This is a genomic window from Burkholderia sp. KL41, assembly GCF_057005415.2.
On sequence record NZ_CM174447.1, the window covers coordinates 513,619 to 974,991 of the forward strand.

At 66.1% G+C, this 461,373-nt stretch carries 382 protein-coding genes, 2 tRNA genes and 8 pseudogenes (2 of these 392 cut by a window edge); 226 read left to right on the forward strand and 166 right to left on the reverse strand.

Annotated features, from left to right (window positions below; all coding sequences use genetic code 11):
• Window positions 1–297: the beginning of a TetR/AcrR family transcriptional regulator gene (locus PQB87_RS19950; protein ID WP_048025455.1), read on the reverse strand. It extends 450 nt beyond the left edge of the window; only the first 297 of its 747 coding nucleotides appear in the window; its start codon is at window positions 295–297; its stop codon lies beyond the left edge, outside the window.
• 170 nt (window positions 298–467) lie between these two features.
• Between PQB87_RS19950 and PQB87_RS19955 the strand changes: the two genes are divergently transcribed.
• From PQB87_RS19955 to PQB87_RS19980, 6 genes are all read left to right on the forward strand, one after another.
• Window positions 468–1,649 carry an isovaleryl-CoA dehydrogenase gene (locus PQB87_RS19955; RefSeq protein ID WP_021163017.1) on the forward strand — a complete coding sequence of 394 codons (1,182 nt, stop codon included), beginning with the start codon at window positions 468–470 and terminating at the stop codon, window positions 1,647–1,649.
• Between the two features lie 31 nt (window positions 1,650–1,680).
• Window positions 1,681–3,288, forward strand: coding sequence for a carboxyl transferase domain-containing protein (locus PQB87_RS19960; protein ID WP_059685369.1), 1,608 nt, complete (start codon window positions 1,681–1,683; stop codon window positions 3,286–3,288).
• Window positions 3,289–3,307: 19 nt separating this feature from the next.
• The gene (locus PQB87_RS19965) at window positions 3,308–4,093 is read left to right on the forward strand and encodes an enoyl-CoA hydratase/isomerase family protein (RefSeq protein ID WP_059619767.1); all 786 of its coding nucleotides are present in this window, start codon (window positions 3,308–3,310) and stop codon (window positions 4,091–4,093) included.
• 36 nt (window positions 4,094–4,129) lie between these two features.
• Window positions 4,130–6,127 (forward strand): acetyl/propionyl/methylcrotonyl-CoA carboxylase subunit alpha, encoded by a 1,998-nt coding sequence (locus PQB87_RS19970; RefSeq protein ID WP_489243551.1) that lies wholly within the window; start codon window positions 4,130–4,132, stop codon window positions 6,125–6,127.
• A gap of 321 nt (window positions 6,128–6,448) precedes the next feature.
• Window positions 6,449–6,652 carry a hypothetical protein gene (locus PQB87_RS19975; RefSeq protein ID WP_489243553.1) on the forward strand — a complete coding sequence of 68 codons (204 nt, stop codon included), beginning with the start codon at window positions 6,449–6,451 and terminating at the stop codon, window positions 6,650–6,652.
• Window positions 6,653–6,694: 42 nt separating this feature from the next.
• Window positions 6,695–8,809: a phosphocholine-specific phospholipase C gene (locus PQB87_RS19980; RefSeq protein WP_489243555.1), complete on the forward strand. Its 2,115-nt coding sequence runs from the start codon at window positions 6,695–6,697 to the stop codon at window positions 8,807–8,809.
• Window positions 8,810–8,909: 100 nt separating this feature from the next.
• Here the strand turns inward: PQB87_RS19980 and PQB87_RS19985 are convergent, their stop codons facing one another.
• On the reverse strand, window positions 8,910–9,608 hold the full coding sequence (locus PQB87_RS19985; protein ID WP_060068399.1) for a class I SAM-dependent methyltransferase: 699 nt from the start codon (window positions 9,606–9,608) through the stop codon (window positions 8,910–8,912).
• A gap of 314 nt (window positions 9,609–9,922) precedes the next feature.
• Here PQB87_RS19985 and PQB87_RS19990 point away from each other — a divergent pair, with 314 nt between their 5' ends.
• The 3 genes from PQB87_RS19990 to PQB87_RS20000 all read left to right on the forward strand — a co-directional run bounded on the left by PQB87_RS19990 (window position 9,923) and on the right by PQB87_RS20000 (window position 13,162).
• Window positions 9,923–11,065, forward strand: a complete 1,143-nt coding sequence (locus PQB87_RS19990) for a DUF2827 domain-containing protein (protein ID WP_153490803.1) — start codon at window positions 9,923–9,925, stop codon at window positions 11,063–11,065.
• A 783-nt stretch (window positions 11,066–11,848) separates the two neighbouring features.
• Window positions 11,849–12,652: an EAL domain-containing protein gene (locus tag PQB87_RS19995; RefSeq protein ID WP_027790583.1), complete on the forward strand. Its 804-nt coding sequence runs from the start codon at window positions 11,849–11,851 to the stop codon at window positions 12,650–12,652.
• Window positions 12,653–12,739: 87 nt separating this feature from the next.
• Window positions 12,740–13,162, forward strand: a complete 423-nt coding sequence (locus PQB87_RS20000; protein ID WP_081076071.1) for a hypothetical protein — start codon at window positions 12,740–12,742, stop codon at window positions 13,160–13,162.
• Window positions 13,163–13,262: 100 nt separating this feature from the next.
• On the opposite strand, the gene PQB87_RS20005 is transcribed toward PQB87_RS20000, so the two are convergent.
• From PQB87_RS20005 to PQB87_RS20040, 8 genes are all read right to left on the reverse strand, one after another.
• Window positions 13,263–15,230, reverse strand: coding sequence for an FkbM family methyltransferase (locus PQB87_RS20005; protein ID WP_489243557.1), 1,968 nt, complete (start codon window positions 15,228–15,230; stop codon window positions 13,263–13,265).
• A 24-nt stretch (window positions 15,231–15,254) separates the two neighbouring features.
• On the reverse strand, window positions 15,255–16,391 hold the full coding sequence (locus PQB87_RS20010; RefSeq protein ID WP_301863113.1) for a DUF2827 family protein: 1,137 nt from the start codon (window positions 16,389–16,391) through the stop codon (window positions 15,255–15,257).
• 30 nt (window positions 16,392–16,421) lie between these two features.
• A complete protein-coding gene (locus PQB87_RS20015) occupies window positions 16,422–16,889 on the reverse strand; it encodes a DUF4019 domain-containing protein (protein ID WP_059685386.1) in 468 nt (155 codons plus the stop codon).
• A 26-nt stretch (window positions 16,890–16,915) separates the two neighbouring features.
• Complete coding sequence (locus PQB87_RS20020) at window positions 16,916–18,070, reverse strand: DUF2827 domain-containing protein (RefSeq protein ID WP_059685388.1); 1,155 nt, start codon at window positions 18,068–18,070, stop codon at window positions 16,916–16,918.
• Window positions 18,071–18,084: 14 nt separating this feature from the next.
• Window positions 18,085–19,230: a DUF2827 domain-containing protein gene (locus tag PQB87_RS20025; RefSeq protein ID WP_048025465.1), complete on the reverse strand. Its 1,146-nt coding sequence runs from the start codon at window positions 19,228–19,230 to the stop codon at window positions 18,085–18,087.
• A 403-nt stretch (window positions 19,231–19,633) separates the two neighbouring features.
• Complete coding sequence (locus PQB87_RS20030) at window positions 19,634–20,296, reverse strand: OmpA family protein (RefSeq protein WP_060068404.1); 663 nt, start codon at window positions 20,294–20,296, stop codon at window positions 19,634–19,636.
• A gap of 124 nt (window positions 20,297–20,420) precedes the next feature.
• Window positions 20,421–28,877, reverse strand: a complete 8,457-nt coding sequence (locus PQB87_RS20035; RefSeq protein WP_489244257.1) for an ESPR-type extended signal peptide-containing protein — start codon at window positions 28,875–28,877, stop codon at window positions 20,421–20,423.
• Window positions 28,878–30,123: 1,246 nt separating this feature from the next.
• On the reverse strand, window positions 30,124–31,026 hold the full coding sequence (locus PQB87_RS20040; RefSeq protein WP_489243558.1) for a ferritin-like domain-containing protein: 903 nt from the start codon (window positions 31,024–31,026) through the stop codon (window positions 30,124–30,126).
• Between the two features lie 529 nt (window positions 31,027–31,555).
• On the opposite strand from PQB87_RS20040, the gene PQB87_RS20045 reads away from it, so the two are divergent.
• Together PQB87_RS20045 and PQB87_RS20050 are read left to right on the forward strand one after the other, a co-directional pair.
• A complete protein-coding gene (locus PQB87_RS20045) occupies window positions 31,556–32,041 on the forward strand; it encodes a helix-turn-helix domain-containing protein (protein ID WP_011546968.1) in 486 nt (161 codons plus the stop codon).
• Window positions 32,042–32,228: 187 nt separating this feature from the next.
• Window positions 32,229–32,353 (forward strand) — tRNA-OTHER (locus tag PQB87_RS20050).
• Window positions 32,354–32,396: 43 nt separating this feature from the next.
• Here PQB87_RS20050 and PQB87_RS20055 read toward each other — a convergent pair.
• The gene (locus tag PQB87_RS20055; protein ID WP_012339444.1) at window positions 32,397–33,590 is read right to left on the reverse strand and encodes an AAA family ATPase; all 1,194 of its coding nucleotides are present in this window, start codon (window positions 33,588–33,590) and stop codon (window positions 32,397–32,399) included.
• Between the two features lie 675 nt (window positions 33,591–34,265).
• Between PQB87_RS20055 and PQB87_RS20060 the strand changes: the two genes are divergently transcribed.
• From PQB87_RS20060 to PQB87_RS20085, 6 genes are all read left to right on the forward strand, one after another.
• Window positions 34,266–34,673, forward strand: a complete 408-nt coding sequence (locus PQB87_RS20060) for a helix-turn-helix domain-containing protein (RefSeq protein WP_011546970.1) — start codon at window positions 34,266–34,268, stop codon at window positions 34,671–34,673.
• A gap of 183 nt (window positions 34,674–34,856) precedes the next feature.
• The gene (locus PQB87_RS20065; RefSeq protein ID WP_489243560.1) at window positions 34,857–35,864 is read left to right on the forward strand and encodes a Tn7 transposase TnsA N-terminal domain-containing protein; all 1,008 of its coding nucleotides are present in this window, start codon (window positions 34,857–34,859) and stop codon (window positions 35,862–35,864) included.
• Window positions 35,864–37,852, forward strand: coding sequence for a TnsB C-terminal domain-containing protein (locus PQB87_RS20070; RefSeq protein ID WP_489243562.1), 1,989 nt, complete (start codon window positions 35,864–35,866; stop codon window positions 37,850–37,852). The genes PQB87_RS20065 and PQB87_RS20070 overlap by 1 nt, the downstream gene beginning before the upstream one ends.
• A gap of 44 nt (window positions 37,853–37,896) precedes the next feature.
• Entirely contained in the window at window positions 37,897–38,835 is a 939-nt protein-coding gene (locus PQB87_RS20075; RefSeq protein ID WP_489243564.1) for a TniB family NTP-binding protein, read from the forward strand.
• Between the two features lie 84 nt (window positions 38,836–38,919).
• Entirely contained in the window at window positions 38,920–39,861 is a 942-nt protein-coding gene (locus tag PQB87_RS20080; RefSeq protein WP_502291561.1) for a TniQ family protein, read from the forward strand.
• Window positions 39,862–40,003: 142 nt separating this feature from the next.
• On the forward strand, window positions 40,004–40,747 hold the full coding sequence (locus PQB87_RS20085) for a TniQ family protein (RefSeq protein WP_232294572.1): 744 nt from the start codon (window positions 40,004–40,006) through the stop codon (window positions 40,745–40,747).
• 112 nt (window positions 40,748–40,859) lie between these two features.
• Here the strand turns inward: PQB87_RS20085 and PQB87_RS20090 are convergent, their stop codons facing one another.
• Complete coding sequence (locus PQB87_RS20090; RefSeq protein ID WP_011546976.1) at window positions 40,860–41,162, reverse strand: H-NS histone family protein; 303 nt, start codon at window positions 41,160–41,162, stop codon at window positions 40,860–40,862.
• 310 nt (window positions 41,163–41,472) lie between these two features.
• On the opposite strand from PQB87_RS20090, the gene PQB87_RS20095 reads away from it, so the two are divergent.
• From PQB87_RS20095 to PQB87_RS20140, 10 genes are all read left to right on the forward strand, one after another.
• Window positions 41,473–43,359, forward strand: a complete 1,887-nt coding sequence (locus tag PQB87_RS20095; RefSeq protein ID WP_011546977.1) for a KAP family P-loop NTPase fold protein — start codon at window positions 41,473–41,475, stop codon at window positions 43,357–43,359.
• Between the two features lie 38 nt (window positions 43,360–43,397).
• Window positions 43,398–44,180, forward strand: coding sequence for a Qat anti-phage system associated protein QatB (gene qatB / locus PQB87_RS20100; RefSeq protein ID WP_227746097.1), 783 nt, complete (start codon window positions 43,398–43,400; stop codon window positions 44,178–44,180).
• Window positions 44,177–45,463, forward strand: coding sequence for a Qat anti-phage system QueC-like protein QatC (gene qatC, locus PQB87_RS20105; RefSeq protein ID WP_011546979.1), 1,287 nt, complete (start codon window positions 44,177–44,179; stop codon window positions 45,461–45,463). The genes qatB and qatC overlap by 4 nt, the downstream gene beginning before the upstream one ends.
• Window positions 45,460–46,194, forward strand: a complete 735-nt coding sequence (qatD, locus tag PQB87_RS20110; RefSeq protein ID WP_011546980.1) for a Qat anti-phage system TatD family nuclease QatD — start codon at window positions 45,460–45,462, stop codon at window positions 46,192–46,194. Before qatC ends, qatD begins: the two co-directional genes overlap by 4 nt.
• Before the next feature lie 91 nt (window positions 46,195–46,285).
• Window positions 46,286–47,098, forward strand: a complete 813-nt coding sequence (locus PQB87_RS20115; RefSeq protein ID WP_011546981.1) for an FRG domain-containing protein — start codon at window positions 46,286–46,288, stop codon at window positions 47,096–47,098.
• Window positions 47,099–47,707: 609 nt separating this feature from the next.
• Window positions 47,708–48,658, forward strand: a complete 951-nt coding sequence (locus PQB87_RS20120; protein WP_011546982.1) for a GlxA family transcriptional regulator — start codon at window positions 47,708–47,710, stop codon at window positions 48,656–48,658.
• Between the two features lie 81 nt (window positions 48,659–48,739).
• Window positions 48,740–49,555, forward strand: coding sequence for an alpha/beta fold hydrolase (locus tag PQB87_RS20125; RefSeq protein ID WP_011546983.1), 816 nt, complete (start codon window positions 48,740–48,742; stop codon window positions 49,553–49,555).
• A 189-nt stretch (window positions 49,556–49,744) separates the two neighbouring features.
• The gene (locus tag PQB87_RS20130; protein WP_011546984.1) at window positions 49,745–50,503 is read left to right on the forward strand and encodes an SDR family oxidoreductase; all 759 of its coding nucleotides are present in this window, start codon (window positions 49,745–49,747) and stop codon (window positions 50,501–50,503) included.
• 61 nt (window positions 50,504–50,564) lie between these two features.
• A complete protein-coding gene (locus PQB87_RS20135) occupies window positions 50,565–51,764 on the forward strand; it encodes an MFS transporter (RefSeq protein ID WP_011694847.1) in 1,200 nt (399 codons plus the stop codon).
• Window positions 51,765–51,883: 119 nt separating this feature from the next.
• Window positions 51,884–52,423 (forward strand): carboxymuconolactone decarboxylase family protein, encoded by a 540-nt coding sequence (locus PQB87_RS20140; protein ID WP_012339451.1) that lies wholly within the window; start codon window positions 51,884–51,886, stop codon window positions 52,421–52,423.
• Window positions 52,424–53,005: 582 nt separating this feature from the next.
• On the opposite strand, the gene PQB87_RS20145 is transcribed toward PQB87_RS20140, so the two are convergent.
• Window positions 53,006–53,986 carry a GlxA family transcriptional regulator gene (locus PQB87_RS20145; RefSeq protein WP_012339453.1) on the reverse strand — a complete coding sequence of 327 codons (981 nt, stop codon included), beginning with the start codon at window positions 53,984–53,986 and terminating at the stop codon, window positions 53,006–53,008.
• Between the two features lie 561 nt (window positions 53,987–54,547).
• On the opposite strand from PQB87_RS20145, the gene PQB87_RS20150 reads away from it, so the two are divergent.
• The 5 genes from PQB87_RS20150 (at window position 54,548) to PQB87_RS20170 (ending at window position 60,954) form a co-directional block, all read left to right on the forward strand.
• The gene (locus PQB87_RS20150; RefSeq protein WP_175813825.1) at window positions 54,548–54,970 is read left to right on the forward strand and encodes a transposase; all 423 of its coding nucleotides are present in this window, start codon (window positions 54,548–54,550) and stop codon (window positions 54,968–54,970) included.
• Between the two features lie 399 nt (window positions 54,971–55,369).
• Window positions 55,370–56,089, forward strand: coding sequence for a hypothetical protein (locus PQB87_RS20155; protein WP_011546990.1), 720 nt, complete (start codon window positions 55,370–55,372; stop codon window positions 56,087–56,089).
• Window positions 56,090–56,534: 445 nt separating this feature from the next.
• The gene (gene katG / locus PQB87_RS20160; RefSeq protein WP_011546991.1) at window positions 56,535–58,721 is read left to right on the forward strand and encodes a catalase/peroxidase HPI; all 2,187 of its coding nucleotides are present in this window, start codon (window positions 56,535–56,537) and stop codon (window positions 58,719–58,721) included.
• A gap of 102 nt (window positions 58,722–58,823) precedes the next feature.
• Window positions 58,824–59,657 carry an alpha/beta fold hydrolase gene (locus PQB87_RS20165; RefSeq protein ID WP_011546992.1) on the forward strand — a complete coding sequence of 278 codons (834 nt, stop codon included), beginning with the start codon at window positions 58,824–58,826 and terminating at the stop codon, window positions 59,655–59,657.
• Between the two features lie 202 nt (window positions 59,658–59,859).
• Complete coding sequence (locus PQB87_RS20170; protein ID WP_011546993.1) at window positions 59,860–60,954, forward strand: LysR family transcriptional regulator; 1,095 nt, start codon at window positions 59,860–59,862, stop codon at window positions 60,952–60,954.
• Window positions 60,955–61,277: 323 nt separating this feature from the next.
• Here the strand turns inward: PQB87_RS20170 and PQB87_RS20175 are convergent, their stop codons facing one another.
• A complete protein-coding gene (locus PQB87_RS20175) occupies window positions 61,278–62,966 on the reverse strand; it encodes an FAD-dependent oxidoreductase (protein ID WP_011546994.1) in 1,689 nt (562 codons plus the stop codon).
• A 610-nt stretch (window positions 62,967–63,576) separates the two neighbouring features.
• Here PQB87_RS20175 and PQB87_RS20180 point away from each other — a divergent pair.
• From PQB87_RS20180 to PQB87_RS20190, 3 genes are read left to right on the forward strand one after another with little or no spacing between them, the layout of a single operon-like run.
• Complete coding sequence (locus tag PQB87_RS20180) at window positions 63,577–64,032, forward strand: (2Fe-2S)-binding protein (RefSeq protein WP_011546995.1); 456 nt, start codon at window positions 63,577–63,579, stop codon at window positions 64,030–64,032.
• A 1-nt stretch (window position 64,033) separates the two neighbouring features.
• Window positions 64,034–66,268, forward strand: coding sequence for a xanthine dehydrogenase family protein molybdopterin-binding subunit (locus PQB87_RS20185; RefSeq protein ID WP_011546996.1), 2,235 nt, complete (start codon window positions 64,034–64,036; stop codon window positions 66,266–66,268).
• A 15-nt stretch (window positions 66,269–66,283) separates the two neighbouring features.
• Entirely contained in the window at window positions 66,284–67,582 is a 1,299-nt protein-coding gene (locus PQB87_RS20190) for a c-type cytochrome (protein WP_011546997.1), read from the forward strand.
• A gap of 439 nt (window positions 67,583–68,021) precedes the next feature.
• Here the strand turns inward: PQB87_RS20190 and PQB87_RS20195 are convergent.
• Window positions 68,022–68,180: pseudogene (locus PQB87_RS20195) on the reverse strand (IS5/IS1182 family transposase); the annotation flags it as partial.
• A gap of 75 nt (window positions 68,181–68,255) precedes the next feature.
• Window positions 68,256–68,657 carry a hypothetical protein gene (locus PQB87_RS20200; protein WP_489243571.1) on the reverse strand — a complete coding sequence of 134 codons (402 nt, stop codon included), beginning with the start codon at window positions 68,655–68,657 and terminating at the stop codon, window positions 68,256–68,258.
• Window positions 68,658–68,962: 305 nt separating this feature from the next.
• On the opposite strand from PQB87_RS20200, the gene PQB87_RS20205 reads away from it, so the two are divergent.
• The 5 genes from PQB87_RS20205 to PQB87_RS20225 all read left to right on the forward strand — a co-directional run bounded on the left by PQB87_RS20205 (window position 68,963) and on the right by PQB87_RS20225 (window position 74,160).
• Window positions 68,963–69,334: a BON domain-containing protein gene (locus PQB87_RS20205; protein ID WP_011546999.1), complete on the forward strand. Its 372-nt coding sequence runs from the start codon at window positions 68,963–68,965 to the stop codon at window positions 69,332–69,334.
• Between the two features lie 584 nt (window positions 69,335–69,918).
• Window positions 69,919–70,950: a LysR family transcriptional regulator gene (locus PQB87_RS20210; RefSeq protein WP_489243573.1), complete on the forward strand. Its 1,032-nt coding sequence runs from the start codon at window positions 69,919–69,921 to the stop codon at window positions 70,948–70,950.
• 260 nt (window positions 70,951–71,210) lie between these two features.
• Window positions 71,211–71,585: a response regulator transcription factor gene (locus tag PQB87_RS20215; RefSeq protein WP_012339456.1), complete on the forward strand. Its 375-nt coding sequence runs from the start codon at window positions 71,211–71,213 to the stop codon at window positions 71,583–71,585.
• A 39-nt stretch (window positions 71,586–71,624) separates the two neighbouring features.
• The gene (locus PQB87_RS20220; protein ID WP_011547002.1) at window positions 71,625–73,523 is read left to right on the forward strand and encodes a sensor histidine kinase; all 1,899 of its coding nucleotides are present in this window, start codon (window positions 71,625–71,627) and stop codon (window positions 73,521–73,523) included.
• Window positions 73,516–74,160 (forward strand): response regulator transcription factor, encoded by a 645-nt coding sequence (locus PQB87_RS20225; RefSeq protein WP_011547003.1) that lies wholly within the window; start codon window positions 73,516–73,518, stop codon window positions 74,158–74,160. Before PQB87_RS20220 ends, PQB87_RS20225 begins: the two co-directional genes overlap by 8 nt.
• A gap of 151 nt (window positions 74,161–74,311) precedes the next feature.
• Here PQB87_RS20225 and PQB87_RS20230 read toward each other — a convergent pair whose 3' ends face one another.
• On the reverse strand, window positions 74,312–75,637 hold the full coding sequence (locus PQB87_RS20230) for an MFS transporter (RefSeq protein ID WP_011547004.1): 1,326 nt from the start codon (window positions 75,635–75,637) through the stop codon (window positions 74,312–74,314).
• Between the two features lie 1,110 nt (window positions 75,638–76,747).
• Between PQB87_RS20230 and PQB87_RS20235 the strand changes: the two genes are divergently transcribed.
• Window positions 76,748–78,112, forward strand: a complete 1,365-nt coding sequence (locus PQB87_RS20235; RefSeq protein WP_011694841.1) for an FAD-dependent oxidoreductase — start codon at window positions 76,748–76,750, stop codon at window positions 78,110–78,112.
• Window positions 78,113–79,006: 894 nt separating this feature from the next.
• On the opposite strand, the gene PQB87_RS20240 is transcribed toward PQB87_RS20235, so the two are convergent.
• From PQB87_RS20240 to PQB87_RS20250, 3 genes are read right to left on the reverse strand one after another with little or no spacing between them, the layout of a single operon-like run.
• The gene (locus PQB87_RS20240; protein WP_011547007.1) at window positions 79,007–79,633 is read right to left on the reverse strand and encodes a hypothetical protein; all 627 of its coding nucleotides are present in this window, start codon (window positions 79,631–79,633) and stop codon (window positions 79,007–79,009) included.
• A 48-nt stretch (window positions 79,634–79,681) separates the two neighbouring features.
• On the reverse strand, window positions 79,682–80,569 hold the full coding sequence (locus tag PQB87_RS20245) for an ImmA/IrrE family metallo-endopeptidase (RefSeq protein ID WP_489243578.1): 888 nt from the start codon (window positions 80,567–80,569) through the stop codon (window positions 79,682–79,684).
• On the reverse strand, window positions 80,562–80,885 hold the full coding sequence (locus PQB87_RS20250) for a helix-turn-helix domain-containing protein (RefSeq protein ID WP_011547009.1): 324 nt from the start codon (window positions 80,883–80,885) through the stop codon (window positions 80,562–80,564). Before PQB87_RS20250 ends, PQB87_RS20245 begins: the two co-directional genes overlap by 8 nt.
• A 246-nt stretch (window positions 80,886–81,131) precedes the next feature.
• On the opposite strand from PQB87_RS20250, the gene PQB87_RS20255 reads away from it, so the two are divergent.
• Complete coding sequence (locus PQB87_RS20255; protein ID WP_226161399.1) at window positions 81,132–81,404, forward strand: DUF3892 domain-containing protein; 273 nt, start codon at window positions 81,132–81,134, stop codon at window positions 81,402–81,404.
• 29 nt (window positions 81,405–81,433) lie between these two features.
• Entirely contained in the window at window positions 81,434–81,640 is a 207-nt protein-coding gene (locus PQB87_RS20260; protein WP_077179465.1) for a DUF2188 domain-containing protein, read from the forward strand.
• Window positions 81,641–81,948: 308 nt separating this feature from the next.
• Here the strand turns inward: PQB87_RS20260 and PQB87_RS20265 are convergent, their stop codons facing one another.
• From PQB87_RS20265 to PQB87_RS20275, 3 genes are all read right to left on the reverse strand, one after another.
• The gene (locus PQB87_RS20265) at window positions 81,949–82,167 is read right to left on the reverse strand and encodes a hypothetical protein (protein ID WP_021157097.1); all 219 of its coding nucleotides are present in this window, start codon (window positions 82,165–82,167) and stop codon (window positions 81,949–81,951) included.
• Between the two features lie 237 nt (window positions 82,168–82,404).
• Window positions 82,405–83,055: an NADPH-dependent FMN reductase gene (locus tag PQB87_RS20270; protein WP_027790596.1), complete on the reverse strand. Its 651-nt coding sequence runs from the start codon at window positions 83,053–83,055 to the stop codon at window positions 82,405–82,407.
• 311 nt (window positions 83,056–83,366) lie between these two features.
• Window positions 83,367–83,672, reverse strand: a complete 306-nt coding sequence (locus PQB87_RS20275) for an NIPSNAP family protein (protein WP_059622447.1) — start codon at window positions 83,670–83,672, stop codon at window positions 83,367–83,369.
• A 281-nt stretch (window positions 83,673–83,953) separates the two neighbouring features.
• On the opposite strand from PQB87_RS20275, the gene PQB87_RS20280 reads away from it, so the two are divergent.
• Window positions 83,954–84,751, forward strand: coding sequence for a GNAT family N-acetyltransferase (locus PQB87_RS20280; protein WP_489243582.1), 798 nt, complete (start codon window positions 83,954–83,956; stop codon window positions 84,749–84,751).
• A 151-nt stretch (window positions 84,752–84,902) separates the two neighbouring features.
• On the opposite strand, the gene PQB87_RS20285 is transcribed toward PQB87_RS20280, so the two are convergent.
• The 3 genes from PQB87_RS20285 to PQB87_RS20295 are packed head-to-tail and all read right to left on the reverse strand — an operon-like array spanning window position 84,903 to window position 89,846.
• On the reverse strand, window positions 84,903–85,061 hold the full coding sequence (locus PQB87_RS20285) for a lysozyme family protein (protein ID WP_489243584.1): 159 nt from the start codon (window positions 85,059–85,061) through the stop codon (window positions 84,903–84,905).
• Between the two features lie 4 nt (window positions 85,062–85,065).
• Window positions 85,066–86,409 (reverse strand): DUF3999 domain-containing protein, encoded by a 1,344-nt coding sequence (locus tag PQB87_RS20290; RefSeq protein ID WP_489243586.1) that lies wholly within the window; start codon window positions 86,407–86,409, stop codon window positions 85,066–85,068.
• Window positions 86,406–89,846, reverse strand: a complete 3,441-nt coding sequence (locus PQB87_RS20295; protein ID WP_489243588.1) for a DUF2339 domain-containing protein — start codon at window positions 89,844–89,846, stop codon at window positions 86,406–86,408. The genes PQB87_RS20290 and PQB87_RS20295 overlap by 4 nt, the downstream gene beginning before the upstream one ends.
• A gap of 48 nt (window positions 89,847–89,894) precedes the next feature.
• Between PQB87_RS20295 and PQB87_RS20300 the strand changes: the two are divergent.
• The 4 genes and pseudogenes from PQB87_RS20300 to PQB87_RS20315 all read left to right on the forward strand — a co-directional run bounded on the left by PQB87_RS20300 (window position 89,895) and on the right by PQB87_RS20315 (window position 94,667).
• Window positions 89,895–91,620, forward strand: a pseudogene (locus PQB87_RS20300) (quaternary amine ABC transporter ATP-binding protein).
• A complete protein-coding gene (gene choW, locus PQB87_RS20305; protein ID WP_059682277.1) occupies window positions 91,613–92,509 on the forward strand; it encodes a choline ABC transporter permease subunit in 897 nt (298 codons plus the stop codon). Before PQB87_RS20300 ends, choW begins: the two are co-directional and overlap by 8 nt.
• A gap of 107 nt (window positions 92,510–92,616) precedes the next feature.
• Complete coding sequence (locus PQB87_RS20310; protein ID WP_027790601.1) at window positions 92,617–93,615, forward strand: GlxA family transcriptional regulator; 999 nt, start codon at window positions 92,617–92,619, stop codon at window positions 93,613–93,615.
• A 104-nt stretch (window positions 93,616–93,719) separates the two neighbouring features.
• Complete coding sequence (locus PQB87_RS20315) at window positions 93,720–94,667, forward strand: choline ABC transporter substrate-binding protein (RefSeq protein WP_027790602.1); 948 nt, start codon at window positions 93,720–93,722, stop codon at window positions 94,665–94,667.
• Between the two features lie 117 nt (window positions 94,668–94,784).
• Here PQB87_RS20315 and PQB87_RS20320 read toward each other — a convergent pair whose 3' ends face one another.
• The 4 genes from PQB87_RS20320 to PQB87_RS20335 all read right to left on the reverse strand — a co-directional run bounded on the left by PQB87_RS20320 (window position 94,785) and on the right by PQB87_RS20335 (window position 98,256).
• Window positions 94,785–96,203: a tetratricopeptide repeat protein gene (locus PQB87_RS20320; RefSeq protein WP_489243590.1), complete on the reverse strand. Its 1,419-nt coding sequence runs from the start codon at window positions 96,201–96,203 to the stop codon at window positions 94,785–94,787.
• A gap of 135 nt (window positions 96,204–96,338) precedes the next feature.
• Entirely contained in the window at window positions 96,339–97,295 is a 957-nt protein-coding gene (locus PQB87_RS20325; RefSeq protein WP_489243592.1) for a M29 family metallopeptidase, read from the reverse strand.
• A gap of 76 nt (window positions 97,296–97,371) precedes the next feature.
• Window positions 97,372–97,500, reverse strand: coding sequence for a hypothetical protein (locus PQB87_RS20330; RefSeq protein ID WP_021163990.1), 129 nt, complete (start codon window positions 97,498–97,500; stop codon window positions 97,372–97,374).
• Between the two features lie 330 nt (window positions 97,501–97,830).
• A complete protein-coding gene (locus PQB87_RS20335) occupies window positions 97,831–98,256 on the reverse strand; it encodes a PACE efflux transporter (RefSeq protein ID WP_027790606.1) in 426 nt (141 codons plus the stop codon).
• Between the two features lie 147 nt (window positions 98,257–98,403).
• Here PQB87_RS20335 and PQB87_RS20340 point away from each other — a divergent pair, with 147 nt between their 5' ends.
• Window positions 98,404–99,333, forward strand: coding sequence for a LysR substrate-binding domain-containing protein (locus tag PQB87_RS20340; protein WP_489243594.1), 930 nt, complete (start codon window positions 98,404–98,406; stop codon window positions 99,331–99,333).
• 45 nt (window positions 99,334–99,378) lie between these two features.
• On the opposite strand, the gene PQB87_RS20345 is transcribed toward PQB87_RS20340, so the two are convergent.
• A complete protein-coding gene (locus PQB87_RS20345) occupies window positions 99,379–100,530 on the reverse strand; it encodes a WD40/YVTN/BNR-like repeat-containing protein (protein ID WP_060067852.1) in 1,152 nt (383 codons plus the stop codon).
• A 67-nt stretch (window positions 100,531–100,597) separates the two neighbouring features.
• On the reverse strand, window positions 100,598–100,867 hold the full coding sequence (locus PQB87_RS20350) for a ubiquitin family protein (protein WP_059682289.1): 270 nt from the start codon (window positions 100,865–100,867) through the stop codon (window positions 100,598–100,600).
• A 235-nt stretch (window positions 100,868–101,102) separates the two neighbouring features.
• Between PQB87_RS20350 and PQB87_RS20355 the strand changes: the two genes are divergently transcribed.
• Window positions 101,103–101,468: an ASCH domain-containing protein gene (locus PQB87_RS20355; RefSeq protein ID WP_226146872.1), complete on the forward strand. Its 366-nt coding sequence runs from the start codon at window positions 101,103–101,105 to the stop codon at window positions 101,466–101,468.
• A 96-nt stretch (window positions 101,469–101,564) separates the two neighbouring features.
• On the opposite strand, the gene PQB87_RS20360 is transcribed toward PQB87_RS20355, so the two are convergent.
• Complete coding sequence (locus tag PQB87_RS20360; RefSeq protein ID WP_489243595.1) at window positions 101,565–102,254, reverse strand: aspartyl/asparaginyl beta-hydroxylase domain-containing protein; 690 nt, start codon at window positions 102,252–102,254, stop codon at window positions 101,565–101,567.
• Between the two features lie 241 nt (window positions 102,255–102,495).
• Here PQB87_RS20360 and PQB87_RS20365 point away from each other — a divergent pair, with 241 nt between their 5' ends.
• Together PQB87_RS20365 and PQB87_RS20370 are read left to right on the forward strand one after the other, a co-directional pair.
• Entirely contained in the window at window positions 102,496–102,840 is a 345-nt protein-coding gene (locus tag PQB87_RS20365; RefSeq protein ID WP_060174280.1) for a DUF4148 domain-containing protein, read from the forward strand.
• Between the two features lie 71 nt (window positions 102,841–102,911).
• Window positions 102,912–103,181, forward strand: a complete 270-nt coding sequence (locus PQB87_RS20370; RefSeq protein WP_489244260.1) for a DUF4148 domain-containing protein — start codon at window positions 102,912–102,914, stop codon at window positions 103,179–103,181.
• 267 nt (window positions 103,182–103,448) lie between these two features.
• On the opposite strand, the gene PQB87_RS20375 is transcribed toward PQB87_RS20370, so the two are convergent.
• From PQB87_RS20375 to PQB87_RS20385, 3 genes are all read right to left on the reverse strand, one after another.
• Window positions 103,449–103,976 carry a cytochrome b gene (locus PQB87_RS20375; RefSeq protein WP_021156345.1) on the reverse strand — a complete coding sequence of 176 codons (528 nt, stop codon included), beginning with the start codon at window positions 103,974–103,976 and terminating at the stop codon, window positions 103,449–103,451.
• A gap of 69 nt (window positions 103,977–104,045) precedes the next feature.
• Window positions 104,046–105,500, reverse strand: a complete 1,455-nt coding sequence (locus PQB87_RS20380; protein WP_489243596.1) for an ATP-binding protein — start codon at window positions 105,498–105,500, stop codon at window positions 104,046–104,048.
• Window positions 105,497–106,156 (reverse strand): response regulator, encoded by a 660-nt coding sequence (locus PQB87_RS20385; RefSeq protein ID WP_021156343.1) that lies wholly within the window; start codon window positions 106,154–106,156, stop codon window positions 105,497–105,499. Before PQB87_RS20385 ends, PQB87_RS20380 begins: the two co-directional genes overlap by 4 nt.
• Window positions 106,157–106,380: 224 nt before the next feature.
• Between PQB87_RS20385 and PQB87_RS20390 the strand changes: the two genes are divergently transcribed.
• The 3 genes from PQB87_RS20390 to PQB87_RS20400 all read left to right on the forward strand — a co-directional run bounded on the left by PQB87_RS20390 (window position 106,381) and on the right by PQB87_RS20400 (window position 109,102).
• Window positions 106,381–106,785, forward strand: coding sequence for a hypothetical protein (locus PQB87_RS20390; protein WP_146756386.1), 405 nt, complete (start codon window positions 106,381–106,383; stop codon window positions 106,783–106,785).
• 65 nt (window positions 106,786–106,850) lie between these two features.
• The gene (gene hpnI / locus PQB87_RS20395) at window positions 106,851–108,020 is read left to right on the forward strand and encodes a bacteriohopanetetrol glucosamine biosynthesis glycosyltransferase HpnI (protein WP_226218521.1); all 1,170 of its coding nucleotides are present in this window, start codon (window positions 106,851–106,853) and stop codon (window positions 108,018–108,020) included.
• Complete coding sequence (locus tag PQB87_RS20400; RefSeq protein WP_489243598.1) at window positions 108,017–109,102, forward strand: lysylphosphatidylglycerol synthase domain-containing protein; 1,086 nt, start codon at window positions 108,017–108,019, stop codon at window positions 109,100–109,102. The genes hpnI and PQB87_RS20400 overlap by 4 nt, the downstream gene beginning before the upstream one ends.
• Before the next feature lie 43 nt (window positions 109,103–109,145).
• On the opposite strand, the gene denD is transcribed toward PQB87_RS20400, so the two are convergent.
• The 8 genes from denD to PQB87_RS20440 all read right to left on the reverse strand — a co-directional run bounded on the left by denD (window position 109,146) and on the right by PQB87_RS20440 (window position 117,325).
• Window positions 109,146–110,117 (reverse strand): D-erythronate dehydrogenase, encoded by a 972-nt coding sequence (gene denD, locus PQB87_RS20405; RefSeq protein ID WP_021156339.1) that lies wholly within the window; start codon window positions 110,115–110,117, stop codon window positions 109,146–109,148.
• Between the two features lie 28 nt (window positions 110,118–110,145).
• On the reverse strand, window positions 110,146–110,925 hold the full coding sequence (otnI, locus tag PQB87_RS20410; protein ID WP_027790622.1) for a 2-oxo-tetronate isomerase: 780 nt from the start codon (window positions 110,923–110,925) through the stop codon (window positions 110,146–110,148).
• A gap of 68 nt (window positions 110,926–110,993) precedes the next feature.
• Window positions 110,994–112,319 carry an MFS transporter gene (locus tag PQB87_RS20415; protein ID WP_489243600.1) on the reverse strand — a complete coding sequence of 442 codons (1,326 nt, stop codon included), beginning with the start codon at window positions 112,317–112,319 and terminating at the stop codon, window positions 110,994–110,996.
• Between the two features lie 113 nt (window positions 112,320–112,432).
• Window positions 112,433–113,071, reverse strand: a complete 639-nt coding sequence (gene otnC / locus PQB87_RS20420) for a 3-oxo-tetronate 4-phosphate decarboxylase (RefSeq protein WP_489243601.1) — start codon at window positions 113,069–113,071, stop codon at window positions 112,433–112,435.
• Window positions 113,068–114,357: a 3-oxo-tetronate kinase gene (gene otnK, locus PQB87_RS20425; RefSeq protein WP_059682301.1), complete on the reverse strand. Its 1,290-nt coding sequence runs from the start codon at window positions 114,355–114,357 to the stop codon at window positions 113,068–113,070. Before otnK ends, otnC begins: the two co-directional genes overlap by 4 nt.
• Window positions 114,358–114,376: 19 nt before the next feature.
• Window positions 114,377–115,267: an L-threonate dehydrogenase gene (gene ltnD, locus PQB87_RS20430; protein ID WP_489243603.1), complete on the reverse strand. Its 891-nt coding sequence runs from the start codon at window positions 115,265–115,267 to the stop codon at window positions 114,377–114,379.
• Between the two features lie 70 nt (window positions 115,268–115,337).
• Window positions 115,338–116,042, reverse strand: a complete 705-nt coding sequence (locus PQB87_RS20435) for a FadR/GntR family transcriptional regulator (RefSeq protein ID WP_021156333.1) — start codon at window positions 116,040–116,042, stop codon at window positions 115,338–115,340.
• Window positions 116,043–116,242: 200 nt separating this feature from the next.
• Window positions 116,243–117,325 carry a GlxA family transcriptional regulator gene (locus PQB87_RS20440; RefSeq protein WP_489243606.1) on the reverse strand — a complete coding sequence of 361 codons (1,083 nt, stop codon included), beginning with the start codon at window positions 117,323–117,325 and terminating at the stop codon, window positions 116,243–116,245.
• A gap of 299 nt (window positions 117,326–117,624) precedes the next feature.
• On the opposite strand from PQB87_RS20440, the gene PQB87_RS20445 reads away from it, so the two are divergent.
• From PQB87_RS20445 to PQB87_RS20480, 8 genes are all read left to right on the forward strand, one after another.
• Entirely contained in the window at window positions 117,625–119,010 is a 1,386-nt protein-coding gene (locus PQB87_RS20445) for an L-serine ammonia-lyase (protein WP_027790628.1), read from the forward strand.
• A 14-nt stretch (window positions 119,011–119,024) separates the two neighbouring features.
• A complete protein-coding gene (locus tag PQB87_RS20450; RefSeq protein WP_006480591.1) occupies window positions 119,025–120,269 on the forward strand; it encodes a sarcosine oxidase subunit beta family protein in 1,245 nt (414 codons plus the stop codon).
• 16 nt (window positions 120,270–120,285) lie between these two features.
• Entirely contained in the window at window positions 120,286–120,585 is a 300-nt protein-coding gene (locus tag PQB87_RS20455; RefSeq protein ID WP_027790629.1) for a sarcosine oxidase subunit delta, read from the forward strand.
• Complete coding sequence (locus PQB87_RS20460) at window positions 120,582–123,593, forward strand: sarcosine oxidase subunit alpha family protein (RefSeq protein WP_489243608.1); 3,012 nt, start codon at window positions 120,582–120,584, stop codon at window positions 123,591–123,593. The genes PQB87_RS20455 and PQB87_RS20460 overlap by 4 nt, the downstream gene beginning before the upstream one ends.
• Window positions 123,583–124,215 carry a sarcosine oxidase subunit gamma gene (locus PQB87_RS20465; RefSeq protein WP_489243609.1) on the forward strand — a complete coding sequence of 211 codons (633 nt, stop codon included), beginning with the start codon at window positions 123,583–123,585 and terminating at the stop codon, window positions 124,213–124,215. The genes PQB87_RS20460 and PQB87_RS20465 overlap by 11 nt, the downstream gene beginning before the upstream one ends.
• On the forward strand, window positions 124,212–124,652 hold the full coding sequence (locus PQB87_RS20470) for a dihydroneopterin aldolase (RefSeq protein WP_011354099.1): 441 nt from the start codon (window positions 124,212–124,214) through the stop codon (window positions 124,650–124,652). Before PQB87_RS20465 ends, PQB87_RS20470 begins: the two co-directional genes overlap by 4 nt.
• A gap of 255 nt (window positions 124,653–124,907) precedes the next feature.
• On the forward strand, window positions 124,908–125,234 hold the full coding sequence (locus tag PQB87_RS20475; RefSeq protein ID WP_104766704.1) for a helix-turn-helix domain-containing protein: 327 nt from the start codon (window positions 124,908–124,910) through the stop codon (window positions 125,232–125,234).
• Window positions 125,234–126,586, forward strand: coding sequence for a HipA domain-containing protein (locus PQB87_RS20480; protein WP_153490633.1), 1,353 nt, complete (start codon window positions 125,234–125,236; stop codon window positions 126,584–126,586). The genes PQB87_RS20475 and PQB87_RS20480 overlap by 1 nt, the downstream gene beginning before the upstream one ends.
• Window positions 126,587–126,658: 72 nt before the next feature.
• Here the strand turns inward: PQB87_RS20480 and PQB87_RS20485 are convergent, their stop codons facing one another.
• Window positions 126,659–127,732 (reverse strand): alkene reductase, encoded by a 1,074-nt coding sequence (locus PQB87_RS20485; RefSeq protein WP_175832205.1) that lies wholly within the window; start codon window positions 127,730–127,732, stop codon window positions 126,659–126,661.
• Window positions 127,733–127,900: 168 nt separating this feature from the next.
• Between PQB87_RS20485 and PQB87_RS20490 the strand changes: the two genes are divergently transcribed.
• Window positions 127,901–128,776: a LysR family transcriptional regulator gene (locus PQB87_RS20490; RefSeq protein WP_489243610.1), complete on the forward strand. Its 876-nt coding sequence runs from the start codon at window positions 127,901–127,903 to the stop codon at window positions 128,774–128,776.
• A 30-nt stretch (window positions 128,777–128,806) separates the two neighbouring features.
• On the opposite strand, the gene PQB87_RS20495 is transcribed toward PQB87_RS20490, so the two are convergent.
• The 7 genes from PQB87_RS20495 to osmF form a co-directional block, all read right to left on the reverse strand.
• A complete protein-coding gene (locus PQB87_RS20495; RefSeq protein WP_226127406.1) occupies window positions 128,807–129,235 on the reverse strand; it encodes a lysozyme inhibitor LprI family protein in 429 nt (142 codons plus the stop codon).
• Between the two features lie 27 nt (window positions 129,236–129,262).
• Window positions 129,263–129,937 carry a lytic transglycosylase domain-containing protein gene (locus tag PQB87_RS20500; protein ID WP_489243611.1) on the reverse strand — a complete coding sequence of 225 codons (675 nt, stop codon included), beginning with the start codon at window positions 129,935–129,937 and terminating at the stop codon, window positions 129,263–129,265.
• 169 nt (window positions 129,938–130,106) lie between these two features.
• Entirely contained in the window at window positions 130,107–130,502 is a 396-nt protein-coding gene (gene arr / locus PQB87_RS20505) for an NAD(+)--rifampin ADP-ribosyltransferase (protein WP_021156322.1), read from the reverse strand.
• Window positions 130,503–130,534: 32 nt separating this feature from the next.
• Window positions 130,535–131,305, reverse strand: coding sequence for an ABC transporter permease (locus tag PQB87_RS20510; RefSeq protein ID WP_104766717.1), 771 nt, complete (start codon window positions 131,303–131,305; stop codon window positions 130,535–130,537).
• Between the two features lie 14 nt (window positions 131,306–131,319).
• Window positions 131,320–132,267: an ABC transporter ATP-binding protein gene (locus tag PQB87_RS20515; RefSeq protein WP_489243613.1), complete on the reverse strand. Its 948-nt coding sequence runs from the start codon at window positions 132,265–132,267 to the stop codon at window positions 131,320–131,322.
• Window positions 132,264–133,442, reverse strand: a complete 1,179-nt coding sequence (locus PQB87_RS20520; RefSeq protein ID WP_059706218.1) for an ABC transporter permease — start codon at window positions 133,440–133,442, stop codon at window positions 132,264–132,266. The genes PQB87_RS20515 and PQB87_RS20520 overlap by 4 nt, the downstream gene beginning before the upstream one ends.
• The gene (gene osmF / locus PQB87_RS20525) at window positions 133,439–134,362 is read right to left on the reverse strand and encodes a glycine betaine ABC transporter substrate-binding protein OsmF (protein ID WP_027790640.1); all 924 of its coding nucleotides are present in this window, start codon (window positions 134,360–134,362) and stop codon (window positions 133,439–133,441) included. Before osmF ends, PQB87_RS20520 begins: the two co-directional genes overlap by 4 nt.
• 164 nt (window positions 134,363–134,526) lie before the next feature.
• On the opposite strand from osmF, the gene PQB87_RS20530 reads away from it, so the two are divergent.
• Window positions 134,527–135,456 carry a 2-hydroxyacid dehydrogenase gene (locus PQB87_RS20530; protein WP_226146881.1) on the forward strand — a complete coding sequence of 310 codons (930 nt, stop codon included), beginning with the start codon at window positions 134,527–134,529 and terminating at the stop codon, window positions 135,454–135,456.
• A gap of 21 nt (window positions 135,457–135,477) precedes the next feature.
• Here PQB87_RS20530 and PQB87_RS20535 read toward each other — a convergent pair whose 3' ends face one another.
• Together PQB87_RS20535 and PQB87_RS20540 are read right to left on the reverse strand one after the other, a co-directional pair.
• A complete protein-coding gene (locus tag PQB87_RS20535) occupies window positions 135,478–135,846 on the reverse strand; it encodes an NUDIX domain-containing protein (protein WP_233345690.1) in 369 nt (122 codons plus the stop codon).
• A gap of 131 nt (window positions 135,847–135,977) precedes the next feature.
• Window positions 135,978–137,948: a Xaa-Pro dipeptidyl-peptidase gene (locus PQB87_RS20540; protein ID WP_489243614.1), complete on the reverse strand. Its 1,971-nt coding sequence runs from the start codon at window positions 137,946–137,948 to the stop codon at window positions 135,978–135,980.
• A gap of 591 nt (window positions 137,949–138,539) precedes the next feature.
• Here PQB87_RS20540 and PQB87_RS20545 point away from each other — a divergent pair.
• The gene (locus tag PQB87_RS20545) at window positions 138,540–139,355 is read left to right on the forward strand and encodes a hypothetical protein (protein ID WP_059682329.1); all 816 of its coding nucleotides are present in this window, start codon (window positions 138,540–138,542) and stop codon (window positions 139,353–139,355) included.
• A 28-nt stretch (window positions 139,356–139,383) separates the two neighbouring features.
• Here PQB87_RS20545 and PQB87_RS20550 read toward each other — a convergent pair whose 3' ends face one another.
• Window positions 139,384–140,637 (reverse strand): lipoprotein-releasing ABC transporter permease subunit, encoded by a 1,254-nt coding sequence (locus tag PQB87_RS20550; protein WP_489243616.1) that lies wholly within the window; start codon window positions 140,635–140,637, stop codon window positions 139,384–139,386.
• 11 nt (window positions 140,638–140,648) lie between these two features.
• Complete coding sequence (locus PQB87_RS20555) at window positions 140,649–140,933, reverse strand: hypothetical protein (protein ID WP_133295778.1); 285 nt, start codon at window positions 140,931–140,933, stop codon at window positions 140,649–140,651.
• 12 nt (window positions 140,934–140,945) lie between these two features.
• Between PQB87_RS20555 and PQB87_RS20560 the strand changes: the two genes are divergently transcribed.
• Together PQB87_RS20560 and pbpC are read left to right on the forward strand one after the other, a co-directional pair.
• On the forward strand, window positions 140,946–146,948 hold the full coding sequence (locus tag PQB87_RS20560; protein WP_489243617.1) for an MG2 domain-containing protein: 6,003 nt from the start codon (window positions 140,946–140,948) through the stop codon (window positions 146,946–146,948).
• 45 nt (window positions 146,949–146,993) lie between these two features.
• Window positions 146,994–149,405, forward strand: a complete 2,412-nt coding sequence (pbpC, locus tag PQB87_RS20565; protein WP_489243619.1) for a penicillin-binding protein 1C — start codon at window positions 146,994–146,996, stop codon at window positions 149,403–149,405.
• A 31-nt stretch (window positions 149,406–149,436) separates the two neighbouring features.
• On the opposite strand, the gene PQB87_RS20570 is transcribed toward pbpC, so the two are convergent.
• The 7 genes from PQB87_RS20570 to PQB87_RS20600 all read right to left on the reverse strand — a co-directional run bounded on the left by PQB87_RS20570 (window position 149,437) and on the right by PQB87_RS20600 (window position 159,952).
• Window positions 149,437–150,843, reverse strand: coding sequence for a methyl-accepting chemotaxis protein (locus tag PQB87_RS20570; protein ID WP_489243621.1), 1,407 nt, complete (start codon window positions 150,841–150,843; stop codon window positions 149,437–149,439).
• A gap of 267 nt (window positions 150,844–151,110) precedes the next feature.
• The gene (locus PQB87_RS20575; RefSeq protein ID WP_489243622.1) at window positions 151,111–152,181 is read right to left on the reverse strand and encodes a porin; all 1,071 of its coding nucleotides are present in this window, start codon (window positions 152,179–152,181) and stop codon (window positions 151,111–151,113) included.
• Window positions 152,182–152,366: 185 nt separating this feature from the next.
• Window positions 152,367–154,349, reverse strand: a complete 1,983-nt coding sequence (acs, locus tag PQB87_RS20580; protein WP_489243624.1) for an acetate--CoA ligase — start codon at window positions 154,347–154,349, stop codon at window positions 152,367–152,369.
• Window positions 154,350–154,626: 277 nt separating this feature from the next.
• Entirely contained in the window at window positions 154,627–156,534 is a 1,908-nt protein-coding gene (locus PQB87_RS20585) for a sigma-70 family RNA polymerase sigma factor (protein WP_489243625.1), read from the reverse strand.
• A complete protein-coding gene (locus PQB87_RS20590; protein WP_060067067.1) occupies window positions 156,518–156,832 on the reverse strand; it encodes a high-potential iron-sulfur protein in 315 nt (104 codons plus the stop codon). The genes PQB87_RS20585 and PQB87_RS20590 overlap by 17 nt, the downstream gene beginning before the upstream one ends.
• A gap of 85 nt (window positions 156,833–156,917) precedes the next feature.
• Window positions 156,918–158,159, reverse strand: coding sequence for a c-type cytochrome (locus PQB87_RS20595; protein WP_489243627.1), 1,242 nt, complete (start codon window positions 158,157–158,159; stop codon window positions 156,918–156,920).
• A gap of 71 nt (window positions 158,160–158,230) precedes the next feature.
• On the reverse strand, window positions 158,231–159,952 hold the full coding sequence (locus PQB87_RS20600) for a methanol/ethanol family PQQ-dependent dehydrogenase (protein ID WP_174413750.1): 1,722 nt from the start codon (window positions 159,950–159,952) through the stop codon (window positions 158,231–158,233).
• Between the two features lie 430 nt (window positions 159,953–160,382).
• Between PQB87_RS20600 and PQB87_RS20605 the strand changes: the two genes are divergently transcribed.
• Window positions 160,383–162,800 (forward strand): TonB-dependent receptor, encoded by a 2,418-nt coding sequence (locus PQB87_RS20605; RefSeq protein ID WP_489243628.1) that lies wholly within the window; start codon window positions 160,383–160,385, stop codon window positions 162,798–162,800.
• Between the two features lie 46 nt (window positions 162,801–162,846).
• Here the strand turns inward: PQB87_RS20605 and PQB87_RS20610 are convergent, their stop codons facing one another.
• Entirely contained in the window at window positions 162,847–163,872 is a 1,026-nt protein-coding gene (locus tag PQB87_RS20610; protein WP_489243630.1) for an alpha/beta fold hydrolase, read from the reverse strand.
• 315 nt (window positions 163,873–164,187) lie between these two features.
• On the opposite strand from PQB87_RS20610, the gene PQB87_RS20615 reads away from it, so the two are divergent.
• The 9 genes from PQB87_RS20615 (at window position 164,188) to PQB87_RS20655 (ending at window position 171,832) form a co-directional block, all read left to right on the forward strand.
• Window positions 164,188–166,206 (forward strand): sigma-54-dependent Fis family transcriptional regulator, encoded by a 2,019-nt coding sequence (locus PQB87_RS20615; RefSeq protein WP_060067051.1) that lies wholly within the window; start codon window positions 164,188–164,190, stop codon window positions 166,204–166,206.
• Window positions 166,207–166,518: 312 nt separating this feature from the next.
• On the forward strand, window positions 166,519–166,593 hold the full coding sequence (gene pqqA, locus PQB87_RS20620; protein WP_006485436.1) for a pyrroloquinoline quinone precursor peptide PqqA: 75 nt from the start codon (window positions 166,519–166,521) through the stop codon (window positions 166,591–166,593).
• 61 nt (window positions 166,594–166,654) lie between these two features.
• Complete coding sequence (gene pqqB / locus PQB87_RS20625; RefSeq protein WP_489243633.1) at window positions 166,655–167,578, forward strand: pyrroloquinoline quinone biosynthesis protein PqqB; 924 nt, start codon at window positions 166,655–166,657, stop codon at window positions 167,576–167,578.
• A 2-nt stretch (window positions 167,579–167,580) separates the two neighbouring features.
• On the forward strand, window positions 167,581–168,300 hold the full coding sequence (pqqC, locus tag PQB87_RS20630) for a pyrroloquinoline-quinone synthase PqqC (RefSeq protein WP_059552774.1): 720 nt from the start codon (window positions 167,581–167,583) through the stop codon (window positions 168,298–168,300).
• Window positions 168,297–168,578: a pyrroloquinoline quinone biosynthesis peptide chaperone PqqD gene (gene pqqD, locus PQB87_RS20635; RefSeq protein WP_021160296.1), complete on the forward strand. Its 282-nt coding sequence runs from the start codon at window positions 168,297–168,299 to the stop codon at window positions 168,576–168,578. Before pqqC ends, pqqD begins: the two co-directional genes overlap by 4 nt.
• 1 nt (window position 168,579) lies before the next feature.
• Complete coding sequence (gene pqqE, locus PQB87_RS20640) at window positions 168,580–169,719, forward strand: pyrroloquinoline quinone biosynthesis protein PqqE (protein ID WP_489243635.1); 1,140 nt, start codon at window positions 168,580–168,582, stop codon at window positions 169,717–169,719.
• Window positions 169,720–169,857: 138 nt separating this feature from the next.
• Window positions 169,858–170,655 (forward strand): energy transducer TonB, encoded by a 798-nt coding sequence (locus tag PQB87_RS20645; protein WP_489243637.1) that lies wholly within the window; start codon window positions 169,858–169,860, stop codon window positions 170,653–170,655.
• 14 nt (window positions 170,656–170,669) lie between these two features.
• Entirely contained in the window at window positions 170,670–171,413 is a 744-nt protein-coding gene (locus PQB87_RS20650; RefSeq protein WP_489243638.1) for a MotA/TolQ/ExbB proton channel family protein, read from the forward strand.
• Window positions 171,410–171,832 carry an ExbD/TolR family protein gene (locus PQB87_RS20655; protein WP_489243639.1) on the forward strand — a complete coding sequence of 141 codons (423 nt, stop codon included), beginning with the start codon at window positions 171,410–171,412 and terminating at the stop codon, window positions 171,830–171,832. Before PQB87_RS20650 ends, PQB87_RS20655 begins: the two co-directional genes overlap by 4 nt.
• A 69-nt stretch (window positions 171,833–171,901) precedes the next feature.
• Here PQB87_RS20655 and PQB87_RS20660 read toward each other — a convergent pair whose 3' ends face one another.
• Both PQB87_RS20660 and PQB87_RS20665 read right to left on the reverse strand, forming a co-directional pair.
• Window positions 171,902–173,830 (reverse strand): S53 family peptidase, encoded by a 1,929-nt coding sequence (locus PQB87_RS20660; protein ID WP_059698493.1) that lies wholly within the window; start codon window positions 173,828–173,830, stop codon window positions 171,902–171,904.
• Window positions 173,831–174,867: 1,037 nt separating this feature from the next.
• Window positions 174,868–175,206 carry a helix-turn-helix domain-containing protein gene (locus tag PQB87_RS20665; protein WP_489243641.1) on the reverse strand — a complete coding sequence of 113 codons (339 nt, stop codon included), beginning with the start codon at window positions 175,204–175,206 and terminating at the stop codon, window positions 174,868–174,870.
• Between the two features lie 78 nt (window positions 175,207–175,284).
• Between PQB87_RS20665 and PQB87_RS20670 the strand changes: the two genes are divergently transcribed.
• Both PQB87_RS20670 and PQB87_RS20675 read left to right on the forward strand, forming a co-directional pair.
• Window positions 175,285–176,184, forward strand: a complete 900-nt coding sequence (locus tag PQB87_RS20670) for a hypothetical protein (RefSeq protein WP_059620307.1) — start codon at window positions 175,285–175,287, stop codon at window positions 176,182–176,184.
• Between the two features lie 207 nt (window positions 176,185–176,391).
• Window positions 176,392–176,625 carry a hypothetical protein gene (locus PQB87_RS20675; RefSeq protein WP_489243643.1) on the forward strand — a complete coding sequence of 78 codons (234 nt, stop codon included), beginning with the start codon at window positions 176,392–176,394 and terminating at the stop codon, window positions 176,623–176,625.
• A gap of 94 nt (window positions 176,626–176,719) precedes the next feature.
• On the opposite strand, the gene PQB87_RS20680 is transcribed toward PQB87_RS20675, so the two are convergent.
• The 5 genes from PQB87_RS20680 to PQB87_RS20700 all read right to left on the reverse strand — a co-directional run bounded on the left by PQB87_RS20680 (window position 176,720) and on the right by PQB87_RS20700 (window position 180,227).
• Entirely contained in the window at window positions 176,720–177,031 is a 312-nt protein-coding gene (locus PQB87_RS20680; protein WP_489243645.1) for an aldo-keto reductase family protein, read from the reverse strand.
• A 68-nt stretch (window positions 177,032–177,099) separates the two neighbouring features.
• Entirely contained in the window at window positions 177,100–177,978 is an 879-nt protein-coding gene (locus PQB87_RS20685; RefSeq protein WP_489244262.1) for an alpha/beta hydrolase, read from the reverse strand.
• A 79-nt stretch (window positions 177,979–178,057) separates the two neighbouring features.
• Window positions 178,058–178,852 (reverse strand): alpha/beta fold hydrolase, encoded by a 795-nt coding sequence (locus PQB87_RS20690; RefSeq protein ID WP_489243647.1) that lies wholly within the window; start codon window positions 178,850–178,852, stop codon window positions 178,058–178,060.
• The gene (locus tag PQB87_RS20695) at window positions 178,849–179,655 is read right to left on the reverse strand and encodes a DinB family protein (RefSeq protein WP_226218459.1); all 807 of its coding nucleotides are present in this window, start codon (window positions 179,653–179,655) and stop codon (window positions 178,849–178,851) included. Before PQB87_RS20695 ends, PQB87_RS20690 begins: the two co-directional genes overlap by 4 nt.
• Before the next feature lie 140 nt (window positions 179,656–179,795).
• Entirely contained in the window at window positions 179,796–180,227 is a 432-nt protein-coding gene (locus PQB87_RS20700) for a YciI family protein (protein ID WP_059494943.1), read from the reverse strand.
• Between the two features lie 208 nt (window positions 180,228–180,435).
• Here PQB87_RS20700 and PQB87_RS20705 point away from each other — a divergent pair, with 208 nt between their 5' ends.
• Window positions 180,436–180,666, forward strand: coding sequence for a hypothetical protein (locus PQB87_RS20705; RefSeq protein ID WP_027790668.1), 231 nt, complete (start codon window positions 180,436–180,438; stop codon window positions 180,664–180,666).
• Between the two features lie 199 nt (window positions 180,667–180,865).
• On the opposite strand, the gene PQB87_RS20710 is transcribed toward PQB87_RS20705, so the two are convergent.
• The 3 genes from PQB87_RS20710 to PQB87_RS20720 form a co-directional block, all read right to left on the reverse strand.
• Window positions 180,866–182,287 carry an MFS transporter gene (locus PQB87_RS20710; protein ID WP_021160315.1) on the reverse strand — a complete coding sequence of 474 codons (1,422 nt, stop codon included), beginning with the start codon at window positions 182,285–182,287 and terminating at the stop codon, window positions 180,866–180,868.
• A gap of 160 nt (window positions 182,288–182,447) precedes the next feature.
• The gene (locus tag PQB87_RS20715; RefSeq protein ID WP_021160316.1) at window positions 182,448–183,209 is read right to left on the reverse strand and encodes an ABC transporter permease; all 762 of its coding nucleotides are present in this window, start codon (window positions 183,207–183,209) and stop codon (window positions 182,448–182,450) included.
• A 3-nt stretch (window positions 183,210–183,212) separates the two neighbouring features.
• A complete protein-coding gene (locus tag PQB87_RS20720) occupies window positions 183,213–184,160 on the reverse strand; it encodes an ABC transporter ATP-binding protein (protein WP_111939248.1) in 948 nt (315 codons plus the stop codon).
• A 434-nt stretch (window positions 184,161–184,594) separates the two neighbouring features.
• Here PQB87_RS20720 and PQB87_RS20725 point away from each other — a divergent pair, with 434 nt between their 5' ends.
• From PQB87_RS20725 to PQB87_RS20785, 13 genes are all read left to right on the forward strand, one after another.
• Complete coding sequence (locus tag PQB87_RS20725; RefSeq protein WP_021160319.1) at window positions 184,595–184,891, forward strand: cupin domain-containing protein; 297 nt, start codon at window positions 184,595–184,597, stop codon at window positions 184,889–184,891.
• Window positions 184,892–185,509: 618 nt separating this feature from the next.
• Window positions 185,510–187,105, forward strand: a complete 1,596-nt coding sequence (locus tag PQB87_RS20730) for a DUF2957 domain-containing protein (protein ID WP_059589851.1) — start codon at window positions 185,510–185,512, stop codon at window positions 187,103–187,105.
• A 71-nt stretch (window positions 187,106–187,176) separates the two neighbouring features.
• Entirely contained in the window at window positions 187,177–188,430 is a 1,254-nt protein-coding gene (locus PQB87_RS20735; protein ID WP_059489553.1) for a DUF2957 domain-containing protein, read from the forward strand.
• A 74-nt stretch (window positions 188,431–188,504) separates the two neighbouring features.
• Window positions 188,505–189,329, forward strand: coding sequence for an OmpW/AlkL family protein (locus tag PQB87_RS20740; RefSeq protein ID WP_060086136.1), 825 nt, complete (start codon window positions 188,505–188,507; stop codon window positions 189,327–189,329).
• 121 nt (window positions 189,330–189,450) lie between these two features.
• On the forward strand, window positions 189,451–189,954 hold the full coding sequence (locus PQB87_RS20745) for a PraA/PraB family alkane oxidation protein activator (protein ID WP_021160324.1): 504 nt from the start codon (window positions 189,451–189,453) through the stop codon (window positions 189,952–189,954).
• Window positions 189,955–190,133: 179 nt separating this feature from the next.
• Window positions 190,134–190,640: a PraA/PraB family alkane oxidation protein activator gene (locus tag PQB87_RS20750; RefSeq protein ID WP_060067008.1), complete on the forward strand. Its 507-nt coding sequence runs from the start codon at window positions 190,134–190,136 to the stop codon at window positions 190,638–190,640.
• A 234-nt stretch (window positions 190,641–190,874) separates the two neighbouring features.
• A complete protein-coding gene (locus tag PQB87_RS20755) occupies window positions 190,875–191,984 on the forward strand; it encodes a hypothetical protein (protein WP_489243652.1) in 1,110 nt (369 codons plus the stop codon).
• Between the two features lie 87 nt (window positions 191,985–192,071).
• Window positions 192,072–193,322 carry an IS256 family transposase gene (locus PQB87_RS20760; RefSeq protein ID WP_489242314.1) on the forward strand — a complete coding sequence of 417 codons (1,251 nt, stop codon included), beginning with the start codon at window positions 192,072–192,074 and terminating at the stop codon, window positions 193,320–193,322.
• 500 nt (window positions 193,323–193,822) lie between these two features.
• Window positions 193,823–194,965 carry an MGDG synthase family glycosyltransferase gene (locus PQB87_RS20765; protein ID WP_059687002.1) on the forward strand — a complete coding sequence of 381 codons (1,143 nt, stop codon included), beginning with the start codon at window positions 193,823–193,825 and terminating at the stop codon, window positions 194,963–194,965.
• Window positions 194,962–195,456: a hypothetical protein gene (locus tag PQB87_RS20770; protein WP_059589780.1), complete on the forward strand. Its 495-nt coding sequence runs from the start codon at window positions 194,962–194,964 to the stop codon at window positions 195,454–195,456. Before PQB87_RS20765 ends, PQB87_RS20770 begins: the two co-directional genes overlap by 4 nt.
• 13 nt (window positions 195,457–195,469) lie before the next feature.
• Window positions 195,470–196,060 (forward strand): dual specificity protein phosphatase family protein, encoded by a 591-nt coding sequence (locus PQB87_RS20775; protein WP_111939251.1) that lies wholly within the window; start codon window positions 195,470–195,472, stop codon window positions 196,058–196,060.
• 414 nt (window positions 196,061–196,474) lie between these two features.
• Window positions 196,475–196,792 carry a helix-turn-helix domain-containing protein gene (locus tag PQB87_RS20780; protein WP_059687001.1) on the forward strand — a complete coding sequence of 106 codons (318 nt, stop codon included), beginning with the start codon at window positions 196,475–196,477 and terminating at the stop codon, window positions 196,790–196,792.
• Window positions 196,785–198,071, forward strand: a complete 1,287-nt coding sequence (locus PQB87_RS20785; protein ID WP_489243654.1) for a type II toxin-antitoxin system HipA family toxin — start codon at window positions 196,785–196,787, stop codon at window positions 198,069–198,071. Before PQB87_RS20780 ends, PQB87_RS20785 begins: the two co-directional genes overlap by 8 nt.
• 84 nt (window positions 198,072–198,155) lie before the next feature.
• Here the strand turns inward: PQB87_RS20785 and betA are convergent, their stop codons facing one another.
• The 3 genes from betA to betI are packed head-to-tail and all read right to left on the reverse strand — an operon-like array spanning window position 198,156 to window position 201,968.
• On the reverse strand, window positions 198,156–199,856 hold the full coding sequence (betA, locus tag PQB87_RS20790; RefSeq protein ID WP_489243656.1) for a choline dehydrogenase: 1,701 nt from the start codon (window positions 199,854–199,856) through the stop codon (window positions 198,156–198,158).
• Between the two features lie 25 nt (window positions 199,857–199,881).
• On the reverse strand, window positions 199,882–201,351 hold the full coding sequence (gene betB / locus PQB87_RS20795) for a betaine-aldehyde dehydrogenase (protein WP_489243658.1): 1,470 nt from the start codon (window positions 201,349–201,351) through the stop codon (window positions 199,882–199,884).
• 32 nt (window positions 201,352–201,383) lie between these two features.
• Window positions 201,384–201,968, reverse strand: a complete 585-nt coding sequence (gene betI / locus PQB87_RS20800; RefSeq protein ID WP_021160333.1) for a transcriptional regulator BetI — start codon at window positions 201,966–201,968, stop codon at window positions 201,384–201,386.
• Window positions 201,969–202,687: 719 nt separating this feature from the next.
• Here betI and PQB87_RS20805 point away from each other — a divergent pair.
• The 9 genes from PQB87_RS20805 (at window position 202,688) to PQB87_RS20845 (ending at window position 213,724) form a co-directional block, all read left to right on the forward strand.
• Window positions 202,688–203,590 (forward strand): alpha/beta fold hydrolase, encoded by a 903-nt coding sequence (locus PQB87_RS20805; RefSeq protein WP_059620296.1) that lies wholly within the window; start codon window positions 202,688–202,690, stop codon window positions 203,588–203,590.
• A 67-nt stretch (window positions 203,591–203,657) separates the two neighbouring features.
• Entirely contained in the window at window positions 203,658–204,227 is a 570-nt protein-coding gene (locus tag PQB87_RS20810; protein WP_059862067.1) for a methyltransferase family protein, read from the forward strand.
• A gap of 17 nt (window positions 204,228–204,244) precedes the next feature.
• Window positions 204,245–205,528: a glycosyltransferase gene (locus tag PQB87_RS20815; RefSeq protein WP_489243659.1), complete on the forward strand. Its 1,284-nt coding sequence runs from the start codon at window positions 204,245–204,247 to the stop codon at window positions 205,526–205,528.
• A complete protein-coding gene (locus PQB87_RS20820) occupies window positions 205,525–207,126 on the forward strand; it encodes a DHA2 family efflux MFS transporter permease subunit (protein ID WP_489243660.1) in 1,602 nt (533 codons plus the stop codon). The genes PQB87_RS20815 and PQB87_RS20820 overlap by 4 nt, the downstream gene beginning before the upstream one ends.
• A gap of 10 nt (window positions 207,127–207,136) precedes the next feature.
• Entirely contained in the window at window positions 207,137–208,087 is a 951-nt protein-coding gene (locus PQB87_RS20825; protein ID WP_489243661.1) for a glycosyltransferase family 2 protein, read from the forward strand.
• 8 nt (window positions 208,088–208,095) lie between these two features.
• Window positions 208,096–209,946 carry an efflux transporter outer membrane subunit gene (locus PQB87_RS20830; protein WP_489243662.1) on the forward strand — a complete coding sequence of 617 codons (1,851 nt, stop codon included), beginning with the start codon at window positions 208,096–208,098 and terminating at the stop codon, window positions 209,944–209,946.
• The gene (locus tag PQB87_RS20835) at window positions 209,946–211,136 is read left to right on the forward strand and encodes an HlyD family secretion protein (RefSeq protein WP_233344254.1); all 1,191 of its coding nucleotides are present in this window, start codon (window positions 209,946–209,948) and stop codon (window positions 211,134–211,136) included. The genes PQB87_RS20830 and PQB87_RS20835 overlap by 1 nt, the downstream gene beginning before the upstream one ends.
• A 255-nt stretch (window positions 211,137–211,391) precedes the next feature.
• On the forward strand, window positions 211,392–212,588 hold the full coding sequence (fdhA, locus tag PQB87_RS20840; protein WP_027789739.1) for a formaldehyde dehydrogenase, glutathione-independent: 1,197 nt from the start codon (window positions 211,392–211,394) through the stop codon (window positions 212,586–212,588).
• A 221-nt stretch (window positions 212,589–212,809) separates the two neighbouring features.
• A complete protein-coding gene (locus PQB87_RS20845; protein WP_489243664.1) occupies window positions 212,810–213,724 on the forward strand; it encodes a LysR substrate-binding domain-containing protein in 915 nt (304 codons plus the stop codon).
• Here PQB87_RS20845 and PQB87_RS20850 read toward each other — a convergent pair.
• The 3 genes from PQB87_RS20850 to PQB87_RS20860 form a co-directional block, all read right to left on the reverse strand.
• Window positions 213,713–214,600 (reverse strand): DMT family transporter, encoded by an 888-nt coding sequence (locus PQB87_RS20850; RefSeq protein ID WP_060086330.1) that lies wholly within the window; start codon window positions 214,598–214,600, stop codon window positions 213,713–213,715. The two genes, PQB87_RS20845 and PQB87_RS20850, sit on opposite strands and share 12 nt — an antisense overlap.
• Window positions 214,601–214,770: 170 nt before the next feature.
• Window positions 214,771–215,541, reverse strand: coding sequence for a hypothetical protein (locus tag PQB87_RS20855; protein WP_489244264.1), 771 nt, complete (start codon window positions 215,539–215,541; stop codon window positions 214,771–214,773).
• Window positions 215,542–215,805: 264 nt separating this feature from the next.
• On the reverse strand, window positions 215,806–217,227 hold the full coding sequence (locus tag PQB87_RS20860; RefSeq protein WP_489243666.1) for an aminotransferase-like domain-containing protein: 1,422 nt from the start codon (window positions 217,225–217,227) through the stop codon (window positions 215,806–215,808).
• Between the two features lie 270 nt (window positions 217,228–217,497).
• Here PQB87_RS20860 and PQB87_RS20865 point away from each other — a divergent pair, with 270 nt between their 5' ends.
• Entirely contained in the window at window positions 217,498–218,910 is a 1,413-nt protein-coding gene (locus tag PQB87_RS20865; protein ID WP_489243667.1) for a discoidin domain-containing protein, read from the forward strand.
• A 58-nt stretch (window positions 218,911–218,968) separates the two neighbouring features.
• On the opposite strand, the gene PQB87_RS20870 is transcribed toward PQB87_RS20865, so the two are convergent.
• Complete coding sequence (locus tag PQB87_RS20870) at window positions 218,969–219,994, reverse strand: GlxA family transcriptional regulator (protein ID WP_042975715.1); 1,026 nt, start codon at window positions 219,992–219,994, stop codon at window positions 218,969–218,971.
• A 445-nt stretch (window positions 219,995–220,439) separates the two neighbouring features.
• Between PQB87_RS20870 and PQB87_RS20875 the strand changes: the two genes are divergently transcribed.
• From PQB87_RS20875 to PQB87_RS20930, 12 genes are all read left to right on the forward strand, one after another.
• Entirely contained in the window at window positions 220,440–221,714 is a 1,275-nt protein-coding gene (locus PQB87_RS20875) for a serine hydroxymethyltransferase (RefSeq protein WP_027789732.1), read from the forward strand.
• Between the two features lie 31 nt (window positions 221,715–221,745).
• Entirely contained in the window at window positions 221,746–222,717 is a 972-nt protein-coding gene (locus PQB87_RS20880) for a dipeptidase (RefSeq protein WP_027789731.1), read from the forward strand.
• Between the two features lie 142 nt (window positions 222,718–222,859).
• On the forward strand, window positions 222,860–223,393 hold the full coding sequence (locus PQB87_RS20885; protein WP_006488993.1) for a DUF5943 domain-containing protein: 534 nt from the start codon (window positions 222,860–222,862) through the stop codon (window positions 223,391–223,393).
• A gap of 68 nt (window positions 223,394–223,461) precedes the next feature.
• Window positions 223,462–225,525, forward strand: a complete 2,064-nt coding sequence (locus PQB87_RS20890) for an NADH:flavin oxidoreductase (RefSeq protein ID WP_021160633.1) — start codon at window positions 223,462–223,464, stop codon at window positions 225,523–225,525.
• Between the two features lie 3 nt (window positions 225,526–225,528).
• Entirely contained in the window at window positions 225,529–227,454 is a 1,926-nt protein-coding gene (locus PQB87_RS20895; protein WP_059649820.1) for a (Fe-S)-binding protein, read from the forward strand.
• A 4-nt stretch (window positions 227,455–227,458) separates the two neighbouring features.
• Complete coding sequence (locus PQB87_RS20900; protein WP_489243668.1) at window positions 227,459–228,628, forward strand: electron transfer flavoprotein subunit alpha/FixB family protein; 1,170 nt, start codon at window positions 227,459–227,461, stop codon at window positions 228,626–228,628.
• Entirely contained in the window at window positions 228,625–229,410 is a 786-nt protein-coding gene (locus PQB87_RS20905; RefSeq protein WP_222154583.1) for an electron transfer flavoprotein subunit beta/FixA family protein, read from the forward strand. The genes PQB87_RS20900 and PQB87_RS20905 overlap by 4 nt, the downstream gene beginning before the upstream one ends.
• 52 nt (window positions 229,411–229,462) lie before the next feature.
• Window positions 229,463–230,704, forward strand: a complete 1,242-nt coding sequence (locus PQB87_RS20910) for an aromatic ring-hydroxylating oxygenase subunit alpha (RefSeq protein ID WP_489243669.1) — start codon at window positions 229,463–229,465, stop codon at window positions 230,702–230,704.
• Between the two features lie 26 nt (window positions 230,705–230,730).
• Window positions 230,731–231,879, forward strand: coding sequence for an FAD-binding oxidoreductase (locus PQB87_RS20915; protein ID WP_021160638.1), 1,149 nt, complete (start codon window positions 230,731–230,733; stop codon window positions 231,877–231,879).
• A 134-nt stretch (window positions 231,880–232,013) separates the two neighbouring features.
• Window positions 232,014–232,877, forward strand: a complete 864-nt coding sequence (locus PQB87_RS20920; RefSeq protein ID WP_060066958.1) for a glycine betaine ABC transporter substrate-binding protein — start codon at window positions 232,014–232,016, stop codon at window positions 232,875–232,877.
• Between the two features lie 225 nt (window positions 232,878–233,102).
• Entirely contained in the window at window positions 233,103–234,758 is a 1,656-nt protein-coding gene (locus PQB87_RS20925; protein ID WP_489243671.1) for a trimethylamine N-oxide permease, read from the forward strand.
• A gap of 193 nt (window positions 234,759–234,951) precedes the next feature.
• Window positions 234,952–235,152 carry a hypothetical protein gene (locus tag PQB87_RS20930; RefSeq protein ID WP_489243673.1) on the forward strand — a complete coding sequence of 67 codons (201 nt, stop codon included), beginning with the start codon at window positions 234,952–234,954 and terminating at the stop codon, window positions 235,150–235,152.
• 21 nt (window positions 235,153–235,173) lie between these two features.
• On the opposite strand, the gene purU is transcribed toward PQB87_RS20930, so the two are convergent.
• Both purU and PQB87_RS20940 read right to left on the reverse strand, forming a co-directional pair.
• Window positions 235,174–236,061: a formyltetrahydrofolate deformylase gene (purU, locus tag PQB87_RS20935; protein ID WP_489243675.1), complete on the reverse strand. Its 888-nt coding sequence runs from the start codon at window positions 236,059–236,061 to the stop codon at window positions 235,174–235,176.
• A gap of 271 nt (window positions 236,062–236,332) precedes the next feature.
• The gene (locus tag PQB87_RS20940; protein WP_042976344.1) at window positions 236,333–237,238 is read right to left on the reverse strand and encodes a choline sulfate utilization transcriptional regulator; all 906 of its coding nucleotides are present in this window, start codon (window positions 237,236–237,238) and stop codon (window positions 236,333–236,335) included.
• Between the two features lie 287 nt (window positions 237,239–237,525).
• Between PQB87_RS20940 and betC the strand changes: the two genes are divergently transcribed.
• The 5 genes from betC (at window position 237,526) to PQB87_RS20965 (ending at window position 244,771) form a co-directional block, all read left to right on the forward strand.
• Window positions 237,526–239,061 (forward strand): choline-sulfatase, encoded by a 1,536-nt coding sequence (betC, locus tag PQB87_RS20945; protein WP_489243677.1) that lies wholly within the window; start codon window positions 237,526–237,528, stop codon window positions 239,059–239,061.
• A gap of 45 nt (window positions 239,062–239,106) precedes the next feature.
• Window positions 239,107–240,072 (forward strand): choline ABC transporter substrate-binding protein, encoded by a 966-nt coding sequence (choX, locus tag PQB87_RS20950; RefSeq protein WP_489243679.1) that lies wholly within the window; start codon window positions 239,107–239,109, stop codon window positions 240,070–240,072.
• A gap of 260 nt (window positions 240,073–240,332) precedes the next feature.
• Window positions 240,333–241,472: a porin gene (locus tag PQB87_RS20955; protein ID WP_027789718.1), complete on the forward strand. Its 1,140-nt coding sequence runs from the start codon at window positions 240,333–240,335 to the stop codon at window positions 241,470–241,472.
• 386 nt (window positions 241,473–241,858) lie between these two features.
• Window positions 241,859–243,271, forward strand: coding sequence for a cysteine--tRNA ligase (cysS, locus tag PQB87_RS20960; protein ID WP_489243681.1), 1,413 nt, complete (start codon window positions 241,859–241,861; stop codon window positions 243,269–243,271).
• Window positions 243,272–243,520: 249 nt separating this feature from the next.
• Window positions 243,521–244,771 carry an MFS transporter gene (locus tag PQB87_RS20965; protein WP_048024876.1) on the forward strand — a complete coding sequence of 417 codons (1,251 nt, stop codon included), beginning with the start codon at window positions 243,521–243,523 and terminating at the stop codon, window positions 244,769–244,771.
• Window positions 244,772–244,777: 6 nt separating this feature from the next.
• Here the strand turns inward: PQB87_RS20965 and PQB87_RS20970 are convergent, their stop codons facing one another.
• The 5 genes from PQB87_RS20970 to PQB87_RS20990 all read right to left on the reverse strand — a co-directional run bounded on the left by PQB87_RS20970 (window position 244,778) and on the right by PQB87_RS20990 (window position 250,854).
• Entirely contained in the window at window positions 244,778–245,140 is a 363-nt protein-coding gene (locus PQB87_RS20970) for a YbjQ family protein (protein WP_111939276.1), read from the reverse strand.
• Between the two features lie 175 nt (window positions 245,141–245,315).
• The gene (locus PQB87_RS20975) at window positions 245,316–246,569 is read right to left on the reverse strand and encodes a M20/M25/M40 family metallo-hydrolase (protein ID WP_060066944.1); all 1,254 of its coding nucleotides are present in this window, start codon (window positions 246,567–246,569) and stop codon (window positions 245,316–245,318) included.
• Between the two features lie 79 nt (window positions 246,570–246,648).
• Window positions 246,649–248,361, reverse strand: a complete 1,713-nt coding sequence (locus tag PQB87_RS20980) for a M36 family metallopeptidase (protein ID WP_060066941.1) — start codon at window positions 248,359–248,361, stop codon at window positions 246,649–246,651.
• A gap of 497 nt (window positions 248,362–248,858) precedes the next feature.
• Window positions 248,859–249,803 carry a GlxA family transcriptional regulator gene (locus PQB87_RS20985; RefSeq protein WP_021161470.1) on the reverse strand — a complete coding sequence of 315 codons (945 nt, stop codon included), beginning with the start codon at window positions 249,801–249,803 and terminating at the stop codon, window positions 248,859–248,861.
• An 88-nt stretch (window positions 249,804–249,891) separates the two neighbouring features.
• Window positions 249,892–250,854: a helix-turn-helix domain-containing protein gene (locus PQB87_RS20990; protein WP_489243684.1), complete on the reverse strand. Its 963-nt coding sequence runs from the start codon at window positions 250,852–250,854 to the stop codon at window positions 249,892–249,894.
• 243 nt (window positions 250,855–251,097) lie between these two features.
• On the opposite strand from PQB87_RS20990, the pseudogene PQB87_RS20995 reads away from it, so the two are divergent.
• The 7 genes and pseudogenes from PQB87_RS20995 to PQB87_RS21025 all read left to right on the forward strand — a co-directional run bounded on the left by PQB87_RS20995 (window position 251,098) and on the right by PQB87_RS21025 (window position 256,594).
• Window positions 251,098–252,255, forward strand: a pseudogene (locus tag PQB87_RS20995) (amine dehydrogenase large subunit).
• 7 nt (window positions 252,256–252,262) lie between these two features.
• Window positions 252,263–252,817: a MauE/DoxX family redox-associated membrane protein gene (locus PQB87_RS21000; protein ID WP_048024826.1), complete on the forward strand. Its 555-nt coding sequence runs from the start codon at window positions 252,263–252,265 to the stop codon at window positions 252,815–252,817.
• The gene (gene mauD, locus PQB87_RS21005) at window positions 252,814–253,440 is read left to right on the forward strand and encodes a methylamine dehydrogenase accessory protein MauD (protein ID WP_489243686.1); all 627 of its coding nucleotides are present in this window, start codon (window positions 252,814–252,816) and stop codon (window positions 253,438–253,440) included. Before PQB87_RS21000 ends, mauD begins: the two co-directional genes overlap by 4 nt.
• 39 nt (window positions 253,441–253,479) lie before the next feature.
• Window positions 253,480–254,016 carry a methylamine dehydrogenase light chain gene (locus PQB87_RS21010; RefSeq protein ID WP_021161464.1) on the forward strand — a complete coding sequence of 179 codons (537 nt, stop codon included), beginning with the start codon at window positions 253,480–253,482 and terminating at the stop codon, window positions 254,014–254,016.
• Window positions 254,013–254,513 carry a c-type cytochrome gene (locus PQB87_RS21015; RefSeq protein WP_060066928.1) on the forward strand — a complete coding sequence of 167 codons (501 nt, stop codon included), beginning with the start codon at window positions 254,013–254,015 and terminating at the stop codon, window positions 254,511–254,513. Before PQB87_RS21010 ends, PQB87_RS21015 begins: the two co-directional genes overlap by 4 nt.
• Window positions 254,510–255,055: a c-type cytochrome gene (locus PQB87_RS21020; RefSeq protein ID WP_489243688.1), complete on the forward strand. Its 546-nt coding sequence runs from the start codon at window positions 254,510–254,512 to the stop codon at window positions 255,053–255,055. Before PQB87_RS21015 ends, PQB87_RS21020 begins: the two co-directional genes overlap by 4 nt.
• A 33-nt stretch (window positions 255,056–255,088) precedes the next feature.
• A complete protein-coding gene (locus PQB87_RS21025) occupies window positions 255,089–256,594 on the forward strand; it encodes an aldehyde dehydrogenase family protein (protein ID WP_489243690.1) in 1,506 nt (501 codons plus the stop codon).
• Between the two features lie 271 nt (window positions 256,595–256,865).
• Here PQB87_RS21025 and PQB87_RS21030 read toward each other — a convergent pair whose 3' ends face one another.
• On the reverse strand, window positions 256,866–257,309 hold the full coding sequence (locus tag PQB87_RS21030) for a DMT family transporter (protein ID WP_111939283.1): 444 nt from the start codon (window positions 257,307–257,309) through the stop codon (window positions 256,866–256,868).
• A 121-nt stretch (window positions 257,310–257,430) separates the two neighbouring features.
• On the opposite strand from PQB87_RS21030, the gene PQB87_RS21035 reads away from it, so the two are divergent.
• Window positions 257,431–258,330 (forward strand): LysR family transcriptional regulator, encoded by a 900-nt coding sequence (locus tag PQB87_RS21035; protein WP_111939284.1) that lies wholly within the window; start codon window positions 257,431–257,433, stop codon window positions 258,328–258,330.
• Window positions 258,331–258,416: 86 nt separating this feature from the next.
• On the opposite strand, the gene PQB87_RS21040 is transcribed toward PQB87_RS21035, so the two are convergent.
• Window positions 258,417–260,000, reverse strand: a complete 1,584-nt coding sequence (locus PQB87_RS21040; protein WP_059686966.1) for an isocitrate lyase — start codon at window positions 259,998–260,000, stop codon at window positions 258,417–258,419.
• A gap of 611 nt (window positions 260,001–260,611) precedes the next feature.
• On the opposite strand from PQB87_RS21040, the gene PQB87_RS21045 reads away from it, so the two are divergent.
• From PQB87_RS21045 to PQB87_RS21070, 6 genes are all read left to right on the forward strand, one after another.
• Complete coding sequence (locus tag PQB87_RS21045; protein WP_059686965.1) at window positions 260,612–261,565, forward strand: choline ABC transporter substrate-binding protein; 954 nt, start codon at window positions 260,612–260,614, stop codon at window positions 261,563–261,565.
• A gap of 79 nt (window positions 261,566–261,644) precedes the next feature.
• Window positions 261,645–262,574 (forward strand): 3-dehydrocarnitine:acetyl-CoA trimethylamine transferase CdhC, encoded by a 930-nt coding sequence (gene cdhC, locus PQB87_RS21050; protein ID WP_021161454.1) that lies wholly within the window; start codon window positions 261,645–261,647, stop codon window positions 262,572–262,574.
• Window positions 262,575–262,661: 87 nt separating this feature from the next.
• The gene (locus PQB87_RS21055) at window positions 262,662–263,627 is read left to right on the forward strand and encodes an L-carnitine dehydrogenase (protein WP_489243692.1); all 966 of its coding nucleotides are present in this window, start codon (window positions 262,662–262,664) and stop codon (window positions 263,625–263,627) included.
• A 29-nt stretch (window positions 263,628–263,656) separates the two neighbouring features.
• A complete protein-coding gene (locus PQB87_RS21060; RefSeq protein ID WP_021161452.1) occupies window positions 263,657–264,145 on the forward strand; it encodes a thioesterase family protein in 489 nt (162 codons plus the stop codon).
• A 33-nt stretch (window positions 264,146–264,178) separates the two neighbouring features.
• Window positions 264,179–265,135 carry an alpha/beta hydrolase gene (locus tag PQB87_RS21065; RefSeq protein WP_489243693.1) on the forward strand — a complete coding sequence of 319 codons (957 nt, stop codon included), beginning with the start codon at window positions 264,179–264,181 and terminating at the stop codon, window positions 265,133–265,135.
• Window positions 265,136–265,157: 22 nt separating this feature from the next.
• Window positions 265,158–266,354, forward strand: coding sequence for a TauD/TfdA family dioxygenase (locus PQB87_RS21070; protein WP_489243694.1), 1,197 nt, complete (start codon window positions 265,158–265,160; stop codon window positions 266,352–266,354).
• Window positions 266,355–266,554: 200 nt separating this feature from the next.
• Here the strand turns inward: PQB87_RS21070 and PQB87_RS21075 are convergent, their stop codons facing one another.
• The 3 genes from PQB87_RS21075 to PQB87_RS21085 all read right to left on the reverse strand — a co-directional run bounded on the left by PQB87_RS21075 (window position 266,555) and on the right by PQB87_RS21085 (window position 268,513).
• Window positions 266,555–266,854 carry a DUF4148 domain-containing protein gene (locus tag PQB87_RS21075; RefSeq protein WP_027789696.1) on the reverse strand — a complete coding sequence of 100 codons (300 nt, stop codon included), beginning with the start codon at window positions 266,852–266,854 and terminating at the stop codon, window positions 266,555–266,557.
• Window positions 266,855–267,068: 214 nt separating this feature from the next.
• Window positions 267,069–268,055: an oxidoreductase gene (locus PQB87_RS21080; protein WP_059489480.1), complete on the reverse strand. Its 987-nt coding sequence runs from the start codon at window positions 268,053–268,055 to the stop codon at window positions 267,069–267,071.
• Window positions 268,056–268,222: 167 nt separating this feature from the next.
• On the reverse strand, window positions 268,223–268,513 hold the full coding sequence (locus tag PQB87_RS21085; protein ID WP_021161446.1) for a DUF3331 domain-containing protein: 291 nt from the start codon (window positions 268,511–268,513) through the stop codon (window positions 268,223–268,225).
• Window positions 268,514–269,178: 665 nt separating this feature from the next.
• On the opposite strand from PQB87_RS21085, the gene PQB87_RS21090 reads away from it, so the two are divergent.
• The 9 genes from PQB87_RS21090 to PQB87_RS21130 all read left to right on the forward strand — a co-directional run bounded on the left by PQB87_RS21090 (window position 269,179) and on the right by PQB87_RS21130 (window position 278,409).
• A complete protein-coding gene (locus PQB87_RS21090) occupies window positions 269,179–269,943 on the forward strand; it encodes an SDR family oxidoreductase (RefSeq protein ID WP_489243697.1) in 765 nt (254 codons plus the stop codon).
• A 41-nt stretch (window positions 269,944–269,984) separates the two neighbouring features.
• Window positions 269,985–270,827, forward strand: a complete 843-nt coding sequence (locus tag PQB87_RS21095; RefSeq protein ID WP_489243699.1) for an ureidoglycolate lyase — start codon at window positions 269,985–269,987, stop codon at window positions 270,825–270,827.
• Between the two features lie 23 nt (window positions 270,828–270,850).
• The gene (locus PQB87_RS21100) at window positions 270,851–272,128 is read left to right on the forward strand and encodes an L-fuconate dehydratase (RefSeq protein WP_489243700.1); all 1,278 of its coding nucleotides are present in this window, start codon (window positions 270,851–270,853) and stop codon (window positions 272,126–272,128) included.
• Between the two features lie 43 nt (window positions 272,129–272,171).
• Complete coding sequence (locus PQB87_RS21105; RefSeq protein WP_489243702.1) at window positions 272,172–272,948, forward strand: SDR family oxidoreductase; 777 nt, start codon at window positions 272,172–272,174, stop codon at window positions 272,946–272,948.
• Window positions 272,949–272,960: 12 nt separating this feature from the next.
• Window positions 272,961–274,499: a sugar ABC transporter ATP-binding protein gene (locus PQB87_RS21110; protein ID WP_489243704.1), complete on the forward strand. Its 1,539-nt coding sequence runs from the start codon at window positions 272,961–272,963 to the stop codon at window positions 274,497–274,499.
• A 31-nt stretch (window positions 274,500–274,530) separates the two neighbouring features.
• Window positions 274,531–275,568, forward strand: a complete 1,038-nt coding sequence (locus tag PQB87_RS21115) for an ABC transporter permease (protein WP_059686955.1) — start codon at window positions 274,531–274,533, stop codon at window positions 275,566–275,568.
• 88 nt (window positions 275,569–275,656) lie between these two features.
• Window positions 275,657–276,598 carry an ABC transporter substrate-binding protein gene (locus PQB87_RS21120; RefSeq protein ID WP_021161439.1) on the forward strand — a complete coding sequence of 314 codons (942 nt, stop codon included), beginning with the start codon at window positions 275,657–275,659 and terminating at the stop codon, window positions 276,596–276,598.
• 84 nt (window positions 276,599–276,682) lie between these two features.
• Complete coding sequence (locus tag PQB87_RS21125; RefSeq protein WP_489243706.1) at window positions 276,683–277,573, forward strand: L-fucono-1,5-lactonase; 891 nt, start codon at window positions 276,683–276,685, stop codon at window positions 277,571–277,573.
• 68 nt (window positions 277,574–277,641) lie between these two features.
• Window positions 277,642–278,409 (forward strand): FadR/GntR family transcriptional regulator, encoded by a 768-nt coding sequence (locus PQB87_RS21130; RefSeq protein WP_153489069.1) that lies wholly within the window; start codon window positions 277,642–277,644, stop codon window positions 278,407–278,409.
• A gap of 13 nt (window positions 278,410–278,422) precedes the next feature.
• Here the strand turns inward: PQB87_RS21130 and PQB87_RS21135 are convergent, their stop codons facing one another.
• From PQB87_RS21135 to PQB87_RS21175, 9 genes are all read right to left on the reverse strand, one after another.
• A complete protein-coding gene (locus PQB87_RS21135; RefSeq protein WP_111939290.1) occupies window positions 278,423–279,154 on the reverse strand; it encodes a response regulator in 732 nt (243 codons plus the stop codon).
• A gap of 12 nt (window positions 279,155–279,166) precedes the next feature.
• Window positions 279,167–281,092, reverse strand: a complete 1,926-nt coding sequence (locus PQB87_RS21140) for a type IV pili methyl-accepting chemotaxis transducer N-terminal domain-containing protein (protein ID WP_489243708.1) — start codon at window positions 281,090–281,092, stop codon at window positions 279,167–279,169.
• A 75-nt stretch (window positions 281,093–281,167) separates the two neighbouring features.
• Window positions 281,168–281,854: a respiratory nitrate reductase subunit gamma gene (gene narI / locus PQB87_RS21145; protein ID WP_153489070.1), complete on the reverse strand. Its 687-nt coding sequence runs from the start codon at window positions 281,852–281,854 to the stop codon at window positions 281,168–281,170.
• 40 nt (window positions 281,855–281,894) lie between these two features.
• The gene (gene narJ, locus PQB87_RS21150; RefSeq protein ID WP_489243709.1) at window positions 281,895–282,542 is read right to left on the reverse strand and encodes a nitrate reductase molybdenum cofactor assembly chaperone; all 648 of its coding nucleotides are present in this window, start codon (window positions 282,540–282,542) and stop codon (window positions 281,895–281,897) included.
• 18 nt (window positions 282,543–282,560) lie between these two features.
• A complete protein-coding gene (gene narH / locus PQB87_RS21155) occupies window positions 282,561–284,114 on the reverse strand; it encodes a nitrate reductase subunit beta (RefSeq protein WP_233344225.1) in 1,554 nt (517 codons plus the stop codon).
• A complete protein-coding gene (locus PQB87_RS21160) occupies window positions 284,111–287,836 on the reverse strand; it encodes a nitrate reductase subunit alpha (RefSeq protein ID WP_233344224.1) in 3,726 nt (1,241 codons plus the stop codon). Before PQB87_RS21160 ends, narH begins: the two co-directional genes overlap by 4 nt.
• 215 nt (window positions 287,837–288,051) lie before the next feature.
• Window positions 288,052–289,431 carry a NarK family nitrate/nitrite MFS transporter gene (locus PQB87_RS21165; RefSeq protein ID WP_233344223.1) on the reverse strand — a complete coding sequence of 460 codons (1,380 nt, stop codon included), beginning with the start codon at window positions 289,429–289,431 and terminating at the stop codon, window positions 288,052–288,054.
• 30 nt (window positions 289,432–289,461) lie between these two features.
• Complete coding sequence (locus PQB87_RS21170; protein ID WP_174413701.1) at window positions 289,462–290,733, reverse strand: MFS transporter; 1,272 nt, start codon at window positions 290,731–290,733, stop codon at window positions 289,462–289,464.
• A gap of 145 nt (window positions 290,734–290,878) precedes the next feature.
• Entirely contained in the window at window positions 290,879–291,514 is a 636-nt protein-coding gene (locus tag PQB87_RS21175; protein WP_111939297.1) for a nitroreductase family protein, read from the reverse strand.
• A gap of 331 nt (window positions 291,515–291,845) precedes the next feature.
• On the opposite strand from PQB87_RS21175, the pseudogene mobB reads away from it, so the two are divergent.
• Together mobB and PQB87_RS21185 are read left to right on the forward strand one after the other, a co-directional pair.
• A pseudogene (gene mobB / locus PQB87_RS21180) lies at window positions 291,846–292,284 on the forward strand (molybdopterin-guanine dinucleotide biosynthesis protein B).
• A gap of 38 nt (window positions 292,285–292,322) precedes the next feature.
• Complete coding sequence (locus PQB87_RS21185) at window positions 292,323–292,958, forward strand: MarR family winged helix-turn-helix transcriptional regulator (RefSeq protein ID WP_220091918.1); 636 nt, start codon at window positions 292,323–292,325, stop codon at window positions 292,956–292,958.
• Here the strand turns inward: PQB87_RS21185 and PQB87_RS21190 are convergent.
• Together PQB87_RS21190 and PQB87_RS21195 are read right to left on the reverse strand one after the other, a co-directional pair.
• Complete coding sequence (locus PQB87_RS21190; protein ID WP_111939298.1) at window positions 292,853–294,094, reverse strand: NAD(P)/FAD-dependent oxidoreductase; 1,242 nt, start codon at window positions 294,092–294,094, stop codon at window positions 292,853–292,855. The genes PQB87_RS21185 and PQB87_RS21190 overlap by 106 nt on opposite strands.
• A gap of 142 nt (window positions 294,095–294,236) precedes the next feature.
• On the reverse strand, window positions 294,237–295,598 hold the full coding sequence (locus PQB87_RS21195) for a hypothetical protein (RefSeq protein WP_489243712.1): 1,362 nt from the start codon (window positions 295,596–295,598) through the stop codon (window positions 294,237–294,239).
• Window positions 295,599–296,121: 523 nt separating this feature from the next.
• Here PQB87_RS21195 and yfiR point away from each other — a divergent pair.
• The 11 genes from yfiR (at window position 296,122) to PQB87_RS21250 (ending at window position 308,570) form a co-directional block, all read left to right on the forward strand.
• On the forward strand, window positions 296,122–296,835 hold the full coding sequence (yfiR, locus tag PQB87_RS21200) for a regulatory sequestration protein YfiR (protein ID WP_060066874.1): 714 nt from the start codon (window positions 296,122–296,124) through the stop codon (window positions 296,833–296,835).
• Window positions 296,836–296,867: 32 nt separating this feature from the next.
• Window positions 296,868–298,100 carry a diguanylate cyclase DgcN/YfiN gene (dgcN, locus tag PQB87_RS21205; protein ID WP_489244265.1) on the forward strand — a complete coding sequence of 411 codons (1,233 nt, stop codon included), beginning with the start codon at window positions 296,868–296,870 and terminating at the stop codon, window positions 298,098–298,100.
• Between the two features lie 85 nt (window positions 298,101–298,185).
• Entirely contained in the window at window positions 298,186–298,695 is a 510-nt protein-coding gene (gene yfiB, locus PQB87_RS21210; protein WP_060066868.1) for an outer membrane lipoprotein YfiB, read from the forward strand.
• 399 nt (window positions 298,696–299,094) lie between these two features.
• Complete coding sequence (locus tag PQB87_RS21215; RefSeq protein WP_233344220.1) at window positions 299,095–301,233, forward strand: type VI secretion system Vgr family protein; 2,139 nt, start codon at window positions 299,095–299,097, stop codon at window positions 301,231–301,233.
• A 17-nt stretch (window positions 301,234–301,250) separates the two neighbouring features.
• Window positions 301,251–301,709 (forward strand): DcrB-related protein, encoded by a 459-nt coding sequence (locus tag PQB87_RS21220; RefSeq protein WP_059497124.1) that lies wholly within the window; start codon window positions 301,251–301,253, stop codon window positions 301,707–301,709.
• Window positions 301,706–305,971 carry an RHS repeat-associated core domain-containing protein gene (locus PQB87_RS21225; RefSeq protein WP_489243714.1) on the forward strand — a complete coding sequence of 1,422 codons (4,266 nt, stop codon included), beginning with the start codon at window positions 301,706–301,708 and terminating at the stop codon, window positions 305,969–305,971. The genes PQB87_RS21220 and PQB87_RS21225 overlap by 4 nt, the downstream gene beginning before the upstream one ends.
• Window positions 305,972–305,987: 16 nt before the next feature.
• Complete coding sequence (locus PQB87_RS21230; protein ID WP_081064769.1) at window positions 305,988–306,284, forward strand: hypothetical protein; 297 nt, start codon at window positions 305,988–305,990, stop codon at window positions 306,282–306,284.
• 192 nt (window positions 306,285–306,476) lie between these two features.
• Window positions 306,477–306,656 carry a hypothetical protein gene (locus PQB87_RS21235; RefSeq protein WP_059686929.1) on the forward strand — a complete coding sequence of 60 codons (180 nt, stop codon included), beginning with the start codon at window positions 306,477–306,479 and terminating at the stop codon, window positions 306,654–306,656.
• Window positions 306,657–306,682: 26 nt separating this feature from the next.
• On the forward strand, window positions 306,683–307,000 hold the full coding sequence (locus tag PQB87_RS21240; protein WP_301862650.1) for a hypothetical protein: 318 nt from the start codon (window positions 306,683–306,685) through the stop codon (window positions 306,998–307,000).
• 236 nt (window positions 307,001–307,236) lie between these two features.
• Window positions 307,237–307,716: a hypothetical protein gene (locus PQB87_RS21245; protein ID WP_059686928.1), complete on the forward strand. Its 480-nt coding sequence runs from the start codon at window positions 307,237–307,239 to the stop codon at window positions 307,714–307,716.
• 695 nt (window positions 307,717–308,411) lie between these two features.
• Window positions 308,412–308,570, forward strand: coding sequence for a SymE family type I addiction module toxin (locus PQB87_RS21250; protein ID WP_196487767.1), 159 nt, complete (start codon window positions 308,412–308,414; stop codon window positions 308,568–308,570).
• Between the two features lie 96 nt (window positions 308,571–308,666).
• Here PQB87_RS21250 and PQB87_RS21255 read toward each other — a convergent pair whose 3' ends face one another.
• Window positions 308,667–309,290, reverse strand: a complete 624-nt coding sequence (locus PQB87_RS21255; protein ID WP_489243718.1) for a hypothetical protein — start codon at window positions 309,288–309,290, stop codon at window positions 308,667–308,669.
• Between the two features lie 815 nt (window positions 309,291–310,105).
• Here PQB87_RS21255 and PQB87_RS21260 point away from each other — a divergent pair.
• The 5 genes from PQB87_RS21260 (at window position 310,106) to PQB87_RS21280 (ending at window position 315,089) form a co-directional block, all read left to right on the forward strand.
• Entirely contained in the window at window positions 310,106–311,224 is a 1,119-nt protein-coding gene (locus PQB87_RS21260; protein WP_027789675.1) for a branched-chain amino acid ABC transporter substrate-binding protein, read from the forward strand.
• A 184-nt stretch (window positions 311,225–311,408) separates the two neighbouring features.
• Complete coding sequence (livH, locus tag PQB87_RS21265; protein WP_027789674.1) at window positions 311,409–312,335, forward strand: high-affinity branched-chain amino acid ABC transporter permease LivH; 927 nt, start codon at window positions 311,409–311,411, stop codon at window positions 312,333–312,335.
• 11 nt (window positions 312,336–312,346) lie between these two features.
• On the forward strand, window positions 312,347–313,618 hold the full coding sequence (locus PQB87_RS21270) for a high-affinity branched-chain amino acid ABC transporter permease LivM (RefSeq protein WP_059497126.1): 1,272 nt from the start codon (window positions 312,347–312,349) through the stop codon (window positions 313,616–313,618).
• On the forward strand, window positions 313,615–314,388 hold the full coding sequence (livG, locus tag PQB87_RS21275; RefSeq protein ID WP_027789672.1) for a high-affinity branched-chain amino acid ABC transporter ATP-binding protein LivG: 774 nt from the start codon (window positions 313,615–313,617) through the stop codon (window positions 314,386–314,388). The genes PQB87_RS21270 and livG overlap by 4 nt, the downstream gene beginning before the upstream one ends.
• Complete coding sequence (locus tag PQB87_RS21280) at window positions 314,388–315,089, forward strand: ABC transporter ATP-binding protein (protein ID WP_011694813.1); 702 nt, start codon at window positions 314,388–314,390, stop codon at window positions 315,087–315,089. Before livG ends, PQB87_RS21280 begins: the two co-directional genes overlap by 1 nt.
• A 114-nt stretch (window positions 315,090–315,203) precedes the next feature.
• Here PQB87_RS21280 and PQB87_RS21285 read toward each other — a convergent pair whose 3' ends face one another.
• Window positions 315,204–316,055 (reverse strand): LysR substrate-binding domain-containing protein, encoded by an 852-nt coding sequence (locus PQB87_RS21285; RefSeq protein ID WP_233344215.1) that lies wholly within the window; start codon window positions 316,053–316,055, stop codon window positions 315,204–315,206.
• Between the two features lie 199 nt (window positions 316,056–316,254).
• Between PQB87_RS21285 and PQB87_RS21290 the strand changes: the two genes are divergently transcribed.
• From PQB87_RS21290 to PQB87_RS21305, 4 genes are all read left to right on the forward strand, one after another.
• A complete protein-coding gene (locus PQB87_RS21290; protein WP_489243722.1) occupies window positions 316,255–317,178 on the forward strand; it encodes a DMT family transporter in 924 nt (307 codons plus the stop codon).
• 66 nt (window positions 317,179–317,244) lie between these two features.
• Window positions 317,245–317,595 carry a VOC family protein gene (locus PQB87_RS21295; protein ID WP_059698361.1) on the forward strand — a complete coding sequence of 117 codons (351 nt, stop codon included), beginning with the start codon at window positions 317,245–317,247 and terminating at the stop codon, window positions 317,593–317,595.
• A gap of 247 nt (window positions 317,596–317,842) precedes the next feature.
• A complete protein-coding gene (locus PQB87_RS21300) occupies window positions 317,843–318,442 on the forward strand; it encodes a nucleotidyltransferase domain-containing protein (protein WP_027789667.1) in 600 nt (199 codons plus the stop codon).
• A complete protein-coding gene (locus PQB87_RS21305; protein WP_174415638.1) occupies window positions 318,414–318,860 on the forward strand; it encodes a DNA-binding protein in 447 nt (148 codons plus the stop codon). The genes PQB87_RS21300 and PQB87_RS21305 overlap by 29 nt, the downstream gene beginning before the upstream one ends.
• A gap of 40 nt (window positions 318,861–318,900) precedes the next feature.
• On the opposite strand, the gene PQB87_RS21310 is transcribed toward PQB87_RS21305, so the two are convergent.
• The 3 genes from PQB87_RS21310 to PQB87_RS21320 are packed head-to-tail and all read right to left on the reverse strand — an operon-like array spanning window position 318,901 to window position 321,250.
• Window positions 318,901–319,308 (reverse strand): DUF2000 domain-containing protein, encoded by a 408-nt coding sequence (locus PQB87_RS21310; protein ID WP_021161420.1) that lies wholly within the window; start codon window positions 319,306–319,308, stop codon window positions 318,901–318,903.
• Between the two features lie 44 nt (window positions 319,309–319,352).
• Complete coding sequence (locus PQB87_RS21315) at window positions 319,353–320,216, reverse strand: AraC family transcriptional regulator (RefSeq protein ID WP_489243724.1); 864 nt, start codon at window positions 320,214–320,216, stop codon at window positions 319,353–319,355.
• 56 nt (window positions 320,217–320,272) lie between these two features.
• Window positions 320,273–321,250 (reverse strand): AraC family transcriptional regulator, encoded by a 978-nt coding sequence (locus PQB87_RS21320; protein WP_060066838.1) that lies wholly within the window; start codon window positions 321,248–321,250, stop codon window positions 320,273–320,275.
• A gap of 41 nt (window positions 321,251–321,291) precedes the next feature.
• On the opposite strand from PQB87_RS21320, the gene PQB87_RS21325 reads away from it, so the two are divergent.
• Window positions 321,292–322,041 carry an SDR family oxidoreductase gene (locus PQB87_RS21325; protein WP_059686912.1) on the forward strand — a complete coding sequence of 250 codons (750 nt, stop codon included), beginning with the start codon at window positions 321,292–321,294 and terminating at the stop codon, window positions 322,039–322,041.
• A gap of 81 nt (window positions 322,042–322,122) precedes the next feature.
• On the opposite strand, the gene PQB87_RS21330 is transcribed toward PQB87_RS21325, so the two are convergent.
• Window positions 322,123–323,424 carry an aspartate aminotransferase family protein gene (locus PQB87_RS21330; RefSeq protein WP_059686911.1) on the reverse strand — a complete coding sequence of 434 codons (1,302 nt, stop codon included), beginning with the start codon at window positions 323,422–323,424 and terminating at the stop codon, window positions 322,123–322,125.
• A 78-nt stretch (window positions 323,425–323,502) separates the two neighbouring features.
• Between PQB87_RS21330 and PQB87_RS21335 the strand changes: the two genes are divergently transcribed.
• A complete protein-coding gene (locus PQB87_RS21335; RefSeq protein ID WP_111939315.1) occupies window positions 323,503–324,387 on the forward strand; it encodes a LysR family transcriptional regulator in 885 nt (294 codons plus the stop codon).
• Between the two features lie 25 nt (window positions 324,388–324,412).
• On the opposite strand, the gene PQB87_RS21340 is transcribed toward PQB87_RS21335, so the two are convergent.
• From PQB87_RS21340 to PQB87_RS21355, 4 genes are read right to left on the reverse strand one after another with little or no spacing between them, the layout of a single operon-like run.
• Window positions 324,413–325,864 carry an isochorismate synthase gene (locus PQB87_RS21340; protein ID WP_489243728.1) on the reverse strand — a complete coding sequence of 484 codons (1,452 nt, stop codon included), beginning with the start codon at window positions 325,862–325,864 and terminating at the stop codon, window positions 324,413–324,415.
• Window positions 325,861–326,166, reverse strand: coding sequence for an isochorismate lyase (locus PQB87_RS21345; RefSeq protein WP_021163799.1), 306 nt, complete (start codon window positions 326,164–326,166; stop codon window positions 325,861–325,863). Before PQB87_RS21345 ends, PQB87_RS21340 begins: the two co-directional genes overlap by 4 nt.
• A complete protein-coding gene (locus PQB87_RS21350) occupies window positions 326,163–326,936 on the reverse strand; it encodes a thioesterase II family protein (protein ID WP_059709437.1) in 774 nt (257 codons plus the stop codon). Before PQB87_RS21350 ends, PQB87_RS21345 begins: the two co-directional genes overlap by 4 nt.
• On the reverse strand, window positions 326,933–328,585 hold the full coding sequence (locus PQB87_RS21355; protein ID WP_489243730.1) for a (2,3-dihydroxybenzoyl)adenylate synthase: 1,653 nt from the start codon (window positions 328,583–328,585) through the stop codon (window positions 326,933–326,935). Before PQB87_RS21355 ends, PQB87_RS21350 begins: the two co-directional genes overlap by 4 nt.
• A 217-nt stretch (window positions 328,586–328,802) precedes the next feature.
• On the opposite strand from PQB87_RS21355, the gene PQB87_RS21360 reads away from it, so the two are divergent.
• From PQB87_RS21360 to PQB87_RS21405, 10 genes are all read left to right on the forward strand, one after another.
• Window positions 328,803–329,744: a helix-turn-helix transcriptional regulator gene (locus tag PQB87_RS21360; protein ID WP_021163802.1), complete on the forward strand. Its 942-nt coding sequence runs from the start codon at window positions 328,803–328,805 to the stop codon at window positions 329,742–329,744.
• A gap of 123 nt (window positions 329,745–329,867) precedes the next feature.
• Complete coding sequence (locus tag PQB87_RS21365) at window positions 329,868–334,265, forward strand: non-ribosomal peptide synthetase (RefSeq protein WP_489243731.1); 4,398 nt, start codon at window positions 329,868–329,870, stop codon at window positions 334,263–334,265.
• A complete protein-coding gene (locus tag PQB87_RS21370) occupies window positions 334,262–339,736 on the forward strand; it encodes a non-ribosomal peptide synthetase (RefSeq protein ID WP_489243733.1) in 5,475 nt (1,824 codons plus the stop codon). Before PQB87_RS21365 ends, PQB87_RS21370 begins: the two co-directional genes overlap by 4 nt.
• Window positions 339,733–340,785 (forward strand): Gfo/Idh/MocA family oxidoreductase, encoded by a 1,053-nt coding sequence (locus PQB87_RS21375; protein WP_174415643.1) that lies wholly within the window; start codon window positions 339,733–339,735, stop codon window positions 340,783–340,785. The genes PQB87_RS21370 and PQB87_RS21375 overlap by 4 nt, the downstream gene beginning before the upstream one ends.
• The gene (locus PQB87_RS21380; RefSeq protein ID WP_233344205.1) at window positions 340,782–342,503 is read left to right on the forward strand and encodes an ABC transporter ATP-binding protein; all 1,722 of its coding nucleotides are present in this window, start codon (window positions 340,782–340,784) and stop codon (window positions 342,501–342,503) included. Before PQB87_RS21375 ends, PQB87_RS21380 begins: the two co-directional genes overlap by 4 nt.
• The gene (locus tag PQB87_RS21385) at window positions 342,503–344,302 is read left to right on the forward strand and encodes an ABC transporter ATP-binding protein (protein WP_233344279.1); all 1,800 of its coding nucleotides are present in this window, start codon (window positions 342,503–342,505) and stop codon (window positions 344,300–344,302) included. Before PQB87_RS21380 ends, PQB87_RS21385 begins: the two co-directional genes overlap by 1 nt.
• A 212-nt stretch (window positions 344,303–344,514) precedes the next feature.
• Entirely contained in the window at window positions 344,515–346,638 is a 2,124-nt protein-coding gene (locus PQB87_RS21390) for a TonB-dependent siderophore receptor (protein WP_489244267.1), read from the forward strand.
• Entirely contained in the window at window positions 346,638–346,901 is a 264-nt protein-coding gene (locus PQB87_RS21395) for a hypothetical protein (RefSeq protein ID WP_027789648.1), read from the forward strand. Before PQB87_RS21390 ends, PQB87_RS21395 begins: the two co-directional genes overlap by 1 nt.
• Window position 346,902: 1 nt before the next feature.
• Entirely contained in the window at window positions 346,903–348,414 is a 1,512-nt protein-coding gene (locus tag PQB87_RS21400) for a PepSY-associated TM helix domain-containing protein (RefSeq protein ID WP_489243735.1), read from the forward strand.
• Window positions 348,415–348,436: 22 nt separating this feature from the next.
• On the forward strand, window positions 348,437–349,684 hold the full coding sequence (locus PQB87_RS21405; protein WP_048024808.1) for an MFS transporter: 1,248 nt from the start codon (window positions 348,437–348,439) through the stop codon (window positions 349,682–349,684).
• 109 nt (window positions 349,685–349,793) lie between these two features.
• Here PQB87_RS21405 and PQB87_RS21410 read toward each other — a convergent pair whose 3' ends face one another.
• Complete coding sequence (locus tag PQB87_RS21410; protein WP_060066807.1) at window positions 349,794–351,035, reverse strand: MFS transporter; 1,242 nt, start codon at window positions 351,033–351,035, stop codon at window positions 349,794–349,796.
• A gap of 138 nt (window positions 351,036–351,173) precedes the next feature.
• Here PQB87_RS21410 and PQB87_RS21415 point away from each other — a divergent pair, with 138 nt between their 5' ends.
• From PQB87_RS21415 to PQB87_RS21425, 3 genes are all read left to right on the forward strand, one after another.
• A complete protein-coding gene (locus PQB87_RS21415) occupies window positions 351,174–352,064 on the forward strand; it encodes a LysR family transcriptional regulator (protein WP_153489117.1) in 891 nt (296 codons plus the stop codon).
• Window positions 352,065–352,132: 68 nt separating this feature from the next.
• Window positions 352,133–352,321 carry a hypothetical protein gene (locus tag PQB87_RS21420; protein WP_233344202.1) on the forward strand — a complete coding sequence of 63 codons (189 nt, stop codon included), beginning with the start codon at window positions 352,133–352,135 and terminating at the stop codon, window positions 352,319–352,321.
• A 256-nt stretch (window positions 352,322–352,577) separates the two neighbouring features.
• A complete protein-coding gene (locus tag PQB87_RS21425) occupies window positions 352,578–353,063 on the forward strand; it encodes a hypothetical protein (RefSeq protein WP_233344201.1) in 486 nt (161 codons plus the stop codon).
• Between the two features lie 384 nt (window positions 353,064–353,447).
• Here the strand turns inward: PQB87_RS21425 and PQB87_RS21430 are convergent.
• Window positions 353,448–353,532, reverse strand: a tRNA-Leu gene (locus tag PQB87_RS21430).
• 151 nt (window positions 353,533–353,683) lie between these two features.
• Between PQB87_RS21430 and PQB87_RS21435 the strand changes: the two genes are divergently transcribed.
• A complete protein-coding gene (locus tag PQB87_RS21435) occupies window positions 353,684–355,009 on the forward strand; it encodes a leucine-rich repeat-containing protein kinase family protein (protein WP_489243737.1) in 1,326 nt (441 codons plus the stop codon).
• A gap of 40 nt (window positions 355,010–355,049) precedes the next feature.
• Here PQB87_RS21435 and PQB87_RS21440 read toward each other — a convergent pair whose 3' ends face one another.
• From PQB87_RS21440 to PQB87_RS21475, 8 genes are all read right to left on the reverse strand, one after another.
• Complete coding sequence (locus tag PQB87_RS21440; protein WP_233344199.1) at window positions 355,050–355,679, reverse strand: LysE family translocator; 630 nt, start codon at window positions 355,677–355,679, stop codon at window positions 355,050–355,052.
• A gap of 99 nt (window positions 355,680–355,778) precedes the next feature.
• Entirely contained in the window at window positions 355,779–355,952 is a 174-nt protein-coding gene (locus PQB87_RS21445; protein WP_021163271.1) for a hypothetical protein, read from the reverse strand.
• Between the two features lie 31 nt (window positions 355,953–355,983).
• Complete coding sequence (locus PQB87_RS21450; protein WP_059485187.1) at window positions 355,984–356,430, reverse strand: copper chaperone PCu(A)C; 447 nt, start codon at window positions 356,428–356,430, stop codon at window positions 355,984–355,986.
• Window positions 356,431–356,511: 81 nt separating this feature from the next.
• Window positions 356,512–356,877: a copper resistance CopC family protein gene (locus PQB87_RS21455; protein WP_059588738.1), complete on the reverse strand. Its 366-nt coding sequence runs from the start codon at window positions 356,875–356,877 to the stop codon at window positions 356,512–356,514.
• A gap of 302 nt (window positions 356,878–357,179) precedes the next feature.
• Window positions 357,180–357,557 (reverse strand): DUF2946 domain-containing protein, encoded by a 378-nt coding sequence (locus PQB87_RS21460; protein ID WP_489243740.1) that lies wholly within the window; start codon window positions 357,555–357,557, stop codon window positions 357,180–357,182.
• Window positions 357,558–357,649: 92 nt separating this feature from the next.
• The gene (locus PQB87_RS21465; RefSeq protein ID WP_489243742.1) at window positions 357,650–358,144 is read right to left on the reverse strand and encodes an SRPBCC family protein; all 495 of its coding nucleotides are present in this window, start codon (window positions 358,142–358,144) and stop codon (window positions 357,650–357,652) included.
• 58 nt (window positions 358,145–358,202) lie between these two features.
• On the reverse strand, window positions 358,203–358,505 hold the full coding sequence (locus tag PQB87_RS21470; protein ID WP_027789629.1) for a 2Fe-2S iron-sulfur cluster-binding protein: 303 nt from the start codon (window positions 358,503–358,505) through the stop codon (window positions 358,203–358,205).
• An 82-nt stretch (window positions 358,506–358,587) separates the two neighbouring features.
• Window positions 358,588–360,492: a sigma-54-dependent Fis family transcriptional regulator gene (locus PQB87_RS21475; RefSeq protein ID WP_048024757.1), complete on the reverse strand. Its 1,905-nt coding sequence runs from the start codon at window positions 360,490–360,492 to the stop codon at window positions 358,588–358,590.
• Window positions 360,493–360,925: 433 nt separating this feature from the next.
• Here PQB87_RS21475 and PQB87_RS21480 point away from each other — a divergent pair, with 433 nt between their 5' ends.
• The 3 genes from PQB87_RS21480 (at window position 360,926) to PQB87_RS21490 (ending at window position 362,212) form a co-directional block, all read left to right on the forward strand.
• Entirely contained in the window at window positions 360,926–361,201 is a 276-nt protein-coding gene (locus PQB87_RS21480) for a DUF2964 family protein (RefSeq protein WP_021163278.1), read from the forward strand.
• 240 nt (window positions 361,202–361,441) lie between these two features.
• Window positions 361,442–361,729 carry a DUF1488 family protein gene (locus tag PQB87_RS21485; protein WP_011354308.1) on the forward strand — a complete coding sequence of 96 codons (288 nt, stop codon included), beginning with the start codon at window positions 361,442–361,444 and terminating at the stop codon, window positions 361,727–361,729.
• A 210-nt stretch (window positions 361,730–361,939) separates the two neighbouring features.
• A complete protein-coding gene (locus tag PQB87_RS21490; RefSeq protein WP_254617036.1) occupies window positions 361,940–362,212 on the forward strand; it encodes a tetratricopeptide repeat protein in 273 nt (90 codons plus the stop codon).
• A gap of 76 nt (window positions 362,213–362,288) precedes the next feature.
• Here PQB87_RS21490 and PQB87_RS21495 read toward each other — a convergent pair whose 3' ends face one another.
• Window positions 362,289–363,590: an NCS2 family permease gene (locus PQB87_RS21495; protein WP_021163282.1), complete on the reverse strand. Its 1,302-nt coding sequence runs from the start codon at window positions 363,588–363,590 to the stop codon at window positions 362,289–362,291.
• 841 nt (window positions 363,591–364,431) lie between these two features.
• Between PQB87_RS21495 and PQB87_RS21500 the strand changes: the two genes are divergently transcribed.
• The gene (locus tag PQB87_RS21500; RefSeq protein WP_006480752.1) at window positions 364,432–364,710 is read left to right on the forward strand and encodes a hypothetical protein; all 279 of its coding nucleotides are present in this window, start codon (window positions 364,432–364,434) and stop codon (window positions 364,708–364,710) included.
• Between the two features lie 157 nt (window positions 364,711–364,867).
• Here PQB87_RS21500 and PQB87_RS21505 read toward each other — a convergent pair whose 3' ends face one another.
• From PQB87_RS21505 to PQB87_RS21530, 6 genes are all read right to left on the reverse strand, one after another.
• Window positions 364,868–365,245 (reverse strand): DUF2917 domain-containing protein, encoded by a 378-nt coding sequence (locus tag PQB87_RS21505; protein ID WP_431207955.1) that lies wholly within the window; start codon window positions 365,243–365,245, stop codon window positions 364,868–364,870.
• Window positions 365,246–365,559: 314 nt separating this feature from the next.
• The gene (locus PQB87_RS21510; protein WP_111939418.1) at window positions 365,560–365,937 is read right to left on the reverse strand and encodes a DUF2917 domain-containing protein; all 378 of its coding nucleotides are present in this window, start codon (window positions 365,935–365,937) and stop codon (window positions 365,560–365,562) included.
• Window positions 365,938–366,188: 251 nt separating this feature from the next.
• Window positions 366,189–366,476, reverse strand: a complete 288-nt coding sequence (locus PQB87_RS21515) for a hypothetical protein (protein ID WP_059686865.1) — start codon at window positions 366,474–366,476, stop codon at window positions 366,189–366,191.
• Between the two features lie 79 nt (window positions 366,477–366,555).
• Window positions 366,556–367,461, reverse strand: coding sequence for a metal-dependent hydrolase (locus PQB87_RS21520; protein ID WP_111939330.1), 906 nt, complete (start codon window positions 367,459–367,461; stop codon window positions 366,556–366,558).
• A 30-nt stretch (window positions 367,462–367,491) separates the two neighbouring features.
• On the reverse strand, window positions 367,492–369,279 hold the full coding sequence (locus PQB87_RS21525) for an SDR family oxidoreductase (RefSeq protein WP_489243748.1): 1,788 nt from the start codon (window positions 369,277–369,279) through the stop codon (window positions 367,492–367,494).
• A gap of 44 nt (window positions 369,280–369,323) precedes the next feature.
• Window positions 369,324–370,220 (reverse strand): M24 family metallopeptidase, encoded by an 897-nt coding sequence (locus tag PQB87_RS21530; RefSeq protein WP_301862669.1) that lies wholly within the window; start codon window positions 370,218–370,220, stop codon window positions 369,324–369,326.
• 427 nt (window positions 370,221–370,647) lie between these two features.
• Here PQB87_RS21530 and PQB87_RS21535 point away from each other — a divergent pair, with 427 nt between their 5' ends.
• Window positions 370,648–371,925 carry an HAD family hydrolase gene (locus tag PQB87_RS21535; protein WP_111939333.1) on the forward strand — a complete coding sequence of 426 codons (1,278 nt, stop codon included), beginning with the start codon at window positions 370,648–370,650 and terminating at the stop codon, window positions 371,923–371,925.
• Between the two features lie 449 nt (window positions 371,926–372,374).
• Here the strand turns inward: PQB87_RS21535 and PQB87_RS21540 are convergent, their stop codons facing one another.
• The 4 genes from PQB87_RS21540 to PQB87_RS21555 form a co-directional block, all read right to left on the reverse strand.
• Entirely contained in the window at window positions 372,375–373,316 is a 942-nt protein-coding gene (locus PQB87_RS21540; RefSeq protein ID WP_059698297.1) for an Abi family protein, read from the reverse strand.
• Window positions 373,317–373,484: 168 nt separating this feature from the next.
• Window positions 373,485–374,258 (reverse strand): slipin family protein, encoded by a 774-nt coding sequence (locus tag PQB87_RS21545; protein ID WP_153489130.1) that lies wholly within the window; start codon window positions 374,256–374,258, stop codon window positions 373,485–373,487.
• Window positions 374,255–375,835 (reverse strand): NfeD family protein, encoded by a 1,581-nt coding sequence (locus PQB87_RS21550; protein ID WP_111939335.1) that lies wholly within the window; start codon window positions 375,833–375,835, stop codon window positions 374,255–374,257. The genes PQB87_RS21545 and PQB87_RS21550 overlap by 4 nt, the downstream gene beginning before the upstream one ends.
• A gap of 121 nt (window positions 375,836–375,956) precedes the next feature.
• Window positions 375,957–376,991, reverse strand: a complete 1,035-nt coding sequence (locus PQB87_RS21555; RefSeq protein ID WP_059588755.1) for an AraC family transcriptional regulator — start codon at window positions 376,989–376,991, stop codon at window positions 375,957–375,959.
• Between the two features lie 137 nt (window positions 376,992–377,128).
• Between PQB87_RS21555 and PQB87_RS21560 the strand changes: the two genes are divergently transcribed.
• The 8 genes from PQB87_RS21560 to PQB87_RS21595 all read left to right on the forward strand — a co-directional run bounded on the left by PQB87_RS21560 (window position 377,129) and on the right by PQB87_RS21595 (window position 387,066).
• On the forward strand, window positions 377,129–378,262 hold the full coding sequence (locus PQB87_RS21560; RefSeq protein WP_027789617.1) for an acyl-CoA dehydrogenase family protein: 1,134 nt from the start codon (window positions 377,129–377,131) through the stop codon (window positions 378,260–378,262).
• A gap of 298 nt (window positions 378,263–378,560) precedes the next feature.
• A complete protein-coding gene (locus PQB87_RS21565) occupies window positions 378,561–380,267 on the forward strand; it encodes an AMP-binding protein (protein WP_060066759.1) in 1,707 nt (568 codons plus the stop codon).
• Window positions 380,268–380,375: 108 nt separating this feature from the next.
• Window positions 380,376–381,905, forward strand: a complete 1,530-nt coding sequence (locus PQB87_RS21570) for a CoA-acylating methylmalonate-semialdehyde dehydrogenase (protein WP_060066756.1) — start codon at window positions 380,376–380,378, stop codon at window positions 381,903–381,905.
• A 15-nt stretch (window positions 381,906–381,920) separates the two neighbouring features.
• Window positions 381,921–382,823, forward strand: a complete 903-nt coding sequence (mmsB, locus tag PQB87_RS21575; RefSeq protein ID WP_489243751.1) for a 3-hydroxyisobutyrate dehydrogenase — start codon at window positions 381,921–381,923, stop codon at window positions 382,821–382,823.
• Complete coding sequence (locus PQB87_RS21580; protein WP_059485175.1) at window positions 382,820–383,611, forward strand: enoyl-CoA hydratase; 792 nt, start codon at window positions 382,820–382,822, stop codon at window positions 383,609–383,611. The genes mmsB and PQB87_RS21580 overlap by 4 nt, the downstream gene beginning before the upstream one ends.
• Window positions 383,608–384,747: an enoyl-CoA hydratase/isomerase family protein gene (locus PQB87_RS21585; RefSeq protein WP_489243753.1), complete on the forward strand. Its 1,140-nt coding sequence runs from the start codon at window positions 383,608–383,610 to the stop codon at window positions 384,745–384,747. The genes PQB87_RS21580 and PQB87_RS21585 overlap by 4 nt, the downstream gene beginning before the upstream one ends.
• 751 nt (window positions 384,748–385,498) lie before the next feature.
• Entirely contained in the window at window positions 385,499–386,026 is a 528-nt protein-coding gene (locus PQB87_RS21590; protein WP_226145493.1) for an FAD/NAD(P)-binding protein, read from the forward strand.
• Entirely contained in the window at window positions 386,023–387,066 is a 1,044-nt protein-coding gene (locus PQB87_RS21595; protein ID WP_153489138.1) for an AbrB family transcriptional regulator, read from the forward strand. Before PQB87_RS21590 ends, PQB87_RS21595 begins: the two co-directional genes overlap by 4 nt.
• 59 nt (window positions 387,067–387,125) lie before the next feature.
• On the opposite strand, the gene PQB87_RS21600 is transcribed toward PQB87_RS21595, so the two are convergent.
• The gene (locus PQB87_RS21600; protein ID WP_027789611.1) at window positions 387,126–388,031 is read right to left on the reverse strand and encodes a LysR family transcriptional regulator; all 906 of its coding nucleotides are present in this window, start codon (window positions 388,029–388,031) and stop codon (window positions 387,126–387,128) included.
• 177 nt (window positions 388,032–388,208) lie between these two features.
• Here PQB87_RS21600 and PQB87_RS21605 point away from each other — a divergent pair, with 177 nt between their 5' ends.
• Window positions 388,209–389,747, forward strand: coding sequence for an MFS transporter (locus tag PQB87_RS21605; RefSeq protein ID WP_489243754.1), 1,539 nt, complete (start codon window positions 388,209–388,211; stop codon window positions 389,745–389,747).
• Window positions 389,748–389,798: 51 nt separating this feature from the next.
• Here PQB87_RS21605 and PQB87_RS21610 read toward each other — a convergent pair whose 3' ends face one another.
• The 7 genes from PQB87_RS21610 to PQB87_RS21640 form a co-directional block, all read right to left on the reverse strand.
• Window positions 389,799–391,172, reverse strand: a complete 1,374-nt coding sequence (locus tag PQB87_RS21610) for an efflux transporter outer membrane subunit (RefSeq protein WP_489243756.1) — start codon at window positions 391,170–391,172, stop codon at window positions 389,799–389,801.
• A gap of 13 nt (window positions 391,173–391,185) precedes the next feature.
• Window positions 391,186–393,246 (reverse strand): MacB family efflux pump subunit, encoded by a 2,061-nt coding sequence (locus tag PQB87_RS21615; RefSeq protein ID WP_489243757.1) that lies wholly within the window; start codon window positions 393,244–393,246, stop codon window positions 391,186–391,188.
• Window positions 393,247–393,248: 2 nt separating this feature from the next.
• The gene (gene macA / locus PQB87_RS21620) at window positions 393,249–394,442 is read right to left on the reverse strand and encodes a macrolide transporter subunit MacA (protein WP_060066740.1); all 1,194 of its coding nucleotides are present in this window, start codon (window positions 394,440–394,442) and stop codon (window positions 393,249–393,251) included.
• 284 nt (window positions 394,443–394,726) lie between these two features.
• Entirely contained in the window at window positions 394,727–395,455 is a 729-nt protein-coding gene (locus PQB87_RS21625; protein WP_489243758.1) for a class I SAM-dependent methyltransferase, read from the reverse strand.
• Window positions 395,456–395,510: 55 nt separating this feature from the next.
• Window positions 395,511–396,092, reverse strand: coding sequence for an HD domain-containing protein (locus tag PQB87_RS21630; protein ID WP_059619365.1), 582 nt, complete (start codon window positions 396,090–396,092; stop codon window positions 395,511–395,513).
• 81 nt (window positions 396,093–396,173) lie between these two features.
• Window positions 396,174–396,731 carry a helix-turn-helix domain-containing protein gene (locus tag PQB87_RS21635; RefSeq protein WP_059619362.1) on the reverse strand — a complete coding sequence of 186 codons (558 nt, stop codon included), beginning with the start codon at window positions 396,729–396,731 and terminating at the stop codon, window positions 396,174–396,176.
• An 84-nt stretch (window positions 396,732–396,815) separates the two neighbouring features.
• The gene (locus PQB87_RS21640) at window positions 396,816–397,454 is read right to left on the reverse strand and encodes a hypothetical protein (protein WP_111939344.1); all 639 of its coding nucleotides are present in this window, start codon (window positions 397,452–397,454) and stop codon (window positions 396,816–396,818) included.
• 361 nt (window positions 397,455–397,815) lie between these two features.
• Between PQB87_RS21640 and PQB87_RS21645 the strand changes: the two genes are divergently transcribed.
• Together PQB87_RS21645 and PQB87_RS21650 are read left to right on the forward strand one after the other, a co-directional pair.
• On the forward strand, window positions 397,816–399,219 hold the full coding sequence (locus PQB87_RS21645; RefSeq protein ID WP_489243760.1) for an HdeD family acid-resistance protein: 1,404 nt from the start codon (window positions 397,816–397,818) through the stop codon (window positions 399,217–399,219).
• A gap of 96 nt (window positions 399,220–399,315) precedes the next feature.
• Window positions 399,316–399,894 carry a hypothetical protein gene (locus tag PQB87_RS21650; RefSeq protein ID WP_489243761.1) on the forward strand — a complete coding sequence of 193 codons (579 nt, stop codon included), beginning with the start codon at window positions 399,316–399,318 and terminating at the stop codon, window positions 399,892–399,894.
• Window positions 399,895–399,975: 81 nt separating this feature from the next.
• Here PQB87_RS21650 and PQB87_RS21655 read toward each other — a convergent pair whose 3' ends face one another.
• Entirely contained in the window at window positions 399,976–400,365 is a 390-nt protein-coding gene (locus PQB87_RS21655) for an OsmC family protein (protein WP_222213719.1), read from the reverse strand.
• Window positions 400,366–400,595: 230 nt separating this feature from the next.
• On the opposite strand from PQB87_RS21655, the gene PQB87_RS21660 reads away from it, so the two are divergent.
• Entirely contained in the window at window positions 400,596–401,327 is a 732-nt protein-coding gene (locus tag PQB87_RS21660) for a ribonuclease T2 (protein ID WP_124923717.1), read from the forward strand.
• 171 nt (window positions 401,328–401,498) lie between these two features.
• On the opposite strand, the gene PQB87_RS21665 is transcribed toward PQB87_RS21660, so the two are convergent.
• Entirely contained in the window at window positions 401,499–402,137 is a 639-nt protein-coding gene (locus PQB87_RS21665) for a cysteine hydrolase family protein (RefSeq protein WP_233344184.1), read from the reverse strand.
• A gap of 313 nt (window positions 402,138–402,450) precedes the next feature.
• On the opposite strand from PQB87_RS21665, the gene PQB87_RS21670 reads away from it, so the two are divergent.
• Together PQB87_RS21670 and PQB87_RS21675 are read left to right on the forward strand one after the other, a co-directional pair.
• Window positions 402,451–402,855: a hypothetical protein gene (locus PQB87_RS21670; RefSeq protein WP_042977340.1), complete on the forward strand. Its 405-nt coding sequence runs from the start codon at window positions 402,451–402,453 to the stop codon at window positions 402,853–402,855.
• A 149-nt stretch (window positions 402,856–403,004) separates the two neighbouring features.
• Complete coding sequence (locus PQB87_RS21675; RefSeq protein ID WP_059686815.1) at window positions 403,005–403,370, forward strand: VOC family protein; 366 nt, start codon at window positions 403,005–403,007, stop codon at window positions 403,368–403,370.
• Window positions 403,371–403,550: 180 nt separating this feature from the next.
• Here the strand turns inward: PQB87_RS21675 and PQB87_RS21680 are convergent, their stop codons facing one another.
• On the reverse strand, window positions 403,551–404,465 hold the full coding sequence (locus PQB87_RS21680) for a glutaminase (RefSeq protein WP_027789597.1): 915 nt from the start codon (window positions 404,463–404,465) through the stop codon (window positions 403,551–403,553).
• 218 nt (window positions 404,466–404,683) lie between these two features.
• Between PQB87_RS21680 and PQB87_RS21685 the strand changes: the two genes are divergently transcribed.
• The 3 genes from PQB87_RS21685 (at window position 404,684) to PQB87_RS21695 (ending at window position 407,546) form a co-directional block, all read left to right on the forward strand.
• Window positions 404,684–405,394, forward strand: a complete 711-nt coding sequence (locus PQB87_RS21685; RefSeq protein ID WP_027789596.1) for a response regulator — start codon at window positions 404,684–404,686, stop codon at window positions 405,392–405,394.
• Window positions 405,395–405,458: 64 nt separating this feature from the next.
• Window positions 405,459–406,589 carry an ATP-binding protein gene (locus tag PQB87_RS21690; protein ID WP_233344183.1) on the forward strand — a complete coding sequence of 377 codons (1,131 nt, stop codon included), beginning with the start codon at window positions 405,459–405,461 and terminating at the stop codon, window positions 406,587–406,589.
• Between the two features lie 333 nt (window positions 406,590–406,922).
• Window positions 406,923–407,546, forward strand: coding sequence for an FMN-dependent NADH-azoreductase (locus tag PQB87_RS21695; protein WP_060066705.1), 624 nt, complete (start codon window positions 406,923–406,925; stop codon window positions 407,544–407,546).
• Between the two features lie 57 nt (window positions 407,547–407,603).
• Here the strand turns inward: PQB87_RS21695 and PQB87_RS21700 are convergent, their stop codons facing one another.
• A complete protein-coding gene (locus PQB87_RS21700) occupies window positions 407,604–409,997 on the reverse strand; it encodes a patatin-like phospholipase family protein (RefSeq protein WP_489243763.1) in 2,394 nt (797 codons plus the stop codon).
• 271 nt (window positions 409,998–410,268) lie between these two features.
• On the opposite strand from PQB87_RS21700, the gene PQB87_RS21705 reads away from it, so the two are divergent.
• From PQB87_RS21705 to PQB87_RS21715, 3 genes are all read left to right on the forward strand, one after another.
• Window positions 410,269–411,303: a rod shape-determining protein gene (locus tag PQB87_RS21705; protein ID WP_027789592.1), complete on the forward strand. Its 1,035-nt coding sequence runs from the start codon at window positions 410,269–410,271 to the stop codon at window positions 411,301–411,303.
• Window positions 411,304–411,563: 260 nt separating this feature from the next.
• The gene (locus tag PQB87_RS21710) at window positions 411,564–412,253 is read left to right on the forward strand and encodes a YdcF family protein (RefSeq protein ID WP_233344181.1); all 690 of its coding nucleotides are present in this window, start codon (window positions 411,564–411,566) and stop codon (window positions 412,251–412,253) included.
• 551 nt (window positions 412,254–412,804) lie between these two features.
• Entirely contained in the window at window positions 412,805–421,411 is an 8,607-nt protein-coding gene (locus PQB87_RS21715) for an autotransporter-associated beta strand repeat-containing protein (protein ID WP_489243764.1), read from the forward strand.
• 39 nt (window positions 421,412–421,450) lie between these two features.
• On the opposite strand, the gene PQB87_RS21720 is transcribed toward PQB87_RS21715, so the two are convergent.
• The 3 genes from PQB87_RS21720 to PQB87_RS21730 all read right to left on the reverse strand — a co-directional run bounded on the left by PQB87_RS21720 (window position 421,451) and on the right by PQB87_RS21730 (window position 423,353).
• On the reverse strand, window positions 421,451–422,542 hold the full coding sequence (locus PQB87_RS21720) for a transporter family protein (RefSeq protein ID WP_301863284.1): 1,092 nt from the start codon (window positions 422,540–422,542) through the stop codon (window positions 421,451–421,453).
• A 126-nt stretch (window positions 422,543–422,668) separates the two neighbouring features.
• A complete protein-coding gene (locus PQB87_RS21725) occupies window positions 422,669–423,097 on the reverse strand; it encodes a DUF2946 domain-containing protein (protein WP_301863285.1) in 429 nt (142 codons plus the stop codon).
• A gap of 13 nt (window positions 423,098–423,110) precedes the next feature.
• On the reverse strand, window positions 423,111–423,353 hold the full coding sequence (locus PQB87_RS21730; RefSeq protein ID WP_059686798.1) for a hypothetical protein: 243 nt from the start codon (window positions 423,351–423,353) through the stop codon (window positions 423,111–423,113).
• 214 nt (window positions 423,354–423,567) lie between these two features.
• On the opposite strand from PQB87_RS21730, the gene PQB87_RS21735 reads away from it, so the two are divergent.
• Both PQB87_RS21735 and PQB87_RS21740 read left to right on the forward strand, forming a co-directional pair.
• Window positions 423,568–425,790, forward strand: coding sequence for an amylo-alpha-1,6-glucosidase (locus PQB87_RS21735; RefSeq protein WP_233344176.1), 2,223 nt, complete (start codon window positions 423,568–423,570; stop codon window positions 425,788–425,790).
• Between the two features lie 96 nt (window positions 425,791–425,886).
• Window positions 425,887–426,138 carry a hypothetical protein gene (locus tag PQB87_RS21740; protein WP_006482135.1) on the forward strand — a complete coding sequence of 84 codons (252 nt, stop codon included), beginning with the start codon at window positions 425,887–425,889 and terminating at the stop codon, window positions 426,136–426,138.
• 498 nt (window positions 426,139–426,636) lie between these two features.
• On the opposite strand, the gene penR is transcribed toward PQB87_RS21740, so the two are convergent.
• Complete coding sequence (gene penR / locus PQB87_RS21745; protein ID WP_060066690.1) at window positions 426,637–427,527, reverse strand: beta-lactamase transcriptional regulator PenR; 891 nt, start codon at window positions 427,525–427,527, stop codon at window positions 426,637–426,639.
• 128 nt (window positions 427,528–427,655) lie between these two features.
• On the opposite strand from penR, the gene blaPEN-bcc reads away from it, so the two are divergent.
• Entirely contained in the window at window positions 427,656–428,594 is a 939-nt protein-coding gene (gene blaPEN-bcc, locus PQB87_RS21750) for a PEN family class A beta-lactamase, Bcc-type (protein ID WP_489243767.1), read from the forward strand.
• Window positions 428,595–429,073: 479 nt separating this feature from the next.
• On the opposite strand, the gene PQB87_RS21755 is transcribed toward blaPEN-bcc, so the two are convergent.
• From PQB87_RS21755 to PQB87_RS21770, 4 genes and pseudogenes are all read right to left on the reverse strand, one after another.
• Window positions 429,074–429,274, reverse strand: a complete 201-nt coding sequence (locus PQB87_RS21755) for a DUF805 domain-containing protein (protein WP_027789587.1) — start codon at window positions 429,272–429,274, stop codon at window positions 429,074–429,076.
• 571 nt (window positions 429,275–429,845) lie between these two features.
• Window positions 429,846–429,992: pseudogene (locus PQB87_RS21760) on the reverse strand (antibiotic biosynthesis monooxygenase); the annotation flags it as partial.
• Between the two features lie 424 nt (window positions 429,993–430,416).
• Window positions 430,417–431,793 carry an ATP-binding protein gene (locus PQB87_RS21765; protein WP_059686784.1) on the reverse strand — a complete coding sequence of 459 codons (1,377 nt, stop codon included), beginning with the start codon at window positions 431,791–431,793 and terminating at the stop codon, window positions 430,417–430,419.
• Window positions 431,790–432,452 carry a response regulator gene (locus PQB87_RS21770; protein WP_021159887.1) on the reverse strand — a complete coding sequence of 221 codons (663 nt, stop codon included), beginning with the start codon at window positions 432,450–432,452 and terminating at the stop codon, window positions 431,790–431,792. The genes PQB87_RS21765 and PQB87_RS21770 overlap by 4 nt, the downstream gene beginning before the upstream one ends.
• 248 nt (window positions 432,453–432,700) lie before the next feature.
• Between PQB87_RS21770 and PQB87_RS21775 the strand changes: the two genes are divergently transcribed.
• The 7 genes and pseudogenes from PQB87_RS21775 to PQB87_RS21805 all read left to right on the forward strand — a co-directional run bounded on the left by PQB87_RS21775 (window position 432,701) and on the right by PQB87_RS21805 (window position 439,323).
• Entirely contained in the window at window positions 432,701–433,054 is a 354-nt protein-coding gene (locus tag PQB87_RS21775) for a YgiW/YdeI family stress tolerance OB fold protein (protein WP_021159886.1), read from the forward strand.
• A gap of 63 nt (window positions 433,055–433,117) precedes the next feature.
• Window positions 433,118–433,978, forward strand: a complete 861-nt coding sequence (locus PQB87_RS21780; protein ID WP_021159885.1) for a MurR/RpiR family transcriptional regulator — start codon at window positions 433,118–433,120, stop codon at window positions 433,976–433,978.
• Window positions 433,979–434,032: 54 nt separating this feature from the next.
• Window positions 434,033–434,458, forward strand: a complete 426-nt coding sequence (locus PQB87_RS21785) for a GNAT family N-acetyltransferase (RefSeq protein ID WP_489243770.1) — start codon at window positions 434,033–434,035, stop codon at window positions 434,456–434,458.
• A 189-nt stretch (window positions 434,459–434,647) separates the two neighbouring features.
• Window positions 434,648–436,329 (forward strand): annotated as a pseudogene (locus PQB87_RS21790) (ankyrin repeat domain-containing protein).
• 210 nt (window positions 436,330–436,539) lie between these two features.
• Window positions 436,540–437,400 (forward strand): isocitrate lyase/PEP mutase family protein, encoded by an 861-nt coding sequence (locus tag PQB87_RS21795; RefSeq protein WP_489243772.1) that lies wholly within the window; start codon window positions 436,540–436,542, stop codon window positions 437,398–437,400.
• A 337-nt stretch (window positions 437,401–437,737) separates the two neighbouring features.
• The gene (locus tag PQB87_RS21800; RefSeq protein WP_021164209.1) at window positions 437,738–438,004 is read left to right on the forward strand and encodes a YodC family protein; all 267 of its coding nucleotides are present in this window, start codon (window positions 437,738–437,740) and stop codon (window positions 438,002–438,004) included.
• A gap of 101 nt (window positions 438,005–438,105) precedes the next feature.
• Entirely contained in the window at window positions 438,106–439,323 is a 1,218-nt protein-coding gene (locus PQB87_RS21805; protein WP_489243774.1) for a cytochrome P450, read from the forward strand.
• Between the two features lie 15 nt (window positions 439,324–439,338).
• Here the strand turns inward: PQB87_RS21805 and PQB87_RS21810 are convergent, their stop codons facing one another.
• Both PQB87_RS21810 and PQB87_RS21815 read right to left on the reverse strand, forming a co-directional pair.
• A complete protein-coding gene (locus PQB87_RS21810; RefSeq protein ID WP_011354384.1) occupies window positions 439,339–439,665 on the reverse strand; it encodes a superinfection immunity protein in 327 nt (108 codons plus the stop codon).
• 101 nt (window positions 439,666–439,766) lie between these two features.
• Window positions 439,767–440,186, reverse strand: a complete 420-nt coding sequence (locus tag PQB87_RS21815; RefSeq protein ID WP_489243777.1) for a rhodanese-like domain-containing protein — start codon at window positions 440,184–440,186, stop codon at window positions 439,767–439,769.
• Between the two features lie 111 nt (window positions 440,187–440,297).
• Between PQB87_RS21815 and ftrA the strand changes: the two genes are divergently transcribed.
• Window positions 440,298–441,272 carry a transcriptional regulator FtrA gene (ftrA, locus tag PQB87_RS21820; RefSeq protein WP_111939356.1) on the forward strand — a complete coding sequence of 325 codons (975 nt, stop codon included), beginning with the start codon at window positions 440,298–440,300 and terminating at the stop codon, window positions 441,270–441,272.
• Between the two features lie 169 nt (window positions 441,273–441,441).
• Here ftrA and PQB87_RS21825 read toward each other — a convergent pair whose 3' ends face one another.
• Both PQB87_RS21825 and adiC read right to left on the reverse strand, forming a co-directional pair.
• Window positions 441,442–443,781, reverse strand: coding sequence for an Orn/Lys/Arg family decarboxylase (locus PQB87_RS21825; protein ID WP_489243779.1), 2,340 nt, complete (start codon window positions 443,779–443,781; stop codon window positions 441,442–441,444).
• A gap of 3 nt (window positions 443,782–443,784) precedes the next feature.
• Window positions 443,785–445,317, reverse strand: coding sequence for an arginine/agmatine antiporter (adiC, locus tag PQB87_RS21830; protein ID WP_060066669.1), 1,533 nt, complete (start codon window positions 445,315–445,317; stop codon window positions 443,785–443,787).
• Window positions 445,318–445,749: 432 nt separating this feature from the next.
• On the opposite strand from adiC, the gene PQB87_RS21835 reads away from it, so the two are divergent.
• The 6 genes and pseudogenes from PQB87_RS21835 to PQB87_RS21860 all read left to right on the forward strand — a co-directional run bounded on the left by PQB87_RS21835 (window position 445,750) and on the right by PQB87_RS21860 (window position 451,082).
• Window positions 445,750–446,820, forward strand: a complete 1,071-nt coding sequence (locus tag PQB87_RS21835) for an NAD(P)H-dependent flavin oxidoreductase (RefSeq protein ID WP_059687026.1) — start codon at window positions 445,750–445,752, stop codon at window positions 446,818–446,820.
• 81 nt (window positions 446,821–446,901) lie between these two features.
• Window positions 446,902–448,356 carry a M20 family metallopeptidase gene (locus tag PQB87_RS21840; protein ID WP_111939358.1) on the forward strand — a complete coding sequence of 485 codons (1,455 nt, stop codon included), beginning with the start codon at window positions 446,902–446,904 and terminating at the stop codon, window positions 448,354–448,356.
• A 40-nt stretch (window positions 448,357–448,396) separates the two neighbouring features.
• The gene (locus PQB87_RS21845; RefSeq protein ID WP_489243782.1) at window positions 448,397–449,506 is read left to right on the forward strand and encodes a malate/lactate/ureidoglycolate dehydrogenase; all 1,110 of its coding nucleotides are present in this window, start codon (window positions 448,397–448,399) and stop codon (window positions 449,504–449,506) included.
• A gap of 95 nt (window positions 449,507–449,601) precedes the next feature.
• A pseudogene (locus PQB87_RS21850) lies at window positions 449,602–449,766 on the forward strand (TfoX/Sxy family protein); the annotation flags it as partial.
• A 35-nt stretch (window positions 449,767–449,801) separates the two neighbouring features.
• Entirely contained in the window at window positions 449,802–450,158 is a 357-nt protein-coding gene (locus PQB87_RS21855) for a hypothetical protein (RefSeq protein ID WP_489244341.1), read from the forward strand.
• 345 nt (window positions 450,159–450,503) lie between these two features.
• On the forward strand, window positions 450,504–451,082 hold the full coding sequence (locus tag PQB87_RS21860; protein WP_059686762.1) for an NnrU family protein: 579 nt from the start codon (window positions 450,504–450,506) through the stop codon (window positions 451,080–451,082).
• Window positions 451,083–451,208: 126 nt separating this feature from the next.
• Here PQB87_RS21860 and PQB87_RS21865 read toward each other — a convergent pair whose 3' ends face one another.
• Both PQB87_RS21865 and PQB87_RS21870 read right to left on the reverse strand, forming a co-directional pair.
• Complete coding sequence (locus PQB87_RS21865; RefSeq protein WP_489243783.1) at window positions 451,209–452,588, reverse strand: amino acid permease; 1,380 nt, start codon at window positions 452,586–452,588, stop codon at window positions 451,209–451,211.
• 287 nt (window positions 452,589–452,875) lie between these two features.
• Window positions 452,876–453,613: a sulfite exporter TauE/SafE family protein gene (locus PQB87_RS21870; protein ID WP_059686758.1), complete on the reverse strand. Its 738-nt coding sequence runs from the start codon at window positions 453,611–453,613 to the stop codon at window positions 452,876–452,878.
• A gap of 333 nt (window positions 453,614–453,946) precedes the next feature.
• On the opposite strand from PQB87_RS21870, the gene PQB87_RS21875 reads away from it, so the two are divergent.
• Window positions 453,947–454,384, forward strand: a complete 438-nt coding sequence (locus PQB87_RS21875) for a hypothetical protein (protein WP_111939362.1) — start codon at window positions 453,947–453,949, stop codon at window positions 454,382–454,384.
• Window positions 454,385–454,447: 63 nt separating this feature from the next.
• On the opposite strand, the gene PQB87_RS21880 is transcribed toward PQB87_RS21875, so the two are convergent.
• The 5 genes and pseudogenes from PQB87_RS21880 to PQB87_RS21900 form a co-directional block, all read right to left on the reverse strand.
• A complete protein-coding gene (locus PQB87_RS21880) occupies window positions 454,448–455,122 on the reverse strand; it encodes a TetR family transcriptional regulator C-terminal domain-containing protein (protein WP_111939420.1) in 675 nt (224 codons plus the stop codon).
• 44 nt (window positions 455,123–455,166) lie between these two features.
• Window positions 455,167–456,420: a cytosine deaminase gene (codA, locus tag PQB87_RS21885; protein WP_489243785.1), complete on the reverse strand. Its 1,254-nt coding sequence runs from the start codon at window positions 456,418–456,420 to the stop codon at window positions 455,167–455,169.
• A gap of 46 nt (window positions 456,421–456,466) precedes the next feature.
• Window positions 456,467–457,762 (reverse strand): cytosine permease, encoded by a 1,296-nt coding sequence (gene codB / locus PQB87_RS21890; RefSeq protein WP_059650142.1) that lies wholly within the window; start codon window positions 457,760–457,762, stop codon window positions 456,467–456,469.
• A gap of 478 nt (window positions 457,763–458,240) precedes the next feature.
• Window positions 458,241–458,366 (reverse strand): annotated as a pseudogene (locus PQB87_RS21895) (IS30 family transposase); the annotation flags it as partial.
• Window positions 458,367–458,667: 301 nt separating this feature from the next.
• Entirely contained in the window at window positions 458,668–460,035 is a 1,368-nt protein-coding gene (locus tag PQB87_RS21900; RefSeq protein ID WP_111939364.1) for a flavin monoamine oxidase family protein, read from the reverse strand.
• 680 nt (window positions 460,036–460,715) lie between these two features.
• On the opposite strand from PQB87_RS21900, the gene PQB87_RS21905 reads away from it, so the two are divergent.
• Window positions 460,716–461,373 carry the 5' portion of an aldehyde dehydrogenase family protein gene (locus PQB87_RS21905; protein ID WP_111939365.1) on the forward strand. The gene runs 791 nt beyond the window's last position, so only the first 658 of its 1,449 coding nucleotides appear in the window; the start codon lies at window positions 460,716–460,718; the stop codon falls past the right edge of the window.

The following is a 461,373-nucleotide window of genomic DNA, read 5'->3' on the forward strand; positions in this document are numbered from 1 at the left end:
CGGCATCCCCTGCTCGAACGCGGCGATGTTTTCGTCGTACCAATCCGCGATGACACGCGCGCACAGCTCGCGCTTGCCGCGGAAGTAGCTGAACACCGTCGCCTCCGATACGCCGACGCGCTGCGCGATCTCGGCGGCCGTCGCATGCTCGTAACCCTTTTCGGCGAACACTTCCCGGCCGGCGCGCAGGATGTCCTGCACGCGTTGCTGGGATTTGCGCCCGGCGGGCGCGCGCGACGTGTCGGCGCGATCGGCTTTGACGGTGGCGGTCATGGTGTCGGCGGTAGCGGCTGTCATCTCGGCATGATATCTGAGTGTAACTCAAAAAACTATTGACGCCGAACCCGGCGAGGCGCGAAACTGTGCAAAATTTACGCTGTATTGGTCAATGAATCGGTGCATTCATTCGATTTGAGCGAAACTCAGAAATCGGCGGATGCCACACACTTTCTGGAGACGGAGGAGACATGATCAACCTGCCCGGTGTGCAATTCATGCTCGGTGAAGACATCGAGATGCTGCGCGACGCCGTCGCGACGTTCGCGGCGAAGGAAATCACGCCGCGCGCGGCGGAGGTCGACCGCACCGACCAGTTTCCGATGGATCTGTGGAAGAAGTTCGGCGATCTCGGCGTGCTGGGCATGACGGTGGCCGAGGAATACGGCGGCGCGAACATGGGCTATACCGCGCACATGGTCGCGATGGAGGAGATCTCGCGCGCATCGGCGTCGATCGGCCTGTCGTACGGCGCGCACTCGAACCTGTGCGTGAACCAGATCCACCGCAACGGCACCGAGGCTCAAAAGCAGAAATACCTGCCGAAGCTCGTGTCGGGCGAACACATCGGCGCGCTCGCGATGAGCGAGCCGAATGCCGGCTCGGACGTCGTCAGCATGAAGCTGCGCGCCGACAAGCGCGGCGATCGCTACGTGCTGAACGGCACGAAGATGTGGATCACCAACGGGCCCGATTGCGACACGCTGGTGGTCTACGCGAAGACCGACCTCGAAGCCGGCCCGCGCGGCATTACCGCGTTCATCGTCGAGAAGGGGATGAAGGGCTTCTCGGTCGCGCAGAAGCTCGACAAGCTCGGCATGCGCGGCTCGCACACGGGCGAGCTGGTGTTCCAGGACGTCGAAGTGCCGGAGGAAAACATCCTCGGCCAGCTCAACGGCGGCGTGAAGGTGCTGATGAGCGGCCTCGACTACGAGCGCGCCGTGCTGTCGGGCGGCCCGACGGGCATCATGGCCGCGTGCCTCGACGCAGTGGTGCCGTACATCCACGACCGCAAGCAGTTCGGCCAGGCGATCGGCGAATTCCAGCTGATCCAGGGCAAGGTCGCCGACATGTACACCACGTTCCAGGCATGCCGCGCGTATCTGTACGCGGTCGGCCGCCATCTCGATTCGGCCGGCAGCGACCACATCCGCCAGGTGCGCAAGGACTGCGCGGGCGTGATCCTCTATACGGCCGAGAAAGCGACGTGGATGGCCGGCGAGGCGATCCAGATCCTCGGCGGCAACGGCTACATCAACGAATATCCGGTCGGCCGCCTGTGGCGCGATGCGAAGCTGTACGAGATCGGCGCCGGCACGAGCGAGATCCGCCGGATGCTGATCGGCCGCGAGCTGTTCGCGGAAACGATGTAACGCCCCACGTCACGCGAACGGAGCCCCGCCGATGCCGATCATCGAATCGAAACTGAACCCGCGCTCGGAAGACTATCGCGCGAATGCCGCCGCGCTCGAGGCGGTCGTCGCCGATCTGCGCGCGAAGATCGAACAGCTCGCGCAGGGCGGCGGCCAGGCCGCGCGCGATAAGCACCTGGCGCGCGGCAAGCTGCTGCCGCGCGATCGCATCGCGCAACTGCTCGATCCGGGTGCGCCGTTCCTCGAGTTCTCGCAGCTCGCGGCGAACGGCATGTACAACGACGACGCGCCGGGCGCGGGCGTCATCACCGGGATCGGCCGCATCGCCGGCCGCGAGTGCGTGATCGTGTGCAACGACGCGACGGTCAAGGGCGGCACCTATTACCCGGTCACCGTGAAGAAGCACGTGCGCGCGCAGGAGATCGCCGCGGAGAACCGGCTGCCGTGCGTGTACCTCGTCGATTCGGGCGGCGCGAACCTGCCGAACCAGGACGACGTGTTTCCCGACCGCGACCACTTCGGCCGCATCTTCTTCAACCAGGCGACGATGTCGGCCGCGGGGATCGCGCAGATCGCCGTCGTGATGGGCTCGTGCACGGCGGGCGGCGCGTACGTGCCCGCGATGAGCGACGAGTCGATCATCGTGAAGGAGCAGGGCACGATTTTCCTGGGCGGCCCGCCACTGGTGAAGGCCGCGACCGGCGAGGAAGTGAGCGCCGAGGATCTCGGCGGCGGCGACGTGCACACGCGCCTGTCGGGCGTGGCCGACCATCTCGCGCAGAACGACGCGCATGCGCTGTCGATCGCGCGCAACATCGTCGATCATCTCGCACCGAAGATCGCGTCGCCGGTGGCGCTGCGCGAGCCGAAGCCGCCGCGCTACGACGCGAAGAGCCTGTACGGCGTGATTCCGGTCGATACGCGCAAGCCGTTCGACGTGCGCGAGGTGATCGCGCGCATCGTCGACGATTCGGAGTTCGACGAATTCAAGGCACGCTACGGCACGACGCTCGTCACGGGTTTCGCGCACATCTGGGGCCACCCGGTCGGGATCGTCGCGAACAACGGCATCCTGTTCTCCGAATCGGCCGTGAAGGGCGCGCATTTCATCGAGCTGTGCTGCCAGCGCAAGATTCCGCTCGTGTTCCTGCAGAACATCACGGGCTTCATGGTCGGCCGCAAGTACGAGAACGAAGGCATCGCGCGGCACGGCGCGAAGATGGTGACGGCCGTGTCGAACGCGAAGGTGCCGAAGTTCACGGTGATCATCGGCGGCTCGTTCGGCGCCGGCAACTACGGGATGTGCGGCCGCGCGTTCGGCCCGCGCTTCCTGTGGATGTGGCCGAACGCGCGGATCTCGGTGATGGGCGGCGAGCAGGCCGCGTCGGTGCTCGCGACGGTGCGCCGCGACGGCATCGAGGCGAAGGGCGGTTCGTGGTCCGCCGAGGAAGAGGACGCGTTCAAGCAGCCGATCCGCGACCAGTACGAGCGCCAGGGCCATCCGTATTACGCGAGCGCGCGGCTGTGGGACGACGGCGTGATCGACCCGGCGCAGACGCGCGACGTGCTCGGGCTCGGCCTTGCCGCATCGATGAACGCGCCGATCGAAGACACGCGCTTCGGCGTGTTCCGCATGTAACGGCCGGGAGGGCTGACCGATGCGATACGAAACGATCAAGGTAAGCGAAGCCGGCCGCGTGGCGACCGTCACGCTCGCGCGCCCCGACGTGCGCAACGCGTTCAACGAGACGACGATCGCCGAGCTGACCACCGCGTTCGAATGGCTTGACGCGCACGAAGGCGTGCGCGCGATCGTGCTGGCCGCGGAAGGCGCCGCGTTCTGCGCGGGCGCGGACCTGAACTGGATGAAGAAGATGGCCGGTTACTCGGACGACGAGAACCGCGCCGATGCGCGCAAGCTCGCGCGCATGCTCGAGGCGATCCATCGCTGCGGCAAGCCGGTGATCGCCCGCGTGCACGGCGATGCCTACGCGGGCGGCGTGGGCCTGGTGGCCGCGGCCGATATCGCGATTGCCGCCGACGGCGTGAAGTTCTGCCTGTCGGAAGCGCGGCTCGGGCTGATTCCCGCGACGATCGCGCCTTACGTGGTGCGTGCGATGGGCGAGCGCGCGGCACGCCGTTACTTCACGACGGCCGAGGTGTTCGACAGCACGCGCGCGGCGTCGCTCGGCTTCATTCACGAAGCGGTGCCGGCCGATGCGCTCGACGAAACCGTCGCGAAGCTGGCCGCGACGCTCGTCGCGAACGGCCCCGACGCGGTGCGCGCGTGCAAGCGGCTCGTTGCCGACGTGGCCGGCCGCGCGCTCGACGCGACGCTGATCGAGCAGACCGCCGACTGGATCGCGCGAACCCGGGCCGGCGCGGAAGCGCGCGAAGGGATTGCGTCCTTTCTCGAGAAACGCACGCCTGCGTGGCGTGAATGACGGCGTGCCCCTAACTTTCCGGACGACACCGAAGCCATGTTCGACAAGATTCTGATCGCCAACCGCGGCGAAATCGCGTGCCGCGTCGCCGCGACGTGCAAACGTCTCGGGATCGCGAGCGTCGCCGTCTATTCCGACGCGGACGCGAACGCGAAACACGTGGCCGCGTGCGACGAAGCCGTGCACATCGGCGGCTCGGCCGCCGCGGACAGCTACCTGCGCATCGAGCGCATCATCGAAGCCGCGCGTGCGACCGGCGCACAGGCGATCCATCCCGGCTACGGATTCCTGTCGGAGAACGAAGATTTCGCGCATGCGTGCGAAGCGGCCGGCATCGTCTTCATCGGGCCGCCGGTCGACGCGATCGCGGCGATGGGCTCGAAGGCCGCCGCGAAGGCGCTGATGCACGCGGCCGCCGTGCCGCTCGTGCCCGGTTATCACGGTGACGACCAGGACGCGGCCAACCTGCATCGCGAAGCCGACGCGATCGGCTACCCGGTGCTGTTGAAGGCGAGCGCGGGCGGCGGCGGCAAGGGGATGCGCGTGGTCGAGCGCTCCGACGATTTCCCCGCGGCGCTCGCGTCGTGCCAGCGCGAAGCCGCGAGCAGCTTCGGCAACGACCGCGTGCTGATCGAGAAATACCTGACGCGCCCGCGTCACGTCGAGGTGCAGGTGTTCGGCGACACGCACGGCAATACCGTGTACCTGTTCGACCGCGACTGCTCGGTGCAGCGCCGTCACCAGAAGGTGCTCGAGGAAGCGCCGGCGCCGGGCCTGCACGACGACGTGCGCCAGGCGATGGGCGAAGCGGCCGTCGCGGCCGCGCGCGCGGTCGGTTATGTCGGCGCGGGCACCGTCGAATTCATCATGACGGGCGACGCGTTCTACTTCATGGAAATGAACACGCGCCTGCAGGTCGAGCATCCGGTCACCGAGATGGTCACCGGGCTCGATCTCGTCGAATGGCAACTGCGTGTCGCATCCGGCGAGCCGCTGCCGCTTCAGCAGGACGAACTGCGCGTGCAGGGTCACGCGCTCGAGGCGCGCCTTTATGCGGAGAACCCGGCGCGCGGCTTCCTGCCGTCCACGGGCACGCTGAAGCACCTGCGGCTGCCGGCAGGCGTCGAGTTCGCGATCGGCGCATCGGTGCGCGTCGACAGCGGCGTGCGCGAAGGCGATGCGATCACGCCGTTCTACGATCCGATGATCGCGAAGCTGATCGTCCACGGCGCGGACCGTGCGGAAGCGCTGAGCCTGATGCTGCGCGCGCTGCGTGCATGCGAAGTGGTCGGCCTGCACACGAATGCCGCGTTCCTGCAGCGGATCGTCGCGTGCGAGCCGTTCGCGACGGCCGATCTCGACACGGGCCTGATCGAGCGCAATCACGATGCGCTGTTCGCGCCGCAAGAGCCGCCGCGCGCGATGCTCGCGCTCGCATGCGCGGCGCTGCTTGCGCGCGAACGCGGCGCGGCCGCGCAGGGTTCGTCGCCGTGGGGCGCGCTGCCGGACTGGCGGCTGAACGGCGGCTATCGCCGCACGCTCGACTGGCATGCGGCCGAGCGCGAAGCGGACGTGACGGTCACGTACGAGGACGACGGCGCGGTCGCGCGCCTCGCGACCGGCGGCGCGGCCGCGCAACCGTTCACGTGGACGCGTGGCGCCACGCCGCTCGATTTCGACGTGACGCTCGGCGGCGTGCGTAGCAGCGGCCGCGTGTATGCGGACGACGACACCTTCCACGTGTTCTCGCAAGGCGCGGCCGAGACGTTCGAATGGCGCAACCTGCTCGCGCATGCGGGCGATGCGGAGCAGGGCGGCGGCCGCCTGACCGCGCCGATGCCCGGCAAGGTGATCGCGGTGCTGGTCGAGCCGGGCCAGAAGGTCGAGGCGGGTACGCCGCTGATCGTGATGGAAGCGATGAAGATGGAGCACACGATCGGCGCGCCGAGCGCGGGCGTCGTCGCGGAAGTGCTGTACGGCGTCGGCGACCAGGTTTCGGATGGCGCGCAGTTGCTGATGATGGCGGAAGGCTGAGCGGCGCCGGTTTCGCGGTATGCGGGCCGGCTGCCTCGGCTGCCGGCCCGTAAGACAGGCGTCGTGGTGCGTTGCTCGACCGGCACCGCGACAGATTCGCTTCGATCGCTTCGGCAAAAACAAAGTAATGCGAATCTTTCGATTGCATTACGTCAACCTCTCGTAATCCCCTCCGCCGCGACATGCGCGCCCCTTGCGTGCACGCGGCGCGCCTCTTTGCACGACACCATCGTGTAACACGTGATAATTAGCATCTCGCCGTCGACACGACCGGTGCGCACCCGCGCCTGTGTCAAGTCATCACCTCCACGGAGAGACGTTATGCGAAAGTCGGCCCTACGGCCTTTCGCGATCGTTGGCCTGATCGCGCTGACCGCACTCCTCGGTGCCTGCAACGAAGACCTGACCGCACCCGCCGCACCCGTGGCGCAGCAGAAGGCCGCATGCGGCGGCGGCGTGGTCGCCACCGCGCAGATGCACTGCCCGCCCGGTTTCACCGCGCCTGCTTCTTCGCCCGCTTCCTGATCCCGGCCGTTTCCACCAGAAAACCAATCAAGAGCAACCAGCATGGCCACCCATTCGCGACGCGATTTTCTGAAGTTCTCCGCCGGCCTCGCCGGCGCGACCGCCGCCACCGCACTGCTTCCCGAATCGATCCGCAAGGCGCTGGCGATCGAGCCGAATACCGTGACGGGCACGATCCAGGATGTGCAGCACATCGTCGTGTTCATGCAGGAAAACCGCTCGTTCGACCACTACCTCGGTCACCTGAGCGGCGTGCGCGGCTACAACGACCGCTTCCCGGTCACGCTGCCGAACGGCAAGCCGGTGTGGTTCCAGCCGAGGCAGGAGGACAAGACGAGCGTGATCGCGCCGTTCCGCTACGACACGACCAACCCGGGCGTCAACGCGCAGTGCATCGGCGGCCTGCCGCACACGTGGGCGACGACGCACGGCGCGATCGACAACGGCCGAGCCGACCAGTGGGCGGTGCAGAAGTCCAACATGACGATGGGCTACCACGTCCGCGACGATATCCCGTTCCACTACGCGCTCGCGGATGCGTTCACCGTGTGCGACAACTACTTCTGCTCGATCCCGGGCAACACGCACCCGAACCGCATGTACCTGATGACGGGCATGGTCGACCCGCTCGGCACGGGCGGCGGCCCGCTGCTCGACAACACCGACTACATCGACAACCAGTTCGACAAGATCAAGTTGCCGCCCTTCAGCTGGACGACCTACCCGGAGCGGCTCGAACAGGCCGGCATCTCGTGGCAGGTCTACCAGCAGGGCACCGGGTTCGACAACTTCACCGGCAACTACGGCACGAACATGCTCGCGTGCTTCAACAACTTCGTGAATGCGCCGGCCGGTTCGTCGCTGCAGACGCGCGGGATGAGCACGCGCCCGATCACGCAGCTGAAGGCCGACGTGCAGGCGAACGCGCTGCCGCAGGTATCGTGGCTGCTGCCGCCCGCCGCGTATTCGGAGCATCCGAAGTTCACGCCGCTCTACGGCGCGTATTACCTGTCGACCATTCTCGATGCGCTGACGTCGAATCCGGACGTGTGGAGCAAGACCGTCCTGCTCGTCATGTACGACGAGAACGACGGCTTCTTCGATCACGTCGTGCCGCCGTCGGCACCGACGCTGCCGGGCTCCGGCATGAGCACCGTGGACGTGTCGCTCGAGCGGCACGACGTCGTGACGTCGACGCAGACGGGTACGTACACGGCCGACAACCTGCCATACGGCCTCGGCCCGCGCGTGCCGATGTTCGTGGTCTCGCCGTGGTCGAAGGGCGGCTTCGTCTGCTCGCAGGTCTTCGATCACACGTCGGTGCTGCAATTCATCGAGAAGCGCTTCGGCGTGATGGAAACGAACATCTCGCCGTGGCGCCGCGCGATCTGCGGCGACCTGACGTCGGCGCTCGACTTCTCGAAATCGGATGCGACGCTGCCGACCCTGCCGAGCACGCAGGCGTATGTCGCGCAGGCGGACCTGCAGTGTTCGCGCGCGTCGTCGCAGACCGCACCGGCCAGCACCGCGCAGCAGGTCGTGACGGCACAGGAGCCCGGCACGCGGCCCGCGCGTGCGCTGCCGTACGAATTGCACGTGACCGGCCAGCTCCAGGCGCAAGGCTACACGCTGACGTTCGCGAACACCGGCACGCAGGGCGCGCATTTCTGGGTCTATACGGGCGACCCCACCGCGATGCCGCGCCGCTACACGGTCGAAGCGGGCAAGCAGCTGACCGACACGTGGGCGCTCGATGCGAACGGCAACTACCTGGTGAGCGTGTGGGGGCCGAACGGCTATTTCCGGCGCTTCGCCGGATCGGCCGCCGCGGATGCCGGCGCGAAGCCTGAAATCACGCCGTGTTACGACACGGCCAACGGCGACGTGTACGTGACGATCGCCAACGCGGGCACCGGCACGCTCACGGTCACGGCGACCGATGTTGCATACGGCGGCGCACCGCGCACGTTGACGGTTCCGGCGGGGCAGCGCGTCGAAGCGCACTGGGATCTGTCGTGCAGCAGCCACTGGTACGACCTGCAGTTCGCGGTGGCCGGGAACGCCGGCTGGACGCGCCGCATCGCGGGGCACGTCGAAACCGGCAAGGCCAGCATCACCGACCCGGCCGCCGTGGCGCCGACGACCGCGGCGATCTGACGGCGATCCATGCGTGCCGGCTCCGCGCCGGCGCGCGACGAGCGCATGTCAGAAACGAAAAAGGCGCCGCGCGGCGCCTTGTTCAGTCAGGTACACGAAATCAGATGGGGCGAAAAACCGTGTATTGATCGCCGTCGAGTTTTTCCAGGTACCGGGAATCATGGAGCGTCAGGTTGACCGGCTGGAGCAATTTCTCGTCGGTGGCCTCGTGTTCGTTGCTGGCGCGCGTATTGAACAGGCTCGAAGCATTGGCGGAGTTCACGAGAGAATCGAGGCGCGGTGCGTTCCAGTCGAGGTGCCCCCTGAGCAGGTAGAAGTGCATGATCCCGCATTGCTGATGGGCCCAGAAGTCATGCCACATGAATGAATCGGGCCGCCACACGGAGTTGTGGCTCTCGAAGTACGATGCGCTGCTCATCGGCATGCACTCGGGGGTCGAGATGATGATGTATCGCGATCGATAGTTGAGAAACTCCAGTAGATCGCGACCGTGGGAGTGGCGCATGTGCTCGATGACATCGCCCAGGATGATCGTGTCGTACGAGTCGCCGGACCGTTCGTACAGCGTGTCGCTGACGCCGGAAATGATGTCGTCGTAGCCGTTCTCGATCAGGAACGGATGTGTCTCCTCGTCACATTCCAGCGCCGTGAAACGGCAATCGGGCACGACCTTCCTGAGCAGGCGCCCGTATTTCCCGCCCCCGGCCCCGATATCCAGAATCTTGCCCGGGTTGATCGACTTGACCAGATGCTGCGTGAGTTGATCGAAGGTTGGCCACGAATACCCGATCTGTTCCACTTTGACCTCCCGTCAAGGCTGGTTTGTAAAATTGATCGTAGCGATGTCACAGCGTTGCTGCGAGGTCGTTTTCTGCCCACCGTGAATGCCGATACCGCCCGGCAACCCGGTGGCGCGGCGGGTCGCCCGAGTATCGCACAACCGTCTCGCGGATTTGCGTGTGCCGGCCGGGCGCTGACCATCCCTGACAGTATGCGGCGGGCACTCCGCTAGAATGCCGGGCTGCCGGCGGCGTGCGCCGCTTGACGCGGGCGGCGCTTCGCGCGCTACACTGCATCCATTCCATCTCCATCCAACTTCCCATCCCGCCGACGATGACATCCCCTGTCCTGAACGGCCTGCGCATCGGTATCACGATCGGACTGCGTGCCCCTGACGAAAGCATGTGGATCAACGGCATCAAGCAGAACGCGCTGTTTCTCGCGAAGCTGCTGATGGCGTCGCCGCACGGCTACCGCGTGACGCTGGTCAACACCACCGACGTGCCGCTCACCGATGCGTTGCCGTGGGATCGCAGCGTGTACGACACGCGCGCATTCGCCGAGATGAAGGATTCGCTCGACGTGGTGATCGAACTCGGCGGGCAGATCGACGGCGAGCAGACGGCCTACCTGAAGGCGCGCGGCGCGAAGCTCGTCAGCTATTGCTGCGGCGTCGAGTACGTCAACGCGATGGAATCGATTCTGTTCGGCCGCCGGCTGTGGGATTCGCTGTTCATCAACCGCGGCTACGACGAGGTGTGGGCGATTCCGCAGATCGCGCCGTCGTCGCTGCCGTTCCTGCAGTCGCTGCGCCGCTGCCCCGGGCGCGTCGTGCCGTTCGTGTGGGACCCGATGTTCCTGAGCGCGCGCGCGCAGTCGCTGCCGGAGCGCGGCGAATACCGGCCGCGCAGCGAGCCGGGCAAGCGGCTGACGGTGATGGAGCCGAACCACGACGTCGTGAAGTTCTGCGTGTATCCGATGCTGATCATCGACGAAGCGTATCGCCGCGATCCGGATGCGATCTGCTTCACGCACGTGACGAACGCCGATCGCCTCGCGCACGACAGCCCCGAGTTCGTGATGCTGATGAACTACCTGGACATCGTGCGCGAGGGCAAGGCGAGTTTCGTCGGGCGCTTCGATACGCCGCTGTTCCTGGCCGACCTGACCGATATCGTCGTGTCGCACCAATGGTCGAACCCGCTCAACTATTTCTATTTCGACGTGTGCTGGCAGGGCTATCCGCTCGTGCACAACGCGAGCCTCGCGCCCGATCTCGGCTACTACTATCCGGACAACGACGTGCAGCAGGGTGCCGATGCGCTGTTGCGCGCGCTGCATACGCACGATGACGACTGGGAAGCGTACACGCGGCGCCAGCGCGACATCCTGAGCCGCTATACGTCGGCGAATCCCGCGCTCATTGCCGAATACGACGCCCTGCTCGCGAACCTGGTCGGCGCATCGGCCGCATAAGGCCCGGTTTTTCTCGCGGCGCACACGTTGCGCTGCGGCCCGCCATCGGGATTGTCCCGCCCTAATGTCTGACGAAATAATGCCGTTAAAAAAGAAACCGCCGAACCCGATCGGTTCGACGGTTTTTGAAGGCACGAATTTGACGGCTCCGAGGGAAGTCCGTCAGAAATCATTTTAGAGGTTAACAAGTCTTTAAGATTGTTAAAAATGGTTTGATCGATAATCATCATATGATTTAAATTGATATTATTGATTAACGGTTGTTTGATTCTGTTTAGAAATTTAATAATTCGTTTGAAACGGGAAAATTGAGCGCTGCGATGATCGAATGACGTGCGGCAGCCGATTTGCGGCGACGCGCAAGCCGGGCCGCCATCCTTCACGGCGAGTCCGGCAGCGCGCGAGGGCGCTGCCTCGCGGGCCGGTATTTATCTGATTAATTGAATTTTCGAATTTGCGAGGCATGCAAATTACGCGGGAATTGATTCAGGTAGGACTGTTTAGGTGCCTGGAATAAACAATATCCGGATCGGGTTTGTGTAATTTGCGTTAGTGTGACCTGTCGCACAATCGGTGTCGCGCATGCGTGGTGTATTCCAGTAATTGAATATCGTTGAAAATATCGAATTTGACGGCGCGCCGAAGCGAAAAGTACGCTCCCCGGAAAAGATCGACATAACAGGATGGGCCGGGTAGGCGGCGGAGCACGCCATGATCGGTTTGCTCCGCATGTTTGTTGAGGTCGAGCCGCGATCGGCGGCTCGCCATTTGCCGGAGCGCCGGATGAATGCGGTCGAAGCTCGCCAGGAGGCGAATCGGGAAGCGAATCGTGACGAAATCGATCTCGTGTTCGGCGCCCCCGACGATCATCCCGACCTCGCGTCGGTACGCAGTTTCGTGGAGAGCCGGCTCGCGTTCGCGCAAGAGCCCGTGTGCCGGGCCGACCTGTCGGGTGGTGTGCTGTACCAGGAATGCCTGGCGCGATTGCGGTGGGGCGAGCGTGATGCGCTGCCGCCGGTCGCGTTCCTGCCGCGCCTCGAGGCGCTCGGGCTGATGCGATGGTTCGACCGGCTCGTGGTCGGCCGGACGATCGACGCGCTGCGCGCCGATCCGGCTGCCGTCTACGGCTGCAATGTGGCGGCGGCGAGCGCGGTCGTCGACGATGCGTGGCTGGCCATCTTCAGGCGGCTCGAGCGCGAGCCGTCGGTCGCGGCGCGGCTGGTGGTCGAGATCACGGAGACGGGGCCGCTGAATCCCGTCGCGGGTCGTTCGTTCGTGAACCGCTTCCGGCAGACCGGATGCCGCATCGCGATCGACGATTTCGGGGTGGGTTTCAGCGCGTTGAACAACCTGGTGGTCGGCAATCCCGACATCGTGAAGCTCGACCGGTCGATCCTGTCGATGATCAAGCGCAACGCGATCGGCCGCTACCAGTTCCGCAGGCTGATCGCGTTCGCGCATGAAGGTGCGCGGCACGTCGTGGTCGAAGGCGTGGAGAGCGAGATCGACCGGCAGATCATCGTGGATGCCGGCGTCGCCTGGGCGCAGGGCATCCGTTTTTCATGGCGGTCGCCGGCCGCCGCGTGACGGCGCGGAGACAGGCGGGGTGGCGTGCATGACGCACGCCGGTGTCGGGCGTGGCCGGCGCGTGGCCGGGACGAATCGCAAAGGGGCATGGGCATGGCGGGGACGAAGGCCGGAAGCGGAACGGGCACGCAGGCAGCCGGTGCGCGCGAACTCGTCGCGATCGCCGAGCTGGCCGACATGCTGTGGCAGCTGGGCGCCGAATCGACCGAAGTGCCGATCGACGTCGCGCCGTATCTCGACGGACTGAAAACCATTGCGCGCCGCATCCAGCGGATGACGCCGCTCGACGCCGGCGGCCGCGAACTGGCCGCGCGGCACTATTACGCGGGTGTCATCGCGGGCGCGTGCGGCGACGATTCGGCGATCGCGCGCGGCGTGTCCGACAGCCTCGTCAAGCAATCCGGCGGCATCAGCCGGCGGGTCGCGCACTGCTTCGCGGTGCTCGCGCGGACGGGCCGGCGGCATGGCCGTGTGTTCGCCGCGCAGAGCGGCGACCGGGTGCTGGTCTAGCGCCTGTTCACGCCGGTCGCGGGCGCCGGCTCGGCGCGATGCGTGTGGCCCGCGTCGATCTCATCTTTTCGTGTAGCGGCCCGAGCGCGCGCCAAACCGGTCAATCCTTCCCGAATCCGCCGAGCACGAACGCCATCGCGCGGTCGACCGCGTCGTCCCATCGGCCGACGTGCGCGGCGCGCACGATCCGGACGCCCGGATAGAGGGCGGTGCGCGAGCCGGTTTCCCAGCGCGCGTCGGCTTTCGGGCTGAGCAGCAGCACGGCCGGGACGCCGAGCGCGCCGGCGAGATGAACGTGGGCGGTGCAGGTGGTCACCACGGCGTCGAGCGCGAGCATCAGCGCCGCCAGGTCGCTGAAATCGCCGATCGCGTGATGCGGGAAGGTCACCGGCAGGTCCGATTGCTCGGACTGCGCGGACAGGTCGCGGTTGATGCAGTACGCGGCGTGACCGTGCAGCCGCGTCAGCGGCGCGAGGTCGCGCAGGCTGGCCGCGCGATGGAAGCGCGCGTCGCTGTCGTCGCGCCCGCGCCAGTTGAGCCCGATGCGACGCGTGCCGGCGGCATGACCGTCGCGCGAGACGCGCTCGCGCCACGCGGCCGCATGCGCGGGCGGGCAGGACAGGTACGCGCCCGCCGATCCTTTGGGTGCCGGCGCGTAGCCGAACTGCGCGGCGAGCACCAGGAACGAACACCAGTAGTCGTGTGCGATCTGCGACGTGTCGATCCACGCGCCGTGCGCGCCGATGAATTCGATGTGCGGGAACGTGTGACGCATCAGGCCCGTCAGCGCGTCCGGAACGATGACGGTCACGCTCGTGCAGCCGAGCGTGTCGAGCGCATGCAGGTAGCGTGCGTACTGGAGCTGATCGCCGACACCGCCGTAGCTGAGCACCAGCAGCCGCTTGCCCTGCAGCGGCTGGCCCTGGTAGAGCCGCTCCGTCGGCAGCCCGAACTGCGCGGCCGTCAGGATGTTTTCGCTCGCGATGGTGGCGCGGGCCGCTTCGTCGCGCCGGCCGGCGCGCAGCAGCAGCATCGAACGCATCAGCTCGATGCGGCCGCGCGTCGCGTCGGGCAGCGCGTCCGCATCGCTGAAGCGGTCGAGCGCCGCGAGCCCGGCGTCGGGTGCCCCGGCGAAGCCGTAGCACGACGCGAGTTGCAGCGCGATCGCGTCGTCGTCGAGCCCGCGGCCGCGCGCGCGTTGCCAGCGGTCGATCGCGTGCCCCCACTCGCAGCGCGACTCATGATCGAGTGCGCGGTTCCAGTGCGTTTCAGGCGCGTCGGTGTCGGTGGCTGCGTCGGGGTGCGCATCGACGTCGGCCGGCGACGCGACGGCGATCGGCTCGATCGAGATGACCAGCCGCTGCCTGTCCCAGCGCGCGTTCGGCACGCAAAGCAGGTTCAGCGGGTCCATCCGGTAGAACGTGTAGTCGAGGCCGGCAAAGGTGGCGATGATCGGCGCCTCGCCGACTTTCCAGTATTCGACCCAGCACCAGGGCAGGTGCGTCTCGATCAGGCGGCGCGCGCCGCGCAGCGCGTCGATCTCCATGCCTTCGATGTCGAGCTTCAGGAAATCCAGCCGCGGCAGGCCGAGCGCGTCGAGCCTGACAACCGGCGTCGGCGTGCCGCCTTCCGCGTGCGCGCCGACGAGCGACACCTGGCCAAAGTCGGCATCCTGTCCGTAGTCGACGTCGGGCACCTTCATCGTGCCGTTGGCGCCCGCAAGCCCCATGTTCAGCAGATGGACGTTGTCGAGCTGGTTGAGCGCGACGGTGCCGCCGAGCGCATGGAACAGCGTGCGCTGCGGCTCGAACGCGTACACGCGGCCGCCGCGCGCACGCAACCGGTGGGCGATCGGCACGCACACGAGCCCCGCATTCGCGCCGCCGTCCACGGCGATCGCATCGTCCGGCAACTGGTCGATCACCTTCAGGATCGTGTCGAGCTCATCCTGGATGTGCGGCCGCCCGGTCTTGATCAATGCTTCGGCCTGGTACGCGCAGTGCCGGTTGATGACGAACGGACCGTGAATCGAATCGATCACGACGAAATTGCGGACGGTCTGATTCATGGGCGGTAGCAGGGGCAAATAAGGTCAGCCGAGTGCGCGGCCGGCGAACAGGTGCTGGATCTGCGCGGAATAGGCTCGGACGTTGTGTTCGGCGAGCGTGTCGACCTGGTGCAGGCAGCGGCGTGCCGCGGCGGCGTATTCGTCGAGCCGCGCGTCGTGCGTCTGCGCGGCGGTCGCGATCGCACGCGCGGCATCGAAGATCTCGAAGTCCGGATAGTAATAACCGACGTCGCGCAGGAACGGCGAGTTGTGCACGAGCGGGTAGTTGCCGTACAGCGCGTCGTACAGCAGGTAGTTGAGGCCGTTTTCCCAGTGGTGGGACACGACGATGTCGGTGTGATGCGCGGCCCACGCGACGAACGGCGCGCGCATGTCGGCGGTCGCCTTGCCGTCGCGCACCATCTCGAGCCCGAGCGCGAGATGCTTGAAGGCGACGTTTTCCTTCTTGTCGAACGTGTTGGTCATGTACACGTGCTCGACGAGCTCCGGATGCTCGACGTAGCACGCGTTGGCGGCGAGCATCGGCACGATCGAGCTTTTCACGACGTTCAGGTTCGGCTCGAAGAACGCGATGCGTTTCGCGGGGCCGTGGTTCCGATAACCGAAGCGCGCCTTCAGTTCGGGATCGGCGTCGAGGCTGCGCTCGATGAAATACGGCGACCAGATGTGCGGCAGCTCGATCACCGGCGCGCGGTACACGGCCTGGAAATACGCGGCGCACGTGTGCATGTGCTGCGGGTTGGTCCAGATCTCGTCGAACTGCACGCGATGCGGGTTCGGCCGCCACTGGTTCTTCTCGAAGTTGATCGTCTCGACGGCGATCACGTAGTCGTTGCCGAAGCGGTACGACACGCACTTGCCGCCGCGCCGGCGCACGGCGTCGGTGTGCGTCGAGTCGATGAACGCGTTCATCTCGATCAGCAGGTCGGTCTGGTGGACGACGGCGGACAGCGGCCGCAGCGCGTCGCCGAACGCGTCCATCATCAGCGCCTGCGGATACTCGGTCACGCCTTCGTCGTGCGCGAGCCAGACCTCGCCGATCAGCGGCGACTGCTTCAGCAGCATGTACAGGTACACGCAGTGCTGGTTCGCGCCGTTGTACCAGATCGACTGCGTCGCGTCGCGCTGCACGTTCATCGTTATCGCGACATTGAGTTTCATGATGGCTCCGTGGTGCGGGCGTTGCGCGGGTTACGGCGCGTAGTTTTGCGACGAGCGCGGCACATAGCCGGTCAGGCGCCAGTGGCCGTCATCCTCGCGGCGAAAGCTCAGCTTCTCGAACATGGTCGCGCCGCTCGTCAGCGTCGTCGCGTAATCGACGTTCGCGTAGAGCCCGTCGGGTGTCGTCGACGCGTTGGTGTAGCGGATGCGCGTGATCTGCGCCCAGCCGCGATGACGGACCGCGCCGACCGACTGGCGCGCACGCTGCATGTCCGACGCGAACGGGTCCTGCTTGATGCGCGCCTTCACGAACGCGGCGGCATCGGTCCACACGGCGTTGTACTGGCCGGCGTCGAGCTGCTTGAACACGGCGTCCGAGTCGCGGAGCAGCGCGTCGGCCGATTCGCCGTCGGCTTGCGCATGCGCGCCGATCGCGATCGATGCGACGGCGCAGCCGATCAGCCATTTGGCGCGGGTGAGGGGCGTGCGTGCGGTCATGTCGGAGTCCGGAAAAGGGCGGCGCGTCACGCGTCGCGATAGAGGGTGGCGATCGCGTCCGTATAGGCGGCGACGTTCTCCGGGTTGTAGATGCTCACGGAGCTGAGCACATGCTTCGACTGCTCGCGGTACGCTTCCAGGTTCGCGTCGTGCTCGGCGAACGCTTTCAACAGTGCGCGGCCGCCGGCCTGGCAGTCGAAGTCCGGATAGAAATACCCGGCCTTGCCGAGGAACGGCGAGTTGTGGATCAGCGGGTAGTCACCGTACAACAGTTCGTAGTACAGGTAGTTCTGCGCGTTTTCCCACGTGTGCGACACCACCGCGTCGCCGAATGCGGCCATGAACTCGTACACCGCGTAGCGGCTCTCGAACGTCGTGATCCCGTGGTTCACGATGTCGAGGCTTTTCGCGAAATGGACGAACGTCGCATGTTCCTTCAGGTGCAGCGTGTTGCATACGCGCACGAACTCGAGGAAATCCGGTTTCGCGCGATACGCCTCCTCGGCCACAAGCATCGGGATGACGCTCGTCTTCACCATGCAGATGTTCGGCTCGAACATCGTCACGCGCCAGCGCGGCTTGCCGGGTTCATAGCCGAACGACAGCCCGGCACCGAGTGTCGCGCGCGCCTTGTCGAACAGCATCGGGTGCCAGATGTGCGGAACGATCGTGACGGGCGCGCGCAGGCCCGTCTGGTAATAGTGCAGGCACGAGCGCTCGAATTCGGGAATCGTCCACACGGCATCGTACGGCGCACCCGAGAACAGGAAACCCGACGGCTTGTTGAACATCGCGCGTTCGATGTCGATCACGTAGTCGTTGCCGACCCGCATCGTGACGACCTTGCCGCCGCGCGCGCGGAACGCGTGCAGGTAATCCGCGCCGAACTGCGCGCTCATTTCGATCAGTACGTCGCAGCGCTGCAGTGCTTCGTCCATCGACAGGAGCGGCACGTCCCATTCGCCGAGCATCATCTGCGGATCGGCGACCTGTTCGCCGCCGTTCACCATCACGGCTTCCGCGACGAGCGGCGACTGGCGCAGCAGCAGGATCAGCAGCAGGCAGTTCTGGAAGATGCCGTTTTCCCACAGCGACTGGCCGGCGCCGCGCACGAACAGCGACACGCCGACGACGAGACGCTTGCCCTCGCCGGGCGCTTGACGGGCATTGGAGTCCGACATGCGTATTCTCCGGTTCAGGCGACCAGACGCGAGACGAACGCGTCGAGGTTCGCGGGGTTGTCGATCGAGACCGACTGCAGCAGCCGGCCGGCCTTCGCGCGGTAGTCGTCGAGACGTTCGTCGTGATGCAGCCACGCGTCGAGCAGCGCGCGGCCGCCCGCGGCGGAATCGAAGTCCGGGTAGTAATAACCGGCGTCGCCGATCAGCGTCGAGTTGTGGATCAGCGGATAACCGCCGTACAGCACGTCGTAATACAGATAGTTCTGCCCGTTTTCCCAGTGGTGCGACACGACCGCATCCGCGTGGCGCGCCATGAAGCCCGGCAGGTCGAGGCGCGGCTCGAAGGTCGCCTTGTGCTGGCGCACGAGATCGAGGCTGTTCGCGAAGTGCACGAAGGTCGGATGCTCCTTCATGTGCAACGAGTTCACGACGAACATGTGCTGAACCGCGTCCGGACGCGCACGGTAGAACGCGTCGCACGCGAGCATCGGATAGTGGCAGGACTTGGCGACCGAGATGTTCGGCTCGAGCATCGCGAGATACCACGGGCGGCGGCCGGGCCGATAGCCGAACGTCGCGCCTTCCGCGGCGAGCGCGGCGATGCGCCGATCGAGAAAGTACGGCGACCAGATGTGCGGCATCAGGTGGACGGGCGCGCGCAGGATGGTCCGCAGCATCGGCGCCGCGGTCTTGTCGTATTGCGGCAGCAACCAGACTTCGTCGAACGGCGCGCCGTTGAAGACGTGTCCCGACGGCTTCCCGAAGATCGGGGTTTCGCACAGGCCGGCGTACACGTGCCCGCAGAAGAACGCGGCGATTTTCTTGCCGAGCGCCTTCATGTGTCGGAGCCATTCCACCGGCAGCTGCGCGCCCATTTCGATCACGACGTCGAGTTCGTGCGTGACGTCGGAGGGTTTCACGAGCGGGATGTCGAGGCCGTCGAGTTCGAGGCCGGCCGGCAGCGCGTTGGCGTCGCCGCCGTTCAGGAAGTAGACCGGGCCGACGCGATCCGAGCGCTTGAGCATCATCGCGAGGAACGCGATGTTCTGGTGGATGCCGTTTTCCCAGATCGCCTGGCCGTCGCGCGCAAACAGCGAGATGCCGACCGCCGGCCGTTGCTTGCGGGTGCCGCCCGAGGCGGCTTCATTGATGTCCGTCACCGGTTGGTTTCCTCTGCGGCGTCTCGCGTCCGGGCATCGCGTCGAGCGTCTGGCCTGGAAGCGGCGCGCCGTGGATTGTCATGGTTGCATTTGCGCCGGTGCGCCGCGGCGGGCGAATCGGGCGACCTGGTTCGCGAGGGCGGCAGCCGGTTCCCGGCGTGTCATCGGGCACGCCTGGCACGGCGCGTGATTCGGACAGGTTGCCCCGGCGACTGTCTGCGGCGATTGTGGCACGGAAACCGCCGTTTTTGGCGGGACGTGACGAACTTTGACATAGCCGCCGGTCAATGCGAACCGGGCGCCGGCGAAGCGGCGCCCGGGGCGTCCGGCGGGGTGGCGGGTGCGGGCCGGCGCGGCGCCGACGGCCGGCCGGATCGGGGCGCCGCGCGCGGCGGCGCCCCGCTCAGTGCTGCAGGCGGATTTCGACGCGGCGGTTGCTGGCGCGGCCTTCGGGCGTCGCGTTCGACGCGACCGGGTCGGCCTTGCCTCGCCCCGAGACCGTCAGCGAATCGGTCTTCAGGCCGTGTGCCTTCAGGTATGCCGCGACGGATTCGGCGCGGCGCTTCGACAGCGCGAGATTGTAGTCGTCGCTGCCCACCGAATCCGTAAAGCCGGTGACGCTCACCTGCGAGTACGTGTGGTCGGCGCGCTCGCTCAGCAGACGGTCGAGCGATTCGCGCGCGGTCGGGGCGAGCGTCGCGTGGTCGGTGGCGAACAGCGCGTCCCCCGACAGGTTGACCTGTTCGACGACGGCAGCCGCCGGCGCGGCAGCCTGCGCCGCTTCGGCCGGCGCCGCGCCGCACTGGAACACGAGCGTCGCGGGATCGGACTTGTCGCGCAGCGCGCGGGCCGAATCGACGGCGCGCACGGGCTCTTCGCCGCAGATCTTGCGGGCGGCCTTCATGCAGGTCTCCGGGCCCGACAGCAGGCCGTGGCAGTCCACCTGGAAGGTGCGCACGCCGTCGCGCGGCTGCAGTTCGGAGGCGCTGAAGGTCGGGCCGGATGCGGTTGAGCACGCGGCGAGGGCCGTTGCGGAAAGCGCGAGCGCAAGAGCGAGTTTGTTCACGGTTACATCCTCAAAACTTGGGTTGACTGAAGCCCGCCACGGGTTGCGCGGCGGGCTCGTCCGGCCGTCGGGGCCGCCGCAGGCCGTCCGGCTGGCGAGCCGGGCGGCCTGGCGGCGCGACGCGTTACTTCCACTGGTACAGCATGCCGGCGCCGATCACCTTCTGACCGCCGCTGAAGCCGCCGTTGATCGACGCCTTCAGGTTCTCCGTGATGCGTGCCTGCATGTTGACCGCCATCGCCTTCTGGCCGAGGAAGGTCGACGTGCCCACGCCCATCCCGAAGTTGGCGTCGCGATCGAGCTGCGGGATCGACGCCATCGCGCCGACGGCCGCGATACCCTGCTTCGCCATCTGGTCGGTCTGCTGCAGTTGCGAACCCAGCGAGTTGATCTGCGCCTGCTGGCCCGACAGTGCCGTCGACAGCGTCGTCTGCACCTGCGTCAGCTGGTTCACGTTCACCGCGTCGGTGCCTTGCGTACCCGGCGCGACGTTCGTGATCTGGCGCTGCTGCGTGTCGCTGCCGACCGACACCACGTTCGAGCGGCCGCCGTCGTTCGAATTCGCACCGATCGCCACCGAGTTCGAGCCGGCGGTGACGGTCGGCACGTCGGTGCCCTTGCCGTTCATGTCGGCCGCGACGCCGTTGTTGTTGGCGGTGCGCGTCGTGTTGTTGTTGATCGTCGTCGACAGCGAGTTCAACGTGTTGTTGATGTTGTTCACGCCGGTCGACAGCGAGGCCACGTTGCTGTTCGTCGTGCTCAGGCCGGTGGACAGCGAACCGATGCCCGTCGAGGTCGACGTCGACAGCGAGTTGACGTTGCTGTTCGTCGTGCTCAGGCCGGTCGACAGCGAGTTGATCGCGGTCGAGGTCGACGTGGACAGCGAGGCCACGTTGCTGTTCGTCGTGCTCAGGCCCGTCGACAGCGAGTTGATGCCGGTCGACAGCGATGCGACGTTCGAAGCGGTGGACGTCGACAGCGCGTTGACCGCGTTGTTCGTCGCGTTGAGCTGGCTGCCGTTGATCGCGTCCGTGCTGCTGGCCGAGATCCGGCCCGCGGCGACGTTCGTGATCTGGCGTTCCGCACCCGGTGCGCCGACGCTCACCACGCCGACCGGCGAGCTGCCCGCGAAGAAGTACGTGACACCGCCGATCGTGGCGCTGGAGGTACCGACGGCCGCGGCCGTGACCGAATTCGCGCCGAGTGCGATCGAGTTGGCGACGTTCGCGGTGGCGTTCGAACCCAGGGCGAGCGCGTCGGCGGCGCTGGCCGTGGCGCTCGAGCCGTAGGCCTGTGCACCGACGGCGCTGGCCGTCGACTGGTTGCCCAGCGCGATCGTGTTGTCCGCGGTGGCCTGGTTCGAGCTGCCGAGGGCGAGTGCGCTGGCACCGGTTGCGGTGTTCGCGTTGCCGAGCGCCACTGCGCCGTTGCCGGTCGCCGTGTCGTTCGCGCCCAGTGCGACCGCGCCGGTACCCGTCGCGATGCTCGGGTCGCCGATCGCGACTGCACCGTCGCCGGTGGCCGTGTTGCCGGAGCCGATCGACACGGCCTTGCCGCCCGTTGCCGATGCGTTCTGGCCGATCGCGACCGCGCCTGCCGACTGCGCGTTCGAACCGTCGCCGACCGCCACGCTGCTCGCGCCTGCCGCGCTGGCGTTCACGCCGGCGGCGAGTGCGTTGGTGCCGGTGGCGCCCGTGTTGTCGTAGTTGGCCTGCTGCGTGCCGTTGTCGTTGACGCTGTAGTAGTGCGTCTTCGCGGCGTTGATCGCGGTCGAGGTCGAGGTCGACAGCGACGACACCGAGCTGTTCGTGCTGCTCAGGCCGGTGGACAGCGAGCCGATGCCGGTCGACGTCGAGGTCGACAGCGACAGGATCGTGCTGTCCGTGCTGCTCAGGCCGGTGGACAGCGAGCTGATGCCGGTCGAGGTCGACGTGGACAGCGACGTGATCGAGCTGGTGGCCGAGGAGAGGCCGGTCGACGTGGAGGTCGACAGCGAGCTGATCGAGCTGTTCGCCGAGGACAGGCCGGTCGAGGTCGAGGTCGACAGCGACGACACCGAGCTGTTCGTGCTGCTCAGGCCGGTGGACAGCGAACTGATGCCGGTCGAGGTCGACGTGGACAGCGAGGTGATCGAGCTGTTCGCCGAGGACAGGCCCGTCGAGGTCGAGGTCGACAGCGACGACACCGAGCTGTTCGTGCTGCTCAGGCCGGTGGACAACGAGCTGATGCCGGTCGAGGTCGACGTGGACAGCGACGTGATCGAGCTGTTAGCCGACGAGAGGCCAGTCGAGGTCGAAGTCGACAGCGACGTGATCGAGCTGTTGGCCGACGAGAGGCCGGTCGAGGTCGAGGTCGACAGCGAATCGATCGAGCTGGTCGCCGAGGACAGGCCGGTCGAGGTCGAAGTCGACAGCGAATCGATCGAGCTGTTCGCCGACGAGAGGCCAGTCGACGTCGAGGTCGACAGGGACGTGATTGAGCTGTTGGCCGACGACAGACCGGTCGAGGTCGAGGTCGACAGCGAATCGATCGAGCTGTTCGCCGACGAAAGGCCGGTCGAGGTCGAGGTCGACAGCGACGTGATCGAGCTATTCGCCGACGAGAGGCCGGTCGAGGTCGAGGTCGACAGCGACGTGATCGAACTGTTGGCCGACGAGAGGCCAGTCGACGTGGAGGTCGACAGCGAGGTGACCGAGCTATTGGTCGACGAGAGGCCGGTCGACAGCGAGCCGATCGAGCTGGTGGCCGACGACAGGCCGGTCGAGGTCGAGGTCGACAGCGAAGTGATCGAGCTGTTGGCCGACGAGAGGCCGGTCGAGGTCGAAGTCGACAGGGACGTAATCGAGCTGTTAGCCGACGACAGGCCGGTCGAGGTCGACGTCGACAACGAGTCGATCGAGCTGTTGGCCGACGAGAGACCCGTCGACGTGGAGGTCGACAGCGAGGTGACCGAGCTATTGGTCGACGAGAGGCCGGTCGAGAGCGAGCCGATCGAGCTGGTGGCCGACGACAAGCCAGTCGAGGTCGAAGTCGACAGCGAAGTGATCGAGCTGTTGGCCGACGACAAACCGGTCGACGTCGAGGTCGACAACGAGTCGATCGAGCTATTGGCCGACGAGAGACCCGTCGACGTGGAGGTCGACAGCGAGGTGACCGAGCTATTGGTCGACGAGAGGCCGGTCGACAGCGAGCCGATCGAGCTGGTGGCCGACGACAAGCCAGTCGAGGTCGAGGTCGACAGCGACGTGATCGAGCTGTTAGCCGACGACAAGCCCGTCGAGGTCGAAGTCGACAGGGACGTGATCGAGCTGTTGGCCGAGGACAGGCCGGTCGAGGTCGACGTCGACAACGAGTCGATCGAGCTGTTGGCCGACGAGAGACCCGTTGACGTGGAGGTCGACAGCGAGGTGACCGAGCTATTGGTCGACGAGAGGCCGGTCGACAGCGAGCCGATCGAGCTGGTGGCCGACGACAAGCCAGTCGAGGTCGAGGTCGACAGCGACGTGATCGAGCTGTTAGCCGAGGACAAACCGGTCGAGGTCGAGGTCGACAGCGAATCGATCGAGCTGTTAGCCGAGGACAGACCGGTCGAGGTCGAGGTCGAGAGCGAAGTGATCGAGCTGTTCGCCGACGAGAGACCCGTCGAGGTCGAAGTCGACAACGAGTCGATCGAGCTGTTAGCCGAGGACAGGCCCGTCGAGGTCGAAGTCGACAGCGAAGTGATCGAGCTGTTGGCCGACGAGAGGCCGGTCGAGGTCGACGTGGACAGCGAGGTGATCGAGCTGTTCGCCGAGGACAGACCCGTCGAGGTCGAAGTCGACAGGGACGTGATCGAGCTGTTGGCCGAGGACAGGCCCGTCGAGGTCGAAGTCGACAGCGAATCGATCGAGCTGTTAGCCGAGGACAGACCCGTCGAGGTCGAAGTCGACAGGGACGTGATCGAGCTGTTGGCCGAGGACAGACCCGTCGAGGTCGAGGTCGACAGCGACGTGATCGAGCTGTTCGCCGAGGACAGGCCAGTCGAGGTCGAAGTCGACAGCGACGTGATCGAGCTGTTGGCCGAGGACAGGCCGGTCGAGGTCGACGTCGACAGCGAATCGATCGAGCTGTTGGCCGAGGACAGACCGGTCGAGGTCGAGGTCGACAGCGAAGTGATCGAGCTGTTCGCCGACGAGAGACCCGTCGAGGTCGAAGTCGACAGGGACGTGATCGAGCTGTTGGCCGACGAGAGGCCGGTCGAGGTCGACGTCGACAGCGACGTGATCGAGCTGTTAGCCGAGGACAGGCCAGTCGAGGTCGAGGTCGACAGCGACGTGATCGAGCTGTTAGCCGAGGACAGGCCCGTCGAGGTCGAAGTCGACAGCGAAGTGATCGAGCTGTTAGCCGACGAGAGGCCGGTCGAGGTCGACGTCGACAGCGAGGTGATCGAGCTGTTAGCCGACGAGAGGCCGGTCGACGTGGAAGTCGACAGCGAAGTGATCGAGCTGTTAGCCGACGACAAACCGGTCGACGTCGAGGTCGACAACGAATCGATCGAGCTATTGGCCGACGACAATCCGGTCGAGGTCGAAGTCGAGAGCGATGTGATCGAGCTGTTGGCCGAGGACAGGCCGGTCGAGGTCGAAGTCGACAGGGAAGTGATCGAGCTGTTGGCCGACGACAAGCCGGTCGAGGTCGAGGTCGACAACGAGTCGATCGAGCTGTTAGCCGACGACAGACCCGTCGAGGTCGAGGTCGACAGCGAAGTGATCGAACTGTTGGCCGACGACAGGCCGGTCGAGGTCGAAGTCGACAGCGACGTGATCGAGCTATTGGCAGACGACAGGCCCGTCGACGTGGAAGTCGACAACGAGTCGATCGAGCTGTTAGCCGACGACAGACCCGTCGAGGTCGACGTGGACAACGACGTGATCGAGCTATTCGCCGACGAGAGGCCGGTCGACGTGGAAGTCGACAGGGACGTGATCGAGCTATTGGCCGACGACAAGCCGGTCGAGGTCGAAGTCGACAGCGACGAAATGGCACTGGTCGCGGTACCGACCTGTTGGGCGACGGAATAAAGCTGGCTACCGTTGATCGCGTCGGTACTGGTCGACGTTACCTGGCCGGCGGCGACATTGGTGATTTGCCGCTCGTTGTTGGCGCTGCCGACGCTAACGGTGCCAACCGGCTTGGTGCCTGCGAATCCGCCGAACGTGACGCCGCCGACGGTTGCGCTGCTCGTGTCGACGGGCGCGGTGTCGGCCTTCGAGCCGGCGCCCAGCGCGACGGAATTGTTCGTGCTGGCGATGGCGCCGCTGCCGATGGCGACGGCGTCGGTGCCCGTCGCGGTGCTGTCGGCGCCGGTCGAGTTCGCGTGGAAGTACTTGATGCCCTGGCTGTTGATGCTGTCGATTGCCGAGCCGACGTTGTTGGCGGTCGACGTCGTGCCGTTCGCGTTGTACGTGGTGTACGACGGGGCCGAGACCTTGCCGGTTGTCGGGTCATACGTCGAGCCACCGCCAAGTGCCGAGGCCGTGCTGCTACCGAGGTTGTCTGTCTTCGTCGAGACCGTGCTCAAGCCGGTGGACAGCGAACCGATCGAGCTGGTGGCCGACGACAGGCCGGTCGAGGTCGACGTCGACAGCGAAGTGACCGAGCTGTTCGTCGACGAGAGGCCGGTCGAGAGCGAGCCGATCGAGCTGGTGGCCGACGACAAGCCAGTCGAGGTCGAAGTCGACAGCGAAGTGACCGAGCTATTGGTCGACGAGAGACCGGTCGAGAGCGAACCGATTGAGCTGGTGGCCGACGACAGACCGGTCGAGGTCGAAGTCGACAGGGACGTGATCGAGCTATTAGCCGACGACAGGCCAGTCGACGTGGAGGACGACAACGAGGTGACCGAGCTGTTCGTCGACGAGAGGCCGGTCGAGAGCGAGCCGATCGAGCTGGTGGCTGACGACAAGCCAGTCGAGGTCGAAGTCGACAGGGACGTGATCGAGCTATTAGCCGACGACAGCCCCGTCGACGTGGAGGACGACAGCGAAGTGACCGAGCTGTTCGTCGACGAGAGACCGGTCGACAGCGAACCGATCGAGCTGGTGGCCGACGACAGGCCGGTCGAGGTCGAAGTCGACAGCGAAGTGATCGAGCTGTTGGCCGACGAGAGGCCAGTCGACGTGGAGGACGACAGCGAGGTGACCGAGCTATTGGTCGACGAGAGGCCGGTCGAGAGCGAACCGATCGAGCTGTTGGCCGACGACAGACCCGTCGAGGTCGAAGTCGACAGGGACGTGATCGAGCTATTAGCCGACGACAGGCCAGTCGACGTGGAGGACGACAACGACGTGACCGAGCTGTTCGTCGACGAGAGGCCGGTCGAGAGCGAGCCGATTGAGCTGGTGGCCGACGACAGACCCGTCGACGTGGAGGTCGACAACGAAGTGACCGAGCTGTTCGTCGACGAGAGACCGGTCGACAGCGAACCGATCGAGCTGGTGGCCGACGACAGACCCGTCGACGTGGAGGTCGACAACGAAGTGACCGAGCTGTTCGTCGACGAGAGACCGGTCGACAGCGAGCCGATCGAGCTGGTAGCCGACGACAGACCCGTCGACGTGGAGGACGACAGCGAGGTGACCGAGCTATTGGTCGACGAGAGACCGGTCGACAGCGAACCGATCGAGCTGTTGGCCGACGACAGACCGGTCGACGTGGAGGACGACAGCGAGGTGACCGAGCTCTTGGTCGACGAGAGGCCGGTCGACAGCGAGCCGATCGAGCTGTTGGCCGACGAGAGGCCAGTCGACGTGGAGGACGACAGCGAGGTGACCGAGCTGTTCGTCGACGAGAGGCCGGTCGACAGCGAGCCGATCGAGCTGGTGGCCGACGAGAGGCCGGTCGACGTGGAGGACGACAGCGACGTGATCGAGCTATTCGCCGAGGACAAGCCGGTCGAAGCCGACGTCGACAGGCTCGCGATGCTCGACGTCGTCGTGCTCGCGACCGAGTAGAGCTGGCTACCGTTGATCGCATCGGTGCTGGTCGACGTGACGAGACCAGCCGCGACGTTCTGGATGCGACGCTCGTTGCCCGCCGTACCCACGCTGACGACGCCGTTGGCGGCGCTTGCGCCCGCAAAGTTACCGAACGTCTGGCCACCGATCGTGGCGGAGTTGACCGAACCGGTGCCGCCCGTCGCCGTGTCCGCCGCACCAATCGTCGCCGAGTTGTTGCCAAGGGCGACGGAGTTTGCAACGTTGGCCGTCGACAGGTAGCCGAGCGCCATCGCGTTGCCGGCGGAAGCGGTCGATTGATAGCCCATCGCGACCGCATTGCCGTTGCCGCTGGCCGTCGCAAACGAGCCGATCGAAATGTTGCCGGCTTGAGAAGCATTGGATTGCTGGCCGATTGCAACGCTCTGGAGCGCACTCGCAGTGGCCACGCCCAGCGCAACGCTGCCGCCGCCGGCAGCGCTGGCGTTGACGCCGATCGCGGTTGCATAGTTCGCCGTCGCGGAACTCCCGTTCCCGAAAGCGGAGGCAGGCGCCGAAGTCCCGCCCGCATACGACGAGGCACCGATTGCGCTCGAACCCGCATAGGTCGCCTTGGCGCTGCTGCCGATACCGACCGAACCCGTCCCCGTCACGCTGTTGCCACTGCCCAGCGCAACCGCACCGGTGCCGTTCGCCGAGTTGCCGTTGCCGAGCGCGACCGCGCCCGTGCCGTTTGCCGAGTTGCTGGTGCCGAGCGCGACCGCGCCGTCGCCGCTGGCCGTTTGCGCGCGGCCGATTGCCACCGCGCCGCCGCTCGCGCTACCACTGTTGGCCGTCGTACCCGACGAACCGATCGCGACGTTCTGGCCGGTTGCGCCGGAGACGATGCCGTCGCCCTGAGCGATGCCGTACGCGCCGTTGACGGTCGCGCCGCGGCCGAGTGCGATCCCCGAGGTGGCGGCCGATGCGACAGATGACTGGCCGCCGACCGCGATGCTGTCCGAAGCGGCCGACTGCGCGCCCTTCGTTGCGTTGCTGCCGATTGCGATCGAGCCCGCACCCGATGCGATGGTCGAGTTTGCCTGCGACAGCGGCGTCGTACCGTTGCCGCCCGCGCCGCCGATTGCGACGGAGTTCAGCGCGGCTGCCGTCGAGCCGAAGCCGAGGGCGGTCGCGCCGATGCCGCTGGCGGTCGTTTCAAGGCCGGTTGCCACACCCCACAAGGCGGCAGATGACTGGATACCCATGGCGACGGCGCCGTTGCCGTTTGCTTGTGCGAACGCGCCATAAACCGTGACACCCGTGAAACCGTTGCCGTTGGAGTTACACCCGGCCACGACCGAGTACGTACCGGAGCCGTCGCCGGCCTGGTTTTGCGTGCCACCCGGGTTCACGCGGCCGACCGCGCCGTTGCTTCCCGTAAGGCAGGTCTGCTGTGTGTTGATCGTATTGGCCTCGGCGAGCCCGGGCAGGCTGATCGCCAGGGCCGCGACTGCGGCGACCACGACAGCCGACTTGTTCGGCTTGCCCCGTGCCGAATCGTGTTCGGACGCAGCGACCCAGGCGCCGAGTGCTTCGTTCCAGATCGAGCGGTATGTGCGGTTCATGTCCTGCTACCTCCAAATGTGCACGCCACACACCGGTCTCTTTTGTTAGAGGAATACTCCGTGCGCTCGCGCGAATCTCAAAATTGATGGGCGGAGTTTATTGGAGGAGGATTTTTTAGATTGCTAAAAAGTGATAAATGCCGTGTTTGAAAAGTTAAAATATGGTTAATGAACCGTGTTTTGATGCGTCAACGAAGAATGAAATTGAAAGATGTAAGAATGAAAAATGTAGGATCTCATCTCCTCGGTGGGCCTCGTATATTCACTATAAAAATCAATGAGTTACATGTGTTTTGTGCGGTAGATTACAGATGATGTCGGGACGAAAGTAAGGAAATTGAAATAGCAAACGTTTGCGAGCGAAGCCCTCCTTTCTAATTTGTAATGTTGTTCGGCATATTGCGGGGTAATGAGATATTCATCTCGTTAATTTGTTAATTCGTGATTTGCTTGTCGATTTATTATTGATTTATTGGATTGTCTTTAAATCAATTTAATTCAAAATCAAGAATATCTGGCTGTGCTGATATGCGCATTTCGTGCGCTGCGATGGCCCGTGTGACGGGCGTTCCGGGCGGGGTGGTTCGTCGAATTTGTAAAAAAGTGCTACAGGGCGATGGTCAGGGCCGTCGTCATTCGTATTTCGAATTTGTCCTATTGACTATTTCGTTGATGTTGACATTCGTGTGGGGTTTGGCGACGAGGCGAACCCGTCCGGGAGGCATTGCCCGCTCCCGTTTTGCGCGTGCCGGCGGCAGGTTGCTGAAGCCGCTGGCCGGCGCCCCCTGAATTGTTAAATCCTGGGTGTGACAATTTGTCCGCACGCCCCGAAGCGCCGAAGAAAAAAGGGCGTGAGTGAATGTGTCGGGTGCGCCACATCTGGCAGGTGGATGCAGGCCGGTGAGGTTTCACACCGCATGCGATGCGGCGATGCGGCGATGTGGCGACGTCGAGCGGGCGGCGGGCCGGGCAGCCCGAGCGATGCGGCTCGCCATGCACGTGTGACGAACGCGCATCGAGGTGTGAACGGGACGCGGGGCATGGGGCACGGAGCAGAACGGATGCGTCGACCACTACGTATCGTTGCGCATTGCGCTCCTGCGCGCCAGGATGCGGACGATGCGATTGCCACCGGTCGGCTCCGGCCGGCATTCAACCGGCCCGGACGTGATGATGGCCGAGGCCCGGTTGCCAGGATGCTCGGCCGGGCAACCGGGCAACCGGGCCCTTGCCCGGAGCGGTTGCCCTACTTCTTGAGAAACCGCAGCGCGAGCCGTGCCATACGCGGCACGAACAACGGGCGGAGCAGGCGCTTGTCGTAACCGGCCATCCGCCGATCGTTCTCGGCGAGACACAGTTCGATCAGCTCGCGTGGCTTGAGCGCTTCGCCGATGTCGGCGGTGTTCGTCGCCGGGAAGTTCGCGTCGCGCGCGATGCCGTCGGCGTCGATCCCGCGCGCGATGCCGATGCGCTCGCGGATCAAATGCACCCACACAGCCGCGACCCGCGCGAAGAACCAGGGCCGGCGCCACCACGTCAGGCTGCGCCAGTACCACGCGTACCAGTTCACGAAGAACAGGATGTGGCGGCCTTCTTCCTGGATCACGGGCTCGAACGTGTCGACGAGTTCGGGCGGGAAATAACCGGAGCGCTGCGCGGAGCGGAACAGGCCGAACGCGAAGAAGCTGTCGATGCATTCGCTGAAGCCCGTGACCATCCACGACCACTCGGGATCCTTCGGCGCCGGGTAGGGTGGCTCGGGGGCGAGCCGGATGCCGTATGCCTCGACGAGCTTCGACAGCACGACCTTGTGGCGCGCTTCCTCGCCGCCGTCCATCTCGAGCGCGCGGCGCAGCAGCGGATCGCCGACCGTCGCCGCATAGGTGGCGACGCGGATCGATGCACGACCTTCGGTTTGCACCGCGATGTCCCAGATCGGCAGCGACGTGAGCCGCTTGAGCTCGGCGGGCTTGAGCGCCGGCCAGTCGATGACCGCCGGCTTGTACGGGTTGTGTGTGTCGAGCAGCATGCGGCAGAACATCTGCATGTGCGCATCGGAACCGATCCGGACCGGACCTTGCCTCTCGAAGGTCCAGTTGCGCATTGCGTGATCTGCGGCTGCGTGCTGTTCCTGCAGCGTGTCACTCATGGCTATTGTTGTGCGATTACGGATCGAAAGATTCTTGCATAGCTTCCGTAATCGCGTATTTTCGAGCGGCCATGCGCACGTGTCGTTTGTCGCTAAAGCCGAGCGGATTGACATCTAAGGCGAGCGAGAGGGCTCCCGTGCGGTAGTGAATGTCGCGCCCGGCCTCTCGGTAAGCCCACTGCACACGCGCACAAGACCCCCTAGATTCCCGGTGACGTGACGAAAAAGGTCACAGAGTCAACAAGGTGAGCCCATGTGATTGGATAGGGGGAGGCTCCACATTCTCGCGGGGAAGCTTTCGAGAACTGTACCGGGCGGCCTTTGGGCCAGCCCCAGGGAGGAACCGGGAGCCTCCCAAAACACACACCTGATTCATGAGATGCACCCAATTAGATGAAGAGACCCAGTACACAGCAAACTACGTGCGGGGGGAGATGCTTAGGGCGTCCCGTATTCGCTCTCCTGATCTTGCAAGACCGATGCGCCGTCGCGATACTTAACTCAACGCAATGAACGTCGGGGGGAGCAAATGAGTGTCGCGACAAAACCGCAGGCAACCAATGCAGTAGACAAGAGTGTTGCGGCCAAGTGGTCGGCGCCGTTGGCGAAAGCGGGATGGACTTCTTTCCCGAACATCATTTTCGAGCGTCAGCAGGCGTTGGGCCTTACCCCGCTCGATATCAATATTTTGATTCACCTCGCTGGCTACTGGTGGAGGCCCGGAGAACATGCACGCCCGTCTAAGGGTACTTTGGCGAGGGCAATCGGTGTAGCTCCACGCACAATACAAAAGCGAATTGCGGCGATGGAGGCTGCTGGATTCATCAAACGTATTTACCGCACGACGAGCGTCGGTGACAACGACACGAACGAGTATGACTTGAGCGGTTTGATCAAGGCAGCTAAGCCTTTCGCCGAAGAAAAGATCGCGGAGCGTGAGCGGAGGCAGAAGGAACAAACCGACCGCTTGACGCGTAAGAAGCCCTTGGCAATCGTCAAAGGCGGGAAGGCATAAGCAATACGCAGCATAGCTCAAGAGGATAGAGCGCTGATGCAGAGCCACTCGCGGACAGTGGTTGTACGACGGCTGGGTGGTACCTTCATCGTACGCATTAGTGATCTGGGTTCAAATCCCGGTGCTGCCCCTTTTCTGAAAAGCGCGTGGCGACGGCCACGCGCAGCGTGGTAATACGTAACATTTCCGCAGCGTAGCTCAAAGGATAGAGCGCCGACGCTAGAACCACTCGCGGAGAGTGGGTGTACGACGGTTGGGTGGTGCCTCCATCGTACCGCGTCGGAGATCCGGGTTCAATTCCCGGCGCTGCTCCCTGCTTTCACTGCGGTGCAGATTGCAGAGGATCCGCAACCGTCTATCCGTGACACGTGAACCCGATTGGTTGTCGTTTAGCTGAGGGTGGTAGCGCCAGCGTGGCAATACATTTTCCCGTCGCTAGCGCGACCGCGAACGCATCGATCACAATGCGGTGAAGTTTGCGCAGATCCAGGTCTGTGCGTTCCGCAAGGCCAGTTGCTCCGCCTTCTTCGAGTTGTATGTGCTTCCCTGTGGAGCGTTGCAAGTGGTCGATCTTCGCAAGGATGATCTGCATTCGCTGTTCCGGATCCGGTGTCGGAATATCGAACACCTCGACACGACTTAGAAGGGGGAGCGGCACCCGGTCAAGATCATTCGCCGTGAGCACAATGATTATTCGGCTTGCATCAAATTCCATGCGAAAGAACGCGTCGTAGAACGCTCCAGCTGTATCTGCCTCGAGGAGGTCTAGCAGTACAGGAACGACGGGGTAGTTGCTACTGCTTCCGATCTTGTCTACTTCGTCGAGTATCAGTACCGGAGCTGCCGAATCCCCTTTGGCAAGGACTTCGAATATCGCCCCGGGTCGCGCTTGGCGCCATCCACTGTCCCCGCCCACGAGTTGGAAGCTTGCCTGAGCGCTTCCGGCGGACCACTTTCGCATTGGCACCGCGAGCGCCTCCGCGAGCTTGGACGCGAAATGCGTTTTACCAACGCCGGGTTCGCCCATGAGCAGAATGGGGCGAACGCGAAACTCTCTGCTGCGCACGGCACTTGCGAGCACGAGATCGACCATTAGTTTTCCAATGGGCTCGCTCAGGTTGGCGAAGCTCCCGCGCGCAACGTCAAGTCTCTTCAGTGCCTTTTGAATATCGGGAAGCTTTCGACAGCCATCGTTGCTGCCGGCCTTCTCAAGCAGCGGTCGTGCGCACTGCTGTTGACTCGCGTCGGCGCCGTCCAGAGCAGCGTTTGCTTGCTCAAGTGCATCGGGCGAGAATATTTGGACACGCCGAGCCCTAGGCCGACGTGAAGGCTTGTTTGCTATCGGCTTTGCCGTGAGTTTCGATTCGGAGTGTACCGGCGATTGCGTTGGCTCAGAGGCCATTCGCTGAATCTCTCGGATCGCAGCAAGCTCATCGTGCGTGCTCTGTGGAACGAGTAGTCGCCGCGAATCGCGACACTGGATCGTTGACAGATCACCAAGTGGGGCAAATCCCGCAGGACATTCGGCATGTTGTTTCGATACCGACATGACGGATTCTCCAAATGCGATGTAGCGGCCTGGTAGCCACGACATCCAAACCGCCTTCGTCGCGGTTTGGTCCGATGCTGAGAACTCAGCAGTCAGTTCGCATCGAATTTCGCACGGGGCGTGCGAATGCAAGGCTGCCGATCCCGACCGAACGGATCAGTTCATGCCAGTAACGAATACTGATGGCAGCCATGGAGAAGGTCACGTGGTGTTGACGAGTTACTTCCGTGTTATCCAACGATACTGCACCTAGGCCAAAGATGGCTAGGCCGATTTGCAGAAAATTGCCTTTCGCGAAGCACTGGCCATGCCGTGTAAACCCGAAAAGTAAGGGCTACGGGTAATCATGCGGCTGTCGGGTTATGACTAACCCGACGTGGAAATTTGACAACACTCCACTTGGCGATGCCGCATGACAGTCGTACCCCAAATACAGCGCTATTGAAGGAACAGGCTCGGCGTGGAGGTGCATGCGACATCGGGTTCGATGCGCCGGTAGTTACGGTTCTCGATGAAAAGTGTAGGTAAATATATCTGTTCCACATTTATAAGGGTTAGTTGATTCCGGTGGATAAAAAAATAGATATTTTTTTGAATTGTAGTATTTATTGTAGTGTTTGACGTCGAATAGTCGCTGAGATAACGTATTCGAAATTGTCAAAAGCGAGTTCATTTATGCTCGTTGCACGAACGCAGATATCGTTCGCTGACTACCTCACTGCAATCCGCCGTCGCAGCGGGCAGCGGCAGAAGACTGTCGCTCATCGAAGTGGCATGGACCCCTCGTACCTCGCGTCCCTTGAGACTGGCCGCCGGAATCCTCCGTCGTCGGAGGTGATAAACCGTCTGCTGGATGCTATCGATGCGACAGAGGAGGAGCGGCGGCAATTGCATCGGTTGGCGTTTGCTCATGGCCTCCAATCCTATGTGGACCATCGAGCACCACCGGATTGGCCGCAAGAGGGAAGCGAAATTCTGGCAGCAGTCCCCATGCTGTCTGCAACCCAACTCAGATGTCTTTCGTCGATATTGAAGGCGGTCGCAGATAGCGACGCCCCGGTTACCACGGAGGAGCCCATGTAAACGAGAAACGGCGAGAAAGACCCTTTCGAGTCCCCCCGCCGTGTGTACCCAGCAATGCCGCACTGAGCACGTGAGAGTTTTCAGTATGTGGCCTCGCTGGTACGCACGTCAAGGGCTCTTTTTGCTCAAAAATACGGGAGCGAAGGAAATGGAACTCCGTGCTCCCATAAATGGAGCAGAGATATGCCATTTGCAGCCAGGCGCAGGCCAGCATCGCGCGACCACGATAGTGCCGAGTGGGGCGATCTCAATTCTTTGCCCGCTGACAAGAAGAACAAACAACCGGCGCGGTCGATCATTTCCGTGGTGCCACATCGAATCGTTGGAGGGTTCGACCTACCAGATCGGGCGCCATATGCGCTCGAGTGGGAGTCATATCTGGAACGAGTTTGTTACGCAACTTTGGCGATGTCACAGGACGTCGAGTGGATGGCATCCCAACCGGAAGAGTTGCAGTATGTACTGGATGGGGTGCCGCGCCGGTACTACCCGGATCTATTTGTTCGTTGCAGCAGCGGCGAATACTACGTCGAGGTGAAGCCCCTGGCTATCCTCGTCCGAGACGACAACTTGTGCAGATACACAGAAATTGCGCGAAAGCTGCGAATCAAAGGGAAAAACTTAGTTTTCCTTACAGATGAGCAGATTCTTTCCAAGAAAGAGCGAGTTGAGAACGTCATGCTGATGCGTCGGTACATCAGCGGTGTACTCGACGAGCAGCGCAGCAGTACCGTTGTCCAACGCCTCTCGGACGGTGCTCTATCTATCAGCGAACTGACTGAGTGTTGCGAGGTGAGTATCCGAGAGATCTACACGATGGTCGCGAGGCGATATCTGACTATCGATTGGGACCAAACAGTCACACTCCGATCCAGCGTGACGACACCCACATCCGACAACAAGGGGCTTGCGTTTGAGACGCTTATCAATTCGGGTCGGTTTTATCCTCTTCTGGCACAACTCGCTATGGGTCATCGACCGCAGGATCAACGAATGTTGGAGCTTGCGAAGATTGATGGACAACGAGGCCGTACTTCTGAAGGACCATCAATTGTTGGAGGTTTTCCGAGCGAAAAGAGCAAAAGTCGTATCTACGAACCCGACGATGTACTTCGAAACTCTAGCTCCCGACGAACTGCTCGAAATCGAACACGCTCTCCGAGCAATCTGCAGCGAAAAAGGAGAGCGTAATGAGAAATTTCATCATAGCGAAAGGACTGGTTATAAAATGGAAAGGGGCGGTATATGAATACATCTCACGTGCGACAGGCACTTTCTACTTTCGAGACGTCCTAACGCAGGCCGTTATTCAGGTCGCCGAGGTTGAATTCTGGGGTGAATTTAGATCGAGAAAACTCTGCATAGTAGAGGCGACGTCGACGCCCACACATTTACTCTACGAGGAAAGTGGTTTGGATGGAGGTGAAAATAATGATAAAAATATCACTCAGTTGGCTGAAAGATGGCAAGAAGATGCTGATAAAAAGGCATTTTACATGGGCGAACTGAATCGCCGTGGCATAACGTGTGGGCAGCGTACGCAAATGCGTGCGGTGCTCCGTGAAATCGCCAAAAAATTGGGAGACTTGGAAAAGCCGCCCGCTCCTTCGACGGTAGGAAAATGGATGAGCAAGTTCGAGGGTTCCGGTCGGGACATTGCGTCCGTTGTGTCAGGCTTCGCTACGAAATCTCGCCGGAAGTCGACGGGGCCAGACCATGAAGATATTATCCAAACATCAATCGACGATCATTACCTATTGCCGACGAGGCCGTCAAGGACGAGCGCGTACCGGTGGTACCGGTCGAACCTCGAGACAGAGAATCGCGAGCGACTATCAGACTCGCTCGATCCTCTTGTACCCATCTCATACCGAACATACGTGCGCCGCATCGACGAGCGCCCAAAGTATGAAGTAGATATGGCCCGATTCGGAGCTCAGGTTGCGAAGCGGCGCTACACAATGATCGAAGGGCATCTGCCAGCGAGTCGCCCGTTGGATTACGCCGAGTCCGACCATACGCCGCTCAACCTGTTTGTTATCGATGACGAGTCATATCTACCACTAGGTAAACCGTGGCTATCGGCAATGAAAGATCGGTTTTCTGGAGTGATACTCGGCCTGTATCTAACCTTTTCTCCCCCCAGTCTACAAAGTACATTCGGGCTACTTCGACATTCATTGGAAGGTCACCATCTAGCGACGCTCAAGTGGCCGGATATAGAGAATCCTTGGTTGTCGTCCGGACTCGCTGCGACATATGTTTCCGACCGCGGATCGGACTATCGCTCACTTCGATACCGGATGGCCATACGAAGCCTTGGTGCTGAATACCAGTATTGCGAAGTCAGAACCCCATGGCACAAAGCATCAATCGAAAGATTCTTTGGAACTGTCGAAACAACATTTCTTGAGAGTCTGCCAGGAAAAACGTTCCGTTGTCTTGCGAACCGTATGGATTACGATTCGTCCGGAACCGCGGTGATACGATTTTCAGTTCTTGTATATCTGCTTCACAAGTGGGCTGCAGATTTCCACAACGTATTCCCCAACAGTAGATCCGGTGCTCGTCCAATTGATCTATGGAACGAAGGGATTATTACTGCACCTCCCAGTTTGCCAGCTAATCTAGATCAATTGGAAGTAGTCCTCGGCAACATGGCTTCCAGTCACCTCTCGAACGTCGGTCTGCGATATGAAAATATGACGTATTCGGATAGCTATTTGCGCGATTTGATGAAAGATCTCGGTCCAGGTGCGGTCGTTACATTTTCAGTTCCGGAGAACGATATGGGGGTTGCATACGTGCTTGATCCTCGGAGTAACAAGAATATCCCGATTCCAAATACGCGGCCAGACTATGCGAACGGACTTTCACTATTTCAGCATAGATGGATGAAAAAAATTTGCCGAGAAAAATATAAAAAATCATCGATAGACGGGCTGGTTTCAGTAAAGGCGGAAATCCACGCGAGAGTTAGAGATGAGTTGGCAGCGAAGAATACAAGATCAAAGACGACGCTGGCTCGCCTTGCAGGTATCAACTCTCAGGCTACCTTGAGTGGCGAGGGTAGAACAATTCTCGATCCATTAGCACCTTCCAGAGCTCGATCCGATTCGACGACCGAAGTCGTTAGTTCAATTTCCGATATTCGACGGCCGCGTTGGGATGTTATCTGATGATCGCGGTGCGGGCCTAATGTCAGCGTGCGGAGGATTGCTCAATGGACGTCATCGAGCGCGAACGAACTTTATTCGAACCGCCTTTCGTTTTTAATAAGGAAGTGAAGAAGTCGCCACATGAAGTGCGTATGGAGGCGTTGGCCGGAGGTCCATTTGAACGTGCAAAGTACGTAGAAACGATGCTGATTAGAACTGCGGAGTTCGAGCAGGCTGAAGCGACCATTGAATCCTTAATGCGGCGCTCAGAGGCACTATCTTGTCCCGGGGGACTATGTATAATCGGTGATGGAGGGACGGGAAAGAGTTTCATTAGTGAATATTTTATTAAGCGTTATCCGATCGAAGAGACGGCGTTGCGTACTTTTTGCCCCGTCCTGGCGATGGAGTTTTTTGCCACGCCGACTCCGCGTCAGCTGGTCGCTGATTTGCTGACGGCACTCGGGTATCGATCTGTTCGCGATGATATACCGCTAAAAAAACTGACTCCGATATTACTTAAAGCATTAATCGAGTGCTCTGTTAAGATAATCATGATCGATGAGGCTCATCATTTTATTCCTTCGTCTGGATCTCGAAGGAATAAAGAGCGACTGGGTGGTGAATTGGGTGATGTCGCCAAAAATCTTTATGATAAATGTAAATTGCCGTTCGTTTGGAGCGGTAGACCAAGCTTGGGGGATTTGTTTGATGCAGATAAGCAATTTAAAAGTCGATGGCCGGGAACCATTCGACTCACAGAGTACAAATATGACGACGCGTGGAAAGTTCTACTTGATGTGATCGACGAGGCGCTGCCGATGGAGCAGAAGTCCGGCCTCGGGGAAGCCGCGCGAGCCGGCTGTATTCATCAGATTACACATGGAAATTTTAGAATTTTAAAGTCCTATTTGAGCGAATGCGTGCGCTTAGCTTGCGCAGATGGTAGACAGTTAATTACGTCTGATAACTTTGAAAGAGCAAGATACGTAATGTCACTTTGAATGCATCGTGAGGTAACCGTGATGCTAGGTCCCACACCATTTTTCTCTGTCACCCCATATTGTGACGAATCTGTTGGCGGATATATGTTGCGCATTTCCGAGGTGAACTTGGGATGGTCAGCGCAGCATCTTCTTCAAACGGTGTTTGGTAGCAAATCCAGATTCACTTTCGAAAAGGCAGGCGCCCTTGCAGATTTCTGTCGATCTGATCCAGCTTCTGTCTGCGAGCTTTCCGGGTACTGGCGACTACGTGATGGTATAGATGAAAGCATGATAGGCGAATGGTGGATACCTAGAAGACCGCATGTGGTGCGTTCGTGTTCGGCACTTTGCCCGGTTTGCCTTGATGAAACTCCGTACTCGAAAGCGATATGGGACGTTGCGTTGGTCTCTTGTTGCCCATGCCATAGGACTATGCTCGTCGATAGATGTCCGCAATGTGGATTGCTGGTTAGTATTCGACGAAACAAAGTGTGCCAGTGTCGATGTGGTCACGACTATCGATCTATAAAGCCGGTACTCGTATCTTGCGACGCAGTTGAGATTGCGCGGGACATTCAGAATGATATTTGGAGAAACGCTGGATCGGATTTATTATCGGAAATTGATGTGGTGAACAAGATTTCCGCCCAAACCAATTTGTTGTCTACTTTACGATACTTCTGGTTCTTCGGTGCAACCTTCCCTACGCTCGTTGCAGGTATTCCAACTCGCGGCCAAAGCACGATGAGTAAGATTCGAGCAATTTCCGTTTGTGACGAAGCGGTGAAAATTATGCGTGATTGGCCGGGGTCTTTCTTTTATCGATTAAATCGATTGCATCGAACGCGTAGTCGTCGAGATGCTGAAATGGTCGATAGAGTGCTTAGGGCGGTGTGGGCGCAAATTGTCGCACTAACAAGTCGTGGCGACGTAATTGATATGCGAGGTGCTTTTGTGGCTTATGTGCGTTCGTATGTAGCTAAGAAAGCGAGAAATAATTCGCTGAAAATTTGCCTAAATCAAAAGGAGTTGCCATTTGACTAATCGACTTTATAAGCTACGTAATAAAACTTTCGCATTATGGGGCGGAAGCGCAAAGGCCGATGTCTATCCGGCCCCGCGATTGATAGGGTCCCCTTCTATTGTGCCAGATGAAGCGCTAAGCGGATGGATTCATCGCGTATGCATGCATCATGGGATCAAGCCAGGCAGTTTGATGCGTAGGTGGGGATTCGAAGCTCCCACATCAGCTCTTGATTTCTATCCGATCGGTCGGCCTATTCTGCTGAGAATTGCCTCGACTACGATGTGCAATATGGAGGACCTCGATGAGGCAACGTACCTCGATCACACCATTCTAGGGAAATCGAGATTTTCTTGTTTGACTAACGATTTTTCTGAATCTCGCCCAATATATAGATATTGCCCTTCTTGTTTGAAGGGGGATGAAGTTTCTCACTTCAAAATCTCGTGGAGGTTCGCGTATAACTTTATATGTGAAATCCATCGTTGTCCATTATTCGACGCTTGTGTGTATTGCGGGAGGAGGGTCGATTTAACTTGGAAATTCCCGTGCAGACCAGGTCAAGTGGCGATATGGGAGACTTCATTTTGCTACCATTGTACGACACCCTTGCATACGGCACCGTCTAATCCGATTTGTGATGAGATCGCAAATCAGATGATCGTATTCCAGCGATGGTTTCATGAAAGGGTTCGAAGGGGAGGAGTATCGGATCTCGGAATACCAGAGTTAGCGCCGATGTTCGTTGGGCGTTACCTCAGAAGTATCCCATCCGAACGTTCGTCGATTGTGCATTACGTTGGACTCGATATGGATAAGTTGTTCGGTCGCGATTGGCGAGATCTTGCGCAGCAGATCCCGTGTATGTACAGCTCCGGACGTGTGGTACCAGAGGAGGAGGCGTGAGATCAATTTATGCTAGGGCTGCAAGCTCAGCCGTTGACATACGCTCAGTTCACGGCCTCGCTGACTGCGGAGAGATTTTCTCCGCAGTCAGTATGGTTGATGAGGCGAATGTTTACTCCTGAATCAAGAAGCGATTACGGTTCTTGACATCTTTGATCCAGGCCGGTGCGCGGCCACGACCTGACCATGTGGCGCCGGTTTTCGGATCACGATACTTCGCTTCTACTGGTACTTTTGCCGTCTGCGCTACCGGTCGCCCGCGGCGCCCGCCAAAGATGTCCTTTTCGTTGATGCCATACTCGGAAACTTTCGAGCGAATGTCGTCAACAATGGCCTGAAACTCAGCAATGCGAGCGGCTTCAGTTTTCTCAGCCAATGCATCCATCTGCGCTTTCAGCTCTTTGTAACTCGCCATCTAGTCCTCCTCTGGTTGTACTGTGGACATGATAGCTGGTTTCATGTGAGCTGAGCACTCCGCCGTGGCCACAGCAAGGAATCTACAGAAGTGCTCAATGTCAGTCAGTGCAAGAGCTGTCGAAAAGCTATGTCGGTGCCATCACGGACTGCAGATCTGTTGTCTTTAGGTGTGGGTTGCTTGAGGGCGAACAAAAGTATAGGAGAAATCCCGCTTCGCCCTGCCACGTTGGCAGACGAGGAGTGGCAGTCAGCCTTTAATGTGGCAATATCGGTAGAAAGCAATAATAGTATCTTAGGGGAATAGCGACATGTGGCACGACATTGAGGCAGAAGTTGATTTGCTCAACTTCGGAGTGGTTGCTCGCGCGGCAGCGGATTTGATTCGACAGGCGGGCGGCGCACCGCTGACCATTGGTGTGTCGGGCGGTTGGGGCACTGGCAAGTCGACACTCGTAAAGTTGACCAAGGCTGACCTCGAAACCGGGGCGGCGAAGGGGGCTCCCGAATCTAGAGCGTATGTCGTTATGGAGTTTAACGCGTGGCTCTATCAAGGGTATGAGGATGCGCGCCAAGCACTCCTACAGTCGGTCTCAGACCGGCTCCTCGAAGAGGCGCAAGGGCGTAAGACATTTGTCGACAAAGCGCTAGATTTCGCAAAACGCGTTCGGCTGCTGAAGGTGGCGCGCATCACCGCACCGATGCTCGCGCACGCTGGCGTTGGCTCGGTCGCCGGCGGCCCTCTGGGTGCTTTCATCGGCGCGGCGACTGGTTTCGTGAAGGGCCTCTCCGACGAGGCGAAGAGAGAAGAACAGCTGACAGCACTAAAGGATGCCTACGCTGCTCTCAAACCTGAGTTGAAGGAGCTGATTGCTGAGCGTCAGGAAGACTCTTTACTCAAGGAGATTCACGCGCTCAGGGAGACCTTCGCAAAGCTGCTTGCCGACATGGGTGTCACTCTCGTTGTGTTTGTCGACGACTTGGACCGATGCCTGCCTCACACTGCTATCGCAACCTTAGAGGCCATGCGACTACTGCTGCACGTAAAGAACACGGCATTCGTAATCGCCGCGGATGAAAGCATGATTCGCGGCGCGGTCCGAGCGCACTTCGCAGGGGTAGATATAGAGAGCGGGCTGGTGACGAGCTACTTCGACAAGCTCATCCAGGTTCCGCTCAAAGTGCCTCGGCTCGGTGTGAACGAGGTGAAGGTGTACCTCGCGTTGCTAATGGCTGAACTGGCCGTGAGGCAAGGGCAACTGACTCCGAAGGTTCAGGCGCAAGGGCAGGACGCTCTTCTTCAACTTCTGAAGACTGCTTGGGGAAAGGGCATCGCGCGCGACGACTTGGCAAAGGTGTACGGTAGCGAGGCTAAAAGCATCTCGAACTCACTGGATATCGCAGACCAGCTTGCACCACTTTTAGTCAGCGCGAGCGATATCGCTGGCAATCCGCGACTCATCAAGCGTTTCCTGAATAACCTCATGATTCGGCTGACCATCGCGAAGGCGATGAATATGCCTATAGCCATCGAGCAATTGGTGAAGGTGCAGCTACTCGAGCGCGTGGCATCGCCAGCGGCGTTTGAGTTTTTCGTCAAAGCGGTCGCTTCTAGCCTTAATGGCGAGGCCGAGTTTTTGGAGGCACTAGAAGTTGCTGCGCAGGCGGACGACGAGTACGTTGCGCCGCACCCCTCGTGGTCAACGTCCTTTTATCAGCAGTGGGTGCGTTTGAGTCCTCGCTTGGCAGGTTCGGACCTGCGAGCCCTTCTGCATCTGAGTCGAGACCGCTCGCTTGGACTGGCGGCCTATGACGAGCTGTCTGAGGAGGCTAAGCGGCTTCTGGAGGCGACGATGGAGGCAAAGGAAGTTTCCAATGTCCTGGTAACCCAGCTCATGGCGCTGAGCCAAGCGGACGTATCGCGCATCCTTACCCGGGTTATTCGAAAGGCTCGAGATGGGCAGTGGGACACCGTAGATCTTCTGCGCTGCTTGAACTGCACCGAGGCCCATCCTGAGCTAGGTGGGCAGTTTGTTCAGGCACTGGAGGAAATTCCGCCGGCTCAGAGGCCCGTCGCAATCCTCCCCAAGCTGAAGAACAAACCTTGGGCAGCGCTTCTGCTCGCAGACTGGCGCGACGACCTGGAGTCGACTGAGCCGGTCAAGAAGTACCTGAAGACGTTCAAGGGGGGGAATTGATGGGAACTTCGACTTCAAGCCGTGGGCCTGGCCCGAATGTGAGTCTTGATCCTCCTTGGCTTGACGACGTGCTCGAGGGGCTTGGGGGCGACACGGTTCCGGCTACGGATGATGAACCGGTTCCGCCAGAGGGCGCACTTGGAACCGCTCAGCCTGCTCGTTTCGCTGAGGCGCGGCGCGAGCTAAAAAAATTCATCAAGAGCGGTAACACCGACAGCCTTCGGGACGCCCTCGGACATTACTCACGTAAGGGCAGCGGAGGGGCCAGTGCAGCATCGACCCGAATGCGCGCCGCGACGCGAGCCGGCGCAGAACTATTCTCCTTTCTCAACGCAGTTAGCCAAGGCAGCTCCGTTGAGGCGCGACAGTGGGTGCATGACCTGCAAAGCGGCAGTCCGACCGCGGATGACGTAGTCGACGCCATTGTCCGGGAGCTTTCTCCGCCGGGTGGCAGTGCCGATGAAGAGGCGCTTCGTGGTTCAATGGCGTCGGCGCTAACGGAACTTGTCTTGGACAACCCTGGCATAGACCTAATGCATCTGCAGACGCCCGACATCTGGGAGCTCATGAAGAATTACCTCGCATTGGAGGTGACTCATCGGCTTTGCTTTGACCTCGGTCCACTCTTGGAGAGTGCGAAGGTCGACCCAGCCATCGCGGTCCAGCGCGAGCGTGAAATGCGCATCTTCATCAAGTTAGAGATCGGTGAACACCTTGATCTGCTTCGGGGCACGAATCCAAATCCTACGCGGTCGAACCTGGACGCGGTCTTCCAGGAGACCCTGAAGATGACCTTTGAACTGTTCGAGGCAGGTTTATGACACGCGTGTTTTGTGGACCGAAGGATTGCATTCCTACTGAACGAGAGTTCGGAGTCGACTACGTCTCGATGTACGAGCACGATGGCCTGGCGGACGTGAGTACGGTTGGAACGGCGCTCATCAAGGACATCGTCGCTGCTGGTGTTGCCCCGAGCGCTCGGAGCTGGGACTTCTTGACACTTGCACTGGCCGTGAACGCAGCCGACAACGTCCTCGAGCGAGCGCAAAGTCCGGACGGTTGGACGCGGCAGATAGAGCTGGAGGTGGTGCTCTACGAGCCCGAACCGTACCAGGCCCTGACCGCGAAGATTGAAGAGGCCTTACGTTTCCTAACCGGCGATTTCTGGACGCTCACCTTTACTGATGGCGGCTATCCCCCTCCGCGGCCAAAGATGCCGACCATCTTCAATGCGGACTGTGTTTGCTTGCTATCCGGCGGCCTGGACAGCCTTGTGGGAGCGCTTGACTTGACCGAAGAAGGCCGCCACCCGTTGCTTGTGTCCCAAACCGCCAAGGGTGATAAGGAGACGCAGAGTCGCTTTGCGATCGGACTGGGCGGGAACGACCGGCATCTGCAATGGAACCAGAATATCCGTCCGAAGGTGGAGGATATCGAAGGTTCGACGCGCGGGCGATCCATCGGCTTCTTCGCGTTCGCGGCGGTCGCTGCAGACCATCTCGCGACTACGATCACTGCATTGCCGAGACCCGTTGAAGTCTTCGTTCCAGAGAACGGGCTCATCAGCTTAAACATACCGCTCAACCCTGGCCGAGTCGGAAGCCTTAGCACCAAGACCACACATCCGGTGTTCATGGCGCGGTTACAAGCGCTGTGGGATGAGCTTGGAATTCGTGCCGTGCTGCGTCTTCCGTATGCGGCGATGACCAAAGGGGAGATGATGGCCGAATGCCGGGCATCTACAGTGCTAGCTGATGTTGCCTCGGAAGCCACGAGTTGTGGTCGTTTCGTCCGGAACGGCTATAAACATTGCGGCCGCTGTGTTCCATGTTTGGTTCGCCGTGCATCATTTATTCGAGCCAACCTCCGAGACGACACGACTTACGTGTATCCCTCACTTCGAGGAGCGCAACTCGAAAACGAGCCCAACGACATCGGTGCAGTCGCAGTTGCGGTTTTGAAGGTCGAGCAGAGTGGCGTCCGCCTCTTCACTGCTGGCCAGCTGTCCTTCGCAGAGCCAAGCCTCCGAAGAGAGTTCGAAGGCGTCGTGCAACGTGGCTTAGCGGAACTGGGCGTGCTTTTGCGGCAGGAACAAATCCTGTGATTGACTTCCATTCACACCTTGACCTGTATCCCGATGGCCTCAAGCTTGCGCAGGAGGTGAACAGAAGGAACGAGTTTACCCTCGTGGTCACCACTAGTCCGCGCGCCTACCGGGCAACGTCGAATGTGTTTCTCGGTTTGAAGAACATCAAGGTGGGAATCGGCCTGCATCCGGAAGTGGCTGCCGCCAAACAAGGAGAGCTGGGCGACCTTATTGAGGGAATCTCGCGAGCACGTTTTGTTGGCGAGATTGGGATGGATGGTTCCCCCAGATTTCGAGGCTCACTTTCTGTGCAGGAGAGAGTCTTCCGAGCGGCCCTCGCTGAATGCGGACGGTACCAAGGAAAGGCGATGAGCATCCACTCGCGCGGTGCTGCACGCCGAGTCGTGGAACTGCTGGCTACGACGAAGCATGCCGGCGTACCCGTGCTTCATTGGTTCTCGGGCGGGTTCGCTGAACTTGAGACTGCTGTTCGCATTGGTTGTTGGTTCAGCGTTGGCCCTACGATGCTCGAGGGTGAGAAGGGGCGGGCGCTGGTGGCGCGAATGCCTCTACACCGAGTGCTACCTGAAACGGATGGTCCGTTTACGAGCGTGGGCGGGATACAACTGCAGCCGTGGGATGCATGGTCCGTGCGAGCCCCTCTGGCGGCAATATGGGGCATGCAGGAAGATGAGGTAGGGGAGCAGATGAAGCAGAACCTTCAGCACTTGCTGCGGCTATCAGGTTGAACAGGACTTCGGTCAACCAGGCGTACGTCCGTGCGCCGCGCACGCAATCCCTTTGCGCACTGCCTCAAACCATCCAATACGGGAGTCACAGATGACAGTTGCCTTCAACTACAAGCGCACGGCAAAGCGCTTCGGGGACGCGCGTGACCTTGCGACGTTCATGAATCTGGTCGACCGCTGGACCCGAGGGATTCCGACCCTCGGCTACCGCATGTCGCTGTTTCGCGGTCAGGAAGACGAGTCATGGTTGCTCAAGCCCGGTATTGCTCGCCCCCAGTACGCCAACCGCGTCAGGCCCGGTACCGAAAAGAGCATGCTGCGCGAATTCAAGCAGCGCGGCATCCCGCACCTGGAGTCGACGGTAGAACTCGCCGATGCCGACTGGCTGGCGATCGCGCAGCACCATGCGATGCCGACCCGGCTGCTCGACTGGACTGGCAGTGCGCTTGCTGCGTTGTGGTTTGCAATCAAGCGGCCAGCTATCAAGGGTGACGACGGCTCGCCCAAGGCGGCCGCCGTCTGGCTGCTAGCGGCGACCGACGCGGACATGATCGATCTAGACGAGCGCTCGAACCCGCTAGAGATCACTGAAACGAAGCTCTTGAAGCCGCGGCATGTATCACGGCGGATTGCAGCTCAGGACGGTTGGTTCAGTGTGCATCGAGGGGTCGAGGACGGTCTGGGGATGAAGTATGTCTCTCTCGACACCAACGTGCATTTCAAAATGCGACTGAGCTACATCCGGATCCCGCCGGACGCGTTCGGTCCCATGCGCGCGCAGTTGCAGACGGCCGGCATCAACCGCGGTGTGCTGTTCCCCGACCTCGACGGGGTGGCAGGCCGGATCGCGGACGCGATCCTATATCCCGACGATCAACCGACGCCAGGCGCCGGGAATCTTTGAGGCACGCGATCGGCCCCGCGTCCTACCAAGTGGGTGATTTGTCAGATTCACCGTTCTCGGGGCCACTGCCGTCTACCCTCGCGCCCGGGGGCCAAGCGGGCGAGGGCGCCGCCTAGACGCCCCCCGTCCGCCGCTCCCCTGCGCATTGCCGCCAGCCTTTTCCCGAATCGAACCCGACATCGGCTCAAGGACCCCCAGGAGTGCAACTTGAGCACCCACGACTGCAATTTGATCGATCAACGCCGCCAGGACCCTGGCATGGCAGTTGTGATTCTTCAAAGCACGACGGCGACATTCATCTGAACGCGGTGGCGACGGACAGGGCTGCGAGCCTATTGCAGTTGCACCTGAACACCACTCGACCTTCGTGGCTCGCTTCCGGTGACAACATTGGTGCGCTACGCGCGACTTCATGAATTCACGAGCATTTCGCATTTCCGGGCTGACAATGACTGGCGAAGTGATACTTTTACTTGTCAAACGGCGATAACTATATTTTCGTTTACGCCAATGTGATCGGATGGATGTCAAGCACCACGAATTCTGGTGTTCCCTGCAAGATCGCGGCAAAATTATTATGATCCTGCATTTTTTTGGGACGAAGACTTGATGCGACAGGTCGGCTTGATTCTTGAAGACGGGTTCCAACTGATGGGGCTGGCTGCGCTGGCGGCCTTTGAGCTCGCCAATGCTGAGCTTGGCGACGATGGCTACCTGCTGACTTTACTGTCCGAACATGGCGGCACGGTCCACTCCTCGATGAACGCAGGCATTGAAACCGTGCCGGTGGACATCGTGCCCGATACGCTTATGGTGGCTGGCGAACTGGTTCCCAAGAGCGTTTCGGCCGGACTGTGCGCCTATGTTGCCCGCGCCGGTAGCGAAGCCAGACGGGTGGCAGGGGTTTGCACAGGTGCCTTTGTGCTGGCACAGGCGGGTCTTTTGGATGGGCGCACGGCAACGACCCATTGGGCGCATGCGCGCGATCTGCAGTTGCGCTTTCCGAAGGTGCGGGTGGATGACGACCGTATCTTCATCCGTGACGGCAATATCTGGACCTCGGCGGGCATGTCCTCGGCGATCGACCTGACGTTGGCATTGCTTGAAGATGATCACGGCTCAGCTCTGTCCCGGTCCATCGCCCGCAAACTGGTCGTCTATCATCGCCGCCCGGGCGGGCAGTCTCAGTTCTCGGCGATGTTGGAGCTGGAACCGCGCTCCGACCGAATTAAGCGCGCCCTGACCTATGCGCGCGAAAACCTGCGCAATCCGCTGTCGATCGAGGAACTGGCCGAAGCAGCCAGCCTGTCGCCGCGCCAGTTCAGTCGCGTGTTTCGCGAAGAGACGGGGCAGTCTCCAGCCAAAGCGGTCGAGCGGCTGCGCCTGGAGGCCGCGCGTGTGATGCTGGAGGATGGGCGCCATCCGCTAGACATCGTTGCACGCGACACCGGTTTTGTTGACCGCGACCGGATGCGGCGCGCCTTCCTGCGCAACTATGGGCAAGCGCCCACAAGCCTGAAGCGCGACCCGAAGCCAATGGAAGACGGCACAGTCACATGACCTGATTAGACGCCTTTACGTCATTCAAGCTTCCCTGTCTCGAGATAACCTGCCGGCATCACAACGGGATGGGGGAATGACATGGGCGACACCTCGCGCATCGGCTGGCTGAACACTCGCCGTGGCAAACTCGCCACCATGCAGGACGGACCGGACGGTGGCGTACCTCTGGTTTTGCTTCAGCGTTTCCGTGGCACCATGGACGACTGGGATCCGGCGTTCATCAAGGTCTTGTCGGCCGACAGGCGGGTGATTCGGTTCGACAGTGCCGGCATCGGTCGATCCGAAGGTCGAGTGCCGGAAACGATTGCCGAAATGGCGGTAGTCGTTGCCGAGGTCGTCGAGGAACTGGGGCTAGGGCAGGTCGACGTCCTCGGTTGGTCTCTCGGCGGCGTTGTCGCTCAACAGCTTGCGCTGGACGCTCCACATCTCATCCGTCGCCTGATTGTCGCGGGGTCCAGTCCGGGCGGCATCACGGACGGCCCTCAGCCTCACCCCCGTGTGCCGCAAGTCATGTCACACAGCGTAAACGACGCCGCCGATTTCCTGTTCCTGTTCTACCCCGAATCCGAAACAAGTGTCGCTGCGGGCAAAGCTTCGCTGAATCGCATTGCCGAGCAGTCGCATGTGGGGCCAGCGGTCACGGCCGAGGCTTTCATGGCGCAGATCAAGGCCATTTCGACTTGGCCGGGCGTCTTGCACCGCGCAAAAGAATTGCGCATGCCGGTCCTGGTCGCCAACGGCGCGCATGACGTCATGTTGCCGGCCTATCGGTCCTATGTCCTGTCGCAGCAAGCGCCGGATGCCAAGCTGATTCTCTACCCTGACGCGGGCCATGCTTTCCTGTTCCAGGAAATCGACGACTTCGCGGCGCAGATCGATCTGTTTCTGGAGTAATGGTCCTTCGGCCGCTGCCTGGGGAGAGCGCAGGATTCTCATGGGAACCAGCTGACGACCGGGTATTCGTTCCCGTCACGAGTCTTGCATGACTGTTATCGCCGTTTATATGTCATTTGAGGTGCAACCCAACTCGCGCATAGTTCATACATCGAAAGCGCCATGGTGGCGCAAGGGAAATGAAGAATCATGCAGATGACGGGCAATACCATTTTCATCACGGGCGGCACTTCCGGCATTGGTCGCGCGCTGGCCGAGCAGTTTCACGCACTAGGCAACAAGGTCATCATCGCCGGGCGCCGCAAGGCTCTGCTCGATGAGGTCACGACAGCCAATCCGGGCATGGAAGGTGTGGCGCTGGACATTTCGGATGCGGCCGACATCGACCGCGTCGCAGCGCAGTTGATTCGCGACTATCCGTCGCTGAACGTGTTGATCAACAATGCCGGGATCATGCCGTTTGATGATCCTTCCGGCCGGATCGATGATTCCGTCTCCCGCCAAATCCTCGACACGAATCTGCTGGGTCCGATTCGTCTGACCTCGGCGTTGATCGAGCACCTCAAGGCGCAGCCTCGCGCGACGATCATCCACAACACCTCGGTGTTGGCCTATGTGCCGATCGCGACCAACGCGGTCTATTCAGCCTCGAAGGCGGCGCTGCATTCGTATGCATTGTCGCAACGCTTCATGCTCAAGGGCACGAGCGTGTCCGTGCAGGAAATCGCGCCTCCGTGGGTCGACACCGACCTCATCAAGAAGAGTGGCGACCCGCGCGCCATGCCGCTCGATGCATTCATCGCAGAAACGATGAAGGGCCTGGCGACCGAAGAGCCCGAAGTCTTTGTCGAGGCGATTCGCGCGCTGCGCGACAATCCCGGCCTGGGCGAACACGCGCTGATCGATGGCTTCAACGCCGAGATCGCCGCGAACCCTATCCCGGTCTGACGCATCCGGCCATACCATTGGGTCCGCACGGGTGCGGACCCACATCAACGAGACTCGCGTCATGAACGTGTCGCTCGCCGTGAACTCCCGAGCCGCGCTCATGCCGGCCGGGTTCCTTGCCCTCGGAACGTTCGCCATCGGCACCGAGGGCTTTATGATTGCGCCGCTGCTGCCGGTCATGGCCAAGGACTTCGGTTTGCCGGTCCCGACCGTTGCGGTGCTCGTCATCGTCTTCACCCTTGTGTTGGCGCTGTCATCACCGATCTCCACGGTTGCCACCGGCCGGATGGCGCGCAAGTGGGTCTTGCTCGCAGCCATGTCGCTGTTCGCCATCGGCAACGTGACGGCGGCGGTGTCCGCATCGTTCGCCTTGCTGATCGGAGCACGGGTATTGATGGCTATCGCTGCAGGCCTGTATGTACCAGCGGCCAATGGGCTCGCCGGTGTCATCGTGCCGCCGAGCATGCGAGGCCGCGCACTCGCCATCGTCAGCGCGGGCCAGACATTGGCCATCGCACTCGGACTGCCGCTAGGCGGGATGATCGGTCACGCTTTCGGTTGGCGTGCGACCTTTCTGCTGGTCGGCGCAATGAGCGTCATCGCCATTGCGGGCATCTTCGCGGGTATTGCCCGCGACGCCGGAGAGGGAGTTGCCGTGGCGAGCCTGCGCGAACGTGTGTCCGTGATCCGCCAGGCTCCGATTCAGCGCTTGCTTGGAGTCAGCCTGTTCTGGTCGATCGGCGCCTTTGCTGCCTATCCGTACATCGCGGAATACCTGGATGCCGTCCTTGCTTTCGGCCCGAATGCAATCACGGCGACGGTTTCTCTATGGGGGCTTTCTGCGGCAGCAGGGGTGATGACTGGAGGTGTGTTCAATGACCGCTTCGGGGCCAATCGGGTGGTGCACGGATCGCTGATGCTGCTGGGCCTGTCGTTCCTGGCGCTGGCTATCGCCTCGCGTCTGCCGCCGCAGGTTGCCCTGGTTCCGGTGCTTGTTGCAGTCGCTGTCTGGGGCTTTACTGTCTGGTCGTACTTCCCGGCCCAGATGTCGCGGCTCATCGCGGCCGGCGCGCCGGCGCAAGCGCCGGTTGCCCTCGCGCTCAATACGTCCACCATGTACTTCGGTTTTTCTGTCGGCAGTACCTTGGGCGCCGCAGTGTTGAGCTCAGGCGCTGTCTGGGGCATCGGAGCCGTGGCGGCGCTGGCCGAACTGATCGCCTTGGCTCTCAACGCGGTCCTTAGCAGAAACGCCCGTGCCTGAAACTGGACGATGCTTGTACGGTGCCCTCGGTGCCTGACCGATTCAATCAACAAGACTTCTATCAAATTTCGATGGCGAATGGCTCGCCCGCGAAGACAACCTCAAATGGAGCTGACCAAATGACTGCCCGGATCAATACGCCTGCCGCTGCTGCGGCCACTGGCGCGACCGCCGACGTTTTTGCCACCATCCGCAAGGCGGTGGGCATGGTTCCGAACGCTTATGCGGCCATCGGTGCTCTGAATACGCCTGCGCTGCAGGCGATTCTTTCCGCCGACGCGGTGCTCTCGAAGGGCTCGCTGTCCGCACAGGATTGCGAAACGATCAAACTCGTGGTCAGCGCCATTTCCGGTTGCGACTACTGCGTGGCAGCACATAGCCTGGCCAGCAAGGCATCCGGTATCGCGGTCGATGCCGTGCGCGCGATTAGGGCCCTGGAGCCCACTGGTGACGCACGTCGCGATGCGCTGATTCGGTTCATTCGGGTTCTTCAGGAAAGCCGCGGAACAATTGCGTCAGAGGAATTGGAGGCTTTCCGGTCAGCAGGATACTCGGACGAGTCCGTCGTTGATGTTGCTCTGGCCATCGCGCTCATCACGTTCACGAACGTATTCAATCGAGTGAATGACACGGTCGTGGATTTCCCCGCGTTGAAGTAGGGCATCCGCTACTGGGCAGGAACTCGATGCTCCGCAGGATTGTCATTCGTCGTCGATCGGACTGTCGACAGTGTGCCGGGCGCGGCCACGCAATCGACGTTCCGGTGCCTGCGGCATGTGCGGCTGATGTTTGAGCTGCTGGACTGTGCAATTGGCGAGCACATGCCGAAGCCGAATCGCTGACGATCGAATCGAATGATGATATCGACAGCTTCTTTCGTTTGATGTCTGAGGCGGCGCCCTTGAACTATCAGGTGATGCTAATGATTGGCATCGCGATGCAGGTTCAGGTGGCGTCGACTTTTCCGATCAGTGGGTGTGTCCACCTTGACGCTCGGCGTTCGCGGTCATTTGTCGGTCGAAGACCGATGTCCGCGACGGAAATCGTGATCGGCAATGTCGTCATATCTCCGCGCGACACAAGCGTGGCACCGGGCTATTGCGTGTCGTTCGTCGAGGGCGGCTTGACGTCGCCAGATTGGCGACTCGATTGGGCGTGGTGAGGACAGGATCAACGCCGCTCATGGAGGTTGATCGGCCGAGAACGCGAGATCAATTACTCGTCCCGCGCGTGCCAGTTCGTCAGGCAGCTTCGCTTAGTTCCTCGGGCTGATCTTCGATCGAATTGCGAACGGATCTTCTCACCGCCTGAGGAGTCAGGCCGTAACTGCGAACGAACGCTTCGCGGAGGTGATTGCGGTCGCGAAATCCCGTTTCGCGTGCAATGGTATCGAGCGTATGCCGGCCACGCTCGATCAGGACCCTTGCCGCTTCGAGTCGCAGCCGCTTGATCGCGTTGGCAGGAGACTCGCCAGTCTCCGCGAGGAAGATGCGCGCGAATTGCCGAGTGCTGATATGTGCGGCTCGTGCGAGATCGCTGACGCGCAAGGGCTCTGCCAGATTGGCGCGGGCGTATTCGAGCGCGAGTTGTATCCGGTCGGACTTGGGAGCTAGTGCCAGCAACTCGGATTGTTGCGATTGCCGGCCCGAACGTCGTTGATTCATCACGAGTGCACGCGCAACCGAGTTCGCAAACTCGGGGCCGATATCTTCTTCCACCATACCGAGCGCGAGATCCATGGCTGCAGTCAGCCCGGCGGACGTCCAAATCGGGCCATCGGTAATAAAGATCCAGTCGCGCACGACTTGGGCAAGCGGCAAGCGCCGTTGCAGTTCGTCTGCATAGGCCCAGTGGGTTGTGGCACGTCTTCCATTGAGCAGGCCCGCCTCGCCGAGGATGAACGCACCTGTACATAGCCCGGCCACGCGCCGGGCACTGCTGCCAATCTCTTTGATGAATTGAAGTTCGGCGGCCGATGAGGTCCGGGTGCCCGGATTAATCACACCTCCGATCATCCATGTATCGGCTGCAGCGGCCGTGTTTGCGGGTTCAGTCAGAACCGAAAGACCGAGCGACGAACGAACCGGCCCGCCGGCGACGGAAACATTCGTTAGATGGTAAATCTGCTCTTTTGCTACGACGTTCGCAATCTCGAACACAGCCTGAGTCCCGATTGCCATCACCTGGAAACCTTCCGTCAGGAGAAAACCAATTCGATGCATTTTGCCCACCAAGTCTCTCATCAAAATGGTGAATTATAGGGGGTGTAATGAAGTAATGCAGGGATCCGAAATTATTTTTATAAGGTAACGATCATTTGTGTAGGAACCCGAATTTTATTGTGGGAATTGACCACGGAACGTTGTGCGCCGACATCTTGTCGTCACATCCCAACATATGGAAAGGCCGTGCTTCGGTAGATGGATACGTTCTGATGGTGCTGCACCAAAATAGGGCTGTTTGTAGACTCAATGTGACGCGTTGGATAGGGTCGATGATTTGTCTCAAATCATACTCATAAATGTCCTTTGAGAATTGGTAAGCAGCGTTGATCATAGGAGCCGCGGCAATGCAGCATCAGTCAGGTTGGGCATGAAGAAGGTTACGTGCGACGGTGCACCATGAACCGCGTGACAACAGTTCGTGCTCTTTCATAAGTTATCGATTTTTTTGTCAGAAAGATGAGCAGGCACGCAAGCAATACGCGAGATTCAAGGGTGCGATATCGCGCCGGGAACCGAGTGGGCTGCAACGCCGGACTGATCAACAGAGATATCGGTACGATGCGAGACGACGAAATCGCCATTGCGAGTGCGGCCGATGCCGAACTGAAGCGTGATTGCTCACGCCTGCGCGACGATGCCCCTATTGGGGCATTGTCTGGTCTGAAGGCCGTGCTCGGCTTGCCGCTGAGTGTTTTGCAGGGTTCCGCGCGGAGTCTTCGTGATCTGGATTTCTCTATCACCCTGCCCGGGCCGAGCTACACGGTGCTCTGCTGTTGGTCGCAAAAGAACGAGGTTCAACAGAAGCTTTTTCAAAGCACCGAGCCGATTGATCCGGCGGTCGTCAGTACGGGGATGAAGGTCCGTAGTGAAGGCGTGCAGAGAGTTCGTACGCATGGCCGAGAATGGGGGGGCAAGTGGCTACCTCATCGTTCGCTTGCCGAGGCAGTCACGTATCGGTATCAAGCACCTACTGGCCCCTGAATGCAGTTTCGATGCGTCGACGTGCAGGCGAATGAACTGCTGATCAGGATCAATCAATCGCACGACTGAGATCGCAGGCTCACAGTCTGTCTGCGTTGCAAATCGTGAACAACAATATTAGATCATCCGTGTGTTGGATTTGCTGGAGAATTATATTGTCTAATTTGTTTATGGGTGGAAATATCTAATAGAGCGTATCTGATTTATTGTATTTAGATGCGCATTTTCTATATCGAATGTCGTACTCTTCCGTGACCTATTTGCTTTTTTTGATGATTTGTCCGTTTATCGAGGCGCTCAAACTGGATTTGGCATGGATTGGTGTGATATCAGTTTTTGAATTGATGTGAAGTTCTGAACGATTCTGTCTATGAACCATTTAAACTTTGGGGTGAAGAAATGAATAAGGTCGCTCAAAGCATTATCGATGCGCATGGCGGGATCGAGCAATGGCGGAAATTTCGGGAGGTCCGAGCCGATCTGATTCAGGGCGGCGCGCTGTGGGGATTGAAAGGGCAGAGCGGCGTGCTGGATCGCACGCGTGTCTCGGTTGCAACGGATCGCCAGTGGGCATCGCATGCACCGTTCGCGACGGTGGCCGCGCGAAGCGAGTTCACTGGTGATCGCATTGCGCTCCTCGACGACTCGGGGCGCGTCATTGAAGCCCAGGCGCAGCCGCGCGAATTGTTCGCTGGCCACACGCTGGAGACGCCGTGGAATGCGTTGCAGTTGGCCTTTTTTGCCGGATGTGCGATGTGGACGTATCTGAATTCTCCGTTCCTGCTTGCTTTCGATGGTGTCGAATGTGAAGACGTCGGACCGTGGTCGGAGCAAGGTGAACGGTGGCGGAAGATCCATGTAGTGTACCCCGCGACGCTCGAAGTATTCAGCAAGGTGCAGGCAATGTATGTCGGGCCCGACAACTTGATTCGCCGTTTGGATTATGACGTAGAGATTGCCGGAAACACGCCTGGCGCGCACTACGTGAGCGACTATGTGACCGTCTCCGGCATCCGAGTTCCGATGCGTCGTCGGATTTATCCGCGCATGCCTGACGGTACTTCGATTTCCGAACCACTGGTCGTATCAATTGATCTGGAGAACATCGAACTCCTTTGAATCGGTAGGGAGCGATATAGCTCGTCCGACGGGGCGTGTTGTCCCGTACGGAAACGTTTGTGCGTCGACGTGCCACGGGCGATTGAAGCCAGGAAGGCAACTCGTGTCGATAGGCCAGCCGGCTCGACTGGACGTCATGCTACTGAAGCCTATTTGCTCTCGCCGAATTGGGAGTTTAAATTCGCGCGATCGATGTTCCGCATCTGATCGATGCGAGCAGGTTCGGGACGACCATGAGTAAGAATGCAAGTGAGGTCACCGAGAACGCCGGGCGTGCGCTCAAGATGGTCTCGAGCAACAAAGCCGTCTGGAAGATCGTTACGGAAGGTGTTCCGCCATTTTTTTGACTTTGCGGATTTGCAGTGAAGAGTTCCGGGATCAGTGAACGCTCGGATATACGTTGATTTACTGAAGATTGCGTATTTGCAACACGAGGAGAATCCAGATGTCGAATGAGGGAAAGTGCCCGTTTAACCATGGAAAGCGTAACGGGACGACGAACCGCGACTGGTGGCCGAACCAGTTGAACCTCAAGATTTTGCACCAGCATTCGAGCGAGGCGGATCCGATGGATCCGGGCTTTGATTATGCTGAAGCATTCAATAGTCTGGATCTGGCGGCGGTCAAGGCCGACCTGCGCGCGCTGATGACGGCATCGCAGGACTGGTGGCCGGCGGACTTCGGTCACTACGGGCCGTTTTTCGTGCGCATGGCGTGGCATAGTGCCGGCACATACCGGACGGGGGATGGCCGCGGTGGTGCAGGGCGAGGTCAACAGCGATTCGCACCACTGAATAGTTGGCCAGACAACGTCGGGCTGGACAAGGCCCGGCGATTGATCTGGCCGGTCAAGCAGAAATACGGACGCAAGATTTCGTGGGCGGACCTGATCGTACTGACTGGCAACGTGGCGCTGGAATCGATGGGCTTCAAGACGTTCGGCTTCGCGGGCGGCCGGGAAGACTCGTGGGAGCCGGACGAGGACGTTTACTGGGGCATGGAATCGACCTGGCTGGACGACAAGCGCTACAGCGGCGATCGTCAGCTCGAGACGCCGCTGGCGGCAGTGCAGATGGGGCTGATCTATGTGAACCCGGAAGGCCCGAACGGCAACCCCGACCCGTTGGCGTCGGCGCGCGACATCCGTGAGACCTTCGCACGCATGGCGATGAACGATGAGGAAACCGTCGCCCTGATCGCGGGCGGCCACACGTTCGGCAAGACCCACGGTGCGGGTGATGCGTCGCACGTCGGGCCTGAGCCCGAAGCGGCACCGCTCGAACAGATGGGGCTGGGCTGGAAGAGTTCGTTCGGGTCAGGCAAGGCGGGCGATGCGATCGGCAGCGGCCTCGAGGTGATCTGGACGTCGACGCCGACGCAGTGGAGCAACAATTTCTTCTGGAATCTATTCGGCTACGACTGGGAGCTAACGAAGAGTCCGGCTGGCGCGCATCAGTGGCAGCCGAAGGGCGGCGCCGGTGCGGACAGTGTGCCGGATCCGTTTGAACCGGGCAAACGCCGTGTACCGACGATGCTGACCTCGGATATTGCGCTGCGTGCCGACCCGACTTACGAGAAGATCTCGCGCCGCTTCTTCGAGAATCCGAACGAGTTCGCCGAGGCATTCGCGCGCGCGTGGTTCAAGCTGACGCACCGTGACATGGGGCCGCGCGTGCGTTATCTGGGTCCGGAAGTGCCCAGCGAGGAATTGCTGTGGCAGGATCCGATTCCGATGCCGGATCATCCCCAGGTAGACGAACAGGATGTGAGCGCGCTGAAAGCCAAGGTGCTCGCATCGGGTCTGTCGGTCTCAGAACTGGTCTCCACTGCGTGGGCGTCGGCTTCGACGTTCCGCGGTTCGGACAAGCGCGGCGGAGCGAACGGCGCGCGTGTGCGTCTCGCGCCACAGAAGGACTGGGAAGTGAACCAGCCGGCGCAACTGGCCACGGTGCTGGAGGTGCTGGGCGCGCTGCAGGTGGAATTCAACCGTGCGGCCACGGGCGGCAAGCAGGTTTCGCTGGCCGACCTGATCGTGATCGCGGGGAATGCGGGTGTCGAGCAGGCCGCAGCAGCAGCCGGGGTCGAGATCACGGTGCCGTTCACGCCGGGGCGCGGCGACGCAAGCGCCGAGCAGACGGATGTCGATTCGATGGCGGTTCTCGAGCCGATCGCTGACGGCTTCCGCAACTACCTGAAAGGTGCTTATACGATCCCGGCAGAGAAGTTGCTGATCGACAAGGCGCAACTGCTTTCGCTATCGGCGCCGGAGATGACGGTGCTGATCGGTGGCCTGCGCGTGCTCGGCACGAACGTGGGCGATTCGAAGCACGGCGTGTTCACGGACCGTCGCGAAGTGCTGACCAACGACTTTTTCCGCAATCTGCTCGACATGGGCACGGAGTGGAAGCCGACCTCGGAGGCCAACGAAGCCTATGAAGGTCGGGATCGTGCGACGGGCGAGCTCAAGTGGCTGGCCTCGCGTGTCGACCTAGTGTTCGGTTCGCATTCGCAACTGCGCGCGCTGTCGGAAGTGTACGGCAGCGAGGATTCGCAGCAGAAGTTCGTGCGTGACTTCGTTGCCGCGTGGACGAAGGTGATGAACGCCGATCGTTTCGATATCAAGCACAATTAACGGAAGTACGGTCGGATGGCGTGTCATGGTCCGATGCCGTTACGCGCCGTCCGCCGATACGCCGAACATGTATTCAATTCAAGACAAGTTTGGAGTTGCGCAATGAGTTACTTTAAGTCGGGTGACGATACCGAAATTTTCTACAAGGACTGGGGCCATGGCACGCCCGTTGTTTTCTCGCACGGCTGGCCGCTGACTTCGGATGCATGGGATGCGCAAATGCTGTTCTTCGGCCGTCGCGGCTACCGGGTCATTGCGCACGACCGTCGAGGGCATGGTCGCTCGGCGCAGCCGTGGGACGGCAATGATATGGATACCTATGCGGACGATTTGGCTGCGCTGCTCGATCACCTTGACGTGCGCGGTGCGATGCTGGTGGGCCATTCCACGGGTGGCGGCGAGGTGGCGCACTACATCGGCCGTCACGGCACGGCACGTGTGGCGAAAGTGGTGCTGATCGGTGCGGTACCGCCGATCATGCTGAAGACGGAAGCGAACCCGGGCGGCTTGCCGATGGAAGTGTTCGACGGTATTCGCGAAGGTGTTTTGAAGAACCGCTCGCAGTTTTACAGGGATCTGGCGGTGCCGTTCCACAACTTCAATCGTGAGGGTGCGACGGTTTCGCAGGGGACGATAGATTCGTTCTGGTCGCAGGGCATGATGGGCTCGATCAAGGGCCAGTTCGACTGTATCCGGGAGTTCTCGGAAGTGGATTACACCGAGGATCTTCGAAAGATCAACGTGCCGGTACTGGTGTTGCACGGAGACGACGACCAGATCGTTCCGATCGACGCGTCGGCGCGCCGGACGGCCGCGATTGCGCCGAATGTGACGCTGAAGGTGTATCCGGGCGGATCGCACGGGATCGCGATCACGCACGCCGATCAGGTCAATGCGGATCTGCTCGCTTTCTTCGAGAACACGACACGCAAGTAAGGCAGAACTTGGGCCGGATGCTGGCGATGACCGAGTTCGGCCCGGGATCTGCCGATGACCCGAAATGCCGATGGGTGAGCAAGATGGGTCATCGGTCATTGAATCAGCAGACGTAAATTCCAAACCGATTGCATTGTGAGGAGATGATTGGATTTTGACGGGCTTGATACTGCCATTCCTCAGAATTCGTTCGGAGAAAACCATGGAAATCACACTGCAGGCGATGTCGATTTTCACGTACATCGTGCGTGTGGGAAGCTTCACGGCAGCGGCAAAACTGCTTGGCATCAGCGCCGGAACGGCCAGTCGCCTGGTACGCAATCTCGAGAATCATCTCGGCGTGACCTTGTTGCAGCGCTCCACGCGATGCGTGCGCTTGACTACCGAGGGCGCGCAGTATTTTGAGCACTGCGAGCGGGTGCTGGGCGAGATCGAAGAAGTGAAGGCTCATCTCGCCGGCGCGCGGGATGTGGCGCGTGGCCGCTTGTCGGTGGACATCGATCAGGAGATCGCTCATACGGTGTTGCCGCTGATCCCGGAATTTCGCCTGACATTTCCGGAAGTGGAACTTCGCCTAGAAATCGGTGGCGATCCAGGCGGCCTGGTCGAGCACGGAATCGATTGTGCGATCGCGGTAGGGCCGCTGCCGGATTCGTCGCTCCGCGGGCGACGCATTGGCGACTTCAACGCAGTGACGGTCGCGAGCCCGGCCTATCTGTCCCGACGCGGCGTTCCGCATGAGCTTGGCGATTTGGATCGCCACGACATCATTCATTATTCCCCCCGCCGTTTCGGCCCCGTGCGTGACTTCAGATATTGCGTGGACGGAGGCGAGGTGAGCTTGAAATTTCCCGAGCGGATCTCTGTTAGTGATGCGCGTTCGGCAGTTCAGTACGCTGTTGAAGGTATCGGAATCGCACAGGTGTGCGGCCGAATGGTAGTGAACGAAATAGCCAATGGACGTTTGGTGAGCCTCTTAGCCGAAAATCGTCCGACATCGCTGCAGATCTTTGCCCTTTATGTGGACCAGCGCTACATTCCGAGGTCGATTCGTGCTTTCATCGACTGGCTCGAGATTCAGCTGCGTTGGAGGAATGCGAATGTGATTGCTCCATCAATGATGGAGATTGGAAAATCGCGCGCATTGCCGTCGTGTTGGGGCACGGACGCTTCGCGCGGCAACACGCAGTTTGCAGCGGAGTCTGAAGGGGCACAGCACCTCGTTTTCGGACGTGCGAAATCCGACGTGCACGTTGAACTGGATCTGACCGCTCTCCATGCGATGCTTGAAATCTGACCGGGTGACGTGTTCTTGTCGGACGGTACTGCGCTTCTGCTTTCATGGAAAGCGTGAAAGACGGAAGTCGATGTGTTGTGCCTTATCGGCGGCTGAGCCCGTTGCGAAGTCAACGTATCTGCAATAGTCAATGTCATGTGTTAACGGGCCACGACGACTGCTTGCATTGCCGTCATCTATCCGGAATACGGGCGCGAAAGGTGCTCGAGCATGATGATGACGCCCGACAATTCGTGTGTCTAGGCAGTGCCGGACCGATTGCATGGGGCGCCGTCTCAGGTGATGGTGGCATGACCGTTGCCGCACCCGTCATCGGCGCTGTTTTATGCGGTCAAGCTGGCAAGAAACTTGTGAAGCTGCGAGACGACCGCTGCTCCGTCGCCGACAGCGGCCGCCACGCGCTTGGTGGAATCATGCCGCACGTCTCCGGCACAAAATACGCCACGGACACTGGTTTCATGCTCTCCAGCCTGTGCGGAAACGTCGGATCCCGTTAGCACAAAGCCGGATGTGTCGACGGTGACCCCACATCCGTCAAGCCACGAGGTGTTAGGTATCGCCCCGATAAACAGGAAGACGTGCTCCGCTTTCTTCGATGTGCGCTTTCCGTCGGAGCCGGCAATCTCGATTTCCTCCAGCTCATCCTCACCGCGAAACGACGCAATCTGCGTATTGAAGTGAATGTCGATGTTGTCCATCGATTCGATGCGATCGATGAGATAGCGCGACATGCTGTCGGATAGATTCGGTCCCCGAACAAGCATGCTGACATGTTTCGCATGCGATGCCAGATAGACGGCGGCCTGTCCGGCCGAGTTTCCGGCGCCGACAAGCACGACATTTTTCCCCGCGCATAGTTTGGCTTCTACCGGAGAGGCCCAGTAATACACGCCTCGCCCCTGAAAACGTTCGATCCCTTCGATCGCAGGCTTGCGGTAAGCCGCGCCTGTAGCTATGACGACCGAATGGGCCCGCACCGTGCCGTTATTACCGAGCCGGAGGCGAAATGGAGACGTGTCACATTCCAGGGCTTCGACATCCACCGGGATCGCGACGCGCGCACCGAATTTCTGAGCCTGGATATATGCGCGTGCGGTCAGTGCATACCCTGATATACCAGCCGGGAAACCGAAGAAATTCTCGATGCGCGCGCTCGCGCCTGCCTGTCCTCCTGGTGCGTGGTTATCCAAAATGACGGCAGCTAGGCCTTCCGATGCTGCATACACCGCAGTGGCCAGGCCGGCAGGGCCCGAGCCGACGATCGCGACATCGAACACTTCGGCTTCATCAAAATCGGGAATGAGGTCGAGCGCTGTCGCCAGTTCGGTTTCGGTTGGCGCGCAGAGAACCTTTCCGTCCGGGCAGATAACGAGCGGATAGTCTGCGGAATCGGTGGGGTATTGATTGACGTAGCGCGCAATCTCCAGATCCGAACTATCGACGACGGTGTAGGGAATGCTGTTCCGTGTGAGAAAGTTCTGAAGTGCATTGAGAATCGGCGAATTTGATTCCGTGACGACGATGATGCCGCTGCCGCCTTCGACGAGTCCAGCTCGCCGCAGGATCAAGGCTCTCATGATGCGCTCGCCGAGTTCTGCTTCTGCGATCATCAGTGCCCGCAGCCTGGCCGGTGTAACTTGAAGTGCGCGGACGTTGCCTGCGGCATCGCCGTCAACTAGGCATCTCGCTCCTGATATCTGGCCAACCTCGGCGACGAAATGATGATCCCCCAGCTCTTTGACAATAATCTGTCGGTTCAGTGCATCCCGGCGAGTGACGCGAATCGAGCCCGAAAGGATGACGAACATACCGAAGCCCGGCTCGCCCACACGGAAGATCTGATCGCCGTCGTTCCACTCGCGGATTTCACCGAATCGCGTGATTCGGTGTATTTCCGCTTCGGTGAGTAATGGGTATCGCTCCCGTTGGTAATCGGTGTCACCAATCGCAACCGGGCTGGACAGTGGGTTGGTATCGCCTTGCTTACCATCATCATTTGAACGCACGTGCATGGCTGAAGTAGAAAGAGAATTCTGGACAGTGTGCGAAATACGGATGTCGATCGCGCTGGGAGGAACATTGCTTGACTCGAGAGCAAAGTGTACGACGTCCGAGGCGGGAGTCCCACTATACGTGGGTATGTAGTCCCGGTGTGACAAGGTTACCGGGCCAGAAGCGGAGCGAGCGGAGTCGGCCAAGTTGGGGGCGCCCCGTCCGCTTGTCCGAAATCCTAGCCGTAAATGTCGTTGTAGAGACTATGGGCGGTGGCGGATTTTCGGCATGATATTCGCGCCAATCGCGGGTGGTTATGGTCGACGGCGCGAGCAGCGTCAATGAGATTGTCCGCACCCTCGCGGAGGTTGCTTGACCGCTGCGGACGCGCTTGCCAGGCAATGTCGGACTGAATCGATGCGATCCGGCATTGCTGCTTCAGCGGCTGTCCGCGCCGGGTATGTGATACGCGAAATATTCGCCGGTGGCGTCGCGCGTCGTGGTATTGACGCACATATAGTGCGGACACCAGGCTTATTCGGAGCGTGCCGTGCAGTGATGGCTCGCTCAGTGGCAGCAACAGAGGCGCGCGCCGGCGGCGCTTCCCCAATTACCGGCCCTGGAGGCTGAATGGTAAACCTCAACATCAACGGCGAAACCCGCACGGTCGACGCCCCCGACGATATGCCCTTGCTCTGGGTGCTGCGCGACGTCGTCGGCCTCACCGGCACGAAATTCGGCTGCGGGATCGCGCAATGCGGCGCGTGCACCGTGCATCTCGACGGCGTCGCCGCGCGCTCGTGCGTGCTGCCGGTCGCGGCCGTCGCGGGCCGCAAGATCACGACGATCGAAGCCGTCGGCGCGACGCCGGCCGGCCACAAGGTCCAGCAGGCGTGGCGCGAGCTCGACGTCGTCCAGTGCGGCTATTGCCAGTCGGGGCAGGTGATGGCCGCCACCGCGCTGATCGCATCGAACCCGAACCCGAGCGACGCCGACATCGACGCGGCGATGGCCGGCAACATCTGCCGCTGCGGCACGTACAACCGGATTCGCGCGGCCGTGAAGCAAGCCGCGAAGGAGGCGTGACATGTCTCGAGGACTGATCGAAGCAGGCAAGGTCGCTGGACAAGCCGCCGGCGCGGGCGTATCGCGCCGTTCGTTCCTCAAGCTCGGCATGTCGCTGGGCGCGGCGGCGGGGGGTGGCCTGCTGCTCGGTTTCAGCCTGCCGGCGGCAGGCGACGATGCGCGGCGCTCGGTGATCGGCGGTGACGCGGCCGAACCGGCGCAGCCCGGCGTGTTCGCGCCGAGCGCGTTCGTGCAGATCGACCGCGCCGGCAAGATCACGCTGGTGATGCCGAAGGTCGAGATGGGGCAGGGTGTCTATACGGCGCTGCCGATGCTGATCGCCGAGGAGCTCGAGGTACCGCTGTCGAGCGTGACGCTCGATCATGCGCCGCCGAACGAGAAACTGTTCACGGATCCGCTGCTCGGCGGCCAGCTCACCGGCGGCTCGACGTCGGTGCGCTACGCGTGGGAACCGATGCGCCGCGCGGGCGCGACCGCGCGCACGCTGCTGGTCTCGGCGGCCGCGAAGCAATGGAGCGTCGATCCGGCATCCTGCCGTGCGGTGAACGGCGAAGTGCAGCATCCGCCGAGCGGCCGGCGCGCATCGTACGGCCAGCTGGCCGACGCCGCGGCGAAGCTGCCGGTGCCGAAGGACGTCGTGCTGAAGAAGCCGGCGGATTTCAAGCTGATCGGTACGCCCGCGAAGCGCCTCGATTCGCCGGAGAAGGTCGACGGCACCGCGCAGTTCGGGCTCGACGTGCGCCTGCCCGGCATGCTGTACGCGGTGATCGTGAACAGCCCGGTGTTCGGCGGCACGGTCGCGAGCGTCGACGACACGGCCGCGAGGAAGATCCCCGGCGTGCGCCAGGTCGTGCGCGTCGACAACGCGGTGGCGGTGGTCGGCGATCACACGTGGGCCGCGAAGCGCGGTGCATCGGCGCTCGTCGTGAAGTGGAACGAGGGCGCGGGCGCGAAGGTGTCCACGAAGGACATCGTTGCCGACCTCGCGCAGGCGGCGGTGAGCGGCAAGGGCGCGGTCGCGCGCAAGGAAGGCGATGTCGGCCACGCGTTCGCAAACGCGAAGACGCGCGTCGACGCTGTCTACGAACAGCCGTTCCTCGCGCACGCGACGATGGAGCCGGTGAACTGCACGGTGCACGTGCGCGGCGACGGCTGCGAGATCTGGGTCGGCACCCAGGTGCCGACGCGCGCGGTTGACACCGTGCAGCAACTCACGGGCCTGTCGCCCGACAAGATCGTCGTGCACAACCACTTGCTCGGCGGCGGCTTCGGCCGGCGGCTCGAAACGGACATGATCGACCAGGCCGTGAAGGTCGGAAAACAGGTCAACGCGCCGGTGAAGGTGATCTGGACGCGCGAGGAAGACATCCAGCACGACATGTATCGGCCGTACTACTACGACAAGATTTCGGCCGGCCTCGACGCGAACGGCAAGCCGATCGCGTGGCAGCACCGGATCGTCGGCTCGTCGCTCATGGCGCGCTTCGCGCCGCCCGCGTTCCGAAATGGTATCGATCCTGACGCGGTCGAAGTCTCGGCTGATCTGCCGTACGACCTGCCGAACCAGCTCGTCGACTACGTGCGCCAGGAGCCGCGCCACGTGCCGACCGCGTTCTGGCGTGGCGTCGGGCCGACCCGGGGCACGTTCGTCGTCGAGAGCTTCATCGACGAACTGGCCGCGCAGACCAAGACCGACCCCGTGCAATACCGCCGTGCATTGCTCGGCAAGGCGCCGCGCGCGCTGAATGTGCTCGACGTCGCGACGAAGGCGGCCGGCTGGGGCCCGTCGCTGCCGAAGGGGCAGGGGCGCGGCGTGTCTGTGATGTATGCATTCGGCACTTTCTTCTCAATGGTAGTCGACGTCGCGGTGGATAACGGCGAGGTGCAGGTCAAGCGCGTCGTGTGCGCGGTCGATTGCGGCATGTCCGTCAACCCGAACACGATCGAGGCGCAAGTGCAGGGCGGCATCATCTTCGGGATCACGGGCGCGCTGTACGGCGAGATCACGATCGAGGACGGCCGTGTCGTGCAGAGCAATTTCACCGATTACCGGATGCTGCGGATCAACGAGACACCGCCGATCGAGGTGCATCTGGTGAAAAGCGGCGAAGCGCCGGGCGGGATCGGCGAACCGGGCACGGCCGCGACGGCCGCGGCATTGTCGAACGCGATCTTCGCGGCGACCGGCAAGCGGCTGCGCAAGCTGCCGGTCGGCGATCAGCTGAAGACGGCTTGAGGGGAGGCGACGATCATGCGAAACCTCGCCCTGAATACGTTCCGTGCATCGCTGCTCGCGCTGTCCGCCATGCTGGCCGGCCCGGCCGCGCAGGCCGCGCAGACGGCACCGGCCGACAGCGCGCTCGTCGCTCGCGGCGCATACCTCGCGAAAGCGGGCGACTGCGTCGCGTGCCACACCGCGCCGCGCGGCACGCCGTTCGCCGGCGGCCTGAAGATGGTCACGCCGATGGGCGCGATCTACACGACCAACATCACGCCCGATCCGGAAACGGGCATCGGCGGCTATACGGAAGCCGAGTTCGCCGGCGCGCTGCGCAAGGGCGTCGCGAAGGACGGTCACAACCTGTATCCGGCGATGCCGTATCCGTCGTACGCGAAGCTGAAGGACGAGGACGTCAAGGCGCTGTACGCGTACTTCATGCACGGCGTCGAACCGGTGAAGCAGGCGAACCGGCCGTCCGACATCCCGTGGCCGCTCAACATGCGCTGGCCGCTCGCGTTGTGGAACATGGTGTTCCTCGACACGACGCCTTACGCCGACAAGCCGGCCAAGGACGCGATGTGGAACCGCGGCGCGTACCTCGTGCAGGGGCTCGGGCACTGCGGGTCGTGCCACACGCCGCGCGGCGTCGGCTTCCAGGAGAAGGCGCTCGACGAAGGCGGCGCGGCGTTCCTGTCGGGTGCGCCGATCGACAACTGGTTCGCATCGAACCTGACCGGCGAGCCCAACACGGGGCTCGGCCGCTGGAACGAGGCCGAGGTCGCGCAGTTCCTGAAGACCGGCGCGAACCGCCATGCGACCGCGTTCGGTTCGATGGTGAGCGTGATCAACCACAGCACGCAGGCACTCACGGACGACGATCTGGCGGCAATCTCCCGTTACCTGAAATCGCTGCCGGCGGCAGGCGGCACGGGGGCGCCGCCGTACCGCTACGATCCGAAGGCGACGCAGGTCGCGCTGGGCCGGCCGGCAGCCGATCCGGGCGCGAAGGTGTATAACGCTTACTGCCTGCATTGCCACGGGGTGGACGGACGCGGTTATGCGCCGCTGCTCGCGCCGCTCGCCGGAAATCCGAACGTGCTCGAGGCCGATGCGTCGTCGCTGATCAACGTGACGCTGAACGGCAGCGACACGCTCGTGATCGGTGGCGTGCCGTCCGCGTATCCGATGCCGGCGTTCTCGAACCAGCTGAACGACCAGCAGATCGCCGACGTGCTGACCTTCATGCGCGCCGGCTGGAACAACGGTGCGCCGGCCGTGCAGGCGGCGGACGTGGCGAAACTCCGTAAGGAGACGGCGAACAACCACTGAATGGCTGAGTCACTGTAAGGCGCCCTGAAGTGATCGGTATTCCCGTTGACCGAGATCGACGGGGCCGGTCACGAGACATAGTAATCGTACGCAATGCTAATGGATTGCAGGAAGACGAGATCCTGTACGCAATTCAGCATGTCCGCTTCGTAGGCGGCGTCGGTCTCATGCGAGTCGGTGTGCCATGTCCGCACGCGGTTGCCCGCGAGCGAATTCGGGGATGCACAGTGCTTCTACTCTCCGGGGGGGCGATGGCGGCCGCGGGACTTCTACCATTCGCGGCAGCCGGGTGGGGTGATCACGTCGACCGCAGGTTGGCCCAATCACGGCCGAGAATATCGAATAGCCCGTCGTATATCGTTGAGCAGTTCGGCCGGACCGTTGCCATCAGCAACATCCTATACGCCGGTAGAATTCGAGTCGTTCTCTATAGGCTGATCAACGGGCGGCAGCCCCATTTCGGGTAGTACGGCTCGGTTGCCGTCAGCAATCTCGACCACGGATCGAGTTTTTACACCCGCCCGAGGAAACGCGGACACCGAGTCACACGTATTCCGTTTGCGCAAAAATTGGCTTGCCGTTTCGTCGTCGTGGGCATGTTCCGTAAAACATCTCCGACAACGCTCTCGGCTGCGTCGAGGATGACTATCAAGCTAGGCGAATCAGTGCTTCGTTAGTGTGGTGTTCTGTGGGCGTCGAGCGATTGTGCACCGAACGAATCGGGATTACTGATCTGATGCAGCATGTAGATTCCGGTGGACGCTTTGATTACCACGCCAACACACAGCACGCCAGCGAGGACGGGAGAGAACGTCGCCAAGCATGGCAGTGAAAAACCAACGGTAATGGCGCTGATTCCGCATGCGAATGCAAGGATTCGGATCGCAACTACATACCTGGAAAACGCGCCGATGATCAGCGCAAGCCAGATTGCGCGCGCGACAATCATGGGAGCGAGTTCACTCTCATTCTGCATATAGATCGCGTCGAGCAGAGATTCAACGCAGAAGAACAGCGTGAGTGCAATGAGTAACCAAATTTCGTATATGCGGAATACGGTCTTTGTGGTTTTCATTCCCATGCCTGACAAGATGTTGGGATATGGCAAGGTACCAATACGGATTGTGATTGACTATTGTGCAAATGTTCTGTTGAACATATCCTAAAGAATTGTGTGATATATACCATCGTATATCCGTGAGAGAGGATGGTTTGGGGCAATCGACCTCGACGCTGGTTTGGTTGTTGACGAATTGAGTTTTCGACGTGGACGTATATAAATCGTGAGCAACGAATCTTATGATTCACGTGGTCAGCGAGAAAGCACTAGGAAGCTCGAAGGCTGATTTGTCTATCCATTGTTGAAACTAGGGAACCAGCATGAAAAATACATTTACCTCAATTCTCGCGATCACTTGCCTGGCATTTTGCGTCAACGCATCTGCAGAGAGAGGTCCGGATACGGGCTACGTTCCGGCTGTCGTGACGGGCACTGCGCATGCGGCAAATCCTCGGAAAGAACAGCGCGCAGCGGATCGCCTATTGGCCAAGAAGGTGCGGCGCGCTCTGTCGGCTACGCCGCACCTTGCGTCGTCAGACATTACCGTGCTTGCTCGACACGGCATCGTGACGCTGATCGGCCACGTCGATGAGGAAGCTCAGATTCAGCTCGCAGAAGCGAGTGCGCGCCAAGTCGTCGGTGTCACGTCGGTAACCAACAATCTGAATATCGGCATCGAGACTCGGAATTGAACAACGTTTGCTTTTGCCAGTGATGTCGTTCAAAAACGACATCGTTGTATTCGAGACCGGGTCCGCGGGAGCGAACCCGGCTGCACGCCTGGCAGGTATTCAGTTCAACACAGGTTCATTTGGTTGCAGGAACCTGGAGCCGCTGCCCGGCGAAATGGCACCTGACGCACAGCCTCAAATTCGGGCTGGACTTGCTGTCCGCGGGCATCGCGAGCGAAGACCCGCTGTGGCTGTTTTCGACGTCGTGAGCGCGCGAGGATGTCGTCCGGCCGTCCACGCAGGTATTCGATAGATTTCGCTGCACGCAATTGTTCGCGCCACCACTCATTGCGCTCGTCTTACCTTGTCAAACTCCACGCCGGGGCAAGGTCTCGCGTCTCGCGATGGGTTGTGACGTGGTGCGGATACACGTCACGTTGGCAGACGGATGTCGGACCGAAGCCGGGTGGCGTTTTCGCGCGACAATGAATTAATGACTTAACACCATCGTATGTGACATTGACTCCCGCGAGGTAATGGAGTGAACGGCCGCTGTTCCATAGACTGGATTCGTGTTTCTTCACTCACGAATCCAGGAGAAAAGTATGGACCGAATCCTGCAGGCAATGTCGATCTTCACTCACATCGCGCGCGTCGGCAGCTTTACAGCGGCGGCTGAAATTGCGGGTATGAGCGCTGGATCGGCCAGCACCCTTGTTCGCCAACTGGAAGCCCACCTCGGCGTGACATTAATGCAGCGCTCCACTCGCTGTATTCGATTGACGGCAGAAGGCAGTCAGTATTTCGAGCATTGTGAGAGGATACTGAGCGAAATTTGCGAAATGAAGGAGCAGCTCAGTGGGACGGGTAAGATTGCGCGCGGCCACCTGACTGTGGACGTCGACCAGGAAGTGGCCCATGCGATTCTGCCTTTTGTCCCGGAATTCAAGGCGGCATTCCCGGAGGTGGCGCTGCGCATCAACGTCGGAGGCGATCCAGACGGTTTGATTGCCAACGGCGTCGACTGCGCTGTCGTGGTTGGCCAACTCGCGGATTCGTCTCTCCGCAGTCGGCGCGTCGGTAGCTTTCACGCGCTGACGGTTGCGAGCCCTTCGTATCTCGCGCGGCATGGGATACCGCGGGATCCGGAAGGGCTGCGAGATCACGAGATAATTCATTACACGCCACGACGCTTCGGGCCGACGCGCGAATTTCGATACATGGTCGGAGGAGAGGAGGTGCGTCTGAAGTTCCCCGAGCGCATCTCTGTAAACGATGCCGGATCCGCGATTCGTTATGCGGTCGGCGGAGTCGGAGTCGTTCAAGTTTGCGAGCGAATGGTATCAGAAGAAATTTCCGCCGGTCGACTGGTAAGCATCCTCGAAGAGAACTCTCCTCCGCCGCAGCCGATCTCGGTTCTCTATAGCGATCGAAAGCATGTTCCCATGTCCGTCAGGGCGTTTCTTGATTGGATCCAGGAACAACTTCAGTGGCAGGGTGCGGAGGATTCGCGGGTGCAGATATCGGCGCAGGCTGAATCATTTGATGCGCCCCTTCGTAGGGTTGTCGGCATGAGCCATATGGGTGCGTTGCCCATTCGGCATGTTGGCCACGACGCATTGGTGCATCGTATGTGATGGACATGGGCAAGCGTTGAGGCCGGATGGATTGTGACGGGTGTTGATCTCGTGTGCCGTGAGAGGCTGACCGCCTTGCGGGCGGCCGTCGGCGGCTTCTGCGCCGCCTCATCGTTTCATCGGATAACGCCGAGGGTAGCGCTCATACATACGTATAGTTACCGTGATCTCGACCGCGAACTACCATTCGCATGGGGCATCGACGCTGGGCGCCGAATTTGCGCCATCCTTAAGGCATGGAGGTAAGGAACGTTGCTCTTATGGCAAATCAATCAGTAGTTTCAATTATCGACGACGATCAATCAGTTCGTAGAGCAACCGGCAGTCTTGTGCGTTCGCTCGGGTGGGAAGTCAGAACCTACGAATCGGGGGAAGAGTTCCTGAGTGCAGAACGAATCGCGGACGTTGCGTGTATCATTTCGGACGTGCAAATGCCCGGTATCTCGGGGTTGGAAATGTACGAGATGCTGCTTGAAAGAGGCGTAGCTCCTCCTGTCATTTTCATTACATCGTTTCCATCCGAAGCCACTCACAGGCAGGCGATGAAGCTTGGCGCGATTTGCGTTTTCAGCAAACCTGTTGATCCGGTTCAGATCGAACTTCGCCTCGACGACATCGCCTCACCGAGTGCATGAAGTTGATCCTCAGGATATCGTTTTGAAGCAAAAGGTCATATGGATGATGATCGTCGCAGGAGCGAAAGCAGCACCATAAGTGCGGGATTTGCGTCGCGCTCTGATGCGAACATGGGGGCCGCGAAATTCAGCGACAATGAGGAAGATGTCTTGGAGAGAAGACAGCGGGTCGTCTACCTCATTGCTACGCTCCTCGCCGTTTGTATCTTTATCGCCGATGCATTCACGCCAATCGATGTTGCGGTGGCTGTTCTTTACGTTGTCGTGATACTACTAGTCGCGTCGGTCGCGTCCCAGGCCGTGACCGTTGTAGTGGCATGGTCATGCGTTTCCATGACTGTCCTGGGTTTTCTGCTTGCACAAAGCGATCAAACGGCGATCAGTTCCCTGGCGCGTTGCGGGCTGAGCGTGCTAGCCATCGTAACGGTGTCTGCTTTGGCGCTGCGCAACCAGAGCAATCGACTCACCCTCCAGAAGCAGATCGATCTGCTCAACCTTACTCACGATGCGGTCGTCGTGTGCGGACTGGACGGTCTTATCAGTTTTTGGAGTCGCGGTGCCGAGCGTCTTTACGGCTGGAGCGCAGCCGAAGCAGCGGGCAAGGCGTTCCATGAACTCACTGCCACGGAATCGCAACTGCCGGCGGCCGATCTGTTAAGCAGAGCCATAGAGGATGGTAGCTGGCAGGGGGAGTTCACGCGAACCTGCAAGAACCGCGCGAGAATCATCATCTCCAGTCGCTGGACGATATCGAGAGATAAATCGGGCGAACCCGTTGCGGTTCTTTCAACTGACAGCGATGTCACTCAAGCGAGATTCCTGGAAGCCGAATTGCGGCAGCAGAAGGAAGAGTTGATCGCGACGATCGATGCTATTCCGAGCATGGTTTGGAGTACATCCAACGACGGTCGCATCGTTTATTTGAACCGTCGTTGGTCGGATTACGGCGTCAAGGTTGCCAGTGACAAGGACGTCTGGCGCGACATTATCCATGCCGAAGATATCGGCGTGCTGGAAGCCGCTTGGCGTCAAGGAATTTCCGCCGGAAGTAGCTTTGAAGTGACCGTGCGTGTGCGGTTGGGCAACGGTGACTATCGGTGCATGATGATCGGCGCGGCACCGATGCGTGACGCTAATGGCGAGATCGTTCGATGGTACGGCGTCAATACGGACATTGAAGAGCGCAGGCTCGCGGAGCAGGCTCTTGAGCGCTCTAGGGCGGAGCTTGCTCACGTGACTCGTCTGACGATGCTTGGTGAACTTGCCGCATCGATCGCACATGAGGTCACGCAGCCGCTTGCCGCAATCGTGACAGCGGGCGAGGCGGGCATGCGTTGGATCAAGCGCTCGCCTCCCGACTTCACCGAGGTTCAGTACGCGCTCGGGCAAATGACTCACGATGCGAGGCGTGCGACGCAGGTCATTCATCAGATCCGCTCGATGGCGCAACGGCGGGATCCGGATATGATGTCAATCGACCTCGTTGCCGTGATCGAACAGTCGGTGGATCTGGTGCGACGAGAACTGCAAAGTCACCAGGCCGAAGTGTCGCTGTCGTTTTCGCAGTCGGTGCTCTGGATTACTGGCGATCGAGTGCAAATTCAGCAAGTCGTCATCAACCTGCTGATGAATGCAATTCAAGCGATGGCCGTTGTGACGGATCGCACGCGAAGGCTGAGTGTTTCAGTTCAGCGATACGAGGGCGACAAGACGCTCATTGCGATCGAGGATTCCGGGCACGGCATTAGCGAAGCAGATGCGAGTATGTTGTTCACGCCATTTTTCACAACTAAAAAGGAGGGGATGGGAATGGGGCTGTCGATTTGCCGATCGATTGTCGAGGCGCATGGTGGCCGTATCTGGGCCGAATCCCGGGGGAATAACGGTGCGACCATGTGGTTTGTTTTGCCCATTAACGGTGGGGGTGTCCATGAGTGAGGCGACACCACAGGTAGTGAAGCAATCGATCGCTTATGTTGTCGACGACGACGATTCCATGCGGTCGGCGCTCGGCATGTTGCTTCGGTCTGTTGGGCTGCGAGTCGAGCTATTCAGTTCGGCGCAAGAATTCCTCGCCTTCGACAAGCCGGACGTATCCAGTTGCCTTATTCTCGATGTGCGGCTCAAGGGGCAGAGCGGGCTCGTGTTGCAGGAGCAGATCGTTGCCGGCGACATGGGGTTGCCTATCATCTTTATCACGGCGCATGGTGACGTTGCCATGTCGGTCAAGGCGATGAAGAATGGTGCGCTGGATTTTCTTTCGAAGCCGTTTCGCGATCAGGAAATGTTGGACGCAGTGGAGGGGGCGCTACTGAAACACGAGGCTCGTCGCAGGACGGATGGACGGGTTGCGGAGGTGAGACGTCGCTATGAATCGCTGACCCCGCGTGAGCGGGAAGTCATGGGCTTCGTCGTGCGGGGGTTATTGAACAAACAGATTGCTGCGGAAATGGATTTGAGCGAGATCACCGTCAAGATTCATCGCGGGAATGCGATGCGCAAGATGGAAGTTCGCTCGCTGGCCGAGTTAGTGCTCGGGGCAAAACTGCTGGGTATTGCTCCCGCTGACGACTAAGTCGACACGCCGCGTGCCGGATATCGCTTGTCGATCATTCACGCCGCTAGGCGGCATGATTCAAATGCACATAGGCGATGATAATGTGGAAACGTAGCGCGGTTGCGCGGTGTTTCGGAGTTGAGCCCGCCTGCGGAGCGGGCCTTATTTCCTAGCGATTGACCAAGTGCTTCGGTAATAAGAGTGTGAGAATTAGCCCGAATAGAAGGCATGCGATGATGCAATAGATCGCCGGTACGAAGCTGCCCGAGGACTGTTTCAATAAGCCCACGACATAGGGGCCGAAGAAGCCGCCTATATTGCCTATTGCGCTGATCCACGCGATGCCGCTCGCGGCATTGCGGGGGGAGAGGACGGCAGTTGGCATACCCCAGAATATTGGGGGGATGGACAATAATCCCGCGTTGGCAATACAGAGCGCCGCAATGCTCAGCCAAAGCGTGCCGTGCCAGACAAGTGCGAGAGTCAGACCTGCGGCGGCCATCAGGAATAATGCGGCGACGAGCAGCCTGCGCTCCCTGCGACTATCGGCCTTCCGACCGGCAATTATCATTACGATAACGGCAACCGCATTGGGCAGCGCGGCGAGGAGCCCGATCAAGGAATTACGCTCTACACCGAGCGATTTGATGATGGTTGGCGCCCAGAGTGTGTAGCCGTAAATTCCAAAAACATCGAGAAAATAAATAATTCCAAAAATCCAGAAAATCTTGCTTGAAAAGATATTGTTCTGATTTATTGATGCGGCTATTGACTTGTCCTCTTCAAGCGCGCTAATAAGGTAGTTACGATCTGATTCGGATCGGTGGTTTCCTTGGGTGACGTCGTCTTCCAGATATTTCCAGCACATGATAGCGGCGACGAAGGCTGGAATTGCCTCGATGATCAACATCCACTTCCAGCCGGCGAGGCTCAGAAGACTATCGAGATATTCCATGATGAATCCACTCATGGGGGATCCAATCAGGCCAGCCATTGGGAGTGCCGTATAGAATATGGACAAAATTCGTGCTCTGTGGAAGCGCGGGAACGACTGAGAAATATAATATACGACACCCGGAACGAGGCCGGCCTCCGTTACTCCGAGGAGGTAACGCATGACATAGAACTGCTTTGGTGTGGCAATCAATGTGGTTAGAGCCGAGACGATCGCCCACGCCAATATAATGCGTGTCAGCCATCGTTTTGCCCCGACCTTCTGCAATAGCATGTTGCTCGGAACTTCAAATAGTACATAGCCCAACGCGAATGTGCCCGCACCAAAACCGAAAACGGCATCGGTAAATCCCAGGTCCTGGCTAAGCTGAAGTTTAGCGAAACTTACGTTGACGCGATCAATATAGGACGCAAGATACGCAAACATAAAGATCGGCAGAACTCGCAGCGCGAGTCGCTTGAAAATGCGATCGGCTCTGGCTGCATCGACCGTGGTAATCACGGGCAAGGAATCGGATATTCCCGTAGCGTTCAATTCCAAGTGGTGCTCCCGAGGGTCGAATAAGATGTCGTATGTCAGTTGTTGCAACAGACTCGGTAACGCGGTATCGGCGTGCCTCGTGATCCGATCGAGAACGGATGTCTGTATGTGATCCTTGTCACCACATTCTCAGACTGAATCCGTGTTCAGAGAATCGAGGGCCTGATGGGCGATTGTCATGCGGGGATGTGCTGGGCCATACATAAGGTAGCGTCGCTGTCGGCTGATAGCACACCAATAAAGTATGTGCCATGGTGAACAATAGGGCATGACGTTCGAGTCCTTAAGGACGGCAACCAGACCGTGCAACAATCGTAAGGCTAGTGGATTTTACTGGATCTTGGTGCACATTGGTTTGCGATCTTTGCTGCTTAGTACGATTTTCCTTAGGGCGCTTTCGACCACATCAGCAACGCAGGCATCGTTCCAATCCTTGCCGTGTATTAATGTTGGCTTGATGGTCGAAATCACAGCGTGCTGCATGGCTTACTTGAATGTGTCGACGAGTCGCCGGCGATCGCTGACGGCTCAATTTGTGCGTCGGACTCCCGTACTGTTGGAACGACGGATGCAGGAGCGAAGGGTACAAGGCGTGGAATGTGTGGGGCTTGACGCGGAGTCGTGCCATCACATGGGCGGCAGGACGTCAGCTATGTTATGAGCGTGACGCATCCTTTTCGATTCTCGGATTGTACGTATCTGACGAGTACGACCCGACAAGCCGAATAACGACTGCGCGCCAGACATGGGTCGATGATCGAAGCGACTAGACTGAGGCCGGCCTGTGCGCTGCGGGGGTGGATCGAAGCGATCGCTGGCGGGCTTATACCTAGGTATGTACGATGCGAAACCAACGTAAACACTGGCTGCTTCCTTTCGACGATATATCAACCATGCGATTGGATATAGAGTATCGAAGGATGCAGATAAAGGAAATTGTAGTTCGTGATTTTATTCTGGTATCCAAAATAACTTACCGTCACGACTTGTGAGTGCGCGAGAGTTCCTCTTCGTGGACACCGATGTATGAGGTCATTTCGTTGATGGGGGGGCTCGTGCTTGCTTCGAGTCGCACACGATCAATCGGACGGGCAATTTTCGGAGTTGATAATGTCTGACGTAAAGCACTACGAATATCTATTTCTCGGTGGCGGAAAGGGGGGGAAAACTCTCGCGATGGATATGGCGCGCCAGGGGAGGCGCGTAGCACTCATCGAGCGCGGAATGATCGGCGGGTCGTGCATCAATGTCGCCTGCATTCCAAGCAAAACGTTGATTCAAAACGCTCGGCAGGTTCACGGATGGCGCGAAGCGGCCGGTGATGCATCGATCATGGCCGATATGGCGAACGTGTCCGAAAATGTGCGCGGTGTCGTCGACGGCATGATAAAGATCAATCGTGCGGCCTTCGAAAAGTCTGGTCTGGATCTGATCACCGGCACCGGTCGCTTCATTGCACCTCGTACGATCAGCGTCCGCACAGAAGACGGAAGCGAAGCAATCTACGAGGGCGAGAACGTTTACATCAATACGGGTACGGTTGCTCAGATTCCGAACGTGCCCGGCTTGCGCGACGCGCAGCCGCTGACCCATGTCGAAGCACTCCGCCTCGACGAACTTCCTGAGCATATCGTAGTGATTGGTGGCGGTTACATCGGTCTGGAAATGTCGCAGGCCTTTCGTCGGCTCGGGAGCGCTGTCACGCTGATCCACGATGCGCCGCGTGTCGCGATGCGAGAAGACGAGGATGTCAGCCGCGAAATCCAGCAAGCGCTCGAGGCGGACGGAATCAAGCTCGAACTCCAATCCCGAATTGCGAACGTTCGCGGGACAAGTGGCCAGCAAGTTACCATCGAGCTTGCTGATGGCCGTGTCGTCGAGGGGTCACACTTGCTAGTCACTACCGGTCGCAAGCCACAGACTGATGCAATTGGTCTCGACCTTGCGGGTGTGGAGGTGGATGGGCGCGGGATCATCAAGGTCGACGAAAAGCTGGCGACGACAGCCCCGCGCACATGGGCAATTGGCGAGATCGCGGGTACGCCGATGTTCACTCATGCGTCGTTTGATGACTATCGGGTGCTGAAGGCCGGCATCGAGGGGCGTTCCGTCAGTACTGCTAATCGTACGATCCCGTATGCACTCTTCATTGATCCGGAACTGGGTCGTGTCGGCCTGAACGAGGCCGATGCCAGGGCCGAGGGGATCTTAGTACGTGTCGCGAAGCTGCCCATGGCGGCGGTTCCTCGGGCCCGTACGAACGGGAACACGCGCGGTTTCATGAAGGCGCTGATTCACCCTGAGACTGATCGAATCCTCGGTTTTACGATGGTCGGTGCAGGTGCTGGCGATGTGACGACCGCCGTCCAGATGGCGATGCTTGGAGGCCTATCCTACCGAGCGGTTCGTGACTCGATTATCGCGCATCCGCTTTTGTCTGAAGGCCTCAATCTATTGTTTGCCACGCTCGACTGAATTGGCGAACAAGTTTGAAATGCCTGCTTTGCGCCCCAGAGTTCGTAAGGAAAGAGATGAGCGATTTTTCGCCCGATCAATAAAGAGAAGTATCGGGATGGAATTTTCTAAACCTAAGAGTCTGGGGCGTGGAAATTCGACAGAAGGTTATATTGGGCGTGCACAGGATCTGTGCTGTCGGAGGTGTCTGATAAGAGTGGTCCACTCGAGACTGTGGCAAGGTCAATAGTTCACCGATTACCTTTTGCTGAGTCGGTGAGTTAGAGCCTCTTGGTCGGATCTATCTCGCAGGCAAGTACCTTCCTGATCCAATGATAGTGAGGGATCTCGATCCTCGAGTCATCGCAACATAAAGTTCTTTTGCATCAAGCGCATCGGCATCGAGGATGACTGCATGGTCGTATTCCAAACCCTTAACCAATAGTGTTGTCCCAATGAGCTTTGGATGATTAATAGGTCGCCCAGTGTGCCTCATTTCGCGCTGGTACAGGTTCACGGCCTCCAATAGGGTTGTCGCTTCTCCGTCAATGTGGATCTTCAGTACATTGAGGAAGCGGTACAGCAGATCGCGACGGTAAGCTGATGTCTCAGGATTGGCCATTAACGCCAAGAAGAGTGACTTGAGATGGCCGCTTGTTGGTGTGGTCAGGTACCGGCCTCGACCTGCAGGGTGTTGTCCCGAACGACACACCGCCCCCCGCTGTAAACCTCGATTGGCCACCCCACGATCTCGCGTCCCTCATACGGCGTATCCGCACTCAAGCCGGTTACCCTGTCCGACTTCGGAAAGGTTTGACGTATCGGCATACTTGAGAAGATTGTGATGAACACTGTCACGCCTGCCCTTCGAGTACATCGCTCGTAAATTAGTGGGCTCGTCTGAACTGGGCAGTTTCAAGCACCGACGAGTTTCTTGACATGAAACATCACCTTCGCTGCGACTTCAAATAGATCGTGTGCAGTAATCCGATTCTCTTCTGATATCTGGAATATCTTGTCGTGCTTGCCAATACCCTTCTGGCCCGGATCGGGATAGCGGCCCGCCCAATATACGAAGTGTGTGAGAAGTTCAAGTGTTGCTAGTTCTTTGGGGGAGAGGTCATCGATAAAATTCGCGAGACGATGAAGTTCGTGATGCTTGTGGTCACGCTCAGCTTCAGAGTACGCGGCAACTCCTGCACGGAGGATGATCATCGCTTTCAGGCAGACTTCCAAGCTATAACCAACCAACATGAGGGCGACTGCGCAGTACTGAGAATCGCAAATTCCCCGCAGTTCGGTCGGCATGTTGTCGAAATTCGGTTGCTGTTTTACGAGCGTTACCGCTGCCTGAGCCATCGCCTCGGCTTGAGTCAGCCACAAAATCGGACTCTTTAGATCGTCGCTGCTGGGAGCATTGGTCGGATCGACGTCAGCACCATGGGCTGCGGCCAGCATCGCCCAACGGCTCCATCCGGAGAGGCTGTACCCGGCTGGGTCCTGGATGAACATCTCTCGATTCGGCAACATTGGATCGAACATTCCGGTTTCCTTTGTAATTTGTGGTGATACGGTAGAACACGCACTAAGCTATTGGCGCGTCCAGTTCAATCCTTTCGCTCGTTCAGTCAGAAAGTCGGCCGCGTCAGAGGGCGCATCCTCGGCATGTTCGATATGTCCAGGCGACACAAATCGAACCAAGAAGATGGCGAGGTCGAACTGGTCGGAGACGATCAGAGACTCTTCTGCTTCGAACGATGGGTGCCACACGCCTGCGGGCACCGTAACGATCCGGTCTCTCGCGGCATTTGCTTCTGCCAAGCGCTCGACTGACGCGGAGGGTACGGGTGCTCCTGGAGGCATGTAGCAGCCCAACTTCGATGCGCGGGCACTGGGGTAGCTCCAGCATATGAAATCATCCCGCGCAACCACGAGCATGGCTGTTTCGTCCGTGATGTCCAGCCACTTCAATGTGGTGGCGGTGAACGATGTGTCGTACCGAGAAGCGCAGTGGCCGAGCAGATCAACCGTAATCGGCTGTCCGGAAATTTGTTGCCGAAAATCGTCCGCTGGCATGAGCAGGAACGACGCAAATTTGTTGGCTTCCGATTCCTGCTTTTTCGACTCCCCTTCGTTGTAGCCCATCGTTTCGAGTTGGCCACACGTAAAGGTATCGCGCATCGCTCGATGCAAAAAGTAGTGGCCCAGTTCGTGCCCCAGCGTGAAATTGATACGTCCGGGGATGGTTACCGCCGCGTCATATGAGATGCACCAGTCGCCCTTGCTTTTTCTCTTTGAGAGCATGCCGTCGATGCCGGCAACACCGTGAGGCTTGATGACGCCAACCGGGTCCGAAAATTTGGCCTTGGTTACCTCAAGCGCGAGCACCTGTACGTCGACCGGGAAAGATTGACCACTTTGCGTCCACAATTTCGACAACTGGATACCCCACGCGGCTGGCGTCGTCGGCTCACTCATCGTCGTCTATCGCCTTGAGAAATTTTTCCAACTGGGCACGTTTAGTCGCATCAAGGCGACCGATACGCCTGAAAAAAGCCTCGTCTACATCCGATTGCGATGCTTCCTGCTTCTCATCGTCCAGCAAGAATTCCACTGTCACGCCCAACACCGCCGCAATCTTAGAGATCTTGTCTGCAGACGGGCGCACTACGGGGCGATTTTCTAACTCCCAAATGTAGCTCTTACTTGACTCTGTCTTCTCGGCAAGCGCATCCAGTGTCAATTTCAAACGTTTGCGCTCGGCTCGAATCTTTTCGCCCAAGGGGGTTGCCACTTCACTCTCCTGTATAGATCGCACGCTCGCTGGCGGCCGATGATGGGAACGCGTCACGCGAATGGGTAGGGGCCCCCCATTCTTGACTACCCGATGTTCAGAGTAGGCGCACTTTTCATGCTTGACAAGTGAATTCGAGGCGCCTATATTTTTTGTGCGCCTACTCCGAACATTTTGTTGGCGCGTTCCTCAATTTTTGAAGAGGTGCCAACCATGGCAAGGACTTTGAAGTGCGTAGCGAAACGGATGGGCGGCGGTGCAGGCCACGAACACATCACGCATCTGTGGTGGCAAGTGTGGGACGGCGATCGAGCTGTCGGTGAAAGCGGGGTTTTCACTCGCGATCAAATGGTCTCGTACATCGAGCGTCAGGGGAACAATTCCGTCTGGTGCCCGGATCGCAACCCTCAACGACAAGGAGCATGGGTACACGTCAACAACAACGGGAGGACCAAGTATGTGCAAACGGTCGCCGATGGGCGCTGGACCGACAACTTGCTTGCGCTTCCTGACCGGTAAGCAACTTCAATCAGCTACGGAGTAGACCAATGACCAACAAGATCTTTGTTGAGCGTCGCCTCGATGAAGGCGATTACGCAGTTCGTCGTCCGAATTCGCAACGGGCAAGTGCAACTGCCACGACGCAACGCGAAGCGATTGAACGTGCACGCGAACTCAACCCGAGCGGCCCTGTGCTGGTGGAGCGGGTGCGTACTACGAGTGCCGGGAAGCCGGACAAGTGGCGGAAGCCTTGACGGATTTGATGATGGTTCCGGTCAATGCTAGTCCCGCCGACTAGAGTTGTGAGCGGAGGTGGCGTGGGAGGCCACTTCCGCTATAGTGCTCGGCCTATCTTGACGAAAATCGATCGATAGACCGCCCCATCTTGGGAAGAATCAAGCCTATTAGCGAGTGCTCGTATTTCTTGTCAATTCAGCGGCTTTTGCTCACCTTGTATGGCAAAATGAAGCGAGCAATCATGGCAAAGTTTTTTGCAAGCCATTGATTTTATTCATGTACACCGCTCAACTTTATTGACAAACGATAGCCGGCCAGGCGTGCGTCACGCGTGCGTGTCGACCCAGAGGCGGCCCCAGCGGGACGCGTAGGCAAGCGCGTGTTCTTCCTCGAAGAAGAAATCGATCGCGTCGAACGACACGGAGCGCGGCGACGGGCCGCTGCTTGCCTTCGCGATCGTCAGGTTGGCGGCGAACAGCCCGTTCGGCAACCGGGCGGCAGCGGGGGCGACTTCGTAGCCCTTGTAGCGGATCGTACGGTTCATGGCGTGCGCGGAGAGAGTTCGGATGTTCAGCGTACGAAAACCCGCCGGCCGCGTGAACCAATCTTTCGGCCAATGCAAATCACGCGGCGGGCCGAATCGTTATCGGCGGTGGGGCACGGGGAAAGGGCAACCGGGGAGCAGCGTCGACGTGCACGGCGCGCGGCCGTGCGTCCGAATGCGCACCGCCCGCGCCGGCGAACGGGATCGTCCGGGCGCGGGCGGTGGAAGGCGGGGAAATTACTGGTTGGCGATCTTCAGCACAGGCGCGAGCGCATCGACCGATGCCGCATGCGAGGCCGCGCGATGCGACGCGAACGCGAGCGCGAACTCGGCCGCTTGCGTGCCGACCGTCTCGAGCTGGGCGACGACCTTCGGGTCCGAGCAGCTGTCGGCGCTGTCGAAGCGCGTTTCGAGCGTGTTCACGGTCGCGCCGAACGGCGTCGGCCAGCCGCGCAGTGCATGCACGATCGAACGCAGCGACGTCAGCACGGTGCCCGCCGCCTGCCAGCCGTACGCGGTGACGATCAGGCCGACCGCGCGTCCGTCGAGATAGGGCCGATCGTCCGCACGCAGTTCCTCGAGCGTATCGAGCGCGTTCTTCACGAGGCCGGAGACGCCGCCGTGATAGCCGGGCGTCGCGATGATGATCGCGTCGGCCTGGCGCACGGCGTCGATCAGTTCGCGCTGCGCGTCGGTCAGCGTTTTGTGTTCGGGGGCGTAGTGCGGCAGCGTATGCAGGAACGGGCCGTCGAACAGGCGCGTGCGTGCGCCGGCTGCCTGCGCGCCGCGCAACGCGAACGACAGCGCGCGTTCGGTCGACGACGCTGCCCGGGTGGTACCGCCAATGCCGACGACGAACGGGCGGCGGTGTTGATCGAATGCAGTCAAGGGGCGCTCCTTGGGGATGGCTTGCCCGGCTAAGCACAGGCTTAAAAACCAGATGGTAACGACCCCGCCGCCACTCTGAAAACGACTTTTCGTTCTATCGATATGCCGGGAGGCACGGGCAATCGTGTGCGCGGCCGCACGGATCGATAGCAGAAATGCTTGGTTGGGCTGGCCGGCCGCGGTCGATAAGATTGGCCCGTCTCCTCCATGATGTCTCTACTGACATGGGTTGGCCCCGCCGCGCGGATGCAGGCGGGGCTTTTTTTCGTCCCGGTCAGGAAAAGGGGCGCGATGCGCCGGGCCGTGGCCCGTTATTCGAACACCGGCCGGAAGAAGCTGCGCTCGTAGCTGACGATGCAGCGCGTTTCCTCGGCGTAGCGGAACGCGGCCTGGCAGGCCGGATCGTCCATCGAGCGTTCGCGGTAGCGCTCGTATTCGGCGAGGCTCGGGAACGAGAACATCGCGAGCGCGATGTTGTTTGCCCCTTCGGACGGCAGGAAGTAGCCGTGATGCGTGCCGCCGAACTGCTCGACGAGCGGAATCCACATCTTGCCGTAGGTTTCGAACTGGTCGAGCTTGTACGGATCGACGACGTAGCGAAGGAAGCAGGTGATCATGGGCGCGCCCGGAGCGAAGAGAATCCGGCGAGTGTGGATGGCGCTGCAGCATGTGTCAACGGCGCGCGCCGGCGATCGACGCCGTCGCGCTCGATGCGTTGCTTGCGTGCGCAACGATATGTGTACCGTCATGCGTTCGCAATGACGCACGCGACGCCGCGGCGTGCACCGTCGCAACCGTTTCTCCCGCACGCACGTCCCCAAACTTTTACGACATTTTTTCTTGCGGGGGCCATCGGCGCGCTCATAGACTTCGGGCATCCCAACCACGGAGCAAGGCAATGTCGATACCCTGGAACGCGATCGCCGAACACACGCCTGCCGCGCCGCCTTCCGCGTGCGCCGACCGGGTGATCGTGCGGCGTTTCGATCCGGCCTTCGACAGCTATGCGCAACTCACGCCGATGCTGCATCGCGCGTTCGCGCGGCTCGGCGCGATGGGGCTCAACTGTACGTGTGTCGACCAGGACGAGGCCGTCACGCGGCGTCGCGCGGAAGCGGGCGAGTGCTACGTCGCCGTGTGCGGCGGGCGCGTGATCGGCACGGCCACGCTGTATGCGACCGATCCGTCGTCGGCCTGCCCGCTGTACCGGCGCGAAGGCGTCGCGAGCGTGCGGCAGGTGGCGGTGGACCCGGATTGCCAGAGCCGCGGGATCGGCGCGTTGCTGCTGTCGTTCGCCGAGCGGTGGGCCGCGTTGCGCGGCTACACGCTGCTCGCGCTCGATACGCCGCATCCTGCTTCGCACCTGCTCGCGTTCTACGGCTCGCAGGGTTTCGACGTCGTCGACGTGATGCGCTTCGACGGCAAGCGCTACGACAGCGCGATCCTCTGCAAGCGGCCCGTCGCGCATGTCGCGCGCCGGGTGGTGCCGGCGTCGCCGGCGTCGCGAATGGCCGCGCGCATGGCGGCCGTGCGGCGTGTTGCTCATGCGTTGCCGTCGCGCGTGGCCGCGCTGGTCCGGCGCGATCGGTACGTGCGGCGTGGCCCAGGCTGGGCGGCGCGACGCGCGGCCGGTGCCGCGAGTAGCCGCTCGTCGCCGTGGCGCCCGCGTCAGCACGGGCGCTACACCTTCGGCTGAACGCCGTGCTCCGGTTCCTGCTCCTGTTTTGCCGCGTAAACGCCGAATGAGCGGAGTGTGGCGCTCCCGCTCGTGTACGGCCCTCGAGACACCCCCGCCGCGCTGCGGCGAAGCGGACGTTTACGCGCTTTTTATGCCCTGACGCGCACCTTCATGAGATGGCCGCGCCGATCCGCACGTCGGTGGCCGGATCGGACAGGTTCTTCACCTGCGCGACGAGATCGCGTTCGGCGGCGGGCCGCACCTGCATCAACCCGCGTGCGCCGGCGCACACTGGCTGCGCGGCGATCGAAGCCCGACTCGGCCGCACCGCATCACTCGTCGCGGCCGCTCGACTCGCCGCCGCCTTTCGCGAGGCGCCACGCGATCGTGCCGAGCACGCCGACCGCGACGACCAGCGCGCCCCACAGCACGTAGCGGCGCGGTGCGTCCGTGTCGGCGGCCGGCGCCGGCGTGCCCGCCGATACCGGCAACGCCGCGCCGACGCGCGCGGGCCGCACTTCGGGGGCCATGCCGACCAGCAGCGCGTCACGGCCGACGGCCGACGATACGAGCGACGCATCGCCGACGCCGAGCGTAAACGGCGGTGCGCCGCGCGCCACGAAAGTCAGCGCGGCCGGATGCCAGCCGATCACGACGGCCGGCTGGCCGCTGCCGAATCCGCCGTTGCGCATGTCGACGACGATCCGCCACGTGCGATCCGTATTCGCCGCGAACTCGAGCGGCGGATTGCGCTGCTCGCCGGCCTTGCCCTGCAGCCGGAACAGCACGGCGCCCGCGACGTCGCGCCACGGCGCCTGCGCGTCCGCGCGGCTCTGCAGCGTCGCGCGCGCGACGGTATTCGGTTGCGGCAGGTCGATGCGCACGCGGTCGACCGGATACGCGCCGTCGGTGTCGAACAGGTACTCGCCGGGCGTGCCGCCGGCCCGCACGCGCACGGCGTCGCGCCATTGGCGCGGCACGGACGCGGTGTCGGTTCCGCGCGCATCGCGCGCATGCGTCTCGACGTCGATCGACGCGATCGCGGGCGCGCCGTCGAGCCAGTCGAGCCGCAGGTAGCGCGGTGCCGCGCCTTCGAGTGCGATGCGTTCCTGCACGAGCATGTCGTCGCCGTGGCCGACTTTCAGCAACTGCGTGCTGCCGAGCGAGCGCCAGCTACGCAGGTCGTCGCTGGCTTCGACGGCGACACGCCCCTGGTAGCTGTCGTCGCCCACGTGTACGAGCAGCGCGTCGATGTCGCCGTCCGCATGCGACAGGTCGACGAGATCCGCGCCGTGCTTTGCGCGCGCCGGTGCGGCGACGCCCGCGCGCAGCGCGCCGTCCGGGCCGACCGTCACGCCGAGCGGCGCGCTGCCGTTGTCGGCGCGGGCGGGCGGCAGCGGGAACCAGTGCACCGGCGTGCGCACCGGCGGTACGGCGGGCGCGGCGGCCGCGGGCGCGTCGAGCGAATACGGCACCGGCTCGCCCGCGCCGTTGAAGATGCGCACGTCGCCGAGATCGTCGCGCCGGCTCGCCGCATAAACAGGCTGCGGCACGGTGAGCTGGTAATACGCGGCGGTGCCGTCGAGGTCGAGCGAGAAGCGCTGCGCGGGCGGGCCGTCGGCCGCCGCGAACGACGCGAGCAGGCTCAGCCCGAGCAGCGCGGCGAGTCGTTTCATTGCAGGCCGTCCTGTTGCGCGGCGGCTTTCGGCGGCAGCGGCGAGAAATAGCCGATCAACAGCAGCAGCACGCCGATGCCGATGAACGACACGATCCGCTCGATGCCGGTCACGTGCGACAGGTCGAACAGGAACAGCTTGACGACCGTGAGCGCGAGCAATGCGGCGCCGACGAACCACAGCGGTCGCAGCCCGCGGCGCGTGGCCCAGATCGTGATCGCGAGCGCACAGAGCGTCCAGTACACGGACACGGAAGCCTGCACGAGCGTCGATTCCGCCATCGCGCCGAGTTCGTACGGCACGCCGGCCCAATGATGCAGCGTGCGCAGCAGGATCGCGTTCAGCCACAGGAACGCGGTCGCCCCGGCCGCGCTCAGCAGCTCGACGCGATGGTTGCCGAACGACCAGCCGAGCTTGCGTGCGCGCACGAACCACGACGCGGCAAGCGCATAGACGACCGCGAGCACGAGGTCGAGCGGGTTGAAGAGCGGCACGCGCGCCCAGCTTCCGCCGTCCTGCGTGAAGTTCGCGTAGAAGGTCCACACCCACATCACGACGATGAGCGGCAGCGACGCGAGCGCGCACACGCGGGCGATGCCGTCGCGGTGCGTCAGCCACATCCCGGCGAACGCGAACAGGCTCCAGCCGACCATGAACACCTGCTGGATGCCGAACGACGACAGCACGGTGTCGATGTCGTAGGTCATGTGGAAGCGGTGATGCAGCGTGCGCAGCATCAGCGCGTTGAACCACAGGAACACCGTGGCGATCGCGGCGTAGTCGACGATGCGCGGATGCCATGCGATGCCGAGCGTGCGCAGGCGGCGCAGCCACACGGTGAACGCGACGAACACCAGGCACTGCGCGATGTCGAGCGGGTTGAGCAGCGGGAGCCAGAAGAGCGGCGCCGCGTTGCCGTCGCTGATCACGCTGGCGATGCTCCACAGCCACAGCAGCGCGGCGAGCGGTGCCGCACCCCACACCTGGTAAGCACGCGGGAACGCCGCGACGGGCCAGCGCAGGCGCGAGCCGGGGCCCGACACCAGCAGGAGCAGTACACCGAAGCCGTAGGCCCACGCGCTCCAGCTCCATGCGCCTTCAGGCACGAACGCGCGCAGGCGCCAGAAACCTTCGAGCGACAGCAGCCCGCACAGGGTCCAGAACGTCAGCGTATGCAGCGGCGCGATGATGCCTGCGGCGACGGCTTGCGCGAGGCCGGGCGCGGTGCCGGGCGTCGTGCCATTTGCGGGATCGGCGCTTGCCGTGCCGCGCGCCTGGCGCCACAGCAGTGCGAGGCCGGCGCCGACGGCGACAGGCCACGCGAACGCGCCCATCCCCGACAGCGGCGCTTCATGCGCATCGAACGCACGCAGCGCGAGCAGTGCCAGCACGGGCGTCAGCGCGAGCGCGGGCCATTCGGCGAGCGGCCACGCCAGCCGGCGGCGCGCGACATGCGCGAGCCATGCGGTGCCGGCCGCGAACAGCGCGGTCGAATCGACGACGAAGCGGTCGGCATGCAGGTCGACGTGACGGCTCGCGTAGACGAGGATCTCGTGCAGCCCGCCGCTGACCCACCACAGCAGTCCCCACGCGGCTGCCGCGGCGCCGATCTCGGGCATCCACGCATGCCACGCGCGCGCTTCCGCGCGCCCGTGCAGCCACCAGCCGGTGAACAGGCCGGCGAGCGCGATCAGCAGCATCGCGATGTATGGGCTGTTGAGCACGGGCAGCGCGGTGGCATCGGCCGGCCCGAGCAGGCTCGTGAAGAACGCGCCGGCCGCGGCGAGCTGCATCAGCAGCCCGAAGCCGAACCGCAGCATGCGCTTCTCGCGCACGCCGAGCCAGACGACGGCCGCGCCTTCGATCGCCCACGCGGCGCTGGTCGTCGGGCCGGAGAATGCGAGCGGCACGGCCAGCGTCGCGAAGATCACCGCGAGCGCGAGCGTGGATTCGAACAGCAGCGCGAGGCGGTCGCGGCGCCGCGCGAGCCATGCGGTGACGACGACGTAGAACGCCGACAGCGCGACGGCGCTCCACGCGAGCCCGAACGGCATGTCCTTCACGAGCGACGCCTGCAGTGCGGTCGCGACGATCGGCGTGCCGAACACGAGCGTGCCGTCGACGTAGTGCCGCAGCGCGAGCTCGCGCTTCACCGCATACAGCAATGCGATGCCGACATACATCAGGAAGAACAGGATCAGGAACGGCTCGGTGCTCGCGAACAGCGCGGGGCGATAGGCCGTCACGCCCCACGCGGAGCCGATCGTGAACGTGAACGCGAAGCCGAGCAGGTTGAGCGGACGCCAGGCCTTGAACCACGCGATCGCGAAGATGCCCGCGTTCAGCAGTGCGTAGTAGCTGAACAGCGCGACGTGGTTGCCGTGCCCGGTCGACAGCAGCACCGGTGCGAGAAAGCCGCCCGCGGTGCCCATGAACGCGAGCGGCAGCGCGTTCTGCCGCACCGCGAGGAACGCGCTCAGCGCGCATACCGCGACCATCAGCGGAAACGCGGCGCCGACGGGCAGCAGCGCGTAAAGCTTGGTCGCGGCGAAGATCGTCAGGTACAGGATGCCGACGCCGCCGCCCTGCAGCACGAGCCCGTACGCCGCGCGGCGCGCACGCACGCGCCAGCCGATCGCGAGCAGCGCGGCCGCGGCGAGCGCGGTGCCCGCGAGGCGGAATTCGATCGGCAGCATGTTGTTGTCGGCCGCGTACTTGAGCAGGAACGCGACCCCGAAGAACAGCACGACGATCCCGACGCGCACGACCGTGTTGCCGCCGAGCAGCCAGTCGCGCGCGGCGCGGAATGCACGCTCGACGATGTCGGGTTCGCGCGGTTTGGGCGGCGTGAGGGGAACCGACGGTGCGGGGGCCGGAGCGGCAGGCGTTTCACTCGCGTGGAGCGCGGCCGGTACCGGTACCGGCGCGGCGGTGCGAACCGGCGCCGGGGCTGGCGCAGGAGCCGGTGCCGATAGCGACGCCGGTGCGTCCGCGCGCGCGGCGGCGGGCTGGGCAGGCGGGCGCGGCGGCAGCGTGGCCGAAGGCGGGACGGGGGCGGATGAGATCGCGGACGGGGCCGCGGACACCGATGCGGTGCCGGCGGGCGTGTGCGCCGTCGCCGCGGTCGAGATCGAGCCGGCCTTCGCGCCGGCCAACTGGCCGCGCAGCGACGCGACTTCACGTGTCAGCGTCTCGACGGTGGCTTCGAGCCGCGCGACGCGATCGGCGAGCGGAACCGGCGGCTGGGCGGGCGGCGCCTGCATCGCGGACGTGTCGGGTGCCGCGCCTTTGCCCTTGCGCTTGCGCTGTTGCAGCGTGTGATCGAGACAGAACCCGATCGCTGCGCCGAGCACGGCGCCGTTGACGGCGGAGAAATCCCCGATCAATGCGGCAATCCCGCCCACGACGAAGCCGATTGCGGTAAAAGCCCAGTTCATCTCGCCTTGCTCCCTCTCTCGTATCGTTATCGGCCTGCGATCGGACGTATGCCGGTCGAGGCGTGTCGGCATGGCCGGCAGGCGAACCGCCATGCACGGCTGAAGGCGGCCGCGCATGGCGGCCTGCGTCGCAATCAGCCTGTTGGCGGGGAATGTATCACAGCGGCTGTCGGGGATTTTCCGGGTTGGCACGGTATCGCGGCGTGCACCTTCCGGTGTCGTCGTGCGGCTTTTTGCACGGTCATGCTTTTTATCGGTGAATGCCGCGCGTGCATTTGTCAGGCTATATGGCCGCGGGATCGGACGTGGAATTGTCGTAAAGCGACGCGCGCCCGATGCGAATTCGCGCAAAAAACGACGCGATATGCGCGACGCTGCTGCGCACAAGTCCGGCGCGCGATGCCCGTCGTTGCTGGCTGTGCGCGTATTGCGCCGCCGCAATCGCGTGCCGCCGCGCGCCGCGGCCCGCCCGGCGGGGCTGGAGGCCGTGTCGTATTTGCGCAAGCGTTTGTCGTAATTCGTCGGCAGGTCGGGGTTTTTTCTGGCAACTATGTAGGCACGCTATGACACACGTGAGTCCCCGCTACACGAGGAGAAGGTTTCGATGGATGCCCCCAAGGTCGTGGTCGAAGGTCTGTGCAAGGTGTTTGGAAGTAACCCGCAGCAGGCGCTCGACATGCTTGCCGCCGGCGCGACGAAGGACGACGTGCTCAAGCGCACCGGCCAGGTCGTCGGCGTGCACAACGTCTCCTTCGATGTGCAGGAAGGCGAAATTTTTGTGCTGATGGGCCTGTCCGGCTCCGGCAAATCCACGCTGATCCGCCTCGTGAACCGGCTGGTCGATCCGAGCGCCGGCAAGGTGATGATCGACGGGCTCGACGTCGCATCGGCGCGCCGCTCGGCGCTGACCGCGCTGCGCCGCAAGGACATGAGCATGGTGTTCCAGTCGTTCGCGCTGATGCCGCATCGCTCCGTGGTGTCGAACGCCGCGTTCGGCCTGGAAGTCGCGGGCGTCGGCAAGAAGGAACGCGAACGCCGCGCGATGGAAGTGCTCGAGCAGGTCGGCCTTGCGCCGTTCTCGCACAAGCTGCCGTCCGAGCTGTCGGGCGGCATGCAGCAGCGCGTGGGCCTTGCCCGTGCGCTGGCCGTGAACCCGTCGCTGATGATCATGGACGAGGCGTTCTCCGCGCTCGATCCACTCAAGCGCCGCGAAATGCAGGATGTGCTGCTGCAACTGCAGAAGGAACAGCGCCGCACGATCATGTTCGTGTCGCACGATCTGGAAGAGGCGCTGCGCATCGGCAACCGCATCGCGATCATGGAAGGCGGCCGGCTCGTGCAGGTCGGCACGCCGCAGGACATCATCGCGAACCCGGCCGACGATTACGTGCGCGCGTTCTTCGACGGCATCGACACCAGCCGCTACCTCACGGCCGGCGACCTGATGCAGACGGGCGCCGTGCCGATCGTGTCGAAGTGCGATGCCGCGAACGTCGCGGCCACGCTGAACGGCAGTGCCGACTATGCGTTCGTGCTCGACGCGCAACGCAAGATCCGCGGCTTCGTCACGCGCGATGCGATCGGTCAGGAGACGCCGTCCGTGAGCCCGATCGAAAGCATCCGGCGCGATGCGTCGCTCGAACATGTCGTCGCGCGCGTGGTCGCGAGCCCGAATGCACTGCCTGTCGTCGACGACGACGGCTGCTACTGCGGCTCGGTCGATCGCGCGCTCATCCTGAAGGCCATCACGCGTTCGCGAGGCTCCCATGTCTGAAATGATTCCGCTCGGTACCTGGGTCGACCAGTCCGTTCACTACCTGCTCGACCATGACGCGAAGACGTTCGACGCGATCGGTCAAGCGATCGAGGGGCTCGCGGCCTTCGTCGAGCATGGCCTGCAGGCGATCCCGATGTGGCTGATGATGGCGATCTTCATCGGCGTCGGGCTGTGGCGGGTGGGCTGGCGCTTCGCGCTGTTCACCACCGCGTCGCTGCTGCTGATCTTCGCGACGGGCTTCTGGGACCAGACCGTCATCACGCTCGGCCTCACGCTGTCGTCGACGATCATCAGCCTCGTGCTCGGCATCCCGCTCGGCATCTGGGCCGCGAAGAGCAAGTGGGTCGCCGCGACCGTGCGCCCGATCCTCGACCTGATGCAGACGATGCCCGCGTTCGTCTACCTGATTCCGGCCGCGATGCTGTTCGGTCTCGGCCGCGTGCCGGGGATCCTGTCGACGGTGATCTTCGCGATGCCGCCGGCGGTGCGCCTGACGAGCCTCGGCATCCGCCACGTGAACCGCGAGATCGTCGAAGCCGGCCAGGCCTTCGGCTGCACGCCGTGGCAGCTGCTGTACAAGGTGCAGTTCCCGAATGCGCTGCCGTCGATCATGCAGGGCGTGAACCAGACGATCATGATGGCGCTGTCGATGGTGATCATCGCGTCGATGGTCGGCGCGGGCGGCCTCGGCAACGACGTGCTCGCCAGTATCCAGCGCCTCGACATCGGCCTCGGTTTCGAAAGCGGCCTGTCGGTCGTGCTGCTCGCGATCATTCTCGACCGCATCACCGAAAGCTTCGGCCGCGCGCCGGGCACCGTGAAGGCGCCGCTGTTCTCGGGCCTCAAGCAGCTGTTTCGCGTGAAGGCCTCACCCGCACAGGCCTGACCTCCGGCGGCCGGAAGCCCCGGCCGCTTACCTTGACGATAGAAAACGACTTCCGCGGCTTCGGCCGCGGGGTTGGCCCCCTGCAACCTTGTCGCCAGGAGACCGATGTGACGTCCGCCGTCGCTGTTGCGCCCGCCGCCTGCGTTTCACCGGTTTCGTCCCTCGCCCATTTCGGCTTCCTGACGCTGCCGAACTTCTCGATGATCGCGTTCTCGAGCGCTGTCGAAGTGCTTCGGATGGCGAACTACGTCGGGCGGGCCGATCATTACCAGTGGTCGATCTACTCGCTCGACGGCAGCCCGGTGCATGCCAGCAACGGCATCGCGGTACGGCCGACGCAGGCGCTCGACTACACGAAGCTGCCCGACGTGATGATCGTGTGCGGCGGCATCCGCATCCGCGACGTGGTCGACGAAGAGGCGCGCGATACGCTCGCGGCGCTTGCCGAACGCGGGCTGCCGCTCGGCGGCATCTGCACAGGCGCGTATGCGCTGATGTCGAGCGGGCTGCTCGACGGCTATCGCTGCACCGTGCACTGGGAGAACCTGTCGTCGCTGCATGCCGAGTTCCCGCAGGTCGGGTTCGCCGACGAACTGTTCGTCGTCGACCGCGACCGGTTGACCTGCACCGGCGGCACCGCGCCGCTCGACCTGATGCTGAACCTCGTCGGCATGCGGTTCGGCCAGCAGCTGGCCGCGCAGGTATCCGAGCAGTTCATCCTGGAGCGCATCCGCAGCTCGACCGATACGCAGCCGATTCCGGTCGATGCGCGCGTCGGCTTCTCGCGCGCGGAGCTGATCGAGGTCGTGCGGCTGATGGAGGCGAACATCGAGGAGCCGCTGTCGCTCGAGGAGCTCGCGCGGCTCGTGCGGCTGTCGCAGCGGCACCTGCAGCGGATGTTCAAGGTGTATTTGAACGTATCGCCGACCCACTATTACCTGACGCTGCGCCTGAAACGCGCGCGCGACCTGCTGCGCACGACCGATGCGTCGATCGCACGCGTGACGACGGTCTGCGGTTTCCATTCGCCGTGCCATTTCAGCAAGGCCTACCGCGCGCAGTTCGGCCATGCGCCGAGCTACGAGCGCAGGCTGCCGGGGCGCTGACTGTCGAGAATCATCCAGTCCGCGACGTCGCCGGGATCGCGGCGCGCGGCTTCAATAAACGATCCCGCATTCAAGCAAACGACATCACTTTGAGGAGAAGCAAGATGAAGCGCCTATTGATCGCAGCGGTGTGCGGGATCGGGGTAACCGCGCCGATGTCGGCCGTTTATGCGGCCGATCCGCCCGTGTGCAAGAACGTGCGCTTCGCGGATGTCGGCTGGTCCGACATCGCGGCGACCACGGGCCTCGCCACGACGATGCTGCAGGGGCTCGGCTACAACCCGACGAAGACGATCGCGTCGGTGCCGATCACGTTCGCGGGGATCAAGAGCAAGCAGATCGACGTGTTCCTCGGCTACTGGTCGCCGACGATGGACCCGATCATCCAGCCGTTCACGAAGGCCGGCACGATCAAGGTGCTCTCCACGCCCAACCTGACCGGCGCGAAATACACGCTCGCGGTGCCCGACTACGTCTATCAGGGCGGCCTGAAGTCGTTCGCGGACATCCAGAAATATGCGGACAAGCTGAACGGCAAGATCTACGGGATCGAGCCGGGCAACGACGGCAACCTGCTGATCAAGAAGATGATCGACGGCAACCAGTTCGGCCTCGGCAAGTTCAAGATGGTCGAGTCGAGCGAGGCCGGGATGCTGGTCGAGGTGAATCGCGCGATTCGCGACAAGCAGTGGATCGTGTTCCTCGGCTGGGAGCCGCATCCGATGAACGTGCAGATGAAGATCGACTACCTGAGCGGCGGCGACGACGTGTTCGGCCCGAACTACGGCGAAGCGAAGGTGCTGACGGCGACGCCGCCCGACTACGCGCAGCGCTGCCCGAACGTCGCGAAGTTCGTGTCGAACCTGCAGTTCACGACGACGATCGAGAACCACGTGATGGTGCCGATCATGAACAAGGTAGAGCCGAACAAGGCGGCCGCCGAGTGGCTGAAGGCGAACCCGCAGGCGCTCGACAAGTGGCTCGCGGGCGTGACGACGCTCGACGGCAAGCCGGGCCTGCCGGCGGTGAAGGCGTATCTCGGCGTGCATTGAGCGACGCGGCCGGGCGTTCGCCTGGCCCGCAAGCGGCTTGACGGATCGGCGCCCCCCGTCCCGGGAAGATTCCGGGAGCCGGGGGGCGTCGGCATGCCTGTCCGGCGTGAGCAGGCATCAGGCCACGACTTGCATGAGCCACGCGTTGATGCGTCGAATCACGTCGCTCCAGTCGCCTTCGCGGGTTTGCCGCACGGCGGTCGCATGCGCGATCCAGGGGCTCGCGGTACCCTCGACGCCCCAGCGCCAGTCGCCACAGACGTGGGTCGGTACGCAAGTCCGCATACCCATCATGGCCGCCAGGTTGGCGACACCCGAATCGACCGCGACCACGGCATCCAGTTGGGCCATGCATGCAGCCGTGTCGCCGAAATCCCGAATCCCGGGCTGGTAGTGACCAACATTGCCGGCCGGCGTGCCCGCCAGTGCCGCGGCAGCGGGGTGATGCAGACTCACGAAATGCATGCTTTCCGCGATGGCCGGGTGTGCCACGATCGCGTCGATCGCATCGAGCGGCAGGCTGCGGCGGCTGGCCCAGCACCTGACGATGGCGCCTTTTTCGGGCCAATGTCGTTGGACGCAATCCCAGAACAGTCCGATCAGCTTCCTGCCCGGATATTGCTCGCGCACTTGCGCGGCCCATTCGGCAGCGAGCCGCTGCTTGTGCGGCGGCGTCTTGATGTACGGCGCGAACCATCGTTCCGGCAGGCGTGTCCGCCGGGCTTTCAGCATCGGCAAATGAAGCAGCGTGGCATGCAGGTCCGGCGCGAAACTGTCGACGCGTGCTTGCAGTTCATGGGGCAACGGCGCATGAAACTGCACCGGATTGGGGGCGGCGACGACCTCGCACCGCGGCAGTGATGCCTGCATGAGCGAGTGGCTCTGCGGATGGCAGGTGAGCATGACGTGCGCGCCTTCGTCCAGCCAGTCGGCCACGCAGGCCGAGAGGAGAAAGTTGTCGCCGAAGCCGTGTTCATGCGTGATCAGGACACGCCTGCCGCGCACATCCGATTCGCCGTCCCATGTCGGGAGGCCGACCGGGCGGTAATTGGCGGACAGGCGCGGAACGTCGTCACGCATTCGCCAATAGGCGAAGCCGCGCGGATCGCCCGCCTTGAGCATCGCTTCTCCCATCGCGAATCCGATCGATGCGCTCATCTCGGCAGGACCGGATGCCGCCATCCGGAAGGCTTCGTCGAGCAACGCGATGGCCTGCGCGAGATCGCCGGCCATCATCAGGCTCATGCCCAGTCGCAAGCGGTGGAGTTCGGGCCGGCTGTGCCGCGACGGATCGCGTTTCCAGACTTCGGCGGCTTCGACATAGCGGCCCAGCAGGTAGAGCGCATCGGCACGCCGTGTCATGGAGACGGCGTCGTGCGGGTCGAGCGCCAGCGCCAGGTCGGCCCAGGGGAGCATTTCCTCCTCTCGCCGGAGGGCAGTCAGCAGTTCGCAGATCCGATGCAGGATCGCGGGATCACGTGAATCGCCTGCGTATTGCGTCTGGGCGGCACGCAGTTGCTGTTCGAGGTCGACCATGAATGCGGTTCCGGCGGGCGCGCTCACCGTGCGGGGCGGGCGCAACGGGAACCGATGGGAGCAGGGTCCCGGCGGTGGGCATCACGATGCCGGCACCTCGCCGGCGCGTCGATGCCGGCCGTGTCGTCGCAGGGGCTACACACGGAATGAGCCGTCGAAGATGACGGTGTCGTCGAACAGGATCTTTCCGGACGAAAACACCAGATCCAGGTGATGGCTGCCGCGTTCACCGCCGCCGAGGCCAAGGTGCAACCCGGGATGGCGTTCTTCGAAACTTGCATTGCGTCCATGCAGCCTGACGTTCAGGTTCGTCCCGATCCCGAACTCCTCGACGATCCTGTTTCCCGCGCATTTGTCGAGATACAACCTGAAATCGTCCTCGAGCTGTCGATTGGCCGATTCCACGCTGACCACCTGGCTCCGCTCGATCCCGATCTTCAATATCGAGTCGATGACACCGTACTTGATGGCAAAGGGCACCGTGCTCAGGAAGGTGCCGCCGAACAAGACGCTTCCGCTCAGGTCGAGTACGCGGGTCGCCACTTCGCCGGGCATCAGGTCGTAGTGGTTGCGGCCATCGAGGCTTTTCCATGTCTGATCCAGCGTTCCGTGCAGCGAACCGCCGAAGCCGTCGTGAAATTGCACGCGTCGAGCGCGTTGTGCCGCCGCAATGATGCGTTCGTTGCGGGCGGCAATGTCGTCGATGCTCTCGGAAAAGGCCTCCTTGAAGAATTCGCCGTATTCCCGCAGCAATACCGACTTCTTCCAGTGCTCGGCCATTTTCGGCTTGAGGGGCGGGATGAACGACGGCCCATGCGGGTTGATGTCGGAACGGATGGACGAGTCGTACATGAAGATGAACATGTCACACCGGTCGATTTCCTTTATGACCTGTTCGTGATTTTCCGTGTCAAGCTCGACGTAGGTGAACGAATATTCGAGTTTTTTCGGGCAGTGCCGGATAATCGATTGCGCGGTATTTCTCTGGCTTTGATCCGAGCCGACCAGGATGTTGGCGCCGGCTGAATGTTTCTGAACCATGGCTGGATGTCCGCGGACACACGAAAAGAAATTCTCGACACTTTTTTCCATGATTATCTCCGGGGTATCCAGCTTCTGGATCAAAAAATGGCGGGTCGTTTCGATCCGCCATCATTCGGCTGCCTGCTTATGCCCACAGAGCAGTTGCGAATGGAATGACTGCGCTGTCCTTCATCATCTCGACCCAGTCTTCGTGCTGATCTTCCTGCATCCATTCGATCAGCGGGAGATCCTGCTTTTCCTGATTTTCGTTCATGATGATTTCCTTGTTTAGGAATTGAACTGCGAACATCGCAAATCGCCCCCGAAAATTCGAGGGCGGATTTAGCGATTGAGTGGGCGCATGGGGTTGCGCCGATTATATGGGGTGGGTATGAATAATTGCTTTCCGTTAATCGTCAGACAACATTAGCATTCGAATTTGCGGAGGGACAATGTAACGTAAACCCTAGGGTTGTTTTGATTTTGTGAATGCTGGTGGTGGTATTGTTTGAATGCCGAAAAAATGAAACGGGGTGCGTTTTGAAACGGGAATAAACGCACCGATTGATGTCGATTTCGACTGCTTGATTACCGGGCGCTCGTTTCATTCCCCCTTCGTCGCCGCGGGCACGTCGAACACGCGATCGAACGCCCACTGGAAGGCGAACGCGTAACAGAAGAAGAACGCAAACAGCCCGATGTCGACGACGAATGCGTCGAACCACGAGATGTCGAGCCACCACGACACGACGGGCACCAGGATGAAGATGAGCCCGCCTTCGAATCCGGTGGCGTGCAGGATTCGCCGCCCGAGCGTGCGTGCCGGCTGCCGGCGCGACGCTTCCCAGCGCTCGAACAACGCGTTGAAGATCATGTTCCACAGCATCGCGATCGCCGACATCGTCGCCGACAGCGCGCCCGAATAGACGAGGCCCTGCTTGAAGAGCGCCGCGATCACGGGCGAGATGCAGGAAATCGCGATCGCTTCGTAGAGCACCGCCTGCGTGATCCTGCGCGATAGGCCTTGCACGTTGTTTCTCCGGTTCGACGTCATTCGCCGCGGCACCCTGCCGTGACGTCCCGCAAGGCTATTCGCGTTGCACGCGTGCTTCAATTCACCTAATCTCACCCCGATTCAATCGAATTCAACCCGGCCCGATCCGGCCCGCGAGGCCCCGTGTTCTCGAAACTTCCCCTGACCGCATTGCGTGTATTCGAAGCGTCGGCGCGGCTTGGCGCGTTCAAGGCTGCCGCGGACGAACTGTCCGTGACGCCGGCCGCCGTATCGCACCAGATCAAGTCGCTCGAAAGCCGGCTCGGCGTGCTGCTGTTCGAGCGCGGCGCGAGCGGCGTGCGGCTCACGGAGGAGGGCGAGCAACTGTTTCGCGCGAGTCACGATGCGTTGCTGGCGCTGAGCCGCGGGCTCGATGCGGTGCGGCCGGAAGCGACCGGCGAGCGCACGCTCGTGCTGACCACCACGCCCGCATTCGCCGCGATGTGGCTGATTCCGCGTCTCGGGCGGTTTCGTCGCATCGATCCGCAACTGCACATCAAGGTCGAAACCGGCAACACGCTCGCCGATCTCGAACGCGATGCGCGGATCGATCTTGCGATTCGCGCAACGTCGCGCACGTTTCCGGCGCTGCACGAGATTGCGCTGATCGACGAGTATTTCGGCGCCTATGCGGCCGCCGGGTTCGACGCGCACCGCACGGGCGAGCCGCTCGACCTGATCGAGACCGTGTGGGATACGCCGTTGCCGGTGTCGGTCGACTGGGCGTCGTGGTGCCGTGCGGCAGGCCGCGACGCGTGGCTCGAACGCGCGGTGTTTCGCCATTACGACGACGAGCATTACGCGTTGCAGGCCGTGCTGCACGGGCAGGGCATCGCGCTGCTCAGCTCGGTGCTGGCTGCCGAGCATGTCGCGCACGGCGCACTGACGCCGATCGAGCCGTCGGTGCGGCTCGACGGCGCGCGTTTCGTCGCGCTGTGCCGGCCCGGGCGTGAGCGCGAGCCGCAGGTCAGGTCGTTTCTCGACTGGCTTGAAGCGGAAATCGCGCAGACGCGGGCGGCGGTGGCGCGGATGGGGGCGGGCGTCGAGCGCTAAAGCGGGGCGGCGCGGGCCGTGTGCGAACGGTGCGCCCGCATACCGTCACCCGAACCTGACGCAATACACCGGCGGCAAATGCGCGGACACCAACTGCCAGTTTTCCCCGCCGTCATCGGACGTCCACAACCCGCCGGTCGTCGACGCCATCGCGAGGCGCGTGCCCGAATCGTCCACCGCGAGCCCGTGCCGATACACGAGGTCGTACGCCGGTGCGGGCGGCAGCCCGTTCGTGAATGGCTCGAAACTGCGCCCGCCGTCGCGCGTGCGCGTGACGACGAACCGGCCGTCCACCGGAATCCGGCACGCGTCCTTCACGGCCGGTACGAACCACGCGGTGTCCGGCTCGTGCGGATGCACGGCCACCGCGAAACCGAAGCTCGACGGCTGGGCCTCGATCCTCCGCCAGTGTTCGGCGCCGTCGGTCGAGCGGAAGATCGCGCAGTGATGCTGCGTCCACAGCACGTCCGGGTTGGCCGCACACTGCACGACGCGGTGCGGGTCCTGCGCGTTGGGTTCGCCGCGTCGCTCGGGCGGCATGTAGTCGGCTTCCATGCCGTCGGCCGTCACACGCCACGTCGCGCCGCCGTCGGCGGTCTGCCAGACGCCGCCGCACGAGATGCCGATCGTCACGTGCCGGCTGTCGCGCGGATCGACCATCACCGAATGGATGCCCGGCGCATCGTATCCGCCGCCGCCCCATTCGGCGCGCTCCGGGCGATCCCACAATGCCCGGTTGAGCACCCAGGAACCGCCGCCGTCGTCCGAGCGGAACAGCCCGCCGGGAATCGTGCCCGCCCACAGCACGCCCGGCTCGTCGGTGCCGCCGGCTTCGAGCGACCAGATCTGCTGGAGCGTCCACGGCGGCTGCGGCGGGCCGGGCGGCGTGTCGCCCGTGTCGCTCGCGGCACCCGTGCCCGACGGTGCGCTGGCGGGCGGATCGTCGGCTGGCTGCGGCGGATACACGGGCACCGCGCATTCTTCCCAGTCGGTGGCGCCGGCCCGCCTGCGATGCAGTTTCACGCCGAAATGACCCAGGTTGAGCGCCGCATACAGCGTGCCGTCGCGCGGGTCGGCGAGCGCCATGCTGACCGGCTCGCCGGCGAAATGCGGCTCACCGAGCGTCCAGCCGCCGTTGCCGTCGGGCTGCAGGACGAACAGGCCCTTGCGGGTGGCGACGAGCAGTCGATCGTTCATGTGCGATGTCTCCTGATGGCCCGACCTGGCGTTCCGGCACGCGGTCGGCGCTTGTGCATGCGTCCCTTTATCCGCCCGTCAGCGCCTGTACGACATAAACCCGGCTCGCGTCGCCGAGCACGTCGGACAGGCGCTGACGGTCGCGTATCGGCTGGCCGTCGATGAATACCGACAGGTGTTTGCGCAGCGCGCCCTGGTCGTCGAGGATGTAGCCGCGCAGTCGCGGCTGCTCGCCGAAAACGGTGTCGAATGCTTCGCCGAGCGTGCGGGCGTCGATTTCGCGCTCGGGCGTTTCGATATGCCGCTGGATTGAGGCGGCGAAGAAGAGGTGCGCCATGGCGGGAGCCGGCAGGAGCCGCGCGGAGGGGACGGTCTTTAGTTTAGGCGATCCGTCGGAGGCGCCAAGACGACGTCTCGTAGTCGCCGTGCGCCGGCGTGTCGATCCGTCGCGGTCGACACGACCACGCGGATCGGCAACAATCCCGCCCGGGCCGCCATCGCATGCCGGATTCGGCCGCCATGCCGCTCGACGGTCGCACGCTCTCCACTTGCCGATGAAGGACATTCCCGCCATGCCGCGATCCGCGCTGTCGATCGTCAAACCCGCCGTCGACGATATCGTCGCGGGCCGCAAGCGCGTGGAGATCCGCTCGTGGGCGCCGCCGGCCATGCCGTTGCGCGATCTCGTGCTGGTGCAGAACGCGATCTTCCTGCGGCAGGACGGGCAGGAGGATCCCGACGGTATCGCGCTCGCGATGGTCGATGTCGTGGGGGTGCACGACTGGACGCCCGATGAAGCCCGCTCGCAAGGCAAGCAATGGTGTGCAGGATACGTGTGCTGGGAACTGGCGAACGTTCGGCAGATCGCGCCGCCTGTTCCGTGCGTCGCGAAGCGCGGCATCTATGCGTTGCCGGATGATTTCGGAAAGGTGTCCTGATGATTTCGCCTGCATCCGGGGCGGGCCGGACGCCCTTGCGACACCAGAGAGGGCAGTCGAAACGAAGCGTCACCCGGAGAGTGCCCGCCGCCCGCGCTAAACCGGAATCGATCGCCCGCGTATCCTGATCCCGATCCGCACGATGCCGATCACCGCATTCGACAGCCACGTGAGCAGGCGCGGCATCCCGCGTCGGCGGATATCGAGCAGCAGCACGATCCGCACGGCGTCGCTGTCGTTCCACACCTCGTGCATGAACGTATCGTCCCACAGCAGGAAACGGCCTTCGTCGAGCCGGTATTCGTGGCCGTCCACCTTCAGCACGGCGGCCGGCGCGCCGTCCGCGCGCTTCGGCATCGACAGCACGAGATAGCCGCGCAGGATGCCGCGAAACGGCCCGCGATGCGGTGGAATGTGCTTGCCGGGTGCGAGGAACGACAGCGATGCGGACAGCACGTCCGGCGACGTCGCGACGATCGACGCGACGGTCGGGCAGCGCGACAGGTTGCGCGGGAACGGCTGGCCGTAGGCCTGCATGATGAACATCCGCCAGTCGCGTGCATCGGTGGCCGAGATGTCGTACTGCTCGCGCATGACCTCGTGGAAGCGCGGGATGCGCGCCATGTCGCGCGCCACGGCGAATGCCTCTGCCTGGATGGCGGGCCACGCACGGACGAAACGCCCGGCATCGGGAAACGCGGCCGTATCGAGCACCGCGCCGCCGTCGATATGGCGGTCGTACAGCGTGCGCAGCAGGCCGGCTGCATAGTCGTAAGCGACGGACATGGTCGATCGAGGCGCGATCCGGAAAGGGTGACGTCAGTCTGCCCGAAGCGGGGCGGGCGCTGCGTTACGTCAGGTTACGCCGGCTGACGAAAGAATGACAGGTTCATGAATGTTCGTTCCACGCGCCCCCGGAGCCGCAGAAGCCGCGTGATTCGGGCCGCGACATGCGGGAATAAATGCACACGCTCCGTCGTCATACGGGTGTAGCACGTCGTCTCGTTGACTTCTCGAGGAGTGGAACATGAACAAGCATTGGCTGGTGGCCGCCGCCGTGGCGGCGATTTCTTTCGCGGGTGTCGCGGCGCCCGCATCGGCGCAGGCACTGACGCGCGCGCAGGTCAGGCAGCAGCTGATCGACGCCGAGAACCAGGGGCTGCGCTTCGTGACCGATACGTCGTATCCGGACGTGAGCCCGCTGTTCCGGCAGCAGGTCGAACGGATGCCGCAGCGCCAGGCCGGCACGGCAGTCGGCAGCGAGCCGGCCGCCTCGTCCGATGCGGGCAAGCCGGCGACGATGGCGCCGCGCCAGCGTTCCGCCGCATGCGTCGGCCCGGCGAGTTTCTGCACGATCTATTTCGGCAGCTGACGCAGCCGCCCGCGTTCGCAGGGCCGGCATTCACCCAGGTTGATCGATACGGAACATTGAAGGAGTTCATGATGAAAACATATATCGCAGTACTGACGATGATCGCGGCGATGGTCGGCCAGTCGGCCTTCGCGCAATCGGCCGCGCCGCTGACGCGCGCGCAGGTTCGCGACGAATTGATGCGCCTGGAAGCAGCCGGGTACGACCCGGCGAAAGGGGACGACGGCGAGTATCCGGCGGACATCCAGGCGGCGCAAGCGAGGCTTGCCGAACAGGACCGGGCCCGGATGGCGGCTGCGCATGCACCGGCGGCCGGTATGCCGGCGCAGAACAGCAACTAGGTGCCGATATGGTCTTGTGCGACTTCAGGCCGTCGTGTTCGCGGCACGGCCGTCCGGCAGCCGTTCGTGCCGCCCGACGCGGTGGAAGGGCGCCGGCCGCCGTGCCCGTCATCGCGCGCCGCTTCGCTCGGCGCCGCGATCATCTGGCCGGCGGCGCGCGATGGTCAGGCCGGCCGATCGCGCGATGAGCCGGGACGACGACGGGTTCGGCCCTGGCGGCAGGCCGGTTCATGCGCGCCATGATATGCCGCGCTGCCGATCGTGCGATCACCAGGGCATCATGCGCTGCAGGACCTGGTCGCGCAGCACGAAGCGGTGCGCCAGCGCCGCTGCCACGTGCAGGCAAATGCCGGCGAACAGCACCCAGGCGAGGATGCCGTGCACGTCGCCCATCGCGTGGCCGAACCCGGAACCGGCCGCCGACAGCGCGGGCAGCGGCACGATCCCGAGCAGCGTCACGCCCCACGCGCGCGACGATGCGTTGATCCAGCCGAGCAGCGGCACGGCGATCAGCAGCGCGTAGAGCGCGAAATGCGTGACGCCCGACAGCGCACGCATTGCAGGAGACAGGTCGTTCGCCGGCGGGCGATGCGTCGCGCGCCACAGCACGCGGCAGGCCATCGCGGCGAGCAGTGCGGTGCCCACGATCAGGTGCGCGGCGATCAGGCCGACGGGCTGCGTATCGCGATGCACGTCGGGCATCGTCCAGCCGATCGCATATTGCGCGACGATCAGCGCGACGATCAGCCAGTGAAGAAAACGCGCAACGGTGTCATATCGGGCGGGTGTGGACATGAAGACTCCTGCGTACGACGGGGACGGTATCGGACGGGTGGATTCTACGACCGCATGCTTAACGAAACGTTAAGCACGCGGCATCTCACGCGGCGATCGGTCGTCGGGTGAGCCTGCCGGCCGCGCTTCGCCCGCGTCCGCCGACGGCAGTGCGACCGCGACACCGAGGCCCTGGCCGCCGATGCCGGGCCCGAACTGCACGGTGCCGCCCAGGTATTGCGCGATGCGCGTGACGATCGACAACCCGAGCCCGCTGCCGGGCGACTGCGCGCCGCTGCCGCGATAGAAGCGGTCGCCGAGCCGCTCGTGCTCGCCGGGGGCGACGCCGGGCCCGTCGTCGCGAACGACGATGCGTTGCAGTGCGCCGTCGTCGTGCACGCCGAGCTCGATGCGACCGCCCGGGCGGCCGTACTTCACGGCGTTGTCGACGAGGTTGTCGAGCAGGATGCCGATCAGGATCGGATCGGCGTCGATCGCGCGTCCGGAGACGGGGCCGGCCACGAGGTCGATGGCCTTGTCCGACGCCTTCGCGAGATGGCGGTCGAGGGCGGCTTCGACGAGTTCGCGAACGGCGACCGCGCGCGTCGGAATGCGTTCGTATTCGTCGAGCCGCGCGAGCAGCAGCAACTGCTCGGCGAGACGCGCACTGCGGTCGACGCCTTGAACGACCCGCTGCATCGCGAGCCGCTGGAGTGCCGGATCGTCGGTCGCGATGGCCACCTGGGCCTGGACCTTGATCGCGGCAAGCGGTGTCTTGAGCTCGTGCGCGGCATCGGACGTGAACGCGCGCTCGCGCACGATCGATTGCCGCAGCCGGGCCAGCAGGCGGTCGATCGCGTCGACCAGCGGGCGCACTTCGTCCGGCACGGCGGCGATGCCGAGCGGTTCGAGCGATCGCGCGTCGCGCGCGCCGATCAGCGTCGACAGCGTCTTCAACGGCGCGAGACCGCGTCCGATCAGATACCAGAGGAGCAGCGCCAGCACCGGGAGCGCGACGATCAACGGCAGGACGATGCCGCGCGCGGTGCCGGTTGCCAGGTCGCTGCGCGTGTTCGCGATTTCCATCACGCGGATCCAGCGCCCCGACGCGTCGTCGCGCAGCGTGTGCATACGCCATGACGCGTCGCGGATGACGATCGTTTCAGGAAGACCGCGCGAGTCGTGCGCGTCGGGCAGGCCGGCGGCGCCGGCCGGGAGGCTCGACGCGACGACCTGGCCCCGTGCGTCGCGCACCTCGAACAGCACGTCGCGCGGAAGGCGATCGCCGTCGGTTTCGGGGCCGGGTTTCGAGCCGCGGCGATCCAGTTCGACACGCGCGTCCGGCGGCACACGGGCGAGGCGGCCGAGGTCGGCAGGCGAGAGATTGACCAGCAGCGATGCATATTCGACGAGGCGGGCGTCTTCCCATTCGCCGATCTCGCGCGTCGCATACCGGAAGCTGCCGAACACGGCGACGAGCCACACGACCGTCACGCAGCCGAGCGCCATCGACGAAACGCGGCGCCGTATCGAGCGGGACGTCATGCGAGATCGACGACGTAGCCGACGCCTCGAACGGTGCGGATCAGTTCCGCGCCGAGCTTCTTGCGCAGGTTCGACACATGCACCTCGATCGCATTGCTTTCGATACCTTCCTGCCAGCCGTACAGGGTGTCCTCGAGGCGCGAGCGCGACTGCGGCGCGCCCGGGTGGCTGACGAGCTGAACCAGGATGGCCCACTCGCGCGACGTGAGCGCGATGCGCGACGCATCGCGTGTCACCGTGTGGGCGGTCAGGTCGATCGTGATGTCGCGCCACACGATCTCGTCGCCGGCGCGGCCTTGCGAGCGGCGCACGAGCGCGCGGCAGCGGGCGAGCACTTCGGTCAGTTCGAACGGTTTCGCGAGGTAGTCGTCGGCGCCGTCGTCGAGGCCGCGGACGCGGTCGGCCACGGTGCCGCGCGCGGTCAGGACCAGCACGGGGACGGTATCGCCCGCATCGCGCAACGCGCGCAGCAGCTCGGTGCCCGATTTCCCGGGCAGGCCGAGATCGAGCACGACGAGCGCGAAGCGCGTCGTCGCGAGTGCGGCTGCCGCTGCGTGACCGTCGCGCAACCAGTCGACGTGATAGCCGGCCTGGGTCAGGCTGATCTCGAGACCGCTGCCGATCAGGTCGTCGTCTTCAACAAGGAGGAGTCGCATGGTCGATTCGGGGGCGGATGCCTGCGATTGTACGAGCGCGACGCACCTGCCGTGCAACGGATTGTAATTGCGCAGGATCAAACTTCTCCCGATTCTGAAGAACGCTTAAGGTTCGGCGGCGGCAATCCCGCTACCATCGGCCACACCGTTTCCAGGGGGATTTTCCGCTGCCCCTGATCCCGAACCGGGTCACGCCTGTCCGGCTTGCCCGTCAATCCGCGACCTTGCCGATCGATGTCCGATCGACGCGAGTCGCCCGTACGGGAGATTCATTCCTCATGGCCCCCTCAACGATCGAGCGATGGCGCGCCTACCTGCTGATCGCCGCGCTGGCCGGCATGTTCGTTCAGTGCTTCGTGCTGGTTTCATGGCTGGCGCTGCGCGTACCCGAGGCATTTTTCACGACGATGACGTTTCGCATGTGGACCGTCGTCGCGATCGTCACCGCGATCCTTTCGGTCCGCAAGCTTGCCGGCGCGGCGTTCAGGGCGGCGCTGGCATGCGGATTCGTACACGTGACCGGAATCGATCGTCACACGGTAGCCGTGTCATCCGATTGCGCGTACCGTCGGCTGGTCATCCTTCATATCCGGCTCAACGGAAATCGGTTCCGCTACGCACACGGGTGAGCCCGCCTTCGCGCGTGCCCGCCCCGACGCACCACGGTCCCGCCGGGCCACCACTGGGGAATCGCATGGTGTTGCTGCATGTGCTGCACGCGCTGGCCGGCGCGATGTCGATCGTCTGCGGGCTGGGCGTATTGCTGGGTATTGCGTATACGGTCGCGGCCAGCGTGCTGGTCGGGCGGTTCTTTTCCAGGCCGGCGGCGCAGCCGCGCGAGTATCCGGGCGTCACCGTCGCGAAGCCGCTGCACGGCGACGAGTGGCAGCTCGTACAGCATCTCGAAAGCTTCTTCGTGCAGAATTATCCGGGCCCCGTCCAGCACCTGTTCGGCGTGCACGATGCAGGCGACGCGGCACTCGCGGCCGTCGAGACGCTGCGTGCACGCTACCCTGACGCGAACATCAAGGTCGTCGCCGATGCGCGGCTGTACGGGCCGAACCGCAAGATCGGCAATCTCGTGAACATGCTCGAACACGCGGAGTATTCGGTGCTGTGCCTCGCCGACAGCGACGTGCTGGTCGAGCGCGATTATCTGTGCGCGGTCGTCGGCGCGCTGCAGCAGCCGGATGTCGGCATCGTGACGAGCGTGTACCGTGGTGTCGCATCGCCGGGTTTCTGGCCCAGGATCGCCGTCGCGATGACGAACTACCATTTCCTGCCGGGCGTGATCACCGGGATATTCATCGGGCGTGCGCGGCCCTGCTTTGGCCAGACGATTGCGATCACGCGCGCGACGCTCGAACGTATCGGCGGCCTCGCGCGATTCGCGCATCACCTGGCCGAGGATCACGCGCTGGGCGAAGCGGTGCGGCAGGCAGGCGCACAGGTCGTCATTCCGTCGTTCGTCGTCGGGCATGCGTGCGTCGAGGAGACGTTCGCGAGGCTGTACGCCCACGAGTTGCGCTGGAGCTGCACGATTCGCGCGGCGGACCGGCTCGGTCATGCGGGCTCGGTGCTGATGCACCCGGTGCCGCTCGCGCTGCTGGCGCTGCTGTTCTCGGGCGGCACGGCCGCCGCGTGCGTGCTGGCGATCGCGGCGCTCGCCGCGCGGGTGCTGCTGATGCTGAAAACGAGCCGTGCGACCGGCGCGGGGCTGCGCGGCGCAATCTGGCTGCCGTTCGTCGATCTCCTGCAGTTCTTCGTGTTCGTGTCGAGCTTCTTCTCGTCGCATGTCGTGTGGCGCGGCACGCGCTTTCGCGTGAACCGGGAAGGGCTGTTGTCGGCGGCGAGCGAATCATGACGACGCAGACGAACCCCGGCGGCGACGCAGCCCGGAACGTCGCGCGCAGCGACGCGCGGCTTCGGCGCGCGGGGCAGGCCGCGGCGCTGGGCGGGCTGGCGCTCGCCGTGTGGCTGATCTGGCGCGAGCATCCGCTGGACATCCTGCATCGCCTGCAGATTGCCGGCGCCGGATTGCTGCTCGCGGCGCTGGCCCACCTCCTGCCGATGCTCGCGAATGCGTGGGACTGGCGGATGCTGATCCGCGGCCCGCGTAGGCCGTCGTTCGCGACGATGCTGAAACTCGTGTGGATTCGTGAATCGATCAACGGGCTGCTGCCGGTCGCGCGGATCGGCGGCGAGATCGTGTCGTTCGGCCTGCTGCGGCAGGCGGGCGTGCGGCCGGCGACGATCGTGGCCAGCCTCGTCGCCGACATGCAGCTGACGCTGATCAGCCAGCTGGTGTTCGCGCTGGTCGCGATCGGCTACGTGCTCGGGCACGTCTCGTCCGATGCCGCGCGGGTGGCCGGGAACCTCGCGATCGGCATGGCCGCGCTGGTGCCGGTGCTGCTGCTGTTCGCGCTGGTGCAGCATGCGCGGCCGTTCGAGCGCGCGATGCGCGTGCTGAACCGTGTCACGAGCGGGAAGGTGGTGGCGCTCGTCGGCGAATCGGCGCGTACCGATCAGTCGATCCGGATGATCTGGAGAAAGACCGGCATCGTCGTGCGCTACCTCGCGATCTGGCAGCCCCTGCAGTTCGTGGGTTACGCGCTGGAAATCTGGCTCGCGCTGGTCTTTCTCGGCGCGGAGCCGACCTTCGCGCAGGCGCTCGCGATCGAGGCGCTGATCCAGCTCGTGAGCAGTATCGCGTTCCTGATGCCGGGCGGCCTCGGCGTGCAGGAGGGCGGCTTCGTGCTGATCGGCGGGCTCCTCGGGTTCGATCCGCCGACGTGTCTCGCCCTGGCCGGCGCCCGCCGCGTGCGCGACCTGCTGTTCTATCTGCCGGGCCTGCTCGCGTGGCAGTGGGCGGCCGGTTCGGCGAACCGGCCGGGCGGAACGAAACGCGCGTCGTTGCCGATCGGGGAATCCGCCCGGCCGCATTGATGCGGCCGCGCAGCCCGTGCCCGCGCGGCCGGCGGCGCGGGAATCAGCGCCGTTCGTCGGCGAGATGGCTGCGGATCACGTCCGCGAACGACGTGTCGCCCTTCAATCCGAGCGCTTCCGCGCGCGACGTATCCCAGCGGCCCGGCCAGCTGCCGACGATCTTCTCGACGCGCTCGTCGGGCACGTGGCGGATCAGCTTCACGACTTCGTCGCCCGCGACTTCGCGCAGCGCCGCGATCATTTCGTCGACCGATACCGACAGGCCGGGCAAATTGATCACGCGTTTGTTGCCGAGCTTCGCGCTGTCGATTTCGCAGCCCGCGACGAGCGCTTCGATCGCGCCGCGCGGCGACAGCAGCCACAGCCGCGTCGAACCCGGCACCGGGCACACGCTTTCCTCGCCGTTCAGCGGCTCGCGGATGATGCCGCTCGCGAACGACGATGCGGCCGCGTTCGGGCGGCCCGGCCGCACGCTGATCGTCGGCAGCCGCAGCACGCGGCCGTCGACGAAGCCGCGCCGCGCGTAGTCGCACAGCAGCAGCTCGGCGATCGCCTTCTCGGCGCCGTAGGACGATTGCGGGTTCAGCGCGGTGTCGTCCTGCACGACGTCGGGAAGCGTGCCGCCATACACCGCGACCGAGCTCGTGAACACGACGCGCGGCCGGTGGCCACGCGCGCGACACACTTCGAGCAGCGCGCGCGACGCGTCGAGGTTGATCCGCATGCCGAGGTCGAAATCGGCCTCGGCCTGCCCGCTGACGATTGCCGCGAGGTGGAAGATCGCGCCGGTTTGCGTGTCGATCGCGCGTTCGAGCACCGCGCGATCGGCGATGTCGCCGACGATCGACGTCACGCGCGCATCGCCGAAATCGCTGCCTTCGACGACGTCGAGCAGCACCAGCTCGTCGATCTTCTCGCTGCGGCCGTCGGGGCCGCTCAGTTCGCCGCGCTCGAGCAGCTTGCGCGCCAGACGCTGGCCGAGAAAGCCGGCGCCGCCGGTGATCAGTACTTTCATGTTCGTTACCTTCCGAGGAATGCGTGAATTAGCGGGAACAGGCCCTGAGCCAGCCGAGCCCTTCCGACGTGCCGGCCTTCGGGCGGTACTCGCAACCGATCCAGCCGTCGTAGCCGAGCGTGTCGATCAGCTCGAACAGATACGGGTAGTTGAGTTCGCCGAGATCCGGCTCGTGGCGATCGGGCACGCCCGCGATCTGGATATGGCCGATGCCCGCGAAATCGCGCCGGAGCTTCGTCGCGAGATCGCCTTCGACGATCTGGCAGTGGTAGCAGTCGAACTGCACCTTCAGGTTCGGCGCGCCGACTTCCGCGCGGATCGCCTGCGCGTCGTCCTGACGGCTCAGGAAATAGCCGGGCATGTCGCGCTGGTTGATCGGCTCGATCAGGATCGTGATGCCGTGCGCGGCAGCAGCCTGCGCGGCATGGCGCAGGTTCGACAGGTAGGTGTCGCGATGGCGTGCACGGTCGGCGCCCGGCGGCACCATCCCGGCCATCACGTGCAGCTTCCGGTTGCCGAGCACGCGTGCATAGTCGAGCGCCTGGTCGATGCCGCGCCGGAACTCGTCCTCGCGGCCCGGCAGCGATGCGGTGCCGCGTTCGCCCGCGGCCCAGTCGCCGGGCGGCGCGTTGAACAGCGCCTGTTCGAGGGTGTGCGCGTCGAGGCGCGCGCGGATGTCCTCGGCGGCGAAGTCGTACGGGAACAGGTACTCGACGGCCTTGAAGCCGTCGTAGGCGGCAGCGGCGAAGCGTTCGAGGAACGCGTGCTCGGTGTACATCATCGAGAGGTTGGCGGCGAAGCGTGGCATGGCAGCGGGTCCTGTGAATGAATGGGGCGGGGCATACGTCGCCCCGCGTCGAACGGCAACTCGGCGGTTCAGCGGTTCACGAGTTTCGCGGGCGTGAGCCACACGGCGATCGCGCCGATCACGAGCATCGCCGCCAGCACGTACATGCCGGACGCCGTGCTGTGCGTGACGTCCTTCAGGTAGCCGATCACGTACGGGCTCGCGAACCCGGCGAGGTTGCCGACCGAGTTGATGATCGCGATCCCGGCGGCGGCCGCGGAGCCCGCGAGGAACGCGGTCGGCAGCGACCAGAACAGCGGTGCGCAGGTCAGCACGCCGCCCGCCGCGAGCGACAGGAACACGATCGACACCGCCGTATTGTGCGAGTACGACGCGGCGACCGCAAACCCGACCGCGCCCATCAGCGCGGGCACGATCAGGTGCCAGCGGCGTTCGCGGCGCTTGTCCGCGCTGTGGCCGAACAGGTTCATCACGACGATCGCGACGAGGAACGGGATCGCGGACAGCAGGCCGATCTGCAGCGTATCGGTGATGCCGGTCGACTTCACGAGCGTCGGCATCCAGAACGTGAGGCCGTACTGGCCCGTGACGAACGCGAAGTAGATCAGCGACATCCACCACATGCGCGGGTCGGCGAACACGGCCTTCAGCGAGTGGCCGTGCTGCTGCTGTTCCTGCGGCTGCGCGGCGATCTCGTCCTCCAGCAGTTGTTTCTCGCGTTCGTCGAGCCACTTCGCGCCGCGGATGCTGTTGTCGAGATACAGGATCGTCGCGATGCCGACGAGCACGGCCGGCACGGCTTCGATCATGAACATCCATTGCCAGCCGTGGAAACCCGAGCCGCCGTGGAAGCGCTCCATGATCCAGCCCGACAGCGGGTTGCCGAAGATGCCCGACACGGGAATCGCGGACATGAACACCGCGATGATCTTCGCGCGGCGATGCGACGGGAACCAGTACGTGAGATACAGGATCACGCCGGGATAGAAGCCGGCTTCCGCGAGGCCGAGCAGGAAGCGCAGCACGTAGAACTGCGTCGGCGTCTGAACGAATGCGAACAGCCCGGACAGCAGGCCCCACGTGATCATGATCCGCGCGATCCAGATACGTGCGCCGAGGCGGTACATCAGCATGTTGCTTGGCAGTTCGAACAGAAAATAGCCAAGGAAGAAGATGCCGGCGCCGAGCCCGAACACGGTTTCGCTGAACGCGAGATCCTGCGACATCTGCAGCTTCGCGAAGCCGACGTTCACGCGGTCGAGATACGCGACCACGTAGCAGAGCATCAGGAACGGCACGATGCGCCAGAACACTTTCTTGTAGGTGCGGTCGAGTTCCGCGGCAAGGGCGGGCGCGGCGGGCGAGCGGCCAGCGGCCGCGTCGAGAGCAGTCATCGTCGTCTCCAGGATGTTGTGTGCCGGCGGCGTGTACGCCGCCGGATCATTGTGTGTGCTGACGGAAGGGCCCGCGCACACGGCGGGCATGGGAATCGTTGCGGGGTACGTCGCTACCAGCGCGCGCCGAAGCTGGCGCGCAATTCGTCGAGCGCGGCCTCGTCGAGCGGTTCGGGTTTCGGGTTCGTCATCAGCCACAGCCGCGCCGTTTCCTCGAGTTCTTCGAGTGCATACGACGCGTGCGACACCGATGGCCCCCACATCACGGGGCCGAGGCGGTCGAGCAGCACGCCGCGCACCTGGTCGGCGAGCGCCGCGACTTCCGCGGCGACGCCCGGATCGCCGGGGCGGCGGTAGCGGATCAGCGGAATGTGGCCGACCTTCATCACGTAGTACGGCGTGATCGGCGGCAGCACGTCGGTGTCGCGCCATACGCCCGCGAGCGTCAGCGCGACGAGGTGCGTCGAATGGGTGTGGACGACACCGTTCGCTTCGGCATTGCGCGCGTAGATGCCGCGATGCAGTGCGAGCGTCTTCGACGGCTTGCCGCCCGATACGGGCTGGCCGTCGAGGCCGACCTTCGCGATGTCGTTCGGGTCGAGACGGCCGAGGCACGCGTCGGTCGGCGTGATCAGCCAGCCGTCGGGCAGCCGCGCGCTGATGTTGCCGGCGCTCCCGACCGCGTGGCCGCGCGCGTACAGGCTGGCGCCGACGACGCAGATATCCTCGCGCAGTTTCGCTTCGTCGCTCATCGTGCGGCTCCGTCCAGCGCGCGCAGCGCCTTGTCGAAAAAGTCCGTGGTGCCGAAGTTGCCCGACTTCAGCGCGAGGCCGAGCGGCGCCGCGTCGATGGTGGCCGTCGCCGGCACGCCCGGATCGATCTGCGCGCCGATCTGCAGCGACTTCACGTCGAGCGCCTGCACGACCGCGCCGGACGTCTCGCCGCCGGCGACGACGAACTTGCGCACGCCGAGATCGCGCAGCCCGCGCGCGATCGCCGCGAGCGTGGCTTCGACGAGATGGCCGGCCGCGTCGACGCCGAGCGCTTGTTGTACGGCCTTCACTTCGTCAGGCGTCGCGGTCGCGTAGATCAGCACGGGCTGCGGCAGGTGCGTGCGCGCGAACGCGAGTGCCTGGTCGACGACGGGTTCGCCGCGCGATGCCGCGAGCGGATCGATGCGGAAGCTCGGCCGCGTGGCGCGCCATGCGGCGACCTGCGCGTTGGTGGCCTTCGATGCACTGCCGGCGAGCACCGCCGACAGGCCGTCGATACGCGGCAGCGACGCCGCGTTGTCGCGCTCGGGCAGTTGCTCCGCGCGGCGGAAATTCGCGGGCAGGCCGAGCGCGATGCCCGAGCCGCCGGTGACGAGCGGCAGGCCCGCGCAGGCTTCGCCGAGCACGTAGAGGTCGCGGTCCGACAGCGCGTCGGCGATCGCGAATCGTGCGCCTTCCGCGCGCAACTGGTCGATCCGCGTGCGCACGGCGGCCGCGCCCAGCGCGATCGTGTCGTAGCGGATCAGGCCGACGGGCGACTTCGTTTGCCGCTGCAGCACGCGCACGAGGTTCGCGTCCTTCATCGGCGTGAGCGGATGGTTTTCCATGCCCGATTCGTTCAGCAGCACGTCGCCGACGAACAGGTGGCCGCGATAGATCGTGCGGCCGTTCTCGGGGAACGCCGGGCACGCGATCGTGAAGCCGCCGCCGGCCGCATCGAGCAGCGCATCGGCGACGGGCCCGATGTTGCCCGCGTCGGTCGAATCGAACGTCGAGCAGTACTTGAAGAAGAATTGCCGGCAGCCTTGCTCGCGCAACCATGCGTAGGCGGCGAGCGATTGCGCGACGGCGTCGGCCGCGGGGATCGTGCGCGACTTCAGCGCGACGACGATCGCGTCCGCATCAAGCGTGGCGCCGTCGGCGGGCACGCCGATCGTCTGCACGGTGCGCATGCCGCTTTTCACGAGCATGTTCGCGAGATCGGTCGCGCCGGTGAAATCGTCGGCGATGCAGCCGAGCAGGGGACGGGAAACGGGAGCGGTCATGGCGGGTACGTCGTTCGAATCAGCGGGCGGGCGGCAGCGTGATGCCGGGGAAAGTCTTGATCACGGCGGAATCGTCCTCGCCGCCGTGGCCGGCGCTCGACGCGCTCATGAACATCTGGTGCGCGGTAGCCGACAGCGGCAGCGGGAACTTGCTGCGGCGCGCGGTATCGAGCACGAGGCCGAGGTCCTTCACGAAGATGTCGACGGCCGACAGCGGCGTGTAGTCGCCGTTCAGGATGTGCGGCACGCGGTTCTCGAACATCCACGAATTGCCGGCGCTGTGCGTGATCACGTCGTACAGCGCGTCGGCATCGACGCCTTCGCGCAGGCCCAGCGCCATCGCCTCGGCCGCCGCGGCGATATGCACGCCGGCCAGCAACTGGTTGATGATCTTCACCTTCGAGCCGATGCCGTGCGCATCGCCGAGGCGATAGACCTTGCCGGCGATCGCGGCGAGCACGTCCTCGCAGCCCGCGTATGCGGCGGCCGGGCCCGACGTCATCATCGTCATTTCGCCGGAGGCCGCGCGCGCGGCGCCGCCGGACACGGGCGCATCGAGCATCTGCAGGCCGGCGGCCTCGATGCGTGCGCCGAGCGCCACCGCGAATTCCGGCGCGACGGTCGCGCTGGCGATCACGACGCCGCCCGGCTTCATCGCCGCGACCGCGCCGTGCTCGCCGAACAGCACCGTTTCGGTCTGCGCGGCATTCACGACGAGCGTGACGACGACGTCGCACTGCGCGCCGAGTTCGGCCGGCGTCGCGCAGGCGATGCCGCCTTCGACCGCGAATGCCTGCAGCACGGTGTCGCGCACGTCGCATGCGTGCACGCGCAGGCCGGCGCGCAGCAGCGAGCGGGCGACGCCGAGGCCCATCGCGCCGAGGCCGATGACTCCAACATTTCGTGACATGGTCAACCTTGATCGATTCGGGAGAGGTTCGTGACAGCGGCGCCGCCGGTAACGGCCGCGGCCGCCGGCTTCAGCAGATGCCGGCTTCCGCGAGACGGCGGGCGGCGTTGTACATGTGCGTGCGTGCCGCGTTGCGCGCGGCCATCGGGTCGCGCGCTCGGATCGCGTCGGCGATCGCCGCGTGTTCGTCGCGCACCTGGCGCGAGAAGTCCTCGCGCGTCGCTTCGTTGCGCCGCGTGACCTTCACGCCGGCTTCGAGGTACTGGTTCAGGAACTGCAGCGTCTTCAGGAAATACGGGTTGCCGGTGACGGCCGCGATCGTGCGGTGGAACGCGACGTCTTCCGCGACGCCGTCGCGCCCTTCGGCCACGGCATCGTCGATCTTGCGCAGCGCATCGTCGATGTCGGCCATGTCCTCGTCGGTGTGGTGCAGGGCCGCTTCGGCCGCGACCTCGGCCTCGATCGCGCGGCGCACCGCGAGCAGGTGCGGCAGCGAGGTGGCCTCGACCGCTTCCGCATAGTCGATCCGCAGCGGCCGGATCGCGCCGTGCTGGTTCACGTACACGCCGCTGCCCTGGCGCGGCTCGACCACGCCTTCGTTCTTCAGCCGCGAGATCGCCTCGCGGATCACGGTGCGGCTCACGCCGAATTCCTGCGCGAGCACGGCCTCCGTCGGCAGCTTGCCGGTGGCCGAGAAGCTGCCGACTTCGATCTGCTTGAGCAGTTGCTGCGCGACATGGTCGCTCATCGCGCGGGCGGGAATTTTCTCGAACATGGTGCTCTGGCTTGTAAGGTTATGTGGTCATCATACAAATTTGAGCGCGACGAAGCATCCGGGATAACCCTCGATCAACGGAGGGCAACGTCGGTCAAATCAATTGAAACCGGTTCCATTTGAGGGGAAATCGGTGCGATCGACTATCGCTTCGCGGTGGGTCAGCCGGGCGGGAAAGCGCAGTGCGGGTGCGTCGGCCGTCAGTCGGCGAGGTCCTCGACGGAGTCGTCCGTTGCGTCCGTCGCATCTGCCGTCGCGCCGGCTTCCGCCACTTCGCCGCCACGCTCCCGATAAGTCGCCGGCGGCACGCCGAACTGCTTGCGGAACTCGCGTCCGAGGTGCGACGCATCGGCGAACCCGCAGCTCGACGCGATATCGGCCACCGTGCGGTCGGAACTGGTCAGCAGCCACGCGGCCGTGCGCAGCCGCACCTGTTTCGCGAACGCCTGCGGGCTCTTGCCCGTTTCGGCCTTGAACAGCCGCTCGAGCTGCCGCGTCGACAGGTCGAGCTTGTTCGCGAGCTCGTCGAGCGACAGCGCCCGCCCGACATGCTGTTCCATCAGGAGAATCGCGCGCTTGACCTTCGGGTGCGTCGCCGGCTCGAGGCCCGGCGGATGCGGCTGCGGGGCGTTCCCTTTCTGCATCTCGCCGACCAGCAGGATGCGCAGCGCCTTCTGCACGGTCGCGTGATCGAAATGGCGCAGCAGGATCGCGGCGGCGACGTCGATCGACGCGCGGCCGCCCGAACAGGTGATGCGGCGCCGGTCGATCACGAACAGCCGGTCGGCGATCAGCAGGTCGGGATCGGCGGCCGGAAAGCGCTCGATGAAATCCCAGTAATGGAACCAGCTCACGCAGGTGCGGTAGCCGTCGAGCACGCCTGCGCGCATCAGCGTGAACACGCCGGTGCAGATCCCGACGACCGTTGCGCCGCCGGCCGCCGCGCGGCGGATGAAGTCGAGCGTCTCGGGGCCCGCCTGCGGCCCCGAATGCAGCAGCCCGCCGACCACCACCACGTAGTCGAACGGCTCGGCCGCGTCGAACGTTTCCCATGGCGTGATCTGGATCCCGCAGCTCGCGCGCACCGGCGCGAGGGTCTCGCCGATCACGCTCCACGCGCAGCGCACGGGCTTGCTGTAGTCGCCGTCGTCCGCCGACAGCCGGAGCATGTCGACGAAGCCCGAGAAGGCCGTCAGCGTGAAGTTCGGCAGCAGCACGATGCCGAAGCGGATGCGTCGCGGTGCGGGTTCTGCGAGGGGGGAAGCGGGTACGTCGGGTGTCATCGCGGCCAATCTCTTCACGCCGGGCAGGCGGTCTCACTCAGTCTGTCGATACGGGTTACGCGGGTACGGCGGTCGGGCACGGCCGGGCGACGCGGATGCAGCCAGCGTCGCCGATCGGCTCCGGCCCGACTTGTGGTTTTCCGTCGCGAACCATCGCCAAAACGCACTTTCCGGCCCGCCGGCGCGGCGCTTGGCGGCGGTATCCCACGCCGATGCCGTTTTTGTTCTATCGGCCGATTTTACGCTTTGATGTACTGGTGCCCAACGTCATTCCACGCATGTCACCCTGAGGAAGCCAGATGAACGTCAGCGCGTTCGACCTGTTCAAGATCGGCATCGGCCCGTCCAGTTCGCATACGGTCGGCCCGATGATCGCCGCGTGCCGCTTCGCGTCGCACGTGGAGGACGCGAACCTGCTCGGCTTCGTGCGCCGCGTGCGGGTCGAACTGTACGGCTCGCTCGGCGCGACCGGCAAGGGCCACGGCACCGACAAGGCCGTGCTGCTCGGCCTCGAGGGCCACCTGCCCGACACGATCGATCCCGACCTGATCGAGCCGCGGCTGGCCGCGATCCGCGCGGAGAAATCGCTGTCGCTGCTCGGCAAGCAGACGGTGCGCTTCGACGAAAAGGAACACATCGGCTTCTATCGCAAGCTGATGAGCGGCACGAGCATCGTGCACCCGAACGGGATGCGCTTCCAGGCCTTCGACGAACACGGCCAGCTGCTCGTCGAGAAAGAGTATTACTCGGTCGGCGGCGGCTTCGTCGTGAACCGCGACGGCGATCGCGTGAACGGCGTGCGCGCGGCGGTCGAGGTGCCGTACCCGTTCCGCACCGGCGACGACCTGATGCGCCAGTGCCGCGAGCACGGGCTGTCGATCGCCGAGCTGATGATGCGCAACGAATGCGCGCTGCGCCCCGCCGACGAAGTGCGCGCCGGGCTGCTCGCGATCTGGCGCACGATGGCCGCCTGCGTCGAACGCGGCTGCAAGGTCGAGGGCGACCTGCCGGGCCCGATGCGCGTGAAGCGCCGCGCGGCCGAGCTGAATGCCCGCCTGCGCGCGCGTTCGGAAGAGTCGCTGCGCGACCCGCTGTCGATGCTCGACTGGGTCAACCTGTATGCGATGGCCGTCAACGAGGAGAACGCGGCGGGCGGCCGTGTCGTCACCGCGCCGACCAACGGCGCGGCCGGCGTGATTCCCGCGGTGCTGCACTACTACGTGAAGTTCGTGCCGGGCTCGAATGAAGCCGGCATCGTCGAATTCCTGATGACGGCCGCGGCGATCGGGATCATCTACAAGGAAACCGCGTCGATCTCCGGCGCGGAAGTCGGCTGCCAGGGCGAAGTGGGCGTCGCGTGCTCGATGGCGGCCGCGGCGCTGGCCGCGGTGATGGGCGGCACGCCCGACCAGGTCGAGAACGCGGCCGAGATCGGCATGGAGCACAACCTCGGGATGACCTGCGACCCCGTCGGCGGGCTCGTGCAGATCCCGTGCATCGAGCGCAACGCGATGGGCGCGATCAAGGCGCTGAACGCGTCGCGCATGGCGCTCAAGGGCAACGGCCAGCACTACGTGTCGCTCGACTCGGTCATCAAGACGATGCGCGAGACGGGCGCCGACATGAAGACGAAATACAAGGAAACGTCGCGCGGCGGTCTGGCCGTGAACGTCATCGAATGCTAACGAAGGACCACAACATGAGCCGCTACTCGATATTCAGCCTGTTCCGCAACGGTCTCTCGTATCACGAGAACTGGGAAAAGCAGTGGAAGAGCCCGGAACCGAAGAAGGAATACGACGTCGTGATCGTCGGCGGCGGCGGCCACGGCCTCGCGACCGCCTACTACCTCGCGAAGGAACACGGCATCACGAACGTCGCGATCCTCGAGAAGGGCTGGATCGGCGGCGGCAACACCGCGCGCAACACGACGATCGTGCGCTCGAACTATCTGTGGGACGAGTCGGCCGCGCTGTACGAGAAGGCGATGAAGCTGTGGGAAGGGCTGTCGCAGGACCTGAACTACAACGTGATGTTCAGCCAGCGCGGCGTGATGAACCTGGCCCACACGCTGCAGGACGTGCGTGACACCGAGCGCCGCGTGAACGCGAACCGCCTGAACGGTGTCGACGCCGAGTTCCTGACGCCCGCGCAGATCAAGGAAATCGAGCCGACCATCAACCTGAACAGCCGCTATCCGGTACTCGGCGCGTCGATCCAGCGCCGCGCCGGTGTGGCGCGTCACGACGCGGTGGCCTGGGGCTTCGCGCGCGGCGCGGACCGCGCGGGTGTCGACATCATCCAGAACTGCCAGGTGACGGGCATTCGCCGCGAAGGCGGCGCGGTGGTCGGCGTCGATACGGTGAAGGGCTTCATCAAGGCGAAGAAGGTGGCGGTGGTCGCGGCCGGCAACACGACGACGCTCGCCGACATGGCCGGCGTGCGCCTGCCGATCGAAAGCCACCCGCTGCAGGCGCTGGTGTCCGAGCCGATCAAGCCGGTGGTGAACTCGGTGATCATGTCGAACGCGGTGCACGCGTACATCAGCCAGTCCGACAAGGGCGACCTCGTGATCGGCGCGGGTATCGACCAGTACACGGGCTTCGGCCAGCGCGGCAGCTTCCACATCATCGAAAGCACGCTGCAGGCGATCGTCGAGATGTTCCCGGTGTTCTCGCGCGTGCGGATGAACCGCCAGTGGGGCGGCATCGTCGACGTGTCGCCGGACGCGTGCCCGATCATCACCAAGACCGACGTGAAGGGCCTCTACTTCAACTGCGGCTGGGGCACCGGCGGCTTCAAGGCGACGCCCGGCTCGGGCTGGGTGTTCGCGCACACGATCGCGCGCGACGAACCGCATCCGCTGAACGCGCCGTTCGCACTCGACCGCTTCTACACGGGCCACCTGATCGACGAGCACGGCGCAGCCGCCGTCGCGCACTGAACGAGGAGAAGAAAACATGTTGCTGATCGAATGTCCGTGGTGCGGGCCGCGCGCCGAATCCGAGTTCTCGTGCGGCGGTGAAGCCGACATCGTGCGCCCCGTCAACAACGAGAACATGACCGACCGCGAATGGGGCGAATACGTGTTCATGCGCGAGAACAAGCGCGGGCTGCACAAGGAGCAATGGCTGCACGCGCAGGGCTGCCGCCGCTGGTTCAAGGCCACGCGCGACACGGTGACCTACGATATCAAGGGCTACGAAAAGTTCGGCGGCGACGCTGCCGGCAACGCACACGAAGAGGGCACGAGCAAATGAGCCAGAAAGACCGCCTCGGCACCGGTGGCCGCATCAATCGCGCGATTCCGTTGACGTTCACGTTCAACGGCCGCACGTATCAGGGCTTCCAGGGCGACACGCTCGCGTCCGCGCTGCTCGCGAACGGCGTGCACTTCGTCGCGCGCAGCTTCAAGTACCACCGCCCGCGCGGGATCGTGACGGCTGACGTCGCGGAACCGAATGCGGTCGTGCAGCTCGAATCGGGCCCGTACACGGTGCCGAATGCGCGCGCGACCGAGATCGAGCTGTACCAGGGGCTCGTCGCGTCGAGCGTGAACGCCGAGCCGACGCTCGAGAACGACAAGTACGCGATCAACCAGAAGCTGTCGCGCTTCCTGCCGGCCGGCTTCTACTACAAGACCTTCATGTGGCCGCGCAACATGTGGCCGAAGTACGAAGAGAAGATCCGCGAAGCCGCCGGCCTCGGCAAGGCACCGGAAGCGCTCGACGCCGATCGCTACGACAAGTGCTATGCGCACTGCGACGTGCTCGTCGTGGGCGGCGGCCCGTCGGGGCTCGCGGCCGCGCATGCTGCGGCCACGGCCGGCGCGCGCGTGATCCTCGTCGACGACCAGCGCGAGCTCGGCGGCAGCCTGCTGTCGTGCCGCGCGGAAATCGACGCGAAGCCCGCGCTGCAGTGGGTCGAGAAGATCGAGGCCGAGCTGCGCAAGCTGCCCGACGTGACGATCCTGTCGCGCAGCACCGCGTTCGGCTACCAGGACCACAACCTCGTGACGGTCACGCAGCGCCTGACCGATCACCTGCCCGTGTCGATGCGCAAGGGCACGCGCGAGCTGCTGTGGAAAGTTCGCGCGAAGCGCGTGATCCTCGCGACCGGCGCGCACGAGCGTCCGATCGTGTTCGGCAACAACGACCTGCCGGGCGTGATGCTCGCCGGCGCGGTGTCCACCTACGTGCATCGCTTCGGCGTGCTGCCGGGCCGCAACGCGGTCGTGTTCACGAACAACGATCGTGCGTACCAGACCGCGCTCGACCTGAAGGCGTGCGGCGCGAAGGTGACGGTCGTCGATTCGCGCGCATCGTCGAACGGCGCGCTGCCGGCCGCGGCGAAGCGGCAGGGCGTGACGGTGTTGAGCGGCGCCGTCGTGACGGCCGCATCGGGCAAGTGGCGCGTATCGTCGGTCGACGTCGCGTCCAGCACGAACGGCCAGGTGGGCGGCAAGCTGCAGACGCTGCCGTGCGACCTCGTCGCGATGTCGGGCGGCTTCAGCCCCGTGCTGCACCTGTTCGCGCAGTCGGGCGGCAAGGCGTGCTGGAGCGACGAGAAGGCGTGCTTCCTGCCGGGCAAGCCCGTGCAGGCGGAAGCGAGCATCGGCGCGGCGGCCGGGGAATTCGGCCTGGCGCGCGCGCTGCGGCTCGCGGTCGATGCGGGCGTGGAAGCGGCGAAGGCCGCGGGCTTCACGGCCGAGCAGCGCCCGGTCGCGCCGCAGGTCGCGGAAACCGTCGAAGGCGCACTGCAGCCGCTGTGGCTCGTCGGCAGCCGCGAGGCCGCGGCGCGCGGGCCGAAGCAGTTCGTCGATTTCCAGAACGACGTGTCGGCCGCCGACATCCTGCTTGCCGCGCGCGAAGGCTTCGAGTCGGTCGAGCACGTGAAGCGTTATACGGCGATGGGCTTCGGCACCGACCAGGGCAAGCTCGGCAACATCAACGGGATGGCGATCCTCGCGGGGGCGCTCGGCAAGTCGATTCCGGAAACGGGCACGACCACGTTCCGCCCGAACTACACGCCCGTTTCGTTCGGTACGTTCGCGGGCCGCGAGCTCGGCGATTTCCTCGACCCGATCCGCAAGACCTGCGTGCACGAGTGGCACGTCGAGCAAGGCGCGCTGTTCGAGGACGTCGGCAACTGGAAGCGGCCGTGGTACTTCCCGAAGAACGGCGAGGACCTCCATGCGGCCGTGAAGCGCGAATGCCTGGCGGTGCGCAACAGCGTCGGCATCCTCGACGCATCGACGCTCGGCAAGATCGACATCCAGGGCCCGGATGCCGTGAAGCTGCTGAACTGGATGTACACGAACCCGTGGAACAAGCTCGAGGTCGGCAAGTGCCGCTACGGGCTGATGCTCGACGAAAACGGGATGGTGTTCGACGACGGCGTGACGGTGCGCCTCGCCGACCAGCATTTCATGATGACGACCACGACGGGCGGCGCGGCGCGCGTGCTCACGTGGCTCGAACGCTGGCTGCAGACCGAATGGCCCGACATGAAGGTGCGGCTGTCGTCGGTCACCGATCACTGGGCGACGTTCGCGGTGGTCGGCCCGAAGAGCCGCAAGGTCGTGCAGAAGGTGTGCCAGGACATCGACTTCGGCAACGAGGCGTTCCCGTTCATGAGCTACCGGAACGGCACCGTTGCCGGCGCGAAGGCTCGCGTGATGCGGATCAGCTTCTCGGGCGAGCTCGCCTATGAAGTGAACGTGCCGGCGAATGCGGGCCGCGCGGTGTGGGAAGCGCTGATGGCCGCCGGTGCCGAGTTCGACATCACGCCGTACGGCACCGAAACGATGCACGTGCTGCGTGCGGAGAAGGGTTACATCATCGTCGGCCAGGACACCGACGGCTCGGTCACGCCGTATGACCTCGGGATGGGCGGGCTGGTCGCGAAGTCGAAGGACTTCCTCGGCAAGCGTTCGCTCGCGCGCTCGGACACCGCGAAGGAGGGCCGCAAGCAGTTTGTGGGCCTGCTGACCGAGGACGAACAGTTCGTGCTGCCGGAAGGCGCGCAGATCGTCGCGAAGGACACGCAGGTGTCGGCGGTCGATCCGACGCCGATGATCGGCCACGTGACGTCGAGCTACTACAGCCCGATCCTGAAGCGCTCGATCGCGCTCGCGGTGGTGAAGGGCGGCCTGAACAAGATGGGCGAGAGCGTCGTGATTCCGCTGGCCAACGGCAAGCGCATCACCGCGAAGATCTCGAGCCCGGTTTTCTACGATACCGAAGGGGTGCGCCAGCATGTGGAATGAAACCAGAAACCAGACGCAGGTGGCGGGCGCGGGCGGCGTGACGCTTGAATCGCCGTTCGTCGGCGCGGCCGACGTGCTGAAGCCGCACCAGGCGCGCGCATCGAAGAAATTCACGCTGCGCGAGCGGCCGTTCCTCGATCTCGTGAACGTGCGCGGCGAGTTGAGCGATCCGGCGTTCGTCGCCGCGTTCGAGCGCGTGGTCGGCTGCCGGCCGCCGGCGGCGCCGAACACGGTCGCCCGCGGCGCCGAGTACGACGTGCTGTGGCTCGGCCCCGACGAGTGGCTCGTGCGCTCGCACGGGCCCGTGCAGGCAGGCGTGCTGGAGGCGCGACTCGCGGAGGCCGTGCAGGGTACGTATGCGGCGGCCGTCGACGTCGGCAGCGGCTACACGGTAGTCGAGATCAGCGGCGAACGCGTGCGCGACGTGCTCGCGCGCGGCTGCCCGCTCGATTTCCATCCGCGCGTGTTCAAGCCGGGCCAGTGCGCGCAGTCGCACTACTTCAAGACGTCGATCGTGCTGGTCCCGACCGGCGACGATGCGTTCGAGATCGTCCTGCGCCGCAGCTTCGCCGACTATTTCGTGCGGATCATGCTCGACGCGGCCGCGCCGCTCGCATCATGAAGCCGTTCGACGAACCGTTCGTGGCGATCGACGCGCCGCGCCTGCGCGGGCGCGGCTGGAGCGTGTTCGTCGACGAACTGAAGGTGCCCGCGCGGATCGGCATTCATGCGCACGAGCATGAAGCGCCGCAGCCGATCGTGATCGATGCGCGGCTCGGCTATCGCTGCGAGCCGAGCGAGCAGGGCGAGTGGATCGATTACGACGGTTATTGCGCGCGACTTGCCGCGTTCCTGTCGCACAAGCCGCATACGCGGCTGCTGGAGACGCTCGTCGCCGACATCGCGGTGCTGTCGTTCCGCGAATGGCCGGCGCTGGAGTCGCTGACGCTGTCGGTGTACAAGCCGAAGATCCGGCCGGGTACGAAGCGCGTCGGCGTGTCGCTCGACTGGACGCGCGGGGATTATTTGCGGTGGACGGGGGCGGCGGGGCAGTTTTGAAGGGGGCGGGGCGGAGAATCGATTGACGGAAACGGCGGAGGGATTCCGGTCGGTCGCAATCGGGCGGTGGAGCTTGCCGCCTGATTTAATTCCTGAAATATGAGAACAATGTGCCGATAGCGATCACAGCCTGAATTATTCCTGGAATATCAGAATAATTCGCTGTTTCGTGTCTGTGTGAGTATAATTCCGATATTCTCGTAACTATGTTGTCGAGCCTGGCTGACAGCACTTTGTTCCTGAAATCCCGGAATTATGGCCCGCACCTTACCGCACCCGATCGCGACTCCTGACCCGCTTGCACTGGATCTGGCAACGCTGGGAGCGCTCGTCCGCAATCGGCGGGCGCAGAGCCGAATGCGTATCGACGACGCGGCCGATATGCTCGGTGTCTCCAAAGACGTGCTGTCGCGGCTGGAAAACGGCCGGGCGGTGAGCCTCGACAAATTGTTCAAGGTGCTCGACGGCTTCGGTCTCAATCTGCTCGTCGTGCCGAAACGCGAAGTGCCGGTGGCCCGCAAGGCGTTGCACGAGCACATGGCGGCGCAGGCCGTGTCGGCGGAGCCGGGAGAGGGCGTCTGATGGTTCATCGCCTGGGCATTTCGACCAACGCCTCGCCTGTCGGTCAGTTGACTTACGATGCCCGCCGGGACGATTACGGCTTTTCGTACGATCCGGCGTGGCAGGCGCGCGCCGACGCGTTTGCGTTGTCGCCGTGCATTCCGCTCGACGGCGGCCCGCTACCTGCCGGCGCGGTCCAGCGCTTCATCGGCAACCTGCTGCCCGAGGGCCGCGCGCTCGAAGTGGCCGCGGCGATGTATCGGATATCGAAGGACAATGTGTTCGGTTTGATCCGAATGCTCGGGAAGGAGCCGGTCGGTGCATTGAGTTTCTTCCCGGACGACGATGCCGATGCACCGGCGCCGGAGGCCCTCGAATCCGTGCGGCGCGTGATATCCGCGGAAGAGTTGACCGATCGCATTCGCAAGCGTGACGCGATTCCGTTTCCCGTCTGGGACGATCAGGTCCGGCTGTCGATTGCAGGCCACCAGGACAAGCTGCAGATACTGGTCGAGGGCGAGCAATTCGCGCTCGTCGAGGGAGCGCTCAGCAGCACGCATATTCTGAAGCCCGAGTCCCAAAACCCGCATGCGCCGTTCATGGTCGCCAACGAGCATTTCTGTATGACGCTGGCCGCCCAGATGGGATTGCCGGTGGCACATGTCGAGATTCGGCGCATCCCGGAACCCATTCTGCTCATCGAACGATTCGACCGAATCGTGACGACCGAACCGGACGATCCGCAACGCGTCCGCGCGGTGCGGCGCCTCCATATCATCGACGGATGCCAGGCGCTGGATTTGCCGGCGACGCTCAAGTACGAACGCAATCTCGGCAACAATGCGGACGTGCGTAACATTCGCGAAGGCGTGAGCTTCGAGAAGTTGTTTTCGTTGACACCGAGTTTCGAGAATCCGTTGGTTGCCCGCTCGGCAATGCTTCGCTGGGCGCTGCTGCAATTGCTGATCGGCAACAGCGATGCGCACGGCAAGAATATTTCGTTTTTCGTCAGCAGCGGCGGTCTGGATCCAGCGCCGCTCTACGATCTGGTTTGCGTCAACGTGTACGGTGATGCGTACGTCCAGGACATGGCGATGGCTTTCGGGGATGTTTTCCGAACGGAGGAACTGACCGCTTTTGCCCTGGCGGATTTTGCGCATCGCGCGCAAATCCGGCCGTCGTTCGTCGCACGTGAATTGACAAAGATGGCGACGCTGGCGAGGAAGCTGGCTCCCGAGTTGGCGGAATCAGGGGTGTATGCAGGCGAGGAGCGTGCATGGGTGCGCAATATTTCGGAGTACGTGTGTGCTCAGGCCGACCGTACGTTGCGTATTGCGCCCATGATTTCCAAGGTCAACGTCGATCTTCTTTGATATCGGGCGATTAACGGGCGACGCTGCGATGGCCGATTCAGCGTGTCGCAGCGACCACCCTATGCGGACGCGTCAAGCCGCAGCCGCCCCATCCAACGCCGGATAATCCACATACCCGCGCGCATCGCCGCCGAAGAACGTGTCGCGCTGCGCGTCGTTCATCGGCGCACCCGTCTTCAGCCGCGTGATGAAATCCGGATTCGCGAGCACCATCTGGCCGTACGCTTCGAGATCGGCAAGACCCGTCGCGACGTCCGCGCCGATCGCGTCGCGCGCGCGGCCCGGCCGGTTCACGATCAGCGTGCCGCGCCAGCGTGCGCGCAGGTCCGCGAGCAGCGGCTCGTTGCCCTGGTGCATCACGTGCAGGTACGCGAGGCCGAGCCGGTCGAGCTGCGTCGCCAGGTAGCGATACAGGTCAGGCCCTTCCGTGCCTTCGTCGATGCCCCACAACGTGGTGCCCGGCGACAGGCGAATCGCGGTGCGGTCCGCGCCGATCTCGTCGGCGATCGCCTCGGCCACCTCGATCGCGAAGCGCGCACGATTTTCGATCGAACCGCCGTAGGCGTCGCTGCGCGTGTTCGCGTTCGGCGCGAAGAACTGCTGGACCAGATACCCGTTCGCGCCGTGGATCTCGACGCCGTCGGCGCCGGCCTCGATCGCGCGGCGCGCGGCCAAGCGGAAGTCGTTCACGGTGCCGCGCACTTCGTCCGTCGTCAGCGCGCGCGGCGCCGGAATCTCCTGCATCCCTTTCATCGTGAACATCGGCACGCCCGGCGCGATCGCGGAAGGCGCGACGCCCTGGCGATGATGCGGCGTATTGTCGGGATGCGACATGCGCCCCACGTGCATCAGCTGGATGAACAGGCGGGCGCCGCGCGCGTGCACGCGCTCGCTGACCGCCTTCCAGCCGGCGACGTGCGCATCGGTGTAGATGCCGGGCGTTGTCAGGTAACCCTGGCCGTCGTCCGACGGTTGCGTGCCTTCGCTGACGATCAGGCCGAGATCCGCGCGCTGCGCGTAGTACTCGGCGGCCAGTGCGCCGGGCGTGCCGTCGAACGCGGCGCGGCTGCGCGTCATCGGTGCCATGACCAGGCGGTTCTGCAGCGTATAGCGGCCGACACGGGCCGGGGTGAACAATGCGTCCATGATGCGTGCTCCTCGAGGGTCGGGTAACGGCACCGGGGCGGTGCCGTCTCGGGCGCGGGCCGCGCACCGTGCACGCGCCTCGCCGCCATGGACACATCATCCATTGCTTCTTTTTCGAGATAAATATGGTAGTTTGGATAACATTGATCCATTGATGGAGCAGTGGGCGTGGAACTGCTGAACGACATGGCGCTGTTCGTGGAGGTCGTGAAGGCGAAGGGCTTTCGCAGCGCGGCCGACGCGCTCGGGATGCCGAATTCGACGCTGTCGCGGCGCATCGGCGCGCTGGAAAAGGCGATCGGCTTGCGGCTGCTGCATCGCACGACGCGCCGGATCGAGCTCACGGAAGCCGGGCAGCTGTATTTCGAGCGCTGCAAACGCATCGTCGACGAAGCGCGGCTCGCGCACGAGCAGCTCGGCGAGTTGCTGGCCGAACCGTCGGGCGTGCTGCGCGCGTCGTTTCCGGTCGATTTCGCGGTGGTCTACCTGGCGCCGCTGATCGTCGAATTCGCGAACCGCTACCCGAAGCTCACGTTCGATTTCGAACTGACGTCGCGGCGTGTCGACCTGGTGAGCGAACCGTTCGACGTCGCGATCCGCATCGGCGAATCAGCCGATTCGCAACTCGTCGCGCGGCGGCTCGCGACGTTCCGCAATCACCTGTATGCGTCGCCGCGCTATCTCGAGCGCGCGGGCGAGCCGCGCGAACCGGACGACCTGCGGCGGCATCAGTGCCTGAGCGTCCAGCGCGTCGATGCGTGGACGCTGCACGACGCCGCGCGGGAGATCGAGGTGCCGGTGGGCGGGCGCTTCATCGTGAACAGTGTCGGCATGATCCGGCAACTCGCCGTGCACGAGGCGGGCATCATCCAGATGCCGGCGGAAGTCGTGGCCGACGACGTGGCCGCGGGCCGGTTGCGTCGCGTGCTGCCCGACTGGGAGGGGGCGCCCGTTCCGGTCTACGCGATGACGGAAACGCGCTTGCTGCCGGCGAAGACGCAGGTCTTCATCGAGTATCTGCGCGCGCATTTCGCGCAGGCGTGACGGGCGGCTGCGCGGACGATCGTCCGCCGTTCACTGCTGCGCCGGCTGCGGCGCGTTGCCCTGCGCTTCCCATTTCTTCAGGATGCGCACGCGCGCCTGGCTGAAGTCGACCCAGCAGTTCAGCCACGCGTCGTCCGGAAACATCTGTTGCGGATTGGCGGCTCTGACGTAGTCGCAGGTGTCGCTCGCGAAGCCGTGCCAGCTTGCCTGCGATTTCGCGAGCTGTTTCGCCGCATCGGGGTTGCGTTGCCGGGTCTTGCGTTCGAGCGACCGGTACGCGCGTTCCACTTCCTGGTTGTTGTTGTCGACGATGCATCGGCGTACCGCATCCATCGTCGGCCCCTGCTGTTCGCAATCGACCGCGGCGAACGCGGACGCTGTGCCGCTCGCGAGCGCGGCGACGGCGAGAAGGCGGGTGGTGTACCGGATCGTGTCGCGCATGTGCGGAGAGGGAGTCATGGGGCGGGACGTGTGCGACGTACTTGCTTATTGCGCGTTGCGCGCCGACGTCGATGTCGACGTCGATTCGCTCACCGGCACCATCCGCGCCTTCGTTTCGTTCGCGGCTTTCGCGTCGTCGTCGGGTTCGAGCACGAACCGGAACGAATCGACCCGCTGCATGACCTTCGCCGCATACGTGCTGGATCCGCCGCTGTAGCTCTTCAGCCCGGCCTGCACGTTGCCGCCGGCCGCTTTCACGTAGCCGGAGAGAATCCGGGAGCCGGCCTCGACGTTCGCATTCGGTTCGGTCAGGTCCTTCACGTTACGCAGCATGCCGCGGTGTGCGGACGGCACGACCTGCATCAGTCCGGTCGCGCCGTGCTGGCCGCGCGCCTTTTCCTGGAAGCGCGATTCGATCGAGATGATGGCGTAAACGAGTGCGGGAGGCAGCGAATATTTCGTCGCAGTGACGCTCACGATATCGGCGAGCTTGGCGGCCCGTTCCTTCGCGACACCGAATTTCTTCGTCAGGTAGGACGTGATGCGGCGGTTTGCTTCGTTCGGCTGATCGTCGGCGTTGGCGAGCGGCGCGGAGGCGACAGCCGGCGCCGATGCCAGCACGTCGGGCGCAGAGGCAGGCGCTGCGGGCGTTTGCTGAGCCGATACCTGTTGCGCAATGCCGAGCGAGAGCACGATCAGCCAGAAAAACCGTCGTCGCATGGTCGAGTGCGGGGAAATGGGAGGCGCATAGTATATCGGCCAATCGGGCAAGACGGTCGAGCGCCGGCTCGAATGAAAGCGATGTGTAGGCTTGTGACGTTCGCAACGATCGACACGGCGATCGTTGCGGCGATCGTTGCGTGGACACGCATCGGAGTCCGGATGACCGCTAGTTGATGATCTCGCCGATGCCGGTTTCGATGCGGATTCTCAGTTGCTGGATGAACGCCGGATCGTACGGTTCCCAGTGATCGAGTTCGCCAACGATCTTCAAAGGCGATGTGCTTCGATACGAGCGCGTCGGATTGCCCGGGAATTTCTTGTCCGTGACGTTCGGGTCGTTTTCGAATGCCCCGGTGGGCTCGACGATATAGACCCGCGGCTTGCCGTCGCCTTTGGCCATTTCCGCGGCAAGGCCGGCGCCCTTGGGCAGGGCCGTGAAATAAACGTGATTCATCACGACGTCATCACGGTAATTCGATCTGAAGCCCGCCGTCAGCAAGTCGCCGATCCGCAAATCCGCTTTCGTGCCATGAAAAAACGGGCCGGTGTCCAGGACAGCCATGGCTTCTCCCTTGGAAAATGTCGCGATGACTTCTAGGCGCGCCGCGCGCTCGCCACTCGCGCGATCGCGCCGATCGCATCGCTGACGAGCACCGCGAGCAGCCCGACGATCACGCCGCCCTGCAGCACGAACGCGGTATTCGACGTCTGCAGGCCCGCGATGATCACGTCGCCGAGGCCGCGCGCGGCAACCGTCGAGCCGATCGTCGCGGTGCCGAGATTGATCACGACCGCGAGCCGGATGCCGTTGACGATCACCGGGAACGCGAGCGGCAGCTCGACCGACACCAGTTGCTGCCAGCCGCTCATCCCCATCCCGCGCGCGGCGTCGACGACATCGCGCGGCACGTCCTCGAGCCCCGCGATCGTGCTTTCGAAAACCGGCAAGAGGCCATACAGCACGAGCGCGATCAGCACGGGTTTCAGCCCGAAGCCGACGGCCGGCACCGCGAGCGCGAGCACCGCGACCGGCGGGAAGGTCTGGCCGATGTCGACGACGCTGCGCGCGACCGGCAGGAAATCCGCGCCGGCCGGCCGCGTGACGAAGATCCCGGCCGCCACCGCGACGATCGTGCCGATCAGGCTCGACAGCGCGACCGTGCCGAGATGCGCGAGCGTCAGGTCGAGCAGGCTCGCGCGATCGTAGATGACGGGCGCGCCGTTGTCCGCGAACGGTGCGAAAAGGCCCTGCAGCCACATCGGCCGCACCAGCAGCACGAGCAGCAGCGCGAGCGCGGCGGCGCGCGCCGTGAACGCGGCAACGTGGCGGGGCAGGGGCGAACGCAAGGGCCGTGTGCGTTGCATGGTATCCGGCGTCGTCATGCGGGCTGCCTGGCGTGCGCGCGGATCGCGTCGAGCGTGATGCGGCGCGCGCCGCGCGCGTTGCGTGCATCGCCGTCGTCGACGGGCAATGCGTCGACACCGCGCCACAGCAGTTCCGACACCGCATCGCGCAGCGTGCGCGTCGCGTCGATCGGCTCGCCGTCCGCATGGCCGGGTTCGGCCACCGCGTCGATCGGCGTCAGCGCGAGCAGGCGCAGCGGCCGGTCGACGCCCGCGACGAGCTGCTCGACGACACCGGCCGCCGGCTTGCCGAGAATCTCGGCCGGCGGCGCAACCTGCAGCAGCCGGCCGCCGTCCATCACCGCGATCGTGTCGCCGAGCTTCAGCGCTTCCTCGATATCGTGCGTGACGATCACGACCGTGATGCCGAGGCGGCGCTGCAACGCGAACAGGTCGTCCTGCGCCTTGCCGCGGATGATCGGGTCGAGCGCGCCGAACGGCTCGTCCATCAGCAGCATCGCGGGCTCGGCCGCGAGCGCGCGCGCGACGCCGACACGCTGCTGCTGGCCGCCCGACAGTTCGTGCGGCAGCTTGTTCGCGAACTCGGCCGGCGCGAGATGGAACAGCTCGAGCAGTTCGTTTACGCGCGCGTCGATGCGCGCGGCCGGCCAGCCGAGCAGGCGCGGCACGGTCGCGATGTTGCGCGCGACGCTCCAGTGCGGAAACAGCCCGTGCCCCTGGATCGCGTAGCCGATGCCGCGCCGAAGCTGTTCGGGCGCGACGGTCGCCGTATCGACGCCGTCGATGCGGATCGTGCCGCTGGTGGGGGCGATCAGCCGGTTGATCATGCGCAGCAGCGTCGACTTGCCGCTGCCCGACGCACCGACGAGCGCGGTGATCGTGCCGCGCTGCATCGTCAGCGAGACGTCGTCGACGGCGACGACATCGCCGAAGCGTTTGCCTGCATGTTCGATCTCGATCATCCTGTACGCCCCTTCGCGAGCGTGGTCGCGGCTTCGAATATGACGGCGGCCACCAGCGCGAGCGCGATCGTCGGAATCGCGCCGAGCAGCACGAGATCGGCGGCCGATTGCCCGATCCCCTGGAAGATGAAGGTGCCGAAGCCGCCGCCGCCGATCAGCGCGGCGACCGCGGTCAGCCCGATGTTCTGCACGAGCACGATGCGCACGCCGCTCAGGATCACCGGCAGCGCGAGCACGAGGTCGACATGCAGCAGCCGCTGCGCGCGCGTCATGCCCATCGCGCGCGCCGCTTCGGTCACGTGCGGCGGCACTTGTCCGAGCCCGACCACGACACTCGACGCGATCGGCAGCAGCGAATACAGGAACAGCGCGAGCACGGCCGGCGCGACGCCGATGCCGCGGATGCCGAGCGCGGCCGCGAGCGGCACGTGTGCGGCCAGCAGCCCGAGCGGGGCCATCATGAGCCCGTACATCGCGATGCTGGGGATCGTCTGCACGACATTGAGCACGGGCATCGCGACGGTCCGGACCGCCGCGATGCGCGCGCAGGCGATGCCGAGCGGCACGCCCGCGACGAGCGCGGCGGCCACCGAGCCGCCCGCGAGCGACACGTGACGGATCGCTTCGCGCCAGAAATCGTCGCTGCGCACCGCATATTCGCGCATCACGGAGAGGCCGTCCCACCAGCCGCTCGCGAGCGGCACCGAGATCGCCGCGATCGCGACGACGAGCGCGGCGAGGCGCCGCCACGGGCCGAATGCGAGCCGTGCGAGCGCGTCCGCGACGAGCACGGCCCACGCGAACAGCAACAGCCAGACGCCCGCGTCGGGCGACACGCGCGCGAGCATGTCGTCGGCGGCGACGACGTGCGTCGCGGCCGCGCCGAGCGCGTATGCGAGCGTCGCGAGCCATGCGCAGCCGGCCGCGAGCCGCCACGCGGGGCGGCTCGCCTTCATCGCCCACAGCGCGCCGACGATCCACAGCGCGGCCAGCGCCGCGCCCTGCATCGCCGGCAGCGCGGCGAACACCGACAGCCCCGTGCCGGCCGCGATCCGGTTCGGCCGCAGCACGACGAACGGCAGGCCGAGCACCGCGACGATCGTGAGGATTCCGATCAGGATGCCGACCTTGTCGGGGATCACGCGCCGCGCGGACGCCGCCGCGCGTTCGGTCATTTCACGAAGCCCTTCGCTTTCAGGTAGCTTTTCGCGACGCCGGCCGCCGGTTCGCCGTTGATCTGGATGCGCGCGTTCAGCGACTGCAGCGTCTTCAGGTCGAGGCTCGCGAACACCGGTTTCAGGTAATCGGCGATCTGCGGGTGCGCTTTCAGCACGGCTTCGCGGATCACGGGCGCCGGCGCGTAGACGGGCTGCACGTGCTTGTCGTCGTCGAGCACCGCGAGGCCGCTCGACGCGATGCCGCCGTCGGTGCCGTACACCATCGCCGCATTCACGCCGTCGGTCTGGTTCGCGGCGGCCTTGATCGTCGCGGCCGTATCGCCGCCCGACAGCACGACGAGCTGCTCGGGCTTCAGCTTGAAGCCGTACGCTTTCTCGAACGACGGCAGCGCCGACGCGCTGTTCACGAATTCGGCCGACGCGGCGAGCTTCACCTTGCCGCCGCCCGCGACCCACTTGCCGAAATCGGAGAACGTCTTCAGGTGCTGCGACTGCGCGACGGGGGCGAGCAACGCGACGCCCCACGTGTTGTTCGCGGGCGCCGGGGCGAGCCACACGAGATGGTTCGCCGCGTAGTCGAGCTTCTTCGCGGCGTCGTAACCCTGGCTCGCGTTCTTCCACAGAGGATCGTCGGCCTTGTTGAAGAAGAAGGCGGCGTTGCCCGTGTATTCGGGGTAGATGTCGATCTCGCCGCTCGTGAGCGCCTTGCGCACGATCGGCGTGGTGCCGAGCGCGATCTTTTCGGTGACGGGGATGCCGTGCGCCTTCAGCACTTGCGAAATCAGGTTGCCGAGCAGGTTGCCTTCGGTGTCGATCTTCGACGACACCACGACGGGTGCGTCGGCGTGCGCGCCGGGTGCGACGAGGGCGGCGGCGAACGCGAGGCCCAGAATCCGGGCGGGCAGGGCGAGCTTCATGAGCCAATCTCCAGGACGGGGGCGTAGGCCGCACGTTACTTGACTGGGCGGGCTTTGGCAAACCGCGTGCGGCGGCGTGTCCACAGCCCGCGTGGGGGTAACCCGCATGAGTCGCGCGGGCTTGTTACACTCGATTTCGTCTCCGCCTGCCGACAATTGCTGACATGAAACCCGAGCTGCTGGTCCTCATCGCATTGCGCGGCGACGCGCACCGCGAGATCGCCGCGTCGTTCGACGTGCGCCATGCCCCGACTGCCGAAGAACGCGAACGCGCGATCGCCGAACACGGCGGCACGATACGAGCGGTGCTGACCAACGGCAGCACGGGGCTCACCGGCGCCGAGATCGACCGGCTTCCGCAACTCACGTTCGTCAGCGCGCTCGGCGCGGGCTACGAGCACATCGACGTCGTGCATGCGAAGGCGCGCGGCGTCACGGTCGTGACGGGCGCCGGCACCAACGACGATTGCGTGGCCGACCACGCGTTCGCGCTGCTGCTCGCGGCGGTGCGCAACGTGGTGCCGCTCGATGCGAAAACCCGTGCCGGCGTGTGGCGCGACGGGCTGCCGATGCCGCCGAACGTGTCGGGCAGGAAGCTCGGCATCGTCGGGCTCGGCAAGATCGGCGAGAAGTGCGCGCGTCGCGCGGCCGGCTTCGACATCGAGATCGGTTATCACAACCGGTCGGAGAAGAACGTTCCTTATCGCTACTTCGACCGCGTCGACGCGCTCGCGCAGTGGGCCGATTTCCTGATCGTCGCGACGCCGGGCGGCGCGGGCACGCGGCACCTGATCGACCGCACCGTGCTCGACGCGCTCGGGCCGGGCGGTTTTCTCGTCAACGTGTCGCGCGGCAGCGTTGTCGATACCGCTGCTTTGGCAGACGCGTTGCGCGAAGGGCGCATCGCGGGCGCGGGGCTCGACGTGTACGAAGGGGAACCGGAACCGCCGCGCGCGCTGACGGATCTCGACAGCGTCGTGCTGACGCCGCACATGGGCGGCTGGTCGCCGGAGGCGCTCGATCGCTCGGTGCAGCAGTTTCTCGACAACGCGAAGCGGCATTTCGCGGGGCAGCCGGTGTTGACGCCGGTGTGATGGCCGCAGGGCGGGCGCGAGTCAGCCCGCCTGTCTGCAGAATTCCCAATAGAAATCCGGCAGGTTCGCCGGCTTGCCGCCATCGAGGTCGATCCAGCCGAACTGGTTGTGCTCGTCGCTCAGGACGATTTCGTGCCGATCGACCCGGCACTCGAAGCACACGATGAGCACGCGCTTGCCCGGCACGACCTCGCACGAGCGGCTCGCCACGTAGCGGATCGCCGAGGCGACGATTCCGCATTCCTCCCGTACTTCGCGCGCGACGGTTTCCTCGAGCGATTCGCCGGCTTCGGGCCAGCCGCCCGGCAACTCCCATTCGTCGCGTGGATTGCGCAGGAACAGGACCGTGCGTCCGTCACGGACGATGGCTTTCGCGCTGAGGGGGATCATGAGGGGGCACCGTTGGCGTTCGACTTTCGCAGCGTAGCGCAGGTGTGCCGTTCCTGCAGCGATCCCCCGCCTGCGCCGACGAGCGCGCAGACGGGGGAGGCGGCGCCGTTACGCCGGACGCCGGCGTGCGGTTACACGCCTGCCGACGACGAAGCCAGCGGCACCGTCACCGACGTCCCGGCCGGATCGAGCGTGAGGCCCGTGCCCGGCGTCGGCCGCAGCGTTGCCTCGTTGTCGCTGGACAGGACGACGAGCCCCAGCCGGTGGCCGGCTTCCAGCTTGTAGTCACGCGGCATGAAGGTCAGCTTCAGGTCGTACGGCAAGCCGGGCAGCACGGGTTCCGACAGCCACTCGGAGAGCCGGTTGCGCGGGTCGGTCCATGCGCGCGTGACGATCGTGGCCGTACCGTCCGGCGCGCGATCGACCAGCAGGGCCGTCACGTTGGCCACCGCCGTGAAGGTCAGCCTGACGCGTGCGGTCGCGGCACCGGACAGGCGTGTCGCGGCCGTGAGCGGCGCGGTTTCGAAACGGCTGCGGTTTTCACCCGTCGCTGTGTTCGCCAGCGTGAGCGCAGGGATGCGCGCATCGTCCGTGAAGCGCGCGAGCGGGCCGCCGGTCGGCTGCCGCAGCAGCGTGCCGGTGCCTGCGCCGTCGCCGCCGGCAAAGTACGTGACCGGCGTGGCGTGGCGTGCGGCCCAGTCCGCTTCCTTCAGCAGCGTGCCGTCCGCCTGCTCGATCACCGCGCGCGGATCGCGTTCGACGCCGTTGTCGTAACCGATCAGGTAACGCGTAAACCAGCGGTTCACCTCCGCGGTCCATGCATCGGCCATCGCCGGCACGCGGGTCGGGTCGGTGTGCTTCAGGCGGTGCAGCCACAGCTGCGTCGGCACGCCCTGGCGCCGCATCGCGAGATACCACGACGTCGACTGGTCGACGCGCACGTTGTCGTCGGTCAACCCTTGCGCAACGAGCGCCGGCGCGACCGCGAAGCCGGTCGGGATGTCGCGCGCGGCCCAGAACGGCGAATAGTCGCCGGTCTTGCGGTCCTCCTGCTGCAACGCTTCGTCGATCAGGTGCGTGCAACGCTCCGGATGCGCGTTCGTCAGCAGCGCCTTGATGTACACGTCGACGTCTTCGCCCTGATAGCCTTCCGGCGCACGCACGAGCCCGCCCGAGCGGTAGTAGCCGTACATGTTCGTCAACCCGGCGACCGGCACGATCGCATCGAGCCCGCGCGTGCGCAGGCTCGCGACCATCTTCGGCAGCGTGCCGTCGTACGACACGCCGTACATGCCGACGTGGCCCGTCGACCAGTTCGCGACGACCGTCTTGCCGTTCGCGTCCTTCGCGGTCGCGTCGCGGCCGAGCCAGCGGATCACCGATGCCATCGCGACCGATTCGTCGCGCGTGAGGATCGTCGGGCAACCGTCCGAGCCGGCGGTGCCGAGCGAATCCGCGTAGACGATCGTGAAGCCGCGCGGAATGAAGTAGCCCTCGATCCACGAGCGCCCGGCGGCGGCGGCTTCCACCTGCTGCAGCATCCGCACCTGCGGCGCGGCGGCCATGATGCGCGCGGACGTCGAGGCGGTCGTAGCAGCCGGCGCATTGGCGGCGGGGTGCGGCGTGCCGTCGAGTTCGACGTCGACGTTGTGGTCGGGGCTGTCGGCGAGGCCCGCGTAGTAAGGGCTCGCGAGCACGATGACGGGCGTGCGTGCGCCGTTCGCGGTTTCGGTCGGGCGCACGATGCGCACGTGGATGCGGTCGCGCGTGCCGTCGCCGTCGGAATCGACCGACGTGTCGACCCACGCGTTCTCCTCGATCGTGCCGCCCGACAGCGACGGCTGCACCTGGCCGTTCGCGATCACGGGGCGGTAGCGGCCGCCGCTGGCCGGATTGGCGTACGGGACGCCGGACGGCGAGATGCGTGATGCGAGCGACTGCTTGTCGGCCGCCAATGCGGCGGCCCCCTCCTGTTGGCCCTGCGCGAGCGCCGAGACGCCCGCCACGCTGCCGCCGTCGTCGCCGCCGCACGCGGCGAGCGTCGTGGCCGCAACGAGCGCGGGAAGCCACGCGCGACGCAATCCGGTTCGATGAATGTCCATTGTCGACCTCTTGTTGTGATTGTCCGGAACCGGCCGGCCCGCGATATGCCCCCCGCGGCCCGGCCGGGTGCTGCATCGGATGAAGCGGAACTGCACCTTCGAAAGCGCCGGGCGCGATGCCCGGGTGTCACGGCCGGCGTCGACGCGCGTCACGCGTCGCGCAACCCGGCGGGCGTCGGGGCGACTGCATTGCCCCGACCGGAAAGCGTCGGCACGGCAGCCGGTTCATGACGCACGGTCGGCCCGGGGCCGGCGGCGCGAAATGAATGGAGGAGTGCGAATCAAATGCGGGCATGCCCGATCTTCCTTCAGGTTTCAGATGAAACGGAACGGCACGATGCGATGAGGCGGGGATGGTGCGAACGGCGGTGCTGCAACGGCAGGAAAGCGCGACGCGAGTCGGCGAGGCGAGCCGGATTGCTTTCCGGAAGCTTGCGCAAACTTATCTCAGTGAAATCCTGGTGTCAAACTTTTTTAGTTTCAGTCAAACAAAGTATTGGCACGTGCTTCACGATCGATGTGCGATCGGTCTAAATTTCCTCGAAATTTGTCCGTAAACGGTAAAAAACGGATTGAAAGGAGAGAGAGGGCATGACGATTTCAGTTACGGCAGCGAGCGGCCTGACGCTCGCGCAGATGGTGCAGGAAGCCGCGCTTGACGGGCGTCGACAGGCGGACACGGCGGCCGGGAAACCGCAGGACACGCCGCTTGAGATCCGGGCGCTGGACCCGGACGCGATGCAGGCGGCGCGCACGAAGCAGATGACGATCCTGGGCGACCTGTCGACGAAGCTGCGCGACGTCACCAGCCAGCTCGCGACGAGCCTGCAGGAGATCATCGCGAAGCGCCCGGACCTGGCCGACGCGAAGTTCGACTTCATGACCGACAACGGCCGGATCAAGGTCGTGTCGAAGACGATGACGGAGAGCGATCGCGCGTGGGTGGAGTCGACGCTGAACGCGAACGCGGGCCTCGTGCTCGCGACGCGCGAGTTTCACCAGCAGGCCGTCGACTTCGCCGAGCAGGGCGCCGCCGCGGTGGGCGACACGTTCTCCGACGACGATCGCAAGGTGGCCAGCCAGCGCGCCGACGCGGACTTCCTCTTCATGAAGGAGATGAATGCGTCCGTCGCGCGCAACCGGAAATTCGAAGAGGTCGGCGGGCATTTCACCACGCAGGACGGCACGCGGCTGAACTTCGACGAGTCGGCCGGCAGCGCACGCGGCACGCTCGCGCTGCTGGATACCGATCGTCAGTTGTCGTCGGGCGCGGCGATCTTCGTCAGCGACGTGTCGGGGCAGAAGACGTATGGCAGGCGTGCGGGCCTGATCGACGTCGGCTTCGGGAACGCGTTCGAGGACATCCTGAACGGCACCCATAGCCTCGGTTTTCACGAGACGGCATGACGGCGCGCCATGCCGAAGCGCCGCGCGCCTATTCGTCGCGCAGCGCTTCGGCCGGCCGTACCCGCGCGGCGCGCCAGCTCGGGTAGAGCGTCGCGACGCACGACATCAGGAACGCGGCCGCGGCGATCTCGATCACGTCGGCCACCGCGAGCTTCGACGGCAGCGAACTGAGGAAGTACACGGACGGCGTCAGGAAGTGGATGCCGAGCAACCGCTCGACCGCCGGCAGCACCCACGGGATGCTCACCGCGATCGCGCAGCCGAGCGCGACACCCGCCAGCGTGCCGGTGAGGCCGATCGTCATCCCCTGGATCGCGAAGATCTTCATGATCGACCCCGGCGGCGCGCCGAGCGTGCGCAGGATCGCGATGTCGCCCTGCTTCTGCGTGACGGTCATCACGAGCGACGACACGAGGTTGAACGCGGCGACCGCGACGATCAGCATCAGGATCAGCGACAGCATGCGCTTTTGCAGCCGCTCGGCCTCGAACCACGTGCGGTTCTGCCGCGTCCAGTCGCGGATGTAGAGATCGCCCGACAGCGAGCGCGACAGTTCCAGCGCGACGTCCGGCGCGCGCTGCAGATCGTCGAGGCGCAGCCGGATGCCGGTCGGCGCGCGCACGTTGAACAGCGTCTGCGCGTCGAGGATATGGATGTATGCGAGCGCGCTGTCGTACTGGTAGTGGCCCGACTCGAACGTGCCGACCACGTTGAACTGCCGGAACTGCGGCAGCGCGTCGCCGATGCGCGCGGTGTTGCCGGGCGCGAAGAACGTGATGCGGTCGCCGATCTTCACGTGCAGCGCGTCGGCCAGCGCCGAGCCGAGCACGATGCCCATCCCGCCCGGCACGAGCGCGTCGAGCCGCCCCGTCTTCGGCTTGCGCGCGATCTCGGACACGCGCGGCTCGAGCACGGGATCGATGCCGCGCAGCGCGACGCCCGTCACGCTGCCCGCGTTCGTCAGCAGCGCCTGCGCGTCGACGTAGGGCGCGACGGCGCGCACCGCCGGATTCCGCAGCGATTCGTGCGCGGTGAGCCGCCAGTCGGGCATCGCGCCGGTGGGCGAGAAGATCTCCACGTGCGCGAGCACCGACAGCATCCGGTCGCGCACTTCGGTCCGGAAACCGTTCATCACCGACAGCACGACGATCAGTGCGGCGACGCCGAGCGCGATGCCGGCCATCGCCGCGCCGGCAATGAACGACACGAAGCCGTCGCCGGCCGAGCGCCGGCCGCCGCGCGCGTAGCGCAGCCCGATCTGCCATTCGAACGGGAGTTTCAAGCGGGTTCCTTTCATTTCGATTCGATTCGTGCCGAGCCGCGCATTCTAGCGAACGCGGCGCGGGTGCGTGCAGCGGTCGGGGCGGCGCGCCGAAATCCCGCCCGACCGGCCGGTCGACGGCCGGCGTTGCGCGCCGGCACACCGATATTTCCATCGTTTCGGGTCTGATCGATAATGGCGGCCAGCATCCGGTCGAACACAACATTCCAAGCATTCCGGCGCAACCAGGGCCGCGCCGTCACAGACCAATAAATCTCGGGGAACGCCGCCGAAGCCGGCCGCACGTCCTTGAACAAGGAAATAACAACATGGATTTGCTGCGCTTCCTGCTGCTCCTGCCGATTCGCGCGGCGGGCTTCGTCTGGTGGCTGCTCGGCTGCGCGCTGCGGCCGCTGGTCGGCGACGTGTCGTGGACGGCGCCCGCGTGGATGGGCATCACCGCCGCGGCCGTGCGCCGCCGCCCGTGGCACGCCGGCGGCATCGTGCTGCTCGCGGCCGCGCTCGGCTACGGCGGTTACTGGTTCAAGCATCGGCCGAAGCCGCCGGAGCCCGAGACCGTCACTTTCACCGTGAAGGCGCCGCCGATCACCACCTATGAGGTGGACGACAGCGACAAGCCGAAGATCACCGTGCATCCGCTCGACGTCGTGTTCTCGCAATCGGCCGCGCCGATCGAGCAGGTCGGCAAGCCGGCCGGAGAGGGCATCGAGATGACGCCCGCGCTCAAGGGCGCGTGGGCGTGGGTCGACGACAAGACGTTGCGCTTCACGCCGGCGGCCGACTGGCCGGTCGGCGCGCACGTCGAGGTGCGTTTCGCGGTGCACCGGGTGTTCGCGCCGCAGGTGACGATGCACGACGACCGCTTCGCGTTCGATGTGCCCGCGTTTGCCGCCACGTTCGGCAACAACGAGTTCTACCGGAATCCCGACAATCCGGCGGAGAAACAGGCGCTGCTGCAGCTGCGGTTCAACTATCCGGTCGATCCGGCCGAATTCGAGAAGCGCATCGGCCTCGTGCTGGTCGGCCGCGACGGCAAGAATGCGACGCCGCTGCGCTACACGGTCAACTACGACAAGATGAAGACGAGCGCGTGGGTGTATTCGCAGCCGCTCGAGATTCCGCGCGATCCGCTGGTCGCACGGCTCGACGTCGACAAGGGCGTGAAGAGCGCGCGCGGCGGCAACGGCACGCCCGACGTGCTGCACGCATCGGTCGACGTGCCGGGGCTCTACAGCCTGTCGATCGACAACATCGCGCCGACGCTCGTCGACAACGAGCGCTACGAGCCCGAGCAGGTGCTCGTCGCGGAAGCGTCCGACGGCGTGCGCAGCGCCGATCTCGCATCGCGCGCGAAGGCGTGGGTGCTGCCGAAGCGCAAGCCGGGCGTCGATCAGTCGGACGACGATCCGCCATACGAATGGAACGTGGCCGACATCAGCGACGCGGTGCTGAAGCAGTCGAAGCCGCTGCCGCTCGAGGCGGTGCCCACCGAGAACGATTTCGCGACGCTGCAGAGCTTCAAGTACCACGCGACGCCGGGCGAGCGCGTCGTCGTGCGGTTCGAGGGCGACCTGAAGTCGGCCGGCGGCTACCTGCTCGGCAAGCCCGTGACGACCGCGTTCACGGTGCCCGACTATCCGAAGCTGCTGCGCTTCATGGCCGACGGTTCGCTGCTGTCGATGAGCGGCAGCAAGCGGTTGTCGGTTGTGTCGCGCAACCTGCCGGGGATGAAGGTCGAGATCGGCCGCGTGCTGCCCGACCAGCTCCAGCATCTCGTGAGCTTCAACAACGGCACGTACGCGCGGCCCGAGCTGTCGTATTCGTTCAGCGAGGATCATATCGTCGAGCGCTTCGTGCAGACGCGCGCATTCCCGGCCGGCGACCCTGGCAAGGCGCATTACGAAGGCATCGATCTCGGCCAGTACCTGAAGGGCGGCAAGCGCGGCGTGTTCCTGCTGCACCTGACGAAGTACGATCCGGCCGCCGAGAAGAAAAAGGCCGACGACGCGAAGGATGGCGATGCATCGTCCGGCGACGGCAGCCAGGATCAGTCCGACAACGCCGACTCGGGCGACAGCAGCGGAAACGACAACGACAGCGACAGCGCGCTCGGCGATACGCGCCTGATCGTCGTGACCGATCTCGGGATGCTGGTCAAGAAGGCGCTCGACGGCAGCCAGGACGTGTTCGTCCAGTCGATCCGCACGGGCAAGCCGGTTGCGGGCGCAACGGTATCGGTGCTCGCGGTGAACGGCCAGGCGCTGTTCACGCAGACGACAGCCACCGACGGCATCGTGCATTTCCCGGCGTTCAAGGGGCTCGACCGCGAGAAGCGGCCGCAGCTGTACGTCGTGAAGAAGGACACCGACCTGTCGTTCCTGCCGGTGGCCGGCCGCGATCGCCAGCTCGACTTCTCGCGTTTCGACGTCGACGGCGAGCGCAATGCGACGGGCCAGGGGCAACTGTCCGCCTACCTGTTCTCGGATCGCGGCCTGTACCGGCCCGGCGATCCGTTCCACATCGGCCTGATCGTGCGTGCCGCGAGCTGGGCGCGCAGCCCGGCCGGCGTGCCGCTGCAGGCGGAGATCGTCGACCCGCGCGGGATCACGGTCGAGCGCAAGCCGGTGACGGTCGATGCGACGGGCTTCACCGAGCTCGGCTATACGACGGCCGAAACGGCGCCGACCGGCACGTGGACGGTCAACCTGTACATCGTCAAGGACGGCCAGCCCGGCGCGGAGCCGATCGGCAGCACGGCGGTGCAGGTGAAGGAGTTCCTGCCGGATCGGATGAAGGTCGACGCGAAGCTGTCGCAGCAGGTCGTCGAAGGGTGGGTGAAGCCGAAGGGGCTGAAGGGCGTCGTCGACGCGCAGAACCTGTTCGGTACGCCGGCGGAGAAGCGTCGCGTCGCGGCGACACTGACGCTGCGCCCGGTGTGGCCGTCGTTCCGCAGCTGGCAGGGCTATCACTTCTTCGACGCGCGCCGCGCGAAGGAGGGCTACACGACGACGCTGCAGGACGGCACGACCGACGAGCACGGCCATGCCGAATTCGACCTCGACCTCGACAAGTACGCGGACTCGACCTACCAGCTCTACTTCCAGGCGAAGGCCTATGAAGCGGAAGGCGGGCGCAACGTCGCCGCGAACGCGCAGACGCTCGTGTCGAACAACGACTGGCTCGTCGGCTACAAGTCCGTCGACGATCTCGGCTACGTGAAGCGCGGCAGCCCGCGCACGGTGCGGCTCGTCGCGATCGATCCGAACGCGAAGGCGATCGACGTGAAGGGCCTGCGCGCGCAGCTGGTCGAGGAGCGCTACGTGTCGGTGCTGACCAAGCAGGATTCCGGCGCATACAAATACGATTCGCGGCTGAAGGAGGTGCCCGTCGACGAGAAGCCGCTGACGATTCCGGCGGCCGGGCTCGATTTCACGCTGCGCACCGACAAGCCGGGCAGCTATGCGCTCGTGATCCGCGACGCGGACGGCGCCGCGGTGAACCGGATCGAGTATTCGGTCACGGGCGACGCGAACGTCACGCGTTCGCTCGACCGCAACGCGGAGCTGCAGGTGAGCCTCGCGAAGCACGACTACAAGCCGGGCGAGCAGGTCGAGGTCGCGATCCGCGCGCCTTACGCGGGCAGCGGCCTGATCACGATCGAGCGCGACAAGGTGTATGCGCACGCATGGTTCCATGCGGACACGACGAGCTCGATCCAGCACATCACGGTGCCGGCCGGTTTCGAGGGCAACGGTTACATCAACGTGCAGTACATCCGCGATCCGTCGTCCGATGAAATCTTCATGAGCCCGCTGAGCTACGGCGTCGTGCCGTTCTCGGTGAACCTCGATGCGCGCCGCAACGCGCTGTCGGTCGATGCGCCGGCGCTCGTGAAACCCGGCGACACGGTGAATTTCACCGTGCATTCGGCGAAGCCCGCGAAGGTCGTCGTGTTCGCCGTCGACGAGGGCATCCTGCAGGTCGCGCGCTACAAGCTCGGTGATCCGCTGAAGTTCTTCTTCCGCAAGCGGATGCTCGAAGTCGGCACGTCGCAGATCCTCGACCTGATCCTGCCGGACTTCGAGAAGCTGATGGCGATGGCCGCGCCGGGCGGCGACGCCGACGACGCGATCGGCCGTCAGTTGAACCCGTTCAAGCGCAAGCGCGACAAGCCGGTCGTCTACTGGTCGGGGATCGTCGACGTGAACGGCGACACGCGCCTGAGCTACACCGTGCCCGACTACTTCAACGGCAAGCTGCGCGTGATGGCCGTGTCGGTGTCGCCGGACCTGGTCGGCACGTTCGAGGGCGCGACGACGGTGCGCGGCGACTTCGTGCTGTCGCCGAACGTGCCGACGACGCTCGCGCCGGGTGACGAGGCCGACGTCAGCGTCGGTGTCTCGAACAACCTGACGGGCGCCGGCAACCAGCCGGTGCCGGTCGCGGTCACGCTGAAGACGGGGCCGCAGTTGCAGGTGATCGGGCCGGCCACGCAGAACGTCGCGCTCGCGCCGCAGCACGAGGGCGTCGCGATGTTCCGCGTGAAGGCGACCGATACGCTCGGCTCGGGCGCGTTGTCGTTCGCTGCGCGCTATGGCGCGAAGGGTGCGCAGCAGCGCGTCGACGTGTCGGTGCGGCCGGCCGCCGCGTTCCGCACGCAGCTCGACATCGCGCGGCTCGACCCGGGCAAGAAGGCGAGCGTGCCGAACCTGCGGTCGATGTACGACGCGTATGCATCGCGCGACGCGAGCATCTCGACCGCGCCGCTCGTGCTGTCCGAAGGGGTGGCGTCGTATCTCGTCAATTTCGAGCACTACTGCAGCGAGCAGATGGTGAGCGCGGCCGTGCCGCGCGTGTTCGCGGCGAAGTGGCTGTCGGTGCGCGCGCTGACGAGCGCGATGCATGCGACCGACGCCGGCGCCGACACGACGAACGCGGCGGCGATCGCGCAGTTCCTCGGCGTGCTGCGCGGCCGGCAGAACGCGCAGGGCGGGTTCGGCCTGTGGAGCGCGACGCCCGACGCCGATCCGTTCGTGTCCGCGTACGCGATGCACGTGTTGCTCGACGCGCGCGAGCGCGGCATCGCCGTGCCGAAGGACATGCTCGACGCGGGCAACCAGTATCTGCAGAAGCTCGCGGCGAACGATTCGCTCGGCTCGCTCGACCTGCTGCGCCAGCGCGCTTACGCGGTGTACTTGCTGACGCGCCAGGGCAACGTGACGACCAACAGCCTCGCGGCCGTGCAGAAGCGGCTGCAGGACGCGTATCCGAACGACTGGAAGAACGACCTCGCGGCCGCATGGCTTGCCGCGTCGTATCAGCTGCTGAAGCAGGACAAGGAGGCCGCGGCGCTGATCGCGGGCCCGCAGGCGCTGCTCGAGCGCAAGCGCGCGTCCGACGGCGGTTACGTGACCGGCTACTACCTCGATCCGCTGACGCGCGACGCGAGCGTGCTGTACCTGATCGCGAAGCACTTCCCGGAGCGCGTGCGCAAGCTGTCGCCGCGCGCGATGGACAACCTCGCCGCGCCGCTCGTCGACAACCGCTACAACACGCTGTCGTCGGCGATGACGATCCTCGCGCTCGATGCGTATGCGGCGTCGAGCGCGGGGCAGCTCGACCAGCTCGCGATCGACGAGGTGCGCGCGGGCGCCGCGCCGAAGGACGTGTCGTCGATCCAGGCGAACCTCGTGCGCTCGGGGACGTGGGCGGCCGGTGCGTCGCGCGTCGACTTCGTGAACGGCAGCACGCTGCCCGCGTGGTGGATCGCGAGCCAGTCGGGCTACGACCGCGGCACGTCGACGAAGGCGATCAGGAACGGCCTGGAGATCGTGCGCGACTACACCGACACGGACGGCAAGCCGCTCGGGAAGATCACGCTCGGCCAGGAGATCGACGTACACCTGAAGATCCGCGCGACGGGCCCGGCGAACGTCGGCAACATCGCGATCGTCGACCTGCTGCCCGGCGGCTTCGATCCGGTGATCGCGCCGCCGCCCGTCACCGACACGCAGGACGGCGACAGCGACGGCGGCGCGTCGGCGTCGGCGCCGGCGGCCGATGCGCCGTGGCGTTCGCCGATCGGCGTCAAGGGCTCCACGTGGCAGCCGCAGTTCGCGGACGTGCGCGAGGACCGCGTGGTGATCTACGGCACGGCGACGACCGACGTGCGCGAGTTCGTCTACCGGATCAAGGCGAGCAACGCGGGCCGCTTCGTCGCGCCGCCGGCTTACGGCGAGTCGATGTACGACCGCCGCGTGCAGGCACAGGCACCCGGCGGCACGGCGCTGACCGTGGAGCGCGTGCGATGACGACGCGGCTGCAACGGCCGTGCCGGGTGCGCGGAGCGACCGCGCGTGGCTGACGCCCCGGTGCTGCGGCGCGCGCTGCGCGGCGCCGGCCGCTGGCTGCATCGCTGGCAGAACTGGATCGCCGGCGCGCTGCTCGTATTCGGTGCGCTGGCCGCGTGCCGGCTGTGGCCGCATCCGCCGCTGCGCGACTGGAAGCCGTCGTCGGTCGCGGTGGTCGATGCACAGGGCCGCTTGTTGCGGCTCACGCTGGCGAAGGACGACCGCTACCGCCTGTGGGTGCCGCTCGACCGGATGTCGCCGCAGCTCGTCGAGGCCGTGATGCTGCACGAGGACCGCTGGTTCCGCTGGCATCCCGGCTTCAACCCGTACGGCCTCGCACGCGGTGCGTGGATCACGTATGTGCGCGGCGGCAATCCGCAGGGCGGCTCGACGCTGACGATGCAGCTCGCGCGCTCGCTGTGGCGGCTGAACACGCGCACGCCGGCGGGCAAGCTCGAGCAGGTTGCGCGCGCGGTGCAGCTCGAACTCTTCTATTCGAAACGGCAGATCCTCGAAGCCTATCTGAACGATGCGCCGTACGGCCGCAACGTCGAAGGCGCGGGCACCGCGAGCGTCGTGTATTTCGACCGGATGCCCGATGCGCTGACGCTGCCCGAGGCGCTCGCGCTCGCGGTGATTCCGCAGGACCCCGCGCGGCGCGTGCGCGGCGGGCAGGACGAGATCAACCGTGCGCTGGCCGCGTCGCGCAACCGGCTGTATGCGCGCTGGCTGACGAAGCATCCGGGCGATGCGTCGCTCAAGCCGCTGTTCGCGTTGCCGCTTGCGATGCGGCCCTTGTCGGCGCTGCCTTTCGATGCGCCGCACGCGGTCGACCAGGCGCTCGCCGCACGCAGCGCGTGGCGCACGGCCTCGGGCGGTGCGCCGGACGACAGCGACGGCGGCGCGCGGCTCGTGACGACGCTCGATCTCGACCTGCAGCGCACGCTCGAACGGCAGATCGCGCGTTATGTCGCGCGCAACGACACCCGCGGCGTGCGCAATGCGGCGGCCATCCTCGTCGATACGCGCGACATGGGCGTGAAGGCGCTGGTCGGTTCCGCGAACTTCTTTGACCGCACGATCGACGGGCAGGTGAACGGCACGCTCGCGCGGCGCTCGCCGGGCTCGACGCTCAAGCCGTTCATCTATGCGCTCGGTTTCGACCAGGGCGTGCTGCATCCGCAAACGGTGCTGCGCGACGTGCCGACCGCGTTCGGCCCGTATGCGCCGGAGAATTTCGACGGGCATTTCCTCGGGCCGATCACCGCGACCGACGCGCTGAACCGCAGCCGCAACGTGCCGGCCGTGTGGGTCGCGTCGCAGCTCAAGTCGCCCGACCTGTACCGGTTCCTGCAGGAAGCCGGCGTGCGCCGGCTCGCGAGTGCGCAGCACTACGGGCTCGCGCTCGTGCTCGGCGGCGGCGAAGTGACGATGCAGGATCTCGCGGGCCTCTACGCGATGCTCGCGAATCGCGGCGAATTCCGGCCGCTGCGGCTGCGCGCGGACGAACCGGCGCGGCCCGGCCGGCGTTTGTTGAGCGCGGAGGCGAGCTACATGACGATGGACATGCTGCGCCAGCATCTGCACCCCGACGAAACGAGCGGCGCGCAGCCGTCGAGCGTGCCCGTCTACTGGAAGACCGGCACGTCATGGTCGTTCCGCGATGCGTGGACGGCCGGCGTGTTCGGCCCGTACGTGCTGGTCGTGTGGGTCGGCAATTTCGACAACTCGACCAATACGGCGTTCGTCGGCGTCGACGCGGCCGCGCCGCTGTTCTTCCAGGTCGTCGACGCGTTGAATGCCGAGCGCACGCTCGTCGAGCCGCCGCGCGCGGTGCCGCCGCGCCTGAAGCGCGTGCGGATCTGCCTCGCGAGCGGCGACCTGCCGAACGAGTGGTGCCCGCAGCAGGGCTGGACGTGGTTCATTCCGGGCACGTCGCCGATCCGCGTGAGCACCGTGCACCGGCCGGTCGTGATCGACGACGCGACGGGGAAGGCCGCGTGCCCGCCTTACGACGGCAAGCGCACGCATACGGAGATCTTCGAGTTCTGGCCGTCGGATCTGCAGCAGGTGTTCGTGCAGGCCGGCATTGCGCGCCGGCGGCCGCCGCAGAACGCGGAGTGCCGCGACGCGGGGCAGGTCGACGGCGATCCGCCGCGCATCACGTCGCCGCTGCGCGGCAGTACGTATGCGATGCGCGTGAAGAGTACGGAGGAGACGCGCATCGCGTTCAACGCGACGGCCGATGCGAGCGCGCATGCGCTGTACTGGTTCGTCAACGATGCGTTCGTCGGGCGCAGCGTGCCGGGCGATGCGCTGTTCTGGCAGCCGCGGACGGCAGGCAGCTATACGGTGCGCGTGGTCGACGATCACGGCCGCGGCGACCAGCGGCCGCTGGCGGTGGGGCTCGAACAGTAATGGACGACGGCCTGCCGGTGCAGGCCCGGACTCAGACGCTGTAGCCGATCCGCAGCACGCCCCATGGCCGTCCGCCGACGACGATGGGTGCGGAAACATCCTTCATCAGCGCGAAGTTGCCGTTGCCCATGTCGCGCCGATAGGTCTGCAGCAGGAACGGCTTGGTATGCGACACGGAGGTGCGCGCCGTGCGGTCCGTGTAGATCCGGCGATTCCGGCAGTTCGCGGCGTTCCACGCGGCGTCCGCGCGCTGGGGCAGCGAGAATTTCCGGTTGTGGGTCGGCAGGTAGCACTGCCGGTCGAAGCTTGCGCAATAGACGATGCGTGCATCGATCCCGAGCACCGGCTCCTGGATGGCCGGCAGCACGCGATCGGTGAAGTCGGTGAAGCGCGTCATGAACTGCTGCGGATCGGTGCCGGGAATCGGCACGTAGTGCGCGTCGAAGAGTGCGTCGAGTGCGATTTCGCCGCGCCCGACCGCATCCTCGAAGAGCTTGCTGATCGCGGCGGCCGTGTGCCGCGCGGTGTCGATCAGGCGCGTGTCGGGCGATTCGATGCCGGTCGCGGCCGTGAGTTCGATGAGCGTCTCGGAGACGGAGAGCAGGTTGCCGAGCCGGTCCTTGGCCTGCGAGAAGTTGTCGCTCGAATCCTCGACGCCGGATGCCATCTCGCCGACCTGTTCGTCGAGCCGGTGGCATTGCGTCTCGATTTCGTCCGTCAGCGACGCGATCTGCTCGGCCTCGCCGGCGAGCTCGGTGATCGCGTGCCCGGTCGCGTGCACGACCTCGCCGATCGTACGCGTGCCCTCGCGCACGCGATGCGCGCGGGCGGCGTTGTCGGTTCCTTCCGCGATCAGGTGTTCGGTCTGCTCGGCGAGGCGCGCGAGGGTCGTCTCGATCTGGGCCGTTGCCTGTCCGGTCTTCGCGGACAGGTTCTTGACCTCGGCCGCGACGACGGCGAAGCTGCGGCCCGAATCGCCGGCGCGTGCGGCCTCGATCGCGGCGTTCAGCGCGAGCAGGTGAGTCTGTCGCGCGATCACGGAGATCTCCTCGGACACGGCGCGTACATGATCGAGCGCGTCGCGCAGCGCACCCATCTGGTTGCCGATCGACGTGACGCCTTCGACGAGGCCGTGAATGTCGGCGAGCGACGCCTCGATCGTCTGTTGCGACTGGCGAACCGCGTCCGACGCATTCGCGCTCACGGCGCGCACCTGCTGCGCGGCCTCGGCAATCCGGTGGTTGCCGCGCAACGTGACGGCGGCCGATTCGCGCAGCGTGTGGCAGACCTCCGCCTGTCGGGCGACGCGGGCCGCGACTTCCTCGACGTGACCCGACACGTCGCAGATCTCGATGCCGAGCTTGCCGGCCTGCTCGGCGATGTCGCCGACGAGCGCGCGCGACGAACGGTGGCCGCGGCCGATTCCGAAGAAGTTCACGTTGCAGGGTCTCCTTGAAGGCACGCGTGCCTGGTTATTGGCGGATGCTGGGCGTGCGTTCCTGTCTTGACGGCAGCGAGGGCACGGACTTGAGGTCGGGTAAACATCGAGACCGGGATCGGGGTGGCGGGTCGTCCGGCCGGTGCCGCGCGTTGCCTGCCATTCACGGCGTTTGCTGCTTTTGCGGCGTTTGCGGCAGCCGTGTTCCGGCGCCGGGCCGGTCGGGCGCACGCGGGCTGCCCGGCCGGCCCGGCGCGTCGCGCCGCGTCAGAACACGTGGTGGATGCCGGCGTTGACGCCGACCGTCGTGCCCGGCAACCCGAACAGCGCGCCGCCGGTGATGCCGAGGCCCGTATTCATCGCGCCATGGTTGTTGACGACACCGACCTGCGCGTACAGGCCCGTTCGTTTCGACAGGCTGTAGTCGGCGCCGATCGCGGCGAGCAGCGAATGATTGTGCGAATCGTTGCGATCGATCGTGTACCACGCGCCGGTGTTCAGGTCGAGGGCCGGCGTGACGCGATAGTCGAGGCCGGCGCTGTACACGTTGTTGCTGAACGAACCGGCAACCTTGTAGCTCGTGAACGACGCCTTGCCGGTCACGGGCCCGAACGTGTAGGCGGTGCCGATCGTGCGGCCGACGAACGCGACCGCGCTCGATACCGGCGTCGGCGACGTGCCGCCGTTGCCGTCGTAGAGCGCCGCGTTGAGCATGAAGCCGCCGTTCGCATACGTGAGACTGCCGGAATACTGGCGTCCCGCCTGGAAGTCCCCGGCTTTTCCGCCGAATCCGAACATCGCGCTGCCCGTGAGCCCGGCGATCGTCGGGCTCGTGTACGAAATCGCATTCGGGTTGAAGAGGCCGGTGACGAGCACGTTGTCGACGTAGGGGATCAGCGCGGCGCCGAAGTGCGAAACGTTGCGCGGGTCCGATCCGAGCACCGCGAGCACGAACGGCGAGAACTGCAGGCCGATCTTCGTTTCGCCGAACCCGCCGTCGATCCCGATCCACGCCTGGCGGCCGAAGAAGTTGCCGTTCGAATGGCCGAACGCCCCGTCGGTGATGTTGAAGCCGCTCTCGAGCTTGAATTTCGCGTGCAGCCCGCCGCCGAGATCCTCGGTACCCGTCAAGCCGAAGTTGGTCGGCGTCATGCCGGTGTCGGTCAGCGCGAACTGGCGGCCCGCATTGCCGCCGGTCGTCGAGTCGAGCGACCGGCTCGTGTAAAGCAACGCGGCGTCGAGGTCGCCGTACAGCGTGACGCTGCTCTGCGCGAAAACACTCGTGCTCGCCGCCGCGCCGAGCAGCGCCGCGCAAATCGTCCGTGTCGTGATCTTCATCGTCTGTCTCCGTTTTGTTGAATTTAGTAATACGTATAGCTAATTAATATTGCGGCGGCGGAATCGACGCGTGCCGCCTGCACGCCGTGCCGTCGGGGAACGCACGGCGGTGCTTCGCGAGGGCCGGGATGCGACCGCATCCCGGCACCGCGACGAAGCGAAACGCTCCGCCCGGGCGGGCGGTGTTACAGCGAACGATTCAACTGCTCGAGGATGGCCGGGTTCTCGAGCGTGGACGTGTCCTGCGTGATCGCTTCGCCCTTGGCGAGCGAACGCAGCAGGCGCCGCATGATCTTGCCCGAGCGCGTCTTCGGCAGGTTGTCGCCGAAGCGGATGTCCTTCGGCTTCGCGATCGGCCCGATCTGCTTGCCGACCCAGTCGCGCAGCGTCTTCGCGAGCGCCGCGGCCTCCTCGCCTTCCGGACGCGAACGCTTGAGCACCACGAACGCGACCACCGCCTCGCCCGTCGTGTCGTCAGGACGGCCGACCACGGCCGCCTCGGCCACCAGCTCGTGCGAGACCAGCGCCGATTCGATCTCCATCGTGCCGAGCCGGTGGCCCGACACGTTCAGCACGTCGTCGATCCGGCCCATGATCGTGAAGTAGCCGGTGTCCTTGTCGCGCACGGTGCCGTCGCCGGCGAGATAGAGCGTGCCGCCGAGTTCTTCCGGGTAGTAGCTCTTCTTGAAGCGTTCCGGGTCGCCCCAGATCGTGCGGATCATCGCGGGCCACGGGCGCTTGACGACGAGAATGCCGCCTTGCCCGTTCGGCACGTCCTGGCCGGTTTCGTCGACCACCGCGGCCATGATGCCCGGCAGCGGCAGCGTGCACGAACCGGGCACGGTCGGCGTCGCGCCCGGCAGCGGCGTGATCATGTGGCCGCCCGTCTCGGTCTGCCACCACGTATCGACGATCGGGCAGCGCTCTTGGCCGACGTGCTTGTGATACCACATCCACGCTTCCGGATTGATCGGCTCGCCGACCGTGCCGATGATGCGCAGGCTCGACAGGTCGTAGCTCTTCGGATGCACCTTGTCGTCGGCTTCGGCGGCCTTGATCAGCGAACGGATCGCGGTCGGCGCGGTGTAGAACACGCTGACCTTGTGGTCGCCGATCATCTTCCAGAAGCGGCCGGCGTCAGGCCAGGTCGGCACGCCCTCGAACACGACCTGCGTGCCGCCGCAGGCGAGCGGGCCGTACGTGATGTACGTGTGGCCGGTGACCCAGCCGATGTCGGCCGTGCACCAGAACACGTCGGTGGGCTTCCAGTCGAAGGTCCACTTCATCGTCTGCGCGGCCCACAGCAGGTAGCCGCCGGTGCCGTGCTGCACGCCCTTCGGCTTGCCGGTCGAGCCCGACGTGTACAGGATGAACAGCGGATGCTCGGCGCTCACCCATTCCGGCTCGCACGTGTCGGATTCGGCGGCCGTCAGTTCGTGCATCCACAGGTCGCGCTCCGCATGCCAGTCGATCTTGCCGCCGGTGCGGCGATAGACGATCACGCTCTTCACCGCTTCGCAGCCGCCCAGCGCGAGCGCCTCGTCGGCGATGCTCTTGAGCGGCAGCGTCTTGCCGCCGCGCGCCTGCTCGTCGGCCGTGATCAGCGCCGTTGCGCCGACGTCGACGAGCCGCTCGTTCAGCGACTTCGCGGAGAAGCCGCCGAACACGACCGAGTGGGTCGCGCCGATGCGCGCGCAGGCCTGCATCGCGACGATGCCTTCGATCGACATCGGGATATAGATGACGACGCGGTCGCCCTTGCCGATGCCGCGCTTCTTCAGCGCATTCGCGAAACGCGACACGCGGGCGAGGAGATCCGCATAGGTGACGCGCGTGACGGTGCCGTCGTCGGCTTCGAAGATCACCGCGACGCGCTCGCCGTTGCCGGCTTCGACGTGACGGTCGAGGCAGTTGTACGACGCGTTCAGCTCGCCGTCGTCGAACCACTTGTAGAACGGCGCGTTGGACTCGTCGAGCACTTTGGTGAACGGCTTGTGCCACGCGAGGCCCTCGCGCGCGAGGCGCGCCCAGAAGCCTTCGTAATCACGCTCGGCCTCGGCGACGAGCGCCCGATAGGCCGGCATGCCGGAAATGGTCGCCGCCTGCTCGAGCGCCGCGGGCGGCGCAAACTGGCGGGTTTCGTGAAGAACCGATTCAATCGTGGACAAGCGTGTCTCCATGCGTTCTTGGGATGCAGGGCTGCTGTTCGGGAAAACGCAACATGCGTGCCAGCGTCAGCGATCGATGCGCGCATTCGGCGAAAGTCACGGCGCACCGTGCGCGTTTCGAGCGATCCGGTCGAACGGGCGACGGGGTGGATACCGTCAAGCAGAAGCCGGCCGTTCATAAATGCAGCACATCGTGTTGCAGTCCTCAACAGGTGGCGCGCGCCGGGGAAGGTGGTCGGCCGCTCGATCCGGAGCGCGGTGGGGCGACCTGGCGGCGTCAGGCGATCAGCGACCGAAGCGTTGGTGCGTGCCCGAACTGTCTGATCCGTTCGAGCGCCGACACCTCGATCTGGCGAACGCGTTCGGCGGACAGGTTCAGTTGCCGGCCGATCTCGCGCAGCGAATACTCGCTTTCGACGTCGATGCCGTACCTCAAGCGAAGAATCCACGCTTCACGTGCCGGCAGGCGGTCGATCAGCGCCGCAACCGCCGCGCGAAGCTGGCGGGCGCTCGCGGATTCTTCCGGGGTCGGTGCGGCGTGGTCGATCGCGACGTCGCACAACGTGAGGTCGTGATCGGGCGAAACGGGCAGGTCCGCGGAGATGGGCTCGCGCACGATATCCATCAGATCCCGCACCTTGTCGACCGGGATCCGCATCTGCGCCGAGAGCGTCGGGGCGCCGGCAACTTCGCCGGTTCGTTGCGCATGCGTTCGCGCGAGGCGGGCCAGCTTGTTGATCGCGTCGACCGTATGCGCGGGCACGCGGATCGTGCGGCCCTGATCGGCGATCGCATGCGTGATGGCCTGCCGGACCCACCAGGTCGCATACGTTGCGAATTTGAAGCCGCGCCGGTGATCGTAGCGATCGACGGCCTTCATCAGGCCGAGATTGCCCTCCTGGATCAGGTCGAGAAACTGCAGGCCGCGATCGGGATAGCGCTTGGCGATCGACACGACGAGCCGCAGATTGCTCTGGAACAGCTTCGTTCTCGCGGGCTGCATCGCGCGCTCGATACGCGACAGTCGCGTGTCGAGCGCGATCGCGATGTCGAGCGGCAGGCTCGCCTCGCAGGCGAGGCCGGCGAGCGCGGTGCGTGCTTCGATCAGCGCCGGCGCGCGGCGGGTGAGGGCGGCGGCACAGTCGGCATGCGCGGCGATGCAGTCGATCATCCATGCGCGCACGTCGTCGCATGGCATGAAGAGGTCACGGCGCGGCGAATCGGTGCGGATGCCCGATTCGGCCAGGATGTCGACGATGCGCTTCTCGAACTTGCGTGCTCGCGTCGCACGGTCGCGAATCGCGCGGCCGATGCGTTCGATCGCTCGCGCGGTGAAGCGGATCCTGCCGGTCGACGCGGCGGCCTCGCGAAGCAGCGTCCGGTAACCGGCCGACGCGAAACCGCCGGTGCGCAATGCGTGCTGCATCCCGGCGGCCAGCGCGCCGGCGCGGTCGAGCGATGCGACGACGCTGTCGCGCCATGCGGGGCTGTCCGGCGCGCGATCCGTGTCGTCCTCCCCCTCCGGTGATTCCATGGTCGAATCAGGCGCCGTTGCGTTGCCGGGCGACTCCCCGGGTAAAGTCGCGGGCGCTTCGTCAAGCGATTCGGCGTCGCCGACGAACCCCGTCACGTAGACCGATGCCGCGACCTTGCCGGCGCGGATGTCGCCGGCGATCGACGCGACGGCGTCGAGCGCAGCCGGGTCGCGGCTCAATGCGTCGATGCACGCCGCGCGCCCACTTTCCAGATGAAGCGCGAGCGCGATCTCTTCTTCGCGGTCGAGCAGCGGTGTCGCGCTCATTTCACGCAGGTAGATGCGGACGGGATCGCTCGTGCGGGCCGCGAGCAGATCGGCGGTCGCGAGCGGGGCCGACGCGTCGGCGAGCGGCGACGTCGTGTCCGTCGCTCGCGCGAAATGACGATCGAGCGTCCATGCGCTTCGCGAGTCGACGTGCTCGCGTACCTCGATCCCCCATTCGCCGAGCATCGACGCGGCGGCGTCGAAATCCGCGCCGTCTGCGGTATCGTCGGGCAACGCGTCGACGATTTCACCGCGCGTCACGTAGCCGCGCCCGATGCCCAGCGCGACCAGCGCATTCAAGCGATCCGTGCGCTCCGCATTCGCGCCGCCGCGCGGCGCGCCGTCGTGTTCGCGCCCGCGCCCGGGATCAAGCAAGCTTTGCATAGACGTTGCACCAGCCTTCGGCGGCGACCGCCTTGCCGCCGAACATCGGACACGTGCCGGAGGATTCGCCGGCGCCGGCCTTGTAGAAGCGGCAGTTCGAGCACGTCTGGCCGGCCTGGTACTTCGGGAACTTGCCTGCATCGACGGTCGTCGCTTTCGCGCGGTAGCCGAGCGTCTTCGCGGCCGCGTCGTTTTCGTCGACGAGCGGCGCTGCCGCGAATGCGCCGGTTCCGGCTGCGAATGCGGCACACAGGCCGGCGGTCTGAACGATGAAGGTTCTGCGAGTGCGGGAGATCATGTCGTTTTCCTGAATAAAAAACCATTCCCGCGCGCCGGGATGGCTTCCCGGCGCGGCGGTCGATCGAAGCGAAGGGAGAAAGGCGTTATTTGCGCGGGCCGGCGACGAGCGGCGCCTTCGACGAGGTGGCGACATCGGCGGTCAGCTTGCTCTTCGACGCGTCATAACCGTTCGAATAGAGCAGGAACGCCATCAGGTCCTCGTATTCCTGTGCCGTCATCTTGCCGGGGCGATCGGCCGGCATGTTGTTCGACATGTACTGGAAGATGCCGCCGACCGTGATGTGCGACTTGCCCTCGGGCGCGAAGGATTCCCCGCTCAGCGCGGGGGCGGTATTGCCTTCGAGCTGGTCGCCGTGGCATTTCGCGCAGGCGTCGCCATAGAGCTTCTTGCCGTGCTGTGCCTGCGCATTGTCGAACGACGGCACGCCGCTTTCGTCACTCGCCGAGACCTTGATGAAGCCGCCCGTCGCGGATGCTCCGCCGGCGAGCAGCACGCCGGTGCGCGAATGCCCGGCCGACGCGACCGCGCCGTCGAGGAAGCGGCCGCGCGACGGCGTATTGGCCGCTTGAGCGATGTTTTCCGGCAGGTTCCAGCCGCGTGTGAGCGCGGCGATCCGGCCGTTGGCATTCAGCCGCGACAACGCCGCGTCGATGCGCTGCCGCAGCGCGTCCCGATCGGGGCCGAACGCGAACGCGAGCTGCCAGTCTGAGTACGGCGACGCCGTGGCCGCGATCCGGAACGGCTGGCCGGGATGCGCACGCCGGTACGCCACGACGCTCGGATACCAGACGATCGCGCGCTGGGCGCGACCGGTCGCGAGCGCGTCGATGGTCTTCTCGGACGTGTTCTCGAGATCGAAGCGGGCATTCGTCGCCTGTGCCGCGATCAGTTGCGACGGGCTCGAGTACGTGGCCGCGATCGTTTCCTTGCCGGTGGACGGTGCATGCGCGTCGCGCAGCGTCACGCTGACGTAGCTGGAGCGCAGATACCCCTGCGAGAAACTCATCCGGGCATTCGATGCATCGGCGATCGCCGAGCGCGGGAAGCCGGCGATCATGTCGCAGTCGCGTTCGAGCGATTGCTTCAGTTCGGCGGCGGAGATGCCGTCGTCGCCGCCGTCGTCGTCCACGCCGCGCCGGTTGAACGAGGCGGCGATGCCGGCAGTTCGCAGCACTTCACGTGCGACCGACATGTCGAGGGTGGCGGTCGGGCTGCCCGGCAGCGTGCAGACGCGCACGCCGCCGGCCGCGGCGGACATCGGGGTCAGCGCCACGCCCGCGGCGAGCAGACTGGCGAGGGTCAGGGGAGCGAGTCGAGTCTTCATGGTCGTGCATTCCGGTTGAAACAGTGGGGGCGTCGCGCCCGGATCGGGCGCATGCCGGGCGCGACGCGCGTTCAGTCGAGCGCGAATACGTAGAGCGTGCCGCCGCGCGGAACGTCTTTCGCGACGTCGGCCATCGGGCCGCCCCAGATCGGGTTCGCGCCGCCGTATCCGGCGAGCACCGCGACATATTCCTTGCCGTCGACCTCGAACACCGACGGTTGCGCGATGATGCCGCTCGCGAGCTGCGGGCTCTCCCACAGCACCTTGCCGGTCGCCGTGTCGAAGGCATACAGGTGGCCGTCGAGCGAGCCGCTGAACGCAAGACCGCTCGCGGTGGTCGCGACGCCGCCGTTCCACGGCTTCTTCGACCAGTGGCCCCACAGTTTCTTGCCGGTGTTCACGTCGATGGCCTGCAGTTCGCCGTAACCCTGGCTGCCCGGTTCAGGCTTGATCTCGAAGCCTTCGCCGAGATACGGCAGACCTTCCATGTAGCTGACCGACTTGCCGGACAGGCTCATGCACGCGTGAAGGGAAGGGACGACCGCGATGTGGCGCGCGGGGTCGTAGGACACCGACCACCAGTTCTTGCCGCCGAGGAAGCTCGGGCACGTGTCGATCGTCGTGCCGGCCTTCGGGAACTTCGACGGGTCCGCGATGGGCTTGCCGTCGGCCGTGTAGCCGGTGACCGACGTTGCCGTGACGAACGGCTCCGCGTAGATCAGCTTGCCGGTCGTGCGATCGATCGCATGGAAGAAGCCGTTGCGGTCTGCGTGGATGATCGCATCGTAGTCCTTGCCTTTGTACTTGATGTCCGCGAGGATCGGCGTGTTGACGCCGTCGTAGTCCCACGTATCGTTGCTCGTGTACTGGTAGTGCCACTTCAGGTTGCCGTTCTTCGGATCGAGCGCGAGCAGCGAGTCGGAATACAGGTTGTCGCCGGGACGCAGCGCCGCGAGCCACGGGCCGGGGTTGCCGACGCCCCAGTACAGCGTGCGGCTTGCCGCATCGTACGTGCCCGTCAGCCAGGCGGCGCCGCCGCCGTGTGCCTGCATCCCGTCGGGCCAGGTGTCCGCGCCTTTTTCGCCGGGGCTCGGGATCGTGTAGCGCTTCCAGACCAGCGAGCCGTCTTCGGGGTTCAGCGCGGCGATGTACCCGCGAATCCCGTATTCGCCGCCGGAGGTGCCGACGATGATCGAGCCGTCCAGCGCGAGCGGCGCGAGCGAGAACGCATAACCGAGGCCCGGCTCGAACATCTGCTTCTTCCAGACGAGATCGCCCGTCTGCGCGTCGAGCGCCACGACCTCGCCGCTCAGCATCGCGACGTAGACGTTCTTGCCGTACAGCGCGACGCCACGGTTGACGACGTCGCAGCATGCAGTCTTGAACGATGCCGCGCCCAGCTTCGGTTCGTATTTCCACAGCTGCTTGCCGCTCTTCGCATCGAATGCGTAGACGTTGTCCTTCGGCGTGGTCACGAACAGGTAGTTGCCGTTGACGATCGGCGTGGCTTCGAAGCCCTGCTTCAGCTCGGCGGGGAACTTGTAGGCCCACACCTGCTTGAGTTCCTTCGCGTTCGACGCGTCGATCTGCTTGAGCGGCGAATGCGACTGGCCGTCGTAGGTGCGGTAGTAGGTCAGCCAGCCCGGATCGGTGTGCGCATCGGTCAGCCGCTGGTAGGTCACGGCCGGGTAGTCCGCGGCCGCTTCGACGAGGCCGGGGTTCAGCGCGACGGCCGCTGCCACCGCGATGCCGATCGTCGCCAGCCGGCTCGCTGAAGCCGAGAGTTTCTTCATGGTTGTCTCCTGAGTCATTGTGGTCGCACCGCCGCGAACGGTTCGTCGCGCCGGCACGGTGGGGATTCCGGGCCGAGTGCGCTGCCGTTCACGCAAGTCGCATGCCATCGCGGCGCGAAGCCGGTGTGACGCGGCACACGGGCGCATCGTGCGTCGTGCGGCGTCGGCGAGCGTCGCGCGCACGTGGCAACGAAGGTGTTGCATTCAGGTACACCCCCGTGCGCGCAGTGTTGCCAAACATGACAGGTGGCGCGGCATCCGTGACAGGTGGGGCGCCGCCCGCGCCGGTGTCACGCACGCCGTGCGCGGCGACGCGCGCGGGCGTCGTGCCGATGCGGCTGGCACGGTTCTCGCACGCTGCTTCGCGACAACAGCACGCCGCGCGGTGCGGGGCACACCACGGCGAAATACAAGCATGGAGACGAATGAAATGATCAGGAGGCCAAAGGCAGCCGAGAAGGGCGGCGCGATGCGACGCGGGCGTCGCGCGCGGCATGGTGGCGCGATGCGTGGCGCGCTTCTTGGGCCGGCCCTCGGCGCCATCGCGCTGTTCGGCCTGTCGACGGGCAGCGCGCGTGCGCAGCAGCCTGCGGACGGCACGGCCGCGACGGGCGGCGCCGTGCCGCCGGCCGCCGTCGCGGTCGCGCCGGAAGTGCCGCAAGCGCCGCAAGCGCCGCAAGCGCCGGCCGTCACATTGCCGACGGTGGTGGTCGTCGGCACGACGCCGCTGCTCGGGATCGGTACGCCGCTGCAGAAGGTGCCGGCGAACGTGCAGACGGTACGCGCGGCGGAACTCGATGCCCAGCACCGCGCGACGCTTGCCGACTTCTTCGCCGCGAACCTGCAGAGCGTGACGATCTCCGAGGCGCAGGGCAATCCGTACCAGACCGACGTCAACTATCGCGGCTTCACCGCATCGCCGCTGCTCGGTACGCCGCAGGGGCTGTCGGTGTTCGTCGACGGCGTGCGCGTGAACGAACCGTTCGGCGACGTCGTGAACTGGGACATCCTGCCGACGCAGGCAATCGACCGGATGCAATTGATACCGGGCTCCAACCCGGTGTACGGACGCAATACGCTCGGCGGCGCACTGGCGATCACGACGAAGAACGGCAAGTCGAACCCGGGCGGCGAAGCGGAGGTGTCGGGCGGCTCGTGGGGCCGCAAGACGGCCGCAATCGAGCAGGGCGGCACGATCGGCTCGAACCTCGACTACTACGCGACGGCGAACGTCGCGAACGACGGCGGCTGGGCCGACCACAATGCGAGCCGCGTGCGGCAGGCGTTCGGCAAGCTGCGCTACACGGATTCGGACACGACGCTGTCGATTTCCGCCGGCGGCGCCGACAACGCGCTGTACGGCACCCAGACGATCCCGCGCTCGTTCCTCGACAACCGGAAGCAGGCGTATACCTATCCCGACCTGAACCGCAACAGCGCCGGCTACCTGACGCTGTCGGGCGATCGTTTCTTCGGCGAGCACGTCGAGCTGAGCGGCAATGCGTATTATCGGCACCTGCGCAACACCAACATCAGCAGCAACAACAATACCGATTACGGATCGGTCGGCGACGACGGCACGGTCGACGCGGTGCAGGGCACCAATGCGCAGTCGACGATCGTGACCGACAGCTACGGCGGCAGCCTGCAGCTCACGCTGCTCGGCAAGCTCGGCGGGATGGCAAACCAGCTGATCGCGGGCGTGGCGGCGGATGTCGCGAACTCGAGCTACGTCGCGTCGTCGCAGGACGCGTATTTCACCGACACGCGCGCGGCGATCGGCGTCGGTGATTTCGAGCCGCAGACCCGCGCGAAGACGCGCAACGCGAACCTCGGCGTGTACCTGAGCGATACGCTGTCGCTGACGCCGCACTGGACGCTGACGGTGTCGGGGCGCTACGACTGGTCGAAGGCGCAGATCGGCGACGAGAGCGGCGTGCAGCCGCTGCTCGACGGCAACCATGTGTTCTCCCGGTTCAACCCGGCACTCGGGCTCAACTGGAACCCGGTCGCGGGCTTCACCGCCTATGCGACGTACAACGAAGGGATGCGCTCGCCGACCGCGATCGAACTCGCATGCGCGGACCCGGCCGCGCCGTGCTCGCTGCCGAACGACTTCATCGCGGACCCGGCGCTCAAGCCGGTGATCTCGAAGACGTTCGAAGCCGGCATGCGCGGCCGCATCGGCGCCGCGACGACCTGGAGTGCCGCCGCCTACCGCACGACGCTGACCGACGACATCCAGTTCATCAGCAGCCCGGCAAGCGCGCAGGGTTATTTCCGCAACGTCGGCGATACGCGGCGGCAAGGCATCGAACTCGCGGGCCGCACGCGGTTCGGCCCGCTCGGTGTCGGGCTTTCGTACAGCTATGTCGATGCGACCTACCGGTCGTCGTGGACCGAGCACAGCCCGGCGAATTCGGCGGCCGACGCGAACGGCAACGTGGCCGTCAAGCAAGGCGACCATATTCCCGGTATTCCCGCGCACACGGTGAAGCTCCGGCTCGACTACGCGGCGACGCCCAGGTGGGATATCGGCGCGAACGTCACGTGGCGCAGCGGCGTGTATGCGCGCGGCGACGAGAACAACCAGGACGTGAACGGCAGGATCGCGGGTTACGTGCTCGTCGATCTCGACATGCGCTACCGGATCACGAAGCGCTTCGAAGTCTTCGCGAGCGTGACGAACCTGTTCGACAAGCGCTACGCGAGCTTCGGCGTGCTGGGCCAGAACTTCTTCAACGGGCCGAATCACACGTTCGACGGTGCGAATCCGGTCAACGAACAGTTCGTCGGGCCGGGGGCGCCGCGCGGTGCGTGGGTCGGCGTGCGCTACGCGTGGGATTGAGCTTTGCCCGGCTGCGTGCGTTGCCGCGTCGCAGCCTGAGCGGCGCTCAAGATGTGCGCGACGGGCCCGGTCGGGCGAGCGGTGCCGCCGCGAACATCGCGGCCACGGCGCGCGCGATGCTGCGTGCCAATGCCGGGTCGCTTGCGAGGTGCCCGGCGCTCACGTGTTCGATCGCGGCCGCGGGCACGGCACGCGCGAGGCGGGCGACGTTGGCGGCCGGGCAGACGGGATCGTGCATCCCGTGCGCGGCGAACAGCGGCACGTCGGCCTGCGCCGCCCGGCGCGCGAGCGCGAGCACGCGGCGCTCGCCGAGCCAGCAGTCGTGTCGCAGGTAGTGCGCCTGGATCCGGTACTTGTCGATCAGCCGGGCGACGGTCTTGTGCGAGCGGATCGCATCCGCGGGTGAGCGGCGCGGGTTCGGCGATGCGAGGATGGCGTTCTCGTACGCGTGCCACGCAAGCGCCACCGCCCGCTGCCGGGCAGCGCCCGCGCCGGGTTGCAGCCGCCGCGCGCAGCACGAAAGCAGGCGATCCGGCCGGCTGCAGCCGGCCGCCGCGTACAGGCGTCGCCATTCGCGGGGCGCGCGCGTTCGCGACGTCGTGAACAACCGGCGGACTTCGCGTCGCGACGTCAGGAACAGCCCGCGCAGCACGACGCCGGTGACCCGTGCGGGATGTGTGCCCGCGTATGCAAGTGCGAGCGCCGCGCCCCACGAGCCGCCGACGACGCCCCAGCGCGCGATGCCGAGCTGCGCGCGCACCGCTTCGAGATCGTCGATCAACCGCGCGGTGTCGTTGTGGCGTGTGCCGCCGCGCGGTGCCGATGCGCCCGCGCCGCGCTGGTCGACGAGCACGACGCGCATCCGTGTCAGGTCGAACAGCCGCAGGATGCCGGCCTGGCTGCCGCTGCCGGGCCCGCCGTGCAGCACGACGACCGGATGGCCGTGCGCCGCGCCGGCGACGGAGAACGCGATCGATTGCGCGTCGCGGTGCAAGCGTCCGCGAACGGGCGCGGCCGGTGACACCGTCGACGCGGGGCGGGATCGGGATAGGGGGCGAATCGGAGCGGGCATCGTGTCGAATCGGTTCGGGGAATCGGGGCAACCGTCACGCGGCCGCACCGGTGTCCGGGCGACCACTGTATTTGATCCACGACAAAGCCAGAAACGCGCCAGCCGCAAAGATCGGGATTCGCACGGGTAGTCACGCGTCGGGCAGACGCGGTATCACGAAGACCGGCCCGTCCGGTGACTCGACACGCCCGGCGGAACCGGATCGTGTCTTGCAATCTGCTTTCGATCGGGGCCGTGCCCCTTGCGTGGCCCGATGCTTGCTTGCAATGACGGCAAAGAGTCCGGCAACTGACCGGAAGATCCCCGGAGGAGACAATGCGCGATGACGTAGAGCAGGCGGCCGGATCGCGGGCCGCGCATCCCGCCGGCTGGCCCGCGCCGTCGATCCAGAAAGCCCATGAGCGGTCCGAGACGTTCGGCCTGCAGGTCTCGGCACGCCCCGACTACGACGTGCTGTCGAGCGCGGCGCTGGTGCTCAAGCGCGAGCAGAGCCGCGTGCTGTGCGCGCATGCGATGCCGGTGATGGAGACGCTGCACGAGCAGATCGTCAACACGCAGAGCATGATCGTGCTGACCGATGCGCAGGGGTTGATCCTGCATTCGATCGGCGACGACGATTTCCTGCGCCGCGCGGAGAAGGTCGCGCTGCGCCCGGGCGCGAACTGGGCGGAGGACCGGCAGGGCACCAACGCGATCGGCACGGCGCTCGCCGAGCTGTGCCCGATGGTCGTTCACGGCGACCAGCACTTCCTCGCTGCTAACCGCTTCCTCACCTGTTCGAGCGTGCCGATCCTCGATCCGTACGGCGACGCGATCGGCGTGCTCGACGTGACCGGCGACCACCGCAGCTACCACCAGCACACGATGGCGCTCGCGAAGATGTCGGTGCAGATGATCGAGAATCACCTGTTTACGACGACCTTTCAGGAGACGTTGCAGGTGTCGTTCCATGGCCGCCCCGAGTTCCTCGGCACGCTGATGGAGGGGATCGTCGCCTTCACCGCCGACGGCCGTTTCCTGTCGGCCAATCGCAGTGCGCAGTTCCAGCTCGGCATGCCGCTCGCCGCGCTGCGCGCGCACACGCTGTCGTCGCTGTTCGACGTCACGAGCGCACAGTTGATCGACCGCATGCGCGCAAGCACCGACCGGCACCTGATGCTGAACCTCTGCAACGGCGCGGTGGTCTGCGCGCGCGTGCATTTCCGGCGCGCGACGCTCGCCGAAGGCAGCCGGCCGACGGACGTTCACGATGCGGGTGCGCCGGCCGCGCGCGCGAATGCCGTGCCCGCGCCGGCGGCCGGCACGTCGGCCGGCCTGTCGCGGCTCAACTACCTCGATACCGGCGATCCGCAGGTTGCAAGCGTGATCGCGAAGGTGCGCAAGGTGATCGGCAAGGACATCCCGATCCTGATCACCGGCGAGACCGGTACCGGCAAGGAGCTGCTCGCGCAGGCGATCCACAACGACTCGCCGCGGCGCGATGCGCCGTTCGTCGCGGTCAACTGCGCGTCGATTCCGGAGACGCTGATCGAGTCCGAGCTGTTCGGCTACGAAGAGGGCGCATTCACCGGCGCGCGCCGCAAGGGCTCGATCGGCAAGCTGCTGCAGGCGAACGGCGGCACGCTGTTTCTCGACGAGATCGGCGACATGCCGTATCCGCTGCAGGTGCGGCTGCTTCGCGTGCTGCAGGAGCGCCTCGTCAACCCGCTCGGCTCGACGAAGACGATCGCCGTGGACATCGCGATCATCTGCGCGACGCACCGCGACTTGCGCGACATGATTGCGCAGAACCGCTTTCGCGAGGATCTGTACTACCGGCTGAACGGCCTCGTGGTGCGCCTGCCGCCGCTGCGCGATCGCACGGATCTCGCGGTGGTCGTGCAGAAGATGCTGCAACGGGAAGCCTACGCGGGCCCGGGCCGGCCGCCGCTGTCCGTCGCGCCGGACGTGATGGCGCTGTTCGTGCGCTGCGCGTGGCCCGGCAACTTCCGCCAGCTCGGCAACCTGCTGCGCACGGCGGCGGCGATGGTCGACGACGACGGCGAGATCCGGCGCGAGCACCTGCCGGACGATTTCTTCGACGACCTGCGCCGCGACGATACCCGGGCCGAGCCGGCCGCGCACGATCCGTCCGCCGGGGCATGGCCCGCGGACGCGCTCCCGGCGGGCGACGCGCGGCTCCAGGATGTCGCCGCGTCCGCGATTGCCGCTGCGCTCGCGCGCCACGGCGGCAACGTGTCCGCGGCGGCGCGCGCGCTCGGCGTGTCGCGCAACACGATCTACCGGAAGATGCCGGCCGCCGACCCGCAGCGCCAGCCGTCCGACGAAAGCTGACGCGCGCCACGGGTTCGCGACCGCGCGGCCTGTCACAGCCGGTGTGTCAAGTTGCAACACCGGTGTTCAACGATTCAACACCTGTCACCGCCCATGCGCATCGTGCGGCCTTGGCGCCGAACCGCATTCACGCCAATCGCGTAGGCAAATCGTAAGGATTCCGTCCCGATGCCCGGGCGACCGCCGCGTATCGCTGTCGGGCCGTCGAAGTGCGGCCTCGGCACGCTCCTTGCTGAATAGGAACCGACCGCTCGATTGCCGCGGTTGTACGACTCACCGACGCAACTCATCAACTCAATCAGGAGACACATCATGCAGTGGACCACCCCGTCTTACACCGACCTGCGTTTCGGCTTCGAAATCACGATGTACATCGCCAACCGCTGATCGCCGAGCGTGCCGCCCGTCTTGCCGTGATCGGCGCGGGCGGCGTCGGGAGCTGACGCCCATGAAGATCAAGATACTCGGCTCGGGAGCCGGCGGCGGCCTGCCGCAATGGAACTGCAATTGCGCGAACTGTCGCCGCGCACGCAGCGGAAGCGGCCACGTGCTGCCTCGCACACAGTCGTCGATCGCGGTCAGCGACGACGGCATCGACTGGGTCCTCGTCAACGCGTCGCCCGACATCCTTTCCCAGTTGCGCGCGGATCCGGAGCTGCAGCCGGCACGCGCGATTCGCGACAGCGGCATCGCCGCCGTCGTGCTGTGCGACGCGCAGATCGATCACGTGACGGGCCTGCTGATGCTGCGCGAGCGTTCGACGCCGCTGCCGCTCTACGCGAGCGCGCCGGTGCTCGACGACCTGTCGACCGGCTTGCCGCTCGTGCCGCTGCTCGGTCATTACTGTGGCGTCGCCGCGCATACGATCGTGCTCGGCGAGCCATTCACGGTGCCGGCGGCGCGCGGGGTCCGCTTCACCGCGATTCCCGTCGACAGCAAGGCGCCGCCTTATTCGCCGCGGCGTGCGTCGGCCGCGCCCGGCGACAACATCGCGCTGTCGATCGAAGATGTCGCGAGCGGCCGGCGCGCGTTCTATGCGCCGGGGCTCGCGGCCGTCACCGACGACGTGCGCGCGGCGATGGACGGCGCCGATCTCGTGCTGGTGGACGGCACGTTCTGGAGCGGCACCGAGATGATCGACCTCGGCCTGTCGGGCAAGCACGCGGCCGACATGGGGCATCTCGCGCAATGCGCGGAGCACGGGCGGCCCGGCATGATCGACTGGCTCGACACGCTGCCCGCGCACACGCGCAAGGTGCTCACGCACATCAACAACACGAATCCGATTCTCGATCCGCATTCCGTCGAGCACGCGCACCTGCGCGCGCATGGCATCGACGTCGCGCACGACGGCATGCAATTCCAGGTCTGACCATGAACGCACCGATTCCCGCTACGGCATTGCATCCGACGCCCTGGAGCGCGACCGAATTCGAGGCGCGCCTGCGCGCGCTCGAATCGCGCTATCACATCCATCACCCGTTCAACCGCCGGCTCAACAGCGGTGCCTGTTCGCCCACGCAGATCCGCGGCTGGGTCGCGAACCGCTTCTACTACCAGATCAACATCCCGCTCAAGGATGCGGCGATCCTGTCGAACTGCCCCGACCGCGACACGCGGCGCCGCTGGATCCAGCGGCTGATCGACCACGACGGGCAGGGCGACAACGAAGGCGGCATCGAGGCATGGGTGCGGCTCGGCGAGGCGTGCGGTCTCTCGCATGACGAACTGTGGTCGCTCGAACACGTGCTGCCCGGCGTGCGTTTCGCGGTGGACGCGTATGTGAATTTCGCGCGGCGCGCGCCATGGCAGGAAGCCGTGTGCTCGTCGCTGACCGAGATGTTCGCGCCGCAGATCCATCTCGACCGGCTCGCGGGCTGGCCGTCGCATTACCCGTGGATCGAGCCGGACGGGCTGCATTACTTCCGCAGCCGCGTGCCGCTTGCGCAGCGCGACGTCGAGCACGGGCTTGCGGTGACGCTGCAGCACTTCACGACGCCGGATGCGCAGCAGCGTGCGCTCGGCATCCTGCAATTCAAGCTCGACATCCTGTGGTCGATGCTCGACGCCGTCGAAAAGGCCTACCCGCTATGAACGCGATCGAAGCTGCCAGCGGCGTGCCGCTGCGCCCCTGCCTCAGGGGCATGTACCGCCTGCAATGGGAGGCGGCCCAGGATGCATACGTGCTCCTCTATCCGGAAGGAATGGTCAAACTGAACCCGAGTGCCGGCGAGATCCTCGCGCGTTGCGACGGCACGCGCGAGCTGGACGACATCATCGGCGAACTCGAACGCCTGTTCAGCCAGTCGGACCTCGCGACCGACGTGTACCGTTTCCTCGATCATGCGCGACTGCGCGGCTGGCTCGACTGACATGGCCCCCGACACTTCCCGTCCGTCCGCGCCGCTGTGGCTGCTCGCGGAACTGACGTACCGTTGCCCGCTGCACTGCGCGTTCTGCTACAACCCGGTCGATTTCGCGACGCACGGCGCGGAACTCGACACCGATGCGTGGCGCGCGGTCATCAGCGATGCGCGCGCGCTCGGCGCCGCGCAGATCGGTTTCTCGGGCGGCGAGCCGCTGCAGCGCGACGACCTCGAGACACTCGTCGCGCATGCGCGCGGGCTCGGCTTCTATACGAACCTGATCACGTCGGGCGTCGGGCTGAACGTCACGCGCATCGAGCGGCTCAAGGCGGCCGGGCTCGACCATATCCAGTTGTCGCTGCAGGATTCGACGCGCGAGCTGAACGATTTCCTGACGAGCACGCGCACGTTCGAGCTGAAGCGCGGCGTCGCGCGGCTGATCAAGGCGCACGGCTACCCGATGGTGCTCAACTGCGTGCTGCATCGCTACAACCTGCCGCACGTCGGACAGATCATCGAGATGGCGCTCGACCTTGGCGCCGATTACCTCGAGCTCGCGAACACGCAGTACTACGGCTGGGCGATGGTGAACCGCGACCAGCTGATGCCGACCGTCGAGCAGGTGCGCGAGGCGGAGGAAACGGTCAACCGCTATCGCAAGCTGATCGGCGAGCGTTGCAAGATCCTGTTCGTCGTGCCCGACTATTTCGAGCGGCGCCCGAAAGCGTGCATGAACGGCTGGGGTTCGGTGTTTCTCGGCGTCGCGCCGGACGGCACCGCGCTGCCGTGTCATGCCGCGCGGTCGCTGCCGGGGCTCGCGCTGCCGAACGTGCGCGATCGGTCGCTGAAGGAAATCTGGTACGACAGCGACGCATTCAACGCGTATCGCGGCGAGGACTGGATGCGCGAGCCGTGCCGCACGTGCGACGAGCGGCATGTCGATCACGGCGGCTGCCGGTGCCAGGCGTACCAGTTGGCCGGCGACCCGGCGCAGCCCGATCCGGTGTGCGAGAAGTCCGCGCATCACGGCCGGGTCGAGCAGGCCGTGCAATTCGCGCGGCGACCCGCGCCGCGCGACGAACAACCGCTGGTGTTCCGCAGCAAGGAGAATTCGCTCGCGCAATGTGGAGCGGCCTGCGACTGCTGACAAAGCAACGGCGACGGCAGCGCGGCGAACGAGGCAAGGCAACGCGATGGAAGGCGGATCGATAGATATGCACTCCTCTTCATGTCGGCAATGTGGCGTGCGTGTACGAGGATGGGTGAACGCGGGAAGGCGGGTGCGATGAACACCGCTGCCTTCGGAGCGCGGCAGGCGACCGGCGTGCGTGGTGCCGTTGGCGATCGGGCACGCCATCGCGGAGCTTGCGTCGCGTCGGTCTTCACTGTCGTATGCGTTCTGCATGCCGCCCTGTTCGTTCTGCTCGCACATGAGCAGATCGTGCGACGCGAACCCGTGCAACGGCAGGTGATGGTGGCGACGCTGATCGCGGCGGTGCCGGAGGCATCGACGATGGCGGCTGCGAAGGCGAAGCCGGTTGCCGCGTCGCGCGCGGTGCCGGAGGCTAGGTCTGCGCCCCGATCATCTGCGGGCAGTGCGTTGCGGACGAACCGGCAGGTCGCGTCCGGCCGTACCCGCCCGCCGGCGCATGACGCGCCTGTGCCTGCTCCGGCACGGCCAGGTCCGTCCTCGCCGGCCGTGGCGCAACGCGATACGCCGCCAGACGATGCGGCCGCACGGATGCCGACGCAGACACCGACCCCGACTCAACCCGAATCCCGATCGTCTTCCGTATCTGCGCCGCCGCGCTTCGTCGCGCATCCCGACTGCGCGCTGGTCAAACCCGACTACCCGCCGCAGTCGCTGCGCCAGGGTGAGCACGGCACCGTGCTCGTCGAGCTGGAGACCGATGCGACGGGGCAGATCGTCGCCGCGCGTGTCGTGACCGGCAGCGGTTATCCGCGTCTCGACGCGGCGGCGCGTGAAGCCGTACTGGCGAGCCGCTGCGCGCCGCATGTGTTCAACGGCGCGCCGGTGCCGACGCGGGCACGCGCGCCGATCGCGTTCAACCTCGACGACTGACAGGACACTTCATCATGACAATCTACGGAATCGAGCACGTATGGACGCAGGGCGACCCGATGACGCGCGCGGTCGCGCTGTTGCTCGTCGCGATGTCGATCGCATCGTGGACGGTGATCGTGATCAAGGCGATCGAACTCGTCGGCATCCGGCGCCGCGCGGTGCGCGCGGAAGCGCGCTTTCGGGGCGCCGGCGGCGCGGCCGGCGCGATGCACGCGCTCGGGGGGCAGGACAGGCCGTTCATTGATCTCGTTCGCGCGGGCCAGGCGGCGATCGCGCATCACGAAGCGAGCAGGCACCGGCTGCACGACCGGATCGACGCGAGCGACTGGCTGTCGCGCAGCCTGAAGACGTCGGTGGACGAATCGGCGGCGCGGATGCAGCGCGGGCTCGGCGTGCTCGCATCGATCGGCAGCACCGCACCGTTCGTCGGACTGCTGGGCACCGTCTGGGGGATCTATCACGCGCTGCTGTCGCTCGGCGCAACCGGCGAGGCGAGCCTCGACCGGGTAGCGGGGCCGGTCGGCGAGGCGCTCGTGATGACGGCATTCGGACTGTGCGTCGCCATCCCCGCCGTGCTCGGCTACAACACGCTGGTGCGGCTGTCGCGCGATATCGTTGCACGGCTCAACCGCTTCGCGCACGGGCTGCATCTGTTGCTGCTGACCGGCAGCGTGCCCGAGACCGCCGCGCGGCCCGAACCGGCGACCAGGATGCCGGCCGACCTGCAACCTGCCGCCGACGGAGCACGAGCATGAACGCCGGCCCGGACGACGCGCCCGAAGGAAATGCGCTCGCAGCCGAGATCAACATGACACCGCTGATCGACGTGATGCTCGTGCTGCTGGTGGTGTTCATGGTGACGCTGCCGGTGCTCCAGCACGCCGCGCGCGTTGCATTGCCGCAGGCGGCGAGCCCGCGCGAGGATACGAGCGTGCCGCATGTGGATGTCTCGATCGACGCGAGCGGCGGCGTGAGCTGGAACGCGCAGCCGGTGTCCGATACCGGGCTGGCGGCGCGTCTCGCGGCGGCGGCCCGCACCGCGCCTCAACCGGAAGTGCGCCTGTCCGCCGATCGCGCGGCCCGCTACGACAGCGTCGCAAAACTGCTTGCGGCCGCACAGGCGGCCGGTCTCACGAAAGTCGGCTTCGTTACCGCGCCCGCTCGCGGCCAATAGCTCGCGCGGTGTCGCGTTGCATGGGCGATGCGGTGCGGCACCTTCGCCGCGCCGCATCGCGCCGGGGTCTTACTTCGCCGAACTCGCGCTGACCTTCGCGAAGTCCAGGCTGCCGAAGCCCGTATCGTCGTCCCAGCCGGCCTTCGCGGTATAGCCGTGGCTGCTGTAACCGTTGTTGCCCGAGGTCACGTCGTGGAGCAGCGACGTATTGGTCGGGAAGTTCTGGTAGAACGCCGACGTCGGCAGGCCGAGGCTGTTGTTGTTCGCCGATTCGACCCGCGCCCAGCCGCCGACGAAGATCGGCGAAGCGAGGCTCGTGCCGCCGACGAGCTGGTTGGCCTGCCCGTTGATGACGATGTACGCGCCCGTCGATTGCGCGGCGTCGAACGCCACGTCGGGCACCACGCGTTTCGTCACCGTGCTGCCGAGCGCGGCCGTCTGCCAGCTCGGCGCGGTTTCGAACGCGCTCACGCCGCCGCCCGTCGCCCAGATCCGCACGGCGTTGTCGACCGGGTTGCCGTTGCTGTCGAGATCCGCGTACGCGACGCCTTCGTTCCACACGGTTTCTCCGGCCCACGTCGTGGTGCCGGTGGTCGAGAGCGTCGTGCCGCCGACCGCGACGACATACGGCGAACTCGCGGGCGACGACACGCTGTACTTGGACAGGTTGATCGTCGTCCTGACCGACGTGCCGTTGTACGTGCCGATGTAGCCGGGCGCGCCTTGCGGCGACGTCGACCATTGATAGACGCCCGCGTCGCCGGCCGAGACCGAGAAGACCTGGCCCTGCGCGACGGCCTGCTTGAACACCGCGTCGTCGGCGGCGAGCGAGCCGTCCGAGTTCGCGGCGGTTTCGTCGAGGCCGAGCGACACGTTGATGACGGTCGCCTTGTTGTCGGTCACGGCCTTGTTGTACGCCGCGGTCAGCGTCGCGTCGGTGAGGCCGCTGTCGTTGCTGTCGCCGTTCACCGCCGAGTAGAAGATCAGCTGCTTGACGCCGCCGGACGTGCCGATGATGTCCTGGCTGTCGAGATCCCATTCGCCCGGATCGCCGTCGTCGGCCAGCGTGCCCGATCCGCCCGCGACCACGGCCGTGTTGACGGTCGGCAGGCCGGCATTCCGCGTGAAGGTGTTCAGGTCGGCGATGGTCTGGGTCATGTCGCCCCAGGTGATGATGCCCACCGTGGTGTTGGTCGCGGCGGGCAGGCCGCTCGCATCGTAGATCTTCGCGAAATCGGTCGGCTGGTGGCCGACTTGTTGCGACGCGGCGGCCGCGTTCTTTGCGATCTTGTTCGGCTCGATGGCGGCGGCCGGCGCGAAGCGGTGGAGCAGGCGGTGCGGGACCGCGGCGTTCTGCAGGCCGAGCACCGCATCGACGACCGGGCCGAGCGACGCCGGGATCAACGCGGCCGAATCGTTCGCGAAGACCGGCTTGCCGCGATAGTTGAAGCGCTTGATGCTCGCGTGGAAGCCGTTTTGTGCGTTGGTCGCGTTGCCGTCGGCGGAGACCAGCGTGTTGTTCTCCGACACCGTGACGTTGCTGAAGCCGTTTGCCTTCAGGTGGGCCACGACGGCCGCGACCTGGTCGTCGGTCGGCGCGAAGCGCGCCTTGAACTGCGCGGGCGTCAGGTACTTGCGGTAGTTCGCGCTGCCCGGCTGGTTGACGTCGCGCAGGAACGCGTCGAGCTGGTCGGTGTTGCGGTTCTTCAGCACCACGGTGACATGCAGCGGCTGGCTCAGTTCGAGCGGGGTGACGTGCGTGTCGGTGAGCGCCGGCGTGCCGATGCTGTTGAGCGAGTACGCAGGCTGGGCCTGCGAGGCGGCCGAAGCAGCCGCGGCGGGCGCATTCGACAGCAGGAAAGCGGCGGTGCGGGTCGGCACCCAGCTGGTTGCGGCCTGGGCGGGCAGCGGCGCCAGCGTGGCGGCTACCGCGAGCGGCAGTGCGGCGAGGGCAAAGCGTTGCGAGAGTGTGCGATTGACGTGCTGAGTTCTCTGCATTGTGAGCTCCGAGATTTCGACGAAGAACCGGTGCAGCGCGCGACCCGGATCGCGGGTAGCGGCAGGGCGGCGCATGCAACCTGACGCAAGACCGGACCGACCGGCGTGATTCACGGCGACATAAGCTTTCCTCCCCCTCCCACCATCAAGATCGGAGGCCGGCCCGGGTGTCGGATTCGCGTATCGCGAACGTCGATCCCGCGCACGGCCCGCTGTCGTGCCGGCTCGCGTCACAGCAACGGCGCGCGTGCCGGCCAACTGTTTCCCATCAATCTGCTGTTGCGGATGCTTTACTGCGTTATCACTTAATTAGGAATCCAATGTATGAAATCCGTATAAGCGGGCAATGCATTGTCGAGCGACGACGTGGTGTGCGTGTTTCGTGTGAGGTGCTGCGGGCGAGATCGAATGTCCCGGTCAGCCGGGAGAGATGTCGACATCGTCCTCTTCCGCCAGAAGCGGAACGGGATGACCGGTGAAGCGGGAGCTGTGTGTTGCGAGCGGGTGCCGCGGCTTACGAATCAGCTACTTGTCGTTTGAAACGTAATAAAAACGGAAGTTGATTGTCGGGCCGTTGATTCCCTGATGCGGATTCGATTTCCCGGCGATATTTCTTGCGGGGAAAGATAACAAGAAAGAAAACGACGAGTCAAACTTTTTTTGATTAGGTTTAAAAAGTTTAGATAATCGCTTCTCAGGGTGTTTTTTATAAACGGGAAACGATTATGTAAGTCATTCGTCATCCATGACGAGTGTGACCTTGACGCAATGCAGGTGCAGCGCAGGCGTTGCCGAGAACCGGTACGGCCGCTGTCATTTCGCGGCGGCGTTCCGAAGCCGGATCTCGAGGTTTCCTTGCTGGCGTGTGGCGGGAGAGCACGCGTCCGGCGCAGCGCTCGATTCCCTTCGATTGAAGCCGGGCGGATCGCACGCCGGGTGTGGCACGGCATCTTCTTTTCCTTCTTGCCGGCTTTCCCGATTCCCGCAGCGGCGGCGCGCAGGTCGCGCGCCATGTGCCGTGCATCACGGCCCGGCGATCATCCGTCGTCCGCCTTGGCCTGCAATCCCTTCAACCCCCGGATCACGACCAGCAGCGCGCGGCCGTGCTCGTCCGATCCGTCCCACGCGTCGACGATCGCGTCGCGCAACAGGTCGTTGTATTGGCGGCGCGATGGCTCGGTATCGACGCCGTAGAAATTGCATAGCTTATTGAATGGCGCGCTGCGGCGCAGCCGATGCCCGTTCGACAGCCTCAGGCGCGATACGGTCGGCTGGCTGACCCCGGAAAGTCGCGCTATTTCGCTGGACGAGCGTGTATCTGCCAGCAGGCGGCGCAACAGGTCTTGTACGGGAAAATCTTGGTCCGGGGCTTCCATGCGATGCATTATACCTATACAGTTACGGCTGTTGAATGGGCTTGCTGTCACCAGCGAGGCTGTATCCCGAGAAAGTTGATGACACTGAAACACCTCCCACCCACGTTCTGCTGGACCAAGATCGGTACCGAGTCCGGCGAGGAACTGCCGACCGTCGTGCTCCGCAAGGAATGGGAGCGCCGGCTCGGGGGCGGGCGTTTTCTGTGGGGCATCAACCAGCCGCTCGGCAACAGCGCGCAGATCGCCGCGCATCGCACGGGTTCGCTGCTCGCGCTGTTCTCGCCGGTCGCGTCGCGCCCGCGCGCGGGCGAGCGCAAGGACGCGCTGTTGTGGAATGCCTGGATCGACGCGAGCGGGCAGGTGCGGCCGTTGCCGCCGCATACCTTCATCGCGAGCCGCTCGACCTTGCCGTCGGGCCGGCGCCGCGAACAGCACTACGCGCTCGTCTGCGCGTCCTCCACCGCGCTGACGGTCGGCACGCAATTGCGCGTGTTTCCCGATCACCTGCGCAGCGTGAGCACCGGCAAGGCGCTCGGCGCCGCACAGGGCGCGGCCGTGGTCGATTGCGTCGGGCGCGCGAAGGAGCAGACGGGCAAGAGCTATCCGCTCGCGCTGTCGGTCGAGCTCGAGGCACCGTATTTCGTGCGGCTCGCCCAGCCGTGCGTGCTGAAGGCGCGCGATCTCGCGGAAGTGAACAAGGCGACGCGCGCCGGTGATTTCGATCGTTTCGTCGAACTCGTCGCGCGCTTGCGCGGCCGTTCGCCGACGGACGCCGTGCGCGGCGTCACGCGCGATCTGTTCGACGTGCCGCCGATCGAAACGGCGGCCGCGTATGTGGCGCCCACGCACGTGGCGCGCTTGCGCAACCGGCCGGCGGCCGAACATCCGCGCGATCTCACGGGCGACCTGTTCGACCTGTCGCCGGGTGAAGCGGCCGCGTTCGCGGGCCTTGCACATCCGCGCATCGGGCGCGCGTGACGAATCGCGCGCGGCACGTCGCGCAAGAATTTGTTGCAATCTCGCCATAGCGGAGCGGCGAGTGCAGAGGGACAATCGGCTCGAAGCGCGCTGCGCGGCGGCCGATGCGTCGACGATCGACGGGTCGTGGTTCACGCTGCCGACATGCGCACCACGCACACGGGGCGTCGGCGTGCTTCACACTGCAACCCTGAGGGAGAAGTGTCGATGTCGACCCACATCTGTTCGCGGGAAGCCCGGGCCGCGCAACGCTTCGTCGAAGCAACGCGCAACGTCGATCAGGCCTTTCGCGCCGTGCGCGGCGAAAGCGACGACGACGGTTCGTCGGCCGAACACGCGCGCGCGATGTCGCGCCTCGATCGCGCGCTCGCCGAGCTGGCGCGTGCGCAGGAGTTCTTCGATCGCGTGGTCGGCGCCGATACGACTGCGCACGACAGCTGATTCCGCCGCTTCCATGTATCCACGCGTCGAGTGACGCGCGCGCCTTTTCATGCCGGGCAGGGCAGCCCGGCATCTCGTTCGTCCCGTTCAGATTTCAGACCTTGCAGCCTTCGACCGGATAGCCGGGATCGGTATACCCGTGCGTCGATGTGTGCCCGGGCGGCACGAGCGCATCGACGAACCGTTCGTCGTCCGGGCCGGGTTCGGGCGTCAGCGTATCGATGTCGCTGTCCCGATGCGCATCGGTGCGCAGCCCTGCGATCGTCGAGCCGACGATGCGGTTCTTCATGACCCATGCGAGCGCGAACGCCACCGAAGTCGCACAGCGCCCGGCCGCTCGCGTGAATCTGCGCTCGCGCGCGACGGCGATGAAGGCGGGGCGGTCCGCCAGGTTGTCGCGCGGCATGGGAGGTGTCGGGTGGTCGATGCCAGTGCAACGTACCACCGGGTTCAGCGGGCCGCGCGGCGTACGCGTCAGCCCGCGCGCATCATCTCCGGCACAGCCGGTGCGGGATGGTACGCGTAACCGCGATGCTGGAACGAGGTCGCGAAGAACCGCATCTGGTAGCGGATCGCATTCGCCCAGTAATCCCACGTATGACCGCCGGGCCGCTCCGTGTAGTCGTGCGGCACGCCGAGCGCGAGCAGTCGTTCGTGCAGCGTGCGGTTCGAGCCGACGAAGGAATCGTCGCGGCCGCAATCGATCGCCAGGTCGAGATGGGCGCGCACGAACGCGCGCGCGCTTTCGACGATCACGTTGCGGTTCCAGAATGACGAATGGCGTTCGGGATCGCCGAACACGTGGTCGATGCCCGGCTCGTCCGCGCAGCAGCGCGGATCGACCGCGCCGCTGATGCTGCCGACCGCGCCGAACGTGTCGGGCCGGTCGAGTGCAATGCGCAGAGCGCCGAAGCCGCCCATGCTGAGCCCGGTGATCGCGCGCGCGTGCTGCGTCGCGATGGTGCGGAAATGCAGGTCGACGTAGGACACGACTTCATCGCCGATGAAGGTTTCGTAGCGGCTGCCCGAATCGAACGGGCTGTCGATGTACCAGCTTTCGTGCCCGCCGTCGGGCATCACGAGGATCACGTGATAGCGGTCGGCGAGCGCGGCGATGTGCGTGTTCGACGTCCAGTCGGTATGGTCGCCGCCCGAGCCGTGCAGCAGATAGACGACCGGATAGCGCTCGTTGCCGCGGTTGTCGCGCGCGTAATCGTCGGGCAGCACGACCGTCGCCTTCAGCGTCTCGCTCATCGCGGCGCTCGGGATCGCGACGACCCGCGCATGAAACGCGAAGGCAGGGCTCGTGACGGCCAGCAGCAGAAGCAGCCAGAAGGTACGTGCCAGGTGCATCGATCGTTGCATGTGTCGACCCAGTCCGGCGCCGGACGCCGGGAAAACCCTGTTCCGGTGACTCTAGCAACCGCGCCTTTCAACCAAATTTCGGCGAATCATACGGTTTCGACATTTTCCCCGCCTGACGACCGGAGATGCCTGCTGCGCCCAGGATGTGCCCGATTGCATCGCGAAACGCATCTGGCCGCTCGGCCGGAATCAAGTGGCCGCAGCCTGCGATCGTGTCGAAGCCGGCGCAGCGCGCGAGCGCCCAGTCGGGTACGTGCCAGCCCGCGCGAGAGCGTTCGCCGGCGACGAGCCAGACGGGATGACGCTCGAACACCTGCGCGAGCGCCTGCAGGTAGCCGGGTTCGCCTGTCGTCGCGACGACGGAGCGGCCCATCGCGCGCAGCGTCGATGCAGGCTGATGCGCGAGCCAGTGGCGAGCGTCGTCGAGCTGGGCCGGCGACGGCGCGTCGATCGCGCCGCGCAGCCAGCCGGGCGCATCGGCGCGCAGCCCGTCGAGCATCGCATCGGCTTCGTCGGGTGTCATGCGGCCGACCGACGCCGACCAGAACGCATCGTCGAGCGTGAAGTTGCCTTCGACGTTGACGATCCGCCGCACGCGTTCCGGGTGCGCATGCGCGAACAGCATCGCGATCGCGCCACCGACCGAGTGGCCGACGACATCGACCGGCTGCGCGCCGAAGTGGGCATCGACGGTTTGGCGCACATGCTCGACCTGGGCGGCGAGCGAGATCGCGTCGAAGGGCACCGCGCGATATGCGCCGTAACCCAGCAGGTCGGGCGCGAGATGCGGGCCGTTCCATCCGCGCACGTCGAGCGTGCCGATGAAACCGTGAATGAAGACGACGGGCGTGGGCTGGGTCATGGGGCGGGCGGGCAAGGAAGGGGCGGCAATGCGAGTTCGGCGAGCAGTTCGTCGAGTTCGAGCACGTGCGTGCGGTCGTGATCGAGCAGCTCGCGCACGAGTTCGTCGAGCGACATGCGGCGGATGCCGTCGCGCAGCCCGCAGCGTGCGAGCTGCGCGGGATCGAGCGCGGCGGCGACTGTGCACAGCGCCGCGCGGCCCGCGCGGAAAACCGCGACCGCTGCGTCGAGCGGCTGCGCGAGATAGTCGCGTTGCGCGGCGAGTGCGGTGCCGTCGACGGAGGCGATCACCGGCAGGTCGAGCGTGCGTACGGCGTCGATGCGTTCGGCGAACACCGCGTCGAGATCCCGCAGGTGGCACGCATGCTCGACGAGCGAGAAGCCCGTGCCGTCGGGGCGGCGCGTCCGCAGGGCGGCCGGCACGTGCGCCGCATACGCGGCGAGCCGATCGGGCAGCTGCGCCAGCGCGGCGACGACACCGGCGAACGGCAGCAACTGCGGATGCGCGCTGAACACCGCGCCGTAACTGAACAGCGTGCCGCCGAGCCGCCCGCGCGCCTGCACGACGTCGTGGCCGTGGCGGCGCATGACGTCCGCGACCATCGCGCCGCAGAACTGGCGGGCCGTCGTGTCGGTTTCGATTTCGGGGAATTTCAGCGCGATCTCGTGCTGGATCGCGCCGATCGCGGCGACGCCTACGCGCGACAGCGCCGCGAATTCGACGTAGCGCTCGGGTTGAGCGATCAGTGCTTCGAGCTGGGCGCCGAGCGCGGTGGTGCGGAAGCGGTCGAAACGGGAATGCACGATGGAAAGAATTGGCCTAGTAACGTCTCAAAACGATACGTTACTAGGCCGGTAGCGTCAACGGCGGGATGAGCGCGATGTGCTGCATCAAGCGTTGCCGGCGCCCGGCGGTCATGTAAGACCGCCTGACGCCGCCCGTCTTACGCGTGTTTCCCCGCCTCGGCTTGTGCGCTCTGCCGCGCTTTCAGTTCCTGCAACTCGGTCGTGAATGCCGGGCTGAAATCCTCGGCCTCGAACAGCGGGCGGATCTCGATGTCGGAGTCGCCGGGCATCGGGTTCGGGCAGCGCTTCACCCATTCGACCGCTTCTTCCATCGACTTCACCTGCCACAGCCAGAAGCCGGCGACGAGTTCCTTCGTTTCCGCGAACGGGCCGTCGATGACGGTGCGGTTCCTGCCGGCAAAGTGCACGCGCTTGCCGCGCATGCTCGGGTGCAACCCGTCGGCGGCGAGCAGGATGCCGGCTTTCGCCAGTTCTTCGTTGAACCGGCCCATCGCGGCGATCATTTCGGGGTCGGGCATCCGGCCGGATTCGGAATCGGCGGTGGCCTTGACGATTACGAGGACGCGCATGGTCGTTTCTCCTTGAAGGGAATGAGGGGGCGCCGCCGGCCGCGCCGACGGCAAAACGATCGGTTACGACAACACGACGCGCGACGGCGACGCGAATCGACATCGGTTCCGACGAATATTCGGGGGCGCACGCACCGGCGGGCGATGCGGCGGAGCCCTGTGCCAAAACTGGTATGCTGATCCCCACCACGTTCACGCGGAGGGTGCCATGGCTGCTAAGGAAGTGTCGAAGAAGAAGTACCTGAAAATCCTGAACAAACGCCTGCGCGCGGAACCGGCGGCCCCGGCCGGCGCGTCGTTTGTCTTTTTCCCGCTGGGTGCGAAGGCGAAGAACGCGACGGGTGTCGTGTCCGGCGACGCGCGCAGCAAGCGCGAACTGGCGGTGATGGCCGCGGTTCAACGCAAGGCGGCCGAAGAGTTCGTCGTCGCCGGCGCCTGACCGGAGCCAGCCGGACCGTCGTCGGGTGGCCGCCTCCACGGCCTACGCGGCGGCGGCCTCGCAATGCGCGATCGCGCCGGTGACCACGCGCGGGATGTCGTGTGTGATCGGGCGCGAATCCTGTCAGTTCACGCAGCGGCCGGCATGGCGCTGAACGCCATGCCGGCCGGAAAGCCCGCCCGGGTCGTCAACTCGGCGCTCAGGACATCTTGTCGGCCGCTGCCGCATACCGGCCGCCGCCGCCGGCTTCGTCGCCTGCCGCGAGCTGTTCCAGCGCGAGCCCCTTCGTCTCGATACCGAGCGTCCACACTGCAATTGCCGCCGCGACGAACGACAGCGCGCCGAGCGTGAACACGCCGCCCTGGCCGAACACCGGCAGCACGACGCCGACCACATAAGGCCCGATCAGCGAGCCGACGCGCCCGATCGCCGATGCGAAGCCCGACCCCGTCGCACGCGCACCCGTGCCGTACAGTTCGGGCGTGTACGTGTACAGCGCGGCCCACATCCCGAACAGGAAGAACTGCATCGCGAGGCCGGTGACGATCAGCAGCGTCGTGCTGCCGCCGTACAGCGCGCTCTGGCCGTATGCGTATGCCATCGCACCGCCGCCGATCAGCGACGCGATGCAGGTCGGCTTGCGCCCCCAGCGTTCGACGAGCCACGCGGCGCACAGGAAGCCCGGCACGCCGCCGAGCGAGATCAGCACCGTGTAGAACACCGATTTCGTGACCTCGAAACCGGCCTGCTGCAGCAGCGCGCCGAGCCACGACGTGAGGCCGTAGAAACCGAGCAGCGCGAAGAACCACAGCAGCCACACCATCACCGTGCGGCGACGATACACGCCGCTCCAGATCTCGCGCAGCGCGCCGTGGCCGCGTGCCACGACCGGTTCCGCAAGCCGCGACGGCGGCGGCAGCGTCGTGACGCCGGCCGAGCGCATCACCTTCGCCTCGATCGTGCGCATCACCGTATCGGCTTCCGTGTGCCGGCCCGCATGCTCGAGCCAGCGTGGCGATTCGGGCACGATCCGGCGCACGACGAGCACGAACACGGCGGGAATCGCGAGCAGCGCGAACACCGTGCGCCAGCCGAACTGCGGCAGCACGAAATACGCGACGATGCCGGCCGTGATGAAGCCGAGCGGCCAGAAGCCGTCCATCAGCGCGATCAGGCGGCCGCGCTTCTCGGTCGGCACGAATTCGGACAGCAATGTTTGCGCGACCGGGAATTCCATTCCCATCCCGATCCCGAGCAGCACGCGGTAGACGATCAGCGCGTCGACGCTCTGCGCGGTCGAGCACAGGTAGGAGGCCGCGCCCCACAGCACCATGCTCCACTGGAATACCGGCCGGCGGCCGAAGCGGTCGGCGAGCAGGCCGGCGACGGCTGCGCCGAGCACCATCCCGAAGAAGCTCGCGCTCGCGACGAGGCCGGCGGCCGCGGTCGACAGGCCGAACTCCTTGCGGATCGAGCCGAGCACGAACGTCATCGTGCCGAGGTCGACCGAGTCGAAGAAGAACGCGATCGCGATGATGAAGAAGATCCGCTTGTGATAACCGGAGAACGGCAGGCGTTCGAGCCGGGCGGCGGCGGAGGCGGGAGCGGTGGCGGCGGGCATGGCGTCCTCTGAAATGAAAAGGGGCCGCGAAGCGCGTGCTTCGCGGCCCCGATGCTTCGTCTTCAGTAGACGCGACCACAAAATGCCGCATCAGAGGAAAAACGCCGCCTGCTTGCCCAAATGCGTCATCGGCGGCGGCGCGGGGTGCGGCCGCTTTGCATCAGTTCTTCAGCTTGTAGCCGGTGCGGAACATCCACGCGACGATCGCCAGCAGGATCACGAGGAACAGCCCGGTCGCGGCGAGGCTGATCCACACGTGCACGTCGGCGAGCCCGTAGAACGACCAGCGGAAGCCGCTGACCAGGTAGACGATCGGGTTGAACAGCGTGATGACGCGCCACGCGGGCGGCAGCATGTCGACCGAGTAGAAGCTGCCGCCGAGGAACGTGAGCGGCGTGATGATCAGGAGCGGCACGAGCTGCAGCTTCTCGAAGCTGTCGGCCCAGATGCCGATCACGAAGCCGAACAGGCTGAACGTGACCGCCGTCAGCACGAGGAACAGCACCATCCAGAACGGATGCAGGATGTGCAGCGGCACGAACAGGCCGGCCGTGGCGAGGATGATCACGCCGAGCAGGATCGACTTCGACGCGGCCGCGCCCACGTACGCGATCACGATCTCCCAGTACGACACGGGCGCGGAGAGGATCTCGTAGATCGTGCCCGTGAAGCGCGGGAAGTAGATGCCGAACGACGCGTTCGAGATGCTCTGCGACAGCAGCGACAGCATCACGAGCCCCGGCACGATGAACGAGCCGTAGCCGATGCCGTTCACGTCGCTGATGCGCGAGCCGATCGCGGAGCCGAACACGACGAAATACAGCGACGTCGAGATCACCGGCGCGATGATGCTCTGCATCAGCGTGCGGCGCGTGCGGGCCATTTCGGCGCGGTAGATCGCGCGGATTCCATGCAGGTTCATGCGTCAGGCTCCTTGCTGCACGCCGTTGCGGCGGTTGTCGATCAGGCTGACGAAAATGTCCTCGAGCGAGCTCTGCGTCGTATGCAGGTCGCGAAAGCCGATGCCGGCCGAACCGAGCGCGTTGATCAGCGTCGCGATGCTCGCGTCGTCGCGCTGCGAGTCGTACGTGTAGACGAGCGCCGCGCCGTCGTCCGCGCGTTCGAGGCCGAACGGTGCGAGCGCGGGCGGCACGTCCGCGAGCGGGTGCTCGAGCTGCACGGTGAGCTGCTTCTTGCCGAGCTTGCGCATCAGTTCGCGCTTCTCCTCGACGAGCACGAGCTCGCCGCCGAGGATGATGCCGATCCGGTCGGCCATTTCCTCGGCTTCCTCGATGTAGTGCGTGGTCAGCAGGATCGTCACGCCGCTTTCGCGCAGCGAATCGACGAGCTTCCACATGTCGCGGCGCAGCTCGACGTCGACGCCGGCCGTCGGCTCGTCGAGGAACAGGATGCGCGGCTCGTGCGACAGCGCCTTCGCGATCATCACGCGGCGCTTCATGCCGCCCGACAGCGTCATCAGCTTGTTGTCGCGCTTGTCCCACAGCGACAGCGCCCTCAGCGTCTTCTCGACATGCGCGGGATCGGGTGCCTTGCCGAACAGGCCGCGGCTGAACGACACGGTCGCCCAGACGGTTTCGAACGCGTCGGTCGTCAGTTCCTGCGGTACGAGGCCGATCATTTCGCGGGCCGCGCGGTAGTGATCGCGGATGTCGTGGCCGCCGACCGTCACGCGGCCTGAGGTCGGCGTGACGATGCCGCAGATCGAGCCGATCAGCGTCGTCTTGCCGGCGCCGTTCGGCCCGAGCAACGCGAAGATCTCGCCGGGGCGGATGTCGAGGGTCACGTGCTTCAGCGCCTGGAAGCCGGACGCGTAAGTCTTGGAGAGGTCGGAGACGGAAAGGATCGGTTGCATGCTCACGGATGGCACGGCCGGCCGGCGCAACGGTGTGCGCCGCGCGTGCCCGGCGCCGCCGCCGCTGCGAAGCGGCCGGGACCGGGGACGGCATGGCGAACGGGCGTCATGTCGAACGGCGTTGTGGTGCGGGATCGCGGGATCGCCATATTAGCAATCGACAGATGGAAATGCATTCTCGTGGAAAGGGCGAGCATTGCCGGTGCTGGATTGGTGCGAATTGACGGCGCATCTCCCAATAACGCGGTGTTTTATTTGCGGTGTTTGAACAATGCGTGCCGTTTTATGCGAACGGGGATGCGATCGCGTGCCCGCCCGGCGGCGGCGCGGCCCGCCGGCCGACTGTGCCGCCCGAAGGCCGTCGCGCCGTACCGGGACGGCGTGCGCTGCGCTCGCGATAATGCGTTCCTTTCATCGTTTACGGAGCGAAACGCATGTCTTTGATCGATTTCAAATCCGTGGCGGCCGCGCAGGCCGTCGCGTGGAAATCCACGATCGTCGGCGAGGTCGGGCCGGCCAGGATCAAGGTGCTGCGCATGGATGCGCAGGCTTACGAAGCGGAAGTGCACGACTACAACGAGGGTCTGCTGGTGCTCGACGGCCGGATGATGCTCGAGGTCGGGGGCGAGACGGTCGTCGTCGAGGCCGGGCAAATGTACCTGGCGCTTGCCGGCACGCCTCACGCGGTGCTGCCGGGCAGCCACGGCACGCTCGCGATCGTCGACGTATGAGGTTGCGCTGCAGCATGCAGGCGGATCGTCGAGGGCCGGCAGGCAAGGCAGAGCGCGGGATCGGCCATGGTTATTCAAACGCGTGTTACACGGGCCATGTATTTGTCTGAGCAAATAAATTGAAGGCTGTTTGAAAATCTGTCAAATCCCCGGCACGCACTGCGATTGCGCGGTTTCGGCCGTTTGGAACTCTGCATCCATTTACTTGTAGGTATCGTCCGATCATAGTCTCGTCAAACGACGCATCACGATAACGAATCAAGCGTACGGATGGAGACCAATTGATGAGACGCCTATCCGCGGGGCCAGTCGGACTGCCGTTTCCCGTTTTTTCGCTGAACGCAGGCGCGATGCAGGTCGCGTACCTGCGTTGTCATATCGCCGTGTAGCGGCGAACCACATCCCGTTTCGATTGTTCTCACGGCGCCGTGCCGCATGACGGCGCCGCGGGAGAGCGCTTGCCTGCCGCCGCGGCGCGTGCCGCATTTGCCTGACCGGCATCGCGGCAACCTGGCGCACACCGTCATGCGCCGCGCGTTCGTGCGGCGGCGCGATACCAACCGGCGGGCCATGCAGCCTGTCCGGACGAGACTTGTCGTACCCGAAAAGGAGGGGTTGATGATTTGCATTCCTGAATGGCGGAAAGCGATCCTGTCGTGCGCAGTAATCGCTTTGCCGTTCGTCGCCGGTTGCGGCGGCGGTGACGATCCGGGGCCGATCAACGTGCCGCAGTGCTCGGGGAGCGCGTGCGGGCCGAGCGGTTCCGTCACGACGCCGCCCGTCGTCACGAAGCTGTGCCCGGACGCGCTCGACTACACGACGACGTACACGGGTGGCGCAGGCAGCGGCGAGTACGTGAAGGTGAAGTTCGACACGACGAAGATGACCTACCAGATGCAGTTCATCGAATCGTCGGTGCCGACGTCGGCGGGGCAGGTCAACAATACGCGCGCAGGCCTGACGATCAGCGGCGCGTTCCATCATCCGACCACGCTCCCGACCGCCGAGCAGAACCGCTGTGCGTTCGTGCTCGACAGCGGCGCGACGAGCGACGGCGCGTATTCGGTGACGATCAACCGTGCGGATCCGCCGATGCTGTTCGTCGGCAATGGCGTGGTGGGCGGCGGGATTCCGGGGGCGACGATTGCGTTCGCCGGTATCCCGCTGCTCCCGGGCATCACGCTCGGCGTCGTACCGTCGCGCACCTTCGATTTCTATCCGTTCATCGGCTTCACCGACACCGAAACCGACTTCACGAAAGTGGCGGGCAACTACAACGAGGTCGGCATCCATCTGTCGCCGATCGGCGGTGATGGTCAGAGCCCGACCGGGCCGGTCGGCTGGGAGCCCGACGTCGTCAACTGGAATCAGACGTTCAATGCGGACGGTTCGTGTTCTATCACGCAGGGCAGCGACTACTCGTGTCAGACGACCGGGACGCCGTGGGCGCAGCGCAAGAACGCGGACGGATCGGCAGACAATGTATTCGTGAGCAATCCGGTGGGGCAGGGGTATCCGATCGCGGGGCAGGGCTCGACGCTGATCATTGCACCGAGTCAGGCGAAAGGCATCATGATCGTCGGCAGGCTGAACGGCGTACTTGTGCCGATCGTGATTCGTGTCGGCTATACGCACGTCGATACGGTCAATCTGTTCGCATCGGTCGCCGATGCCGAAGTCGGCATCTCGATGCTGGCGTCGACGAAAGCGATTGCCGCGAACTCCCTGAAGGGGGGATATATCGGTGCGACCAGCGCATCCGCATGCGGCGTTGTGACATCCAGCGGTCAGGCGAACAAGGTGACGTCGCCGGGGCCGAGCTTCAACCCGAACATGCCGCACCCAGACCTGCCCGGCGTCTTCACCAATAACACCTTCTATTCGGTAGCAGGCAGTTGCGATGACGGCACGGCCGTCTCGACGATGGCCGCGAACTATACGTCCACGCTGTTCCAGGGCAGTACCGCGGCGTTCATCGATCCGCAGACGTCGGGGGTGACCTCGCAGTTCGGGCTCGACTACACGCAGGCGACGCCCGGCAAGATCAAGGTCACGGCCACGCAGGACTTCAACGCGAAGGGCGCGAGCGGCAACGTGGCGATCTTCAAGAAGGGCGACACGGGCTGGCTCGTGACGGCCGGCAATGTCTACGCGATGGTCGTCAACAACAGCCAGGTCAACCCGTTCTTCACGGTCGGCGCGTTCGTCCAGTAACCCTGTATTGAACACGTAACACCGGCGGCGCATGCGTCGCCGCCGGCGAATCGAATTTCAAGAGGATTCCTATGAATGTGAAGAAATGGATGGCCGCGGCATCGCTCGCGCCCGTGCTGGCTGCGTGCGGCGGAGACGGCGACCCGCCGCCCGCGCCGGTGGTCCGGCTGTGCCCGCAGACGATCGACTACAACACGGTGTTCATCGGCGGCTCGGGATCGGGCGAACTCGTGAAGGTGCAGCTCGACACGACGAAGATGACGTACCGGATGACCTATCTCGCGTCGCCGGTGCCGACCACGACGGGCACCGTGCAGCCGACGCGCGATACTGCGCCCGCCAATGTGGTCGACGGCACGCTGGCCGACGAGACGGGGCTGCCGACGGTGAAGCTGAACCAGTGCACGTTCCGGATGCAGAACGCGAGCCTCGACCCGAGCCGGCCCGCGCGGCTGTTCCTCGGCGAAGGCGTGCTGGGCGGCGCGATCCCCGGCGCGACGATCCAGTTCGACGGCGTGATCGGCGTCGGCAAGATCCCGAAGACGACGTTCCCGTACTACCCGTTCATCAGCTTCTCGTCGCTGGAAACCGACCTGACGAAGATCGCCGGCAAGTACAACCAGCTCGGCTACCACCAGGTGCCGTCGCAAAGCTTCCAGCCGGTGGCGCTCGACCAGCAGGTGACAATCAACGCGGACGGCAGCTACGTCGAGACCGACAACTTCGGCAAGAAGAACGGCGGGCAGCCGCTCGCGTCGAGCGCGACCGTGAACCAGCCGTTCACGCTGCGTCCGGATGCGCCGGCGTTCCAGTCGCTCAACTACCTGCCGCAGATTCCGCCGACGCTCGCGGCGGTCGATCCCGCGAAGGCCGGCAAGGGAATCCTGATCGTCGGCAAGCTGCGCAACCAGCTCGTGCCGATCTTCATCCGCACCGGCGCGGCGAATGCGGACCTGACGCAGGGCTCGCCGAGCGCGGACGACGAATCGGGCATCTCGTTCCTGAGCCCGCAGACGGCGATCACGCAAGGCTCGCAGAACGGCGAGTACACGGGTGTCGACAGCGCGTTCAACTACCGCGCGACCGCGCTCGTCGGCGCGCAGGCCACGCTGCTCGATCCGTTCAACGCGTCGCAGGCCGCGCTCACGCGTGCACTGAACCTCGATTTCACGCAGAAGGTGCCGGGTGTCGTCACGACCGTGCATGCGGATGCGGCATCGGGGCCCGCGACCGGCAAGTTCGTGTTCACCGGCGGCGTGTTCGGGTTCCTCGACATGAACGATACGAGTAATCCGTACTTCACGGTCGGCGCCTTCGTGCAGTGACGCAAGCCCGGATGGAGACACGGCGGCGCCGCGCGAAAGCGCGCGGCGCCCGGACAGAACGAGAAGGAGACTTCATGAAGAAGCTGATTGTCGCGGGTGTCGTCGCAGGCGTATCGACGCTCGCATCGGCCCAGCAGGCGGGCGACAACGTCGCGACGCTGGGCTGGTTGCACATCATGCCGCAGGATTCGACCAACGGGCTCACGACGAATCTCGCCGGCATGCCGATCAACGGGCCGCTGCGCCTGCCCGGGTCGTTCACGTCGCCCGGCACGAGCCTGACCGTCAACAACGCCGATACGGTCGGCCTGACGCTCACGCACTTCTTCACCGACCACATCGCGGTGACGTCGGTGCTCGGCGTGCCGCCCGAGTTCACGCTGACCGGGCACGGCACGATCAAGCCGCCGGGCCCGTCCGGCGCGCTGGGCAGCGTCAACATGGACAACCCGGCCAACCAGCCGGCCGTGAAGAACGCAAGGCAGTGGAGCCCGACGATCATTCTGCAGTACTACTTCAATTCGCCGACGGCGAAGTTCCGCCCGTTCGTCGGGATCGGTGTGGCCTACAGCTGGTTCAGCAACATCGAACTGAACGGCAACTTCGCGAAGGACATCAACGAAAACCTCGGCAGCGTGCTCGCGGCGGGCGCCGGCAAGCCGGGGCCGACGTCGGTCGAGGGCAAGGCGTCGTCGTCGTTCACGCCGGTCTACAACGTGGGCGCGAGCTACGCGATCGACAAGCACTGGGGTCTGACGGCGACGCTGACGTACATGCCGCTGAAGACCTACTCGTCGCTCGTGATCAAGGCGGCCGACGGATCGACGCTCGCCACCACGCGCACACGGTTGAAGGCGGATCCGCTGATCACGTTCGTCGGGATTTCCTACAAGTTCTGAGCCGTCCGGCGCGCATGACGCGCACCGGCGGCTTCCTGCGACCGTCGGGCCGGAACGATCCGGCCGGGCGGTCGCGTTCCTGGCGGCGTGCCGCCATTTGTGAAGAGAGGGGGCAGTTCAAATGAGCATTCGCAAAATCGTATCGCTTGTTGCTGCAGTGGCTTTCACCGCGGTTTCCGCCGCGCCTGCTTTCGCAGTCACCGTTTCGCGGGCTGATGGTCAGCCGATGAACCCGAATGGCGAGCCGTTCTCGGCGACCGGGCTCACGAACCTCAGCAAGGGCGCGATCAGCGCAGGCTGTACCGCGACGTTCAACGGCACGATCACGTCGACCGGCATCGTCAACATCACGTCGACGACGTTCTCGGGCGGCGCGACATGCTCGCTGATCAACGGCAGCGCGAGCAGCACGTCGCCGTGGACGGGGCAGGCCGACAGCACGACGCAATTGTCGATCAACAACGTGAAGGTGAACGTCACGCTGCTCGGCACCTGCGGGCCGAGCAAGGTTGTCACGACGTGGAGCGATACGAACTCTTCGCTGACGTTCAATAACGCCACGCTGACGCCGGATTGCACGGTGGGCGGCACGGTGCTGACGTCGCCGAAGTTCCACGTGCAGTAAGCGTCGCGGATCGAAGCGGGTACCCGCCGCGCGCGAGGGTCGTGCGACAGGTGCGGCGGGTATTCGCGGTTTCGATGGGTTCGTGCCGTCGCGTGCATGGGCGCGGCGGCCGGATTCATTCGGCAGAGCGGCCGCGATTCGGGGCAGGCCGCCATACATCGAGAGAGAGGGCCTCACAGATGAAAATTCGTCGAATCACGTCGCTTGTCGCGGCTGTGGCATTCACCGCGGTTTCGGCTGCGCCCGCATTCGCGGTGACCGTTTCGCGTGCTGACGGCCTGCCGATGAATCCCAATGGCGAACCGTTTTCCGCGTCGGGGCTCACATCGCTCCAGAAGGGCGCGTTCAGTCCGATCAACTGTACGACGACGGTCAACGGCACCGTCACGCCGGCCGGCATCGTCAACATCACGTCGACCCAGTTCACCGGCGGCACATTGTGCGTGTTGTTCACCGGCAGCGCGAGCAGTGCGGCGCCATGGACGGGAAGCGTGGACAGCACGACGCAAGTGTCGATCAACAACGTGAAGCTGGACATGCGGGTGCTCGGTACTTGTGGACCGAGCAAGGTCACGGCGGCGTGGAGTGATCCGGACTCGCGCGTGACGCTCAACAACGCCGTGCTGACGCCGGATTGCACGGTGAACGGCTGGCTCGCGACGTCGCCGAAGTTCCACGTGCAGTAAGCGTCGAGAGTCGAAGCGGGGAACTCGCTGGTCACGAAGGCCGTGCGGGATGTACGCGGGTTGCCGCTTCGTCGATGCGCTCGAGCCGTCTTCCGTATCAGCGTGACGACAGGCTGGCCGCACGTATCGCGATCCGATGCGTGTGGCGTTGCAGGATCGGTACGGCGTACCGCGCCATCCGATTCGACTGAATTACCACTATTCCAAATTGGCCAGAACTATCCCGGAAGACCCATGCTTACCGATCCAGCAAAGTATGGCGATGCCCGCGGCGCGACGCCTGACCGGCTGCGCACGGCCGCGTGGCTGCAGTACCTGATCGAACATCTCGACGCTGCCGCTTGCGTAGCGATGGCGGCCGACGCCGACGCCGACGCCGACGCCGGCGACACGACCGTCGCCGCGTCGCAGGCGATACGCATGCGGACAGGCGCGAATCTGTCTCGTGACGCAACGGCCGTGCTTCACGGGCTCGTACCGTGGATCGCATCGGACGGCAGCGCCTGTGCATGCGACCTGACCGACCCGCACGGCGCATGCTCGCATGTGCCTTCGATGCAGCAGCTCGCCGAAGCCGAACGCAGTTGTCCCGGCTCGCGCGCCGTGTTCGACACCGCGCACGGCGTGATCGATGCGTGCGCATTCGACGATCCCGATGTCGGCTGGGCCGCACTCGAGCGGATTGCCGGCGGTCTCGAATGCAGCGGGGGGGATGCCGGCGCATGCACGGCACATGAGGCGGGCGCGCAGGGCGACACGCTGCCTGCGAAGAACCTGAGAGACAGGCTCGCCGTCATCGCGGCGGCGAGCGGAGAAACGTCGACCCTGCCGGGCGCCGTCATCGACGCGATCGCGCTGCGTGTATGCGGGCCACGTGACGATGCATCGCGTATCGACGAGATGGCTGCGCTCGTGACGTTCTCGGCCGTGCTCGCCGCCGGCGATGGGACCTCCATCGCCGCGTATGGCGGTCAGCACAACCTCGTCGCGCGGGCGATTCGCACGCATCGCGCCGATCTCGCGTCGGTGGATGGGGTGCTCGCGGCGTTATCCGTATGCAGGCTGGATCGACTCGTCGGCGCGGGCAGCTTTTGGGCTTATTACTTGCTGGCGGGTATCGCGATCGCAGCGCCCGACGCCGTGCGGGAAATCGGTCGCCGTTTTCATGGCGACGAGTGGCAGGCGTGCCTCGATCACGTGCTCGCGTGGCCGGCGGTCAATCGCTTCGGGCCGAAGGAGGACGTCGCATTCGATCGCCTGCGTGGCGCAATGAGCCTGACATCGCGATGGAATCCGATCGTCCGCGGGAAGCGGATGCGCAAGCGGGCCGGTGTAGCGCCCTGATTCCACGAGCAAGGGGGCGGCCGGCTGACGCGCCGGGCCTGTCAGCAATTTCGTGTTCAAGGCATATGATGCTCCGAAGGAGACTATATGCCTCGCAAACCGAAAGCCAAACCGATAGACCTGCCGGCGATTCCCGCCGCGTTGCTTGAGCAATTCGGCAGCGGTCCGATGACGGCCGAAGCGATCAACGCCGCAACGATGGCCCTCAAGAAGGCGCTGATCGAGCGAGCACTGGGCGGTGAGATGAGTCATCATCTGGGCTACCCGCCTGGCGCGGCCAAGCCGAGCGCCGTAACCAATCAGCGCAATGGCACGGGCGCCAAGACGGTGCTGACCGAGGACGGCCCGATCCGTATCGAGGTGCCTCGTGACCGCGACGGCAGCTTCGAACCGCTGCTGATTCCCAAACACGAACGACGCTTCACGGGCTTCGACGACAAGATCGTCGCCATGTACGCCCGGGGCATGACCGTGCGTGAGATTCAGGGATTTTTGCAAGAGCAATACGGTACCGAGGTTTCGCCCGATTTCATCAGCTCGGTCACCGACGAGGTCATGGCCGAAGTGACCGCCTGGCAAGCGCGGCCGCTCGAGCCGATGTATCCGGTGGTGTTCTTTGACGCGCTGCGGGTCAAGATTCGCGAAGACGCCGTGGTGCGCAACAAGGCGATCTACCTTGCGCTGGGCGTTCTGCCCGACGGCACGCGCGATATTCTAGGCTTGTGGATCGAAGGCACCGAAGGCGCCAAGTTCTGGATGAAGGTGTTCAACGATCTCAAGACACGTGGCGTTCACGACATCCTAATCGCCGTGACCGACGGCCTCAAAGGCATGCCCGAGGCGCTGGCTGCCGTGTTTCCGGCGACCACGCTGCAGACCTGCATCGTTCACCTGATCCGCAACAGCCTCGATTACGCCAGCTGGAAAGACCGTCGAGGATTAGCCGCAGTGATTCGCCCAATCTACTGCGCACCGAGTGCGGAGGCGGCTCAGGCAGAACTCGACGCCTTTGCCGCAGGGCCATGGGGCCAGAAATTCCCGACAGTCAGTGCGGCATGGCGCAACGCCTGGGATCGTGTGATTCCGTTCTTCGCGTTTCCGCCGGCGGTTCGCAAGGTTATATACACTACGAACGCCATCGAGAACATCAACTCGCAGCTGCGCAAGATCATCAAGACTCGAGGACACTTCCCGACCGATGAGGCTGCCACCAAGCTCATCTGGCTGGCACTGCGCAACATCACCGCCGATTGGGGGCGTGCTGCTCATGACTGGAAGGCGGCTATGAACCAGTTCGCCATCCTTTACGAGGATCGATTCGTTCGACCATCCGTGTGAATCTCAACCCGCCTTGAACACGGAAATCCTGACACCCCCGACGCGCCAGCTTTTCCGAAGCCTCTTTCGAAGTAATCCGCAAGGATGCCAAACGATTCGCGTACGCGCATCCTGATTCGCGCGCCATGCCGGACCCCGTTCGCTCACGCGAACGGGCATCGGGCGGCAGCGCGCCGAGCCGTCATGCCGTCACCAGTCCACACTGGCCGCACACCGCACACCGCACACCGCACACCGCACACCGCACACCGCACACCGCACACCGCACACCGCACACCGCACACCACGCCATCCATCCCGCCTGCGCCCCCCGATTCCGGCGCCATCGCCCGAACGCAGTATGATTCCGCAGACGATGCCGGCGACCGCTTCGACGTCACTGCCCGCCCGCGTCGCCGAAGAATTGCCAAGCTTGCTGTAAGCCGGACGCAAACAGCCGCCGTGTGAGAGCGCCGCCGCGAACCCGCGTTCCGACCACCTTCATCGAAACGGTCAGTCAGATGTCAAAGCAAAACAAGAAAATCCTCCTCCTGAGCGTCAGCGCGGGCGCCGGCCATACCCGAGCAGCGGAAGCGATCCGCGCATTCGCCGACCACCATCCCGCCGGCATCGAAGCCACCCACCTGGACGTGATGGATTTCGTGTCCACCGGCTTCCGCAAGCTGTACACCGATCTCTACATCAAGCTCGTCAGCAGCCAGCCGGCGCTGTGGGGCTACCTGTACCAGAAGACGGACGAAGTCGATCCCGCCGCCCCGTCGCAGAAGATCCGGCGTGCGATCGAGCGGCTCAATTGCCGGGCGCTGCTCGCGGAGATCGAACGCCAGCGCCCGGACGCGATCATCTGCACGCACTTCCTGCCGGCCGAACTGCTGTCGCGCGAGATCCGCAAGGAGCGCGTCGACACGCCGGTGTGGGTGCAGGTCACCGATTTCGACCTGCACAGCATGTGGGTCGTGCCGAACATGCGCGGTTATTTCGCGGCCAACGACGAGATCGCGTGGCGCATGCATGCCCGCGGCATGGCGCCTGAAACGGTGCACGTCAGCGGCATCCCGATCATGCCGGCGTTCGGCCAGCCACTCGATCGCGCGGCCTGTGCGGCCGAGTACGGCCTCGATCCCGCGCGCCCGACCTTCCTGATGATGTCCGGCGGCGCGGGCCTCGGCGGGCTCGACGTGCTGGCGGCGCGCCTGCTCGGGATGGACGCCGACTTCCAGCTGATCGCGCTGGCCGGCAAGAACCAGGCGATGCTGGCGTCGTTGCAGGAACTGGCCGCGCAACATCCGGGCCGGTTGTTTCCGCAGGGCTTCACGCAGCAGGTCGAGCGCCTGATGGCCTGCGCCGACCTCGTCATCACGAAGCCGGGCGGCCTGACGACGTCCGAATGTCTCGCGATGCAGTTGCCGATGATCGTCAACTCGCCGATTCCGGGCCAGGAAGAGCGCAATGCGGATTTCCTGCTCGAACAGGGTGTCGCGCTGAAGGCGATCGACGACGACGCGCTCGTCTACCGGATCCGCGCGCTGCTGCAGGCGCCGGAGCGTCTCGCCGACATGCGCCGCCGCCTCGCGCCGCTCGGCCGGCCGCTCGCCGGCCGCTTCGTGCTCGATCGCGTGCTGGGCCTGGAGCCTGCCGCATGAGCGTCGCGCGCTTCGTGCCGACGCGCCATACGCTGTTTGTCGTTGCATGGGTCGTGTTGCTCGCGTATTTCTTCGCGAACGTGGAGATCCAGATCGAAGGCAGCGCGGGCTGGGCGGCCAACCTGCCGACGTGGCGCATCGAGCATCACTGGCTGCTCGACATCTTCTGGGGCGGGCGGCCGATGACCGGCTACCACGCGTGGGTGTTCCCGTTCGTCGCGCTGTTCTTTCACTGGCCGGCCGTGTTCAACGGGCGGTGGTCGTGGCGCATCGAAGCGCGGATCGTCGCGTGCATCATGGTGTTCTGGCTGACCGAGGATTTCCTGTGGTTCGTGCTGAATCCGGCCTACGGTCTCGCCCGCTTCAATCCCGCCAACGTGCCGTGGCATATCCACTGGTTCGGCGTGGCACCGACCGACTACTGGACGATGAGCGCCGCCGCGATCGTGCTGTTCATTCTTTCCCGCGAGCGCAAGCGCGCGTTCTACTGATCCCCGACCCGACATGAAACTCGCCTTCATTGCCGCGCTCTCCGTCACGCTCGCCGGGCTCATGCAGCCGGCCCATGCGGACCCGGCCTCCGAGGTGTCTGCCCGGCCGAGGCCGATCAAATGGGCGCAGGGTGTGACCGATGCGCATGTGAACAACCTGCATCGCATCACGCCGACGCTGTACCGCAGTGCGCAGCTGTCGCGCGCGGATGTGCCGGAACTGCAGAAGCTCGGCATTCGCAAGGTCATCAGCTTCCGTTCGTTTCACGCGGACGACAGCATCCTGGCCGGCACGCAGATCAAGATGCAGCGCATCCGGATCAACACCTGGGACATCCGCGACGAAGACATGGTCGCGGCGCTGAAGGCGCTGCGTACGGCCGACCAGGACGGCCCGGTGCTGATCCACTGCCAGCACGGCGCCGATCGTACCGGCCTCGTGTCGGCGTTGTACCGGATGGTGTACCAGGGCTGGACGCGCGAGCAGGCGATCGACGAGCTGCAGCATGGCGGCTACGGGTTCCATCCGATCTGGCAGAACATCACGAACTATCTGAAGCGCGTGGATGTCGAGCGGTTGCGGCAGGAGGTCAATAGCGGTTGAGCCCGACCTGCGAGGACCAGCTCCCGACGTCACCGTAGTGCTCAGCGCTCGTCTACGCTGCAGCAGCAGAAAGCCGACTTTCCCGGCATGCAGCGGGTTCTTCACCCACGAGCTGCAGCAAAGTCCAAGCAGCCAGTCAGCCCCACCACGATCCTCGAAGAGGCGCGAACAAGGCCGTGCACCCGTGCAACACGGGATCCGACCTCTGCATGGCCCCGGATCGTTCGCGCAGCCCCGGGGCGATCTGATCGACCGCATCTTTGACGGGAAGCTACTTAAATCCAACATATTGTGGCTAAGTTGGTAATTTTGCCGATAAAACGCAGAATTAAAGAATTAATCTCCTTGAGCCAAGGTAGCGTTAATTCTATAATTTTGGGTGTTAACCGGCATGGATAGGGTGTAAGACACACTATGTTGGATTTAAGCTTCAGCAAACCGAGCGAGGTCGTCAAGCGACTCTGCGAGCGCCTGCGCACCGAGCGTCTGGCTGTGGGCATGACGCAGTCGGATCTTGCCGGGCGTGCCGGCATCGCGACCAACACCGTGTCGAACCTGGAGGCCGGGCGCAATGTCGGCTTCGAGGCCGTGGTCCGGGTGGCGATGGCGCTCGGCCGAATCAAGGAGCTCGAAGGCCTGTTCCAGCCAAAGCTGGACAGCATCGAGGACATTCTGCGCTACGAGAAATCAGCCAAGCGCCTCCGTACGAGGAGGAAGTCCGGCGATGCCTGAACAAGTGAATGTTTTCTACGAGGGCTGGGGGGAGCGGTGGCTTTGGGGCACGCTGGTCTCCACGACTGCCCTGACCGGTCGCCCCCTGATCGTGTTCGAGTACAGCAACGAGGCGAGGCAGAGGGGCCTGGAGCTGTCTTTGTACACATTGCCGCTGGAGGGCCCCCGGTTGCGGCGAGATTTCCCGGTTCATCAATTGCAACTGCCGGGGCCTGTCTATGACGCGTTGCCGGACGGGTGGGGCATGCTGCTGATGGACCGTATGTTCCGGCGCCGTGGGCTCAACACGGCGCGCATTGGCGCCCTGGAGCGGTTGGCCTGTATCGGCAGCAACGCGATGGGGGCCATGGCGTTCGAACCCGTCGCACCCGAAGGAGAGGCGCCGGACGTCCACATCCCGCTGGAACAGCTTGCTGCCGAAGTTCAGGACGTGCTCCATGGTGAAGGGGGGGAGTTCCTGCAGACGTTGCTGCGGGTGGGCGGCTCGCCCCAAGGTGCAAGGCCCAAGGTCCTGATCTATCGCGATCCGCAAACCGGCGGGTTGACCACGGCCGCCACACCGGGCTTCGAAGCCTGGCTGGTCAAGTTCCCCGCAAGAGACGAGCACGCCGAGGTGTGCGCCATCGAGATGGTCTACGCCGAATGTCTGCGCAGATGTGGCATCGAGACTCCGGACACGCAGTACTTCAGTTTGCCCAATGGGCTGGCGGCGTTCGCCAGCAAGCGCTTTGATCGGCATGAGGGATCGCGTGTCCCCATGCAGAGTCTCGCGGCGTTTACGGGGGCCGATTACCGGCATGCGGGTTCGCTGGACTACCTCAACTTCTTGTGGGCGACGCGGATCTGTACCAACGACGTGCGAGAGATGAGGAGGGCCTTCGAGCGCGCCGTCTTCAACGTCGCGTTCAACAACCGCGACGACCATCCCAAGAACTTCGCCTACGTCATGGCGCCAAATGGTCAGTGGAGACTGGCGCCGGCCTACGATGTGACCTTCTGCGAGGGGCCCGGTGGATATCACCAGATGGACGTGATGGGTGAGGCACTGGAGATTTCCCGCACGCACATGCTTCGGTTTGCCGAGGAAGCCGAAGTGCCCCAGGACGTTGCCGGCAGGATGATCGACGACATGTGCGAAGTGGCCGGTCAATTCTCGGACATGGCCGAGAACATGTACCCGCGGATCATTACTCGAGATACCCTGCGCACGATCCAGGGCCGCATCAACGAGAACGTTGGCCTGCTTCGCCAGGCTCCCGTGGGTCGCGCTCGCCGGTGAGGATGTACGTAAAAACGCCGCCGACAAGCCCTGTCGGCGGCGCTTCGTCAGTATATTGATGAGCGGACAGTGCGTCCGCCGTCGTCAAACCGTCTCCGGCTGCCGCACGGCCTTCGCGACATTCCGCGCCATCGCCCCGTTCGCGACGAAATAAGGCACGTCCACGCGCGCGAGCGGTTGCTTGCCACGAATCTTGTCCGCGATTTTCTCCGCGATCATGATCGTCGGCGCATTGAGGTTGCCGGTCGTGATGATCGGCATGATCGACGCATCGACCACACGCAGCCCTTCCAGCCCGTGCACGCGGCCTTCTTCGTCGACCACCGCCATATCGCCGTAACCCATCTTGCACGAGCACGACGGATGGAACGCGGTTTCCGCGCGGGCCCGCACGAACGCGTCGAGTTCCTTGTCGGTCTTGCAGTCCGCGCCCGGGTTCAGCTCGCGGCCGCGATAGCGGTCGAGCGCGGGTTGCCGCATGATTTCACGCGTCGCGCGGATCGCATCGCGGAACTCGCGCCAATCGAGCGCTTCGGCCATGTAGTTGAACAGGATGCTCGGATGCTGGTTCGGATCGCGCGAGCGCAGCTTCACGCGGCCGCGGCTCGGCGAGCGCATCGAGCCCACGTGTGCCTGGAAGCCGTGCATCTCGATCGCGTTCGAGCCGTTGTAGTTGATCGCCACCGGCAGGAAGTGGTACTGGATGTTCGGCCACAGGTCGTCGTCGCGCGTGCGGATGAAGCCGCCCGCCTCGAAGTGGTTGCTCGCGCCGAGGCCCGTACCGTTCAGCATCCATTCGAGGCCGATCTTCGGCTGGTTCCACCACTTCAGCGCCGGGTACAGGGAGACGGGTTCCTTGCACTCGTACTGGATATACATCTCCAGGTGATCCTGCAGGTTCTGGCCGACGCCGGGCAGGTCGAGCACGACGGGAATGTCGAGCTCCTTCAGCCACGCGCCGGGGCCGACGCCCGAGCGCTGCAGCAGTTGCGGGGACGCGATCGCGCCGCTGCACACGAGCACTTCGCGGCGCGCGTGCGCGGTCGCGCGCTCGTTGCCGCGCAGGTACGTGACGCCCGATGCGCGCTTGCCGTCGAACAGGATGCGGTCGGCGAGCGCATGCGTGACGATCTCGAGGTTCGGCCGTGCACGCGCCTGGTCGAGGTAGCCGCGCGCGGTGCTCGCCCGGCGGCCCTTCGGCGTGACGGTGCGGTCCATCGGGCCGAAGCCTTCCTGCTGATAGCCGTTCAGGTCGTCGGTGCGCGGATAGCCGGCCTGTACGCCCGCGTCGACCATCGCCTCGAACAGCGGGTTCACGCCCGGCTTGCTGGTCGTGACCGACACGGGGCCGCTGCCGCCGTGATAGTCGTTCGGGCCGACGTCGCGCGTCTCGGCCTTCTTGAAGTACGGCAGGCAGTCGAGATACGTCCAGTTCTCGAGGCCCTTGTGCGTCGACCAGTTGTCGTAGTCGAGCGCGTTGCCGCGGATGTAGCACATCCCGTTGATCAGCGACGAGCCGCCGAGCCCCTTGCCGCGCCCGCATTCCATCCGGCGGTTGTCCATGTGCGGCTCGGGGTCGGTTTCGTACGCCCAGTTGTAGCGGCGGCCCTGCAGCGGATAGGCGAGCGCCGCCGGCATCTGCGTGCGGAAGTCGAAGCGGTAGTCGGGGCCACCCGCTTCGAGCAGCAGCACCGTCACGTCCGGATCTTCCGTCAGGCGCGTTGCGAGCACGTTGCCCGCGGAACCCGCGCCGCAGATGATGTAGTCGTATTCGCGTGTCGTCATGACGGTCAATCTCCTTTCGTGATCCTTAAAACACCGGGTTGTAGCGGCCGAGCTCGACCTGCACCGACTTGATTCGAGTGTAGTGCTCGAGTGTCGTGATGCCGTTCTCGCGTCCGACACCGGATTGCTTGTATCCGCCAACCGGCATCTCGGCCGGCGATTCGCCCCACGTGTTGATCCAGCAGATGCCGGCTTCGAGGCGATGGATCGTGCGGTGCGCGCGCGACAGGTTCTCCGTCACCACGCCGGCTGCGAGCCCGTAGTGCGTGTCGTTCGCGCGGGTGATCACTTCGTCTTCCGATTCGAAATCGAGGATGCTCATCACCGGCCCGAAGATTTCCTCGCGGACGATCTTCATGTCGTCGCGGCAATCGCCGAACACGGTCGGCGCGACGTACTGGCCGCCGCCGAAGTGGCCGTCCGTCAGGCGCGTGCCGCCCGCGAGCAGCTTCGCGCCTTCGGCCTTGCCGCTTTCGATGAAGCCGAGCACCTTGTCGAGCTGCGCGGCCGATACGAGCGGGCCGAAGTTGGTATCGGCGTCGGTCGGCTTGCCCACGCGGATGCGCTTCACGCGTTCGAGCACCTTCTGCGTGAACGCGTCCTTGACCGAACGGTGCACGAACACGCGCGTGCCGTTGGTGCAGACCTGGCCTGAGCTGAAGAAGTTGGCGGTGACCGCGATGTCGGCCGCACGGTCGAGATCCGCATCGTCGAACACGATCAGCGGCGACTTGCCGCCGAGCTCCATCGTCACTTCCTTCAGCGACGATGCGCCGGCCAGCGACATCACCTTCTTGCCCGTCTCGACGCCGCCCGTGAACGACACCTTCGCGATGTCCGGATGGCCCGTCAGCAGCGCGCCGACCGAGCCGTCGCCCTGCACGACGTTGAACACGCCGGCCGGCACACCGGCTTCCGTGTAGATCTCCGCGAGCTTCAGCGCGGTGAGCGGCGTGACTTCGCTCGGCTTGAACACCATCGCGTTGCCGGCCGCGAGCGCGGGTGCCGTCTTCCAGCACGCGATCTGGATCGGGTAGTTCCATGCGCCGATGCCCGCGCACACGCCGAGCGGCTCGCGCCGCGTGTAGACAAACGATTCGGCGCGCAGCGGCACCTGCAGCCCTTCGATCGCGGTGGCGAGGCCCGCGTAGTACTCGATCACGTCCGCGCCGGTGACGATGTCGACCGCGAGCGTCTCGGCGATCGGCTTGCCCGTGTCGCGCGTTTCCAGCGCCGCGAGTTCGTCGTTGCGCTCGCGCAGCAGGTCGACGGCGCGGCGCAGGATGCGCGAGCGCTGCATCGCGGTCATCGCGGCCCATTCACGCTGGCCTTCCTGCGCGGATGCAATCGCGCGATCGACGTCGGCCGCGCTGGCCTGCTGCACCTGCGCGAGCAGTTCGCCGGTGGCGGGGTCGAAGGTGTCGAAAGTCTTGCCGCTCGTGGCGTCGACGTAACCGCCACCGATGTAGAGGCGCTGCAAACCGAATACGGACATGAGGATCTCCTTGAGGGCGACTGCGTCGCGCGTCAGTCGGACGCGAGCAGCAGGTCGATGTAATCGTGGGCGAGCTTCAATGCAGCCCGGGTGTCGATCGGGCCGCCGGCGAGTGCGCCGCGCAGCCACAGGCCGTCGATCAGCGCGGCGAGGCCGCTGGCGGCTTCGCGCGCTTGCGTACGCGGCAACGCCTTCGCGAATTCCGCGCACAGGTTCGAATGGAGGCGCCGCGTGTTGACGTGCTGCAGGCGCTTGAGCATCGGGTCGTGCATGCTCTGCGACCAGAACGCGAGCCACGTCTTCATGACGGGGGCGCTCACCTGTGTGTCGTCGAAGTTCGCGGCGACGATCGCGCGCAGCCGCGAGCGCGGGTCCTTGCGTGCCGCCACGCGGCGGCGCGTGGTGGCCGACCACAGGTCGCGCAGCACGTGCCGCATCGTCGCTTCGAGCAGGCCGTCCTTGTCGCCGAAGTAGTGGCTGACGATACCCGTCGAGATGTTCGCGCGCTGCGCGACGGACGCGAGCGTCGTGCCGGGCAGGCCCGCTTCGTCGATCGAACGCAGCGTGGCGTCGATCAACTGTGCGCGGCGAATCTCCCGCATTCCGACTTTCGGCATCGCGACTCCCTTCGCCCGGACGGGCCGTCCATGGAAGTCGAGAGCTTAGCGGTTTTTTATTGATCGTTCAATCAACAAAAAATCGGGGTCTGACGGTGACGACGGTTGCCGGGCAGACGAAAGGGCAGTCGGCCGAGCGTTGTGCAGGTGCGGAAAAATAATCGAAAGATGGTTAAGAAAACAGAAGTTTGTTTAAAACGCTTTCTGAAGTCGGCAATCAATCCGGTTAATCGTTGCGGGTGTCGAAGCGATTACGGAATGAAAGAATATTGAGCTATGTGATATTCGGTGAAATATCGAAGTCGGACGAAGAAACGACGTCACGATTCATTCATGAAAATCCGTTTGAAATAAGCGAATGAAACGGATCAAGTCATTGATTTGCAATGAATAATGCATGGTAAGGCGGGCTTGGGCCGGCGCTCCGCAAACGATTGCGGTCACCCTCGAAAGGATTCCGCTTACCATAAAAAATGACGGAATAATTTGAAGCGGCGGTATTTCCTGACAGAGTAGAGGGTATCGTTGGAATGACTTGAGTCAGTAATATTGTCCGTATTAGTATGGCGCCGCACTACGAGGAATGAATCGATGCCGCCGGTATTGCCGCGGTGCATTGGCCAACCGCGCGATTCGGATTGCGCGCGAAAACCGGCGCAGCCATTGCGCACCTGCAGCATGCCGCGACGTCGAGACGCCGCATCCACCGGAGAACGACGATGCTGACCGAAAAACACGTGGTCCCGCTACCGAATGGTCTGAAGGTCTACGTCGAACGGAACGTGTTCGACCCGGCGTTCGACACGGCGATGCTCGTCAACGGCGCGCTCGCGACGACCGCGTCGTTCGGGCAGACCGTCCAGTATCTCGGCGAGCGGATGAACACGATCTGCTTCGACCTGCCTTACGCGGGGCAGTCGCGCCAGCACAACCCGGGCTGCTTCATCCTGACGAAAGACGACGAAGCCGCGATCCTGCAGTACCTGGTCGAGCGTTTCGCGCCGGCCTACCTCGTGTCGGTATCGTGGGGCGGCGTGGCGTCGCTGTTCGCGCTCGCACGCGGCTGCCCGAGCGTGCGGCGCGCGGCGATCTGCTCGTTCTCGCCGTTCCTGAACGATGCGATGGTCGACTACGTGACGCGCGCCCGCGACCACATCGCGGCCGGCGAGAACCTGAAGGCCGCGCAGTTGCTGAACGACACCGTCGGCCGCTACCTGCCGCGCATCATGAAGCTGTACAACTACCGCTATCTCACGCGCCTGCCGCGCGACGAGCAGGACCAGGTCGCGTTCCACGTCGACCAGATCCTGTCGCTGCAGCCCGAGCGCTACCTCAGCGAGTTCTCGAACATCGGCTGCGAGCTGCTGTTCCTGAACGGCGAGCGTGATGAATACACGACGCCCGCCGACGTGCGCCAGCTCGGCGCGCACGTGCCGCGCGCGCGGTTCGCGACGGTGCCGGACGCCGGCCACTTCCTCGACATCGAAGGCCGCGCGCAGCGCGAATACACGCGTGCGGCGCTGCTCGACTTTTTCTGCGGCGAGTCGTCGCTCGCCCCCGGCATCGCGCTCGCCGCCGCGCAGGCGTGCGTGCCCGCGCCGATGCACGCGCTGTCGTCGTGACGCCGCGCGCCGTGCGTCCGGTACGCAACGCGCATCCGAATTCCCATCCCAACGAGGCAGGCCAGCCGTGAATATCGTTCAGACCATCGCCATCGTCGTTCCGTGGGCCGCGTGGCTCGCCTACTGGATCGCCACTTCGCAAGGCGTGAAGGCGACCGTGCGCAAGGAAGCGTCGCGCTCGCGCACGCTGCAGTCGATTCCGCTGATCGTCGGCGGCGCGCTGATCATCCTGCCCGATCCGTCGTGGCAGGCACTCGTGCCCGACTGGCAGCGCTTCGGCCTGCAGGCGCAGTGCGGGCTCGCGGTGCTGGTCGCGGGCCTGCTGTTCTCGGTGTGGGCGCGGCTGCATCTCGGCACGAACTGGAGCGTGTCGGTCACGCTGAAGGAAGACCATGAACTCGTGCGCACCGGGCCGTACGCGCTCGTGCGTCACCCGATCTATACGGGCTGCCTGATCGCGCTCGTCGGCGCCGCGCTGATCGGCGGCGAATGGCGCGGCGCGATCGGCGTGCTGCTCGTGTTCGCGTCGCTCGCGTACAAGGTGCGCGTCGAGGAAAGCTGGCTGACCGGGTATTTCGGGCCGGCATACGCGCAGTACCGCCGCGAGGTCGCGGCGCTGATTCCCGGCTTCTACTGATCCCCGCGAGGCGCGCGATGGCGAAGATGATCGTGACCGCGATCGGCTCGGCGGGCGACGTGCATCCGCTGCTCGGCGTCGCGCGCACACTCGCGGCGCGCGGCCACGACGTCGTGTTCTGCACGCATGCGCCGTTCGAGGCGGCCGTGCGCCATTGCGGGTTCGAATTCGTGCCGATCGGCACCGCGGCCGAATACGAGGCCGCGATGGCGAACCCCGCGCTGTGGGATTCGCGCACGTCGTTTCGCACGCTGTGGCAGGTGATCGCGCCAACGCTGCGCCCGCACTACGACGCGCTGCGTGCGCTGGCCGACGGCGACACGGTGCTCGTCGGCACGCTGTGGGCGTTCTCCGCGCGCTTCATGCAGGAGCTGCACGGCACGCCGTATGTGTCGGTGCAGGTGTCGCCGTCGACGCTGCTGTCCGCGTATGCGCCGCCGACCCACCCGCGCCTGACGATTCCCGCGCGTTGGCCGCTGCCCGTGAAGGCGGCGCTGATGACGCTGATCGAGCGCCAGGTGCTCGATCGCACATGCGGCCCCGCGCTCAACGCGGTGCGCCGCGAGCTCGGGCTCGCGCCCGCGCGGCGCGTGCTGGGCCGCTGGCTGCATTCCACCGACGGCGTGCTGTGCCTGTTTCCCGGCTGGTTCGCGCCGCCGCAGCCGGACTGGCCGTCGAATCATCTGCAAAGCGGTTTTCCGCTGTTCAACGATATCGCGGTGCCTGACGACGATGCGGAACTCGATGCGTTTCTTGCGGCCGGCGAGCCACCCGTCGTGTTCACGGCCGGCTCGACGCTCGTCGATCACGCGGCGTATGCGCGCGCGGTGGCGGACGCGCTGCGCGCGACCGGCGCGCGCGGGATCCTGCTGACGCCGCACGATGCGGCGCCGGACGGCGACCGGTTGCTGGTGCGCCGCTTCGTGCCGATGCGCACGCTGCTGCCGCGCTGCCGCGCGCTCGTGCATCACGGCGGGATCGGCACGGCGGCGCTCGCGTTCGAAGCCGGGATCGCGCAGGTCGTCACGCCGTTCGCGCACGACCAGTTCGACAACGCGCAACGCGTCGCGGCGAGCGGCTGCGGCGTGCGCGTCGACGGCCCGATCGACGGTGCGCGCCTCGGCGCGGCGCTTGCGCACGTGCTCGACGAACCCGCGTTCGCGGTGCATGCGGAGCGCGCCCGTGCGCTGCTCGACGCCGCGCCGGACGGCTGTCGTGCGGCCGCCGATTTCATCGAACGGTTCGCGCCGAAGCGCACGCGGGCGACCGCGCGGGCCGCTGTCGCGGCGGCCGGCGCATGAGCACCGCGTCGCCGCTTCAAGGCGAGCCCGTCGCGGCGTCCGCGTTCGATGCGCCGGCCCCGGCGTCGGAACCGGTCGCGCAGCCGGTGCGCGGCATCCGGCTCGCGCTGCTGACGTTCGCGCTGTCGCTCGCGACCTTCATCGAGGTGCTCGACTCGACCGTGACGAACGTCGCGGTGCCGGCCATTTCCGGCAGTCTCGGCGTCTCGAACAGCCAGGGCACGTGGGTGATCAGTTCGTATTCGGTCGCGGCCGCGATCGCGGTGCCGCTGACGGGCTGGCTCGCGCGCCGCGTCGGCGAACTGCGGCTGTTCGTCGGCGCGGTGCTGCTGTTCACGCTGACGTCGCTGCTGTGCGGGCTCGCGCGCGACCTGCACGTGCTCGTGATCTGCCGCGCGCTGCAGGGGCTGTGCTCGGGGCCGATGGTGCCGCTGTCGCAGACGATCCTGCTGCGCACGTTCCCGCCGGACAAGCGCACGATCGCGCTCGCGCTGTGGGCGATGACGGTGCTGCTCGCGCCGATCTTCGGGCCGGTGGTCGGCGGCTGGATCGTCGACAACTTCTCGTGGCCGTGGATCTTCCTGATCAACCTGCCGATCGGGCTGTTCTCGTTCGCGGTCTGCACCGCGATGCTGCGCCCCGACGCGCAACGCGGCACGGCCGGCCCGATCGACGTGCCGGGCATCGTGCTGCTCGTGATCGGCGTCGGCTCGCTGCAGGCGATGCTCGATCTCGGCCATGATCGCGGCTGGTTCGGGTCGCCGCTGATCGTCACGCTGGCGGTGGTCGCGGGGCTCGCGATCGTGTCGCTGCTGATCTGGGAGGCGGGCGAGGCGCATCCCGTCGTCGACCTGAGCCTGTTCCGCGATCGCACGTTCTCGTTCTGCGTGCTGATCATCTCGCTCGGGATGATGAGCTTCTCGGTGGTCGGCGTCGTGTTTCCGCTGTGGATGCAGGCCGTGATGGGCTACAACGCGTTTCACGCGGGGCTCGCGACGGCGTCGCTCGGCGTGCTCGCACTGGTGTTCTCGATCCTCGTCGGGCTGCATGCGCATCGCTTCGACGCGCGCGTGCTCGCGACCTTCGGCTTCCTCGTGTTCGCGGCCGTGCTCGCATGGGATGCGCATTTCACGCTGAAGATGACGTTCGCGCAGATCGCCGCGCCGGGGCTGATCCAGGGGATCGGGCTGCCGTGCTTCTTCATTCCGCTGACGGCCGCGACGCTGTCGCGCATTCCGGACGACCGGCTTGCCGCCGCGTCGAGCCTGTCGAACTTCCTGCGCACGCTGTCGGCTGCGTTCGGCACCGCGATGAGCGTGACGCTGTGGGACAACCGCGCGACCTATCACTACGACGTCGTGTCGCAATCCGTCACGCACGCATCGGCGAACACGCAGCGCTTCGTGCACACGCTGAACGCGATGGGCGTGGACGGCGTGCGCGAGCTGACGACGCTGCACCAGGTCGTGATGCAGCAGGCCTACATGATGGCGACCAACGACATGTTCTGGATGGCGAGCATGACGTGTCTCGCACTCGCGGCGATGATGTGGCTGACGCGGCCGAAGCGTGGCGCGGCCGCGTCGTTCGGGCATTGAGGAGAGGAACATGACGACACTCGGCGCACTCGTGATCCTGTATCACCCGAGCGACGCGCAGCTCGACGCGCTCGGCACCTGGCGGCACGCGTGCGATGCGCTGCTCGTCGTCGACAACACGCCGCAGCCCGATGCGCGGGCGCGCGCGCTGTGCGATAGGGAAGGCATCGCGCTGCTGCATCACGGCAATCGCGGCGGCATTGCCGGCGCGTACAACGCGGGCCTCGCGGCGCTGTTTCGCGACCGCGTCGACGCCGTCGCGCTGTTCGACCAGGATTCGTCCGTGCCCGCCGCGTATTTCCCCGCGATGCGCGACGTCTGCGCAGGGCTCGCGGGGCGTGCGTTCCTGGCCGGCCCGCGCATTTTCGACGAGAACGCGCGCAGTTTCCTGCCCGAACTCTCGACCAACGGGATCGGGCTGCGCCGCTTGCGCATCGAGCCGGGCGCGCCGCTGCAGCGTTGCGCGTTCCTGATCTCGTCGGGCTGCGTCGTGTCGCGCGATGCGTTCGACGTGCTCGGCCGCTTCGACGAGACGCTGTTCATCGATCACGTCGACACCGAGTACAGCTTTCGCGCACTGGCGCGCAACGTGCCGCTTTATGTCGTGCCGTCGCTGGTGCTGCCGCACCGGATCGGCGCGAAGCAGCGCCACGCGATCGGCCCGTTCGAAATGACGTCGATGAATCACTCGTGGCAACGGCGCTACTACAGCGCACGCAATGCGGTGCAGCTCGGGATGCAGTACGGGCTGCGCTTTCCGGTGGCGATCGTGCCGAACCTGCTGACCGTGTGGCAGGTCGTGCAGATCGCGCTCGTCGAACACGACAAGCGCGCGAAGCTCGCCGGCATCCTGTTCGGCATCGCGGACGGCCTGTTCGGCCGGCTCGGCCCGCTCGAGCGCACGCGGCCGCGGCTGGCCGAGCGTGCGCGGCGCGTCGAGCAGCGCATTCAGCAGGGATGAGGAGCGAAATGCGGCGTGTGAAACAAGCGACGGGTTGGGCGCATCGCATGAAGGGCGGCGCGGTGATCGGTGCCGCGGCGGTGTCGCTGGCATTGGGCGGATGCGTGCCGACGGGCTTCCTGCCGTCGCTGTCGTTGCACGCGCCGGCCGACGATGCGCTCGCGCAGACGGCCGGCCCCGGCGTGAACGGCGCGTGGCCCGCGCCCGACTGGGTGAAGCAGTTGCAGGATCCGCAGCTCGACGCGCTGGTCGCCGAGGCATCGCAGAACAACCCCGACCTGCAGGTTGCGCAGGCGCGGCTGCGGATCGCGCAGGCGCAGCTTCAGCAGTTCGATTCGTTGACGGGGCTGACGGGCACCGCCGGCGCAACGGTCAGCCGCGCGCGGATGCCGAAGCCGGGCGACGACGTCGCTGACGTGTCGGTCGGCGGCTATCGCGTGCCGGTCGAGATCTTCGGCGATCCGAACGTATCGCCGTCGTCGGTGTTCGTCGGGCTCAACTACCAGCTCGACCTGTGGGGCAAGAACCGCGCCGCGACGAAGAGCCTGATGTCGCTGCGTGAAGCGGCGCGGGTCGAGGCCGAGCAGGTGCGGCTCACGCTGGCGGTCGCGATCGTCACCGTGTACTGCCAGCTCGACCAGGCGTATGCGACGCAGGAACTGCTGCAGCAGAAGCTGAAGGTGAGCCAGCGCGTGACGACCGTGCTGCGCGAGCGCACCGCGCGCGGGCTCGACAACGCATACGACGCGAGCGATGCCTCGATCAAGCGCAGCAAGCTGCTCGCGCAGATCGCGCAGAACGACGAGCAGATCAAGCTCGCGCAACTGCAGCTCGGCGTGCTGTCGGGCCGCGGCCCGGAGCGCGGGCTCGCGCTGCAGCGGCCGCGCGTGGGCGCATTTGCCGGCGGCGCGCTGCCCGCGCGGCTGCCGGCCGGTCTCCTCGGCCGCCGGCCCGACATCGTCGCCGCGCGGTTGCGCGTCGAAGCCGCGTTCGCGAATGCCGATTCGACGCGTGCGCAGTTCTATCCGGACGTGAACCTCGTCGCGCTCGGCGGCGTGTTCGCGCTGACGCCCGCATCGCTGTTCTCGCGCGACGCGCTCGCCGGTTCGGTCGGCCCGGCGATCTCGCTGCCGGTCTTCGATCGCGGCCGGCTGAAGGCGAAGCTCGGTGCGGACGTCGCGCAGGCCGACGTGGCGATCGGGCTGTACAACAAGACCGTCGACGACGCGCTCGGGCAGGTCGCGCAGCTCGTCACGTCGCTGCAGACATCGCAGACGCTCGTCGCGCAGCAGCAGGATGCGGTCGCGGCCGCGCAAAAGATCGTGCAGATCGCGACCGACCGCCATCGGCGCGGCGTGCTGATGCAGAAGGACGTGGATGTCGCGGATCTCACGCTGATCGACGAGCGCGCGCAGTTGATCGCGCTGCTCGGCCGGCAGCGTACGCTGCGTGTCGGGCTGGTCGGTGCGTTGGGCGGCGGATTCGATGCGGGCGCGACGGTTGCGCAGGCGCCGGCCGCGCATCGGGCGCGTAGCGGGGCGGCGAAGCGAGGTGCGTCGACCGTCGCACCCGCTGCCACCGCCACGACCGCATTCGCCGCGAACGCGGGCACATCGGTGGCGGGGCCGTCGGCCGATGCGCGTGCGCGGAGCGTGGCCGTCCCGCAGGTCGTCGTCGCATCGGATACCGGGGCCGCACGACGCGACGACACGGCACGCACGCCGGCCGTCGGCGCGACGCCTCGCGGCACCCCCGTTCCCGCGCGCACGGCGGCCGCGACTCCGGCGCCGAGCCTGTCGGTCATGCCGCCGATCCCCCTGTTCCAGCACGATCGTCTGATCGTTACGCAAAGCGACTGATGCACCACGACAACCTACATACCGCCGCGCCGCCGGCCGCACTGAACGATCCTGCACTCGACGCGCGCCGCGCGACGCGTCGCAAGCGCTTCATCGTGTTCTTCGCGGTCGTGCTGGTGGCCGCGCTTGCATGGATCGCATACTGGTTGCTGAGCGATCGTTATTACGAAGACACCGACGATGCGTACGTGGCCGGCAGCATCGTGCAGGTCGCCGCGCAGATCCCGGGATCGGTGACCGACGTCGTGGTCGCCGATACGCAGGCCGTGCGCGCCGGCCAGACGCTCGTGAAGCTCGACGACACCGAGGCGTCCGTCGCGTTCGCGCAGGCGAAGGCGCAGCTCGCACAGGCCGTGCGGCAGGTCGCGAACGCGAAGATCTCGAACACGATGTACGTCGAGGCCGTGAACGCGCGGCGCGCGGACCTGTCGCTCGCGCAGCGTGCGTTCGCCGCGCGCTCCGGTGCATCGGTCGAGATCGTCGCACCCGAGGAACTCGCCCGTGCCCGGGCGGCGGTCGCCGGTGCACAGGCGAATCTTGCGGCCGCGCAGGCGCAGCTCGACGCGGCGCGCGCGCTCGGCACCAGGCTGCCCGTCGACGAAAACCCGGCCGTCGTGCAGGCGGCCGCGCAGTTCAAGCTCGCGTACCGCAACCTGAAGCGCACGACGATCGTCGCGCCCGTCGACGGCACGATCGGGCAGCGTTCGGTGCAGGTCGGCCAGCAGGTCGGGCCCGGCGTGCCGCTGATGTCGATCGTGCAGCTCAACCAGCTGTGGATCGAGGCGAATTTCAAGGAAGGGCAGATCCGCCACATGCGCATCGGGCAGCCGGTCGAGGTCGTGTCGGATCTCTACGGCTCGCGCGTGACCTATCGCGGCCGTGTGCAGGGCTTCTCGGCGGGTACGGGCAGCGCGTTCTCGATGCTGCCGTCGCAGAACGCGGCCGGCAACTGGATCAAGGTCGTGCAGCGCGTGCCGGTCGTCATTGCGCTCGAGCCGCGCGATCTCGCCGCGCATCCGCTGCGCGTCGGGCTGTCGATGCGCGCGACGGTCGACACGCACGACCGCAACGGCCACGCGCTCGACAGCGAGCCGCCGACGCCGCCCGTCAGCACGCGCGTGCACGACGGGGTGGCGAGCGACGCGGAAGCGGCGGCGGCCACGATCATTCGCGAGAATCAGGGCGGGTAGCGCCTGCCCGGGAGAGGGGCGGCCGATCGCGACGACCGGCCCGCCCCCCGCGCGTCACGCCGCCCGCGAAACCTTTCCATCGTTTCCCGCCCGACTTTCGCATTTCCGCCATCGATGTCGGCGCCGTTCAAACGCGTGTCGCGTTTGAGACATCGGCGCCCCTGCCTCCGGGACTACTCTCGAACAGCACGTTGCGCGTGCGCCGGATGGCGCCGGCGCGCCGCGGCGCCACCAACGAGACATGGAGACAATACGATGAGCAGCAATCGAGGTGTCGTCTATCTTGGACCGGGCCAGGTCGAAGTCCAGAAAATCGATTATCCGAAGATGGTCGATCCGAGCGGCCGCGCGATCGGCCACGGTGTGATCCTGAAAGTGGTCAGCACGAACATCTGCGGTTCCGACCAGCACATGGTGCGCGGCCGCACGACCGCGCCGGTCGGCCTCGTGCTCGGTCACGAAATCACGGGCGAGGTGGTCGAGATCGGCCGCGACGTCGAAACGCTGAAGCTCGGCGATCTCGTGTCGGTGCCGTTCAACGTCGCTTGCGGCCGCTGCGCGATGTGCAAGGACACGCATACAGGCGTGTGCCTGAACGTGAACCCGTCGCGTGCCGGCGGCGCCTATGGCTACGTCGACATGGGCGGCTGGATCGGCGGCCAGGCCGAGTACGTGCTCGTGCCGTATGCCGATTTCAACCTGCTGAAATTCCCCGACCGCGACCAGGCGATGGCGAAGATCCGCGACCTGACCTGCCTGTCCGACATTCTGCCGACCGGCTATCACGGCGCGGTGAGCGCGGGCGTGAAGCCGGGCTCGACGGTCTATATCGCGGGCGCGGGCCCGGTCGGGATGGCGGCGGCCGCATCGGCACGCCTGCTCGGCGCGGCCGTGACGATCGTCGGCGACATGAACGCGGAACGCCTCGCGCACGCGAAGGCGATGGGTTTCGAGACGGTCGACCTGTCGAAGGACGCGTCGCTCGGCGAGCAGATCGAGCAGATTCTCGGCGTGCCCGAGATCGACTGCGCGGTCGACTGCGTCGGCTTCGAGGCGCACGGCCACGGCTCGTCGGGCCACGCGGAAGAGGCACCGGCCACGGTGCTGAACTCGCTGATGGAAATCACGCGGCCGGCCGGCGCAATCGGCATCCCGGGCCTGTACGTGACGGACGATCCGGGCGCGAAGGACAAGGCCGCGCAGCACGGCAGCCTGAGCATCCGCTTCGGCCTCGGCTGGGCGAAGTCGCACTCGTTCTTCACGGGCCAGACGCCGGTGCTGAAGTACAACCGCAACCTGATGCAGGCGATCCTGTTCGACCGTCTGCCGATCGCGAAGATCGTCAACGTCGAAGTGATTTCGCTCGACCAGGCGCCGGAAGGCTACAAGAAGTTCGACGGCGGCGCGCCGCGCAAATTCGTCATCGACCCGCACGGGTTGCTGGCGGCGTGATGCGCTAGCGTTCGACGCGCGCAGCGCGTCACGCAAAACGGGCGGCACCGGAAACGGGTCGCCCGTTTTTGCCGAGGAAGCACGGGGAAGGGCAGGCCGCGCGCAGGTATCGCGCGGGCCGGAACGCTTGCGCACCGCCGATCCCGGCCGCACGGAATTGCTGCGATAATCGTCGCCCGTTCCCGACCCATCGCCGCCGCCGCCCGGCGCCGCATCCACGAATGGCCAAGTCACTTCCCCTCGCCGCGTTGCACACGTTCGTCGAAGTGGCGCGCTGCGGCAGCATGAAGCAGGCGGCCGACCAGCTCTGCATTTCGCCGGGCGCCGTCAGCCAGCACGTCCGCAATCTCGAGGATCGCCTTGCCGTGCGCCTGTTCGAGCGCACCGGCCGCGAACTCGAGCTGACCGGCACGGGCCGCGCGCTGTTCGATCAGCTCGCCGGCGGCTTCAACGAGATCGAGGCCGCGTGGGCGAACGTGCACGGTGCCAATCGGCGCATCGTCCGCCTCGCCGTGACGACCACCGCCTCCTTCGCGAACACGTGGCTCGTGCAGCGCCTCGGCGCGTTCAATGCCGCATACCCCGAAATCGAAATCACCGTCGAAACACGCGCGCAACTGGTCGACCTGCGTCGCGACTATGTCGACGTCGCGATCCGGCACGGGTTGGGCCATTATCCCGGGCACGCATCGTTCCGCATCTGGACACCCGAGCTGTGGCCCGTCTGCAGCCCGCAACTGCTCGATCCCGCGCGCCCGATCGCCACGCCGGCCGACTGCCTGTCGTATCCGCTGCTGCAGGACGCGGACCGCGCCGACTGGGCGCTGTGGCTGCGCGCGCAGGGAATCGAGGATGCCCGTGCGCCGCGCGGCGCGAGCTTCAGCGAGGATGCGCTGCTGATCAAGGCGGCGGTCGCCGGGCAGGGCATCGCGCTGGTGCGCGACATCTATGCGCGGGACGAAGTCGCGGCCGGCCGGCTGGTGCGCGTGCTCGCGCGGCCCTGGCCGACCGAACTGTCCTATTACGTCGTGTGCAGCGAAGCGCGCCGGCGCGAGTGGAAGATCGCCGCGTTCCGCGACTGGCTCGCGAGCGAGATCGGCAGTGGCGACGACGGCCCGCGCGATCTACTGGCGTGACCCGCGCACGGCGGCGGCCGCGAACCCCTTGAGCTTGCCGGTTGCGAGCGCGGTGCCGAGCAGGATGATCGCGCACCCGGCGACCGTCTGCACGGTGATCGTCTCGTGCAGGAAGATCGCGCCCCATACGACACCGAAGATCGGGATCAGGAACGTGACCGACGCCGCATATTGCGCGCCCGCATTGCGGATCAGCCCGAAATACAGCAGATAGGCGACGGCCGTGCAGATCGCGCCGAGCAGCACCACCGCGATCCACGCGGACGCGTGAACGGGGCCGTGCGGCCACATCGGCAGCGCGAGCGGTACGAGTGCGACCGCCGCGAACAACTGGCTGCCGAACGCCGACACGAACGGCCTGACATTCGCCAGCTTGCGCTTCGAGTAATGCGCGGCGAACCCATACGACAGCGTCGCGAGCATCGCGGCGGCGATCGCGCGCGGTGCGCCGGGCGTGCCGGCGCCGACCGCGGAACCGGCGAGCACGACGACACCGGCAAAGCCCAGCGCGAGGCCGATCGCCTGGGGTTTCGTCAGCGGCGTACGCAGCCATGCGAATGCGACGATCGCGGTCCACAACGGCGTCGTCGCATTCAGGATCGAATCGGTGCCGGCCGTCACGAACAGCGCCGCGTAGGTCAGCAGGCAGAACGGCAGCGCCGAGTTCGCGATGCCGACGACGAACAGCGGCACGACGTGCGAGCGGAATTCCTGTCGCGCTTGCGCGTTGCGCAGCACCGGCGACAACAGCACGGCCGCGATCGCGACGCGCAGCGCGATCAGCGGGACCACGCCGAATTCCGGTGCACCCATGCGCATGAACAGGAAGGACGCGCCCCAGATGGCAGCAAGGGTCACGAGCTGTAGTGCATTCATCGACGACTCCGTTCGGTGGATCGGGTGAGCGGCCGGAACGCGATACGCGCCGGCGCGGGCGAATGACCCATTGAACGTCACGCATGCGTCGCGGCGCAAACGAGGTTTTGCGAGGGGCGGTTTAGAAAAATGAATCGACGCAAGCGCGTGCACGGACGGCGCGTACGCGCTCAGTGGCCGCGATAGAGCTGGGCGAGTTGCGTATTGCTGGCGGTGGTGGTGCGTCGCGCACGCGCGGTGTGTGCGGTGTGCGCGCTCACTCGGTGGAAAACGCGGGCGCGATGCGCGGCATTGCGACCGGCTTTCAGGTCGGCCACCCGAACCGTGGTGGCGGCATGCGACCGATCGGGTGCACGGATGGCCGGCGCGGCCCGCGCGACTGTGGTTCGTCCGGCAGCTTCGCCGACATCCGGGCTGCGCTGTCGCGCGGCCGCCACCTGGGTTCCATCAGTCGAATGAAACGGATAGGCGGGCGCCGGCAGGACCGGCAGCACGGGATCGTTCGACACGTACGCACCCGCATCGCTCGCCGTCGCGCCCGATATGTTCGTGCCGCGACAGACCGGATCGGCATTGCACGTCCGGTCGACCATCACGTAGCCGCCGACCAGCAGCACGAGCGTCAGGATGCTCAGGATCGGCGCGCTCGATGCGCGCGGCCGCCGGGATGCCGCGTTGCGAAGCGTCCGCGTGACGCGCGACGACCACGTATCGAAGTGCTGCACCGCGTGCGGGGTGCGCGCGTCGTCCGGCGTGCGGCGAACCGGATCGAACGGCCAGTCCCACTGGCCGCAAACGGGGCAGTGCTCGAGCGCGCGGAAGGCCACGAAGCCGCATTCCCTGCAGCGGCAGCGGGCAGTGCGCCGCGCGTCGGCTCGTGCGTTCAGGATCGCGCGCCAGTCGTCGCGTGCGCGGGACGTCCGATTGGGCAGGACTCGCATCGCCGGAAGCGGGCAGGCGCCGTCAACGAGGCGAACGTTCGCCGGTCGACATGACGCTGTCCTGCAAGGCAACCGATCGGCCCGAGCCGGAATCCGGCGGCCCGTGCGTTGCCGACGGTCGTGCACATGCGGTGCTCATGGGATTCTCCGTGACGTCGGGTGGGCGGAGCACGTTCTTCCGCGGTTACCTTCCGCTTCATTCTTGGCTGCCTGCGTGTGAAACGCAATGCGCAAAAAGGAGCATCGCGACGTGCACGTTTCGTGCTAACCGTCCTGCCGCTGCCGGGCCGCGAGCGTCCCGATGGTCTCCATCGCGTGCTCGACGGCCGGTGTCCACGGCCGGCCGTAATTGAGCCGAAGATAGCGGCGGAATCCGCCGGTTGCGGAAAAGATCGGCCCCGGCGCGATGCTGACGCCGTTTTCCATCGCATCGTCGAACAGGTGCATCGCATCGACGCGCGGCGGCAGTTCGATCCACAGGAAATACCCGCCGTGCGGCGCGAACACTTCGGTGCCGTCCGGAAAATACGTCTGCACGGCCGCCAGCATCTGCGCCTGGTGCGCGGCGAGATTGCGGCGCAGCTTGCGCAGGAAGCGGTCGTACGCACCGTCGCGCAGGTAGTTCGAAATCGCCATCTGCGCGGGCACGTCGGCCGCCGGCGCGCTCGCGCTTCTTGCCTGACGGATCTGCCGCACGTAGCGTCCGGCCGCGACCCAGCCGATCCGGAACCCGGGCGCGAGGCATTTCGAGAACGAACCGCAATGCAGGACGAGCCCGCTGTCGTCATACAGTTTGGCCGGGCGCGTGGGTGCCGTTCCGAAATGCAGCTCGCCATAGACGTCATCCTCGATCAGCGGTATGCCGCGCGCCGTGAGCAGGTCGATCAGCTCGCGCTTGCGCTCGTCGGTCAGCGTCGCGCCGGTCGGGTTGTGGAACGACGTCATGAACCAGCATGCCCGCACCGGATGCGTGTCGAGCGCCGTTTCGAGCGCATCGAGATCGAGGCCGGTGCGCGGGTCGACCGGAATCTCGACGGCCTTCAGGTGCAGGCGCTGCACGGCCTCGAGGGCCGCGTGGAATGCCGGTCGCTCGATCGCGACGATATCGCCCGGGCGGGTCAGTGCCTGCAGGCTGAGCGTCAGCGCTTCGAGCGCGCCGGTCGTGATGACGATCTCGTCCATCGGCAACGCCGCGCCTGCGTTCAGGTAGCGCAGCGCGATCTGGCGGCGCAGCGTGTCATAGCCGGGCGGCAAGCCGGACAGCAGCGCCGTGCGATCCATGTTGCGGGCCGCCGACGCCATCGCGCGCCACAGGCTGCTCATCGGGAACAGGGAATAACTGGCGAAGGCCGAGCCGAGTGGAACGATCTCGTCGCGTTTGAGCGAGTCGAGCAGACGGAACAGCACATCGTCGTCGCCGGTTGGCTCGGCGGCCGGCTTGCGCGGCGGACCGTGTGCGAACCGCACGTGCTTGTCTTCGAGGTTCGCAACGAAATAACCGGATCGCGCCCGCGCGACGATCAGACCCTCGCCTTCGAGCGCGTAATACGCGCGAAACACGGTGGACGGGCTCACGCCATACACGCGGCAGGCCATGCGCACGGTGGGGATGCGCGCACCGGGCGGCAGGTCGCCGCGGTGGATTGCGTCGGCGATCGTTCGTGCGAGCACAGCGTATCGCTTCATGCCAGCCCTCCGCCCGATCGGGGCCTTGCCGAAAAAAGAGTAGCACGGCACCCGTCGCGTGCAAGCGTGCCCCCAATTGCTGATCCGCATGTTTTTGCCGGGCTCTGATTCTTTTCTTTCGTCTGACAAGCCGGCATGCTCTCGAGCAATCCGCGTTCCCGATGTCCGACCGACCGGAATCGACGCTGCCCGACGGCGGATTCCTGGCCCGCGCACATCCTGCGCGGGACCTTTTCTGCGGCGTCACAACCTTGCCCGGAAACATTCAGCGTGAAATTGAAGACTCTCGTCGCCGGCCTCGTGGCCGGCATCGCCCTCAACCTGTCGAGCGGCATCGCAACGGCCGCCTGCATCAGCAATCCCGCCGCCCAGCCGAACGCGACGTTCCCCGCCGCACTGACCGGCAAGCTCGTCTACCACAGCTACGTGAAGTACGGCGACGGCACGAGCCAGCTGTTCCTCTACGACTTCTCGGCCCATACGCTGACGCAACTGAGCAAGAGCACGTGGGGTATCACCGATCCGATGAACGGCGTGTTCAGCCCCGACGGCAAGTGGCTCGCGTTCATGGGCATCAGCAACGGCGCATGGAACGTGTTCATGCTGCAGCTCGGCGCCGGCACGCCGCCCGTCAACCTGACGAACAGCACGGGTGCCACGCGCAACGAGGATCCGAAGTTCAGCGCCGACGGCAAGACGCTCGTGTTCAAGCAGAACGGCGACGTCAAGCAGGCGACGCTGTCGTACACGAGCGCGGGCCCGGTGTTCACGTCGGTCGTGAGCCTGACGAACGCGCCGGCCGGCGCCGAATACTCGATGCCGTTTCTCGCGCCGGATTCGAGCGCCGTCTATTACGCGACCGGCACCGGCTCGAACATGGGGCTGATGAAGCGCACGATCGCGACCGGCGCGACCGCCGTGTTCGATCATCCGGCCGGGCTGCAGACGTACTACCCGATCGTGCGCGCGGACGGCATGGTGTTCTACGCGCGCTGGAAAGACAGCGGCGCGGCCGACCAGATCTATACGAAGACCGCAGACCCGGCGTCGACGCCGAATGCGTTGCCGATCAACGACTGCGTGAGCAACAACTCGGATCCGGCACCGGTGAACGGCACGAACTACGTGTTCTTCTCGTCGACGACGGCGGGCGGTTATCAGCTCTACGTCGGCGACGTGACGACCGGCCAGCGCTGGAGCCTGTCGCCATTCGGCGTGAACGCCGACACGACGAAGGCCAAGCTCGGGTCGAGCTATTACGGCGGCCCGGCCGCCGCGCAGCCGGTGCTGCTGTCGCAGGGGCATCCGGCCGCTGCGTCGGCGAGCTACAACGCGTCGCTCACGCCGGACAAGGCGTTCGACGGCAACACCACGGGCACGCGCTGGGATTCGCCGGAAGGCGCCGGTGCCGGTTCGCAATGGATCTCCGTGGATCTCGGCGCGGCGAAGCGCATCGATCACGTCGATCTGTACTGGGATGCGGGCGCGCTCGTTTATCAGATCCAGACGTCGAACGACAACGTCAACTGGACGACGATCTATTCGACGAGCAACGGCGGTTCATATACCCACGTCACGCTGCCGAATCTCAACGGCAGCGGTCGTTACGTGCGGATGCTCGGCACGCAGCGCGCAACGCAGTGGGGTTACTCGTTGTACGAAATGCAGGTGTGGGGATCGTAAGCGCAAGGAAAAAACGGCCTTTTAGGCCGTTTTTTTTATGCATCAATCACAGCGACGCTCACGCGTGCAGTACGTGCGCCGGAAAGGCGGGGCTGGCGCTTGCCGCACCTTGCGCGAGCGGCGCGACCTGCTTGCGGCGTTCGCGGGTCGGCGCGACGCCGAACGCGTCGCGATAGCTCTTGCTGAAATGGCACGCCGACTGGAACCCGCACGCCATCGTGATGTGCATGATCGACATGTCGGTCTGCAGCAGCAGTTCGCGCGCGCGGCGCAGCCGCAGCGTCAGGTAGTAGTGCGTCGGCGTCATGCCGAGGTGTTCGCGGAACAGGCGCTGCAGTTGCCGCTGCGACATGTTCGCGAGCCGCGCGAGCTCCTCGCGCGACAGCGGCTCCTCGATGTTGTTCTCCATCAGCGAGATCACTTCGAACAGCGACTTGTTCGCCGAGCCGAGGCGCGCGACGAGCGGCATGCGTTGCTGCGCGCTCGTGTCGCGCACGTGTTCGACGATGAACTGCTCGGCGATCTGCGTGACGCGCGCGGTGCCCACGCGCGCGGCGATCAGGTTCAGCATCATGTCGAGCGGCGCGACGCCGCCCGTGCACGTGATGCGGTCGCGGTCGATCACGAACAGTTCCTTCAGGAAGCGCGTATCCGGAAACTCCTCCTTCAGCGCCGACATGTTCTCCCAGTGGATCGCGCATGCGTAGCCCGCGAGCAGCCCCGACTTCGCGAGCGCATAGGTGCCCGTGCACAGGCTGCCGAGCGGGATGCCCGCGCGTGCGAAGCGGCGCAGCGTCGACAGATGGGCGGGCGTGGTCGCGCGTTGCACGTCGACGCCGCCGCACACGAACACGATGTCGGGCTGCCCCACGCACTCGGCCGGGCCCGTATCGACCGTCAGGCCGTTGCTCGCGGTGACCGGGCCGCCCTCCGGGCTGATGACCGACCAGCGGTAGAGCGGCTGGCCGCTCAGGTAGTTCGCCATCCGAAGCACCTCGATCGCATTGGTGAACGCGATCATCGTGAAATTCGGTAACGGCATGAACGCGAAGTGGGACAGCGACGCTGTGCGGTCGGGGGACATGGGGAGCTTCCTGAAATCTCTAATAGCTATAGGCCCGGGGCACGGATCGGGCTGCGGTATTGTGTGAGCCAGCGCAACAAGCGTGCCATACGGCTAAACCCTAGCTCCATACGTTGTATGGCTGAAAGCCGCATGCTGCACTGCACCGTATTCGTGACGGAGTGCACCCCGACCGGGCGGCAATCGCACCGACGGCGTGCCTGTTCATAGGTGAACCGTCGACGGCGATTTGCTTGGTCATCCGAAAAAGCACGACCGGTCACTTGTATAAAACGGACGCGGATGGCGGAAAAGGCAAAGAACGCGTCTAAATTCATCAATCCGCCGAAAATCCGAACGACAAGAATAGAGCCGTCGGCAGCCTTGTACGGGACGAGCGGGAAACCCAGGCAGGGCGGGCCTTGAGCTTCGGTTTCAGCCCCTTATTCTTCGTCACGGACGCACTATGTCGAACACCCAGCCTTTCTTCTCGCAGTCCCTTGCCGAGCGCGACGCGCCGGTGCGCAGCGCCATCCTGAAGGAACTCGAGCGTCAGCAGTCGCAGGTCGAGCTGATCGCGTCGGAAAACATCGTGTCGCGTGCCGTGCTCGAGGCGCAAGGCTCGGTGCTGACCAACAAGTACGCGGAAGGCTATCCCGGCAAACGCTACTACGGTGGCTGCGAGTTCGCGGACGAAGTCGAGGCGCTGGCGATCGAGCGCGTCAAGAAGATCTTCAATGCCGGTTATGCGAACGTGCAGCCGCACTCGGGCGCGCAGGCGAACGGTTCGGTCATGCTCGCGCTGGCCAAGCCGGGTGACACGGTGCTCGGCATGTCGCTGGATGCCGGCGGCCACCTGACGCACGGCGCGAAGCCGGCGCTGTCGGGCAAGTGGTTCAACGCGGTCCAGTACGGCGTGAACCGCGACACGATGCTGATCGACTACGACCAGGTCGAAGCGCTCGCACACGAACACAAGCCGAACCTGATCATCGCCGGCTTCTCGGCGTATCCGCGTGCGCTCGACTTCGCGCGCTTCCGCGCGATCGCCGACAGCGTCGGCGCGAAGCTGATGGTCGACATGGCGCACATCGCCGGCGTGATCGCCGCGGGTCGCCACGCGAACCCGGTCGAGCATGCGCACGTCGTCACGTCGACCACCCACAAGACGCTGCGCGGCCCGCGCGGCGGCTTCGTGCTGACCAACGACGAGGACATCGCGAAGAAGATCAACTCGGCCGTGTTCCCCGGCCTGCAGGGCGGCCCGCTGATGCACGTGATCGCCGGCAAGGCGGTGGCGTTCGGCGAAGTGCTGCACGCGGACTTCAAGACCTACATCGACAACGTGCTCGCGAACGCCCAGGCGCTCGGCGAAGTGCTGAAGGCGGGCGGCGTCGATCTCGTCACCGGCGGCACCGATAACCACCTGCTGCTGGTCGACCTGCGCCCGAAGGGCCTGAAGGGTGCACCGGTCGAACAGGCGCTGGAGCGCGCGGGCATCACCTGCAACAAGAACGGCATTCCGTTCGACACCGAGAAGCCGACCGTCACGTCGGGCATCCGCCTTGGCACGCCGGCCGGCACGACGCGCGGCTTCGGCGTCGCGGAGTTCCGCGAGGTGGGCCGCCTGATCCTGGAAGTGTTCGACGCACTGCGCGCGAACCCGGAAGGCGACCACGCCACCGAACAGCGTGTGCGCCGCGAGATCTTCGCGTTGTGCGAACGCTTCCCGATCTATTGATCCGACCGACCCGACAATACTGGAGCCACTCATGGGCACGCTGCATCAAGACAGCATCATCATCGACGGTCTGAACATCTCGAAGTTCGAGAAGCCGGTGTTCGAAGACATGCGCCGCGGCGGCATCACGGCCGCGAACTGCACGGTGTCGGTCTGGGAGAACTTCACGAAGACCGTCGACAACATCGGCGTGATGAAGAAGAAGATCCGCGACAACAGCGAGCTGCTGACGCTGGTGCGCACGACGGAAGACATCTTCCGCGCGAAGAAGGAAGACAAGACCGGCGTGATCCTCGGCTTCCAGAACGCGCATGCGTTCGAGGACAACATCGGCTACATCGAGGCGTTCGCCGACATGGGCGTGCGCGTCGTGCAGCTCTGCTACAACACGCAGAACCTGGTCGGCACCGGCTGCTACGAGCGTGACGGCGGCCTGTCTGACTTCGGCCGCGAAGTGATCACCGAGATGAACCGCGTCGGCATCATGGTCGACCTGTCGCATGTGGGCGGCAACACGTCGTCGGAAGCGATCGCGTTCTCGAAGAAGCCGGTGTGCTATTCGCACTGCCTGCCGTCGGGCCTGAAGGAGCATCCGCGCAACAAGAGCGACGAACAGCTGAAGGAGATCGCCGACGCGGGCGGCTTCGTCGGCGTGACGATGTTCGCGCCGTTCCTGAAGCGCGGGATCGAGGCGAACATCGACGACTACATCGAGGCGATCGACTACGTCGTGAACCTGATCGGCGAAGACGCGGTCGGCATCGGCACGGATTTCACGCAGGACTACGCGAAGGAATTCTTCGACATGCTGACGCATGACAAGGGACGTTATCGCCAGCTGACGAACTTCGGCAAGGTGATCAACCCGGACGGCATCCGCACGATCGGCGAATTCCCGAACCTGACTGCCGCGATGGAACGCCACGGCTGGAAGGAGTCGCGCATCCGCAAGATCATGGGCGAGAACTGGGTGCGCGTGTTCAAGGACGTGTGGGGCGCGTAAGCGCCGCAAACGCCGGACCGCCTCACCCGCAGCGATTCAACAACAAAAATCGGGACGTGCCCGCGCAAGCCGCGCGGGCACGCGGACGATGTCGCGCCCGCGCATTGAGCCGCGCGACCCATTTCCTCACGGAGTCACCACGATGCAACCGCAACTGCCGATCAACGTCGATCCCGATACCGGCGTCTGGACCACCGACGCGCTGCCGATGCTGTACGTGCCGCGTCACTTCTTCACGAACAACCACGTCGCGGTCGAGGAAGCGCTCGGCGTCGAAGCGTATGCCGAGATCCTCTACAAGGCCGGCTACAAGTCCGCTTACCACTGGTGCGACAAGGAAGCGAAGCTGCACGGCCTGACCGGCATGGCCGTGTTCGAGCACTACCTGAAGCGCCTGTCGCAGCGCGGCTGGGGCCTGTTCTCGATCATCGAGGCCGATCCGGCCAGCGCGCGCGCGAAGATCGAGCTGCGTCACTCGTCGTTCGTGCTCCAGCAGCCGGGCAAGGAAGGCAAGCTCTGCTACATGTTCGCGGGCTGGTTCGCCGGCGCGATGGACTGGGTCAACGACACGACGCCGGAAGGCAAGGGCGCACCGCGTGCGCAATCGAAGGAAGTGCAGTGCGCGGCCGAGCATCACGACCACTGCGTCTTCGAAGTGTCGCCGATCGCGCACTGATGCACTGATTCACCGCAACAGAACAACACCCGCAACACGAGACATTCGAACGCCAGAGGTCGCCAGCGATGCGTTATCCCCACCTGTTCAAACCCATGCAGCTGAACCAGCTGACGCTGCGCAACCGGATCGTCAGCACCGCGCATGCGGAGGTGTATGCCGAGCCGGGCGGCCTGCCGGGCGACCGCTATATCCGCTACTACGAAGAGAAGGCGAAGGGTGGCGTCGGCCTCGCGATCTGCGGCGGGTCGAGCCCGGTGTCGATCGACAGCCCGCAGGGCTGGTGGAAATCGGTGAACCTGTCGACCGACAAGATCATCGATCCGCTCACGCGTCTTGCCGACACGATGCACAAGCACGGCGCGAAGATCATGATCCAGGCGACGCACATGGGCCGCCGCTCGTCGTTCCACGGCGAGCACTGGCCGCACCTGATGTCGCCGTCGGGCGTGCGCGAACCCGTGCACCGCGGTAACGCGAAGATCATCGAGATCGAGGAAATCCGCCGCATCATCGGCGATTTCGCGGCGGCCGCGAAGCGCGTGAAGGCGGCCGGCATGGACGGCATCGAAATCTCGGCCGCCCACCAGCACCTGATCGACCAGTTCTGGAGCAAGCGTTCGAACCACCGCACCGACGAATGGGGCGGCAGCCTGGAAAACCGCCTGCGCTTCGGTATCGAAGTGCTGACGGCCGTGCGCGAGGCGGTCGGCAAGGATTTCTGCGTCGGCCTGCGCATGTGCGGCGACGAATTCCACGAGGACGGCCTCGATCACGAAGCGCTGAAGGAAATCGCGCAGGCGATGTCGGAGACGGGTCTGATCGACTACCTGAGCGTGGTCGGATCGGGCGGCGATACGCACAACACGATCGCCAACTGCATGCCGCCGATGGCACTGCCGCCGGAGCCGTTCGTGCACCTCGCGGCCGGCATCAAGTCGGTCGTGAAGATTCCGGTGATGCATGCGCAGAGCATCCGCGACGCGGGCCAGGCCGAGCGCCTGCTCGCGACCGGCATGATCGACCTGGTCGGCATGACGCGCGCACAGATCGCCGATCCGCACATGGTGATCAAGATCCGCGACGGCCGCGAAGACGAAATCAAGCAGTGCGTCGGCGCGAACTATTGCATCGACCGTCAGTACAACGGCCTCGACGTGCTGTGTATTCAAAACGCCGCGACGTCGCGCGAAGCGACGATGCCGCACATCATCGAGAAGTCGCGCGGCCCGAAACGCAAGGTCGTGGTGGTCGGCGCGGGCCCGGCGGGCCTCGAGGCGGCGCGTGTCGCGAAGCTGCGCGGCCACGACGTGGTGCTGTTCGAGAAGAATGCCGAAGTGGGCGGCCAGGTGATGATCGCCGCGAAGGCGCCGCAGCGCGAACAGATGTCGGGGATCATCCGCTGGTTCGACATGGAAACGAAGCGCCTCGGCGTCGATCGCCGCCTCGGCGTGGCCGCCGACGAGAAGATGATCATGGCCGAGAAGCCGGACATCGTCGTGCTCGCGACGGGCGGGTCGAGCTTCACGTGGCAGGTGCCGGGCTGGGGCGTGGCCGAGGGCCTCGCCGTCAGCTCGTGGGACATCCTGACCGGCAAGGTCGAGCCGAAGCAGAACGTGCTGCTGTTCGACGGCGTGAGCACGCATGCCGGCGCGGGCGTGGCCGACTTCATGGCGAGCCGCGGCTCGAAGGTCGAGGTCGTCACGCCGGACGTGAAGGTCGCCGACGATTGCGGCGGCACGACGTTCCCGATCTTCTATCGCCGGCTGTATGCGTTCGGCGTGATCCCGACGCCGAACACGATGCTCGATCGCGTCTATGAAGAGGACGGCAAGCTGATCGCCGTGCTGCGCAACGAGTACACGGAAGAACTGGAAGAGCGTGCCGTCGACCAGGTGGTGATCGAGAACGGTTCGTCGCCGAACGACGAGCTGTACTGGAAGCTCAAGCCGGAATCGGTGAACCGCGGCCAGATCGATCCGCACACGCTGTTCGCGGCCGAGCCGCAGCCGTGCCTGTCGGAAGAACTCGGCAACGGCCGTTTCCTGCTGTTCCGTGTCGGCGACTGCATCTCGATGCACAACGTCCACGGTGCGATCTACGACTCGCTGCGTCTCGTGAAGGATTTCTAACAGATGAACCCGTCCTTCCTCATTACCGCCCTGTTGTGGCTGTCGGTGGCGGGGCTCGCGTTCGCGGTCGCGAAGCGTTCGTCCTACTGGCGGCTCGGCCGCGCCACGGCGCCCGGCGCGTTCGGCGTCGCGAACCTGTTTGCGATCCCGAAGCGTTATTTCGTCGACCTGCACCACGTGGTCGCCCGCGATCCGTACATCGCGAAGACCCACGTCGCGACGGCCGGCGGCGCGATCGGCGCGCTCGCGCTGGTGTTCATCAACTACGGCCTCGCGATCTACTCGCCGTGGCTCGACAAGCTGATCTTCCTCGCGGCGCTCGCGATGCTGGTCGGTGCGGTGTTCGTGTGGCGCCGGCGCGCGGCGAAGGACGTGCCCGCACGGTTGTCGAAAGGCCCGTGGAATACGCTGCCCTGGCTGCTCGGCTCGTTCGCGCTCGGCCTCGTGCTGTTCATGCTGGTGCCGACCGGCGCGATGTCGGGCGCGTTCGCGGTGCTCTGCGCGCTGCTGATCGGCGTCGGCGCATTCACGATGACGGTCGGCGCCGCGAAGGGCGGCCCGATGAAGCATGCGATCGCCGGCCTGCTGCACCTTGCTTTCCACCCGCGCCAGGAACGTTTCGCGGCCACCCGTGAATCGTTCACCGGCAACGGCACGGCCACGCCGCCGACCGCGCTGAAACTGCCGGACATCGAGCATCAGGAGTACGGCGTCGAGAAGCCGGTCGAATTCCGCTGGAACCAGCTGCTGAGCTTCGACGCGTGCGTGCAGTGCGGCAAGTGCGAAGCCGCGTGCCCCGCGTTCGCGTCGGGCCAGCCGCTGAACCCGAAGAAGCTGATCCAGGACCTCGTCGTCGGGATGGCGGGCGGCACCGATGCGGCATACGCGGGCAGTCCTTCGCCGGGCCTCGCGGTCGGCCAGCATCGCGGCGAGCCGAACGGCCCGATCGTGTCGGGCCTGATCGAGGAGCAGACGCTGTGGTCGTGCACGACCTGCCGCGCATGCGTGCAGGAATGCCCGATGCTGATCGAGCATGTCGACGCGATCGTCGACATGCGCCGCAACCGCACGCTGGTGCACGGCACGGTGCCCGGCAAGGGCCAGGAAGTGCTCGCGAACCTGCGCGAGACGGGCACGATGGGCGGCTACGACACGGCCGCGCGCTACGACTGGTCGGTCGACCTGAGCGCGCCCGTCGCGCAGCCCGGCAAGCCGGTCGACGTGCTGTTCGTCGCGGGTGAGGGCGCGTTCGACATGCGCTACCAGCGCACGCTGCGCGCGTTCGTCAAGGTGCTGAACAAGGCGGGTGTCGACTACGCGGTGCTCGGCTCGACCGAGACCGACACGGGCGACGTCGCACGCCGCCTCGGCGACGAAGCGACGTTCCAGCAGATGGCGAAGCGCCTGATCGGCACGCTCGGCACGCTGTCGTACAAGCAGATCGTGACGGCCGACCCGCACGTGATGCACAGCCTGCGCAACGAATACCGCGCGCTCGGGCTGCGCGTGACGGTCAAGCATCACACGACGTATCTCGCCGAACTGGCCGACAGCGGCAAGATCGCGCCGAAGGCCGTCGAAGCATTGCGCGAGAAGCGCACCACGTATCACGACCCGTGCTACCTCGGCCGCTACAACGGCGAGACGGAAGCGCCGCGCAAGCTGCTGAAGACGATCGGCATCCAGGTCGTCGAGATGGAGCGCAACGGCATGCGCGGCCGCTGCTGCGGCGGTGGCGGCGGTGCGCCGCTGACCGACATCCCCGGCAAGCAGCGCATCCCCGACATCCGCATCGCCGACGCGCGCACGATTGGCGCGGACGTGGTCGCGGTTGCATGCCCGAACTGCACGGCGATGCTCGAAGGCGTCGTGGGCCCGCGCCCCGACGTGCTCGACGTGGCCGAACTCGTCGCCGCCTCGCTGGAGTGAATCGATGAACACGATCAAACGAATCGATCCGCGCCGGCCGTTCATCATCACGGCCGCGGGCCTGAAGCGCATCACGCTCGGCGAGGAAGGCAGCGCCGATGCGAGCGCAGCGCACTGGTCGGCGCACGGTCATGGCGCAGCCGCCGCGAAGCCGCGCCGCGCGGTGCAGGACCCGAAGCACGTGATGCTGGTGGTGGCGCACGGTGAGCGGGGCGCGCTCGACGATCATTCGCGGCAGGCGATCGCCGCCGCCGCGTTGCTCGCCGATGCCCAGACCGAAGTCGCGCTGCTCGCGTTCGGCGAACTGAAGGACGACGTGGCCGAACTGGGCGTCGACAAGCTGCTCGAGTTGACCGGCTTCGATCGCCGCGCGTTCGATCCCGAAAGCGAACTGCAAGCATTGCAGGCCTGTGTGGCCGCACTCGCGCCGAAACACGTGTTCGTGCCCGACAACGCGACGGGCGACGGCGATCTCGGCCGGCGTTACGCGGCGGCCGCCGGCGCGAGCGTCGCGGCCCATGTCGTCGAGATCGACGCGAAGCATGTCGGCGCGTATGCGCAGGCCGGGCGCGCCTTTGCCACCCGTGCGCTGCCCGACGTGATCCTGCTCGCGCAGAACGCGGTCGACGCGAAGCTGCCGTTCGTCGGCGCGGGCGAGCGTCTCTCCGCCGATTTCATCAGCCCGGCCCATGACGCCGCCCAGCCGTATCGCGATCTCGGCCTCGATGAAATCGACGCTGCCCAGGTCGCGCTGGAGGAAGCCGATTTCATCGTGTCGGCCGGCAACGGCGTATCCGACATCGGCGCGTTCGAGCGGCTGGCCGGCGTGTTCGGTGCGGCGATCGGCGCGAGCCGCGTCGCGGTCGACAACGGTCACTTCACGCGCGACAAGCAGGTCGGCGCGACCGGCAAGACGGTCGAGGCGAGCGTGTACATCGCGTTCGGCATCTCGGGCGCGGTGCAGCACCTGCAGGGGATCAAGGACTGCCGCCACGTGATCGCGGTGAACCTCGACGGCAGCGCACCGATCGCGAAACGCGCGAACCTGACGGTGGTGGGCGATGCGCAGGGGACGATCGCCGCGCTGATCGAGCAGGTGCAGGCCGCGCGCGCCGCGCGTGGAGAATCGCCGGCCGCGGTCGGCACCCGTGAACCGGAAGGAGTCGCCGCATGAACGCCCCCCGTCCCTTGCAACGCATCGCGGTGCTCGTGTCCGTTGGCCGTCATCCGGTCAGCGGCGTCGCGCGCTACAGCCGCAACGACGCGGCCGCGCTCGAAACCGGCCGCCAGCTCGCCGAGCAGCATCGCGCGAAGCTCGACGTGATCCATGCCGGCGATCCCGCGAACGCGGCGCTTGCCGAATATCTCGCGCTCGGCGCACGGGAGGTCGAGGTGCTGGCCTGCCGCGACGGCGACGATGCCGTCCACGCGCTCGCCGCGCGTATCGACGGCTACGACCTCGTGCTGACCGGCACGCGCGCCGAGGGCGCGTACGACACCGGCATGCTGCCGTATCGCATCGCCGCGGCGCTCGGCTATCCGCTGGTCGGCTCGGCCGTCGACGTGACGGTCGAGGGCGGCCGTGCGGCGGTCCGGCAATTTTTGCCGAAAGGGCTGCGGCGGCGCGTGGACGCGGCACTGCCGGCCGTCGTCGCCGTCCATCCGCTCGCGAATGCCGAGCCGCGTTATGCGTATGCGCGGCTGCGCGCCGGCGCGATCCGGCCCGCGCTCGCGGCGCCCGGCGCGAGCGCCGACGCGGCCGCGTGGACGGTCGGCCCGGTCGAGCGTAAACCCGTAAAGCTGGTCGCCGCCGAGAAGCGCTCCGGGCATGCCCGGATGCTGTCCGCGACGACGACCGAAAGCCGTGGCGGCAACGTCGTAAATGAAGGGAGTTCGGTCGAAAAAGCACAAGTGATCCTCGCGTATTTGCGCGAGCATCAGCTCATCGACTACTGATTTTGATGCCTGTCGGCAAGAACCCAGGGATGCAAGGAATCCGGAGCAAACGATGAAAGTATCGGCAGACATTCGTGCATTGATCGAGCGGCGCAAGGAAGGTTACAGCCTCGAAGCGCCGTTCTACACGAGCGAGGACATCTTCGCGCTCGACATGGAGGCGATTTTCCGCCAGCACTGGATCCAGGTGGCGGTCGAGCCGGACATTCCCGAGCCGGGCGACTACGTGACCGTGGAACTGGGGAACGATTCGATCCTGATCGTGCGTGACGACGACATGGCGATCCGCGCGTTCCACAACGTGTGCCGCCACCGCGGCGCGCGCCTGTGCAACGAGGACAAGGGCTCGGTCGGCAACATCGTGTGCCCGTACCACAGCTGGACCTACAACCTGACGGGCCAGCTGATGTTCGCCGAGCACATGGGCGAGAAGTTCGACCGCTGCAAGCACAGTCTGAAGTCGGTCCACGTCGAGAACCTCGCGGGCCTGATCTTCATCTGCCTCGCCGACGAGCCGCCGGTCGATTTCGCGCAGCTGCGCGCCGAGATGGAGCCGTACCTGCTGCCGCACGACCTGCCGAACACGAAGATCGCCGCGCAGATCGACATCATCGAGGAAGGCAACTGGAAGCTCACGATGGAGAACAACCGCGAGTGCTATCACTGCGTCGCGAACCATCCGGAGCTCACCATCTCGCTGTACGAATACGGTTTCGGCTACCAGCGTTCCGACGCCAACGCGGAAGGCATGGATGCGTTCGCGGAAACCTGCGTGCGGCGCGGCAAGGAGTGGGCCGAGATGGGCCTGCCGTCCGCCGAGATCGAGAAGCTGCTCGACGTGACGGGTTTCCGCACGCAGCGCCTGCCGCTCGATCGCCACGGCGAATCGCAGACGCTCGATGCGAAGGTCGCGTCGAAGAAGCTGCTCGGCGGCTTCGACAAGGCCGACCTCGGCGGGCTGTCGTTCTGGACGCAGCCGAACTCGTGGCACCACTTCATGAGCGATCACATCGTGACGTTCTCGGTGATCCCGCTGTCGGCCGGCAAGACGCTCGTGCGCACGAAGTGGCTCGTGCACAAGGACGCGAAGGAAGGCATCGACTACGACGTGAAGAACCTCACGGCCGTGTGGAACGCGACCAACGACCAGGATCGTGCGCTCGTCGAATTCTCGCAGCGCGGCGCGACCAGCAGCGCGTACGAGCCGGGCCCGTATTCGCCGTTCACGGAAGGTCTCGTCGAAAAATTCTCGGCCTGGTACATCGGCCGGCTCGCCGAAAAAACCGGCGCGTAGTACCCAGCACTGAAGCGGAGTTACAGATGATGCGAGATGCGGCCAATTTCGAGCCGGTGGACAGCCGGGTCACACGCCCGGCGTTCTGGAACGCCCTTCCCGAGCGCTGGACGAGCGACGTCGAGGAAACGCTGGTGTGCTGCCACGTGCGGCAGGAAACGCACGACGTGAAGAGTTTCTTCTTCCGTTCGCCGCAGGGCCGCTCGTTCTCGTTCGAGCCCGGGCAGTTCCTCACGCTCGAGCTCGACATCGACGGCGAAACGATCAACCGCTGCTACACGATCTCGTCGTCGCCCGCGCGGCCGCACACGGTGTCGATCACGGTGAAGCGCGTGCCGGGCGGCAAGGTGTCGAACTGGCTGCACGACAACCTGCAGCCGGGTGCACCGGTGCGCGTACTCGGCCCGGCCGGCGAATTCACGTGCGCACGACATCCAGCGCGCAAGTACCTGTTCCTGTCGGCGGGCTCGGGCGTCACGCCGCTGATGTCGATGAGCCGCGCGCACCACGATCTCGCCGAGGATCGCGACATCCTGTTCGTGCACAGCGCACGCACGCCGGACGACATCATCTTCGCGCGCGAGCTCGACCTGATCGCGTCGAACCACACGAATTTCCGCACGTCGTTCGTCGTCGAGCGCGTCGGCGCGCGCACCAACTGGCCGGGCGTCACGGGCTTCCTGACGCTGCCGCTGCTGAAGCTGATCGCACCGGATTTCATGGAGCGCGAGATCTTCACGTGCGGCCCCGCGCCGTACATGAAGGCCGTGCGCGACCTGCTCGACGAAGCCGGCTTCGATCGCAAGCAGTATCACGAGGAGAGCTTCTCGTTCGAAACGCTCGCGCAGACCGCAAGCGACGAACTGCTCGCCGATCTCGCCCCGCCGGCCGAAGGTGCCGACACCGATACGAAGCAGTACACGGTCAGCTTCGCAAAGAGCAATCGCGAGATTTCATGCGGCTCGGAGCAGCACGTGCTGGATGCGGCGCGCCAGTCCGGCGTGCGGCTGCCGGCGTCGTGCACGCAGGGCATGTGCGGCACCTGCAAGGTGAAGCTCGTGTCGGGGCAGGTTGAAATGAAGCACAACGGCGGCATCCGCCAGCGCGAGATCGACCAGGGGATGGTGCTGCTGTGCTGCAGCAAGCCGCTGTCGGATCTCGTGATCGACAAGTAGTCGAAACTCGCCATCGGTTGTCCGGGCGCGTCGCGTCCGGACAAGCATCCGTCGGAAAACAACGATACCGCGGATTTGTGGTTGAAGAACCTAGAGAGACAACGCGCACGGTGCGCATTTCAAGGAGATCGACCATGAAGCTGTTCGGAAAACTGATGTGGACCGGCGCACTGTCGGCGATGGTGGCACTGAGCGCATCGGCGCTCGCCGATACGAAGCCCACGCTGAAGATCGGTTACGTCGAAGGCTGGGACGACAGCGTTGCGACGTCGAACGTCGCGGCGCGCGTGATCGAGAAGAAACTCGGCTATGAGGTGAAGCTCGTGCCGGTCGCTGCCGGCATCATGTGGCAGGGCGTCGCGCGCGGTGACCTCGACGCGACGCTGTCCGCGTGGCTGCCCGTCACGCACGGTTCCTACTGGGGCGAGTACAAGAGCAAGGTCGTCGACCTCGGCGCGAACTTTCCCGACGCGAAGATCGGCCTGATCGTCCCCGACTACGTGAAGGCGAAGAGCATCGACGACCTGAATGCCGAAAAAGGCAGCTTCGGCGGCCGGATCGTCGGCATCGATGCGGGCGCGGGCGTGATGCGCAAGACCGACGAAGCGATCAAGAACTACGGCCTGAACTACACGCTGATGCCGAGCTCGGGCAGCGCGATGACGGCCGAGCTGTCGCGCTCGGTCGGCGCGAACAAGCCGGTGATCGTGACCGGCTGGGCGCCGCACTGGATGTTCGCGAAGTGGAAGCTGCGCTTCCTCGAGGATCCGAAGAAGGTGTTCGGCGGCGCGGAGCACGTCGACAGTGTCGTGAACCCGCAGCTCGAAACGAAGGCCAAGCCGGTCGTTGCGTTCCTGAAAAAATTCCAGTGGAAGCCGGGCGAGATCGACAGCGTGATGCTCGCGATCCAGAACGGCTCGAAGCCGGAAGCGGCTGCCGATGCATGGATTGCAGCGCATGCGGACCGCGTGAATTCGTGGACGGAAGGCGTGCAATAAGCCGCGACGATTCGCCGCAATAAAAAGACGAAGAGACAGTCCGGGATTGATCGGCAGGATAGCGAAATAATTGCACTGCGATGCGATCATATCCCGGAATTATTTTTTTGATTCTGCAAGAAGGCCGGTAAGTTGTTACACTACGGCCCTTGTGCGGAGTCATCTGCTTTGCATCGGACCAGAGTAAGCGCTGAAGCGCTAACTCTGCTCGAGAGGAGGAATTGGATGAGTCAGGCAGGACTGCGTGCGAACAGCACCAGTGATGTTGAGGCAACCATCTCACATGATTCGACGGGCCACACGCTGCATCGTGGCCTGACTTGGAAAGACGCTTTTTGGGTAACGAGCGGCGTGCCGGCAGGCGTGCTGTTCACGATCGGCGGCGTATGCGCGACGATCGGCCAGCCCGCGTGGGCGATCTGGATCGCCGCGATCACGATGGGGCTGATTCAGAGCGCGACTTATGCGGAAATATCGGGGCTATTTCCCCATAAATCGGGCGGCGCGTCCGTATATGGCGCGATCGGCTGGGTTCGTTACAGCAAGCTGATTGCCCCGGTTTCCGTGTGGTGCAACTGGCTCGCGTGGTCGCCGATGCTCGCGCTCGGCTGCGGCCTCGCGGCGAGCTATGCGCTCACGAGTCTCTTTCCCGCCGACGCGGCGGTGCTGCACTGGCAGCTCAAGGTTGCGGATCTCGGGTTCATCAAGCCGGGTCTGTCCCTGCGGATCAATGCGACGTTCATCATCGCGATGATCCTGCTTCTCATCACGTTCAAGCTTCAACACAGCGGTGCATCGAAGGCGGCGCGCACGCAGCGCATTCTCGGCATCGCGTCGCTCACGCCGCTGTTGATCGTCGGCATCGTGCCGTTCGTCACGGGCGACGTGCCGATGTCGAACCTGCTCCCGCTGCTGCCGCTCGGTCACGACGCACAGGGCAATCTCACGACCGCGACGTTCGGCTCGTGGAACGGGCAGGGCGTCACGATGGCGCTCGGCGCGATGTTCATGGCCGGCTGGGCGTCGTATGGTTTCGAGACGGCCGTCTGCTACACGCGCGAATTCCGCGACCCGCGTCGCGATACCGCCAAGGCGATCTTCTGGTCGGGCGCGCTGTGCCTCGTCGTGATGACGCTCGTGCCGATGGCATTCCAGGGTGCGCTCGGCACGCAGGCGATGCTCGATCCGTCGATCGGCGACGGCACCGGCGTCGCGGCCGCGATGGCGAAGATCGTCGGCGGCGGCGCGTGGGTCGCGAATGCGGTCGTCGTGATGCTGATGCTGTCGATCCTGCTGATCGTGATGACGTCGATGATGGGCTCGTCGCGCACGCTGTACCAGGCATCGGTCGACGGCTGGCTGCCGAAGTACCTGTCGCACGTGAACGAGCACGGCTCGCCCACGCGCGCGATGTGGACCGATCTCGGCTTCAACCTCGTGTTGCTGATGATGTCGGACTACATGACGGTGCTGTCGATCTCGAACGTCTGCTACATGCTGTTCGTATTCCTGAATCTTCAGTCGGGCTGGATCCACCGGATGGACCGCGGCAACTGGGATCGGCCGTTCCGCTGCCCGACGTGGCTGCTCGTCGCCGGCTCGATCTGCGGCTACGCGAACCTCGTTTATGTCGGCGCGGGCGCGAACCTGCAGGGCGAAGGCACGCTGCGCAACGGACTGATCGCGATGCTGCTGATCGTGCCGGTGTTTCTCTATCGCCACTACTGGCAGGATCGCGGCCGGTTCCCTGCGCAGATGCAGCGCGACATGGAACTCGAGGTGCCGAAGCGCGCGATGTGGCTCAACCTGATGCCGTATGCGGCGCTGGTCGGGGCAGGGCTCACGATCTGGTTGTCGTATTACTTTGCGTGGGTGAAGTGACGCGTCAGGCCGTGTAACGGTGCGCGCCGCCCGGAAACCGCACACGGGCGGCGCGATCGAGCTTGCGGCATGCAACGAAGCCCGACCGGCTTGCAACCGGTCGGGCTTTTGTCGTTCAGGGCCGGCACCATTGCCGGTGGCCGGCTTTGGTGCGATCCTGCTGTGGATGACGGGCAACCGGAACCTCGGGCCGATGAACGGCGTGCTGTTCATGGACATCGTGCCCATCACGGCATTCATCGTATCCGCGGTCACGGGCGTCGTGCCCAACCGCGCGCAGATCCTGGGCGCCGCGCTGACGGGCGCGGCGCTGATCCTCAACAACCTCTATCTGCGACACCGGGCACGACGAATCGGCACGACGCGTGCGCGCGTACCGTCGGCTTCCGCATGACGGCCGGTCGTGGCCGCCCGCTTACGGAAACACCACCGTCCGATCGCCGTTCAAAAACACCCGCCGCTCGATGAACGCCTTCACCGCACGTGCGAGCGTGAGGCTTTCGACATCACGCCCCACCGCAAGCAACTGCTCCGGACGCAGCGCATGATCGACGCGCTCGACGACCTGCTCGATGATCGGGCCTTCGTCGAGATCGTCGGTGACGAAGTGCGCGGTCGCGCCGATCAGCTTCACGCCGCGCGCGTGCGCCTGGTGATACGGCTTCGCGCCCTTGAAACCGGGCAGGAACGAATGGTGGATGTTGATCGCGCGGTTCGCGAGTTTCGCGCTCGTTTCCTGCGACAGCACCTGCATGTAGCGCGCGAGGATCACGAGTTCGGCGCCGCTCGACTCGAAGAAGTCGAGCCATTGCGCTTCCTGCTGCGCCTTCGTATCGGCCGTGATCGGGAAATGGCGGAACGGCAGGCCGTGTTGCGCAGCGAGCGGCTCGAAGTCGGGATGGTTTGACACGATGCCGACGATGTCCATCTTCAGCTCGCCCATCCGCCAGCGGAACAGCAGGTCCGCGAGGCAGTGCTCGAGCTTCGACACCATGATCAGCACCTTCGGCCGTGCATTCACGTCGTGAATCGCCCATTGCGTGCCGCCTTCGCCGCCGCCGCCGAGCGCGGTCGCGATCGGCCCGAATTCCTGGCGCAGCGCGTCGATCTGCAGCGTTTCATCGGTCGGATGAAACACGCAGCGCACGAAGAAGTGATTGCTGAGATCGTCGTCGAACACGTTCAGCGCATCGACGTAGCAGCGATGGCGCTCGAGAAAGCCGACGACGGCGGCGACCTGGCCGGCCGCGCTCGGGCACGACAGCGTCAGAACGAATTGATCGGGGCGTGAGTCGGCGGTCATGAGATTCCTCGGATGTCATGGAACGCAACCCGCGCGGCGGCGCGACGGGGCGCCACGCTACGCGGGTAGCGGGAGGCTCAAGTAAATCAGGACGATTGGGGCGCGGATAGAACCAACCCGCCGTGTGGCTGGTATCGGCACGCCAGCGCGGCCGGGCGGCGGCGCGGCTTCAGGCGGGCGCAGGGGAGGCGTCAGGCGGGGCGGGCGCGGCCGGTCCAGCGGGCGTCAGGCGTGCGTCAGGCCCGTAGCCGGAGGCCGGCCGGACGGCCGTTCAGGCCGGCGCGCACGCGTCGAGCAGCCAGCGCCGGAACACGTGGGTCGCGTCCGGCTCGGGCCGCTGCGGCGGCCGCACGAGGAAGTAACCGCGCGGCGTGACGACCGGCGCGTCGACGAGCTTCACGAGCTGCCCGGACGCGACGAGTTCGTCGACGAGCGGCGCCCAGCCGAGCGCAACGCCTTCGCCGAGCAGCGCCGCATGGATCACGAGCGCATAGCTGTTGAAGGTCACGCCGCGCGCGGCGGCTGCCGTGTCGAGGCCGTGCGCGTCGAACCAGCCGGACCACGACAGCCAGCGCTCGGGGCGCGTCGGCTGCACGTGCAGCAGCGGCAACGCGAGCAGGTGGTCGGCCCGGGCGACGTGCGGGTGCGCGTCGCGGAACGCGGGCGAGCACACGGGCGTGACCGATTCCGGAAAGAGCCGCGCCGCCGTGCACGACGGCCAGTGGCCGTCGCCGAACAGGATCGCGATGTCGCCGTGGTCGCGCTGCGCGTCGTAATCCTGCGACGTGACGACCCGCACGTCGACATCCGGCATCACGCGCTTCAGCCCGGCCAGGCGCGGCATCAACCAGTAGGTGGCGAAGCCGAAGTCGGTGACGATCGTGAGCGCGCCGTGCTCGCGGCGCGCCCGCAGGGTCGCGGTGGCGCCGCGCAGCGTGTCGAGGCTCAGCCGCACCGCCTCGTACAGGCACTCGCCGTCGGCCGTCAGCGTGACGCCGCGCGGGCTGCGCTCGAACAGCGGCACGCCCAGTTCGGCCTCGAGCTGGAACACCTGCTGGCTCACGGCCGGCTGGGTGGAGCCGAGCTCGCGCGCGGCGGCCGTGAAGCTCGCGAGCCGGGCCGCCGATTCGAACGCGCGCAGCGCCTGCATCGACGGTAACGGTTCGGATTTCGACATAAGTCCCTCTAATGGCCCCATAAGGGCCGGACGCCTTCCCGCGCGAATTCGGGCAGGCGATAGTGCATCGGACGGTGCGGCACACGTGCTTCACGGGCTGCTTCACAGGCTGCTTCACGGCCCGCTTCACATTCCGCTCCACGGGTGGCACGCAACGCATTCCGCGATTCTAGCCAGCGCGGCCTGCCCGCGCGGCACTTTCGTCGGGCCGCTTCCGTCATGCCGGACGTCTCGCTGCGCGAGCGGCGCGCCGTTCCATTCGAACACCGTTTTCCCCACGACTGCCGATGACGAACCCGACACCCAACATCCTGATCCTGATGGCCGACCAGCTTACGCCGTTCGCGCTGCCGGCCTACGGCAATCGCGTCGCGCGCACGCCGACGCTGGACCGTCTCGCCGCGCAAGGCGTGGTGTTCGACGCCGCCTACTGCGCGAGCCCGCTGTGCGCGCCGTCGCGTTTTTCGCTGCTGACCGGCAAGCTGCCGTCGGGGATCGGCGCCTACGATAACGCCGCCGAATTGCCGGCGCAAACGCTGACGTTCGCGCACTACCTGCGCGCGGGCGGCTACCGGACGATGCTGTCCGGCAAGATGCACTTCTGCGGGCCCGACCAGTTGCACGGCTTCGAGGAGCGGCTCACGACCGACATCTATCCGGCCGATTTCGGCTGGGTGCCCGACTGGGACAGCCCGACGGAACGGCCGAGCTGGTATCACAACATGAGTTCGGTACTCGACGCGGGCCCGTGCGTGCGTACCAACCAGCTCGATTTCGACGACGAGGTCACGTTCGCCGCGAAGCAGAAGCTGTACGACGTCGCGCGCGAGCGGGCGGCCGGGCACGATGCGCGGCCGTTCTGCATGGTCGTGTCGCTGACCCATCCGCACGACCCGTATGCGATCACGCGCGAATACTGGGATCTCTATCGCGACGACGAGATCGACCTGCCGGCCGTGCGCCTCGACGCAGAGGAAAGCGACCCGCATTCGCAGCGGCTGCGCTTCGTCTGCGAGAACGACCGGACGCCGCCCACCGACGCACAGATCCGCGCCGCACGTCGCGCGTACTACGGTGCAACCTCGTACGTCGACACGCAGTTCGGCAGCGTGCTGGCCGCGCTCGAACAGTGCGGATTCGCCGACGACACGATCGTGATCGTCACGTCCGACCACGGCGACATGCTCGGCGAACGCGGGCTCTGGTACAAGATGACGTTCTTCGAGGGCGGCTGCCGCGTGCCGCTGATCGTGCATGCGCCGGACCGCTTCGGCGCCGCGCGCGTGCGCGGGCCGGTGTCGCACGTCGACCTGCTGCCGACGCTCGTCGACCTGGCCGGCGCGGCCCCCGCCGGCGGCTGGCCGGACCCCGTCGACGGGGCCAGCCTCGTGCCGCACCTGAACGGCACGCCGGCGCACGATGTTGCGCTCGGCGAATACCTCGCGGAAGGTGCGGTCGCGCCGGTCGTGATGATCCGCAGCGGCGACTGGAAGTACGTGCATTGCCCGGCCGATCCCGACCAGCTCTATCACCTCGGCGACGACCCGCGCGAGCTGACGAACCTCGCCGGCACGCCGGAAGCCGCGGACGTGCTGGCCGCGTTCCGTGCGCAAGCCGCGCAGCGCTGGAACCTGCCCGAACTGGACCGGCAGGTGCGCGCGAGCCAGCGGCGCCGGCGTTTCCATTACGCGGCGACGACGCAGGGCCGCATCCACGCGTGGGACTGGCAGCCGTTCACCGACGCGAGCCAGCGCTACATGCGCAATCACATCGAACTCGACACGCTCGAGGCGATGGCGCGCTTTCCGCGCATCGGGCGCTGAGTGCCCCGCATCGCGATCACTGACGAACGACGGAGGAAGCGGACGATGGAACGGCAATGCAATGCAGCAATCCGGATCGGCGCGGCGCTGGCCGCGGCCGCCTGCGTGATGACGACGCAGGCCGCGTACGCGGCCGACCCGCAGACGTGCGGCGACGTGAAGATGGCGGCGCCCGGCTGGACCGACATCGATGCGACGAACGCGATGGCGGGCGTCGTGCTGAAGGCGCTCGGCTATCGGCAGGACGTGGCGAACCTGTCGGTGCCGATCACGTACCAGGGGCTCAAGAAAGGGCAGGTCGACGTGTTCCTCGGCAACTGGATGCCCGCGCAGGCGCCGCTCGTGAAGCCGTTCGTCGACGAGAAGTCGATCGACGTGCTGCACGCGAACCTGAGCGGCGCGAAGTTCACGCTCGCGGTGCCCGACTACGTGGCCGCCGCCGGCGTGCATACGTTCGCCGATCTCGCGCGCTACGCCGACCGCTTCGGCGGCAAGATCTACGGGATCGAGCCCGGCGCGCCCGCGAACCAGAACATCAAGCGGCTGCTGTCCGACCATGCGCTCGGGGCCGCGAACTGGTCGCTCGTCGAATCGAGCGAGACGGGCATGCTCACGCAGGTCGAGCGCGCGGTGCGCGACAAGCGGTGGATCGTGTTCCTGGCCTGGGAGCCGCATCTGATGAACACGAAGTTCCACCTGACCTACCTGTCGGGCGGCGATGCGTATTTCGGCCCGAACTACGGCGGCGCGACCGTCAATACGGTCACGCGCGCCGGGTTCGCCGGCCAGTGCGCGAACCTGGCGCGGCTGTTCCGGCAGATGACGTTCTCCGTCGACGTCGAGAACCGGATGATCGCCGACATGCTCGACCACAAGACGTCGCCCGTGCTCGCGGCGCAGCGTGCGCTGAAATCCGACCCGGCGCTGGTTGCCGGCTGGCTGGACGGCGTGACGACGGCAGCCGGCGCACCGGGCCTGCCGGCCGTGCGCGCGGCCCTCGACGGGCGCTGATTCCCTCCCTCCGGGCGGCCGGTTTCGACCGCGCCGCCCGTCTACGTGTTTTCCCGAGCGGGTCGCATCGTGACCATTTGGTGTCGCCTTCAGACGGGTGACGCGAAATATGGGTTTGTATTTTTCGCCAATGGCTGCGTTATTGCGGAAAACGAAATGCCGAAGCCAGCGGGCGTACCGAATTCGAATCCACCGGCGCATCGCGGTACGCGCCGGGACGAGATTCTTTCCATCGAACGGTTCAGGGAGGGTGGTCGACAATGAAGCACACCAAAGTTGCCGTAGCCGCCGCGCTTGCATGCGCGGCCTGCGTGCCCGCCATCGGGCATGCGCAGAGCAGTGTGACGCTGTACGGGATTCTCGACGCAGGCATCACGTACGTGAACAACACGGGCGGCTCGCACGTGGTCAAGTTCGACGACGGCGTCGCGTACGGAAACCGTTTTGGCCTGAAGGGCACGGAAGACCTCGGCGGCGGCCTGAAGGCCGTGTTCACCCTCGAGAGCGGCTTCCGCCTCGGCACCGGGCAACTCGGCTTCGGCGGCGCCGAATTCGGCCGGCAGGCGTATGTCGGCCTGCAGAACGACTGGGGCACGCTGTCGTTCGGCAACCAGCTCGACATCACGAACGAACTCGTGTCGATCTACAACATCTCCGCGTGGGGCAGCGGTTATGCGATCCACCAGGGCGACTTCGACCGCTTCAACGGCGACCGCCTGCCGAATTCGGTGAAGTTCCTGTCGAACGACCTCAGCGGCTTCAAGTTCGGCGCGATGTACTCGTTCGGCAACGTCGCCGGCAACTTCCACCGCAACAGCGCGTGGAGCGCGGGCGCGAGCTTCACGAAGGGCGACTTCTCGATCGGCGCCGCGTACACGCGCCTGAACAACCCGAACGGCATCTATGCGTTCGACCCGTACGCGATGATCGGCACGCACACGTTCCTCGGCCAGCAGACCGTCACCGTCGATCCGGCGACCGGCGCACGCACCGACCTGTTCGCGAACACGCCGATGAACGTCGACAGCCAGGGCACGTTCGGCATCGGCTCGAGCTACACGATCGGCAAGCTGACGCTCGACGCCAACTTCTCGTACACGACGATCAAGGGTTTCGGCCAGTCGTCGCACATGCAGGTGTATGAAGGCGGCGGCCTGTACCAGTTCACGCCGGCGCTGAGCCTGATCGCGGGCTACCAGCACACGCGCTTCGAAGGCCATCACTGGAACCAGGGCACGGCGGGCCTGCATTACCTGCTGTCGAAGCGTACCGACGTGTATATCTCCGGCGATTACCTGCGCGCGTCGCAAGGCGTCGATGCGGTGGTCGGCTACAGCTTCACGCCGTCGACGACGCAGACGCAGGCCGACGTGCGGATCGGGATGCGGCATTCGTTCTGAGCGGGGTGGTGTGAGGTTGTGACGTCTTCAGCGAGGTCTCTCTTTGGCGCGAACCGAGGTTCGCGCTTTTTTTTGCCTGACGGGGGTGAGCGGGCACGAGAGCCGTCCGGTCAAGGCCCGCTGCCGTGCCGCCGCACCGGGATCGTTGCCGGGCGACTGCCCGACGGTATTGACCGGTGCCGTCTATAGACGCTAGCATCGTCCCCATGCTTGATCGCGCCCATTTCCTCTCGTCGCTGCTCCGCGCATGTTGTCAGAACGTGCCAGGGGGAAGTTGCGTCCAGCGAACTCGCTGAACATTCAAGCAATCGCCTTCCGGCCGCCTGTGATGCAAGACAGGCGGCCTTTTTGTTTTTGGGGCCGACACCTTCGGACGGAGAAACTCGATGCCGCTTGCGCTGTATGACACCTGGTCGCGTACCATACGCCCGTTCACGCCAATCCGGGCCGGGCAGGTCGGCATGTACTGCTGCGGCCCCACGGTCTACGACGACGCCCACATCGGCAACCTGAGAACCTACGTGTTCGAGGATCTCCTGCGCCGCGTACTGGTGCGCAACGGATACGAGGTGCGGCACGTCGTCAACATCACCGACGTCGGCCACCTGACTTCGGATGCGGACGAAGGCGAAGACAAGATGGAAAAGGGCAGCCGCCGCACCGGCGAATCGGCGTGGGCCATCGCCCGGCGCTACACCGACGCTTTCGTGCGGGACTGGCGCGCGCTCCACCTGCTCGAGCCGACGGTCTGGTGCCGCGCCACGGATCACATCGCCGAACAGATCGCGTTCATCGATACGCTCGACCGGGGCGGCTACGTCTATCGCACGGACGACGGCCTCTACTTCGACACCAGTCGGCAGGACGACTACGGTTATCTCGCGCGGCTCGACCGCGCGGGGTTGCAGGCGGGCAAGCGGGTCGCGCTGGGCGACAAGCGGAGCATCACGGATTTTGCGTTGTGGAAGTTCAGCCCGGCCGGCGTCAAGCGGCAGATGGAATGGGACAGCCCGTGGGGGCGCGGCTTTCCGGGCTGGCATATCGAATGCTCGGCGATGTCGGCGAAGTATCTCGGGACGTGGTTCGATATCCATTGCGGCGGCGAGGATCATATCGCCGTGCACCACAGCAACGAGATCGCGCAGACGCGGGCGGCCCACGGCACGAACCTCGCGAATTACTGGATGCACGGGCACTTCCTGACGCTCGACGCCGATGCGAAGATGTCGAAGTCGAGCGGCGATTTCGTTCGTTTGCAGACCTTGCAGAGCCGGAATATCGACCCGCTCGCGTACCGTTACCTGTGCCTGACGGCCCATTACCGGAGCAAGCTGCATTTCACGTGGGCGTCGCTCGACGCCGCGCATACCGCGCTGAACCGGCTTCGGCACCTGTATGCCGGCTGGCCGGACGGGGGGCGCGTCGATGCGGATTTCGCCGCGCGATTCGACGCCGAAGTGAACGAGGACCTGAATCTGCCCAGGGCGCTTGCGGTGCTCTGGGATCTGGTCAGGAGCAACCTGCCACCCGCGACGCTGAAAGCGACCGTGGACAGCTTCGACGCCGTGCTGGGCCTCGGCTTGCGCGCATGGAGGCCGGTTGCGCCCGACATTCCGGAACACGTTCGCGGGTTGCTCGCCGAACGCGAGCGCGCGAGAGCGGACAAGGACTGGATGCAGGCCGACCGGATACGGGAAGCGTTGAGCGCGCAGGGTTGGCGAGTCGAGGACACCCCGGAAGGTCAACGCCTGTTCGGCATCGCCGGCGGCGCGGTCGACGAGGGCGTTCCGCCCCGGTGAAGCCCGCGGCCGCCTGCATCGGAAGACCCCGAGCCCGGGCCGCCATCTGGCGGCCGCGATCGACGCGTCCGCCGGATGCGTTGCCCCCCGCGTCCGCGCGATGTTGTCGCCACGTCCCCGGCCCGTTTTGCGCGCTTGGCATATCATCGCGATTTCGCCGCGTCCGTACCGTTGTCGCGCGCATGCGTCGGCGTGCGCAGTCGCTTTCCCGAACGGTGCCGGCGTGCCGCGCCGACCGCCGAGACCTCGATGACCGACTCCGTGCCCGATCCCAGTCCTTTATCCCCGTTGCCCGCCAACCTGTTCCGTCACGCACCGTTCCAGCGCTTCTGGGGCACGCGCGTGATGTCTTCCCTGGCTTTCCAGATACTGTCGGTTGCAATCGGGTGGTACGTCTACGCGCTCACGCACAGCGCGTTCGCACTCGGCCTCGTCGGCCTCGCGCAGTTCGTGCCGATGTTCGCGCTGACGCTCGTCGTCGGGCAGGTGGCCGACCGCTACGACCGCCGGCGCATCGCGACGATCTGCCAGGCCGTCGAGGCGCTGGCCGCCGGCGTGTTCCTGCTCGGTGCCGCGCAAGGATGGCTGGCCGCGCCGGCCGTGTATGCGCTCGCGGCGATCGTCGGCACGGCCCGCGCGTTCGAGTCGCCGTCGGTGTCGTCGCTGCTGCCGGCCGTCGTGCCGCGCAGCGACCTGCCGCGCGCGACCGCGTTGTCGACCTCGGCGAACCAGGCCGCGCAGATTCTCGGGCCCGCGTTCGGCGGGCTGCTGTATGGCGTCGGCGCGCCCGTCGCGTTCGGCACGAGCGTCGTCGCGTTCGCGGTCGCGGCGGTGTTGAGCGGCACGATTCCGCTGCGCGGCGCGCCGCCCGCGCGCGAACCGGTGACGCTCCGTTCGGTGTTTTCAGGTATCGCATTCATCCGGCGCGAACCGGCGATCCTCGGTGCGCTGTCGCTCGACCTGTTCGCGGTGCTGTTCGGCGGCGCGACCGCGCTGCTGCCGATCTACGCGCGCGACATCCTGCAGGTCGGGCCGTGGGGGCTCGGCGCGTTGCGCGCGGCGCCGGCGGTCGGCGCGCTCGCGGGCACGCTGTGGCTCACGCGCTTTCCGCTCAAGGGGCGGCCCGGCCGCGCGATGTTCGGCGGCGTGATCGCGTTCGGCATCGCGACGATCGTGTTCGGGCTGTCGAGGAATTTCGTGTTGTCGCTCGTCGCGCTGGCGGCGCTCGGCGCATCGGACGTGGTGAGCGTCGTCGTGCGCCTGTCGCTCGTGCAGCTGCGCACACCCGACGACATGCTCGGCCGTGTGAGCGCCGTCAACTCGCTGTTCATCGGCACGTCGAATCAACTCGGCGAATTCGAATCGGGCGTGACGGCTGCATGGTGGGGCGCGCCGGCCGCGATCGTCGTCGGCGGCGCGGCGACGATCGCCGTTGCGCTCACGTGGATGCGGCTGTTCCCGCAGCTCACGACCATGAAGTCGCTCGAGCGCGACGCGTGACGGGCGTCACGCGTCCTGCGTCACGCGCACGGCCGTGCCGTAGCAGATGACTTCCGTGACACCCGAGCCGATCTCGGTCGAGTCGTAACGCATCGCGACGATCGCGTTCGCACCGAGCTTGCCTGCGTCGACGAGCATCTTGTCGAAGGCCTGCTGGCGGGCCTTTTCGCACAGCGACGTGTACAGCGTGATGTTGCCGCCGAAGATCGTCTGCAGCGATGCGCCGAACGAACCGACGATCGAGCGCGAGCGCACGACGATGCCCTGGACGACGCCGAGCGAGCGAACGGTCGTGTGGCCGGGCAGGTCGAACGCGGTCGTGACCCGGGCGGGCGACAGATCGTCGATGGAACGGGAGAAATCGGTCATGGCGGGAAGCGTGTAGCAAAGTGGTCGAACGGGGATTCTATCCGGACGAGGCGGCGTACCCGGTTCGACGACGGGGCAGCGCCGCGACCGCGGAGAACGCTTCGCGACGGAAGCGTATGCAAACCGCGAGCACACGCTTCCGTCATTTCCGGACGAACGGCCCGGCCGTCCGCCGTCAGGGCTTCACGGTCGCACTGCCGTTGCCGCCGAGATCGACCGCATAAGCCAGCGCCAGCTTGCCGAACTTCAATGCGTGGTTCGCCTGCCGATCCGAATTCTCCAGCGTGTCGTTCACGGTATGGATATACGGACTGTCGTTCTGATCGGCCTCGAACGGGAACGACGCCGGATACCCTTGCGCATTCCACGACGCATGATCCGAGCACGCATACCCGCACTGCGACGTGCCGATCGCGAGTTCCGGCAGGTAGGTCTTCGCCAGATTCGTCAGGTAGGTGTTCTGCGACGCGTTCGTGTAGTCGGTGATCAGGTAGATGTCCTTCGGGTCGCCCTTGTAGTTCGTCATGTCGAGCTGCAGCACGCCGACCACGTTCACGTTTTGCGCACGAAACTGCTTCGCGATCGCCTTCGAGCCGAGCAGGCCGGCTTCCTCGGCCGCGTACCCGACGAACTTGATCGTCCGCTTCGGCCGGTAGTTGTTCGCCAGCAGCACGCGCAGCGCTTCGGTGAGGCTGGCGATGCCCGACGCATCGTCGTCCGCGCCGGGCGAGCGCGTGTTTTCCGTCGTGCGCCCGACCGTCGAATCGAGGTGGCCGCCCAGCACGACGGTGCCCGCGGCCGGATCGCTGCCGCGGATCGTCAGGATCACGGATTTCTGCGGAAAGCCCGTGTGCGCGAACTGCTCGACGGTGATGTCGGCGCGCGAGCCGGCCAGCTGCTTCCACTGCAGCGCGAGCCAGTCCGACGCGGCGACGCCGTGCGACGTCGTGTAGTAGCGGTTCGTGAAGCCGGACAGCGACGTGATCGTGCCGACGATGTTGCTGGCCTGCAGCTGCTGGATCCACGTGCCGATCTGCGGCGCGTTCGAAACCTTGTACGTGGAAGCCGCGGCCTGCTTCGCGAGCAGCGTCGGCAACGGCTGCAGTGCCTGGCGCGCGTCGTCGAACGAGTCGTGCACGACATAGCCGGGCCCGTGGCCGCGCGTATGGTGGACGGCGTGGGCCAGCTCGCCGAGCCGTGAATCGTCGATTTCGACGACGTGCACGGTCTCGCGGCGCGACGCGCCGTCGGCCGCCTTGCCGGCGTCGAGGGTCGTGCTGTATTGCGCGGTGGCGCTTGCGTCGATGCGTTGCAACTGGCGGAACGCCGCGTCGCCGAGCGTGATCCACACCGGCGTCGCGTGCGCGGCGGCGGTCAGCAGCATGCCGCCCAGCGCGGCGCTCAGGCGGGTGAGTTTCAGAGTAGGCATGTTCGATCTCGTGAGGATGGCGATGTCGATGAAGGGAGCGCGTCACAGGTCGTGCGACGCGCTCCCGCCTGCTGCGGAATTACGACTTCTTCGGTACGGTCACGCCGTACGTGCAACTCTGGTTGTACGCATTGCCGATCGCGGTGAGCTGCGCGTTGCTGTAGCCGAGCGCGGACGCGGCCGTCAGCACCGCCTGCGCGGCGGCCTTCTGGTTGGTCGAGCTGTTGGTCATCGACAGCCCCTTCAGGAACGCCTTGTCCATCGCCTGCGCACCGATCGCGTCGCGCGCGACGAGGTTGCACGAGGCCCAGTACTGGCCGGCCGTATGGATCTCCGCGCCGCGTGCCTGCGCATAGGTGCGCCCGACGTTCCAGTTGGTCACGCGGCCGCCCCAGAACTCGTTGTGGCCGTCCCAGTTGTAGACCCAGTGGTACTGCGCATCCGACGGGCTCCACTGGTTGAAGTCGCGGCTGTACGCGGCGGCGAGATAGTCGCCGGTGCCTTCCGACAATCCTTCCTGCTGCGACAGGCCGCCGTTCGTCACCCAGTCGTGGATGCCGTGGCCGAGTTCGTGGATCACGACGTCCGCATCCTCCGCGTCGTCGACGCCGCCTTGCCCGAAGGTCAGCCGGCCGCTGCTCGACGAGTACGACGAGTTGTCGTCGCCCGATTCGCCGTGCGGGTCGTACTGCACGCCGCCCGTGTACTGGTACGGCAGCGCCTTGATGCCGAGCGTCTGGTTCACGTAACGGAGGAACGTGTCGATGTGGTAGTACACGTTCACCGCCTCGAAATACAGGTTGCCGCGCGTGAATTCGAATGCGGGGGTCGACTGCACGGGGCACGCGTTGTCGCGCGGCGCGTCGAAATCGACGCATGCCGCATACGGGCCCGACAATGAATAACGCGCACCCGACTGCGCGAGATCCTTCAGCGTCACGCGCACGCGCGCGGCGGTGAGCTGCGACGAATCGGCGTCGTTGCTGTCCTTGTAGCCCGTGCCGCCGTAGCTGCTTTTGGTCGGCGACAGCGGGTCGGGCCGGAACACGAAGCCCGTGCCGTCGGTCGCGTAGAACGCCTTGTCCTCGGCGCGCAACACTTCGCCGCTGCCCGAGTCGATCAGCAGTTCCCAGTCGCCTTTCGGGCCGTCGTTCGGGCGGCCGCGCACTTTCCACGCGGTATGCGTGCCGGCCTTGTCGACGAAGGCGACGAGCTGTGCGTCCTGGTTCGTGAAGCCGCTCACGCCGAGATACGCGCGTGCGCGGTCGAGCGCCTGCTGCTGGTCGACGGCCTGCGCCTTGCCCGACTTCGCGACCACGCCGTTGATCGTGTTGCTCGCGACGTACAGGATGCGGCCATCCTTCGCGACCGTCACCGCGATATCGCTGCCGTACACGGGCAATCCGGCTGCCTGCTGCTGCAGGCGCACGACGGTGAACTCGGCGTCGCTGCGCTCCGACGTGACGACGAGGCTCGCGAGCGCGGTCGCGTCGAGCCCGAGTTGCGCGGCCTGCGACGCGACGAAGTCGCGCGCGGTGGCGGCGGGCGTCGCGGCGGCCTTCTTCGCGCGATAGGCGGGGTTGTACAGCGTGACGGCGACGCCGTCCGCGCGGAACTGCCCGGCGGCCGTATCCGCCTTGGCGGCCGGCGGCGCGACGCCGCGTGTCAGGCTTTCGCGCAGGCTCGTTGCTTGCGGATTCGAGACTTTCGTATCGGCCGCGGTGCCGCCGACGATGCCGAAACCGAGCGCGAGACCCAGGGCGAGCGGCAGTGCTTTGCGTGATGTCTGCATACGTGATCCTCATCTCAACGGTTGGACACGCCCGCGCGTTCGTGGCGCGCAGGCACGACACGGCCCGCGCGCCGGCTCGATGGAGCCGGTGCGGCGAAGCGGTGTGGGGAGCGTCGACTGACTAAGGAAACCTAAATGTCAGGTCGAAAAGAAACGGGCGGGATTGAACGGCGAGAAGCAGGGCGAGGGGCGCGCGAAGCGGCGAACGAAGAATCGAACGGCAGGCAGGTGCGGCGACGGCGAATCGAGCATCGTCATGTCATACCCCTCGGATCGAATCGATATCGGTGGCAGCCCGCCGAGATGCGGCATGCAAGTCGTTAGGCTGCCTATCTAACTTTTTTTGGTATGTTACAGAATATTTTCAACGACATTCCAGTTTATTTTCGATGACCTCTTCAGTCCGTCGATCAATCGCCGGCATTGTTCAGCGAGCGGCGGGAAACGCTGCCGGAACGCGCAATTCCGCGCTGGATTGTGCTTGAAACCTGCGACGATCAGCGCGTCGCGCGACGGTCGCTGCGCGGACTCAGGCCGAATCGCGCGCGATACGTGCGCGAGAAATGCGACGGCGATTCGAACCCGCACGCGACGCACACCGACGTGATGCTCATGTCGGTCTGCTGCAGCAGTTCACGCGCGCGATCGAGCCGAAGGTTCAGGTAGAAATGCGTCGGCGTGTCGTTCAGCGTCGCGCTGAACAGCCGTTCGAGCTGGCGTCGCGTGATCGACACCTCCTGCGCGAGCGCATCGGAGCCGAGCGGGTTTTCCATGTGCCGCTGCATCGTGCCGATCACCTGGATCAGCTTGCGGTTGTGCACGCCGTAGCGCGCGGCGATCTCGAGCCGCTGGCTGTCCGAGCGCTGCCGGATCCGGCTGACCACGAACTGCTCGGAGATCGCCGCGGCGAGATCGGCACCGTGCCGCCGCCCGATCAGGTCGAGCATCATGTCGATCGACGCGGTGCCGCCCGCGCACGTGATGCGCCGGTCGTCGATCTCGAACAGCTCCTGCGTCGCGTTCAGGCCGGGGTAGCGTTCCCGGAACGCGGCCAGTGCTTCCCAGTGCAGCGTGAGCGGCTGCGACGCGTCGAACAGCCCGGCTTCCGCGAGCACGAAGCTGCCCGTGTCGATGCCGCCGAGCGTTGCACCATGACGGTGCTGGCGGCGCAGCCAGTCGCCGATCGCGCGCGTGTAGCACACGAGCGGATCGAAGCCGGCGACGACGAACACCGTATCGACCGTTTCGACCTCCGCGCACGCGGCTTCGGCGGCGACCGGAATGCCGTTGCTCGCGGCGACGGGCGCGCCGTCGGCGCTGATCACGTGCCAGCGATAGAGCTCCGTGCGAAAGCGGTTCGCGACGCGCAGCGGTTCGACCGCGGACATGAAGCCGAGCGCGGAAAAGCCGGGCAGCAGCAGGAAGTGGAAATCCTCGGGCATCGGGGCAGGCAATGGAATCCGGTGGTCGTCGCGTGTCGCGCGGGGCGGCGAACGGTCAGCCGGAGATTATCGCGGGTTTTGCGCGGCCTCAGCGCGTTTTTGCGCCGCGCGCGGAACGGCGCGCGGTGGTCGACGGCAACTCGCCGAATTGCGCCTTGTAGGCGTTCGCGAAATGCCCGAGATGGATGAAGCCCCAGCGTGCGGCCGCGTCGCTGATCGGCAGGTCGGCCTGCCGCGTGTCGAGCAGCATCCGCCGCACTTGCGACAGGCGCAGCGATCGCACGTAATGCAACGGGCTGGTCTGCACGACCGACTGGAAACTGTTCTGCATCGTGCGCCGGCTCACGCGCAATTGCGTGCACAGGCTCAGCACGTCGACCGGTGCTTCGGGATGGTCGATCACGTAGTCGTGCACGCGGCGCACGATGTCGGCGCGGCATGCATGCGTGAGACGGTTCGACGGCTCGGGAATCCGGTACGTGAGGAGATCGACGAGCACGTTGCCGATCTCGCCGCGCAGTTCGCGCTGCGCGCGTGCGTCGCGGAAGGTATCGGGTGCCGACAATACACGCTCGAGGTGCGTCGCGATCTGCACGCTCGCGCGCATCAGCACCGCGGTGGGCATGTCGACGACGCCGCGCCGCAACGTGGCTTCGTCGAGGCGGACGTCGGCCGCATCCTCGATCTGCTGCATCAGTTCGCCATTGGCGACGACACCGATCAGCGACATGTCGTCGGGCGAGTGCAGCTCGAACGGGGTGCCGCCGCGCGCCAGCACCATCGTGCCGCGTTCGATGCGCGCACCGCCGAATGCGAACGCCCCCGAGCCGGTGAGCGGCATGCCGAACACCGTCTGGTCGTGCGGCAATCTTCCGCGCTGGATGATGCGAACGTTGGCGGCTTCCTGGAACAGCTGCACGCTGTCCAGCACCGCATGCTTGACCGCGCTGCGATACGCGCCGGAGCCGATCTGGTCGTAGCGCTGGTTCCAGCCGCGCAGCGCCTCGGCATGCCGGTCCGCGTCGTCGAACCTCTCGTGAAACACGAACACAGCGCCTCCAGGTGCGTCGATCAGGACCGCGCAAGATTAAACCGACCGCGCGGTCGGCGCAATAAGGGGCAGCGCTATTCCGGGCGCCTCTGTCAGAGGGTCGGAAGCCTTCGGCCGGCGTGCCTTTCAGGCGGTTTTCCAATATCCCGAATCGGCACGCACGCGGTGCCGGTCCGGGTGCTGACCGGATTTATTGTCGAACTACAGTCGCCCCACGTTACGTGATTCCCAACTGGAGGCGACATGAGGACAAGGCGACGAACCGCGGTGCTCGCGGCGACGCTGGCGTTCGCGGCGGCATGGGCCGGCGGCGCGAATGCGACGGAAAAGCCGGAAGAACTGGTGGTGCAGAAGATGCCGCCCTGGCATCCGCACGAGGTCTATATCGTCGACATCTCGATGCCGTCGATGACCGACGGACGCATCTACGTGTACGACGCCGATGCGAAGAAACTGCTCGGCCAGATCGACGGCGGCTTCGGCCCGGGCCTCGCGATCTAGCCGGACCGCAAGACGAGCTTCGTCGCGACGACGTACTTCTCGCGCGGCTCGCACGGCACGCGCACCGACGTCGTCGAGATCACCGACAACACGACGCTCGATCACGCGGGCGAGATCGTGATTCCGGCGAAGCATGCGCAGCACGTGCCGTCGCCGTACAACACCGCGTTCAGCGCGGACGGCAAGCGGCTGTACGTCGCGAACATCACGCCGGCCGCGTCGGTGACGGTGATCGACGCGGTCTCGAAGAAGGTGCTGTCGGAGATCGACACGGCGGCCTGCGTGCTCGCGTATCCGTCGGGCAACGACCGCTTCACGGCGCTGTGTGAAAGCGGCAAGGCGCTGACCGTCACGCTCGATGCGAACGGCAAGGAAACGAAGCGCACGATGTCGGATGCGTTCATCGACGTCGACAAGGATCCGGCGTTCGTGAACGCGTCGCGCTACAAGGGCGACTATCTGTTTACGACCTACGGCGGCAACGTGCGCAGCGCAGATTTCAGCGGCGACAAGCCCGTGTTCGGCAAGCCGTGGCCGCTGCTGACGGACGCCGAGCGCGCCGAAGGCTGGCGCCCGGGCGGCATGCAGCAGACGGCCGTGCAGGCGAAGCAGAACCGCTACTACGTGCTGATGCACAAGGGCGGCGACGGCTCGCACAAGGACCCCGGCACGCAGGTGTGGGTGGTCGACCTGAAGTCGAAGCAGCGTGTCGCGCGCTGGGATCTCGCGCAGCAGAAGATCGATCCCCTCGTGTCGATCCAGGTCAGCGAGGACGACAAGCCGCTGTTCTACGGGCTGACGGCGACCTCCGACCTCGTCGTGATGGATGCACGCACGGGCAAGCTGCAGAACGTCGAGAAGCAGATCGGCAATACGTCGTCGCTGCTCGTCAACCCGTGAGGCCGCGATGACGCTCGATCCCGTACTTGCCACCAGCGCGCAGGCCGGCGCTGCCGTCGTCGTGCTGCTCGGCGCCTTCGCGAAGATGCGCCGGCCCGCCGCGTTCAGCCAGGCACTCGCCGGCTACCGGCTGCTGCCCGACGCGCTGACCGCACCCGTCGCGTTCGCGATTCCGCTCGCGGAAGCCGTCGGCGCGGCGGCACTGCTGTTTCCCGATACGCGCACGGCCGGCGCGATCGGCCTGATCGCGCTGCTCGTCGCCTTCGCGGCGGCAATCGCGATCAATCTGCTGCGCGGCCACACCGACATCGACTGCGGCTGTTCCGGCTTCGCGGCCGCGCGAGCGGATGCGCCGCGCGGCATCGGCTGGCTGCACGTCGGTCGCGCGCTGCTGCTCGCCGCGCTGGCCGCGACCGCGCTCGTCGAGCCGGGCGCGCGCGCGGTCGTGTGGTTCGACTACCTGACGCTGTTCTTCTCCGTGCTGCTGATCGTCTGCGCGCTGCTCACCGTCGACGTGCTGCTCGCCAACGTACCGCGCCTTTCCCATCTGAGGAATTCATGATGCAAACCGCTCTCACCGTTTCCACCGCCCTGCTGTGGGTGGCCGTCCTCGCGCTCGGCGCGATCTGTCTCGCGCTCGTGCGCCAGATCGGCATCCTGTACGAACGCATCATGCCGGCCGGCGCATTGATGATCGACAAGGGGCCGGCGGTCGGCGCGATCGCGCCGGCGTTCGAACTGACCGACATTCGCGGCTCGCAGGTGAAGGTCGGCGGCATCGATGCGTCGGGCAAGGCGACGCTGCTGTTCTTCCTGTCGCCGACGTGCCCCGTCTGCAAGAAGCTGCTGCCGCTGCTGCCGTCGCTGCAGGCGAGCGAATCGACGCCGGTGAACATCGTGCTCGCGAGCGACGGCGATATCGACGAACACACGCGCTTCGCGCGCAAGCACGACCTCGGGCCCTTCCCGTACGTGCTGTCGCAGGAGCTCGGCCTCGCGTACCAGATCGGCAAGCTGCCGTATGCGGTGCTGCTCGACGAAACCGGCACGGTGCGTGCGAAGGGCCTCGTCAATACGCGCGAGCATCTCGAGAGCCTGTTCGAAGCGAAGGAGCGCGGCGTCGCATCGTTGCAGCAGTTCGTGCACGGCGATCACAGCCACGACGCGCACGCGCAGCACGCATGACCGGCCGACCCTCTTTCAACGTCAAGGGAGAACAACGACATGGGCCTGTTTGATTCATGGTTCGAGCGGTCGGCGCGCGGCGTCGCGCAGCACAGTTCGCGGCGCAGCGCGATGGCGAAGCTCGGCAAGGTGCTGGTGGGATCGGCGATGCTGCCGCTGCTGCCCGTCGATCGCACCGCGTATGCGGCCGATGCGGCGTCGGGCGCATCCGGTGCCGCCGCCTCGGGGGCGAGCGACGACCCGATGAGCTGCGACTACTGGAAATACTGCGCGATCGACGGCTGGCTGTGCAGTTGCTGCGGCGGCACGTCGAGCAGTTGCCCGCCGGGCACGACGCCTTCGCCGATCACGTGGATCGGCACCTGCCGCAATCCGCACGACGGTTCGGACTACATCGTGTCGTACAACGATTGCTGCGGCAAGACGTCGTGCGGCAAGTGCTTCTGCAACCGCAACGAGCGCGAGAAGCCGCTGTACAAGCTGTCGTTGAACAACGACATCAACTGGTGCATGGCGAACGGCAATTCGAATTACCACTGTTCGGTTTCGGTTCTGTTGGGGGCAGCGAAGCAATGAAAGTGACGCAAGCAGGAAAGATCGCAGTCGCGTGCATGACGGCCGTGGCGGCCTTCGCGTTGCCGGGCGCCGCCCGCGCGCAGGAAGCCGTGCATTACCCGGCCGGCAAGAGCCTGTTCGACGCGCAGTGCGCGGTGTGCCATCAGGCGGGCGGGAAAGGTCAGGACGGCCTTGCGCCGCCGCTGACCGAGTATCCGGGCAAGTACGCGACGGCCGAGGCAGGGCGTGCGCAACTGGTCGCGACACTGCTGCACGGGATGTTCGGCGAGATCAAGGTGCGCGACAAGAGCTACAACTTCAAGATGCCGTCGTTTGCGAGCGCCAGCGACGACGATATCGCGCACGTGCTCAACTACGTCGTGTTCGATCTCAACGCGCAGCATGGCGACGCGAAGCCGTTCACGGCGGCCGACATCCGCGCGGCGCGCGCGAAGGCGATGGACGGCACGGCCGTTCATGCGCAACGCGACGTCGTCATCAAGGGGCTCGGCCTGTGAAGGTTGCCCATGCATCCCGCGTTTGCGACGTCGCGCCGCGCACGCGGTGCGCGGCGGCATCGTGGCTCGGCAACCTGTCGCGCCACCTGTCGTCGCTGCTGGTGCTTGCCGGGGCGGTCGTCGGCCTGACCGCGGCATCCGCGCATGCGGAAGGTGCGGCCGACGCGGCGCTCGCGCGGCAGCACTGGGTGCTCAACTGCATGGGCTGCCACACGGCCACGGGCGGCGGTATCGCCGGCAAGGTGCCGCCGCTCGCGAACTCGCTCGGCTATTTCACGCATTTGCCGGCCGGGCGCGAGTACGTGATGCGCGTGCCCGGCGCATCGAACTCGGCACTGTCGGACCAGGACCTGGCCGACGTGCTCAACTGGGTACTCACGACCATGAACCGCGACGCGCTGCCGCGCGACTTCAAGCCCTATACGGCCGCCGAAGTCGCCGCGCACCGCCGTCCTGCCTATTCGGACGTCGCGACCGTGCGCGCCGGCCTCGTTCGCGCGTTGCAGGCACGCGGGGTCGACGGCGTCGTGGATCGCTACTGACCGACCCATTCAGGAAATCGAGGAAAAATGAAGATGGAGACGAACCAGAACTTTCCGCTGCTCGACGCCACACGCGCGTTTCTCGCGAAGCCGAAGAAGATGCTGATCGGCGCCGAGTGGAGCGACGCTGCGTCGGGCCGCCGGCTCGACGTCGTGAATCCGGCCGACGGCACCGTGCTCGCGCGCGTGCCCGAGGCGGACGAGCACGACGTGCAACAGGCCGTCGCGGCCGCGCGGCGCGCATTCGATGCGGGGCCGTGGCGCACCGCGAAGACCACCGACCGCGAGCGTCTGCTGCTGGCGCTCGCCGACCTGATCGACGCGAATGCGCGCGAGCTGGCCGAGATCGAGTCGCTCGACAACGGCAAGCCCGTGATGGTGGCGCAGGGGCTCGATGTCGTGATGGCCGCGCAGTGCTTCCGCTACATGGCCGGCTGGGCGACGAAGATCGAAGGCAGCGTGATCGACGCGGGCATGCCGTACATGCCCGACAGCGAGATCTTCACCTACACGCGCAAGGAACCGGTCGGTGTGGTCGGCGCGATCATTCCGTGGAATTTCCCGCTGCTGATGGCGGCGTGGAAGCTCGCGCCCGCGCTGGCTACGGGCTGCACCGTGGTGTTGAAACCCGCGGAAGATACGCCGCTGAGTGCGTTGCGCCTGGGCGAGCTGATCCAGGCGGCCGGTTTCCCGGACGGCGTCGTCAATATCGTCACCGGCTACGGTCATACGGCCGGCGCCGCGCTGTCGCGCGATCCGCGCATCGACAAGATCGCGTTCACGGGCTCGACGCAGACGGGCAAGACGATCGGCCACGCGGCGCTCGACAACATGACGCGGATGTCGCTGGAACTCGGCGGCAAGTCGCCGGTGATCGTGCTGCCCGACGTCGATCCGGACAAGGCCGCACTCGGTGTGGCGAACGCGATCTTCTTCAACCAGGGGCAGGTGTGCACGGCCGGGTCGCGCGCGTACATCCACGCGAAGGTGTTCGACGACGTGATCGGGCGCGTCGCGAAGATCGCCGCGAGCCTGAAGATCGGCCCGGGGATGGATCCGTCGACGCAGATCGGCCCGCTCGTCTCGGCGAAGCAGCGCGAGCGCGTGTGCGGCTATATCGATTCGGGATTCGGCGAGGGCGCGCGCGCCGCGGCGGGCGGCCGCGCGATCGACGGCCCGGGCTTCTTCGTCGAGCCGACCGTGCTGGTCGATACGACGCAGGCGATGCGCGTCGTGCGCGAGGAAATCTTCGGGCCGGTGCTCGTCGCGATGCCGTTCGACGACGTCGACACGGCCGTGCAGCTCGCCAACGACACGCCATACGGCCTCGGCGCGAGCATCTGGTCGAACGACCTTTCCGCGATCCACAAGCTGATCCCGCGCATCGCCGCGGGCACGGTGTGGGTCAACTGCCACTCGCTGCTCGACAATGCGATGCCGTTCGGCGGGATGAAGCAGTCGGGTTTCGGCCGCGAACTCGGTCGCGCGGTGATCGACCAGTACACGGAAAGCAAGTCGGTGATGATGAACTACGCATGAGCGTAACGGCGGGTGCGTGCGTTGCCGCCACGTCGGCCGCGCACGCATGCCGCAGGCGGGCACATCGGGATCGCGGCAACGCGGCCGGGCGCCGGCGGCGGGCTGCAGCCACGCGCCGATCCCGTTCGGCGCAGGCGCGCTCGAACTGAAGCATCCGCTCGATGCGGCGCCAGGTGGTGCGCAAGGCCAGCCGGCCGGGTCGAAGCACGACGAAGCACGACATCCGATCGCACGCGCGAACGCAACGAATGCCACGAACGCCATGAACGCATCACGCACGAACCAGCACCACGCCGAGAATGAGACACGCCGCACCGGCCAGGCGGATCGGGCTGGCCGAATGCTGCTGGATGCCGAGCACACCGAAATGATCGAACACGAGTGCGCCGGTCATCTGCCCGACGACGATCAGCGCGAGCGTCGTCGCGGCGCCCAGTCGCGGCACCATCAGGATCGCGATGCCGACGAACACCGCGCCGAAGAATCCGCCGGTCCAGCTGAACCACGACCCCGCCTCGGCGACGGTGCCGCTCGGGCGAGGACGCGGGGACAGGAGCGCGACGGCGAGCATCGCGGCCAGGCCGACGAGGTAGCTGACCGACCCGGCCCACCACGGCGAGCCGAGCTGCGCGCGGAGGTTGGCGTTGAGCACCTGTTGCAACGCCACGCTGATGCCGGCGGCGACGGCCAGCAGATACGACAGGAGAGTAGTCACGAAGAGGGCAGTTCCGGCGATGTGGCCGCGACGGCGGTTCCGGCACGACAGGCTTCCATTCTGGGAAGCGCGACGGTATAACGCAAATATCAAATCAGGCGCTTATCCATCTCGTTCCGGCATGCCATCCCTGAGACAAATTCAGTACTTCCTGACCGTGGCCGATCTCGGCGGCTTCACGCCGGCCGCGAGCGCGCTCCACGTCGCGCAGTCGGCGCTGAGCCGGCAGATCGGTCAACTGGAAGACGAACTGGGGTTCCCGCTGTTCGACCGGGAGCCGAGGGGCGTGCGGCTCACGCCGGCCGGCGCGATCTATCGCGATCGCGTCGCGTCGATTCCGGCGACCCTGGCAGCCGCGGCCGAGGAGGGCGCACGGTTGTCGCGCGGTGAAGCGGGCGTATTGCGGCTCCTGCATTCGAGCACCGTTCCCGTCGGCAGCCTGATGCCGGTGCTCGAGCGTTTCATGAGCGCATGCCCGGGTGCGCGGATCGATCTCGACCGCGCGTCGTCCGAGGATCAGGTGCTGGAGATCGCGAACGGCAACGCCGATCTCGGGATCGTCCGTGTGCCGGTGCTGCGCCGCGATCCGCGCGTGCGTTTCGTCGAGCTCGCGGCCGAGCGCTTGTGCGTGGCGGTGCCGGCCGATCACCCGCTGGCGGGCCGCCGGCGCACCGCGATCTCGCGGCTGCGGCACGAGCCGTTCGTATCGGCCGTGCATCGGGAGCGGGGCGGGCTGGCGCGCGTCGTGATCGACCTTTGCCTGAAACGGGGATTCGTGCCCGCGACCGCCCGGATCGTGTCGCCGAAGACGTCGATGCTGAATCTCGTCGCGGCCGGGCAGGGCGTGGCGATCGTGCCGGAACGGATGGCGAGCCTCGGTATCGACGGAGTCGTCTTCGTGCCGATCTCGGACGACGACGCAAAATCGGCGTGCGCGCTGGTGCTGCCGATCGAGCCGACGGCGCTGGCGGACGCGTTCGTGCGCGTGATCGCAGCGGGAAGCGCGCGGGACGATGCCTGAAGGGCACCCCGTGCGTCATCCCGCCGGATAAAAAAAACGCCAACCCGTCGAAACGGGCTGGCGTCGTGCTTCCGGTATGGCGACGATCAGAACTGGTTCATCGTGTTGTCCTTGCCTGCCGCCTTCAGCGCTGCTTCGCCGCTGAAGTATTCCTTGTGGTCGTCGCCGATGTCCGAGCCGGACATGTTCTGGTGCTTCACGCAGGCGATGCCCTGACGGATTTCCTTGCGCTGCACGCCGGCCACGTAGCCCAGCATGCCCTGGTCGCCGAAGTATTCCTTGGCCAGGTTGTCGGTCGACAGCGCGGCGGTGTGGTACGTCGGCAGCGTGATCAGGTGGTGGAAGATACCTGCTTCGCGCGATGCGTCCGCCTGGAACGTGCGGATCTTCTCGTCGGCCAGCGTGGCCAGTTCCGTCTCGTCGTACTCGACGCTCATCAGCTGCGCACGGTCGTATGCCGACACGTCCTTGCCTGCTGCCTTCAGCGCGTCATACGCCTGCTGACGGAAGTTCAGCGTCCAGTTGAACGACGGGCTGTTGTTGTACACCAGCTTCGCGTTCGGGATGACCTTGCGGATCTCGCTGACCATGCCGCCGATCTGCGCGATATGCGGTTTTTCGGTTTCGATCCACAGCAGGTCGGCGCCGTTCTGCAGCGACGTGATGCAGTCGAGCACGCAGCGCGCTTCGCCCGTGCCGGCGCGGAACTGGAACAGGTTGCTCGGCAGGCGCTTCGGACGCAGCAGCTTGCCGTCGCGCTTGATGACCACGTCACCGTTGCCCAGCTGGTCGGCCGACAGTTCTTCGCAGTCGAGGAACGCGTTGTACTGGTCGCCCAGGTCGCCCGGCGTGTTGGTCACGGCGATCTGCTTGGTCAGGCCGGCGCCCAGCGAGTCGGTACGGGCCACGATGATGCCGTCGTCCACGCCCAGTTCGAGGAACGCGTAGCGGATCGCGCGGATCTTGGCCAGGAAGTCCTCGTGCGGCACGGTGACCTTGCCGTCCTGGTGGCCGCACTGCTTCTCGTCGGACACCTGGTTTTCGATCTGGATGCAGCATGCACCCGCTTCGATGAACTGCTTGGCCAGCAGGTACGTGGCTTCCGCGTTGCCGAAACCGGCGTCGATGTCGGCGATGATCGGCACGACGTGCGTGACGTGGTTGTCGATCTTGTCCTGGATCGCGGCCTTCGCGGCAGCGTCCTTGGCGGCATCGAGTTCGCGGAACAGGCCGCCCAGTTCACGGGCGTCGGCCTGGCGCAGGAACGTGTAGAGCTCGCGAATCAGCGCGCTGACCGAGGTCTTTTCGTGCATCGACTGGTCCGGCAGCGGGCCGAACTCGGAGCGCAGCGCGGCGACCATCCAGCCGGACAGGTACAGGTAGCGGCGTTCGGTGCTGTTGAAGTGCTTCTTGATGGAGATCATCTTCTGCTGGCCGATGAAGCCGTGCCAGCAACCCAGCGACTGCGTGTACTTGGACGGGTCGGCGTCGTAGGCGGCCATGTCGGCACGCATGATCTTCGCGGTGTACTTGGCGATGTCCAGGCCCGTCTTGAACTTGTTCTGGGCACGCATGCGGGCGGCGTACTCGGGGCTGATCGCATTCCACGCGCTGCCGTGGTTTTCCTTCAAACCGGCAACTGCCTTGATGTCGTCTTGATACTGGGCCATGTCAATCTCCTGGGAGCAAAGCGCGTTTGAGTAACTGGTTGAGCGTGCCCGCTACGTCTGTCGCAGCGAACTGCATGGGATAAATAGTAACGCCGCCCGTTGAGCTTTTGGTGATGTCTTATATAAGACATAAGACATTATTTTTTGTTGTTTTTCAATGGGTTACGTTTCTGTTTTTGCGATGCAAAACAAGTTTTCAAGCGGCGAAAACGCGGCGGCGCGGGAAATCGGCGTGGATTCCGCAATACGAAATGCGCTTTCGGCTGCTGGAGGCCGGGCCAGCTTCACATGCGTCCATGACACCCGTTCGTCGGTGCGGCGTGCGCGTGCCGGGCCGGAAGCCGCATCGGCGCTCCGTTTCGTCCCGACGGAACCCCAGGCATCGCGCCGCACGTGGACAAGCTGAATTCCCCCGCAATACGCGCAAGAACCCCGTCCAACAAGCCTCCCACGAAACCTAGTGGTTTCCACTCATAGTCGCAAACAGTCAAGAACAGGTCGCCGCCGGTCTTCTCGCGACCAATATGGCTCGTTACTTTTACTCCCACGATGCAGGTCGGCGCACACCCCGCGCACCGGCTGCCACGAGTCCAACAGGGAGGAACCGAACCATGAAGTCGACGAAGATTGCCGCGCTTGCCGCGGCCGTGCTGGCGACCGGCGCGTTCACGCATGCGGCATGGGCCGAAACGGATGCCGCGACCTGCCGCACCGTGCGTTTCGCGGATATCGGCTGGACCGACATCACGTCGACCACGGCGCTCGCGTCGACCGTGTTCGAGGCGCTCGGCTACAAGCCGACCACGACGATCGCGTCGGTGCCGATCTCGTTCGCCGGCCTGAAGAGCAAGCAGCTCGACGTGTCGCTCGGCTACTGGTGGCCCGTGCAGCAGAAGCAGCTCCAGCCGTTCCTCGACAGCAAGTCGATCAACGTCGTCGAACCGCCGAACCTGTCCGGCGCGAAGGCGACGCTCGCGGTGCCGAGCTACGAATACCAGGCCGGCCTGAAGACCTTCGAGGACATCGCGAAGCACCGTGCGGAACTCGACGGCAAGATCTACGGGATCGAGCCGGGCAGCAGCGCGAACGCGACGATCCAGAAGATGATCGACACGAACCAGTACGGGCTCGGCGGCTTCAAGCTCGTCGAATCGAGCGAGGCCGGGATGCTGGTGACGGTCGAGCGCGCGATCCGCGAGAAGAAGTGGGTCGTGTTCCTCGGGTGGGAACCGCATCCGATGAACATCCAGCTCAGCATGAACTATCTGTCCGGCGGCGACGCGGCGTTCGGCCCGAATTACGGCGAAGCGCGCGTGTACACGCTGACGGCGCCCGACTTCATCGCGCGCTGCCCGAACGCGGGCAAGCTCGTCACGAACCTGCGCTTCTCGACGCAGCTCGAGAACCAGCTGATGCAGTCGGTGATGAACAAGACGAAGCCGGCCGAAGCCGCGAAGGCGTACCTGAAGAAGAACCCGCAGGTGCTCGATCCGTGGCTCGCGGGCGTCAAGACGTTCGACGGCAAGGACGGGCTGCCGGCCGTGAAGGCGTATCTCGGCCTGTGACGGCCCGCGCGCCGCTTGCGGCGCGCCCTGACGAAACACCCGCAATGCGACACAACCCGAGTCAAGCGAGGCAACCAGCATGAACCATGAAGTCATCATCACCTGCGCCGTCACCGGCGCGGGCGATACGGTCGGCAAGCATCCGGCGATTCCGGTCACGCCGAAGGAGATCGCGGCCGCCGCGATCGAGGCCGCGAAGGCCGGCGCGACCGTTGCGCACTGCCACGTGCGCGATCCGCAGACGGGGCGCGGCAGCCGCGACCCGAACCTGTACCGCGAAGTGGTCGACCGCATCCGCTCGGCCGACGTCGACGTGATCATCAACCTGACGGCCGGCATGGGCGGCGATCTCGAGATCGGCCCGGGCGAGGACCCGATGCGCTTCGGCAAGGGCACCGACCTGGTCGGCGGCCTCACGCGCCTCGCGCATGTCGAGGAGCTGCTGCCCGAAATCTGCACGCTCGACTGCGGCACGCTGAATTTCGGCGACGGCGACTACATCTACGTGTCGACGCCCGCGCAATTGCGCGCCGGCGCGAAGCGCATCCAGGAACTCGGCGTGAAGCCGGAGCTGGAAATCTTCGACACGGGCCATCTGTGGTTCGCGAAGCAACTGCTGAAGGAAGGGCTGCTCGACGATCCGCCGCTGTTCCAGCTGTGCCTCGGCATTCCATGGGGCGCGCCGGCCGATACGGGCACGATGAAGGCGATGGTCGACAACCTGCCGCCGGGTGCGCACTGGGCGGGCTTCGGGATCGGCCGCATGCAGATGCCGATGGTCGCGCAGGCGATGCTGCTCGGCGGCCACGTGCGCGTCGGCCTCGAAGACAACATCTGGCTCGATCGCGGCGTGCATGCGACCAACGGCACGCTCGTCGAGCGCGCGAGAGAGATCGTCGAACGGCTCGGCGCCCGGGTGCTGACGCCGGCCGAAGGCCGCCGCAAGCTCGGCTTGCCCGCACGGGGCGAGCGTCCGCTCGAACGCCGAGCGGTCGCCGAGTTCGCGTGAGCGGTTGCGCCGACTGACCGACATGACGCGGCGGCACGCCCAGCGCGGCCGCCCACCGATTTCCCCTGATTTGAAGGATGCGTTGACATGGCTGTGAAGACCGACATCAAGACGTTCGCCGCCATCGGCACCGGCGTGATCGGCAGCGGATGGATTTCCCGCGCGCTCGCGCACGGTCTCGACGTGGTCGTCTGGGACCCCGCGCCGGGCGCGGAGGAACGGCTGCGCGCGAACGTCGCGAACGCGTGGCCCGCGCTCGAGCGCGTCGGCCTCGCGCCCGGCGCCGATCCCGCGCGGCTGCGTTTCGTGGAGACGATCGAGGCGTGCGTCGCCGACGCCGATTTCATCCAGGAAAGCGCGCCCGAGCGCGAGGCGCTGAAGCTCGAACTGCACGAGCAGATCAGCCGCGCGGCGAAACCCGGCGCGATCATCGCGTCGTCGACGTCGGGCCTGCTGCCGACGGATTTCTACGCGCGGGCGACGCATCCGGAGCGCTGCGTGGTCGGCCACCCGTTCAATCCCGTCTACCTGCTGCCGCTCGTCGAGGTGCTCGGCGGCGCGCGCACGTCGCCGGAAGCGGTCGAAGGCGCGATGGAGATCTATCGCAAGCTCGGCATGCGGCCGCTGCACGTGCGCAAGGAAGTGCCGGGCTTCATCGCGGACCGGCTGCTCGAGGCGTTGTGGCGCGAGGCGCTGCACCTCGTCAACGAAGGCGTCGCGACGACCGGCGAGATCGACGACGCGATCCGCTTCGGCGCGGGCATCCGCTGGTCGTTCATGGGCACCTTCCTGACCTACACGCTCGCCGGCGGCGACGCGGGCATGCGACACTTCATGCAGCAATTCGGCCCCGCGCTCGAACTGCCGTGGACGAAGCTGGTCGCACCCACGCTCACCGATGCGCTGATCGACAGCGTCGTCGAAGGCACGACCGAACAGCAGGGCACGCGCAGCATCAAGGAACTCGAGCGCTATCGCGACGAGTGCATCACCGAGGTCCTGAAGTCGATCGCCGCGGTGAAGGCGCGGCACGGGATGCGATTCGAGGACTAAGGGACTAAAGCACTAAAGGACTGAAGGCGATGACCGGCGATACCCCGCTGACGATATACCGCGACGTGGTGCGGCCCGAATGGGTCGACTACAACGGCCACCTGCGCGATGCGTTCTACCTGCTGATCTTCAGCTTCGCGACCGATGCGCTGCTGGATCGCATCGGCCTCGACGACGCCGCGCGCCGCGAGCGGGGCCGCTCGGTCTACACGCTCGAAGCGCACGTGAACTACCTGCACGAGATCAAGGAGGGCACGCAGGTGCGTGTCGATGCGCGCGTGCTGGCGCATGACGCGAAGCGGCTGCACCTGTATCTCGAGCTGTTCGCGGACGGGCATGACGACGCGGTATCGGCGAGCGAGCAGATGCTGCTGCATGTCGATACGCGCGACGGCGCGAAATCGGCGCCGTTCGACGACGACGTGGCCGCACGCGTGGCCGGGCTGCATGCGTTGCAGCGCGATTGCGCGGCACCCGCATATGCGGGCCGCGTGATCGCGCTGCCGCCGCGCCGATAGCGGGCGCGAACCTTCAAGCGCGGAGCGCACACGATGCTCGAACCGGAAATCGCGGCGTTCGTCGCTGCCGTCGACGCGTGGTATCCGGCCGACGCGGCCGAACGCGCGCCCGCCGAGCAGCGCCGCCTCTACGACCGCTTCGCGGCCGAGTGGACGCCGGCCGCGCTGCCGGCCGGCATCGTGCAGCAGGACGCCGTCTGTCAGGCCCCCGACGGCCGCGCGATCGCGCTGCGGCGCTACACGTCCGCGCAGGGTGCGCCGCGCGGCACGGTGCTGTTCTTTCATGGCGGCGGCTTCGTCGTCGGCTCGCTCGACAGTCATGCGCTGATCACCGCGCAACTGGCGGCCGATACGGGGCTCGACGTGATCGCGGTCGACTACCGGCTGGCGCCCGAGTATCGCGCGCCGGCCGCGCTCGAAGATTGCCTGGCCGTCACGCGCGCCGCACGCGACGCGCGCTGGCCGTTCGGGCCGTGCGCGCATCCGCTGACGCTCGCGGGCGACAGCGCGGGCGGCATGCTAGCGGCGGCCGTGGCCACCGCGTTGCGCGATGCGGGCGAAGGCGGTGTCGACGGCATCGCGCTCGTCTATCCGATGCTCGGGTTCGAACCGCAATCGCCCGCGCGCGAAACGGAAGCGCACGCGCCGATGCTGACGCTCGACGACGTCCATCGCTATCGCGCGCTGTACTGGAACGGCGGTTTGTCCGATGCGCTGGGAGACGGCAATCCGCTGTTGCGCGCGTCGGTGCCGCTCGCGGCTGCGCGTTTCGACGGCCTGCCGCCCGTCCTCGCGATCGGCGCCGAACACGATCCGCTGCGCGACGATGCGCGCGTGTACGTCGAACGGATTCGCGCGGCCGGCGGTGCCGCGCACTACTGGATGGGAGAGGGGCTGGTGCACGGCTGCTGGCGCGCGCTCGGAACGAGCCCGCAGGCGGCGCGGATGCACCGGACGGTCGGCGGGTTTCTGCTCGCACCACACGCGTAGCGGGCGTTTCCGGGAGGCAACGATGCAGGCAGCGCAACACCGTATCGAGGACTGGCGGACGTTTTCGGTCGACGCGACCATTGCGGCGGTCGCGATTGGCGACTCAGCGGTGGACGTCGAGTGGAGCGACACGCGACGATCGCCGTTTCATTTCGACTGGCTGCGCGACAACTGCGCGTGCTCCGCATGCGTGCATGCCGTCACGCGTGAACAGGTGTTCGAGATCGCCGATGCGCGCGAGGATCTCGCCGCACGCGCGGCGCACGTCGAAGCCGACGGCGCGCTGCATGTCGAGTGGAACGACGGACATCGCAGCGCGTGGTCGCCGGGATGGTTGCGCGCGCATGCGTACGACGACGCGTCGCGCGCCGAGCGCCAGGCCGCGCACGGGCGGCACGTATGGGCCGGCGACGACGCGACGGCCATCGGCGTGTTCGCGTGGCGCGACGTGATGGAGGACGACGGCGCATTGCGCGCGTGGCTCGCCGCGTTGCAGCGCACCGGGCTGACGCTCGTCGAAGGCGTGCCGGCCGAGCGCGGTCGCGTCGACGAGATCGCGCGCCGCATCGGCCTGATCCGCGAGAGCAATTTCGGTGTGCTGTTCGACGTCGAATCGAAGCCGCGCCCGGACAGCAATGCGTATACGTCGCTGAACCTGCCGCCGCATACCGATCTGCCGACCCGCGAGTTGCAGCCGGGCGTGCAGTTCCTGCATTGCCTGGCGAACGATGCGACCGGCGGCGACAGCGTGTTTCTCGACGGCTTCGCGCTGGCGGATGCGCTGCGGCGCGAGCATCCGGCCGATTTCGAGCAACTCGCGTCGACGCCGTTCGAGTTCTGGAACAAGAGTGCGAACAGCGACTATCGCTGCTCGGCGCCGGTGATCGGGCTCGATGCGCGCGGCAACGTGACCGAGGTGCGTGTCGCGAACTTCCTGCGCGGGCCGCTCGATGCGCCGGCCGGCTCGGTCGCGGCCGTCTATCGCGCGTACCGGCGGTTTCTCGCGCTTGCGCGCGAGCCGCGCTTTCGTGTGCAGCGCCGGCTGCGGGCGGGCGACATGTGGGCGTTCGACAACCGGCGCGTGCTGCATGCGCGCACCGAGTTCGATCCGTCGACCGGCCGCCGGCATCTGCAGGGCTGCTACGTCGATCGCGACGAATTGATGTCGCGGTGGCGCGTGCTGTCGCGTTCGGCACCCGCCGCGGCCGCACCGCACTGACGGGCACGCGCGGCTTCATCCTGCCTGCACACCTGCCGTGCAGGATGAAAAAGCGCCCGGACGCGAGGCGCCCGGGCGAAGCCACCCGCTGCCGGGCGGCGGAGGTATGCGTTTCATAAAAAAGGACGAGCCCCGCAAGGGGGCTCGTCCTGATGTTTCTTCATCGCGCTGCGCGCGGCGCCCGTCGGGGGCGCATCGGCTTACTGGCCGAAGAAGATCGAGTCGCGAGCGTTCGACGACGTTGCGGCCGGGGCGCCCGAGTGGACGGCCGGAGCCGGTTGCGCGCCGTAGCCGCTGGTGTCGGCACCATGAACACGCGCTTCGGCGCTCTGGATGTCGTTCGGGTAGTACGGGCTCGACAGGCCCGGCTTGTAGCCGGCTTTTTCGAGCTGAACCAGTTCGTTCTTCACTTGCGCGCGGGTCACGGTGCTTTGGGCGAATGCGCCGAACGAAGCGGACAGGGCGGCAGCGGCAACGACTGCGGAAACGAGCGATTTCATGATGACCTCCGGTGTTTTATTGAGTTCGCTCTCGACACCATGTCTTAAGCGATTGATCAAATCTTAGTCATCGGAAGGTTCAGGGTAAACGCTGATTTTGACGATAGATTGTTTCCTTGGCGGTAACAGTGGCGCGCCGACTCAGGCTTTCAACGGGCTTTCTTATCGGTGGGTGCAACAAGTATGAAGAATGTTGCGGAGGCCGGCACGCATTTCAGCGCGCCTCGGCCGCGGTGTCGAACGGCCGGCCCGGCGAACGTCCGGCCGGCGCGCCCGAGCTGAGGAAGCGCACGCCCGTCGCGGCTTCCGATGCCTCCCACAGCAACGCCGCCGATCCCACGTCGCGGGCCGCGCGTGGCACGCTCGCGGGCGCCGGCAGCCCGCGCGACTCGAACCAGCCGGACGGCCCGATATACGCACCGCCCGCGAGATCGGGCGCGGTCGCCGCATGAATCGCGGGCAGCGCTCCCTGGTCGGCCGGCTGCGCGAGATAACGGTTTGCGGCCCGCATCAGCGCGGCACGCGCGGGCGAGCTGTCCATCGCCGGGCCCGCGAACTGCAGGTTGGTTGCCGCGTAGCCCGGGTGCGCGGCCACGCTGATCCCGGCGAACGCCGCACGCTCGAAACGGCGCTGCAGTTCGATCGCGAACACGAGGTTCGCGAGCTTGCTGTCGCAATAGGCGAGATAACGGTTGTAGCGGCGCTCGGCGCGCAGGTCGTCGACGCGGATCCGGCCGCCGCGATTGAGGCCGCTCGACATCGTCACGACCCGCGCCCGGCGCGCGGCGCGCAGCGCGGGCAGCAGATGGCCGGTCAGCGCGAAATGGCCGAGGTGGTTGGTGCCGAACTGCATCTCGAAGCCGTCGCGCGTATGGCGCAGCGGCAGGAACATCACGCCGGCGTTGTTGCAGAGGATATCGACGCGGCCATGGCGTTCGGCCACATCGGCCGCGAAGCGTGCGATCGAGGCGAGATCGGCGAGGTCGAGCGCGTCGACTTCGACGCGGGCATCGGGATGGAGCCGGCGGATCGCATCGGCGGCCTGCGCGGCGCGGGCCGCGTCGCGGCAGCCCATCACGACGGTCGCGCCTTTTGCGGCCAGCGTTTCCGCGAGTTGCCAGCCGAGCCCGCTATTGGCACCGGTCACGACCGCGACCTTGCCGCCCTGCGCCGGGACGTGGCGCGCGCTCCATGCATGCATGTCTGCCTCCATCGGCGCGACCGGATAGCCGCGGCACGTAATCGTTACATCGGGTGGTGTAACGATAGTGCGCGTGGTCGTGGCAGACAAGCAGGGGAATTAGACCGGCGCTTCTAGGGCTTGCGCATCGTGTGGCACTGCGTGCGGCGATGCGCGGCCGGCGGGATTTACCTGCCGCCGGCCAGCGCCAGCACTTCGGCGGCGGAGATCATCGCGGCCGCGTTCGCGGGTGCCGGGCGTTCGGCCGGGCGGAAGACTTCGTCGCCGCGCTGGATGACCTGGCGCGACAGCGCGCAGGTGCCGGTGCGTTGCGCGAAGCGGCGGCGCCAGCGCTGTTCACCGTAGTGACAGCGGCCGGGCTCGACCCAGCGGACGACGAGCAGCGTATCGGAGCGTTCGAGAATTTCGACGTGGACGTCGGCGGGATCGAGCACAGGCAGGGATTTGGAGGCCTTCATTTTGCCGTTTCCTAAAGCTCGTGCGGTTCGGCCGTGGCAGTGGATGTCACTACCCGATGGCGAATCCGTAGCGGTTTCCATGAGTGGTGCGCTAAATGTAAGCGTCTGTGACCGGAAAAAACATCCTGTCTGGCTCAAATTACCTTTTGCCGATTTAGAAACAATCCACGCTTATTTTCTTGGAAAACCACAGACAAAAACGCCCCGGACATGAAGTCCGGGGCGGGAAATCGGCCTGCGCGCCGTGTCTGCTCGCCCAGTCACGGAGCCCATCGCCGGGGGACGGAGATGCCCGCAGGGATCGAACGCGGGCGGGGAGGCGATGGACCGGTAGCGCAGTCCGGTACGTCATGATGGCGCGCGCATCCCGTTGAGACCCTGACGCGAACATGACTTTTTCGCCAGTTTGGCGCGGCGCCGCGCCGGGCGTGTCTGGATAAACGGCTGGACGGCCCGTCGGTATTGGGTGTGCGCGGATCCCGGGACAGGCGCCCGCGTGCCGTCGAATGCCGGATGCTTGCTCGACCACCCGATTTCCACGCCCGGGTAAATACTGAATCCCGATTTCGTGACAAACGCAAAGTCGACTCCTATGATTGGTTGGACCTTTGGTCCTTTGTGCCAATCGGCCGGCGGGTGGCCGGTTTTTTTCGGGAGAGTCGCTCATGAGATTGCAGGGCAAACGCGCGCTGGTGACGGCGGCCGGGCAGGGTATCGGCCGCGCGACCGCGCTGCGGTTCGCGAGCGAGGGCGCCGACGTGCTGGCGACCGACATCAACGAAGCCGCGCTCGTGCGGCTCGAGGCCGACGCCGAACGCGCGGGCAGCCGGCTGGCCACGCGGCGGCTCGACGTCACCGATGCGCAGGACGTCGCGGCGCTTGCCGCGAACGAGCGCGCGTTCGACGTGCTGTTCAACTGCGCGGGCTATGTCCACCACGGCTCGATCCTCGACTGCGACGACGACGCATGGGCGTTCTCGCTGAACCTGAACGTCACGTCGATGTACCGGCTGATTCGCGCGCTGCTGCCCGCGATGCTCGAAGCGGGCGGCGCGTCGATCATCAACATGGCGTCGGCCGCGTCGAGCGTGAAGGGCGTGCCGAACCGCTTCGTCTACGGCGCGACCAAGGCGGCCGTGATCGGCCTGACCAAGGCAGTGGCCGCCGATTTCGTCGAGCGCGGCATCCGCTGCAACGCGATCTGCCCGGGCACGATCGAATCGCCGTCGCTGGAGCAGCGGATCGCCGACCAGGCGCGCATGCGCGACGTGTCGGCCGACGAGGTGCGCCAGGCGTTCGTCGCGCGCCAGCCGATCGGCCGAATCGGCACTGCGGACGAAGTGGCCGCGCTCGCGCTGTACCTCGCGTCCGACGAAGCGTCGTTCACGACCGGCGCGATCCATTTGATCGACGGCGGCTGGTCGAACTGACCGCGCCTTCCCCGCTACTTTCCATTTCCGTTCAAGACGATATGAAACTGCTGAGATTTGGCGACAAGCACCATGAAAAACCGGGCCTGCTCGATACGCAAGGCCACATCCGCGACCTGTCGGGCGTGATCGACGATCTCGCCGGCGATGCGCTGGCGCCGGCCTCGCTCGCGCGGCTGCGCGACATCCCGCCGTCGTCGCTGCCGCGGGTCGAAGGCACGCCGCGGCTCGGCGCGTGCGTCGGGCGCGTCGGCAAGTTCATCTGCATCGGGCTCAACTATTCCGACCACGCGGCCGAATCGGGGATGGAAGTGCCGAAGGAGCCCGTCGTGTTCGGCAAGTGGACGAGCGCGATCTCGGGGCCGAACGACGACGTCGAGATTCCGCGCGGCTCGGAGAAGACCGACTGGGAGGTCGAGCTCGGCGTGGTGATCGGCCAGGGCGGTCGTTATATCGCGGAAGCCGACGCGCTGTCGCACGTGGCGGGCTACTGCGTCGTGAACGACGTGTCGGAGCGTGAATTCCAGCTCGAACGCGGCGGCACGTGGGACAAGGGCAAGGGCAACGACACGTTCGGGCCGCTCGGCCCGTGGCTCGTGACGGCCGACGAAGTGCCCGATCCGCATGCGCTGCGGCTGTGGCTCGACGTCGACGGCCATCGCTACCAGAACGGCACGACCGCGACGATGGTGTTCCGCGTGCCGCACCTGATCAGCTACCTGAGCCGCTTCATGAGCCTGCAGCCGGGCGACGTGATCTCGACCGGCACGCCGCCGGGTGTCGGCCTCGGGCAGAAGCCGCCCGTCTATCTGCGCGCCGGGCAGGTGATCACGCTCGGTATCGACGGGCTCGGCGAGCAACGCCAGCGCACCGTGCAGGCCTGATTCCCTTTCGCGGACGATTCGTCATGCCTATCATTCGATCGATGCGCGTCCTCGACGTGCGCTTCCCGACCTCGCGCCAGCTCGACGGCTCCGATGCGATGAACCCGGACCCCGATTATTCGGCCGCGTACGTCGTGCTCGAAACCGACCGCGACGGGCTCGAAGGTCACGGCCTCACGTTCACCATCGGGCGCGGCAACGAGATCTGCTGCGCGGCGATCGACGCGATGCGTCACCTCGTCGTCGGCCTCGACCTCGACTGGATTCGCGCGGACATGGGCCGCTTCTGGCGGCACGTCACGTCGGACAGCCAGTTGCGCTGGATCGGCCCCGACAAGGGGGCGATTCACCTGGCGACGGGGGCCGTCGTCAACGCGGTGTGGGATCTGTGGGCGAAAGCCGAACGCAAGCCGCTATGGCGGCTCGTTGCCGACCTGAGCTCCGAGGAACTGGTGCGCGCGATCGACTTCCGCTACCTGACGGATTGCCTGACGCCGGACGAAGCGCTCGACCTGCTGCGCAGGCAGGCGCCGGGCAAGGCCGAACGGATCGCGATTCTCGAGCGCGACGGCTACCCGTGCTACACGACGTCGGCCGGCTGGCTCGGCTACAGCGACGACAAGCTGCGGCGGCTGTGTCGCGAAGCCGTCGAAGCCGGGTTCGACCACGTGAAGCTGAAAGTCGGCGCGAACCTGGAGGACGATATCCGCCGCGTGACGATCGCGCGCGAAGTGATCGGCCCGGACCGCAAGCTGATGATCGACGCGAACCAGGTGTGGGAAGTGGACGAGGCGATCGACTGGGTGCGCGAGCTGGCGTTCGCCCGGCCGTGGTTCATCGAGGAGCCGACGAGCCCCGACGATGTCGAAGGGCATCGCACGATCCGCGAAGCGATCGCGCCCGTGCAGGTCGCGACCGGCGAAATGTGCCAGAACCGCGTCCTGTTCAAGCAGTTCATCGCGCGCGGCGCGATCGACGTCGTGCAGATCGATGCGTGCCGGCTCGGCGGCGTGAACGAGATTCTCGCGGTGATGGTGATGGCCGCGAAGTACGGGCTGCCCGTCTGCCCGCATGCGGGCGGCGTCGGGTTGTGCGAATACGTGCAGCACCTGTCGATGATCGACTACGTGTGCATTTCCGGCACGAAGGAAGGGCGCGTGACGGAGTACGTCGATCACCTGCACGAGCATTTCGTCGAACCGTGCATCGTGCGCGGCGCGGCCTACATGCCGCCGACGGCACCCGGTTTCTCGATCGAGATGAAACCCGAATCGCTGGAGCAGTACCGGTTCCGGGGCTGAGGCGCGACGCGCGCGCCGACAACATGAACGACGGAGACGCGAAGTGGATTTGAATCTGCAACACAAGGTCGTGATCGTGACCGGCGGCGCATCGGGCATCGGTGCCGCGATCTCGATGCGGCTTGCCGAAGAAGGCGCGATTCCGGTGGTGTTCGCGTGCCACGCGCCCGACGATGCGTTCTGGCGCGCACTCGTGCAGAAGCAGCCGCAGGCCGCGTGCATGTCGGTCGAGTTGCAGGACGACGCACAGTGCCGCGACGCGGTTGCGCAGACCGTCGCGCGCTTCGGTCGTCTCGACGGCCTCGTCAACAACGCGGGCGTCAACGACGGCGTCGGGCTCGATGCCGGTCGCGATGCGTTCGTCGCGTCGCTCGAGCGCAACCTGATCCACTACTACGTGATGGCGCACTACTGCGTGCCGCACCTGAAGGCGACGCGCGGCGCGATCGTCAACGTCTCGTCGAAGACGGCCGTGACCGGCCAGGGCAACACGAGCGGCTATTGCGCGTCGAAGGGCGCGCAACTCGCGCTGACACGCGAATGGGCCGTCGCGTTGCGCGACGACGGCGTGCGCGTGAACGCGGTGATTCCGGCCGAGGTGATGACGCCGCTTTACCGCAACTGGCTCGCCGGTTTCGACGACCCCGACGCGAAGCTGGCGGGCATCGCAGGCAAGGTGCCGCTCGGCAAACGCTTCACGACGGCCGACGAGATCGCCGATACGGCCGTATTCCTGCTGTCGGCACGCGCATCACACACGACGGGCCAGTGGCTGTTCGTCGACGGCGGTTATACGCATCTCGACCGTGCGATCAGCTGAGGGCCGCGCTCCATGCAACCCGACCCGAACCTGACTGCCGCGCCGCCGCTGATCGCATTGACCGGCATCGGCAAGCGCTTCCCGGGCGTGCAGGCGCTCGACGATTGCCGTTTCGACCTGCGTGCCGGTGAAGTGCATGCGCTGATGGGCGAGAACGGTGCCGGCAAGTCGACGTTGATGAAGATCCTCGCGGGCGTGTACCAGCGCGACGACGGCGAGATCCGGATGGACGGCCGTGCGGTGGAGATCGCCGATCCGCGCGCCGCGCAGGCGCTCGGGATCGGCATCATCCATCAGGAACTGAACCTGATGAATCACCTGAGCGTCGCGCAGAACATCTTCATCGGCCGCGAGCCGCGCGGCCGCTTCGGCGTGTTCGTGGACGAAGACACGTTGAATCGCGATGCCGCCGCGATTTTCCAGCGGATGCGGCTCGATCTCGACCCGCGCACGCCGGTCGGCCGGCTGACGGTCGCGAAGCAGCAGATGGTCGAGATCGCGAAGGCGTTGTCGTTCGACTCGCGCGTGCTGATCATGGACGAGCCGACCGCCGCGCTCAACAACGCGGAGATCGCCGAGCTGTTCCGCATCATCCGTGACCTGCGCGCGCACGGCGTCGGCATCGTCTACATCTCGCACAAGATGGACGAGCTGCGCCAGATCGCCGATCGCGTGACCGTGATGCGCGACGGCAAGTACGTCGCGACCGTGCCGATGGCGGATACGTCGATGGACGCGATCATCGCGATGATGGTCGGCCGCCAGCTCGCGACGGAATTCCGCACGCCGCCCGATACGTCCGCGAACGACGTCGCGCTCGAAGTGCGCGGGCTGTCGCGCGGCCGTGCGATCCGCGACGTCGGTTTCACGCTGCGGCGCGGCGAGATCCTCGGCTTCGCGGGGCTGATGGGCGCGGGCCGCACCGAGGTCGCACGCGCGGTGTTCGGCGCCGACCCGATCGACGCGGGCGAGATCCGCGTGCACGGCAAGACCGTGACGATCCGCACGCCGGCCGATGCGGTGAAGCACGGCATCGGCTATCTGTCCGAGGATCGCAAGCACTTCGGGCTCGCGGTCGGGATGGACGTGCAGAACAACATCGCCATGTCGAGCATGCGTCGTTTCGTGCACCGTGGCGTGTTTCTCGACGCGCGCGCGATGCGCGACACCGCACACGCGTATGTGCGGCAGCTCGCGATCCGCACGCCGTCGGTCGCGCAGCCCGCACGCCTTTTGTCGGGCGGCAACCAGCAGAAGATCGTGATCGCGAAGTGGCTGCTGCGCGACTGCGACATCCTGTTCTTCGACGAGCCGACGCGCGGCATCGACGTCGGCGCGAAGAGCGAGATCTACAAGCTGCTCGACGCGCTGGCCGCCGACGGCAAGGCGATCGTGATGATCTCGTCGGAACTGCCCGAGGTGCTGCGCATGAGCCACCGGATTCTCGTGATGTGCGAGGGGCGCGTGACCGGCGAGCTGCGCGCGGCCGACGCCACGCAGGAAAAGATCATGCAGCTCGCGACGCAGCGCGAGTCGACCGTGTTGTCCTGATTCAGACGCCGATCCATACGCCTATCCGATCATGTCCAACGATACGCATCCCGTTCCGCCCCTCGCGTCCGGCGATACGCCTGCCGGCGCATCGAGCCCGAAGTCGCGCTTCTTCAACCCCGCCGCGCGCCAGAAGCTGCTCGCGTTCGCGAGCCTCGTGCTGCTGATCGTGTTCTTCAGCTTCGCGTCGCCGAATTTCCTCGAAGTCGACAACCTCGTCACGATCCTGCAGGCCACCGCCGTGAACGGCGTGCTGGCGGTCGCGTGTACCTACGTGATCATCACGTCGGGCATCGACCTGTCGGTCGGCACGCTGATGACGTTCTGCGCGGTGATGGCCGGCGTCGTGCTGACGAAGTGGGGCATGCCGCTGCCGCTCGGGATCCTGGCCGCGCTGTTTTTCGGCGCGCTGTCGGGTTGCGTATCGGGCTTCGTGATCGCGAAGATGAAGGTGCCGCCGTTCATCGCGACGCTCGGCATGATGATGCTGCTCAAGGGGCTGTCGCTCGTGATCTCGGGCACGCGGCCGATCTACTTCAACGACACGCCGGGCTTCACGTCGATCGCGCAGGATTCGCTGATCGGCAACCTCATTCCCGCGCTGCCGATCCCGAATGCGGTGCTGATCCTGTTCCTCGTCGCGATCGGCGCATCGATCGTGCTGAACCGCACGATCTTCGGCCGTTACACGTTCGCGCTCGGCAGCAACGAGGAGGCGCTGCGGCTGTCCGGCGTGAACGTCGACGCGTGGAAGATCGCGGTGTACACGTTCAGCGGCGCGGTGTGCGGGATCGCCGGGCTGCTGATCGCGTCGCGGCTGAACTCCGCGCAGCCGGCGCTCGGGCAGGGCTACGAGCTCGATGCGATCGCGGCCGTCGTGATCGGCGGCACGTCGCTGTCGGGCGGCGCGGGCAGCATCGTCGGCACCATCATCGGCGCGTTCATCATGAGCGTGCTGACCAACGGCCTGCGCATCATGTCGGTCGCGCAGGAATGGCAGACGGTCGTGACGGGCGTGATCATCATCCTGGCCGTCTACGTCGACATCCTGCGCCGGCGGCGCCGCTGACGCACGCATCCACGCAGGCATGTGCTTCACCGCCGGTTCCGGCCGGCGTTCCAGTCGTTCCAGTCGATACGAAAAAAGGAGACGCGAAGTGATCAGGAGCAAGGTGTTGAACGCGATCGTCGGGCTGACGTTCGCCGTCGGCGTCACGGCCGGTGCGCACGCGCAGGAAGCCTACATCCCGCTGATCTCGAAGGGCTTCCAGCATCAGTTCTGGCAGGCCGTGAAATCGGGCGCGACGCAGGCCGCGAAGGACTACAAGGTGAAGGTGACGTTCGAAGGGCCCGAAACCGAGGCGATGGTCGACAAGCAGATCGACATGCTGTCGGCCGCGATCGCGAAGAAGCCGGCCGCGCTCGGCTTCGCAGCGCTCGACAGCAAGGCCGCGCTGCCGCTCCTGAAGAAGGCGCAGGCCGAGAAGATCCCGGTGATCGCATTCGACTCGGGCGTCGACAGCGACATCCCGGTGACGACCGCCGCGACCAACAACAAGGCGGCCGCCGCGCTGGCCGCCGACAAGCTCGCCGCGCTGATCGGCGACGAGGGCGAAGTGGCCGTGGTCGCGCACGACCAGACGAGCCGCACCGGCATCGACCGCCGCGACGGTTTTCTCGAGCGGATGAAGGCAGCGCACCCGAAGGTGCAGGTCGTGACCGTGCAGTACGGCGAAGGCGACCAGCTGAAGTCGACCGAGGTGACGAAGTCGATCCTGCAGGGGTACCCGAAGCTCAAGGGGCTGTTCGGCACCAACGAAGGCTCGGCGATCGGCGTGGTCAACGGCGTGCGTGAAATGAAGCGCAAGGTCGTGATTGTCGGCTACGATTCGGGCAAGCAGCAGAAGGACGCGATCCGCAGCGGGCTGATGGCCGGCGCGATCACGCAGAACCCGATCGGGATCGGCTACAAGACGGTCGAGGCGGCCGTGAAGGCGATCAAGGGCGAGAAGCTGCCGAAGGTCATCGATACCGGTTTCTACTGGTACGACAAGACCAATATCGACGATCCGAAGATCGCGGCGGTGCTGTACGACTGAACGCCATGCCACGGCGCCGCCGCGCGCGGCGCGTAGCGTGTGCGGCGGCGCGGGCGGGCGGTCGGAGCAGAACACGAGGACACCATGGGCGCAGTGCGTATCGATTCCCATCAGCACTTCTGGCGTTATCGCGCGGCCGACTATCCGTGGATCGGCCCCGGCATGGAGGTGCTCGCGCACGACTACCTGCCCGACGCGTTGCGGCCGCTGATGCATGCGCAGGCGCTCGGCGCATCGATCGCGGTGCAGGCGCGCGCCGGGCGCGACGAGACCGCGTTCCTGCTCGATCTCGCCCGCGACGATACGCACATCGCGGCGGTGGTCGGCTGGGAGGATCTTGCCGCGCCGCAGCTTGCCGAGCGCGTCGCCGAATGGCGCAACCCGAAGCTGCGTGGCTTCCGGCACCAGGTGCAGGACGAAGCCGACGCCGGCGCGTTCGTCGCCGATCCCGGCTTCAACCGCGGTATCGCGTGGCTGCAGGCGAACGGTTATGTGTACGACGTGCTCGTGTTCGAGCGCCAGTTGCCGGACGTGCAGGCGTTCTGCGCACGGCACGACGCGCACTGGCTCGTGCTCGATCACGCCGGCAAGCCCGCGCTGGCCGAATTCGAGCGCGACGAATCGGCGCTCGTGCGCTGGCGCGCCGCGTTGCGCGAGCTGGGTGCGCTGCCGCACGTCGCGTGCAAGCTGTCGGGGCTCGTGACGGAAGCGGACTGGAAGCGCGGCCTGCGCGGGAAGGACGTCCGGCATATCGAGCAGTGCCTCGACGCGGCGCTCGACGCGTTCGGCCCGCAGCGGCTGATGTTCGGGTCGGACTGGCCGGTGTGCCTGCTGGCCGCGTCGTATGACGAAGTCGCATCGATCGTCGAGCGCTGGGCCGAATCGCGGCTGTCGGCGGCCGAGCGCAGCGCGCTGTGGGGCGGGACGGCGGCGCATTGTTACGCGGTGCCGGGCGACGCGAAGCGCGGCATATAAAATAGGCGCGAACGGCCCGCGCGCTTCGCCGGGCCGTCCGCAATGCAACCGATCACCAGCATCAACGTATGTCCATCCAGCCGATCCAGAACCGCCGCCTGTACCAGCAGATCGCCGACAAGCTCAGTGCGATGATCGAGTCCGGCGATTTTCCGCCGGGCAGCTACCTGCCGCCCGAGCGCGAACTGGCCGAACAGTTCGGCGTGTCGCGCACGTCGGTGCGTGAAGCGCTGATCGCGCTCGAAGTGAGCGGGCTCGTCAGCGTGCGCGTCGGCGACGGCGTGAAGGTGCGCCATCCCGAAACGGCCGCCGCACCCGAATCCACGCCCGGCCTGGCAGGGAAGGCCGCGCCGTTCACGGTCATCGAGATCGATCCCGAACTCGGCATCGCACTCGATCTCGATACCGAAATCCCGCCGTTCGCGCTGTTGCAGGCACGCCGGCTGATCGAGCCGGAAGCCGCGTCACTTGCCGCGAAGCACGGCTCCGACGAGCAGATCGAAGGCATCCACGAGGCGTTCCTGCGCAACCAGGAAGACAACCGCAGCGGTTCGCTCACGCATCCGGGCGACCGGCTGTTTCATATCCGCATCGCGGAAGCGAGCGACAACGCCGCGTATGCGCTGATGATCAAGCAGCTGCTCGCGCACAAGTACGACCTGATGTTCCAGCGGCTGCAGTCGCTGTATATGCCGAACGACATGCCGCACCGATCGGAACTGGAGCACCGCGCGATCCTCGATGCGATCCGCGCGCGCGACCCGGACGCCGCGCGCCGCGCGATGGCCGAGCATCTCGACGAAGTGATCCGTATCTTCGGGCGGGCGCTCGATTGAGCGTGAACAGGCCCTAGCCCGCGGCAACCCACGGTTTTGGCGTGGCATGCCCGCCATGAAGCGTTCTTTGCGAACGATCGACGTCGGCGATCCCGTGTTCGACCGCATAGACGGCGATTTGAACGCGGCTCGCCAGGTTGAATTTCTTCAGAATGTTCTGGATGTGGTTCTTTACCGTGCTTTCGGCGACATCCAGCGTGCGCGCGATTTCCTTGTTGCTTGCGCCGCCGGCAAGCGCGCGTACGACCTCGTGCTCGCGCGGCGTGAGCGTCGCGCCGGCCGGTTGGGCCGGGGCGGCGGCGGGCGTCGGCGCTGCGACCGGCGTCGTGCGCAGGCTCGCGATCCATTTCGCGGTCATGCTGTCCGCTATCACGGGCTGGTGTGCGGCTGCCTTGCGGATGCCTGCGACGAGCGTGTCGGCGTCGACATTCTTCACGAGGTAGCCGATCGCGCCGTCACGCAGCGCGGTGGTCAGCTCCTCCGCATCCTCGGACACGGTCAGGATCACGACGGCCGCATTCGGGACGTCCTGCACGAGCAGCAGCAGCGTCTCGAGGCCGGACAGGCCCGGCATGTTGAGGTCCAGCAGGATCACGTCGGGCTGGTGCTGCTTGGCGCGCTTGAGCCCCTCGACGCCGTCGGGCGCTTCGTCGACGATCTCGAAATCGGGCTGGCGCTGCAGCAGCAGCTTGAGTCCGCTGCGAAACAGCGTGTGATCGTCAATCAGGAGTACGCGTATCGTCATATCGTTCACTCGTCAGGCTGCCTGCCGAACCTCGGCGGGCAGCAGAAGTTCGACCTGCGCGCCGTGGCCGGGCCGGCTCGACAGCGACAAGGTCGCGCGCAGTCGCGCGGCGCGCTCGTGCATGATCGCAAGGCCGACCTGCGCATGGCCCGTCGTATCGAGCGCGGCAGGATCGTAGCCGCAGCCGTCGTCGTCGACGCGCAGGCGGAACGCGGCACCGTTCTCGACCGTGACGACGACGTGCCGCGCGCGCGCGTGCTTGCGCACGTTCGATAGCGCCTCCTGCAGGATGAACAGCACCTGGAGCTGCTGGTCGGGCGGCAGCGGGGCGCCGTCGCCGTCGTGTTCGTCGAGGGTCATGCCGATACCGGTCTGCGACTCGAAGCGCGCGACGGTCTCGACGATCGCCGCGTGCAGGTTGCCCTGCGTGAGCCGCGTGCGGAAATTGACGAGCAGCTCGCGCACATCCGCATAGCTTTGCTCGATGCCCTGGCGCAGCATCGGCAGGGTTTCGCGCGCATCGTCGAGCCGGTTGTGCGAGATGGCGTCGTCGAGCATCTGCGCCTGCAGGTTCACGAAATTCAGGCTCTGCGCGATGCTATCGTGCAGCCCTTGCGCCACGAGGTTGCGTTCCTCGGCGACCGCGAGCTGGCGTGCGCCGGCCGACAGCCGCGCGTGGTCGAGCGCGATGCCGAGATGCCGGCCGAGCGTTTCCAGCACGCGCCGCTCGGTGGCGGGCAGCCGCGCCGGATCGCGAAAATGCAGCGAGAACGTCCCGAGCGTCGCGTCCTGCGTGACGATGCGGAACACGGCGACGCCCATCAGGCCCTCGCGCGCGCATGGCGTGCCGCTGTTGCGCAGATCCTGCAGCACGGCGGCCGTGCCGTCGCGCACGACCGCTCCGCAGTGGCAATCGCCGACCGGCATGCAGCGTTCGGGCTCGGCGAGCGCATCGGGAAAGCCCTCGGATAGCAGCAGATGCAGCTTGTTGCCGGTGGCATCCGTCACGCGGATCGTGCCGGCGTCGGCGTCGAATTGCCGGATCGCGCGCTGCAGGAAGCCCCGGCACATGTCGTCGACGCCCAGCGGGCTGTTCAGGAACGCCGCGATTTCATAGAGTGCGGTCAGTTCGCGATTGCGCGACGCGAGCTGCGCGGTCTTCTGCCGCACGTGCTCTTCCAGGCCCGTGTACGCCGCCTGCAACTCGCCGGCCATCCGGTTGAAGCCTTGCGCGAGATCGCCGAATTCGTCGCGTGTGTCGGTGGGCAAACGCGCGTCGAACTCGCGCGACGCGATGCACGTGAGCCCGTCGCGCAGCCGGATCACCGGCAGGATGATCCACAGATAGAGCAGGTAGATCGCGGCGATGGCGCCGGCGCACGCGAGCAGGCCGAGCCCCATTTGCGACAGGCGCAGCAGCGTCGTCTTGCGCGCATTGTCGAGTTCGATCTCGCCGACGAGCCGGTCGGCGTCGGCGATGAACGCAGGCAGCGCGGCGCCGTAGGCCGAACGTGCCGCGTCCGTATCGGGGCGGGAAACCATCGCGAGCGCGAGCGGCTTGAGTTCCGACGCCCAGCGTGTATCGACTGCTGCGAGCAGGTGGCGGATCGATTCGGTATCGGGCAGGAAAAGGGGACGCGATGGATCCCCGTGGCGCAGCCGCTGGAGCGTGCCGTCGATCGCGGCCAGTTCGTCGTCGACCGACGGCAGGCCGGTGTCGCGCCGGTGCAGCTCGGCGTCGACATAGGCGCGCGTGGCGCGCATCCGAAGGCTGCCGGCGTCGTTGATCGCCGCGCCCGCGCCTTCGAGCTGCCACGACAGCCACAGCGTGCTGCCGACCATCGCGAGCACGAGCGCGAGCGCCACCGCCGATAGCGCGGCGATGCGCGTCGAGAGACGGTGGCGCAATGGCGCGCCGGAGCGGATATCGGGCGGCATGTTCGGACAGAAAGGAACTGCATCGATTATCCCCGCGCGTGCGCACGGGGGCTGCGACATGGCCGCGCGTGAGGCTTAACGCCGCACCCGCACGAGTTGCCACGCGCGTCCGAGGTAGGCGACGGACGCGAACCCGCTCCAGACATGCACGAGGCGAGTGAACGGGAAGATCGCGAACAGCGTGATGCCCATGAACAGGTGCGCCTTGAACACCAGCGGCGCAGCGGCGACGTAGGAAGCGGCGTCGCCGCGGAACGTGACGACGTGCTGCGCCCAGGTCATCAGGCTGACCATCATCGCGCCGTCGGTGTGCGATGCCGACGCGACGATCGTCGACAGGCCCAGCAGCAGCGTGACCAGCAGCCATGCGAGCAGGATCTTGTCGCTCGTGCGCGTGACCGCCGCGATGCGCGGCTGCGTCAGGCGGCGGTGCAGCAGGATCGTGAGCCCGACGAGGCACAGCGTGCCCATGATGCCGCCCACTGCCATCGCGACGGTTTGCTTCAACCGGTGCGATACGCCGAGCGTGTCCCAGACCGCGACCGGAGTGAGCAGGCCGACCAGGTGTCCGAAGAATAGGCCGAGCACGCCGACATGGAACAGGATGTTGCCGATGCGCAGCGCGCCGCGATGCAGCAGCTGCGAGCTGTCGGTCTTCCAGGTGTATTGCTCGCGCTCGAAGCGCACGAGGCTGCCGAACAGGAACAGCGCGGCGGCGAGGTACGGGTAGATGCCGAAGAGAAAGGTGTTCAGGTAAGACATGGCGAAACCTTGTGGCTGAACGGAAACGGATGCGCCGCCATCATGCGCGGCGCGAATGGAAGCGGATCGGCTGGACGTCGCCGCGCATCGTGCCAACCAGCGGCTCGACGCCGTCCGAGCTGGGGCCGAAGCGCTCGAGGGCTTCGTCCATCGTGCGCGGCGGGGGGGCGGCGACAGGTTGCGGCGCCACCGGCGACAGCGCGCGCAACTGTGCGAAAACGCTTGCGTACGGGTTTCCCGCGCGCTCGAGCCGCTCGCCGATGGCGGCGATCACGTCGATCGCGTCGCCGAGCAGGCGATGCGCGGTGACGGCATGGCCGTCGGCAGCAATTGCGCCGAGGAACTCGACGAACAACGGCAGGTAGTCGGGCAATTCGCCGGCCGCGGGCTCGAAGCCGAAGCGCCGGTATTCGTCGAGCAGGTCGACGAGCGCCTGCCCGCGTTCGCGGCTCTCGCCGTGAACGTGCTCGAACAGGTGCAGCGAATGCGCGGGCGTGCGGTCGAAGGTGGCGACGTAGGCTTCCTGCAGGTCGATCAGCGGCGTCGCGACGAGATGGTCGACGAGCGGCGCGAGTGCGGCGTGCGCGCGCGGATCGCGTTCGAGCGCCGCGCGGATGTCCGGCAGCGCGGCGATCAGTTCGGCCTCGGGATACGTGAGCAGGACGGACAGCAGCGGATAGGGCGACATGAGACTCTCCGGTGGGTTTCAGGCGGCGCTTGCTTTCTTGCGCGGTGTGGGTAGCGGCGCGTACGCGACGCCCGCGGCTGCGGGCTTGCGACCGAACAGCGTGCCGTCCGACGTGCCGCCCGAGCAGCCGTTGCCGAACGAGAAGCCGCAGCTGCCTTTCTCGTCGAAGCTGTCCTCGGCCAGCTCCTTGTGCGACGACGGAATGACGAAGCGGTCCTCGTAGTTCGCGATCGCCATCAGTCGATACATGTCCTCGATCTGTGCGGTGCTGAGATCGACCTGCGCGAGCACGTCCGCGTCGTGCTCGCCATGCACGGTCTGCGCGCGCTTGTATGCGCGCATCGCGAGCATCCGCTCGAGCGCGAGCGCCACCGGCGCCTCGTCGCCGGCTGTCAGCAGGTTCGCGAGGTAGCGCAGCGGAATACGCAGGCTGCGCACGTCGGGGATGACGCCGTTCATGCCCATGTGGCCGGCCTGTGCGGCGCTCTGGATCGGCGACAGCGGCGGCACGTACCAGACCATCGGCAGCGTCCGGTATTCCGGGTGCAACGGGAAGGCGATCTTCCATTCGCATGCCATCCGGTACACGGGCGAGCGCCGGGCCGCGTCGATCCAGGCTTCGGGCACGCCGTCGGAGAGCGCCTGCGCGCGCACCTGCGGATCGTCCGGATCGAGGAACAGGTCGAGCTGCGCGTCGTAGAGCGATTTCGGATCGTCGACCGACGCGGCAGATTCGATGCGGTCCGCGTCATACAGCATCACGCCGAGATAGCGAATGCGTCCGACGCAGGTTTCCGAGCACACGGTCGGCTGCCCTGACTCGATGCGCGGGAAGCAGAACACGCACTTCTCGGCCTTGCCCGACTGCCAGTTGAAATAGATCTTCTTGTACGGGCAGCCGGACACGCACATGCGCCAGCCGCGGCACTTGTCCTGGTCGACGAGCACGATGCCGTCGTCGTCGCGCTTGTAGACCGAGCCTGACGGGCACGATGCGACGCACGCGGGGTTCAGGCAGTGCTCACACAGGCGCGGCAGGTACATCATGAACGTGTTCTCGAACGTCGAGTACATCTCCTTCTGAACGTCGTCGAAGAGCCGGTCGCGGCTACGCGACGCGAATTCGCCGCCGAGGTCGTCTTCCCAGTTCGGGCCCCACTCGATCTTGTCCATCGTCCGGCCGGTCAGCGCGGACACCGGGCGCGCGGTCGGCGGGGTCCGCGAGAGCGGCGCGTTCTGCAGGTGCGCGTAGTTGAACGTGAACGGTTCGTAGTACGCGTCGATCGACGGCAGGCTCGGGTTCGCGAACAGGTTCGCGAGGATCTTCAGCTTGCCGCCCTGGCGCGGCTGCAGCCGGCCCTTCGCGTTCAGCGCCCAGCCGCCGTGCCACTTGTCCTGGTTTTCCCATTCGCGCGGATAGCCGACGCCGGGTTTGGTCTCGACGTTGTTGAACCACGCGTATTCGACGCCGTCGCGGGAGGTCCATACGTTCTTGCAGGTCACCGAGCAGGTATGGCAACCGATGCACTTGTCGAGGTTCAGCACCATCGCGATTTGCGCGCGGATCTTCATTGCGCTTCTCCTTCGGTCAGCGGCGCGTCGAGCCAGTCGACGCGATTCATCTTGCGCACGATCACGAATTCGTCGCGATTCGACCCGACCGTGCCGTAGTAATTGAAGCCGTACGATTGCTGCGCGTAGCCGCCGATCATGTGCGTCGGCTTGGTCACGGTGCGCGTGACGGAGTTGTGGATGCCGCCGCGCTTACCGCTCGTCTCGGCGCCCGGCACGTTCACGATCTTTTCCTGCGCGTGGTACATCAGGCACATGCCGGCCGGTACCCGCTGCGAGACGACCGCGCGCGCGGTCAGCGTGCCGTTCGTGTTGAACACCTCGACCCAGTCGTTGTCGCGGATGCCTGCCTCGCGCGCCTGTGCCTCGGACAGCCACACATGCGGCCCGCCTCGCGACAGCGTCAGCATCCGCAGGTTGTCGGAGTAGGTCGAATGAATGCCCCACTTCTGATGCGGCGTGATCCAGTTCAGCGCGAGCTCGGGATGGCCGTTCGGCATCCGCTCGCGCACGGGTTCCACCGTCTTGGTGTCGATCGCGGGCTTGTACACGCACGCGCCCTCGCCGAAATCGAGCATCCAGCGGTGGTCCTGGTAGAACTGCTGGCGGCCCGTCAGCGTGCGCCACGGAATCAACTCGTGCACGTTGGTGTATCCCGCGTTGTAGCTGACTTCCTCGGATTCGAGGCCCGACCAGGTCGGCGCGGAGATGATCTTGCGGGGCTGCGCCTGTACGTCGCGGAAGCGGATCTTGTCGTGCTCGCGGCCGGCCGCGAGGTGGGTGTGGTCACGGCCCGTGATCTTCGACAGGGCGCCCCATGCCTTCACGGCGACATGGCCGTTCGTCTCGGGCGCGAACGTAAGAATCATCTCCGCCGCGTCGATCGCGGTATCGAGCTTCGGCCTGCCGGTGCTCACGCCCGGCTCGGCGATCGTGCCGCCGAGCGCGCCGATTTCCGCCACCTCGTGCCGCGTGTCCCAGTTGATGCCCTTGCCGCCGTTGCCGAGCGTGTCGAGCAGCGGGCCGATCGACGTGAACTTCCGGTAGATGTCCGCGTAGTTGCGCTCGACGACCGTCATCGACGGCGCGGTCTTGCCCGGGATCAGGTCGCACTCGCCGCGCCGCCAGTCCTTCGGTTCGAACGGCTGGCCGAGCTCGCCCGGCGTATCGTGCATCAGCGGCGTCAGGACGAGGTCGCGGCGCGTGCCGAGATACGCGCCGGCCAGCTCGCTGAACTTCTTCGCGATCGACTTGTAGATCTCCCAGTCGGTGCGGCTTTCCCACAGCGGCTGCACGGCTTCGGACAGCGGATGGATGAACGGGTGCATGTCCGACGTGTTGAGATCGTCCTTCTCGTACCACGTGGCGGTCGGCAAGACGATGTCGCCGTACAGGCAGGTCGTGCTCATCCGGAAATCGAGCACGGTGAGCAGGTCGAGCTTGCCTTCCTGCGCGTCGCGCACGTTGACCTCGGACGGCTTCAGCGCATCGGCCTCGTCGCTGAAGAGCGCGTTCTGCGTGCCGAGCAGGTACTTCAGGAAATACTCGTGGCCCTTGCCCGAACTGCCGAGCAGGTTCGAGCGCCATACGAACAGGTTGCGAGGGAAGTTCGCGGGATTGTCGGGGTCGTCGCAGGCGAAGCCGAGCGCGCCCGACTTCAGCAGTTCGACCGCGTAGGCGACCGGTTCGCGGCCCGCGCGAGCCGCGTCGTCGACTACGTCGAGCGGGTTGCGGCCGAGCTGCGGGGCGGACGGCAGCCAGCCCATCCGTTCCGACTTCGCGTTCAGGTCGACGAGCGTCATGCCTGCATAGCGCGACGCGTCGGCGGTCGGCCCGAGGATCTCGCCGACGGCGAGCTGCTCGTGACGCCACTGGCTGGTGTGGTTGTAGAAGAACGACGTGCCGTTCATCTGGCGCGGCGGGCGCGACCAGTCGAGGCCGAACGCGAGCGGCGCCCAGCCGAACTGCGGACGCAGTTTCTCCTGGCCGACGTAGTGGGCCCAGCCGCCGCCGCTCTGGCCGACACAGCCGCACATCATCAACAGGTTGATGATGCCGCGGTAGATCATGTCGTTGTGGTACCAGTGGTTGAGCGCCGCGCCGACGATGATCATGCTCTTGCCGCGCGTGCGGTCTGCGTTGTCCGCGAACTCGCGCGCGACCTGCACGACGCGTTCGGGCGGCACGCCCGTGTGCTTTTCCTGCCATGCGGGCGTGTAGGGCACGTCGTCGGCGAAGCTCGCCGCGACGTTCGCGCCGCCGAGGCCGCGGTCGACGCCGTAGTTCGCCATCTGCAGGTCATAGACGGTCGCGACCCGAGCGACCGTGCCGTCGGCAAGCGTCACGCGGCGCACCGGCACGCGACGCGCGAGCAGCGCATCGTGCTCGCCGCCGAAGTACGGGAAGCCGACGTCGACGATCTCGTCGTGCGCATCGACGAGCGTGAGCAGCGGGTCGATCGCGCGGCCGTTTCCGCCGTCCTTCATTTCGAGGTTCCAGCGGCCGACCTTCGCGCCGCCATCGTGGTCGGCCTCGCCCCAGCGGAAGCCGATCGACCCGTTCGGCGCGACGATATCGCCGCTGGCCGCGTCGATCGCGAGCGTTTTCCAATCCGGGTGATTGGCCTCGCCGTGCGCGCCGGCGAGATGCGACGCCCGCATGAAGTGATCGGGCACGAGGCCCCCGTCGTGCTCGCGCAGCAGCACGAGCATCGGCATGTCCGTGTACTGCTTCACGTAGTCGCGGAAATAAGCCGAGCGGCCGTTCGCGTGAAACTCCGTCAGCACGACGTGGCCCATCGCCATCGCAAGCGCGGCGTCAGTGCCCTGGCGCGGCGCGAGCCAGATGTCGCCGAATTTCACCATCTCGCCGTAGTCGGACGAGATCGCGACGGTCTTCGTGCCCTTGTAGCGCACCTCGGTGTAGAAGTGCGCGTCCGGCGTGCGAGTCTGCGGCACGTTGGAGCCCCACACCATCAGGTAGCCCGAGTTGTACCAGTCGGCGGACTCGGGCACGTCGGTCTGTTCGCCCCATACCTGCGGGCTCGCGGGCGGCAGGTCGCAGTACCAGTCGTAGAACGACAGGCAGGTGCCGCCGATCAGGCTCAGATAGCGCGCGCCGGCCGCGTAGGACACCATCGACATCGCCGGGATCGGCGAAAAGCCGACGACGCGATCGGGGCCGAAGCGCTTGATCGTGTACGCGTTCGCGGCGGCGACGATTTCGGTGGCGGTGTCCCAGTCGGCGCGCACGAAGCCGCCGAGGCCGCGCACCGACTTGTAGCGGGCGGCCTTGTCCGGATCCTGGCTAATCGATTCCCACGCGGCGATCGGATCCAGCGTCTTGCGCGCGTCGCGCCACAATTCCATCAAGCGGCCGCGGATCATCGGATACTTGATGCGCTGCGCGGAATACACGTACCAGCTGTATGACGCGCCGCGCGGGCAGCCGCGCGGCTCGTGATTCGGCAGGTCGGGCCGCGTGCGCGGGTAGTCGGTCTGCTGCGTTTCCCACGTGATGAGGCCGTTCTTCACGTAGACCTTCCACGAGCACGAGCCCGTGCAGTTGACGCCGTGCGTCGAGCGGACGATCTTGTCGTGCTGCCAGCGGCTTCGGTAGCCGTCTTCCCAGCGGCGGTCCTCGTCGACCACGGCGCCGTGGCCGTCGGCGAACGTCGACTTCACGCGCGACATGAACTTCAGTCGATCCAGAAAATGACTCATACGGTTTTTCTCCGGTAGCCGGCGCGACGAGACAGCGCGCGGGCCGATATCAGGGGACGTGTTTCAGCTTATGCGTCGTTTCGCACGCTGCCCATGCGCCGTCGGGCGTGGCTGCGCGCGGGAGATGGCCTGGGTCGAACGGACTGGGACGCGATGTCGCAGGTCAGGGCGACGCGACATCGCGCCGCACCCGTCGTTCGACAACCCGACGCGCATCAACACGACATCGATGCGCCGCGGCGGGCATAGCACCACCAGGTGATCGCGACGCACGATACGTAGAACGCGATGAAGCACGCGAGCGCGGGGACGGCCGAGCCGGTCAGGTCGAGCGAGGTGCCGAACGACTTCGGGATGAAGAAGCCGCCGTAGGCACCGATCGCACCGGCAAAGCCGAGCACCGCGGCCGACTCCTTGCCGGCCTCGGCCAGCGCGTGGCGTCGTTCCGCATCGCCGCTGCCGCGCGTCGCGCGCTGGTGCAACGTCAGGAAAATCACCGGGATCATCCGGAACGTCGAGCCGTTGCCGACGCCGGTCAGCGCGAACAGCACGACGAACAGCGTGAGGAAGCCGTCGAAATGACCGGCGCTGTCGGTGGACGGCAGGCAGACGGCGACGCCCGCGACCGCCGCGATCATGCCGACGAAGGTCCAGAGCGTGACGCGTGCGCCGCCCAGGTGATCGGAAATCCACCCGCCGACGGGGCGGGTGAGCGCGCCCGCGAGCGGACCGATAAACGCGTACGCGGCCACGTCGACATCCGGGAACAACGCTTTCGTCAGCAATGCGAACCCGGCCGAGAAGCCGATGAACGAGCCGAACGTGCCCACGTAGAGCCAGCACATCAGCCAGTTGTGCAGGCGGCGGAAGATCACGGCCTGTTCGGCGAACGACGCCTTCGCATCGGCGATGTCGTTCATGCCGAACCACGCGGCGAGGGTCGCGACGACGATGAACGGCACCCAGATGAAACCGGCGTTCTGCAGCCAGACCGCGCGGCCGTCGCCGAGCGTGGCCTGCGGCTCGCCCGCGAGCGCGCCGAACAGGCCGACCGAGATCACGAGCGGCGTCACGAACTGCACGACCGATACGCCCAGATTGCCGATGCCTGCGTTCAGGCCGGTCGCGAGCCCCTTCTCGGCCTTCGGGAAGAAGAAGCTGATGTTCGCCATCGACGAGCTGAAGTTCGCACCGCCGAGCCCGCACAGCAACGCGAGCGCGAGCAGCGTCGGGTAGCCGGTGGACGGATCGCGCAATGCGATCCCCATGCCGAGCGCGGGAATCAGCAGGCTGGCCGTCGAGATTGCGGTGAAGCGCCGGCCGCCGAACACCGGCACGAGGAACGAATAGAAGATCCGCAGCGTCGCGCCGGATAACGCGGGCAATGCCGTGAGCCAGAACAGCTGGTTCTTGCTGAAGTGGAAACCGGCGCGGTCGAGGTTGACGACGACGACGCTCCATAGCGACCACACGGCGAACGCGAGCATCAGCGCGGGAATCGAGATCAGCAGGTTGCGCCACGCGACGGGGCGACCCTGGGTTTTCCAGAAGGCGGGATCTTCTGGATCCCAGCGAACGAGGACGGGAGTAGACATACGAGCTCCGGATAGCAGGAGGGGAAACGCTCAGGACGAACGGACGGCGAGTACGCGCTGGTCGTGCGCGGCCCGTTCGGCGCGGAAACTGAAGTACATCCAGACGAGGCTGACGCTCACGCTGCCGTACAGCAACATGAAGCAGGTCGAGCGCACGCCGGTGAGGTCGACGAGGGCGCCGAACAGGATCGGCAGCAGGAATCCGGCGAGCCCGCCGGCCAGGCCGACGACACCCGATACCGCGCCCATCCGGTCGGGGAATTCGTCGGCGATGAACTTGAACACCGACGCCTTGCCGATCGCCATCGCGATGCCGACGACGAACAGCAGCACCGTGAAGCCGAGCGGCGACAAGCCGAGATGGAACGCGAGCGGGCCATGCGCACCCTGCACGACGAAATCGGTCGGCGGATAGCTGAGCAGGAAAAACGCGACCCAGCAGACCCACATCACCCACCACGTCGTGCGGTACGCGCCGTAGCGGTCGGAGAGCCATCCGCCGATCGCGCGCAGCACGCCGCCGGGCAGCGAGAAGCACGCGGCGAGCAGCGCGGCCGCCTGGATCGTGAAGCCGTATTCGCCGACGTAGTACTGGGTCATCCACAGCGACAGGCCGACATAGCCACCGAACACGACCGAGTAGTACTGCGAATAGCGCCATACGCGCGGGTCGCGCAGCACGCGCAACTGCTCGCGCAGCGTGACGGCGCCGGCGCTCGCGTGCGCGGGGTTTGTCGCGGAGAACAGCCAGAACAGCGCGACGGTGACGAGCAGCGCGATCGCGTACACGCGCGGCACGATCGTCCAGGTGCCGGCCGCGGCGATCAGCGCGGGTGCGACGAACTTGTTGAGCGCGGCGCCAGAGTTACCCGCGCCGAACACACCCATCGCGAGCCCTTGCCGCGACTTCGGGAACCAGCGCGCGACGTACGGGGTGCCCACCGAGAACGAGCCGCCGACGAGCCCGACGGCGAGGCCGAGCAGCAGGAACTGCCAGAGCCGGGTGGCGTCTGCGACGAGCCAGACGGGTACGACCGCGACGAGCATCAGCACGAAGAACACGACGCGTCCGCCGTAGCGATCGGTCCAGATGCCGAGCGGCACGCGGATCAGCGAACCGCTCAGCACGGGCATCGCGGCGATCAGGCCGAACTCGGTGTCATTGAGGCCGAGGGACTGCTTGAGGGGGATGCCGAGGATGGCGAACATCATCCAGACGGCGAAGCACAGGGTGAACGCGAACGTGCTGGAGGCCAGCACGGACATCGCGCGTCGGTCGCCGGGCGAAGGGGCGGTATGCATGAAGCGTTCTCTCGAATCAAGGATGCACTCCAAGCGTAGACGCGGAAGGCCGCCACGCCTATTCGCCGATCGAACTAGTCATACTGGTCATATTGGGTTTGGGGATCGCGAACGGACTGGCGGTGAATTCCGTTGCCGGTCGCGGTCACGCGTCGACCGGGAGGCCAACTGTCTGTGCAAGAAGAGGGAACTCGATCCCGGAAAGGCCCAGCGCGTTTGCGAGTTGCGCGACATCCAGCGTTTCGCGTACCACGGATGCGAGGCCTGTTGCCGCACAGTACAACGCGACGTTTTGTGCGATGCTGCCGGCCGATACGATCGAGCAGGTCGGAATGGAGCGTGTGTGGCTCGACGCGGTTTCGTGCTTCAACGTGACATAGATCAAATTCAACGGCGCGTCCCGGACGAAATCCAGTGTGCCGGTCAGCGCCCGGATGTCGATTGCGCGCCTGAGAATCAGGCGATGTGCGAGTGCCTCGTAACGATAGACGCCGTTCGGAAATGCCGCATAGATCTCCACCTCATCGGCCAGATGACGAAAGGGAACCGTTCTGCCGCCTGCCATCATGCGATTGACGCCGGATCCGGCCCAAAGCAGCTCGCTGATCGCCTGCATCGGCAGTTGCTCGCGACGGAACGAGCGGGTGCTCGAGCGGCGCTCCAGTGCCGTCCTCAACGAGAGGCGCGCGTCGATATCCGGGGCGGGAAGCTCGAGAATGCCAAGCGTATCGTCGAACGTCGATTCTGCCGCCAGGGTGTGATCCGGAGAATGGGATGTCATTTGATATTTCTTTGAATGGAATTCGATTCAAGGGTGGCGCGATGTTTCGATGCGCCGACGTCATCTTTATGATCGGGCATCGGCAACCAAGATCGCACTAGACTTTGTTTCGAATTCGAAAAATTTGCGATAGCTCAATTGATCCGGTTCTTGACGCGCAGTGACCAATCGCCGCATCGTTCGCGAGTCGGATAACCGATGTGCGTCGCAACAGATAGCATCTGGTGTCAGGTGATCGTCCACCATGTCGTTGCCGGGGGGCACAGGTATGAATCGAGTATTTGGAATTGTCGGTCGATCAGGACAAGGAAAAACGACCTTGATCGAAGCGATGCTCCCGTGGTTCCGTTCGAACGGGCATACGGTCAACGTGGTCAAGCATAGTCACCATTCGCTTGAACTGGAGCCGTCACATAAAGACAGCCCGCTTTCGCGCGGCTGGCGCGAGCGAGGTTCTGATCGTTTCCCGCGATCGGTATGCCATCGTGCGCGAATTGTGCCGGGCGCCCGAACCGGAGTTCTCGCAACTGGTTCACCGTTTGACGCCTTCCGACCTTACGTTGGTGGAGGGTTATTCAGACGTGGACATGCCGAGAATCGAGGTTGTGCGTCCATCGGCCCACTGCGGGACACGCCATACGCTCATGCCGGGTGTCGTTGCTGTTGCTGCGGATAGTCCGATCGAGGCCGGTGTTTGCACGTTGCCATTGAATGAACCGGACAAAGTCGCCGAGTTTGTGTCGGGATTCTTTCGTCTTGGTCGACTTTGATCAATTTAAAAAAAGTTGATCAGGATTTCGGGTGAGATATGTGCAAGCCGAGAGATTTTCCGGATAAAGATGATTTCGAGAAAATTGCCGAATTGCAGTATCGAGAACGGCGCCATTCCCGGCTCTTCGAGGTTGCAGCCAGGAAGTCAGGTGTTTCGACACTTCAACTGCAATTGCTGATTCAGGTGGTCGGGTTTCGTAGCCGAAGCTGGGCTTATGTTGGCGAACTGGCCGAGCGATTGCAAATACTGCCGCATGGCGCGGCTTCTCTGGTTTCGCGCTGCGAAGCATTGGATTTGGTGCGCCGCAGGGCCAGCAGGATCGATGGCCGCAAGATCGAGGTCCATTTGTTGCCGACAGGAGAAGACGCATTGGCAAAAGCCGTGCTGGAATACCAGGCGCTGCTCCGCGCTACCCCATGGGAGTGGCTGATCGACGGCGACTTTCAGGACACGATGTCGGATCGCGGCATGGAACGTCCGCAATTCGAGCGGTTGCCGGCGCGCCGGCCGATCGGGCCGGAAGCCGCCTGCGCCGTTGCGGCTCCCGGGGAGAGGGCGGCGCGTGTTCAGAAGCGATCCGCGCGATACGGCGCCGGATCGGTGAACGGCGCTTCGCCCGTCATCATCTCGGCCAGCAGGCGGCCCGTGACGGGGCCGAGCGTCAGCCCGTGATGGTTGTGCCCGAACGCGAACCACAGCCCGCGATGCGCGGGCGCGGGGCCGATCACCGGGCGCATGTCGGGCGTGCACGGCCGGAAGCCGAGCCACGGTTGCGGGTCGAGCCGCTCGCCGAAACCGAACACGGGGCGCGCGACGCGTTCCGCGCGTTCCAGCTGCACGCCCGTTGGCGGAAGCCCGCGCCGCGCGATCTCGACACCGGTCGTCAGCCGCAGCCCGCGCTTCATCGGTGCGATCACGTAGCCGTATTCGCGATCGACGATCGGCGCCGACGGCACGCCGCGCGCGGACGGCGCGTAATGCATGTGATAGCCGCGCTTCTCGCGCAGCGGGATCTTGTAGCCGAACTTGCCGAACACCGTATCGGACCACGGGCCGAGCGCGACGACGACAGCCGGCGCGGCGGCCGTGCCGTCCTGCGTGTTCACTTGCCAGCCGGGCGAGAGTGCGTCGAGGCTCGCGGCGTCGCCGGTCAGCAGCGTGCCGCCGCCTTGCACGAACAGATGCGCATACGCTTTGACGAGCGCGGCCGGATCGACGACGCTTTTCGGATCGAGCCAGTGCAACGCGCCGCAGAAGCCGGGGGCGAGGCTCGGTTCGTGAGCGAGCAGCGCGGCGGCATCGAGCGGCGTGATGCCGAGCCCGTGGCGGCGCGCGGTAAGGCCGGCCTCGGCCACGCCGCGTTCGAATGCGGCGGGCGTGCGGAACGCTTCCAGCCAGCCGTTCGCGCGGATCAGTTCGCCGGCACCGGCCCGTGCGATCAGCGCGTCGTGCTCGACGAGGCAGCGCTCGATCAGCGGCAGCATGTCGCGTGAAGCCGCCGCGTGGCGCAGCGGCGCCGATTCCCACCAGAAACGCGCGAGCCACGGCGCGAACGCGGGCAGCGACGCGCTGTGCCAGTAGAGATCGGTCGAGCGGTTCAGCGCGTAGCGCATCAGCGTGAACGGGCTGCGCGGGAACGGATACGGCTCGACCGACGAGCGCTCGATCAGCCCCGCGTTGCCGAAGCTCGTGCCTTCGCCGGGCGCGCCGCGATCGACGAGGGCGACCTTGCGTCCGCGATCCTGCAGGTGCAGTGCGACGGAGACGCCGACGATGCCGGCGCCGAGAACGATGACGTCGAAGTCCATCTGTGGTGGTGAGTGACGGTTAGCCGGGCGAGCGCGAGATCGTGGCGGTTGTTTCGCCCGAACGGGAATTCGTTCGAACTGCAAGCATACTCGCGACGGCGCGGGGCGTGTTGCGGGCTGCGAGTTGTCGGCCGCTCGCGCGTCAGATCTCGATTCCGTGTTCCAGGAGCCGGGTACGCAGCTCCTCGCGATGATCGCGTGCAACCCTCGCCAGCAGGCGTGTTGCTTGCGGCGTGTCGAGCATCGCGCGCTGCGCCGCGCCGGGGCGCGTCCACATCGAGACGGGATTGCGCAGCCACGTTTGCAGGTCGCGCGTCAGCGCGTCGTCCGGATCGTCCGGTTGCTCATTGCGTGCGGCAATCAGCACGATGCACACGAGACTGTCCCACTGATCCCGTGAGCAGATCGCACGTGCGGCATGGCGATCGCCGTATCGCTCGAGCACCTGTTCGATTTGCGCGAGCGAGACGAATGCGCCTTGCTCGCACAGGCGCACCGCGGTTTTGCGAATCCTGCGGGCGGGGTCCAGCAGCGCGCGCGCGGCCACCTCGTCCCGGATCGATGGCGACAACCGAGCCAGCAGCACGAGTGCGTGTGCACGAACCGGGCTGCGCGCATCCGTCGAGAACCGCTCCATCGTCGCTATCGCGGCGGGCGCGCGCAGTTCGGCGAGCAACGACAGCGCCGCGCGAGCCCGAGTACCGGACAACGAGCCCGTATCGAGCAGCGCAACGCAGCGGTCCGCGACATTCCGGCCGAGTTCGGTGAGCAACCGGGCCGCCGCGGCGCGCAAGCTGCCTTGCGAATCGAGCGTCGACCGCCACAGGAACGCCTCGGCGCCGTCGTCGATGCCTTGGTCGATCACGTGAGCGAGTGCGGCGCGGCGAACCGGGCCGAACGGGGAGTCGGCCGCGAGATCGATGCAGCGCATGCGATCGCTTGCCGGCACGTCGTCGAGCATCGCCACCGCACGTCGGGCGAGCACGATGTCGCCGGAGGTCAGGCCATGCGTGACCAGTTCGGCAACCGGCAGGAGCCGGTGATCGAATGCCACGAGGTAGGCGATGCGCCGGAGCCGGAAGTCCGGGGCGTGCATCGCGTCGACGATCGTATCGCCCCCGCCTGCCTGCACCAGCCGCTGTTCGAATGCGTGCAGCCATGGGCCGTGATCTTCGCGCGTGGCCGACGTGAGCTGACGCAACGACGGAAGCAGGGCGGCGAAGTGCGCGGCCGGCACGGTCGCGAGCAGTGTGACGAGTGCGTTCGTCGCGGCGCGCCGCACTTCGGGCACCCAGTCGTTGATGCGTGCGGCAATCGGTTCGAGCAGTGCGCTGTCGCCAAGCTCGACCGCGCGGGCGATCGCCGCTTCGCGAACATAGCCCGAGTAATGACCGATCGCCTGCGTGAGCAGCGCAACGTCGCGGCTCGCGGCGACCTTCTGCAGCGCGTCGGCGAGCGCCATCGCCTGGCCTTGCTGCAAGTAGACCGTGTGCGCGGGCGCCATGGACGGTGGCCGCGCGCCGAAAATCCTGGCGATGAGGTTCATTGGAATCAGCGAGGTGAGATGACGTGCAGTTTCGTCGTAAGAATCGACGGTGCCGGCCATTCTACGTCAGTGGCTTTCTCGGTAGCGGCCCGTCACTGGATGCGACGGCACGCGTTCGAGGGAATGCCCGGCCGCGTGCGTCGCGTGGTCGCTACGCCATTGCGAACGGCGCATCGCAAGACATCCCGCTGCGGCCGGTCCGTTCGTACCGAGGCAATCCACGATGCAACCGGTGCGCCAATCCGCCGATCAATGCTGCGGCGCCGACGCTGAATCGAAGACGATGTTCGCACTCACGCGCAGCGTCGCGAGCAAGCCGCATTCAGCGCGCTTGCCCCTGCTTCCCAGCGGGTGTTTCCCACTGGTGGATCACGCGGATTTTTACCTAAGATGAAGCAATCGTGCGCGTGATACGGTGCCTGCTCGCGCACGGAGGGAGGCGGGAGGCAGCGCCGGAGCGACGCCAGCGGATGTTGCCATCATGGATGCGAAAGTGTGCGCGGCGGCGGCCGGTTTTGCGACGGCAACGACGCCAACGTGTGCGGCGGCGATCGCCGCGCGGAAGACGGGCCGGCCCGGCCGTACCGCTTCACTGCGCCACGCACTTCTCGCAATCGTTTGCGTTCTGGGGGCTGCGCCGGCCGTGCTCGCGGGGGTTCCCGCCGACGCGGACGGTCCGTCCGACACCATGCACATCGCCGCCGCCGCAAGCCCTGCCGATTCCGCGGCGACGCCCGATCACGCCGTTTCGTCACACGACTCCGCCGTGCGTCAGGTCGTGCTCGGCATCGTCAGCTTCACGCGCTGGCCGACCATGCCCGTTCGTCTGCACCTGTGCGTCACCGGCCGCCCCGACTACGCGCGCGGCCTGACCGATACGCTGCAGGCCGGCTCGACACTGCTCGACGTGCAGCATGTCCGCTTCGACGATCCGTCGCTCGGCATCGCGTGCGACGTCGTGTATCTCGGCACCTTGAACAACGACGAGAGAACGCGCGTCAGGAGCGCGCTGGCCGGCCATCCCGTCCTGACGATCGCGGAGCACGATCCGTCCTGCACCGCGGGCGGCATGTTCTGTCTCAATGTCGACGGCGATCGCGTGTCGTTCGACATCAATCTCGATGCGGTCGCGCGCAGCGGCGTGCGCGTGCATCCGAACGTGCTGAATCTCGCACGACGGCCGGGGGCGCCATGATGCGGCCCTTGCTCCACCTGCCCCCTTCGCGCATGCCGCGCCCCACGCTGCAAAGCGTGCTGCGCCGCGCGCACCTGCGCCTCGCGTTCGTCGCCGTCGCGATGGCGGCCGTGTCGTTGATCGTCGTCGCCGTGATCGCGTTGCGTGCGTATGCCGGCAACAACCTGAACCTGCTGGCCCGCTCGCTCGGTTATACGGTCGAGGCGGCGCTCGTGTTCGGCGATCGCGTCGCGGCGAACGAGGCGATCGGGATGATCGCGAGCGAGGAAGACGTCGCGCAGGTCGTCGTCACCGACAGCAACGGCCAGCCGTTCGCGACGTGGCAGTTGCCGGCCGGCAACGGGATCGCGCGGCTCGAGCGCATCGTGGCCGACGTCGCGCTGCCCGGGCCCGTCGCGGTGCCGGTCGTTCATGACGGCATCGTCGTCGGGAAGGTCGTCGTGCGCGGCCGCGGGCACCAGTTCTTCGGCTTCCTGCTCGGCGGCATCGGCGGCATTCTCGGCTGCCTGGCCGTCAGCGTGTTCGGCGCGTATGTGAGCTCGAAGCGCCTGCTGCGCAACATCGTCGCGCCGCTGCGTGCGCTCGCCGGCGTCGCGCACGCGGTGCGGCGCGAACGGGCATTCGCGCGGCGCGTCGAGCCGGCGGCGATCGCGGAACTGAACGAGCTCGGCGACGACTTCAATGCGCTGCTCGACGAATTCGAAGACTGGCAGAACACGCTGCGCGACGAAAACGCGTCGCTTGAACACAAGGCGACGCACGATGCGCTCACCGGGCTGCCCAATCGCGTGCAGTTCGAATCGCGCCTGACGCGCGCGCTCGGCGAAGCGAATGCGACGGGCCAGCGGGTCGCGATCCTGTATCTCGACTGCGATCGCTTCAAGGAGATCAACGATTGTCTCGGTCACGATGCCGGCGACGCGGTGCTGATCGGCGTCGCGTCGCGGCTGCGCACGCAGGTGCGCGAGACCGATCTGGTCGCCCGCCTCGGCGGCGACGAATTTGCGGTGATGCTGGCGGGCGTGCCCGAAGCGGGCAGCGTGTGCCGGATCGCCGACGAGATCTTGTCCGGCATGGCGCCGTCGATCGAGCTGTCCGACGGCCGCATGGTGGCCACCATGATGAGTGCCGGCGTAGCGCTGTATCCCGACCACGCATCGGACGCGAGCGGTTTGCTGCGCGCGGCGGATGCAGCGATGTACCGGGCCAAGCGCGCCCGGCCAGGCTCGTGGCAGCTGGCCGAAGGTGTCGCGGGACCGGTTTGATCGATTGCTTCGCGCTGCGGGCGAGGCCGCAGCCGCGGATGACAACAAGCGCGCCCGGCGCGGGCGCACTCGAAGGGGATGCGAAATGAACCACTCGTTTCCTGTGGGCATCGGGCGTGCGTGCGCCTGGGGTGCGCTGCTGCTGTGCATGCTGCTGGGCGGCTGCAAGACGCCACCGCTTCATCGCGGGCTGACGCAGACGCAGGTCACGGCGCTCAAGTCGGCCGGTTTCCAGGAAACCCAGCAGGGTTTCGAATTCGGCTCGACCGGGCCGATCCTGTTCGATTTCGATCGCTACAACCTCAAGCCCGATGTGCGGCGGATCGTCGAGCGGATCGGGCGCACGCTTCATTCGGCCGGGATCAACGGGGTGCGGGTCTACGGTTATACGGACGAAGAGGGCGTGGACGACTACGACGTCGAGTTGTCGCGTCGGCGTGCCGAGGTGGTGGCGATCGAGCTCGTCGATCTCGGGCTGGACCCGAAGCGCATCGCGGTTGTCGGGAAAGGGAAGCTCGACCCGGTGGGCGACAACCGGACACCGGCGGGCCGCGCGCAGAACCGGCGGGCGGCGATCGTGGTTTCGCCGCGGTGAGGTTTCGTTTCGGCGGGGCGACGCGGCGCGTGCCGCGGAATGCCGGGCATTCGCGCCCCGCGAGCAGCCGATCGTCATGCCCCTGACATGCTGACGTGGCGCATTACCGGGTGAAGCAGTCTTCGACGACCGGATGGCGCTGCTAGACGCATTCGAGCCGGAGCTTTCACGTGCCCGGACGAAATCGCCCCGCCGGCTCCTTGAATACTTCCTCGCCATGGGTGCGCCGAGGGCGATCCTGCCCCGGAATCCCGCTGCCAGCCTGGTTTCCCGATTTTCGGGGCGCGAGCGTAAACGTTTGCGAGTGGCTTTCGCGCTGTCGGAATTTGTCCTACATTATCGGGGCTTCGGGCCGGCCAGCCGGCCTACGGAACCTGAGATCATACGCAAGGAACAAGAATGAGTTTCGCTCCGAACGGGGGTATTCCCAATGGTTTGGGCGGCGGCGGGCTGGGCTCGTTGAGCGCGCTCGGCGGCCTGGCCGGCCCGGTTGCGTCGAGTGTCGCCGGCAGCCTCGGGCCGCTCGCGGGGCTGGCCGGGCACGTCGACACCGTCCAGCGCGCGATGCAGCTCGCGCAGACCGGCTTCTCGCTGATGGACAAGACGCCCGGCGCGATCGCCGAGGCGATCAACGGTGCCGCCAACCCCGCGCGCCTGACCCAGCTCAACCGCTACGTGACGCTCGATACGCCGCTCGGCCCGGATGTGCTGCTGGTCAGCGCCGCCGTCGTCGACGAGCACGTGAACCGGTTGCCCGAGATCCACCTCGACCTGCTGTCCCATCGCCACGACCTACGCCCGGAAGACCTGATCGGCCAGCAGGTCAAGATCCGGTTCGACCAGCAGGCGCGCCTGTCGACGCTCGAGCGCGTCGTCGCATCGGGTACCGGCGACAACGACCGTTATTTCGACGGCTACGTGGCATCGTTCGACCGCGCAGGCAACCCCGGGAACGTCACGCAGTATCACCTGACGGCGGTGCCGTGGTTCTGGTTCCTGACGCGCTCGACCGACTGCCGGATCTTCCAGAACAAGACCGCGCAGGACATCCTCACCGAGATCTTCCAGGAGCACGGGTTTTCCGACTTCGTGTTCGACATCCGGACGAGCCAGAAGCCGCTCGAGTATGTCGTGATGTACCAGGAGAGCTACTACAACTTCTGCGCGCGGCTGATGGAGCAGGAGGGGCTCGTCTGGACGCACCGCTACGAGAAGGACAAGCACATCCTGGTGATCGGCGATTCGAACCTGCTGTTCCGCCCGATCGACGGGCTCGCCACGGTGCCGTTCGCGGCCACCGAGGCGAGTGAGGACAGCGGGATCGACCAGTTGCACGAAGGCCGGCGCTTCGGCGTCGGCAAGGTCACGTTCCGCGACTTCAACCACCAGAACCCGTCGTCGCCGCTGATGCTGGTGGAGGCCGGGCCGCAGAACCTCAAGCATGCGCGGCTCGACGCGACCGAGCGGTTCGAGCACCAGTCGCTGTACGACCACGGCGACGACGGCAACCGCTACGCCCGTTTTGCGATGGAGGCCGAGGAGGCGCAGGCCCACCGCTATACCGGCGGCGGCTACGCGTGGCGCATGACCACGGCGGGCGCGGTCACCGTGGCGAATCACCCGGTGCTCGAGAACAACCAGGAATACGTGATCCTGCACGTGCGTCACGAGGCGGTGAACGACTACACGCAGCACAGCGCGAAGCTGCCGTACCGCAACAGCTTTGCGCTGCTGCCGAAGAAGGTGCCGTATCGCGCGCCGCGCGGCACGCCGAAGCCGGTGATTCACGGCACGCAGTCGGCGATCGTCGTCGGGCCGAAGGGCGAGGAAATCTACACCAACGGCAGCGCGGTGAAGGTGCATTTCCCGTGGGACCGGCGCGGCAAGAAGGACGGGTCCGATTCGATGTGGGTGCGCGTGTCGCAACCGTGGGCCGGCGACGGCTGGGGTGCGACGGCGATTCCGCGGATCAAGCAGGAAGTGCTCGTCGCGTTCAACCAGGGCGATCCGGACAACCCGGTGATCGTCGGCCGCGTGTTCAACGGCGAGCAAGGCAACCCGTATCACGGCGCGGCCGGCCAGACGATGGGGATCAAGAGCCAGACGCACAAGGGGCAGGGGTCGAACGAGATCCGCATGACCGACACGAACGGCATGCAGGAATTCTTCATGCACGCGCAGAAGGACATGAACACCGTCGTCGAGAACAACGAGACGCACAAGGTGCTGGGGCCGATGCGTACCGTGCTGGTGGCCACAGGCAGCGAAGAGAAGCAGATTCCTCAGGGCAACCTGACGGAGACCATTGCCGAGAAGCGCAGCACGACCGCGACCACCGTCGAGGTGACGACGCCGGCCAAGGACGGGGGCGGCGGCACGCAGGTGTACGTGGCCGAGCGAGGCATCCTGCTGAAGGTGATGGACAGCTCGATCTCGCTCGCGCCGGAAGGCATTCGCCTCGAACACAAGGGCTCCGTGATCCTGATGACCGACGACGGCGTGATGGTCAACGGCAAGCGCATCGATCTCAACAAATAAAACCAACGAAACCAGCCATGCACTACGCAATCCATGAAGGCACCTTCGAACTGCCGGACGCGGCGCTTGATCGTACGGTCAACATCCTGATGATGAACGCCGGCCCCGGCGGCCTCAATCTCGTGATCGCTCGGGGGCGCTTGCGTGACGGGGAGAATCTCGACGCGTTCGTCGCGCGCGAATGGGAAGTGGCGTCGCGCGATGCCAGGATGCTGACCGAGAAAGCGCGCCGGCCCGTGACGGTGGCGGGTCGTGCGGGCGTTCAGATCGACTCCACGCACGAACGGGACGGCCGGCTCTGGCATCAGGTGCAGACCATGTTTCCGTCGGACGACGCCGGCCGCGTGCTGGTGATGACGCTGACCAGCGCGGCACCGCTGACCGACGAGCAGCAGGCGATCGCCGACCGCATGCTGGCCAGTTTCCAGCCGCGCGCGGCGCGACCGACCCTGCTCGGGCCGGGTGACGCGTCGTGAGCGCGGAAAACTTCGCGGCCGCTCGTTTCGAAGATCCGATCCAGCACACGTCGTTTCTGGGTGAGCTGGTCGGTACGGTCGGGTCGGTGGTCGGCGGCGCCATCGTCGGGGCATTGGTGGCGGAGGCGATGGAGGGGCTGATATTCGCCGGCCTCGCCGCGCTCGAGATCGGCACGGCCGGGCTGGCGACGCCGCTCGTGATTGCGATCGGTGTCGGCGTGGCCGTTGGCTCGGGCGCGCTGATGGAAGCGAGCGGGATGAACGAGGCCATCGACGACGGCGCGAAGGCGCTGGCCAATTCGATGGTGCCGCCCGAGATCAAGGGCAAGATCGCGAGCGGATCGGGGAACGTTTACGTCAACAACAAGCAGGCAGCGCGGGCGGCGAAGCCGGGCGATCTCGATACCGTTGCGTGTACCGATCATCCTGGGCCGCAGATGATTGCCGATGGGTCGGGGAGTGTTTACATCAACGATCAACCGGCCGCGCGGGTCGGGGACAAGACCACGTGCGACGGGACGATTGCCGAAGGTTCGGACAACGTTTTCATCGGCGGCGGCACGCAGCGGGTGAGGGACGTGAAGTCGGCTACCCGGCTCGGATGGCTGGGAGCGGCGCTGGGTATTGCGCTCGCAGTTTGCGGGCGCGGGAAGATGAGCTGGGGGCAGTTCCTGAAGAGCAAGGTGCCGTGTCTTGCGGTGAATTTTGCGGCGGGTGCGTTCGGTACCTGGCTGGGGAGCCTGGCGCGGCCGTCGGCAGGGCATCCGGTCAACGTCATTACCGGCAGCAAGGTTCTCGACGGCACGGACGATACCGACTTCGTACTGCCCGGGCCGTTGCCGATCGTGTGGCAGCGTTTCTATAGCAGCCTCGATGATCGTGCCGACAGCCTGTTCGGGACGGGATGGAGCGTGCCGATCAGCGTCGAACTGCGGCTCGCGCGTGAACACGGCGAGGTTCAGTCGATCACTTACTGGGACGAGCAGGGGCGCGATATCGTGTTCCCGGCTGTGTCGCCGGGTGAGAGTCACTTCAGCGTGCCTGAAGGCATTTACCTGATCTGCACCGCGGGTGGCCACTATGTGGTCGAGACGGTCGATGGTGTGTATCGCGATTTCGGTCGTGCCCGGAGCGATGCGGATAACGAAACGCTCAAGCTGTGGCGTCTCGAGGATCGCAACGGCAACTGGATCGAGGTGGAGCAGGAAGCGGCCGGTGAGGTCGTGCGGCCGGCACGATTGCATGACAGCGCTGGTCGAGTATTGGCGTTCGCCTACGACAAGTCGCACGCCCGACGCATTGCCGCGATCGAGCTGACCCGTGGTGTGGACGGTGAGCAACCCGACACGCTGGTGCGTTACGCGTACAACGATGCTGGCGAGCTGGTTGCTGTTACCGACCGCAGCGGCCACACCGCGCGACGTTTCGCGTACGAGCGTGGACTGATGGTTCAGCACACGTTGCGCGGCGGCTTGCAGTGTTTCTATGCGTGGGAGGGTGTTGGGCGCGATGCGCGTGTCGTGCGCCACTGGACCAACGACGGCGAAGCGTACACGTTCAATGCGGACCTCGCCGGGCGCACGGTGACGATTACCGACCAGATCGGCCGCGTGACGCAGTGGACGTGGAACGAGGATCAGCAGCCGACGAGTCATACGGATGCCGAAAGTCACGTGTGGCACCTCGAATGGAACGCGATGCGGCAGTTGGTCAGTACGACCGATCCGGCAGGGAACACGACCCGCTTCGAATATGACGAGCGCGGGCGGCAGACGCAGCGCATCGATGCACTGGGCCAGGTCGAGCGTACCGAGTGGAACGGGCACTACGATCTGCCCGTCGCGGAAACCGATCCGGCCAATTCGCGCTGGATCTACCGCTACGACGATCGCGGCAACCTGACGATGACGCGCGATCCGGCGGGCTTCGCGACCGAGTATCACCGGGATGAACGCGGGCTCGTGCATACGATTCGCGATGCGCGTGGCGGGTACAAGCTCATCGAATGGAATGGCCGGGCGCAGTTGACCGCGTATACCGATTGTTCCGGCAAGGTCACGTGGTTTGCGTATGACGCACGTGGTGCGCTCGCCCGGGTGACCGATGCGACCGGGCAGGCTACCGTGTACGAGACGGATGCGATGGGGCGCGTCACGGGGATCGGGACGGCCGATGGTGCGCATCAGACGTTTCGGTATGACGCGGCGGGGCGTCTCGTCGAGGTCATTGATGCGAATCAGCGCAGCACGCGCTACGAAGTCAATCCGCGTGGATTGTTGCTGGCACGCACGGATACGGCTGATCGTGTCGTGCGGTTCGGCTATGACGATGCGTTCCGGTTGGCGAGTCTGACCAACGAGAACCGTGAGACGTATCGCTTTCAGTATGACCGTCGCGATCTCGTTTCCGCGCAGATCGGTCTTGATGGCCACAAGCGTACGTATGAGTACGACGTGTGCGGTCAAGGCACGATCGTACGCGATGGGCAGATCGAGACGCGATACGAGCGCGATGCGGTCGGGCGACTGACGGCGAAGCAAGCCGCGCACGAGCGTTGCGAATACCTGTATGACGAGGCGGGCCGGATCACATCGGCCGAGTTATACACGCTCGCCGCGCGCGGGCCAGCGCTGAAGAACCGCGTCAGCCTGAAGTACGACAAGCGGGGTGAGGTCGTCGAGGAATACACGCCGACCGGCTGGCTCGCACATACCTACGACGAGCTTGGTAATCGCGTCAGCACCACGATCTCCGGTGAGCGCACGATCGATTGGCTGCATTACGGGTCGGGGCATGTGCACCAGATTCGTTTCGATGGTGCGGCAGTTGCGGACATCGAACGGGACGATCTGCATCGCGAGGTGCTACGGACGCAGGGCAAGCTGACGAGTCACTTCGGGTATGACGCGGTGGGGCGCCGTGCTCGACAAACCGCGCAGCGAGGTACGGCGGGCGGCGAGTTGCTTGCGAAGCAGTGGCAATACGATGCCGCAGGCGACGTGATCCAGAAGCGCGATCAGCGTTACGGCACGACGAGCTATCGGTATGACCCGACAGGGCGCATCAAACAGGCGGCGGGGCCGGGACTGCCGTCGGAAGTGTTTCGCTGGGATGCGGCGGCGAACCTGGTGTCGAGCGATCACCCGGGCGGCTACGTCGAGCACAACCGGCTCAAGATGTTCGAGGACAAGCGCTTCGGGTACGACGCGTATGGGCGGCTCGTTCGCAAGCTCAGTGGGCATGGGCCGGCTAAAGAATTGGTGCTTGAATACGACGATTGGAACCAGCTCAAGACCGTCGTGACGAAGGACCGGCTCGGCATCGCGACAACGCATTTCGAGTACGACGCGTTTGGCCGGCGGATCCGGAAGCTCAACGGCAGTTATGCGAGTACGGATTTCCTGTGGGACGGCATGCGGTTGGTGCAGGAGACGTATCACGACCGTCAGGGCGAGGAAGCGCTGACGTACTTGTATGAGTCCAATAGTTATGTGCCGCTTGCCCGGATCGATCAAGGGAAGGCGGCGGCTAATGATGCGGATGTACGTGATGCGGTTTATTACTTCCACAACGATGTTTCGGGGTTGCCGGAGGAGTTGACTGACGCGGGTGGTGAGCTGGTTTGGCAGGCGCGCTATAAGGTGTGGGGCAATGCGGTGCAGGAGGAATGGGTTGCGCGGGCGCCGCAGCGGTCGGCGGCCGCCTGGGGTGAAGTGTCGGTGGCCGCGTCGACGTCGACGCGCGTACCGCGACCACAGAATCTGCGTTTCCAGGGGCAGTATCTGGACCGCGAGACCGGGTTGCACTACAACACTTTCCGGTTCTACGATCCGGATATTGGTCGATTTATTACACAAGACCCTATTGGTCTGAATGGTGGCGTAAACTTATATCAGTACGCACCTAACTCACTGACATGGATTGATCCTCTTGGGTTAATGGTTTTGTATCGGTCTATGAGCCTTGATGAGTATAGAGGGCTTATGGAATCCGGTAAGTGGACAATTAATGGCAATATGGAAGGGAAGTGGTTTGCTGAGTCTTATCAGGATGCGGTCAAGTGGGGTAATACGATGGGGCATGGCGAGGGTGCTTTTAGAGTGGTGCAAGTAGACGTGCCTGATGACATAGCAGGAAAAATGCACAAGGATCCGCACCTCGATGGCATTGGGCCTGCGCGATATGCTGAAATAGAAGATCTTAATAATCCGAGATCAAGGGTTGCTTGGAGTAAAGAGGTTAATTATTCGAGCTGTAGATAAGGATTGGAGGTATCAAGTGCATTCCGTCAGAGTGGTTTGGGTTTCTGAGGCGAAGGGGGGGAGGAAAAAACCTCCCGCGGCAGGAAAATATTATTCCGTGTCTCGATTTCCTGAGGATGTTAATTGGCAAAATAATGCATGGAGTGTTGTTTTTGATTTGGGTGATCCTTTTGAGTCAAACGAAGAAATGGTGAGTCTTGGTGAGGTTGATTTTCTTGTGGATAATGCCCCGAAGGAACGAATGCTAAATCATAAATCATTTGACATTTATGAGGGTCCCAAGAAGGTCGCGGCGGTAACTATACTTGATTAAGGTGAATTAAGAAGGATGCATCGTGCAGGCACAGCGGAAAATGACGCTGTGCCTGGGGTCATATGTCACCACGCCCACAGTGCCCGTGCGTCTTGGCCATAGATCCGGTGGCTGGTTCGCAAGCTGAGTGGGCATGGGCCGGCTAAAGAACTCACGCTTGAATACGATGATTGGAACCAGCCCAAGACCGTCGTGACGAAGGACCGGCGCAGCATCGCGACAACGCATTCCGAGTACGACGCGTTCGGCCGGCGGATCCGGAAGCTCAGCGACAGTTATGCGAGTACGGATTTCCTGTGGGACGGCATGCGATTGGTGCAGGAGACATATCACGATCGTCAGGGCGAGGGACCGGCGTCGGCGGTGGACTGATCTCATAGACCCGCTACGGAGAGCAAATGAAAATCTATATTGACGAGCACGGCTTTATCCATCCGGAGTTGGCCGAAGGAAATGAAATTCTGGGTGATTTCCTGTCAGGAGATATCCAGGGTAGCGTTTACGCGGCCGATGAGTACATAAATGCTTGTCGATCTGTTGAACGCGCTGACGCCAAGCGGTGGGAGGGTACGGGAAATGCTCACACTGTCATCATCGAAAATGATTGTGTGGAAATATTAAATGAGTATACTGGGAAATCTTTGAAAATAAAAAATATAGAGAATTTTAGGGCGTACGTGGACGTGTGGAAAGAATATTTGCTGAGTATGAAATAGCGGCGTTTTTTGTGAGTGTATTATTATTGATCGATCAGTTTTAATTCCATGAATCAAGCTATTCTGAGCGTGCTTTGTCGTTATCGCGATCGAGGCATTGATTTTAAGCAACTGCGCGAGTGGCTAGAAAACGAGGGTGCACCCGTGGTGGCGCAAATTGCACGAGTCCAGTTGCTGAAGCTAAAAGGGGAAAGCGAGGCGCAAAGCAATGGAGTAGTCGCGCAGTTGCCGCCAGCATGCAAGTGCTGTCTTTCGGTCAGTTCGCTTGTTTGATGAACCAGCAGAGCAGCTTGGCGTTGCCCGACGACTGGTGCGAATTTGCGCACCCCGACTCGAAGTGCGATTGCGACCATGCACGAATCCAGGCGGAACTTGAAGTAGAGCTTCACCCGGACCATCCATTTTATGGACGCAAGCTGAAAGTAATAGCGCATGCCACTGGCACCGACGACGTTCTTTGCACTCATAGTGACGAGTCGGAGCGTTACTCGATAGTTCACCTCACATGGGGAGGGCGCCCTGAGTTAGGTACCTGCCCAACTATCGATTTCGACGGCGATTGGAGCGGCGTTTGTCGTTATTTTGGCTATATCGCCGACGTGCTAGATCGCATTGCAGAGGAAGAACGTCTCGGGCTGCGGGAGCCGATGACCACGTCGGGAACGTCGTCCCGGCCAATAGTGATTCACCGTAACGAGCAGAACGACGTCGAGTAAATCAACTCTGCACCGCGAGAACTCCGCGCCGCCCTCCTGATCTGAAGCGCCTCGAGTGCGTAGGCCGTCTGAGGGGCCAGCAGGAAAACCACAGGTGCAAACTGCGGCAGATGGTCGATTGCGTATTGTGAGGTTTGTGGATTCGCACGTTCATCACAAGTGGCATCCACGATGCGTGCGCGTTCAAAAGGCCTTGTATTGGCCACACAAGTATCGAGCCCGGCACACATCATCGTGTCCGAACTCGTAGAACTGTTTCAAATCGTCCCGTTCGGATCAATCGTCTTCCGAATAGATGGCGCAGCCGTCGCCGTGCACGCCATTACCGTCAACACTCGCAATAACCAGAAAACTGATCAAGCCACGTACCTATGCCCAATGGCTAACGTGCGCTTAAATGCGCGCAAACGATGGTTTAATGTGTAATGTCCAACTGATGATGATCGTGTTGCGTGCTGCGCGCGCGAACGGAAGTGCCACACGTGCTGATCCTCTATCGAAGCGTCGCTCCCATTGATCCACGAACAAAGGAGGAATCCAAACCATAAAACCGCCGCGGTAAACGAGCGCGGGCCGCAAGTGCTACAACACTCACGACCCGCTAACCACAGCCAACTGAACAGGAGTTGCCCACGGCTAAGCCGAATCATAAAGCACGACCACCGAAGACGGAACGTTTCGTCACGATCCGGGAGATGTGGGGTACCCCGAAGACCATGGATCCGAGGCCGGAGACGTTTTATCCGTACATGAAGATTGGTGGAATGTGGCTGATCAACGATGCGTGTTTTGTTCCGGGCCGCAAGGCGCGGATCGAGATTGAGCCGGGCAGGCTGATCATCACGCAGCTGTAAGCGCAACGCCGCGGGACGCGGCCGCGCTGCGCGACGTCGCGCAGCGCGCCGGACAGGGTAGAGCAGCCGTAAGCGGCAGCCGCCCAAAACCCCGCATCACCAAGCGATATCGCAAGACGACCGCGACGTCCCTGCACCGCCGGTAGCCGTGCACTTCGTTCCCGATCCGTTGTCATAGAACGTCCGCGTCTCTGGCTGCGGCACCGACGGATCGAACGGATTCGGCGCCCCGTGCGGACCACGCGGCGCATCGTACGGCCGCTGCGGCGCATACGAGCCGCCACTTCCAGCCGGTCGAGAGCCGTTCGCGCGCAGGTATTCATTCCAGTTCTGTTCGCGCTGCTCATATCCGGGCACTGCGCGACCCAAACTGTCGCTCCCGCTCGCGCCGAGCGCGACGTGGTTCGGAGCCGAGACAAAATCGGGTTCGTGTTTAAAAGAAGGCGGCGATGCTACGAGCGCATCGCTCGTCACCCGCACCGGCCGCGTATCGGGCGTATCGAACGGGCTACGTTCGTCGGGCGCAGCGAACTGCACCCGTCGACGGCTTATCCGCGCCGCATGCCCATCATCCCGAGCAGCCGCACGCCGCTCCGAGCGAAACACATTGGCACCGGCCGACCGATCGGTCAGCGCATCGCGTCCCGAAGCATGGGAGGCAGAAACAAAAAGCGCGCACGCGATCGCGGCGGCGGAAGACAGGCGGATAGGGCAATTCATGGATGGGCGATCCGAAGCAGGTGATGTGCAATGAACAAAACGGCAGATCACTGGCTGGCGGCTGGGCGACGGGCGGGCGTTGAAGTGGCCCTGAAGCGACTGCGAGGCGCGGTGGACGCGTCTCGCAGGAAGGCTGGCTGGATTGCAGAGGCGAATTCGTATTATTTCACATCAATAACAATAGCCTTTCGAATGAGCTAAAACCGTCGGCAAATAGAAGGCTTGAGCGCCTCCACCCAACGCACTGCAATGGTGCTCACCAAACCAATCATCAGTCGATTGAAGAACGACGATGCGACCCTTTACGGCCCCGCCACGCACCACGAAAAATCGCCTATCACCCAATCCCAATCCCGACAAGGCACAGCTCCGAAAAGCCCCCGCCAATAGCAACCAGATTGCACTCCCACCAAGCACCCCAGGGCCCCCAAGGTTGCGCCGTCATTGCTACCGACTGTCACAACCTCTCTACGTGTTTTCCCTCGGTAGACCGGCATTTTTGACAGACGATTTAAAAACGCCCATATAATTTCGACTGCCTTGCCAACGGCTGTCGGACCACCCCTCCGATCAAGCGGTTTGGCAAGCGGGGCAGGCGAAACGCTTGCGCAATGCAAGACGCATCACGATGTCTTTCCGAACCAGACGTCCCCTTCGGGGACTGCAAGAGCCGGGCCCCGCTACGCAACATTCCGCTGGAGTTCCGTCTTCTATGTGTCTCGGGCGTGTCCCATGTCCTCGCCCCGGGTGCTGTTCGATTGCGCAAGTCATGCCGCCTTTGCCCGTATGACTAAACAACATCGAGGAGCTCCCAGATGACGCTGTCCCGTCTTACGTCCATTTCCGTCGCCGCCGTGCTGTTCGCCGCCGGCGCGGCCACCGCGCAAGCGGAAACCGTGAAGATCGCCATCGCTGGTCCGATGAGCGGCTCGGTCGCCCAATACGGCGACATGGTGAAGGCCGGCGCGCTGACCGCGATCGAGCAGGTCAACGCAGCAGGCGGTGCGGGCGGCAACAAGTTCGAAGTCGTGATGATGGACGACGCATGCGAACCGAAGCAGGCCGTCGCCGTCGCCAACAAGATCGTCAGCCAGAAGATCAAGTACGTGATCGGCCACGTGTGCTCGGGATCGACGATCCCGGCCTCCGACATCTACGAGAACGAAGGCATCGTGATGGTCACGCCGTCGGCCACCGCACCGCAGTTGACGGAAGGCAAGAAGCGTCACTTCATCTTCCGCACGATCGGCCGTGACGACCAGCAAGGCCCGGCCGCCGCGCACTTCATCATCAACAACGTGAAGCCGAAGAAGGTCGCGGTGCTGCACGACAAGCAGTCGTACGGCCAGGGCATCGCGTCGTCGGTGAAGAAGGACCTCGAAGCCGCGAAGATCCCGGTCGTGCTGTTCGAAGGCATCAACGCCGGCGATTCGGACTACTCGGCGATCATCACGAAGCTGAAGTCGCAAGGCGTCGATTTCGTCTACTTCGGCGGCTACCACCCGGAAATGGGCCTGCTGCTGCGCCAGGCGCGCGAGCAGGGCGTGAAGGCCACGTTCATGGGGCCTGAAGGCGTGGGCAACAAGGACGTGACGGCAATCGCCGGCCCGGCCTCGGAAGGCATGCTCGTCACGCTGCCGGCCGACTTCTCGGCCGATCCGGCCAACGCGGCGCTCGTGAAGGCGTTCGCGGACAAGAAGCGCGATCCGAACGGCCCGTTCCAGATGCCGTCGTACGCCGCGGTGAAGATCATCGCCGACGCGATCGCCGGCGCGAAGACGACCGACCCGACCAAGGTCGCCGCGTACATGCACAAGACGACGTTCGACACGCCGATCGGCAAGGTCGCGTATGACGCGCAGGGCGACCTGAAGGCGTTCAAGTTCGTCGTGTACACGTGGCACAAGGACGCGACGAAGACCGCCGCCAAGTAATACGGAGTACCCGCCCACGCATCCGCCCTGTCCGAAACCCGGACGGGGCGGGTGTGCATTCGCGCCGCGCATGTCCCCAGTGCGCGGCCGGCAGGCGGCCCGAGACGACACCGTGCGTTGCGCGCGGCCGAATGCCGTGATCCGGCGCGGTACGCGACACAGCGCCAACGGGAGCTTCCCGCACATGACTGACTTCTTTCCGCAATTCGCCCAGCAGCTGGTCAACGGCCTGACGCTGGGTGCGATCTATGCGCTGATCGCCATCGGCTATTCGATGGTCTACGGCATCATCGGCATGATCAACTTCGCCCACGGCGAGATCTACATGATCGGCGCATACGTGGGCCTCGTCACCCTGACGGCCATCGGCATCTCCGCCGGTTATCCGCTGCCGCTCGTGCTCGGCGCCGCACTGATCGTGTCGGTGATCGTCACCGGGCTGTACGGCTTCGCGGTCGAGCGTGTCGCGTATCGGCCGCTGCGCGGCGGCCCGCGCCTCGTGCCGCTGATCTCCGCGATCGGCATGTCGATCTTCCTGCAGAACTACGTGCAGATCGGCCAGGGCGCGCGCGACGTGTCCGTGCCGGTGCTGATCTCCGGCGCGTTCGACATCCATCTCGGCGGCGACTTCGACGTGACGATCCCGTATGCGCGCCTGCTGATCGTCTGCGTGACGGTCGTGCTGATGATCGCGCTCACGCTGTTCATCTCGCATTCGCGGATGGGCCGTGCCTGCCGCGCATGCGCCGAGGACATGAAGATGGCGAACCTGCTCGGCATCGACACGAACCGCGTGATCTCGTTCACGTTCGTGCTCGGCGCGATGCTGGCGGCCGTCGGCGGCGTGCTGATCGGGCTGACGATCGGCAAGCTGAACCCGTATATCGGCTTCGTCGCGGGTATCAAGGCGTTCACCGCCGCGGTGCTCGGCGGGATCGGCAGCATCCCGGGCGCGATGCTCGGCGGCGTGCTGCTGGGCCTCGCTGAAACCTTCGCCGCAGGCTACATGCCGGCCGAGTACAAGGACGTCGTTGCGTTCGGCCTGCTCGTGCTGATCCTGCTCTTCCGCCCGACCGGCCTGCTCGGCAAGTCGGACATCGAAAAGGTTTGAGGGAGACGCAGATGAGTACAGTCATTTCCGTTCGCCGCCCGGCCGCCGACGCTTCGATCGGCCAGGCGCTGAAAAATGCCGTGGCCGCCGCGTTCCTGACGGCGATCCTCACGATTCCGGTGCTCGGGCTGCAACTGAAGCTCGACGGCTATCAGGTGGTGCTCACGCCGCACTGGCGGCCGGTGTGGATCGCGGTCGCGGCCGTGTTCCTGTTCCAGCTGTTCAAGCCGTGGCTCGTGCGCGCGAAATCGGCGGTGAAGCTGCCGGCGATGCCCGCGATGGGCGCGCGGCAGCAGCGCGCGGTCGTATGGGTGCTGCTCGCGGTCGGGCTCGTGTGGCCGTTCTTCGGCTCGCGCGGCGCGGTGGACGTCGCGACGCTCGCGCTGATCTACGTGATCCTCGGCCTCGGGCTGAACATCGTGGTCGGTTTCGCGGGGCTGCTGGATCTCGGCTATGTCGGGTTCTACGCGGTCGGCGGCTATACGTACGCGATGCTGAACCAGTACTTCGGGCTGTCGTTCTGGGAGTGCCTGCCGCTCGCCGCGATCGCGGCCGCGACGTTCGGCTTCCTGCTCGGCTTCCCGGTGCTGCGGCTGCGCGGCGACTATCTCGCGATCGTCACGCTCGGCTTCGGCGAAATCATCCGCCTGCTCGCGAACAACCTGACGAGCCTCACGGGCGGCCCGGACGGCATCTCGGGCATCCCGAAGCCGACCGTGTTCGGCTACGAGATGGCGCGCAGCGCGAGCGTCGAAGGCGCGAAGACGTTCCACGAACTGATCGGGCTGGAATACAGCGGCGACCACGTGGTGATCTTCCTGTACCTGCTCGCGCTCGTGCTGGTCGGCTTCACGCTGTTCGTCACGAGCCGCCTGATCCGCATGCCGATGGGCCGTGCGTGGGAAGCGCTGCGCGACGACGAGATCGCGTGCCGTTCGCTGGGCCTGAACCCGACGCGCATCAAGCTGTCGGCGTTCACGCTCGGCGCGGCGTTCGCGGGCATCGGCGGCGCGTTCTTCGCGGCACGCCAGGGCCTCGTGAATCCTGAATCGTTCACCTTCATCGAATCGGCGCTGATCCTCGCGATCGTCGTGCTCGGCGGGATGGGTTCGCAGCTCGGCGTGATTCTCGCGGCGATCCTGCTGACCGTGCTGCCGGAAGTCGCGCGCGGCTTCGCCGAGTACCGGATGCTGATCTTCGGTCTGGTGATGGTGTTGATGATGATGTGGCGTCCGCAGGGCCTGCTGCCCGCGAGCCGTCCCCACGTGGAGCTGCCGCGATGAGCGCACATGCAGAACTGTTGAAGGTCGCCGGGCTGCAGATGCGCTTCGGCGGGTTGCTCGCGGTGGACGGGATCGATTTCGACGTGCGCCGCGATGAAGTGTTCGCGATCATCGGGCCGAACGGCGCGGGCAAGACCACGGTGTTCAACTGCGTCGGCGGCTTCTACAAGCCGACCGGCGGCGACGTCGTGCTCGACGGCCACGCGATCGCGGGGCTGCCGAGCCACAAGATCGCGTTGAAGGGCCTCGTGCGGACGTTCCAGAACATCCGCCTGTTCAAGTCGCTGACCGTCGTCGAGAACCTGCTCGTCGCGCAGCACCGCAAGGTGAAGGCGGGGTTGCTGCCGGGCCTCTTCTCGACGCCCGCGTATCGCCGTGCCGAGAAGGAAGCGCTCGAGCGCGCGGCGGTGTGGCTCGACCGGATGGGGCTGACGTCGGTCGCCAACCGGCCGGCCGGCACGCTGTCGTACGGGCATCAGCGGCGTCTGGAGATTGCGCGCTGCATGATCACCGAGCCGCGCCTGCTGATGCTCGACGAGCCGGCGGCCGGCCTCAACCCGCAGGAGAAGGTCGAACTGCAGCACCTGATCGACAAGCTGCGCCGCGAGTTCGGCGTGTCGGTGCTGCTGATCGAACACGACATGAGCCTCGTGATGGGCGTGTCCGATCGCATCCTCGTGATGGAGCACGGCCGGCCGATCGTGATCGGCACGCCGGAAGCGGTCCGCAACGACCCGCGCGTGATCAAGGCGTATCTGGGGGAAGAGTGATGCTGAAGCTGGAACAGGTCCATACGCACTACGGCGCGGTCGAGGCGCTCGCGGGCGTGTCGATCGAGGTGAACAAGGGCGAGATCGTCACGCTGATCGGCAGCAACGGTGCCGGCAAGACGACGCTGATGATGACCGTGTGCGGCACGCCGCGCGCATCGTCGGGCCGCGTGCTGTTCGAGGGCAACGACATCACCGCGATGTCGACGCACCAGATCATGCGGCAGGGGATGGCGATCTCGCCGGAAGGGCGGCGCGTGTTCCCGAGCCTGACGGTGCTCGAGAACCTGAAGATGGGCGGCTTCTTCGCGAGCCGTCATGAGATCGACGACGGCATCGAGCACGTGTTCAAGCTGTTTCCGCGTTTGAAGGAGCGCGCGACGCAGCGGGCCGGCACGATGTCGGGCGGCGAGCAGCAGATGCTGGCGATCGGCCGTGCGCTGATGAGCAAGCCGCGCCTGCTGCTGCTCGACGAACCGACGCTCGGCCTCGCGCCGCTCGTGATCGCGCAGATCTTCGACATCATCAGGACGATCCGCGACGAGGGTGTCACCGTGTTCCTCGTCGAGCAGAACGCGAACAAGGCGCTCGGTGTGGCCGATCGCGGCTACGTGCTCGAAACAGGGCGCGTGGTGCTCGCGGATACGGGCGCGAACCTGCTCGCGAACGACCGGATCAAGCAGGCGTACCTCGGCGGTTGATGAAGGAAGCCGCCGGCCTGCAACGGGCCGGCGGTCTACGCCTGGCGGCGACGCGAAACACCCCTATCGGCAGCGGTTCGGCCTCGACCTCGACCTGCCGATGACTTTTCTACCCTAGCCGATCCTGAACGTGCTTTTCAGCACGTCGCGCAAATGCAGCGCGGCGCGATTGCCGTCGTCCGTCAGGATCGTGATCAGGTGCGGCGGAAGATCGGGCAGCGCGATCCCCGCGACGTTGCTCGTCAGGTTGCCGGACACGCGCTCGTGCTCGATGATGCCGACCGCGAGGCCATTCGCGATGCATGCTTCGACCGCGGGCGAACTCGCGCTTTCGAGCAGCAACCGGTGTGCGATCTTTGCTTTCTTCAGCGCCTTCAACGCGGTGTCGCGGTACGGACATCCCTGCAGTTGCACGGCGATCGGCAGCGGCGCATCGGGATTGAACTTGAACGTGCGCGCGGCCACCCACACCGGATGGGTCTTGCTGAGCAGTTCCGCGTGCGGCGGCGCCTTCGACACCACGGCAATCGCGATGTCGAGCTGACCGCGGGAGAACAGCAGCTGCAGTTCCTCGCTGGAACGCGCTTCGACGGTCAGTTCGAGCAACGGCCGATCGGCCGCGAAGCGGGGCAGGAATTCCGCCATGAAATGCGCGGCGTACGAATCGGGAATGCCGAGCCGCAACTTGCCGGTCAGCATCTGCGGCGACAGCGATTCGACGAGCCGGTCGTGGCTCAGCAGAAACTCCGTGGTGTCGCTCAGCAGCTTGTGGCCGAACTGCGTGAGTTCGACCGCCTGGTTGTTTCGCGTGAACAGGCGCTGCGCGACCATTTCCTCGAGCTTCTGGATCTGCGCGGTGACCGACGACGGGCTGCGATTCACTTGGGCGGCCGCATCCTTGAAGCGGCCCAGCTTCGCGACGGCGTGGAAGGTACGCAGCAGGTCGACGTCCAGGGTGCGGGGCATGATTTTGAAATTCCGAATCAGTGATTCAGGTAATGTCGATTGACGGAATTATTGGGCCTCCCTATTCTCGGGTCAACCGACAGGCCAACCGACAGGCAACGGCAGGCAGCCGGTCGGGCGTTGCACGTATCCGGGGAACGATTCATGTCGATCAAAAGCCCGCGCCTGTCCCCGGCAACCTTCCGAGAGCCGTCGCCTCATGCAGCTATTCCTGCTTCAGCTCGTTTTCGTGTTGTCGTGGAGTTCCGGCTTCATTGGCGCCAAGCTCGGGGCGGAGACGGCCGGCGCGTTCAACCTGCTGTTCTGGCGGTTCCTGCTCGTCACGCTGTGCCTCGCGGTCGTTCTCAACCGGCAGCTCGGCCGCCTGACGTGGGAGAAGCTCCGCTATCACGCGGTGATCGGCTTCCTGTCGCAGTTTCTCTATCTGGCCTGCGTATACGTCGCGATCCAGCACGGTCTGCCGCCCGGCATCGCCGCGATCGTCGCCGCGTTGCAGCCGCTCATCACGGCCGCGATGACGACGCTCGAGGGCAGCGAGCGCAGCGGGGCGCGCCAGTGGGCCGGGCTCGTCGTCGGGTTCGTCGGCGTGGGCATCGTGATCGGCGGGCAATATGCGCTGCCGGCCGGATCGGTCGGGCTCGTCATGTACCTGCTGCCGCTGGTGTCCGCGTCGGGGCTGTCGATCGCGACGATCTACCAGCGGCGCCGCGCGCTGACGGTCGCGCGCAGTAACGAGGACGGGTTGTGCCTGCCGCTGTTCGTGCAAGGCTGCGTGAGCCTGGTGCTGTTCGCGGCGAGCGGGATCGTCACGGGCGATCTGCACGTGCCGACCCAGCCGGATGTGTGGGTGTCCGTCGTGTGGCTGACGGTTTTCTCGACCTTCATGGCCTACCTGTCGTTGTGGGCGCTGCTCAAGCGCATGCCCGCGACGCGCGTGGCGACCCTCGTTTATCTCGAACCGCCGGTGACGCTGACCTGGGCCGCGTGGATGTTCGGCGACAGCATCGCGGTGTCGACCTATCTCGGCATCGTCGTCGTCGCGATCGGTGTGTGGCTGGCCGGCATGCCAGGCGAGCGGGCCACCCGGACCCGGCGTGCCAGGATGGAAGCGGCCGGGCGCTGATGCGCTGGTTGTGCACGCGATTCCGGTGTAGCGTCGCGGTACTGTCACGACCTGTGAAGGAATCCGATGAAGGTCAAACGGATCGTCGCCAATATCGACACACGATCAGTCGACGACGCAAAGCGCTTCTACCAGCGGATCTTCGGCCTCGACTTGCTGATGGACCACGGCTGGATCGCAACCTATGGCAATGCCGAGCAGATGGACGTGCAGATCAGCTTCGCATCGCAGGGCGGGGCGGGTACGCCGACGCCCGATCTGTCGATCGAGGTCGACGACGTCGACGAAGCGCTCGCACGCGTGCATGCCGCCGGGATTCCCGTCGAATACGGTCCGGCTGACGAGCCTTGGGGCGTGCGGCGGTTTTACGTGCGCGATCCGTTCGGCAAGCTCGTCAACGTGCTCGCGCATCGTTGATCCGGGATGCCAACCCGACGAGGTCGGGATGCTCCGCATCGCACACACGAAAGACTTCGCGGTTGGCCGCGTCGAGCCCGGTAGCACTTTGACGTGATGGATTGCATGCTGATCGCGGGATGGATGTAGCCAATTCCGCTCCGATCGTAGTCAAATTGGCTACATTTCGGTAATCGGCCTGGATCGGCACACAATCGGCAACTCGGACTATGCCTTGTAGCCAATTGAGCTACAATCGTAGCCAATCATGCTACGATCCATTGCCTCGACCCTGTTTGGTGACTATCGGCGCCGCGCGCTGGGCCTGCTCCTGTTGCGGCCCGATCAGGCGTTGCACGTCCGCGAAATCGCCCGTTTGACGGGCACGACGCCCGGTACGCTGCACAAGGAACTGAGCAAGCTGGCCGAAGCCGGCATCCTGAGCCGGGATCGGCAGGGCAATCAGGTGCTCTATCGTGCCAATCGAAGTTGTCCGATCTACGAGGAACTGGCTTCGATCATGCGAAAGACCTCGGGTATGGCTGATGTGCTATCCGAAGCGCTGTTGCCCTGCGCCGAGGAAATCCGTGTGGCGTTCGTGTTCGGTTCCGTCGCGCGCGGCCAGGAGACGGCGGACAGTGACGTCGATGTGATGGTGATCGGCTCGGTCGGCTTTGCAACGGTGGTCCGGCTGTTCTACGATGCGCAGGCTACGTTGGGGCGGGACATCAATCCCAAGGTGCTGTCGGCGGACGAGTTTCGTGAGGGCGTCGCCGGGCAGGACGCATTTTTACGGGACGTGCTTGGAAAACCCAAGATTTTCTTGATTGGTAGCGACCATGACCTTGCAGAACTTGCTCGGCGTTAGTCTTGATGCAATCCGGCCGGACCGGGAACAAGCGACGCGCCTGCTGGCTGCGGCGGAACGAAATCTGGCGGATGCGCAAATCGCGGCATTGAGTAACGAAAACCGCTTTGATGCGGCGTACAAGGCGATCATGCAACTCGCGATGCTGGCGTTGCACGCGAACGGTTTTCGTACGTTGACGAGCCGGCCGGGGCACCACCAGACGGCGATCCAGACGCTTCCACAGACAATCGGTTTGCCGGTCGAGCGCATGATCGTACTGGACGCGCTGCGCAAGCAGCGCAACCTGTCCGATTACTCCGGGGATGTGATTCAGGCGTCAGCGGTTCGCGAGTGTTTCGATAGTGCGACGGCGCTCCTGATTGACGTAAAGGCGTGGATGGACGGGAACAAGCCGGAGTTGCTGGCCGCGCAGTAGCCGTTACCGTGTCGAATCGCCAACTCGAAACGCCGATGCATCACGTATGCAATGCCAGCCCCTTCACGGCCTTGTCGACCGCCTTCTTCGGCCCGCGCAACGCCAGCCCGACGAGGTCGGGATGCTCGGCGTCGCCGGCACGAAAGACTTCGCGGTTGGCCGCGTCGTGCCCGGTCGAAAACATCGCGTGCACGTAGGGCACGATCGTGAGTTCGCGCGACAGCGCCTGCCGGTGCGCGGCCTGCAGGCCGTTCAAATCGGCCGCGAACACCAGCATCGGCTGGCCCAGCATGCGGCCGTAGCGGCGTCCCGCCGCATCCTCGTAAGGCTCGCCGAGCGCTTCGGGCGCTTCAGCCGCGACGCCTGTCGCGAGAAACGCGACGACATTGAGTTTCTGCCACGCCGCGAGATCGTCGCGCACGATCAGCGCCACCTTGGTATCGAACATGATTGCTCCTCGTTGAAGCGCACATGATCGGATGCTGCGCGGGATCAGTCTGGAACGTTTGTGCACATCTGCCGGTACGCAGCCGGCGTGATCCGGTATGCGCGGCGGAACCAGCGGCCGAGGTGGCTCTGGTCGGCGAAGCCGACGTCGGCCGCGACCTGTGCGGGCGTGCGGCCGGCGGCCAGCAGGCGGCGCGCGGCGCGTAGCCGCACGCGCACCAGGTACGCGTGCGGTGACGTGCCGTACGCGCGCTGGAACAGCCGCGTCAGCCGGAACCGGTCGATCCCGGTGAGATCGACGAGTGCGTCGAGGCCGATATCGTCGCTCATGCGCGCATGCAGCAGATCGCGCGCGCGGGCAATCGCGGGCGCGACGGCATTGCCGCCGCTCGCGAGCGGGGCGCGCAATTCGCCGCCGAGCCGCGTCAGCAGGCGGTCGAGCGCCTGGTCGCGTGCGAGCTTGCCCTCGTTGCCGTGGAGCGCGACGAACGCCTGCCGGATCGTGTCGACGAGGCCGCGATCGTCGACCAGCGTGTGGCCGAACGCGGCTTCGACGCCGCCGAGGCCCGGCAGGTCCAGCCGGCGTGCCGCTCGCTCGACCCATGCCTGCGGGAGGTACAGCATTCCATACGTGAAGCCGCCCGCTTCGGGCGCGTGGCCATCGTGCAGCGCGCCCGGCTCGATCAGGATCGCGCGGCCCGGCACGCTCGTATGCACCGACCGGTGGCACTGGAATTGCTGCACGCCCTGTTCGGTGAAACCGACCAGCATGTCGTCGTGATCGTGCGCATCGTATGCATGGCCGCTGAAATGCGCATGCAGGCTTTCGATGCCGGTGTCCGCATCGCGCCGAGCGACGAGCCAGTGGTCGCGCGTGTCGCTGCCGTTCGTCGCCGTGTCCTTCTCCATCGCTCGTTTCGTGCCGCGTCGTGACGTGTCCTGCAGTGTACGCCGATGCCGCCCGCTCACGCGTCGTTCGCCGCCGCCTGTTCGTCCCGCGCGTATTGCGCCGGCGGCCGCCCGACGTGGCGCGTGAACGCGACCGTGAACGTGCTTGCCGAACTGTAGCCGACGCGCCCCGCGATCTCGGCGATGCGGCCTTCATTGCGCCGGAGCAGGTCCTTCGCGAGCGCCATGCGCCACGTGAGCAGGTATTCCATCGGCGCGACGCCGACCGCACGGTTGAAGCGCTCGAAGAAAGTCGAGCGCGACAGTGCCGCTTCCTTCGCGAGTTCGACGACCGTCCACGGATGCGCGGGGCGTTCGTGCATCCCGCGGAGCGCGGCCGCGAGCCGGCTGTCGGCCAGCCCGCGCATGAGGCCGGGCGATGCGTTCGTGTCGGTCGTGAACCGCAGCGCCTCGATCAGCAGCACCTCCAGCAGCCGCGCCAGCACGATTTCGCGCGCGGGCCGCTGTGCGCGCGATTCGTCGCGCACCAGTTGCACGAGCGTGGTCAACCGCGGTTCGCCGCGCACGTGCACGAATTGCGGCAGCAGCGACACCAGCAGTGCCGCGTCGGGTGAACCGAAGCTGCAGTTGCCGGCCATCATCCGCGTGTCGACCGGGTTGCCCGGATCGCCGATCCGGTATTCGCCGTTGTCGAGCGCGACCGGCGGCGCGGTTTCGACGCCCGGCGGCGGCGGTTCGAGGCTCGACATCGCGACGCCGTAGGCGGCCGGAATCAGCACGAAATCGCCGGGCAGCAGTTCGATCGGCGCGTGCCCGTCGATCGCGATCCGGCACCCGCCATCGAGGATCGCGCAATAGAACGGCTCGCCGGCGACCGTGCGGCTGATCGACCACGGGCTCGCACCGTGAACGGACTTGGAGTACCGCGCGCCCGGTTGCAGCAGCGTCACGACTTCGGTCAGTGGGTCGATCATTGCCGGACGCTCGCAAAAGAAAATCGGATTTCCGATTGTAGCGAATACGGATCCGGCCATCTATCGTACGGACACGTGCCCAACACACCTCAGGAGTTCGCATGAAGACCGTACTGATCACCGGCTGTTCCTCCGGCTTCGGCCTCGAGATCGCCCGCCATTTCCTCGCACGCGACTGGCAGGTCGTCGCGACGATGCGCACGCCGGACGCGGCGGTGCTGCCGCCTTCGGCGCACCTGCGCGTGCTGGCGCTCGACGTGACGAACGCGGACAGCATCCGTGCCGCGATCGACGCGGCGGGCCCGATCGACGTGCTCGTCAACAACGCGGGTTTCGGCGCGGCTGCGCCGGCCGAGCTCATGCCGTTCGATACGGTGCGTGCGCTATTCGAGACCAACACGCTCGGCACGATCGCAGTCACGCAGGCGGTGCTGCCGCAGTTTCGCGAGCGCGGGGCCGGGGTGGTCGTGAACGTCACGTCGAGCGTCACGTTGAAGGCGTTGCCGCTGGTCAGCGCGTATCGCGCGAGCAAGGCGGCAGTCAATGCGTACACCGAATCGATGGCGGTCGAACTCGAACCGTTCGGCGTGCGCGCGCATCTGGTGCTGCCGGGTCGGGCGCCCGACACGCGTTTCGGCGACAACGCGCGTGCGCACATGCATGGCTTCGAACACGACGCGTATGCGGAGTTTGTCGGGAAGGCCGTCGCGCGAATGCTCGATGCGTCGGGGCCGATCACCCATGCGCAGGACGTCGCCGAAGCCGTGTGGCGTGCGGCAACCGATCCGTCGAGCCCGATGCGCATTCCGGCCGGCGCGGATGCCGAAGCGTGGGCGGCCGAGGCGCGTTGATCGATCGGAAATTCGTCGCGCCGGTCGGTCGAGCCGGCGCGACGGATTGCGTGATGCGGGGAAGGGCGTTACCGCGCGCCGTTACAACGCCCGTTCGATCGCCTGCCCCAGCAGCGACAGGCCAAGATCGATCTCTTCCTCGCTGACGGTCAGCGGCGGCGCGATCCGGAACACGCCGCCCATACCGGGCAACTGCACGATGTTCATGCTGAGCCCGAGGTTCATGCATTCGCGCGTGATCTTCGCGCCGAGCCCGTCCGCCGGTTCCTTCGTCCGGCGATCCTTGACGATCTCGACACCGAGCAGCAGCCCGCGTCCGCGCACGTCGCCGATGCAGTCGAACCGTTCCATCAGGTCGAGCAGGCCGCGCCTGAGCCGGTCGCCCATCACGTTCGCCCGTGCGACGAGCCCGTCGCGCTGCACCACGTCGAGCACGCGCAGGCCGACGGCCGCCGGCAGCGGGTCCGACACGTGCGTCGTGTAGAACAGGTAACCGAGTTCGTGCGCGCGTTCCTCGATCGCCGCGGACGTCACGATCGCCGCGAGCGGCAGCCCCGCGCCGAGCGTCTTCGACAGCGTCAGGATGTCGGGCGTCACGCCGTCGCGCTGGCACGCGAACATCGTGCCGGTGCGGCCGACGCCGGTCTGTGCCTCGTCGAGGATCAGCAGCATCCCGCGTTCCTCGCACTTGCGCTTGAGCGCCGCCATATAGCCTTCCGGCAGCTCGATGATCCCGCCCGAACTGAGGATCGGTTCCGCGATGAACGCGGCGAGGTTGCCGCTCGATTGGCGGTCGATCAGGTCGAACGCGTAGTCGAGTTCGGCGAGATGGTCGTAGGCGCCGTCGCGCTCGAAGCGCGGCCGGTACGTGAACGGTGCCGGGATCGCGAACGAGCCGACGGCGGCCGGGCCGACGCCCTTGCGGCCGGCGCTGTACGTGGCCGATGCGGCGGCGCCCGTCATCCCGTGCCACGACTGCGCGAAGCCGACGATCTCGTACTTGCCGGTGACGAGCTTCGCCATCCGGATCGCCGCTTCGTTCGATTCCGCGCCGGTGCTGAGCAGCAGCGCGCGATCGAGCCCGTCGGGCGTGATGTCGGCGAGGCGCGTCGCGAGGTCGACGACCGGCCGCGACAGCATCCCGCTGAACAGATGGTCGAGCTTGCCCGCGTATTCGCCGATCACGGAGACGATCTCCGGATGGCTGTGGCCGAGCACCGCGCTCATCTGGCCCGACGTGAAATCGAGGATTGCGCGGCCGTCGGCGTCGTAGACGAAGCTGCCTTTCGCGCGCTCGATGATCATCGGCTCGAACGTGCCGCCGTAGCGGACCAGGTGCTGCCTGGCGTTGCGCCAGAAGGTCGGGTCGTCGTTCAGGGACATCGGGCATCTCCGGGCAAAAGGGCAGGGGGCGCTTGCAGTCTAGGCGTGTGTCTGGTTTGATGGAAACGAATAGTTCTTATGCAAGGTAGAAAAGGAGCTAATACCTTGGGGCTTTCGCTTGAAATCGACCTGCTGCGCTCGTTCGTCGTGATCGCGGAGGTGCGCGCGCTCAGCCGCGCGGCCGCGCGTGTCGGCCGCACCCAGTCCGCGCTCAGCCAGCAGATGAAGCGGCTCGAGGAGGCCGTCGACCAGCCGCTGTTCCAGCGCACCGGGCGCGGCGTGGTGCTGACCCATCCGGGCGAGCGGCTGCTCGTGCATGCGCAGCGCATCCTGCGGCTGCACGACGAGGCGATGGCCGACCTGTGCGGCACGGGGTTGTCGGGGACGATCCGCTTCGGGTGCCCGGACGATTACGCGGAGGTGTGGCTGCCGTCGCTGCTGCGGCAGTTTTCGAGCCAGCATCCGCAGGCGATCGTCGAGGTCGTGTGCGGGCCGACGCCGCGTCTCGTCGAACAGCTGGAGAAACGTGCGGTCGACCTGGCGATGATTTCATTGCCGGACGACGGCGCGAACGACGACATCATTCGCCGCGAGCAACTGGTCTGGATCGGCTATCCGGGGCTGGAACCCGGGCATTTCGATCCGCTGCCGCTTGCGTTGTCCGATCGCGACACGCTCGACCACATCGCGGCCTGCGAGGCGCTGGAGCGCGCCGGCCGTCATTACCGCATCGCATACGCGAGCAGCAGTCTCGCGGGGCTGATCGCGCTGGTGCGTTCGGGGCAGGCGTTCGCGGTGATGACACAGACGGCGGTACCGGCCGACCTGGCGATCGTCACCGGCGATCCGCGCCTGCCGCCGTTGCCTGCCGTGGGCATTACGCTGAAGTTCGATCGCAAGCGGCCGTCGCATCTGACGACGGCGTTCGCCGAGCATATCCGGCTCACGCTGCCGCTGTTGTGAAGCGTGCGGCCGCCGCGCCGTGGCGTCACTCGACCGTCGACGAAGCCGACACCCGTGCCGGGTCATGCGCATCCGATGCCGCCTCCACCCCGGCTTCCACATCACGCACGCGGATCGCCGCCTGCATGCCCGACAACTTGAGTTCGGTCTCCTGATATTCGTTGACCGGCTCGGAATCGGCGACGATGCCGCAGCCCGCGAACAGCCGGCAGGCCCCGCCGTCGACCAGCGCGGAGCGCAGCGCGACGATGAAGTCGCCGTTGCCGTGCGCGTCGATCCAGCCGACGGGCGCCGCATACCAGCCGCGATCGAATCCTTCATGTGCGCGGATGTGGTCGAGCGCCGCGTCGCGCGGATGGCCGGCCACCGCCGGCGTCGGGTGCAGTGCCGCGATGACCTGCAAGAGCGTCGCGTCTGCCTTCAGCGTCGCGCGGATCGGCGTGCTCAGGTGCTGCAGCCTCGGCAGCCGGTGCAGCGACGGTTCCGCGGGCACGTCGAGCGCGCGCGACAGCGGCGTGAGCGCGGCGCGGATCGCGTCGACGACGAGCGCGTGTTCGAGCCGCTCCTTGGCGGAAGCCATCAGGGCCGCGCCGAGTGCGCGATCGTCGTCGGGCGTGGCGCCGCGCCGGGTCGTCCCGGCCAGCGCATGCGTGCGCACGTCGCCGGCCGCGACACGCGCGAGCCGTTCCGGCGTGGCGCCGACGAAGCAGGCGCCTTCTCGGCGGATCGCGAACAGGTGCGCGTGCGCGTCGCGCTTGCGCAGCCGGCGCAGCAGCGGCGCGATGGCAACGGGCCGCGCGTATTGTTCGAGCACGTCGCGCGCGAGCACGACCTTGCCGAACGCGCCGCCGTGGATCGTGTCCACCGCGCGCCGGACTTCGTGCTGCCATTCGCTCGCCTGCAGCGCCTGCGTGTGCAGCAGATGCGGTGCAGCGTCGTCGCGGGCGGCCGCGAGCGTGCCGAGCGACTCGATGCGCGCGAGGCACGCATGCGCGAGCGCGGCCGGATCGTCGTGCGCGGCGACGACGTGCTGGCAGACGGCCCAGTGCGCGTCGCCTTCGCGCACGATCAGCAGCGTCGCCACCGTCATGCTCGCGTCGGGAAACGGCGCCCAGTGCGCGCTGCGCGCGCCGCGCGGATCGAACCGGAAGCCGCCGACGGCGCGCGGCGGCTGCGGGCCGGCCGTCACGGCATCACGAACGAGCGTGCGCCAGCGCGCATCGATCTGCGCGAAGCGCGTGTCGCCGGTGGCGGTCAGTTCGAGCGCGTTGCCCCAGCCGAACAGCGTGACGGATGTATCGCCGGCTTCGTGGAAGAACCACGGCGTGGCTCCGTCGTCCCATGCGGCGATCAGGTCGAAGAAGTCGAGCGGCCGCACCGGCACCGACACCGACGCGAGTGTCGGCGTGCCGGTGTCGGCGGCGCGGCGGGCCGCACGGGCGAACGTGTCGTGCAGCAGCGGGAGGCCGGCGTTCATGCGAGCCCCCGTTGCCGGCGCCAGTGCTGCGTTTGCTGCGCGATGTACCACGCGATCAGGCCGGCGAACAGCGTCTCGACGTAGTCGCCGTCGAGGCCCGCCTGTTCGGCCCAGCGGCGCCGGTCGGGCAGCATCGCGGCCACCCGTTCCGGCGCGGCGATGCTCGCTTCGTCGGGCTTGAAGCGCGATGCAGCCTTCACGTACTGCATGCGCCGGCCGAGCGCGTCGATGATGTCGGCGTCCAGGCGATCGATGGCTTCGCGAATGTCGGGCAGCCCCGTGCAGGCGTCCGGTGTTTTCATGTGTACTCCTTTCCGTAACGAAGGGATTGGTCGATCCGTTCGACCAGGTGCGCGATCAGCGCCGGGTACTGGTGCCGCAGGTAGAAGTGGTCGCCGCTGAACGTCTCGATGCGGATCGGGCGCGACGCGACGTCCTGCCACGCGCGCGCTTCGTCGTCGTCGAGCTCGGAATCGGCAAGCGGCAGCATCACGCCGAGCGGCGTGTCGAGCCGCGGCGGCCGGTCTCGGCGATACGTCTCGATCGCACGGTAGTCGTGGCGGATCATCGGCAGGTAGATCGCGCGCATCTCCGGATCGGCGAGCAGCGCAGCGTGCTCGCCGGACAGCCGCGCGACATCGGCCACGAGCGCGTCGTCGGATTGCAGGTGCAGGTCGGACAGGCGCTGACGATGCGGCGGCGGCAACGCGGATACGGCCAGGTAAAGCGGTGCCGCGCCGCGCGCCTCGAGCCGCACCGCCACCTCGTACGCGAGCGCCGCGCCGAGGCTGTGCCCGAACAGCACGAGCGGCGCGTGCGCATAACGTTGCAGCGCGTCGGCGGCGGGGCCGGCGAGGGCGTCGATCGTCGTCAGGCACGGTTCGCCGAAACGCTCCTCGCGGCCCGGATACTGCAGTGCGAGCAGGTCGACGTCCCATGGCAGCGCGCGGCTCCAGTTGCGAAAGAAATTCGCGGTGCCGCCTGCATGCGGGAAACACACGAGCTGCGCGCGCGGGCACGGTGACAGGCGCAGCTCGCGGATCCAGTTCGAACCGGTCGGTCGCGCGCTCATGCGGCCGCCGCCTGCAACTGGCGGCGCAGCAGGTCGCGCAGCGATTTCTTGCTGGTCTTGCCGATGCCGGTTTCCGGGAAGCGCGGCATGAACTCGATGCGATCGGGAATCTTGAAGGCCGCGAGCCCGCAGTCGCGCAGGTAGCGTTTCAGCACCAGCCTCGACGGCGCGGGTGCGCGTGCGACGACGAACGCGCACGTGCGCTCGCCGAGCAGCGGGTCGGGCATCGCGACCACCGCCGCGTCGTGCACCTGCGGGTGCGCGAGCAGCAGGTTCTCCACTTCCTCGGCGGAGACCTTCTCGCCGCCGCGATTGATCTGGTCCTTGTCACGGCCTTCGACGACGAGGTCGCCGTCGGCGGTGCGCCGCACGCGATCGCCGCTGCGATAGAAGCCGTCGGCCGTGAACGCGGCTGCATTGTGCTCGGCGAGCCGGTAGTAGCCGCGTATCGTGTACGGGCCCCGCACCTGCAGTTCGCCGATTTCGCCGGGCGCGACCGGTTCGCCGGTTTCGTCGACGATGCGCACTTCGTCGCCGTCCGACACCGGGCGGCCCTGTGTATGCGCGATCCGTTCGGGCGAATCGTCGAGCCGCGTGCAGCAGATGAGCCCTTCGGCCATCCCGAACACCTGTTGCAACCGGCAGCCGAGCACGGGCGTCACGCGCGCGGCCGCGTGGTCCATCAACCGCGCGCCGCCGACCTGCAGCACGCGCAGGCTCGACAGGTCGGCCCGGCGTTGCGGCTGTTCGTCGAGCCACAGCAGCGCGAGCGGCGGCACGAGCGCGGTATGCGTGACGCGTTCCTGCGCGATCAGCGCGAAGCTCTGTTCGGGCTCGGGCCGTCCGGTCGCGACCACGCGGCCGCCCGCGAGCAGCGCACCGATCGTGCCGGGGCAGCACAGCGTGAAGTTGTGCGCCATCGGCAGCGCGGCGAGGTAGACGGTGCCGGCGTCGAATCCGCTCGCGACGCTGCACGCGCGTACGTTGTACAGGTATTCGCGATGGCGGCGCGGGATCAGCTTCGGCGTGCCGGTCGTGCCGCCCGACAGCTGGAAGCACGCGATGTCGTCGGCGCGTGCCGCGCATTCGCGCAGCGGCGGCGCGTCGTACAGCGCGTCGAATGGTGTGAACGCGTGATCGTCGCCGTCCATCACGACGTGCTCGAGCGTCGGGCAGTCGGCCTGCAATGCGGCCGCGAGCGGCCGGCAGTCGAACTCGCCGAGTCGTGCCGCGCACAGATACGCGCGCGCGCCGGCGAAGCGGCAGAACGCGCCGATCTCGTAGTGCCGGTGGGCGGGCAACGCGAGCACCGGCCGCACGCCGAGCTGGAACAGCGCGAAGCAGGTCTCGATGAAGCGTGCGCCGTTCGGCAGATGGACGACGACCGCATCGCCGCGCACCAGGCCCAGACGCGCGAGGCCGCCCGCAAGCTGGCGGATGCGCGCCAGCAGGTCGCGATAGCTGAGCCGGCAGGTGCCGTCAACGACCGCGAGCGCGTCGGGGGCGCGCTGCGCTTGCGCGTCGAGCGCCTCGAAGAACGTCGTGTCCTGCCAGTAGCCGGCGTCGCGATAGCGGTGCGCGAAGTCGTCGGGCCAGTCGGGCGCGTCGGCCGGGATCGCCGGCGCCACGGAGGGAAGGGAGGAGTGCATGCGCTGACCTTGGGTTCCGGCAAGTTGTCAAAAAATGTAAATGAGAGGTATTATCATTTGTAACAAGTGCCGCGATAACGTCGTTTCTTTCGATATCGCGGCAATTTCATTCGATCGGGCGCCTGTCGCGCGGCGCCCGCCCGGCCCGGCCGGAGAATCGGCCGGTTGCCGCCGGCGCGCGCCGGGCCGCGCGTGCCGCCTAACCAACGGACCTCCGATGAGCTCGACCTCCTTCGCTTCGTCACGACGTCACCCGCCGGTGCTCGTGCCCGGCAATCATCCGGGCGTGGTGCACATCGACGCGGGCATGAAACTCATGAGCGGCACGCTGTGCTCGGACAGCCGCGACTGGTACGAGGAGCCGCTCGAAAAAGGGCTGAAGCTCGTCCTCGTGCAGAGCGGGCAGTTGCGCTGCCGCGTGCCGGGCCAGCCCGAGCAGTGCATCAAGGGGCCGGGCCTGTGCGTGATCGCCAACGACGGCGAATTCACGACGCACCAGATCTACGACCGCGACGTGCCGCTGCGCTACACGATCGTGCAGCTCGGCCTCGATGCGCTCGACCGCAACCTGAGCCTGTTGCCGGAGAAGATGCTCGCGCCGACGGGCGGCGATCCGCGCATCGTCAGTTGCCCGGCATCGAAGGCGCTGCAGGCGCTCGCGGTACAGATCGCGACGTGCCCGTTCGAGGGCGCGGTGCGCGAGTACTACCTGAAGGCCAAGGCATTCGAGCTGACCGCGCTGAGCGCGCAGCTGCTGGCAACGCAGCGGCAGTTCGCGCCGGCCGACGTGCGCGTCACGTCGTCGGACGTCGAGCGCGTGTACGCGGCGAGCGACATCCTCACGCGCGAGCTCCAGCAGCCGCCGACGCTCGATGCGCTCGCGGGCCGGGTGGGGATGAATTCGCGCAAGCTGACGGCCGGCTTCCGCAAGGTGTTCGGCACGAGCGTGTATGCGTACCTGCAGGAATACCGGCTGCGGACCGCGCACGCGATGCTGTGCGCGGAGGACGCGAACGTGTCGACCGTGGCGTACCGCGTCGGCTACAGCCCTGCACATTTCTCGATCGCGTTCCGCAAGCGCTACGGCATTTCGCCGAGCGACATTCGCGCATCGTCGAACGCGATCGACGATGCCGAACTGGAGAGCGCGGCAATCTAAAACAACTGACCGGCCGCCTAAAGCAATCGACCGGGCTCATGGGCGTTAATGAGATAGATTCTCATTCACGGGTGGCCGCCGCCGCGCGGATCCGCCATCGAACGACCCATACAAGGCGTGCCCATGAGCCAGACCGCTGTCGATTCAACCATCGATCATTCCGATCCTTCCTGTTTTTCTCCCATTGCCTTTCGCTCGCAGCTCGTCGCGATGATCGCGGCGCTGCTCGACGAGCCCGTCGACGAAATCGCGTCGCTCGACGATGACGAGGACCTGCTGAGCTGCGGCCTCGATTCGATCCGGCTGATGTATCTGCAGACGCGCGTGAACCGGCTCGGCTACGCGCTGACGTTCGATGCGTTCGCGCGTACGCCGACGCTCGGCGCGTGGGCCGAGCTGCTCGCGAATGCGCCGCGCGGCGCGTCCGCGGCGCCCGACGTCGAGGCCGCCGAGGCGGTCGATGTCGACGTGCATGCGCCGTTCGACTTGTCCGCGGTGCAGCAGGCGTACTGGCTCGGCCGCGGCGACGGTGAAGTGCTCGGCAACGTGAGCTGCCACGCATTCCTCGAGTTTCGCAGCCGCGCGATCGATCCCGTTCGTCTCGACGCGGCGTGCCGACTCGTGCGCGAACGCCATCCGATGCTGCGTGCGCGCTTTGCCGGTGGCCGCCAGCAGATCGTCGCGGCACCGGAGGCGCCGGTGTTCGCGCATGCGGACTGGCGCGACCGGACGCCCGCCGAAGCGGAAACCGAATGGGTGTCGATGCGCGCGTTCCGGTCGCACGAATGTCTCGACGTCGAGCGCGCGCAGGTCTTCATGATGGGCCTCGCGCAGATGCCCGGCGGCGAGGATCGCGTGTGGCTGAGCGTCGACCTGCTCGCGGCCGACGTGGACAGCGTGCGGCTGCTGATGCAGGAGATCGGTGCCGCGTATGCCGAGCCGTCGGCGTTGCCCGACGCGCCGTCGACGTGGTTCCCGACCTGGCTCGCGCGTCGCGCGGCCGATACGCGCGATGCGCGGGCCGCGGCGCGCGATGCATGGCAGGCGCGGCTCGCGACGCTGCCGGAAGGGCCGGCGCTGCCGCTCGCCCGTGCGCCGGAAACGATCCGCGCACCGCGTTTCAGTCGCGTCACGCATACGCTGAGCACGGCCGAACTGACGCGCCTGCAGGCACGGGCCGCGCAGCATGGCGTCACGCTGTCGTCGGTGTTCGGTGCGGCTTTCGCGGCGGTGCTCGCGCGCTGGAGCGGCCGGCAGGCGTTCCTGCTCAACGTGCCGCTGTTCGACCGGCACGGCGATGCGCCCGATCTCGGCCGCGTGATCGCCGATTTCACGACGCTGCTGCTCGTCGAATGCGACATGCGCGCCGACGCGAGCGCGGCCGACACGGTACGCGCGTTCCAGCAGCGGCTGCACGGCGCGATCGCGCAGGCTGCGTATCCGGCGCTCGACGTGCTGCGCGATGCACGCAGGCAGGGCACACCGCGCGCGGCGCCCGTCGTGTTCTCGTGCAATCTCGGCGACGCGCCGTTCGTGCCCGACGCATTCGCGCGCGTGTTCGGCGATCTGCACGACATGATTTCGCAGACGCCGCAGGTGTGGCTCGATCACCAGCTCTATCGCGTGCCGGACGGCGCGTTGCTCGCATGGGACAGCGTCGACGGCCTGTTTCCCGACGGGATGGTCGATGCGATGTTCGGCGCGTATGTCGCGCTCGTGCAGGCGCTGTGCGATCGCGACTGGCGGCTGCCGATCGCGGTCGAGTTGCCGTCCGCGCAGCGACGCGTGCGCGATGCGCTCAACGCGGTGCCCGCTCCCGCGCGGCCGCGCACGCTGCATGCCGACTTCTTTGCATCGGCCGCGCGCGAGCCGGCGGCCGTTGCATTGCGGTGCGCCGAGCGCGTGGTGACGCGCGGCGAACTGGCCGCGCAGGCGCTGGCGATCGCGGGTGGCCTGCGTGCCGCCGGCATCGGTCACGGCGATGCCGTCGAGATCAGTCTGCCGCGCGGGCCGGAACAGGTGGCCGCGGTGTTCGGCGTACTGGCCGCCGGCGCGTGTTACGTGCCGCTCGACATTGCGCAGCCGGCCGCGCGCAAGACGCTGATCGAACGCGCGGCCGGCGTGAAGGCCGCGATCGGCGACACGGCGCACGCGGATGCGCCGCTGCCGCGCTTCGATGTTGCCTCGCTGATGAAACATGCGCCGCTGGCCGCGCCGCTCGCGGTGGCGCCGCAGGCCACCGCGTACGTGATCTACACGTCCGGTTCGACGGGCGTGCCGAAGGGTGTCGAGATGACGCACGCGGCGGCGCTCAACACGATCGACGCGATCGATGCACTGCTCGGCGTGCGTGCGCACGACCGGCTGCTCGCGGTATCGGCGCTCGATTTCGACCTGTCGGTGTACGACCTGTTCGGCGCGCTCGGTGCCGGCGCCGAGCTCGTGCTGCCGACCCAGGACGATGCGCGCGACGCGGCGCGCTGGATCGACCTGATCGCGCAGCATCGCGTGACGCTGTGGAATTCGGCGCCCGCGCTGCTCGAAATGGCGCTGGCGGTGCCCGCTGCGGCCGACGCATGCCGCAGCGTGCGCGCGGCGCTGCTGTCCGGCGACTGGATCGCGCTCGACCTGCCGGCGCGCCTGCGCGAACGGTGCGGCGACGCATGTGCGTTCCATGCGCTCGGCGGCGCGACCGAGGCCGGCATCTGGTCGAACGTGCAGACCGTGCGCGACGTGCCGCCGCACTGGCGTTCGATTCCGTATGGCCGGCCGTTGCCGGGGCAGGCCTATCGCGTCGTCGATACCGACGGCCGGGATGTGCCGGATTACGTGCCGGGCGAACTGCTGATCGGTGGCGACAGTCTCGCGCGCGGCTACCGGAACGATCCCGAGCTGACCGCGCAGCGCTTCGTGCAGCACGCGTCGGGCCGCTGGTATCGCACGGGCGACCGTGGCCGCTACTGGCCCGACGGCACGCTCGAATTCCTGGGGCGCGAGGATCGCCAGGTGAAGGTGCGCGGGCACCGGATCGAACTGGGTGAGATCGAGGCCGCGCTGGCCGCGCATCCGCAGATCGACGGTGCGTGCGCGAGTGTCGTGAATGGCGAAGTTGCGCGCATCGTCGCCGCATTCGTGCCGGCCGATCGCGTTGCCGATGCCGCGCCGTCGTCGCTCGCGGAGGCCGACCTGGCCGATACGGTTCAGGCGGAAGCGGCCGTTGCGCGTGCCGTCGCCGATCGGCTGCTCGATGGCGGCGCGGGCCTGCCGCCGTCGTTGCGTGCGCACCGGCACGCGAAAGGCGATGCGTCGATCTCCATCGACGGTGCGCTCGATCGGCTCGACTGGCATGCAACCGATCTCGACGATCTGACGTCGTCGCTGCGCGCGCTCGCAACCGATCCGGATACCGCCGCGCAGCGCGTGCCGCTGGACCCGTGCGTGGCACCGCTTGCGTTCGCGACGCGTTTGCCGGACGGCGCCCGCGTGCTGCGCGAGTTTGCCGGCGCGCTGGAGGCACAGGCCGCCGCACGCACCGGTGTGCTGCGGGTCGCGGTGGTCGACGCCCGCGCCGGGCAATGGTTCGAAGCGGGCCTCGGCGTGCTCGACGATCCACGTTTCGACGTGACGCTGTTCGACGTGTCGCCGGGGCTGCTGCACACCGCACAGGCACGCTTCACCCTTACGAGGCCCGCGCTTCAGACGATGCAGGACGGCTTGTTGCCCGCGCGGCATCTCGGCGAATTCGATTGCGTGATCAGTTTCGCGGCCGCGCATCTGCGCGACGATCCGCGCGATACGTTCCGGATCGCGGCCGCGCTGCTGGCGCAAGACGGCCGTTTGCTGTTCGCCGACGTGCTGCGCGACTCGCCGTTGCGTGAACTCGTCGCGAGCGTGGCGGGTGATGCGTCGTTGCCGCGGCCGTTCACGCCCGATGCGATCGCCGCCGCCGCGCATGCGTGCGGTTTTACGCTCGACTCCCGAAGCTGGCGTTCGAACGCATTCGCGTGCATCGATGCGCGCCGTGCCGGCGGACCGGCCGCGCAAGCGGCGCTGGCCGACTGGCTGCGCGACCGCTTGCCCGACGCGATGCGCCCCGATGCGCTGTGGTGCATCGCGCGCTGGCCGCTCAACGCGAACGGCAAGATCGACCGGCGGGCGGTGGGCGAGGCGCTCGCGCGTGCGCTCGGCGACGCTCCGGCCGCCCACGATGCATTCGTGCCGGCCGACGAACGGCAGGCGACGCTGCTCGCGTGCTGGGAGCACGCGCTCGGCCGCCCGGCGAACGCGCGCGATGCGACGTTCTTCGCGCTCGGCGGCGACAGCCTGCTCGCGACGCGCCTGCTCGCGCAACTGCGCGAGCGGCTCGGCGTGCGGGTCGGGATGGCGGCGTTCTACCGGCAGCCGACGCTCGCGGGTCTCGCCGCGCAGCTCGACGAGGCGGCACCGGCCGCGCCGGCCCTGCAAGCCTCGCAGGCCGACGGCGACACGCCGGTTGCGACGATCGAGGAGGGCGTGCTGTGAGCTTCGATGACGTGCTCGATCTTTGCCGCGAACGCCAGATCGAACTGTGGTGCGACGACGGCGGCCAGTTGCGCTATCGCGCGCCGGCCGGCGCGCTCGATGCGGACCTGGCCGCGCGCATCAAGGCCGAACGCGACGCGTTCGTCCGCTTCCTGCAGGACGGCGCATGGCGCTGCGATCCGGTGCGCCGTCACGAGCGGTTCGCACTGACGCCGGTGCAGGCCGCGTACGTGCTCGGCCGCCACGAATCGTTCGAGTACGGCGGCAATGCGTGCCATCTGTACGTCGAGTACGGCGAGCCCGCGAATCTCGACTGCGTGCGCTTCGAGGCGGCGTGGAACGCGTGCGTCGCGCGGCATCCGATGCTGCGTGCGATCGTCGAGGACAACGCATGGCAACGCGTGCTGCCCGACGTGCCGTGGCAGCCGCTCGCGGTGCACGACCTGCGCGATGCCGACGCGAACGCGTTCGACGCGCACGTGAAGCGTGTGCGCGAGCGCCTCGACCATGCGGTGCACGTGCTCGACCGCTGGCCGGTGCTGCAGCCGGAAGTGAGCCTCGGGCCGGACGGTGCGGTGCTGCACCTGTCGGTCGATTTCACGCTGATCGACTATGCGAGCCTGCAATTGCTGCTCGCCGAATGGCGGCGCCGCTACGACGACCCGCAGTGGCAGCCCGAGCCGCTCGACGCGACGTTCCGCGACTACGTCGTCAATGAAGCCCATGCCGGCACGCGCGCGGATCATGCGCGCGACAAGGCGTGGTGGCTTGCGCGCATCGACGATCTGCCGCCGCGCCCCGATCTGCCGGTGGTGCCCGCGATGCCGTCCGACGCGCGGCCGCGCTTCACGCACCGGCATGCGCGGCTCGATCGTGCGCAATGGGCCGCGCTGAGCGGCCACGCGAGCCGCTTCGGCTTGAGCGCGGCGAGTGTCGCGCTGGCCGCGTTCGCCGAAGTCGTCGGCCGCTGGAGCCAGTCGCCCGCGTTCTGCCTGAACCTGACGGTGCTGAACCGGCCGCCCGTGCATCCGCGCATCGACGCGGTGCTCGGCGATTTCACCGCGCTGAGCCTGCTCGCGGTCGACGCGACGCAAGGGCGCGATTTCGTCGAGCGTGCCCGCGCGATCGGCGCGCGGATGTTCGACGACCTCGACCATCGTGCGTTTACCGGTGTCGACGTGATGCGCGAACTCGCGCGACGGCGCGGCAAGGATGCGGCGCTGATGCCGGTGGTGTTCACGAGCGGCATCGGCAGTGTCGGCCGGCTGCTCGGCGAACACGCGGCCCGCGCCGAGCCGCCGCGCTACATGATCAGCCAGACGCCGCAGGTGTGGCTCGACTGCCAGGTGACCGATCAGTTCGGCGGCCTGGAAATCGGCTGGGACGTGCGCGACGACCTGTTTCCGGACGGGATGCCCGCGGCGATGTTCGACGCTTACGTCGCCCTGCTGGGCCGGCTCGCCGCCGACGCCGCGTGGTGGTCGCGCGCGGGCGACATCGTGCTGCCGTCCGCTGCACCGGCCGCCGGGATCCATCCGGATGCGGATACGCACATCGCGGCCGGCTTCGCCGCGCAGGCGTTGCGTACGCCCGACGCGCCGGTGGTGATCGATGCGCAGGGGGCGCGCACGTATCGCGACGTCGCGCAGCACGCGGCGGCGCTGCGGTCGGCGCTCGAGCAGGCCGGCGTCGCCGCGGGCGATACCGTCGCGGTGCTGATGCCGAAGTGCGCGCACCAGCTCGTGGCCGTGCTCGCGATTGTCCAGGCGGGCGCCGCGTACGTGCCGGTCGACAGCCGTCAGCCGGCGCTGCGGCAACAGGCGATCCTGCGCAATGCGCGGGTGCGTGCGGTCGTCAGCGTGCAGGCGCTCGAGTTCGAACACGACGGGTGCGTGCGCATCGATGTCGATGCAGTGCCGGTCGATCCGCAATGGCCGCCGCGCGCCGCGCGCGACATCGCCGGCGACGCACTCGCGTACGTGATCTATACGTCGGGCTCCACCGGCGAGCCCAAGGGCGTGATGCTGAGCCACGCGGCCGTCTGCAACACGCTGGCCGACATCAGCGCGCGCCATGAAGTCGGCGACGGCGACGTGGTGCTCGGCCTGGCCGAGTTGAGCTTCGACCTGTCCGTCTACGACTTCTTCGGCGCGACCGCGCGCGGCGCGTGCATCGTGCTGCCCGATCCGGCACGCGGCAACGATCCGTCGCATTGGGCCGCGCTGATGGCGCGCCATCGCGTGACGCTGTGGAATTCGGTTCCCGCGCAAGGGCAGATGCTGATCGATTACGTCGAAAGCGAACCGGCGCTCGATGTGCCGGGCCCGCGCCGCGTGCTGTGGTCGGGCGACTGGATTCCGGTGACGCTGCCCACCCGCTGGTGGCGGCGCTGGCCCGACAGCGCGCTGTTCAGCCTCGGCGGCGCGACCGAGGCGTCGATCTGGTCGATCGAGCATCCGATCCGTCCGGCGGACACGCAGCTGGCCAGCATTCCTTACGGCCGCGCGCTGACCGGGCAGACGATGGAGGTGCTCGACGCGCTCGGCCGGCCGTGCCCACCGGGCGTGCGCGGCGAGATCCATATCGGCGGTGTCGGGCTGGCGACGGGTTACGCGAACGATCCGGTGCGAACGGCGGAACGCTTCATCCGTCATGGCGACGGGCGGCGACTCTACCGCACCGGCGATCTCGGCCGCGTGCGCGCCGACGGTTCGCTCGAATTCCTCGGGCGGCAGGACGATCAGGTGAAGATCCGCGGCTACCGGATCGAGCTGGCCGAGATCGATGCGGCGCTGACCGCGCATCCGCTCGTCGGCGCGGCCGCGACGATCGTGCTCGGCGACGGCACGGAGCGCCGGCTCGCGAGCTTCGTGTCGCTGCACGGCGCGGAGCCGCCGCAGCAGGACGACGCGCTGCACGAGATCGCGGCGCACGTGCGCACGGCGTTCGACGCCGCGCGCTGGCCCGCGCATGCGGACGTGGCGCGGTCGGTTGCCCGGCTCGAAGCGGCCTGCGTTGCATCGCTGGCAGCGTGGATCGTGCCGGCAGGGGCGCTGACCGAGGAGGCGGCGACGGACTTCGCGACGTTGTGCGAACGGTTGCGCGTGCCGGCGGCGCGACAGCATCTGCTGCGTCACTGGCTCGCGATGCTCGACCGGCATGGCGTGCTGCACGCGGATGCCGAAGGCGGCTGGCGCAGGCGGCCCGATGCCGGCCATGCCGATGCGCATGCCTGCTGGGACGCATTTGCGCAGGATGCGTCGCCCGATCTGTGGCCGGCCGTCCTCGTCGACTACTTCCGCGACAGCGCGGGATGCATCGACGTGCAGGTGGACGGCACCGTGTCGCCCGCCGGCCTGATGTTCCCGGAAGGCGCAGCGCATATCGCCGACGCGATGTACAGCGACGGCGAACATGCGCGGGCCCTGCATGACGGAATGGCACGGGCCGTGCGTGCGATCGTCGCGCGCGAGCCGCAGCGTCCGTGGCGCATCCTCGAGATCGGCGCGGGTACGGCCGCGGCGACGCGGGCGATCGTCGACGCGCTCGCGCCGCTGGTCGAAGCGGGCGCGCGGATCGACTACCTGTTCAGCGACGTGTCGAGCTATTTCCTCGCGGCGGCGCGCGAGCGCTTCGCCGCGTATCCGTGGATGCGGTTCGAGCGGTTCGACATGAACGCGGCGCTCGACGCGCAGGGTATTGCGCCGCATTCGATCGACATCACGATCAGCTCCGGCGCGCTGAACAATGCACGCGACACGGTCGCGCTGGTCGCCGGATTGCGTGCGCTGTCGGCGGCCGATGCGTGGTGGGTGATCCAGGAACTGACGACCGAGCATCCGGAGATCAGCATCAGCCAGGGGTTGATGATGGAAACGCCGCACGATGCGCGCATCGAATCGGCGCGTCTGTTCGTGCCGCGCGCGCAGTGGCTCGAATGGCTGCAAGCGGCGGGCGGCGATCGCGCGCTCGGTTGCGTGGCATCCGGCACGCCGCTCGACGCACTCGGCTACGACATCCTGCTCGCGCACGTGAAGCGCGGTGCGGCGCGCATCGCGCCGGACGCGCTGCTGGCATGCGTCGCGGAGCGCGTGCCGGGCTACATGGTGCCGTCGCAATTGCGCGTGCTCGACCGCCTGCCCGTGACCGCGAACGGCAAGATCGATCGCCGCACGCTGGCCGGCATCGCCGACCTCCGCGAACCGGAGCCGGCGGCCGCCCGGCCGGCTCACGCGCAGGCCGCCGCCGATCCGCTGCTGGCGCGGCTGATCGGCTTGTGGGAAGCCGTGCTCGATACGCGTAACGTCACGCCCGATCAGGACTTCTTCGCCGCGGGCGGCGATTCGCTGCTGATCGCGCAACTCGTGTCGCGGCTGCGCGGCGAGGAACCGCTCGCGCACGCGCATCCGTTCGACCGGTTGCTGCGCTGGGTGCTCGCGCAACCGACGCCCGCCGCGTTCGCGCAATGCCTGCGCGACGCGGATGCGCAGCCGTCGGGCAGCGCATCGCCGGTTGCGCCGGCCACCCCGCGCAGCGCGCACGTTTCGGCGGTCGTCCATGCGCCGGCGCCGCGCGTGCGCGCCGGCGTGCGGCCGATCCCGCTCGCGCCCGGCGACGGCGTGCCGCGCGTGATCGTGCATGAAGGGCTCGGCACCGTGCATGCGTATCGTCCGGTCATGCCGGCGCTCGCGCGGCTCGGCCCGGTGCTCGGCTTCGCGGTGCGCGACGCGCAGGACTATCTCGACCTGCCGGCACGCCACCTGAACGCGACGCTCGGCCGGCGTTATGCGGATGCGCTGTGGCGCACCGGCGTGCGCGAGGTCGACGTGCTCGGCTACTGCTCGGGCGGGCTGGTCGCGCTCGAAATGGCGAAGTCGCTCGTGCAGCTCGGCGTCGAGGTGCGCACGCTCGACATCGTGTCGAGCTACCGGATTCCCTACCTGATCGAAGACGAGCGGCTCGTGCTGTTCAACTTCGCGGCGACGCTCGGGCTGCCGCTCGACGCGCTCGGGTTTCCGGAGACGTATGTGCTGGCCGACGCACTCGCCGACGCATTGAAGGCCGACCCCGCGCGTCTCGCGCCCGGCAGCCTGCAGGCCCAGCTGGAGATTTTCGGCGACCGCTGCGAGCCGCTCGACGCGTTGCGCCGCCGCGTGCTGCGCGCGGCCGCCGGATTGTCGATGCAGGACGAGGTCGCGCATCCGCTGCTCGACGAGCGCGAACGGCTGTACCGGCTTTTCATGCATTCGGTGCAGGCGAGCCACTGGGCGGGCGACGCGCCGTACGCGGGTGCGCTGCGGCTGTTCGTGCCGGAGCGTTGCAACCCGCTGATTCCGCAGCAGCGCGCGGCGCTCACCGAATACTGGACGGCACAGGCGCTCGGCGGCATCACGTCCGTCGATATCCCCGGCGGTCATTTCGACTGCCTGAACGCCGCGTTCGTCGACACCCGCCTGAAGGAGGCGCAATGAAGGCTCATCCGCTGCCGGTCGTCGTGGCCGGCTCCCGCTTCGGCCAGTTCTATGCGGCGGGCCTCGCCGCGTCCGGCACGTATCGCGTCGCCGGCATCCTGGGGCAAGGCAGCGCGCGTACCGCCGCGCTGGCCGCGCGCGTCGGCGCGCCCGTGTTCGACCGTCCGGAAGCGTTGCCCGACGACGTGCGCGCTGCGTGCGTCGCGGTCGGCGGCGCGGCGCGCGGCGCCGACGGGGCCGCGCTCGCGTGCCGGCTGCTCGAGCGCGGGATCGACGTCGTGATCGAGCATCCGCTGCTGCCCGACGAGTGGGACCGCGTGCTGCGCACCGCGTCGCGTCACGGCCGGCGCTGCCTGCTCAACAGTTTCTATCCGAACCTGCCGGTCGTCTCCCGCTTCATCGCCGTCGCGCGACGGCTGCGTGAAACGAGCGCGCTTGTACATGCGGATGTCGTGTGCTCGGTGCAGGCCAGTTACGCGGCGCTCGACGTGCTCGCCGCCGCGCTGCAGGGCGTGGGCCCGTGGTCGGTCGAGCCGGTCGGGCCGGCACTGTCGTCGATGCGCGAATGCGCGATGGTGCTCGCCGAAACGCCGGTCTCGCTGCGCGTGCACAACGAGATGGCGGCGGCCGACGACGGCCGGATGAGCATGCTGTTCAGCATCACGCTGACGACGGACGCCGGCACGTGGACGCTCGCGTCGCCGCATGGCCCGCTGTGGTGGGCGCCCGCGCTGCGCGAACCGGCGACGGACGACGACGGGTTGTTCCCGATCTTCGGCGACGCGGCGGGCGACGACATGCCGAGCATCCAGATCTGCGACGATGCGCGCGATACGTGGGGCGCGATTCATGCCCGCAGCTGGCCGCAGGCGGCCGTGCGCGCGGTCGACCGGCTCGTGTCGGGCGAAGGGTTGCACGCGTGCAACCAGCGCAGCATCGACGTGGCGCGCGTCTGGCAGCAACTGACGATGCAGCTCGGTTTTCCGGAGCAGCCGCCGGGCGACGCGTGCGCGGCCACGCTCGGCATGCTGCTGGAGCGTGCCGCATGAAGGGGCCGTTGCTTTCGATGTTGCGGCCGTTCGCGGTGCCGCTTGCGGCGGCGGTCGTGCTGCAGGCGCTGGCGGGTATCGCGTCGCTCGTGCCGTGGCTCGCGCTCGGCCGTATCGCCGACGCATGGCGCGCGACGGCCCAGCTCGACGCGATGGCGCGCGGCTGGCTCGTCGCGGCCGTGGCGGCCGGCGTGTGCTGGCTGGGCGGCCAGACGGTCGCGCTGCACCTGACGCACCGTGTCGACGCTGATCTCGCCGACCGCTTGCGCAGGCGGCTCGCCGATCATCTGCAACGCTTGCCGCTCGGCTGGTTCGCGCGCGCGGGCAGCGATCGCGTCGCGCGTCACGTCGACCAGGACGTGCGCGCGCTGCACCAGCTCGTCGCGCATGCGCCGGCCGACGTCACGCAACTCGTCGTCGTGCCGTGCGCGGCGCTGGCGTGCCTGCTTTACCTGAATCCCGTGCTGCTCGCCTTTGCGCTGGTCCCGCTCGTCGCGGGCGCCGCGCTGTTCCGCTGGATGCGCTCGGCGCGGTTCGCACCGGCCATCGCGGCGCGCAACGCGGCACTCGAACAGCTGATGGGCGATTACGCGCAGCTCGCGCAGAACCCGGCGCTCGTGCGGCAGTATCCGGGCGCCGGCATCGAGGCGGCCGCGCTCGCGTCGACCGGGCGCTTCGACCAGGCGTTTTCGGCGTGGGTCGGCCGCGTCGGCGGGCCCGGTGCCTGCACGCAGGTGCTGCTCGGCACGCCGTTCCTGCTCGCGTGGGTCGTGTTCGGCGCGACGTGGCTCACGGCCGGCCGCCTGCCGGTCGGCGAATTGTGTGCGTTCGCGCTGCTGATCTGGGCGGTCGCCGCGCCGGTGCGGGCGCTCGGCCACGGTGCCGACGCGCTGCGCGAAGCGCGCGCGGCCGCTGCGCGCCTCGATGCGTTGCTCGCCCAGCCGGGCCTGCCCGAGCCGGCCGACGGCGCGGCACAGGTGCCGCGCGATGCGTCGATCGAGCTGCGCGGCGTGAGCGTCGACATCGACGGCACGCCGATCCTGCGCGACATCGACGCGACGGTCGCGGCGGGCACGACCACCGCGATCGTCGGGCCGTCGGGTGCGGGCAAGAGCACGCTGCTGATGCTGCTCGCGCGCTTCATGGACCCCGACCGCGGCACGGTGCGGCTCGGCGGCGCCGACCTGCGGCTGCTCGCGCCGGATACGCGGCGCGAGCAGGTGGCGATGGTGTTCCAGCAGGCCGCCGCGCTCGACGTGTCGATTGCCGCGAACATCGCGCTGTACCGGCCCGATGCCGATCACGACGCGATTCGCGCGGCCGCGCGCGCGGCCTGTCTCGACGAACGCATCGATGCGTTGCCGGGCGGCTACGGTTGCGTGTGCGGGCGCGACGTGCGGCTGTCCGGCGGCGAGCTGCAGCGGCTGGCGATTGCGCGTGCGCTGCTGTCGACGGCGCCGCTGTTGCTGCTCGACGAACCGGCATCGGCACTCGATCCGCAAACCGGGCGCGCATTGCGCAATGCGCTGCGCGGCGACGCGCGCACGCGCGTGATCGTCAGCCACGATCTCGACGCGATCCGGCAGGCAGACCAGATTCTCGTGATGGATCGCGGCCGCATCGTCGAGCGCGGCACGCATGCGGCGCTGCTGGCCGCGTGCGGGCTGTATGCGCGGCTGTGGCGCGAACGCGGTGCCGCGGACGGGGAGGCCGCATGATGACGAAATCGCTCAAACGTTTGCAGTGCCTGCCATCCGGCACACGCCGCGCGCTGTGGCGCGGGGTCGGCTGGGCGGTGGCGGCCGCGTTGCTCGACGGCGCCTGCGGGTTGCTGCTCGTGCCGTTGATCCGCGCGTGGTTCGCCGGCGCGCAGGCAGCCGTGTTGCACTGGACGATCGTGCTCGGTGCGCTGACCCTGTGCCACGCATTCGTGCTGTATGTCGCGCAGCGCGGCGGCTATCGCGCGGGCGGCGCGCTCGCGGCCGGTCTCGTCGAACGCCTCGTGCGGCACCTGCCGCGTATCGCGTCGTGGCAGGCCGTGCGCGACAGTCATCCGGCCGGGCTGCTGCGCGGGCCGGTCATGCAGGCGATGGGGATTCCGGCGCACCTGCTCGGGCCGCTGATCGGCGCGGTCGTGACGCCGCTTGCGGTCGTCGCCGGGCTCGCGTGGATCGACTGGCGCATCGCGCTCTGCCTCGCGGCAGCCGCCGTGTTGCTGTTCGCGCTGCTCGAGCGCGGCGGCACGCGCACTCTTGCGTTCGAGCAGGCGCGCGCGTCCGGCGATCGCGACATGGCCATGCAGCTTCAGACCTTCGCCGCGCATCAGGGGCTGCTGCGCTTCGCGGGCCGGGAAGGCGACGCGCGCGCGGCGCTGATGCACGCGTTCGACGCGCAGCATCGCCGCACGCGCGCGCTGATGCGCCGCTCGCTGCCGATCGAACTCGGCTTCGCGGGCGCGGTGCAGGGCGTGTTCGTCGCGATGCTGGCCGGCGGCGCATGGGCCGTCTCGGCGGGCCGGCTCGATGCCGCGACGGCCGTGGCGGTGCTCGTGCTGCTCGTGCGTTTCATCGAACCGCTCGCGCAGCTCACGCAGCTCGACCAGGCGCTGCGTGGCGCCTGGCGCGCACTCGACACCGTGCTCGCGGTGCTGCATGCGCCGCGTTTCGACAGCCCCGACCGCGGCACGCCGGTACACGACGCGAGTGTCGACGCGGTGCGCGTTGGCTACCGTTCGCCCGCCGGCGCGACGCTGCTGGACGGCGTCGACCTGCATTGCCCGGCGGGCGGCTTCGTCGCGATCGTCGGCCCCACGGGTGCCGGCAAGAGCACGCTGCTCGGCCTGCTCGCGCGGCTCGACGATCCGGGCGCCGGGCGCGTGCTGCTCGGCCGCGCCGATGTCCGGCACCTGAGCGAGGCGACGCTCGCGGCGACGCGCAACCTCGTGTTCCAGGACAACGGGCTGTTTCGCGGCAGCCTCGCGTGGAACGTGCGGATGGGCCGCCCGGACGCGACCGATGCCGAACTGCGTGACGCGCTCGACGCGGCCGGCCTGCTGCACGACGCCGAGCGCTTGCCGGACGGGCTCGAATCCGACGTGGGGCCGGGCGGCCAGTTGCTGTCGGGCGGGCAGCGCCAGCGGGCGTGCCTGGCGCGCGCGCTGCTGTCGCGTGCGCCGGTGCTGATGTTCGACGAGCCGACCGCGAGCCTCGACGAATCGAGTGCGCGGCGCGTGCGCGACAGCCTCGTCGCGCTGCGCGGGCAGCGCACGCGCATCGTCGTCACCCACCAGCCGGCGCTCGCGGCGGCCGCCGACACGATCGTCGTGCTCGATGCGGGCCGCGTGCGGGCGACCGGCACGCACGCGCAGCTGGCCGAGACCGATGCGTGGTACGCGGCCTTCGCCCGCGCGGAGCCGGGGCTCGACGGGCGGCCGCCGGACGATCTGGAGGCTAAGGACGCAGAGGACGCTGTGGGCGCTTCGAACGCGGAAGCCCGGCCGGCCGAATCCGAACACTGACGTGAACAATGCGGGCCGGCGTGCCCGGAATCGATAGGAAAAGCCCCTCGATCGAAAAATGGCCTGCCGGTTCTATTTGATAATGAGAATGATTATCAAATACGGGGGCGTGAATGCGGTACGAGGTGCTGGAACCTGGGAGATCGATGACGAAGGGCGCGCGCGTCGCCCGTTTGGGGCGAGGGCGCTGGCGCCCGTCGCTATATCTTGGCCTGCTGATCGCCGCGCATCCGGCGGCGGCGTTCGCCGATGCGGCGCCGGCGGCCGGCGCGGAAGTCCGGAAGGAGGAAACGACCGCCGTGAAGCCTGCCGCGGGCGAGCTGAAGGCGATTTCGGTGACCGCGTCGCGCGGCGTGGCCGACGATCCGGCCGTGGCGACGGTCGGCAAGATGCCGCTGGCGTTGCGGGAGATTCCGCAGTCGGTCAGCGTGACGACGCGCGAACGGATCGACCAGCAGAACCTGTATTCGCTCGACGAGGTGATGCAGCAATCGGCGGGCGTGACCGTGCAGCCGTACGTGCTGCTCACCACCGCGTATTTCGTGCGCGGTTTCAAGGTCGATTCGTTCGAATTCGACGGCGTGCCGGTGGTGATCGGCGACATGGCGAGCGCGCCGCAGGACATCTCCGTGTACGAACGCGTGGAGATCCTGCGCGGTGCGAACGGCCTGCTGCACGGCTCGGGCAACCCGGCCGCGACGGTCAACCTCGTGCGCAAGCGGCCGCAGTACCAGTTCTCCGCGAACGCGAGCGTGAGCGTCGGCAGCTGGGACCGCTACCGCGCGGAAGCCGACATCGGCGGCCCGCTCAATGCGGCCGGCACCGTGCGCAGCAGGCTCGTCGCCGCATACGAGGATCGTCATTTCTTCTACGACCATGCGAAACAGGACACGCGCTCGATCTACGGCATCACGGAAGTCGACGTGACGCGCGACACGCTGCTCACGTTCGGCGCGCAATACCAGACGACGCGCTCGGTGCCCGACATGTCCGGCGTGCCGATGGCGCGCGACGGGTCGAGCCTCGGCCTGTCGCGCTCGACGTTCCTCGACACGGCGTGGGGCCACTTCGACTGGGACACGACGCGCGCGTTCGCGTCGGTCGAGCAGAAGCTCGGCGCCGGCTGGAAGGCGAAGGTCAGCGGCGAATACCAGAGCGTGCGCTCCGACCTGAAATACGCGGGCTCGTACGGCGCGATCGATCCGTCGACCGGTGCGGGCGGCGCGCTGACGGGCGGCGCGTACCAGTTCAGCAGCTACAGCCGCAGCATCGATGCGAACGTGCAGGGGCCGGTACATGCGTTCGGGCTGACGCACGACCTGCTGTTCGGCGTGACCTACGCGAACAGCAGCAGCGGGCAGATGTCGGCGCAGTTGCTCGGCAACGTGGCCGGCATGCCGGTGAACGTCTACCGCTGGAACCCGAGCAGCGTGCCCGAGCCGGGCGTCGGCCCGTACCAGCAGTCGCAGCAGAACGACGTGTCGCAGAAGGGCGTGTACGGCCTCGGCCGCATCAAGCTCGCGGAACCCGTCACGCTCGTGCTCGGCGGCCGGATGAGCTGGTGGAACCAGGACAGCCTCGGCGCGCACTACAACACCGGCCACCAGTTCACGCCGTACGGCGGGCTGATCTGGGATTTCGGGCGCGACTGGTCGTGGTACGCGAGCTATGCGGAAGTGTTTCAGCCGCAAACCAAGTCGATGTGGGGCGGCGGCATCCTGACGCCGGTGAAGGGGCGCACCTACGAGACGGGCGTGAAGGGCGAGCTGGCGGGCGGCAAGCTGAACGTGTCGCTCGCGGCGTTCCGCATCGATCTCGACAACAATCCGCAGGTCGATCTCGCGCATCCGTGCGCCGGGCCGAACTGCTACTACGTGAACGGCGGCAGCGTGCGCAGCCAGGGCTTCGAGTTCGAGGCGAACGGCCGCATCACGCCGTGGTGGAGCGTGTGGGCGAGCTATACGTACGACACGATGCGCTATGCGGACAACCTCGCGAACGCGGGCACGTTCGCGCCGCTGCTGAACCCGCGCCACCTGTTCCGGCTGTGGACCAACTACGACCTGCCGTGGCAGGAGCGGCGCTGGAGCATCGGCGGCGGCGTGCAGGTGCAGAGCAATTACTCGGCGCAGGCGAACGGCGTCACGATGAGCCAGGGCGGCTACGCGCTCGCCAGCGTGCGGCTCGGCTATCGCTACGACAAGCACTGGAGCGCGGCGGTCAACGTCAACAACCTGTTCGACCGCAAGTACTACCTGAGCCTGAGCAACCCGGGCTGGAACAACCGCTACGGGGAGCCGCGCAACGTGATGCTGACCGTGCGCGGGCAGTTCTGATGGCGGGCGGCTGGGGGACGCGGGCGGCGCTCGCGATCGCAGGCGTGCTGCCGGGCGCGGTCGCGCTGGCGGTCACGCTGGCCCGTCATTACCCGGCCGACGGCCTGAACCGGCTCTACGCGGCGGTGCTGCTGTCGCTGGCCGCGGGTGTCGCCGCGCTGCTGTGGGTGCTCGTCGCGCCCGGGCGGCGGCAGGCCGCGTGGCGCGCCTGCCTGTGGCTCGCGGTGCTCGTGCCGTGCGCGATGTTCTGGGGAGGGCGCTGACATGGACGCTTCATCGCGTTCGCGCTGGCGCGCGCTGCATCGCGGCGCCGGTGCGCTGTTCGGCGTGGTGCTGTTCGTCGTGCTGTTCAGCGGCACGTGGAGTCTCGCGACCGATTCGATGCAGGGCTGGTGGCGGCCGCCGCCGGTCGCCGTCGCGCGGCCGGCGCTGCCGCTCGATACGCTCGTCGCACGCGCGGCGGCGCTCGGCGTGCCGTTGCGCGATGCGCGCATCGTGCTGCCGCAACCGGACGATCCGGCGATCCGTTTCTGCGACGCGCGCCAGGCCTGCACGCTGGCTCTCGACCCGGCGACGGGCGAGCGGCTGGCCGACGGCGGACGCGCGGCGTTGCTCGTCACGCTGCACAAGACGCTGTTCGCGGGCTTTCCCGGGCGGATCTTCGTCAGCCTGTGGGGGATCGTGCTGCTCGTGCTCATCGTCGCGGGCCTGGTCGTGCATCACCGGCGCTGGCCCGCCGCGGCGCGCATCCGGCGCGGCAGCGGGCTGCGCGCCGCGCTGTTCGACCTGCACGCGTGGATCGGCCTGTGGGGCTCGCCGTGGCTCGTGCTGTTCGCGTTTACCGGCGCGTTGTCGGGGCTGGGTGCGCTCGGCACGGTGTCGCTTGCGGGCGTCGCATATCCGGGGCAACCGCAGCGCGCGTTCGCCGAACTGCTCGGCGGGCCGTCGCCGATTGCCGCCGGCGGCGCGTGGCAACGCGCGCCCGATCTCGAGGCGCTGCTGCGGCGCGATGCGGCACGTGCGCCGGATTTCCGGCGCGAAGCCGTCGTGCTGCATCGGTGGGGCGACGTGAATGCGCGTGTCGAGATTGCCGGGACGACCGCCGGCCTGCCGAGCACGGCGGTGTTCGAGCGCCACCTGTATCGCGCGGTGGACGGGCAATGGCTCGCGGACGCCACGTCGCGCGGCCGAGGCTTCTGGTTGCGTGCGTTCATCGCGGTGCAGCCGCTGCATTTCGCGCAATACGGCTGGGTCGGTGCGATGGGCGGCGTGCTGCGCGTGCTGCATTTCCTGATGGGACTCGCGGCGTGCGCGCTCTGCGCGACGGGGCTGCATCTGTGGATCGAGCGGCGGCGGGCGCAGCACGACCGCTTGGCGAACGTGCTGGCCGCGGTCGCCGTCGGCACCTGCGGCGGGCTGGTGCTCGCCGGCGGCGTCCTGCTGCTCGCGGGGCGTGCGTTGCCCGCCGGCGTGCACGTCGACCATGTGCTCGCGATGCTGTTCTGGGCCGTGTGGGGCGGTGCATTCGCGCTCGCGGCCTGCGTGGCCGATCGCGCGGCCTGGCTGCGCACGCTGATGCGTGCGGCCGGCGCCGCTTACGGGCTGGCAGGGGCGACGCATTGCGCGATCGCGCTGCTCGGCGCAGGCGAACCCGTGTACTGGCCGATCGACGCGGCGCTCGTCGCGTTCGGCGCATTGCTGCTGCGTGCCGCGCGCCGTCCGCGCCGCGATGCGATGCAGCCCGCGCGCGTGCCGGCCGGTGCCGAACCTTTTTAATTTCATGCAACTGGAGACTTCGATGCGCGATCTGCTCGAACATCGCCGCCTGGTCATCACGATCACGCTGCTTTACCTGTCACAGGGAATCCCGATCGGCATCGCGATGGATGCGATGCCGACCCTGCTGCGCCACGACGGCGCACCGCTTCATGCACTGGCGTTCCTGCCGCTCGTCGGTTTGCCGTGGGTCGTGAAGTTCCTGTGGGCGCCTGTCGTCGACAACCGCTGGTCGCCGCGCATCGGCCGGCGGCGCAGCTGGATGCTGCCGATGCAGACGCTCGTGGTGCTCTGCCTCGGCAGCCTTGCGCAGATCGGGATGACGGTCGCGACGGCCGGATGGGCGGTCGGCCTGCTGGCCGTCGCGTCGCTTGCGAGCGCGACCCAGGACATCGCGAACGACGGGATGGCCGCCGAGCACTTCAGCGGCGACACGCTCGCGAAGATCAACGCGATCCAGATCGCGGGCGTGATGATCGGCTTCTTCGGCGGCGGCGCCGGCACGTTGACGCTGATCGGCCTGTTCGGCCAGCGGGCCGCGTTTCTCGCGCTGGCGGCCGTGCCGCTCGCGAGCCTGGTTTGCGTGCTGTGGGTGTTGCCGCGCGATGCGGATCGTGCGCGCGCGAAGCCCGAGCATGATGCGAGCCTCGTACGTTTCGCGAAGCGGCCGCGCTCGTGGTCGCTGCTGTCGCTCGCGCTGCTGTCGGCGATGACGGCCGTATCGGGTTTCGGCCTGTCGAAGCTGTTCCTCAACGACGCGGGCTGGACGCTCGACGCGATCGGCAAGCTCGGCATGGCCGGCGGCATCGTGACGGTCGTGCTCGGTTGCGGCGGCGGTGCGTGGCTCGTGAGGCGGCTCGGGTTGTGGCGTGCGTTCACGGCCGGCGTGAGCTGTGCGGGCGCGGCCGCGCTGCTGTGGTTCGCGCAGGCGGGCGGGTGGCTGCCGGTGTCGCCGTCGTGGGCATGGCTGTGCACGGTACTCGGTTCGCTGGCGACCGGGATCACGTCGGTGTCGATCATGACGGCCGGCATGCGCTTCGCGGGCGGCAGCGACCAGGCCGGCACCGACGTGACGGCCGTGCAGAGCACGCGCGACCTCGGCGAGCTGATCGCGTCGTCGACGATTCTGTCGCTCACCGCGAAGGTCGGTTATACGGGCGGGTTTCTCACGGGCGCCGCGCTGGCGGTGCTCGCGGCGCTGATCGCGATGCGGCTGAAGCGGCGCGAGTCGGCGTATGCGGTGAAGGGGGATGATGTGCTGGCGTCGTGATCGACGCACGGCCAGTCTGATGCGTCGCGTGCTTGAAGCTCGCGACGAATGACCGGATCGCGCGGGGCGTTCACTGCACTCACTGCGCCCATTGCGTCTGCTACACCCGTTACGCCCGTGCCAGCCGACGCGCCGCCAGCAGCCCGAGCGCGAGCAGTACCGCGACGTAAGCGGCGACGCCCGTCCACGCGCCGTGTTGCCAGAACGTGCCGCCGATCGACCCGAGCACGCTCGACCCGAGATAGTACGCAAGCAGGTACAGCGACGCGGCGTGCCCTTTCGCGGCCCCCGCGAGGTAGCCCACCCAGCCGCTCGCGACCGAGTGGGCAATGAAGAAACCGATCGTCACGAGCACGATGCCGACGACGATCGCGGCGAGCGAATGCGACAGCGTCAGCGCGAGGCCCGCCGCGAACACGAGCACGCCGCTGACGAGCACCGGTGCGCGGCCGAGTCGGTCGGCGAGCGCGCCTGCGCTCGATGACGACACCATCCCGAACAGGTAGGCGCCGAAGATCAGCCCGCACGCGGTCGCACTCAGATTGAACGGGGCCGCGGTGAGCCGGAACCCCGCGTAGTTGTAGATCGTCACGAACGCGCCCATCACGAGGAAGCCGATCGCGAACACGAACGGGAGCCGCGCGTGACGCAGTTGCTCGCCCCACAGCCGGAAGTGATGGCGCAGCGTCAGGTCGGTGCGCTTCACGAAGCGTCGCGACGGCGGCAGCAGCATCACGAACGCGGCCGCCGCGACGAGATCGACGACACCGATCGTCAGCATCGCCGTGCGCCACGAGAAGTGCTCTTCCAGCATGCTCATGCCGATCCGTCCGACCATGCCGCCGAACGCGGTCCCGCCGACATAGAGCCCCATCGAGAAACCGAGCCCTTCCGACGCGATTTCCTCGGCGAGATACGCCATCGCGACTGCCGGGACGCCGCCCAGCGCGAAACCTTCCAGCGCGCGCCAGACCAGCAGCAGGTTCCAGTCGGGCGACAGCGCGGCGAGCACGTTGAACAGCGCGGCGAGCGTCATCGACGCGAACATCAGCCCGCGCCGCCCGACGCGTTCGGACAGCGCGCCGGCGCACAGAATGGAGATCGCCAGCATCCCGGTCGACAGCGACAGCGAGAGCGAACTCGAGGCCGCGCCGAGGCCGAACTCGCGTGCGAACGCGGGAAGCAGCGGCTGGACGCAGTACAGCAGCGAGAACGTGGAAAAACCGGCGAGGAAGAGCGCGAGAGCGATGCGCTTGTACGCGGCCGAGCGCGGGGAAACGCCGGCGGGCAGCGCATCGGGCGTGGCCTGTTGCGTGCCGGGCAGGGCACGGGAAAGCGAAGGGGAGGACATGACTGCGCTCGATGTGCGAAGGAATGCCTGAATTCTTGCGCACGGTCATGTATATGTCCAATATATGAAAGTAACCGCAGCGATATGTTTAACCACTGGCTGGTGAATCAACCCGGCACACCGTGAGAGCACGTACGAATGGAACTCCGGCATCTCCGTTATTTTCTGGCCGTGGCGGCCGCGTCGAATTTCACCAAGGCTGCCGAGGCGCTCGGCATCGGGCAGCCGCCGTTGAGCCAGCAGATCAAGGCGCTCGAAAGCGAGCTCGATGTGGAACTGTTCAGGCGGACCGCGCGCGGCGCCGAGCTGACGCTGGCGGGCGAGGTCTTCGCGCAGGAAGCGCGCCGCGTGCTCGACGCCGCCGAGCGTGCGGTGCGCGCGGCAAGGCGGGCCGCGCGCGGGGAAACCGGGCATCTGCGCGTGGGTTTCACCGGGACGGCGGCGTTCAATTCGAAAGTGTCGGACCTGATCCGGCGCTTTCGGGAAGCGTTTCCGGATGCCGAGCTGACGTTGCAGGAGGCCGCGTCGCAGATGCTGCTGGAGGCGCTGGAGGCCGGGCACCTCGACGTCGCGATCGTGCGGCCGGCACGCCGGGCCGCCGCGACGTTGCGGATGCTCGACTGGGACGACGAACCGATGTTCGTCGCGCTGCCCGTTGCGCACCGGCTGGCGCAGCGGCGGCGGATCGATCTGGTGGAACTGGCGGACGAGTCGTTCGTGCAGGTGCCGAGGGAGGCCGGCGGCGCGCTGTTCGACCATATCGTCGCCGCATGCAATGCCGCCGGGTTCGAGCCGCGCATGGCGCAGCCTGCGCCGCAAATGGCGTCCGCGGTGACGCTGGTTGCGGCCGGGCTCGGCGTGTCGGTCGTGCCGAAGGCGATTACGCAGGTGCAGGTTGCCGGAGTCGTTTATCGGCCGCTGGCGGGGGATGCGTTGCGGGCACGGCTCGCCATTGCGTCACGATGCGATGAGTCGTCGGCGGTGGTCCGGAATTTCCTGTTGCTGGCGGGGGAGGATGGGGCGGCGTGAGGGCCGCGGAAACAAAAACCGCGAAGCCATGTGCCGTCGCGTTTTTCGAGCATGCTTGACGAGCGATGATGTCGTATTCGACGGGAGGTTGGTCTTCGCATTTGAATGAATTCAATATCGACGAAGAAGTATTTTTGTTAATTGGCGTGCGCTGCCGTCTGCAATCTGTCGATGTTGATCGCGAGATGAAAATGAAGGATGGATTCCGGAATTTTCAATCGATGATCGTCGTGACCGGTTGTGGAGCTTGTCGGTGAGGAATTCGCTATTCATTCGCTACGCCAGGCAGAAGCGGGTTGCCTGCTTGCACATCGCCAGCCCCTATGATGCTCCCGAGGGTGCCGTGATCGTCTACGATACGACCGATGAATCGACTCATGGTCAGGCCGGGGGCGTACTGCCCGGACCGTTGTTCGCGAGTGATTACATCAGCCCGAATAGCAGGGTGATGCGCAAGGGCGAGAAACCCACGTTGATCGGAAAGGGTAGAAAGGTGACGGGAGTCTGGATCAAATGAAATGGAATGCCTGGTTTTTGGTTTCTGGCGCAGTGCTTTCTTGCTGGGGGGCGACGGTTCTGGCCGATCAACGCAACGCCGATCCGTTCGTCGCGTTTCAGCAGCGATTCGGCGGCAATCAGGAGTTCGTTTGCACGGCAAAGGGAGGGAAGAAACTTTCCGTCAATGTTGGCGTGCCTCAGGCGGATGCCGATCAGATGAAGGTGGTGCCCCGCCAGGAGTGGGGCAATACCCTGTCGATCTACCTGTCCGCTGGCGAGGGGAAGCCGATTGATTCGTCATGGGGAACGCCGACATTCGATCCATCGATGAAGTTCATGTCGATACGGTTGCGGAACGGCAAGACGCTCGTTTTCGAGCGATTTCGAAATATCCCCGATCCCGATGCGGACGAAAGGCATCTCGATCGCAAACCGTACTTCAATCTGACGATCGATAGCGGAGCAAAGCTGCCTTGCAGTCAGGCATTCAACTTGTCCTGACGCGTGGCCGGTGGAATCGGATTGCAGGGTCGGCGGCCGCGTCATCGGTACGCGGAACGATATGAATGCCGCATTGAAGTCGACCGGACATCGGTCATTTGCTTCTCTCGGATCACGGAGTGTGGCCGGGCCGTCAGTAAAGCGTGACGCGCAGCATTCCCGACAGTGTCCGATCGAATGGACTTCAAGCTGGAAAGGGGAGCGTGCGGTTATCGATGTGGGCCATGCTCCGACAGGTCTTGTCGGCCGGCAATTGGCACATGCCGCGCCAAGCGGGCGATGAGGAAGGAACCACGACGAAAACCTCGTTGCGAGGCAGCTGGATCGTCTGAACCTTGACGCAAGGCGGGGACTGCTGAACTCGAAATGCGGTTAAACCGCATCTGGTGCCGACGGCGAGACTCGAACTCGCACAGCTTTCGCCACTACCCCCTCAAGATAGCGTGTCTACCAATTTCACCACGTCGGCACTGCATTGCACTGCAAGGGGCGCAATTGTAGCGTCACATTTCGCGTTTGTGAAGAGGGTGTGACACGATGGGCGGATGCGCGAAAGTGATCCCGGTAGAATTCGGGCGATCGACCCGATGGCCGCCGCAACCGCAACCCGTTTTCTCCGCGTGACACATACCCTCGAACAACTGCAGGCCGGGCAACTGGCCGGCGCACGGCAACTCAAGCTCGCATGCGGGTTGACGGCATTCCCGCGCGAGATTTTCGATCTCGCCGACACGCTCGAAGTGCTCGACCTGACCGGCAATGCGCTCACCGCGCTGCCGGACGACCTGCCGCGCCTGCATCGCCTGCGCATCCTGTTCGCTTCCTGCAACCGCTTCACCGCATTCCCCAGCGTGCTCGGCGCGTGCGAACAGCTCGACATGATCGGCTTCAAGGCGAACCGGATTCAAACGGTGCCGCGTGGATCGCTGCCGCGCGCATTGCGCTGGCTGATCCTCACCGACAACGCAATCGACGAGTTGCCTGCCGATATCGGCGATTGCTCGCGCTTGCAGAAGCTGATGCTCGCCGGCAACCGGCTGCGCACGCTGCCGGCCGGGCTGGCCGCCTGCCGCGCGCTCGAACTGGTGCGCCTGTCGGCGAATCGCCTGGACGAACTGCCGGACTGGCTGCTGCGGATGCCGCGGCTCGCGTGGCTTGCTGCCGCCGGCAATCCGTTCGGCGCGGCACCGGAAGCCGCGGCGTCGGCGGAGCCGGACATCGCGGACGTCGATTGGGCATCGCTCGCGTGTGAGCAGAAGCTCGGTGAAGGCGCATCGGGCGTGATTTACCGCGCGCAATGGACGGCGGAAAACCTTGCGCCGCGCGCGGTCGCCGTCAAGCTGTTCAAGGGCGCGGTGACGAGCGACGGCCTGCCCGATTGCGAAATGGCCGCATGCCTGCATGCCGGCCGCCACCCGAACATGATCCCGGTGATCGGCAAGGTGCGCGGGCATCCGGACGGTACGCACGGCCTCGTGATGGAACTCGTCGATCCCGCGCTGACGAATCTCGCGGGGCCGCCGAGCTTCGCGACCTGCACGCGCGACGTGTATGCCGACAGCACGGAATTCGAGCCTGCCGCGGCGCTGCGGATCGCACACGGCATCGCATCGGTCGCGGGCCATCTGCACGAACGCGGCATCATGCACGGCGACCTGTATGCGCACAACATCCTGCACGACGGCGCCGGTGGCGCGTTGCTCGGCGATTTCGGCGCGGCGTCGCTCTACGACGTGAACGACCGCGTGCGCGGTGCGCGGTTCGAACGGCTCGAGGTGCGCGCGTTCGGTCACCTGCTCGGCGAGTTGCTCGATCGATGCGGGCAGCAGGCGTGGGCCGGCCGGCGCGCGCTCGACGCACTGGCGGCCGCCTGTTTGAACGAGGATGTCGACGCGCGGCCGTCGTTCGTGGAGATCACCGCCGCGCTGGCTGCGCAAACACGCTGACGGGACGGCGCGGCAAGTTCGGTCTCGACAATACGGGCGCTTACGCCTGCCGCGCAGTCAGCAGCTTGATCCCGAGCCCGACGAACAGCAGCCCGCTGGCGCGCTTGAGTGCACGCACCGCGCGGCTCATGCCGAAGCCGCGATGGAACCGGCGCACGCCGGCCGAATAGACGCTGTGAACGACCACGACGGTGCACGCGATCGTCGCGTACATCACGACGAACTGCAGCGCGAGCGGGCGGTCGTGCACGATGAACTGCGGCATGAACGCCGACAGGAAGATCATCGTCTTCGGATTGCTGCCCGACACGAACAGCGCTTCGCGGAACAGCTTCCCGCGGTCGGGTGCGTCGACCTCCGCCGCGCCGGTCGACGCGCCGGCCTTGCGCTCGCCGCGCAGTTGCCTGACACCCAGGACCATCAGGTACGCGGCGCCGGCTACCTTCATCGCGACGAACAGCGGCGGCATCGCGGCGAGCACCGCGCCGACGCCGAGTGCGACGAGCACCACGACCACGCCCTGCGCGACGAGATTGCCCGCGATCGTCGCGGCCGTGCCGTGCGTGCCGTAGCGCACCGTGTTGCGGATGACGAGCAGCACGTTGGGCCCCGGCGACAGCGTCGTGGCGAGATAGGCTGCGGCAAACAGCATCCAGGTCTGAAGGGACATGCGGCGCTCCGAGAGGCGGTTCCGGCGGGCGGGATGACGCGATGATGCCACGCCAATATATGCCCCCGGGCTTGCCCGGAACCGTGCCGTCGCGGCGCGTCAGCGTGCGTCGCGCATGCAGTACGCGGGGATCGACGGCGGCGTATCGATCGCGGCGGGCCGCGTCATCCACGCGATCCATCCGGCCCATATCCCGCAGACGATCAGCACGGCGACGTTCAGCGGCGTCCGGTAGCGGACGATCAGGTCGGCCAGCGGCAGGCGGTGTTTCATGTGCGTCTCCTTCGATCGGGGGCGGGCGGCATTACTGGCCGGCGTAGGTCGGCGCCTTGGCGTCGCAGGTCACGGATACCGTCGAGCCGTCCGCGAAACGCAGCCGGAACGGCACCTTCGCGCCGGGTGCGACGGCCTGGCGCGGCTGCTCCAGCATCACGTGATAGCTCTTCGGCTTGAAGGTCACCGTGCCGTGCGCGGGCACTTCGACGGCGTCGACGTGAACCATCTTCGCGGTGCTGCCGTTCGTTTGCGTTTCATGCAGCATCGCCATTCCGTATGCGGGCGTGTCGAGGCCCGTCAGCGTGACGGGCGCGTCGCCGTCGTTCTTCAGCGTGAAGTAGCCGGACGACGGCACGGTCGCCGGCATCGCACGGATCCAGCAGTTTTCTGCCTGTACGGCCGGCGCGGCGAACGTGGCGGGAGCCTGCAGCGCGAGCAGTGCGAACAGCAGGCCGGTCGGAATCGGGCGTTTCATGGTTGGTTCTCCTGATGGGTGGATGCGGCGGGTATCGGCGGCGACGCGATCGGCACGAAACGCCGATACGCATCGCGAACGTCATTTCAGCGTGAACGCGTAGTGGCCTTGCGTGCGATGGCCATCGCTGGCCACCGCGATCCATGTGACCGTGTACGTGCCGGCGGTCAGGCTGGCCAGCGCGACGTGCATGCGTTTCCGGTTGCCGGCGTCGACGGACGATTTCCCGTCGGCGACCGACTGCCCGTGGCTGTCGGTCACGGCGATCGAGCTGAAAGCGGGCTCGAGCGCCTCGCTGAAACCGATCGAGACCGCATGCGGCGCGGTTGAGAGCGTGGCGCCGGCGGCCGGTTCCTGCGTCTTCGGGAGTGCGTGTGCGTGGGCGGCCTGGATGGCGACGAAGCCGAGTGCGGCGAGCGTGCCGCGAATGAAAGTGGCGGTTTTCATGGTTGAGTGTGCGAGTGGCGAATCGGATGAAGCAACACGGATTCGACGGACGGATGCACGCGCACCATCGCAGCAGCACCGATGGCGGCCGACGCGGGCGCGAACGTGCGCGGCCGGGCGCTTGCCCGCAGGCGAATGCGGGCGCGACGGTACGCACCGGCAGCAAGCGGCCGCACGCACGGTACGACGCCGCGCGCAACACGGTGAGACATGATCGTCCTTCGAAACGTGACACGTCGCGCATGCCGACGGCATGCGCGAGCCACGCGATGCGCTACGGCATCACGGGCGTTGACGACGAATCAGGACGTGAACGGAGGGGCGCGCGGTTGCGCGGCCGTGAGCGGCAGCGCGCGGCGCAGGCTTTCGAAGCGGGTCGCTTCGCGATGCTGAATGACGTGCACGTTGGCCGCGAACGTCAGGTCGGGCGCGGGCAGTGCGGGCGTATGGGCGAGCAGGCTGCAGTAGCCGCATGCCTGGAGGTGGGCCTGCAGGCTCTTCCGCGACGCATCGGCGGCGCGCTCGCCGGTGGCCGGCGCGGCCGTGCAGTAGCCGGCCAGCAGCGTATCGACGCGCTGCTGCGTCGTCAGGGCCTGCGAGATCGTCGGCGCGAGCGCCGTCATCAGGATGGCGAGCATCCCGATCAGACTGCCGATCTTCCGGAGACGACGACTCAGCATGCGATGCGCGGCGGCGTAGGGGCGACGATGGGCCGGATTATGCCACGCACGTCGAGTCGCATGTCGACACGGCGGTGCGGCGTTGCGGCGCGCTACGCGTGCGTGGCCAGGTATTTCGCGATCAGCGTCATCTGCGCGTCCCAGCCCTGATCGTTCATCTCGCGCGCCTTCGCGCGGCGCGTTTCGAGCAACTGATCGAAGCCCGTTTCGGTGACCGTGAGCAGCGTGCCGCCGGCCTGTGCCGCGAGCGCGAACGTGACGAGCGTCATCGGCTCGGAGGTGTAATCGACATTCGGGTCGATCGCGAACGGATGCCAGCGAAAGGAGAACAGTTGCTTCGGCTCGACGCGATCGACGACGATTTCGAACACAGTGCCCGCATAGGGCTCTTGCGCCTTGGCGACATCGTCGTCGACGCGGGTCGGCGTGATGCGGCCGAACAGCGGTTGCCCGGCCGCGAACGGCCCGTCGAACGAGACGCCGAACCACTGGCCGAATTCGCCGGAATTGCTGACGGCTTCCCACACGCGGTCGGGCGATGCGTTGAGCAGGGCCTGTTTTTCGATGCGATCGGTTTGCTGGGTCATGACGTTCTCCACACAGGATCAACCTTTGCCGGACGGCACGCGCGACCGCGTGCCGCGTCTAGTCGAGCATGACCGCGTCGGGCACGTCGAGGACGAGGTCCGACGTCGCGACGGCCACGCACGGCAGCGTATAGCCGTCGGCCTTTTCCTCGCGGCTCAGCCCCGGCCATTCGATCGTGTAGCGTACGCTGCCGCTGACGATCCGGCAAAGGCAGCTTCGGCACGTGCCGTTGCGGCACGAACGCGGCAGCGACACGCGCGCGAACGCGGCGGCTTCGAGCAGCGTGAGCGAATCGGGTGCATCGAAGGTCGCGCCGAGCGGCTCGATGCGCACGAGGGGAGGGTGTTCCGGATGGGTCATGGCGAAGGCGGGCGGCGATTCGGCGGCAACGCGCCAAGCATACCCGAACGGGCTGGCGGCCTGCGTCGGCCGGCCGCCGGCGTCAATGCCGGCGCAGGTGCCGGTACACGGTATTGCGGGCGAGGCCGAGCTCGCGCGCGGCCGCCGACACGTTGCCGCCATGCCGTGCCAGCACGGCATCGATCACCGCGGCCTGATGGTGTTGCAGCGTCGTGCCTTCGTGCGAGCCGGCCGATGCGGCGGGTGCCGCGGATGACGGCGCCGCCGGTGCGTCGTCGCAGTCGAGCCAGAAATCGTCGGGCAAATGGGTGAGCGTGATCTCGTCTTCGTCCTCGGCCAGCATGCCGGCCGTGCGCAGCACGTTGGTCATCTGGCGCAGGTTGCCGGGCCAGCGGTGGCGCGTGAACGCGTCGAGCACGTCGGCCGCGATGCGGCGCGGCATCGGTTCGCTGCGTGCAAGCCGCGCGAGAATCCGCTCGACGAGCGCGGGCAGGTCGGTACGTGCGGCGAGCGCCGGCAGCGTGACCGCCAGCCCGTTGATCCGGTAGAACAGGTCTTCGCGGAACGTGCCTTCCGCGATCATCGCGCGCAGGTCGCGATGGGTCGCGCAGACCACGCGCACGTCGACCGGCACCGCGCGCGCGCCGCCGAGCGGCATCACCGCGCGTTCCTGCAGCACGCGCATCAGCCGGACCTGCTGCGCGAGCGGCATGTCGCCGATTTCGTCGAGAAACAGCGTGCCGCCATCGGCCTGCACGATCTTGCCGGGGCTGCCGCGCTTGCGCGCGCCGGTGAACGCGCCGTCCTCATAGCCGAACAGCTCGGCCTCGATCAGCGAGTCGGGCAGCGCCGCGCAGTTGACCGCGACGAACGGGCCGTCCGCGCGAGGCGATGCCTGGTGCAGTGCGCGGGCGAGCCATTCCTTGCCGGTGCCGGTCTGGCCGAGGATCAACAGCGGCAGGTCGCGCCCGCGGATCTTCGCGACGCGTTCGAGCACGGCGGCCATGCGTGCGTCGCCCGTGTCGAGCGTCGCGAACGTGATCGCATCGGGGTCCGGTGTGCGCACACGTGCGGCGGGTGCGGGCGGCGTGACGGCGACGGCGGTCTTGTGCGCTTCCGCGAATTCGCAGCGCGCCAGCACGCGTACCCCGGTCGACAGCGTGAGGCGGAACATCGCACCGGGTGCGCGTGCCGCCTGCTGCGCGAGCTGGCTGAAGCGCATGCCGAACAGCGCGTCGCTGGCCTGATGTTGCAGTGCGTCGAACGACGCGCCGAGCTGGAATTGTGCGCTGCGGTTCGCGGCGATCAGCCCGCCGTCGGGGCCGAAGGCGACGAGCCCGGCGAACAGCGAATCGACGCATTCCTCGTGCGCATGAAAGCGCAGCCGCAGGGCTTCCGCGCACTGGTTCGCGAACAGGTGGTTCTCGATCAGTTGCGCGGACATCCGCACGAGCGCGAGCGTGTGCGGGCTCGAGCCGCGCGGATCGCCGCTGACGTCGAGCGTGCCGAGCGTGCGGCCGAACGGGTCGAAGATCGGCGCGCAGGAGCAGGTGAGGATGTGGTTGGCGCGCAGGAAGTGTTCGTCGCCGTGCACGGCGACGGCCTGGCCCGATGCGAGCGCGGTGCCGATCGCGTTGGTGCCGCGTGCGCCTTCCGCCCACGAAACGCCCGTGCACAGCGCGACGCGGTTGGCTTTTTCGATGAAGTCCGCGTCGCCGATGCTGTGCAGGATGACGCCGTCCGCGTCGGTCAGCAGCACGAGGCTTTGCGTGTCGGCGATTTGCGCGTGGAGGTTCTCCATTACCGGGCGGGCGTGCGAGAACAGCGCGTGATTCGTGTCGAGCAGTTCGCGCAGCGCGAGGCGCGACAGCGGCGAGAAATCGGGACGTTCGTGCGCGCGCAGGCCGACCGCGGTCGAACGCGCATGCGCCTGCGCGAGCAGGTCGGTGCGACCCGCGGTGGCGGGCAGCACGAAAGGTTGCGGCATGACTTGTCTCCTGTCGACCAGAGTTAGCGCTTTAGCGCTTACTCTGGTCCCATGCTTCGCGGTCGACCAGAGTTGGCGCTTTAGCGCTTGCTCTGGTCCCATGCTTCGCGGTCGACCCGAGTTGGCGCTTCAGCGCTTGCTCGGGTCCCATGTTTCGCGGTCGACCCGAGTTGGCTCTTTAGCGCTTGCTCTGGACCCATGCTTCGCGGTCGGCCCGAGTTGGCGTTTTAGCGCCCCCCAAGCCCCACGCTCCTCGAATCCGGCCGATCCGGCACACACGTGCTCGCCGGATTCCTCTACCGGTTCCCGCCTGCGCGTGCGGCGCACCATCGACGCGCGAACGCCGGCCATCCGGGCACACATCATCATACAAGCGCCGCGTGCGATGCGCGACCGCGTACAAAATCCACTTGCTTTTAAATGCCCGCCTGCAATGATGGAAACGGAGCACGCACGCGCCGTGTTCCGCATTGCAACATGCATGCGACGCGACATGCATCCGTTCGGGAGACGCATCATGGTTCGGACGGAACTGAGAGTCGTGCTGGCGGCCATCGCCACATTCATCATGCTGGGCGGCATTGCCGTGGCGATCCACGGGCTGCTGTTCGATCTGACCGATGCGGTGCGATACGGGGCGGCCGCGATCGCGGTCGGCGCCACGACGGCCGCAATCGCGCTCAACGTATGGCCCAACGATCCTCACTGACGCCGGTTTCCGAAACGGTGCCGGATGCCGCGCTGATCAGATGAAATGCGCGTCGGAACGACGCACGCCGTAAATTTTGTCTCCCGCGCGAAACCGTCTAAAGTGGAAAGCAACCGGCATGCATTACCCGCGCCATTACCCGCGGGCCGTGCCCCCGCCGGCGAGCCCGCGTACATTTCGTCCGGCCGGTGGCGGACGACGGACGCGGTCATTCGTTTTCTACCGGTCGAGGCGGGTCCTATGCAAATCCATTTCACGAACGAGAAGCCCGAGTATTCGGGGCGCGACCTGATGCTTGCGTTCACGGCGTTGGTGAATGGCGAGCGCGTTCAATGTCAGATCACCGCCGAGGCACTGGAAGACCACTTCGGTGCGGCTTCGCCGCGCTTCGAGGACATGGTCGGTGCATTCGACCAGCACCGCGATCGTATCGAGGCGGCTGCACGGCGCCTGCTGTCGGAGACGCGCGCGCAATGCGTGACGCTGCGCAGCGGCTACGTCCGCTTCTACGAGGCCAACTGGCGCTGACGACACGACGCCCGTCTTGCTGCGCGCGTCGTTGAACACCGCGCACGCGAAGACGTTGCCTTTCATGCGATGCCGTTCGGCGGGCCCGGGCGGCATTTTCGTATGCGGGCCGCACCGGATTGCTGCCGCGCCCGGCCGGCTGCTAGTGTGCCGGCACGACCCGGCGTATCGATTCGTCAGGATCGCAGAGAAAATCATTCGAATCAGGCGTTGAAACTCGATCCGGCGAACCGGCTGGCGCTCGAGGCAACGGGCATCGCGGCGATCCGCGGCAACCGGCCCGATGCGGCGGTCGGGATCTTCGAGGGCAGGAACCGCGCGTATCCCGACGACGCACACGTGATCGCCAACCTGGCGGTCGCCTATCGCCGCACCGGGCGGATCGATGACGCGATGCAGTTGTACCGCCGCGTCAAGACGCTGGATCCGCCGCTGGCGCAGCGGCTGTACGACGACGAACTCAAGGGCGTCGCGACGCCGTGATGCGCGCGACCCGCCCAACGAAAACGCCACCCGAAGGTGGCGTTCGTTCGTCGTGCATCGCGCCGAAGCGCGACCGTCACTCGCTGCCGAGATAGAAGAAGCGGAACAGGAACACGGCCGCGATGATCCACACGATCGGCTTGACCGAGCGGGCCTGGCCCGTCAGCAGCTTGAGGCCGCCGTAAGCGATGAAACCGAACGCGACGCCGTTCGCGATCGAGTACGTGAACGGCATCAGCAGCGCGGTGAGCGCGGCCGGCACGGCTTCCGTTGCATCGTCCCACGGCACCTCGACCATCTCGCGCAGCATCAGGCACGACACGTACAGCAGTGCCGGTGCCGTCGCATATGCCGGCACGACGCCGGCGAGCGGCGCGATGAACAGGCACGCGAGGAACAGCACCGCGACGGTGATGGCCGTCACGCCCGTGCGGCCGCCGGCCTGCACGCCCGATGCGCTTTCGATATACGCGGTGGTCGACGACGTGCCGAGCACCGAGCCCGCGACGATCGCCGTGCTGTCGGCGAGCAGCGCCTTGTTCAGGCGGTTCATCTTGCCTTCGACGAGCAGGCCAGCGCGGTTCGCGACGCCCATCAGCGTGCCGGTCGCATCGAACAGCTCGACGAGGAAGAACACGAGGATCACGTTGATGATGCCGGTCGACAGCGCGGCGCCGATGTCGAGCTTGAACAGCGTCGCATCGATCGACGGCGGCGCGGAGAACACGCCGTGGAACTGGTTGCCGCCGAAGAAGAACGACAGGATCGTCACGCCGATGATGCCGATCAGGATCGCGCCGCGCACGCGCAGGTGGTCGAGCGTGACGATCGTGAAGAAGCCGATGATCGCGAGGATCGTCGTGGGCTTGTGCAGGTCGCCGAGCGTGACGAGCGTGGCCGGGTTGCCGACGATCACGCCCGACGTCTTCAGCGAGATGATGCCGAGGAACAGGCCGATACCCGCGGTGATCGAGATCCGCAGCGATTTCGGAATGCCGTTGACGATCGCCTCGCGCACGCGGAACAGCGTGACGAGCAGGAACAGGCAGCCGGAGATGAACACCGCGCCCAGCGCGGCCTGCCACGTGAAGCCCATCCCCTTGACGACCGTGTACGCGAAATACGCGTTCAGGCCCATGCCGGGCGCGCATGCGATCGGGTAGTTCGCGTACAGCCCCATGATGATCGATGCCAGCGCCGCGACGAGGCAGGTCGCGACGAACACGGATTCCTTCGGCATGCCGGCGTCGCCGAGGATCGCGGGGTTGACGAAGATGATGTAGGCCATCGTCAGGAACGTGGTGACGCCCGCGAGTATTTCGGTGCGGAAGTCGGTGCCGGCTTCAGCGAAGCCGAAATACCGCTTGATGGATTCCATGAAGGCGTTTCTCCGGTCGGGTTGTCGTGTTGCTTGTTGTGCCGAATTGTTGTACAGGCAGCGGCCGGCCTAATGTAACCAGCCACTATTGCCCGGCTATCGGCGGATTGTAATAGCGCGGATAGCTCGGACGATATAGTTGGAGGGCACGATCGCAAGATCGGTCGGCTGCCCGCGCGCGAACGGTCTGGCAGCCCGGCCGCGCGGCGAAGGCGCGCATTTTACCGGTTCGGGTGGAACGAACCGGAAGAAATGGCGGAATCGGGAGCAAGGCAAGGAAGCAAGGCAAGGAAGCAACACCGGCGAACGGAGCCGGCCGATGCGTGCGCAACAACGTGCGCAACAACGAGAGAAGCGAGTGCAAGCCGGACGTGCAGGCGGACGCACAAAGCGGCGCGCGGTGTGGTGCGCGTGGCGGGTGCGGGATGACATCCGGCTGAAACGGAGCGCCCGCATGCTGCACGAACGTGGGGCAGGCAGCACGTGCGAGGCTGGTGCGGAGGCCCGGCCGCGGCATGCGGCGGCCATTCTTCAGTCCAGGCGGTTGCAGATATCGGGCTATCGTGCGCCGAAGCCGTCCCGCCCGCAACTGTCATTTCGTGATGCGGGGGCGACTGTGGTTTCTGTGTAAAAGATTGCAAGACCCCATCGCATAAACCGGCAAGTCTTTCTAGGATAGATACACCGCGCATGCACACGCCGGCCGGTAATTGCCGACGCGGGGGAGTCGCAGTCCGTGCAGGCCGGGCGGTGAAGTGCGGTCAAGGCCGTTGCGCGTTCGGGCAGGCACGGCCGATTGCGATTGCCCGATGCGGGTTCGTCCGTAATCACGGAGGTCAGCATGTTGAACTGGATCAGCCGTTGGGCGATGCGACACGCCCCCACGCCGGAAAAAACCGCTGCGTCGATGCTCGTGACGGCGCGCATGGAACTGTTCGCTGCCGAACAGCGCGTCATCGACGCGAAATTACAAGCGGATTACTGGCGCACACGTGTGTCATTCCTCGAGGAGGTGCAGAAGCAGGGCATCGATCCGTGGGTGACCTCGCAGGCAGCGCAACGCCCCGACCTCGATTCCACTCCCCGCAGCACGGGCCCGCGTCTCGCCGCCAGCACCTGATGCACCTGATGCACCAACTGCATCGCGGCGCGCGATCGCTCGCGGCACGCACCGGCGTGCCGCGTCATTCGATGCGCACCCGCGGCGACTCATGCCGCGGGTGCGTCCGTTTCCGGTCGCGACCGTTCCGCGTCTCGCGTGCCTGACGGCACGTCGCTCATCCGCTCCTTCCCGCTATCCCGACGAGCAAACGTTGCACTTGCGCGAGCGTGCGCCTGAAGCGCTCGCCGCGACGCACGTATGCGGTCGTGAGTGTCGCTTCGGCCGGCCGGTCGTCGGCAACGGTGCCGAGCCAGATGCGTTCGCCGCGTGCGATGCGCAGCACGTCGCCGGGCTGCACCCAGCAATCGTCGACGCTCGGCGGGCGCGTGACCCACAGCGCCGCGCCATGCGTGCGGAGCTCCGCGTCCCGTGGCGCGCGCCAGGTCATCGTCGTGCGCGGCGCGACCGCGAAACGGATCACGACAGTCGGTAACGCGATCGTGCCGGCGTGGCGCCGATCGGGACGGTCAAACAGCGGGCTTGCCTGGTCCATCGTCTTCTCCAGTGATTGAGCCGGATGGATGACGCGCACCAGAACAAAAAGGCCTCATCCGTTTCCGGCGAGGCCTTGTGTGACATGCGGTACTGCCCGATTGCTAACGCACAAGCGCCTCCCGTGAACCATTCTTTCGAATGTTCATCGATCGATGAATCGAGGCGGAGACGAGCGTGTACGTAGGCATGCGAACGAGTTTGTCTTCGTGGAACGGCGTTGTCAACGACAATTTTAGAGATAGTAAAGGGGATGCGTCGGCGGCTGCGCGCGAGTGGCCGCGCACCCGGATCGCATGCGTCGCGACACGTTCGTCATGAGCGACTTCGACATCGTTCGCGCAACAGGCTGCGCATTTGCGCGAGCGCACGCGCCAGCCATGCGTCGCGTCCCGTCGCGTACGCGGTCGTGATCGATGCTTCGGCCGGACGGGCGTCGTCGGTGCTTATCCAGATGCGATCGCCGCGCCGCACGCGCAGCACGTCGCCGGTTCGTATCCAGTAGTCGTCGACGCTGCCCAGCCGCGTGACCCACAGTGTTGCGTCGTGCACGCGAATCTCGGCATCGTTTTGCGCGCGCCACGCCAACGTCTTGTGCGGCGCGACCGTGAACTGGATCACGACCCGCGGCAACGCGATCGCATCGGTGCGGCACCGATCGGGGCAGACAACCAGCCGGCTTGCTTGGTCCATCGTCATCTCCATCCGTTGAGCCGGGCGGGATGACGCGCACCAAAACAAAAAGGCCTCATCCGCTTCCGGCGAGGCCTTGTGACATGCGCAAATGAATCTCGATGCTAACGCACAAGCGCCTCCGGTGCTCGCCACGGATGGGCGTTCACTCGGTTTTCATGCGCGATGGCGGCAGGCTTGAGCATAAGCATGCGAACGAGTGTGTCGTGGCAGCGCATCAATGTCAACGGAAATTTCGAGATACGTGACGGTTACGCGTCGCGTTGCGCGAGGCCGTTCACGAGCAGCTCGGACAGCAGGCCCGTCATCCCTTCCGGGTGCGTGGCCGCGCGCGCCTTCAGCTGTTCGACGAGTTCGGCGTTGAGCTTGCATGCGAACGGCACGAGGCCCTGTTCCTGGTCGAGCTTGCGCTGCGCGCGGCGGTCGAGCTTGGCGGCTTCTTCGGCACCCTTGCCGAAACGCGCGGAGTTCGACTGCTTCATCGCGTGCGTCAGCTTGAGCGCCTTGTTCTTTTCGAGATCGGTTTTCTTCATGGCCATCGCGGCACCTCCGGGAAATTGAAGCCGCGATTGTACGCACTTCGGCGGGCCCCGCCCGTGAAGCCGGCAAGAAACCCGGTCAGGCGCCCTTCGTCGTGCCCCAGTTGCCGCCGTGCGCGGCCGCCTGTGCGGCCGGCGAGCGGGCGAGGTAAGCGAGCGCCTGCTCGGTCGAGCCTTCGTGATGCGGCGTATAGCCGGGCTTGAAATAGCGCAGCGCCGCGCCGATCACCTTCCAGAACGACGGCAGGTGGCCGCGCCGCGAGCCTTGCCACCACGCGAGCACGAAACCCGGGTAGCGGCCGGCGCCCGGGTCGCGCCGGTACATGAACTTCGCGCCCGTCGTGATGTAGTAGAGCAGCAGCAGGATCACGAACGCCATGTGCACGCAGCGCTCCGGATAGGTGCCGCCCATGTGCCGGTAGATGTCGAACGCGACCGTGCGGTGCTCGACCTCCTCCGCGCCATGCCAGCGCAGCAGGTCGACCATCGTCGGATCGGCTTTCCCCTCGTCGAGCCCGTGCGCGTTGAGCACCCAGTTGCCGAGATAACCGAAGAAATGCTCGAGCGACGCGATCACCGCGAGCTGCTGCCGCAGCCAGAAACGCGTGTGGCCGATCTTCAGCCCGAGCGGCTGTTCGCCGAGCACGCGCGTGAACAGCCGGTTGAGCTTTTGCGTGAACGGCTTCGTGTCGATCCTGTGCCGGTCGTAGTAGTGCTTCAGCACGCCGCCGTGCGAACGCGAGTGCACGGCCTCCTGCCGCAGGAAGCCTTCGGCCTCGTCGCGCAGGCGCGCGTCGGTGATCAGCGGCAAGGCCTTGTTGTACACGCGGCAGAACCACAGCTCGCCTTCCGGGAACAGCAGGTTCAGCGTGTTGATGATGTGCGTGCTGCCCGGGTCGTTCGGCACCCAGGTGATCGGCGTGTCGCTGAAGTCGAACTTCACGTGCCGGGCCTTGATCTTGTGATAGTCGGCGGTATCGGTCATCTTTGTCTCCCTGTGCGGCGTGATGCGCCGTCAATGCGATGCCATGCTGACGCGGGCGATCATCCGGCCGAGCCACGGCATGAAGCGGCCGACGAAGCGCATCGCGTGCGCCTCGCCGCCGACGGCGACGACGGGACGGTTGCGCAGCACGCCGTCGACCATCGCCTGCGCGACGGTTTCGGGTTTCAGGCCGCGCATCTGGTACAGCTTCGTCGCGCGCTTGCGCAGCCGCGCTTCGTCCTGGGCATTGGCGCCCGCGTATTGCGTCGACGCCATGATTCCGGTCTCCGCGAAGCCGGGGCACACGGCCGTCACGCCGATGCCTTTTTCCGCGAGCTCCGCGCGCATGCATTCGCTGAGCATCAGCACGGCGGCCTTCGTCGTCGCATACGCGGGCAGGTCGCGCGACGGCCCGAACGCGGCGGCCGACGCGGTGTTGACGATGTGCCCGCCGGTGCCGCGCGCGGCCATCTGCTGCGCGAACAGTCGCGAGCCGTGGATCACGCCCCACAGGTTCACGTGCAGGATGCGCTCCCAGTGCCGCGTGCTCGTGTCGAGGATGCCGCCGGCCATGCCGATGCCGGCGTTGTTGATCACCACGTCGGCGCCGCCGAGTTCGTCGCCGACCCATGTCGCCAGCGCTTCCATTTCGTCGGCGGACCCGACGTCGACGCGTTTCGCATGGGCCTGCGCGCCGGTCAGCCCGATCAGCAGCGCGGTGCGTTCGGCGCTCGCGAGATCGATGTCGCACGCGACGATCGTCGCGCCTTCGCGCGCGAACGCGAGCGCCGCGCAGCGGCCGATGCCGCTGCCCGCGCCGGTGACGACCGCGACCTTGCCGCTGAAGCGGCCGCTCGTTGCGCGGCGGCGCGCGTTCGCGAGCGCGGGCGGCTCGTTGCCCGATTCGACCGCGTCGATCAGTTGCCCGGCCAGATCCGCGAAGCGCGCCGGATCGGCGAGCGGCAGCCAGTGGCCGGCCGCGACCTCACGGCGGTAGTACTGCGGCACCCAGCGCGACAGGTTCTCGGACAGCGCGGGGCTCACGTACTTGTCGCCGAGCGGCACGATCGTCTGCACCGGTGCATGCGCATGGCGTTCGCGCGGCGCGAACAGGCAACGGATGAAGTTCGCGCGATAGAGGCGCACGCCGCGCGCGCCGTCGTCGGCTTGCGTCGGACGCGGCGCGACGGGCGTTTTCTCGAGCCGGCGCAGCAGGCGCGGCCACGCGCGGCCGAGCCACAGCCGCCAGCCGAGCTCCGGGACGAACGGCAGGTGGAACAGGTACACGTACCACGAGCGCACGAGCTGGCCGCCGAGCTTGGCGAGCGACGCGGGCGTCGGGTGCAGCACGCGTTCGCGCAGCCAGAAGCCGACATGGTCGAGGCACGGCCCCGAGCACGACGTGTATGACGCGATGCGGCCGGAAAGGCGCGGATCGGTGACGAATTCCCAGCCCTGGATCGAGCCCCAGTCGTGCGCGACCAGATGCACGGCGCGGCCGGGGCAGAGCGCGTCGATCACCGCGACGAAATCGTCGGTCAGCTTCGCGAGGTGGTAGTCGGCCGTGCGCTTCGGCGCGCCGGACAGGCCCGCGCCGCGCACGTCGTATGCGATCACGTAGTGCTTGCGCGCGAGCAGCGGCGCGACGTGCTGCCAGACGCTGCTGTCGTCGGGATAACCGTGTACGAGCACGACCGGCGAGCGGGCCGGGTCGCCCCAGGTCCTGACCGCGAGCGTCAGGTCGCCGGAGGCGACCGCCGTTTCGCCATGAACCGATTCGAACAGGGCCAGCGGCGCTTCGTCGGAAAGAGGCTGCATCGTGAGTCCGTCGTTCAGGGAGTGGGGAGAAAGGCGGGTTCGCGTCAGGCGGCGGCCGGCACGGTCGCGACGGCCTGCACACGCTCGGCCTGGCGGCGCTGCCAGCGGCGCACGTGCGGCAGGTCTTCGTCGAGCCAGTACGCGTCGTCTTCGGTGATCACGAGCAGCTCTTCGAATTTCGCGCCGACGCCGGCGAAGCCGAGATGCGGTTCGACGGCCCACAGGCCCGGCACGGGCGCATGCTCGGAGCGGCGGTCGATCGACCACAGCGGCGACCAGCCTTGCTGTTTCGCCGCGCGCCCCTGGTCGAGCAGCAGGTTGCGCGTCGCGTTCAGCCCGAAGCGCGCGACGAAGCGCGGCTTCGACAGCTTGTGGATCTTCGCGACGCGATGCGCGAGCACCTTGAACGGATAGGCCTTGTGGCGCGGCTCGACGCCCTGGCGGCGGCACAGCGCGTCGACTTCCTGCGCGACCTCGGCCATCGGCCGGCGCGCCTTCACGAGCCGCACGATCAGGTCGCGATGGTCCATCAGGCCGTCCTGCAGCTGCTCGAGGATCGGGTTCTGGCCGAGGCAGTGCGCGTAGCCGACGTCGGCCACGATGCCGTCGAGCACCGGCGCGACGTCGAGGATCACCGGCATGTCGGTTTCGAGCTGCCGGTTGCTCGGGAAGAACGCGAGATTGAAGCCGCCCATGTGCTTGAGGCCCGAGAAACCCTGGAAGGCGGTGCGGTCGCCGAACCACGCGAACGGCTTGTGCAGCCAGTCGTGTACGCCGTTGTCCTGCAGCCATTCGGTCAGGAGGCGCGCGGCTTCCTTTTCGGTGATGCCGGGGTAGAGCATCGCGCCGACGGTCTCGACACAGCGGTAGGCAAGCTGCTGGACCGCGCGGAATTGCGGCAGCTCGTCGAGGTGGACTTCCGGCAGCGAGTGGTCGGCCATGATGCGTCTCCAGGGGGGCGCTGATCCGGAATCCGCCCGCCGGCGTCGCCGGCACGGGTTATTCAGTCAGCATTTAATGTGTCATTGATCAATGTAACGATCATAGACGGTTCCGCGTGCCGGGACGTGAGGATTTGTCCTAATGGCAGGGGGAAATGGAGGGGAGCCTCTAGGTTTCCGGACGATGTCGCGAGCGGCTGCGTCGCCGGCCCGGACGGCCGTGTTCGACCGCTTCGTGATGCCTGGCATGTCGCGCCGGATCAACTCGCCGTCGCGTCGCGGCGTGACGCAGTCAAATTGCCGAAATAATTTCGACACATCATTCGCCCCCGATTCGAAGCCGTCCCGGCTTCGCGGTGGCGATGACCCGCCAGTGCGCCGCACGGGGCAGTGAACGGAACCGATTCGACATTTCCACGGAGAGACCATGCAACGCCGCCAGTTCATGAACACCCTTGCCGCGGCGACCGCTGCGACGTCGCTGATGCTCAAGGCCGGCACCGCCGACGCAAAGAGCGCCACCGCGCCGGACGCGCTGGACCCGGGCCGCTGGTCGCCGTTCAACGCCGCGCGCCTGCAGGCGGTGCTCGACCAGCATGGCGTCGCGAGCGCGCGCTACGACGAAAAGCGCCGCCCGTACGCGGTGTTCGACTGGGACAACACGTGCATCATGAACGACTGCGAAGAGGCGTTGCTGATGTACCAGATCAACCATCTGCAATACAAGCTGACACCGGACGAATTCGTCGGCGTGATGTGGAAGGACGTGCCGAAGGGCGCGTTCATGAAGGACTACACGACCGTCGACGGCAAGCCGGTGACGATGGAGGATCTCGCCGCCGACGTCGAATCCGACTACCGCTGGCTCTACGCGAACTACAAGGGCTTCGGCGGCAGCAAGAGCCTCGACGAGATTCACGAGACCGACCAGTTCAAGGATTTCCGCGCGAAGCTGTACTTCATGTACGACGCGATCTGCGACACGCACCCGCTCGAAGTCGGCTACAAGTGGATCATCTATTTCTACAAGAACATGACGACCGCCGAGCTGCAGGCGATGGCGGAAGCGTCGGACAACTACGGGATCGGCGACGCGCTGCGCAAGGTTCGCTACGAAAGCCCGAAGACGCTGCCGGGCAAGGCCGGTGTCGTGGCCGATGCGCATTTCCACGGCATTCGCATCCATGAGGAAATCCGCGCGGTGATGCACACGTTGCGCGCGAATGGCATCGACGTGTACGTGAGCACCGCGTCGCTCGACGATGTGGTGCGCGTGTTCGCCGGCAATCCGAACTACGGCTACGGCGTGCCGCCGGAGAACGTGATCGGCCTGCGCCTCGACATGCAGGACGGCAAGTACACGAGCACCTATCCGGCCGGCTGGCATTTCAACTGGGGGCCCGGCAAGACGGTGGGCATCCGCAACGTGCTCGTATCGAAGAAGGGCTACGGCCCGCTGCTGGTGTTCGGCGACAGCGACGGCGACGCGTGGATGCTGCGCGACTTCAAGGACACCGCGGCCGGCGTGATCGTCAACCGGATGAAGAAGGGCGAGATCGGCGCGGACAGCAAGCTCGCGGCCGGGCAGATCGGCCAGCCGGATGCGCGTTTCCTGCTGCAGGGCCGCGACGAGCACACGGGCCTGATGATTCCCGACGAGAAGTCGATCAAGTACGGCAAGACCGAGCGCAAGCTGCTGGCCTGACAGGTGCCTGCTGCCGGGTGCCGGGCCGTGGCGGCCCGGTGTCCGGCGGGATCGACGGCGGCGCGTCGCGCGGGCCGGAACTCGCGCGTCTCAGCGCTCGCGCGGCGTACCCAGCCGGTCCAGCAACGCCCCCAGCAGATCGATCGGCAGCGGAAACACGAAAATGAAGGAGAAGCGCCGGACCGGGCGCCGGACGATCGATCGGGTGCGGGAGTGGCACCGAATCCGGAGAGGGAAGCGGATCGAGCTCGCAACGGAGGAGGCGGACAATAAAAAAAGGACGCTTGCGCGTCCTTTTGCCGTCTGAAGTGTTGCGCATCGTCGAGAGGCGTCCCCAGCGTTTTCATCGGCAATGCTAGCGAAGTATCGAACGAATGTCAAAATGCAGCGCGTCGAAAGCGGAGCGTGACGGGCATCCTGCCGCGTGTTCGGTTGTATCCGCCCTGAACTCACCGCCACGCCGGCGTCGAATGCCAATCGGTCGTGAAGCCGAGATGGGCCGCCGCGTCCACGTGCTCACACCCCGTCAACGTCGCTCGCAAGGCTTCGCGCCATTCAGTCCCATGACCGAGTGGGTCGAGCAGGGCCTTCATCATCGTTGCGCGGGCGTAGAACGTCTCCGGCCGGGTCATTTCCGGGGCATACCGTGCGAGCGTTCGCCCGGCCGGCTTGGCGGGAGGCGATACCGTCAGCTTCATTCCCCAAAGCCGGGCGTGGTGCGCACACGCATTGCGCAGGTCGGTGAGCGATTGAAGCCAGCTGGTGAGCACGGTATCAGGGATGTCCGGCCACGCATGGCGTCCGGCGACCTTGCGGTCGCGCATCGAGAGCGCACTGAAGATTCGGGACAACGCGCCCAGGCTCAGCCGCTCGCAGACCAGCCAGATCGGTGGCAGGTCGGGGCTGGCATAGGTTCGATAGTAGTGAGTCAATGCCGAACCTTTCCGGGTTTCACACTCCCGGGCGATCTGATCCAGAATGCGCGCGTAGTGGCGCAGGTCGACGAAACGGTCCCTCTCGACGTACCAGTGGCTGCCGTAGTCGATTGCGAGGGGATTGCTGAGTGCGGCGCGCAGCGCAACCTCGATGCGCTCGACCGCGTCCATCGTGATCGAGCGCAGACGTCGATCGAATGCGTAGAGTTCAACGATGTCGGAGAATCTGGTTCGAGGCCAGAATCGCTTGGTCGTGGGGTTCTGGAACCGCCGCATGTAGACCAGCAACCGGAAATGGCCGATCGACCGGAGCATTCGCAAGTTCGCCGGGCGATCGTCGATGCGCAGGCCGCGTTGCCACAGTCGATGCAGCGTTTCCTCGGCGCTGAGGGCCACCTTGCCATAGGCCCTGGTTGGCGTCGCCGATGCCGTCTTCCTTGTCCGAGTCTTGCCCATCGTTGATCCGTACTGCCATGCATGCGGATCTCGTTGTATACGCCATCGGACCGCGAGCGGCCATCTTCCATACCATTCGGCTGATAGGGGGCGCCGGTCGGTATCGATGCCTGTTGCCCCTCGTCCGGCGAATCCGGTGAGTATCCGGCGAGGATCCGAATGTCTGTCTCACTCCTCCCGCTTCCCGCCCAACCGGTCCAGCAACGCCCCCAGCAGATCGATCGGCAGCGGAAACACGATCGTCGAATTCTTGTCCGCCGCGATCGTCGTCAGCGTCTGCAGGTAGCGCAGCTGCATCGCCTGCGGCTGCAGTGCGAGCCGCTGCGCGGCCTGCAGCAGTTTCTCCGACGCCTGCAGTTCGCCTTCCGCATGAATCACCTTCGCGCGCCGCTCGCGTTCGGCCTCGGCCTGTCGCGCGATCGCGCGGATCATCGTCTCGTTCAGGTCGACGTGCTTGATCTCGACGGTCGACACCTTGATCCCCCACGCATCGGTCTGCGCGTCGAGCGTCTTCTGGATGTCGGCGTTCAGCTGCTCGCGCTCGGCCAGCAGCGCATCGAGCTCGTGCTTGCCGAGCACCGAACGCAGCGTCGTCTGCGAGAGCTGGCTCGTCGCGTCGAAGAAGCGCGCGACCTGGATCACGGCCTTCTCCGGATCGACCACGCGGAAATACACGACCGCATTCACCTTCACCGACACGTTGTCGCGCGTGATCACGTCCTGCGGCGGCACGTCGAACACGACGGTGCGCAGGTCGATCCGCACGACCTGCTGGACGATCGGGATGATCAGCACGAGCCCCGGCCCCTTCACTTTCCAGAAGCGGCCGAGCATGAACACCACGCCGCGCTCGTACTCGCGGAAGATGCGGATCGACGACGCGACGAGCACGACGACGAAGACGATCAGGACGCTGCTGAAGCCGAACGTGTAACCGATCATGAAGGCTCTCCTTGGTGTTGTTCTTGCACCGGTACGTCGTAGAGCGGGGCGACGGTGAGCAGCAGCCCTTGGCGGCCGGTGACGCGCACGCGGCAGCCCGCGGCAAGCGGCGCGCTGCTGGCCACGCGCCAGCGTTCGCCGTGTACGCGCGCCCAGCCGGCGGCGGACGGTGCCGCGCCGGCCGCGCCGTGCGGCTGGTCGGCGCGCAGGCCGTCGTCGAGCACTTCGCCGATGCTGCCGACCATCGCCTCGGCACCCGTCACGACCGGGCGCCGCCGCGCGCGCAGCGCGACGCTCGACACGCCCGCGACGAGCAGCCCGCCGCCGAGCGCCAGGCTCGCGATCACGGGCCACGGAATCCCGTAGCCGGGCACGTCGGTATCGATCAGCATCAGCGCGCCGATCGTGAACGACACGATCCCGCCGAAACCGAGCACGCCGAAGGTCGGCAGGAACGCCTCGGCGACCAGGCAGCCGAGGCCGAGCAGCACGAGGCCGAGGCCCGCATAGCTGATCGGCAGCAACTGCATCGCGAACAGCCCGACCAGCAGGCAGATCGTGCCGGCGACGCCCGGCAGCACGAAGCCGGGGTTCGCGAACTCGAAGAAGAGGCCGTAGATGCCGATCGTCAGCAGGATCAGCGCGACGTTCGGATCGGCGATGATCGCGAGGAAGCGGCTGCGCCAGTCGGGTTCGACGATGACGAGCGGCGCATGCGTGGTCGCGAGCTTCACCGTGCCGGCGGTGGTCGTCGCGGTATGGCCGTCGAGCTGGCGCGCGAGGTCGGCCGGATCTTGCGCGATCAGGTCGACGACGTGCTGCGCGCGCGCCTCGCTGGCCGACAGGCTGACGGCTTCGCGCACCGCGCGCTCGCCCCATTCGGCATTGCGCCCGCGCAGCTGCGCGAGGCCGCGGATGTAGGCGGACGCGTCCTGCATCGCCTTGCGGATCTCGGTCGATTGCGTGTCGGTCGGCAATGCGGCCTGCGTGGCGGCCTCGGACGCACCGGATGCCCCTGACGCACCCGGGGTTCCGGCCGGCGGGCGCGGTGCAGCGGGGTTCGCACCCGGCGGCGCGGCGCCGCCGATGCCGAACTGCACCGGCGACGCCGCGCCGAGATTGGTGCCGGGCGCCATCGCCGCGAAGTGGCTGGCATAGACGATGTAGGTGCCCGCGCTGGCGGCCCGCGCGCCGCCCGGCGCGACGAACGCGGCGACCGGCACGGGCGAGCCGAGGATGGCCTTGATGATCTGCCGCATCGACGTGTCGAGGCCGCCGGGCGTGTCGAGCTGCAGGATCGCGAGCGGCGCGTGCTGGCGTGCCGCACGGTCGAGCGAGCGCACGATGAAATCGGCGCTGGCGGGCCCGATCGCGCCGTTGATCGGGATCACGATGACCGGGCGGGCGGCGGCGGGTGCGGCGGGTGTGTCGGCGGACGGCGGCGCGGCGACCGCGGCACACACGACGAGCAGCGCCGCGAACAGCGCGGCGCGCGCGACCCGCGCGGACAGCGGGTGACGAGGGTGGCCGCCGGGCGTGGCAGGCACCGGCGACGGCCCGTGACGGTGAACGTGCATCGGGGCGTCCGGGCGGCGCGTGGCCGTGCGCCATCCGGCTTGCGGAAAGGGCGTGGGCCCGATGCTTAAAGATTAGGCGGTTTCGGCGGAAAGCGCGAAGCGGGCGCCGTGCCGGCCGGCCTCAGCTCGCGCCGCCGCCGCGCGCGAGCACTTCGTCGCGATAGTCGGCCGGGCTGCGCCCGCTCCATTTGCGGAACGCGCGGTAGAACGCGCTCGGTTCCGCGAAACCGGTTGCAGCCGCGACGTCGGCGATCGTGCGCGCGGGGTCGGCCAGCGCCTCGAACGCGAGGTCGCGCCGCAGCGTGTCCTTGATCGACTGGTACGCGTGGCCTTCCTGGTGCAGCTTGCGGCGCAGCGTGGCCTCGGCCACGTGCAGCCGCGCGGCCATCCCGCCCGCGCCCGGCCACGCGGCGGGCGGCATCCCGCGCAGCACCGCGCGCACGCGCTGCGCGAGCGCGTTCGGGTTGCGGTACTTGACGATGAAGCTCGCCGGCGCGTTGCGCAGGAACGTCTTCAGCGTCTTCGCGTTCTGCACGACCGGCAGCGTCGCGAATTCGGGATCGAAATCGACATACGAATCGGGTTCGTTGAAACGCATGTCGTCGCAGAACATCGACGGGTATTCATGGTCGGCGGGCGGCGTGTCGCAGCGGAAGCTCGCATGCAGCAGCGGGATGCGCCGCCCGATCAGCCAGCAGGTCAGCCCGTAGACGATGATGAAATAGGTCGCGTATGTGAACATCGCCGGCGTCGCACCGTTGTTGCGGTGCACGAAGCGCAACCGCACGCGCTGCGGGTTCGCGTCGAGCTCGGCGTGCAGGTCGTCGAGCACGCAGTGCATGAAATTCACCGCGCGCGCCATCGCGTGCAGGCCGTCGCGCGCGGTCAGCGCCGCCTGGCTCATCGCGATGAAACTGCCGCTGCGCATCGGGTGGCGATCCTGCCCGAAAAACTCGTCGTCGAGCGTGCGCGCGATCGCGTTCCACAGTGCGCCGTATTGTTGCGCGGACACGCGTGCGCGCGGCTGCCCGAGCAGCGCCGGGGCGATGCCGGCCTGCGCGAGCAGCGGTTCGGCCGCGACGCCGCGCCGGGTCGCGAGCGCGACGCTGTAAGCGACGAGGCTGATCGCGACGGTTCCCTTGTCTTCCTGCTTCATCCGTGCCGCCGGTGTGGCAAAAACGCTCAGTGTAAATGAGCGGCGCGAGCATCGAACAGTCGCGCGTGCTTGCCTACACTTGTTGCATCGAAACGCAAGGACGGTCGCGCCCGGCGGCCGCGGGAGACAGCAGCACCATGGACGAGCTTTACACCGAAGACCAGCGGATGATCCGCGACGCCGCACGCGCCTTTGCCACCGAGATGCTGGCGCCGAACGCGGCGCAGTGGGACCACGATGCGCACCTGCCCGACGCCATCGTCGCGCAGCTTGGCGAACTCGGCCTGCTCGGGATGATCGTGCCGCAGGAGCTGGGCGGCTCGTATACGGACTACGTGGCCTACGCGCTGGCGATGGAGGAAGTCGCCGCCGGCGACGCCGCGTGCGCGACGATGATGAGTGTGCACAACTCGGTCGGCTGCGGGCCGATCCTCGGTTTCGGCACGCCCGCGCAGAAGGATCGCTGGCTGGCCGACATGGCGGCGGGCCGCGTGATCGGCGCATTCTGCCTGACCGAGCCGCAGGCCGGCTCCGAGGCGAACAACCTGCGCACGCGCGCGGAACTGCGCGACGGCAAATGGGTGCTGAACGGCGCGAAGCAGTTCGTGACCAACGGCCAGCGCGCCGGGGTGGCGATCGTTTTTGCCATGACCGACCCGGAAGCCGGCAAGCGCGGCATCTCCGCGTTCCTGGTGCCGACCGACACGCCGGGCTTCATCGTCGGCAAGCCCGAGAAGAAGATGGGCATCCGTGCATCGGATACGTGCCCGATCACGTTCGAGAACTGCGCGATTCCGGAAGAAAACCTGCTCGGCAACCGCGGCGAAGGGTTGAAGATCGCGCTGTCGAATCTCGAGGGCGGCCGCATCGGCATCGCCGCGCAGGCACTCGGCATCGCGCGCGCCGCGTTCGACAAGGCGCGTCGTTATGCGGGCGAGCGCGTGCAGTTCGGCAAGCCGATCGCCGAGCATCAGGCGATCCAGCAGAAGCTCGCCGACATGGCCGTGCAGATCAACGCCGCGCGCCTGCTCGTGCATCACGCGGCGAAGCTGCGCACGGCCGGCTTGCCGTGCCTGTCGGAAGCGTCGCAGGCGAAGCTGTTCGCGTCGGAGATGGCCGAGCGCGTGTGTTCGGACGCGATCCAGATCCACGGCGGCTACGGCTACCTGGTCGATTACGAAGTCGAGCGCCACTATCGTGACGCGCGCATCACGCAGATTTACGAAGGCACCAGCGAAGTGCAGCGGATGGTGATCGCGCGGCAGCTTTGAGCCGCGGCATCCGGGTCGAAAAGAAGCATCGCGCAGGGCACGAGGGCAGTGCGGTGAACGCGGCACGCAACGACGTGACCGTGCACCGCGACAGAGGAGACCGGGCATGCGCTGCAGTCATGTTGCCGGTTCACCGCGAGGCATGGGACGAGGGTAAGCGTTGAAGCGCTGACGCTCGTCGACCGCGCAAGGCATGGGACGAGAGCAAGCGCTAAAGCGCCAACTCTCGTCGACCGCACGAGGCATGGGACGAGAGTAAGCGCTAAAGCGCTAACTCTCGTCGACAGGAGACAAAACGATGACGGTACAGGCATTCCTGAACGCACGCGACTTTCTGCTGCGCCATCGCACCGACTACGAAACCGCGTACCGCGATTTCGAATGGCCGGTGCTCGACGCGTTCAACTGGGCGCTCGACTACTTCGACCCGATGGCGCGCGGCAACGACCAGCCCGCGCTGTGGATCGTCGACGCGGCCACCGGCACGGGCGATCCGTATTCGTTCGCGCAGATGTCCGAGCGTTCGTCGCGGATCGCGAACTGGCTGCGCTCGATCGGCGTCGTGCGCGGCGACCGCATCCTGCTGATGCTGCCGAACCGTGTCGAGCTGTGGGACGCGATGCTCGCCGCGATGAAGCTGGGCGCGATCGTCCTGCCCGCCACCACGCAACTGTCGCCCGACGACGTGCGCGACCGCGTGCAGATCGGCGGCGCGAAATACGCGATCGTCGACGAGAACGAAACCGCGAAATTCGACCAGCCCGACCTCGGCCTCGCGCAGAAGATCGTCGCGGGCGCGCCGCGCGCGGGCTGGCTCGCGATGAACGACGGCTACGCGGCGAGCGCCGAATTCGAGCCGGACGCCGTCACGCACGCGAACGATCCGATGCTGCTGTACTTCACGTCGGGCACGACGTCGAAGCCGAAACTCGTCGAGCATACGCACCGCACCTATCCGGTCGGGCACCTGTCGACGATGTACTGGGTCGGCCTGCAGCCGGGCGACATCCACTGGAACATCAGCTCGCCGGGCTGGGCGAAACACGCGTGGAGCTGCTTCTTCGCGCCGTGGAACGCGCAGGCCTGCGTGTTCGCATTCAACTACGCGCGCTTCGAGCCGAAGGTGGTGCTCGATGCGCTCGTCAAATACCAGGTGACGACGCTGTGCGCGCCGCCGACCGTGTGGCGCATGCTCGTGCAGCAGCCGCTCGCGTCGTTCGACGTGAAGCTGCGCGAGATCGTCGGCGCGGGCGAGCCGCTGAATCCCGAGATCATCGAGCGCGTGAAGAAGGCGTGGGGCATCGCGATTCGCGACGGCTACGGCCAGACCGAGACGACCTGCCTGATCGGCAACTCGCCGGGCCAGCCGGTGGTCGCGGGCTCGATGGGCCGGCCGCTGCCCGGCTACCGCATTACGCTGCTCGACCCGGACGGCGCGCCCGTGACCGAAGGCGAGGTCGCGCTGCCGATCGGCGCCGACGTCACGCGCCCGGTGGGCCTGATGAAAGGCTATGCGAACAACCCCGATGCAACCGCCTACGCGATGCGCGACGGCCACTACCGCACGTCGGACATCGCGATGCGCGGCGACGACGGTTATTACGTCTACATCGGCCGCGCGGACGACGTGTTCAAGTCGTCCGACTACCGGCTGAGCCCGTTCGAACTGGAAAGCGTGCTGATCGAGCATCCGGCGATTGCCGAGGCGGCCGTCGTACCGAGCCCCGACCCCGTGCGGCTGTCGGTGCCGAAGACCTTCATCACGCTGCGGCAGGGCTACGAGGAAAGCCCCGCGCTCGCGCTGGAGATCTTCCGTTTCTCGCGCGAGAAGCTCGCGCCGTACAAGCGCATCCGCCGCCTGCAGTTCGCCGATCTGCCGAAGACGATCTCGGGGAAGATCCGCCGCGTCGAGCTGCGCCGCCGCGAGATCGAGCGCGGCGACGACGCGACCGCGCGCATGCCCGGCGAATACTGGGAAGAAGATTTTGCTGCCGAACTGAAATGACGTGACCGCGGGCCGCGCGCCGCATTCCGCGGCCGCCGTCCGCAGCCGAATTGAACCGGCCGCGCGGCGATATTGCGCTTCGCGGCCCTCTGCAAGGAGAAGGGATCGATGAACGCGAATCCGACGCCCCGGACGGGGCAAGACGTGCCGACGGTCAAGCTGCTGATCGACGGCGCTTTCGTCGAGTCCGCCACGAAAGAGTGGCGCGACATCGTCAACCCGGCGACGCAGCAGGTGCTCGCGCGCGTGCCGTTCGCGACCGTCGCGGAAGTCGACGCGGCCGTACAGGCCGCGCACGCCGCGTATGCGACGTGGAAGAACACGCCGATCGCCGCGCGCATGCGCATCATGCTGAAGTTCCAGGATCTGGTGCGCACGAACCAGCAGCGCATCGCGAAGACGCTGACGGCCGAGCAGGGCAAGACGATCCCCGATGCCGAAGGCGACATCTTCCGCGGCCTCGAAGTGGTCGAGCACGCGTGCTCGATCGGCTCGCTGCAGCTCGGCGAATTTGCCGAGAACGTCGCGGGCGGCGTCGATACCTACACGCTGCGCCAGCCGCTCGGCGTGTGCGCGGGCATCACGCCGTTCAACTTCCCCGCGATGATTCCGCTGTGGATGTTCCCGATGGCGATCGTCTGCGGCAACACGTTCGTGCTGAAGCCGTCCGAGCAGGACCCGATGTCGACGATGGAGCTCGTCGAGCTCGCGATCGAGGCCGGCGTACCGAAAGGGGTACTGAACGTCGTGCACGGCGGCAAGGAAGTCGTCGACGCGATCTGCACGCATCCGCTCGTGAAGGCGATCTCGTTCGTCGGCTCGACCACCGTCGGCACGCACGTGTACAACCTCGGCAGCGCGCACGGCAAGCGCGTGCAGTCGATGATGGGCGCGAAGAACCATGCGGTCGTGCTGCCCGATGCGAACCGCGAGCAGACGATCAATGCGCTCGTCGGCGCCGGCTTCGGCGCGGCGGGGCAGCGCTGCATGGCGACGTCGGTCGCGGTGCTGGTCGGCGAAGCGCGCGACTGGCTGCCCGATCTCGTCGCGAAGGCGAAGCTGTTGAAGGTGAATGCGGGCGCGGAAGCCGGCACCGACGTCGGCCCGGTCGTGTCGAAGGCCGCGAAGGCGCGCATCCTGTCGTTGATCGAAGCGGGCGTGGGCGAAGGCGCGAAGCTCGAACTCGACGGCCGCGACGTGAAGGTGGCCGGCTACGAAAGCGGCAACTTCATCGGCCCGACGATCTTCTCGGGCGTAAAGACCGACATGTCGATCTACACGCACGAAATCTTCGGCCCGGTGCTCGTCGTGCTCGAAGCCGACACGCTCGACGACGCGATCGCGCTCGTCAACGCGAACCCGTTCGGCAACGGCGTGGGCCTGTTCACGCAAAGCGGCGCGGCGGCACGCAAGTTCCAGAGCGAGATCGACATCGGCCAGGTCGGCATCAACATCCCGATCCCGGTGCCCGTGCCGTTCTTCAGCTTCACGGGCTCGCGCGGCTCGAAGCTCGGCGATCTCGGCCCGTACGGCAAGCAGGTCGTGCAGTTCTACACGCAGACCAAGACGGTCACCGCGCGCTGGTTCGACGACGACACGACGGCCGGCCCGGTGAATACGACGATCCGGCTGCATTGAGCCGTGGAGGACAACATGAAAATCGGATTTATCGGCCTCGGCCACATGGGCGCGCCGATGGCGCTGAACCTGCTGAAAGCCGGCCACGAAGTGCACGCGTTCGACCTGAGCGCCGACGCCTTGCGCGCACTGCAGGATGCCGGCGCACAGGTGGCCGCGTCGCCGCGCGATGCCGCCTCGGGCGCGACGTTCGTCATCACGATGCTGCCGGCCGCGCCGCACGTGCGCTCGGTGCTGTCCGGCGAGAACGGCGTGCTCGCCGGCCTCGGCGCGGGCGCGACCGTGATCGATTCGAGCACGATCGACCCGGCGAGCGCACAGGCGTTCGGCGCGCTCGTGCGCGAGCACGGCGGCGCGTTCGTCGATGCGCCGGTGTCGGGCGGCACCGGCGGCGCGGCGGCGGGCACGCTGACCTTCATGGTCGGCGGCAGCGACGCGGATTTCGCGCGCGTGAAACCCGTGCTCGCGGGCATGGGCAAGAACATCGTCCATTGCGGCGCGACGGGCATGGGGCAGGTCGCGAAGGTCTGCAACAACCTCGTGCTCGGCATCTCGATGGCGGCGGTGTCGGAGGCGATGTCGCTCGGTGTCGCGCTCGGCATCGACCCAAAGGTGCTGGCCGGCATCGTCAACACGTCGACGGGCCGCTGCTGGAGCTCGGACACCTACAACCCGTATCCGGGCGTGATCGAGACCGCGCCGTCGTCGCGCGGCTACTCGGGCGGCTTCGGCACCGACCTGATGCTGAAGGATCTCGGTCTCGCGAACGACGCCGCGAAGCAGGCCCGCCAGCCCGTCTATCTCGGCGCGCTCGCGCAGCAGCTGTACCAGACGATGAGCAGCCGTGGCGACGGCCAGCTCGATTTCTCGGCGGTGATCCGCCTGTACCAACCGGCCAGCAAGAAGGACGCGTCATGATCGAACTGGACTACGTCGACGATGGCGCGATCGCGTGCGCGACGCTCAAGCGTCCGCCCGCGAACGCCTTTACCGCCGACGGGCTGCGGCAACTGCAGGACACCGTCGCCGAACTGAATGCGAACCCGCGCGTGCGCGCGCTGGTGATCACGGGCGACGGCCCGAAATTCTTCAGCGCGGGTGCCGACCTCAACACCTTCGCCGAAGGCGACCGCGCGGTCGCGCGCGCGATGGCGTCACGTTTCGGCGCGGCGTTCGAGGCGCTGCACGACGCGCGTGTCGTGACGATCGCGGCGATCAACGGCTACGCGATGGGCGGCGGCCTCGAATGCGCGCTCGCGTGCGACCTGCGGATCGCCGAAACCCATGCGCAGATGGCGCTGCCCGAGCCGTCGGTCGGCCTGCTGCCGTGCGGGCTCGGCACGCAGACGCTGCCCTGGCTCGTCGGTGAAGGCTGGGCGAAGAAGATCATCCTGACCGGCGCGCGTGTCGACGCGGCCACCGCGCTGCGCATCGGCCTCGTCGAGGACGTCGTGGAGTCGGGCGCGTCGCGCGATGCGGCGCTGGCGCTGGCGCGCAACGTCGCGCGGCAGAGCCCGCACGCGGTCGCGTACAGCAAGGAGCTGATCGGCCTCGCGCGCCGCGGCGTGCCGCGCGGCGCGGCGCTCGCGGTCGAGCGCGAACGCTTCGTCGACCTGTTCGATACCAGCGATCCGCGCGAAGGCGTGGCCGCGTTCCTCGGCAAGCGCGCGCCGCAGTGGCACACCGACGGGGAGGGGCAACGATGAGCACGCCGGTCACGAATCACGACGCGTTCGCGGAGCATGCCCCCGAGGTGCTGTTCCGCGTGGTGAATCGCGTGGCGCTGATCACGCTGAACCGGCCGGCCGCGCTCAACGCGCTGTCGTACGCGATGATCGGCGAGCTGGCCGCGCTGCTCGAACGCTGCCGCCACGACGACCAGATCGTCGCGGTCGTGCTGCGCGGGGCGGGCGAGAAGGGCTTCTGCGCGGGCGGCGACGTGCGCGCGCTATACAGGATGGTCGCGCAGCGCGAAACCTGGCTGCCGTTCTTCGTCGACGAATACCGGCTCGACTACGCGATCCATACGTTCCCGAAGCCGGTGGTCGCGCTGATGGACGGCGTGACGATGGGCGGCGGCATGGGCCTTGCGCAGGGCGCCGCGTTGCGCGTCGCGACCGAGCGCAGCAAGATCGCGATGCCGGAAACGCGCATCGGCCTCGTGCCCGATGTCGGCGCGACGCATTTCCTGTCGCGCATGCCGGCCGAACTCGAGCTGTACGTCGGGCTGACCGGCGCGATGCTGTCGGGTGCCGACGCGCTGACCGCGAAGCTCGCGGATCTGTGCGTGCCGTCCGCGTGGCTCGACACGTTCGAGACGCGCATCGAAAGCGTCAAGTGGGAAGGCGATGCGTTGCCGCTGCTGCGCAAGGTGTTCGAGCCGCCGTGCAACGTCGTGCCGCATGCGGCGCTCGACGGCCAGATGCCGTGGATCGTGCGTCACTTCGACAAGCGCTCGACCGTCGAGCGGATCGTCGCGACGCTGACGCAGGATCTCGCACGTGAGGAACTGTCGCGCGAGCACCGTCAATGGCTGCAGGCGACGCTCGATGCGCTCACGGGCCATTCGCCGACGATGCTGTGCGTGACGCGCGAGGCGCTGCTGCGCGGCCGCCAGATGACGCTCGCGGAATCGTTCCGGATGGAGCTCGGCATCGTTGCGCGTGCGATCGAGGAAGGCGACTTCTGCGAAGGCGTGCGCGCGCATCTCGTCGACAAGGATCGCAAGCCGCGCTGGGCGCCCGCGTCGCTCGTCGAGCTGCGCGCCGAACGCGTGCGGCATTTCCTCACGTCGCCATGGAAGCTGTTCGCGCATCCGCTCGCCGATCTCGGCGCGGGTTGACGCACGGTATTGCCCCCGGGCGACATGCAAGGCGGCCATGCTCCGGTATGGGCCGCCTTTTTTCATGCCGCGCGATGCCACCGTGAACCACATGACTTCGCCACCGTTCACGGCGGCCGGAACACTCGATCCTGTGTACCCGCTCGCACAATGGCGATGCGGAAATTTTCGACTTGCCATTCAATCGGATCAGCCATTAATATCATCAAACAATGTTTGATGAGCGTTTCGATAATGTAATGTCGCTGTAATTGCGGCGATTATGATAATGAAGCGCTTTCGATAAATGATCCGAGGCAGGCATGAGAGAAATGGTGTATTTCACGCGGGGTACGGTCGTGCCCGGCATCCGGTATTTCGATATCGTTTCCGTCACGTCGCTGACGGCCTCTCACCCGTGACAAGGCGCTGAGTCCCGCCAGTCAGGCGGTTCGCAACACAATTCCGAATTTCGATTGTCGTACGGACGTCGGTTGACGTCCGGGAGTTCGCTCGCCTGTTGATCGCGTCAATGCAGTTTCATTGCGAATTGATTGAATTGGTGTGGCTCGTTTCTTTCTCGTCTGAAAGCTTTGGTGGAGAAGCGAATCAATCGAATTCGTTGGATTGCTTTTTGAAATTGCGATCGGGTTTGCGGGGGCGTGATGATGGTTGTTCGGTAATGAGTAAATCTGGCTTGAATCGTTAACCAAGAATTGGAGGAATGGATTGAACCCGGCAATCTTGTTCTATCCGACGGTCGATCTATTCCGTGCTGTCGGCCACCAACCTCGTCGTGCCGATGCTCTGGCATGCGTTGCCCGAGCGGGAACGGAAGCTTTTCATCCGCAAGCTCCGGGGGCCGTGGCGCCAGCTTCGGGTGCCGATTCCCAAGGACAACTGGATAAAGATTCAGCATTACCTGCGCGCCGGACGGCTTGCATGCCACGTCGGGGTGCGCGAGGTTCGCGCGTGCGCGGACGGGTTTGTCGCGCAAGGACGGGATTTCACCGGCGCGTTCTCGCACATCATCAACGCCACGGGCGCGGGCAATGCGATGGATAGCGCGATCTACGCGAACATGTCGGCGTCCGGAATGTGCGTCCGGCACCCGTATGGCGGCATCCAGGTGCGTTACGACGATTGCCGCGTGATCGGGGCTGACGGGCCGTCGGACATCTTCGCGATCGGCAATCCGACTGCGGGGGTGTTCTATGCGGTCAGCAACATCGACGTCCTGCAGATGCAGGCGGACACGATCTGCCGAAGCCTGGCCGGCCGCCGGGACGCTGCCCGATGAAGACACTCGCCTATCTCGCCTGCCTGGCTGCGGTCGGCATGGCGCTGCAGTATGCGGGCGTCCCGCACGGCCTGCTGCTCGGCTCGATCCTCGCCGCTTCGATCGTGACCAGCCGGTTCGGCTTCGCGCCCGGGATGCGTTTCGGGCTCGAGTACGTGCAGATCGTGCTCGGCATGGCAACCGGCTTGCTGTTCAAGTCATGGGACACGCAGATGGTCGTCTCGATCGTGCCGAGCCTCGGCGTCCTGCTCGTCTGTCTGGCGGCACAAGTCGCGGTCGGTAGCCTCTGGCTGTCTCGCGTATCGCGCTGGAACCGGACCGACGCGCTGCTGGCCGTCTATCCCGGCGCGCTCGCCGCTGTATTCGACCTGCTGGAGTCCGAGCGCGCGTCGAGCAAGGTGATCGTCGTGCATCTGGTGCGGCTCATCTCGATCACGATGCTGGTGAGCTTCTTCATTCCCGTGCACGGCGGCGTATCGCTGCCGGCGACCGGCGCCGCACTGCCGGCAGCGGCAGTGCTGGCGCTGGCGGTGCTGGTGGCGCTCTGCGTGCTGGTCGGGCGCGCGCTGCTCGGGCTCGGCGTACCCGCGCCGTACATGATCACCGCGATCGTGCTGACGGGCGTCTTCGTGAAGGCGGGCTGGCTGCATGCGTTCGAGATGCCGACGTGGAGCGTCGATGCGGCATCGGTCATCCTGGGAGCATTGATCGGCGCGCAGTTCAGGCAGATCAGCATCGCGGACGGGCTGCGCTACGGCCGCACCGGCCTCGTGTGCATCGCGCTGATGCTGATGGTTGCCGGTGCGTTCGCGTGGGTGACGGCGCGCTTGTCCGGCTACGGCGTGCTGCCGCTGTGGCTCTCGTACGCGCCCGGCGCCATCGAGACGATCACGATCGTCGCGTATGGCGGCGGCCTGAGCGTCGTGTTCGTGTTGATGCATCATCTGACGCGCCTGGTCGTGCTGCACTTCGCGCCGGCGGTGCTCGTCCGTGCGCGCCGCCGACGCGTGCCGGCGATCGGGAGCGAAGCCGGCGAATAGACGCACGACAGCGGGCGGGCCGTACAGGCATGTGGCCCGTCACGCACTGTCACGTACCGTCACCGCTCGATCATCGGCGGAATCGCCTGAGCGAACGCGTCGATCACGCAGCGCGTCTTGCGCGGCAGGTAGCGCGTCTTCGGCCAGATCGCGTGGATGTCGCCTTCGCAGACGAAGCAGCGGTCGAGCACGACCGTCATCTCGCCGCGCTTCACGTAGTGATCGAGCAGCCAGCTCGGCAGCCAGGCGATCCCGAACCCCGATGCGCCGGCCGCCGCGATCGCCTGCACGTCGTCGAAACTGAGCTGGTGCGGCATGTCGATACGTACCGTCGAGCCGTCCGGCGCGCGCAAGTCCCACGGTTGAACGACCCCCGAGCGGGAATACGCGATCGTCCGGTGATGCTTCAGGTCGTCGAGCGTCTTCGGCATTCCGTGGCGCGCGAGATACGACGGCGCCGCGCCGAGGCTCCCGTATTGCGTGCCGAGCCGCCGCACCGCGAGGCTCGTGCTGTCCGCGAGCGTGCCGATCCGCACCGCGAGGTCGATGCCTTCCTCGACGAGATCGACGAAACGGTCGGTGATCGACACGTCGATCCGCAGATCCGGGTAGGTGCGTGCGAGATCGAGCACGACGGGCGTCACGCAGTGGTGCCCGAACGCGAGCGGCACGCTCAGGCGCAGCTTGCCGCGCGGCTCGTTGCGGCCGCAGTCGAGGTCGGCCTCCGCCGCTTCCAGTTCCGCCAGCGCGCGCACGCAGCGGTCGTAGTACGCCTGGCCGTCGTCGGTCAGGCTCTGGCTGCGCGTCGTGCGCTGCAGCAGCCGCGCACCGAGCCGCTTCTCGAGCCGCGCGACCGCCTTGCCGACGGCAGAGCGCGTCATGTCGAGCCGCTCCGCCGCCAGCGCGAAGCTGCCCGATTCCACTACCTGGACGAAGGTCGTCACGCCGTCGAGTCTGTCGGTCATCGGAGGGAGGGTGATTGAGTCCTATGGTTCCCCAGTCTGGAGAAATGCCTGCGTCAATGGGGATCGGAATTCTCACTATAGTACCGATTCCGGTTCAGCGTGCGTTGCCGGCCGCGCGCGACCCATCCTTCTCATCTGGAGGCGCGCGGCCCGTTGCCGGGCCGCCGCGCAATACGCATGACGCTATCCGACTCCCGCAGGAATGCGGTCGCGCTCGCGGCCGTCTGTCTCACGTCGCTGATGTTCGGCCTCGAAATCTCGAGCGTGCCGGTGATCCTGCCGACGCTCGAACACGTGCTGCATGGCGATTTCAACGGCATGCAGTGGATCATGAACGCGTACACGATCGCGTGTACGACCGTGCTGATGGCGGCCGGCACGCTCGCCGACCGGTTCGGCCGCAAGCGCGTGTACGTGATTGGCACCGTGCTGTTCGGCGCGACGTCGCTGCTGTGCGGGCTCGCGCCGAACGTGCCGGTGCTCGTCGCGGGCCGGCTGCTGCAGGGCGCCAGCGGCGGCGCGATGCTGATCTGCCAGATTGCGGTGCTGTCGCACCAGTTCCGCGAGGGCCGCGAGCGCGGCCGCGCATTCGGGATCTGGGGGATCGTGTTCGGCATCGGGCTCGGTTTCGGGCCGATCGTCGGCGGCGCGATCGTCGCGCTGGCGAACTGGCCGTGGGTGTTCCTCGTTCATGCACCGCTCGCGGCCGTCGCGCTCGCGCTGATCGGCGGCGCGGTGCAGGAGTCGCGCGATCCGCACGCGGGCAGCCTCGACGTGGCGGGCATCGTCACGCTGTCGCTCGCGGTGCTCGGCCTGGCCTTCTACATCACGCAAAGCGCGGAACTCGGGCTGACGAGCGCCGCCGGCCTCGGCGTGCTCGGCGCGACCGTGCTGGCGGTGGCCGGCTTCTTCCTCGCGGAGCGCGCGAGCGCGCGGCCGATGTTCGACTTCTCGGTGTTCCGGATCCGCGCGTTCACCGGCGCGATCTTCGGCTCGATGGGGATGAACTTCAGCTTCTGGCCGTTCATGATCTACCTGCCGATCTGGTTTCAGATCGCGCTCGGCTACGACAGCGTGACGGCCGGCCTCGCGTTGCTCGCGTACACGCTGCCGACGCTGGTCGTGCCGCCGTTCGGCGAACGGCTCGCGCTGCGCTACGGGCCGGGCGTCGTGATCCCGGGCGGCTTGTTCACGATCGCCGCCGGTTTTGCGCTGATGCGGATCGGCAGCGCGGCCGACCACGCAAGCTGGGTGACGATGCTGCCCGGCTGCGTGATCGCCGGCATCGGGCTCGGGCTCACGAACACGCCGGTGACCAACACGACAACGGGTGCGGTGCCGAGCGCGCGGGCGGGGATGGCGTCGGGCATCGACATGAGCGCGCGGATGATCTCGCTCGCACTGAATATCGCGGCCATGGGCTTCGTGCTGGTCGCGGGGATCGTCGCGAGCCTGAAGGGCGGTGTCGCGGGCACGATCGGCGACGGGGCGCTGCGCCGGCTCGCGCAGGAGATTGCTTCCGGGCGAACCGACGGGCTGCACGAGATCGCACCGGCGCTCGCACAGGCCGACCCGACCGGCACGGCGTTGCACGCGGCGCTCGTGCACGGGTTCGGCTGGGTGATGGTGTACGGCGCGGCCGGCGTGGCCGTGCTCGCGACGGCGAGCGCGGTGGCGTTCGCGCCGGCGCGGCGCGGGGCGGCCGTGTGCGAATGACGCCGCGCATGGCCGGCGGGGCAGGGGCGGCCGGCCCGGTGCGCGGGCCGGTCAGGACATCCCGCCGCCGAGCGCGCGGTACAGCGTCATCTGGTTGTTGAGCCGGTCCAGCCGCGTCTGTTCGTCGGCGCTTTGCGCATCGCGCAGCCGCTGCTGCTGGTCGAGCCACGGTTGCACGGCGGTCGCGCCGGCCGCGAACTGCGCGGCGGCGAGCCGCTCGGCACGCTGCGCCTGTTCGAGCGACAGCGCGCGCTGTTCGGCCTCGCGTTCGAGCTGGACGCGCGCCGACAGCGCGTTCTCGACTTCCGCGAGTGCCGTGTAGAGCTTCTGCCGGAACCCGACGACGGCCTCCTCGTACTGCGTCTTCGACACCTTGATCTGCAGCTGCATCGTGTTCCACTGGATGAACGGCAGGGCCAGGCCGAGCCCGAGCGTGCCGACCGGATTCGCGAGCACGCGCTCGAGGCTCGTGCTCGACGTGCCGGCCGCGCCGGTCAGCGTGAAGGTCGGGTAGAAACTGGTACGTGTCGCGTCGACCTGCGCGAGCGATTCGCGCAGCCTGAATTCCGCCGCGCGCAAGTCGGGGCGCCGGCCGAGCAGGCTGGCCGGCAGGCCGGCCGCCACTTCCGGCGGCGGCGCGTCGGGCAGCGCCGGCGGTTCGGCCGCGCGCTGTTGTGGCGGCCGGTCGAACAGGATCGCGAGGGCGTGACGGTTCTCGGTACGCTGCTGGATCAGGCGTGTCTGCGCGGCCCGCTGCGTGGCGAGGTTTTGTTCGGCCTGCGCAAGGTCGAGCCCCGACACGGCGCCGGCCGTGTGCCGTGACCGGACGACCGCGAGCGTGCGGACCGCGTACGCGATGTTCGCGTCGCCGAGCGCGATCTGCCGGTTCAGAAAGCCGATCCGCCAGTACAGCGACGCGGTCGTGCCGATCAGCGACAGCCGCGCGGCTTCGAGATCGGCGGCCGTCGCGTCGGCTTCCCAGCGCGCGGCGTCGCGCAGCGCGGCCAGCCGGCTCCACAGGTCGATTTCATAGCTGAGCGAAGCGTTCGCGTTGCTCGACCGGCGCATCTGGTGCGTATCGAGCGTGCGCGACACGGCACCGTTCGCGCCGAGCGTCACATTGGGCGTCAGGTTCGTATTCGCGAGCCCGGCCTGCAGTTGCGCGCGGTACACGCGGATCGCCGCGATAGCGAGGTCGTTGTTGGCGCGCAGCGCGTCGTCGATCAGCGCGTCGAGTTGCGGATCGCCGAAGCTGCGCCACCAGTCGCGCGTCGTCGCCGGTGCGTCGGCGGAAACCGGCGCCGACCAGTTGGCGGGCATCGCGACGGCTGGCAGCGGATCATGGCGCGCCCCCGCGCAGCCGGCGAGCAGCGCGGCCGCGCATGCGAATGCGCCGAGGCGCTGGAGCGGTGAGGAATGCGTCATGGCGGGCCTTGCGTCAGTCGCGCGCGAGCGCATCGATCGGATCGAGCCGCGATGCGTTGCGCGCGGGCATGAAGCCGAATATCACACCGGTGAGCGTCGAGCAGACGAACGCGGTCACGATCGCGCCGGCCGAGAACACCATCTTCCACTGCGCGACGAACATCGAGAACAGCGCGCCGAGCCCGAACGACAGCGCGATGCCGATCGTGCCGCCGAGCAGGCAGACCAGCACGGCCTCGACGAGAAACTGCTGCAGGATGTCGGACTGGCGCGCGCCGACCGCCATCCGGATGCCGATTTCGCGCGTGCGCTCGGTAACCGACACCAGCATGATGTTCATCACGCCGATTCCGCCGACGACGAGCGAGATCACGGCGATCAACGACAGCAGCAGCGTCAGCGACTGGCCGGTCTTCTCGACGGTCTTCACGACGCTGTCCATGTTGTACGTGAAGAAGTCCTTGCGGCCGTGGCGCTGCTTCATCAGCGTTTCGAGGCTTTTTTCGGCGGCGGCGCTCGGCTGCCCGTCGCGCACGCGCACGGTGATGCTGTCGAGATAACGCTGCCCGAAGAGACGCCCGCTCGCGGTCGTGTACGGCACCCACACGTTCAGGCTCTTCACGCTGCCGAACGCGCTCTTCTTGTCCGCCGTCACGCCGATCACGACGCACGGCACGTTGTCGACCAGGATCACTTCGCCGATCGGGTTGCGCGTCGCGCCGAACAGCTTGCGGCGCGTGTTCTGGTCGATCACGGCCACCTGCACCTGGCGGCGCACCGCGTCCTCGTCGAATGCGACACCGAGCGCGAAGCGCATCCCGCGCGCCTGGAAGAAGCGGTCGCCGACGCCGCTCACGAGCGCGTTCACGTCGACGTTGCGGTAGCGCAGCAGCAGCGTGCGCGACGTTTCGGGCGTCGCGCTGTCGACATACGGCTGCTCGGCGAGCGCGGCGACATCGGCCGGCACGAGCGTCTGGATCGCATCGGCGCGGCTGTCGCCCCAGTCGGTGCCCGGGTAGATGTTGATCGTGTTCGTGCCGATGCTGCCGATCTCGTCGAGCATGTAGCGCTTCGCGCCTTCGCCGATCGCGACGATCGACACGACCGACGTGATACCGATGATGATGCCGAGCATCGTCAGCAGCGTGCGCAGCCGGTGCGACACGAGTGCGATCCACGCCATCCGGCAGGCCTCGGCGAAGCGCCCGGAGCCGGCCGCGAAGCGGCGCACGCGCGGGGCGGCATCGGCATGCGGATCGGGGGCGACTGCCGCGGGCGGCGACGGCATGTCGCGACGATCGCGGGTGGATGGCGCGCCGGTTTCCGCTTCGCTCGCTTCCGCTGCATCTGCGCCCGCGCCTGCTTCCGCGAGAGCTTCCGCATGGTGCCGGTTCGGCCGGTCGGCGACGATCGCGCCGTCGCTGATTTCGATGATGCGCCGCGCATGGCGCGCGACGGCCTTGTCGTGCGTGACGATGACGATCGTATGACCGAGCGCGTTCAGCTCGTGCAGGATGCGGATCACGTCCTGGCCGCTTTTCGTGTCGAGCGCGCCGGTCGGTTCGTCGGCGAGGATCACGTGGCCGCCGTTCATCAGCGCGCGCGCGATGCTCACGCGCTGCTGCTGGCCGCCGGACAGTTGCCCGGGGCGATGGTGCGCGCGATCCGCGAGCCCGAGGCGCGCGAGCAGCTCGCGTGCGCGCGCGTGCCGCTCCGCGCGCGGCGTGCCGGCATAGATCGCGGGCATTTCGAGGTTCGCGACGGCATCGACGTGCGGCAGCAGGTGATAGCGCTGGAACACGAAGCCGAAGTGCTCGCGGCGCAGTTGCGCGAGCTCGTCGCTGTCGAGCATGTGCGTGTCGCGGCCGCCGACCGTGTAGGTGCCTTCGCTCGGGTGGTCGAGGCAGCCGAGGATGTTCATCAGCGTCGACTTCCCGGAACCCGACGCGCCGACGATCGCGACGATCTCGCCCGCGTGGATCGACAGGTTGACGTTGTTCAGCACGACGACGTCCTTGTCGCCGGCCGGAAAGCGTCGTGTGACGGCGGAGAGTTTCAGCAGGGGCTGGCTCATCGTCACACCACGTCCGCCAGCGGCGCGTGGTCGTCCGCGGACGCTTCGCCGATCACCACGCGTTCGCCGTCCTTCAGGCCGGCCAGCACTTCGACGCGCACGTTGTTGTTGATGCCGATGCGGACGTTGCGCGTTTCCGTGCTGCCGTCGGCGCGCAGCACGCGCACCGCGTAGGTGCCGTCCTTGCGTTTCTCGCCCAGCGCGGCGGCCGGAATGCTGAGCGCGTTGCGCGCGTTGCCGAGCACGATGTTGACCTGCGCGGTCATCGAGATGCGCAGCCGGTGCTCGGGATTCGGCACCTCGAACAACGCGTTGTAGAACACCGCCGAATTCGGTTTCGCGCCGCCGCCCGCGCCGCCGCCGAGCGCGCCTTGCGTTTCGGCGTAGTTCTGCGGCGCCGGCTCGATCGCGCGCAGCTTGCCGTAGTGGCGCCTGTCCGGTTCGCCCAGGATCGTGAAATACGCGGTCTGGCCGGCGTTCACGCGGATCACGTCGGCTTCCGACACCTGCGCCTTCACGGTCATCGTGTCGAGATCCGCGAGCTTCAGGATCACCGGCGCCTGCTGTTGCGCGATCACCGTCTGGCCTTCCTGCGTGACGATCGCGACGACCTGGCCGTCGATCGGCGCGACGATGCGCGTGTAGCCGAGGTTGGCCTGCGCGGTCTCGATCTGGATGCGGGCCGAGCGGATCTGCGCGGCGAGCGACGCGAGCGTCGCGCGCTGCACGTCGAGCGTCGCGCGCGCGGCTTCGAACGACTCGCGCGACGTCGCGTCGTCGGGCAGCATGGCCTGCTGGCGCCGGAACGCGAGTTCCGCCTGCGTGAGTTGCGCGGCGGTCGACTGCTGCTGCGCGCGCAGGCTTTCTTCGCTGGCGCGTGCCTGCCGCAGCGCGTTTTCCGAGAGCACGGGGTCGATCTCGGCGAGCCACTGGCCCTTCGTGACCTTGTCGCCGAGCTTGACCTTCAGCGACTTCAACTGCCCCGAGACTTGCGCGCCGACGTCGACCTGCCTGAATGCCTGCAGCGCACCGGTGGCCAGCACCGCGTTTTCGAGGTCGCCGCGCGAGACGGGCGCGGACAGGTATTGCGGATGCTTGTCGGGTGCGCACGCCTTCAGCGTGACACCGGTGGCGATCGCGACGATGGCAACGGTGGCCAGCACGATGCGCCGGCGGCGATGGGTCTTCTGAGTCATGAGCGTGCGGCGAGGATGAAGCGGTGCCGGCAATGCGTGCGGCCGGGCGGGACGATCCGGCCGGCGTCGCCTGGCGGGCGGGTTGCCCGCGGGCTTCCGCGTACACCTCGCGCGGCCGTGCCGGGTCGAATCAGCCGCTCATGGTAAGCGAGGAATTCACGACAAATCGTGTGGAAATTGTGCTGAATTGTGCGGACGCCGTGCGGGAATGGAGGCCGGGCGGCGACATTGTTGCAATCTGTCAGAGCGGCGGGCGAAAGCTCGTGCGCGTGTTGCCGCGTGCGTTATCGCCGCGCGGCGACGAGTGCCATCATCGGCCGGTCGCGTTCCTCGTCGAGCGCGGGCAGGGCATCGACCTGTTCCTGCGTCGGCCCCCATTCGTCCAGGTGCGTGAGCGTGAAGCCGCTGCCGATCAGCAGGTTCACGAGCGTGCCGAGCGTGCGGTGCTGCTTGACGACGCCCGGCGCGAGCCAGTCGGTCACGCGTTCGCCTTCGCGCTGATAGCCGTCGAGCGGCCACGAGCGGTTGCCCTGCGCGTCGACGACGAAACCGGGCCGGCGCGGCGCCGTATAGACCGGATGCTCGATCGAGAACACGAGCCGCGCGCCCGGCACGAGCGCACGATGGAGCGTGCGGAACAAGGTATCGAGGTCTGCGATGTAATGGAGCGCGAGCGAACTGTACGCGACATCGAACGCGGCATTCGGCAGCGCGAGCGTTTCGAGGTCGGCGCGGCGGTACGTGATCGCCGGATGCGCGGCGCTCGATGCCGCACGTTCGAGCATGCGCTCGGACACGTCGATGCCGAGCACGCTTGCCGCGCCCTGGCCGGCGGCCCAGCGGCTGAACCATCCGTAGCCGCAGCCGAGGTCGAGCACGCGGCGACCGTGCAGGTCGGGCAGCAGCGCGCGCAGCGCGGGCCATTCGGGGGCGCCGTCGAGTCCGTGGATCGAGCGGTTCAGGCGGCTGTAGCCTTCGAAGAAGGCTGGGTCGTCGTAGATGTTCTGCGTCATGCGTAGGGCCTCGTGCGGGCTGGGTGCGCGGTGTCGCGCGGCCGGTTCCGCGAGCTTACGCGTGCTGCCCGCTCGCGTCGATCCGGCGTTGCGTGTCGGCGTCGACGATGTCGCGGATCGCGCTGAACAGCGGTGCGGCGTCGGTATAGCGGCGGCCGTAGCCGAGATTGAACGCGTAGTCGAAATCGGGCGGATTGCTGCCCTGGGTGTGCTGCAGGATCGTCTCCAGCTTGTCGAACGCTTTTGCCGCGCGCGCTTCCGGCGACGCGGCCGCTTCGTATTCATCCCACAGTGCGACGATCTCGTCGCGCTGCGCCGGATCGAGCGGCGCGGTCAGCGTCAGCAGGTCGTCGCGTTCGTGCGCGCTCTTGTCGGGGTGCGCGGCCTGCTCGATCGCGGGGATGTCGCCGTGCAGCGCCTCGCCGAGATCGTGGACGACACACAGCTTCAGCAGCTTCAGCGTGTCGATGCCGGGCAGCGCATCGGCGAATACGAGTGCCATCAGGCACAGCCGCCAGCTATGCTCGGCGGTGCTTTCCGCGCGCCCGGCCGACGTGTGGCCGCTGCGCAGCACATCCTTCAGGCGTTCGGCTTCGCGCAGGAACGCGAGCCGCGCGTGGATCGTATCGGGGTTCATGGTCGGTGTCCGTGCGATGAGCCGTCAAGCGTAAGGCGGCCACGCACGGTTCGTCCACGCATGAAATATGCGCGGGCCGTTCTACAGCGTTTCCACGAGCCGCGCGGCCGACCCGTCCGACAACGTCATCCGTGTCCACCGGCACAGGCTGCCGCGGATCGGCACGACGCGCGACGCATTCGCGCCGGTGTCGAATTCGACGCTCGGCGGCCCCGCGCGATCATGCCAGCCGAGCGTATCGAGCGCGGTTTCCATGCGGACGATTGCCGGCGTCGCATAGCGCCATAGCGACGTGCCGAGCAGCATCGACAGCGGTTGCGAGAATTCGGCTGCACGCGCAGGCGAACAGGCGAGCAGCCGGTGCGTGAGGTCGCACACGAGATGCATGCGGCCCGCGCTGCCCGCGACGAGCCGCGCAAGCGCGTGATCGCCCGCGGAATCGAGGCGCGCGGCGAGCAGCCGTTCGGCCGTCGCGCGTTCGCCGGGCGACATCTGTTGCAGGCCGGCTTCCCAGCGTGAGATCGTCGATTGCGCCACGCCGAACAGTTCCGCCGCGTGGCTCTGTTTCACGCGGTGCAGCGCACGCCAGCGCTTGAGTTGCGGGCCGAGTGGCGGTGCGTGAAGCGGTGAGGCAGACATGGCGGTACTCCGGTTGCAGTCGTCGGGTGCGCTCGCGTGCCGCTGCCTGCCGTCACAGGCGCAACAGCGGCGACGCTTGTGCCATTACATGATCCGCAGGCCGCCGTTTGCCTCGATCGCGATGGCTGCGAACGGCACGAGCACGATGCCGCCCAGCACGAGCAGGCCGTCGGCGGCCACCGTGATCGGCGTGGCGAGGATCCGCAGGCCCATGCCGGCGACGGACGGCGATTCCCGGATGTACACCGAGTACCGCTCGTTGAACGGTTGCGTGGCGCCCTTGTCCTTCGCGGCGAAACCCTCCGTCGAATAGCGCTTGCCTTCGATGTTGCCTTCGAGCGCGAGGCCGGCCGTCCCGGCAGTGAATCCGTCGGCGCTCGCGGCTTGCCGGGCGTCGTCCGGCGCGTCCTTTGGCAACACGATCCGGTAGTGGCCGGTGATGCTGCCGCCGCGCGCATGAAAGTCGGCAAACGTCGTGTGCAGCGATTTCCGGTACCCGGACAACAGCACCGGCCGCAATTGCGCCGGCAGATCGAAGATGTAGTGGTAGTTCGTACCGAGGACGACCAGCTTCTTGCCGTCCTGCGTGATCATGAAGCTCGTGACGTATTCGCTGTATGCGTCGTTCTCGTACAGCTTCGGCGTGAAGCAGCCCGACAGCGCGAGGGTGCTCGCGGCCATGCCGGCGGCCAGCAGGCGCCGGCGCGTGATCGATGTTTTCATGGATTATTGTCCCGTCTGATGCGGTTTGGTGGCTTGCGCCCTCGGAAGCCGGATTCTCGCGTATCCACCGCGCATTGTCGAACGGGAAATCTGCCTGGGCAGCGCTCGCAATCCGGCCCTATCCAGCGGCATGCTGCGCTCTCCCGACCCGCCGCCAACGTTTTCGTCGCGCTTTCAACCGTCTCCGCCATATCTTATTATTCGGCCAGTGCGGAGGCGTACCGGCCGCCAACGGTCATGTCGAGGCATGACGCGCCGGCATGAATGACCGCTTTTCGGCCGGTGCGTCGCTCGACGCGCGGTCGAAACGACAGGACCCGCGTGGCCAGCGCGTGTCCCGAAAAAATCACGAGAGGGCGCGATGGTACGACTGGTCTTACTGCTGCTGGGCATCGAATACTTGCGCACCCGCTGGCGCGGGCTGACCGCACTTGGCTGGGTGTGGGTCGTCGCGGGTGTCGTGATCTTCGTCGACGCGCTCGACGGCGCGCTGCATTTTCCGATCCAGATCTTCGCGTGGCTGTTCCTGATCGAGGGGCTCGCGACGCTCGCGGTGGCCGGCAGCGGCGTCGGCGGGCAGCGCGTCCTGCGCTACGTGAAGGGGATCGCGGTCGTGGTGGCCGCCGGGCTCGTGTTCGCGGGGCATCATCATGGCCATTTCCTGCTGTCGATGATCTTCGGCACGCTGTTCCTCGTCGACGGGCTGCTGCAGTGCACCGCCGCGTGGATGGTGCGCTATCGCCGCTGGAACGTCGCCTTCGCGTGGGGCGTCGTCGAAATCTTGCTGGCGATCTTCTTCTACCAGCCGTACCCGACCCACTACGTGGGCACCGTGCCGTACTGCCTCGGCCTGCTGCTGATATTCGGCGGGATGCACATGCTGAGCCTCGCCGCACGCGTGCGGCGACTGACGCGCAATCCGGCGTTCGCGACCTCGCCGGCGCCGGCACTCGCGCCGGACCTCGACGATGCGCGCGACCTGCCGCATTTTTCCCAATCCGAATGGGACGGCCCGCCGGCCGACGGCGAGCATGCGCTCACCGTGCACGTGTGGACGCCGACCGGCACGTCGAAAGCCGAAGCGCAACGCTACCCGGTGATCGACCGCTATATCGCGGCGGTGGACGTCAACGGCGTGATCTCGACCGGGCACGCGGCGCTGGAATCGCCGGAGGGCATCTATATCAGCCTGTATCCGGGCGTCGAAATCGATCGTTCTCCGGACGAATTCACGCGCATCCTGCGTGCAACCCGCGAAAACGACGTGCCGGGCCTGTTCCAGCCCGACTACGCGACCGAGTCGAAGGCATGGTGCCCGTCGACCGTGCGCGTGCGGATCCGCAACTACGATCCGGCGAAGCTGGAAGCGTTCTGGTCGTCGTACCGGCAGAACGTGACGTACAACCTCACGCACCGCAACTGCTCGAGCACCGTGTCGAACGCACTCGAAGCCGCGCTCGACGGCGCGGTATGGCGGCTGAAGGGGGCGCGCGCCGGATGGGGCGCGTTCGTGCGGTTGCTGCTCACGCCCGAGCTGTGGGTTGCCGCGCAGATCCGCAAGCGCGCGGTGACGATGGCGTGGACGCCCGGGCTCACGCTCGACTATGCGCGCGCGCTCAGCATGCTTGCCGACCCGCGGCCGTTCGCGTGGTGGAAGGTCGCGCGCTCGGCCGTGAAGGCGATCATGGAGTCGCGCCGCACGTGGCGCGAGCAGGACAACGCGGCGCTGTCGCCAGGCGGATCGGAGGCTGCGTCGTTGAAGTGACCGCGTGCCGCCGGACGAGGGCCCGGCGTCACTGAGGCTGCCACCGCGCGGCCCGGCGATGTTGCCCGCCACAAGAACCCACAGATACGAACAACAATGAACAAGACGAGCGCATTCCGCATCCTGATTCCCGCCGTGCTGGCGCTGACGAGCGCCGGTTTCGCGCAGGCGAGCGCGGACGAAGTGCCGCACATGAGCGACGACGTGTACCGCACCTCGGTGTCGTTCTGCTCGAACGTCGCGGCCGCGGAGAAGATCGCGTGCCAGGGCGACATGATTGCCGCGGGCAGCCGGATCGTCGCGGCGATCGGCGGCCTGCCGCCGGCATCCGCCGTGTCGATCGACGAAGGCGCGCGCAACAAGCTGCCGGCGGCGGAGCGCAAGGGGCTCGCGCCTGTCGAGCCGCGCGCGATCGACAAGGACGACGATGTCGCCGGTCTCGCCGGCATGGTGCGCCTGTGCGACGTGTACGAGTCCGAATCGGCATCGCGTGCGCGGCATCACGCGGCGTTGAAGCAGCAGGCGCCGGACGCGGCACCGCGCGTCGAGGCGTTGCTGGCCGATGCGTCGACGGCGGCGCGCCAGCGCGTCAGCATCGGCGTGTGGCAGATCCTCGCGCTCGAAGGCCCCGAAGCGTCCGCCCGCGCGTGCACACAGCTCGGCACCGGGTCGTGAGTGCCTGTTCGCCACGGATGCCTGTCGTGTGGCCATCGACGTGCGGCCGTCGACCGTGCCGAGTCCGGCGCGCCGTGACGGTCAGCCGCTCGCGATCGTGGCCGGCCTGACCCGTATCGGCTTGCCGAGCGTCCGGGCGACCGGAGAAGCCCGCACCGCGTCGCGCACGAGTGTCTGCTGCGCGTGCGACAGCGGCGCCGCGAAGCGCAGTGCGATGTCGAAGCCCGTTTCATGGTCGAGGCGATCGACGGTGACGTCCGCCGTGCACGCGGGCAGCGTCACGCCCGCGCGTCGTGCGGCCAGGTCGATCGACATGCAGACGCAGGCCGCGAGCGCGCTTTCGAGCAGTTCGTGCGGCCGCATGCCCGCGTCGCCGCCCTGGCCGTCCTTGTGCGTGTCCGAGCGCACGACGCTGCGTCCGTTGCCGATCTCGACGCAATATGGCTTGCCGAGCCGTGTCGCGGTCACCATGGCGATGCTCCGTTGCAGGATGAGGGTGGCGACACGGTACGCCGGCGTCGCGTGCGGCGGAAGGCAACCGCTGGTACCGGTACCGGTTGTAACCGGCCCGGCGGCGCCCTGCGCGTTATTTCGTCCACCTTCACATTCGTGCCACGTTGCGACGGCAACAATCGCGGTCGGACATTCGACAACCGTGCGGCGCATCCCGCGACCGCATGCCTTTTCCGAGGAAACACGCCATGCTCAAGACGCTCGCCCGCGCCGCTGCCGCACTCGCCGTTGCTTCCGTGTCGCTGCACGCCGCCGCGCAGACCAGCTACGACTACCTGTTGCTCGCCGCATCGTGGGAGCCCGGCTTCTGCGCGTCGCACGACACGCCGGAATGCACGAACCTCGCCGGCTCGTATGCGGCGACGAGCCTGTCGCTGCATGGCCTGTGGCCGAACCGTTATGACGGCAACCAGCCGTTCTACTGCGGTGTGCCGCAGAACGACATCGACCTCGACAACGCGCACCAGTGGTGCAGCATGGACGCCTACCCGATCAGCAGCGCGACCCGCAACACGCTGTCGACGTACATGCCGGGCGTTGCGTCGTGCCTCGACAAGCACGAATGGTTCAAGCACGGCACCTGCTCGAACTCGGCGACACCCGATGCGTACTGGAACCAGGCGTCCGGCATGATCAGCCGGCTCGGCAATACGTCGTTCAACGCGTACCTGCAGGCGAATGCGGGCAAGACGGTCACGCGCAACCAGTTGCTGTCGGCGTTCGAAGGCGCGTTCGGCAGCAACACGCGCAGCGCGGTGTCGCTGAAGTGCACGAAGACGAATGGCGTCAGCTATTTCACCGAAGCATGGATCGCGGTGAAGACCAATGCGACCGCGCAGTTTCCGAGCGCCGCGTCGCTCGTGACCGACGGCAATACGCAGGGCACGTGCCCGACGTCGGGTGTGTTTATCGCGAAGTGAAGGGGAAGAGGGAGGCGGCGCGCGCGGCATCGCGCACGCCGTCGCCCGTTACGGGTTCGGCGGGACGCTCGACCACGGCAGCCGGGCCTGGTGGCCGTCACCCTGCAGGTCGACTCGGGTGATGTCGTTGGCCTGTCGCGCTCGCGCGTGTGCGTGCGTGCGCGTGTGCGTTTACGCGAGCAGCCGCAACGCGTCCTCGAGCGACAGCACCGTCGTGCGCGATTCGAAGGCGGTGGCGAACAGGTGCTCGTGAACCACCGGGTCCGGGTCGTAGCAGCAATCCTTGACCGTAAAGAGGCGGAAGTCCGCATCGCTCGCGTGGGCGATCGACGACAGCATCACGCCCGTCGACGCGATGCCGACCATGATCAGCGAATCGACGCCTTGCTCGACCAGGCGCGCTTGCAGATCGGTGCCGAAGAATACGCTGGCGCGGTGCGCGACGATCAGCGGCTCGTCGGCCTGCCGACCCAACTCCGGGCATGGGCCGTCGTCGATGAAGCGGCCGAGCTGCTTGATGCCCTGGCCGTTCTTGTTGCGCGGGCTGACTTCCGGATAGCCGGGGCTGAACCGGAGGTTCGCGAACCAGACGCCGATGCCGCTTGCCCGCGCTGCGTCGCAGACCTGGCGCGTATTGGCGAGCAAACCGGGCGCGACCGACGGAAAGAGGCCGAGGATGTCGGTCTGGTAATGCATGACGAGCAGCGCGGTGCTTGACGGCACGATCGCGGGAATCGGTGCGGATGGGGCGTCGCCGGGGTTGGTGCGGGGGGCCGTTGTTGCGATTTCCGGTGCGTTTTGCCGAGTCATGAACGAGGGTCTCCGATAGCTCGCGGGGAATTTCAGCGTCCCCGATTTGTACCGGAAAATCGGGGTGGTTGCCGATGCGATTTTCGTAGGGGCATTTTGTTGCGTCGCGCGGTGGTCTCCGTCACACCGGCGCCAAGTTGCCGCTCGGCCGCAATATACTGGCGTGCGCTTTATCGACCGACAGTCGGTTGCGGTAGGGCGACAACGAGGTCGATGGCCAGCTTCTGCTGCTCGCTTTTTCGCATGCGTCGTTGGGTTTGCGCGGGCTGGTCGGCGCAGGTACAGCTGGCCAACATCTGGGTTAGTAAACGCGATGGCAAAACCGTTCTTAACCGTACTAGTGAAGGGTTCATTCCCGGAAGCTTTTGGCTTTGTCGAGACTTTGCTTCAACCTCTTGGATTCCTGCTCGTCAATCCCGATAGCGGACAAATCACGCACTGGAGCGATGACGGGCAGCAGATCGCAGTATCCCGAACCTGGATTATTGACGAAGCACCGACAGGTATAGCGAAGAACGTACAGTTCTGGCAATCCGGCTGTGACGATCTGTTTGTGTCCTGGATCGATGCGTCGCCGGGATGGGAGTTTTCTTTTCATCTCGATGGCGTCACGCCGGAATTGAAGGTCGCGTTGGCCACCGCACTCTCAAATGCGATTCTGGTCGATTTGAGGCTTCAATACGGAGAAGAGTGTGCGTTGAGGATCGAATTTGACTAAGGTTCCAGTCGAGAGACTGGTATGGATTCCGGTTGCCCGATTCCCCGAACAAGTCGTCAACCATTTCAGCGCAATACCATTCCATGTCGTTACGGGCGGCTACGGTGCATATATTGCCTTTCGGCAGACAACCAAGGGAACGGGTACTGATGAGCATTCGAGGGAAAGACCGCCAGATCGATAACATCGAATTCAATGTCAGCGATATTGGACGAAGCAAGGCTTTCTATGGCAGCGTTTTTGGCTGGACTTTCACCGATTACGGCCCGACCTACACCGAGTTTCACGACGGCCGGATCGCAGGCGGGTTGACAACGGGTGAGCCTGTCCGGCCAGGCGGCCCGCTAGTCATCCTCTACGCTGATGATCTGGTTGAAATCCAGCGAAGGATCGAGGCGACGGGCGCCACCATCAACCGTCAGGCTTTCTCGTTCCCTGGCGGCCGGCGCTTTCACTTTATTGACCCCGATGGTTATGAACTGGCCGTATGGTCAGCAGACGAATCGAGCCAGTAACCAAAACGAGTATCGATAAGCGATGAGTCCGCCGCTTCATGGACACCCCAAACCGTAGGCTTTGAGGCTTGCGGTGTCCGCTCCGGGGCGATTGCAGCCGAATGACGAATTCGCCATTGAGTGTGCCGGAACTCACCTGCCGCTGTCACATCAGATCTGGCACGCGCTAACTGCGCCCCCTCAAAAAATCGACCTCCCCGAATAAGTCGTCAACCACTCCAACGCCAGCGTCCCCGCCAACGAGTTCCCATTAGCATCGAGCCCCGGCGCCCACACACAAACCGCCATCTCCCCGGGCAGCACCGCCACGATCCCGCCGCCGACACCACTCTTCGCCGGCAACCCGACGCGATACACAAAATCCCCCGCCGCATCGTAAGTGCCGCAGGTCAGCATCAACGCCGACAGCCGCTTGGCGGAACTCGAATCCACAATCCGCTCGCCGGTCACCGGCGCGACCCCGCCATTCGCGAGAAACAGCGCGGCGCTTGCCAGCTCGACACAGTTCATCGTGATCGCGCACTGTCGGCAATACGCGTCGATCACCGTGTCGGGCGGCATCTGCATGTTGCCGAAGCTCGCCATGAAGTGCGCCATCGCGCGGTTGCGCTCCGCGTGCTGCAGTTCCGACTGCGCGACGCGCGAATCGTAGTCGATGTCGTTTGCGCCGATCAGCCGCCGCACGAATTCGACGAGCGCCGTCTCGGCCTTCACGAAGCGGCGGCACAGCACGTCGGTGACGACCAGTGCCCCCGCATTGATGAACGGGTTGCGCGGCTTGCCGCGCTCGCTCTCGAGCTGGACCAGCGAGTTGAACGCGTTGCCGGACGGCTCGCGGCCGACCCGCTCCCACAGGTCGTCGCCCAGCAACTGGAACGCGAGCGTGCACGCGAACAGCTTCGAGATGCTCTGGATCGAGAAGCGCTCGTGCGCGTCGCCGACCGTGCAAACGTTTCCATCGAGTGTGACGACGGCCATCCCGAACTTGTCGGCGGGCACTTTCGCGAGCTCGGGAATGTAATCGGCGACCCGTCCCTGGCCAATCCAGGGGGCGAGTTCGGTGTGGATGCGTTCGAGGATCGTTTGATAATTCATCAAGTCAGGCGGGCAGGGCATGGCCCGGATTCAGGCGAGCCCGTATGGAACCGTCCCGGCGCCGATTCGTCAAGTTCGGCCGATATCGTTCCCTTATTTTCAAGACCGCTAAACAGGCAATCGGCTGGCGCAGTATCATGCGGTACGTTTCGGCCAATGGCCGGCGTCCGGCACCGGCCGGCGCCGCCGCGGCTTCCCCGATGAACCGACCGCTGCCCATGTCTTTTCGTATCCTGCTCGTCGAAGACGACACCCGCCTGTCCACGCTGATCGCCGGCTACCTGCGCAAGAACGACTATGAAGTCGACACTGTGCTGCATGGTGACGCCGCGGTGCCGGCGATCCTGTCCATTCGTCCCGATCTCGTCATTCTCGACGTGAACCTGCCGGGCAAGGACGGCTTCGAAATCTGCCGGGAGGCGCGCAAGCAGTACGACGGCGTGATCATCATGGTGACGGCCCGCGACGAGCCGTTCGACGAGCTGCTCGGCCTGGAATTCGGCGCGGACGACTACGTGCACAAGCCGGTCGAGCCGCGCATCCTGCTCGCGCGGATCAAGGCCCAGCTGCGCCGTGCGCCCGCGCGCGCGCCCGAGAGCAGCGCGCCGCAGCCCGAACGCTACGCGTTCGGCAAGTTCTCGATCGACCGCACCGACCGCTCCGTCGTGCTGCCCGACGGCAGCACGCCCGACCTGACGTCGGCCGAATTCGACCTGCTGTGGGCGCTCGTGTGCCATGCGGGCGAAGTCGTCAGCCGCGACGACCTGATGCTGCAGTTGCGCGGCGTCGAGTTCGACGGCCTCGACCGCACGATCGACGGGCGCATCTCGAAGCTGCGCCGCAAGCTGCGCGACGACGCGAGCAACCCGCAGCGGATCAAGACGATCCGCAGCAAGGGTTATCAATTCAGCAAGCACGCGTGGGAATGACGCGGCCTTCGGGCGACGCCGTCACGTTCCGCGCGGGCATTCCCCCTGCCGGCCGGGAGCCGAGATGATCCGACGAACCCGTTCGCACCCCGATGCACCGCCGCTGCCGACGCTGCGCTACGTCAAGTGGCGCTGGCTGCATTTCCGCCGCGCGTGGACCGATACGCGCGCCGACCGCATTCCGAGCTGGTCGCGCCTTTACGTGCGCACCTACCTGCATCTGCTCGGCCTCGTGCTGCTGACCGCGCTCGTGCCGGCGCTCGCGCTGTGTGTCGAATTGTCGCCGCAGGTCGTGTGGCATGCGTTCGATTCGCTGCCCGGCGACATCTGGATCGTGCTCGCGTTCGTGTTCGCCGCACCCGCGCTCGCGGCGTACCGGTGGATGCGGCCGGTGTGGTCGGATCTGGTGATGGTGCGCGAGCGCGCGATCGACTTCACGGGCGGGCGCTTCAACACGCGCGCGCGCGAATCGCACAGCGTGATCATCGGCCCGCTCGCACGGACGCTGAATGCGCTCGCGATGCGGATGGAACGCCTGATCGCCGCGCAGCGCGACCTCACGAACGGCATCTCGCACGAGCTGCGCACGCCGCTCGCACGTGTGCGTTTCGCGCTCGAAATGCTGCGCGAGCCAAGTTCCGCGGTGGAATACCAGAGCGCGCTCGAGAGCATCGCGCAGGACGTGACCGAGCTCGAGGAACTGATCGACATGAGCCTGACGTTCGCGCGGCTCGAATACAGTTCGCTGCAGTCGAATCTCGAGATGACGGCCCCCGTCGCGTGGTTCGAACACCAGGTCAGCGATGCGCAGCTGCTGTATCCGGAACGCGCGATCGAGTCGCGCATCGCGATTGCGTCGGACCTGCGGGTGAAGATGGACCGGCGGCTGATGTCGTACGCGATGCGCAACCTGCTGCGCAACGCGAGCAAGTACGCGAGGTCGCGGATCGTCGTCGGGATCTCGCTCGTGCACGGCAACATCGGGATCTTCGTCGAGGACGACGGCCCCGGCGTGCCGGAGAGCGAGCGCGAGCGGATCTTCGACGCGTTCGTGCGCCTCGACCGCCGCACCGGCGGTTATGGCCTCGGCCTGTCGATCACGCGGCAGGTGCTCCACGCGCACAACGGCCGGATCGCGGTCGTCGACCCGATGGAACTCGGCGGCGCACGCTTCGAGATCAGCTGGCCGGTCTGACGATCCGCAACACGAGTCCCGGGCCCCCGGGACTCGACAGCAACCCCCCACGACCCCACGACCCCACGACCCCACGACAGCCGCGCGCGCCGGATTCGAGCGCGTCGCCGGCTTGTCCCGCCGTTCCTTTCCCGTCCCGATGTCTGCCCGCACCGCCACCCCATGACGATTCGTTTGCCGCACGTGCGCGCTTTGCATTACGATTGCAATTGCAACTGTGTGGGCGGGCCGATTCGTGTCAGTGGAGGCGGGCGGCCCGCGACGCAGCCGTGAAGCCGGGGCAGCCACGGTGGCCGCTCCGTTGTTCATGCATTCCTGTCAGGGTCATACGTCATGCGGCTTTTGAATATCGTGTCTTCTCCCCGCGGCGCGAGGTCGGCGTCGATCGCGGTCGCCAATGCCTTTGTCGATGCGTTCCGGGAAACGGGCGCATCGATCGACGTCGATACGCTGAATGTCTGGGAAGAAGACTTGCCGGACTTCGGCAGCGACGCGATCGGCGCGAAGTACAAAGGCGTCGCCAACGCGCCGATGGACGACGCGGAACAGTCGGTCTGGCGGCGCATCCAGGCGCTCGTGAAGCGCTTTCAGGAAGCGGACCGGATCGTCGTGGGCGTGCCGATGTGGAATTTCGGCTATCCGTACAAGCTCAAGCAGCTGATCGATCTCGTCAGCCAGCGGAACATGCTGTTCACGTTCGACGGCAAGGCCTACGCCCCGCTGCTGGAGATTCCGCGCGCGCTGGTCATCCATGTTCGCGGACAGAGCCGGGAGACGGGCGCGGGTGCCGACAATCCCGGGTTCCGGCATCAGGCCGACTACATCGAATTCTGGTTGAGGTTCATCGGCGTGAGCGAGGTCCGGAGCCTGACCGTCGAACACACGTGGGGAGCGCGGGCGAGCGACAGCATAGAACGGGCGCAGGCCCGGGCGGTCGCGATGGCCGCGGCGTTCTGATCCGGGCGTGTCGCGCGAAGGCGTGGCGGATGCCGCCGAAGCGGCACCCGCGCACGCTCAGTACGTGCGGCCGAGCTGCAGGTAGAAGTTGCGGCGGCCGCCGGGCGCGAGCGCCACGCCGAGATAGACCGGCCCGAACGCGGTCGACAGGCTCGTGAAGAACGTATAGCTCTGCTTGAGCGCGCCGCCGCCGATCTGCTGCCCGCTCGACCAGACGTTGCCGACTTCCGCGCTGGCGCCCACCGACAGCGCCTTGATCGGCGATGCGTTGAACGTCATCAGCTGGTTCATGTAGGTCACCTGCGCATACGCGAGCTCGTTGCCGTTCAACTGGTCGGCCGCATACGCGGACAGATGCTGGAAGCCGCCGAGCGTGAAGTTGAACGCGTTGATCAGGTTGGTGCCGCCGATGCTCTTGCCGCCTTCGATCGTCGCGCTGACGCTGTGGCTGCCGAACTGCTGCGCCACCATCGCCTTGCCGTAGATCTCGGTGTAGGGCGCGTTGTTGATGCCGTCGTCGAATTCGCTCGCCGAGCCCCCGTTGCGCGACACCAGCGAGCGCTCGATCCGGAGCTCGGTGAAATAGCCCTTGCGCGGGAACAGCGGATCGTCGAGCTGGTCGATGACGAGCCGCGCGCGCGCGATCAGCGCCTGCGACGTGAAGCTCGGCCACAGCAGCGTCCGACCGCTGCCGTCGTCGAACGGCAGGTTGTAGGTCGGCGAGCCGTGCCCGGTCACGTACCCGACGCCGATCCGGAAATCGCCGAGCCGCGCGATCGGCAGGCCGAAATCGAGCCCGGCGCGCGCGGTCTGCATCAGGTACTGCGTGATCTTCACGTCGCCGGAGTCGTCGTACAGGTTCGCGTAGCGGCGCTGGTATTCCGCGTAGGGCGACAGATAGACGCCGTAGGCCATCGACAGCGGCTGGCGGAACTCGACGCGCGCCGATTGCAGGTCGCTGCCGATCGTCGTGTCCGCGCGGAATTCGAGCCCCGATTCGGTGAGCCACGGGCGCCGGTAGCCGACATGCAGGCGGAAGCCGCCCTCGTCGGTCGAGCTGCTCGACATGCCGAGCCCGAACAGCAGGAAATTCGGCCCCCAGTATTTCTCGCGGGCGTCGATCTCGAGCACGTTCTCGTCACCGTGGCTCACGATCTGCTGCGTGACGCTCTCGAAGTTGCCGCCCGTCGTGAGGCCGAGCAGATCCTGGCTGACGGTGTTCGGATCGTAGGTGTCGCCGGGCTTCACGTGCAGCGCGTTGCTGACGACCCGCTTCGGCACGCCGCCGGAGGTCTTGATCTCGATGCGCGTGATCCGGATCGGCGGCGGCAGCGGTTGCGCGTGCGCGGAGCGGTACGCCGCATATTGTTCCGGCGTGAGCGCGAAGCGCTGCAGCTTCGGCAGCGCCGCGGTCGCGGCGGCCGCGCCGGCGGCGATCGCCTGCTTCGCGTTCTGGAAATCGGTGAACGCGAGCGCGCCGAGATCCGGCGTGAGCAGCACGTCCTGCGCGTCGAGCTGCTTGCGCTGGGCGGTCACGTTCTGGCGGATCAGGATGCCAACCATCTGCTGCATCACGTCGGCGGGCGACGCGAGCGCGTCGAGCGGGCGCAGTTGAGAGCCGATGTCGACCGCGATCACGACGTTCGCGCCCATCTGCCGCGCGGTGTCGACGGGCAGGTTGCTGACGAGCCCGCCGTCCACCAGCGCGCGCCCGTTGATCTCGGCCGGCGCGAACAGGCCCGGCATGGCCATGCTCGCGCGGATCGCGAGCGGCAGCGAGCCGTGGTCGAGCACCACCATCTGGCCCGTCTGCAGGTCGGTCGCGACCGCGCGGTACGGGATCGGCAGCCGGTCGAACGGCTGGTTGGTCGGCACGGCGGCCGTCCAGTTCGCGAGCAGCGCCTGCAGCCGGTTGCCCTGCACGAGGCCGACCGGTGCCTTCACGCCTTTCTTGCCGAAACCGAGCGTCAGCCCGTTGACGTACAGGCGTTCGTCCTCCCGGCTGGTTTGCGGCAGGTCCGCGCGGTCCGTCACGTCGAACGCGATGTCCGCGAGGTTGACCTCCGACAGCCGCTTCTGCATCTCGCCGGCGGCCATGCCGCTCGCATACAGCCCGCCGACCACGGCACCCATGCTGGTGCCGGCGATGCAGTCGATCGGGATGCGGTTGTCCTCCAGCACCTTCAGGACCCCGAGGTGTGCGTAGCCGCGCGCGCCGCCGCCGGACAGCACGAGGCCGATCGACGGGCGGCCGGCCGGGCCGCCGTCGGCGTCGCAGGTGTGCCCGGATGCGGCGGGCGTGGCAGCCGGCGCGCTGGCGGCGGTGGCCTTGGCGGCGGCGGATTCGGGGGCCGGCAGCGGTTGCGCGGCGACCGTGCAGCACCAGAAGGCGACGAGCGTCGTGCAAAGCGGGCGCACCCGCGCCCAGCGGAAGGAAACGGTCGCTGTCATGGTGGAAATACCTGGCGTGATCGGGCGTCTGAGGCCTGCCGGGAGCAGGCAAGACCGAGAGATTACCGTGTTTTACAGACGTAATGCGAGAGGCTGTGGCGTAGCCGGATGTGTCCGGAACGGCACATTTGACAATTGCGTCGCGAAAAAATCATCGGAATTGCCTAAAGTATCGGAACGATTTGCCGCTAAGTCCGTGATGGAGCGGCATGGCCGCGCCACGGAAATGCGGCGCGGCTGCCCCGCGTCCGTTCGATTACAAGGGTTTGATATGTCGACACCGCTGTTCGGAAAGTTGTTTGCGCAACCCGTTGCGATCGACCCTGGAACGGCAAGTACGCGGATTTATACGCACGAACGCGGCGTGGTGCTGAACCAGCCGTCGGTCGTCTGCTTCCGCAAGGCCGGCGCGACCGACGCACGGCCGACGCTCGAGGCCGTCGGCGAGCTCGCGAAGGCGCTGCTCGGCCGCGAACCGGGGCATCTCGAAGCCGTGCGGCCGATGCGGCACGGCGTGATCGCCGACGCGCACGCGGCCGAGCAGATGATCCGCAGCTTCATCGACATGTCGCGCACGCGGTCGCGTTTCGGCCGCCGCGTCGAGGTCACGCTGTGCGTGCCGTCCGATGCGACGGCCGTCGAGCGCCGCGCGCTCCGCGAGGCCGCGTTCGCGGCGGGTGTATCGGAGGTCGAACTGATCGAGGAATCGCTGGCGGCCGGGCTCGGCGCAGGCTTGCCGGTGACCGAGCCGGTCGGCTCGATGGTCGTCGACATCGGCGGCGGGACGACGGAAGTCGCGGTGATCGCGCTCGGCGGCATCGTCTACCGCGAGGCGATCCGCGTCGGCGGCAACCAGTTCGACGCGGCGATCGTCAACCATGTCCGCAACCTGTATGGCGTGCTGCTCGGCGAGCAGACGGCCGAGCACGTGAAGCAGTCGATCGGCTCGGCCACCAGCGCGGTGCCGCGCAGGTCGACGCGCGCGGTCGGGCGCAGTGTCGGCGACGGCCTGCCGCGCTCGATCGAGCTGTCCAACCACGACGTGGCGGACGCGCTGGTCGCGCCGCTCAAGCAGGTGATTGGCGCGGTGAAGTCGGTGCTGGAGAATGCGCCGGCCGAGCTCGTGACCGATATCGCGAATCGCGGCGTGGTGCTGACGGGCGGCGGCGCGCTGCTCGCGGATCTCGAGCGCCTGCTGTACGACGAGACGGGCCTCGTCGCCCGGATCGCCGACGAGCCGGCCACCTGCGCGGTGCGCGGCGCCGGCGAGGCGATGGGGCGGCTCGCGATGTGCCCGGTCGACTGATTCGGGCCGGGCCGTGCATCGCGGCACGGTCATTCACGTTCCTTCGATCTCCGTAGATCTCCGCAGGTTTTCCCTTTCCAATTGCCTGCCCGCTTCGCCGGGCACGCTGCTCCGGTCGACTTGACGGAAGGCCGGCCATCGTCCGGCATCGGTCCGCCGCGTGGACACCCGAACGCTCACCGTGCTAGCGTTACGCGCCCGCGCGGGGCCGGGCACGCCGAAATGCCCGGCGAGCCCGACGACCTGAGAGACCCAAAACCTTGAAAAACCGTAACAAACGGGGCTTCTTCGCCCGAACGGGCCGCCTGCTGGCCATCGTTGCCTGCCTGTGGATCGTCGCAGCCGTTGCGCTCGTCGCGCACGGGCTGCGGATGCCGAGCGAGCCGGCCGACGTTGCCGTGATCTTCGGCAATGCGCTCGACGCGACCGGCGCGCCGAAGCCCGTGCTTGCCGCCAGGCTCGATGTCGGCGTGCGCTGCTACCGCACGGGGCAGTGCCCGGCGTTCCTGGTCAGCGGCGCGATCGACGGCCCCGGGCTGAACGAGGCGACCGCGATGCGCGACTATCTGGTGGCGCGCGGCGTGCCGGCCGACCGGATCGCGGTGGACGACCAGGGCGACAACACGCTCGCGACGGCGCAGCACACGCTCGCTTACCTGCAGGCGCACCGTGTGTCGCGCGTGCTGATCGTCAGCCAGTTCTACCACCTCGCGCGGGCGCGGCTCGCGTTCGAGCGTGTCGGCATCGCGCGGGCGAACATCTCCGCCGCGTACCCGGCGCGTTTCCAGTTGCGCGACATCTATTCGAGCTGGCGCGAAGTGCCGGCCTACGCGGTGTATGCGGTGCGGTTGTGGGTGAACCCCGATGCGCGGCCCATCTCGTTCCGGCCGATGCTTTATCTGATACGGCTGTTTTCGTCACGCGGTGCGGGTCTTCCGGTCGATGCGTGACGAACATCGACGTAACCCTGGAAATGCCGGACGTTTCGTCTGATGAATGACGGGCGGGTGGATTGTCGTGTGTCGATACTTCCCGGGCATGTGGATATTGCGTCGCAAAAAAATTTGACCGTGATAATCGCGTGGATATCCGTGTTTTCACGGATGCGTCATTTTCGCTGCTGTAAATAAATATCCAGGAAATTGACAAAAGGAATACGGATTTACCTGTCAGACGCGCTCCGATAAGTAAAAAATGCGTGCCCGCCGGACCTCGATCAAATGGGGAAAAGATCGACTGGAAAAGCCTGTTTTTTTGATATAGCCTTGTCTGACAAAAGCAGGGCGGTGATCAAATCAACCAGAAAATCGCTGCAGAAAAACAGGGGCCATCGACATGTCATTCGACTAGTTTCACGCCTGCCTTCCCGGGCCAATTAAAGATTCGTCCATGAATTAACCGACGTCGCATCGCGACAGCCGGAGCGGATGTTTTGTCCGCGATTTTCTGCTGCCGGCCGTTCGATTTCACGGTAATACCAATTCCAATAACGAGGGAAAGCATGAATCTTGCGCGTTCGAAAAAAGCCGGCGAACCGTTTCCGAGATTGCTGTTGCCGACGGGCGTTTTCCTGGCGTTGTCCGGCGCCGGTATCGTGCCCGCCCAGGCGACCTGCAGCACGGCGGGCACGACGGTGACCTGCTCCGGGGTCGCCAACCCGCTTGCGCCGAGCTATGCGAACAGCGCGAACAACATCCAGGCCACCGTCAATCCCGGCGCGAGCGTGGGCGTTCTGCTCGGCGTCGGCGGCACCGCGATGTCGCTGACCGGCAACGGCGTCAGGCTGACCAACAACGGCACGATCGATCCGTCCGCACTCGGCTCGGGCCTCGGCGTGCTGTCGAGCGGGGCAGTGGTCGGCAATGCGTCCGCGAGCGCGAACACCACGGTCGTCAACAACGGCACGATGAACGGCACGACCGGCGTGGCGATCAGCGGCGTGACGGGCATGGCGCTGTCGGTCCAGAACGGCACGGGCGGTACGTCGACGATCAACAACACCGGCACGATCGGCTCGAACCCGCTGGTCGGCGCGACCCTCGTCGGCGCGGACGCGCCCGTGGTGGCCGCGTACGGCGGCGCCGCGGTCAACATGACGAACAGCGGGACGATCAACGGTCGCGTGTCGCTCGGCTCGAACGGCACGCCCGGCCAGGGCAATACGTTTACCAACTCGGGCACGATCAACGGCGGCGTGTCGATGGGCGCGAACAGCACCAACACGTTCAATGCCGTGACGGGCTCGTCGGTCAACACGGCGGGCGGCACCGGCGGCGGGTTCAACATCACGATCGGCCCGAACACGATCAACGTGGCGGCGACGGGCACGGTCGACGGCGGCGCGGGCGGCGACAACACGCTCAACCTGCAGCAGGGCACCAGCGCGAACGGCACGATCGCGGTCAACAACTACGTCAACTTCAATCACGTCGCCGTCCAGAGCGGCAACTGGACGATCAACGGCGCATCGACCGCGCAGGACACGACGCTGTCGGGCGGTGTCGCGATCATCGGCAACAGCGCGTCGCTCGGCACCGGTAACGTCACGGCCAACGGCGGTACGCTGCAGGCGGGTGCCGCCGGGCTCAACGTCGCCAACACCGTGACCCTCGGCGCGGGCGGGCTGACGGTGCAGGGCGCGACCGGGCTCACGCTGTCGGGCGCGGTGACGGGCGGCGGCGCGCTGACGAAGAACGACGGCGGCACGCTGACGTTGAACGGCGCGAACAGCTATACGGGCGGCACGAACCTGAACGGCGGCGGCATCGTCGTCGGCAACAACGGGGCGCTCGGCAGCGGTGCGCTGAACGTCAACGGCTCGGCCTCGCTCGACTCGAGTACGAACACGACGCTCGGCAACAACGTCAATCTCGCCAACGGCACCACGCTGACGGTCGGCGGCAGCAACAATCTCGGGCTGGCCGGCACCATCAACGGCAACGGCGGCATCGTGAAGAACGGCGCGGCGACGCTGACGCTGACGGGCGCGAACACCTACACCGGCGACACGACGATCAACAGCGGCACGCTCGCGGTGGGCGCGGGCGGCAGCCTGGCCTCGACCGGCACCGTGAACCTGACCGGCGCCGGCGCGACGTTCGACGTGAGCGGCGCATCGGGCACGCAGGCGATCGGCGCGCTGGCGGGCTCGGCCGGTACCAGCGTGAACCTCGGCGGCAATTCGCTGACGCTGAACGGCACCACCAATGCGACGTATGCCGGCTCGATCGGCGGCGCGGGCGGTATCACGCTCTCCGGCAGCGGCACGCAGACGCTGACGGGCACGAACGTGTACTCGGGCGGCACGAACCTGAACGGCGGCAACCTCGCGGTCGGCAGCAATACGGCGCTCGGCATCGGCGCGGTGAACGTCAACGGCTCGTCGTCGCTCGACGCGACCGCCAACGTATCGCTCGCGAACAATGTCAACGTCGCCACCGGCACGACGCTGACGCTCGTCGGCAGCGCCGATGTCGGCCTGAGCGGCACGGTCTCGGGCGGCGGCGGTCTCGTGAAGAACGGCGCGGCGACCGTGACGCTGTCCGGCGCGAACAACTACGCCGGCGGCACGACGCTGAATGCCGGCGGCCTGGTGCTCGGCAACAACTCGGCACTCGGCACGGGCGCATTGACCGTCGGCGGCGCGGCGACGCTCGATACGAGCGCGAACCTGTCGGTCAACAACGCCGTCAACCTCGCCACCAGCTCGACGCTGACGCTGGGCGGCAGCCATGCGCTGACGCTGAACGGCGGCATTTCCGGCGCAGGCGCCCTCGTGAAGGACGGCGCGGCGACCACGACGTTGACGGCCGCGAACACCTACACGGGCGGCACGACGATCAACGCCGGCACGCTGGCGCTCGGTGCCGGCGGTAGCCTGGCGTCGACCGGCGCGGTGAACCTGGCCGGCGCGGGTGCGGCGCTCGACCTGAGCGGCGCGACCGGCGCCCAGTCGATCGGCGGGCTGTCGGGAGTGGCCGGGACGAACGTCAACATGGGCGGCAACGGGCTGACGCTGGGCGGGACGGCCAGCGGCACCTTCGGCGGCGCGATCGGCGGCACGGGCAGCCTGACGCTGGCCGGCACCGGCACGCAGACGCTGAACGGCGCAAGCACCTACTCGGGCGGCACGAACCTGAACGGCGGCAGCAGCGTCGTGCTCGGCAACAATGCGGCGCTCGGCACCGGCACGCTGAACGTCGGCGGCGCGGCGACGCTCGACACGAACACGAGCCTGTCGGTCAACAACGCGGTCAATCTTGGCAACGGTTCGACGCTGACGCTCGGCGGCAGCAACGCGCTCACGCTGAGCGGCGGCATTTCCGGCGCGGGCGCCCTCGTGAAGGACGGCGCGGCGACCACGACGCTGACGGGCGCGAACACCTACACCGGCGGCACGACGATCAACGCCGGCACGCTCGCGGTGGGCGCGGGCGGCAGCCTGGCGGCAACCGGTGCGGTGAACCTGGCCAACGCGGGCGCGGCGCTCGACCTGAGCGCCGCGACGAGCGCGCAGACGATCGGCGGGCTGTCGGGGGTGGCCGGGACGAACGTCAACATGGGCGGCAACGGGCTGACGCTGGGCGGGACGGCCAGCGGCACGTTCAGCGGTGCGATCGGCGGCACGGGCAGCCTGACGCTGGCCGGCACCGGTACGCAGACGCTGAACGGCGCGAGCACCTACTCGGGTGGCACGAACCTGAACAGCGGCGGCCTCGTGCTCGGCAACGGCGGGGCGCTCGGTTCCGGCGCGCTGAACGTCGGCGGCGCGGCGACGCTCGACACGAACACGAGCCTGTCGGTCAACAACGCGGTCAACCTCGGCACGGGCGCGACGCTGACGCTCGGCGGCAGCAACGCGCTCACGCTGAACGGCGGCATCGCCGGCGCGGGCGGTCTCGTGAAGGACGGCGCGGCGACGACGACGTTGACGGCCGCGAACACCTACACGGGCGGCACGACGATCAACGCCGGCACGCTGGCGCTCGGTGCGGGCGGCAGCCTCGCGGCGACGGGCGCGGTGAACGTGGCCGGCGTGGGGGCGACGTTCGACGTGAGCGGCGCGACGGGCGCGCAGACGATCGGCGCACTGAGCGGCGTGGCCGGCTCGGCGGTGAACCTCGGCGCGAACGGCCTGACGCTGAGCGGGACGGCCAGCGGCAATTTCGGCGGCACGATCGGCGGCACCGGCGGCCTGACCGTGGCCGGCACGGGCACGCAAACGCTGTCCGGCACGAACACCTACACGGGCGGCACGACGATCAACGGCGGCAGCACGCTGGCGCTCGGCGCGAACGGCAGCCTTGCGTCGACCGGTACGGTGGACCTCGCCGGTGCGGGCGCGACGTTCAACCTCGGCGGCGCGTCGGGTGCGCAGACGATCGGCGCGCTGACCGGTGCGGCGAATACGAACGTGAACCTCGGCGCGAACGGGCTGACGTTGAGCGGCAACGGCAACCACGCGTTCGGCGGGACGATCGGCGGCACGGGCAGCGTGACGTTCGCGGGTGCCGGCACGCAGACGCTGACGGGTGCGAATACCTACACGGGCGGCACGACGATCAACGGCGGCAGCACGCTGGCGCTCGGCGCGAACGGCAGTCTGGCGTCGGGCGGTGCCGTGAACCTTGCCGGCGCAGGCGCGACGTTCGACGTGAGCGGCGCATCGGGCGCTCAAACGATCGGCGCGTTGAACGGCGCGGCGAATACGAACGTGGATCTTGGCGCGAACGGGCTGACGCTGAGCGGGACGGCCAGCGGCACCTTCGGCGGCGTGATCGGCGGCACGGGCAGCGTGACGTACGCGGGTACCGGCACGCAAACGCTGACCGGCGCGAACACCTACACGGGCGGCACGACGATCAACGCTGGCAGCACGCTGGCGCTCGGCGCGAACGGCAGCCTGGCGTCGGGTGGTGCCGTGAACCTTGCCGGCGCAGGCGCGACGTTCAACCTGAGCGGCGCGTCGGGTGCGCAAACGATCGGGGCATTGAACGGCGCGGCAAATACGAACGTCGATCTTGGCGCGAACGGGCTGACGTTGAGCGGGACGGCCAGCGGCACCTTCGGCGGGACGATCGGCGGCACGGGCGGCGTGACGTTCGCGGGCACCGGCACGCAGACGCTGACCGGCGCGAACACCTACACGGGCGGCACGACGATCAACGCCGGCAGCACGCTGGCGCTCGGCGCGAACGGCAGCCTCGCGTCGGGCGGTGCCGTGAACCTTGCCGGCGCAGGCGCGACGTTCAACCTGAGCGGCGCATCGGGCTCTCAAACGATCGGCGCGTTGAACGGCGCGGCGAATACGAACGTGGATCTTGGCGCGAACGGGCTGACGCTGAGCGGGACGGCCAGCGGCAACTTCGGCGGCACGATTGGCGGCACCGGCGGCGTGACGTTCGCGGGCACGGGTACGCAAACGCTGACGGGTGCGAACACCTACTCGGGCGGCACGACGATCAACGCCGGCAGCACGCTGGCGCTCGGCGCGAACGGCAGCCTGGCGTCGGGCGGTGCCGTGAACCTTGCCGGCACAGGCGCGACGTTCAACCTGAGCGGCGCGTCGGGTGCGCAAACGATCGGCGCGTTGAACGGCGCGGCGAATACGAACGTCGATCTTGGCGCGAATGGGCTGACGCTGAGTGGGACGGCCAGCGGCACGTTCGGCGGGACGATCGGCGGCACGGGCAGCGTGACGTACGCGGGCACCGGCACGCAGACGCTGACCGGCGCGAACACCTACACCGGCGGCACGACGATCAATGGCGGCAGCACGCTGGCGCTCGGCGCGAACGGCAGCCTCGCGTCGGGCAGCGCGGTGAGTCTCGCCGGCACGGGCGCGACGCTCAACCTCGGTGGCGCATCGGGCGCGCAGACGCTCGGCGTGCTGACCGGCGGTACCGGCACGAACGTGAACCTCGGTGCGAATGGCCTGACGCTGAACGGCAGCGGCAACAACACGTTCGGCGGCGCGATCGGCGGCACGGGCAGCGTGACGTTCGCGGGTGCCGGCACGCAAACGCTGACCGGCGTGAACACTTACACGGGCGGCACGACGATCAATGGCGGCAGCACGCTGGCGCTCGGCGCGAACGGCAGCCTCGCGTCGGGCAGCGCGGTGAATCTCGCCGGCACGGGTGCGACGTTCGACGTGAGCGGCGCATCGGGCGCACAGACGTTTGGTGCGCTGAGCGGCGCGGTCGGCACGAACGTGAACCTCGGCGGCAACGCACTGACGTTGAACGGAAGCGGCGGCACGTTCGGCGGGACGATCGGCGGCACGGGCAGCGTGACGTTCGCGGGCGCCGGCACGCAAACGCTGACGGGTGCGAATACGTACACGGGCGGCACGACGATCAACGGCGGCAGCACGCTGGCGCTGGGGGCGGGCGGCAGCCTGGCGTCGGGCAGCGCGGTGAATCTCGCCGGCACGGGCGCGACGCTCAACCTCGGCGGCGCATCGGGCGCGCAGACGCTCGGCGTGCTGACCGGCGGTACCGGCACGAACGTGAACCTCGGTGCGAATGGCCTGACGCTGAACGGCAGCGGTAACAACACGTTCGGCGGTGCGATCGGCGGTACGGGCAACGTGACGTTCGCGGGCGCCGGCACGCAGACGCTGACGGGCGCGAATACGTACACGGGCGGTACGACGGTCAACGGCGGCAGCACGCTGGCATTGGGTGCGGGCGGCAGCCTGGCGTCGGCGGGCGCGGTGAATCTCGCCGGCACGGGTGCGACGTTCGACGTAAGCGCCGCGACGGGCGCACAGACGATCGGTGCGCTGACCGGCACGGCCGGCACGAACGTGAACCTCGGCACGAATGCGCTGACGCTGAACGGCAGCGGCAATGCGGCGTTCGGCGGGACGATCGGCGGCACGGGCGGCGTGACGGTTGCCGGTAGCGGCACGCAAACGCTGACGGGCGCGAACACCTACACCGGCGGCACGACGATCAACGGCGGCAGCACGCTGGCGCTGGGTGCGGGCGGCAGCCTCGCGTCGGCGGGCGCGGTGAATCTCGCGGGCACGGGTGCGACGCTCGACGTAAGCGCCGCGACGGGCGCGCAGACGATCGGCACGTTGAACGGTGCGACCGGCGCGACGATCAATCTCGGTGCCAACGCGCTGACGTTGAACGGCAGCGGCAACGGTACGTTCGGCGGGACGATCGGCGGTGCGGGCGGCGTGACGATCGCCGGCACCGGTGTTCAGACGCTGACGGGCGCGAACACGTACACGGGCGGCACCACGATCGCGGCCGGCGGCGCGCTGCAACTCGGCAACGGCGGTACGTCGGGCAGCATCGCCGGCAATGTCGTCGACAACGGCGCGCTGATCGTCAATCAATCCGGCAACGTGACGATTGCAAGCGTGCTGTCCGGTGCGGGCTCGCTGACGCAGGCCGGCAGCGGGCAACTGACGTTGACGGGCACCAGCACCCTGAGCGGGCCGACCACGGTCAGCGCGGGCACGCTCGCCGTCAACGGGTCGCTCGGCCAGTCGACCGTCACCGTGCAGAACGGCGCGACGGTCACGGGCACCGGCACGATCGGCGGCCTCGTGGTGCAGGGCGGCGCGACGGCGGCCGCGTCGCAGCCGGGCGCGGCGCTGAACGTGGGCGGCAACGTCACGTTCCAGCCGGGCTCGACGTTCCAGGTCGCGGCTTCGCCGCAGCAAAGCGGCAGCCTCGCGGCGGGCGGCACGGCGACGCTGAACGGCGGCACCGTGCAGGTGCTCGCGAACCAGAGCGGCTACCAGCCGAGCACGACCTACACGATCGTGACCGCGGCATCGGGCGTGCAGGGCGCGTTCAGCCAGGTGAATGCGAACTATGCGTTCCTGATGCCGACGCTCAGCTACGACCCGAATCACGTGTACCTGCGACTGGTCCAGAACGGCACGTCGCTGCCCGACGTCGCGACGACGCCCAACCAGCGTGCGGTCGCGGCCGCGCTCGGCGGGCTCGGCGCCGGCAATCCGCTGTACGACGCAGTCCTGACGACCGACGTGCCGACCGCACGCCGCGCATACGGGCTGCTCGACGGCGAACTGCAGGCGAGCCTGAAGAGCATGCTGCTGCTCGACAGCCGCTACGTGCGCGACGCGGTGACCGATCGCGTCCGCCAGGGCCTCGCGCCCGGATCGGGCCCGCTCGCCGCGCTGTCGTCGGGCGGTGCCGCGCTGTGCGGCGACAACACGGCCGGCGCGGTCGACCCGACGCTGTCGCCGGAACGCCGGATCGGTTCGCGCGAGGGCTGCTACGGCGGCACGCCTTATCAACCGGTGGTCTGGGGGCAGGCGTTCGGCGGCCGCAGCCGGCTCACGGGCGACGGCAACGCGTCGACGATCAACCGCAGCATGACGGGCTTCATCGCCGGTGCCGACATGGCGCTCAACGACAAGTGGCGTGCGGGCCTGGCCGCGGGCGTCACGCACAGCTCGCTCGACAACGCCCAGAGTTCGTCGGCGTCGGTGAACAGCTACTACCTGTCGCTGTACGGCGGCGCGCAGTACGGTGCGCTCGGCGTGCGCGGCGGCGCGTCGTACACGTGGTACCGGATCAACAGCGACCGCAATCCGGGCTTCGCGGGCTTCTCCGATCACGATTCGGCCGGTTACGACGCGAATTCGGCGCAGGTGTTCGGCGAAGTCGGCTACGCGCTGCCGGTCGGGCCCGTGGCGATCGAACCGTTCGCGGGCCTCGCGTATGTGAACCTGCATACCGACGGTTATACGGAAACGGGTGGCGCGGCCGCACTGCGCGCCGGCGGCGAGACGACCCACGTCGGCTTCTCGACGCTCGGCTTGCGCGCGGCGTCGCAGCTCGGCTCGATCGGGAGCGGCACGTTCACCGCGCGCGGGACGGTCGGCTGGCGGCATGCGTTCGGCAACGTGCGGCCGTCGTCGGCGTTCACGTTCGCGAACGGCGGCACGTCGTTCCAGGTGTCGGGCGTGCCGATTGCCCGCGACAGCGCCGTGCTCGAGGCCGGCATCGACGCGAACATCACGAAGCGCCTGACGCTCGGCCTCACGTACAGCGGCCAGTACGGCAGCGGCGTGCGCGACAACGCCATCCTCGGCAACATCCTGTGGAAGTTCTGACCGGCGCGGGGCGGCGGGGCAGGCCGCCGCCCCGGGCGATCAGAACGCGATCGACCAGTTGGCGTATAACGCGGCGCGCTGCTCGAGCTGATAGCCGTTGAGGTTCTGAGCGACGGGCGTCAGGTACTCGACGCCGATCCGGTGCCCCTTGAGCGCCCCGGAGCGGAATACGGCGTTCAGGCCCGCGCCGACCTTCAGCACGCGGCCGCCATAGTTGCCGGGCAGATCGTCCGGGCTGGCGATGTGTACGGGGCCGTCGTAGGCGCCGCGTATCGCGCCCTGCGCGGTGTAGTTCAGGCGCGCGGACGCGCTCAGCCACGGCGTCAGCCGGAAGGCGCCCCAGGCGTTCGCCTCGAACCGGTTGCCGACGCGGTAGCCCGAACGGTTTGCGTGCTGCATCGGCAATTGCGCGAGCGCCTGCGCGCCCCAGCTCCAGCGCTGCATCTGCCCGGTATACGTGATGCTCGGGATCGCATCCCAGGTACCGGTGCCCATCTGCATTCCGTAATGGGCGAACGTGCCGTCCCCGTTGCGGCGCGAGACGGATCCGGTCGGCATGCTGATGCCGAGGCCGGCATGCAGGTGATGACGGCCGTCGTCGTACAGCCGGATCAGACCCGCGGCGACCGTATCGCCGAGCCCGGATGCCCCGTGCGACATCTCGCCGCCGCCCATCCCGTGTCCGCCGCCATGTCCGCCGCCGTGTCCTCCGCGTCCGCCGGACAGTCCCTGCATCGTCATCGGCATGTCCATGTACATCGGCATCACCATCAGGTTGAACGCGTCGCTGGGCGCGTACATCAGGTGCAGCATGTGCATGTTCATCTGCATGCCGGTCGGCTTCATCGTGTAGCCGGCCATCGCGAGTTCATGATCGTCGACGCTTCGGCCGTTGCGTTTCACGGCGCCGCCGGTGTTCTGATGCGAGAACGTGTAGCCGATCATCCAGCCGCCTTTCTTGTGCATGTGGTCGTACATGACGCCGGCGGGCGCGTGGCTGTCCGGCGTGAGTCCGGTGACGGGCGACTCGTGCGCGACGGCGGGCGTTGCGGCGAAGCCGGCGGAGAGGGTGACGGCCGTTGCCGCCGAAAGAGCATGGCGCTTGAGCGCCGGAAAGCGATGGGTAATCAATTTGGATTCCTGTCAATAACTCGTGCATGTAGAAACTGCGCGCAGCGTGCCCCGTGCGCGGCGGCGGGAAGCCGTCGTGCAGCCAGATGACGCGAGACCGGAACGAACGCCTGCGCGGCCGGGAATTCAACCGGCGCTCGGCGGGCCGCGCGAGAACGCGTGCGGCCACGGCGGCACATGACGAAGCATCCGCGCGCGTGCGGCCAGGGGCCGTTCGGCGAACGCGAGGAGGGGCACCGCTTGCGGCGGCAAGGGTGGAAGGCCGAAGCTTCCGGCGTGAACATGGCAAAACGGGCATGTATCGTCGCCGCACCCGTGATGCGTGCCGGTATCGCGCGCGGGCGTGCCGGCCTGACCCGCGTGCGCGCCATGGCGCGCGTCGGCGAGAGGCGCGAGTTGCAGCACGGCCCGTGCCGTTGCCGCGTCGTCGCGCCATGCTGCCCGCACCGACGTGATCGCCGGCGCGAGCGCATTCAGCAGCACGGCGAAGACGGCGACCCCCGCGGCACGACGCATCGTGCGGGTGACGGAAGACAGGGGCGGGAGCACGGTCACGGCCGGGTGACGGTCAGTCGCCGGCGCGGGGATCGCAGCCGAGGCCGTGGTCGATATCGGCGCGCGCGTTGCGCTCGGCGTCGTGCATCGCGCTCAGCTTCGAATCGAAGCCGAACATCGACGCGACGATGAAGCGGCGCACGCGTGGCGGAGCGGGATGGCGCGTACGGAGTTCGTAGACGCCGTCCCAGCGCTGATTGGCGCGTTGAACGGCGATTACGCCGTACTCGCGGTCTTTGTACTGAACGAATTGCATAGGGCGGGTGGAAGTCTTGTGATGATGAATGGCCGCGTCGGCTCGGCGTCGCTGAACAGGGCGTCATTCTTCGCGACGCACGGCCGGCCGGCCATCAATGTGAACAGAATCTCAATGACGCGCCGGAGCGGCGCTGCACGCGTCTACGGTTCTGTCCTATCCTGTGCGAACCAAGCGACGCGCGACGCGCGTCGCGCTCGACACAGGAGCATCGATGCCGAATCACGCCGAAGCCACGACGACCCAGGCGCCGCAGGTTGCGCCAACTGCCCCGACCCACGCGTCGGGCCCCGCCTTCATCGCGCCCGAAGCCGATCCGCAGGCACTGGCGCGCAACAACCAGTACGTGCTGAAATCCGGCAACGCGTTCGTGGTCAGCGACGCGCTCGGCGACATCGGCGGTCATGACGACGGCCTGTTCGTCGACGACATGCGCGTGCTGTCGAAGTGGCGCTTGACGTTCGGCGGCCGCGCGCCGTCGCTGCTGTCGGGCGCGACGAGCGCCGACAACGCGTCGTTCACCGCCCACCTGACGAACCGCCCGCTGCCGCCGCTCGGCGGCCACGAAACGCCCGAGGGCGTGATCCACATCGAGCGGATGCGCGTGCTCGCGGGCGACGTGCTTTACGAAGCGCTGACGCTGACGAACTACGGCTCGAGCGAGGCCGAGGTGCCGCTGTCGCTGTCGTTCGCGGCCGATTTCAAGGACATGTTCGAGGTGCGCGGCACGCAGCGCCCGAAGCGCGGCACCGTGGTGGCGCCGCGCGTCGACGCGGGCGCGGTGCGGCTGCGCTACGACGGCCTCGACAGCGTCGAGCGCAACGTGACCGTGCATTTCTCGCCGGCGCCCGACGCGCTGTCGGTCGATCGTGCCGACTACACGCTGACGATCGCCGCGCAGGCATGCGTGTCGATCTACCTGACCGTCGACGCGACGCTCGGCCCGGCGCATGAGGAAGGGCCGGGATGCGGCCGCGTCGCGCTGCGCACCGCGCTCGTCGGCGTGCACCGCGAAATGCGCGCGCGGCGCGAATCGATGGCGCGCGTGAACACCGGCAATCCGCTGTTCGATGCGTGGCTCGACCGTTCGCTCGCGGATCTCGGGTTGCTCACGACGCAGCTCGACACGGGGCCGTACCCGTATGCGGGCATTCCGTGGTTCTCGACGCCGTTCGGCCGCGACGCGGTCATCACGTCGTTGCAGATGCTCTGGCTGCAGCCGTCGCTCGCGCGTGGCGTGCTGCGGTTCCTGGCCGAGCACCAGGCGCGCGAGACTTCCGCGTTCCGCGATGCGGAGCCCGGCAAGATCATGCACGAGTTCCGCCGCAGCGAGATGGCCGCGACGGGCGAGGTGCCGTTCGCGCTGTACTACGGCGGTGTCGATACGACGCCGCTGTTCATCGTGCTCGCGGGCGCCTATGTCGAACGCACCGGCGACGATGCGCTGATCGACGAACTGTGGCCCGCGCTCGAGCGCGCCGCGCAATGGGTGATCGACAAGTGCGACCGCAATCCTTACGGACTGCTCGATTACCAGCGCACGTCGGAGCGCGGCCTCGCGAACCAGGGCTGGAAGGACAGCCACGATTCGGTGTTCCATGCGGACGGCCGCTTTCCGGACGGGCCGATCGCGCTCGTCGAAGTGCAGGCGTATGCGTGCGCGGCGCTCGATGCGATGTCGATGTGCTCGTACCGGCGCGGCCACGCGGCCGACGCCACGCGTTATGCGTTGCGCGCGAAGGCGCTGCGCGAGCAGGTCGACGCGCTGTTCTGGATGCCGGAAGGCGATTTCTACGGCATCGCGCTCGACGGTCATGGCGACCTGTGCCGCGTGTTCGCATCGAACGCGGGCCACCTGCTCGCGTTCGGGCTGCCCGACGCCGAGCGCGGCGCGGCGGTTGCCGGCGTGCTCGGCTCGGCGCTGTTCCAGACCGGCTGGGGCATCCGCACGCTGGCCGCCGGCCAGCCGCGCTTCAACCCGATGGCGTATCACAACGGCTCGGTGTGGCCGCACGACAATGCGCTGATCGCGCGCGGCCTCGCGCGCTACGGCGACAAGACGGCCGCGGTGAACCTGCTGCGCGCGCTGTTCGAGGCGGCGGTGAGTTTCGAGATGCGCCTGCCCGAGCTGTTCTGCGGGTTTCCGCGCCGGCGCGGCGAACCGCCGACCGCGTATCCGGTGGCCTGCCTGCCGCAAGCATGGGCGGCGGGCGCGCCGTTCATGATGCTGCAGGCCTGCCTCGGCGTGAGCATCGACGCGTCGCGTCACGAGGTGCGCGTCGAGCGCCCGGCGCTGCCGGAAGGCGTCGACTGGCTGCGGATCGACGCGTTGCGCGTCGGTGACGAAACCGTGTCGCTCACGTTCCGCCGCGTCGACGGCCAGGTCGTCGCGTCGGCGGAGCAGCCGGGCCGCGTGAAGGTGGTCGCGGTGCTGTAGCGCGGTGCTGCGCGAACGTTGCGCGATGTCGCGCCACGTTCGCGCGACGCGGCATAGAATCGTGACATGACCCTTGAACGATGGCGGAGGTAGACGATGACGACCGACAACCGGCCCGACGACGGCGAGCACAAGCTCGAGAATCTGGAAGCGGCGGTCGACCACCTGCACAAGTCGATCGAATCGCAGAGCATCGCGGTCGGCGCGGCGAAAGGCATTCTGTTCAGCCTGATCGAAACGCTCGGTGCGCTGATCGGCGATCCCGACCTGCCCGAGCACGCGCGCTCGGGTTACGAGGCGCTGCGCGACAAGGCGAGCGAACTGCGCGGCGGGCTTGACCGGCATTGATGCGCGGCTGGCGCCGGCGTTGGCCGAAAGGGCTGCGCCGGCGCTGCCCGATTCTGCAGACGAAGCACAAAACCCCGTGCGCTCAATGAGTTAGGTGGCCGATGCGCAGGATATCCACAAGCTTGCCAACACAATCTGTGGAGAACCGTCCGGCCCCGTGCCGGAGGTGCGGCGCGTGCCGTGCGAAAGCGTGTGCGGTGCCACACGGTTGACCGAGCAAGGTCCTTGTATCGAATCCCCTTTTGTATCAGCGTGTTACGCGCCGCATCGGCGGGATATCCACAGGCTTGCCAACATATTCTGTGGATAACTCGCAATCGATTGCGTCGCGACAGTTGAGGATCGGGCCTCCGAGGGGCCCGCTCGCGAAGCCCGTGCACACGGGCTGCCCGATGTCTGCGTCCGCACGCTAATTCGTGCGCGATCAACGGCTTAGGCCCCGGGTACCCAGGATATCCACATCCTTGCCAACACTTTCTGTGGACAAGCGGGGCCGTGTCATTCGGCCTGCGCCGCGGCGGCTGCTTCGGCCACGATCCAGTCGCGAAAGAGCGTCATCGCCGGCGTGAGCGGCTTCGACTTCAGCGAGGTGAGCCAGTAGCCGCCGGCACGCACGTCGACGTCGAGCGGCCGCGCGAGCAGGCCGAGCTGAAGTTCGCGTACGAACATGCATGCCGGCGCGAGCGCGACGCCCGCGCCCTGCATCGCGGCCTCGACCATCAACCGCGACGAATCGAACACGGGCCCGTTGACCGCCCATGGCGCGAGCTGCGCGGCGTCGAACCAGCCGAGCCATTCGTCGGTGCGGTACGAGCGCAGCAGCGTTTCGTTCGCGAGATCGGCCGGTTGCGCGAGGCGTCGCGCGATGTCCGGCGCGCACAGCGCGGTGAGCGGCGCGTCGAGCAGGTGCTCGTTGCGCGTCGCCGGCCAGCTGCCTTCCCCGAAGCGGATCGCGAAGTCGAGGCCCTCGGCGGCGAGATCGACGACGTTGTTGTTGGTCCGCAGCCGCAGCTCGACGAACGGGTGCGTATCGCCGAACTGCTTCAACCGTGGCATTAGCCAGCCTATGGCAAAGGTGCCGACGACGCCGAGCGACAGCACCTCGTGGAAGCGCCCGCCGTCGAACTGCTTGAGCACCGTCTCGATGCGGCTGAACGCGTCGCTCAGCACGGGCAGCAGCGCGCGCCCCTCGTCGGTGAGCCCGAGGCCGCGCGGCAGCCGCGTGAACAGCGTGCAGCCGAGCCGCTCCTCGAGCGAGCGCACCTGCTGGCTGACCGCGGCCTGGGTCACGCTCAGCTCGAGGCCGGCGCGCGTGAAGTTCAGGTGGCGCGCCGACGATTCGAACGCGCGAAGGGCATTGAGCGGAAGATGAGGGCGGAGCTTGGTCATAAGATTTTCTTTTGTCAGCGCTCAATTATCGTTGCTTGTCAGGCAACCGTAAAGTCACGATAGTGCTGTCTCGGCGGCCGGCCGTTTTCACTATCGATTCGCCTCCATTCCATCACGAGACAACCGACATGACCTACTCATCGAAACGTCGAACCCTGTTGCTGGCCGCCGCGACGGCGCCGCTCGTTCTCACCGTCACCGCGTGCGCGTCGCGGCAGGCCGCCGCGCCCGACGAGGCAAGCGCCGCCGCCGCTGCCGCAGCGGCGGCCGTGGCGCCCGCTGCCGCCGGGCAGATGCTGGCCGAGCTCGAAAGCAGCGTGGGCGGCCGCCTCGGCGTGTGCGCGATCGACACGGCGAGCGGCCGGGTCATCACGCATCGCGCGGACGAACGCTTCCCGTTCTGCAGCACGTTCAAGGCGATGCTGAGTGCGGCGGTGCTTGCGCAGAGCGTCGGGCGTCCGGCATTGCTGCAACAGCGCGTGACGTATACCCGGGCCGATCTCGTCAACTATTCGCCGGTGTCGGAGAAGCATGTCGGCGAGGGCATGACGGTCGCCGCGTTGTGCGAGGCCGCGATCCAGTACAGCGACAACTCGGCCGCGAACCTGCTGATGAAGCTGCTCGGTGGCCCGTCGGCGGTGACGGCCTACGCGCGCTCGATCGGCGACGACACGTTCAGGCTCGATCGATGGGAGACCGAACTGAATACCGCGCTGCCGGGCGACCTGCGCGACACGACGACGCCGGCCGCGATGGCCGCGAGCATGCGCGTGCTGATGGTCGGCGATGCGCTGCCGGCCGCGCAGCGTGCGCAGCTCGTTGCGTGGATGCGTGGCAACAAGGTGGGCGACAAGCGGCTCCGCGCGGGCGTGCCGGCCGGGTGGACGGTCGGTGACAAGACGGGCACCGGCGACTACGGGACGACCAACGACGCGGGTGTCGTGTGGTCGCCGTCGCGTGCGCCGATCGCGGTGGCCGTGTACTACACGCAGGCGCGCGCCGATGCGCGCTCGAAGGACGACGTGATCGCGTCGGTCGCGCGCATCGTGGTTCAGGCCTTCGGTTGACGCGGGCGGTGCGGTGCGCGTGACGCGATGCGCAGGCGGGCCGTGCCGCAGTCGTGACCCGCGCGATCAAACGTTGTGCGATCAACGACTTAGGTCACGCATGCTCAGGATATCCACATGCTTGCCAACAAAAATTGTGGACAAGCCCGCGCATGGCCGCGCACGGCGTGGCGCGGGCCACCGTGCCGCATTTGAGGCGGCGCGGACAAAGTCTTTCGGATCAAGCGCTTGGTCGCGGTATGCGCAGGCTATCCACACGCTTGCCAACACAATCTGTGGACAAGCCGGTTCGCCCGCGCGGAAGGCGGCCCGTCACGTGGCGCGACGACGTGCGAGCGGCACTTTGCCGGCCGCGTGCCGCATTTGAGGCGGCGCGGACAAAGTCTTTCGGATCAAGCGCTTGGTCGCGGTATGCGCAGGCTATCCACATGCTTGCCAACACAATCTGTGGACAAGCCCGGCGGCCGCGCTGGCGACGGTCAGGGCTGCCGATCGTCGACCGTGGGCCAGCGCACGAACGCGAACACCCACAACATGACGAAGTTCAGGATCGGGACGAACATCGTCAGGATCCACCAGCCCGAATGCCCGGTGCGCCGGACGATGCGGACGTACGGATAAACGACGACGGCGACGAGCACGAGTGAGACGACCAGCTGCCACGCGGTGAAGTGTTCCATGGCCTTCCTCGGAGTGAAGTGTCGGGCGGAACGGCCGGCCCGTCGAACCGTCGCGCGAAGCCGGCGATGCACGGCCGCGTGCGGCTCGCGTGATCTTGACGCGTGGCGGGCGCGAGCGTCAAGGCGAGGGCGGTGCACGGTGGCGGCGCGTCTGTCGCGCGGGATCGTCCGCATTCACGCATGTCCGGGCCACACGCTGCCGCAACCGTGACGCGGCGCATGAACCGTAAGCCGATCAATGGGTTAGCGCACGCGTGCGCAGGATATCCACAAGCTTGCCAACAAAATCTGTGGGTAAGTGGCGCAGCGCATGGCCGGCACGTGTGCGCCGGCTGCGACGTGCATCGTCGTGGCGTCGTGATGCGAAGTGCGGCGAAGCGGTGGACGCGGCGGCCGTCACCGGGGCCGCGTCTGCATCACGCGTGCCAAAGTCCATCGGATCAAGGGTTTAGCGTTGCGGTGCGCAGGATATCCACAAGCTTGCCAACATTTTCTGTGGAGAAGTCCGGGTGCGCGCGGGACACCCGGGACACCCGCGAATGCCACGTGTTGCCGCGATGCGTGCGTGCACTCACGCAGTGCAGATACCGGCCACGCCGACTTTCTGGAACAGGTGCGGGCTCGCGACGGCGGACGACGGATAGGCCGACAGCTTGGCGACGAACCCGGGATGCGTGAAGGCCGCGCGAAACGCTTCGGCCGATTCCCGGATCGCGTAGTACGGCCAGCTCCATTACATGGGCGAACACGTCGGCGCCTGTCCATCCGGCGGTACCGTCGTCGTGCATGAAGATGGCCGAACCCGACCCAAGCCGGACGCCCATCCGAAAGGCCTTCTGTCTTGCTGCGTGTCGAAGCACGCACGCATCCTCGAAACCTCTACCAGCCTGCGAGTCGAGTGGATCGTCGTCGAGAATTGAGACGAAGGAGGGGCGGTCGACCAGGTGCGGCGCGTGACGCCCGGTTGAGGCAATGGCGGAGGCGTGGATGTGCCTGTTCACGACCGCATGGCGCATTTGTCGCGCAGCCCCGACAAACCCTTTCCGATCAATGGCTTGGTGTCGTTAATGGACGGTTGTCCACATGCTTGCCAACACAATCTGTGGAAAAGCCGCGCGTGGCACGTCGCACGTGGCGCGGCGTCAGGCCGGCAGCGGAAAGCGCACCGTGACGGTCAGCCCGCGCCCGCCGCGTGTCGTGCCGAGTGCGACCGTCGCGCGATGCTGTTCGGCGATCCGCTTGACGATCGACAGCCCGAGCCCGCTGCCCGACGACGTGACGGCCTGCGCGCCCTCGCCGCGATAGAAACGCTCCCACACGTCGGTGCGTTCGGCTTCCGGGATACCGGGGCCGTCGTCGGCGACTTCGAGCACGGGCGTCGTGCCGTCGAGCCGCGCGGACACGTCGACACGCGCGCCGTCGCCCGCATAACGGATCGCGTTGTCGACGAGGTTGTTCAGCAGCACGCGCAGCGTGTCGGCATTGCCCGACGTCATCACGGGCGTCGATACGATCGCGCCGAGATCGATCCGGTGCGCGTCGGCGACGCGCGTGCGGTCCGATACCACCGACCGGCACAGCGCGGCGAGATCGACGGGCGCCGACGCGGAGGCGGCCGCCTGCGCATCGGGTTCGAGGCGCGCGAGCGTCAGCAGCTGTTCGGCGAGGTGGCCGAGCCGCGTCGTGCCGGCATGGATCTGCGCGAGGATGTGCTCGCGTTCCTCGGCGGTCGACGCGCGCCGCAGCAGCTGCGACTGGATCGACAAGCCCATGATCGGCGTGCGCAATTCGTGCGCGGCATCGGCGATGAAGTGCCGTTGCAGCGTGAACGAGCGGTCCAGACGCGCGAGCAGGTCGTTGATCGCTTCGGCGAGCGGACGGACTTCGTTCGGCATCGCGCCGACGTCGACCGGCTCGAGATTGTTCGCATTCCTGCGTTTGAGGCCGGATGCGATCGTGCGCAGCGGCCGCAACCCCGCGCCGATGCCGAACCACAGGCCGATCGCGAGCAGCGGCAGCATCGAGAACACGGGCCACAGCAGGTGCACGGCGATACCCGCGATCGCTTCCCAGCGCGCATGGCGTGCCTGCGCGAGCCGGATCGTCGTGCCGCCGCGTTCGGTCACGTAGGTGCGCCACGGCTGGCCGCCGACGTCGACGCTCGCGATGCCTTTCTGCTCGGGCGGCGGCAGGGTCGAATCGCGGTCGGTCGAATACACGAGCGTGCCGTTGCGCCAGACCTGCAGCAGCACGGCGTCGGGATCGCTCGCCTCGAAACCGTGCTTGCCGCTGGCGCGGTTGCTGAACGACAGCTCGCCGTTCGGGCCGACGACGATCTGCTTCGACATGCTGCGCATCTGGTCGTCGAGCAGGTCGTCGAGCTCGCGCAGCGCGCCCCAGTAGGTGCCGGCACTCGCGACGAGGCCGATCACGCACGCGGCCGGGAGCAGCCACATCAGCAGGCGCCGCCGCAGCGACGCGTTGCGCCAGCGTGCGATCGCGTGTTGCATGCGCGTCATGCGCCGTCACCGATCCGGTAGCCGACGCCGCGCACCGTGCGGATCATGTCGTGGCCGAGCTTCTTGCGCAGGTTGTGGATGTGCACCTGCACGGCGTTGCTTTCGATTTCCTCGCCCCAGCTGTACAGCCGCTCCTCGAACTGCTCGCGCGAAATCACCGCGCCCGGGTCGCGCATCAGCTCATGCAGCAGCACGAACTCCTTCGGCGACAGCGTGACTTCGTCGTCGCCGAGCCAGACGAGGTGCTTGACGGGGTCGAGCCGCAGCGGGCCGATCGCGAGGGTCGTCTGCGCGCGGCCCGCGTGGCGGCGGTTGACCGCGCGGATGCGGGCGAGCAGTTCGTCGAGTTCGAACGGCTTGACGAGATAGTCGTCCGCGCCGCTGTCGAGGCCCGCGATGCGGTCGGGCACGCCGTCGCGCGCGGTGATGATGATCGCGGGCAGGTTTTCGTCGCGGCGGCGCAGCGCGGCGAGCACCGACAGGCCGTCGCGGTTCGGCAGCCCGAGATCGAGCAGCAGCAGGCCGTAGCCGGTCGCGCGCAACGCGAGCGACGCGGCGTCGCCGTCCTTCACCCAGTCGACCGCGAAGCCTTCCTGTTTGAGGCCCTGTTCGAGCCCGCTGCCGATCAGCGGATCGTCCTCGACGAGCAGTACGCGCATGGATTCGTGTCTCTTCAACGGGGCGCCATGGCGCCCGGGGTTCCCATGATAAGCGCGCGTGCCTTAGCGGGAGCTTAAACACGGGCGCACGGGCGCACGGGCGGCGCGCGGCCGGCTTTCGCTCGTGCGTGGTGCGGCGCCGTGCCGCCGTGACGCGACCTTCAGGTTTGCTTAATCTTACGGTCCGTAATCTGGGGCCGTCGCGTTCAACGGAGCGCGGCGTCACATCGAAGAAGAGGACCGAGATCATGAAACACCTGACGAGAATCCTGGCGGTTGCGCTCGCCGTGCTGCCCGCCGCCGTTTACGCGGAATATACCGGGCCGTCCACGCTGACCACGACGACCGTGAAGGAACTGCTCGCGAACGGCAAGGACGACCAGCACGTGCAGTTGCAGGGGCGCATCGTCAAGCATGTCGGTGGCGAGGATTACGAATTCGCCGATGCGACGGGCACGATCCGCGTCGAGATCGACCACAAGCTGTGGGCGGCCGGCCAGCCCGTCAGCGACCGGAACGAAGTGAAGGTGACCGGCGAATTCGAGCGCAAATGGTCGGGCAGCGTGAAGGTCGACGCCGATCACGTCGAAGTGCTGCGCTGACCGGTGCACCGGTGCATACGGGGCCGGTGATACCATGGTCGACCGGTTCCCGTTCACACCAAGATGGCCGCCAATTTCGACGAACTCGCGTCCCGGATCCGGGCGCAATTTTCCGAGCTGAGCCCGCAATTCCAGGCGGGCGCGGCCTTCCTGCTCGATCATCCCGACGAAGTCGCCACGTCGTCGATGCGCAAGGTCGCACAGCGCGCGCAGGTGCAGCCCGCGTCGCTCGTGCGGCTCGCGCAGCAATTCGGCTTCCCCGGCTGGAACGAGCTGCGCGACCTGTGCGTCGCGCGCGTGCGCACGCGCCCCGAGCCGCTCACGCAGCGGGCGCGCTCGCTCGTGCGGCCCGATGCAAAGGCGTCGCTCGCGCATGACCTGCTCGCCGCGCAACAACACAACCTGTCGGCCACCGCCGCGCAGAACGAGCACGCGCTCGCCGAAGCCGCGAAACTGATCCGCAAGGCGTCGCACGTGCATGTCGCGGGGTTTCGCTCGTGCTACCCGGTTGCATTCGGCTTCGTGTACGGCTACCGGCTGTTCCGCCCGACCGTGTCGCTGCTCAACGGCGTCGCCGGGTCGCTCGAAATGGAGCTGCGGACGATCGCGAAGCAGAGCGTGACCGTCATCGTCAGCTTCGCGCCGTATTCGGCGGAAGCGACGCGCGTTGCGCAGGCCGCGAAGGCGCAGGGCAGCCGGATCGTCGCGATCACCGACAGCGCGGTGTCGCCGATCGCGCTGCACGCGGACGCACAACTGATCTTCACGCACGACAGCCCGTCGTTTTTCCCGTCGCTGGTGGCCGCGCACGCGATGGCCGAAGCACTGGTCGCGCAGTTGCTGGCGCTCGAAGGCAGCGATGCGATCGCCGCGCTCGAGCGCACGGAAGCGGAGCTGCATGCGAAGGGCGCTTACGTCGTCTGACGCGGTGCGTGCGGGTTCAACCTTCCTCATTTTCGATTCAACCAGGCTCGACCGATGACGTTCACATACGAGGTGACCGACGCGGGCGACGTGAACGTTCGCAAGCAGATCGTCGCGCCGCTCGTCCGATTCAACGAAAGCCAGGCGGGCCCGAACGACTTCCGTGCGCTGGCCGTGGTCGTGACCGACGCCGAAGGCACGGTAGTCGGCGGCTTGTGGGGCAGCACGGCGTACGGCTGGCTGCATGTCGACCTGCTCGTGGTGCCCGAGGCCGCGCGCGGCCAGGGTGCGGGCACGCGCATCATGGATCTGGCCGAGGCGGAAGCCGTCGCGCGCGGATGCCACGGCGCGTGGCTCGACACGTTCGACTTCCAGGCGCGGCCGTTCTACGAGAAACGCGGTTATGTCCGCTTCGGCGAGCTGCCGAACTATCCGGCCGGACACACGCGCATTTTCCTGACGAAGCAGCTTGCAGGCTGAGCATCGCCGCATGGGGCGGCCCGGTTGACGAGGTCGCCGGCGGTCGCCTAGGATAGCGACCAGCGATGCAGGTCGCTTCCGGGTCCGCGGAAAGGGTTCAACCCACCTGTCGCAGCAAATCCAGTCTTCCTCCTGTCCTTTGTGCTGGCGGTATTGCGGACCTTCGGCCATGACTGCACGAGGATTCGCATGAAAAAGCTGCCTCCCGGGGCCAATCCCGAACATCTGAAAAAGCAGGCCAAGGCGTTGTTGCGCCTGTACCGGCAGGGGGACGCCGACGCCGTCGCGCGTTTTGTCCGGTTTCTCCCCGCCGCCGCCAACCGCACGCACGACGAAGCGCTCGCGCTCGGGCTCCGGCTGCACGATGCGCAGTCGTGCATTGCGCGCGAGTACGGTTTCGCGTCATGGGCCGATCTCGGCGCGTTCGTAGAAACGCACGCGCTCGCCGGGCAACAGCGGTCGGCGTTGATCCGGCGCTGGCTCGACCTGGCGTACGGCGCCGACGTGACGGGCGGTCTCGACGCGGCCCGGCCGCGCGTCGCCGCGCAACTGCTGCTCGACCGGCCCGATCTCGTTGCAAGCGATCCGACCGTCGCATGCGCGGCCGGTGACCTCGATGCCGTGAAGGCGGCGCTGGCCGCCGATCCCGGATGGATCGCGCGCGCCGGCGGCGTGCTGAAGCTGCCGCCGCTGGTTGCCGTCACGCATTCGCGGCTCGGACAGATTCCCGGGTTCGCCGTCCGGCTGCGCGCCTGCGCACGTCATCTGCTCGATGCCGGCGCCGATCCGAACCAGCGGATCGGCAACCGGTTTCCGCCGGCGTCGCTCGCCGCGCCCGACGAAGCGGGGCCGCTGTCGGCGCTGTACGGTGCCGCGGGCGTCAATCGCGATCCGGTTCTGACCGCGATGCTGCTGGAAGCCGGCGCCGACCCGAACGACGGCGAATCGCTCTATCACTCGGTGGAAAATCCGGCCTGTACGCGCCTGCTGCTCGAACATGGCGCGCGGGTGGGCGGGACGAATGCGTTGCGTCGCGCATTCGACATGCGCGATGCGGACGCGCTCGAACTGCTGCTCGCGCATGGCGGCGACCCGAACGAGCCGCCCGGCGAGGGGCTGGCGCAGACCTGGGGCGCACCGTTGTTGCGGGCGATCGGCGTGCGCTGCTCGGCACGCCACGTCGCCGCGCTGCTGGCGGCCGGCGCCGATCCCCGCGCGCGGACCCCGGCGGGCGTCAGTGCGTACCGGCTGGCGATGCAGACCGGACTGTCCGAGGTCGCCGCGTTGTTGCGTGCGGCGGGCGCGGAAGAGACGCTCGACGCCGAGGACACGTTCGTGGCGGCCTGCGCGCGCGCCGACGCCGACGATGCGCGACGCATCCAGGCACGGCATCCGGCAGCAGCCGCAGCCGCTCGCCGGGCGCGCTGCCCGGCGAGCGGCTGCGGCTGCTGCCGGATGCCGCCGCTTGGGGGGCGGGCGACGCGGTGAAGGTCATGGTCGAACTGGGCTGGCCGATCGCGGCGCGGGGCGGCGACTGGGACGCGAGCGCGCTGAATCACGCGGTGTTTCGCGGCGATGCGGGCTTGCTGGCGTTCCTCCTCGAGCACGGCGCGAGCTGGCGTGACATGCACGGGTTCGACAGCGATGCGCTCGGCACATTGTCCTGGGCATCCGTCAACGAACCGGAGCATGTCGGCGCCGCCGACTGGGAGGCTTGCGCGCGGGTGCTGCTCGCGCACGGTGTGCCGCAAGCCGCGCGGGACCCGTCGAATCCGGACGGCGTACTGATCGACGGTCGCGCGATGCGTTTCTCCGAAGCCGTCACCGACGTGTTGCTCGGCATCGACGGCGGGCCACCGGCGGCACGGTAAGCCGTTATCGGTTGGCAACAGACGGGCGGCGGTGTCGGCCCGCTCGTTGCCGGTTGCTTGTTATCGGCTACCGGCTTCCAGCTTCCAGCTTCCGGCGCGCAGTCGGCGCATCGCTTTTTTCCTGTCGCGCGACGACATTTCGATGAACGCTGAAACGTCGCGTGCACGATCGGCGTAAGCTCGGCCGTCAACTTCCTCCTGGAGCCCGCGATGACCCGTTCCGATCTTCGAGCCCGCCAAGCCGAAGCCTTCCGCGCCCTGCATGCACGTGCCGGTGCCTTCATCATCCCGAACCCGTGGGACGCCGGTACCGCGCGCCTGCTCGCGATGGCCGGCTTCGAGGCGCTCGCGACCACGAGCGCCGGCTACGCCTTTTCGAAAGGCCGGCCCGACTATGCGATCGACCGCGGCGAGATGCTCGATCACATCGCCGAGATCGCCGCCGCGGGCGGCCTGCCCGTGAGCGCCGACCTCGAGAACGGCTTCGGCGATGCGCCCGACACGGTGGCCGAGACGATCCGGCTCGCGGCCGAGGCCGGCGCGGTCGGCGGGTCGATCGAGGATGCGACAGGCCGCGCCGACGCGCCGATCTATGCGCACGAAGCGGCGGTCGAGCGCATCGCGGCGGCCGCCGACGCGGCGCGTGCGCTGCCGTTTCCGTTCACGCTGACCGCGCGCTGCGAAAACTACCTGCACGGCCGCCACGACCTCGCCGACACGATTGCGCGGCTCGTCGCCTATCGCGACGCGGGCGCCGACGTGCTGTATGCGCCGGGCATCACCGATGCGGACGACATCGCGGCGGTGACGCGGGCGGTCGGCGCACCCGTGAACGTCGTGATGGGGCTGCAGGGCGGATTGCTGAGCGTCGACGCACTGGCGGCGCTCGGCGTGAAGCGCGTGAGTGTCGGCGGCGCACTCGCGCGGGCCGCGCTCGGCGCGTTCCTGCGCGCCGCGAAGGAGATGGCGCAGGACGGCACGTTTACGTTCACGCAAGCGGCCGTTCCCGGGCGCGATATCAACCGCTGGTTTGCGTCGCCGGATAATTCACCGGTTTTGTTCGATGAATGAGTGTAAATAAATCGTGGGATCGTTCCCAATCGAAAAGTTGATTGACAATAATCAATCGATTTCACGTCGGAATTAAACGTCGGTGACGACGTAAAATACATCGTCTATTCTCCGCATTTCACCCGTTCGACCGGGTCCGGCGCGCAAGCCGTGCCGGATCGGGCGGCCGGGCACCCGCCGGGCGCGTCGATGGCGCGCATTGTTGCATTTTCCCGATCATGACATTTTTGAAAAGGGGAGTTGCCGGCCGGTTTTTTGATTGATAATCTGCGGCACGTTCGAATGAACCGCTGGTGAGCCGCCGGTAATATCGATATATAAAAATGCTGAGAGAGCGATGACGATCCGAGAAAATCAACGCGTCAGGTTTCGCGTCGGCGATGTCGTGACGCTGAAGACGGGCGGGCCGCGCATGACCGTGACCTATGCCGGGCCGGTCGTATTCGACGACGGCGACTGGCTGATCTGCCAGTGGTTCGACGAACACGGCGAATTCCGGCAGGAAATGTTCCCTCACGACACCGTGGTGCCGGAGCCGCGCGCGATTTCGGCCGGGCGTGTCCGCATGCGCATGCAGGCACATCGCTACCGGTCGGCTGCCTGACAATCACCTGACATCGCGATGCGGCCGCACGCGGCGCCCGCGCCGCGACATTTCACGCCGGCCCGAAACATGCGGCGGTGCACTCCGCCGATACTGTCTGCATGAACCCGACCGATCCCATCGCAGCGGTTACGCACCGCGATCCCTATCCCTACTATGCGGCGCTCGTCGACGGGCCGCCGCTCGCGTTCGACGCCACGCTCGGCCTGTGGGTCGCGAGCCGCGCGGCCGCCGTGACGGCCGTGCTCGGCCATCCGGCCTGCCGCGTACGCCCGCTGGACGCGCCCGTGCCGCCCGCGTTGCGCGGCACGACGGCCGGCGCGCTGTTCGGCGAGCTGGTGCGCATGAACGACGGCGCGTTGCGGCACGACGTGCCGAAGCAGGCGCTGCGCGCGGCGTTCGCGCCGATCGACGCGGCTGCACTGCGCGACCGTGCCATGCAGCTCGCCGCGCGGCGCCTGCCGCCGCCGGGCGATGCCGGCGCGCTGAACACGTGGTGCATGACGGTGCCCGTCTGCGCGGTCGCCGATCTGCTGGGATTCGACGAGACGCAGCTCGACGCGATCGCGGCGCAGGTGGTCGACTTCGTCGCGGCGCTGTCGCCGCTGTCCGATGCCGAGGCGCTGGCCCGCGCGAGCGACGCCGCGCGACAGTTGCTCGACCGGATGACGGTGCGCGTCGCGCAGACGCACGCACACGACGGCACGCTCGTCGCCGCCGTGCAGCAGGCGGCCCGTGCGGCGGGCTGGCAGGCAAGCGGCGCGTTGGTCGCGAACCTCGTCGGGCTGCTGTCGCAGACGTGCGAGGCGACCGCCGCCTGGCTCGGCAATGTGCTGGCGGCGTGGAACGGGGGCGCGGAAGCGGGCTTGGAAGCGGGCTTAGAAGCGGGTTTAGAAGCGGGCGTGGGCGCCGCGCGCGTCGTGCCGGACGATGCCGCGCTCGACGCGTTCGTTGCCGAAGTCGGGCGCTTCGATTCCCCGGTGCAGAACACGCGCCGCTTCGTCGCATCGCGCACGACGATCGAAGGCGTGACCGTCGAAGCCGGTGCCGCGATCCTCGTCGTGCTCGCCGCGGCGAACCGCGACCCGGCCGTGCATCGCGATCCGCACCGGCTGATGCCCGGCCGCGCGGCCGGGCCGAATTTCGGCTTCGGCACGGGACCGCATGGCTGCCCGGGCGAGCGGATCGCACGGGCGGTGACAGCGGGGGCGTTCGGGGCGTGGCTGCGTGCGGGCGGCGGGCCGCGGCACGACGGGCTGGCGTGGCATTACCGCGCGTCGACCAACGTCAGGATGCCGAAGTTCGACGCGGCAGGGTGATCGGGAAAGAGGGACTTAACGGCAGCCTTGCTTTTCCGCCCATTGCTCCTGGGCGGCGACACGGCGCTGCACGCGCTCGACGAGACCGGTTGAAAAGGTCCGCATGCTGATGCCGCGACGCTTGGCGAGGATCGTCTGCGCGACATCGGTGCGCGGGTTCGGCTGGCAGGCCCAGTACAGCGTCATCAGCCAGCCGATGCCGGTCCACCCGAACAGCGCGTTGAACATCGCGACCGTCAGCTTGTCGTGCCGGCCACGCCGGTCGGCAATGACCGCCGGCAGAAAATAGATCGCGATCGCGGCCACCGAACCGGCCACTTGAATCAGGACTGCGTTCTGCATGTTGCTGCTCCATCCGAACTGCAATGGAGCCGATTGTCGCGCTTTTTCCGTTCGCGTGCAGGCCGCGCGCAGACAATTGATTGTTGCGGTTTTAATGATGATCAGCCGGCCTCGGTGTCCGCCGCCTGCATTTCGTTGCTCAGCGCGAAACCTTCGTCGCGCCAGCCCGTCACGCCGCCGATCATCAGCTTGACCGGCCGGCCGAGGCGTGCGAGCTGGATCGCCGCGCGCGCGGCGCCGTTGCAGTGCGGGCCCGCGCAGTAGACGACGAACAGCGTGCCGGCCGGATAGCCGGCGAGCTTGCTCTCGACGATCTTGCGGCGCGGCAGGTTGCGCGCGCCGGGCACGTGGCCGGCGGCGAACTGGTCGGGGCCGCGCACGTCGAGCAGCGCGAAATCGGGCGCACCCGATGCGAGCGCGTCGTGCACGTCCCAGCAATCGGTCTCGAAGCGCAGCGACGCCTCGAAATGCGCGAGGGCGGCGGGGCTGTCGGCAGCGGGGACGTCGGTGACGTAGGACATGGTCAAGTTCTCCTGAAGGTTGCGCGGAACGCAGTGGAATGAAGGGCAGTATCGCGGTTCGGCGGCCGTCGCGGCAGTGGCGCGATCGACAAGTTCCGGTAACATCGCGCCATGCACAATCATCTCGTCGTCGCGCTCGCCTACGATCGCCTCTGCACCTTCGAATTCGGCTGCGTGGTCGAACTGTTCGCGCTCGAACGCCCCGAGCTCGGGGTCGACTGGTATCGCTTCGCGGTCTGCGCGAGCGAGCCGGGGCCCGTGCGCGCGGCGGGCGGCATCACGGTCGCCGCGCCGTATCGGCTCGCGACGCTCGATCGCGCCGATACCATCGTGATTCCCGGCTGGCGCGATCCGGACGAACCGCCGCCGGAACCGTTGCTGAAAAAGCTGCGGGCCGCGCATCGCCGTGGCGCGCGGCTTTGCTCGATCTGCTCGGGCGTGTTCGTGCTGGCCGCGGCCGGCGTGCTCGACGGCCTCACGGTCACGACCCACTGGCGCTATGCGGAGAAACTGCAGGCGCGTTATCCCGCGCTGCGCGTGAATCCCGATGCGCTTTACGTCGACGAAGGGCAGGTCGTCACGTCGGCCGGATCGGCGGCGGGGCTCGACATGCTGCTGCATCTCGTGCGCCGCGATCACGGCGGCGCGATCGCGAACCGGGTCGCGCAGCGCCTCGTGCTGCCGCCGCATCGCGACGGCGGCCAGGCGCAGTTCGTGCCGCGCCCGGTCGCGCCGGGCGGCACCGACCGGCTCGCGAAGCTGATCGACTGGATGCGTGCGCACGCGGCCGAGCCGCACACGCTCGCGTCGCTCGCCGCGCAGGCCGCGATGAGCACGCGCACGCTGCAGCGGCAGTTCGCTGACGCGACGGGGATGTCGCCGCTCGCATGGCTGATCCGCGAACGCGTGAACGTGGCGAAGGACATGCTCGAAGCGCATCCCGCGCTGTCGCTCGCGCAGGTGGCGGCGCGTGCGGGGTTCGGTTCAGAGGAGTCGCTGCGGCGGCATTTCCGGCGCGTCGCGGCGACGAGCCCGGCCGCGTACCGGCGCGGGATGAATCGCGGCGAACACGCGCGGGACGTTTGAGCGCGGTGCCGGTTTCTGTCGACGTTTTCCGCGGGTGACAACCGCAGTCGCGCAAGATCGTCCAGCACCGGGAGCAGCCGGCCGCTCGAGCGGCCGCACGGCCGACGCCGGCTGCAAGTGGCGACGCCGACACGCGCCGGCCGGCGCGTGTCGGCGTCGCGTCGCGCACTCAGTGCGTGCTGGTATCGCGCGCCTTCTGCTTGATGCACGCGATCCGGTACACGCCATCCTCGACTTCGACACCGTGCGTGTCGTGCGTGAAGCCCGGGAAGCGCAGGTCGTACTGCTCGAGCGCCTTCAGGTAGCCGAGCAGCGGGCCGTCGGCCGGCCCCGCATTCTCGCCGGGCATCAGCAGCGGAATGCCGGGCGGATAGGGCACGACGCCCGTCGCGACGGTGCGGCCTTCCATCTCCGACAGCTCCAGCATCTCGATGTCGTTGTGCACGAGATGCTCGAACGCCTCGGCCGGGCTGTAATCGGGCTTCGGCAGCGTCGAGAAGCCGCGCGACATCATCTCGGTCGTCTTCAGGTCGCTCATCGCGCTGAACATCAGGTCGCACAGGTCGCGCAGGCCGAGCTTGCCGTAGCGTTCCGGATAGTGCGCGACGAGTTCGGGCAGCGCCTGTTCGAGCGGCGCGTTCGCGTCGTAGTCGCGCTTGAAATCGAGCAGCGTGTTGACGAGCGTGCCCCACTTGCCCTTCGTCACGCCGAGCGAGAACAGGAACAGGATCGTGAAGTCGGTCGTCTTCTCGACGACGATCCCGTGCCGGTCGAGATACGCGGTGACGACCGATGCCGGAATGCCGACCGGCATCAGCCCGCCGTGCGACGCGACGCCCGGCGTGACGATCGACACCTTGATCGGGTCGAGCATGCAGTAGTCGTCCTCGATATCGCCGAAGCCGTGCCACGTGTCGCCCGGATGCAGTACCCAGCACGACGGGTCGGTGGCGAGCAGCGTCTCGTCCGCTTCGTGGAAGCGCACGCGGCGGCCCGTCTTGCGATCGACGACGCTGTCGGGCTGCCAGCCGTTGAAGAACCAGTCGTTGTTCTCCGCGCATTCCGCATGCAGGCGCGCAAGCATCTGGCGGAACGCGACGGCCTCGCGGATCGCGTCGGTCGTCAGCGCCTCGCCGCCGGGGCCGTCCATCATCGCGGCGCTCACGTCGTTCGACGCGATGATCGCGTAGTTCGGCGACGTCGACGCGTGCATCATGTACGCCTCGTTGAAGCGCGCATGCTCGATCGGGTTGCGGCCGTTGCGGACGTGGATGAACGACGCCTGCGACAGCGCGGCGAGCAGCTTGTGCGTCGATTGCGTCGCGAACACCGTCGGCTTGCTCGCGTCGTGCTGCGACGGATCGCCGTGCATCGCATGACGGTCGCGGTAGATCGGGTTGAAGCGCGCGTAGCCGTACCACGCCTCGTCGAAATGCAGTCGGTCGACGCTCTGGCCGAGCAGTTCCTCGACGCGCGCGACGTTGTAGCAGAGGCCGTCGTACGTCGAGTTCGTGATCAGCGCATGCACGGGCGTCGGATCGATGCCGTCGCGGCCGCGCACGAGCGGGTTCGCGTCGATCGCGAGCCGCACGGCGGCGGCCGTCAGCCGTTCCGGCATGATCGGCCCGATGATCCCGTAATGGTTGCGCGACGGAATCAGGTAGGTCGGAATCGCGCCGGACATCGTCATCGCGTGCTCGGCCGACTTGTGGCAGTTGCGGTCGCACAGCGCGACCTGGTTGCGCGTGACGCTCGCCATCAGGATCACGCGGTTCGACATCGACGAGCCGTTCGTCACGTGATACGTGCGGTGCGCGCCGAACACGCGCGCCGCGTAGCGTTCGCTTTCGCCGATCGGGCCGGAGTGGTCGAGCAGCGAGCCGAGTTCGCCGACCGAGATCGACAGGTCCGAGCGGAACAGCGCCTCGCCGAAGAATTCGAAGTATGCGCGGCCGACCGGCGATTTCAGGAACGCGGTGCCGCCCGTGTGACCGGGTGTGTGCCACGAGTATTCGTACACGCGCGAGAATTTCGCGAGCGCGCGGAACATCGGCGGCAGCACGGTCTCGCGGTAGCGTTCGATCGCGGCGACGATCCGCCCGCCGATGAACGCGGTGGTGTCCTCCAGCATCCAGATGAAGTCGTCGGCCTTGCGCATCGCGTCGACGGGAATCGCGGAGGCGCTCGCACGGCTCGCGAGCAGGAACACGGGCACGGTCGCGTTGCGCGCGCGCATTGCGTCGAGCACGGCTTGCGCGGGCGCGTGGCCGGCGTCGTTGCCGAGTTCCCAGTTGAGCAGCAGGCACTGGATCGCCGGATCGGCGGCGACGACCGCGCAGGCGTCGTCGGCGGACGTCGCGATCACGACGTCGACGAGCCGGGTGCGCAGCTCCTCGGCAAGCGCCGTCGCGGCGCGCCCGGTGGCCGTGCGTTCGTCGATGTCGTGCTGCACGAGCAGCGCCTTCATGCCGAGGCGGCGGAAGGCCGGTTGGGTCAAGGAAGCGGTCATGTGTCATTCCCCCGTTTGCTGGGTTGCCTGGACGCTCGCGGCAACGGCCGGCGAGCGCGCGTGAAGGGTGTCGGCCTGGTGACGGCCCACGGAAATCCAGAAGGTCGCGGCGAGCGCGGCGATGGTCACGCCGAGCGCGAGATAGCGCACCCAACGCGGCGAGCGGCCGCCCGGATGGACATGGGTTTCCTCGATCTCGCGCTGGCGGTTGATCGACAGCTCGTAGAAGACGATCGTCGCGATGACGAAGATCAGCGACCAGCGCGTCTGCTGGCCGTCGGAGCCGACCATCGCCCACAGCGCGTAGACGGCGCCGATCAGGCCGACGATCGTGTAGAACGTGAACTGGTGCGACGGCATCTTGCCGTAGCCGAGCACCTTGATCGCGATGCACGAATAGATGTACGGCAGCAGCGTCATGATCACGGCGATCGACGCGATCTTGCCGAACTGCTCGCTGGCGCTCGGCGACATCGTCGCGAGCACCTGCACCGACATGATCAGCGCGACGATCGCGAGGCCGGCCGACGGCACGTTCTTCGAGTTGACGCGCGCGAACACGCTGGCGAACAGGCCGTCGTCGGCCGCGGCCTTCGCGGTCTGGCCGACCAGCAGCGTCCAGCCCGCGAGCGAGCCGAGGCAGCCGAGCGCCGCGCACAGCGCGACCGCGTTCGCGGCCGTATTGCCGAGCGCGAGGCGCGCGGCATCCGCGAACGGCGCGCTCGATGCGAGCAGCGCCTTGTTCGGGATCATCCCCATGATCACGGTCGAGCTGAGCACGTAGCAGACGGCCGCGAGCACCACGCCGCCGACGGTCGCGATCGGCACGTTGCGCGACGGATTCTCGACGACGCCGGCCGATACCGACGCGCTTTCCACGCCGATGAACGCCCACAGCGTGAAGTTCAGCGTCGCGCCGATCGCGCTGAAGCTGTTGGTGCCCGACACGTTCCAGCCGGCGAAATACACGTCCTTGCTGAACCAGAACCAGCCGAACACGGCCATCCCGAGGATCGGCACGAGCGCGAGGACCGTCGTGACCGACTGCACGCGGCCGACGACGTTCGGCCCGAGGATGTTCGCGTACGTGAACAGCCAGATCACGAAGATCTGCGCGAGCGCGAACACGAGCGGATCCTTCAGTACCGGGAAGAAATGCGTGAGGTAGCCGAGGCCGGCGACCGCGAGGCCGACGTTGCCGAGCACGTTCGCGAGCCAGTAGATCAGGTTGGTCTGGTAGCCCATGTACGGGCCGAACGACTTGCGCGCATACGCGTACGGGCCGCCGGCGGCCGGGTCGATCGCGGCGAGCTTCGCGAACACGAGCGCGAGCGACACGGCGCCGACGACGGTGATCAGCCAGCCGAAGATCGCGATGCCGCCGGTCGCGGCGAGGTTCGCGGGCAGCATGAAGACGCCGGAGCCCATCATGTTGCCCGCGACCATCAGCGTGGCGGGAATGACGCCGATTTTCGGCGCGGAAGCCGCGGCCGGCGTGGCGGCGGCGCGGGAGGAGGACGAGCTGGCATCGGACATGCGACGCTCCTTGAGAAGACGTGTTTCGGTTGAGGTGACGCGGTGTGGCGCCGGTCGACGATTCCGGTGTGGTTCGTCGTTTTAATTGACGCGTTCATGTTATCGCTCGGGGCGATTATTAATAAGGGTAAACGCCGGTATTTAATAACTTGAATATTGATGAATGTCATTGAAGCCGGTGAAACGGTGTTTGGCTTCGGGTTCGGCGGCCCGTGTGGAAAGGCCGGAGAGCGTTTTTGCCGATTCCGGTCCGGGCGGGTGGGATCGTGCCGCGGAAGCTTCGATGAATAAACGCTTTTACTAACCGGTTAAATCAATCCGTGATGTAAATGGCGTGGCAATCGGAGTTTGAGTTTGTCGGTTATTATCGGGCGCATTAAATGCGCGCCGCCGGCGCGCGCGACCACCGCTGCTTCCCCGAGGATGATTCCGATGACGATGCTGCCTTCCCGTTTGCCGCTGATCCAGGCCCCGATGGTCGGTTCACTGAGCCCGCTCGCGATCGCCGTGTGCGAAGCCGGCGGGCTCGGCTCGCTCGCCTGCGCGGCACTGGGCCCGCAGCAATTGCGCGACGAGATCGCGGCGATCCGGGCGCGCACGAGCGCACCGTTCAACGTGAACTTCTTCTGCCATACGCCGCCGGCGCCCGATGCCGCGGTCGACGCGCGCTGGCGCGCGGCGCTCGCGGGCTACTACGCGGAAGCCGGGCTCGATCCGGCCGACGTGAAGGGCGGCCCCGGACGCGCGCCGTTCGACGATGCGATGTGCGCGGTCGTCGAGGAGTTGCGGCCGGCCGTCGTGAGCTTTCACTTCGGGCTCCCGGACGATCCGCTGCTCGATCGCGTGCGGCGCACGGGCGCGCAGGTCGTCTCGTCCGCGACGACCGTCGAGGAAGCGCGCTGGCTGGATGCGCGCGGCGTCGACGCGATCGTCGCGCAGGGTGCGGAGGCCGGCGGCCATCGCGGCATGTTCCTGACCGACGACATCCATGCGCAGCCGGGCCTGTTCGCGTTGCTGCCGCAGATCGTCGACGCGGTGCGCGCGCCGGTGATCGCCGCCGGCGCGATCGCCGACGGGCGCGGCATCGCGGCCGCGTTCGCGCTCGGCGCACGCGCGGTGCAGATCGGCACCGGTTACCTGCTGACGCCGCAAGCCGGCCGCTCGGCGCAGCATCGCGCGGCGGTGCGCGCCGCGCGCGACGACGGCACGCGCCTGACCAACCTGTACACGGGCCGCCCCGCGCGCGGGTTGCTGACGCGCTTCATGCGCGAACAGGGGCCGATGAGCGCGCTCGCGCCGGCGTTTCCGCTCGCGACGGCCGTGGTCGATCCGCTGCGCGGCGCGTTCGAGCGGCAGGGCCGCGACGACTTCTCGGTGCTGTGGTCGGGCGAGGCCGCGGCGCTCGCGCGTGAAGAGGATGCGGGCGAGCTGACGCAGCGCCTGTGGCGCGATGCGCTGGCATGTGCGGCGGGGCTGCGCGACGCGTTTCCGCAGGCGCGCTGAGCGACCGGGAAGGGGGCGCAGGCGCGGGAGCATCGGCGTATCATCTGAGTTTTCGTCAGCCCGATCCAGGCACCCCCCACCATGACCTCCGTCGACACTACCCCCGTCCTCGACCATGACAAGCTCGTTACCTTCATCGAGCGCAAGTGGAACGATGAAATCCTCCACGCACTGACCGACTACATCGCGATCCCCGCGAAGAGCCCGGCATTCGACCCCGACTGGGCGAAGCGCGGTTATCTCGAGCGCGTCGTCACCGATGCCGCGCAGTGGGCCGAGCGACAGCCCGTGAAAGGCCTGAAGCTCGAGATCGTGCGCCTGCCGGGCCGCACGCCGGTGATCTTCTTCGAATCGCCCGCCACGCGCTCGGGCAGCACCGACACGATCCTGCTGTACGGCCACCTCGACAAGCAGCCCGAGTTCGACGGCTGGCGCGCGGACCTCGGCCCGTGGACGCCGAAGTACGAGAACGGCAAGCTGTACGGCCGCGGCGGCGCGGACGACGGTTATGCGATCTACGCGAGCCTCGCCGCGCTCGGCGCGCTCGACGAGCAGGGCATCGAGCGGCCGCGTTGCGTCGGCCTGATCGAGACCTGCGAGGAGTCGGGCAGCTACGACCTGCTGCCGTACGTCGACGCGCTGCGCGACCGGCTCGGCCAGGTGTCGCTCGTCGTGTGCCTCGATTCGGGCGCCGGCAACTATGACCAGATGTGGCTCACCACGTCGCTGCGCGGGCTGGTGTCCGGCGACCTGCAGGTCGAGGTGCTCGAGGAAGGCGTGCATTCGGGCGTGTTCGGCGGCATCGCGCCGTCGAGCTTCCGCGTGATGCGCCAGCTGTTCGAGCGCCTCGAAGATGCGAAGAACGGCAACCTGCTGCCGGGCGTGTTCCATTGCGAGATTCCCGACAGCCGCGTGCGCGAAGCCGACGCAGCCGCCGCGATCCTCGGCGACACCGTGTGGAAGGGGCTGCCGTGGGCCTGCGGCGCGGACGGCAAGCCGGTGCTGCCGACCACGACCGATCCGCGCGAGGCGCTGCTGAATTCGACGTGGCGCCCGTCGCTGTCGGTGACCGGCGCGGCCGGCATGCCGGCGCTCGCGGATGCGGGCAACGTGCTGCGTCCGCGCACCGCGTTCAAGCTGTCGCTGCGCCTGCCGCCGCTCGTCGACGCCGCGCAGGCCGTGCAGCAACTGAAGGAACTGCTCGAACTCGATCCGCCGTATAACGCGAAGGTCACGTTCAAGCCGGACGCGGGTGCCGCGACGGGCTGGAGCGCTCCGGATCTCGCGCCGTGGCTCGCGTCGTCGCTCGATGCCGCGTCGCGCCGCCACTTCGGCGCCGATTGCGCGTACATGGGCCTCGGCGGCACGATCCCGCTGATGAACGTGCTGCAGGAAGGTTTCCCGTCCGCCCAGTTCATGGTGTGCGGCGTGCTCGGGCCGAAGTCGAACGCGCACGGCCCGAACGAGTTCCTGCACGTGCCGTATGCGAAGAAGCTGACGGCGGCGGTCGCGGACGTGATCGCGACCGCGCGCTGAGCGCCACGACTGCCCGCCCCGACCTGACGGAACCTTGCCGATGACCGCCTTGCCGACGCCCGATACCCAACCGCTGCGCATGCGCGCCGAACCGCTGCATGCATTCGTCGCGGCACTCTGGGAACGGGCCGGCAGCGACGAGCGGGAGGCACGGCTCGTCGCCGATCACCTGGTCGGCGCGAATCTCGCGGGCCACGATTCGCACGGGATCGGGATGATCCCGAACTACGTCGCGTCGTGGCGGGAAGGGCAGTTGCAGCTGAACGGGCACGCGTCGATCGTCCGCGACGGCGGCGCGGTGCTGACGATCGACGGCGGGCGCGGCTTCGGCCAGGTGATCGCGTTCGAGGCGATGGTCGAAGGGATCGAGCGTGCGCGGCGCATGGGCATCTGCGCGATCGGGCTGCGCGACGTGCATCATCTCGGCCGCATCGGGCACTGGGCCGAGCAGTGCGCGCGCGCGGGGCTCGTGTCGTTCCATTTCGTCAACGTGCCGGGCGACCTGCTGGTCGCGCCGCTGCACGGCACCGATCCGCGCTTCGGCACGAACCCGTTCTGCGCCGCGTATCCGCGTGCGGGCAGGCCGCCGCTGCTGCTCGATTTCGCGACGAGCGCGATCGCGTACGGCAAGACGCGCGTCGCGTACAACCAGGGCAAGCGCGTGCCGGCCGGGTCGCTGATCGACCATCGCGGCCAGCCGACCGACGATCCGGCCGTGATGCACGAGCAGCCGTTCGGCGCGCTGCTGCCGTTCGGGCTGCACAAGGGTTATGCGCTGGCGGCGATGTGCGAGATTTTCGGCGGTGCGCTCGTCGGCGGGCATACGACCTACGGCGACACGCTGCAGAAGACGAGCGCGATCGTCAACGAGATGCTGTCGGTGCTGATCGACCCGAAGGCATTCGATGCGGCCGATGCGGAGCGTGAAGCCGATGCGTTCGTCGCATGGGCCAAGGCGTCGCCGCCGGCCGGTGACGCGCCGGTACAGGTGCCCGGCGAGCCGGAAGAGGCGAGCCGCGCGGCGCGCGGGGCCGGCGGCATTCCGGTCGACCGCGCGACGTGGCGGCAGATTCGCGAAAGCGCGGCGGCGGTCGGCTTCGACGACGCGGCGCTCGACGCGTGGACGCAGCGTTGTACGGAGCGTGCATGAGCTGGCAGTCGGAGAAGGCACACGGCGAGGAGATCGCGTATCAGCTCGCGCCGCTCGGCAAGGTCGAGGTCGCGCGGTTCTTCAGCGGGGCGGCGATGCGGCTCGATGGCGTGATGTTCGGCTTCATGTCGCGCGGGTCGCTGTTCCTGCGTGTCGACGACGTGAACCGTCCGGCGTTCGTCGCGGCGGGGATGGGGCCGTTCTCGTATGCGAGGCCCACGCGTACCGTCGCGCTCGAGGGCTACTACGAAACACCGGCCGACGTGCTCGAGGATGCGGGTGCGCTGTTCGACTGGTGCCGCAGCGCGTATCGCGCGGCGCTGCTGGCGGGGCCGCCGAAGCGAAAGACGAGGGCGGCGGCGAAGCCGGTGCCGGAGGCGGAACCGGTGGTGAAGCGGGTGGCGAAAGCGACGGCGAAGCCGAAGCCGGTGGAGAAGTCTGCGGCAAAGCCGGCAGTGAAGCGGGCAACGAAACCGGTGACCAAGCCAGCGGCAAAGGCGACAGCGAAACCGGCGGCGAAACCGGCAGCGAAACCGGCAGCGAAACCGGCAGCGAAACCGGCAGCGAAACCGGCAGCGAAACCGGCAGCGAAACCGGCAGCGAAACCGACAGCGAAACCGACAGCGAAACCAGCAACGAAACCAGCAACTAAACCACCGGCGAAGCGCAAGCAAACCTGACGCCGGTCGAGCGAAGCGACACCTTCGCGAATTTCGCTTTCCTTTCTTTCGATCTCGAACGTGTCGGGGCGATTCGCGCGATGCGCGGCGCATGACGGGTGCCAGGCGGTGCGCCCGCGCAGGTGCGTAAGGTCATGCGGCTTGCCGCACCGCACATCCCCCGTGCTTCACAACGGCGGCCCCGGCGTTTATGATCGGCGCGGGTTGCACCCGTGACTGGCGCGACCCGCGCCGGCCTCGCCGCCGGCTCCAACGAACGGCGCATCGTATGCCGCGCGGGACGCTTCCCCACCCATCATTCCAGACGGAGACAACCGATGCTCGTCCTGATTCTCGGTTTAGCGATCTTCCTCGGTGTGCACTCGATCCGGATCGTCGCGGACGGCTGGCGGTCGGCGACGATCGAGCGAATCGGCGAGAAAGGCTGGAAGGGCCCCTATGCGATCGCATCGATCGTCGGCTTCGTGCTGATCGTCTGGGGTTACGGCATCGCGCGCCAGGGCGCGACGCTGCTGTGGGTGTCGCCGGTCGGTGTGCGCCACCTCACCGGCATGCTGACCGCGATCGCATTCGTGCTGATCGCCGCCTCCTACGTGCCCGGCAACCGTATCAAGACGCTCGTCGGCCATCCGATGGTGGCCGGCGTGGCGGTCTGGGCGATCGCGCACCTGCTCGCGAACGGCACGCTGCACGCCGTCGTGCTGTTCGGCGCCTTCTTCGTCTGGTCGCTCGTCGATTTCGTCGTGTGGCGCGCGCGTGACCGCCGCGAAGGCGTTCGTTATCCGGCGGGCAGGCTGTCGGGCGACGTCGTGGCGATCGTGGCCGGGCTCGTCGTCTGGGCCGTCTTCGTGCTGTTCCTGCACGGCTGGCTGATCGGCGTGCGGCCGTTCGGCTAAGCCGCCAGGCACTTGCGCGGCCGAGCGGCTGAAAAACTGAGCGGCCGAGCGGCCGAGAAGCCAGGCGGTTGAGCAACGGATTGGCCGAGCGGCGCCGGCCAGCGCGCCGCCCGCCGCTGGCAACGGTCAGCGCAGTTTCGCGCCGGCCGTTTCGCCGAGTTGGGCCGGCTTGCGGCGCAGGAAATACGCCGCGACGATCGCGAGCGCCGTCGATACCGTGAACCAGAACTGGAAGCGCGAATCCGGGTTGAATGCCTGCGAGCCGAGCACGGCGACCAGCGCCAGCAGCGCGACCCAGTTCGACACCGGATAGAACCACGCGCGGAACGCCGTCGGGTCGCGTCGCTCGTGCTTCGTCTGCCGGCGCATCGCGAAGTGCGCGACGATGATGAAGATCCACACGATCATCACGAACGCGCCGCTGCTTTTCGCGAGCATCAGGAACAGGTCGCCGCCGCTCACGAAGTGAACGCCGAGGATCGACACGCAGATCGCGAGGCACAGCACGAGCGCGTTCATCGGCACGCCTTTCGCGTTGGTACGGCCGACCATCGCGGGCGCGTGACCGCGCTGGCTGAGCGAGAACAGCATGCGCGAGTTCGAGAACAGGAACGAGTTCATCACCGACATGAACGACACGAACAGCACGATCTTCATCGCGACGGCCGCGCCCGTGAAGCCCGCCATGCCGAACAGCGACACGTACGGCGATTTCAGGTTGGCCTTGTCCGTCCACGGCATGCACAGGATCAGGATCGACACCGAGCCGACGTAGAACACCATCACGCGCACGATCACGCTCTTGATCGCGCGGATCACGTTCTTGCCCGGGTTCTCGGATTCGCCCGCCGCCACGGCCGCGATTTCGCTGCCGCCGAGCGAGAAGATCACGACCATCACGCCGGCAAGCACGGGCGAAATGCCGTTCGGCATGAAGCCGCCGTGATCCGTGAGGTTCACGAGCCCGGGCGCCGGAATGCGCGGCTGGAAGCCGAGCAGGATCGATGCGCCGAGCGCCATGAACACGATGATCGTCGCGACCTTCGCGAACGACAGCCAGTATTCCGCTTCGCCGAACGAGCGCACCGAGTACGCGTTGCTCGCGATCAGCGTCACGAGCATGAACAGCGCGCCGGCCCACACGGGCAGCCACGGCAGGAAATCGTTGAGGATCGCGCCGAGCAGGATCGCCTCGACGGTGATCGTCATCATCGACTTGAACCAGTACAGCCAGCCGACCGCGAAGCCGGCCCATTCGCCGAGATAGCTGCTCGCGTAGGTGGAGAACGAGCCGCTGTCGGGATTGCGGGACGCCATTTCGCCGAGCATGAACATGACGAGCGTGACGATCACGCCGCCGATCAGGTACGACAGGATCGCCGCGGGGCCGGCGGTCGCGATGATGGCGCCGGAGCCGACGAACAGGCCTGCGCCGATCACGCCGCCAAGCGCGATCATCGTGATGTGCCGTTGCTTGAGGCTTTGCCTCAAAGAATTGTCCTGCATCTCCTACCTCTAGTTATTGTTGGCCGGGAACGCATCGGGCAGCGGCGGCAACGTTCTGCCGCCGCGGGGGCGCCGATGTCGGGGGAGCGTGTGTGACGCGATGTGCCGGGCCGCCGGCGGTGAGTCGGAATGGCGGCCGCGAAGTGCCGGTCGGTGCCCGCGAGAGGGCGATGACGACGGCAACCCGGATTGTGGGCGGACACCGCCGTCACCGCAAACGAGATATGAGAAAGACGTCTTGCGGTTTGCTCATCAATTGCCGTGGCGGCGACAAGCGTGTGCGTGTGTCAGATCGGCTTGACGAACAATCCGATGGTCAGCAATGCGCCGATGCAGACGATCCCGATCCGCAGCACGCGTTCGTTCACGCGATGCAGCGCCCACGTGCCGAGCAGCCCGCCGACGATCGCGCCGCCGCCGAGCGCGAGCGCCTTGCCCCAGTGCAGGTGCGGCGACGTCAGGAACAGCACGACGGCCGATGCGTTCATCACGCCCGCGAGCGCGTTCTTCGTCGACATCGCGTGACGCGGCGACAGGCCGGCCATCGTCAGCACGGCCATCATCAGGAAGCCGAGCCCGCCGCCGAAGTAGCCGCCGTAGATCGCGATCATGAATTGCGAGAGCGCGGCCGGGACGGTGCCGAGATGGGCCGTGCCTTCGCCCGGCTTGCGGAAGAAGCTGCCCCACGCGAATACGATCGTCGCGAACAGCACGAGCCACGGCACGAGGCGCGAGAAGATCGACGAAGGGGTCTTCAGCAACAGCAGCCCGCCGAGCGCGCCGCCGACCACGCTGATCGCGAACATCGCCCGAAACGACAGCTTGCCGACGCCGCGCACCATGTTGCGGCTCGCCCAGCCGGTCGTGACCTGAGCGGGAAACAGCGCGACCGTCGACGTGATGTTTGCCGAGAGCGGCGACATGCCCGACACGATCAGCGCGGGCAGTGTGACGAACGAGCCGCCGCCCGCGAGGGTGTTCTGCAGTCCGGCCCACAGGCCGGCGAGGATGACGAGAGCGAGCATGGGCGCGGGAACGGGGAGGTGGCTGGAGGCCCGCTTGCCGGAAGCGGGCAGGCGCGGCGGACGCTCGATGGTAATGCAGGATCGCGGACGCAGGAAGGCAGGCGGGGCGTTCTGCGCGATGCGGTGCAGGTCGTGGTGTGTCGACGCGCTGTTGCGCGGCCCGTCGATGGCGGCCGCGCCGATTGCAATCCCGGCGGCGACACCCGGACGACGCATGTCCGCTCACGTGGAGATCGTCATGGAAAGCCGGATTTAACGCTTCATTACGATAGGTTTACCGGAAAGGTGCTAAATTCGCGCATCGATATCTCGAAAAGTGGCGAGGGCAGACAGATGCTGAAGAAATGGGCTGGAATGGCAGCGATGGTCGGCGCGATGGTGGCGGTCTCGGCGCCTGCCGTGGCGGGCGACACGAACAACGCACTGGGCGGCGCGCTCGGCGGTGTCGCGGGCGCGGCGGTCGGTAACGCGGTCGGCGGGAGCACGGGCGCGATCATCGGCGGGGCCGTGGGCGGCGGCGCAGGCGGCGCGGTGACGTCGAACAAGCGCGAACGCACGGGCGCCATCGTCGGCGGCGCACTGGGCGGCGGCGCGGGCACCGCGGCGGGCCACGCGATGGGCGGCACGACCGGCGGGCTCGTGGGCGCGGCCGTGGGCGGTGGCGCGGGGGCGGCGCTGGGCGGCCACGTGTCGCGCAACAACTCGCGCTCCGACGATTACTACCGCGGCGGCAAGCACAAGAAAAAGAAGCACCACAAGCACAACGACTGACCGGCGGTTCCCGGCGGCCTCCGATGGCGCCGGGTTACCGTGCGCGAACGGCAACGGCGGCGCTCAGGCCACCGTTCCGTTTTCGGTGATCAGCGCCCTGAGCACCAGGTCCGAGATCGTGCGATAGGCCGCGTCGAAATCGTCGCTCCCCAGCGCGCGCTTGCCGAGCACCAGCAGCATCTGCGACGCGAAATCCGCATACGACTGCGTCGCTGCCCAGATCAGGAAGAACAGGTGCTCGGCATCGACCTGCCGGACCTTGCCTTCGTCGATCCAGCGTTCGAGCACCCGGATGTCGTCCCGCAGCACCGGGATCAGTTGCTTGCGGATCTCCTTTCCGTAGGTCTTCGCGCCGCCGATGATCTCCAGCGCGAACACCCGCGATCCATGCGGGCGGTTCCGGGAAAATTCGAGCTTGGCGCGGATATAGGCCGACATCGCTTCCGCCGGCTCGCGCTCGGGCGCCGCGAACTCCCGCATCCTGCCGAGCCAGTCCCGCAGGACGTCGTCCAGCACGCGTCTGTAGAGCGCCAGCTTCGTCGGGAAGTAATACATCAGGTTCTGCTTCGACAGGCCGGCCGCCGCCGCGATCGCCGCAACGGAACTCCCTTCGAATCCATACGTGGAAAACGACTCCTCGGCGGCGGCGAGAATGGCCGCCTCGAGGGTATCGCGCAGCGCTTCCCGCCGGCCGGGTGGCCGGTCAGGCGGCTCTGCGGTCGGCGCGGACGGGTTCATCGCTCGATCTTCCACCGGCATGTCGGGCCGGAGCCGCCGTCCGCTCAACGCGCGTTCGCTTCGGGATAGGTGATGTGTTCCGGCGCGCGCTGCATGATGACCTTCCCGCCGCGCAGCGACGTACGCACCCTGGCCTGCTTGCGAATCACTTCGTAGTCGCTATCGGCGTCGAGGATCAGCAGATTGGCCGGCCGCCCGACGGCGAGGCCGTACCGGTCGGCGAGGGACATCGCGTTCGCGCTGTGCTCGGTGACGAAATCGAGGCACCGCTGCAGGTCTTCGTATCCGAGCATGTGGCACACGTGCAGGCCCACGTCGAGAATGCGCAGGATGTTGCCGTTGCCGACGGGGTACCACGGGTCCTTGATCGAATCCTGCCCGAAGCACACGTTGATGCCGGCGCGATCGAGCTCCGCCACACGCGTGATGCCGCGCCGTTTCGGGTAGGTGTCGAAACGCCCCTGCAGGTGGATGCTTTCGGTCGGACACGAAATGAAATGAATCTCCGAGCGCTTCAGCAGCCGGAACAGCTTCGAGCAATAAGCGTTGTCGTAGGAACCCATCGCGGTCGTGTGGCTCGCGGTGACGCGCTTGCCCATCCCGCGTACCCGCGCTTCCTCGGCGAGCACTTCCAGGAAGCGTGATTGCGGATCGTCGGTTTCGTCGCAATGGACGTCGACGAGGCAGCCCTTGCGCTCCGCGAGATCCATCAGGAACTTGATGGAGCTCACGCCCTGGTCGCGCGTGTTCTCGAAATGCGGAATGCCGCCGACGACGTCGGCGCCCATGTCGATCGCGCGCTCCATCAACGCGCGGCCGTTGTCGAACGATTCGATGCCTTCCTGCGGAAACGCGACGATCTGCAGGTCGATGAGATCGCGTGCCTCTTCCCTGACTTCGACCATCGCCTTCAACGCGGCGAGCGTGGGATCGGTGACGTCCACATGCGTGCGCACGTGCTGGATGCCGTTGTCGCGCAGCATCCCGATCGTCGTGTGCGCGCGGGCTTTCGTATCGTCGTGCGTGATCGTGGCCTTGCGCTGGCCCCATCGCTCGATGCCTTCGAACAGCGTGCCGCTCATGTTCCATTCGGGTTCGCCGGCGGTCAGCGTCGCATCGAGATGGATATGCGGCTCGACCAGCGGCGGGATGACGAGATTGCTGCCGGCATCGATGACGTCGTTCCCTTGCGGCGTCAGCGGCGACGACTGGAGGTCGATCGCACGGATCGTGTCCGCATCGAGGTCGATCGTGAAGAGGCCGCTACGGCCGCGCAATCTGGCGTTGATGATCTTCATGTGGGTTCCTGTCGTTCGAGTGGGGCCGGAAGGGCGCGCAGCGGAATCATTCGCCCTGGACGGACGGCTCGCGCGAGAACGCGCGGGCAACCTGCAGCAGCACGATATACGCGGCGGCGGACGCCGCGATGCCGACGATCGGCGCGATCCACGGCGAGGTGTAGGCGAGTATCGCACCGATCGCATAGGCGGCCAGGCCGACCAGGTTGAAGCGCGGCAGGCGGGCGGTCGCAAGCGACGGGTAGGTGCCGCGATGGCGGTACCAGTAGTCCGCCATGATCACGCCGCCGACGGGCGGAATGATCGAGCCGAGCAGCACGAGGAACGGAATCAGCAGCTCGTACATCCCGCCGACCGCGAGCACGATGCCGATCGCCGCGCCCACGAGGACGAGCGTGCGGCGCCGTTCGGTGCGCAGCAGGTGGCAGCCGGCGGCCGCCACGTTGTACATCGTCGGCCCCTGGATGGTCCAGAGATTCAGGCACAGCATCACGACCGCCGCGATCGACAGGCCCTGCAGCATCATCACCTCGACGATGTCGGCCTGCTGATAGACGATCGCGCAGTACGCGCCCGCGACGATCATCAGGCCGTTGCCCGCGAAGAACCCGATCATGCTGGCCGACACGGCGCTGCGCGCGCTGCGGGCGAGGCGCGTCCAGTTGGTCGCCTGCGTGGCGCCGCTCGCGAAGGTGCCGATGACCATCGTCACCGCGGCCGAGAACTGCATCGGATGCGTCGGCACGACGTGCTTGAGGCCGGCCCACCCGCCGATATCGCGGGTGGCGATCCACATCGACGTCATCAGCAGCACGAACATCAACGGCACGGACACGCGCGACAGCACGTCCATGCCGCGATAGCCGATGATGGCCGTGATCGAGAAGCCGAAGCCGAACAGGATCATCAACGGCGTGGTCACCGACGCGGGCCAGCCGAGCAGCTTGACCAGCACGATGGCGACCGTCGCGGTGCCCCACGCGTACCAGCCGAGTTCCGCGAAGCCGAGCAGGAAATCGGACAGCTTGCTGCCGACTTCGCCGAAGCAGAAGCGCCCCATCAGCACCGCGTTCAGGCCGCTGCGCGCGGCGATCAGCGCAAGCGACGCCGCATAGGCGGCGAGCAGCAGGTTACCGATCACGGCGATCTGGATCATGCTGACGACATCGAAGGCGACGCCGATCTTGCCGCCGGCGAACATCGTCCCGGTGAAGAACGTGAAGCTCAGCAGCACCATCGTGATCGATAGAAAGCCGGTGCGTTTCTCGAGCGGGACTTCGCTCAGCGCGAATTCCCCGTGGTTCGACCCGGCAGTCGGGCGTGCATCCTGGTTCGTGGGCATCTCGTCTTCCGTGAGCGATCGGGTTGTGGGCCGAAGGAGGTTGCGGAAGCCCGTGCACGGGCAGCGGACGGGCTGTTTCTGTTTCTGTTTCAGCGCGTCATTCTCTCTGGCCAAAATTTTTACAAGCGTAAAAATTTGGTGTGCGCGCGGCGGTCGGGAAAGCGCGCTGCGGTTGATCGCCCGGGCGCGCTGGGGGAGTTGTGACTGCGGGAACCGGCTTATCCGGGATTGACGTGACCCGCGTATCGATCGGGGCGAGGCCCCGATCCCGACGAATCGCTGGATTCGACCACGAAAGAACGTGGCCTCGATTCGTCAGGCCGTTCACCGAGGCCGTTCTCCAAGATTGAAATGGCCCGAAGCAATCAGGCAGGTCAGTCACGGTTTTCTTGAGGGCATTGGCCATCGTGACAGCCCCATAGCCGGCCAGCGCGGGGCCATTCTTCGTCCTGGGAACCAGCCCGTAGCCTTCCTCGCGAGGCTGGTGGATGAGCATGGTCAATCGGCTTGATCGCTCGACCAGCGTTCCGATCGCAGACCGGTTCAAGCCGATGATCAGTTTGTTTTCCCAATGTCCGGGTACAGCACGATCTTGAGCTTCCGCCGCAGCCTCGGGACGGGGAAGTCCCTTTCATTCGGATAGGTCCGACTCAGTCTCGATGACCCATCGATACAACCATTGACGCTGCACAACCAGCCCCCGCTCGGCCCCTTCGTCAAATTCCCGCCGACCTCCGGTCGGCGGTCAATCACCAGCCTGCTTCGTAGGTTCTGTTTCTCTGCCATCACGGCCTGACTGCAAATGTCCACAGGGACACTTAGCATCTGACTTTCTACCTGCCATTGGTAGGCCGTCGTTGATTGACGGCTTACGGTCGGTCGGCAACGGGCAAGTACAAAGCCATCTAGCGCAACAAATCCATTACCTCATTGGCCGCCCGGATCCCGGACTCTAATGCTCCTTCGAAATAGCCAATACATTCCGTCGCTGTTTCAGTGCCTGCCCAATGAATGCGTCCGAACGGCTCGCGAATGCTGCTCCCGTATGAGGTTAGCACGCCGGGCGGCATGTGGGATGCGTATCCGCCGAGCGCCCATTCATCCGTCGTCCAGTCATAGTCTGCATAGTCGAGTGGCGCCGCCGCTTCGTCACCAAAATAATGCACCAGATCGGCGACGATATGCTCGCGGCGCGCTTCCTGGCTCAGTCCGCTCAGTTCAAGTGCGTGATTTCCTTCGATTAGACCGACCAGCACGCCGATGCTTTCGTCTTCCGGCGACTGATCGAATACAAAGCCAAGATGATGGCCGACGCTGGCAACCGAGCCATTAAGCCCGTGACGGCGCCAGAAGGGGGTGGGATAGGCTACGTGCATCTTAATGACGGCTCCCATCTGCATTCTTTGCAAAAGTCCCGCGCGCTTAACGGGCAGCGGCGGTACGAAACGAATGCGGGATGCAAGCGGGGGAGGGGCAGTGACGATCGCGTACGAGGCTTCGAAAGCGCCTTGTGCACATGTTACGCGCACGCCGTTGGCATTTTGCTCGATAGCGCTCACGGCCGCATTCAGCACGATGCACCCGTCCAGACGCTCTGCCATCCTTTTCGGGATCTGCCAGGCGCCGCCAAGGAACTTGTCCTGCTGAGCGCCGCCTTCGACCGCCATCATCGCTTCCAGGCCACCGCCCTGTCGCAGGCATTCCAAGAAGAACAGATAAGAGACGTGAAGGGACTCCGTGCAAGTGATCGCGCTTGTGACAAGGCGTGCAAAGTCACGAGCAGCGGTAGTATCAACATGCTTGTCGAGCCACACCTCGATAGACATCGCATCCCATTCGAGCGCGTTCTCTGCCAACCACGGCGCGCCGACGGGAAGAGTCTGCATGTCGCGCTTCCAGCGGTGCAAGGTGAGACCAAGTTCCAAGGTGGATAAAAAAGGAAGCTTCGGCGTGCTCGAGTAGGCATGAACCTTGCCGTCAATATTTACAAGGCTGTTACCGCTCGTATATTGACGGTACATTGGTACGTCAAGTTCGATTGCCTGCTGACGCAGCAGGTTTTGTGACGCGCCGACCCATTGCCCACCGAAGTCGACCGTTTGCCCCCCAACCTCTCCCGGCATTGACCGCCCTCCGATTCTGTCGCGCGCCTCGAGAATCAGAACCCGCTTCCCGGCATTCTTCAGCTCGAGCGCGGCTTTCATTCCTGAGAGGCCCGCCCCAATAATGAGCACATCTGATTTTTGGTTTGCCACATCATCGATCGTTGTCATAGTGCGCCCCTCTTGGTCACATTTTTTGCTGCGCTCGATCACGACATGCCCTTCGTCCAGCGCAGCCTACTTCAAGAAAACTCTCATCCCGCTGTCGATCCGCCCGTGACGCCGATGGTGCTCATGGCGTTTCGTGGGCTGGCGACCGAGCACGAGTTGCCACGTGGCGCCTGGGGCGATTGCTACCCAAGATGCCGGAACGTATTGTTATAGGTCATAAGACCAATTTTCGCAAGTTATCTGACGATATCTGACGATATGTCGCAGGGGCGTCAACCAAACAGTATGCGCTCGTCCTCTGCCTTCGAAACCGGTGTTCGACCGGTGTGGTGATGCATTACATCAGGCATGCAAAATATCAGACAATTTGCCTGGAAACCCGTTTTTCCCCGCTAGATCAACCAAATTTCGGCTACGTCGATCAACTGACGATACCCCATCCGACCTTGAGGTTGGATGGCGTTTTGCGCACCGCAGCAGCATTGTGCGTTGCACGTCCTCAAGTTTTGTTGTATAACGCGTTTTAGGTCGAGTGACATATTTGTGTGTCCGGAACACGATGAATGCCGGTCCGCATGGGCACGGCGCGTGTCATTTACCGAGTTGTCGCAGAGTCGCGGCCCGAGTGACGGCGGATGATCATGGGCGCATCCGGCATCTCATTTTGAAAGGAAACTACCATGGCGTACGAAAAGGCCGAGTTGGAACACATTCTCAACGTTCAGCGTGCGGCATTCCTTGCCGAGGGGGAGGCTTCCGCAGCGGTACGAAGGTCGCGCGTAGCGCGGCTCGCGATCGCAATTCTTTCCAACTTCGATGCGATTGCGCAGGCTCTCAGTACAGACTACGGCAACCGTCCGCCCGAACTGACCAAGGCGCTCGAAGCGTTGCCGTGGTCCGAAGACATTCTCCATACGCTCGACAACCTCGAGAAGTGGATGGAGCCTGAGGAAATTCCGGGGGGATTCATTCAGCAAAAGCCCAAGGGCGTCGTCGGCGTCATGGGGGCATGGAATTTCCCGCTGACGCTAACATTCGAGCCGGCGCTGAGCGCGCTCGCCGCCGGCAATCGCGTCATGATGAATTTTCCGGAGTATCAGGTTCATACCGGACGCCTGCTGGCAGATATTGTCTCGAGCACGTTCGATGAGGCTGAGGTAGCCTTCATTCACGGAGACCTGTCGACGTCACAGTCCTTCTCAGGGTTGCGATTCGATCACCTGTTTTTCACCGGCTCCCCCAAGATCGGATCAATCGTCGCCCAGGAGGCCGCAAAGAACCTCGTTCCTGTTACAACGGAACTTGGCGGAAAGAATCCGGTTGTCGTGGCGCCTGATG

Coding starts and splice junctions, on each gene's coding strand:
- PQB87_RS21355 (WP_489243730.1), bottom strand. CDS start 328,585: ATGCACTCCTCCCTTCCCTCCGTGGCGCCGGCGATCCCGGCCGACGCG.
- narJ (WP_489243709.1), bottom strand. CDS start 282,542: ATGTCGCCCTATCCGCTGCTGTCCGTCCTGCTCACGTATCCCGAGGCC.
- PQB87_RS20660 (WP_059698493.1), bottom strand. CDS start 173,830: ATGCAGAGAACTCAGCACGTCAATCGCACACTCTCGCAACGCTTTGCC.
- PQB87_RS20415 (WP_489243600.1), bottom strand. CDS start 112,319: ATGACTGCTCTCGACGCGGCCGCTGGCCGCTCGCCCGCCGCGCCCGCC.
- PQB87_RS21705 (WP_027789592.1), top strand. CDS start 410,269: ATGTCGACACCGCTGTTCGGAAAGTTGTTTGCGCAACCCGTTGCGATC.
- otnK (WP_059682301.1), bottom strand. CDS start 114,357: ATGACCGCTCCCGTTTCCCGTCCCCTGCTCGGCTGCATCGCCGACGAT.
- PQB87_RS20870 (WP_042975715.1), bottom strand. CDS start 219,994: ATGTCCCCCGACCGCACAGCGTCGCTGTCCCACTTCGCGTTCATGCCG.
- PQB87_RS21840 (WP_111939358.1), top strand. CDS start 446,902: ATGACCTCCGTCGACACTACCCCCGTCCTCGACCATGACAAGCTCGTT.
- choX (WP_489243679.1), top strand. CDS start 239,107: ATGGAACGGCAATGCAATGCAGCAATCCGGATCGGCGCGGCGCTGGCC.
- PQB87_RS21625 (WP_489243758.1), bottom strand. CDS start 395,455: ATGACGCAGAACATCTACGACGACCCAGCCTTCTTCGAAGGCTACAGC.
- PQB87_RS21780 (WP_021159885.1), top strand. CDS start 433,118: ATGGCCGCCAATTTCGACGAACTCGCGTCCCGGATCCGGGCGCAATTT.
- codB (WP_059650142.1), bottom strand. CDS start 457,762: ATGCCCACGAACCAGGATGCACGCCCGACTGCCGGGTCGAACCACGGG.
- betI (WP_021160333.1), bottom strand. CDS start 201,968: ATGCCGAAAGTCGGAATGCGGGAGATTCGCCGCGCACAGTTGATCGAC.
- PQB87_RS21660 (WP_124923717.1), top strand. CDS start 400,596: ATGCTCAAGACGCTCGCCCGCGCCGCTGCCGCACTCGCCGTTGCTTCC.
- PQB87_RS20815 (WP_489243659.1), top strand. CDS start 204,245: ATGGCGAAGATGATCGTGACCGCGATCGGCTCGGCGGGCGACGTGCAT.
- PQB87_RS21325 (WP_059686912.1), top strand. CDS start 321,292: ATGAAGACCGTACTGATCACCGGCTGTTCCTCCGGCTTCGGCCTCGAG.
- PQB87_RS20760 (WP_489242314.1), top strand. CDS start 192,072: ATGCCTCGCAAACCGAAAGCCAAACCGATAGACCTGCCGGCGATTCCC.
- PQB87_RS20880 (WP_027789731.1), top strand. CDS start 221,746: ATGGGCACGCTGCATCAAGACAGCATCATCATCGACGGTCTGAACATC.
- PQB87_RS21900 (WP_111939364.1), bottom strand. CDS start 460,035: ATGACAACGATCGATGATGTGGCAAACCAAAAATCAGATGTGCTCATT.
- PQB87_RS20590 (WP_060067067.1), bottom strand. CDS start 156,832: ATGATCTCCCGCACTCGCAGAACCTTCATCGTTCAGACCGCCGGCCTG.
- PQB87_RS20075 (WP_489243564.1), top strand. CDS start 37,897: ATGGACGTCATCGAGCGCGAACGAACTTTATTCGAACCGCCTTTCGTT.
- PQB87_RS20855 (WP_489244264.1), bottom strand. CDS start 215,541: ATGCGAGTCCTGCCCAATCGGACGTCCCGCGCACGCGACGACTGGCGC.
- PQB87_RS20470 (WP_011354099.1), top strand. CDS start 124,212: ATGAAGCCGTTCGACGAACCGTTCGTGGCGATCGACGCGCCGCGCCTG.
- PQB87_RS20715 (WP_021160316.1), bottom strand. CDS start 183,209: ATGAACCTGCATGGAATCCGCGCGATCTACCGCGCCGAAATGGCCCGC.
- PQB87_RS21455 (WP_059588738.1), bottom strand. CDS start 356,877: ATGAAAACCGCCACTTTCATTCGCGGCACGCTCGCCGCACTCGGCTTC.
- PQB87_RS21635 (WP_059619362.1), bottom strand. CDS start 396,731: ATGTCTGCCTCACCGCTTCACGCACCGCCACTCGGCCCGCAACTCAAG.
- PQB87_RS20710 (WP_021160315.1), bottom strand. CDS start 182,287: ATGCCCGCCGCCACCGCTCCCGCCTCCGCCGCCGCCCGGCTCGAACGC.
- PQB87_RS21415 (WP_153489117.1), top strand. CDS start 351,174: ATGGAACTCCGGCATCTCCGTTATTTTCTGGCCGTGGCGGCCGCGTCG.
- PQB87_RS20520 (WP_059706218.1), bottom strand. CDS start 133,442: ATGACCGAACGCGCGGCGGCGTCCGCGCGGCGCGTGATCCCCGACAAG.
- PQB87_RS20445 (WP_027790628.1), top strand. CDS start 117,625: ATGAACGTCAGCGCGTTCGACCTGTTCAAGATCGGCATCGGCCCGTCC.
- PQB87_RS20805 (WP_059620296.1), top strand. CDS start 202,688: ATGCTGACCGAAAAACACGTGGTCCCGCTACCGAATGGTCTGAAGGTC.
- PQB87_RS20775 (WP_111939251.1), top strand. CDS start 195,470: ATGAAACTCGCCTTCATTGCCGCGCTCTCCGTCACGCTCGCCGGGCTC.
- PQB87_RS20830 (WP_489243662.1), top strand. CDS start 208,096: ATGCGGCGTGTGAAACAAGCGACGGGTTGGGCGCATCGCATGAAGGGC.
- PQB87_RS21795 (WP_489243772.1), top strand. CDS start 436,540: ATGACCCGTTCCGATCTTCGAGCCCGCCAAGCCGAAGCCTTCCGCGCC.
- PQB87_RS20745 (WP_021160324.1), top strand. CDS start 189,451: ATGAGCATTCGCAAAATCGTATCGCTTGTTGCTGCAGTGGCTTTCACC.
- PQB87_RS21280 (WP_011694813.1), top strand. CDS start 314,388: ATGCTGAAGCTGGAACAGGTCCATACGCACTACGGCGCGGTCGAGGCG.
- PQB87_RS20600 (WP_174413750.1), bottom strand. CDS start 159,952: ATGAAGAAACTCTCGGCTTCAGCGAGCCGGCTGGCGACGATCGGCATC.
- PQB87_RS19955 (WP_021163017.1), top strand. CDS start 468: ATGATCAACCTGCCCGGTGTGCAATTCATGCTCGGTGAAGACATCGAG.
- PQB87_RS20545 (WP_059682329.1), top strand. CDS start 138,540: ATGACGATTTCAGTTACGGCAGCGAGCGGCCTGACGCTCGCGCAGATG.
- otnI (WP_027790622.1), bottom strand. CDS start 110,925: ATGCCACGCTTCGCCGCCAACCTCTCGATGATGTACACCGAGCACGCG.
- PQB87_RS21075 (WP_027789696.1), bottom strand. CDS start 266,854: ATGAAATCGCTCGTTTCCGCAGTCGTTGCCGCTGCCGCCCTGTCCGCT.
- PQB87_RS21015 (WP_060066928.1), top strand. CDS start 254,013: ATGAAAGTGACGCAAGCAGGAAAGATCGCAGTCGCGTGCATGACGGCC.
- PQB87_RS21665 (WP_233344184.1), bottom strand. CDS start 402,137: ATGACTCGGCAAAACGCACCGGAAATCGCAACAACGGCCCCCCGCACC.
- PQB87_RS21690 (WP_233344183.1), top strand. CDS start 405,459: ATGATCCGACGAACCCGTTCGCACCCCGATGCACCGCCGCTGCCGACG.
- PQB87_RS20910 (WP_489243669.1), top strand. CDS start 229,463: ATGAAAGTATCGGCAGACATTCGTGCATTGATCGAGCGGCGCAAGGAA.
- PQB87_RS20685 (WP_489244262.1), bottom strand. CDS start 177,978: ATGCACCTGGCACGTACCTTCTGGCTGCTTCTGCTGCTGGCCGTCACG.
- PQB87_RS21025 (WP_489243690.1), top strand. CDS start 255,089: ATGGAGACGAACCAGAACTTTCCGCTGCTCGACGCCACACGCGCGTTT.
- PQB87_RS20140 (WP_012339451.1), top strand. CDS start 51,884: ATGACTGCCCGGATCAATACGCCTGCCGCTGCTGCGGCCACTGGCGCG.
- PQB87_RS20455 (WP_027790629.1), top strand. CDS start 120,286: ATGTTGCTGATCGAATGTCCGTGGTGCGGGCCGCGCGCCGAATCCGAG.
- PQB87_RS20020 (WP_059685388.1), bottom strand. CDS start 18,070: ATGTCGGACTCCAATGCCCGTCAAGCGCCCGGCGAGGGCAAGCGTCTC.
- PQB87_RS21125 (WP_489243706.1), top strand. CDS start 276,683: ATGGGCGCAGTGCGTATCGATTCCCATCAGCACTTCTGGCGTTATCGC.
- PQB87_RS20595 (WP_489243627.1), bottom strand. CDS start 158,159: ATGAAGACTCGACTCGCTCCCCTGACCCTCGCCAGTCTGCTCGCCGCG.
- PQB87_RS21530 (WP_301862669.1), bottom strand. CDS start 370,220: ATGGCCGACCACTCGCTGCCGGAAGTCCACCTCGACGAGCTGCCGCAA.
- PQB87_RS20665 (WP_489243641.1), bottom strand. CDS start 175,206: ATGGAAGCCCCGGACCAAGATTTTCCCGTACAAGACCTGTTGCGCCGC.
- PQB87_RS21055 (WP_489243692.1), top strand. CDS start 262,662: ATGGCTGTGAAGACCGACATCAAGACGTTCGCCGCCATCGGCACCGGC.
- PQB87_RS21405 (WP_048024808.1), top strand. CDS start 348,437: ATGCGCGATCTGCTCGAACATCGCCGCCTGGTCATCACGATCACGCTG.
- PQB87_RS21240 (WP_301862650.1), top strand. CDS start 306,683: ATGAAAATCTATATTGACGAGCACGGCTTTATCCATCCGGAGTTGGCC.
- PQB87_RS21045 (WP_059686965.1), top strand. CDS start 260,612: ATGAAGTCGACGAAGATTGCCGCGCTTGCCGCGGCCGTGCTGGCGACC.
- PQB87_RS21170 (WP_174413701.1), bottom strand. CDS start 290,733: ATGCATACCGCCCCTTCGCCCGGCGACCGACGCGCGATGTCCGTGCTG.
- PQB87_RS20480 (WP_153490633.1), top strand. CDS start 125,234: ATGGTTCATCGCCTGGGCATTTCGACCAACGCCTCGCCTGTCGGTCAG.
- cdhC (WP_021161454.1), top strand. CDS start 261,645: ATGAACCATGAAGTCATCATCACCTGCGCCGTCACCGGCGCGGGCGAT.
- PQB87_RS21510 (WP_111939418.1), bottom strand. CDS start 365,937: ATGGACCAAGCAAGCCGGCTGGTTGTCTGCCCCGATCGGTGCCGCACC.
- PQB87_RS20380 (WP_489243596.1), bottom strand. CDS start 105,500: ATGACGTCCCGCTCGATACGGCGCCGCGTTTCGTCGATGGCGCTCGGC.
- livG (WP_027789672.1), top strand. CDS start 313,615: ATGAGCGCACATGCAGAACTGTTGAAGGTCGCCGGGCTGCAGATGCGC.
- PQB87_RS21465 (WP_489243742.1), bottom strand. CDS start 358,144: ATGACCCAGCAAACCGATCGCATCGAAAAACAGGCCCTGCTCAACGCA.
- PQB87_RS21640 (WP_111939344.1), bottom strand. CDS start 397,454: ATGAAAACATCGATCACGCGCCGGCGCCTGCTGGCCGCCGGCATGGCC.
- penR (WP_060066690.1), bottom strand. CDS start 427,527: ATGACCAAGCTCCGCCCTCATCTTCCGCTCAATGCCCTTCGCGCGTTC.
- PQB87_RS20860 (WP_489243666.1), bottom strand. CDS start 217,227: ATGAAGCGATACGCTGTGCTCGCACGAACGATCGCCGACGCAATCCAC.
- yfiB (WP_060066868.1), top strand. CDS start 298,186: ATGAACCACTCGTTTCCTGTGGGCATCGGGCGTGCGTGCGCCTGGGGT.
- PQB87_RS21815 (WP_489243777.1), bottom strand. CDS start 440,186: ATGTCCTACGTCACCGACGTCCCCGCTGCCGACAGCCCCGCCGCCCTC.
- PQB87_RS21215 (WP_233344220.1), top strand. CDS start 299,095: ATGAGTTTCGCTCCGAACGGGGGTATTCCCAATGGTTTGGGCGGCGGC.
- PQB87_RS21130 (WP_153489069.1), top strand. CDS start 277,642: ATGTCCATCCAGCCGATCCAGAACCGCCGCCTGTACCAGCAGATCGCC.
- PQB87_RS21825 (WP_489243779.1), bottom strand. CDS start 443,781: ATGACCGCTTCCTTGACCCAACCGGCCTTCCGCCGCCTCGGCATGAAG.
- PQB87_RS20735 (WP_059489553.1), top strand. CDS start 187,177: ATGAATGTGAAGAAATGGATGGCCGCGGCATCGCTCGCGCCCGTGCTG.
- PQB87_RS21535 (WP_111939333.1), top strand. CDS start 370,648: ATGCAACGCCGCCAGTTCATGAACACCCTTGCCGCGGCGACCGCTGCG.
- PQB87_RS20350 (WP_059682289.1), bottom strand. CDS start 100,867: ATGGCGCACCTCTTCTTCGCCGCCTCAATCCAGCGGCATATCGAAACG.
- PQB87_RS20610 (WP_489243630.1), bottom strand. CDS start 163,872: ATGCCCGCTCCGATTCGCCCCCTATCCCGATCCCGCCCCGCGTCGACG.
- PQB87_RS20780 (WP_059687001.1), top strand. CDS start 196,475: ATGTTGGATTTAAGCTTCAGCAAACCGAGCGAGGTCGTCAAGCGACTC.
- PQB87_RS21675 (WP_059686815.1), top strand. CDS start 403,005: ATGAGCATTCGAGGGAAAGACCGCCAGATCGATAACATCGAATTCAAT.
- PQB87_RS20655 (WP_489243639.1), top strand. CDS start 171,410: ATGAACGCCGGCCCGGACGACGCGCCCGAAGGAAATGCGCTCGCAGCC.
- PQB87_RS21525 (WP_489243748.1), bottom strand. CDS start 369,279: ATGCAGCCTCTTTCCGACGAAGCGCCGCTGGCCCTGTTCGAATCGGTT.
- PQB87_RS21650 (WP_489243761.1), top strand. CDS start 399,316: ATGAACAAGACGAGCGCATTCCGCATCCTGATTCCCGCCGTGCTGGCG.
- PQB87_RS21160 (WP_233344224.1), bottom strand. CDS start 287,836: ATGAGTCATTTTCTGGATCGACTGAAGTTCATGTCGCGCGTGAAGTCG.
- PQB87_RS20180 (WP_011546995.1), top strand. CDS start 63,577: ATGGTAAACCTCAACATCAACGGCGAAACCCGCACGGTCGACGCCCCC.
- PQB87_RS21670 (WP_042977340.1), top strand. CDS start 402,451: ATGGCAAAACCGTTCTTAACCGTACTAGTGAAGGGTTCATTCCCGGAA.
- PQB87_RS21600 (WP_027789611.1), bottom strand. CDS start 388,031: ATGACCGACAGACTCGACGGCGTGACGACCTTCGTCCAGGTAGTGGAA.
- PQB87_RS20940 (WP_042976344.1), bottom strand. CDS start 237,238: ATGTCGAAATCCGAACCGTTACCGTCGATGCAGGCGCTGCGCGCGTTC.
- PQB87_RS21655 (WP_222213719.1), bottom strand. CDS start 400,365: ATGGTGACCGCGACACGGCTCGGCAAGCCATATTGCGTCGAGATCGGC.
- PQB87_RS19965 (WP_059619767.1), top strand. CDS start 3,308: ATGCGATACGAAACGATCAAGGTAAGCGAAGCCGGCCGCGTGGCGACC.
- PQB87_RS20190 (WP_011546997.1), top strand. CDS start 66,284: ATGCGAAACCTCGCCCTGAATACGTTCCGTGCATCGCTGCTCGCGCTG.
- osmF (WP_027790640.1), bottom strand. CDS start 134,362: ATGAAGCTCGCCCTGCCCGCCCGGATTCTGGGCCTCGCGTTCGCCGCC.
- PQB87_RS21560 (WP_027789617.1), top strand. CDS start 377,129: ATGGACGAGCTTTACACCGAAGACCAGCGGATGATCCGCGACGCCGCA.
- codA (WP_489243785.1), bottom strand. CDS start 456,420: ATGAAGATCATCAACGCCAGATTGCGCGGCCGTAGCGGCCTCTTCACG.
- PQB87_RS21870 (WP_059686758.1), bottom strand. CDS start 453,613: ATGCTCGCTCTCGTCATCCTCGCCGGCCTGTGGGCCGGACTGCAGAAC.
- PQB87_RS21220 (WP_059497124.1), top strand. CDS start 301,251: ATGCACTACGCAATCCATGAAGGCACCTTCGAACTGCCGGACGCGGCG.
- PQB87_RS21505 (WP_431207955.1), bottom strand. CDS start 365,245: ATGGACCAGGCAAGCCCGCTGTTTGACCGTCCCGATCGGCGCCACGCC.
- PQB87_RS21315 (WP_489243724.1), bottom strand. CDS start 320,216: ATGGAGAAGGACACGGCGACGAACGGCAGCGACACGCGCGACCACTGG.
- PQB87_RS19980 (WP_489243555.1), top strand. CDS start 6,695: ATGGCCACCCATTCGCGACGCGATTTTCTGAAGTTCTCCGCCGGCCTC.
- PQB87_RS20085 (WP_232294572.1), top strand. CDS start 40,004: ATGCATCATGGGATCAAGCCAGGCAGTTTGATGCGTAGGTGGGGATTC.
- PQB87_RS20930 (WP_489243673.1), top strand. CDS start 234,952: ATGAACGGCGTGCTGTTCATGGACATCGTGCCCATCACGGCATTCATC.
- PQB87_RS21010 (WP_021161464.1), top strand. CDS start 253,480: ATGGGCCTGTTTGATTCATGGTTCGAGCGGTCGGCGCGCGGCGTCGCG.
- PQB87_RS20725 (WP_021160319.1), top strand. CDS start 184,595: ATGTCTTTGATCGATTTCAAATCCGTGGCGGCCGCGCAGGCCGTCGCG.
- PQB87_RS21450 (WP_059485187.1), bottom strand. CDS start 356,430: ATGAAACGCCCGATTCCGACCGGCCTGCTGTTCGCACTGCTCGCGCTG.
- purU (WP_489243675.1), bottom strand. CDS start 236,061: ATGACCGCCGACTCACGCCCCGATCAATTCGTTCTGACGCTGTCGTGC.
- PQB87_RS20070 (WP_489243562.1), top strand. CDS start 35,864: ATGAGAAATTTCATCATAGCGAAAGGACTGGTTATAAAATGGAAAGGG.
- PQB87_RS20450 (WP_006480591.1), top strand. CDS start 119,025: ATGAGCCGCTACTCGATATTCAGCCTGTTCCGCAACGGTCTCTCGTAT.
- PQB87_RS20260 (WP_077179465.1), top strand. CDS start 81,434: ATGACCAACAAGATCTTTGTTGAGCGTCGCCTCGATGAAGGCGATTAC.
- arr (WP_021156322.1), bottom strand. CDS start 130,502: ATGGCTGTCCTGGACACCGGCCCGTTTTTTCATGGCACGAAAGCGGAT.
- PQB87_RS21755 (WP_027789587.1), bottom strand. CDS start 429,274: ATGGAACACTTCACCGCGTGGCAGCTGGTCGTCTCACTCGTGCTCGTC.
- PQB87_RS21095 (WP_489243699.1), top strand. CDS start 269,985: ATGAAACTGCTGAGATTTGGCGACAAGCACCATGAAAAACCGGGCCTG.
- PQB87_RS20585 (WP_489243625.1), bottom strand. CDS start 156,534: ATGCAAAGCTTGCTTGATCCCGGGCGCGGGCGCGAACACGACGGCGCG.
- PQB87_RS20345 (WP_060067852.1), bottom strand. CDS start 100,530: ATGAACGATCGACTGCTCGTCGCCACCCGCAAGGGCCTGTTCGTCCTG.
- PQB87_RS20515 (WP_489243613.1), bottom strand. CDS start 132,267: ATGATCGAGATCGAACATGCAGGCAAACGCTTCGGCGATGTCGTCGCC.
- PQB87_RS20320 (WP_489243590.1), bottom strand. CDS start 96,203: ATGGTCGACCTCGAACAGCAACTGCGTGCCGCCCAGACGCAATACGCA.
- PQB87_RS21255 (WP_489243718.1), bottom strand. CDS start 309,290: ATGAATTGCCCTATCCGCCTGTCTTCCGCCGCCGCGATCGCGTGCGCG.
- PQB87_RS21320 (WP_060066838.1), bottom strand. CDS start 321,250: ATGGCCGGATCCGTATTCGCTACAATCGGAAATCCGATTTTCTTTTGC.
- PQB87_RS21115 (WP_059686955.1), top strand. CDS start 274,531: ATGTCCAACGATACGCATCCCGTTCCGCCCCTCGCGTCCGGCGATACG.
- pqqC (WP_059552774.1), top strand. CDS start 167,581: ATGAACGCACCGATTCCCGCTACGGCATTGCATCCGACGCCCTGGAGC.
- PQB87_RS21305 (WP_174415638.1), top strand. CDS start 318,414: ATGACCTTGCAGAACTTGCTCGGCGTTAGTCTTGATGCAATCCGGCCG.
- PQB87_RS21035 (WP_111939284.1), top strand. CDS start 257,431: ATGCCATCCCTGAGACAAATTCAGTACTTCCTGACCGTGGCCGATCTC.
- PQB87_RS21270 (WP_059497126.1), top strand. CDS start 312,347: ATGAGTACAGTCATTTCCGTTCGCCGCCCGGCCGCCGACGCTTCGATC.
- PQB87_RS20875 (WP_027789732.1), top strand. CDS start 220,440: ATGTCGAACACCCAGCCTTTCTTCTCGCAGTCCCTTGCCGAGCGCGAC.
- PQB87_RS21410 (WP_060066807.1), bottom strand. CDS start 351,035: ATGTCCTCCCCTTCGCTTTCCCGTGCCCTGCCCGGCACGCAACAGGCC.
- PQB87_RS21190 (WP_111939298.1), bottom strand. CDS start 294,094: ATGGACTTCGACGTCATCGTTCTCGGCGCCGGCATCGTCGGCGTCTCC.
- PQB87_RS21610 (WP_489243756.1), bottom strand. CDS start 391,172: ATGACGCATTCCTCACCGCTCCAGCGCCTCGGCGCATTCGCATGCGCG.
- PQB87_RS20220 (WP_011547002.1), top strand. CDS start 71,625: ATGGATGATGATCGTCGCAGGAGCGAAAGCAGCACCATAAGTGCGGGA.
- PQB87_RS20785 (WP_489243654.1), top strand. CDS start 196,785: ATGCCTGAACAAGTGAATGTTTTCTACGAGGGCTGGGGGGAGCGGTGG.
- PQB87_RS21000 (WP_048024826.1), top strand. CDS start 252,263: ATGACGCTCGATCCCGTACTTGCCACCAGCGCGCAGGCCGGCGCTGCC.
- katG (WP_011546991.1), top strand. CDS start 56,535: ATGTCGAATGAGGGAAAGTGCCCGTTTAACCATGGAAAGCGTAACGGG.
- PQB87_RS21440 (WP_233344199.1), bottom strand. CDS start 355,679: ATGTCCCTTCAGACCTGGATGCTGTTTGCCGCAGCCTATCTCGCCACG.
- PQB87_RS20235 (WP_011694841.1), top strand. CDS start 76,748: ATGTCTGACGTAAAGCACTACGAATATCTATTTCTCGGTGGCGGAAAG.
- PQB87_RS21785 (WP_489243770.1), top strand. CDS start 434,033: ATGACGTTCACATACGAGGTGACCGACGCGGGCGACGTGAACGTTCGC.
- mmsB (WP_489243751.1), top strand. CDS start 381,921: ATGAAAATCGGATTTATCGGCCTCGGCCACATGGGCGCGCCGATGGCG.
- PQB87_RS21100 (WP_489243700.1), top strand. CDS start 270,851: ATGCCTATCATTCGATCGATGCGCGTCCTCGACGTGCGCTTCCCGACC.
- betA (WP_489243656.1), bottom strand. CDS start 199,856: ATGACGACACGCGAATACGACTACATCATCTGCGGCGCGGGTTCCGCG.
- PQB87_RS20535 (WP_233345690.1), bottom strand. CDS start 135,846: ATGATCCCCCTCAGCGCGAAAGCCATCGTCCGTGACGGACGCACGGTC.
- qatC (WP_011546979.1), top strand. CDS start 44,177: ATGACACGCGTGTTTTGTGGACCGAAGGATTGCATTCCTACTGAACGA.
- choW (WP_059682277.1), top strand. CDS start 91,613: ATGTCTGAAATGATTCCGCTCGGTACCTGGGTCGACCAGTCCGTTCAC.
- PQB87_RS20915 (WP_021160638.1), top strand. CDS start 230,731: ATGATGCGAGATGCGGCCAATTTCGAGCCGGTGGACAGCCGGGTCACA.
- PQB87_RS20255 (WP_226161399.1), top strand. CDS start 81,132: ATGGGCGGCGGTGCAGGCCACGAACACATCACGCATCTGTGGTGGCAA.
- PQB87_RS20135 (WP_011694847.1), top strand. CDS start 50,565: ATGAACGTGTCGCTCGCCGTGAACTCCCGAGCCGCGCTCATGCCGGCC.
- PQB87_RS19990 (WP_153490803.1), top strand. CDS start 9,923: ATGACATCCCCTGTCCTGAACGGCCTGCGCATCGGTATCACGATCGGA.
- PQB87_RS20355 (WP_226146872.1), top strand. CDS start 101,103: ATGCCGCGATCCGCGCTGTCGATCGTCAAACCCGCCGTCGACGATATC.
- PQB87_RS20615 (WP_060067051.1), top strand. CDS start 164,188: ATGCGCGATGACGTAGAGCAGGCGGCCGGATCGCGGGCCGCGCATCCC.
- PQB87_RS21295 (WP_059698361.1), top strand. CDS start 317,245: ATGAAGGTCAAACGGATCGTCGCCAATATCGACACACGATCAGTCGAC.
- PQB87_RS20115 (WP_011546981.1), top strand. CDS start 46,286: ATGACAGTTGCCTTCAACTACAAGCGCACGGCAAAGCGCTTCGGGGAC.
- PQB87_RS21875 (WP_111939362.1), top strand. CDS start 453,947: ATGCTGAAGAAATGGGCTGGAATGGCAGCGATGGTCGGCGCGATGGTG.
- PQB87_RS21550 (WP_111939335.1), bottom strand. CDS start 375,835: ATGCACGTTCACCGTCACGGGCCGTCGCCGGTGCCTGCCACGCCCGGC.
- PQB87_RS21060 (WP_021161452.1), top strand. CDS start 263,657: ATGACCGGCGATACCCCGCTGACGATATACCGCGACGTGGTGCGGCCC.
- PQB87_RS20365 (WP_060174280.1), top strand. CDS start 102,496: ATGAACAAGCATTGGCTGGTGGCCGCCGCCGTGGCGGCGATTTCTTTC.
- PQB87_RS19960 (WP_059685369.1), top strand. CDS start 1,681: ATGCCGATCATCGAATCGAAACTGAACCCGCGCTCGGAAGACTATCGC.
- PQB87_RS20290 (WP_489243586.1), bottom strand. CDS start 86,409: ATGAAACGACTCGCCGCGCTGCTCGGGCTGAGCCTGCTCGCGTCGTTC.
- PQB87_RS20825 (WP_489243661.1), top strand. CDS start 207,137: ATGACGACACTCGGCGCACTCGTGATCCTGTATCACCCGAGCGACGCG.
- PQB87_RS20095 (WP_011546977.1), top strand. CDS start 41,473: ATGTGGCACGACATTGAGGCAGAAGTTGATTTGCTCAACTTCGGAGTG.
- PQB87_RS21350 (WP_059709437.1), bottom strand. CDS start 326,936: ATGAGCGCGCGACCGACCGGTTCGAACTGGATCCGCGAGCTGCGCCTG.
- PQB87_RS20000 (WP_081076071.1), top strand. CDS start 12,740: ATGGGCATGGCGGGGACGAAGGCCGGAAGCGGAACGGGCACGCAGGCA.
- fdhA (WP_027789739.1), top strand. CDS start 211,392: ATGAGCAGCAATCGAGGTGTCGTCTATCTTGGACCGGGCCAGGTCGAA.
- PQB87_RS21330 (WP_059686911.1), bottom strand. CDS start 323,424: ATGTCCCTGAACGACGACCCGACCTTCTGGCGCAACGCCAGGCAGCAC.
- PQB87_RS21385 (WP_233344279.1), top strand. CDS start 342,503: ATGACGAAATCGCTCAAACGTTTGCAGTGCCTGCCATCCGGCACACGC.
- PQB87_RS20370 (WP_489244260.1), top strand. CDS start 102,912: ATGAAAACATATATCGCAGTACTGACGATGATCGCGGCGATGGTCGGC.
- PQB87_RS20330 (WP_021163990.1), bottom strand. CDS start 97,500: ATGAACGAAAATCAGGAAAAGCAGGATCTCCCGCTGATCGAATGGATG.
- PQB87_RS21860 (WP_059686762.1), top strand. CDS start 450,504: ATGCTCGTCCTGATTCTCGGTTTAGCGATCTTCCTCGGTGTGCACTCG.
- PQB87_RS21515 (WP_059686865.1), bottom strand. CDS start 366,476: ATGGCCATGAAGAAAACCGATCTCGAAAAGAACAAGGCGCTCAAGCTG.
- PQB87_RS21520 (WP_111939330.1), bottom strand. CDS start 367,461: ATGACCGATACCGCCGACTATCACAAGATCAAGGCCCGGCACGTGAAG.
- PQB87_RS20530 (WP_226146881.1), top strand. CDS start 134,527: ATGAAACCCGAGCTGCTGGTCCTCATCGCATTGCGCGGCGACGCGCAC.
- PQB87_RS20185 (WP_011546996.1), top strand. CDS start 64,034: ATGTCTCGAGGACTGATCGAAGCAGGCAAGGTCGCTGGACAAGCCGCC.
- pqqB (WP_489243633.1), top strand. CDS start 166,655: ATGAAGATCAAGATACTCGGCTCGGGAGCCGGCGGCGGCCTGCCGCAA.
- PQB87_RS20475 (WP_104766704.1), top strand. CDS start 124,908: ATGGCCCGCACCTTACCGCACCCGATCGCGACTCCTGACCCGCTTGCA.
- PQB87_RS20890 (WP_021160633.1), top strand. CDS start 223,462: ATGCGTTATCCCCACCTGTTCAAACCCATGCAGCTGAACCAGCTGACG.
- PQB87_RS20435 (WP_021156333.1), bottom strand. CDS start 116,042: ATGTTCGAGAAAATTCCCGCCCGCGCGATGAGCGACCATGTCGCGCAG.
- PQB87_RS21880 (WP_111939420.1), bottom strand. CDS start 455,122: ATGAACCCGTCCGCGCCGACCGCAGAGCCGCCTGACCGGCCACCCGGC.
- PQB87_RS20575 (WP_489243622.1), bottom strand. CDS start 152,181: ATGAAGATCACGACACGGACGATTTGCGCGGCGCTGCTCGGCGCGGCG.
- PQB87_RS21865 (WP_489243783.1), bottom strand. CDS start 452,588: ATGCAGGACAATTCTTTGAGGCAAAGCCTCAAGCAACGGCACATCACG.
- PQB87_RS21185 (WP_220091918.1), top strand. CDS start 292,323: ATGTGCAAGCCGAGAGATTTTCCGGATAAAGATGATTTCGAGAAAATT.
- PQB87_RS21680 (WP_027789597.1), bottom strand. CDS start 404,465: ATGAATTATCAAACGATCCTCGAACGCATCCACACCGAACTCGCCCCC.
- PQB87_RS20010 (WP_301863113.1), bottom strand. CDS start 16,391: ATGAAACTCAATGTCGCGATAACGATGAACGTGCAGCGCGACGCGACG.
- PQB87_RS20325 (WP_489243592.1), bottom strand. CDS start 97,295: ATGGAAAAAAGTGTCGAGAATTTCTTTTCGTGTGTCCGCGGACATCCA.
- PQB87_RS20225 (WP_011547003.1), top strand. CDS start 73,516: ATGAGTGAGGCGACACCACAGGTAGTGAAGCAATCGATCGCTTATGTT.
- PQB87_RS20150 (WP_175813825.1), top strand. CDS start 54,548: ATGCGAGACGACGAAATCGCCATTGCGAGTGCGGCCGATGCCGAACTG.
- pqqE (WP_489243635.1), top strand. CDS start 168,580: ATGGCCCCCGACACTTCCCGTCCGTCCGCGCCGCTGTGGCTGCTCGCG.
- PQB87_RS20705 (WP_027790668.1), top strand. CDS start 180,436: ATGGCTGCTAAGGAAGTGTCGAAGAAGAAGTACCTGAAAATCCTGAAC.
- PQB87_RS21565 (WP_060066759.1), top strand. CDS start 378,561: ATGACGGTACAGGCATTCCTGAACGCACGCGACTTTCTGCTGCGCCAT.
- PQB87_RS21365 (WP_489243731.1), top strand. CDS start 329,868: ATGAGCCAGACCGCTGTCGATTCAACCATCGATCATTCCGATCCTTCC.
- PQB87_RS21040 (WP_059686966.1), bottom strand. CDS start 260,000: ATGGCCCAGTATCAAGACGACATCAAGGCAGTTGCCGGTTTGAAGGAA.
- PQB87_RS20925 (WP_489243671.1), top strand. CDS start 233,103: ATGAGTCAGGCAGGACTGCGTGCGAACAGCACCAGTGATGTTGAGGCA.
- PQB87_RS20080 (WP_502291561.1), top strand. CDS start 38,920: ATGTTGCGCATTTCCGAGGTGAACTTGGGATGGTCAGCGCAGCATCTT.
- PQB87_RS20650 (WP_489243638.1), top strand. CDS start 170,670: ATGACAATCTACGGAATCGAGCACGTATGGACGCAGGGCGACCCGATG.
- dgcN (WP_489244265.1), top strand. CDS start 296,868: ATGCCGCGCCCCACGCTGCAAAGCGTGCTGCGCCGCGCGCACCTGCGC.
- PQB87_RS19975 (WP_489243553.1), top strand. CDS start 6,449: ATGCGAAAGTCGGCCCTACGGCCTTTCGCGATCGTTGGCCTGATCGCG.
- PQB87_RS20465 (WP_489243609.1), top strand. CDS start 123,583: ATGTGGAATGAAACCAGAAACCAGACGCAGGTGGCGGGCGCGGGCGGC.
- PQB87_RS19995 (WP_027790583.1), top strand. CDS start 11,849: ATGAATGCGGTCGAAGCTCGCCAGGAGGCGAATCGGGAAGCGAATCGT.
- PQB87_RS20205 (WP_011546999.1), top strand. CDS start 68,963: ATGAAAAATACATTTACCTCAATTCTCGCGATCACTTGCCTGGCATTT.
- PQB87_RS21165 (WP_233344223.1), bottom strand. CDS start 289,431: ATGTCTACTCCCGTCCTCGTTCGCTGGGATCCAGAAGATCCCGCCTTC.
- narH (WP_233344225.1), bottom strand. CDS start 284,114: ATGAAGATCCGCGCGCAAATCGCGATGGTGCTGAACCTCGACAAGTGC.
- PQB87_RS21605 (WP_489243754.1), top strand. CDS start 388,209: ATGACGCTATCCGACTCCCGCAGGAATGCGGTCGCGCTCGCGGCCGTC.
- PQB87_RS20895 (WP_059649820.1), top strand. CDS start 225,529: ATGAACCCGTCCTTCCTCATTACCGCCCTGTTGTGGCTGTCGGTGGCG.
- PQB87_RS21175 (WP_111939297.1), bottom strand. CDS start 291,514: ATGACATCCCATTCTCCGGATCACACCCTGGCGGCAGAATCGACGTTC.
- PQB87_RS21570 (WP_060066756.1), top strand. CDS start 380,376: ATGAACGCGAATCCGACGCCCCGGACGGGGCAAGACGTGCCGACGGTC.
- PQB87_RS20985 (WP_021161470.1), bottom strand. CDS start 249,803: ATGCCCGAGGATTTCCACTTCCTGCTGCTGCCCGGCTTTTCCGCGCTC.
- PQB87_RS20500 (WP_489243611.1), bottom strand. CDS start 129,937: ATGCGACGACGGTTTTTCTGGCTGATCGTGCTCTCGCTCGGCATTGCG.
- PQB87_RS21345 (WP_021163799.1), bottom strand. CDS start 326,166: ATGAAAACACCGGACGCCTGCACGGGGCTGCCCGACATTCGCGAAGCC.
- narI (WP_153489070.1), bottom strand. CDS start 281,854: ATGTCTTACCTGAACACCTTTCTCTTCGGCATCTACCCGTACCTCGCC.
- PQB87_RS20955 (WP_027789718.1), top strand. CDS start 240,333: ATGAAGCACACCAAAGTTGCCGTAGCCGCCGCGCTTGCATGCGCGGCC.
- PQB87_RS21730 (WP_059686798.1), bottom strand. CDS start 423,353: ATGCAATTCGTTCAGTACAAAGACCGCGAGTACGGCGTAATCGCCGTT.
- PQB87_RS21460 (WP_489243740.1), bottom strand. CDS start 357,557: ATGCTGAGTCGTCGTCTCCGGAAGATCGGCAGTCTGATCGGGATGCTC.
- PQB87_RS20605 (WP_489243628.1), top strand. CDS start 160,383: ATGATCAGGAGGCCAAAGGCAGCCGAGAAGGGCGGCGCGATGCGACGC.
- PQB87_RS21195 (WP_489243712.1), bottom strand. CDS start 295,598: ATGGCGCCCGCGCACACGGTCTACTTGCAGCAAGGCCAGGCGATGGCG.
- PQB87_RS21595 (WP_153489138.1), top strand. CDS start 386,023: ATGAAGACACTCGCCTATCTCGCCTGCCTGGCTGCGGTCGGCATGGCG.
- PQB87_RS20045 (WP_011546968.1), top strand. CDS start 31,556: ATGAGTGTCGCGACAAAACCGCAGGCAACCAATGCAGTAGACAAGAGT.
- macA (WP_060066740.1), bottom strand. CDS start 394,442: ATGACTCAGAAGACCCATCGCCGCCGGCGCATCGTGCTGGCCACCGTT.
- PQB87_RS21615 (WP_489243757.1), bottom strand. CDS start 393,246: ATGAGCCAGCCCCTGCTGAAACTCTCCGCCGTCACACGACGCTTTCCG.
- PQB87_RS20040 (WP_489243558.1), bottom strand. CDS start 31,026: ATGAGTGACACGCTGCAGGAACAGCACGCAGCCGCAGATCACGCAATG.
- PQB87_RS20460 (WP_489243608.1), top strand. CDS start 120,582: ATGAGCCAGAAAGACCGCCTCGGCACCGGTGGCCGCATCAATCGCGCG.
- PQB87_RS20165 (WP_011546992.1), top strand. CDS start 58,824: ATGAGTTACTTTAAGTCGGGTGACGATACCGAAATTTTCTACAAGGAC.
- PQB87_RS20755 (WP_489243652.1), top strand. CDS start 190,875: ATGCTTACCGATCCAGCAAAGTATGGCGATGCCCGCGGCGCGACGCCT.
- denD (WP_021156339.1), bottom strand. CDS start 110,117: ATGAAAGTACTGATCACCGGCGGCGCCGGCTTTCTCGGCCAGCGTCTG.
- PQB87_RS20210 (WP_489243573.1), top strand. CDS start 69,919: ATGGACCGAATCCTGCAGGCAATGTCGATCTTCACTCACATCGCGCGC.
- PQB87_RS20125 (WP_011546983.1), top strand. CDS start 48,740: ATGGGCGACACCTCGCGCATCGGCTGGCTGAACACTCGCCGTGGCAAA.
- PQB87_RS21700 (WP_489243763.1), bottom strand. CDS start 409,997: ATGACAGCGACCGTTTCCTTCCGCTGGGCGCGGGTGCGCCCGCTTTGC.
- PQB87_RS20720 (WP_111939248.1), bottom strand. CDS start 184,160: ATGCAACCGATCCTTTCCGTCTCCGACCTCTCCAAGACTTACGCGTCC.
- PQB87_RS21685 (WP_027789596.1), top strand. CDS start 404,684: ATGTCTTTTCGTATCCTGCTCGTCGAAGACGACACCCGCCTGTCCACG.
- PQB87_RS21085 (WP_021161446.1), bottom strand. CDS start 268,513: ATGAAGGCCTCCAAATCCCTGCCTGTGCTCGATCCCGCCGACGTCCAC.
- PQB87_RS21495 (WP_021163282.1), bottom strand. CDS start 363,590: ATGGAATCCATCAAGCGGTATTTCGGCTTCGCTGAAGCCGGCACCGAC.
- PQB87_RS20200 (WP_489243571.1), bottom strand. CDS start 68,657: ATGAAAACCACAAAGACCGTATTCCGCATATACGAAATTTGGTTACTC.
- PQB87_RS20005 (WP_489243557.1), bottom strand. CDS start 15,230: ATGAATCAGACCGTCCGCAATTTCGTCGTGATCGATTCGATTCACGGT.
- PQB87_RS20900 (WP_489243668.1), top strand. CDS start 227,459: ATGAACACGATCAAACGAATCGATCCGCGCCGGCCGTTCATCATCACG.
- PQB87_RS21140 (WP_489243708.1), bottom strand. CDS start 281,092: ATGCCGCCCGATATCCGCTCCGGCGCGCCATTGCGCCACCGTCTCTCG.
- PQB87_RS21245 (WP_059686928.1), top strand. CDS start 307,237: ATGCAAGTGCTGTCTTTCGGTCAGTTCGCTTGTTTGATGAACCAGCAG.
- PQB87_RS20175 (WP_011546994.1), bottom strand. CDS start 62,966: ATGCACGTGCGTTCAAATGATGATGGTAAGCAAGGCGATACCAACCCA.
- yfiR (WP_060066874.1), top strand. CDS start 296,122: ATGGATGCGAAAGTGTGCGCGGCGGCGGCCGGTTTTGCGACGGCAACG.
- PQB87_RS21555 (WP_059588755.1), bottom strand. CDS start 376,991: ATGAAGCAGGAAGACAAGGGAACCGTCGCGATCAGCCTCGTCGCTTAC.
- PQB87_RS21420 (WP_233344202.1), top strand. CDS start 352,133: ATGTCGTATTCGACGGGAGGTTGGTCTTCGCATTTGAATGAATTCAAT.
- PQB87_RS20065 (WP_489243560.1), top strand. CDS start 34,857: ATGCCATTTGCAGCCAGGCGCAGGCCAGCATCGCGCGACCACGATAGT.
- PQB87_RS20280 (WP_489243582.1), top strand. CDS start 83,954: ATGTCGATACCCTGGAACGCGATCGCCGAACACACGCCTGCCGCGCCG.
- ltnD (WP_489243603.1), bottom strand. CDS start 115,267: ATGTCACGAAATGTTGGAGTCATCGGCCTCGGCGCGATGGGCCTCGGC.
- PQB87_RS20560 (WP_489243617.1), top strand. CDS start 140,946: ATGGATTTGCTGCGCTTCCTGCTGCTCCTGCCGATTCGCGCGGCGGGC.
- PQB87_RS21545 (WP_153489130.1), bottom strand. CDS start 374,258: ATGATCGGTTACACGTTCGGCTTCAGCAGCGTCCTGATCGTCTTCGTC.
- ftrA (WP_111939356.1), top strand. CDS start 440,298: ATGCACAATCATCTCGTCGTCGCGCTCGCCTACGATCGCCTCTGCACC.
- PQB87_RS21645 (WP_489243760.1), top strand. CDS start 397,816: ATGGTACGACTGGTCTTACTGCTGCTGGGCATCGAATACTTGCGCACC.
- PQB87_RS20400 (WP_489243598.1), top strand. CDS start 108,017: ATGACGACGCAGACGAACCCCGGCGGCGACGCAGCCCGGAACGTCGCG.
- PQB87_RS20060 (WP_011546970.1), top strand. CDS start 34,266: ATGCTCGTTGCACGAACGCAGATATCGTTCGCTGACTACCTCACTGCA.
- PQB87_RS20645 (WP_489243637.1), top strand. CDS start 169,858: ATGAACACCGCTGCCTTCGGAGCGCGGCAGGCGACCGGCGTGCGTGGT.
- PQB87_RS20690 (WP_489243647.1), bottom strand. CDS start 178,852: ATGACCCAGCCCACGCCCGTCGTCTTCATTCACGGTTTCATCGGCACG.
- PQB87_RS20015 (WP_059685386.1), bottom strand. CDS start 16,889: ATGACCGCACGCACGCCCCTCACCCGCGCCAAATGGCTGATCGGCTGC.
- PQB87_RS21500 (WP_006480752.1), top strand. CDS start 364,432: ATGTTGAACTGGATCAGCCGTTGGGCGATGCGACACGCCCCCACGCCG.
- betB (WP_489243658.1), bottom strand. CDS start 201,351: ATGTCCGTATTCGGTTTGCAGCGCCTCTACATCGGTGGCGGTTACGTC.
- PQB87_RS20170 (WP_011546993.1), top strand. CDS start 59,860: ATGGAAATCACACTGCAGGCGATGTCGATTTTCACGTACATCGTGCGT.
- livH (WP_027789674.1), top strand. CDS start 311,409: ATGACTGACTTCTTTCCGCAATTCGCCCAGCAGCTGGTCAACGGCCTG.
- PQB87_RS20360 (WP_489243595.1), bottom strand. CDS start 102,254: ATGTCCGTCGCTTACGACTATGCAGCCGGCCTGCTGCGCACGCTGTAC.
- PQB87_RS21445 (WP_021163271.1), bottom strand. CDS start 355,952: ATGAAACACCGCCTGCCGCTGGCCGACCTGATCGTCCGCTACCGGACG.
- PQB87_RS20485 (WP_175832205.1), bottom strand. CDS start 127,732: ATGGACGCATTGTTCACCCCGGCCCGTGTCGGCCGCTATACGCTGCAG.
- PQB87_RS20765 (WP_059687002.1), top strand. CDS start 193,823: ATGTCAAAGCAAAACAAGAAAATCCTCCTCCTGAGCGTCAGCGCGGGC.
- PQB87_RS20275 (WP_059622447.1), bottom strand. CDS start 83,672: ATGATCACCTGCTTCCTTCGCTACGTCGTCGATCCGTACAAGCTCGAC.
- PQB87_RS20215 (WP_012339456.1), top strand. CDS start 71,211: ATGGCAAATCAATCAGTAGTTTCAATTATCGACGACGATCAATCAGTT.
- PQB87_RS21335 (WP_111939315.1), top strand. CDS start 323,503: ATGCAAGGTAGAAAAGGAGCTAATACCTTGGGGCTTTCGCTTGAAATC.
- PQB87_RS20510 (WP_104766717.1), bottom strand. CDS start 131,305: ATGCAACGCACACGGCCCTTGCGTTCGCCCCTGCCCCGCCACGTTGCC.
- PQB87_RS21300 (WP_027789667.1), top strand. CDS start 317,843: ATGCTACGATCCATTGCCTCGACCCTGTTTGGTGACTATCGGCGCCGC.
- PQB87_RS20980 (WP_060066941.1), bottom strand. CDS start 248,361: ATGCAGACATCACGCAAAGCACTGCCGCTCGCCCTGGGTCTCGCGCTC.
- hpnI (WP_226218521.1), top strand. CDS start 106,851: ATGGTGTTGCTGCATGTGCTGCACGCGCTGGCCGGCGCGATGTCGATC.
- PQB87_RS21375 (WP_174415643.1), top strand. CDS start 339,733: ATGAAGGCTCATCCGCTGCCGGTCGTCGTGGCCGGCTCCCGCTTCGGC.
- PQB87_RS20675 (WP_489243643.1), top strand. CDS start 176,392: ATGTCGACCCACATCTGTTCGCGGGAAGCCCGGGCCGCGCAACGCTTC.
- PQB87_RS21740 (WP_006482135.1), top strand. CDS start 425,887: ATGACGACCGACAACCGGCCCGACGACGGCGAGCACAAGCTCGAGAAT.
- PQB87_RS20295 (WP_489243588.1), bottom strand. CDS start 89,846: ATGAACTGGGCTTTTACCGCAATCGGCTTCGTCGTGGGCGGGATTGCC.
- PQB87_RS20540 (WP_489243614.1), bottom strand. CDS start 137,948: ATGGACATTCATCGAACCGGATTGCGTCGCGCGTGGCTTCCCGCGCTC.
- PQB87_RS20850 (WP_060086330.1), bottom strand. CDS start 214,600: ATGAATGCACTACAGCTCGTGACCCTTGCTGCCATCTGGGGCGCGTCC.
- PQB87_RS20385 (WP_021156343.1), bottom strand. CDS start 106,156: ATGCGACTCCTCCTTGTTGAAGACGACGACCTGATCGGCAGCGGTCTC.
- PQB87_RS20035 (WP_489244257.1), bottom strand. CDS start 28,877: ATGAACCGCACATACCGCTCGATCTGGAACGAAGCACTCGGCGCCTGG.
- PQB87_RS20905 (WP_222154583.1), top strand. CDS start 228,625: ATGAACGCCCCCCGTCCCTTGCAACGCATCGCGGTGCTCGTGTCCGTT.
- PQB87_RS20680 (WP_489243645.1), bottom strand. CDS start 177,031: ATGCCGCGCGACAACCTGGCGGACCGCCCCGCCTTCATCGCCGTCGCG.
- PQB87_RS19970 (WP_489243551.1), top strand. CDS start 4,130: ATGTTCGACAAGATTCTGATCGCCAACCGCGGCGAAATCGCGTGCCGC.
- PQB87_RS21835 (WP_059687026.1), top strand. CDS start 445,750: ATGACGATGCTGCCTTCCCGTTTGCCGCTGATCCAGGCCCCGATGGTC.
- PQB87_RS20145 (WP_012339453.1), bottom strand. CDS start 53,986: ATGCATCGAATTGGTTTTCTCCTGACGGAAGGTTTCCAGGTGATGGCA.
- PQB87_RS21715 (WP_489243764.1), top strand. CDS start 412,805: ATGAATCTTGCGCGTTCGAAAAAAGCCGGCGAACCGTTTCCGAGATTG.
- PQB87_RS20495 (WP_226127406.1), bottom strand. CDS start 129,235: ATGACTCCCTCTCCGCACATGCGCGACACGATCCGGTACACCACCCGC.
- PQB87_RS21250 (WP_196487767.1), top strand. CDS start 308,412: ATGTGGGGTACCCCGAAGACCATGGATCCGAGGCCGGAGACGTTTTAT.
- PQB87_RS20055 (WP_012339444.1), bottom strand. CDS start 33,590: ATGTCGGTATCGAAACAACATGCCGAATGTCCTGCGGGATTTGCCCCA.
- PQB87_RS20885 (WP_006488993.1), top strand. CDS start 222,860: ATGCAACCGCAACTGCCGATCAACGTCGATCCCGATACCGGCGTCTGG.
- PQB87_RS21425 (WP_233344201.1), top strand. CDS start 352,578: ATGAAATGGAATGCCTGGTTTTTGGTTTCTGGCGCAGTGCTTTCTTGC.
- PQB87_RS21480 (WP_021163278.1), top strand. CDS start 360,926: ATGATGGAAACGGAGCACGCACGCGCCGTGTTCCGCATTGCAACATGC.
- adiC (WP_060066669.1), bottom strand. CDS start 445,317: ATGTCCGATGCCAGCTCGTCCTCCTCCCGCGCCGCCGCCACGCCGGCC.
- pqqD (WP_021160296.1), top strand. CDS start 168,297: ATGAACGCGATCGAAGCTGCCAGCGGCGTGCCGCTGCGCCCCTGCCTC.
- PQB87_RS20820 (WP_489243660.1), top strand. CDS start 205,525: ATGAGCACCGCGTCGCCGCTTCAAGGCGAGCCCGTCGCGGCGTCCGCG.
- PQB87_RS21805 (WP_489243774.1), top strand. CDS start 438,106: ATGAACCCGACCGATCCCATCGCAGCGGTTACGCACCGCGATCCCTAT.
- PQB87_RS21470 (WP_027789629.1), bottom strand. CDS start 358,505: ATGACCCATCCGGAACACCCTCCCCTCGTGCGCATCGAGCCGCTCGGC.
- PQB87_RS21065 (WP_489243693.1), top strand. CDS start 264,179: ATGCTCGAACCGGAAATCGCGGCGTTCGTCGCTGCCGTCGACGCGTGG.
- PQB87_RS20835 (WP_233344254.1), top strand. CDS start 209,946: ATGCACCACGACAACCTACATACCGCCGCGCCGCCGGCCGCACTGAAC.
- PQB87_RS20920 (WP_060066958.1), top strand. CDS start 232,014: ATGAAGCTGTTCGGAAAACTGATGTGGACCGGCGCACTGTCGGCGATG.
- mauD (WP_489243686.1), top strand. CDS start 252,814: ATGATGCAAACCGCTCTCACCGTTTCCACCGCCCTGCTGTGGGTGGCC.
- PQB87_RS21800 (WP_021164209.1), top strand. CDS start 437,738: ATGACGATCCGAGAAAATCAACGCGTCAGGTTTCGCGTCGGCGATGTC.
- PQB87_RS21310 (WP_021161420.1), bottom strand. CDS start 319,308: ATGTTCGATACCAAGGTGGCGCTGATCGTGCGCGACGATCTCGCGGCG.
- PQB87_RS21585 (WP_489243753.1), top strand. CDS start 383,608: ATGAGCACGCCGGTCACGAATCACGACGCGTTCGCGGAGCATGCCCCC.
- PQB87_RS21135 (WP_111939290.1), bottom strand. CDS start 279,154: ATGACGATACGCGTACTCCTGATTGACGATCACACGCTGTTTCGCAGC.
- PQB87_RS21735 (WP_233344176.1), top strand. CDS start 423,568: ATGCCGAATCACGCCGAAGCCACGACGACCCAGGCGCCGCAGGTTGCG.
- PQB87_RS20740 (WP_060086136.1), top strand. CDS start 188,505: ATGAAGAAGCTGATTGTCGCGGGTGTCGTCGCAGGCGTATCGACGCTC.
- PQB87_RS20090 (WP_011546976.1), bottom strand. CDS start 41,162: ATGGCGAGTTACAAAGAGCTGAAAGCGCAGATGGATGCATTGGCTGAG.
- PQB87_RS21395 (WP_027789648.1), top strand. CDS start 346,638: ATGGCGGGCGGCTGGGGGACGCGGGCGGCGCTCGCGATCGCAGGCGTG.
- PQB87_RS21485 (WP_011354308.1), top strand. CDS start 361,442: ATGCAAATCCATTTCACGAACGAGAAGCCCGAGTATTCGGGGCGCGAC.
- PQB87_RS20670 (WP_059620307.1), top strand. CDS start 175,285: ATGACACTGAAACACCTCCCACCCACGTTCTGCTGGACCAAGATCGGT.
- PQB87_RS21775 (WP_021159886.1), top strand. CDS start 432,701: ATGAAACACCTGACGAGAATCCTGGCGGTTGCGCTCGCCGTGCTGCCC.
- PQB87_RS20975 (WP_060066944.1), bottom strand. CDS start 246,569: ATGCCTACTCTGAAACTCACCCGCCTGAGCGCCGCGCTGGGCGGCATG.
- PQB87_RS21380 (WP_233344205.1), top strand. CDS start 340,782: ATGAAGGGGCCGTTGCTTTCGATGTTGCGGCCGTTCGCGGTGCCGCTT.
- PQB87_RS20770 (WP_059589780.1), top strand. CDS start 194,962: ATGAGCGTCGCGCGCTTCGTGCCGACGCGCCATACGCTGTTTGTCGTT.
- PQB87_RS21340 (WP_489243728.1), bottom strand. CDS start 325,864: ATGAACGCCGGCCTCCCGCTGCTGCACGACACGTTCGCCCGTGCGGCC.
- PQB87_RS20240 (WP_011547007.1), bottom strand. CDS start 79,633: ATGTTCGATCCAATGTTGCCGAATCGAGAGATGTTCATCCAGGACCCA.
- PQB87_RS21540 (WP_059698297.1), bottom strand. CDS start 373,316: ATGGGCAAGACTCGGACAAGGAAGACGGCATCGGCGACGCCAACCAGG.
- PQB87_RS20730 (WP_059589851.1), top strand. CDS start 185,510: ATGATTTGCATTCCTGAATGGCGGAAAGCGATCCTGTCGTGCGCAGTA.
- PQB87_RS21400 (WP_489243735.1), top strand. CDS start 346,903: ATGGACGCTTCATCGCGTTCGCGCTGGCGCGCGCTGCATCGCGGCGCC.
- PQB87_RS21580 (WP_059485175.1), top strand. CDS start 382,820: ATGATCGAACTGGACTACGTCGACGATGGCGCGATCGCGTGCGCGACG.
- cysS (WP_489243681.1), top strand. CDS start 241,859: ATGCCGCTTGCGCTGTATGACACCTGGTCGCGTACCATACGCCCGTTC.
- PQB87_RS21765 (WP_059686784.1), bottom strand. CDS start 431,793: ATGACGCGCATGCAACACGCGATCGCACGCTGGCGCAACGCGTCGCTG.
- PQB87_RS21845 (WP_489243782.1), top strand. CDS start 448,397: ATGACCGCCTTGCCGACGCCCGATACCCAACCGCTGCGCATGCGCGCC.
- PQB87_RS21360 (WP_021163802.1), top strand. CDS start 328,803: ATGAGCTCGACCTCCTTCGCTTCGTCACGACGTCACCCGCCGGTGCTC.
- PQB87_RS20265 (WP_021157097.1), bottom strand. CDS start 82,167: ATGAACCGTACGATCCGCTACAAGGGCTACGAAGTCGCCCCCGCTGCC.
- PQB87_RS20120 (WP_011546982.1), top strand. CDS start 47,708: ATGCGACAGGTCGGCTTGATTCTTGAAGACGGGTTCCAACTGATGGGG.
- PQB87_RS21080 (WP_059489480.1), bottom strand. CDS start 268,055: ATGCATGCATGGAGCGCGCGCCACGTCCCGGCGCAGGGCGGCAAGGTC.
- PQB87_RS21285 (WP_233344215.1), bottom strand. CDS start 316,055: ATGCCCCGCACCCTGGACGTCGACCTGCTGCGTACCTTCCACGCCGTC.
- PQB87_RS21110 (WP_489243704.1), top strand. CDS start 272,961: ATGCAACCCGACCCGAACCTGACTGCCGCGCCGCCGCTGATCGCATTG.
- PQB87_RS21290 (WP_489243722.1), top strand. CDS start 316,255: ATGCAGCTATTCCTGCTTCAGCTCGTTTTCGTGTTGTCGTGGAGTTCC.
- PQB87_RS20700 (WP_059494943.1), bottom strand. CDS start 180,227: ATGCGCGTCCTCGTAATCGTCAAGGCCACCGCCGATTCCGAATCCGGC.
- otnC (WP_489243601.1), bottom strand. CDS start 113,071: ATGAGCGACGAAGCGAAACTGCGCGAGGATATCTGCGTCGTCGGCGCC.
- betC (WP_489243677.1), top strand. CDS start 237,526: ATGACGAACCCGACACCCAACATCCTGATCCTGATGGCCGACCAGCTT.
- PQB87_RS20965 (WP_048024876.1), top strand. CDS start 243,521: ATGACCGACTCCGTGCCCGATCCCAGTCCTTTATCCCCGTTGCCCGCC.
- PQB87_RS21090 (WP_489243697.1), top strand. CDS start 269,179: ATGAGATTGCAGGGCAAACGCGCGCTGGTGACGGCGGCCGGGCAGGGT.
- PQB87_RS20245 (WP_489243578.1), bottom strand. CDS start 80,569: ATGAGTGAGCCGACGACGCCAGCCGCGTGGGGTATCCAGTTGTCGAAA.
- PQB87_RS21260 (WP_027789675.1), top strand. CDS start 310,106: ATGACGCTGTCCCGTCTTACGTCCATTTCCGTCGCCGCCGTGCTGTTC.
- PQB87_RS21770 (WP_021159887.1), bottom strand. CDS start 432,452: ATGCGCGTACTGCTCGTCGAGGACGATCCGCTGATCGGCAGCGGGCTC.
- PQB87_RS21070 (WP_489243694.1), top strand. CDS start 265,158: ATGCAGGCAGCGCAACACCGTATCGAGGACTGGCGGACGTTTTCGGTC.
- PQB87_RS20315 (WP_027790602.1), top strand. CDS start 93,720: ATGAAGCGCCTATTGATCGCAGCGGTGTGCGGGATCGGGGTAACCGCG.
- PQB87_RS21810 (WP_011354384.1), bottom strand. CDS start 439,665: ATGCAGAACGCAGTCCTGATTCAAGTGGCCGGTTCGGTGGCCGCGATC.
- PQB87_RS20130 (WP_011546984.1), top strand. CDS start 49,745: ATGCAGATGACGGGCAATACCATTTTCATCACGGGCGGCACTTCCGGC.
- PQB87_RS21475 (WP_048024757.1), bottom strand. CDS start 360,492: ATGCCGCAACCTTTCGTGCTGCCCGCCACCGCGGGTCGCACCGACCTG.
- blaPEN-bcc (WP_489243767.1), top strand. CDS start 427,656: ATGACCTACTCATCGAAACGTCGAACCCTGTTGCTGGCCGCCGCGACG.
- PQB87_RS20845 (WP_489243664.1), top strand. CDS start 212,810: ATGGCCAAGTCACTTCCCCTCGCCGCGTTGCACACGTTCGTCGAAGTG.
- PQB87_RS20750 (WP_060067008.1), top strand. CDS start 190,134: ATGAAAATTCGTCGAATCACGTCGCTTGTCGCGGCTGTGGCATTCACC.
- PQB87_RS20970 (WP_111939276.1), bottom strand. CDS start 245,140: ATGACCGATTTCTCCCGTTCCATCGACGATCTGTCGCCCGCCCGGGTC.
- PQB87_RS20155 (WP_011546990.1), top strand. CDS start 55,370: ATGAATAAGGTCGCTCAAAGCATTATCGATGCGCATGGCGGGATCGAG.
- PQB87_RS20440 (WP_489243606.1), bottom strand. CDS start 117,325: ATGACACCCGACGTACCCGCTTCCCCCCTCGCAGAACCCGCACCGCGA.
- PQB87_RS21695 (WP_060066705.1), top strand. CDS start 406,923: ATGCGGCTTTTGAATATCGTGTCTTCTCCCCGCGGCGCGAGGTCGGCG.
- PQB87_RS20375 (WP_021156345.1), bottom strand. CDS start 103,976: ATGTCCACACCCGCCCGATATGACACCGTTGCGCGTTTTCTTCACTGG.
- PQB87_RS21630 (WP_059619365.1), bottom strand. CDS start 396,092: ATGAACCCCGATACGATCCACGCGCGGCTCGCGTTCCTGCGCGAAGCC.